We start from the raw sequence: 434,967 nt of genomic DNA, 5'->3' as shown, positions 1-434,967 counted from the left end.
CTGCATCAAAGGCCTCGCGTCTGGACTCTCCTGGGGCGTTTCCCCTCCCTCCAGCCGGGGCTCCCCTGCGGCCGCGCCAGGTTCTGGACCTTCTAACAGCCACTGCTCCAGCAGCAGCTGGGCGGCCGCGCTGTCCAGGGCGCCGGAGCGGTCGCCGTGCAGGCCATGGCGCTCGGCCGCTGACCAGCTGCTGCCGTGCTCGTTCACCCAGGCCAGGGGCAGGCCGGTGGCTCTGGCCAGTTGCTCGCCGTAGCGGCGGCAGTGCCGGCATTGCTCCGTGGGCTGGCCTGAACTGTCGAGGGGAAGGCCCACCACCAGGGCTTCGACCCGGCGGGCGGCGATCAGGGGCTGCAGGCGGCCCAGGTCGGCCGCGAAGCGCCCCCGGGCCAGGGCCGGCAACGGCCTCACGGTGAGGCCGAGGGGGTCGCAGCCGGCCAGGCCGATGCGACGACGGCCCACATCGAGGGCCAGCGCCGAGCGGGGGCGGGGCGCCAGAGGCCGCCTCCCCACCGGGAGGGACTCAGGGGGCATCGGCGAAACCGCCCTGCCCCGGACCCACCGGCGTGGGCATGGGCTGGCGGCGGGGCTGCCACTGCTCCCACACCGCTTCGAGGCGACGGGCGGCGAGCTGGGCCGGTGCCTGCAGCTCCTGTCGCCGCCAGACACTGCGGGCCATCAGCACCCGCTCACCCCGCTCCTCGGCACCGCTCTGGGCCAGCCAGCGCTGGCCGTTCTCCTGGCTCACGTCGCAGCCCAGCCAGAGCGAGTGCCCCTCGGCGAAGCTGCGCTGGGCCTGGCTGAGCAGCAGCGCGGTGGGGTCTCCGAACAGGTGCTGCCAGCCGGGATGCACGGTGAGTTTCACGTCGTGGCCGCCACCGGCGTGATCGCCAATCCAGCGCACCGCGGCCACGGCCTGCTCCCGGCAGGGATCGAACAGCATCCAGCCGCGGCCGTGACTCTGGGCCAGCAGGTCTTCCACGCGTCGGTCCAGCAGCTGGCGCAGCTGGGCGGCACAGGCGGCCTGCTCCAGGTGCCACAGTTCGGAGGCGGTGCGGCTGTTCAGGGGGCGCAACTCCAGGCCGGCGGCGTCGCCGCTGCCGGGATGGGCCTGGGGCCAGCGCCAGAGGCGATCGGTGCGCAGCGGCTGAAAGCCCTGCTCCCGCAGCACCGCCAGACGGTCACGGTCGAGGCTGGAGGCCGTGGCGATCCAGCTGCTGGCCCCTCGTCCCCGGCGGATTGCCTCCCTCAGCAGGGTGCCGGCCAGCTCGCGCCGCGCCAGCGTGGCCGAGAGGCGCAGGTGCTGCACCTGCCAGCAGCTGCCGCTGCGGTTGAGCCGCCGGCTCACAATCAAGCCCTGGGGCGTCTGCTGGCTCAGGGCCACCAGCACCTGCGGGCCCAGGGAGGGCCGGTTGCTGAGCAGCTGCAGCAGCCTCTGGGGCATGGTGAGCAGCACCGCGCGCTGCAGCAGCGGGTGCAGGGGCAGGTAGGCCGGATCATGCAGGAGAGGCATGTGCCAGCCCGCCAGCGGCTCCAGCCGCAGGCAGGGGTCGGATGCGCGGTCGTCAGCAGGGGCCTGGGCTGAAGCGGCAGCAGACTTCTGGCACGAGAGAGCCGACTCTGGGGCCGGTGGAGCCTCCATGGGGGTGCGGGCAGTGGATGGGGGAAGCACCGACATCCCTGGCAGACCTCGGAATGGACCTTGACAGGCTCGAGTGTGGGCTGAGCAGTGGGCCCGCGGAGGCCTGACCACTCTTTGAGGATGCTATCGCCGTCGAAGCCCCACCGCTGGGGCGACGCAACGGCCGCCAGCCCAGGTCAGGCCGGCCGCACCAGCACCACGGGGGTGCGTTCGTTGGCATTGCCCGCCGGGTTGGGGCGCAGGGCGCGCTGCAGCAGGGCCTCGTCGCAGCCGCTGCTGGAGGCCAGCACCTTCACCCGGCCCAGGTCGTTCACGTCCACCACGGCCACCGCCACCCCCAGGGCCGCCGCCATGCGGGTGCAGAAGACTTCCGGCTGGTGGGGCCCCAGCACGATCGTCTGGTCGTAGGGGGGCGTGGTGCCGGTCACGTCGTCGATGAGGCGGGCCTGATCCCCTGCCAGCCGGTAAAACCAGCCCTTGGAGCCCACCAGCTTGAGGGCCGTGCCCACCAGCCAGGCGCCCAGTACCCGGGCTGGACCCACCACGTCGATCAGGCTCTGCAGCCCGCAGGCGGTGGCCAGGGAACTGGTGGGGTGGAACACCCGGCAGAGCAGGCGCGCCAGGCCTGAGGGCGTGACCATCTCCGGGTGCTGGTAGCGGCCCTGCATCACCGCCAGGGGGGTTTCCCCCAGGGTGAGCACGTCACCTGGCTGGAGCAGGGCACCGGCGTAGCGACGCAGCACCGCCTCGGGGTCATCGAGGCTGCCGAGCAGGTGAGTGCGCACGGGCAGCACTGCACAGCGTTCCCCTGCACGCCAGCTGGCGGTGGCGGGCTCCACCGGGGTGGGCAGCCGCAGCGGCACCAGGATCCCATCCCGTCGCCAGAGGCGGCCGAAGGGCCCGTAGTTCACCCAGAGCACTTCGAGCCAGAGGGTGTCGAGCAGGGCGTCCAGGTCCTGGCCGGGGCCTGGTCTCAGCTCGAGGCTCAGGCAGGCGCTGGTGGCCTTGCGGCCCTTGACGATGTAGGCCGCCCAGTAGCCATCGGCGCGGCCCTCCTCATCGGGGTGCTTGGCCTGCACCCGGCTGAGCAGGCGCAGCCCGGCCAGGTCACCGCGGCCCAGCAGGGTGGGGCGCAGCTCCAGCTCGGGCACGAACACCTCCATGCGGGGATGGGGGTTGCGGATCGTGATCGTGCCGCTCACCCGGTAGCCCCCGGGAAGATCGGCGGGAGAACGCTCCACGTTGAAGCCATCGGCGCTGAGCTTCAGGGGAGAGGCCGGCCGCAGCCGGTGGCGCAGCTCCAGCCACAGCAGCAGCAGCCCCAGCAGCAGGGCCAGCACCAAGACGATCTTGAACACGGCAGCAAGGAACAACGGCAACGGCGTGTGGCTCGCCGGAGCGTACGTGCAGCCGGGGAATTAGCGTCCACCGCAGCTGGCCGGACGGCCTGGGGATGCGCAAGACCTTCGTGCTCGACACCAACGTGCTGCTGCACGATCCGGCGGCGCTCACCCGCTTCGAAGACAACGCGATCGTGATCCCGATCGAGGTGGTGGAAGAGATCGACCGCTTCAAGCGTGACCCCGCTGAAAAGGGCCGCAATGCCCGCCAGGTGTCGCGCTTGCTCGACGACCTCCGGGCCCACGGCAACCTGGCCGACGGCGTGCCTAACGGCGAGCAGGGAGGAACCCTGAAAGTGGTGTTCTGCCGCGCCGAAACCCTCTTGCAGCTGCCGCCGGAGCTGAAGGCGGGCAATGGCGACAACAACATTCTCGCGGTGGCTCTCGAGGCCCAGCGGCTGGAGGCGGTGATCGGCAGCCAGCCACCTGTGGTGCTGGTCACCAAGGACACCAACCTGCGCATCAAGGCCGATGCGGTGGGTCTGATCGCCCAGGACTACCGCACCGACAAGGTGGCGATCGACGACCTCTATCCGGGGGTCTGCGAGCTGTGGGCCAGTGCCGAGCAGATGGATCAGGTGAAGCAGGGGGCCGGGCTGCCCATCGACGGCCTGGACCTGCCGGCACCGCCGCAGGTCAACGAGGGGGTGATGCTGATCGACCGGGCGCAGCCCACCCACACCCTGCTGAGCCGCTTCCAGGCCCAGACGGGCACCCTGCAGCCGTTGCAGCGGGCCCAGAAGGTTCGCCTGGGCCGGATCCAGGCCCGTAACCGTGAGCAGACCTTCGCCCTCGACCTGCTGCTCGACCCCGACATCCAGCTGGTGACCCTGGTGGGCAAGGCGGGCACGGGCAAGACCTTGCTGGCCCTGGCCGCTGGCCTGCACCAGGTGGCTGATGAGCGCCTCTACGAGCGCCTGCTGGTGACCCGCCCGGTGATCTCCCTGGGCAAGGAGCTGGGCTTCCTGCCCGGCGACCTCGAGGAGAAGATGGGCCCCTGGATGCAGCCGATCATCGACAACCTCGACTTCCTGCTAGGCGGCAGTCCGGAGGAGGCGGGCCGGGCTAATGGCCCCGGTGCTGGCGGCGGCGGGCGCAGTCAGCGCTCTCAGCGCAGCAACTGGTCGGATCTCAAGGGCATGGGGCTGCTGGAGGTGGAGGCGATCAGCTACATCCGTGGCCGCTCGATTCCCCGCCAATACATGGTGGTGGATGAAGCCCAGAACCTCACACCCCATGAGGTGAAGACGATCGTGACCCGGGTGGGGGAGGGCACCAAGATCGTGCTCACCGGTGATCCCTATCAGATTGACAATCCCTACGTGGACGCCGAGAGCAACGGCCTCACCTGGCTGGTGGAGCGCTTCAAGGGCCAGCCGCTGGCGGGCCATGTGACGCTGATGCGCGGTGAGCGCTCACCACTGGCGGAGCTGGCGGCGAATCTGCTTTAGAGGGATGTCGTCCGTTCGGCCGTCAGCTCGCTGACGAAGCCCATGCTGTCGGGCAGATTTGATACCAAGCATTGCCAGGGGATCGGCCCTGGTTTGCGCTGATCAGCAGTTGGACGACCTGGTGGAAAGTTTCTCCAGGCCTTTGCTGGCAGTCGGTGAGGACAAGGGGCTCATCCGGTATCAGATGGCATAAGATTGCCGCACTCACAGCCAATGCTTGCTTGATGTACTGCTCAAGGCCTGTGCGTTTCTTTATCCATATTCCAAAAACAGCTGGGAGCTACATCTGTTCTTCCTTAAGCATTCGTGGTGTGAAGATTGCAGGACATATTGAAGCTTTCCTCTTGAATGATGACATCCAGTCGGTTCTGAGTCTTGGAGAAAAAGACCATATCCTTGCAGGCCATGTGACCTATAGACAGTTTCAGGAGCTGCAGGAAAGGCTTTCCAGGACTGCGCAGTTCTGCACAGCCCTTCGCAATCCTCTGAAGCAGCTCGTATCTCAATTCAACTGGCAGTTTGAGGCTTCTGCAAGATCAGCCAAGTTCTTGGCCTCTCATCCTCCTGACACAATAAGTGCCATGAGGGACTTTGTCTTCCTTGACTTCCAAGATCATGAGTGCCTCGTTGACATTCTAAATCGCAGAAAGGGATACATACTAAGCAATCAAGCAACCTTCCTTTCTCTTCAAAAGCCTCGCCTTGATACAGTTGACGAGATTAGGGGCTACGCCTCTATGTGTAAGCGTCGACTCAGGTCAATTGACTTTTTCTGCATAGAGAGTGGCATTGAACGTCTGATTGATCGAATGGCCAGAAGGGCCAAGACCAGCGAAGCATCGGGGAGCATCCAATTGGAAAGAAATGCATCTCGGCCCGTTGTCGACCCAGCTGTCCTTAATTCCCCTCAGTTTCGCCAAGCCATGCTTCAGCTTCAGCTCCATGATTTTATCCTCTATCAATCAGCTATTGACTTGATTGAGAATCAAGATTCATTCCCCGAAGCATTGCAGAACGAGGATCTTGATTCCATCTTCCTGCCACTGATGGATTGTTCCTTTGAAGGCGTGCCTTGTGCCGAGCTGGTGGCCTTGGCGAAGCAGAACCACCTCGCCCTGATGGGGTCATGTTGATGGCTACTGGCCCGTCATCCCATTGTTTGGGTCTAGAAGCTTCTGGCTAGTCGATGTACTGCTAGGACTTAAGGCTTCGGCTTCAAGCAAGCTTGTATCTCGTCCATCATGGCGCTATCGGGATGATGACTTATCCATGCTAAAATCAAAGTTGACTTGACGATTGTATTGGTGTTGAGCCTCTGGGGTCATCAGCGTCAACAGCAGGAGAACGCCGATGCGCTGGCAGAGCTGGCTCGAATGAGCTGTATCAGCTTCTATCTGCTGATCACATGGTCCCACGGCATGGTTGTGGCCGATCGCAAGGGTCGTTTCCGCCATAGCAAGCGCAAGACGGCCACCCTGATTGAGCAAAAACTCGCTCCAGTTATTCTGGCTCTGACTAGATCTGCATCATTGGATGGTCAGGATGTTCATGACTTCAAGTCTTGTGTTCTGATCACGCCAACATCCTGGGGAGTAGGGCAATCCCCAAGCCTTGATCAGGTTGCAGGCCTGAAATCTGTTTCGATCCATTCCGTTGTCTATCAACATTGCGGTGCGCTTACTGGTTTTGTCGCTGACTCCACAGAACGCTTCCTCTGCGCGCTGCCGATTCAACACGCTCAGCAGGGCACCAATAGTGGTAAGCAGACTTCGATGCTCTCTTCCAGTTCAAGGATCGAGTTTTCTAGTTCAAATCAAGGTGCTTGGGAAACGTTCACTCTGATCCCGTTTGGGCACCAGCATGTCTCGCCCAATGTTGTCGCCCTGGTGCGGACAGTGCTGGGTGATGCCAACCCAGATCAGACCATGACGCGGCTGGCCAATAAGGCTCCAGAGCTGGCCAGAGCATCCTGCTTCCTAAATCTGCGCCACCCCTATCTCCAGTCAGCCTATGCGCTGCTTCAACCTGGCGGGCCAGCCAGCTCAGGCCACCGCCATGACGGCAAGCCCAATCCACACGGAACAAGCTCTCTACCAGAGGCCGGCTCCAGCAGCACCAAGCTCCCAGCCTCGATGGATTGGCTGGGAGAGCTTGAGATGCCGTTCACAAGGCCTCGCACGGCTGATGCTGTCCTGGACTATGCCGCAAGACTCGCCGTAAAGCCGAAGTTCAAAGCCTGTATTGTGGCCACAGCATGTAATGAAGCTGTCTATCTTCTGCATTGGTGCTGTTATCATCTATCCCTGGGATTTGATCATATTTTCTTGTATACCAATAGCAATGATGATGCGACCCTTGAGATTGCCGAACGGATTTCAGCCCTTACGGGCCGGCTCACGGTATTGCCCAGTGAAATTTCAGATCCTGTCTGCCTACCTCAGTACAAGGCTTACAACCATGCCTTTTCCGTTTCCCGAGAGGTTCTTAACTATGAATGGTGTGCCGTTATTGACATTGACGAGTACATCTCACTTTGTCCAACAGCTGCTGGGGCGGCGCGGCCAGCTCATGAGATAAGTCTCACGCAATGGCTGGAGGATGTATTGGCACATTCTCTTGTCCCCTTTGATGCCATCGCTTTGAACTGGATGTTTGCCATGCCATCAAAGCAGGATCAGTCCTTTAACGGGATCCTTGACCCCCTGCCGTCGCGCCACATCGGGATTAGCGGAGGAAGCGTTCTTGTCAAGTCGATCTTCAGGCCATCTCTTTTTCTAGCGAGTCAAGCACATCACCCAGTTCAGAGTGGTTTGGCGTTCCCCTTTGTCGTGCGCGGCAATCTTGCTCTGTGTGAGGAATACTATGCTGCAACAGTTCCTGCTAAGGTTAAGAGACCGCGAGTTAACTATGGAGCAATCGTACATTTCTTCCACAAATCACTCTATGAATTCGTTTGGAAGAAGTCGCGCAACACTGGTGATCAGCGCGTGGTCAGCAAGTCGCTCGAACCAGCCGTGATTCGTTGCTACCTACGCGATATCTCTGGTGAACCAAGTTCAGACAGGCTATTTACAGCGCTGCAGCGCAGGTCGTTGGGAACGCTCTATGCAGAGCTTGCTGCTGATCCGAAGCTGGTTCACCTCCAAGCCCGCTCACTCTCATTGATGCGAGAGCGGTTTGTGGCAGCCATCGCTAGCTTGGATGATCCTGCAGAAGAGATTCCGGCAACCATCCTGGCGGCGCTGGAGAAATAGTGCATCTCTTGATGGACTATGTTTCAGTTCTGCAAGACAGGATTCAGAACTCACCCTAGGGAAAATTCTGAGGCTTTATGTGCTCATCTCCTAGGCAATAGACTGCGCAAAAGATGGAGGGCCTCAACAGCGAACGACCAGTTCGGCCAGAACAGCCAGACATGTTCCCGATCGCTGGTCTTGTCAATGCGGTTGCTTACAGATCTCCTGAATGGCCAAACCTCCAATCGCCATGCGGTCCCCTAGAGGATAAACTGGCTTCAATAATCTGATCCGTGCTCACGCGAGTCCACTCGCCGAGTAACTTCTTATGCTCGGTTCGTAGACCCTGTAGCTGGGTGGGATGTGAGTAGGGAAACATGTCATAAACATAGCGCGAATCATGAAGAGGGATGAGATTTGTCTTTGAATCCTGCACATTACTGTACATTCCGTAGATTGGCATGTGGATCCTCTTTGCTTCTGACATCCATGCTGCCAGCCAAGCATATGTGCTTACAGACAACACGGCTTCTTCAGCATGCATGAGTAAGTGAAAGTCTGAAAATCTGTCTTGCTGAGGTATAACTGCTGAATGCGGGAAGGCAGCTCGAATTGATGTGCTGTAGTCGTCGTCACCAAGCTGTCCGCAGAAAACAAGCTTCTTTCCAGTTGTATCTGCAATGTACTGATAATAGTCGACAGGCAGCAGCAAGTAGTGTGGGTGTACTGGTGAAAGAATGTCTCCCGCTCTGATATGGCATAGAATTGAATCGGTAAGTAGTTCCCGCAGCACACCTATGTCTCGGCGTTTGAATAGAGAGCGGCAGGTCTGCACCGAGGGCAGGTACTCTACCCGCTGATAGTAGCCCGGAAACTCAACTCTGTTGACAAATCCAGCGGCTAGGGTCTGACAAAGGTACTCAACGTCGAAGTGCTGGTCATCATGGATGGTTAGAACGCCATCGCCGCTAGTGGCAGTAATGGTGCGACATGGAATCTTCCATTCGCCGAAGGAAAAGTTTGAAACCACAGTGGTTCGTACTGTGTTGAGTCTGGCGGAAAGGCTGTGCAGGACGAGATATTTAAATATTGAATTGCCACTCCAGACATTCCCCATCCCTATGTGAGTGTTGTGAAGAACCAACGGCTGGCTAGACTTGGCATCAATGCCTCTAGAGTGCCGAGAATCCACTCCTCGTGAGTCGCTTGAGAAGCGTTCAAAATAGAGTCGAGGACTCAGCCTCAAGGCATGCCTGCTGAGTTCAGAAAAGGAATCATGACTTGCTAAGCTGCTTGGAATTTCTTCCATCACATTAATGGCTTCTTTGGCGGCGCCTGATTTCTCCAAGTCACGCACTAGATTGAGATATCCTTCGATTCGGCCTGGGTGATATCGAGCCAAGGCATAGCCAGCAGCGATGGCCTTTGCAGGATCTGGAACGGAGCGATGCACTGTGATCGCTGTCCACAGTATCCAGAAATCTGTCGGGAAGAGGCGAGCGCCTTTGTCGATCACTTTTGCGGCTTGGCTCGTTCGTCTTACTTTCAGCAGATCCTGAGCAAGCCGAGCGTAGCCATCAGGTGCCTGCGGATGTGTTGCGATCATTCTGCGGGCTGCCTTCCTCGCCTGGCGCCAATCGCTTGTTACTCTGGCTAAGTCGTTAAGCAGTATTAGCAAGTCTAGACTGTCTGGAAAGCGCTGCTGAGCGGCCTGCAGCTTTGCTTCTGCTGCAGCATAGTTCCCTTCTTGTATGAACCGAAGAATTCTGTGCTTGCAGGCTTCTAACTTCATGCCTGTGCTTATTGCTGCTGAGATCGCATTCCAGTCTTGCATAGACCACCCACTTCGCCCACGGGCTGAGGCAGCTGCATTTTTTCTGCAGGCTGGTCAGCTGACTATTGGCAGGGCTGGCTCGATGGGCATGGTGTGTCGCTCTGGCTGATCTGCATTCCCAGGCTATCGCCGGTTGCCATCCCCTTTGTTGTCCTGGTGTGTGGATGCGATAGATGCTCCATTGCAGCGGTTGCCTAGAAGTCGTGACCGCCCCCACGGTCACGTTGAACTGGTTTCGCACTGGGTGACTTGGATGCGGTGAGGTTCGCTGGTGCAGGGAACCTTGAACATTCCGTCCTGGCCCTGTCGACAACCATGCTGGCCCAGCGCTGGATGAGGGACGTGACTCTGGTTCACTCTCCCATGATTGAGTGTGGCCCGGACGGCGCTCCAGCTCCTAGCCACTGGCCTTGAGGTCAACACCGCTTGCCTCGGGGTTGAAACGTTGGCCTTCAGCGCGCAGCGCTGTTGCACTGCCCGCGCATGGATTGCGGAAACTCCTCAACTGCTTCAGGAGTGATTCGGTCAATCGTCGTCAGGACGGGGCCTGCGCGACCGCCGGCAAGGCGGCCGTGATCAGCAGCACGCCGATGGCCCAGCGCAGCGGCCAGAGATCGTGGACCACCATCTGCGATGGTGGCCCGATCAGCCCCAGTGCGGCGGGCCTGGAGCTCGGCGTGGCCCAGGGCTGTGGGCGCTGTGGCGCCAGCTGGACCAGCCGGTTGGCCTGCAGTGGATTGAGATTGTCGTTTTTCAGCAGAATCAGCGCGCCCTGCTCGCGGGCCTCGGGAGAGTCGAGCAGGGGATTCTGATCAGCTCGCCAGCTCCAGCGCAGCCGCCGAGCTGGCAATGCGCACAGACGGCGGCCCTCGCTGGCCACCCACAGCTCTCCTTCCAACCGCACCATCCCCCTCGCCATCCTCACCGGCGTCAACGGGGCCGTGCCGGCCAAGGCCGCCTCCAGCCCGCTCCAGATTCCCACCGAGCCCTGCGGCAGATCACTCAGCAGCCAGAGCTGGACCGCTGGCCTATCCAGCAGCAGGGCGTAGAAAGCCCTGATCGGCTCCCCGTCCGTGCCGCGGCGGGGTAATCCCAGCTCGCGCATCAGCTCCCAGCCGTCGTTGCAGCGGCGACCTCCAACAGCAAGCCGGTTGAGCCCTCAGCAATCCAGGCAGGCCAAACGCTCAGCATCGCTGATGTCGCCCCGCTCGCGTTGCCATTGGCGTCGGCGCAGCCGACCGTAGGCCCGGCAGAACCTCTCCCCAAGGGCCTGGCGAAGGCGCGTGTCATCGTCGAAGGCATCGAGAGCCTCACCCAGATCGGCCGGCAGCCGGGGGCACACCTCCGGTCCCAGCGGGGCGGCGTAATTGTCGTTGTCATGGCGAGGGCCGGGCTCGAGCCCTCGCTCGATCCCGTCCAGGCCCGCCGCCAGGACGGCGGCCTGCAGCAGATAGGGATGGGCTGAGCCATCGGGCAGCCGCAGCTCCAGGCGCTGGTCGTCGGGGATGCGCAGCAGGTGGGTGCGGTTGTTGCCGCTGTAGCTGATGCCCGCTGGACTCCAGGTGGCCCCCGAGGTGGTGGGCGGCGCCGCCAGCCGCCGGTAACTGTTCACCGTGGGATTGGTGAGGGCGCAGAGGGCTGGCGCGTGCTCCAGCAGACCGGCCAGAAACTGATAGGCCAGGGGCGAGAGGCCCAGTTCGCCGGCGGGATCGTGAAAGAGATTGACGCCAGCGGCGCTGTAGCCGGGTGCACCCCAGAGAGAGAGATGGGTGTGGCAGCCGTTGCCGGTGCGCTCGGCGAAGGGTTTGGCCATGAAGCTGGCCTTGAAGCCCTGCTGCTCCGCCAGCGTCTTCACCATCACCTTGAAGAAGGCGTGGCGGTCGGCGGTGGTGAGGGCGTCGGCGAAGGTCCAGTTCAGCTCGAACTGGCCGTTGGCATCCTCGTGATCGGCCTGGTAGGGCCCCCAGCCCAGCTGCTCCATGGCCTCCAGCAGCGGTCCGATCAGCCCGTAGCGGCGCATCAGGGCCAGCTGGTCGTAGCAGGGTTTCTCCTGGTGGTCGGCGGCATCGGCGATGCTGCTGCCATCGGCGCCCAGCAGGAAGAACTCGGCCTCCACGCCACTGCGCAGCTCGAAGCCCAGCTGCAGCGCCCGCTCCTGCTGGAGCCGCAGCAGGCGGCGCGGGCACTGGGCCATCGGCTCACCGCCCAGCACCAGCTCCGCCGCCACCCAGCCCACGCCCGGCTGCCAGGGCAGGGGGGTGAGGCTGGTGCAATCGGGGATCGCCATCACGTCCCCGTCGGCGGGGGAGAGATCCAGCCAGGCCGCGAAGCCGGCAAAGCCGGCGCCGTCCCGGCCCATCGCCTCGGCGGCGGAGGCGGGCACCAGCTTGGCCCTTTGGATGCCGAACAGGTCGGTGAAGGAGATCAGCAGGAAGGAGAGCTCGAGCTCCTGGAGCCGTTGGGCGAGGGGGGTCATCGGCTGGCGAGATGGGGTGTGGGGAGCCGCAGCAGCTCCCTGGTGATGTGGCGCAGCTGCAGCTGCTCCGCCGTGCTGCTGTGGGGATTGCCGGCGCGGTGGCCGAGTTCGGAGTGGACCGTGTGCAGGCAGGCGCCGGGGATGGCGCATGCGTCTGCGGCCAGGTCGGTGGGGGGGAAGTAGAGGTCGTGGCTGCAGGCCACCACGGCGGTTCGGGCTGTGATGCGGCCGAGGGCAGCGGCCAGATCGCCGCCGCCGGCCACGTCATGGGCGAGCCAGGTGTCCAGCATGGCGATCAGGTCGCGGGGGTCATGGCGGCGGTAGTGGGGCAGCCACTGCTGCTCCACATGGGCCTCGATCGAGCCGTTCACCGTGCGGAAGAAGGGCTGGCTGGCGGCCCAGCTGGCGTAGATCAGGGCAAAGGTGCGCAGCCCCTGCTCGGGCACGGCATCAAAACCGCTGCCATTCCAGTGGCGGTCGGCGGTGAGGGCCTGCCGCAGGCTGAGACAGAACAGACGGTTGTGGGGGGAAGTGCGCGCCGTGCCGGCGATGCAGCAGATCCGCTCCACCTGTTCGGGATGCTGCACCGCCCATTGGTAAGCCTGTTGAGCCCCCATCGACCAGCCGTAGATCAGGGCCGGCCGCTCCACGCCGAACACCTCGGCCAGCAGCCGGCGCTGGGCGACCACGTTGTCGCTGTGATGCACCACCCAGCCCGTTTCGGCCAGGCCCATGGCGCCGTGGCTGGGACTGCTGGAGCCGCCGTTGCCGAACTGGCCGGCGATCACGATGCACCACTGCTCGGGGTCGAGCACCGGCCCCGCCAGCCAGGCCAGATCCTCCACCCGGGCGCCGTAGGCGCTGGGCACCAGGATCAGGTTGGAGCGGGCGCCGTTCAGCTCGCCCAGCTGCAGGTAGCTGATCCGGGCCTTGGGGATCACCCGGCCGCAGGCCAGGGGCCAGGTGCCCAGCTGGTGATGCCGGCTCGGCGGCGTCACGCTCGCCCAGGTGCGGGGATGGCCAGGGAGGGCAGGTCGGCCAGCAGTTGGCGATGCACCCGCAGGTAGCCGTGGTCGAGGTGGCGCAGCTGGGGGGCGATCAGGGCGTGGGCCTGGGGCAGAGCGTGAAAGGGCAGGGAGGGGTAGAGGTGGTGTTCGGCGTGAAACGGCATGTTCCACATCAACCAGCGGAGCGGCGCCAGGGTCAAGGTGGTGCGGGTGTTCGCGGTGCCGTCGTCGCTGAAGCTGCAGCCGCTGTGCTCGGCCAGCAGCACAAAGCGCAGGAAGGGTTGCCCCACCGCCAGGGGCAGCAGCCAGCTCCAGAACAGAAAGCCGTTCACTCCCACGCAGGAGACGGCCAGCACCAGGGCATAGACGAGGGCCTGCAGCCGGGCTGAACGACGCACCTGGGGGATCACCTCAGGATTCAGGTAGGGCAGGGCGCTGAGGTCGCCCCAGAGCAGACGGGCATGGCCGCGCAGCTTGCCGCTCCACCAGTTCCAGCCGCTCAGTTCAAGCAGGTAGCCGGGCCAGGAGGTGGGCGCCGGATCCTCGAGTTCCGGGTCGCGGCCGGGCTGGTGGGTGAAGCGATGGTGCCACTGGTGGTAGCGCCGGTAGAAGGTGGCGTTGTAGAAGCTCAGCACCCCCGCCAGCCAGGCCACGGCATCGTTGGTGGCCCGGCTGCGGAAGGCGGTGCGGTGGCAGCACTCGTGCAGGGGGGCAAAACAGGTGGCCAGGGCGATGCCGCTGAGCAGCAGAGCGGTGGCCCGCCAGGGCAGCGCCAGATCGGGCTGGCGCCAGAGCCATCCCGCCATCACCACGAGGAGCAGGTGGGTGCTGAGCCTCAGCCAGGCCGGCCCCTGCCGCAGGCTGTTGAGCTCGCTGAGAGCCTGGCGGTCGATCAGAGCGGCGGACGTGGATGCCATAGGAGCTAGTCCAGCAGTTGGCCTGCTGCCACTGCGGTAGGCAATGCGACGGCAGCGACGTCCACAGCCCTAAAGTCAGGTAAGGAAATGTAGTGGTCGTTACCGTCATGGCCAGCCCAGACCAAGCCCTCCAGTCTCAGGAACCGCGGCGTCAGACCCTCGTGGAGTCGCTGCGCCACCGCTACGCAGCCGCCCAGAGTCGGCAGGATCCGCTCGCCAAGCAGGGACTGTTCAAGGAAGCCGTTTACCTGAACATTCTTCCGGGGGAGTTCACTGACCCCGCCTGAGGCGAGGGCTCAGGCCAGGGCAGGTTCCATCCCGCGCAGACAGGTGGCCAACTCCTCACGCAGGGCCAGGAAGGGTGGCGACACTCGCAGGTGGGCCATGTTGCCGTGGTCCAGATCCACCTGGACACTGCGCACGATCCGCCCCGGCCTGGGCGCCATGATGTGAACCCGCTGGGCCAGCAGCAGCGCTTCCTCAAGGTCGTGGGTGATCAGCAGCGCCGAGAGGCCCGTGCGTTGCCACAGCCCGTGCAGAAACTCCTGCATCGACTCCCGGATCTGCAGGTCGAGGGCGCCGAAGGGCTCATCCAGCAGCAGGATCTTGGGCTGGGCGGCCAGGGCGCGGGCGATGGCGACGCGCTGCTGCATGCCCCCCGAGAGTTCGCGGGGTCGCCGCCGGGCCGCATCGGCCAGGCCCACCACCTCCAGGAAATAGCCCGTGCGCTCGCGGATCTCCGGTCTGCTGAGGCCCTGCAGTTCCATGCCGAAGGCCACGTTCTGGGCGGCCGTGAGCCAGGGGTAGAGGCTGTACTTCTGGAACACCATGCCGCGGTCGGAACCAGGGCCGCGCACGGGCTGGCCGTCCACCGTGACCACCCCAGCGCTGGGGCGATCCAGGCCCGCCACCAGGCGCATCAAGGTGGATTTCCCGCAACCCGAGCTGCCCACCAGGGCCACGAATTCGCCGCTGTTGACGTTGAAGCTGATTTCACTGAGCACGCAACTGGCGTTGCGGCCTACCCCGAAAACCTTGGACACCTGATCGACAACGAGCTGCATCGGTTCGGTGGTCAGTTGGCCCAGGAGCAGGCTCGCCGCATCGTGAAGCGGAAGCCCAGATCGATCAGCAGCCCGATCAGCCCGATCACAATCAGGCCGAGAAAGATCTGATCGGTGCGCAGAAAGCGCTGGGCCAGGCTGATGCGTTTGCCCAGGCCTTCGTTGGCGGCCACGAGTTCCGCCACGATCACCAGGTTCCAGGCAGCCGCCATGTTGATCCGGTAGGCATCCAGCACCTGGGGGGCGATGCAGGGGGTGATCACCCGCAGCAGCACCTGGGAGGAGCGGCCGCCCAGGGTGCGGGCTGTTTCGATCAGTTCGTTGGGAACGAACTTCACCGCATCCATGATCATCAGGGTGTTGAAAAAGAGGGTGCCGATGAAGATCAGCAGAATCTTGGGCAGTTCACCCAGCCCGAAGTAGATGATCAACAGGGGGATGAAGGCCGGAGCCGGCATGTAGCGGATCAGGCCCATCAGCGGCTCCAGCAGCCGGTTGATCAAGGTGCTGGTGCCCATGGCGATCCCCAGGGGCAGGGCGACCAGCGCCGACAAGCCGAAACCGGCGAACACCCGTCCCACACTGGCCAGCAGGTCGGCCCAGAGCAACCCCTCCCGGGCCTGGCTGCTGCCGGCGGCCAGCACGGCCGAGGGGCTGGGCAGAAACAGGGGATCCACCACAGCAGCCGCTGTCACGGCGCTCCAGATGGCCACCACGGCCAGGATCCCCACCAGCCCCAGCACCCAGGGGTGCAGGGCCAGACTCTGCAGGCGAGCCCGGTTCATGGAGTCTTCGCGGCTTCCACGAACTGCGCCGCGAACAGGCCATCCAGGTTGGGAGGGCTCGTGGCCAGCCCCACGTCCTGCAGGAACGTGCTGATCTGCTCCGCCGCGAAGGGCAGGGAGGCCATGGTGGTGCCCGGTTGCAGCGCCTTGAGGTTGTCCTCCAGGCTGAAGATCGTGGTGCCGGCGTCGTACTCCGTGTACTCCGCCTCACTCACTCCTGCCCGGGCACTGAGGATGGCCAGGGAGGGCCCGGGGTTGGCCTTGATTTCAGCCAGGGTGGCGAACCAGGCATCCACCACCTTCTGCACCTTTTCAGGGTTGTTGGCCACAAACTCGGTGCGACACACCAGGTGATCGCTGATGGCGCCGGGGAAGTCGGCCGAGGAGAAAAGGGTGCTGCTGCCGGCGCGCTTCAGGGCCTGGGTGGTGAAGGGAGCGAACACGCCCACCGCATCCACCTGGCCGGCCACGAAGGCGGCCGCCGCCGCGCCGGTTTCCAGCGGCACGAAGGTGATGTCGTCAGCGCTGAGGCCGGCCTGCTCCAGGCCCAGCAGCAGCAGGTAGTGATCCACCGTGCCCTCTTCGGCGGCCACCTTCTTGCCCTTCAGATCGGCAAGGCTGGTGATCCCTTCCGCCACGATGATCTGGTCGTTGCCGGTGGAGTTGTCGTTGGTGAGCACCACCTGCAGTTCGGCGCCGCCGGCGATCGAGCTGATCGTGTCGCCGAGGGTCTGACTGTTGCAGTCGAGCTGGCCGGCGTTGAGGGCGTTGATCGAATCGAGGTAGCCGTCAAACCACTGCAGCGTCACCGGCAGCCCGAACAGGCCCTTCTCCTCGGTGACTTTCCAGGGGATCCAGCCGGGCCAGGCGCTGTAGCCGATCCGCACCGGCGCATCGGAGCCGCCGCCGCCCTGGCCACCGCAGGCGGTGAGGGCACCGGCGCCCAGGCCGAGCAGGAGCAGGGTGGCCAGCAAGCGGGTGCGGGAGCGGCGGAAGCGGCGCGTGGGGTTGGGGGTGGTCATGGGGTTGGAAGCGGAATGGGTGCTGGAGGCGGGGCAAGGGGCCCTGGACGTTGACGAAGGCTTGGATCACCGAGGCGACGCCCTAGGTGGGGCGGGCTGGGCCCAGGACTGGGAAGTTCGGGAGCTCATGGACTCACCAGCGCCGGCACTTCGGCCATAGCCGGGGCAGCGGCCTGGGCCGAGGCAGGGCCAGCGGCCTTGGCAGCGTCTGCCCTGCGTGCCGCACCCAGCTGTTGCCGCTGCTGCTCCAGCCAGGCGTGCCAGGCGTCCAGGCCTTCCCCATCGGTGGCCGACACCCGGATCACGGCGCAGCGGGGGTTCACCTGACGGATGTGGGCTTCGATCCGCTCCACGTCCACCGGCAGGTGGGGCAGCAGGTCGGTCTTGGTGATCAGCACGCAGTCGGCCTCCCGGAACATCACCGGGTACTTGAGCGGCTTGTCCTCCCCTTCGGTGACGCTGAGCAGGGCCACCTTGCGGTGCTCGCCGATGGCGAATTCGGCGGGGCACACCAGGTTGCCCACGTTCTCCACCCAGAGCAGATCGAGGCCGGCGGGATCGAGGCGCTGGCCCAGCAGCCGGAGGCCGCCACGCACCATCGCCGCATCCAGGTGGCAGGCGCGGCCGGTGGTGATCGGCACCACCGGCACCCCCACGGCCTGCAGCCGCTCGGCATCGAGCTGGGTGGTCATGTCGCCCTCCAGCACCGCCATGGCGTAGGTGCCGGCCAGCTGGGCCAGGGAGCGCTCCAGCAGGGAGGTCTTGCCGGCGCCGGGGCTGCTCATCACGTTCAGGCAGAGCAGCTGCCAGGCGTCGAAGTGCTCGCGGTTGTGGGCGGCCTGATGGTCATTGGCGGCCAGCAGGTTGAGGCCGAGGGTGTCTTCCAGGGGCATGTGCATGGCGATCAGCGGCAGGGGGCGAGGTGGGACGAGGATTGGCCAGAGAGGCTGTAATCAATCGAGCGGATCTTCAGCTCCCGGCCCTGCACGATCTCCTCCATCGGGTGCTGGCAGCAGGGGGAGCGGTAGCCCTGCTCGGAACTGGGCGCGTAGGTGCCGTTGCAGAGCACACAACGGCCCAGCAGGGGCACCGATTCGATCGCCAGCCGGGCTCCGGCCAGCCAGCTGGACTGCACGGCCACCTGCCAGGTGGTCACCAGCTGCTCGGGCTCCACGCAGGTGAAGCTGCCCACCAGCAGGTGCACGGTGGTCACCTTCGGTGTGGCCGGAGCGTGGCCCCGCTTCCACTCCTCCATCGAGAGCAGCAGGCAGCGGGTCATGTCGACTTCATGCATGACTCACCTCCACTTCTGATCGACCTGCATGTTGCAGACCTCATGCAGCCAGGCCGGCTTCTGTTTGCGCGGCAGCTGGCCGCTCACCACCAGGTGGGCCATGGTGTCGCAGATCACCCGGGTGGCCATCAGGGAGGTCATGTCGCTGATGTCGTAGGGGGGCGACACCTCCACCAGCTCCAGGCCGCAGACCGGCACGTTGCGCACGATCAGCTCCAGCAGCTTCAGCGCTTCGCGGGGCAGCAGGCCGCCGGGTTCGGGCCAGCCGGTGCCGGGCACGAAACCGGCGTCGATGCAGTCGATGTCGAAGGAGATGTAGACGCAGTCGGTGCCATCGGTGGCGCGCTCGATCGCGTACTGGGCGGCCGCCTCCAGGCCCATGTCGCAGATATCGGTGACGGTGAGCACGTTGGTGCCCCGCTCGCGGCACACCTTCACCCCTTCGCGCGGCACCTGCCAGCCGCCGATGCCCAGCTGCACCAGGTTTTCGGCCGGGGCGTTGGCCATGTTCGTGGCGTGGAACCACGGACAGGTGTGCATGCGTTCGTCGAGGTCGATCTCCTGGGTGTCGACGTGGCGATCGAAGTGGATGATGCCCACCTTCTTGTCGCCCAGGTGGCGGCACACCCCACGCACGGTGGGAAAGCCGATCGAGTGATCGCCGCCGAGGATGATCGGGAAGGCGCCGCTGGCGAACACATGCGCCACGCCCTTGGAGATCTGATCGAAGCTCTTCTCGTTGTTGGCGGGAATCGTGAAGATGTCGCCCACATCGCAGAGCCGGATCGACTCGCGCAGGTCGACCCCCATCTCGTAGTTGTAGGGCGTGTAGAGGGCCGAGATGCGGCGGATGCCCTGGGGGCCGAAGCGGGTGCCGGGCCGGTAGGTGGTGCCGGAATCGTGGGGCACCCCCAGGATCGCCACATCGAATTCGCCGACGCGGTTGACGTCTTCGATGTAGGGCGCCTTCATGAAGGTGTTGATGCCCGCGTAGTGGGGCAGCTCGCCGCGCGAGAAGGTGGAGATGCGCCGATCAACGATGCTCTCAGCCGCCTCCAGCCCGTAGCGCAGGCCCTGGTCCACCTCCTGCTGCCAGCCGGTGAGCGGCAGGCGGGCTTCCTTCTCCAGGGCTTCGGCGCCCTGGCGGCCAGTAGCCGCTGTGGTGCGGCGGTCAAAGGCCCCTTCAGGGCCTGGCGATGCGGTCATGGCACAACACGGAGGTGGGGGTGGCGGTCTCCCGGGCTTTTATCCCTCCGTGCAACCGGGTGACCCCGGTGAGCTTCTCTCGGACCAGACGTCTCGCCGGTTTGACCCTGGGGCCAAACCTGAACGGGACCGGAACCCTAGAAGCTGCTTCCGCCGTCAAACCCTCTCCCAGGCGTGCGGCGGGCGTTGTACCGGTTGTTACATGGCCCCGGCGATCATCGCCGAGGTGGACAATTTTGCTGCCAGTTCTCGGAGGGTGCTCGTTCCGATGCTTTCGGCAACGGCTCATGGATCCGTTGCCGCCAGGAGCCCAGCGGAGAGTCATGGCCTGGCAGGTTTGGAACGAGAATCGACGCGCTGCCGCTGCGACAGGCATGAAGTATTCGACCTACCGCTACGCCAGACTCCTGCCGGTGATTCTGGGAATTCTGGCCTATGCCCTTTGGCGTGCGTTGAAGGCATCCGATGCACTCTTCGGCCATCCGCTCGTCCTGTTCCTTCTGTTCCTCCCTGCGCTAACTGTGGCCTACGTCACCATCGTCAGAAATGGATATTGTCCGATCTGTCAGATGCCCTTCGGCCGGGAAATTAGTTCATCCTGTCTTCGTTGCGGTCATGTGTTCAGCCGAAATGATTCTGTTTCCAGGCACTAGCTGGCTTGCATCAGCACGATGCGTCTCGAGTTGATCAGGATGCCAATCGGGGATCCCAACAGCTTCGCTGGCCGGTGCGACCCTCAGGCTGCCCGCTTCAAAGCTGCGCAGCTGATCCCAGCATCTGCTCGGGTTGCACCCAGCGATCAAAGTCTTCGGCGCTCAGTTCCCCCAGCACCAGGGCTGCCTCCTTGAGGCTGAGTTGGTGTTGATGGGCATGTTTGGCGATGGCGCAGGCGCGGTCGTAGCCGATCACGGGGGTGAGCGCCGTGACCAGCATCAGGCTCTGGTCGAGCAGGGTGGCGATGCGGGCCTCATCGGCCTGGAGGCCCTCCAGACAGTGCTGGCGGAAGGCGGTGCAGCTTCCCTCCATCAGGGCGATGCTCTCCAGCACGTTGTGGGCGATCAGGGGCTTGAACACGTTCAGCTCGAAGTTGCCCTGGCTGGCCGCCATCTGCACGGCGGTGTTATTGCCCATCACCTGCACCGCCACCATGGTGAGGCTCTCGCACTGGGTGGGATTCACCTTGCCGGGCATGATCGAGCTGCCCGGTTCGTTCTCAGGCAGCACCAGTTCGCCCAGACCGCAGCGGGGTCCGCTGGCCAGCCAGCGGATGTCGTTGGCGATCTTCAGCAGGGATCCGGCCAGCACGGTGAGGGCTCCGTGCAGGGCGGCGAGGGGCTCATGGCCCGCCAGGGCCTGGAACTTGTTGGGGGCACTGGTGAACGGCAGCTCGAGCCGGGCCGAGAGCCGGGCGGCCACGGCTTCCCCAAAGCCCGCCGGAGCGTTCAGACCCGTGCCCACGGCGGTGGCGCCGATGGCCAGTTGCCTCACCTGGGGCAAGCTGGCGGTCAGGCTCTCAAGCCCCAGCTGCAACTGGGCCGCATAGCCACTGAACTCCTGGCCGAGGCTGAGAGGCACTGCATCCTGGAGGTGGGTGCGGCCGATCTTGACGATGCCGCTGAAGGCCGCCGCCTTCTGAGCCAGTTCCTGCTGCAGGGCCTGCAGCGCCGGGATCAGCCCCCGCTCCAGCTGCAGCGCCACCGCCACGTGCAGGGCAGCCGGGAAGGTGTCGTTGCTCGACTGGCTGAGATTCACATGGTCGTTGGGGTGCACCGGTGCCTTGCTGCCCAGCACCCCGCCACAGGCTTCGATCGCCCGGTTGGCGATCACCTCGTTGACGTTCATGTTGGTCTGGGTGCCGGAGCCCGTCTGCCACACCTTCAGGGGGAATTCGGCATCGAGCTCGCCCCGGGCCACCTGCTCTGCCGCCGCCACGATCAGGTCGGCCAGGTGAGGCGTGAGCTTGCCCTCGGCGGCGTTCACCTCGGCGCAGGCGGCCTTGAGCTGGCCGAAGGCGTGCACCACGGTCAGGGGCATGGCCTGTCCGAAGGGGAAGAAGTGGATCGAGCGCTGGGTCTGGGCGCCCCAGTAGTGATCGGCCGGCACGGCGAGGCTGCCGAGGCTGTCGCTCTCCAGCCGCGTGGCGGGGCCATCGATGCTCATCGCCCGCTCAGCACCTCGGTGTTGAGCTCGTTGAAGCTCATGGTGCCGCTGCTCTTGAAGCTGTCTGGAAGCTCCAGGCCGGTGGCAAGGCTCACCGCTGGATTGATCCGATCCAGGCCCACCTGCCCCTCCTCATCGAGCAGCACCTGGCCATCGCCATCGAGCACCACCACCTGGGGGGTGTGGCCATGCCAGTAGTAGGCCGGATCCGAAGGCCCCGTGGTGGGACGGTTCTGCAGGGGATCGGTGACCAGGGGGATCAGCTCGATGCTGGTGCCCCAGAGCCGCTGCAGCTCAGACACCACCGGCGCGAAGGCCTTGCTGGCGCTGTCGTCATCGAGGTAATAGACCACCAGGGCCGGCCTGTGCTCCTCCAGGGTCTTGGCCAGGCTGGTGCGCGGCGGCACCAGGGAACCGTTGCCGGCATAGAGGGCGTAGATGTTGCCGTCGTAGCTGTTGGTGGTGAGGGCCGCCTGGGCGGGAGCACCGCCGAGGCCAAGACCCAGCCCCAGGGCCAGGACCAGGCTCAGGGCAGGGCCCAGCAGTGTGCTGAGCAAGGAGCACCGCTCGCCGCTCAGGTGCCAAGCGCCTGGCCGGGCCGCTCGCGGGCGGGCATCCCGGCCTGTGACTGTGCGTTGCATCGTTGACATCGGGGCCCCGGCGATGGGCCCATTGTGAAGGGCCGATGGTGCCGGCCTGCGCGCGGGCTAGGGGCTGCTGGGCCGCCGGCCCATCCCCTGCAGGATGCCCCTGCCGATCAGCCCGATCGCGCGGCCCACCACCTGGGTGAGCAGCACCACCACCAGGTTGCCGAGCCCCTGGATCAGCTGGCGCAGCTGGGGGGCCACCGCGTCGCGGCTTTCCAGGGCCAGCGTCACCAGTTGCTGCAGGGGGCCGAGTCGCCGCAGTTCCCCGTCGCGGGGTTCCACCAGGTGGAGGGAGGCGATGCGACCGGCCTCCACACAGAGCAGCTGGCGGCGGCTTTCGTAGATGGCCACCGGTCGCTCGAACCAGTCGCTCCAGCGCTGCTGGGCATTGAGCTGGTTGCGCAGCCGCTCCAGGTTGCGGGTGGAGAGCAGCTCGGGCCTGAGCAGGTAGCGGCGCAGCTCCGGCCAGGCCCCACAGCAGCTCAGCACTTCCGCCGCCAGCAGTTCGGCGGTGCGCATCAGCCAGTTGGCCACCAGGCGCTCCAGGTGCAACAGGGCCTGGAGCTCATCGGCGGCCACCAGTTGGCCCTCCACCAGCAGCGGCTGGGCCAGCACCAGGGTGGCCAGCATCGCCTGGGCGTCCGGCAGCTCGGGGTCGCTGGCCGCCAGATCGCTGGTCTGAACCAGAGCCGTGGCCACCGGTTCGAGCGTCCCCTGGCGGGGGAGTTGCACGTAGGGGCTGGCCATGCTGCGCAAGGCCTGCTCCCGCAGCTGGGGCTGCAGTTCCAGCCAGCGCTGCAGCAGCGTGTTCGCAGCACCGGGCTCGTCGGCAAGCTGGCTGCGCAGGCTCTCGAGCTGGTCCAGCAGGGCCAGCAGCAGGTCGTGGCAGCGCTGCGGACTGAGCCCCTCGATGGCCAGCAGCTGGCCGCTGCGGTTGTCGAGGCCAGCGCCGATGGCCGCCTCCAATCGCAGGCGCACGGCCTGCCAGATGCCGGCGGCGTTGCGCTGCTGCAGGGTGAGACTCGTGCTCGGGCCGGGGTTGCCGCTGGACCTGAGGGGTGGTGTCCGGGGCTCCTCCGGCAGGCCCCAGGCCAGGCTCAGTGGGCCCCAGATCAGCAGCAACAGCTGGCGGGCACAGGCGAGCTCCCGCAGCCTTCCCTCCAGCATCCAGCGCTGCAGGGGTGCCTGGGGAGGCGGATCCAGCAGCCGCAGGCAGAGGGCGCTGGCGGCATCGATCTGCTCCAGGCCGTCGAGCAGGAGTCGCTGGCCCAGGCCCGTGCCCCAGCCGCTGCCCATGGCTGCTGCGCTGCCGGCCTGGGTCGGGCGGGCGGGGTTGGCGGCATCGCCTGGGAGCGTCGAATCCTGGAGCTGCAGCACCCGGCCGCCGGCCCGCAGGGTGCGGATCGCCTCCAGCAGCTCGTCGCTGCCCGGGGCCTCCAGCAGCCCGTGAACGCTCAATTGCAGCAGCGATGAGGCGGCGATGCCATGGCCTGCAGCGAGGAGCACCAGCAGGGGGGCAGGACGCCAGCGCTCCCGCAGCAGCAGGCATTCGCGGCGCAGGTCGGCGGCGCTGGTGGCGGCGGCGGGGCGCCAGATCAGCAGCTGGGGGGCCCCCACCAGCTCAGCGGCGTTGGTGACCACCACCAGGTCATCGCCATGGTCCTGGATGAGGCGGATCAGTCCGCCGGCCACCAGGGGTTCAGCGAACAGCAGTAGCTGCGGAGTCACGCACCCAGGCCCTGGTGATGGCCCAAGGTAACGGCCTCAGCCACGGAGATCCACAGGCTGATCGGGGCTGTTGCCGCTGGGGCGACGACCCGTGAGGTTGAGGGTGTACGACTCGATGCGGTAGCCGGTGCACCGCTCGATCTGCTCCAGCAGTTCGGCGGGCAGGGCCACATCGAGATCCTCGATGGCCCCGGAATCGAGGCAGGTGATGTGGCTGTGGGGATCACTGCGGTAGCCGTAGAGGCGGCCACTGGCGCGGTCGAGGCACTCGATCACCCCTGCCGATTGCAGCGCTTCCAGATTCTGATAGACGGAGGTGTGGCCGATGTTGCGGCCCAGGTCGTTGAGCTTTTCGAAGATGTCGCGGGCGCTCAGATGGCTTTTCTCGGCCCAGAGCAGATCCAGCACCATGCGCCGTTGGCGGCTCAGCCGCATGCCCAGATCCCTGCAGCGTCTGTACACCGCTTCGGCGCAGTCAGGCAGGGCCTTGGTCTCAGGCTCGGCCGGCGTGCCTGTCAGAGCTGTCTGGGCCGCCGTGCTCAAGCGAACCACCTGGAAGGGAGCATCTCTGTTATAGGCCAACCCACAAGTGGTCCGTGTACGCCCAGGCCAAGGCGCCATGGCTGAGTCAGCCAGGCTCAGGCGATCGACGCGCTTTCCGGTGGGGTCGTCACGTCCTGAAGCCTGCCATCGGCCACGGTGGCCATCGCCTCAGCCAGGTCGACACGGCCGTCGTAGAGGGCGCGGCCCAGGATCACCCCCTCCACCCCCAGGGGCACAAGGCTCAGCAGTGAGAGCAGGTGCTCCAGGCAGCCGACGCCCCCGGAGGCGATCACCGGAACCGCACTTGCCTCGGCCATGGCCCGCAGGGCCTCCAGGTTCGGGCCGGCCAGGGTGCCGTCGGTGGCGATGTCGGTGCTGATGATCGCCGCGATGCCGCTGCCGTTGAAGCGCCTGGCCAGTGCCGTGGCTTCCAGACTGCTGCCATCCAGCCAGCCGCGGGTGGCCACCTTGCCGTCACGGGCATCGATTCCCACCACGATCCGCCCCGGATGACGGCGGGCCAGCTCATCCACCAGCTGCGGCTCTTCGGCGGCCACCGTGCCCAGGATCACCCGCTCGAGCCCACAGGCCAGCAGCTCCTCGGCCCGCTCCGCCGTGCGCACGCCGCCCCCCAGCTGCACCGGGATCGTCAGGGCGGCGGTGATCGCCTTCACCACGGCGTCGTTGAGTGGGGTGCCGGTGCGTGCCCCATCCAGATCCACCAGATGCAGCCGCTGGGCGCCCTGGGCCTGCCAGCTCAGGGCCTGGGCCACCGGATCGCCTGAAAAGCGCGTCACCTGGTCGTAATCCCCCTGGTGCAGACGCACGCAGTGCCCGTCCAGCAGGTCGATGGCGGGAATGATCTGCATGGGGCGCCGCAGCTGTTGCCAGCCAGGCTGCCAGAGCCGCCTGTCGCGCAGCTGCTGCAGCGGCACCAGCAGCCGCAGGCTCGGATCCAGCACGGCGGCCAGCTCCACGGCGCGGCCGGCGGCCTTGCCCCGCTGGCCTACCAGGGCGAAGTGGCGATAGCCGCGGGTGTCCTGCGGCGCAGCGGGCTGGGCGGTGTAGGCCTGGCTCAGGCGCATCGGTTCCACGGCATCGGAGCGGGGGGGGGCTGGAGGGGTGAGCCTGGAGAATGGCGCTCCAGTTGCGCAGCAGTGCCATGCAGATCCTCGTCATGGGCGGAACCCGTTTTGTGGGCAAGCCCCTGGTGGAGCAGCTGCTGGCCTGCGGCCATGAGCTCACCCTGTTCACCCGTGGCCGCAACCCGGTGCCGGCCGGCCCCCGGCACCTGGTGGGGGATCGCAGCGACCCCGCGGCCCTGGAGCTGCTGGCCGGCGAGCGCTTCGATGTGATCGTGGACAGCTCCGGCCGCAGCCTGGAGGATTCCCGCGCCGTGCTGGAGCGCACCGGCCCCCCCAGCCATCGCTTCGTCTATGTGAGCTCGGCGGGGGTCTATGCCGATTCCGAGCTCTGGCCCCTGGATGAGGACGCCCCCACCGATCCGGCCAGCCGCCACGCCGGCAAGGCGGAGACCGAAACCTGGCTGCGCCAGCAGGGGATTCCCTTCACCAGCTTCCGGCCCACCTACATCGTGGGTCCGGGCAACTACAACCCTGTGGAGAGCTGGTTTTTCGATCGGATCCTGCATGGCCGGCCCCTGCCCCTGCCGGGCGACGGCAGCACCATCACCCAGCTGGGCCATGTGAAGGACCTGGCGGCCGCCATGGCGCGCTGCATCGAGGTGGAGACCGCCACCAACCGCATCTACAACTGCACCGGCAGTAAGGGCGTGACCTTCCGGGGGCTGGTGGATGCCGCAGCCCGGGCCTGCGGCCAGGATCCCGCCAGCGTGGACGTGCGCAGCTTCGATCCCGCCGGCCTGGACAAGAAGGCCCGCAAGGCCTTCCCGCTGCGGCTGGCCCACTTCCTCACCGACACCACCCGGGTGCGGCGCGAACTGGCCTGGGAGCCCGCCTTCGACCTGGAGGCCACCCTCAACGACAGCTACAGCCACGACTACGCCCTGCGGGCGCCCGGCACCCCGGACTTCTCCGCCGACGAGGCCCTGCTCAGCGGTTCAGCCGCGGCGCAGGTAGCCCCAGGCTGAGCTCAGGGCCAGCAGCAGGGAGGGCCAGAAGAGCCACCAGCCCAGCGGCACCAGCAGCGCCTGGCCCGGCCAGGGCCAGAGCAGCAGCAGCAGGCTGCTGAACTGCAGCACGGTCTTGAGCTTGCCGGCCAGGGAGGCGGGGCCGCCGCCGCCCTGGCCGGCCCGCCAGCCGGAAATCAGCAGCTCGCGGGCCAGCAACAGCCACACGGCTGCCAGGGGCAGCACCCCCCGGGCCCCGAGCCACAGCAGCGGCGCGCTGATCAGGATCTTGTCGGTGAGCGGATCGAGGCGGGCACCCCACACCGAGCCGCCGCCGGCGCGTCGGGCCAGCACGCCATCGGCCCAGTCGCTCAGCCCCCCCAGCAGCAGCAGCAGCCAGGCCAGCACGGGCTGGCCCGCCAGCAGGGCCAGCAGCAGGGGGAGCCCCAGCACGGCCCGCAGCACGGTGAGGCCATCGGCCAGGCGTCGCATCCTGTTGCCCTTCATCCCGGCTCCCGGCCACAGGCTCAGAATGGCCGACACGCCGCTCCAGCAGCCCATGGTCCAACAGTCGGTCTCCGCCGTGATGAGTAGCCCGGTTCTGAGCGTGGCGGTGGACACGCCCCTGCAGGAGGCGGTGAAGCTGATGAGCGAGCACCACATCGGCGGGCTGCCGGTGGTGGATGGGGGCGGCGCCCTGGTGGGCGAGCTCACCGAACAGGACCTGATGGTGCGCGAGAGCGGCTTCGATGCCGGCCCCTACGTGATGCTGCTCGATGCCGTGATCTACCTGCGCAATCCCCTGCAGTGGGACAAGCAGGTGCACCAGGTGCTGGGCAGCACCGTTGGCGAAGTGATGCGCCCCAGCCCCCACACCTGCCCGGCCGAGCTGCCCCTGCCGGCGGCGGCCCGCCAGCTGCACGAGAGCAGCACCCAGCGGCTGTTTGTGGTGGATGGCGGGCACCGTCCCGTGGGCGTGCTCACCCGCGGGGATGTGGTGCGGGCCCTGGCCCAGGCCGGCGCCTGAGCGGTACGGCTTGAACGGGCAGGTCTTGCTGTCCCCCCCGTTCAGCCGTCCCAGGCGAGTACCTGGCCGTCGGCCACCAGCCAGCGCCGTTCGCCCGGGGCCGTGGGGTGGCCGCCGGTGAGGGCGCCGAAGGCCGGCAGGGCCAGGCGCTCCTGGCTGGCGCAGTAGCTGAAGCAGGGCAGCCGCAGGCGGTCCGCGCCGCGGCCCACCAGGGCAACCGGGTGCAGGTGGCCGCAGAGGTTGAGGTGGCCGGGGCTGGATTCAGGGCTGTGACTGAGCCACCAGGGGCCCAGCGCCTGGGAGGGTTCCTGAGGCAGGCCATCGATCCAGCTGCCGCGCTCATGGTTGCCGCCCACCAGCTGCAGGCCACAGCCGAGCAGCTCCGGCAGGGCCGCCAGCTTGGCTCGCAGCTCGGCGGTGAGCCCGTGGCGGCTGTGGATCAGATCGCCCAGCACCACCACCCGGCTGGGCCGCAGTGGATGGGCCAGGGCCAGCAGGGCGTTCAGGGTGGCGGCATCGCCATCGCTGGGCAGGGGGATGCCGTGGGCCTGGAAGCTCTCGGCCTTGCCCAGGTGCAGGTCGGCCAGCAGCAGCACGTGCCGCTGGGGATCCCAGGCGGCGCGGCCGCCCAGGAGCTCAAGGACCTGGCCCTGCCAGTGAAAGCTGACTGTGCTGCCATCAAGCTGCGGCGTGGGGTTGTGGGCCGCAGAACAGGATGATGGGGGCATCGAGGCCTTGAATGAGCGCAATCACTTGCATCTTGGCACCAGATGAGTCAAGAAGTTCAACTGATTAGCGCCACGCCTGGGGAGTTCAGCGGTAACTAGACAAGCCTTGCAAAACAAGCGTGTTCAGGATGAGTGACAAACGCAGCATCCTCACGCTCAACATTAGAGCTTTGCCCGGAACTCGGTGGTTCAGGCTGGGTGGTAGAAGGATCTTTAACCCTGCGATGGCTGGCTTCCGACAACACTTTCTCAGTGTGAATTGATCCACTCACCAAGCTTTGTCGCAGCAGCGGCCGGGCTGACTGAATTGCCGTTGCCGCCAGAGCAGTGTCTGCTAGCCCAACCCCAGCTTCTGATCCCTCAGCCGCCTATCTCAAGCTGGCCCCCTTTCTGGTGGGGCGTGCCCGGCGTGGGGTTGTGGGCAGCAGTCGTTATGCCTCTCGCCTGAGGGAGCAGATTCGCCAGGCGGCGGCAGACCCGGCCAGGAAGGCCGTGCTGGTGAGCGGCGAGCCCGGGCTGGAGAAGGACAACATCGCCGCCCTGATTCACTTCGGTTCGCCATGCCGGCGCCGGCTGCTGGTGCGCCTCGCCGGGGCCAGCCTGCGCGGCGATGGGGCCAATCTGTTCGGCCCCTCCGGCAGCGACGGCGTCGGTTCCCTGCTGGATTCCCTCGGGGAAGGCTCCCTGCTCATTGACCAGGTGGACCAGGTGCCAGAGGCCCTGCTGCCGGCCCTTCTGGAGCTGGCCGCCACGGGGCGTTGGCGGGCCCCCGCTGGGAATGGCCCGTGGCGTCAGTTCCGCGGGCGGCTTCTGTTCACGGCGGAGTGCGCCCAGCCCCAGCTCGATGGGCTGTGCGAGGTGATCCGCGTGCCGCCGCTGCGGGTGCGGCGCCAGGACCTGGGTGAGTGGTTGCGCTACATCGTGCGCCTGAGAGCCCCTGGGCTCGGCTGGACGGTCGCCCCCAGGGTGAGCGAGGCGGTGGTGAAGCGGCTCCAGGCCTACGACTTCCCCAACAACCTGCGGGAGCTGGACGCCCTGGTGGCCAGGGCCCTGCAGCAGGCCCGGCGCCAGGAGGGCGGTGCGCCGATGGCGAGGGACGCCGCGGGCCCGTGCCTACCCGAGGACGTGTTCTGGACGCTGAGCCGGCCCTCCCGGCTGCGCTTCGACCTCTGGCGCTGGAAGCCCGGCCTGCGCAACCTGATGCGCTCGCCGCGGCTCTGGAACACGCTGCTGTTCGGCCTGGTGAGCTGGGTCTTCGTGCTGGTGAACCTGTGGCTGTGGTTCGGCCCCCAGGACCGCCAGCACAACGGCGCCCTGAACCTCTTCTGGGCCTGGTGGTGGCCCCTGATCCTGCTGGGCTATCCCCTGCTGGGGCGCCTCTGGTGTTCCTTCTGCCCGTTCATGGTGTGGGGCGAGATCACGCAGCGGCTGGCGCGCTGGCTGGGCTGGCAGCCTCGCCCCTGGCCCCGCGGCGACACCGACCGCTGGGCAGCGCCCCTGCTGGCGGCCGGATTTGCGGCGATCCTGGTGTGGGAGGAGCTGGGCAACCTCGAGAACACGGCCTGGCTGAGCAGCGCCCTGCTGCTGCTGATCACCGCTGGGGCTGTGCTGGGTTCGCTGGCGTTCGAGAAGCGCTTCTGGTGCCGCTACCTCTGCCCGGTGGGGGGGATGAACGGCCTGTTCGCCAAGCTCTCGATCCTGGAGTTGCGGGCCCAGGCGGGCACCTGCAGCGGCAGCTGCAGCAGCTACGCCTGTTTCAAGGGCGGCCCGGCGGAGGGGGAGGGCCTGGCCAGCGAGGGTTGTCCGCTTGGCACCCACCCCGCCCACCTCAGCGACAACCGCAACTGCGTGCTCTGTCTCACCTGTGCGGCGGCCTGTCCCCACCGCTCGGTGCAGTTGCGGCTGCGGCCGCCGGCCGCCGATCTGCAGCGCGCCATGGACCCCCCGGCCGGCGAGGCCGCCCTGATCCTGGTGCTGGCCGGTGGGGTGTGCCTCAACCACTGGCAGCGGCTGCTGGGCTGGTTGCCCTGGGCGCCGGCTTCCCTGCACAGTGGCGACCTGCTGATCCGCCTGGCCGTGGCGGCCCTGGCCCTGGCGCTGCCCGCCCTGCTGCTGCTGCCCCTGCGGCTGCTGCTGAGCCGTGAGCGCTGGCGCCTGGTGCCCTATGCCCTGTTGCCCCTGCTCTGGGGTCTGCTGCTGGCGCGCCACCTGCCCCATGGCCTGCTGGAGGCGGGGCGCCTGCTGCCGGTGAGTGCGGCTGGGCTGGGCTCGGCCTTCGCCGGCGTGCAGAGCTGGGCCATTGGCCTGCCCCACTGGAGCGCCGATCCCCACGTGCTGGCGTTCTGCCAGAGCCTCAGCGTGCTGGTGGGCGCCCTGGCCTGCCTGCCGCTGGTGCTGCGCCTGCTGCAGCCCGGCCGCCTGGGCCTGGCCTTGGCGGGATCCGGCCTGCTGCTGCTGGCGGCCAGTGGGCGCTGGCTGGTGGCTCTGTAGGAGGCCCGCCGGCGTGCCTCAGCGGCGGCGACCCCGCCAGCGGCCGTCCAGGAGCCTGGGGGAGTGGCGCACCTGTGGCGCGCGGCCCAGATACACCCAGGCGCTGGCGCCTGACAGCAGCTGCAGCCAGTGGCGCTGGTAGAGCCTCGGGGCGCCCTCCAGGCGATCGAGCTGCACCAGGGTGGCCTCGGTGATGGCGAACAGCTCTCCACGCACCACCGCCTTCGGGTCACCCGCTGGGTCCGGCACGGCCATGGGGAAAGGGCCCAGGTCGTGGAGCCAGGCGCCTGGCAGGCGGTCGTTCCCCAGAAAGGGGCAATGTGCCAGCCAGGCATGGTTCACCTGCCCCCGCTGCAGGGTGCCGTAGACGAACACCCGGCGATAATCCGCTTCAATTGCCCGATCCTCCATGACCCTGGCCCTGCTGATTGCCCTGGCTGCCTCGCTGGGATTGATGGCCTTCATCGTCAAGAAACTCGAAAAGGCCTGAGCTTCAGCGCCTCCATGCTCAGCAGGCCTCGAGGCGTTCGGCCTGCTCCCGCAGGCGCTGCAGCCGGCTGAGCAGGGATTCGGTGCTGAGCCGGCTGTTGAGTCGCTCCGCCAGCAGGGGGAAGGCCAGGGGCCCGGGCCGCGGCGTGCGCTGCAGCAGCAGCCGGCAGCCCATCAGCCGCCGCAGCGCCGCCGCGATGCGGGGCAGCTCCAGCTGCTGCTGCAGCACCTCGGCATGGGCCTGGGCAAGCAGCAGGTTGCCGGGTTCATGGCGCTGGAACACATCGAACAGCAGGGCGGCGCTGATCTGCAGCTGGCCGCCACTGCGGCCCTGGCCCGGATAGCCGTTCAGCACCAGGCCGCTGATCTGGGCAATGGCCCGGAAGCGCCGCCGGCTCAGCTCCGACACGTTCAGGGCCTGCTCCAGATGGGCCTCGAGGTCGCCCTCGTCCAGCAGCTCGTCGGCGTGCTGCTCGAACAGCTCCTCGAAGCGATAGCCGCGGGGTGCCAGCAGCTCGAAGCCGTAGTCGTTCACCGACACGGTGATCGTGCTGGGGGCATGGCGGGCCAGGCGCCAGGCCCACAGAAAGCCGATGCCCTCATGCACGAAGCGCCCCTCGAAGGGGTAGGCGTAGAGATGGCGGCCCTCGCGGCTGCTGCAGAACTCCACCAGGAACTGGTCCTGGCGCGGCAGGGCGGAGAGGTCGGCCTGGCGGCGCAGCAGCGGTTCGAGGGCCTTCAGCTCAGGGGTGTCGAGGGGTGGCGCCTGGGGATCCTCAAGAGCGCAGGCCGCCCGGTGCACCTCCTGGCGCAGGTGGTGGCTGAGCAGGTCGGAGAGGGCCATCTGGCCGCCGGCCCAGGCCGGCACCGCCTGGCTCTTGCGCGTGGTGGCTTTCACCTGGGCCGTCATCTCCCGCAGCCGCACGAACTCCAGCTGCCGCCCGGCGAAGAAGAACACATCGCCGGGCTTGAGGCGCCCGATGAAGCTCTCCTCCACATGGCCGAGCACGGCCCCGCGCACCACCCGCACGGTCACGGCGCGGTCTGCCGTGATCGTGCCGATGTTGAGCCGGTGCAGCCGGGCGATGGCGGGCTCGCTCACCACCAGCCGCAGGCTCTTACCCGCCCCTTGGCGCTCGAGCTTGCGGAAGCGGGGGTAGGCGCCGAGGCAGTCGCCCCCCTGCTCCAGGAAGCGCAGACACCAGGTCCAGCTGGCCTCACTCAGGTGGCGGTAGTTCCAGGCGCTGCGCACCGCAGCCAGCTCCCGCTCGGGGTGGAAGCCAGGGCCGCAGGCCAGGCTGGTGAGGTGCTGCAGCAGCACATCGAGCGGGGCCTGCGGAGCCCGCCGCTCCTCCACCAGACCCTCGGCGAGGCCCCGCCGCATGGCGCTCACCTCCAGCAGCTCCAGGGCGTGGGTGGGCATGAACAGCACCTGGGAGGTGCCGCCGGGCTTGTGGGCACTGCGACCGGCCCGCTGCAGCAGCCGGGCCAGGTTCTTGGCACTGCCGATCTGCACCACCCGCTCCACAGGCTGGAAGTCCACCCCCAGATCCAGCGAACTGGTGCACACCACCCAGCTGAGCTGGCCGGCCTTGACGCCGGCTTCGATCGCCTCCCGCTCGGCGCGGTCGATGGCGCTGTGGTGCAGGGCCAGGGCCCCCTCCATCTCGGGGCAGGCGAAGCGCAGGCACTGGTACCAGCGCTCGGCCTGGTTGCGGGTGTTGGTGAACAGCAGGGTGGGGGTGGCTGGATCCAGGCCCGCCACCAGCTCCTCATGCATGCGCAGCCCCAGGTGGCCGGCCCAGGGGAAGCCATCGATCTGATCGGGCAACAGGCTGCGGATGGCCGTGCCGCGACGCAGCCTGGCGCTGATCAGCAGCGGCTCCTGGTGCGTCACCCCCACCGCCGCCCGGGCGGCATCCTCGAGGTTGCCCATGGTGGCGCTGATCGCCCAGGTGCGCAGCTGCGGGCGGCGCTGCCGCAGCCAGCTGAGGCAGAGCTCACTCTGGCTGCCTCGTTTGCTCCCCATCAGTTCGTGCCACTCATCGAGCACCACCGCCTGGAGCTGGCCGAACAGCGCCTCGGTGTGGGCACTGGCCAACAGCAACGCCAGGGACTCCGGCGTGGTGATCAGGATCTCCGGCGGCCGCCTGATCTGGCGGGTGCGCTCACTGCTGGGCGTGTCGCCATTGCGGATCGCCAGCCTCAGGGGCCAGCCCATGGCGGTGATCGGGGCCTGGATCGCCAGGGCCAGGTCGCGGCTGAGGGCCCGCAGGGGGGTGAGATAGAGCAGGCGCAGGCCTGGGGCACCCCCCGCCTGGAGGTCGGCCAGCATGGCGGCGATCGGGCCCATCACGGCGGCGTAGGTCTTGCCGGAGCCGGTGGGCACCTGGATCAGGCCGCTGCGGCCCTGCAGGTAGGCGCGCCAGCACTGGCGCTGGAAAGGCATCGGCCGCCAGCCCTGCTGCTTGAACCAGGCTTCGATCGGCGCCAGCTGCGCCGCCATGGAGGGGCTCACCGCGGCGACGTGCTCAGGTGGCCAGCACCGTGACCACAACGGCGGCCACCGCCAGGATCACGGCAGCCAGCACCAGCCCGGCCGCCACGTTGCCCTTGCGGATTTCGGCCCGGTAGTCGATCGGGGCGAGCCGGTCGAACAGCACCGTGCCGGCGTAGATGAGCAGCACCCCCACCACGGTCCATCCCACGGTGAACAGCAACTGCAGCAGGGGGCGGGTCATGGGCGGGATCGGTGAACGGCTCGTCGCCACCCGTAGGCTACCGACGGCTGCCATGACAGGCCCTGCAGCGCGAAGCCCCATCCTTGGTGCGCTGGCCCCTGCTGGCCGCCCTATTGCCCTTGCTGCCGCTGGCGGTGCTGCTGGTGTCCCTGGTGACGCCCCGCCAGCGCCAGCTGCTGATTCTCGATGCCGCTACCCCGGTACTCAGCGAGCCCTTCCGGTTGCAGGGTGGCTGGCTTGGCAGTCCCCGCCTGCAATTGCACATGGACCTGCCAGCCAACAGTTCGGTGGGCCTGGACGTTGACCTGCTCACGGCCGGCGGCGAACCGGTGCTGCAGCTGAGCAAGGAGGGGTGGCGGGAGCGCGGCAGCTGGCAGGAGGATGGCGAGAGCGGAACCTACGACGAGGGCGATGCCGGCCTTGAGCTGGCCCTGCGCCTGCCGGCCAGTGGGATGTACCGGCTGCAATTGGTGCGCCAGCAGCTGCTCGGCGCCGCCGGCCAGCCGCTGCTGGAGCCCCTGCGGCTGCGCCTCAGCGTGCAGAACCACAGCGTGGATCGTGGCCTGCTGCTGATCACCGCGCTCTGCGCGGCCGTGCTGGTGCGATTGCTGTGGGGGGCCGTCTACGGCGACTGCCGGCTGCGCCGCCGCCAGCGCAGCGATGAGGCGACGCTGGGGATGCGGCTCGACCTCGGGGCCGACGGCCTGCTGCGACTGGTGGTGCAGGCCCGCTACGAGGAGCCCGATCGGTTGCCCCTGCCGCCCCATCGAACCCCTGCCCTGGGGAGCCAGGCCCCCCCGGCCAATGTGGAGCTGGAGCTGCGCCTGAGCGATGCCTGGGGACGGCCGCTGCTGCAGGAGAGCCGCTCGGTGCGGCTGCACCACTGGAGCGGCTCGGAGGAGGAGTGGTGGAGCCTGCAGAGCACCTGCCATCTGAAGCTGGCCCAGCCCGGCAGCGTGCGCATCCAGGTCGTCGTGCCGCCCCAGCTGGCGGCGGGCACCCTGGAGCTGGAGTGGTTGGAGTTGCTGGTGGAGGATGGCGTCGTGACGCCCTGGCTGGTGGCGGCCCGGCCCGTTGGCCCAGCCGGGCCCTCCCCCGGCAGCTCCGCCCAGGAGGGCAGTGAATGGAACGTCAGCTGATCCTCGGACTGTTGCTTCTGGCGGTGCTGCTCGGCACCGGTCTGGCGATCACGCGCCCCATGCTGTACCGACTCGGTGAGGAGGGTGCCAGCCGGGCCAGCCGCTCCAGCGGGGTGGTGCTGCGGGGTGACTACCGCTCCGGCCGCTGGCAGCGCCAGGGGCCGCGCCGGGCCTGGGGCGGTTTCCAGGGACGGGGGCCCGGCGGTGCCAAGTGAGCGCCATCGTTCAGCCGTGCTGAGCGCGGCGCCGCTGCAGCCCCGGCAGGTGCGCCTGTTGCTGGTCACGGCGGCGGTGTCCTCGGCGGTGGGGCTGGTGCTGCAGCTGCTGCTGGTCACCCAGGCCAGCTACCTGGCCGGCGATGCCGCCCTGGCCACGGGGGTGGTGGTGGGCACCTTCCTGGCGGCGATGGGGCTGGGGGCCTGGCTCAGCCAGTTCGTGGCGGCCGGATCCCAGGCCCAGGGGGCCCAGTCCCGGGGCAGTGAGGACCGCTCGGCCCTGCTGCGCGCGTTTGTGCTGGTGGAGCTGGGGCTGAGTCCGCTCTGCCTGCTGGGGCCGCTGGGGCTGTTCGCCCTGTTCGCCGCCGATGGGCCCCTGTGGCTCGGCCTGGTGCTGCTCACCCTGGCCGTGGGTCTGCTCGGCGGCATGGAGCTGCCCCTGCTCACCCGCATGCTGGAGGGACAGGAGCAGCTGCGCACCGCCCTGGCCCGCGTGCTCGCCCTTGACTACCTGGGCGCCCTGCTGGGCTCGCTGGCCTTCCCGCTGCTGCTGCTGCCCTGGCTCGGGCTGCTGCCCACCGCGGCCCTGCTGGCGGTGGTGCCCCTGCTGTGCAGCGCCGCCCTCTGCTGGGCTTTTCCCGTGCTGGGCCGCTGGCGCGCCCCCGTGAGTGCCTCCGTGCCCCTGGCGGCTGCAGCGGCCCTGCTGGTGGCGCCCCTCGGCGATCGGGTGGAGGACAGGCTCTACGACGATCCGGTGATCGGCCGCTTCCAGAGCCGCTACCAGCGCATCGTGCTCACCCGCCGCCGCGACGATCTGCGCCTCTATCTGGACGGCAATCTCCAGTTCTCCAGCCTGGATGAATACCGCTACCACGAGGCCCTGGTGCACCCCGCCATGGCCCTGCACGGGCGGCCGCAGCGAGTGCTGCTGCTGGGCGCCGGCGACGGCCTGGCGTTGCGGGAGATCCTGCGCTGGCCGGAAGTCCAGCGGGTGGATCTGGTGGAGCTGGACCCGGCGATGCTGCAGCTGGCCCGCCGCCACCCCTTTCTGCTGGGTCTGAACCGCTCCAGCCTCGGCGATCCGCGGGTGCATCTGCACGTGGGCGACGCCCTTGCCCTGGTGCCCAGCCTGCCTGGCGGCTACGACGTGATCATCGCCGACTTCCCCGATCCGGCCACCGCTCCCCTGGCCCGGCTCTACAGCGTGGGCTTCTACGGCCGCCTGCTGGGGCAGCTGCAGCCGGGTGGCCTGATCGTCACCCAGGCCTCCACCCCGTTCTTCACCCCGAAGGTGCTGGCGTCGATCCAGGCCACCTTTGAGGCCCTGAAGCTCACCACCAAGCCCTACAGCGTCACGGTGCCGAGCTTCGGGCCCTGGGGCTTCGTGCTGGCCCACCGGCCGGGCCGCAGCCTGGCAAGCCCCTCGCTGCCGTTTGAGGGGCGCTGGCTGGACACCACCCAGCTCACCCAGCTGTTCGCGCTGCCCAGGGATCTCAGGCCTCCCGAGGGGGAGCAGGTGCAGCCCAACCGGCTGGTGCGGCCGGTGCTGGTGGACTACCAGCGCCAGAGCCGCTGGCGGGCCGATTGAGCCGATCGGCCGTCTGGCTGGACCGGTGGCCCAGCGCGAATAAGGTTCGGAGCTGATGCCTGGTGGCCACCATGGCCGTGCTGCTGTTGCTGGTGCTCGTGGCGGCGGCGGCCGTCCTGCTGGCCGTGCAGCGCAGCCGGCGTCTGCAGTTGGTGCGGCAGCGGCGGATCGCGCTGCGGGAGCGCACCCTCTTCGATCTGCAGCAGGGCGACATCGTGCAGGCGGAGGCCCGCGACTGGGTGGTGGAAGACCGCCTCCTCTACGACGATGAGGGCTTCCAGTGGCTGGAGTATCTGCTGCGGGATGGCGAGGAGATCCGCTGGCTGGTGGTGTGCGAGGACGACTGGCTGGAGGTGAGCTGGCTGGAGGCGGTGTCCTGGCTGCCGCCCCTGCCACCGCCCCGACAGCTGGACTGGCAGGGTCGTCCCTACACCCTGCGGGAGCAGGGCCAGGCCGACCTCACCAGCAGCCTGCGCACGCTCAACAAGCGGCCTGGCCGCTGCCGCTATGCCGATTACGTCGCTCCGGAGGGCTATGTGCTCTGCCTGGAGCTCTGGGGCAGCGGCGATGACCAGGAGGTGGAGGTGACGGCGGGCCGGCGCATCGAGCCCACCAGCCTCAGCCTGCTGCCGGGCGATGGCCGCTCGGTGTACCGCTGAGTTCCGGGTGGGTCAGCAGGGCCCGGGCCGTGGCCAGGCTGTCGGCCTCGGCGGCGGGTTTGTCCTGGCGCCAGCGACTGATGCGCGGGAAGCGCACGGCGATGCCGCTCTTGTGGCGCCGCGAGGGCTGCAGACCCTCGAAGGCCAGCTCGAACACCTGCAGCGGCTGCACTGCCCGCACCGGTCCGAAGCGCTCCAGGGTGTGGCTGCGGATCCAGCGATCGAGGCTGGCGATCTCGGCGGCATCGAGGCCGGAGTAGGCCTTGGCGAAGCTCACCAGCCGCCGCTGCTCCACTGCGGCAGCCGCGGGCCCCACAGCAGCGGGCTCGGGGTCGTCCCAGAGGGCGAAGGTGTAATCGGTGAACAGATTGGCGCGGCGGCCGCTGCCGGCCTGGGCGTAGAGCAGCACGGCATCGAGGCGGTAGGGCTCGAGCTTGTGCTTCCACCAGCTGCCGCGGCGGCGGCCGGAGCGGTAGGGGGAGTCGCGGGCCTTGAGCATCAGCCCCTCGGCGCCGGCGGCCCTGGCCTGCTGCCGCAACGGCTCCAGCTGCTCCCAGCGCTGCAGGGCCAGCTGGGGGGAGAGGCGCAGGTGCCCGGCTGCGGCAGCGTGCGCCGCTGCCCGGTGCTGCTGGATCAGCTGCTCCAGGGCGGCGCGGCGCTGGCTGAGCGGTTGCTGGCGCAGGTCCTGGCCCCCCTGTTCCAGCAGGTCGTAGGCCTGGAACACGGCGGGGCAGGCGGCCAGGAGCGCTCGGCCCGGGGCCTTGCGGCCCAGGCGCCGCTGCAGGGCCGCAAAGGCTTCCGGCTGCTGCGCCTCCGCCTGCCACACCAGGATCTCGCCATCGAGCACGGTGCCCTGGGGCAGGCTGTCCGCCAGGGCGACCAGTTCGGGGAAGGCGGGGTTGATCAGCTCCTCGCCGCGGCTCCAGAGCAGGCTGTTGTCGCCCCGGCGGATCAGCTGGCCGCGGATGCCGTCCCACTTCCACTCCGCCAGCCAGGCGCCGGCGCCGCCGGGCAGGGGGTGCTGCTGGGGGTCCGGCGGCAGCTCCAGGGGTGAGGCCAGAAAGAAGGGATAGGGACGGCTGCTGCGGTGCTCGTCGCCCCGGTCGGGGGCGAGCAAGGCTGTCCAGGCCTCGGCGCTGGGCGAGAAGCCACCCATCAGCCTGTGGGCCAGCAGGGAGGTCTTCAGGCCGCTGTGGCTGGCCAGGGCGCGCAGCACCAGGCCCTGGCCCACGCCGATGCGAAAGCCGCCCGTGAGCAGCTTGTTCACCACCAGCAGCTCATCGGGCTCCAGCCCCTGCCAGAGGGCCTGCACCGCCTCGGCCTGGGCCTCGCCCTCGAGGGCCGCCAGGGCCGGCAGGCGCTGCTCCATCCACTCCTGCAGGGAGGCTTGGGGGGTGCCGCCCCGGGGGTGACCCTCCAGGCAGGGCTGCCGGCGCCAGAGCAGGGCGATCGTCTCGGCCGAATCACCCACCTGGGCGTGGCAGTCGTCGAACAGCCACTCCGGCAGGCTCGAGGCCTCCAGGCAGATCTGGCGCAGGCGGCGGCCGCTGATCAGCCGCCGCCGCTGCTTGCCCAGCAGGCAGTGCAGCGCCCAGGCGGCATCGGCCTTCGGGGCGGCGGCGAACCAGACCCGCAGGGCCTCCACCTTGGCCAGGGTTCCGGGGCAGCCATCGAGCTGCTCGATCAGCGCGGTGAACTGACGCATCGGCGCCCCCGTTCATTGGCCATTGAGCGACCAGTCGTAGTTGAGGGTGGTGAGGTTGTAGTCACCCTTGCGCAGGTAGGCCTGCTCGGCGGGGCTGACGTAGCCGCTGATGAAGTGCAGCACGGGCCGCTGTTTGGTGTGGCGGCCGTAGCCGCTGTCGGTGCTGTAGGAGGCGTTCCAGTCTTCCGCGAACCACTGGAAGATGGCCGAGATCGCCACCGTGCCGGTGCCCTGATCGATCACCAGCCCCTGGGGACTGCCCAGCCACAGCCGCACCTGGTCGTCGAGCTGCTCATCGAGCCTGGAGCCCACGTAGGGCTCGCGCCGCAGGGGTGGACAGCTGATCGCGGCACACACCAGGCCCGCGTGGATGCGGGGCTCGTTGTAGTCCTTGCGCATGATGCCGTGCTCCAGGTGATCGAGGGTCATCGCCTCGCCGGCCACCTGGTGGCGGTTGAGCTTCCACACCCCGAGGATGTCGCGGATGCTGGATTTCAGCGGCTTCTGCTCAATGATCGATTCCAGGGTGAGGGCGTTGTAGGCATTGAGCAGGAAAGCGATCTGCTCGGGTTCGTCCCAGGCTTGGAAGCTGGCGGGGGTCACGGCAGCCAGTTCGGCCACGTAGGCCTCCAGATCGCCGGGATCCTTCTGCAGGGCGGTGTAGTTGACGAGGCCGCTGGTGTCGACGAAGCGCTCCAGCACCACCGCGTAGCGGGCGTGGTCCAGGGGGGGCGTCAGGGCCGTGCTGGATGTGGCCGAGCTGCCGCCTCCCTGGCTTGCCGGGGACTGCCAGGGCAGGGCCAGGGGACCGCAGCCCGCCACCAGCACCAGGCTCAGGGCCAGGGCCAGGCGGCCGGGCAGGGGCAGTTTCAGGAGGGTGCGGGGTTGGATGGGGGAGGCCATGGGGTGATCAGGGATGGAAGGGAACAGAAGGGACCTTTCAGGCCCGCTTGGGGGGCGCGGCAGGGTCCCCGCGGCAGCGCAGCCCCATCTCCAGGGCCAGGCCGATCAGCCAGGGTCCCCACAACAGCCAGCGCTCCGGCTCGCTGAGGTTCCAGTCGGGCAGCCGCGAGGGCAGCACGAAATAGACAAACCCCGAGAGGCTCAGCAGCCGTGCCCCCCAGGCCCGGGTGGGCACCGCAAAGGGCATCAGCCAGGTGAGATACCAGCCGTGCACGATCGGTGAGAGCAGCAGCAGGGCCATCAGGTAGCGGCGGCAGAACACCCCGAAGGCGGAATTGGTGAGGATCAGCGCCAGGGCCACGGCCGCCAGGGCCCCCAGAAACAGGCTGTTGTGGGCCCGGGACCAGCCCCAAAGCTGCCCCACCAGGTGGGGCACCAGTTCGGCGCTGCGGCCCTGGCGCACGAAGTTGGAGCCCACGGGAATCAGCGGGCAGCCGCTGGTGCCGCAGAACGGCAGCGAGGCGAGTGCCATCGGCAGCACCCCCAGCAGCGCCGTCGCAGCCGCCAGCCCCCAGCCCCGCTCTCGGATTGCCCGCCACAACAGCAGGCCCAGCATCGGCAGGGAGACCCATTTGATCGCCACGCTCAGGCCCACCAGCAGGGCTGCGATCAGCAGGCGGGTGGGGGTCTGGGCGGGGTCCTGGCTGGAGGGCGTGGCGGTGGAGTGGGGCTCGATCAGCAGCCAGGCGCCCACCAGGGGCAGCAGGAACCAGCTCTCGAAATGGCCGCCGCCGGCGATGCTCACCAGCACCAGCGGGTTCCAGGCGTAGAGCAGGCTGGGCAATCGGCCGAAGCGGCGGGCCAGCAGGCCACACAGGGCCAGATCGGCCGCCACGAAGGCGAGCTTGAACGGGAGCACCGCCGGGCCCAGCTCCGCCGGTGACAGTGCCGCCAGCAGCCGGAACAGCAGCTGGGTGAGGGGCGGGTAGATCGCCGTGACGTCTGGATGGTTGATCTGGCCCCACCAGGAGGTGCGCAGCGGCTCCAGCAGGGCCGCGTCCGGGGCCAGCAGGAACGGATTGAAGCCGAACCGCTGGATCTGGCCTTCCCAGAGGTAGCGCCAGATGTCATCGCTGGGCTCCATGGGCAGCAGCAGCAGCCGGGTGAGCACGGCCACGCCCCAGAAGGCCGCGGCGCCCACCCAGCGCAGCCGCCAGGAGAGGGCGAAGCCGGCGCCGAGCACCGCCGCGGCCCGCCAGAAGCCCGGCATCACCTGAGGATCGTGCAACAGACCCTGGGGCGCCATCAGCGCCGCGCCGAGCACCAGCAGCAGACAGCTGCCCGGCAACGCCCAGCCCGCCATCAGGCGCCCCTCCTGGCCGGCTGCAGCGGGCGCAGCAGCTTGCGCAGGTAGAGGCCACCCAGGGTGGTGAGGATGCCGACGCCGGCCCCGACGCTGCCGGCCACCGTGCCGGAGATCTTGGACTGCCCGCCCGCGCGGCGGCGTGGCTCAACGGGCTGTTCCTGGATCCGCAGGCCCGCCTCCACGGCCTTCACCTGCATCTCGATCGTCCAGCCGAAGCCGCGGTCGTGCATCCGCAGCGCCAGCAGCGCCTCGCGGCGGATCAGGCGCAGCGGACCGAGGTCGGCGAAGCGGTGCCCCCAGCCGAGCCGGATCAGCCGGGTGGCCAGACCATTGCCGAAGCGCTGCGCCGGCGTCAGCAGCCGCTGCCCGGCCGGGCTGGCCATGCGGTTGCCCAGGATCAGATCGGCCCCCGCCATCAGCGCGGCCCAATGGTCCAGAACGCCCAGGTCGTCACTGCCGTCTCCGTCGCAGAACAGGATCCAGCCGATCGGCTCCGGCAGGTCGAGCAGCCCCCGCCAGCAGGCCCGCCCGTAGCCCGGCACCGGTTCGTTCAGCACCTCAGCACCGCAGTGGCGGGCGATGGCGGCACTGGCGTCGCTGCTGCCGTTGTCCACCACACGGATCCGGCCCACGCCCTGGCGCTGCAGGCCCTCGATCACCGCGGCGATCGTGGCCGCCTCGTTGCGCACGGGAATGATCGCCAGCACGGCATCGAGGGGCGTGGCAGGACGGGCTGTGGTCATCCGCGTTCGCCCCTCAGGTAGGCCGCTGTGATCGGGTGTGCGGGCGCGCTGAACAGCTGCTCGGCGGGCCCCTGCTCCACGATCGTGCCGCGGCCCTCCGCCGTCCAGAACACGATCAGGTCGTCGGCCAGCCGCCGGGCCTGGGCCAGGTTATGGGTCACGATCACCTGGGTGCAGCGCCCCCGCAGGCCGGCGATCAGGTCTTCCACCACGCCACTGGCCACGGGATCGAGGGCGCTGCACGGCTCATCCAGCAGCAGCAGCTCCGGCTGCAGGGCCAGGGCCCGGGCCAGGCAGAGCCGCTGCTGCTGCCCGCCTGAGAGTTTGAGGGCCGAGTCATCGAGCCTCGAGCGCACCTCGGGCCAGAGACCCACCTCCTGCAGCACGCTCTCGATCACGGCGTTCCGGCGGCGGCGGTCGTGCAGGCCGTGGTGGGCCAGGGGCACGCTGAGGTTGCGGCGGATGGAGAAGGGGAACGGGTTGGGCCGCTGGGCGATCCAGCCCACCCGCCGGCGCAGGCCCACCAGGTCGGCCTGGGGGCCGGTGATCTCCACCCCGTCGAGGCGGATCGAGCCACTCACCCGGCAGCCGGCGCTGAGGTCGCTGAGCCGGTTGAGGCAGCTGAGAAAGGTGCTCTTGCCGCAGCCGGAAGGCCCCACGATCGCGGTGATGGCGCCGCGCCGGATCGGCACGCAGAGGCCGTCGAGCACACAGCTGTGGTGGTAGCTGACGCTGAGGTTGGTCACCTGCAGCAGCACCGGGCCGGGGGAGCTGGTCATCGGCCCGCGGTGCTCCCCTGCCAGCGGGTCGCCAGCAGCATCGTGAGGCCGTTGCAGAGCAGCAGCAGGGCCACGAGCACCACGGCTGTCGCACAGGCCCTGGCTTCTCCGCCGGGCACGTTCATGGCCAGGTCGTAGATGTGCACTGAAAGCGCCCGGCCCGAATCGAGCAGCGAGCTGGGCATGCGGTCCACGTAGCCGCTGGTGAACAGCAGCGCCGCCGTTTCCGCCAGGGCCCGCCCGAGGCCGAGCACCAGCCCCACCGCCAGGCCCTGGGCGGCGCTGGGCAGGATCACCAGCCGCAGGGTGCTGCCCCAGGAGAGGCCCAGGGCCGCAGCGGCCTGGCGGTAGTCGTGGGGCACGGCCCGCAGCCCCTGCTCGCAGCTGCGGATCAGCACGGGCAGCACCATGCAGGCCAGGGTGAGCCCCCCGGAGAGAATCGAGAAGCCCAGCCCCAGCCAGAGGCTGAACATCGCGTTGCCGAACAGGCCGAACACGATCGAGGGCACACCGGCCAGCACGTCCAGCGAGCCCCGCACCGCCCGGGCGAAGCGGTTGCGGCCGCGGCTCACTTCCGCCAGCAGCACGGCTGTGCCCAGCCCGATCGGCAGGCTGGCCGCCAGGCACACCAGCAGGATCAACAGCGTCGCCACGATCACCGGGGCAATGCCCCCGGCCCGGCCCGCATCGCGGGGGGCCTCCAGCAGAAAGCCGAGGCTGAGTTCAGGCAGCCCCTGGTGCAGCAGGTCGGCCAGCACCCAGGCGAACAGGGCGCTGACGGCCACAGCCACCGCACCACACAGAGCAGCCACCAGCCGCTCAGCCATGGGCCCGCCCTCCGGCCAGGCTCGTCGCAGCCAGCCCCTCGGCCACGGCCACCAGAGCTGCCACCAGCACCAGCAACACCAGCCCCCCCACGAACAGGGCCGAGCGGTGCAGGTCCAGGGCATAGCCCAGTTCCAGGGCGATGTTGGCCGTGAGGGTGCGCACCGGAGCGAACAGGCTGCCCGGCAGCTGCACCACGTTGCCGCTGACCATCAGCACCGCCATGGTTTCGCCGATGGCGCGGGCGCTGCCGAGCAGCACCGCTGAGGCGAGGCCGGGGGCGGCCGCGGGCAGCAGCACCCGGCGCAGGCTGGCCCAGGGACTGAGACCCAGGGCCGCGGCGGCCTGCCGGTAACTCGCCGGCAGCTCCGCCAGGGCCGACTCCATCAGCAGGCTGACGGTGGGCAGGATCATCAGGGCCAGGATCAGGATCCCCGCCAGCAGGCTCTGGCCCGGCGGCTGCCAGCGGGCGATCCGGGGCGTCAGTTCCACCAGCCCCCAGAAGCCGAACACCACCGAGGGAATGCCCGCCAGCAGCTGCACCAGACGCCGGTACACCCCGCTCCAGCGGGGTGGCCCATAGCTGTGGCAGAACAGGGCGGAGCCCAGCGCCACCGGGGTGGCCAGCAGCACGGCACCGGCACTGCTGGCCGCCGTGGCGAGCAGCATCGGCGCCAGACCGAAGTGGCCCTCCGTGGCGCCGACTGTCGGGTGCCAGCTGGGATCACCGAGCCAGCGGAGCGGGCCGAGGGCCCCCAGGGCCGGCAGGGCCTCCCCCAGCAGAAAGGCCAGGATCCAGACCACGATCGAGCAGGCCAGCACGGCCGTCAGGCGCAGGCTCCAGAGCAGCAGCCGGTCGGCGGCGCTGGTCATCGGGCCGGCGCCACCACGGCTTCCCGGGCCAGCAGGTCATCGTTGGCCGGGGCGGTGGCAAAGCGCAGGAAGTCCCTGGCCAGGGGATTGGAGTGATCGGGTTTGCTCACCAGGTTGAGCGGCCGGGCCAGGGGGAAACGCCGCTGGGCCACGTTGGTGAGGGTGGGGGCCACGCCGGCCATCGGCAGCAGCCGGATCGCCAGGCCCCGCTGGGCTTCCAGGGTCGCCGCCCCGATCGACACGTAGGCGATGGCGCCGGGATCGCCCGCCACCGTGCGCAGCCCCTGCTGGTTATCGCCGATCACCACGCTGGCCCGGATGGCCTGGTTGTCGAGTTGGAAGTGGTCGAGGAACACCTCCAGGGTGGAGCGCCCCTCGGCCTTGGTCACCACCGTGATCGGCGCGGGGCTGCCGCCCAGCTCCGACCAGGTGGCGATGCGGCCCGTGAAGATGCCCCGGATCTGCTCATCGCTCAGGGTCTGCACCGGGTTGCTGCTGTTCACGATCACGGCGACGCCGTCCAGGGCGATGGTGGTGGCCTGGAGGTCGGCCTCGCTGCTGTTCAAGGCCCGCGACACCATGCCGATGTCGGCGCTGCCCCGGCGCAGGTCCGCCAGGCCGCGGGAGGACCCGCCGGTCTGCACGTCGATGCGCACGCCGGGATGGCTGGCCTCGAAGCGGCGGGCGATCTGCCCGGCCAGGGGAGCCACGCTGCTGGAGCCCGTGAGGGTGAGCCGTGGCGGTGAGGCAGCCGAGGAGCAGCCCACCAGCAGCCCGGCCATGGCAGCTGTTGCGGCCAGGATCCCTCTGGGGGCCAGGGCGCTGCTGGCGGTTGGAGCGTGCACTGGCACGGCTGGTGTCGACGGGGGCTCTGGAAGTACTGGCGACGGCGGCGATCGGATGCGGCCTGGTCTGCCGCGGGGAGGAGGTTCCTAGGGTTCGGCCGTTGTGACACAGGCAGGGCTCAGGGATGGGTGGGCGCTCGGCCGAGCTGATCGACACCCTCTCGGTGCCCCTGGCTGAGCTGTGGGCAGGCCTGCCCCAGCGGCGGCTGCGCGCGGAGGTGATGGATCAGCCGGAGCTCGATCCGGCGGTGCACCGCGATGCCCTGCGCGGTCTGGCCCGCATCAACACCCTCACCCGCAGTGCGGCCTGCTTTGCACCGGCCCTGCGCCAGCTGGCCCTGCGCAGGCCCGGCCAGCGGCTGCGGCTGCTGGATGTGGCCTGCGGCAGCGGCGACAGCCTGCGCGCCCTGGGCCGCCTCGGCCGGCGCCTGGGCCTCGATCTGGAGCTGCATGGCTGCGACCTCAGTGCCGAGGCCATGGCCATGGCTGGCGATCTGGCGCTTGCCGAGGGGGTGGAGGCCCACTTCTTCCAGGCCGATGCCCTGGGCGAGCCGCTGCCCGGCGGCTATCAGCTGGTGGTCTGCTCTCTGTTTCTGCATCACCTCAGCAGCGCCCAGGCCCAGACCCTGTTGCGTCACATGGCAGCCGCCACCGACGATCAGCTGCTGCTGCACGACCTGCTGCGCACCCGCCTCGATCTGCTGCTCACCTGGGCCGGCACCCGGCTGTTGAGCCGTTCGCCGGTGGTGCATGTGGATGGGCCCCTCTCGGTGGGCGGCGCCTTCCGGCTCGACGAGGTGGCGGCCCTGGCCGCCGCCGCCGGCCTGGAGGGGGCCCAGCTGCGGCGGTTCTGGCCGGAGCGGTTCCTGCTCTCCTGGCGCCGGGGATCGGGCGAGGCCGGCTCTGCCGCGGCTCCGGCTGGATGAGGCTGCCGTGATCTGGGACGTGGTGGTGGTGGGCGGCGGGCCGGCGGGGGCGGCGGCGGCCCTGGGCCTGGCCCGCCAGGGGGCGCGGGTGCTGGTGGTGGAGCAGCGCCAGTTTCCCCGCTGGAAAGTGTGTGGCGCCTGCCTCAGCCCCCAGGCCCTGGCTGTTCTGCAGGCCATGGGTTTGGACCACATCGCCGCGGCCGGTGTGCCCCTGGAGCAGCTCCAGCTGGGGGTGGCCGGCCGCAGCCTGCCCCTGCCGCTGCGCCAGGGGCGTGCCCTGTCGCGCCACCACATGGATCAGGCCCTGCTGCAGGCCGCCGCTGACGCAGGGGCGGCGGTGCGCTTCGGCAGCCGGGCTGAGCTGGGGCCGGTGCAGCCCGGCTGGCGGGAGCTGGTGCTGCACCGGCGCGGCGGGAAGGAGCGCCTGCGGGCTGCCGTGGTGCTGCTGGCGGCGGGCCTCACCCACCGGGGCCCCCGGCAGGAGCCGGCCCTGCACACCCGGATTGCCCCCGGCAGCCGGGTGGGGGCGGGCTGCGTGCTGGAAGGCGATGCCGCCGGCCCGCCGGAGGCTTATCCCTCTGGGGTGATCCACATGGCGGTGGGCCGGGGCGGCTATGTGGGGGCGGTGCGGGTGGAGACCGGCGCCCTCAACCTGGCCTGCGCCTTCGATCCCGCCGCCCTTCGCCGCGCCGGTGGGCCGGCGCCCCTGGCCGCGGCGATCCTGGCCGAAGCGGGCTTCCCCCCCCTGGTCGAACAGCCCGCTGAACAGTCCTGGCAGCTCACCGCGCCCCTGACGCGCCGCACCCGGCCCCTGGCCGGCCATCGCCTGCTCCTGCTCGGGGATGCCGCCGGCTATGTGGAGCCCTTCACGGGCGAGGGCATGGGCTGGGCGCTCACCGCGGCGCTGGCCTGCCTGCCCCTGGTGCGGCGGGGGTTGGTGGAGTGGGACCCGGCCCTCGCGGATGACTGGCACCAGCAGCACCGCCACTGGGTGGCGCGCCGGCAGACGGTCTGCCGCGGCCTGGCCCTGCTGCTGCGCCATCCCACGGCCACCGCGGCGCTGCAGCGCACCGCCGCCCTGCTGCCTTTCGCGGCGGGGCCGCTGCTGCAGCGGGTGCAGCACACCGCTCTGCCGCCGCTGATCTCCACCCCAGCGGCGCCTTCCCCCCTGGAGGCGGCGCCGTGGCGATGACCCTGCTCGGCCTCGGCACGGCGGTGCCGGAGCTGCGGCTCAGCCAGGCCGAGGCCCTGGCCCGCGCCCCCCAGATGCGCGGGGCCAGCCCACGCCAGCAGCGGCTGCTGCGCCGCATCTACGAGCGCTGCGGGGTGGAGAACCGCCACTGCATCACCCCCGATGACGACCCCAACCCCAGCACCGCCGTGCGCATGCGGCGCTATGGCCCCGCGGCCCTGGAGCTGGGACTGCAGGCCAGCCGCGCGGCCCTGGCCGAGGCCGGGGTGGCGGGCACCGCCATCACCCATCTGGTCACGGTGTCGTGCACGGGCTTTGCGGCGCCGGGCTTTGACCTGGCTCTGCTGGCCGGTCTGCCCCTGGCGGCGGACGTGGCCCGCACCCATGTGGGCTTCATGGGCTGCCACGGCGCCCTCAATGGTCTGCGGGTGGCGCGGGCCTTCGTGGAGGCCGATCCCCGGGCCTGCGTGCTGCTCTGCGCTGTGGAGCTGTGCAGCCTGCACCTGCAGGAGGGCTGGAATCCCGACCACATCGTGGCCAACGCCCTGTTCGCCGACGGCGCCGCCGCCGTGGTGGCCGTGGCGGGGCAGGGCAGTCCAGGCAGGGAGGCGCCCAGGCAGGGAGGCCTGCAGTTGCTGGCCAGTGGCTCCACCGTGATTCCGCACACGGCCGGGGCGATGGCCTGGCTCATCGAGGACCACGGCTTCTCCATGGCGCTCTCGGCGCGGGTGCCGGCAGTGATCCAGGCGCAGCTGCGGCCCTGGCTGGATGGCTGGCTGGCCGGGCTGGGCCTCAGCCTCGAGGCGATTCGCCACTGGGCCGTGCATCCCGGCGGCCCCCGCATCCTCACGGCGGTGCTGCAGAGCGCCGAGCTCGATGATGAGCGCCTGGCCGTGTCGCGGGCGGTGCTGCGCCGGTTCGGCAACATGTCGTCCGCCACCCTGCTGTTCATCCTGCAGCGGTTGCGGCAGGGACAGGGCCCCGGCCCAGGCCCCTGCCTGGCCCTGGGATTCGGTCCGGGGCTCACCGTGGAAGCAGCCCTGTTCGGGGTCGATGGCGCCACACTGGCCCGTGACCCCACACCCCCAGAGGCCCTCCGGGAGGCCGTCGACTGCGATGAGCAACTCTGAGCGGCTGCAGCTCCTCTCCCTGCTGCAGGAGGGCCCCCGGGGCAGCGCCCACCGCCGTGATGGCGAGGTGCGGCCGTTGATCACGGCCCTGGAGGCCTCCTCGCCGGCCGATCTCCAGAGCGATGCAGCCCGGCAGCAGTTGGAGGGGGTGTGGGAGCTGCGCTGGAGCAGCAGCTCCCAGCCCTACCTCAAGGCCTCCCCCTGGCTGCAGAACCTGCAACTGCTGGCCCCCTCCCAGGGGAGGGCCATGAACCTGTTGCTGCCGGCGGGGCCCCTGGCCCCGCTCGGGGGGATCGCGGTGGAGGCGCGCATCGCCATCAGCTCGGCCCAGCGGGTGGAGGTGCGTTTCCAGCGGGGCGGCTGGCTGGGGCCCGCCGTGGGCCAGACCCGGCTGCAGCTGCTGCGCCGGGTGACGCCTGGCTTCCCGGCCTGGCTCGACATCACGGTGCTCGACGATCAGCTGCGCCTCTGCCGCGGCAATGCGGGCACCCTGTTTGCGCTGCTGCGCCGCGGAGACCTCAGCCTAGAGGCCCTGCTGCCGGCTGCCGCAGCCGTTGCAGCGTCCCCATCCCCTGGGTGTTGAGGTTGTCGATGCGCACCGTGGTGGGCTGGCCATCCGCCCCCAGGCTGAACGTGACGGCGCTGGGCCCGGTGTTGTTCTCGCCGATGGGTTCATAGGAGAACCGATGCTGCCCCAGGGAGGTGAGGGGCCGGCTGAGGCGATCGGGTCCCAGGAGCAGCTGCAGGCCATTCCCGGCCGGCACCACCTCCACCGTGCCGACGTAGGCATTGCGATAGGTGCCTGTGTAGCGCTCCAGGGGCAGGGCCGGTGCCGCGGGCGGTGCCCCGACCACCGGATAGGTGGAGGCGAGCAGTTCGGCGAACACCTCGGCCAGCACCGGGAGGTAGTCCATGCGCACCTCCCCGGTCTGCACCAGGTCGAGGAAGGCGGCGCTGATCGATTCCGGCACGCCGATCGGCGAGCCATTGGTGAGCACGGCGATCCCCAGCCCCTCGGCCGGCAGCAGGGTGACCGCCGTGGCGGCTCCGAGGTTGAAGGCGCCGCTGTGGCTGAGCCTGACCGCATTCGTCCGGTCGCGGCCCACGTTCCAGCCCAGGCCGTAGAGCTGGGCCTGATCCCTGGTGGGGTCGGCGGGGGCGGTGCTGATCATCTGGGGCCGGTGGGTTTCGGCCAGCGCTGAGCTGGCCTCGGCGCTGAGCTGCTTCTTCATCCAGGCGGCCAGGTCGCGCACCGTGGAACTGACGCCCCCGGCCGGCGACTGGGCATCCGACTGGCGACCGGGGCTCAGCGTCCAGGTGCCGTTGCTGAGCTTGTGGAGGTCGGCGCGGTTGCGGTGGCCGATGAAGTCGGCATGCAGGGAGCTGGTGCGGGTCATGCCGAGGGGCCCGAACAGCTGCTCCCGGGTGAGCTCGTGCCAGGGACGTCCCGTGGCGCGAGCTGTCGCTTCGGCGGCGGCGGTGAAGCCGAAGTTGGTGTAGGCGTAATCAGCGCGAAAGCGGTTGCCCGTGTCCAGCAGCCCCAGGCGCGCCAGCACCGTGGCTCGATCGAAGCCGATGTCCTCGAGCTCATCGCCGGCATGGTCGGGCAGGCCACTGCGATGGGAGAGCAGATCCCGCAGGGTCACCTTCGCCCCGATCGCCCGGCCGCCGATCACCGTTTCGGGCAGGTGCTGCATCACCGGGGTGTCCCAGCTGATCCCCCCCTGGCTCACCACCGCGGCGATGGCGCTGCTGGTGATCGGTTTCGACACCGAGGCGAGCTGGAACACCGTGTCGGCATCCACCGGCTCGGTGCTGCCCAGGCGACGGCTGCCGAAGCCTTGCAGAAACACGGTGGCGTCACCGTGAACCACCACGGCGGCGATCCCAGGCACCCCGGTGCGCTGCATGGCCGTGGTGATCAGGTCGGGCAGCTGCTCCAGGGCCCGATCGAGCTGGGCTGTGGTCAGCCCTGCCGATGGCGTGGATGCCAGTGAGGCAGCCGGAGCAGCCGCCAGGGATGGTCCGCCGATCGCTAGCCCCAGCAGCCCAGGCATCCCCAGCAGCCCAGGCATCCCCAGCAGCCCAGGCAGCACCCATGCCGCCAGCGACCGTGAGGATGAAAAGCGTCTGTTACTTCTGGCCCGGAGCTGGAGGATCAAATGCTGGCCCGTTAGGGGATTGGCCCCGGGTCTAGGCCGGTTCAGCCCCGCCGGCAATCTGCGTTTCCGCCCGGCGCTTCTGCCGGAGCCAGGCCTTCCGCTTGCGGAAGAGGGGCGAAAGGCGCCATGGCCCCATGGGGTAGAACCCTTGCGGTGCGGCCCCATGGTCCGATGGCTCCCCAGACCCCCGCGATGGCTTGATGACAGCAGCCCCCAGCGCCCCGGCGCAGACGCCCCCCAAGGCCGGCCGGATCTTCAATTACATCGGCCGCAACAACATCCGTGGCGATTTCTACGGAGGGCTCACCGCCGCCGTGATCGCCCTGCCGATGGCCCTGGCCTTTGGCGTGGCCTCCGGGGCGGGCGCGGCGGCGGGACTGTGGTCGGCAGCGATCATCGGCCTGGTCACGGCCCTGTTCGGGGGCACGCCTGCCCTGATCTCGGAGCCCACCGGCCCGATGACGGTGGTGTTCACCGCCGTGCTGGCCACCCTCACCACCCGGGCGAACAGTCCGGCTGAGGCCCTGGCCATCGCCTTCACCGTGGTGATGCTCTCGGGGGTGTTCCAGATCCTCTACGGCGTGTTTCGGCTCGGGAAGTACATCACCCAGATGCCGTACACGGTGATCTCCGGGTTCATGAGCGGCATCGGCACGATTCTGATCGTGCTCCAGATCGGGCCGCTGCTCGGCCAGGAGCCGCCCCTGGGCGGAGTGATGGGCACCCTGCGCAATCTTCCCCAGCTGCTGCAGGGCATCCAGCCGATGGAAACGCTGCTGGCGCTGCTCACCCTGCTGGTGCTGTGGTTCACGCCCGAGCGGATCAAACGGCTGATCCCCGCCCAGCTGTTCGCCCTGATCGTGGGCACGATCCTCTCCCTGGTGGCCTTCCGCGGCGTGGAGTTGCGCCGCATCGGCGAGATCTCCAGCAGCCTGCCCCAGTTCACCCTGCCGGCCCTCTCGGCTGATGTCTGGCAGCTGGTGCTGGTCAATGCGGCCCTGCTGGGCATGCTCGGTTCGATCGACTGCCTGCTCACCTGCCTGGTGTCCGACAGCCTCACCCGCACGGAGCACAAGTCGAACAAGGAGCTGGTGGGTCAGGGAGTGGCCAACATTGCGGCGGGCCTGTTCGGGGCCCTGCCCGGCTCGGGGGCCACCACCGCCACGGTGGTGAACATCCAGGCGGGCGGACGCACGGGGCTTTCAGGGGTGCTGCGGGCCGTGATCCTGGCCGTGCTGATCCTGGCGGGGTCGGGCCTGGCGGCCCAGATCCCCCTGGCCGTCCTGGCCGCGATCGTGTTCAAGGTGGGCATCGACATCGTGGACTGGGGCTTTCTCGCCCGCGTCCCCCAGCTCTCCGGCAAGGGCGCCCTGATCACCTATGTGGTGATCGCCCTCACCCTGCTGGTGGATCTGATGGTGGCCGTGGGGGTGGGCATCTTCATCGCCAACATCCTCACCATCGACAAGATGAGCGCCATGCAGACCCGCGGCGTGCGGCTGGTGAGCACCGGTGACGACGCCGGTGAACTGACGCCGGAGGAACGGCATCTGCTCAATGCGGCCGGGGGGCGGGTGCTGTTGTTCCAGCTCAATGGTTCGATGATCTTCGGGGTGGCGAAGGCGATCAACCGGGAACACAACGCCATCGGCGACTGTGATGCGGTGATCTTCGACCTCAGCGAGGTGGTGCATCTGGGGCTGACCGCTGCCCTGGCGATCGAGAATGCCGTGGAGGAGGCCATCGAAGTGGGCCGCAACGTGTATGTGGTGGGAGCCCGTGGCACCACCCTGCAACGGCTGGAGCAACTCAAGCTCTATGAACAGCTTCCCCACGATCACACTGATCTCGACCGGTTTCAGGCCCTGAACCATGCCGTTTTGGCCCTGACCCGCCAACCGGGATGACGACCAATCCCAGGCAGCGCGCTTAAGCTTCGCCTCCGGCCTTGGGACATCGGCATGGATTCTTCCGGTGACCAACCGATTTCTCCTTCAGCCGGCGCCGTTGGTGCAGGGCGTTCAGAGTCCAGTGAATGGGAGGTGCGAGAGCGTGTTGATCGCACGCTGGCCCAGCTTGAGGCACTGCAGGCCCGGGGGAGCGGCAACGACCAGCAGATCGACGCGCTGCTGGAGCAGGCCCTGAAACGCATCAGTGCCCTGCTGGCCCTGATGAGGCAGTCGCTCGTTGGGCTCGAGGGAGTGTCTGACGATGAACGCTCCCTGGCCGTGTCGAGCCTCGACGGAGCCGAAGCGCTGATCTCCCTGGCTGGCAGCTCCAGAGACGGCTCAGTGCCAAGGCCGGACGATCCTGGTGCTCGGCTTCAGTATGGACTCAGTGGCCTTGATCTGCTCCAGAGCGGCTGGCGGCAGCTGCTGGTGTCCAGCACCTCGCCGAGGTCGTGGCAGCCCGGAATGCTGCCGGATGAGGTGATTCAGCGGCTGGCGATGGAGTCGCGTCTGCTGCGATCGCTGCAGGCTCAGCGGCATCAGCAGCCTGCCTACCGCGAAGCGCTGCATCAGCTCAGCATCGCCGCGTATCGCTGCCGCTACCTCCTCAAGGGTTGCCGGCAGAGCCTGATGCAGGAGCTGCTGTTGTTGGCCATGCAGCTGGAAGACATTGCCAAGGGTTTGAAAACCGATTCAGGCGATCACATCCAGTTCTGGTCTGGCCGCCTTGATCAGGTGGAGGATCGCCTTGAATGGGTTGGCTTCAAGCAGCGTCGACCATGGTTGCCGGTGCTGAATGTGCAGAAACTGGTCAGGAGGGTCAGAACACTGCAACGCCAGGAGTCCGTTCAAGGAAGGATGCTGGCGGGGCTTGGGGTGTCGTTGACCATCTCCGTGCTATTTCTGCTGGCGACAACCACGGCGACAACTGTGCTTGGAGCCTTGTCTGCGATCAACACGGCGAACAGGCAAGCCGAGCTCATTGGCAATTACCAGGATCTCACCGTGGAGGTGAAGCGACTCTTGGACATCAATAACCAGAACAGAGATATCGATGCCAGCCTCGAAGCCCTCCAGCCTTCGATTGAACTGGCAAAGAAACCTCTTTTGGTGGAACCTGAGCAAGCTGAACAGCCTGCCGCTCAGCAGCCTGGAGTTGAGAACCAGCAGCAAAACATTCGGGTGCTGGAAAATCTCAATAGAGAGCGCAATCTTGTGTTGGGTGAGAAAGCCGAGAAGGACCGTGAGTTCAGCCGAGCAATTTCGCGACTCACTCTGCTGTATGAAGACATCACCACAACTGAGTCTCGGCCACTGCAGCCTGCTGAGCAAGGGCTGCCAGGCAACCCAGCCGAGTCAAATTGGTATGGCGTTTGGATTGACACCCTGGCCGGGCCATTGCAGGATCCCGTTCTGCTGAAGCATTCGCGTCGCCTTGCCATTGCCGCCTTTGCCGGTGCTCTGGGCAGCATCATGAGCATTTTGATTCGGTTGGATCATGTCGATGAACAGAATGTGAGGAACCCCTTTGTTGTTGGTGCACTCAAGCCGGTTATAGGTGCCGTTTTTGGAATTGTCATCTTCATGGTTCTCACCACAAATGTGATTGACTTCATGCCAGCTAACTTCCGCCTCCATGACCACGCGGCCCAGAGCATGGATGCTTCAGCTTCTGGCCCAGCCAGCCTGGCGGCAGGGGTTGATCCGCTGGGCGATCTAGACTCACAGGAGCTTTACAAGATCTTTCTGGTGGCGTTCATTGCTGGATTCAGTGAGCGTCTGGCAGGGGACACCCTCCGATCTGTGGGCAGGAGGTGACTCTCCTTCGCTGGGATGGTTCTGGAGCAGATGGCAACAAGCTCCGCATCGGCTACTGCAGTGCAGGCACGTTGATCCCAACGCACAACGCCATCCCGTGCCAGCACGGCCTCAATCGAGCCAGGTTTGCTCTGGGAGCCCCCGACGTGGAGTCAATCTGACGTCAGGCCTCCAGCAGGTCCTGGAAGCCCCGGCGCACGATCTCTGGGATCAGGGCGCCTGCGGTGCCGCCCTCCTTGAACTGGCTCAGCTCGGAGCCACCACGATGGGTGAGGATCATGGTCGGTGTTCGGTTTGTTGGTTGTGCTCCGAACAGGGTCACAGACTGGCCCACTCATTGCCAAAGCTGAGATCTCAGGGAGGTGAGCGGTCAGCCCCAGCCAAGCAGGTGCTGATCCTACAGATTCACACCACTACCTGGGACGCCGCAACCGCACTGCAGGAACGTATTGCTGGTATAGAAGAAGCATGTGTCATGTTCGAGCTAAACAGGCGATTGTGTCTCACAACACGCCGGAAACGTGTGCCTTGGGCCATCAGAGCTCGGTCCGCACTGATGCGAATTGGCCAACTGGTGGCTGCGGTAGACAGGGATTGGATTGGTTGCTGAGTCGAAAGCCCATACCATGACCCTGTCGGATAATCCAGGCTTATCTGTAGGATTTGCAACTCTTTGTCCATCAAGCGCCCAACCCCATTCAGATGGAATTAATGTCACCCAACCTTTGCTGCTGCCAGTCATGTCTGCCTGTTGAGAGCCCCTAGCCCCTCTGGGGATTCAGCCTTCACGGTCTGGTGCGGTCGTCAGCTCCCATGCGCGATCTGAACCTGACTGGATGGGTTGGAGCGAACCGTCCATGGCCTCATTCCCTTTTTCCGTCAAACCACCACCTTTCACTGAAGAGACACACGGCGGGGTCTTCCTCTGTAGGACTTTCTCAGCCTTTTTCTGGTCAATCAGCATGGCTCAAAAGCTCTGTCTTTGGGCCAGTTGAACGTCTCTGGTCTGCGTGCTCAGAATCAAGCACGAGGAGAACCCCTTGGGTTTATCTTCCCTCCTGAGCTCCCCTCACCCCCGCATGACTGAATATTCAAACGGATGGTGACTTTTCCTGACGTTTTTGCAGCCTCCCCCCCCTGCTGGGCTCCAAAATCACGGAGTGTGGTTCTGCTCCATTCTGTGGCGATGACGGAATCTCCGGTGCCCACCTGGAGATGCTTGAAGACAAGCTCTGGAACCAGGCAATCTGGTTGCAGACTTGTCCGGGATCCTTCCACGACGACCTGATTTCTTAGCGACCTCAATCACTAAACCAACAGAGGATTTGAATTGTCTGACTTTCTTGAGCTTTTCATAAAGCAGATTCAGTCTCCGACCCTAGGCTTCCTGATCGGCGGCATCGTTGTCGCCTCATTCGGTAGCCAGCTGGCAATCCCGGATGCCATTTACAAGTTCATCACCTTCTTCTTGCTTTTGAAGATTGGTTTGAGCGCAGGTATTGCGATTCGCAATTCCAACCTTTCAGAAATTCTTCTGCCAGCCCTTGCCGCTGTGCTGATCGGCATCCTGATTGTACTGATTGCTCAGTACACTCTAGGAAAGATGCCAGGCATCAAATTTACTGATGCCATCGCAACAGGTGGACTTTTTGGCGCTGTGAGTGGTTCCACCCTCGCCGCCGTTCTGCCCCAGCTTGAGTCGGCAGGAATCAAGTACGAGGCCTGGAGCGCTGCCCTTTATCCATTCATGGACATCCCGGCGCTTGTGACGGCGATCGTCGTAGCCAGCGTTTACACAGGTCGTAAATCCGCTGACACGTCCGAAAAAGTCGAAATCTGGCCGATCATCAAAGACAGTCTGCAGAGCTCTGCTGTCACGGCGATGCTGCTTGGTGTTGGTCTTGGCATCTTGACCAGGCCTGAGCGTGTCTATGAAGGATTTTTTGATCCTCTCTTCCGCGGCTTCCTTTCAATCCTCATGATCATCATGGGTATGGAGGCTGCACAGCGTATGAATGAGTTGCGCAAGGTGGCCCAGTGGTTTGCCATCTATGCCTTCATTTCTCCTTTGCTTCATGGTTTCATTGCCTTTGGCGTCGGCCTGATCATTCACAAGATCACTGGCTTCAGTATCGGTGGTGCCGTTGTGCTGGCTGTGATCGCTGCTTCCAGTTCTGATATCTCCGGGCCGCCTACTCTTCGAGCTGGCATTCCCACGGCCAATCCCTCTGCCTACATCGGTGCTTCCACCGCCATCGGAACGCCAGTGGCGATCGCCATCGGCATTCCGCTCTTCATCGGGCTTGCCCAGTACATGCTTGCCCAGTAAGCCTAGATCCTAGGTTGTTTACCATGCTTCCAATCTGAGGTCATTTTCCATGAGCCAGCCAGTCTTTAAGTTGATCATCATCACAGAAGAAATTCTGCTGAAAAAGATCGCCAAGATCATCAAGGCAGAGGGCGCTAGCGGTTACACCATCCTTGCGGCCGCTGGTGAAGGCAGCCGCAATGTGCGATCAACCGGTGAGCCCAGTGTGTCGCATACCTTCTCCAACATTAAATTCGAAGTGTTGACATCCAGCCGTGAAATGGCTGATGCCATCCAGAATAAGGTGGTCGAAAAGTATTTCGATAACTTTTCCTGTATTACCTACATCTCTACGGTTGAGGCTTTGCGAGCGCACAAGTTCTGATCTGATCCTGATCTATTTCATCCCTGCGATGTGCCCTTGCACCTCAGGGATTTTTCATTTCAGCCCATGCCGTGCTCATGGCTGACTCTCCTCCTGGCCGCGCTCTTCACTGAAGCGGCCATCCAGGGGGTCGGCGGCGATGCCTTCCACCTCCCGCAGGTAGCGGGCCAGCCCGTCACTGTTGCCGTGGGTCACGTACACCTGCTGGGCCTGGCTGTCGCGCACGCTGCGGATCAGGCCGTCCCAGTCGGCATGGTCGCTCATCACAAAACCCCGCTCATAGCCCCGGCGGCGGCGGGCGCCACGCACCGCCATCCAGCCACTCACGAAGGCCGTCTGGGGCGCCTTGAACCGCTTCATCCAGGCGGAACGGTGGGCGGAGGGCGGTGCGATCACCAGCTGGCCCGCCAGGGCCTCGCCTTTGTCGAGGGCCGTCAGCGGCCTAGTGGGCGGCAGCGCAACCCCGGCCTGGCGGTAGGCCGGCATCAGGGTGTCCACGGCTCCATGCAGCAGCACCTCCTCGCCCATGCCGATGGCGTGGAGCTCCGCCAGCAGCCGCTGGGCCTTGCCGAAGGCATAGGCGAACAGCAGCGAGGGCCGCTCCGGCGCCGCCTGCCACCAGCGGCGGATCTGCTTGGCCACGGCGGCGCCGCCCTGCCAGCGGTAGATCGGCAGCGCGAAGGTGGCCTCGGTGATGAACACATCGGCCGTTACCGGCTCGAACGGGGCGCAGCTGGGGTCGGCGCAGCGCTTGTAGTCGCCACTCACCAGCCAGCTCTCGCCGCTCGCCTCGAGGCGGATCTGGGCTGAGCCCAGCACGTGGCCGGCGCTGTGGAACGACACCCGGGCGTCGCCGATGCGCAGCACCTCGCCGTAGGCCACCGGCAGCAGGTTGATTTTGGCCCCCAGGCGCTGGCGCAGGATCGGTTCGCTGGCGTCGATCGCCCAGTACTCGCCGCAGCCCGGCCGGGCGTGGTCGGCGTGGGCGTGGGTGATCAGGGCGCGGGGCACCGGCCGCCAGGGGTCGATCCAGGCCGCCGCCGCCGGGCAGTAGAGCCCCTGGGGCGTGAGCTGCAGCAGGGTGCCTGGGGGAAGGGCACTGGGGGGCCGGGTGCTGGGAGTCACACCGACTTTCTAGCGAGCCCGACCGGCGTGATGTCTCCGCTGCCAACCTCCGCCAACAGCATCGGAGCCAGCTGTGAGAGGGGATCGACTGCCTGCCTTTGCACGGGCTTGTGCCCATCGTCTGCGGGCGCAGCAGCTACCGGCGCCTGAGCAGCGGCTCAGCCGACCACGGGCCAGCAGCAGGTGGAGGCGATCAGGGCCTGCTCCTCCATCCCCTCGCAGCGGCGGATCTCGGCATGCCGGGCCTCGGCTACCGTGGAACGCCGCTGTCGCGGCAGCCAGGTCCTGGGGCAGGCGCGGGGCCGTGCAATCGTCCCTGCGGCTGGGATCTCCCGAGACGGGCGCCGGCAACGGTCGAGGTGTCTGCAGCGAGGCTTCGATCACGGCCAGCACCGCTCCCAGCAGCAGCTAGGGATTGGCGCTGAGGTCACTCAGCTTGAGCTCCAGGTGGGCTGGTTCCCCTGCCGCTGAGGCGGGAATCAGCCGCAGGGCCGCCTCCCGGTTCTCCACCCCCCACACCTGGAACGGCGCTGCCCAGCGACCGGGCGCCAGGCGTCGGTAGGACACCGCCAGGGCACAGGCCAGCGGCAGCAGGGCCGGCAGTTCCTGCAGCAGGCCCGCCACCAGGGCTTCTCCCTCTGGGGTGAGGCCAGCCACCCCGGGGCCAGGGAGAGCTCGAACTGACCGGCGCCGTGCTCGGGATGAAGCTGGGGCCAGTTGAGAGAGGCCCCATCCAGGGCCTCGGCGACGGCTGCGAGGTAATCGAGGCCTTCCACCAGCCGATCGGCGCCGTAGGGGCCTCCCGGCACGGCAGGTCTCCAGGCGCCGTCAGGGCTGGTGCGCCCCACCATCCATTCGATCTCGAAGCCCACCAGGGCCTCCAGCCCCTGGTGGCTGAGGGTCTGCTGCCGGCGGCGGCAGAAGCTGCGCTGATCGAGGGCGTAGGGCTGCCCATCCAGGCCGCGACGCTCGCCGGCCGCCCAGGCCCTCGCGCAGGGCAAGGGGCAGCACACCGAAGACCTGCACCACAGGCCGCCGGTCCAGAGCCTGCCTACCAACCCGCAGCGGTGGCCGAATCGGGGGCTTCGAGTTCCTGGTCGTCCATGCCCTTCAGCATCAGGCTGGCCGCGGTTCTGGCCTTGTCGGCATGGTCATTGATTTGCTGCCTGGCCTGAACACCGAAGTCACGGAAAATCCGGCGTCGCAACTCCACAGCATCCTCCGAAATCCCAGGGCTGATCGTGGCATTCTGGAGGATCTGGAAGTAGTTGTTGCAGGCTTCGGTGTAGCCGATGATCAGGCGAAAAGCCCCCTTCAGCGACGAAGCTGCCTTGAACTCCTGCTTGCTCAGGGTGGGCAGCGCCTCCTTGATCGCCGTCGACAGACGCACGTATTCCTCCTTGCATTGGATCGGCGCGATCGCGATCGCCAGTCCAGGCCCAAGCTGGTTCACATCGGTGATGTTGGCTCCGTTGCAGGAGGCCAGGAAGAGATCCAGCCCCCGCAGGCTTTCCCGCGCTTCAGTGGCGAGATCAGCCCGCAGAAAGCGCCGTGTCTTGCGGTTTTCCAGGGAGCTGCGCACCACCAGCGTCAACTGGGTGACCACCGCCACGATCAGCACCGGCAGGGCGGATTCGAGCGACTTCAACGGACCCATCGGCGCTGGATCCATCCCAGCATCAGATCAGCCTGGGGTCCAGAGCCTATGGCCTGGCTGGTCAATGGCGATCCCGAGCTCGAGGCCTTGCTGGTCCGGGTCCTCGCCGCCAGCGACGCTGCCCCCTCACCATTTGATGCTGCCAGCCTCACCCGTAGCGTGACCGTTGAGCTGAGCACCGCCGCCATGAGCGCTCCGATCCAGGCCCTAGCCGCCCTCGCGGTCGGCGAGCCCCTGCAGCCGTTCAGCTACACCCCGCCGGAGCTGGGCCCCGAGCAGGTGGAGATCGCCGTTGAGAGCTGCGGCCTCTGCCACAGCGACCTCTCCATGCTCAACAACGACTGGGGCGGCACCAGCTACCCCTTCGTGCCAGGGCATGAGGTGGTGGGACGGGTGGTGGCCCTCGGCGGCCACACCAAGCGGCTGCAGCTGGGCGATCGCGTGGGGCTGGGTTGGTTTTCGAGCAGTTGCGGCTGCTGCTCCCACTGCCTCTCGGGCGACCAGAACCTCTGCCTGACGGCCGAGGGCACGATCGTGGGCCGCCACGGCGGTTTCGCCACCCGGGTGCGGGCCCACTGGAGCTGGCTCACCCCCTTGCCCGCCGCCCTTGACCCGGCCTCGGCCGGCCCCCTGTTCTGCGGCGGCATCACCGTGTTCAACCCGATCGTCCAGTACGGCGTGCTGCCCACCGATCGCGTCGGCGTGATCGGCATCGGCGGCCTCGGCCATCTGGCCCTCAAGTTTCTGCGGGCCTGGGGCTGCGAGGTGGTGGCCTTCACCAGCAGCGAGGCCAAACGCAGCGAAGCCCTGCAGTTCGGGGCCCACAGCACCCTCGACTCCCGCGATGCCGAGGCGCTCGCCCGGGCCGCCGGCAGCTTTGATTTCATCCTCAACACCACCAATGTGAGCCTCGACTGGGGCGCCTACATGGCGGCGCTCAAGCCCCGCGGTCGCCTGCACACTGTGGGCGCGGTGGCTGAGCCGATCGCCCTTGGGGCCTTCTCGCTCATCCAGGGCCAGAAGTCGCTCTCGGGATCCCCGCTTGGCAGTCCCGCCACGGTGGCCACCATGCTCGAGTTCGCGGCCCGCCACGGCATCGCCCCCACGGTCCAGGCCTTCCCGATGTCGCAGGCCAACGACGCCCTCGAGCACCTGCGCTCCGGCCAGGCCCGCTACCGGGTGGTGCTGGTCCAGGACCTGGCCTGAGGGCACCTCCCCAGCTCCAAGCCCCTTCAGGCCCCCTGGCTCCGCTCAGGTGTGCAACAGCATCTTGGAGAGGTTGGGCAGCCCGGCGCCCTGGTGGTAGCGGTCGCGTTTGAGGTCGGTGCAGTGCTCCAGCAGGATCTGCTTCACCCGCTCGGGATAGCCGACGAACTCCGGACGCACCGAGAGGAAGGCGGCCAGCACGCCGGAGATGTGGGGCGCCGCCATGCTCGTGCCCGAGAGGGGGATGTAGAGCTCATCGAGGCTCTGGCCCGGGTCGTGGCTGGCGCTGCGATCGGGATCGCTGCTGCTGCGGCAGGAGAGGATCCGCTCCCCCGGACCCACCAGATCCGGCTTGAGGCGGCCATCGGCGGTGGGGCCGCGGGAGGAGAAGTAGGAGGTGCCGTAGCGGTGGGGCAGGGTGGGATGCACCGAGCCCACGGCGATCGCCTCCTCCAGATTGGCGGGATCGCCGATCGAGAGATCGAAGGAGCGGGTGGAGCTGGCGCCATTCACCACGATGTCGCCGCTGCCCTCGTTGCCCGCCGCCAGCACCACCAGCACCCCCTGGCGCACCAGCCGCAGCAGGGAGGCGCACAGGGGCGAATCACCGCAGCCGAAGCTGGCCGGATCGAAGGCGCCCCCCAGGCTCAGATTCACCCCCTGGATCGCCAGACGGCGGCTGCTCTGGTTCTGGTGCCAGATGTGGTCGATGGCCTTGAGGATCCAGGCGTCGTAGCCGCTGCCGTTGTCGGCCAGCACCTTGTAGGTGACCAGGCGGGCCCTCGGGGCCATGCCCAGCATCTCGATCGGCTCGGCCCCCTCAGCGCCGCCAGTAAGGATCAGGCCCCCGGCGATCACCCCCGCCACGTGGGTGCCGTGGCCGTTGGGGTCATTGCCGCTGGCGGGCTGCACGGCGCCGCGCCCGGTGCAGTCCCAGTCCGCGGCGATGCTGCCCTCCGGGGCGAAGGCCGGGTTGTGGAAATGGGGATGGTGGCGGTCGATGCCCGTGTCGAGCACGGCCCAGGTGATGCCCTGGCCGTGGGCGTTGTAGCCGAGCTGGGCGGTGCGGGCCTGCACCGTGTGGATGGAGTGCCGGATCAGGGCCCGTTTCTTGCTGTTGCTGAACATCCGGTACACCGCCGGGGAGGCGCTGCCGTAGTGCTGGCTCAGGTCGCAGGCCAGGGTCTCCACCTCGGCGCGGTTGAGGTTCACCGCCACGTAGTGCTCCAGCTGGTCTTCCAGAAACACCGTGTCGGCAGTGATCGGACCCTGGAGCACATGGCTGTCGATCCAGGCCAGCACCCTGGCCTTGGTGGCCTGGAGGGACGTGTCCCCCTCCTCTGCCCCAGGGGCCTGCTGGGCGCCGGTCGGGGCGCGGTCGATCAGTTCGATCAGCACCGGCCGCCGCTTCCTGGCGTCGTCATCGAGGGAGTCGGCCAGGTTGCGGGCCACTGTCACGGGGCTCACAGGCTGGAAACGGGAGCGGTCCACCGCGCCCATCACCGTGACCTGGGTGTCGCGGCGGCTCAGGTAACGATCGGCGGCGTGGGCCTTGCTGGGCGGCCATACCCAGCCCTCCACCCGTTCATCCACTACGGCGGGTTTGCCCGCGGCGCTGTATTCATCGGCCAGGGATTGATCCAGGCAGACGATGTCGCCGTCCTGGGCGATGTTCACCCAGCGCTTCACCGCCGCGGGAATCGGCAGCGCCTTGCCGTGCCACTTCTGGAGCACATCCGTCACCTGGGGCAGCCCCAGGGGGGAGCCGATCGTGAGGAACAGGTCCACCTCCAGCCCGGGCCGCTCCTTGGCCAGCTCGATCAGGGCCTGGTAGGTGACCATGCTGCCCTGGCTGTGGCCGATCACCACAAAGGGGCCGCCGCCGGTGACCACCCGTTCCTTCACCGTCTGCACCATGCGGGTGCGCTTGGCCTTGTTGAACAGGAAGTCGTTCACGTCGGCCATGAACAGCTTGGTGAACAGGGCCGTCCCTGCCGTGAGAATCCCCTGCGCTTCCACTGACAACGCAGACGGCCCTCCCTGCGGCAGACCTTGCAGTGCCGATGCCTTGGCAGCCTGCTCCAACTGCCGGGTCATGGCCTTCACAAACGCCTGCGACTCTTCCGGCGAGTCGCTGTGGAGGATCGACTCCGTCAGCAGCTTCTCGTCCTGGGGCTGCAGCAGGGCTTCTTCCTCTCCGATCGAGCGAATCGACACGCCTGCCGCCTGGGGGTAGCGCTCGCGGTCGACCCAGTAGGCCATGCGCGTCCGCTCGCCCTGGTCGGCCCCGAACAGCGCCCGATCCCACTGGGAGCGCAGCTCCCGCTCCGCTGGCATGTTGGAGATGCCGTGGCAGTAGATCACCGTGCGGGCAGCGGCGAGCGCAGCGGCCGTGGCTGCGGTCGCGCGGGCAGCGTTGGAGCGGGGGCTGCGGCTGGAGGGCTTCTTGGCAGTGGCCATGGCAGGGGAGAGGGAGAGTGGATGGCCTCTGCTCCAGCCCTAGCCCGGCCAGCCGGGTGCAGCTCCCCTGCGGCGGCGGGTGTCATCGTTCTTGAGTGATCGCCACAGCGTCTTCTGCCGTTGCCGCCATGGTTGACCTCCACGCCTTTGGGGCCTTGAGCTCGCCGGCCCTGGCGGGGCTGGCGGAGATGGCAGGGTTTGCAATGCCCGGGCTGGTCTTGGCTGCTCTGGTGGTGGGCCTAGCCGGCGCCGTGCTGCTGGTTCCCAGCTGGCTGATCCGCGCGGTGCTCGCCCGGCTCAACCCGCAGGTGCTGTTCTGCGGGCCGGGGCCAGAGCGGCGCCTGGCCCTCAGCATTGATGACGGCCCCAGCGGGCCAGGCTCAATCGCGCTGCTGGAGCTACTGCGGCAGCAGGAGGTGCCGGCCACCTTTTTCGTGATCGGTTCCCATCTGCCCCTGGAGCCCTCCTTCCCTCGCCGGGCCCTGGAGCAGGGCCACAGCCTCGGCAACCACCTCTGGCGCGATGAACGAGCCAGCGCCCTGCCCAGGCCCCTGTTCCTGCAGCAGCTCCAGGCCACCGAGCGGGCGATCGAAGCGGCAGCTGCGCCGCAGCGCCAGTCCTGGCGGTGGTTTCGGCCCGGCCAGGCCTGGTTTCACACCGAGATGCTCGCCTGGCTGGCGCCGCTGGGCTACCGGCTGGTGCTCGGCTCGATCTTCCCCTGGGACACCCTGCGGCCACCCCTCTGGTTCGTTCGCCGGTTCGTGGCGATCAACGCCCACCCCGGCGGCATCCTGGTGCTGCACGACACGCCGGCCCTGAGCGGCCGCACCCTGCAGATCCTGCGCCTGATCATCCCCGACCTGCGGCGCCGCGGTTACCGCTTCGTGCCCTTGGCGGAGCTGGGGTGAGCCGGCGCCGCAGGCGTCAGCGCGTCAGCGCCGCAGGCTCAGATTCGGGATGCTCTTTGCAGGGCATCCAGAGCGAGCCCATGGCATGGACGCCTTCGCAGCCGAGCTCCTTGGCCTTCTGTTCGGCAGTGTCCCGGTCGGGGTAGGCGTAGAGGTTCTCCTGGCTGGAGTGGTGGTGGTGACCCTGCCCCTGGGGGCCCCCCAGGCGGTAGGGGCCCATGCCTTCCACCCCTGCCCACCACACGCCCATCACGTTGACACCGGCGATCACGATGCCCATCCCCACCACGGAGGCATTGATCACACCCATCGCCACGGCGCCGATGCTCAGCACTCCCATCGGCACCACGCCAATGCTGACCACGCCCATGGGCACGATGCCGATCGAGATGATCCCCAACGGGGCGATGCCGATGGCCACAATCTTCGGCTTGCCTCCGCAGGTGGGCTGGGAGGTGGCGGCAGGGGATTCCACAACGGGTGGAGTTGGCATCAAGGCATCGCCGGTGTGGCGTGGTGGTGGGAGGGCTTGGCGTTCTGGCCGGAGGCTCCGGCGTGGCTGGCGCAGGGCATCCACTGGTTGCCCATGCGGTGGGCCCCCTCACAGTTGAACTGTCTGGCGGCAGCTTCTGCCTCAGCCCTGCTGTTGAAGAGTGCCCTCTGGGCGGCCTGGCCCTGGGCTTGAGCAAGGGCCTGAAGGCCTGGAACTGCCGCTGCGCTGGCTGCAGTGGCGGCGGCGGCCCAGGTAAGGAGCCATGGCTGGCGCGGCATGGGGGAGCAAACCGGAGCTGGAATCCTGGCAGAGCGACTGGGGGTGCCAAGGGGGACCGGCCGTTCAAGCCTTGCAGCAGCCATCCGCTTCACTTGCTAGCCAGGGATGGCTGGTGCACCATCGGTGTTGATCCGATGCAGGGAGGCCTCAGCTGTGCGACGGCGATCTGCATCCATCACTCCTCTGGAGCCCTTATGGACTTTCCATGAACTGGAATCTCACTTTGTTCAGCACCATGAACAGCGATCATTGACACTTGGATCAAAATCTCTGGGGGGTATGAAGTTCTCACCCCTGCTCGAAAAATGGAGCCAGCCTGATTAATACCCCGCTTATTCGTGAGACATCACCTCAACGAAGCTCTTGCCCTTAATCTTCGGGGAGGCCTTGGGGGGATCCTTTGGGCGCTTTCCCTCTGCCCCGCGCGGCTCGCTGCTCTTCTGCTCCCCGCCCCTCCCATGGCGCTCGACAACTTCCGCGACGAACTTGCGGCCACCGCGGCTTCCCTGGCCCGGGCAGGCAGCGGCCTGCTGGCGGCCGATGAATCCACCGGAACGATCGGCAAGCGCTTTGCTGCCATCGGCGTGGAGAACAACGAAGCCCACCGCTGTGCCTACCGCAGCCTGCTGGCCAGCAGCGCGGGCCTGGCGGAGGCGATCAGCGGCGTGATCCTCTACGAGGAAACCCTGTTTCAGCGCAGCGTGGATGCTGCCGGCCAGCCGGGCCCCCCGATCGTGGAGCTGTTCCGGGCCCAGGGAATCCTGCCGGGCATCAAGCTGGATCAGGGCGTGGAGCCCCTGCCCGGTGGCCTGCCGGGCGAGAACTGGTGCACCGGGCTCAAGGGGCTGCTGGAGCGGGCGGAGCGCGCCTACGCCCAAGGCGCCCGTTTTGCCAAGTGGCGGGCCGTGCTCACCATCTCCAGCGCCGGCGCCCCCTCGGAGCTGGCCGTGCGCGAGAACGCCTGGGGGCTGGCCCGCTACGCCCGCACCGTCCAGGAGGCGGGGCTGGTGCCGATCGTGGAGCCCGAGATCCTGATGGATGGCAACCACGACATCGAGACCACGGCCGCCGTGCAGGAGTGGGTGCTGCGCAGCGTCTATGCAGCCCTCGGACTCCACGGGGTGTTTCTGGAGGGCACGGTGCTCAAACCATCCCTCACCCTGCCCGGGCGGGCCTGCCCCCAGGCGCCATCGCCCGAGCAGGCCGCCGCCTTCACCCTGCGCACCCTGGAGCGCACCGTGCCCTCCGCCGTGCCCGCGGTGCTGTTCCTCTCTGGTGGCCTCAGCGAGGAGGAGGCGAGCCTCTACCTCAATGCGATCAACCGGGCGGCCGCCGCCGCCCCCTGGCATCTGGGCTTTTCCTATGGCCGGGCTCTGCAGCACTCCTGCCTGAAGCAATGGGCCGGCCACGACCGAGCCGCCGGGCAGGCGGCCTTGCTGGCCCGGGCCCGTGCCAACGGCCAGGCGGCCCGGGGGACCTACGTGCCCGGTTCCGAGCCCTCCGACGACGCGCCGTTGTTTGAGGCCAACTACAGCTATTGAGGGCCTGCGGGGCCACCCTGGTCCACGATCCATCACTCCATGGCCCGCCGTTGATCTCGGCCCTTGTGCCGCCCCTAGCCTCTGGTGCTCCGCCCAGGGTCCGTGCCTCCCCGCAGCAGCCAGCCGGTTCCTGAGGATTTTCTGGACCTGGTGGAGGCTGAACTGCTGCCGCGGCTCCTGATCCGCAGCCCCCACCCCCATGACCCGGTGGTGGTGGAGCAGCTGCCCGCGCCCTGGCACAGCCTCGGTAGCGGTAACTACGCCGTGGTGGTGCACCATCCCTGCCACAGCGAGCTGGTGGTGAAGGTGTATGCCCCGGGGCGCCCTGGTCTGACCCGAGAAGCCGAGGTGTATCGCCGCATCGGCAAGCATCCAGCCTTCTCCGTCTGCCACCACGTGGGCCAGGGCTATCTGGTGCTGCAGCGCCTGCAGGGCACCACGCTCTACGACTGCGTGCGTGAGGGAGTGCCCATACCGCTGCAAGTGGTGCGAGACATCGACGCCGCCATCGCCTACGCCGAGAGCCGCGGCCTGCAAGGCCACGATGTGCACGGCCGCAATGTGCTGCTGCACCGCGGCCGGGGGCGGATCGTCGACATTTCCGACTTCCTCAATCCCGACCGCTGCGATGCCTGGCGCGACCTGCGCCGGGCTTACCACCTGCTCTATCGCCCCGTGATCGCCCCGCTGAAGCTGAAGGTTCCCACGCCCTTGCTCGAGCGGCTGAGGCGCGGCTACCGCCTCTACCGGCAACTGCGATCTCGGGCCTGATCAGCGGCTCATGGCCAGCATCTTTTCAATGGGCGCCAGGGCTCGCTGGCGCAGCTGCTCCTCCAGCTCGATCGCCGGGGCCATGCTGTGCAGGCACTGCCACAGCTTCTCAATGGTGTTCAGGCGCATGTAGGGGCAGGCGTTGCAGCTGCAGCCATCGGCGCCCGGCACCTCAAAGAACGCCTTGGCCGGCACCCGCTGGCGCATCTGGTGCAGGATGCCGGGCTCGGTGAGCACGATGAATTCCGGCGCCTCGCTGGCCGCCGCCCGCTCCAGCAGTCGGCTGGTGGAGCCGATGAAGTCGGCCAGATCCAGCAGGTGCTGCTGGCATTCGGGGTGGGCCAGCACCTCGGCTTCGGGGTGCTCCAGCTGCAGTTGCAGCAGGGCCTGCTCGCTGAAGGTTTCATGCACCATGCAGCTGCCCGGCCAGAGGGTGAGCTCGCGGCCGCTCTGGTTCTGCACCCAGCGGCCCAGGTTCTGATCCGGGGCGAACAGGATCGGCCGGTCGGCGGGCAGTTGGCGCACCAGGTCCACCGCGTTGCTGCTGGTGCAGATCAGGTCGCTCTGGGCCTTCACCGCCGCCGAGCAGTTGATGTAGCTCACCACCAGGTGCTCGGGGTGCTGGGCCCTGAAGGCGGCGAAGCGATCGGCCGGGCAGGCATCGGCCAGGGAGCAGCCCGCCTCCAGATCCGGCAGCAGCACCGTCTTGGTGGGATTGAGGATCTTGGCCGTCTCGGCCATGAAGTGCACGCCGCAGAACACGATCACATCGGCGTCGGTGGCGGCGGCCTTGCGGGCCAGCTCCAGGGAGTCGCCGATGAAGTCGGCGATGTCCTGCACGGCCTCCTCCTGGTAGTAGTGGGCCAGGATCACGGCATTGCGCTGGCGGCGCAGGGCCTCGATCGCCGCCGGCAGTTCGTTGGGCGCAGGGGCACAGGGCGCCGCAGCGGCGGGGGCTGGCGAAAGCCGGTCTGAGTTGTGGACGGCCGTGAACACCAACCGGGCTCCCCTGAAGCTGGGCCTAACAGCCTAGGGAATGATGCCGGCCAGGTCTGTGGTGGTTCGGGGTGGGAGACCCGCCCAACCCAACCGATTCAGTGGGGGGGCCTGGGCAGTGGGGCATCAATCAGAACCTTCAACATGGGCACCACTGGGGGGCCCGAAGGCACGGTTGCTGATCGACTTCTTCACAGCCTTGTCCTGGCTTTTTAGAGCCCCGAATGGTAGCCAGGGTGAGGCTCCCGGCCAGATCGATGAGTGAGCGAGAGCTCTGATTGTTTTCGCAAGACTTGCAACCCATTCACCAGCATCGATAAGAAGATCTCAAGCTCAAAGTCTGATCATCACCCACTCAGTATCAGCCAATTCTGGTGATAGGGGAGGTTTCGAAATTCTTGCTGAAATCAACGGAATCATTCGGCTGCATCGCCGTGATTTCATTCGTCTGAGTTGACGGGTCGCCATTGATCAGACAACGCAATGGAGACACATCTACTGCCTGGGCGGGTCCCAAGGCTTTAAATCTGCCCCTTGAATGTCATTTCGATTAAACTTCTCTAAACTTCAGCAGCGCTGAGCCACGCCACACTCTCAAGTCTCTTGAATTCCTCGACCACTCCAGTCGTCCCGACATGACTCGAGCGCTTTGAAGTTTGCTCAGGGCTTCGTGGGGAGAGATAAGCCCGTCTTCTGCTGCCGGTCATGCAAGATTCCCCGTTCAACAAAGATCTCAGCAGTCAATAGGAGACTTTCGCTCAGGACAGGCCCGAGTGATTTGGCCTGATCGGGGTGTTGAAATGGTGATTGGTTTCTGGTATCGACACCAAGTTGCGTTCAGATAATCTCTTGCTACGGCTGCAAGTCGTTGGCCATCGACACCCGGCCTCAGCTTGGTCTCCTTGTCTTCAGGCTGCAAGGGGCTTCGGAAGGGGACAACTGCCTTCGGGCGTTCAGAGTTCCGCGCACAGCGTTCGGAACCTGGCTCGACAAGCCAGCAAGTTCAAGCAGAAGCTTGGCGAAGGGGCTGCGAACCTGGCCCATGCTTTCAGCCTCGGGCAGGGATGAGTGCTCACCACGACGGCAGAATGCCATTCCCCGGCGAGTGTGAACTTTGCATTTCCTGCAATCAACCGAAGAGAGTTGCTGAGCTCATCACCGCCCCGGACTCCTTCTACGCCGTGACATCGTCGTTCAGCTTCCAGGGGCATCCTGCTGATCGTCCCCCAGGCTGGGGAGGATTACCCAGCGCCGGTCAGCTGCGCAGCCGGTCAGCTTCGACCCAGTTCGTCACCACTGGCGCATCTCTCGGCCCCGACACGATTCCGGACAGGTCAGAACCTGGGGTGAATGATCAGGGTGCCTGGCTTCTCGGCAGAGCCAGCCTTTCGTTCATCCAGGGCCAGATCCTCCCGCTTGGCTTCCAGGCAGAGCATCGCCGCGCAGGCCGCCACCCCTGAGTTCCTGCTGAGGCACTCCGATCCGGCGATCATTGAGACCTCGTTTGCTGGCTCTTGCTGGCCTTGCGCCCCGGGCAGGCAGAAGAAGTGGGCGCTGCAGCAGGGCCTCAGCCGGGTTCTCATGGTCGCAGGCCCATAGGCTCCCCGGCCGGTTTCGACTTGCCGGGCCTGGCTGCGGGGCTCGCGTCCTCTGTAGCGGGGCTGGGGCTGAGCCGGAGCTTGCCCCCAACCAGCCTCAGCTGAGTCGGAGGCTGGAAGCTCAGTGACCGGACTTGCCTTGCTGATGCGATTGGCCCTCAGGTGATCACTTGGCCCCTTTCTTTGCTATAGTCAAGCGCTCGATCTACGTCGACCCGGGTCTAACAACTGATGAAAGCCTGAGGGTTCAGGGCTATTCTTCAGAAGAAATTCAGCCAACCCTCATGTAAAACTTTGATCAACCGATGATCAGCTTAAGTAGCAGACCTTGCCTGATGGCGCAGCCCGCCGTTACCACCCTGCGCCAGCCGGAGGCTGAGGCGCTGGACATTCCGTTCCGGCGCCGGTTCGCGCTTTTTGAGGAAGTCAGCCAGAGCGCAGACCTTCTGGGAGCTGTTTTGCCACTTCGCGACCTCCGTGCCGCTGATCCTGACGCGGCTTGGTGTCACTACGGCGTCAACAGCTGGATTGGAAGTATCGCCGTGACCGCTGGAATCCTTCCCCCGGCACGGATGATCACGGCTGATCAGGATCGGCTCACCGTGTTCTTGGGCTATGGAGGCGATCAGCAGATCCGCCAGGCTTCATGCCGATTGTCGATTTCGGCGGGGGGCTGTCTGATGCTGCCAGGCGAGGCCTTCGCCTCGGAGAGCACACTGCTGAGCCTGGTTTCCTTCCAGCTGGAACCGGAGCGGCTGCTGCAAACGGCCACGGCCATGGCGGGTCTGCTGGAGTGCCCTGACACGTGGAGGGCTCTGCTCCAGCGCCCCCATGCCTGGACGCCGTCCTCGCAGGATGAAGGGTCTCCCCTGCAGGACCTGTTGCGCCAGGAATTGGTGCAGGCTGACCAACTGGCCGCCTACGGCCACGGGCTGTCGGCCAGACTGCAGGTGGACGATCGGATCTACCGGTTGATGGCGGCGATGCTGCTGCCAGAGGTTCGGGAGCAGGGACCCCTCGACCGGTTGACCCAGAAGCATCGCAAGGGCCGCGACAGCTTTGACGAGCTGGTTGATTTCATCCGCAGGAACCTCGCTGAGCCCCTCAACCTCACGAAGCTTGAACAGCACAGCCACTACTCACGTCGCGCGCTGCAATACGCCTTTCGGGAGCGGCTCGGCTGCACCGCCACCCAGTGGATCCGCAGCCAGCGCCTCGACCTGGCCCGCCAGTACCTGCAGCACCCCTCGCCCGAGGACACGATCACCAGCATTGCTGCCCGTTGCGGCTACCGCTCCCTGAGTCTGTTCAGTGTTGAGTTTCAGCAGCGCTTCCATGTCAAACCCTCCCATCTGTTGCGGGAGTCCCGCACAGCTCTTTCGCTGGAGGCCTGTTGAGCCAGGAGCGTGCCGCCAGGCAGGCCTGGCGTGCGGATGTGTGTGCTGTGGGCCCCGCTGAAAACCAAGCGGCACCCCTACTGGCCAGGATGGACCGGCCTAGGTAGTGGTGGATGCCTGTTCTGCGTCTGGCCGTGGTGGGAGATCCCCATGGCGCCTGGGATCAAAGCGATCACCAGCTCCTGGAGTTGTTACGCCCTGATGCCGTGTTGGTGGTGGGCGATCTCAGTGATGGCTGCCCCGAGATCCCCGCTCGCCTGAACCGGCTGCCCTTGCCCCTGGCCTGCGTGCTCGGCAACCACGACGCCGGGAGGGATGGCTCGGGCCGCACCCTGCTGCGTCAGATCGCCTGCCTCGGGGAGCTTCACTGCGGCTGGGGCCTGCGCCAGCTGGAGCCGCCGGGGATCGCCGTGGTGGGAGCGCGCCCTGGCACCGCTGGCGGTGGCTTTCACCTCTCTCGTGCCGTGCTGGCGGCCTTCGGGCCGTTGACACTGCAGGAATCCGCCGACCGGATCACCGCCGCCGCCCTCGCCGCCGACCCCGCCCTGCCCCTGGTGCTGCTGGCCCACTGCGGCCCGGCGGGTCTGGGCAGTGGCGTCGACGATCCCTGCGGCCGCGACTGGAAAAAGCCCGCCTGCGACTGGGGCGACCAGGACCTCACCCTGGCGATCCGCCAGATCCGGGCCCACCGTTCTGTGCCCCTGGTGGTGTTCGGCCACATGCACCACGCCCTGCGCCGGGGCCAGGGCCATCGGCGCAGCCTGGCGGTGGACCGCGAGGGCACCATCTATCTCAATGCCGCCTTTGTGGCGCGCCATGGCCATGACCTGGCCGGTCGCGCCCTGCGCCACTTCTCCTGGGTGGAACTCGAGCCCCTGGGCGGCGGCGGCGCGCTGGTGCGCCGGGCCAGCCACCACTGGTACGGGCTCGATGGTTGCCTCCACTACGAAGAGGTGCTGCACCAGGCGGCTCCGGCGACCGCCGTGCCGTGCTGATCTGCGCCTGCATCAGCGCCCACGGTTTCGGTCATGGCTCCCGCACCGCGGCGGTGCTGGCGGCGCTGCAGAGCCTCAGGCCCCACTGGCGGCTGGTGCTCTCCACCGCCCTGCCGCCCTCCTTCCTGGCCACGGCCTTTGCGCCGCTGGCCGTGGAGCACCGCCCCTGCCGCTGGGATGTGGGGGTGTTGCAGGCCGATGCGCTCGGCTCCGATCCGGCGGCCACCCTGGTGGCCCTCGAGCAGCTGGAAGGCCAGCTGCCCGAACAGCTGGAGCGGGAGGCGGCCTGGCTGCGGGCCCAGGGTGAGCCCGTGCTGGTGCTCGGCGACGTTCCCCCGGCAGCGGCCCTGCTGGCCTCAGCGGTGGGAGCTCCCCTGATCTGGCTGGCCAGCTTCGGCTGGGATGTGATCTACCGGCCCTTCGGTGGCCCCTTTGAGGCCTGGGCCGAGCACTGTCTGGCCCTCTACCGCCGCGGCGATCTGCTGCTGGAGTGCCCCCTGGCCATGCCGATGCCCTGGGACATCCCCCTGCACCGCATCGGGCTGACGGCCGGTGAGCCGCGCCTGGCCATCGAGGGCCTGGTGCAGCAGCTGCAGCTGCCGGCCGAGCGCTGCGCCCTGCTCACCTTCGGCGGGATGGGCCTGCGGCTCGATCCCGCCCTGCTGGGCCTCTGGCCCCAGTGGACCTTCCTTGGCCACGACCCGGCCCTGGGGGAGGCGGACAACGGCCGGGTGTTGCCGGCTGAGGTGCGGCCCCTCGAGATGATGCGCCACTGCTCGCGCCTGATCACCAAGCCGGGCTACAGCAGCTTCTGCGAGGCCATGAGTCAGAACGTGGGCATCCACCTGGTGCACCGCGACGGTTTCGCCGAGGCGCCGGTGCTGGAGCAGGCTCTGCAGCGCCACGGCCGGCACCGCCTGCTCAGCCGCGACGACCTGCTGGAGGGCCGATGGCAACTCGATCAACCGCTGTTGCCCCCCTCCGGTGCCCCCCTGCCCCGGGATGGTGCCGCCAGTGCCGCGGTGGCCATCGCCGATCTGGCTGCGCAGCGCGGCCTGGGCTGATCAGCAGATCCGATCGTTGGCGCCGCCATGATCGGCACTGCTGTTAGTCAGAAGCAAGCAAATTGGCTCCCTCACAGTGTTTTGAACTGTTTTGTGTCGTCGATGACACGAGTGGACGCTTGTGCGATTGGCACTGATAACAACAGTTTTGGGCCGAAGATCGCCAAATTGCTGCGCGTAATGTTGTTTTCGCATTTGGTTTTGTCCTTCGCCAAAACAACGAACGCTCTGCTGGTCGCATCGTTCTCCCTTCTTGCCGCTCCCGCGGCCCTGTTCGAGGCTCGGCCCGCCCAGGCGGCGGCCACAACCCTGGGCACGGTGCTGAGAACCGGCAACAGCACCATGGTGATTCCTGCCCCGCTGCAGCGCCAGCCGCAGCAAGGCCAGGCCCAGCCGCAGCCCCAGCCCCAGCCCGCCCGGGTGCTGCCCCACTCCCTGGCCCTGTCGGTGCCGCTGCCGCCCCCCACCGCCCGGGTGTACGCCCTCACCCCTGAGCGCCGTGCCCTGCTCAACACGATTCGCTTCGCCGAGGGCACCTGGGCCGGCGGTCATGACAAGGGCTACCGGATCATGTTCGGCGGCAGCCTGATGGGCTCGCTGGACCGCCACCCCAACCAGGTCAACCGCACGGCCCGCTACGCCAGCGCCGCTGCCGGGGCCTACCAGTTCATGCCGCCCACCTGGGCCATGGCCTCCCGCGCCATCGGTTTCCGGCTGCACGGTCCCGACGCCTTTGGCCCTGCGGTGCAGGACCAGGCCGCCATCTATCTGATTCAGCGCCGTGGCGTGCTGCACCTGGCCGACCAGGGCCAGTTCACCCCCTACCTCGCCCATCGCCTGGCGCCGGAGTGGGCTTCGTTCCCCACCCTGGCGGGCCACAGCTTCTATGGCCAGCCGGTGAAGCGCTTCCAGGAACTGCGCCGCTTCTACGAGCAGAACCTCGCCGATCTGAGGGTGCAGTACGCGCTCAACAACACCGTGGCGGTCGTTCCCCAGGCCCCACCCAAGCCCCCTTGCCTGCCGCAGGATTCCCTGCGCTGCCAGCTGGAGGCCCTCGACGAGATCGGCCCCCGCAGCACCGGGGTCTGATGGTGTGTGGTCGCGCCGTCTGATCAGGTCTCGTCGGGCTTGATGCGGCTGCGGCCCACGGTGTTCTGGGCGATCAGATAGGCCGCCGCAATGGCGCCGGTGAAGCCCATGGCGTTGCGCAACAGGGGCAGCAGGTCGTCGGTGCGGGTCACGATCGGGGCCACCCCGAAGATGCCGAACAGGATCACCCACAGGGGTGAGAGCAACAGCACCCAGGCCCACTCCACCCGGCGCCCTTCATGGCGCGGGTAGGCGGCAAAGCCCACGATCAGGCCCCCCACGATCGAGGTGGCCAGGGTGAGCACCCACTGCTCGTTGGGCAGGCCCGGTACCACCTGGCAGCCGCCACGCTCCAGGCAGGTCTCCACGGCGGCGAGGGCATCGACGATGGCACCGTCCTCGCCGTGGTCGCGCACGTAGTACTGGTTGCCGAAGCGGGTCTGCAGCTCCACCCAGTAGGTGCGCGGCATCAGGGCGAACAGGGCATCGCCCACGTTGAAGTTGAGCAGGTTGCCGCCGCGGGGGTCGGCCACCAGCAGCAGGCTGCGCTCATCGAGGTTCCAGAAGTCGCGCACCGCCAGGCCCGGCGTGCGCTCGTACTGGGTGAGCACCCGTAGCTTCCAGCCGCTGTCGGCCTCGAAGCGGCTCAGGTGCTCCTCCAGCTCGGCCCGCTGGCCATCGGTGAGGGCCCGGGCCAGGTCGATCACCGGGGTGGGGTGGTCGGGCAGCAGCTCGGGGTTGTCGTAGGCAAGGGCCGGCGCCACCCCCACGCCCACCACAGCGCCCACCAAGGTGCCCAGCAGCAGCACCAGCGCCGCCAGGGTCGCGGCGGCCCGTGTTGCCAGAACCCTGCCCATGCGCCTGTCTCCGAGAAGATGCATTCTCCCCGAGCCCAGCTCCGGCCGTGACGGATCCCGCTGCCCCCTGCCCCGCCTGGCTGGCCCCACGGCTGCGGGCCGCCGCTGGGGCGGTGCCGTTCAGCACCTTCATGGCCTGGGCTCTCCATGACCCCGACCACGGGGCCTACGGCGCCGGCCGGCTGCGCATCGGCCCCGGCGGCGACTTCGCCACCGCCCCCTCCCTGGGGGGCGAGTTCGCCGCCCTGCTGGCGCCCCAGGTCGCCGATTGGCTGGCGGCCCTCGGCCCCGGCCCCCTGGCCCTGGTGGAGGCAGGCCCCGGTGAGGGGTCCCTGGCCCTGCAGCTCTCCGAGGCCCTGCAGCGGGGCTGGCCCGATCTGGCGGCCCGGCTCAGCCTGGTGCTGGTGGAGCCCAATGCCGGCATGGCGGAGCGCCAGCGCCAGCTGCTGCAGGCCTCGCCCCTGCCCTGCCGCTGGAGCGACTGGCCTGAGCTGGCCCAGGCGCCCCTGCGCGGCGTGGTGCTGGCCCATGAGGTGCTCGATGCCCTGGCCGTGGAGAGGGTGGAGTGGGACGGGGCGCTCTGGCGCCAGCAGCAGGTGCGGCTCCGGGACGAGGACCCGGCCTGGCCCCTGCTCGTGCTGGAGCCCGGCGGGCCCCTGCAGCCCCGGGCGGCGGCATCCCTGCGCGCCCTTGGACTGGATCCGCCGGGAGACCAGCGGGGGCCGGGCTGGTGCACGGAGCTGCACCCGGGCGTCGGGCCCTGGCTGGCGGCCTGCGGCCAGGCCCTGGAGGCGGGCCAGCTGCTGGTGATCGACTACGCCCTGGAGGCCTGGCGCTATTACGCTCCGCAGCGCTCCGCCGGCACCCTGATGGCCTACCGCGGCCAGCAGGCCAGCCAGGATCCGCTGCAGGAGCCCGGCGCCTGGGATCTCACCGCCCACCTCTGCATCGAGAGCCTGCAGGCGGAGGCGAGGGCCGCCGGCTGGCGGACCCTGGGGCAGTGTCGGCAGGGGGAAGCGCTGCTGGCCCTGGGTTTGGCGCAACGCCTGCATGGACTGCAGCAGGACGATGGCGCCGGCCTGGCGTCCCTGCTCGCCAGCCGCGAGGCCCTGCTGCGCCTGGTGGACCCCCACACCCTCGGCGACTTCCGCTGGCTGGCCTTCAGCTCCGGCCTTCCTCCCGAGGCGGGGGAGCCGCCTCTGTTCCTGCGGGAGCCCGGGGGCGTTGGGGTGGATGCTCCGCCCCGGAGCGGGTGAGCCGTTGCGGGGATCGCTGCAAAAGGCCTCTGGCAGCGCCAGGTTCCAGCTGGAAGCGGTTACTGTCAGTCGCGCCCGGGAGTCCCCCCCCTGATCGACACCTTCCGCCTGCTGGAAGCCCTTGTTCTGGGTGCACTCCTGGCGGGACTGCTGGGACTGATCGGCCGCAACAATCTCTTCCTCAAGGCCCTGGCCATGGACGTGATGGGCACAGCGGCCGTGGCCCTGTTCGTGCTGGTGGCGGCCCGCAGCGGCCTGCGCACCCCCATCGTGGCCAACCCCGACAGCCTCGACTCGATCACGGCCTGGGCCGATCCGATCCCCCAGGCCGTGATCCTCACCGCCATCGTGATCGGCCTTTCGATCCAGGCCCTGTTGCTGGTGGTGATCACGCGCCTGTCGGCGGTGGATCCCCTGCTCGAGGCCCTCAGTTTCGAGCAGCCCGAGGCCCAAGAGCCGTGGCGATGAGGGGTCTGTGATGTCCACCACCACCGTCACCCTGCTGATCGCCTGGCTGCTGTTCCCCTTCCTGGGGGCCTTCCTGGCGGCGCTGCTGCCCTCGCTGGCCCGCTGGCTCACCCTCGTCTGCGCCGTCAGCACCACGGCAGTGGGCGTGCTGCTGTTCCCGTTCAGCACTCCCTGGTCGCTGGAGCTCACCGGGCCCCTGGGGGTGTTGCTGCAGGCCGATGCCCAGGCGGCTCCCTTCCTGCTGCTCAATGGCCTGGTGGCCCTGGCCGTGCTGCTGGACACCTGGCGACGGCCGCCGCTGGGGCCGTTCCTGCTGCTGGTGATGGTGCTGGTGGGAGGGCTCAATTCGGCCTTCCTGGCCGTCGATCTGGTGAGCCTCTACGTGGCCCTGGAGGTGGTGGGCGTCACGGCCTTCCTGCTGATCCTGCAGAAGCGGCAGCCCCAGCAGCTCTGGATCGCCCTGCGCTACCTGCTGGTCAGCAACAGCGTCATGACGCTCTATTTGGTGGGTGCCGCCCTGCTCTATCTGCAGACCGAGAGTTTCCGCCTCAAGGCCCTCTCCAGCCCGGCCATGGAGCCCCGCAGCCTGGCGGTGGTGGTGGCCCTGCTGCTGGTGGGCCTGCTGGCCAAGTCCGGGGTGTTCCTCTCGGGGCTGTGGCTGCCCCGCACCCATGCCGAGGCGCCCTCTGAGGTGTCGGCGCTGCTCTCGGGGGCCGTGGTGGCCGGCGGACTCTGCCCGCTGCTGCGCCTCTCCAATCAGCTGCCCCAGCTGCAGCCGCTGCTGCTGGCGATCGGCCTGGCCAGTGCCCTGTTCGGGGTGATCTACGCGCTGGCTGAAACCGATCTCAAGCGCGTGCTGGCCTGGAGCACCCTGGGGCAGGTGGGCCTGGTGATCATCAGCCCGGTCACGGGGGGTGTCTATGCCCTGGCCCACGGCCTGGCCAAGGCCTGCCTGTTTCTGGTGGCCGGGCGCGCCGGCAGCAGGGATCTGTCCCGCTGGCGGCAGCAGCCCCTGGAGGCGGGGCTGGCCGTGCCCCTGCTGCTGGCCTCGCTCTCGATCGCCGGAGCGCCCCTGCTGCTGGGCTACTGGACCAAGACCCAGCTCAACGCCGAGATGGCCAGCCAGCTCTCCCCCCTGCTGGATCGCACCCTGCTGGTGGCGAAGGTGGGCACGGCCGCCGTGTACGCGAGGCTCTGCTGGCGGCCGATCCGCTGGCAGGGGCCCTGGCCTTCCGCGGGAGTGGGGCTGCTGGTGCTGCTGCTGGTGGCCCTCGGCCTGCTGCAGGGGCCCCTGCCCTCCCTGGGGGGTGCCCTCAAGGCGCTGGCCGTGATCGCCGCAGGTGTGGCGGTTCACGCTGGCCTCAGCCTGGTGGCCCAGGCGCTGCGCCGGCGTCGCCAGGCAACGGCAAGCCCGGCCCCTGATCTGGCCCCAGGCCCGGTTCTGGATCCACCTCCCCTGCCGCTGCCGCTGCCCGATCTGGAGCGACTGCAGGAGCTGCTCGGCGGCATCGCCGTGGTGGGTGCCGCCCTGGTGGCCGCCCTGATGCCGAGGGAGGCGCTATGGCCCGGCTGATCACGGTGGCGATGAGGCTGTTGATCTGGTGCCTGCTCAGCGGCGACCTGAGCACCACCAACGTGGCGATCGGCCTGGCGGTGGCCCTGGCCCTGCCGATGGGGCGCAGTCGCCACGTGCCGCTGCGCCAGCTGCTGAGCCAGTTGCTGGCCAGCCTGGTGGCGATCCCGGTGGCCTATGGCGAGGCGTTCACCCTGCTGTTTCTGGGCTCGCGGCTGCAGGGCAGGGTGGAGCCCTCGCCGGTGAGGGCCCAGGGCTCGGCCCTGCTTACTTTCCTGGAGGTGTTCCGCATCACCCTCACGCCGCTCACGATCGCGCTGGGGGTGGAGCGCGACGGGCGGGCCTACAGGGTGCACCGCATGGCAAGGCCGGAGGGCAAGCCATGGGCCTGATCCTGCTGGGCATGGTGCTGGCCCTGCTGCTGCCGATCCTGGTGGCCTGCAATTCCACGGATGTCTGGCATCGGCTGGCGGCCTTCGCGAGTGTGTCCACCAAGGTGGCGATCCTGATGCTGGCGGTGTCGGTGGTGCGTGACGACTGGATGCTGGGCATCGTGGGCGTGATCGTGCTCAGCGTGGGCAACTCGGCGGTGATGCTGCTGGCCAACCTGCTGCGGGGGGTGGACCGATGAACCTCAGCGTTGTGAGCATGGTGCTGCTGCTCAGCGGCCTGGTGCTCTGGTTCTCCGGCACCTGGCCCCTGCTGGGCCGCACCAGCTTTCTGCGCAAGCTCCACTACCTGGGCATCGCCGACACCCTCGGCTCGGCCCTGATGCTGGTGGGCCTGCTGCTGCGCTTCGTGCCGGAATGGCCGCTGCTGCTGCTGGCGCTGCTGTCGCTGGTGGTGTGGAACACGATCTTCGGCTACGTGCTGGCCAGCTGCTCCCAGCCCCTGCCGCTGCCCCCGGCCAAGGGCCCCGAGACGGCGCCAGGGGATCCGTCTTGAGCTCCATGGACTTCACCCTCACCAGTGACGCCGCCCTGCTGCTGCCGATCACGGCGCTGCTGCCGCTCACGGCGATCCTGCTGGTGGCCCAGTCGAACCCCTACCAGACGCTGGTGATGCGGGGCATCCTCGGCGCGGTGGCGGCCCTGATCTACGCCCTGCTCGGTGCCGCCGACGTGGCCCTCACCGAGGCCCTGGTGGGCACCCTGCTCTCCACCACGCTCTATGCCGTGGCCCTGCGCTCCTCGATGGTGCTGCGGCTGGCCCTGCCCGGCGGGGCGCTGCCGCCCGAGGCGATCAGCCAGCGCCTGCGGGCCTGGCTGGAGCCGCTGCACCTGCGCCTGGAACTGGTGCCCCTGCCCCAGGCCGGTGAACCCGGCCTGCACGGCCGCCTGATCCGGCTGGAGGCTGAGCCCTCCTATGCATTGCTGCTGCATCGTCCCCAGCTGCTGGAGCATCTGGCCGCTCTGCCCGGGGCCACCCATTGGCGCGAGGAGGGCCACCGGCTGGAGCTGATCCGCTCGGAGGGGCCCGATCCAGCGCCGGCGGCTGACGACGGCCCAGCCCCTGGAGAGGTGGCGCCATGAACTGGGTCTATGCCCTGGCGGCCGTGCTGCTCTGTCTGTCACCCCTGGCGCTGGCCCTACCGCAGCCGGCACCGATCGACCAGGTGCTGGAGCTGCTGCTGCGCACCGGCGATGTGCCCAACCTGGTGGCCACCGTGATCCTCGAGACCCGCCTCTACGACACGGTGTCGGAGGTGGTGGTGTTCACCCTGGCCTCGATCGGCGTGCGCTGGATCTTCAGTGGTGAGCCCAGCCAGCGCCGCATCCGCGGCCTGCAGGACGCCCCCTCGGTGGTGCTCTGCCAGCTGGGCTCCACGGTCTGCGCCCTGGTGGCGGTGGAGCTGGCCCTGCGGGGCCACCTCTCGCCGGGCGGCGGCTTTGCGGCCGGGGTGTCCGGCGGAACGGCGATCGGCCTGCTGCTGATCAGCGGCTCGGTGCGCCTGGCGGATCGCCTCTACCGGCGCTACCGGGCCGACCTGTGGGAAAAGGCCGCGGTGGTGGCCTTCCTGCTGGTGGCCCTGCTCAGCCTGGAGGGGGTGGTGCCCTGGGGCAGCGGCAGCTTCGGCACGATCGACAGCGGCGGCTGGATCCCCCTGCTCAACGTGCTGGTGGCCGTGAAGGTGACCCTGGGCTCCTGGGCCATGGTGCAGTTGCTGGTGCGCTACCGGGGCCTGCTCTAGCTGGCGGCGAGCCAGGCGGCCAGCGGCTGGGGTGGTTGATCCTGGCTGCTGGTGATCTCCACGATCTGTCCCACCGACGCCGGGGTGTCGAGGCAGTCGAGGCAGACGCGGGCCACCAGGCGCCTGGGAATGCTGTTGCTCTCCTGCTGGTCGGGGCCGCTGAACACCACGCCCTCGCTCTCGAGGCCCTCGTCCCGCTCGCTCAGCCCCCCCGGCCGCACGACGGTCCAGGCCAGGCCGCTCTGCTCGAGCCAGTGCTCCCCCAGCCGTTTCCACAGCAGGATCAGCCCGAACAGGTTGAGGGGATGCAGCAGCCGGCCGGCGCAGAGCGAACTCACCAGCACCACCCGGTTCACGCCCACGGCGGTGCAGGCGCCGATCTGCTCACGCACCCTGAAGGCATCCACCTTGAGCGGGCCGGCCAGGTCCACCGAGGGCCGGGCGCCGGTGGCGATCACCAGGGCCTCGCAGCCGGCCAGGGCCCGCTGCAGCGCTGCGGTATCCCCCAGTTCGAGCCGCACCACATCCGCCCCCTCCAGCCCTGCGGGCAGCTGGGAGGCGGGCCGCACCAGGGCCTTCACCTGGTGGCCCCTGGCCAAGGCCTCCTGCACCACCCGCCAGCCGGTCTTCCCGGAGGCTCCGCTCACGGCAATCGTGGCCATTCCGCACACCCGATGAATCGGCCATGACCTTAAGCAGCCTGCGGGGCCCCGCTCCGGGGAGAGCCTAAAATTGCAGTGGGACAGAAGCTTTGAAGTCAGACGCTGATGGCGGTGGAGTCCCAAGACCGTGGTGATCTTGTGGCGCTGTCGGAACGCTGTTTCGACCGGAACCGCCATCCCCTCTGCGGCAAGGCGGATGTTGTGAACGCCCTGGGTTGGGCGAATGGCTACAGCCGTTACCTCGAGATCGCCACACCCACCACAGGCGGGCGGTTCGCGGCCGTGTGCCGCCGCCAGTTTGTGCATTGCCGCCGCGTTCTCTACAACGCTCCGGCGGACTTCTCGGACGGTCTGCCGGTGCACCACCGCGAGGAGGGTGACGAGGGGGCCAGCTGTCTGCAGCGCGTTGTCGCGGCAGGCAAACGCTTCGATGTGATCTTCATCGATTCTCATCACACCTATGTGGCGTCCAGCCTCGATCTCCACTACGCGCTCCGCCTGTTGAGCCCTGGCGGAGTGATCGTGGTGCATGACTGCAATCCCCCCGACCCTGCGCTGGTGTGCCCCGAGCATCGCCAGGGGGAATGGATGGGCCAGACCTACCTGGCCTTTCTCGATGTGGTGAGCCGGCGCCATGCTCTTGATTACTGCGTGGTCAACACCGACTGGGGTGTCGGGCTGATCTGGCAGGCCGTTGACCTCTCCCCACACCGCTTTGCCGACCTTCCAGAACGCCCTGAGCTGAACGGGGTGGATCTCCGATGCTGGGAAGACTTTTCCCGCCACCGGAGAGCTCTGCTGCGGCTGATCAGCGTCCGCCGCTTCCTGCGGGTGTTTGCTGGTCTGCGCCTGCCTGATCCCGGATGACGATGCGGCCGCGCCATCATCCGGCAAGCCAATTCCAGCCCATGGCTTCCTCCGGCACGCTTCCAGTCAGCACCCTCGGCCCCCCCCCTGGCGTCGAGCAGGAGAGCTGGCGTCAGCACTGGCAGCAGCGCTGGTATGCCGTGGCCTATCTGGACGATCTCGATCGTTCCAGACCCACTCCCTTCACCCTGCTGGAGCAGGACCTGGTGCTCTGGTGGGACGCCGGGGCCGAGCAGTGGCGCGCTTTTGCCGATGTCTGTCCGCACCGCCTGGTGCCCCTCAGTGAGGGGCGGCTCAATGGCCGCGGAGAGCTGGAGTGCCCCTACCACGGCTGGAGTTTCGACGGCAGCGGTCACTGCACCGCCATCCCCCAGGCCGACGCCGCCCAGGCCGGCAACGCCTGCGCCAGTGCCCGCTCGAGCTGCGGTGTGTTCGCCACGGCCACCGGCCAGGGGCTGTTGTTTGTATTCGCGGGAGAGGCGGAGCTGGCGGGCCAGCGGCCCCTGCCTCTGGTGCCCAGCCTGGAGGAGCCCGGCTGGCTGGTGCAGGACACCTTCCGGGATCTGCCCATGGATGCCCTCACCCTGCTGGAGAACGTGCTGGATGTGAGCCATGTGCCCTTCACCCACCACCGCACCGTGGGCCGGCGGGAGAACGCGGCGCCGGTGGAGGCCCTGATCACCAGTGAGGGCGCCGAGGGTTTCACGGCCACCTGGGAGGAGGGGCCTCGCCGGGGCAAGCTCGGCAGCCAGTTCACCACCTTTGCGGCGCCGGGCCTGATGTGGCACGACCTCACCGCCAAGGGCTTTGCCCGCATCCTCACGGTGGTATACGCCACGCCGATCCGGCCGGGGGAATGCCGCCTGTTCGCCCGCTTCCCGTTCCAGTTCGAGTCGGCGTTGCCCAGGCTGCTGCTGCCCCTGCGGCCCCGCTGGCTGCAGCACCTGGCCAACCACATCGTGCTGGAGGACGACCAGGTGTTCCTGCACGGCCAGGAGCGGCGGCTGCAGCAACGCGGCGGTCGCTCAGCCTTCACCCAGGCCTGCTTCCTGCCCACCAGTTCGGATGTCTACGTGCGGGCCCTGCATGCCTGGATCGAGAACCATGGCGGCGAGCCCTTCCCTGGCAGGTCGCTGCCCCCGCGGCTCGGGGTCGACGCTCTGATGGAGCGGCAGCAGGCCCACACGAGCCACTGCCGGGCCTGCTCCGGTGCTCAACGGGGCCTGCGCCGGCTGCGGCCCTGGCTGCAACTGTTCACCGGCCTGGCGCTGGTGTCCACGGCCGCCCTGGCTGGTGCGGCCCTGGCTGGCGGAGTGGGCCTGGGGGCTGGCTGGCTGCCCTGCATCGGTGCTGGGCTGCTGAGCCTGGCGGGCTGGCAGGGGCTGGCTCAGCTGGAGCGCTGGCTGGAGGGCCTCAGCCGAGGGGCAGGCCTGCCCCCCCGCAACGCTCCAGAGCCCGGCCGGTCAGAGACTCCTCGCCCAGCTGCGGTGCCTGCCGATCGGCGATCCGCGCGCGCACAAGATCCCGTGACGTGATCCGGTAACCGAGGGTGCGGGCGGCGAGCACCAGCTCAGGCTCGCTGCGGCAGTGGCTCAGGGCCCGGCGCAGGGCGTTGTCGGCCTCGGCACTCTCCACCAACCGTTCCAGTTCACTCCAGCTCATCGCCGATCGCGCCTCTGGGGGCCTGCTCAGTGGACATCACCACCTTGCCCGTGGTCGCGGCGAACAGCAAGGTTCCGCCCGTTACCGTCCACGCTCTGCCGTCCGCCCTGGGGCTCTGACCGATCAGACGTGCTGATTGCCAGGCCGCCGGGGTTGGCAAGGGCTGAGGTCTCGCTAAGCAGAGGAGGCAGGGCGAGGGGTTTGCATGGATCGCTTTCCGCCCGACACCGGGGATGATCAACCGATCACACCCCATGCGGCGCCCATCCTTGATGTGGAGGGCCAGCTCACCTACATCGGCGATGACGGCCGCCGCTACGTGGTGGGGTTGCCCCCGGAGGCGGATGAGGAGAGCGTGGAGCGGGTGATGGCCACCCTGCGCCGCGGTGCCGGCCTGTTCCAGCAGATCGAAGACCTCTGCCATCGCTGGATCCACGAGGTGAGCGGCGCCGAGCTCGAATCGCGTGCGGCCCTGGTGCTGCTGCTCACCACCCTGGAGACGGCCCTGGAGGAGGACTATCCCGAGAGCAGCTCCGACCCCTGAGCGCAGGCCCGCAGGGCCTCGAGGATGGTGTCGCGTTCCACGTCGTCGCGGATCTCCACGCTGCCGATCGCCGTGGGCAGCACGAAGCGCAGCCGGCCCTCGCGCACCTTCTTGTCGCCCTGCAGGCAGCGCAGCACGGCCTCGGGGTCCAGCTGCGGCCACTGCCTGGGCAGACCGGCGGCGTCGATCAGGGCCAGCTGGCGGGCCTGGTCGGCTGGGCTCCAGAGCCCCATCGCCACGGCGATCTCGCCTGCGACCGCCATGCCGATCGCCACGGCCTCGCCATGCAGCCAGGTGCCATAGCCACAGAGGGTCTCCACCACGTGGCCGAGGGTGTGGCCGTAGTTGAGGATCGCCCGCAGGCCGCCCTCCCGTTCGTCGGCCGCCACCACGCGGGCCTTGGCGGCGGCGGAGCGCTCCAGCAGGGTGTGCAGCAGCTGGGCTCCCACCGCATCGCGGCTGGCCAGGGCAGTGCCGGGCTGCTGCCGCGCTGCCGTTTCGAGGGCGTCGAACAGCCCGGGATCGCCGATCACGCCGTACTTGATCACCTCGGCCATGCCGGCCCGGAACTCCCGCTCCGGCAGGGTGCTGAGCACCAGCGGATCGATCAGCACCAGACGCGGCTGGTGGAAGGCGCCGATCAGGTTCTTGCCGCCGGGGTGGTTGACGCCGGTCTTGCCGCCGATCGCCGCATCCACCATCGCCAGCAGGGTGGTGGGCACCTGCACCACGGCGATGCCCCGCAGCCAGGTGGCGGCGGCGAAGCCGGCCATGTCACCCACCACGCCACCGCCGAGGGCCACGATCAACGAGCCGCGCTCCAGTCGCTGCTTGAAGGCGGCGTCGTGGATCAGGCCCACGGTGGCGGGGGTTTTCTGGTCTTCCCCGGCTTCGATCACCAGCCGCTCGGCGGCCAGGCCGGCCCGCTCCAGGCTGGCCAGCACCGTGGCGCCGTAGGGGCGGTCCACATCGGGGTTGGTCACCACCAGCACCTTGGTGCCGGCCTTCAGGCCCAGCTGCCGCAGCCGCTCGCCCAGCTGGGCCAGGCAGCCTTCGCCGATCACCACCGGGTAGGGGTTGGTGCTGAGCTCCACGGCGATGGTGCGGATCGCGGCGGGGGTGGCGGCCATGGGCGGGGGCGGAGGTGGAGCGAGGCTAGGGCTCATGGGGCGGCCGGACGCTGCGCCGCAGGAAGAAACCGGCTGATGAACAGGGCCATCGGGGTGGGACCGCAGCGGGGGTGCCAGCTGGCACCGGGCAGGCGGCGCCAGCACTGCACCAGCAGATGGGGATCCGCGGCTGGAGTCAGTTCGATGCCGTAGCGGTACTCCGCGTCGGCGGCCTGTTCAGGCGCGGCGAGCGGTTCTGCCCTGGACTGGGTGCTCAGGAAGGCAGCGAGGAACGTGGAGGCATCACCGCCTTCCCGCAGGGCGGTGGCGAACCGCCAGGCGGCGCCGGTGGGATAGCCGTCGTGGTGGAGGTAGAGATGGCACTCAGGTATCCCTGGGAAGCCAGTGAAGGAGTAGACGGCGCGGGTGGCCAAGGCGGTGGGACGGCTGCACTGGGGAGTGCCACCGTCGTCAACCACTCGATCCTCACCGCGGCGGTCTGGGCATCGAGGCCATGCATGAGCGCAACGTGCGCAACCTCCCCCTCGATCTGGCGGCCGGCCTGGCCAAAGCGGTGGTGGAGATGGTGCAGCTCGATCGGAGGCGCGTGGGGCTGGCCTGCCATGGCACGAAAGCCAGCCCTCCGGCCCTCGTGAAGGAGAACGATTCCGATCACAAGCCCGTCGATTTCAAGTGGGCGATCTGCGCGGCATGGATGCCGTGTTCATCGCCGAGGTGCAGCAGGCCCATGGCACGCTGCAAGAAACCTCCGGCTGATGCCATGGCGCGCCCCTACCAACCCTCTCTGCTGCGCCTGCTGCATGGGGGCACGGCCCTGCTGGTGCTGGGCTGCTGGCTGAGTGGCCTGTTCGTCTACAGCCGCTACGACGGCCGCTGGGGGCGACTGCCCTTCACCCCGGCTGGAGACTGGATCGACATCCATGGTCTGATCGGCGTTGGGCTGCTGGTGCTGGCCCTGCCCTTCGTGGCCTATGCCTTCACCCTGGGCCGCTCGCGGCTGCGGCGGTTGACCAACAGCCTGACCCTGGCGGCCCTGGCCGTGGCGATCGGCACGGGAAAGCTGATGGAGGAGGACTGGCTGAGGGAAGGCCAGCTGCACCATGTGGTGTATGGCCTTCACCTGCTGGGCTGGCTGCTGATCGGTCTGGCCGTGCTGGTGCACGTGGGCGACAGCCTGCGGCTGGGGGGCTGGCCGCTGCTGAACTCGATGGCCAGCCCAGTCCTGAAAAAGGGCGACCTGCCAGGCGACTGGCCGGCTCAGGTGGGGCGGTTTCTGCGGCGCGGAGGCTGACAGCGCCATGGCCTCCGCTTCGGCCAGAAGATCGAAAGCTGATGGATGCCCGAATCGCCTCCCTTGCGCTTACCGCTCGGGATGGCGCGGTAGTCGTAGACGCGGGCCGGCAGAATTTCATGCACCCCCTCAATCCGCTCGCAGGCGAAGGCGATCTCGCCATACACAATCAAGTTGATCACCACCGGCCTCGCGTCGAGGCAGGTGTTCGATCACCTGCTGGCCCATCCCGGCCTCACGGCAGAAGACCGGCCAGGCCTGCACCATGCCAGCTGCCGCAGTTGCGCGTCGATGGCGTCGTTTGCTGATCGCGGCTTCGGGCGACGCCTCCGACAACACAATCTCGCGCCACGGCTGCTCGTTCCGGCAGCGAGCCGCTGAGGTGAAGCGAGCGGCTCAGTTGTCGATGAACACCGAATGGGCCGTGCGCACGACCCGTGGATCGGGCTCACAGGCCACGTCGTGGTCTTTGTGCTCGTAGTCCAGGGCGTGGAGGACGCTGCGGATGGCACCGAGGCGGGCCCGTTTCTTCTCGTTTGAGTTGACGATCGTCCATGGCGCCACGAGGGTGTCGGTGGCGAGCAGCATCTCGTTGCGGGCTTCGGTGTAGGCGTCGTACTTCGCCACACTGGCTTCGTCGATGGGCGAAATCTTCCACTGCTTGAGCGGATCGTCGCGTCGATCGTCGAAACGCAGTTTCTGCCTGCCCTGCGACACGGTGAACCACATCTTGAACAGCCTAATTCCACTGCTCACGAGGGACTGCTCAAAGCCGGGAACCTGGCGCAGAAACAGGGCGTGCTGCTGCGGTGTACAGAAGCCCATCACCTTTTCGACGCCGGCCCGGTTGTACCAGGACCGGTCGAACATCGTGATTTCTCCCGCCGCTGGCAGGTGCGGAACATAGCGCTGAAAGTACCACTGGGTTGCTTCGGCATCGTTGGGTTTGGCCAGCGCCACATGTTCACTGCCGCGTGGATTGAGGTGTTCGCGGAACCGCTTGATCGATCCACCCTTGCCCGCCGCATCGCGACCTTCGAACAGGATCACCACGCGCTCTCCGACAGCCTTGATGTGACGCTGCGCCTTGAGCAGTTCAATCTGGAGCGATTCAAGGTCGCGCTTGTAGTGCTTCTTGTCGATCGTTTCGGAGTAGGGCAGATTGTTCTGCATCTCCTCGATCGACTGAACGGCTGAGGGGTGCTGCTTGCTCATGAGCCTGCTTCATGATCTGGCGATGCTCTCACACCCAGGCGGCGCAGAGCAGCTCCGCCTGGGCGAGCACGGTTTTCACCGCGGCTTCCTGCAGATCGGGGGGATAGCCGTATTTGTTGAGGATGCGCTTCACCATCACGCGGATCCGGGCGCGGGCACTTTCGCGCAGGGTCCAGTCGATCGACACGCTCTTCTTCACCTGGGTGATCAGCTCAGCAGCAATCAGTTTGAGCTTGGCGTCACCCATCGCCTGCACGGCGCTGTCGTTGGCGGCGAGGGCGTCGTAGAAGGCGACTTCGTCGTGGCTGAGGCCAAGGGATTCGCCGCGCTTGCTGGCGGCATCGAGTTCCTTGGCGAGGGCGATCAGCTCTTCGATCACCTGGGCTGTGGTGATGGCGCGGCTGTGATAGGAATTCAGGGTGGTTTTGAGCTTTTCGGAGAACACCTGGCTCTGCACCAGGTTGCGCTTGGAGCGCACTTTGAGCTCGTCTTTGAGCAGCTTCTCCAGCAGCTCGGCGGCCACGTTCCTGTGCTTGAGACCCCGCACCTCAGCCAGGAACTGATCGCTGAGGATGGAAATGTCGGGCCTGGGCAGGCCGGCGGCGGTGAACACATCGATCACCTGGCCATCGGTGGTGATGGCCTTGCTCACCAGCTGGCGGATGGCGGCGTCGATCTGCTCGGGCGCTCGGCTGGTGCCGCTGGTTGCCTTGGAGAAGGCCGCCTGAATGGCCTGAAAGAAACTCACGTCGTCGCGGATGGCGGTGGCCTCATCGCTGGCGGCGCTGAGGGCGAAGGCGCGGGAGAGTTCGGCCACCACCTGCAGCCAGCGCTGCTTGCCGTTCTCCTGCAGCAGGATGTGCTCCTGGCCGGCGGGAAGGAGCTGCAGGCGCTCGCTGGGGGTGCCGCTGCTCCAGGCCGACCAGTCGAAACCGTGCAGCAGATCCGAGGCGATGCCGTGCTTTTCGAGCATCACGGCGATGGCCTGGGCAGGGTCGAAGGTGGGGTCGCCCTGGCCGCCACTTTCGGTGTAGCTGGCCAGGGCGCGCTTGAGCTGATCGGCGAGGCCGAGGTAATCCACCACCAGGCCGCCGGGCTTGTCGCGGAACACCCGGTTGACGCGGGCGATCGCCTGCATCAGGCCGTGGCCCTGCATCGGTTTATCGGCATACATGGTGTGCAGGCAGGGGGCATCGAAGCCGGTGAGCCACATGTCACGCACGATCACGATCCTGAAGGGGTCGGCGGCATCTTTGAAGCGGTTGGCCAGCTGGCGGCGCGCTTCCTTGCTGCGGATGTGGGGTTGCCAGTCGGGGCCGTCATCGGCGCTGCCGGTCATCACCACTTTGAGGGTGTCGTGTGCCCACTCGGGCCGCAGCTGGATCAGGGCGTTGTGGAGATCGACGCAGATGCGGCGGCTCATGCACACCACCATGGCCTTGCCATCCATCGCCTCCAGGCGTTTCTCGAGGTGAGCCACCAGGTCGGCGGCCACGAGCGCGAGGCGATCGGGATCGCCCACCAAGGCTTCGAGAGCGGCCCATTTGGTTTTCAGCTTTTCCTTCTGCGTGAGCTCCTCGCCTTCGGTGATCTGCTCGAACTCGGCATCCAGACCGGGCAGGGCGGCGGCATTGAGGGAAAGCTTGGAGATGCGGCTCTCGTAGTAGATCGGCACGGTGGCCTTGTCGGCCACGGCGCGCTGGATGTCGTAGATGGAGATGTAATCGCCGAACACCGCCCGGGTGTTGGCGTCGGTCTGCTCGATCGGGGTGCCGGTGAAACCGATGAAGGAGGCATTGGGCAGGGCATCGCGCAGGTTGCTGGCGAAGCCGTAGGAGATGGCGCCGGTCTTCTCGTTCACCTTGGCGCCGAAGCCGTACTGGCTGCGGTGCGCTTCATCGGCAATCACCACGATGTTCTGCCGGGCGCTCAGCTCGGGCATCGCTTCGCCCTTGTCGGGCATGAACTTCTGGATGGTGGTGAACACCACGCCGCCGCTGGCCCGGTTGAGCAGGTCGCGCAACTGCTCGCGGCTGGCGGCCTGCACGGGTGTCTGGCCGAGGATGTCGGCGCAGCGCTGGAACTGGCCGAAGAGCTGGTCGTCGAGATCGTTGCGATCGGTGAGCACCACCAGGGTGGGGTTCTGCATCGCGGCCGCGCGGATCATGCGGGCGGCGAAGAAGAGCATGGTGAAACTCTTGCCGCTGCCCTGGGTGTGCCACACCACGCCGGCGCGGCGGTCGCCCGGCCGGCCGCCCTGGCTGCGGCACGCAGGTCCCATGCCGCTGGCGCGCACGGTTTCCTGCACCGCCGCGTTCACGGCATGGAACTGGTGATAGCCGGCGATGATCTTGTGCAGGGCACCCGAATCCGGGTCTTCCTCGAAGACGATGAAGTGCTGCAGCAGATCGAGAAAGCGCTGCGGCGCGAACACGCCACGAATCAGCGTTTCCAGCTCCAGGGCCGTGGCCGGCGCGTCGGCTTCGCCATCGATGCTGCGCCACAGCTTGAACCACTCCTGGTTGGCCGTGATCGAGCCGATGCGGGCCTGCAGCCCATCGCTCACCACCAGGGCGGCGTTGTACTGGAGGAGTGAGGGAATCTCGGCTTTGTAGGTCTGCAGCTGGGCGTAGGCGCTCCAGATGCTGGCGTCTTCCGCGGCGGCGTTCTTGAGCTCAATCAGGCCGAGGGGGAGCCCGTTGAGGAACACCACCAGGTCGGGCCGGCGGTTGTGCTGGCCGTCGCTGACGGAGAACTGGTTCACCACCAGCCAGTCGTTGGTGGCAACGGTTGTGAAGTCGACCAGGCGCACATGGTCGCCGGCGATGCTGCCATCGGGCCGGGGGTATTCCACCGGCACACCTTCACGCAGCAGGCGGTGGAAGGCGCGGTTGGTCTGCAGCAGCGAGGGGGTAGCGAGGCGCAAGAGCTTGCGCAGCGCTTCTTCCCGGGCCTCCTCAGGAATGGTGGGGTTGAGCTGGCGGATGGCCTCGCGCAGCCGGCCCACCAGAACCACATCGCTGAACGACTCGCGCTCCGCCGCCGGTTCGCCGGGAGCCAGCTGGGGGCCGGGGAGCACGGCATAGCCCAGCTCGTTGAACCAGCCGAGGGCGGCCTCTTCGACCATGGCTTCGGTGAGGGTCATGGCTTGGGCCGTTTGGGCTTCTTCGGCCTCGGCAAGTTCTTCAAGTCCTTGGCAGCCTTCTCAAATTCCGCGTCGATACGCTGAGGTTGCGCATCGAGCAGCGCCCGATACCGGCCATACTCCAGCTCTGCTTTCCTCCTGGCAGACTCAGCAGAAACACTTCCTGCGTGATCCAGGACATCACGCCCGGAGATGGCCAGGAATTCATCCAGCTTCGTGATCCAGGCCTGCATCGTCATTGGCTTTCGCTCCAGCGCCTGGAGCTCCGCATATTCGATGTAGAGGCTAACGATACGGTTCAAGACCTGTAGTTCATCTGCTGAGAGGTAGTTCTTGGCGACAGACACGTCACCTTTACGAACGAGACCGCTTGGTCGTGTGGTCTGCAGGCCCATGAACGGCTTCGACGAATCCACCCGCTCGGCGATCACTTCAGCCGCCGTATGGCCATGGGCTGCCCAATGCATCTTGTTCTGCACAGTAGCGAAGAACAGCTGAGTTGTTTCCGCATCAGGCGTATAGTCCACACTCGTTGCATAGATATCCAGCACCTTCTGATAAAACCGACGTTCCGACGAGCGAATGTCGCGGATGCGATCGAGAAGCTCGTCGAAATAGTCTCTCTGACCCTTGCCATGGGGATTCTTCAGCCGCTCGTCGTCTATGGTGAAGCCCTTCACCAGATACTCGTTCAAGCAGCCGATGGCCCACTGGCGGAACTGGGTGCCTCGATGGCTGCGCACGCGGAAACCGACAGCCAGAACCGCTTCAAGTCGATAATGGCGAAGCTTGCGCGAGACCTCTCGCCCACCCTCCAAGCGAACTTGTAAGTAGTCCTTACAAGTTGCCGATTCGACCAGCTCACCCTCGGCAAAGATGCTCTTCAAATGCAGGGTCACGTTCTGGGGAGTCGTTTCAAACAGCTCGGCCATCTGTGCCTGGGTTAGCCACAGGGTTTCATCTTCTAGTCGGCATTGGATGCGCGTGCGGCCATCTTCTGTCTGGTAGAGGATGATTTCGGAGCCGGGCAAAACTTCGTCGCTCATGAGTTCAGCCAGCTTCTTGATTGAACTGTTGCAGATTCTGCAACAGTTGTTGGCGAAGCCTTGCAGCTGGCCGGGCGCCAGCCGAGGGCCGCCTCTTCGATGAGGGCTTCGTTGAGGGTCATGGCGGATTCAATGGACCCGTCGCAGCCGCGATGACCCCGCCCACGAACTCCTCCAACGCCAAGAGTATTGGCAGCCACTCCTGCCGCTCGATGGTGGCTTCCAGCGGGAGGTCGTCGTAGCGGAACACGGTGGCGAAAGGGGTCAGGTTTTCCACCGTCAGCAGAGCCTCGGGAATACGCACATCCACGGCAGCGAGCAGATCCAGCAGCAGACCCAGATCATGGGTGCGGGGGTAGTCGTGACCGCCCAGCGCCAGCAACGCCTTGATCAGCTTCTGCAGCACGGCAAGGTCTTGTGCAGCCTTGCGTTGCAGCAGCTGGGCCTGCTCAATCGCCCGCATAGAGCACCCGGCCTTGTGTACGGGCGGCGAACTCCACGGTGCCTGGCACCTGCGCGCGGGAGTCGTAGAGGGCCTGGCTGGTGACAATCAGATCGATCGGCATCAGCAGCCCGCGCAGGACACGGCGCAGGCGCAGCATCTCCTGGTATCGGTCGGCCACCTGGGCTTCCACCACCAGTAGATCAAGGTCGTTGGCACTGCTCAGATCCCCTGTGGCAGCAGAGACAAAGGCAATCAGGCGCGTGGGAGCGGCCGCGGCGACCAACCGGCGCACGGCTTCCGCGATCTTTTCGGGGGTCACCGCCCAGAGCTTGAGGGGAGCGCTGTCACTCGGCATGGGTCTCACCGGTGAGCCCGTCACTGGCCAGAAGCTAGATGGTATGCAGCTGTTTAGCAGGTGCGTTGGGTGGGGCCTCAAGGATCAGCGTCTGCGGAGGCCGCCGCCGCCGCCCGCTCCTGGTGATCCTTGAGGCTGATCCCGGCGGCATCCTTCCAGTCGAGCCGGCCGTTGGCGCTGCGGGCGAGCAGCAGCCCCGCCGCCTGGGACGGTGACTTGAACTCATAGTCCTGGAGCAGTTCCACCTGGTTGTCCAGCTTGGCGAGCACGCCCTGCCGGATGAGTTGCTCCCGCGTGCGCATCAGGGCGTCGGGAGTGCTGGCCACGAAGTCGCGGCGCCCCTTGGCCCCCTTGAGAACGGTGAACCCGTTGGGTGACTCGTATCCCCTGCCCTCGGCCTCCGGACCCCGGAGGAAGAAGAGGTTGCTGGGGCTCATGGAAGGGAAGGTTGGCGGCTGCTCGAAGGCCCTGAGCCCGAGAACCGGAAAGCAGACCAAGACCTCATCCAGGAAGCCCTCAGCCTCAGCGCGGTCCATCTCGGCCAGGTTCACAGCGTGGCCCTGCACCACGTTCTCCAGCCGGCAGCGCTTGGCCGCCTGGGCCAGGCCGATCAGCCGGGCCTCCAGGTGCTGGGCGTGGGCCTTGTTCAGGTAGCCGTCCTTGGAGGTGAAGGCGTAGGCGGTGGTCCAGAACTCCTTGGCCTGGTGCTGCTCCAGGCGCCGCCCGAGGGGGTCCGCCTCTCCGATGTACGCAAGGTCGGCGCCGCCGTCCTCAGGGTCGGGGCCTGTGAGCACATACACGCCAGGGCGTCCTGCCTCCGGGCGTTGGGTGAACTCCTTGAGCTGGGAGCGAGGGATCACGTAGCCGATGCCGCTCCAGTTCGTCTTCTCCACGATTCGCATCCCCTCCGGAAGCCCAGAGGGCACGAACAAGCGCAGGGCGAATGGGCGGGTGGTAGTCATGGAGTGAGGTGGTTTTTGGCGGTGTTTTCCTGTCGCTCGTGGTCGGGGTCTTCGTCTGCGATGGACTCGGTGGAGGGGGGGGTCAAGGCACCGGCTTCGCTTGGGTGCCGGGATCGGGGATAGCCTTAAAAAAGAAAGTGCTTGCGCTGCAAGGCTTTTGGAGGAAAGGCCACCCAGCTCGGTGCGGAGGAATTAAATGAAGCTCAGGCCCAGAACGGTAGGTACCGGGCAAATTTCCGGGAGCCGCCCACGCTTTGGTCCGGCTTGATCAGGCCAGCCTCAATCGTGGCCGCGATCACCTGGGAGGCGATGGCGGCCTTGTCCTCAGCGAGATGGAAACGATCGCGCAGCGACTGGTTGGTCATGTGCTGAGCCATCACCCATTTCAGTGCGCCGTGTTGGTAGCAGGCGCGTACACGGTCGTTGCGATCCATCCGCTCAAACAGCCGCGGGCCGAAGATCGTCACCGATGTGCGCCGGAAGATGGAGCGAAAATCGGGTGCCGGCAACTGGTACACCTCGGCCGCCTGCACGACACGATCGATGCCGCTGCTCTTTTCCTCACAAATACCCATGCGGCGCATCAGGTCTGCGAGCCTTTCGTTGCGTGATTGGTAAGCGTCGATGAAACGCTCCACAGGTACCAACGGTTCACCTGGATTCGAGATCTCAACACGGTTACTGTAGATCTCTACCATGACTCCCGCGCCTTGGATTGTGAAGTCCTGGTGGATCAAGGCGTTGGCGATCAGCTCTCGCATCACCACGTCGGGCACCAGCTTGACCTCCTTGCGCAAGGCATCCTCGATGACCTCGTTCTGGGGCAACTGGGACATCACGAAGAGAACCAAGCCCTGGAAACCAACGGCATATCCACGGCCGCCGGTCTGGTCGAGGCGGGTTTCCAGCTTTGATTCGCCTGCATAGACGACAACACGAGGCGCCTTGCGTGAGACATCAGAAAATTGCTCAAGGTGCCGCGCCAGCAGCAACGCCCCGAGTCGGCGAATGGTGTATGTGCTTCCATCTTGATCAATAAGGCCCTCGCTGCTCAGCCGCTCAAGCACGCCTGCGCGTTCGGTTGGGTATGGGAGGTTGAGCAACTCGAAGAAGGTCTGTGTGTCGAGAAGTTCCACCACCTGCTGTTCATCGAGGCCAGTGCGTGATGGCTCTTCCAGCCAGTCGGGCTGCCCTTCTGCGAAGATCCGCCGCAACTGGTCCTCGCTCATCGGCATGAGCGAGGAGCCGGTACGCATCAAGTATTTGCCATCATGGTGATAGGCAGTACCCCGAGGACGCGACGGAATGTAGAACACGAGCACACGCCCATCGGGATGCGCCACTGCCTCAATGTCCACACGGAAGCCAACCGACTGAAAGAGCCCTCCGGCAGCATCAACGGTATTCGGAAAGGCCTGCGTTCCAACGACGGCGCGCGGCGGCTGATCCGCTACCCCAAGCATGAGCACGCCGCCGCCCTCGCTGGCGATCGCAACACAGTATTCGCTCAGTTTGCGAGTGTCGAACTGCTGTTTTGCCTCCTTGAAATCCAGGCGCTGGCTTTCAGACGGTGCCTGCCGCCAGAGATTGATCTGCTCAGACGTCGTTCTCATCAGGCGACCTTGCCGATGAGCGACTCCGCATCCTTCACCATGAACTCCCCGCTCAGCAGCTTCGGCAGCAGCGTGTCGCGCAGGGTGGCGAGGGTGCGGGATTGGTGGATATTGGCGCGCACTTGCGCGAGCAAAGGTTCGACAGTCCGGTCGAACGCTTGCATCAGAGGGGCTGGCGGGAAAATGAAGTCAAGTGACTCGAAGGTCTGGCGCGTGATCGTATCAAAAACCGTCCCGTGGGTGCGTTGCTGGAGGTCGGCGGTGGCTTGGCGGAGCGAGAAATAGGTGAAGAAATCAGCGTAGGCATTCACGCCGCGCACGCCATAGCAGGATTGGTTCATTGCCATTTGGGTGCCGACGAGAGCGAGTCTCCCGACAGTGCCGCGTGCGCTGATGATGGTCGTTCCTTCCGGCAAGACTTGGGTCGCACTGTTATCGACTCCCAGCTTCGTGACCTGCTTCTCTGTCTGAATTACCCAAATGTCGGTTTCAGACGGAGCATCTTTCACGGAATACCATGGGATGTCACCGTCCCAATAATCCGGTTCGGATGTCTTGGGCGTGCCGCCGCTGAGGAGTTCGATCTTGTTTGCGAGAGAGCAGACTTCCCATCCCTGCGGAATTGGACCGAGCGCTGATTCCTCGAAGTGCTCGGGGAAGAGAGCTGCTGTTGGTGGATCAAGCCCAACAGGCTCCCGCCCATCAAGCTTGGCCCGCACAGGATCGAAATCCACGAACCAGCTCTGGAACAGCGCCCGCGCCATCGCCTCCAGCGTCGCGTTCATCCGCCGGTTCAACTCGATCTTGTCGTCCAGGGCCCCAAGCACCGCCGCGATGGCTTTTTGCTCAGACAACGGCAATAACTTCAAGGGCGCTGCGAACAAGTCATCTTGCCGTATGTGGATCTGGGTAGAACCCACATAATTATCCTGGATGTGTTGGCGATAGTCGGGGCCACAGCACCAATAGATCAGATATTGAGGATCAATCCTTGATTCGTCAACTCTAAAGATGGTCGCACCTTGATTAATGACGAAAGAATCGTGCTCCGGGATACGGGATACGAGACCCAGAAAGTTTGCAGCAAGGGTCAGGTCGCGAGTGGTGACGATAAGATCACCGGGCCCTGAAAAGCGCCAACCGTTAATCTTTGCGAACTCTGTGTTAACAAATTTTCCACCGTGTTCGACTCGGCCAGAAGGCTTCACATCTCCCTTCGTGAGGACCGGTGTGCCGCTGGATGTGTATTCCGATGTCTTGATAGGAGTTCCACCGCGGGATTCAACCACCACATCACTAAGAGTGAGCCACTCAACTGACATAACCCAGGCCCCGCAGGTTGGCTTGGATGGCTTGCTCCAATTTCGCGGACTCGGCGAACTGGGCATGCAGTTCAGCCACAAGACGTGGCATCTTCTCCTCGAATGGCTCGCCGTCGTCTTCCACCTCCTCCGCGCCCACGTACCGCCCCGGTGTGAGAACGTGGTCATGGGCAGCAATCTCAGCGGATGTAGCGGATTTGCAGAACCCAGGCACATCGTCGTAGCCACCCGCGCCGTTGGCGCCCCGCCAGCGGTGATACGTGCCACTGATCTTCTCCAGATCAGCCTCCAGCAGCTCCCGGTGCACCCGATCGATCAGGCTGCCGAGCTTGCGGGCATCGATGAACAGCGTGTGCCCGCGCCGATCGCGGAAGCCCCGTTGGCTGTCGGCAGCCTTGCTCTTCGCCAGGAACCAGAGACACACCGGGATCTGGGTGCTGTAGAAGAGCTGGCCGGGCAGGGCCACCATGCAGTCCACCAGGTCGGCCTCGATCAGGGCGCGGCGGATCTCGCCTTCGCCGCTCTGGTTGGAGCTCATGCTGCCATTGGCGAGCACGAAGCCGGCCATGCCCTGCGGGGCGAGGTGGTGGATGAAGTGCTGCACCCAGGCGAAGTTGGCGTTGCCCTTGGGCGGCACGCCGAACTGCCAGCGCACGTCGTCGTCCTTGCGGAACCAGTCGGAGTCGTTGAAGGGCGGGTTGGCGAGCACATAATCCGCCCGCAGATCCGGATGCAGGTCGCGGCGGAAGCTGTCGGCGTGCTCGGGGCCGAAATCAGCCGAAAAGCCACGGATCGCCAGGTTCATCACCGCCAGGCGGCGCGTGGTGGCATTGCTCTCCTGGCCGTAGATGGCCGTCTTGTCGCGCTGGCCGCCATGATCTTCGATGAACTTCTCGCTCTGCACGAACATGCCGCCTGACCCGCAGCAGGGGTCGTAGATGCGGGAATTGGCCTGGGGAGCCAGCATCTCCACCAACAGCCGCACCACGCAATTGGGCGTGTAGAACTGGCCGCCGTTCTTGCCCTCGGCCGACGCAAAGCGGGTGAGGAAGTATTCGTACACCCGGCCCAGCAGATCCACCGAGCGATGGGTCTGCTCCCCCTCGCTGGCGCCGCTCTCTCTTGAAGCAGTGAGTTCGATCGTGGCGATCACATCGATCAGTTCCCCCAAGCGCTGCTTATCGAGCCCCGGCCGGGCGTAGTCCTTCGGCAGCACCCCCTTGAGGCGGGGGTTGTCGCGTTCGATCGCCACCATGGCGTCGTCCACCAGCTTGCCGATGGTGGGCTGTTTGGCGTTGGCCTGCAGCTGATGCCAGCGAGCCTCGGCCGGCACCCAGAACACGTTCTCGGCCTTGTATTCGTCGGGGTCTTCCGGGTTGGCGCCCTCGTAGTCGCCAACGCCGGCCAGCAGCTTGGCGCGGTGCTCTTCGAAGCTGTCGGAGATGTATTTCAGAAAGATCAGGCCGAGTACCACGTGCTTGTACTCGGCCGCGTCCATGTTGTTGCGCAGCTTGTCGGCCGTGAGCCAGAGCTTGGCCTCAAAGCCCAGGTTGGCGGTGCCGTTGCTGGCGGCCCTGGCCTTGCGGCCGTTCTTCGCCGGTGCCGTGGCCTTCGTCACCGGTTCGGCCCCCACCAGCGACACGCTGTCGCTGCGGCCCCGGCCGCGTTTCACAATCCCCCTGCCAACGAGCTCAGCCTTCACCTCCTCGTAGAGGCCTTCGTCCCAGCTGAGCGCCTGGCGCAGGGCTGGGTTCTTGACGGGGCTGCCGGCCGTTTCCAGGGCTTCGAGGAAGTCGTCCAGTTGGTCCTGATCGGCCATCAATGGGCTGCGTTGGCGCCTCTGTTGCCAGTGTGCCCCCGCTCGGGGCTGCCGGCAGCAGCGGCTTGGGATCCACCGCCACCAGCCCCTGGGGCTGGCGTTGCCGCAGTTCCAGGTGCAGGTGGGCCGTGCTGGCGTTGCCGCTCTGGCCCACCAGGCCCAGGGTCTGACCCGCCGTCACGCTGTCGCCGGCCACAAGGCGGGTACGCAGCAGGTGGGCGTAGAGGCTCGACCAGCCGCTGCCGTGGTCGATCAGCACCGTGAGGCCGTAGCCGCTGATCTCCGCCACCCGCTGCACCGTTCCCGGCAGCACCGCCAGCACGGCGGTGCCCTCCGGCGCGATCAGATCCAGCCCGGTGTGCATGCGCCAGGCGCCCCGCGCCGCGGAATAGCGCCAGCCCCAGGGGGCCTGCTCCGAGGCGGCCACGGCCAGGGGGTAGTGCAGGGGGCCGGGGGGCTGGGATGCGCTCGCGGTTGGATCGGGCGGCAGCTGCTGCAGGGCGAGATCGCCGACGGGAACCTGCTGGGGCACCACCTCGGGGCGTTTTGGTTTGGTGGTGGCATCTCCAGGTGGCTTGGGCACCGGCGTGCGTGTGGGTTCGTATGTGGGGGCGAGCGTGGCGCCGGCGCCGCTCGCTGAGTCGGGAATGGGCGCTTCCAGTGAGGCCTGCGGTCCGACCGGTGGCGGAGGCAGGGGCTGATGAAGTGGCGGGTGCAGTGGCCCCGCGGCGCTGGCCTCCCCCAGCAGACTGCACACCACCAGGCCCCACAGCGGCAGGCCCCACAGCGGCTGGCAGACGGGCAGCATCGATCCGATGGCGGCGGCAGCCACCGCGTTGTACCGCCTCCGCTGCGCTGGGGCCCGCGTCTAGTTTTCTCCCACTGAGAGGCCGGCATGAACCAGACCGTCAAAGGCATCACCTACGTGAGTGTGTGGGTGCTGCTCTGGGGCACCGCCTCCTCCCTCGCCGACTTCGTGCTGCTGCAGCGCGGCACCTACGAGACCGGCACCAGTGGCCAGCTGCTCACCTTTGCCGCCTACGGCATCGCCGCCCTGGTGATGGGGGTGCGCCTGTCGGGGCGCTTCCTCAAGACGGAGGACTGACTCCCTCACTCCCCCCTTCCGCCTGCTGCCGCAGCACCGCCAGCAGCGCTTCCCCGTAGCGCTCCAGCTTGGCGGCGCCGATGCCACTCACCTGGCCCAGCTCGTCGAGGCTGCTGGGCTGGCGCACGGCCAGCTCCAGCAGGGTGCGGTCGTGGAACACCACGTAGGGGGGCACCGCCTGCTGGCGGGCCTGGTCGCGGCGCCACAGCTTCAGGGCCGCCACCAGGGCCGGATCGGCCCCCTCGGCGTCGAGTTCGGGCCGTTGCCCCCCAGCTCCACGGCCGTCTCCGGCCCGGCCGCTGCGGCGCCGTTCCTTCTGGGGGGGCGGCAACGGCAGCGCCAGGCTGGCCTCCCCCCGCAGCAGGGGCTTCACCAGGGCCTCGGCGCCGAAGCAGAGGCCGCCGTGGCCGTCGGGGCTCGGCTGCAGGTAGCCGGCGCTGGTGAGCTGGCGCAGCAGGGTGCGCCACTGGCTGCGGTCGAGTTCCTGGCCGATGCCGTGCACGCTCAGCTCCTGGTGGCCCAGCTGGCGGATCCGCTCGGTGTTGCCCCCCAGCAGCACATCCACCACGTGGGCGGCGCCGAAGCGCTGGCCGGTGCGGTACACCGCTGAGAGGGCCTTGCGGGCCGGCTCGGTCACATCCACCCGGGCCTGGGGTTCGAGGCAGCCATCGCAGTTGCCGCAGGGCTCGGCCAGCGCCTCGCCGAAGTGCTGTAGCAGCACCTGGCGGCGGCAGCCGGGCGCCTCGGTGAAGCCGATCAGGGCATCGAGCTTGCCATGTTCGATGCGTTTCTGGGCTTCGGGGGCGTCGGAGTCGTCGATGAAGCGGCGCAGCTGGGGCACATCGCCCGGGCCATGGACCATCCAGGCCTCTGCCGGCAGCCCGTCGCGGCCGCCCCGGCCGGTCTCCTGGTAGTAGGCCTCCAGGCTCTTGGGCAGGTCCAGGTGGGCCACGAAGCGCACGTCTGGCTTGTCGATGCCCATGCCGAAGGCGATCGTGGCCACCACCACCACGCCGCTGCCGTTGCGGAACTGCTGCAGGGTGCGGCTGCGGGCCTCGGCCTCCATGCCGGCGTGGTACGCCAGCGCCTCGTAGCCCGCCGCCCGCAGGTCTGCCGCAAAGCGGTCCACCCGGGCCCGGGAGCGGGCATAGACGATGCCCGACTCGCCCCGGTGCTGCTCCAGAAACTGCAGCAGCTGGCCCTTGGCGTCGTCCTTGGCCCGCAGCAGGTAGCGGATGTTGGGGCGATCAAAGCTGGCCAGGAACACCCTGCCGCTCTCCAGCCGCAGCCGCGCCACGATCTCCTCGCGGGTGCGGGGGTCGGCGGTGGCGGTGAGGGCCAGCCGCGGCACCCGGGGGAAGCGCTCCGCCAGCACCGCCAGCTGGATGTACTCGGGGCGGAAATCGTGGCCCCACTGCGACACGCAGTGGGCCTCATCGATGGCGAACAGGGCCAGGGGCAGGGCCGCCAGCCGCTCCAGCAGATCGCCCCCCAGCAGCCGCTCCGGCGACACGTAGAGCAGGTCGAGCTGGCCCTGGCTGAGCTGACGCCACACCGCGCTGGCCTCCGCTGCCGTGAGCGAGGAGTTGAGGGCCGCTGCCCGCACCCCCGCCTGCTGCAGGGCCTCCACCTGGTCCTGCATCAGGGCGATCAGGGGCGACACCACCACCGCCACGCCGGGCAGGCAGAGGGCCGGCACCTGATAGCAGAGGGATTTGCCGCCCCCGGTGGGCATCAGCACCAGGCCGGAGCCGCCGCCCAGCACGTGGCGCACGATCTCCTCCTGGGGCCCGCGGAAGCTGGCGTAGCCGAACACGTGCCGCAACACGGCCATCGGATCGGCAGCTGGCCGGTCTGGCTGCACCATGGCGCTCAGGGGGCTGCTTGCTGCGGAAGCATCGGTCACGGCATCTTCCACAATGGCCCCATCCCGTGGGCCGTGATGGCGACTTCACCCGCGAAACCCGCTCCCCGGGCCCCCGGCCATCGGGCCGCCTGGGGCTTTCTGGCTCCGGCCCTGCTGCTGATCAGCCTCTCGGTGCTGATCCCGGCGGCGATGGCCCTGGTGATCAGCTTCACCGAGACCGGCCTCGACGTGAGTGAGCCCCTGCGCTTCGTGGGGCTGGCCAACGTGCGCCGCCTGCTCACCGATCCGATGTTCTTCCGGGTCACCGGCACCACCTTTCTCTATCTCATTGGTGTGGTGCCACCGGTGGTTCTCGGCGCCCTGGCCCTGGCCGTGCTGGTGAACCGGCAGATTCCCGGCATTCACTGGTTCCGGGCCGCCTTCTACACGCCGGTGCTGGTGTCGATCGTGGTGGCGGCCATCGCCTTCCGCTGGCTCTATGCCGAAAACGGCCTGATCAACGGCTGGCTGGGCGCCCTGCTGGGGGATGCCTTCAGCCCGATCGGCTTTCTCACCTCGCCGCTGCTGGCCCTGCCCTCGGTGATGCTCGTGACCCTGTGGAAGGGGCTCGGCTACTACATGGTGATCTTCCTGGCCGGCCTGCAGGGCATCTCGGCCGACCTCTACGAGGCCGCCGCCCTGGACGGCAGCGAGGGCTGGCGCAAGCACGTGGACATCACCCTGCCGCTGCTGCGGCCCTACATCACCCTGGTGGCCGTGATCTCGGCGATCGCCGCCACCAAGGTGTTCGAGGAGGTGTTCCTGATGACCCAGGGCGGCCCCGCCGACTCCACCCGCACGATCGTGTACTACGTGTATGAGCAGGCCTTCTCGGAACTGGAGATCGCCTATGCCTGCACGGTGGGCCTGGCCCTGTTCCTGATCGTGCTGGTGCTGAGCCTGATCCGCTTCGCCTTCGCCGGCGACCAGGGCCTCACCTGAGCAAAGGCCCAGCCCCCTGGCGCCCTAACCTTGTCTTCATCTTTTCGGGCGGGGCCTGGGCGGTTCGTTCCAGGCCCCTGGACCCGTTGTTGCCGCCCGTGTCCGTGCTCCCGTTGAAGGCCGAAACCCTGGCCCCGATCGCCCCCGAGGGTGAGGCGCGGATCGGCGTGGTGGGGGGCGGCCAGCTGGCCTGGATGCTGGCCTCTGCCGCCGCTGAACTCCACATCCCCCTGGTGGTGCAGACGCCGTCGCCGGATGATCCCGCCAGCCGCCTGGCCTCCGCTGTGGTGCTGGGCGATCCCGGCGATGGTGCTGCCCTGCGGCGGCTGGCCGGCGCCTGCAGCGCCGTGACCTTCGAGAACGAATGGGTGGACCTGGAGCTGCTCTCCCAGCTGGAGGCCGAAGGTGTGCGCTTCGTGCCCAGCGTGGCGGCCCTCGCCCCGCTGGTGAGCAAGCGCAGCCAGCGGCAGCTGCTGCAGCAGCTCCAGCTGCCCGCCCCCGCCTGGTTCGACCTGGCCGATCTGCTCCCCGCAGCACCCACTCCCGGCCCGCCGCAGCTGCCCGCCGGCTGGTCGTTTCCGCTGATGGCCAAGGCCGCCACCGGCGGCTACGACGGCAAGGCCACCCTCGTGCTGCGGGACGCCGGCGAGCTGGCCGAGCTGCTCGAGAGCGTGGACCCGGTGGACTGGATCGTGGAGCGCTTCGTGGCCTTCGAGATCGAGCTCTCCCAGCTGGTCTGCCGTGACGCTCAGGGCGCCGTGCGCTGTTATCCGCTGGTGCAGACCCACCAGCACCACCGCGTCTGCGACTGGGTGCTGGCGCCCGCCGACGTGCCCCACGCCGTGCAGGCTTTCGCCCGCAACATCGCCGTATCCCTGCTCACGGCCATCGACTATGTGGGCGTGCTCTCGATCGAGTTCTTCTATGGCCCCGAAGGCCTGCAGATCAACGAGATCGCTCCCCGCACCCACAACTCCGGCCACGTGACGATCGAGGCCGCCCACACCAGCCAGTTCAGCCAGCAGGCCCGCATCGTGGCCGGCCTGCCCATGGGCGAGGTGGAGCTCAAGGTGCCCGGTGCCCTGATGGTGAACCTGCTCGGCTACGAGCGCTCCAGGGCCAGCTACGCCCAGCAGCGCCGTGCCCTGGCCGCCCTCCCCGGCGCCAGCCTGCACTGGTACGGCAAGCAGGGGGCGGCGCTCGGCCGCAAGCTCGGCCATGTGACCCTGCTCCTCGATGGCGCCACCGCCGCAGAGCGCAGGCGGCAGGCGCGCCATGGCCTCGAGCAGGTGCGGGCGATCTGGCCCAACCCCACCTACTGAGCTTGTCATCTTGCGTTGAGGGGCTCGGAAACCGGCCCAAGGCCCTAAGCTTTCTGCGGACTGCCTTGTTGGTGAGTGCCTTTTACAGTTTTCTGATCTGACTCCTCTTTCGACATGGGGAGTCTGCGGCGGAAGCGACGTAAACCGGCCTCGTAGCCGGAAATGAAGCCCCGCTCCTGACACCCCTTCTGGTAACTCCAGGTCGAACACTGGGGCAAAACGGCACGGCGGTCCATCCTCTTCCTCTCCCTCGGCGCTTACGGGCCCGGGGGTTTTTGCTGTCAGGTCTGGTCGATCAGCCGCCAAGGTGGGAGGGTGTGGACGCAGCCAGCCGTGATGGACCCCTCAGCCTCCGTTCAGCCGCCGGCACCGACCTTCCAGGAGGCGTTCATCGCCCTCCTCTCCCTGGCTCCGGGGCCCGTGTTCCCGAGGGCCAGGCAGCTCTACCTGCGCAAGTACCCCCTCGAAGGCTCCCCCGCCCAGCTGGAGGCTCAGGCCAGCCAGAGCCGCTTCCGCAGCTTCCTGCTCCAGGAGGAGATCCAGGAGGGCAGCGACGGGGTCTACCGGGTGCGGGCTGCCGCCTTCGCCGTGGTGCACTGGCATGCCCCCCAGACCAACCCGGCCGATTACCTCACCTATCTGCGCCAGCGCTGGCTGCTCGAGCCGGAAGACCTGGAGCTCCAGAGCGACCAGTGGTTCCGCGGCGGTGGGGCCTATGCGCGCTTCACAGCCCCGGCGGTGTATGAGCGCCAGGGGGCAAGCCAGCTGCGCCTGAGCCTGGCCCAGGCGCCTCACCCCTCCAGCAGCTGATCCACCAGGGCCTGCAGCTGCTCGCCGCTGCAGGTCGTCACCACGAACACCTCCTGGGCACTGGAGCCCCGCCGCGCCACCAGCTTGTGGCCCCCCCGGATCGGCGTGGACACCCGTAGCCGCAGGTTCGGACTGCGCCCCCTCACCCGGCTGATCACGGCGGGAGTCACCGTGTTGATGCGGGGCAATCTGGCCAGGCGCCGCAACAGCGGGATCAACCCCTCCAGGTAGGTGCTGTGGGTCACCACGACCCGGCCCATCAGTCCCGCTCCAGCGGAGCCATGGTGAGGCCCTCGGCCCCCAGTTGCTGGTGGTAGAGCTCGGCCTGCTCCTGGGGACCGCTCCACACCACGGCTGAGCCCTCGCCGTCGATGCGCTGGGCCAGGTCCCAGGCCTGGTCGGGCTGCATCCCCGGGATGAAGCGCACCAGGCACTCCACCACGTGCTGGAAGGTGTTGACGTCGTCGTCGAGCACCACCACCCGATAGTTGGGGTAGGGCTGACGCACCAGTTGCCGCTCGCGCACGGCAGTCGGGGACGAACTCACCATGGTGATGACCTGTCCGGAGTGGTTGGAGCCTAGGTACACTGCCGCTACGCCACGCATCTCCACCATGCTGATCACCCTGGGCTGGGCCTCCCTGGCTGCTCTGTTCACCTTCTCGATCGCGATGGTGGTGTGGGGCCGTCACGGCGACAACAGCATCAGCTTCTGATCGCCATGCACCCAGGCCGTCCCTTGGACGGCACCCTCCCGACCCCCCGACCCTTCCCTTCCGGTGGCTGATCTGCCCTTCAGCAGCACCCAGCTCCTCGCTGGTGTCGCCTCCGCGCTGCTGCTGTTCGTGAGTCTCGGCGTGGTCTACCTCTCCACCGTCGAGTGGCGCGATCGGCGTCGCCGCCGTCAGGACAGCTCTGCGGCGCTGTTGAAGCCCGGCGCCCGCGGCAAGGCCGCCAGTGGCAGCAAGGCCAGCAAGGCCGCCGGTGGCAGCAAGGCCGGCAGCAGCTCGAAGGCTGGCAGCGGCTCCAAGGCCTCCTCCGGCATCAGGGCCGGTCGCCGTTCCAGCAGCAGCGGCAGCTCGCCCCGGTCGTGACCCCGCCCCCACTCCCGCGGTCCGCCGCAGCAGCGTCCATCGCTGCCTGGGCCTGGCGCCATGCGGCCGACCTGCTCGTGCCGCCCCCCCAGCTCGAGCCTCGACTGGAACCGAAGTCCCGGGCTGGAACCGGGACTAGCGGGGTGCAGGAGGCCTCCGCTCTGCTGGATGCCCTGCACCAGGCCCAGACCACCCTGCTCGGCCAGGAACGCCATCGCCAGAGCTCCCAGAGCCAGGGCCTCCAGGGCGAGGGCTCCCAAGGAGAGGGCTCCCAAGGAGAGGGCCTCGATGCCGCGGCCCTGGCGGCCGCCGACCTGCCCCGGCTGGCTCTGGCGGTGCTGTCACGGCCCTGGGTGGGAGCGGACCTTGAGGAGCTGCGCCGCCGCGCCGATGGCCTGCGACGGCAGCTGGCCGGCGATGCGGTCACCTACGTGGTGAACCGCAACCTCAACATGTCCAACCACTGCGTCAAGCACTGCTCCTTCTGTGCCTTCCGGCGGGATGCGGGCGAGCCTGGGGCCTACTGGCTCCAGCCCGAGCAGCTGATGCAGCGCGCCGCCGAGGCCCGCAGGGCTGGGGCCACCGAGCTTTGTCTGCAGGGGGGCCTCAACCCGGAAGCCCGGCTGCACGGCAGCCAGCTCGCCTACGCCGAGCGGATGCTGATCCAGCTGGGGCAGGCCGCGCCGGGGCTGCACCTGCACGCCTTCTCCCCCCAGGAGCTGCTCTTCTTTGCGGAGCAGGATGGCCTGCCCCTCGCCACCGTGCTGACGCGCCTCAGGGCCGCCGGCCTGGGCTCGGTGCCCGGCACCGCCGCCGAGGTGCTGAGTGAGCGGGTGCGGCGCCAGCTCTGCCCCGAGAAGCTCAGCGCGCGCCAGTGGGTGGCCGTGATGCTTGAGGTGCATCAGCAGGGCCTGGCGGCCACCAGCACCCTGATGGCCGGCCACATCGAGGCAGCGGCGGACATCGCCGCCCACCTGCTCACCCTCGTGACCCTGCAGAGCCTGGCCCTGGCCCGGGGCCTGACCGGCTTCACTGAATTCGTGTTGCTGCCCTTCGTGGGTGCCGCCGCCCCGGCCCCGTTGCGCTCCCGGGTGGGACGCGACCAGCCCGACCTGGACGCCATGCTCCTGCTCACCGCCCAGGCCCGCCTGATCCTTGGCCCCTGGATGCCGCACCACCAGCCCAGCTGGGTGAAGCTCACCCTGGAGGGGGCCCAGCAGGCGCTCCGCTGGGGCTGCAACGACCTCGGCGGCACCCTGATGGAGGAACACATCACCACCATGGCCGGCGCCCGGGGCGGCACCGCCCAGACCCCCGCCGCCCTGCGCTCCGCCGCCACCCACCTGGGCCGGCCGGCGCGGCAACGCACCACCCTTTACGGGGCCCTGGCATGAGGCGCTCCGCTCTGGTGGAGTCTCTGCGCAGCCTGCGACTGCCTGTCCTGCGGGTGCCCGCCCTGCGGCTGCGTGCCGTGCCACTGCCGCGCCTGCCACTGCCGCGCCTGCCCCTGCGGGTCACCGCCGGCGTCACCCTGCTGCTGCTGCTGGGGCCTGCCCTGGCCCTCTGGATGCTGCCCCGCCCCAGGGCGGAAGGCCTCGGCCGCCTGCTGGCCCAGGCCGCCCTGCTGCAGAGTTTTCCCGCGGCCCCCTCCCGGCCGGTGCCCCAGCTGTGGCAGCAGCGCCTGGGAGCCGCCACAGCCGAGCGTCTCTGGCGCCAGCAACGGCGCCTGTGGTGGCAGTTCTGGGGCCGCCAGGGCGATGGTGGGCCCTATCTGGTGCTGCCGCTGCCCCGCCCCATGCTCACCGGTGCCCTGGCCCGGCCACCGCACAGCGTTCAGGTGGACGACCTCCTTGTGGTGGCCGCCGACCCTCTCTCTTTTCGCCTGCTCACCGACCAGCTCAAGACCTTGCCTCGCCAGCGACAGGGCCTGGAGCAGCGCTGCCAGGAGCGGCTGGAGACGGAGCAGGCGGCCTTCTGGTCGCCGGTGGCCTTCGGGGGGATGGTGGGGCCGCTGGCGCCGCTGCTGCAGAGCTTCCAGGAGGGTTGCGTGAGTCTGGAGCTGGAGGAGGAGGAGCTCCTGGCTGCTGGCGAGGCGGCCGGCAGCACGGCCCTGCTGGCCTCAGCTCCCCAGGCGGACGCCGTAGCCCCGACGGCCGCGGCCTCCTCTGCGCCCTGGCCCCCGGGCAGCCTGCTCACCCTGCAGGGCCGCACGCTGGAGGTGCTGCTGCAGGGGCTGCTCAACCGGCAGTTGATCCGCGATCCGTTGCTGTCGCGCTATGGCGTCGATGACGCCGACCTGCGGCGCCTGCGCAGCACCCCCTTCCGCCTCGGTGTTCGGGCCGTGGGGAAGGGCCCCTTCCAGGCGGCAATCACGCTGCAGCTGGCCCCTGGAGCGGAACAGCGCCAGGCCTGGGCTGAATTCCTGGGTCGCCTGGGGCCAGTGCTGGAGGGGGAGGGCCTGGAGAGCGTGCCCGCGTCGGCAGGGCTGGCCCCCGGTGGCTCAGACACCCTGCCCGCCAGCCTCTGGCGGCGACCGGAGGGAGAGCTGGTGGGGGGCTGGCGCTGGCTGAACCGTCCAGGTGCGGCCCCCGAGCTGGTGCTGTTTCTGGGCCCTGCCCCCCAGGGCGCGGCAGGACCTGCCTTGGCCCAGGGCGCCGCCGCCCCGTTGCTCAGCCTTCGCCTCCGCCCCCGCGACCTCGGGACCCTGGGGCTGCTGCCTGCCACCCTGCCTGGACCCCTGATGCAGGCGGAGAGCTTTGAGGTGGAAGCGCAGCGCCCCGCCGATCAGGACGGGGCAATCAGCCTGCTGTGGGCGCGTCTGCTGCTGACGCCTGCGGCTCCGACTTCTCAGGCCCTTCCAGCGGTGGAGTCTCCTCTGCCGCCTGATCGTCCATCGGGGCCACGCCGCTGAGGCCGGCCTGCTGCCGCTCGCGCTTGCGGCGCTCTGCAGCCACGGTTTCCTCCATCAGCTCCACGGCCTGGGCGAGCTTCTCCAGGTTGCTGGCGTAGAGGCTGAGGTCCTTGTCCAGCCGCTCCCGCAGCAACCCCATGGCGCCGCCGAGATCGTGGGCGTAGCTGCGCAGGGTGGCGGGATCCATGGCATCGGCGCCCTGGGCCTGCTCCAGCAGGCTCAACAGCCCCACACCCATCAGGCGGGAGTAGTGGAAGCCAGGCTCCCGGATGCTGGCCAGGGCGGAGGCCAGGGGCTCAGGAGCTCCTTCCCCCTGGACCTCGATCCAGCCCTTCACCGCATCCACGCTGTGGTGGCCCATGGCGGCGCGGCAGCTGTCCGATTCCTGGCGCAGCTGGGCGGCATCGAACCCGGTGGCGCTGCAGAGCGCCGTGAGCAACTGGGGCTTGTGCTCGGGCGGGCGGTAACCCCGGGCAAAACCGTCAAACACCTGCACCAGGCCACAGGCGAACAGGCCGTTGGCCGTGAAGCCCTGTTGCCGGCTCAGCAGGTGGAGTTCCACCAGCAGTTCATCCACCAGGCGCCGGTAGAGGGGGGCGATCACATGGGGGAAGGCGCGGTGAAAAGCGCGCTTGCTGTCGGAGACGGTCAGGGCGGCGCTCACGCTGTTTGTCGCTTCAGGTTGGGCGACCCTAGCCGCCCGCGCTCAGTAGGATCGGGCCAGTTCACTGTCCAGGTCCATGATTCCGATCGTGATTGAGGAGTCGGGCCGGGGGGAACGCGCGTTTGACATCTACTCGCGGCTGTTGCGCGAGCGGATCGTGTTTCTCGGAGAGCCCGTGACGGCCGAATCGGCCAATCGCATCGTTGCCCAGTTGTTGTTTCTGGAAGCCGAAGACCCTGAGAAGGATATCTTCCTCTACATCAATTCTCCGGGTGGATCGGTGTATGACGGTCTGGGAATTTTCGACACCATGCAGCACATCAAACCCGATGTGCAAACGGTCTGCGTTGGGCTGGCCGCCTCGATGGGTGCCTTTCTGCTCTGTGCCGGCACCAAGGGCAAGCGCAGCAGCCTCACCCACTCCCGGATCATGATCCACCAGCCCCTGGGCGGTGCCCGCGGCCAGGCCAGCGACATCCGCATCCAGGCCGATGAGATCCTCTATCTCAAGCAGAAGCTGAACCAGGAGCTCTCCGATCGCACCGGCCAGCCCCTGCCCCGCATCGAAGAGGACACGGACCGCGATTTCTTCATGTCCCCGGCGGAAGCGGTGGGCTATGGCCTGATCGACAAGGTGATTGAAAAGCGTGCCGTGCGACCGGTCTGATCTGGCGCCCGTAAGGCTGACCGGCGCCCGCCCACGGCGCCGTCGTCAAAAAAAGCCCGGCGTGAGCCGGGCTTTCTGCTGCCCCTGGAAGGGTCAGCTCAGGCGCTGGGCAGGGCTGGTTCCCCGATCAGGGGCGAGAACCGCTCCTTCTCAGGCACCGTGGCGAATTCAGACACCAGGGCCCGGAATTCCTCGCCATCGAGGCTCTCCTTCTCAATCAGCAGCTCCACGACCCGATCCATGCAGGTGCGGTGCTCAGCCACCAGCTTCACGGTGTCCTTGTAGCAGCTCTCGACGATCTGGTGCACGGCCACGTCAATGCGGCTGGCCATGCGGTCGGAGGCGTCGCTGCGGGTCATGAGGTCGCGCCCCAGAAACACCTCCTGATTGCCGGCCTCCAGGGAGAACTGGCCCAGGTCGCTCATGCCGAAGCGGGTCACCATCTGGCGGGCAATCGAGGCCACCTGCTGGATGTCGCCGCCGGCACCGGTGGTCACCTCCGCGTGGCCGAACACCACCTCCTCGGCAGCCCTGCCCCCCAGGGCCCCCATGATGCGGGCCCGCAGCTGGGCCTTGCTCACCAGCATCTGCTCCTCATCGGGCGAGAACCAGGTGAGGCCCTGGGCCTGACCGCGCGGGATCAGGGTGACTTTCTGTACCGGGTCATGGGCCTTGACCAGGGTGCCCACCAGGGCATGGCCCACCTCGTGGTAAGCGATCAGGCGCTTGCTGCGGCCATCGGTGAGGGGCTTGCCCTCCATGCCGGCAATGACGCGATCCACGGCGTCGTCGATCTCAGCCAGGCCGGTGGCCTCCTTGCGGCGGCGAGCCGTGAGGATGGCGGCCTCATTGAGCAGGTTGGCCAGGTCGGCACCCGAGAAGCCCGGGGTGCGGCGGGCAATCATCTCCAGGCTCACGTCGTCGCCGAGCTTCTTGTTGCGGGAGTGCACCTTGAGGATCGAGAGGCGTCCCTTGATGTCGGGCACATCCACCTGCACCTGGCGGTCGAAGCGACCCGGTCGCAGCAGGGCTGAATCGAGCACGTCGGCCCGGTTGGTGGCGGCGATGATGATGATGCCGCTGTTGCCCTCGAAGCCGTCCATTTCGGTGAGCAGCTGGTTGAGGGTCTGCTCCCGCTCGTCATTGCCGCCGCCCACACCGGCGCCTCGCTGGCGGCCCACAGCGTCGATCTCATCGATGAAGATCAGGCAGGGGCTGTTCTCCTTGGCGCGCTTGAACAGGTCGCGCACGCGGCTGGCACCCACGCCCACGAACATCTCCACGAACTCCGAACCGGAGAGCGAGAAGAAGGGCACACCGGCTTCGCCGGCGATGGCCTTGGCCAGCAGGGTCTTGCCGGTGCCGGGAGGGCCCACCAGCAGCACGCCCCTGGGGATCTTGGCGCCCACGGAGGTGAACCGCTCCGGGGTCTTCAGGAAGGTCACCACCTCCTCGAGGTCCTGCTTGGCCTCCTCCACGCCGGCCACGTCATCGAATTTGACGCCGGTTTCAGCCTCCATGGCGAAGCGGGCCTTGGTCTTGCCGAACTGCATCGCCTGGCCGGGGCCGCCTGGCATGCCGCTGGAGCGGCGCGCCAGAAAGATCAGCGAGCCGATCAGGAGCAAGGGGAACAGCAGGTTGCCCAGGATCCCCAGGGCCGGAGGCGCCTGTTTAGGAGGATGAATGTCGAAGCTGATGCCCTGGTCCTTCAGCTGGTTCACCAGCTCGGGAGCCACGCCCGGCAGGTCCACCCGCAGGCGCTGCACCCGGTTGTCCAGCTCGGGATCCACCGCCTCGATCACGGCGCTGCGGCCGCCATCGAAGATGTCCACCGCGGTGACCCGGCCGGCCTCCACGTAGTCGAGGAAGCGGCCGTAGCTCATGCGGGCCACAGCCGCGTTGCGGGGTGCGGCGGTGGGTCCGCCCTGGCTGGGATTACCGATCCCTCCGCTGCTGAGGATCTGCCAGCCAAGGAAGGCCACCACCGCCAGGGGCAGAAGCCAGAGAGCAATCAATCGCCAGCGCTGATTCATAGCTGAGACACTTTCTTAACAAGTGTAACGGCGCGGCCCTGCTTCCGGCTCGGAGCGGCCTCGAGTCAGCCGGTGCTGCCCCAGGCCTGGACCAGATCAGCGCTGCCTAGCCCCAGGAAAGCCTGGGGGGCGGAGCGCTCGCCGCGAGCGGCTGGACTGGTTCCTGGCCCCGAAGCAGTGAAGGGCGGCTGGGTCGGTTCCTGAGGAACCAGCAGTGCGGCAGGACCCTCTTCCAAGGCTGGGCCAGCCTGCTCCAGGGGGATGGTCGTGGTCCCGGTATCGATCACCAGATCGGCCACGGAGGCCGTTTCCAGCAGCTCGGGTCCGCCCAGGCCGTGGGTCCAGATCTTGAGCTCGGAATCCGCCGGGCAGGAGAAGCTCAGTAGCTCAAAGGGGAACACGACGCGCTCGAGGAAAAATTCCTCAGGCCCCACACAGCGGGCGATCACCATGCGATCGCTGCTGTTCCGGTAGCCGCAATCCAGCCAGCCCAAGGGTGTCACCACATTCGATGTCACCCATAAACGCATCGAATCAATGGTTCACTTGGTGGCCTTTGTCACGGTTTTCCTGTCTTAATACTTTCTTTGGAATTGAACCGATGGATGGGCTGGCGTGCCGGGCCTAGAGGCTGCGCAGGGCCACGATCGGGTCAAGACCAGCGGCCCGGCGAGCTGGAACCACGCCGAAGAAGAGGCCGATGGATCCTGAGAGACCCACCGTGAGCAGCACGGTGCCAGCGCCGATCGCCGCCGGCAGCGGCGTCACCAGGGCCACCAGGCTCACGGTGCCGATGCCCACGGCGGTGCCGATGGCCCCTCCCAGGCTGGCCAGCACCAGCGACTCCACCAGGAACTGCAGCAGCACGTCGCCGCTGCGCGCTCCCAGGGCCTTGCGCAGGCCGATTTCCTCGGTGCGCTCGCTCACCGACACCAGCATGATGTTCATGATGCCGATCCCCCCCACCAGCAGGGACACGGCGCCGATGGCGGCCAGCATCAGCGTCAGTCCGCCGGTGATCGTGGACACGATCGTGAGGGCATCCTGCTGGGAGCGCACGGCGAAGTCGTCCTCCCGCAGGATGTTGTGGCGCTGGCGCAGCAGGTTGGTGATCTGGAAGGCGGCGGCACCGGTGCTGTCACCGTCGCGGGCCTCCACGCTGATGAAATTGAGGCTCACCCCATAGGTGGGATCCCGCCCCGACAGCTTGCTCACCATGGCGCTGAGCGGCACGTAGGCGTTCTCGTCCTGGTTCTGGCCGAACACAGCCCCCTTGGCCTCCAGCACGCCGATCACCTCGAAGGGCTGGGAGCGGATCCGCAGGGTGCGCCCCAAGGCAGTGCCCCCCGGGAACATCTTGTCGGCCAGATCGGGGCCGATCACGGTCACGCTGCTGGCGGCCTCCATGTCGTTGGCTGAGATGAAGCGCCCCCGGGCCATCTCGAACTGACGCACCGGCAGGAATTCCGGGGTGATGCCATTCACCGAGGCGGTGCTGCTCAGCCCCCCCGCCTGCACCACCTCGCTGAGGGTGATCTGGGGCGCCACCCGCTTCACGGTGGGCACCTGCTCGGCGATCGCCTCGGCATCCTCCAGCACCAGCGTCTTGGGGAAGTCGATCCCCTGGCGCCGGGTGTCGTTGTTGCCCGGCACCACGAACAGCACGTTCGCCCCCAGGTTGCTGAGCTGGCCCTCGGCCAGGTTCTGGGCGCCCCGACCCACCCCCACCAGGGTGATCACCGAGGCATTGCCGATCACGATGCCCAGCATGGTGAGCAGGCTGCGCAGGCGGTTGGCCCTCAGGGTGGAGAGGGCCATGCCCACGGTTTCGCCCAGGGGCAGCTTGGAGGCCATGGCGTTGGGCAGGACGTGTCTGTCAGACGATGGCGCCCACGGGGTCGGCGTTGTGGCTCCTGGCGCCGCGGTGCACCAGGCCGTGGAGCAGATCGAGGGTCACGATCTCGCCGTCGAGCAGGGTCTCGAGGGCTCCCGTGACCCCCACGATGGCGGGGATGCCGGTGAGCTCTGCCGTCACCGCGGCATGACTCTCGCGGCCCCCGCTTTCGGTGATCACAGCCTTGGCCCGGTGAAAGACCTCCTCGTAGGCGGCGCTGGTTTCGCGCACCACCAGGATCTCGCCCATCTGGATGGCGACGGCCTCCTCAGGGCAACCCACCAAGCGCACGCGGCCGCTGATCGAGCCGGTGCCGATGCCCACCCCCTGGGAGAGCACCGCCGTGACGATGCCCACCTTGATGAAGTCGGTGGAGCCGCTCACCCCGGAGAGGGTGCCAGCCGTCTGCACCACCAGGTCGCCGTCCTGGAGGTAGCCGCGGTCGCGGGCCAGGCCCATGGCCAGGCTGAAGGTGCTGGTGCTGGAGGTCTGCTCCGCCACCAGCAGCGGATTCACGCCCCAGATCAGTTGCAGCTGGCGGGCCACCTGGGCTTCGCTGGTGATCGCCAGGATCGGGGTGCTGGGCCGGAACTTGCTCACATTGCGGGCAGTGGCGCCGCTGGAGGTGAGGGGCAGGATCGCGGCGGCATTGAGATTGCGGGCGATGTTGCTCACCGCCTGGCAGATCGCATTGGGAATGGTGGTGGCCATGCGGCTGTCGATCTGCCGCATGGGGTAGTCGCGCTCGATGCGACGGGCGATGGTGGCCATCGTGGCCACGGCCTCCACGGGAAAGTCGCCCACGGCGCTTTCGTTGGAGAGCATCACGGCATCGGTGCCATCCAGGATGGCGTTGGCCACATCACTCACTTCGGCTCGGGTGGGCCGCGGACAGCTCACCATCGAGTCGAGCATCTGGGTGGCCGTGATCACCGGTATGCCCAGGCTGTTGGCCTTGCGGATCAATTCCTTCTGCAGCAGCGGCACTTCTTCAGCCGGCATCTCCACGCCCAGATCGCCGCGGGCCACCATCACGCCGTCGCAGAGCATGAGGATGTCATCGATCTGATCGATGGCCTCGAATTTCTCGATCTTGGCCACCACCGGTGTGTCGTGGCCATGGCTGGCGATCAGTTCTTTGATCTCCAGCAGGTCGGAGGGATTGCGCACGAAGCTGAGCGCCACCCAGTCAACGCCGTGCTCAAGACCGAAGGCCAGATCCTCGCGATCCTTGTCGGTGAGGGCCCGGATCGAGAGCTGTACATCCGGGAAGTTCACGCCCTTGTTGTTACTGAGCACCCCCCCCACAGTGACGCTGCAGTGCAGGGTCTGCTGGGGGATGTCCACCTCCTCCACCAGCATTTCCACCCGGCCGTCGTCGAGCAGGATGCGGCTGCCGGGAGTCACCTCATCGGCCAATCTGTCGTAGGTGACGGTGGCGATCTCCTGGTCGCAGGCCACATCCCTGGAGGTGAGGCTGAAGCGGCATCCCCGCGCCAGGGTGATGGGGCCATCCACGAAGCGGCCCAGGCGGATCTTCGGTCCCTGCAGGTCCTGCAGGATCCCCACATGCTCGCCGAGTTCCACGGACACCTGGCGGATCGCCTCAATGCGGGCGGCGTGGTCGCTGTGATCGCCGTGGGAGAAGTTGAGCCGGAACGTGGTGGCCCCGGCGTGGATCAGAGCCTTGAGCTGCTCGTGGGACTCGGTGGCGGGCCCGATCGTGGCGACGATCTTGGTGCGACGCATGAGATCGGGTTGGGGCATCGCGGTGGCGATCTATAGATCGAAACTACCATCGGCCCAGTTTCGGTGCTGGCTTGGATGGACTTTCGGACCTACCAGGAGCGCTCGCGCCAGACCGCCGTCTACCCCGGCGCCGGGGAAAATCCCATCTATCCCACCCTCGGCCTGTGTGGAGAGTCGGGCGAGGTGGCCGACAAGGTGAAGAAGGTGTTGCGCGACCGCGGTGGCGTGTTCAGTCAGGAGGTGCGTCAGGCCCTGCAGCTCGAACTGGGCGATGTGCTGTGGTATCTGGCCCAGCTGGCCACCGAGCTGGAGCTCGACCTCGAAGCGGTGGCCAGCGCCAATCTGGAGAAACTGGCGAGCCGTGCCGCCCGTAACGTGATCTCAGGCGATGGTGACCTGCGCTGAGGCGCGACCCAGCTCCGCTTCCCAGCCAGGTTCCCCCTGTGATCCAGTTCCGCTCTGCCCCTTCTCCGTTGTCCCACCGGACGGGCTCTGGGCTCCCCAACGGGCCGCTTGGCCAGGGATCTTGGCTGCTTGGAATGCTGCTCGTCCTGCTGCTGGTGCTGGCGCCGCCGGCCTGGGCCGCCGATCTCAAGGTCAGCGACGTGACCCTGGATCCCTGCCCGGCGGATGATGTGGCCGCCCAGCCCGATCTGAGGCGGGCCGCAGCCCCCAGCTGCTACGCCATGCGGGGCACGGTGCTGAACAGCAGCCGCAAGCCCGTGGTCGACACCGATGTGTTCGCCCTGATCGTGGATGCCAGCGGTGAACCGGTGCTGCAGAACCGCTCGCGGGTGGGTTCGATCGGCGATGTGCCCCCAGGCACATCGAGTTTCGCGCTGCGCCTTTCGGTGCCGGCGGGAACCCCTGAGCCGATTCGCTTCCGCAACGTCAAGGCCCGGGGCTTCAGCTCCCCGGTGCGGGTCCGCGCCGGAGCCGATGACGAACTGCTGCCCCTGGAGCAGGAGCTGGCTCAGTAGGCGGAAGCCATCATGCTGAGGCTGGCGCTGCCCAGCAGTTGCTGGCCCAGGCTGAGGGCCAGGAAGGCAAGGATCGCCGAGAGATCAAGGCCACCGATCGGGGGGATCAGGCCGCGAAACACATTCAGGTAGGGATCGGTGATCGAGCTCACGCTGGAGAGCACCGGATTGCTCCAGTCGAGGTTGGGGAACCAGCTGAGCAACACCCGCACCAGCAGGAGCAGGGAATAGATCTGCAGCGTGTTGCTCAGAACGCTCAGCACCTGGGCGGCAACTTGCATGGGCCTATGGGATGAACCCCGACTCTATGCAGAGCGCCGCGGCCTGGGCTGCAGTTCTTCCGCTTTCACCGCAAAGGTGCGGTGGAATTTCTCGCTGAGGCTGAGCCAGTAGGAGCGGCCATCGCTCTGGCGCCGTCGCTCGATGAAGTCCTCGGCGAGCAGGGCCTTGATGTGGTCGTAGGCGCCGGAGCCGCGCAGCTCCACCAGCTCCGACTGCAGGATGCGCTTCTTGAGGGCGATCGTGGCCAGGGTGCGCAGGGCGGCGGTGGACAGGTCCACCGGCACCAGGTTCTGCACCAGCTCCGCCAGGCTCTCGCGCAGTTGCAGGCCATAGGTGTGGCCGTCCTGGTTGATCTCCAGGGCCGTGTCCCGGTGGGCGTAGTCGGCCATCAGGGTGATCAGGCCCAGCTCGGCGCTGTCGTTGTCCACCCCGGCGATGGCGGCCAGCTCGGAGAGGCTCAGGGGGCGGCCCTTGAGATAGAGGATCGCCTCCAGGTGGGCCGGCAGCGACAGGTTCAGGGGCTTCGGCCCAGCCGGACTGACCTCAGGGAGGCTGACCTCAGGGAGGCTGACCTCAGGGAGGCTGGCCTGGGCGTTCTCGGCTTCAGGCGTGCTGGCTTCGGGGTCGACACCCATGGCGCTGGGCCCTGGTGGTGCGAGCAAACTAAGGGAGAGCCGCAGGGATGTCTCCCCTCAGCCGTTGGAGCCGAGGAAGAGCCGGTAGGCCGGGTTGGTGCTCTCATCCCAGTAGCTGTAGCCCAGCCCGTCGAGAAAATCCTGCCAGGAGCCCCGCTCCCCGGGCGGCACCTGCACCCCCACCACGATGCGGCCCACGTCGGCGCCGTGGTTGCGGTAGTGAAAGATGCTGATGTTCCAGCTGGCCTGCAGGGCGTTCACGAAGGCCATCAGGGCGCCGGGCTTCTCGGGAAACTCGAAGCGATACAGCAGTTCCTCGCCCTGGTCGAGGGCCTTGCCCGCACTGGCCGGCAGCCGGCCCCCCACCATGTGGCGCAGGTGCAGCTTGGCCAGCTCGTTGCAGCTGAGGTCGAGGCAGGGGAAGCCGGACGCCTCCAGGCTGGCCAGCAGGGCCCGGGTGTCGGCATGGCCCTGGATCTGCACCCCCACGAAGATGTGGGCCCGGCGAGGGTCCGCCAGGCGGTAGCTGAACTCGGTGAGGCTGCGATCCCCCAGCATCTGGCAGAAGCGCCGCAGGCTGCCGGGCTGCTCGGGGATCTCCACGGCCAGCATCGCTTCGCGCTCCTCCCCCAGCTCGGCCCGCTCGGCCACGAAACGCAGCCGATCGAAGTTCATGTTGGCCCCGCAGGCCACCGCCACCAGGGTGCGGTCCTGCAGCCCCTGGTGCTCCACGTCCACCTTCATGCCGGCCACGGCCAGGGCGCCGGCGGGCTCGAGGATCGAGCGGGTGTCCTCGAACACGTCCTTGATGGCGGCGCAGATCTCGTCGCTGCCCACGGTGACCATCCGATCCACATGGCGCTGGGCCAGGGCGAAGGTGTGGCGGCCCACCTGGCGCACGGCCACGCCATCAGCGAACAGGCCCACCTGCTCCAGCCGCACCCGCTCGCCACAGGCCAGGGAGCGCGCCATGGCATCCGCATCGCGCGGCTCCACCCCCACGATCTGCACCCCGGGCCAGAGGGTCTTGACGTAGGCGGCGATGCCGGCGATCAGCCCGCCGCCCCCCACCGCCACGTAGATCACATCGGGCGGATGGGAGCACTGGCGCAGGATTTCGAGGCCGATCGTGCCCTGGCCGGCGATCACATCGGGATCGTCGAAGGGGTGGATGAAGCTGAGCCCAGCCCCGGCGGCCAGCTCCAGGGCATGGGCGCAGGCGTCGTCGTAGGTGTCGCCGTGCAGCAGCACCTCGGCGCCCCTGGCGGTCACGGCCCGCACCTTCATCTCCGGCGTGGTCACGGGCATCACGATCACGGCCCGGCAGCCCAGGCGCTGGGCGCCGAGGGCCACTCCCTGGGCGTGGTTGCCAGCGCTGGCGGCGATCACGCCCCGCTCCAGCTCCGCCGGGCTCAACCCCACCATCTTGTTGTAGGCGCCTCGCAGCTTGAAGCTGAACACGGGTTGCAGATCCTCCCGCTTCAGCAGCACCCGGTTACCCAGCCGGGTGGAGAGGTTGGGGGCCGGATCGAGTGGCGATTCGATCGCCACGTCGTAGACGCGGGCCCGCAGGATGCGCTGCAGATAACTGTCTGGGTCTGGGGCCACCCCCGCCGGAGCGACGTCGGCGCTGGGGTTTGGGGGCTGCTGGCTCATGTCCCCAGTGTCGCAATCTGCACGGCTCCCCCAGGGGAACCCCCTAGATTGACGACAACGCCAGGGTTGTGATGCATCTCAGCGAGCTGAGCCACCCAAACCAGCTGCACGGCCTCAGTACCGCCGAGCTCGAAGCCATCGGCCGCCAGATCCGGGAGCGCCACCTTGAAGTGGTGAGCACCAGTGGTGGCCACCTCGGTCCGGGTCTGGGGGTGGTGGAACTCACCCTTGCCCTCTACCAGACCCTCGACCTCGACCACGACAAGGTGGTGTGGGATGTGGGCCACCAGGCCTATCCCCACAAGCTGATCACCGGGCGCTACAAGGACTTCCACAGCCTGCGCCAGCAGGGAGGTGTGGCGGGCTATCTCAAGCGCAGCGAGAGCAGCTTCGATCACTTCGGCGCCGGCCACGCCAGCACCTCGATCTCCGCCGCCCTGGGCATGGCCCTGGCCCGTGACCGCCGCGGCGAAGACTTCAAATGTGTGGCGGTGATTGGCGACGGCGCCCTCACCGGCGGCATGGCCCTGGAGGCGATCAACCACGCCGGCCACCTGCCCCACACCCGGCTGTTGGTGGTGCTCAACGACAACGACATGTCGATCAGCCCGCCGGTGGGGGCCCTCTCCACCCACCTCAACCGCATGCGGCATAGCCAGCCGCTGCAGTTTCTGCAGGACAACGCCGAGGAGGCGATCAAGCACCTGCCCTTCATGCACGGCGAGCTGCCGCCTGAGCTCAAGAACCTCAAGGAGAGCATGAAGCGGCTGGCGGTGCCCAAGCTGGGCGCTGTGTTCGAGGAGCTGGGCTTCACCTACATGGGCCCGATCGATGGCCACGACATCTCCGGCATGGTGAAGGTGTTCCAGCAGGCCCATGCCCACGACGGCCCCGTGCTGGTGCATGTGGCCACCACCAAGGGCAAGGGCTACCCCTACGCCGAAGCCGATCAGGTGGGTTACCACGCCCAGGGCGCCTTCGACCTGGCCACCGGCAAGGCCTATCCCTCCAGCAAGCCAAAGCCGCCCAGCTACAGCAAGGTGTTCGGCCAGACGCTGGTGAAGATCTGCGAGCAGGATCCGCTCGTGGTGGGGATCACCGCCGCCATGGCCACCGGCACCGGCCTCGATCTGCTCGAGAAGGCCTTGCCCAACCAGTACTTCGATGTGGGCATTGCCGAGCAGCACGCCGTGACCATGGCGGCCGGCATGGCCTGCGAGGGTCTGAGCCCCGTGTGCGCCATTTACAGCACCTTCCTGCAGCGGGCCTTCGACCAGCTGATCCACGATGTGGGCATCCAGAAGCTGCCGGTCACCTTCGTGCTCGACCGCGCCGGCATCGTCGGCGCCGACGGCCCCACCCACCAGGGCCAGTACGACATCAGCTACCTGCGGGCGGTGCCCAACTTCACGGTGATGGCCCCGAAGGATGAGGCCGAGCTGCAGCGGATGCTGATCACCGCCATCCAGCACAGCGGCCCTTGTGCCCTGCGCATCCCCCGGGGCGAGGGCGAAGGGGCCCCCCTGGCCGAGGAGGGCTTCGAGCCCCTGGAGATCGGCCGCGCTGAACTGCTCGCCGATGGCGACGATCTGCTGATCGTGGCCTATGGCGCCATGGTGTATCCGGCCATGGCCACTGCCGGCCTGCTGCAGGAGCAGGGCATCCGGGCCGCCGTGATCAATGCCCGCTTCATCCGCCCCCTGGATGAGGCCCTGATCCTGCCGATGGCCCGGCGCATCGGCCGGGTGGTGACCATGGAGGAGGGCTGTCTGCCGGGGGGCTTCGGCGCTGCGATCACCGAGTGCCTCAACGACCACGGCGTGCTCGTGCCGGTGCTGCGCATCGGCATTCCCGACCAGCTGGTGGATCACGCCTCGCCGGCCCAGAGCAAGAGCGCCCTGGGGCTCACGCCGCCCCAGATGGCCGAACGAATCCGGGAGCGCTTCGGCGCTGGTCTGCGGCTGGCGATGCCGGTGAAGCCCCTGGCGGTCTGAGCCCTTTGGCTCCCATGGGGAGCACAGGCGGCAGCATTGATGTGCTCGTGGTGGGCGCCGGCCCTGCCGGCGGCAGGTTGGCTTTGCAGCTGGCCCGGTCCGGTGCCCGGGTGATGCTGGTGGATCGGCTGCCCGATCTGGCCCAGGCGGCCTTCAGCAGCGCGGCCTTACCGCTGGCGGCGGCGGTTGCCCTGGGCTTGCCGGAGCAGGTGATCGCCTCTCGCTGGAGGGGTTGGCAGCTGCTGGGGCCCGCCGCCGGCCAGCGCCAGTGGTGGGGCGGGCGCCCGCTGGGCGCGGTGCTCGATTTCGGTGCCCTGCGCAGTTGGCAGGGGGATCAGTCCCGGCAGCTGGGCGTGGAACTGCGGCTCGGCTGGCGCGCCGTGGCCTGCGGAACCGTGGGCGGCCACGCCATGCGCACCTGGCTGTGCCCCCCGGGCACGGCCACTCCTCGCAGCGTCGAGAGCCGCTGGGTGGTGGACGCCACCGGCCAGGCCCGGGCCCTGCTCGGTGAGCCCGCTCCGGGCCGGGGGCCGCTGGTGCGGGGCCTCGGGGTGGAGTGGCTGCTGGAGGTGGAACCGGAGCTGGGCCAGCGCTGGGCCGATCGGCTCACGTTCTGCCTGGGGAGTGACTGGGTGCGACAGGGCTATGGCTGGGTGTTCCCGATGGCGCCCGGGCAGCTCAAGGTGGGGGTGTGCCGGCTGCTGGATGGCCGCCGCGATCCCCTGCCCCTTGGTCCGGAGCTGGTGCGCATGCTGAAGCGGCTGGGGCTGGATCGGGCGCGGGTGCTGGATCGCCACGGTGGCCTGATCCGCAGCACGGTGGAACGCCGAGAGGCCCATGGCCACGGCCGGTTGCTGGGGTTGGGGGATGCCGTGAGCACCGCGAATCTGCTGGGCGGTGAAGGCATCCGCCACGCCATGGCCAGCGCCGATGTGCTCGCGCCGCTGCTGCTGCGGGATGAGCTCAGCCCCGGGGAGCTGGTGGATCAGTACAGGCGGCGACTGGCTTCAGCCCTGGGATGGCGCTGGAGCCTGAGTGGGCGCCTGGCCCGGCGCATCTGGCTGGGCCTGGATCAGGGGGCGGGCGACCGCCATCTCGACCGCCTGCTCAGGGGCCTGGAAACCCGCAGGGCCGAGGATCTCTCCGCGCTGCTGTTTGAGTACCGCTTCGAGCGCTACGGCCTGCGGGCCCTGCCCTACCTGCTGGGTTGGCGCTGAGGCGTTCAGACCACGCCGCGGGAGGCGAGGCCCAGGATGGTGCCGATGCCGAGGATGTGGCCCAGGCTCAGGGTGCCGAGCATGGCCCCGTGGCTCATGCCGCCGAACAGGGAGCTGTTGGGCAGTTGCAGACCCACGTTGGGCTGCTGGATGGTGGCCTTGCCGATCGCGATGGCGATCACGTTGCAGACGATCATCACCAACGCCACCTTCGGCGACCAGGTGAGGGTGGCGGGGGCCACAGCCAGAAGAGGAGCGAACATGGATCAGGAGCCGACGCCCCATCTTCTGGGGCTGCGCAGCCCTGGGCCGCGTGCCTTAAGACTTGTTCATCCGCCGGCTCCGGGCTCCGGTGGCTGCGGTGGCGGGCTCTGGCGGACGAAGCCCAGCACCACCACCAGGTTGGCCAGGGTGAGAAAGGCCTCGGCGCCGCCGTGCAGCGGATCCACATCGGCCAGCTGGCGGCCCCATAGCTGCTCGGCCGCCACGGCGGCCACGATCGTCACCGCCACGAACAGCAGGGTGAGCTGAAAACCGCGCAGGGCGAGCCTGGGGAAGGCCTGCACCTGCCGCGCCCACCACAGAAACAACAGATAGGGCAGCAGGGAGAGCACGAACAGGGGCCCTGGATCCACCGAGGCCAGCCGCTCCAGCAGGGTCTGCATCAGCTGGGGTAGGGCTGTCATCCGGCGCTTGGGGGTTGGGAAGCGCGCTGCTGGCGCAGCAGGTGCAGGGCGGCGATGGCCAGGGCGCCGTTGCCCAGCAGGGTGCAGCCTGCCTGCAGCACCACCAGGCCCTCCAGGGCGGGGCTGTTGTCAAACAGGTGCCAGGTGCAGGCGGCCATGGCGCTCACCAGAGCCGGCAGCATGGCCAGGGCCAACCAGCGCCAGCCTCCTTCCCGCCGCCGCTGTCCGTAGCTGTGCACGGCAGCGATGGCGGCGATCCACTCCAGCACCGAGGCGATGTGGATCCACCAGGTCGGCAGGGAGAGCGCGTGCATGGGCAGACTCTGCCACTGAGATCAACTCCTCCGTGGCGACCGAGCCCATGGGCCTGCGCGCCCGCCTGATGCTTCCCGTGCTGATCCTGGCGGTGCCCTGGCTGCAGGAGCTGCTGGATCAGCTGCTGTTCGGCGGTCGCTGGAACCTGCCGCTGGTGCCCGGTGGGCCGGTGTGGGGAGTGTTCACGGCGCCTTTCAGCCATGGCGGCTTCGCCCATCTGTTCAGCAATTCGCTCTGGTTCCTGCCGCTCTCCTGGCTGGTGCTCTCCCGTGGCCTGCGGCCCTACCTGCGGGTCTGGGCCTCGGTGCTGCTCTGTTCCCTGCCGGTGTGGCTGCTGTGGCACAACGCCAGCCATGGCCTCTCCGGCGTGGTGTACGGCCTGCTGGGCTACCTGCTGGCGGTGGGGCTGGTGGAGCGGCGGCCCTGGCCGATCGTGCTCTCCGTGGGTTGTGTGGTCGCCTATGGGGGACTGCTGCCGTCGCTGTTGCCCCTGTTCAGTCCGCCCGGGGTCAGTTGGATCGGCCATGCCTCGGGCTTTGCTGCCGGGGTGTTGGCGGCCCGGGTGGGAGCACCGCTGACGGAGCGGCTCCCTGGTTCCCCGGGAGACGCCGGCCGCTTGCGGTGGTAGGGATGGCGCCTGCCGCCCAGCCCCCCGTGCCCCTGCGTGAACGCCCCCTGCTGGTGGGCTATTACGGCGAGCACAACCTCGGCGACGATGCCCTGCTGGAGGTGCTGCTGGCCAGCCTGCCGCCTGGCTGTCGCCCCGTTGTGACGGCGCGGGATCAGACCCTGGTGCAGCAGCGCTTCGGCGTGGCCTGTGTGGACCGCACCAACTTCGGAGCCGTGATGGCGGCCCTCGGCGGCTGCGATGCCCTGGTGTTCGGCGGCGGCAGCCTCCTGCAGGACTCCACCAGTTTCCTGAGCCTGGTGTATTACGCCTGCCTGGTGCTGCTGGCCCGCAGCCTGGGTAAACCGGTGCTGCTCTGGGGCCAGGGACTCGGGCCCCTGCGGCGGCGCCGCAGCCGCTGGCTGGTGCGGGGGCTGCTGCCGGCGATCACGCGGGTGAGCTGGCGCGATTCAGCCTCGGCCGCCCTGGCCCGGCGCCTCGGGGCCCGCGGCCAGCCCCTGGTGGCCCCTGACCCGGTGTGGAGCGTGGCTCCCGAGCCGTGGCATGGCTCCGGTGGCCCGCTCGTGCTCTGCTTCCGGCCCACGGCCCAGCTGCAGGGAGAGGCCTGGCGCCCCTGGCTGACGGCCCTGGAGCTCCTGGCTCCCGGGCGGGAGGTGATCTGGCTGCCCTTCCATGCCGTGGAGGACCGCGGCCTGCTGGCCTCCCTGCTCAGTCAGGGTCTGATGGGGCCTGGGCTGGCGGCCCGCAGCCGGGAGCTGTGCTGCGAGCACCCCCGCGAGGCCATGGCCGTGTGTGCCGGCGCCGGGCTGGTGCTGGCGATGCGCCTGCATGGGTTGATCCTGGCGGCGGCGGCCGGAGCGCCCGTGGCGGCCCTCAGCTACGACCCCAAGGTGAGCGCCGCCGCCGCGGATCTGGGCTGTGGCTGCACCCCCCTTGATCAGGGCCCCCCCGCCGATCTGGCGGCTGTCTGGCAGGCCAGCCTGGATGCTCCCCCGGCAGCGGAGCGGCTGAACAGGCTGCGAGCCAGCACGGCCGTGCACCGCGATCTGTTGGCCAGCCTGGCCTGAACTGCCTGCAGGGGTTGCCCTCAGCAGCTCAGACCTGCTGCAGATTCAGGAGGGTGTCGAGCACCTCGCCGCTGTGGCCACTGGGGCGCACGGCCACCCAGCGGGCCCGCAGGATGCCCTCGGGGTCGATCAGGAAGGTGTGGCGCTGGGAAAAGGGAGCCAGCCAGCTGCCATAGCGCCCGCTCACCTGGCCGGCGGGATCGGAGAGAAGCGGGAACACCAGCCCCTCACTGCTGCAGAAGTCGCTGTGGGAGGAGGCGTCGTCGGCGCTCACCCCAACCACGGCGGCCCCGGCCGCCTTGAAGCGGCCCAGATCCCTCTGGAAGCCGCGGGCTTCGAGGGTGCAGCCGCCGGTGAAGTCGCGCGGATAGAAGTAGAGCACCAGCCACTGGCCAGCGAAATCGGCCAGGGCCAGCAGACTTTCCTGGGGGGTGCCATCCACGCCTGGAATCACCCCAGGCAGCTGAAAATCGGGGGCCGGCCTGTCCAGCTCGGGCAGGGTTCCGCCCAGGGCCTCGGCCCGCCTCCCCGCAGATAACAGCCCGAAGCCGACCACCAGGGCCGACGTGCCAGCCCGCAGGAGTTCACGGCGCCGCATCAGCATGAATGCTCCGAAATCCCAGGCTGGTGGGTCAGACCTTGGCCAGGTTCACGCCCAGTTCCTTGGCATAGGCCCCAAGGCCTTTCTTCTGAATGGTCTTGAGGGCTTTGGTGGACACCCGCAGCTTCACGAAGCGCTTGCCCTCGGCCCACCAGAGGCGGCGCTCCTGGAGATTCACCTGTTGGAGCTTCTTGGTGCGCACGTGGGAGTGCGAGACGGCCATGCCGTTGTTGGCGCGCTTGCCGGTGAGCTGGCAGACCCGGGACATGACCTACAACCGTTCAGAACAACTTCTGGGCATCAGCCCAAGCGGAGACTTTACCAAAGAGTCGAGGCCTCAAGTGCCATCTCCGCAGGGGCTCAGAGGCCGCGCTCCATCAGCTGACCCATCAGGTCGGCGCTGCGTTGCTGGAAGCCGGCCAGCTGGTTGGGCTCCAGGCCACCCACCGCCAGGCGGGCCATCTCGTAGAGGTGGGCGCTGAGGGCGCTGGCCAGCTCCTGGCTGGGGGAGCTGCCAGAACCGGTGATCACCGAGCCGGCGCTGAGTTTGAGCAGCCCTTCCACCAGCCGGTGGCGGCGGTTGATCAGCAGCACGTGGTGATCGGGCAGGCCTGGCAGGCGCTGTTCCATCAGGGCACCCATGTCGTTGATGCGGCGCATCTGCTCCGGCAGCAGGATCAGGGCGGCGGGGGCGTTGTCGCCCTTGAGGGCCTGGATCTGGAGTGTCACCCGGTCGTCGTTGAGGGCAGCCTTGAACAGCTCCCGCAGCTTCTCGGAGCTGTCCTTGCCCTCGGCATCGGCCAGTTCGCTCTCCTTCTCCTGCAGGGAGTCATCCAGCTCGGCATCGACCCGCTGGAACTTGAGCTCCTCGTGGCGCATCTCCAGCCAGGGGATGAACTGGGTGTCAATGAAGGTGTCGGCCAGCAGCACTTCGGCGTCCTGGCTCTTCCACAGGGCGAGGGGGCCCGCCTGGCCGGCTTCATCGGTGCAATAGAGCACGCGCTTGTCGTTGTCGCCGCTGAGGCGGCCTCGGTAGCCCAGCAGGGTGGTGAAGGCCTTGCCGCCCTCGGCCGGGATCGGATCCAGGCTGGTGCCCTCGGCGGGTTCAGCGTCGGTGGCTGCGGCCGTGGTGCCGAACAGCACCAGATCCGCCACCTGGTCGGCGAACTTGTCGTCTTCCATGGCGCCGATCTTGATGAAGGGGGCAACGGATTCCCAGATCTCGGCATAGCGCCTGGGATCGTCGCGGTGCAGCTCCTTGAGCCGATCGCCCACCTTCTTGGCCACGAAGCCCCCGATCGAGCGCACGCGGCGATCGGTCTGCAGGGCCGAGCGGCTCACGTTGAGGGGGATGTCGGGCGAGTCGATCACGCCGCGCAGGGGCAGCAGGTAGCGGGGCACCACCTCTTTGATCGAGTCGCTCACGAACACCTGGTTGCAGTAGAGCTTGATCTCGCCCTTCTCCCAGTCGGCCCGGCCGCTGGATTTCGGGAAATAGAGGATGCCCTGCAGGGTGTAGGGGTAGTCGGTGTTGAGGTGTACCCAGAGCAGGGGGTCGCCCTGGAAGGGGTAGAGGTAGCGGTAGAGCTCGATGTAGTCGTCGTCGCTGAGCTCGCGGGCGCTCTTGCGCCAGGGGGCCTCCCGCTTGTTGACGGTTTCGCCCTCCAGCTGCACTGCCACGGGCATGAAGTCGCAGTAGGTGGTGATCAGGGTGCGGATGCGGGAGGGCTCGATGTACTCGAGTTCCTCCTCCATCAGGTGCAGGATCACATCGGTGCCCGGCTCGCTGCGTTCCGCGGCCTCAAGGCTGAACTTGGGGGAGCCATCGCAGCTCCAGCGCACCGCCTCACTGCCCTCCCGCGCGCTCAGGGTCACCAGCTCCACCTGGCTGGCCACCATGAAGCTGGAGTAGAAGCCGAGGCCGAAGTGGCCGATGATGGCGTCGCCCTCGCTCTTGTACTTCTCGAGGAAGTCTTCGGCGCTGGAGAAGGCCACCTGGTTGATGTAGCGCTTCACCTCATCAGCGTTCATGCCGATGCCGTTGTCAGAGATGGTGAGGGTCTTGGCCTCGCGGTCGATACGGATCTGGATCCTGCCTTCTTCGCCCTCGCTGCAGTCGCCGGCCATGGCGGCCATGCGGCGCTTGCTGATGGCATCCACCCCGTTGCTCACCAGTTCCCTCAGGAACACTTCATGGCCGCTGTAGACGGCCTTCTTGATGATCGGGAAGATGTTTTCGGTATGGATCTGGATCTGGCCCTGTTCGGCTTGAAGCACAGTCCCACTGGCAACGTCGTGCTGTTCAGGATCCATCCCTGCGGGGGGTTCCGCCAAGGGGGCGCCATGGGCAGGAAACCGACCCGCTCGCCTGCCATGGTTAGGGCCGCTGATCAAACCCAAACCCAGCCGCAGGCATAGCTGCCCCCACGGGCGTGACGGCGGCGTGAGACCAGCCCAGGTCGGTGGCGCGGAACACGGCGCAAGGGGAGGCGATCGCTATGGCGGCAGATGCATGGTGCTTGCGCACTGGCCGTGGATGGGGGCCGCTGTCATGGGCGGCTCTCAACAGCTCCTTGGCAAAGCCGCTCCATCTGCCGATTCAGCCAAGGAAGGAGACCCTCTCGAAGCCGATGGCCCGCAGGGTCTTGCCCGCCTGGCTGAAGGCTGTGCCGCCGCGGATCCTGCTCGTTGTGTAGTCACTGGAGCTGCCGGTCAGGAAGAGTGCGTCCCTTCCTGCTCCTCCGATCAGGGTGATCTGGCCGAAGCCGTAGGCCCTGTCCTTGCCGCCGCCCAGGTTGAACACGCCGCCACCTGCGAAACCACCGTCGCGTGCGTCCACCCGATCTCTCCCCCCGAGAGAATTCACCACACCGCTGTTGACGATCCCGAAGCCGCGCCTGCCGCCACTGCCCGCCGTGCCATTGGCGCCTGTGCTGCCGAAGAGCCCATTGGTTGCAGGTGATCCTGCTTGGCCTGGAAGTGGTGAGCCGGACCAGCCCATGCCCGCTGATCCGCCTAAACCAGGATTGCCGGACAAGCCGCGCAGCCCTGGGGCTCCACCGCTACCGGAGAAGCCGCCCACACCCCCGAGTCCTCCCCGGCCGATCAACACATCGGCTTTTGAGCTGAGCCTGAGGCGCGCACCCTGAAACACCACGCCGTGGCCGCCATCGCCACCCTGGCCGCCGTTGCCGCCTGAGCCCCCGCTGCCGGCGTTGCCACCGTTACCGGCATCACCGCCCCTGCCCCCATCCCCACCGCGCCCCAACAGGACTGTTGGCGAGCTCCGGATGATTCCATTTCCACCATTGCCTCCTCGGCCACCACTGGAGCCGTTGCGTCCATTGCCGCCGAGGCCACCGTTGCCGCCATTCCTGCCATCACCACCTTCACCACCGGTGCCCTCGATGATGAAGCGCTGCCTTCGATTACGCGTCTGCCGTCTGCCGATCGTGAGGCCGCCGCCGCCGTCGCTGCCGGAAGCGCCAGCACCTCCGTTGCCTCCGTTCCCCCCGGAGAAACCATTGGGACCATGCCCGCCGGGGCCTCCGTTCGTGCCGTTGGGGGAATCATCAGTGCCGTTGATTCCATTGAGGCCGGGGAGAGTAAGTAGGAATAATCTACTGGTAAAGCCAGGAGTGCCGTTGGAACCTGCGCTGGCGCCATTGGCCCCTGCAACGCCAGTGTTTCGAAGAGTTGGCATGGCCTAGCCATTGCAATTTTTAAAATCATCATGATAAATTGGCATGGTCTTGCTTCCGTCTGTTAGAAATCTTCACCAGCATGCTGTTAGCCCCCGCGCTTACACATTGGCTAGTCTGCTCACTAAGTATTCGCTTCAACGGTTAGTCTTCTCCGCATCGGAACTCAGGAAATGATTTGGTATCTTTCCTGGCGGAGTGCCAGCAGAGCTGGCTTTTCCGAGTTGGAACGTAGGTCGTCCTTGAGGAAGCGCATCCTGTCCCCAATCGGCTTACCGGCATGCAGCTACCCCTAGGAGTTGGCGAAATTCGGGCCGTGGAGTTGATTCAGGCTCACAAACAACGTGCTCTCTGACTCACTGGGCACCCCGCTTTTCCAAGTCGCATTGGCGTAGTCAGCTTGCCTGCGGGGTGGATCACTCCCCTGGGTTCATGGCCCTGTTCGGCTCAAAGCACACTCCCACTGGCAACAACAAGCTCTCAACACTTCTCCAGGATGGGTCATGCCGGCAAGGCAGCGCCCAGGCTGGCTGATCTCCTCGGACCCGATGGTCGGGGAGATGGGGGAAGCCAACGCGGGCAGGAGCCAGCGCCTTGGAGGCGCTGCGCGATTTAACCCAGGAACGAGATTCGCTCGAAACTAATGGCAGTGAGTGTTGTTGATCCTTGGGAAAACTCGATCCCCTGCTTCCCGAACCTGCGAGTGGTGTAATCACTGGCAGAGCCTGGCAGGAACAGCCGATCGCGGCCAGCCTGGCCATTCAATGTGATTTGGCCGAAGCCATAGGCCTTGTCGTTGCCCTTGCCAAGGTTGATGGTTCCTCCACCCCCGAAGCCACCACTTCTTGCATCCACGCGGTCATTGCCACGGCGAGTGTTCAAGACACCTGAGGTAAAGATGCCATATCCCTGCACTCCAGTGAGTCCGTCATTGCCACGCAGTCCTGCAGGGCCCGCCACGCCAGGATCTCCCGGAGCGCCTGGCGTGCCATCGGTGGCCCTTGCCACAATGAAGCTCGTTCCCCCCAGTCCTCCTGCGCCCCCAGAGCCTGCGCTGCCAGCCAGTCCCGCTCCGCCGCCTGCGCCGCCCCAACCAGCATGGCCGCCGAGCCCACCACGGCCAATGATCACGTCGGCTCGACTGCCCAGGGCAACCCGTCCTCGGAACACCACGCCCGTGCCGCCCCGGCCGCCGCCGCCGCCGCCGCCCCCTGAACCCCCTGAACCTCCATCACCGGCTTTGCCGCCTTTGCCGCCGTCTCCGCCCACGCCGCCAGGCTGACCAAGAATGCCGGTGAAGCTCCCGAACGCGTTGCCGCCATCGCCGCCGGTACCTCCGCCACCTCCCTGTTGCCCAGGGGCACCCATTCCACCTGTCCCACCCCCTCTCCCATGGCCACCCTTGCCGCCGGTGCCCAGGATGATGAAACGGGAGTTCCTATTGCTCACTTGATTGCGGCCAATGGAGAGGCCCAGGCCACCACTGCCGCCTGAGTCTCCATCCCCACCGTTGCCACCGCGGTGCCCTCTGGCTCCTGCACCCCCGTCACCCCCAGGCCCCCCAGGCGTGCCCTGGGGCCGGTTGAGTTGACCATCGGTGCCTGCAACACCGTCACCACCACCAGTGGCCGCTTGCGTGAAGGCGACTCCTGGGAGGCCGTTCTGGCCCGAATTGGCGCCATTCTGGCCGACTGTGCCTGTGTTGCTCAGACGAGTCATTATTTGAGATAGTGGTTATTATTTTCGGTTTAACTCTATGCAGGCTATCTGCCTCTCTGCGTGAACCCGTAGTGACTCTTCATGCTTGGGAGACTCTGGACAATCGAGTCCAACTGCGGAGCAATGGCTTATTCGCCGCAAGCCAGGAGTGGGTTGATGGGAGGCAAGCATCTCGTCATTTCTGACTACAAGCTGACGATTGCCAAGTAGCAGACCAAGCGTGAGAAGTTTCTGGCTGAGATGGAGGCTGTGAATCTCAGGCAGTCACTGAACTAGCTCATCGAGCCCCGTTACCCAAAACGAGCCAGATGGGCGCAAGGTCTCTGTACCCGCTGGCCACTATGCCGACGATCCATCTGATGCAGAAGTGGTACTCGCCCAGCGATCCAGCAATGGAGGAGGCCCTGATCGGGGTCCCAAGCAGGTGGCGGTTCGGGAGAGTCGACATACTCAATTACCGAACTCCGGATCAGACCACAATCCTGGCTGTCCGGCACCTCCCGCAGACGAACAGCTCGGGCGAGGATATCTTTGAGATGGTCAAGGCTCATCTCAAGGAACAGGGCATGCCCATGAAGCAGGGCACGATCGTCGACGCCAGCTTGATCGCCGCTCCGAGTCCCACGAAGAACAAGTCCTGCAAGCGCGAACCGGAGAGGCACCAGACCAGGAAGGGGCACCATTGCCAAAGGGGCCGCAAGCCGCACCATCGGGGAAATCGTTCATGCAGTTGATCCCAAAGAAGCCGCAGGAACCACCTAGGGGGAAGCAAGGATTGGTGAAGCCAGGAGCACCGTGGCAACCTGCGCTTGATCCATTTGCTCCTGCGGCGCCGGTATTGCGAAGCGTAGGCATGGCTTAGGTCATTGCCGATTTTGATTCCAGCGTGGAAGTTCGATATGGCACCGCCGCTGTCGTTTATAGATCTTCACCACAGTGGTATTGGCCCCAGTGCTTGGGCATCGACCCGTCGAGTCACTTGGTATCGGCTTTACTGACTAGTCTTCTCCTCATCGGAATTCAGGAGATGATTTGGTGTTTCTCATGGCGGAGGGCAACCGTGCGGGCTGCTCTGGCTGGGAGTCTGAATCGTCCTCAAGGAAGGGCGTCCTGTTCCCAATCGGCTTACCGGCATGCAGCCCCAGGAGTTGGTGGGATTCGGGTTGTGGAGTTGATTCAGGCTCACGAACAACGTGTTCGCTGCGTGACTGGCCACCCCGCTCTTCCAAGCCGCATTGGCACAGTCAGCTTGCCTGCGGGGTGGCCCCCCCCCCTTTGGATTCATGGCCCTGTTCGGCTCACAGCACAGTCCCACTGGCAACGGTGTGCGCTCAGGATCCATCCCGGCAGGGGGTTACGCCGAGCCAGCGTTTGGGGGGCAACCAGGCCTAAGACCACGGGCCAGCAGCAGCAAACAGTTCACCCTGGATCAGTGCCTCCCAGCCGGGCTGCTCCACGGCCGCCGCGGTGGCACCAATTGTGCTCGGACGGTTGCGGGCGCTTGGGCGCGGCTGGCCTGGCGCCGCTGCCCGTCGCGCGGCTGGCGGCGGAACCGCGGTGAACCAAGGCACATCCGCCGCGCGAAAGACGGCATAGGGGGAGGCGACAGCCATCGGCCAGGGAACAAGTACACACGTACTAGCGGGGCCCGCTGTCGCTGTCAACCCCGGTAGCCGGAGGCAGGTTGCGCTCCACCTGCACGAACAGCAGCCAGGCCAGGCCGCCGCTGACGCCCGTGCCCCACTCGCCCCGCACCGCGGCGACGATGGCGATCGTGCTGGCGACGATGCGCAGGGCACGGATCCCAAAGCGGCCGATCCGGTCGACAGACAGCTGATCGAAGATCACGGGCGTCCGGGCAGGCTGCTGCACCAGTCTCCTCTGGATCCGGCCGCCCAGGGTCAGAACTTGCGCAGTTCGCGGCGCAGCCGTTCCCTTCCCCCCGGCTGCCGTTGCCCCTGGGGCTCGGAGCCAGGTAGCAGGGCCGAGGCCAGCACGGCCAACACCAGCCAGGTGGCCAACCACGCGTAGCGCGATCGACCCCATGGATGGCTCAACCCGCCTGCCCTTGGGGGAGGTCCCTACTCACAGCCCTTCACGGAAATCCGATAGCTGAACCCCAGGGAGCCGGGATGGCTGCTGGAGCCCACGCGGAAGTTCATCAGTCGGCTGCGACGGCCAGGCACGGCCTTGAAGGGGCCGAACTCCCGCCCCTCGCCTGGATTGAACGTGGGTGTTTCGTTGATCACCTGCAGATTGGCCCCATCGGTGAACACCATGAACCCCGCAATCGGAAAGAGGGCGCGCTCCGAGGAGGCGGAGGTGAAGAAGAAGCGATAGCTCTTGTAATCCCGGTCCACCACGAAATCGGTGTTCCAGTTGGTGCGGCCCAGGGCCCGATCGGGACCGATCTGTTTGCTCACCACCGGCTCACCACCTCCCCCCAAGGGGACCAGGAACCTGCAGCTGGCCTGGGCCGGGGCGAGCCCCGACACGGCGGTGATCGCGAAGGTCGAGAGCATCGCAAGGCTGGTGCCAATCCAGGTCATAGGAAGGGATTCGGAGCCTGAAACTTACTGGAAGCCGCCCTGCTGCAACCCCGGCTTCTCCTCCGGCAGGATCGCGCCGCTCACCGGACACACCTGCAGGCAGATGCCGCAGTCGATGCAGGTGTCGAAATCGATCCAGTAAAAGCCGGTGCCCTTGGTGTTGGCGCCCTGGCCGGGGTGGATGCAGGCCACCGGACAGGCATCCACACAATCGGCCACCCCTTCACAGATGTTGGTGACGATCGTGTGGGCCATCGGGGCGGGGGTGACTGGGGCGGATCCTAGGGAGCCAGCCAGTGCAGCTTCGAGCAACCGCGCTCGCGGGCGACCGCCTCAGCGGCCGCGTGGCTGCTGAACGCACCCGGCAGCAGCTCGGCCTTGATGGCGCTGCGGTGCAGGGCTTCGAGGCTGTCGAGGGCCTGGGCCAGCTGCTGCGGGGCGCCGTAGGCCACCAGCTCTGGGCCGTTGCCGGACTCGTCTGCCGCGCCGCTGCCCCCACCGGCAGCCAGGAGTTCGCGCACCGCCTCCACATGAAAGGCGAAGCCCACGCCTGCGGCGGCCTGTCCCGCGCCGCTGAAGCGCCCCACCAGGGCGTCGTAGCGGCCGCCCCCGGCGATCGCCACCGGGGCGTCGGGCCCCTGGCACACCAGCTTCAGCACGAGCCCGTCGTAGAGAGCGAAGTGGGGCTGGTAGGTGGGATCGAGCTGCACCTCCACCCCGAGCCGCTGCGCCGCCGGGGTGACCACCGCCAGGGTGTGGCTGAGCTCATCGAGCAGGGGGATCGGACCCAGCCACTGCTCCAGCTGGTAGAGCACCTGGGAGGCGTCGCCCCGCAGGCGCATCAGGGCACTGAGCCGCTGGCGATCGGTGCCCTGCAGCTGGAGCTGCTCCAGGGCGATCGGATCGAAGCTGGTGAGGGCAGCCCGGGCCGCTGCCTGCTGGGCCGCTGGCAGTTGCTGCAGCAGGGCCCTGAGCACGCCGTGGTGGCCCACCAGCAGCCTGGGGCTGTGCTCCTGGCGCAGGCCCAGGCTGCCGGCCGCCGCCAGCAGCAGCCGGGTGAGCTCGGCATCGGCTGCCGCCGAGGGTTCCCCCAGCAGCTCCACGCCACTCTGCAGCTGCTCATGGATCCGCTGCAGGCCGGAGTCGCCCACGCTGCTGCGGAAGGTGCTGCCCTCGGTCCAGAGGCGCAGGGGCCTGGGGCGTTCGGCCATGCGGGTGCTGGCGGCCCGGGCGATCGAGGCGGTGAACTCCGGCCGCAGGCCGAGGGGCTCGTCGGCGGCCAGGCGCACCAGCTCGCGGCCATCGATACCGCCGCCCGCGGCCAGGGTGTCGAGGCGCTCAAAGCCGGGCGGTGCCACTTCCTGGTAGCCCCACAGCCGGTAGATCGCCGCCAGATCGGCACAGATGCGCCGGTTGCGCTCCACCTGGCGCGGGTTCAGATCCCGGGCGCCGGCGGCGGGTTGCAGGGCCATGGAGGCAGGCGGTTGGAACGCCGCCCGATCCTATGGAGCGGCCTGGGTTGCCCCAGCGGCTTCGGCGGTCTCGGCTGCCCTATCCAGCTCCGGAGCTCCGAAGCTGGCGCCGGCCAGCGGCCGACAGGCGGCCAGGCCCTCGATCAGCGCTGGCTGCAGGGCGGGCGCACAGGCAATCAGCCGGCCCTGCTCCAGCAGCAGCGGGCCGCCCCCATAGCTGCTCACCCGTCCGCCGGCCTGTTCCACCAGCACGACGCCCGCGGCCAGGTCCCAGGGGGAGAGACCGCGCTCCCAGTAGCCATCGACTCGGCCGGCGGCCACGAAGGCCAGGTCCACCGCGGCGGCCCCGCCACGCCTGACCCCATGGGTGCGGTGGGTGAAGTAGGCGAACTCGGCGTAGTTGTTGTCCAGCCGCTGGAAGCGGTCGTAGGCGAAGCCGGTCACCAGCAGGGCGTCCTGCAGGCGCGCACAGCTGCTCACCTGCAGCCGCTGGCTGGTGCCGGTTTGCTGGTCGTCGCACCAGCTGCCCAGGCCGGGCGCGGCCCAGTAGAGCTCCTGCAGGGCAGGCACCGCCAGGGCGCCGAGCAGGGGTGTGCCCTGCCAGCACAGCCCCACTGAGGTGCCGAAGAACGGGTAGCCATGGGCGAAGTTGGTGGTGCCGTCGAGCGGATCGACGCACCACTCAAAGGAGCCCTGGCCGCTGCGCCGGCCGCTCTCCTCGGCCAGCACCCCGAACTCAGGCGTTTCCCGCTGCAGCAGGGCCAGCACCGCGGCCTCGGCGGCCAGGTCCGCCTCCGTGACCAGATCGCCACAGCGACCCTTTTCCTTCACCCGGCGCACGCGGCCGAACTGCTGGCTCAGCAGGGCGCCGCCGGCCTGCGCCGCCCGCCGGGCCACGGCCAGCAGGTCGTCCCGCTCGGAGGGCGTCAGGCCCGACTGGGCCAGGGCCCGATCGGAGGCGGCCTCAGGGCCGCTCATTCCTCATCCAGGGGCAGGCCGGCGCGCACCTGACCGCGGCCGAAGTAGCGGCCGAACTGCAGGTCGTAGACCTCGTCCTCATCCTGGGTTTCCACCTCCAGGGGGCCGATGGCCCGGGCCACGCAGAGCAGCCCGTAGCCCCGCTCGCGCAGCTCGCGCGAGAGACCAAGGGCCTCGCGGTGATCGATGCTGCCGCTGATCACCCGCACGGCGCAGGCGGTGCAGCAGCCGTTGCGGCAGCTGAATGGCAGAGGATCACCCTGCTCCTCAAAACTGCGCAGGATGTAGGCCCCCTCCGGCACCTGATGGCGGATGGTGCGTCCGCTCTGGCGCCAGTGGACGGTGATCGGGTACGTCGTGGTCATGCTGCTACATTGCCACCTGAGTGCCCCATTTAGCCGCTGGAGAGGTGGCCGAGTGGTCGAAGGCGCAGCACTGGAAATGCTGTATAGGGGCAACTCTATCGAGGGTTCGAATCCCTCCCTCTCCGCTTCCCCGCCAGCCTTCGTGCTGGCTTTTTCATGCTCGCTGAACGGCTGGCTTCAGCCGAAGCGGCCAGTGACGTAATCCTGGGTGGATTGCTGGGCTGGATTGTTGAAGATCTTTTCAGTTTCGCTGAACTCCACCAGATAGCCCACCTTGCCGGAGCCACCTGAAACCGCTTCGGCGTTGTAGAAGGCGGTGAGATCCGCCACCCGCACGGCCTGCTGCATGTTGTGGGTCACGATCACGATCGTGTAGCTGCGTTTGAGCTCATGCATCGTCTCCTCGATCTTGAGGGTGGAGATCGGATCGAGGGCGGAGCAGGGTTCATCCATCAGGATCACCTCCGGTTCGGTAGCGATCGCCCGGGCGATGCAGAGGCGTTGCTGCTGGCCGCCCGAGAGGGCCAGGCCACTCTCCTTGAGTTTGTCCTTGCACTCGTCCCACACCGCTGCCTTGCGCAGGGAGCGCTCCACCAGCTCATCCATGTCGCCTCGATAGCCGTTGATGCGGGCGCCGAAGGCGATGTTTTCGTAGATCGTCTTGGGGAAGGGATTGGGTTTCTGAAACACCATGCCGATGCGTCTGCGCACTTCCACCGCATCCACATTGGGCGCGTAGATGTCGTGCCCGTCAAACACCACGCGGCCCTTGAGGTGGCAGCCGGGGATCAGGTCATTCATGCGGTTGAGTGCCCGCAAGACCGTGGATTTGCCGCAGCCGGAGGGGCCGATGAAGGCTGTCACCTTGCCCCGCGGAATGTCCATATAGACATTCTTCACGGCCTCGAAACTGCCGTAGGAGATGGTCACGTTCTCCAGGGCCAGACAGGTGTCGGGGGCGGAGGCCGGGGTGGGAGACATGCTGATGGTGCTGGCGGTGGTCATGGGATGGGAGGGGGAGGTAAGAACCAGGTGGCGCTCAGGCGCGAGAGAAACTGGCGATCCAGCGGGCCAGCAGGTTGGCCACAAGAATCATCATCACCAGCACGAAGGAGGCCGCCCAGGCCAGCTCGTTCTGGGCCTCGTAGGGCATGATCGCGAAGTTGAAGATCAACACCGACATGGTGGCGATCGGGTTGAACACCCCCTCCGGCCAGAAGGGTGAAAACAGGGCCGTGAAGATCAGCGGTGCGGTTTCCCCGGCAGCCCGGGCAATGCCGAGCACCACGCCCGTGGCGATGGGCGTGAACGCTGCCGGCAGGGTGATGCGCATCACCGTCACAAACTTGGAGGCCCCCACGCCATAGGCGCCCCAGCGCAGTTCCTGGGGCACGAGCTTGAGGCCCTCATCGGTGGTTTTGATCACCGTGGGCAGCATCAGAGTGGCCAGGGCGATCCCACCCGCCATGGCGCTGTAGCTCTGATCAAAGAAGATGCGGGTTGCCACCACGATGCCGTAGACGAACACGCCGCAGATGATCGAGGGCACGCCGGCCAGCACGTCGTTGCCGAAGCTCACGAACTTGGCAAACCAACCCCTCTGGGAATATTCCGTGAGGTAGATCCCACCCCCCACACCGATCGGTACGGCGATCAGGGAGGCGATCAGGGTCACCAGCATGGTGCCCAGCACCGCATTGCCGATGCCGCCGCCGTCCAGGCCAGGAGGAGGCGGCAGCTCGGTGAACATGCTGAAACTGATCAGCCGGCCGCCCTGCAGGAGCACATAGAGAATCACCAGGAACAGGGGCAAAACCGCCGTAACGGCAAACAGCCCGGCCATACCGCTGCAGAGCCGATTGATGCGGTTGCGCTTCAGGGAGCGGTCGAAGGTGAGGGGCCGCCTCACAAACAAGCTGTCAGAGAGCTCGCGTTCGTCGCGTGCGGTGGAGATGGTCGCCATGGGGAAGATCAGTAGCGGAGGCTGAGACGACGCACCAGCCACTGGGCCAACACGTTGACGAGAAAGGTGAGCACCATCAGCACCAGGGCCGCATACATCAGTGCCGACACCTGGATGCCGCTGGCCTCACCGAACTGGTTGGCGAGCATCGCGGCAATCGTGTTGCCTGGAGCCAACAGGGAAAAGCTGAAGTTGAGTGCGTTGCCGATGATCATGGTCACGGCCATGGTTTCCCCCATGGCCCGGCCCAGGGCGAGCATCACTCCGCCGGTGATGGCCGAGACGGCCGCCGGCAGGATCACGCTGGTGATGGCCCCCCAGCGCGTGGTGCCCACGCCGTACGCCCCCTGGCGCAGTTCGATCGGCACCTGGTTGAGGGCATCGCGGGAGATCGAGGTGATGATCGGCAGGATCATCACCACCAGGATCAGGATCGCCGGCGCCATGCCCGGTCCGCGCGGCACGGTGTCAAACAGGGGCGACCAGCCCAGCAGGCCATGCAGGAGATTCAGGGCCGGCCGGATCGCAGGCTCCATCACAAAGATGGCCCAGAGGCCCAGCACCACCGAGGGGATGGCGGCCAGGAGTTCCACCATCAGGCCCACGGCGCTGCGCACGAAGGGCGGCACCAGGTCTTCGGTGATGAAGATGGCCGTGCCGACTCCCAGGGGGACGGCGATCAGCAGGGCCAGCAGGGAGCTCACCAGGGTGCCGTAGATGGCGATCAGGGCGCCGTACTGATCGTTGACCGGATCCCAGGCCGAGGTGGTGAGGAAACGCAGTCCGAAGGCCTGGATGGCGTCCTGGGAACCCCGCAGCACCACGATGAAGATGCCCAGCAGGGCAATGGCCACTACCGAGGCCAGACAGAGGGTGAGCTGGCGGAAACCGATGTCCACCAGCTTGTCTGAGGGGGGTCGTCGACGCAGCGTGAAGGCGTCGTCGCTGGCTGCAGGTTGCACGGCTGCGGTCATGGTGATCCGGGTGCGCTGTGGTCAGTCCACGGGCGGTCCGGTCCCCAGGAATGTACGAAGCACTCCCTGCCGATGCATTAAGTCGTGATTAACGCCGGCCAGCCCGGTAGTTTTGGGGCGCCACAGGGGTGACGGGGCCACGCAGTTCATGGGTCGCATCGTCGGCATCGACCTCGGGACCACCAATTCGGTGGTGGCGGTGCTGGAGGGCGGCCGTCCAGCGGTGATCGCCAGCGCCGAGGGCAGCCGTACCACCCCCTCGGTGGTGGGCTTCAACCGGGAGCAGGAGCTGCTGGTGGGCCAGCTGGCCCGGCGCCAGCTGGTGCTCAATCCCCGCAACACCTTTGCCAACCTCAAGCGCTACGTGGGGCGCCGCTGGGACGAGCTCGAGGAATCGAGCCTGGGCGTGCCCTACACGATCCGCGCCAACGACCAGGGCAACGTGCGGGTGGTGTGCCCAGCCACCGAGCGCGAGTACGCGCCGGAGGAGCTGGTGGCCAGCATCCTGCGCAAGCTGGTGGACGATGCCGCCACCTATCTCGGGGAGCCGGTGGAGGCAGCCGTGATCACGGTTCCCGCCTACTTCAATGACGCCCAGCGCCAGGCCACCCGCGACGCCGGCCGCCTGGCGGGCCTCAGCGTGGAACGGATCCTCAACGAGCCCACGGCGGCGGCGCTGGCCTACGGCTTCGATCGCTCCGCCGTGAAGCGGGTGCTGGTGTTCGACCTCGGCGGCGGCACCTTCGACGTGTCGGTGCTGCGGATCGCCCAGGGGGTGTTCGATGTGAAGGCCACCAGCGGCGACACCCAGCTGGGGGGCAACGACTGGGACCGCCGCATCGTGGACTGGCTGGCCGATGGCTTCCAGCAGGAACACGGCCTCGACCTGCGCCGTGACCGCCAGGCCCTGCAACGCCTCACCGAGGCGGCGGAGAAGGCCAAGATGGAGCTCAGTGGGGTCCAGAGCACGCCGATCTCGCTCCCCTTCATCGCCACGGGCTCCGAGGGCCCGTTGCACATCGAGACCAGCCTGGAGCGCCGCCGTTTCGAGGCCCTGTGCCCGGATCTGCTGGATCGGCTGCTGCGCCCGGTGCAGCGCGCCCTGCGCGATTCCAACCTGGCGGCCGATGAGATCGACGACGTGGTGCTGGTGGGGGGCTCCACCCGCATGCCGATGGTGCAGGAGATGGTGCGCACCCTGGTGCCGCGGGAGCCCTGTCAGTCGGTGAATCCCGATGAGGTGGTGGCGATCGGCGCTGCGGTGCAGGCCGGCATCCTCACCGGTGAGCTGCGCGACCTGATGCTCAATGACGTGACGCCCCTCGGTCTGGGTCTGGAGACGATCGGCGGCGCCATGAAGGTGCTGATCCCCCGCAACACGTCGATCCCGGTGCGCAAGAGCGACCTGTTCAGCACCTCGGAGGCCAACCAGAACTCCGTGGAGATCCACGTGCTGCAGGGGGAGCGTCAGATGGCCGTCGACAACAAGAGTCTCGGCCGCTTCCGCCTCTCCGGCATCCCGCCGGCTCCCCGGGGGGTGCCCCAGGTGCAGGTGTCGTTCGACATTGACGCCAACGGCCTGCTGCAGGTGTCTGCCACCGACCGCACCACGGGCCGCCAGCAGAGCGTGAGCATCCAGGGAGGCTCCAACCTCAGCGAGGAGGAGATCGCCCGGCTGCTGCAGGAGGCTGAGGAGAAGGCGGCTGAAGACCGGCGCAAGCGGGCCACGCTCGACCGCCGCAACAAGGCCCTCACCCTGATCGCGCAGGCGGAACGGCGGCTGCGCGATGCCTCCCTGGAACTTGGCCCCTACGGCGCCGAGCGTCAGCAGCGGGCTGTGGAGGTGGCCCTGCGCGACGTGCAGGACCTGATGGCCCTGGAGCAGAGCGGCAGCAGCGATGCCGGTGAGCTGGAGCTGTCGGTGAGTCAGCTGCAGGAGGCGGTGTACGCCCTGAACCGGCGCCTGCTGAGCGAGCGCCGCAGTGAGCAGGGCCCGCTTCAGGGCCTCAAGAACACCCTGGGCTCGCTCAAGGATGAGCTGTTCAGCGATGACGACGACTGGGATGACTGGAGCCGCCCTGGCAGTGACCCCTGGGCCATGGGCTCCGGCCGCTCCCGGGGCGGCTACGACAACCTGGGCTCCCCGGGCCGCAGTGACATCGATCGCGGCTACGGCGATCGCGGCTACGGTGATCGCGGCTACAACGACCGCGGCTACGGCGACGCCGGTTACAGCGACCGCAGCTACGGCGATCGCGGCGCTAGCGACAGCGCCTATTCAGACCAGGGTTATGGCGTTCGTGCTGACGAGTCGAGGGGCTACGCCAGCTCCAGTGATCGTTACCAGGACGACCCGCCGCGCAGGGCCACTCCGGCCCGAAGCCCCGAGGCCTGGGACGGCCAGAGGGATGACGATCGCGGGAACGCCACCCGCTGGGATGACGCCAGGGATGGCAGCGCCGGGGACCGAGACCTCGAGCTGAACCGGACCCGCCGGCGACCCGCCGAGCCGGCCGACCCCACCGGCCGGGGCTTTTCGCAGGACGGCTCCGCTCAGACCCGTCCTGCTGCCAGGGTGCCGGATGATGACCCCTGGGCAGACGGCTGACTCCTGTGGCAGTGCGTTCCTCGGCCCCATCGGACTACTGGGCGGTGCTCGGCCTTGATCCAGGTGCCGATCTCCCCAGCCTGAAGCGGGCCTTTAGGTCCCAGGCCAGGCGTTTTCACCCCGATCTCAACGGCAACGACCCCACGGCCGAGGAGCGCTTCAAGCTGGTCAATGAGGCCTATGCGGTGCTCTCCGATCCCCGGCGGCGGGCTGCCTGGGAGCGAGGCGAGGGGGCCGGGACCGTGGCGCCAAGTGACCCCTTTGCCAGCGGCTTTCCGAGTTTCGAGACCTACCTCGAGGCGCTCTTCGGCCAGCGGCAGCGCAGCCGCTCCGCCCCGGTGGACGATCCAGACAGCCGCTGGGAGCACGATGAGAGCGGTTTCGAAGACGAGCGCAGCGACGTCGACCCCCACGCCGATGCCAGCAGGGGCCATGCCGGCGGCCAGGGAGGGTCCGGGGGCTCCGTGACGGCCTCGCCGCCGCCGCCACCGCCGGTGCAGGCCAGCACTGATGCCGAGAGCACGGTGGTCCTCACCCCTGAGCAGGCGCTGCAGGGGGAGCGGGTGGAGCTGGAGCTCCCCGACGGCACCGCCGTGGAAGTGTGGACGCCGGCCATGGCGGGCGATGGCTGGAGGCTGCGCTTGGAGGGGGTTGTCCCCGGCGGCGGCGATCACTTTCTGCAGCTGCGGGTGCGCACGGAGGAGGGGCTGCGCATCGATGGCCTGCGGGTGCAGTTCAGCCTCGATCTCACTCCCGCCGAAGCGGCCCTGGGCTGTGTGGTGGTGGTGCCCACCCTGCGGGGTCCGGTGAAACTCACGGTGCCGCCCTGCTCCTCCAGTGGACGGCTGCTGCGGCTGCGGGGCCGGGGCATGGAGTGGGGCGACCAGCGCGGCGACCAGCTGGTGGAGGTGCGCATCGTGCTGCCGGACCAGCTGGAGGACGCCGAAGTCGCCCTCTATGGCCGCCTCCAGGAGCTCGCTGACCATGCGGCCGAGGAGGCCGCCCAGGAGCAAGCCGGGCGGTGAGAGAGTGGATCATCTGCGCCCCTCCTCACACCTCCTCCCATGCCGGTGCACGTGCTGCTCTTCGATCCCGGAACCGATCAGGAGGGCATCCATTCCCTCGAGATCAACGGCCGCACCGTGGTGCTGATGTTCGAGGCCCGCGATGACGCTGAACGCTATGGAGGCCTGCTGGAGGCCCAGGACTTTCCCGTGCCCTGTGTGGAGGCCCTGGAGCGACCGGAGATGGAGCAGTTCTGCCTGGAAGCGGGCTACGAGGCCCGCTTCGTGCCCGTGGGCTTCCTGCCCCAGAGCCCCGAGGACCGGCTGCTGATCGCGCCGCCGGAGCGGAACATGGACGTGACCAGCTGGCAGGAGCAGACCGCCGCCGTGGCCGCCTCGGAAGCCCCTCAAGGTGCGGGCCGGTCGGGCATGGATCCAGCAGTGGAGCAGCCCCCGGCTGAGCCCATCAGCAGCGGCGATCCCGAGCTGGAGGCCTTTCGTCGCCAGCTGGAGGGCCTGCTGTGAGCCCGGCCACGGCCGCCGGCCCCGATCGGGGCCACTTGCTCACCGAACAGGCCAACCCTCTCAGTTCCAGGCTCGATGAGCTGGCCACTGCCGAGCTGGTGGAGCTGTTCATCCTCAACGACCTCGAACCCCAGCGGGCCGTGGCCGCCGCCGCTCCAGCCCTCGCGATCGCTATCGAGGCGATCACCGACCGCTTGCGGGCCGGGGGGCGTCTTTACTACCTCGGGGCCGGTACCTCTGGACGGCTGGGGGTGCTGGATGCGGCGGAGTGCCCGCCCACCTTCTGCAGCCCGCCGGAGCTGGTGCAGGGGGTGCTGGCGGGCGGGGCGCCGGCCCTGCTGCGCAGCTCCGAGGGGCTGGAAGACCTGGAAGACGCGGGCCGCAGCGATCTGCAGGCTCTGGACTTCGGGCCGGGCGACTGCCTGGTGGGAATTGCGGCCGGGGGCACCACCCCCTATGTGCTCGGCGGCCTGGCCCACGCTTCGGCCATCGGCGCCCTGGCCATCGCCATGGCCTGCGTGCCCGCCGACCAGGTGCCGATGCCCTGCAGCATCGACATCCGCCTGCTCACCGGCCCCGAGCTGCTGGCGGGCTCCACCCGCCTCAAGGCGGGCACGGCCACCAAGATGGCGCTCAACATCCTCTCCACCGGCGTGATGGTGCGCCTGGGCAAGGTGTATGGCAACCGCATGGTGGATGTGGCGGTGACCAACGCCAAGCTGGAGGACCGGGCCCTGCGCATCCTGCGCGACCTGGCCGGGGTGGAGCGGGGCGCTGGCGTGGCACTGCTGGAGCGCTCGGGCGGTTCCGTGAAACTGGCCCTGCTGATGCAGGCCACCGGGCTGGAGGCCGCCGCTGCTGGCGAGGCCCTGACGGCCCATGGGCCCAGCCTGCGCCGCACCCTCGCTGCCCTGGGCGCCACGCTGGGCTGAGCAGGCCCTGCAGCGGCCGGGGCGATCAGCCGCTGAACGGCCCCCAGTAGGGGCTGGTGAACAGGTCCACGCGGCGGCGCGTTTCGGCGGGAACCTGCTCGGCCGGCGTCATCAGGGCATGGCGCAGGGCCTGGTGAAAGCTGCTGCTGGGCCGCAGCTCGCCCACCCGCTCGGCCGCCAGCCGCACGATCTGCTGGGCCAGGGAGGCATTGGAGCGCAGGTTGTCGATCACCAGCTCCACCGTCACCGAGGCGTGCTCCTGGTGCCAGCAGTCGTAGTCGGTCACCATCGCCAGGGTGGCGTAGGCCATCTCGGCCTCGCGGGCCAGGCGGGCCTCGGTGTGGTTGGTCATGCCGATCACGCCGCAGCCCCAGCTGCGGTAGAGCTCGGACTCGGCCCTGGTGGAGAAGGCCGGCCCCTCCATGCACAGGTAGGTGCCGCCACGGTGCATGTGCCGACCCGGCGGCATCAGGCTGTCGCCCACATCCGCCAGCAGGCGGCTGAGGGCGCCACAGAAGGGATCGGCCGCGGTCACATGGGCCACCACCCCCTCGCCGAAGAAGGTGAGGGGGCGCTGGTGGGTGCGATCGATGAACTGATCGGGCACCATCATGTCGAGGGGCCGGAACTGCTCCTGCAGGGATCCCACCGCCGACACCGACAGGATCCAGCGCACGCCCAGCGAGCGCAGGGCCCAGAGGTTGGCCCGGTAGGGCACCTCGCTCGGCGTGAAGCTGTGGTGGCGGCCATGGCGGGCCAGAAACACCACCTCCAGGTCGTTGATCCGTCCCAGCCGCAGGCTGTCGGAAGTGGGGCCGTAGGGCGTTTCGACGCTGATCTCGCGCATGTCCTCCAGCCCGTCCATGGCGTAGAGGCCGCTGCCGCCGAGCACGCCGAGGCGGGCTCGGCGCAGATCGGGCGCGGCACTGGTGGGGGCCTGCTCGGCAGGGGCGGGGGTGGTGGTGATGGGGGGTGTGGGCATTGGGGGCTTCGGGTGGGAGCCGCGCTCTGGCAGGCGGCGCAAACCGGCCCCATTGTCGTGCCGGCCCCATACAGTCGTGCTTTCTGCCATTCCCCCATGACCAAAGCCCTGATGGAGACGGACGCCGGCAGCATCGAGCTGGAGCTCTTTGACACTGACGCTCCGAACACCGTTGCCAACTTCACCAAGCTGGCCAAGGAGGGCTTCTACGACGGCCTTGCCTTCCACCGGGTGATCCCGGGGTTCATGGCCCAGGGCGGATGCCCCAACAGCCGCGACGGCGCCCCAGGCATGGCCGGCACCGGCGGCCCCGGCTACCACATCGACTGCGAGATCAACGGCCAGAAGCACAGGTCTGGCACCCTGGCCATGGCCCATGCCGGCAAGAACACCGGCGGCTCGCAGTTCTACATCTGCCATGAGGCCCAGCCCCACCTCGACGGCGTGCACACCGTGTTCGGCCACACCACCAACATGGATGTGGTGCAGGCCCTCAAGAACGGCAGCAAGATCAACAAGCTGACCATTCAGGACTGAGCTTGCCGCGCGATCGATCCGCTGCGGTCGCTGCCGGGCTCAGCGCCAGACCAGAAAGGCCTCGGCCTGCAGCGGCAGCCCCGCCACACCGCCCCCCTGGAGCTCCGCCAGGGGGCGGTGCTGGCATTGCAGCTGGGCGCTGGGATGGGCCGTGCGCTGGGCATCGGGGGTGAGCAGCAGCGCCACGCTTTCGGTGTGGGGCCAGGCGGCCAGCCGGCGTAGAAGGTCGCTGATGCCCTGCTCCCGCAGGCCGTCTGCCCCCCGCCCTGAACTGAGCAGCAGAGCCAGGCCGGGCTGGTTCAGCAGGGCCAGCAGGCGGGGGTGTTCCTCGCGCCCCAGCAGCAGCCCCTGCTCCAGGGCCCAGGCCTGCAGATGGTCCAGCCGCTCCGACCGGGCGGCGTCCGGTAGTCCGCCTGACTCGTCGGCGACGCCACTCCAGGCCAGCACGGCGGTGAGCCCCAGGGGGCAGCTCGGCCCGTCTCCCATCAGGTGGCCGAGCTTGGAGCGCTTCACGGCCAGGTAGGCCGCGTTGTGGGTGCCGGGATCCATCACCAGGGGCACGCGGTCCACCACCTCCAGCCCATAGCCGCCGAGGCCGGCAATCTTGCGGGGGTTGTTGGTGATCAGGCGCAGCCGCTGCACGCCCAGGTCGCTGAGGATCTGGGCGCCGACGCCGTAGTTGCGCAGGTCGGCGGGGAAGCCCAGCCGCTCGTTGGCCTCCACCGTGTCGAGGCCCGTGTCCTGAAGCGAGTAGGCCTTGAGCTTGTTGATCAGGCCGATGCCGCGGCCCTCCTGGCGCAGGTACACCACCACCCCTTCGCCGGCCTCTTCCAGCATCCGCAGGGCCGCCTCCAGCTGAGGCCGGCAGTCACAGCGCAGGGAGCCGAAGGCATCGCCGGTGAGGCACTCGCTGTGCACGCGCACCAGCACGGGGGCGGTGGCCTGGTCGGGATGGCCCTTGACGATGGCCACATGCTCGCTGCCATCGAGCTCATTGCGGTAACCGATCGCCCGGAACTCCCCGAAGCTGCTGGGCAGGGCCGCCTCGGCCTGGCGGCGCACGAAGCGCTCCGTGTCGAGGCGGTAGCCGATCAGATCGGCGATGTTGATCAGGCGCAGACCATGGCGGCGGGCGTAGGCGGCCAGCTGGGGCAGCCGCGCCATCGAGCCATCGGCATTCTGGATTTCGCAGATCACTCCGGCGGGGTAAAGGCCGGCCAGCCGGGCCAGATCCACGGCGGCTTCGGTGTGGCCCGCCCGCTTGAGCACGCCCCCCTGGCGCGCCCGCAGCGGAAAGATGTGGCCCGGCCGGCGCAGGTCGCTGGGGCGGCTGGCGGGATGGATGGCCACCTGGATGGTGCGGGCCCGGTCATCGGCGGAGATGCCGGTGCTCACCCCGTTCTCCGGGCCGGCATCGACGCTCACGGTGAAGGCCGTCTGGTTCTCGTCGGTGTTGCGATCCACCATCAGGGGCAGATCGAGGGCATCGAGGCGCTCACCCTCCATGGCCAGGCAGATCAGGCCCCGCGCCTGGGTGGCCATGAAGTTGATCTGCTCGGGGGTGGCGAACTGGGCGGCGCAGATCAGGTCGCCTTCGTTTTCGCGGTTTTCGTCGTCCACCACCACGATCGATTCACCGTTGCGGATCGCGGCGAGGGCATCGGCGATGGCATCGAAGCGGATGGCACCGGTCACGGCCGCCTCGGAGCTGGCGACGGATGGGTTGCTCAGGGCGGTCAACGGGGGCGGTCGGACCCAGGGGCCCGGTGCAATCATCCTTTATAAAGCCCGCACCACCTCTCCATCGGGGCTCAGCCATGGCCAGCACGCGCGTCGCGGTGATCGGTGCCAGCGGCTATGGCGGCCTCCAGACCCTGCGGCTGCTGCAGGGCCATCCCGGCTTTGAGGTGAGCTTCCTGGGGGGCGAGCGCAGCAGCGGCAAACGCTGGAGCGCGATCACGCCCTTCCTGCCCCTGCCGGGCGATCCGCTGGTGCAGAGCCCTGATCCCGACGCGATCGCCGCCGCCGCCGACTTCGCCGTGCTGAGCCTGCCGAACGGCCTCGCCGCCCAGCTGGTGCCGCCGCTGCTGGAGCGCGGCGTGCGGGTGGTGGATCTCTCCGCCGACTACCGCTACCGCTCCCTGGAGGCCTGGCAGGCGGCGTACAGCGCCGAGGCCGAGGCGGTGCCCCGCACAGACGCCGACCTCTGCGCCGAAGCGGTCTACGGCCTGCCCGAGTGGGAGGGCCGCCGCCTGGCCACAGCGCGCCTGGTGGCCGCCCCCGGCTGTTTCCCCACCGCCTCCCTGCTGGGTCTGCTGCCCCTGCTCAAGCAGGGCCTGATCGACACTAGCGGCATCGTGATCGACGCCAAGACCGGCACCAGCGGCGGCGGTCGCGCCGCCAAGGAACACCTGCTGCTGGCTGAGGCCGCCGAGGCGATCGCCCCCTACGGCGTGGTGGGCCACCGCCACACCAGCGAGATCGAGCAGATCGCCACCCAGGTGGCCGGCCAACCGATCCAGCTGCAGTTCACTCCCCACCTGGTGCCGATGGTGCGGGGCCTGCTGGCCACCCTCTACGCCCGCCTGCGCGACCCCGGCCTCACCGCCGAGGACTGCCGCACGGTGCTGAGCTCCGCCTACCCGGACAGCCCCTGCGTGCAGGTGCTGCCGGTGGGTACCTACCCCTCCACCAAGTGGGTGCGTCAGACCAACCGCGCCCTGCTCTCGGTGCAGGCCGACCCGCGCACCGGCCAGCTGATCGTGATGGGGGCGATCGACAACCTGGTGAAGGGCCAGGCGGGCCAAGGGGTGCAGTGCCTCAATCTGATGGCTGGGCTGGAGGCCACCACGGGGCTGCCCTTGCTGCCCTTCTACCCCTAGCTGGGCGGTTCGCCCCGTTGCCTGAGGCACGTGTTGCTGAGATCACTGATTGGATTGCAGCCCCCTGGTCAGGCAACCGAGCAGCGGCTGTGAACGGGTGGTTTAAGTAGCTGACTGCTGTGCCTGGCCGGCCTGGTTGATCCCTGTGCTGAACGCCATGGGGCGATGAACTTTCATCGTTTGCAGGGTGCTTCACCCAGGCCGCAGTTAATTTTGAGTTGTAGGCAGAAGCCGATCTTCCAGGCCGCTTGCGGGGAGGACATCATGGGCAAGCAGTTCATTCTCAGTCGCAAGCTCAAGGGGAGGATCGTTGGCACTTCGGCGAGTGACCGTGTTCGGGCATCCAAACGGTCGTTTGCCCAGCCAAAATTCTTCATCCACCGCGAGGGATCGGTGAGCCTGCTGGGAGGCAACGACAAGATCGTCAGCCGCTATGGCATGGAGGTCAGAGGCCCGATCCGCATGGGAGCTGGACGCGATGTGATCACTGGGAAGCAGGGACTGGTTGTCAATGGCTTTGACTACCAGAGAGGAAGTCTGTCCATGGGGCCTGGCGCTGACGTGATTCGGTTCCCAAAAGGGCGCATTGGTTTTGTCAATGGTAGAGACAGTCCCTGCGTCAGCATGGGAGGTGGTAACGATGGTATCAACGGACAGTCTCTTCGGATTTCTGATGCAACAGACGTTCTGATGGGTGCTGGTCATGACCAGGTTGAAAGTACAGATGGCATGCAGGTCTGGGGATGGTCGAAACTCGATATGGGCGAAGGCAACGATTCCCTGCGGGTGCAAGGGGGTCTGGTGATGGATCCAGGCTGCATCGACATGGGGCCTGGAGACGATACGGTAGACGTAGAAGGCGGTATTCAGATGTCTAGCTATGATGATTCATCCTGGTTACGTCTCGGCGAAGGGAATGATCGCTTTTCCGGCTTCGCGGCGCCACGGCCACATTTTCCACCTGAGTTTCCACCTGAATACGATGGAATCATCGACGGTGGCCTTGGTCAGGACACACTTGTTTTGCCGCAAGGGGTGTACACCATCACTCCCACCCAGGTCAGCACCTCACTCGCCTCCCTCAACGTGCAGGGGTTCGAGGCTCTGGAAGGGATCGATGGCGGGCGCTTCCCCTATCTGAGCGGCATGCTCACGGTTGATCGCAACGGGATTGCCTCCTTCGCGTCCGGCCTTGCCTAGATGAACTGCTCGGCCGTGCCGTTGGTTCCCGGGGTGTAGGGCCTGATCGTCTTCATCAACCCCAACACCTGAGCGGCTTTTCGCCAGCCGTGCGACTTGGAGGCAGGCTGGTTGTCGCTGAGCACCCGCCGGCACTCGATCCCCTGGCTGTTGAACCGGGCCACCGCCCGGCTCAGGATGCCCACCGTGGTCGGTCCCTTCTCGTTGGGCGAGCCATCGACCTACGACAGGCGGGTGGCGTCATCCACCGCCACGTGGACCTTCTCGTAGCCCGCGCTCGGGGAACTTCCCTTGCGATGGTCGCCGGTGATCCGGTGGCCGACCCGCTCGAACCGAGCGAGCCGCTTGATGTCGGCATGGATCATGTCCCCCGGTTGCTCCGACTGGTGGAGCTGCACCGGCGCTCTGGGCTCGAGGTTCCGCAGCCAGTTCAGCCGCGGTCGGCCGATCTGCCAGAGGATGCAGCGCTGGTGCCTGAGCTCCACGGCCCGCTGCTGCGGCGCACTCCCCGTCGATCCGCCGGTGCCGCCAAACCGCCTGGACGGAATCGTGCCGGCCACTTGCGGGCGGGGCGTTCACTGATGCCGTGATCCGCGGCCAGTTGAACGAGGCTCCTGCCCTCGTCGAGATGCTGCCGGATCAGGTGTTCCCGACCAATCGGTGCACCAAGGCCGTCCTGATCGGCAGCATCGCCTCGGAGGGTTCACCGGCGGCTGCCCTCTTCAAGGGCCAGAGCACGGGCGGCCAGTTGCACCCCCAGCGGCAGGATGCAGTGCTCCTGCCGTTGGATCCGGGCGGCGAGCCGTTCACGGCTGTCGTCGGCCAGCACAGGCACCGCGGCCTGGACCAGGATCCGGCCCGCATCCACCTCCTCGCTCACCAGGTGCACCGAGCAGCCGCTGAGGGTCACGCCGGCGGCGAGGGCCTGGCCCACGGCGTCGATGCCCCGAAAGCTGGGCAGGAGGGAGGGATGGATGTTCACCAGGCGGTCCGGGAAGGCGGCGATCAGGGTGGGGGTGACGATCCGCATCCAGCCCGCCATCACCACCAGATCGGCCCGGGCCTGGCGGAAGGCGGTGATCAGGGCCGCATCCAGGGCTTCACGGCTGTTGTGAACACGGTGGTCGAGCAGCTGGCAAGGCACGCCCAGACGCTCGGCCCGCTGCAGGGCGCCGCACTGGGGGTTGTTCACCACCAGCAGGCTCACCTCCCCAAGCAACCGGCCATCACGGCAGGCCGTCACCAGGGCTTCGAAGTTGCTGCCGTTGCCTGAGGCCATCACCCCCAGCCTCAGGGCCTGCCCGGTGGGGGCTGCCTGCGGATCGTGCGGTGGCAATGGCCACTGGATGCTCGGCCCGTCATCGCTAGTGTCGTGCAAAGCGGGCATCGGGTTCATGTCCCATCTCTCCATCCTGCCAACCCTGTTCCGCGACCCTGAAACGCTGGCCGCGACCCTTGAGGCTGCCGGTCTGGTGCCCCTGTGGGGTGGTGTGCTGCAGGGCTTCGCCGAGGAACGCCAGGCCGTGGTGCTGCGGGTTCACCTCAGGGGTGGTGGAACCCTGGGCTGGAGCCGCCAGCCCGACGGCAGCCTGGGCCTGGTGGGTGATCTGCAGCGCCTCAGCCGCAGCCGCTCCCTGCAGGGGCTGTTGGGTCGGCTCACCCGGGCCTACGCCGCCCGGATGGCCCTCAGGGACGCTGCCCTCCACTTTGCCGAGGCCCAGGTGAGCGTCAGCACCTGAAGTTGCCTGTGTTGTCGCCTGCCCCAGCCTGCCCTCGCTTTCAGCTCGATCTCAGCCAGCCCAGCAGCCACCTGGTGGCGGTGCGGCTGCATCACACGCCCCAGCGCCCTCAGCTGCGCTTCGCGCTGCCAGCCTGGACGCCGGGCTCCTATCTGATCCGCGACTACGTGCGCCAGCTGGAGGGCCTGCAGTTGCTGCAGGGCGACAAGACCCGCCGCCTGAGCCGCATCGGCACCAGCCGCTGGCAGGTGGAGCTGCCCAGCCTGGAACCCGTGGAGATCCGCTACCGGATCCTGGCCACCGAGCTCACGGTGCGCACCTGCCACCTCGACAGCGACCACGGCTTCCTGGCCCTGGCCGCCGTGGCCCTCGAACTGGAGGGGGAGCGCTGGAGTGCCCACACTCTGGAGTTGCGGCTGCCGCCGGAGTGGCAGGCCTTCGTGCCCCTGCCCCAGAGCCCCTCCGGGGGCTGGCAGGCGAGCAGCTTTGATCAGTTGGTGGACACGCCGGTGGAGGTGGGGCCCCACCCATGCCACCACTTCAGTGTGGCCGGGGTGCCCCACCGCTGGGTGAGCTGGGGCCGCACCCTGGCCGGCGAGGATCTGCCATCACCGGCCCCCCGCTGGCTGGCGGATGTGGAGCAGGTGTGCCTGGCCTGCTGCCGCCTGATGGGGGTGGAGCGGCCGGCCGCCGAGACCTACCTGTTCGTGCTCCACCTGAACGCCAACGGCTACGGCGGGCTTGAGCACGACAGCAGCACCGTGCTGCAGTTCGGCCGCCGGCGCCTGGCCCGGCCGGAGGGCCGCCGCAAGCTGCTGCAGCTGGTGGGCCACGAATACCTGCACCAGTGGAACGTGCGGCGGCTGCGGCCTGCCGAACTCACCCCTTACGACTACGGCCAGGCGGTGGTGATTCCCACGCTCTGGTTCGCCGAGGGCATCACCAGCTACGTGGATCAGCTCCTGCCCCACAGCGCCGGGCTCTGCAGCGCCGCTGAGGTGCTCGACGACCTCGGCACCGATCTGAGCCGCTATCTGATGACCCCCGGCCGGGGCGTGCAGAGCTTGCGTCAGAGCGGCGAGGAGGCCTGGGTGAAGCTCTACCGCGCCGATGCCGACGCCCCCAACAACCAGATCAGCTACTACCTCAAGGGGGCAGTGGTGGCCCTTGTGCTCGATCTGCACCTGCGCCGCCTGGGCGGTGGTCTGCCGGTGGTGCTGCGTCAGCTCTGGCGCAAGCTCGGCAGCGTGGGTCGCGGTTACCGGGAAGCCGATCTGCTGGAGGCCTTCGCGGCCGAGGCTCCAGACCTCCAGACCCTGTTGCCGGCCTGGCTGGAGGGCCTGGAAGACCCCCCCCTGGCCGCCTATCTGGCCGATGTGGGGCTGAGCCTCCAGCCCCGCAGCCACAGCGGTGCCTGGGTGGGGTGGCAGCTGCAGAGTGGCACAGGGGGCTTGACGCTGCAGCGGGTTTTGCGGGACTCTCCTGCGCAACAGGCTGGACTGATGGTGGGCGATGAATTGCTGGCCCTGAAGGGCTGGCGCCTGCATCAACCGGACGACGTGGCCCCATTCCTGGAGCCTGCAGCAGCTCTCGGCGCCGCGGAAGCGGGGATCCCGCTGCTCTACGCCCGGGATGGCCAGGTGAGAGCCACCCATATCAGCCCGGCCCCGCCCGCCACCGAAGGCTGGGAACTGAAGTCAGACGCCGAGGCTGATCAGGCCACCCTGGATCGCCGCCGCCGCTGGCTGTCCCTGGAGCTGCCGTGAACCTGCGCCAGCGTCCCTACCTGCTGGCCGGTATCGCGGCCTCGGGTGTGCTCCTCCTCGCCGGCATCGGCTGGCTCGCCGCCACGCTGGGGGGCGCCTCGGCGGGAGACCCCAGCCAGGCCACCTTGATGGAACTGCTGGAGGAGGTGCGCACGCCCCCCATGGCCCCCCGGCCCGGGCGGCGCAACGCCCCCTCCCCCCCCGCCCCCAGTGACTGGAGGTCGCCCCTGGCCGACGGCACCTGCGCTGGCTCGGGTTCAGCGGATTCACCGCGCCTGAGGGCCCAGCTCGATCGCCTGCGCACCGCGCCCCTGCGGCTCAGGATCGACCCCAGCAACTACGGCGCCCGCTTCAACCGCGATGCCTTCGGCAATCCCCTCGACCCCACGCCGCGGGTGGTGATCCTGCATGAAACGGTCTTCGGCATCGGCTCAGCGATCAACACCTTCCTCACCCCCCATCCCCGCGACGAAGACCAGGTGAGCTACCACGCGGTGATCGGTCTGGATGGCAAGACGGTGCTGCTGCTCGACCCCAGCTCCCGGGCCTTCGGGGCGGGGAACTCCGCCTTCCGGGGGCAATGGGTGGTGACCAATCCGGACTTCAGCGGCTCAGTGAACAACTTCGCCTTGCATGTGAGCCTGGAAACGCCCCTCGATGGCGAGGACACCGGACCCAGCCACAGTGGCTACACGCCAGCCCAGTACGACGCCCTGGCGGTGCTGCTGGCCGACTGGATGGAGCGCTTTCCCATTCCCCCCGACCAGATCACCACCCATCAGGCGGTGGACCTGGGTGGTGAGCGCATGGATCCCCGCAGCTTCGACTGGCAGGCCCTGAAGACAAGGCTCTCTGCCCTGCAGGCCTTCTGCGACCGCCCTGCTATGACGACCGCCCGCAGCTGAACTGTCCCGCAGCTGAACTCAGATCAGGGGCGACAGAGCTGGCCGGCGCTGGCCGTAGAGCAGCGCATGCAGTTCCGGATCCTGCATCGAGCGCAGGATGCGGCGGTGATAGTCGAGCTTGCCGTTGTGCAGGTAGGCGAGGGTGGCCAGGGCCTTGGCCTCCCGAGGACTGCTACTGGCCTGGAGCACGCGTCCGGAGGGGAAGTCGAGATCGCGGCTGAGTCGCGAGAACTTGCCCACCAGCAGGCGCACGTTCTGCTCCGGATCGAGCAACTGGCGACGCGCCTCAATCAGTTGCTCGGGGGAGGCGTCGGCCTCCAGGAGCCCCTGGTGCACCATCTCGCCCAGGCCCAGCTGGGCCGGCCCATGGGTGCTGAACAGGCCTGAATGGGCCGCCAGAGGAATGTCTTCGCCTGGCTTGGCATGGCGCATTTCATCGAACAAGACGGCCGTCACCAACATCGGATTGATGTGGTGACGCGCCGATTCGCTCAGAATCACAGGCCGCAGTTCCTCCAGCCTCCCCAGGGCATGGCTGCGCAGGGGCTCGAACTGGTCGATGCCCTCAGTGAACAGCTGAGCCAGGCGGGGCTGGGGGCCATGCACGCCGAAACGCCGCTGCAGTTCCTGCAGCTCACTGGCGGAAAACTGCAGCGGATCGGCCTGGGCGCCGCCATCGGGTGTGTTGATACTGCCGCTCAGCCCCGGATCGATCAGCAGCGGGGACTTGGGCTGCCAGCGGCCGGCAGGACTCAGCAGGGCCATGCTGAGGGCAACCAGCACTCCGAACGGCCGCCTCAGCCGCCTCCCTCCCCCAAGGGGCCTCTTTGCCGGCAGGGCCAGACCGGTCACAGCCGGGCGGAGGTCTGGTGTGGCCTGGCCGTCATCACGGCCCGGTCAGTGCTCTGGGCCGCTGAAGCCTGCTCAGCAGGACGCATTCGGCTCGAGACACAGAAGCGCACAGGCACACCAACAAACCCGAAGTCCATCTTAAGAAGCCTGTCCAGCCTTTGGTCTCTGTGCAGAACGGTGCTGTGGCCGGCACTTGATACAGGGACTCGCCGGGATCAGACCTAGTTTCTGGGCGTCAGACCCGGCGCCCCCCTGGGCGCAACCCCAGCCGACTCCATGCCTGCCGACTTCGATGGCTCCAGCCCCGCCACCCAGTGGAGCCGTTTCTGTGACCTGCTCTGGTATCACGATGGGCTGGGGGTCTGGCTCGACGTGAGTCGGATGGCCCTCAACCAGGCCGATTTCAGCCGCCTGGCTCCCGGTTTCGCCTCGGCTTTCACGGCGATGACGGCCCTGGAGGCGGGGGCGATCGCCAATCCTGACGAGAAGCGGATGGTGGGCCACTACTGGCTGCGGGCCCCCGAGCTGGCACCGGACGCCGCCACCGCAGACCACATTGCCGCCGAGATCGATCAGATCGAGGCCTTCGGGGCCGGAGTGCTCTCCGGTGCCCAGCAGGCCCCGGGGGGAATGCCCTTCAGCGACGTGCTCTGGATCGGCATCGGCGGCTCCGGCCTCGGCCCCCTGCTGGTGATCGAGGCCCTGCAGCAGGAAGGCTGCGGCCTGCCCTTCCACTTCATCGACAACGTCGATCCCCAGGGCATCAGCCGCACCCTGGCCCGCCTCGGGGAGCGGTTGCGCACGTCGCTGGTGATCGTGGTGAGCAAGTCCGGCGGCACACCGGAGCCCCGCATCGCCATGGAGCAGGTGCGCGAGCGGCTCGGCAGCCTCGGCGGCCACTGGCCCCAGCAGGCGGTGGCGGTGACGATGGTGGGAAGCCGCCTCGACAGCCTCGCCGTTCAGGAGCAGTGGCTGGCCCGCTTCGACATGTTCGATTGGGTGGGGGGCCGCACCAGCATCACCAGCGCCGTGGGGCTGCTGCCCGCCGCCCTGGTGGGTGCCGATCTGCGCGCCTTCCTCGACGGCGCCGCCCAGATGGATGCGGCCACCCGCTGCCCCGAGCTGGAGGCGAACCCTGCGGCCCTGATGGCGGCCGCCTGGCACGTGGCCGGCCATGGCCGCGGTCAGCGGGACATGGTGCTGCTGCCCTACCGCGACCGCCTGGCCGTGTTCAGCCGCTACCTGCAGCAGCTGGTGATGGAGAGCCTCGGCAAGCGCCTCGACCGCGATGGCCAGGTGGTGAATCAGGGCATCGCCGTGTACGGCAACAAGGGCTCCACCGATCAGCACGCCTATGTGCAGCAGCTGCGCGATGGTGTGGACAACTTCTTCGTGACCTTCATCGAGGCTCTCGACGACCCCGCTGACCTTCCCGCCCTCAACGGCGAGTGGCCCGGGGATGTGCTGGAGGGGTTTCTGCAGGGCACCCGCACGGCCCTGATGGAGAGCGGCCGCCAGAGCCTCTCGATCACCCTGCGACGCTTCGATGCCCGCAGCCTTGGGGCCTTGGTGGGCCTGTTTGAGCGGGCCGTGGGCCTCTACGGCGAGCTGGTGAACATCAACGCCTACAACCAGCCCGGCGTCGAGGCCGGCAAGCTGGCCGCCGCCACGATCCTGGAGCTGCAGGGCCGCCTGCATGAATTGCTGGCCGATGGCCAGCCCCGCAGCCTCGAGCAGATGCGCCAGGCTCTGGAGGTGCCCTCGGCCGAACCGCTGTTCTGGATCCTGCGCCACCTCTGTGCCAACCAGCCCGGCTACGTCGTGGAAGGCGACTGGGGCAGCCCCGAGGATCTCGTGGTGGCCCAGACCGCGGGCGCTGGGGTGGTGGCCGGGGCTGGCGCCTGAATCAGCAGGATCAACTGGAGGCGCTGGTGTAGTGGCGCAGGGCGTAGCGCCAGAACCAGCGGCTGCCCAGGAAGCTGGCCGTCGCCATGGCCAGGCCGCCCACCACCCACAGGGGCTCTCCTCGCCCGAGCACCGCCTCGGCCGGCACCGTGGTGAGGAAGGCCACGGGCAGCACGAAGGTGAACACCAGCCGCAGGGCCTGGGGGTAGGCACTCACCGGATAGCGGCCGGCCACCAGGGTGTAGCGCAGCACCTCGGTGGCGTTCCACACCTTCACGAACCAGATGCTGAGGGCCGCCAGCACGAACCAGAGGCTGTAGAGGATCACGGCGCTGGCCAGCAGCAGGGCGGCACTGAGGGCCAGCCCCAGGGGAGTCCAACTGGCCCCGGCCCGGGCGGCTGCCCAGCCGCACAGAGCGAAGCCGGCCAGGATCCCCGGTAGCCCCCAGGGCGAGATCATGCGGGTGGAGAGCCAGAACTGGCTGTCCAGGGGCTTCAACAGCACGAAGTCGAGGCTGCCGTTCTGCACATGCCCCACGATGCGGCTCAGGTTGGGCTGCAGCAGGCTGGTGGTGAAGCCATCCAGCACGGTGTAGAGGCCCAGCACCACCAGGGCCTCATCCCAGCTCCAGCCGCCCAGGTTGGCGGTGCTCTGCCGCTGCGGCCCTCCGAACAGCAGCCCCAGCACGAACACACTGCCGGCCAGGTTGCCGAGCACCGAGAGGGCCTCGATCCAGAAGTTGGCCGGGTATTCGAGCTCGGCGCTCAGGGCCGTGGCCCAGAAGCGGCCCAGGCTGCGCCAGTAGCGCCCGAGCCTGGAGGGGAGCAGGGGTGTCGTCATCAGGCCCCCATGGAGGAGTAACGCCTCAATCCCCGGTGCCAGAGGAAGGCGGCGATCGGCAGCAACAGGGCGCACCAGGCGGCAATGGTGGCGAAGCCCAGCGGCGCCGACACCGGCAACCCCGCCAGCAGTCGGGCCGGGAAGTCGACCATCCAGGGGAACGGGGTGGCGAGGGCCAGCCGTCGCAGGCCCGGAGGGAAGCTGTCGAGGGGGGCCACCAGGCCGGAGAGGAACAGGTAGGGAATCAGCAGCAGCCGATCCAGGGCGGCGGCGCGCTCGGTCCAGAAGCAGGCCATCGCCACCACGGTCTGCAGCAGGAAGCGCAGCAGGAAGGCGGCCCCGATCGCCAGCAGGCCGAGCAGCAACTGCGGCGCCGGAGGCAGCCACAGCCCGCCTGGCAGCAGCAGGGCCAGGGGCAGCAGCATCAGGGCCACGAATGGCACCCGGGTGCCCTGCTCGGCCACGTGGGCGGCCAGATAGCGCCACAACGGCAGCAGGGGTTGCAGCAGCAGGGGCGACAGCTTGCCCTGCAGGGTGTCTTCCTCGAACACGTGGATCAGCCACACCACGCTGAACTGGCGCACCAGAAAGGCGGCCAGGAAATAGCGGCGCAGCTGGATGGGATCCAGCCCCGAGGCGCCACTGGCCTCCGCGCCGCTCCACACCCCCAGCATGATCAGCGGCAACACGCCCGAGAGGGCCCAGAGGGCGATTTCGGCCCGGTACTCGAGCATGTAGGCGTACTGGGTCACCAGCAGGGTCCAGGCAATGCGCCAGGCCTGCCGCGGGCGCCATGGGCCGCTCATCGGCCGGCCTCGCGGCGGAACAGCCCGCCGATCAGCTCGTCGATCGGCGGGTCGCCCACCTCCAGATCGCTCACCGCGAAGCGGCTGAGCAGGGCGGCCACCTGTTCGGTGAGCTGCTGGCGCGGAATGCGTAGCCGCACGTGGTGGCCCTGGTGCTCGTCCACGAGGCCGTAGGCCTCGAAGCAGCCGGCCGGCTGCAGCTGCTGCAGCTCCAGGCGCACCTGGCGGTGGGGGGCAAGGTCCTGGGTGAGCCGCTCCAATGAGCCGTCGTGGAACAGCCGGCCCTGGTGAATCAGCAGCACCCGCGGACACAGCGCCGTGATGTCACCCATGTCGTGGCTGGTGAGCAGCACCGTGGCACCGGTGCGGCGGTTGTAGTCGGCGAGGAACTCCCGCACCCGGGCCTGGGCGTTCACATCGAGGCCCAGAGTGGGCTCATCGAGGAAGAGCACGGCCGGCCGGTGCAGCAGCGCGGCCAGCAGCTCGGCCTTCATGCGCTGCCCCAGGGAGAGCTTGCGCACCGGGCGGCGCAGTTCGCTGCCCAGCTCCAGCATCTCGGCCAGCTCAGCGACGCGGCGCTCGGCGGTGCTGTCATCGATGCCGTAGACGGCGGCATTGACGCGGAAGCTGTCCAGGGCAGGCAGATCCCAGATCAGCTGCTGGCGGTTGCCCATCACCAGGGTGATCTGCTGCAGGAACCGCTCCTGGCGCTGGAACGGCACACAGCCCGCCACCTGCACGGAACCGCCGCTGGGGTGGATCAGGCCGGTGAGCATCTTGAGGGTGGTGGTCTTGCCGGCGCCGTTCGGGCCCAGGAAGCCCACCATCTCGCCGGGCTCGATCTGGAAGCTCACCCCCTGCACGGCAGGTACCTCCCTGTGGCGCCTTCGCACCAGGTGCTCGAGGGTGCCCCGCAGGCCCGGGCGCTTCTCGGCCACCCGGTAGTGCTTCCTCAACTGGCGCACGTCGATGATCGGCATCACCGCGCCTCCGAACCGGTCGGCATTCTGGGGGCCCTGCCGTCCCGGTTGCCATGGCCCCGATCAAGCCGCGCTGGTGGGTGAGGGGCGATCTCGACGGTCTGTTGGGCCTGGCGCTCGACAACCTGATCCAGATCCTGCTGATCCTCTCCCTGTGCCGGGGGTTGCTGGGCTATCCCGATGCCCTGCTGTTCGGCACGGTGCTGCCTGCCACCGGCCTCAGCCTGGTGCTCGGCAACCTGGCCTATGCCCGCCAGGCCTACCGCCTCGACCAACGGGATGGCCGGGGCGATCGCACCGCCCTGCCCTACGGCATCAATACGGTGAGCCTGTTCGCCTACGTGTTCCTGGTGATGCTGCCGGTGAAACTGGCCGGCCTGGCGGCTGGCCTGGCCGAGGCCGAGGCGGTGAGCCTCTCCTGGCAGGCGGGGATGATGGCCTGCCTCGGTTCGGGGCTGATCGAAACGGGGGGCTCGTTTGTGGCCCACCTGCTGCGGCGCTGGTTGCCGCGGGCGGCCCTGCTCTCCACCCTGGCCGGCATCGCCCTCGGTTACATCGCCCTGGGGTTCCTGCTGCGCACCTACGCCCAGCCGCTGGTGGGCCTGGCGGTGCTGGCGGTGATCCTGGTGGTGTACTTCGGCCGGGTGCGGCTGCCCCTGCCCGGTGGGCTGGTGGCCGTGCTGCTCGGCATGGCCCTGGCCTGGAGCAGTGGGCTGCTGCGCATTGACCCGCTCAGTTGGAGCCAGGCCACGGCCCAGCTGGGGCTGCGGCTGCCTGCCCTGCAGTTGGGGGGCCTGTGGCAAGCCCGCGGTGAGCTGCTGCCCTGGCTGGGGGTGATCGTGCCGATGGGGCTGTTCAACGTGATCGGTTCCCTGCAGAACCTCGAGAGCGCTGAGGCCGCCGGTGATCGCTATCCCGTGCGCGAGTCGCTGCTGATCAACGGCATCGGCACGGTGGTGGCGGCCCTGTTCGGGTCCTGCTTCCCCACCACCCTCTACATCGGCCATCCGGGCTGGAAGGCGATGGGCGCCCGTCTCGGCTACTCCTGGGTGAATGGCCTGCTGATGGCGGCCATCTGCCTGCTGGGGGGCTTCGGGGTGATCGCCCTGGCGGTGCCGATCGAGGCGGGCATGGCGATCGTGCTCTACCTCGGCGTGGTGATGGCGGCCCAGGCCTTCGAGGCCACACCGCGCCACCATGCCCCGGCGGTGGTGCTGGGCCTGCTGCCAGGCCTGGCGGGCTGGGGGGCGCTGATGCTGAAGGCCGGCCTGCGGGCCGGCGGAGCGGGATCGGCGGCGGCGCCCTTCGCGCCGGCCTTGCTGGAACCCCTGCAGCGGGCTGATGTGTGGGCCACGGGTGCCTTTGCCCTGGAGCAGGGCGTGATCATCACGGCGATGTTGCTGTCGGCGTTGCTGGTGTATGTGATCGAGCAGCGCTTTCTGGCGGCAGCTCTCTGCGCCGCTGTGGCGACGCTGGCGTCCTGGTTCGGGCTGATCCACGCCTGGCGCTTCGACCAGGCCGACACCGTGCTGCAGCTTGGCTGGGGGGTGGGGGCACGCTGGGCCTCCGGCTACGCGGCGATGGCCCTGATCCTGCTGGGCACGGCCTGGTGGCAGCGACGGCAGGGGCTGAGCCGGCAGCAGCCGAACACCTAGCCCGCCAGCACGCCGGCCACCACCAGCCCCAGGTAGGTGCCCACCACATACCCCAGCAGGCCAATGGCCACGCTCGGCAGAGCCAGATCGGGGCGGTGGAGGGCGCCGGCGAGCGCCAGGGCGGTGCTGGGTCCACCCACGGCGGCCTGGCAGCCCACGAGGCTGTCGGCCAGGCCCCTGCGCCGCCAGTGGCCCAGCAGCAGCACAACCACCGCCTGCACCGCCACGATCAGGCTGGCCAGGGCGAACACCCAGCGGCCTTCCCCCAGCAGGCCCTGCACCGGTGAATTGAGACCGATCACGGTGAAGAAGGGTTGGATCAAGAGCAACCCGAGAGGATAGCTGAGCCGCACACGGGACAGGGCCGGCAGCTGGGCCGCCACCAGGGCGATGGTGGTGAGCACCAGGATGCCGGGGGCGCCGGGCCACCAGTTCTGCAGCGCGCCCGTGGCCGCATCGCTGATCACCACGATCACCACCCCCCAGAGCAGGGCAACACCTCCGGCGCGGCAGAGCAGGTCTCGGGGGCGGCCACTGGCGGGGTCCCAGGTTGCGGAGCTGGCGATCTGTTCAGGGCAGGCCGCTGGCTCGGGATCGGCTGTGGCGCTGAGGGATTCTGCTGGCTTGGGTCTGTGGCGGCGTCCCAGGACCAGGCTGATCAGAAACCAGAGGCTGAACACCACGTGGTCGGCGGCGGTGGCCACCAGCACCAGGCCCTCAGGGGGCTGCAGGGTACGGGCGACGGAAACGAAGTTGAGGCTGCCGCCGCTGAAGGTGGCCGTGAACAGGCCGCTGAGGGCCGGCAGATCGGCACCGAGCCGCCAGCCCAGCAGCCATGCCCCCAGGCCGGTGCCCAGCACCGCAGCGATAACCGATGCGGCGAAGGGCTGCAGCAGCCGCTGCGCCCCGGGCCACACCCGGCGCAGATCCACCGCCAGCAGCAACAGGGCGATGGCGAGAGAGGTGAGCGGCCCGGTCACCACGGCTTCGGCTGCCGCATCGGCCTTCCAGCCGAAGAGGTTGGTGGTGAGCAGGCCCAGAAACAGCACCAACAGGGTGGTGCCCAGCTGGCGGCCGATCGCGGTGGCCTCGGCCAGCCACCAGCCAGCCCCGGTGAGCAGGGCGATCAGCAGCAGCGAGAGCAGCATGGCAACGGCCAGGAGCCGCGGTTTCTGGCCGGATCCAGTGAAGGCCGGGCTGACGCGGAGTGCAATGCCGGTTCAGCTCAGCCGTGCTGGCCTGAGGCTGGGATCACCAGCCGCAGGGGGCGCTGGGGGCAGTGCAGTCATCCTTCATCTGCGCGTGCTCCGCTGGCGAGAGCGGGCGGTAGCCACCGGAATGGGGGCCACCGCGCTGCTCAGCCTGGGCCAGGCCGCCGAAGGAGCCGGCCAAGACCACCGCCAGGGCGAGGGACTGGAGAAGAGTTGTCATGAGTTGATCTGCGAGGGAGTTCAGGCTGCGGTTTGCGCGCCTGTAGTCATGACTACCTTTCGCCGACGGGATTGGATGGGCCCGGATCCTCAAGCCAGTCCTCAGGCTGCTGCCCTTGCACCGGCTCCGGCCCCGCCGGTCGCTTGACTTGCTCAATCAGCCAGCGCCGATAGGCGGGCTCGATATCCTGCAGCAGGGTGGTGGAGATTTCCGGCACCTCGTAGGGGTGCCCCTCCCGGATCACCTGCATGAGGGCCCGCCGCCGATGCTGCGTGGTCTTGAAGCTGATGCCGATCTCCGGCTCCTCCATCAGCTCCCCCTTCCAGATGTAGAGGCTTTCGATCGTCTGCAACTGGGCGCAGGCCGCCAGACCCGCGCTCACCACCCGGCGGGCCAGCCGTCTGGCGTCTTCCATGGTGGCCACGCTGGTGTGGACGCTGAGCAGGTGTTGATCCATGTCCATGGGGTCCAGCATCGAGCCTGCGTCAGCAGGCGGTGACGATCGTGGCCAATCCGATCTCGTTCCTAACTTGTAGTTCACAAGCAGAGCCGGCCCCGCGCCCTTACGCCCATGACAACCACGGACTGGCTCTGGGTGTTGCATCCCGCCCTGGCGGTGGTGCTCGTGTACCCCCTGCTTGGTCTTGTGCTGCGCCTGGCCCAGCAGACCCGCCAGCGTCGCGTGCAGAAGCTGAAGCTGCCGCCCAGCGTGGGCGGCGAGCATGTGGACTTCGGCCGCTGGTTGGCGGCGGCCGTGGTGGGCATCGAACTGCTGGCGATGGTGGTGGTGATCAGCACCAAGGAGCCTTCGGCGCTCACCCCTGGCCGCAGCGGCCTGTTGCTGCTCGTGCTGGCTGGCACCGTGGCGGCGCTGGTGGCGCTCTGGCGTGCCAAGGAGGCGATCTACCGGGCCAGCTTCGCTTTGCTCTGCTGGGCTGGTGTGATTGGTCTGGGACTGCAGCCCGAGGTGTGGCGCCTCAGTGACAACCCCCTCGATCCGGCCTTCTGGCAATCCCATTTCTGGGGTGGCATGGGGCTCACCGGTCTGATGCTGTTCTCGGTGGCGGCCCGGCCGGAGATCCTGCGCCAGCTGCGCTGGCGGCGGCTGCACATCACGGCCAATGTGATCGCGGCACTGATCTTCGTGGCCCAGGGCATCAGCGGCCCGCGGGATCTGCTGGAGATTCCGCTCAGCTGGCAGAAGTCGGTTGTCTACGCCTGCGACTTCACCAACAAGGTGTGCCCACCGCCGGCGCCAGCTCCGGCGCCCCAGCCCTGACGTGTTCTGATGCGCCTTCCCTGGGCCGTGGCCCTGCTGGCTCTGCTGGCCGGCCGTTACTGGTGGTGGCGCCTCACCAGCACCCTGGTGCTGGACGACTGGCTCAGCACCTCAATGAGTGTGCTGGTGCTGCTCGCCGAAACCTGGTTGCTGGCCCACAGCTTCCTGCAGCTCGCCTTCAGCCTCGCCCCTGATCCGCGCATCGCCCCTCGGGCGGAACGGGCGGCCGCCCGGGTGCAGCGGCGGTTGGAACCGGCGGGTTCTGTCTCGGTGCCCCTGCCCTGGGTGGATGTGCTGATTCCCACCTTCGGCGAACCGCTGGAGCTGGTGGAGCGCTGCCTGCGGGGCTGTCTGGCGCTCACCTACCCCCGGGCCGAGGTGTGGCTTCTGGATGACGCCGCTCGTCCTGAGCTGCAGGAGCTCTGCCGGCGCCTGGGCTGCCGCTACAGCTCCCGCGCCGGCCGCGAGCATGCCAAGGCCGGCAACCTCAACCATGTGCTGCCCCTGCTGCAGGGTGAGCTGATCGCCGTGTTCGATGCCGACGTGGTGCCGCTCAACACATTCCTGCTGCGCAGCGTGGGGCTGTTCGATGAGCCCCGGGTGGCGCTGGTGCAGTCACCCCAGACCTACATGAGCGCCGATCCGGTGATCCGCAACCTGCGGCTGGAGCGCTGGCTGATGCCCGACGAGGAGAGCTTCTACCGCTGGATCGAACCGGTGCGCCAGGGCGTCGGCGCGGTGGTGTGCGCCGGCACGTCGTTCCTGGTGCGCCGTTCGGCCCTGCTGGCGGTGGGGGGCTTCGACACCGGCACCTCCTCGGAGGACCTGGCCACCGGAATCCGGCTCACGGCGGCAGGTGGAGAGTGCGTGTACCTGCCCGAAAAGCTGAGCGCCGGGCTGGCCCCACTCACGGCATCGGCCCTGGTGCGCCAACGCTGTCGCTGGGCCAGCGGCACCCTGCAGACCCTGCGCACCGGGGCCAGCCCGCTTCGCATCGAAGGGCTCAACCCCCTGCAGCGGCTTGCCTTCCTGGAGGGCATCCTGCACTGGTTCAACGCCTTGCCGCAGCTGCTGCTGGCTCTGATGCCGCTGATGATCGGCGTGCTGGGCGTGCTGCCCCTGCAGATCACCGGCGCAGGACTGCTGCGCTATGCCCTGCCCTTCTTTGGCGCCCAGCTGCTGCTGGCCCGCTGGTTCAGCGACCAGGCCCGCACCGGCCTGCTGCCTGAGCTCTACCGCTGGATCGTGCTGATCCCTCTGGTGGCCACGATCTGCCGCTGGGCCCTGCGGCGCCCGTTGCGCTTCCAGGTGACGCCCAAGGCCCTGGCCCCGGGCGGCAGGCAGGCCGCCGACCCCCGCCTCTGGCTGCCGCTGCTGGCGCTGCTGCTGGTGCAGCTGCTGGCCTTGCTCAACCTCTTCGGCTGGGCGCAGGATCCGAGTCGGCCGGCGCTGGCGCCGACCACCCCCGCCAGCCTGGGTCTGGGGGTGAGCTGGAGCCTGATCAATGCTCTGCTCTTGCTGCTGGCCCTGCGCTGCTGCTGGGATCGCCCGCGTCGTTCCGCCCTGCCCTGGTTCGCCGTGCGCGAACCGGCGCGGCTGGACGGCCGGCCGGTGCTGTTGCGGGCGATCAGCGAGGAGGGGGTGGAGCTCGCCCTGGCCCCTGGCTCTCGCCAGGCTGGCCAGGTGGCGCTCCCCCTGGCTGGCCCTGCCGCGCTGCTGCAGCTCACCTGGGGCCAGGAGTGCTGGCCCCTGCAGCTGGTGGCGCGGCGGGGCGGCCGGCTCGGCGCCCTCTGGGCGGGCCTCAGTCCCCACCAGCAGCGGACCCTGCAGCAGCGGCTCTACCGCCAGAGCGGCCTCTGGCCCCACCGGCGGGCGCCGTTTGAGCCACTGGCCCTGCTGGCGGTGCTGGGCCGTCTGCTCAGCCCTATTCCCCCCGACGACTGGTTCCGGCGCAGCCTGGTGCCGATCCAGCTGACCGCCCCCGCCCGGTCCCAGCGGCTGGTGCCGCCACGGGCCTACCCCACGGCCGAGCTGGCGGTGTAACGGGGCTCCCACCGGGCTGCATCGAGACACTGGAGCGCCTCGGCCGGCGTGCTGGCCCGCTCCGCCAGCCCCTGCTGCACGGCCATCAGGGCCACCGCCTCCGCCACCGCTCGGGACACGGCCTGCACCCGGGTGAGGGGTGGCATCAGCGGCTCCAGCGGATCCCGGGCGGCGGGAATGGTGGCCGCCAGGGCTTCCAGGGCCGCATCGATCATGGCCTCACTCACCCGGGTCGCGCCCACGGCCACACAGGCAAAGCCCAGGCCGGGGTAGAGGAAGCAGTTGTTGCACTGCCCGATCACGCGCTCCTGGCCGTCCCAGGGCACCGGGGCGAAGGGGCTGCCGGTGGCCACCAGGGCCCTGCCGCCACTCCAGGCGAGCAGATCGGCGGGGCTGGCCTCGGCCAGGTTGGTGGGGTTGGAGAGGGGCAGGATCACGGGGCGCTCGGTGCCGGCGGCCATCGCCTCCACCACTGCCTGGTCGAAGGCGCCGGCCACGGTGGAGGTGCCGATCAGCACGGTGGGCCGCACTTGCTGCACCACCTGCAGCAGCCCGATCTGCCCCTGGCTGTTGCGGCTGAAGCGCTCCGCTTCCTCGGCAGGCCGGGCCAGGGCGGCGGGGGCTTCTGATCCAGGCGCTGCCACGATCAGCCCGCGGCGATCGAGGCCCCAGATCCTCTGGCGGGCCTGGAGGGAGCTCAGGCCGGCGGCCTGCAGCAGCCTCAGCAGCCGTTCGGCAATGCCGCAGCCGGCTGTGCCGGCACCGAAGATCACGATGCGCTGCTCGGCCAGACCGGTGCCCAGCCCCCGGCAGGCCGCCAGCACCGCCGCCGCCGCCACGCCGCTGGTGCCCTGGATGTCGTCGTTGAAGCTGGGGGCCTGCTCGCGGTAGCGATCCAGCACCCGCCGGGCCTGGAGCTTGCCGAAGTCCTCCCAGTGCAGAAACACGCCCGGGAACACCTGCTGGGCCGCCGCCACGACGGCGTCAAGGAAGCGGTCGTAGGCCTCGCCCCGCAGCCGCGGCTGACGCCTGCCGAGGTAGAGGGGATCGTTCAGCAGGGCGGCGTTGTCGGTGCCGACATCGAGGGCCACCGCCAGCACCCGGCCCGGGTGGAGGCCGCTGCAGAGGGTGTAGACGGCCAGCTTGCCCTGGCAGATGTGGATGCCGCCCACGCCCTGGTCGCCCAGCCCCAGGATTCCTTCCGCATCGGTGATCAGCATCAGATCCACCGGGCCTTCGGCGGCCTGGCGCAGCAGCTCGGGCAGCCGCGGTTCCATCTCCGGCGTGAGGTAGGCGCCCAGATCGGGCGGCTGGTGGCTGTGGCTGAAGCCCTGGATCACCCGCCCCACGGTGGGGGTGTACACCACGGGCAGGGCCGCCTCGATGTGCTCCTGCAGAAAGGCGTGGAAGAGGGTTCGGTTGCTGCGCCGCAGCCGGTCCAGGTAGGTGAAGCGCTCGAGGCTGCCCTGCAGGCCAGCGAAGCCCTGCCACACCCGTTCCACCTGCTGCTCGAGGCTCTCCACCGCCGCGGGCAGCCGGGACTCCAGCAGCAGGCTGCGCCGCTCCTCCGGGCTGAAGGCAGTGTCGCGGTTCAGCCGTGGGTCGGCCAGCACGGCCAGGCCCAGGCGCGGCTGGAATCCCTCGGGATCAGGCCCCGCCTCCACCCGCACCCGGTAGTGCATGCGGGAGCCCACACCGGTGCCCCGGTAGTGGCCGCTCACCGGCGCCGCCAGGTGGTGATCGGCGGCCGTCACCAGGGTGACGTGGCCATCGGCCACGGCCAGGCCGAGGCTGGGGTCGTAGGCGCGCCAGCCGCCGCCGGGCATCCACACCTCCGCCCAGGCATGCAGCTCGTGCTCACTCACCTCTGGCGGGTGGTGCATCGAGTAGCCGCTCACGAAGCGGGCTGCCAGGCCGAGGCTGCGGCAGGCCGCCACGTAGAGCATGGCCGTGTCACGGCAGGCGCCGCGGCGCTGGGCCAGGGTGTCAGCGGGCGCCATCGGTTCGCCGTCGAAGCGACCGATGTGCTCGAAGCCGTGGTGGATGCGGTCGGCCAGCAACAGCAGCAGGTCCGTGCTGCGCTGGCCGGCCTCGGCCGCCAGCTCTGCGGCCCAGGCCGCCACGCTTGGCTCCGCCTGGCCCAGGAAGGGGGCCAGGGCCGCCGCGGTGGCGGGGGGGTAGCGCAGGGGCAGGGTCTGGGCGCTGGGATCGGTGAGGATCCAGTCGAAGGGATTGCGGCGCAGCGTTTCCACCACGGCGGTGGTGTGGATCCAGAGCTCCTGGCGCAGGCCCGTGAACCAGATCTCAGTGGTGTCGGCGCCGCCGGGCTCCTCCACTGGCGTGCTGCCGGCAGGCGGTTCCCGCACTGTGAGGGTGTGGCTCAGCAGCCGCTGCGTGGCGCTCTGCCGGGGGGTGAGCCGCAGGGTGTGCGGCTCCAGGAACACGGATTGGTCGTAGTGGTAGTGGAGGGTGTGGTGGATCCGGAAGAACATGGGGGGGCAGCGTCAGGCGCCAGGGCCAGGCCCACCGGATCGATTGGGCCCGTCGTAGCCGCCGAGGGAACGGAACATCAAACCACCTCCTGCCGCCATCATCACGATCATCACGATCAGGCTCCAGAGGCTGGTGTCGCGGAAGCCGATCACGAGACTCTGCAGCACCCCCACCAGCACGGCGGCCAGCGAGGCCCAGATCATGAACCAGCCAGCCTTCTGCCAACGGCCGGCAAACAGCATCACCACCCCGATGCCCAGGGGCACCATCAACAACCCGAAGCCATCGCCCACGCCCCGGGCCAGGGTGCCTGAGAAAGCGGAGCCGAAACCACCGCCCCGGCCGATGCCGAAACGCAGTGCCGAACCCACCATCACCTGGTGGGTGAACAGGAAGCTGCCGGCCCCGAACAGACTGCCGCCGATCAGGAAGAGCAGGAAGTCTTCCACCGGCTTGCGCTGCATCACGGTTGAGCTATGGCCACCGGGTCAAACTAGGGCAGCCGGGGCAGGCTGAAGCTGCGCCAGCGCCACACTGCTGCGCAGAGGTGAAGGGATGCTCGGTTTTCTGCTGAACGTTCTCTGGTTTGTGCTGGGGGGCTTTGTGATGGGCCTGGGCTGGTGGCTGGCCGGCCTGGTGGCGGCCCTCACCGTGGTGGGGCTTCCCTGGGCCCGGGCCTGCTTCGTGATCGGCAACTTCTCCTTCTGGCCCTTCGGCAAGGAGGCGATCAGCCGCCAGGAACTCACCGGCCGCTCCGACTTCGGCACCGGCCCCCTGGGGCTGGTGGGCAATGTGATCTGGTTCCTGCTGGCGGGCTGGTGGCTGGCCATCGGCCACCTCAGCTCGGCCCTGGCCTGCTTCGTGACCATCGTGGGCATCCCCTTCGGCATCCAGCACGTGAAGCTGGCGCTGATCGCCCTGGCCCCGATCGGCCTCACCGTGGTGCCAAGCGGCACGAGGCCGAGGTTGGAGGGGTGAGTGGCGGGGTGAGTGGCGAGGCTGCTGAATCCTCAGCTTGAAGAGGGATTGCGTGCGTAGCGAACTGGCTTGGAACGTTTGATGATCTTGCCCTGTTGGAGCAGCCGTTCAGCGATCTGCTCCGAGGCCAATGGCGAATCCAGGTGGTGGAAAGGGCCGGGTCCAGCCAGCATCTTCACGACCAAGCCGGGCCTGGGGATGACAAACCGGACTAGCGAGCCCTGACTATCTCAGGGCAGCTCCAGCCAGCCACGCAGGGCCAGGTCCAGCTCGATGAGCCCCTGGGGCTCCAGATGGCCCAGGATGCCGCCGATGGCAACGACCGGCACAGTGAACAACTTATCCACCATCAGCTGAGATGGCTTGCGCAGGCCGTTGCGATCGCTCGGTGCCACAGCGATGCGCACCAGTGGGGCCTCCACCAGGGTGCTGGTGAGCGGGCAGAGGGTGACGCTGGGGTGGGCCTGCAGCCAGCGATCAGCTTGAACCACAACTGTCGGCCTGGGCTTGCCCGAGTACACCCCGGCACTGGCCACAGTCACCACGGTGCCGCGGCTCAAGGGCAGCGCCGTCATGCCGTCCAGTCGCTCCAATCCGGCAGCTGCTCGCTCCAATGCGCCTGGGGGTCCTGGTCGGCCAGCAGCTGGGACTGTCGCCGGGCCTCCTCGGCGTTGCCGAAGCGTTGCAGGTAGTGATGCAGCGCTTCGCGCATGCAGGCGCTGCGGCTCTTGCCGAGCTGGCGGGCCAGCTGATCGAGCTGGCGCTCGACTTCCGGCTCCAGTCGCACCCCGAGCACCACAGCGTTAGGTGTTGAACGTTTCGTTTTACACCCTAGGCGCCTCGGGCCGGCCGCGCCATACCAGCACCCCGTCTGCCGCGGTAGGTGTGCAATGCATCGAGCAGCAGGAGCTCCATGTCCTGGACCTCATCGACCAGCTTCTGATCCCGTGAATCCTGTCCAGTCCCGATCGGCATGAGCAAGCCGATTGACTGTCCTGAACCGGTGCCCGAGCTGACCACAAAGCTCACTCCACGGCTGGTGATCTCGATGGCTTCCTGTAGGTGGCGTTGCAGCTGCAGTTGCTGGCCGTAGTGCTCGAACACCCGATCGCGGAACATCGATGACGTCCATCGGTCAGTGCTGCGTTGCCGGGGCCGATGGGCCATGTCGGTACCCCTGGAGATTTTGGGAACCGCATCCAGTGCGAAATGATCAAATTCACACGACTGGCCTATGGAAGGTCTGCGGCATCCATTGCGCTCCTTTCCCCCTCCAACCCTCCAAACCCACACCGCAGCACCGCCAACGCATCATCCGGCAGGCCCAGAAAGCCGTCGAGCCAGGGATCGCCGCTGGGGGGCACCCGCGCCACACCCACCAGACAGCCCTGGCCGCTGGCATCCAGGGGGCTGCCCTCGGCGTGGTGGCGCTGGCCAGCCACCGATCCTGTGCTGAGATCCGTGGTCACCAGCAGCGGCGGCGGACGGTAGAGCCCGGCCCAGCTGCAGTGGAAGCGCGCCTCGAAGCGCAGCGTCACGGCGCCGCTGGCCGGCACGAGCTGGCCGGCGAGAGTGAGGGGTTCGATGGCGATCTGCAGCCCCGGCGGCAGGGGCAGCCCCAGCACCTGCGTTGTGCGCCAGTTCAGCGGGGGGATGCTGAGGTCGGCTGGGTCGAAGACGATCTCCAGCCTGTCGTCAACAGGGGTGCAGGTTGCCTTGCCGCTGCCGCCCCGGGCGTCGTAGCGGAAGCGTGGGTAGCGGCCGATCGCCAGCCCGCAGCCCGCCTGGGTGTGCAGCTGCAGGCTGGTCATGGCAACAGGCGGGCTTGAGCGGACACAACCCTTCAGGCGCCGCGGAGGCCATCGAGGCTGCCGCGGGCGTGAAGCTCGGCGAGGGCGTCATAGCCGCCGATGAAGGCGCCGTCGATGAACACCTGGGGCACGCTGCCCGGCTGGCTGGGCTCGATCACCCGGTGGGCAATGCCCAGGGTGCGCAGCATGCGCAGGGCCCGTGCTGAGAACGGGCAGCCTGGCAGCACGGCCACCTCGACCCGGGGAGCCGTGCTGGCCAGGGCCAGGGGCACCATCAGGGGTTCAGCGGCCTGCAGCGCGGCGCCCGGCTCCGGATCGAACAGCCCCACCAGCAGGTCGGCGCCCTTGTACACCAGCGTGCCGGGCTCCAGGTGGCCGCCCCACACCTGGCAGGCGTTGTCGGAGAAGCTCAGGTGCAGGTGCACCCCCCGGGCGGCCACCGTGCCCTGCAGGGTGATGATCTCCAGCTCGCCAGCCAGCACGGTGGGCCCCGTCTCGCCGGGGCACTGGAACGAGGCCTGGGTGAGGTTCCCCACCACGCTCAGCACGAAGCCGTGGCCGCCCTCCTGGGCGGCCAGCTGCTCCAGGGACTGGCGCACGTCGCTGCCTGGTTCGAGGTGCAGGGCCAGAAACCGCATGGGCAGAGAGGCGTGAACGGGACGACACCAAGGCCCGCAAATTAGGCCCTCGCCTGACCCCCAGTCGTCCAGCAGACCGCCGCCTGGCTCTGGGGGGCTTCACAATGCGAGCCCGCCAGGGTCCTGTGATCGGCTTTCGTTCGCCCCGCTCCTACACCCTGCTGTCCGTGGGGGCGGCCGTGAGCACCATGGTGATCAAGCTCGCGGCCTGGCGCCTCACTGGATCGGTGGGCCTGTTCTCCGACGCGCTCGAATCCCTGGTGAATCTGGCCGCGGCGCTGGGGGCCTTCTGGGCCCTCACCCTGGCGGCCAGGCCCGCCGATCGCGAGCACAACTACGGCCACTTCAAGGCCGAATACTTCTCGAGTGGCCTCGAGAGCGCCCTGATCGTGCTGGCGGCGCTGCTGATCCTGCAGAGCGCCTTTGGCCGGCTGCTGAACCCCCAGCCCCTGCAGCAGGTGGGCCTGGGCCTGATGCTCTCGCTGCTGGCCACGGCCCTGAACGGCCTGGTGGCGGTGCTGCTGCTGCGGGCATCGCGGCGCTTTGATTCGATCACCCTGCGGGCCGATGGCCAGCACCTGCTCACCGATGTCTGGACCTCTCTGGGGGTGGTGGTGTCCCTGGTGCTGGTGCCGCTCACGGGCCTGACGGTGCTGGATCCCCTGGTGGCGATCGGCGTGGCGGCCAACATCCTGTTCACGGGCTGGCAGCTGCTGCACGAGACGGCCTCCGGCCTGATGGACCGCTCCCTGGCCGAGCCCGACCAGCAGAGGCTCGCCCAGGTCCTGGCCGCCCGCAGCGGCGATCAGGTGGCCTTCCACGCCGTGCGCACCCGGGTGGCAGGCTCCCGCCGCTTCGTGAGCCTGCACGTGCTGGTGCCAGGCCACTGGAGCGTGCAGCGGGGCCACGACTTCTGCTCCGCCCTGGAGCACGACATCGCCGCCGCCCTGCCCCGCAGCCATGTGTTGACCCACCTGGAGCCGATCGAGGATCCCAGCGCCTGGAACGATGACGGCTTCCAGTGGGAAGCCGATCAGGCGGCAGCCCCGGGTTCGGATTCTCGGTAGCGGCTGCGCCGGCCGTCCAGGTCAGCGCTGCGGAGGTCAGAGCTGCGCAGGTTGGTGCTGCGGAGTTCAGTGCTTCAGAGGGCTCGGCCCGGCGGCTGGCCCGCCGGCGGTGGCAAGGGTCTGGGGCTGCGCCGGCCCGGTTCCAGGCTGGCCAGCAGGGCTCCCAGCGCCAGCAGGCCCAGCAGCCACCACAGCCGCGGGCGGGGCAGGCGCCGGGCCTGGCCGCCGCCGCGGCGGCGCACCTGGGCCTCGGCCTTGCGGCCAAGCGGGCGTCCGCAGCGCCCGCACACAAAGCGGCCGGCCAGGCTGCGGTCCGCCTTCACCGACCAGCTGCCGCAGCTGGAACAGGCCATCGCGTGGGGGTGGCATCAGGGCTCCAGCATGCCTAGGCGGGTGCCGCAGGCGCCTGGCTGCCCCCATCGACATCCGCGGTGAGCAGGTTGATCCGGTAGAGGGTGTCCTCCAGCACATCGGCGGCCAGCTCTCCCGCCCAGCGCTGGGGGTGGCCGGCTGGGCAGCAGGCGCTGAAGGGCTGCAGCACCGTGGTGGGCCGCGGATGGCAGAACTGCACCACGCTCAGGCGGGGGCCGCTGGCGTCGGGGTCGGCCATCACCCGGTGCCAGCCGCTGGGGATCAGGCCATTGCTGAGGCGCTCCAGCATCAGGCCGCTGTTGAGGATCACGTGACCCTCCGGCGGTGTGGCTGGTTGCCAGTGCTCCCCCACCAGCACCTGCAACCCTGGTGCCGTGGCCCGCGGCAGGGCCGTGATCAGGTTGATGTCGGCGTGGGGGGCGGCCCACAGGTGGCCCCCCGACGGCGCCTGCGGCATGGGTGGGTAGTGCACCGCCCGGGTGAGGGTGGGCGCCTCGGCCACCATCGCCTCGAAGATCGCCTCATCGAGCCCGAGCCCCACGGCAATCACCCGCAGGAAGCGGCGCTGCAGGGCGGCGATGGCGGCGTGGAAGGCGGTGAGCACGGCGCTGATGCCGGGCACCGCGGCCTCCGGCAGGCCTTGCTCCGGGTAGAGCAGCGGATAACGCCGCCGCAGGGGGTGGAGCGCCGGAATCGGTTCCGCCCAGTTGAGCATCTCCTTCCAGTCGGCCAGGGAAGCCCCGGCGGCGGTTTCCACCAAGGTGCCGGTGTAGCCGGTCTGGCCGCCGGCACCCTCCACCCGGAAGGCCTGCTTCTGGGGCTGGGGCAGCTGGAAGAACTGCTCCAGCAGGCCATAGGCCTCATCCAGCAGGTCCAGGGGCAGGTCGTGGCTGGTGGTCACAAAGCCGGTGGCCAGGCTGCGGCGCACCCCATCCACCACGGCCGCCCGGGCGCGCTGGTCGCCCCGCTCAAAGCGCAGCAGGTCAACGTCGAGAACACAGGGTTCAGCTGGCATCGCGGCGCCGTTCAGCGCACGCTGACGCCTTTCCAGAAGGCGACGCGGCCCTGGATCTGGCGGGCGGCCTCCTTGGGTTCCGGGTAGGTCCACACGGCATTGGCGTTCACCGCCCCATCCACCACCACGTCGTAGTAATGGGCTTCTCCCTTCCAGCCGCAGACACTGCGGTGCTCGGAGGGCCGCACCAGCGCGGTGTTGAGGGCATCGGCGGGGAAGTAGGCGTTCCCCTCCACCATCACGATGTCGTCGCTGCTGGCGATCACGGCACCCTTCCAGCTCGCTTCCATGGTCCATCCGGCAACGGGCCCCATCCTGCCGCCCGCCCCAGCCCCGTGCGCAGGTGAACACCACTGCCTTGCCAAACCATGGGCCTTCCCCTTCATTGGAAGCAAGGCCAGGAACTCAAGGCAGAGCGTGATGGACCGACCCCCAGCCCTTGCCTCCTGGAGCCACCGCGGCTGCAGCGTTGAACTGGCCGCTGAACCCTCGGCTTTGCCACTGTTCCGCATCACCCACGGCAGCGGCGTGCCGCTTGGCCACGTCTCCAACCTGGAGGAGGCCCGGGAGCTGATCGATCGGGAACTGCCCCTGTTGCGGCAACGTCTGGCCGCCTCGGCCTGAATGCCCCACCCCTGCCAGACCTCGTTGACACTGGCAGCTGGCCCAAAGGGCGTTAAGACAGGTTCACCAGCTGGGCGCCGCAGCGCCAGGGCGCCCATGAATCCCACCCTCTCGGAACGGTTGCTGACGCGGCGCTCGGATGGCTTCTTCCGGGCCCATCCGGCGGCTCCCTGGGATGCGGTGCTGGAAACCCCCGTGGCGCTTCAGACTCTGGCCCTGGTCCAGCCGCATGTTGTTGCGCTGCCGCTGCCCCTGGCGCCGCCGCCTCCGCTCGACCCGGGGGTCGCCGTTTCGGCTGATCCCGTGGACTCCCAGGCAGCCGAAGAGCCATCAGTCAGTGCCGTTCCAGTCAGCGTCGCCCCAGTCAGCGTTGCCCCAGTCAGCGTCGCCCCAGCTGAGCTGTCGCCAGCTCCCATCCCTGCGGCTCCAGATGCAGCCCCCACCCAAGACCCAGGCCCAGCCCGCGAGCTCCTGGTTCTGGTGTTGATGGCCGTGGTCTGGCTGGTCGATGGCTGGCTGGCCCTGCGCCAGGGCCTGAAGCGCCGCCCCACGGCAGCCGCCACCACCGCGACCGGGTGCAAGGCCGGCGCGGTGTCTGGAACTCCCCGGCTGGCATCCCAGGCTGCGATGGCCCCAACCGGAAGCCCCCCTGTGGCCTCCAGGAGCCGTCGCCCCGCCCCCGTGCTGGTGGCATGAACGGGGCCACCCCAGCGGGGCCGTCGCCGGCTCCGCCCCTGGGCCCGGATGAGTGGCGCCGGGTCCGCGCCGCCCTCCTCTACATGGGTCGCGATCTGCATCACCGCTCCTATGCCGTCACCGCAGAGCGGAGAGCATTGCTCTGGCAGGAGATGGATGCCTGCCTGGCCCTGGCGGAGCGGATCCCGGCCGATGGCCATGAAGCGCTGTCAACCGGGCCAGCTGCGGCAATCATGGGGTCTGCCGACTCCCTAGCACCCCATGCCTGAGCCACGCCCGGCCCCCTATCCGCCCGCTCCTCAGACCGACCTGCCCTCTGGCCTGGCCGGCCGGCGCTGGCGCCAGGCTCTGGCCAGCGCGGCCCTGGCCGTTGGCTTGCCCCTCACCCTGCCTGTCGCCGCCGGCGCCATGCCCGCTGCCGGCGCCGGGGAGCCCGGTGTGGCCCGCTTGAGCGGCGAGGCTGTCTATGGCTTTGGCTGTGTCGAAGCCCAGGGGACGTACTGGATCGGCCTCGGCCTGATCCCGAAACCATCCTTCAATGTGGTGACCAACCCGATGGCGGTGCCGCCCCTGAGCACCACGAACCTGGCCCCGGTGGCTCAGATCACCGGCGCCGTGGGTGCCGGATCAATCGCCCACCGCTGCACCAGCATCGCCACCCGCCTCACCAACCTGGCCCTGGCCACCGGCACCGCTTCGCCCCTGGGCATCCTCACCCTCACGGAGTTCCTGCAGGCCGGGGTGGTGGCGGGCCAACCGGTGATCGCCATCGGCCAGCTGGCTCTGCCCGACGTGCTGGCCACGCTGCCCCAGGGCAGCGATCCCCAGCAGGCCCTCGATCGCGTCAGCGAGCGAATCCGCGCCGTGTCAACCGGCCCGGCCATCGCTGAGGTGCTGCTGCGCGAGGGGCTGGTGGAGTTTGTCGAGGTGCCGCTCGACTGAGCTCTGGGCGCCTCACGAGGCGAATGGCAGCTGGTCAGTCCAGGCCGTTGGGCTCCAGCCGCTGGTGGCCCCCCAGGGCTTCCAGCCACACCACCACGGCCAGCCAGTGCAGCCCCACCGCTGACCAGAGCGAGCCGGTGAGGCCGTAGACGAGCACGCAGGCGCCACCCAGCAGGGTGCACTGCAACAGGAAGCGGGGGTCGTCAGCGACGGCCCGGCCCTGGGGGTACCAGAGGCGCCCCGCCAGGGGGTGGTAGGCCACGAACAGACCGACGCTCAGGGCCCCCCAGGCCGCCATGGCGGCGGCCGGCATCCCTTCGAGCGGATGGGGGAGCAGCAGGCCCCGGAAGATCAGCTCCTCAACCAGTGCCGGCAGCACCAGCAGAGCAGCGGCGCGGCGCAGCAGGCCAGGCCAGCCTGCCCCGCCCGGCCGTCCCCAGCGCCAGGGTCCGTGCAGGAAGCCGCTGGCGAATCCAATCCCCAGGGCCAGGGCGGCATACAGCATCAGCACCAGCACCGAAAAGCCGAGGGGAGCCCCCAGCAGCGGCGGCACCAGGCCATCCATCAGCCGCGGCACCAGGGTGCCCACCACCGGCAGATGCCCGAGCACGGTGGTGGGGGCGACCGGCTCCAGCGCGGGATTGTTGCCGGGGATCTGGTTGGTGCGCAGGATCCAGAGCGGCAGCCCCTGGCGCAGGAACACGGTGGCGAGGCCGTCATGGGCGCGGCGCGGCAGCATCGAGCGCAGGCTGAGCAGCACCGCCACCGGCCCCTGGTTGGCCATGAAGGCGGGCTGGGCGACCCCGCCTGGGGAGTCCTGGCGCAACCCCGTGCCGGCCATGGCGGTCACCTGGGCGTTGTGGCGCCAGTCGGGGCGCACCATGCCGAAGGGCGTGAGCAGCTCCTCGAGGCCCCGCCCCAGGCGACTCAGGCGGCTGTCCGGATCAGGCACGACACCGGCCAGCCGTTGTTCGGCGCGCAGTTGATCCAGGGCGATCCAGAGGGCCTGGCTGGAATCCTGTACACAGGAGGTGGCAGGCGTCACCAGCGCCACGCCGTGGCCATCGCCCGTGCGGTAACGGGCACTGATGATTTCCGCCTGCAGGGCCAGGGCATCCAGCAGCGGCCCGTCCAGGGGCACGAGCACATCCGAGAAGGGACGGGTGCCCAGCCAGCCCCGCTGCAGGTTGCCGGCGTAGGCGCTCCAGTCCTGGCTGCCCGAGACGATGCCGTTGGGGTTGTTGGCGTAGATCTGGTGGTAGCGCAGATCGAGCTGGGGCTCGCCGCTGAATGGATCCAGCACCACTTCGGCCTCGCCGAGGGCCAGATGGCCGGTGGTGGTCCAGGCCGGGGAAGGTTCGCCATCGCGTCCGCCGATGCCGCCGAACAGATGGATCAGCAGGGCCCGCTGCCCGGGTTGCGCCAGGGGCAGCTCCTCGGGCTTCGAGGTGATGGCGGTGCTGGTCAGCGTGCCCCGGCGCAGGGCTGCTTTCGCCCAGTTCTCGCGGTCGATCTCCCTCAGCCCTGCGGCCGTGCCCCGCACCACCCGCGTCGGCTTGAGGCCCAGCAGGGCCCGCGGCTGCAGCGCCTGCACGGTGAACACCCCATCGGGGCCCGGGGCGCCGCTGATCAGCCAGCCCTCGGAGTTCAGCTCCGAGGCCACCAGCCCGCTCGGATCCAGCATCACCCGCCCGAAGCGATCCGGCGGCAGCTTCGGAATCCTGATCGACTCCTCCACCCCGGAGAAGTCACCGTCGGATCGGTCGTAGTGCCGCACCCGCCAGCGGTGGGGATCGCCGCTGCTGCTGTCGCGCCCCAGCACGGTGACCAGCCCCAGCCAGCGCCCAGTGGTCTGCAGCGGCGGCTTGCTGATCCGCAGCGTGTCGCCCTCGAGGCTCACCCCTTCCAGCCGCACACTGACGCTGTCCTGGGGGCGGGCTCCAGCCAGGGACTGCAGCGGCCCCACGGCCAGGCGGCCATCCAGGCGGGTGGGCACCACGTTGGCGGCGGCGGCAGCGTCACGGGCGGCCTGGCCCAGGCGCACATCGGTGCTCACGGCCTCCACCATCGCCTGCAGGCGGGGCTGCTCGGCCCAGGTGAGGCCCAGCCGCCGGCCGATCAGGGCCTCCTGGCCCGGTGGCGCCTGCTCCAGATCCAGCCACACCCAGTCGCCGCGGCGCAGGGCCTTCTCCTCCACCGAGGGCAGGATCAGCCGGCCCATCCAGTCGGCATGGGGCCGGTAGAGCTGCCGATCCGGTTGCAGGGCCAGGGGGTAGTAGGCGCTCTGGCTGAACGGGGAACGGTTGGCCAGGGCTTCACTGCTCTCCGGCAGGGGCCGCTCCGGGCTGCCCTGGCGCAGCGGCATCGCCTGCAGCCCCGGCCGCAACGGGCCCAGGGGCAGCAGGGTCAGCACGAGGGCCAGCAGCCCCCCCAGCAGAGCCTGGGGCCCGCGCAGACGGACAGGGCTGCTCATGGTGACGTCACCGTACCGAGCACCACCCGGGAGCCCCGCTCCGAAGCGATCACCTCCAGCCCGCAGCGGATCCGCTCCCGCAGGGCGCCCACGTGGCTGATCAGGCCGATCATGCGTCCGCCCTCCCGCAGGCGATCCAGTTCATCCATGGCCAGTTGCAGGCTGTCCGCATCGAGGCTGCCGAACCCCTCATCGATGAACAGCGTGTCCAGGGCCACGCCGCCGCTGTGGGCCTGCACCGTATCCGCCACCCCCAGGGCCAGGGCCAGGGAGGCCTGGAAGGTCTCACCTCCCGACAGGCTCGACACCTCTCGCTCCTCGGCGGTGTAGGCATCCAGCACCCGCAGGCCGAGGCCCGCCTGGCTGCCGCGCCGTTGGCCGCTGGCATCGGAGAGCCGCAGTTCGTAGCGGCCGGCGGTCATCTGGCCCAGCCGCTGGTTGGCGTAGCCGCAGATCTCTTCCAGGTAGGCGGAGAGCACCCAGCGCTGCAGGGAGATGTTCGGCTCGCTCCTGCCCTGGCAGCGGGCCGCCACCCCCTGCACCAGGTCGCTGTGGGTCAGCTCCGCGGCGAGCTCGTTCTCCCCCTGCCGATGCCGCGCCAGCAGGTCAGTGATGGCGGCGCAGGCGCCTTCGGCGCGGGTGAAGCGGGCCAGGGCCGTTCTTCGGGCCGCATCGCTGGCGGCCAGGGCCGCCTCGGCGCCGGCCAGGTCTGGGCTGGGTTCCGGGAGCTGTTGCAGGGCCGGCTCGGCGAGCACCTTCTGCTGCAGCTGCAGGTCCAGCTCGAACTGCCGCAGACGGGTGGTCCAGGTCTGACGCTGCTCCGAGGCGGCGAGGGCCTCGGCCAGGGCGCGGCGATCGGCGAAGTCCGCTGTCACCAGGTCGGTGTCCAGGCGGCGCCGCGCCTCCGCCTCCCGGGCCGCCGCCGTGCTCCACAGCCGGGCCGCCTCCGCCAGGGCCTCGAAGCCCGCCCGCAGCGCCTGGGCTTCCTCGAGCAGGGGGCTGGGGTCGTGGTCGCCCCCCAGGCCCTGCTCCAGCCGCGCCTGCAACGCGGCCGCGTGCTGCTGTTGCTGGGCCAGCCGCTCACGGTGGCTGCCGCCCTCCTCCCGCAGCTCCTCCAGCCGCTTGCGGTAGCGCTGCAGCCGCTGATCGACGCTGGCGACGTCCTGCTCAAGCTGAGGCAACGCCTTGGCGTCCTGCTGGGCCTTGGTGAGGGCCGCTTGGGCTGCTTGAGCTGCCTCGGCTGCCTGGGCTGCCGCGGGGGCCTGCTGGGCCGGGCTGGTCTCAGGGCTGTCGCCCCAGCCCAGTTGCCGCAGCTGGGCCTCCAGGCCCTCCAGCAGCGCCTGCTGCCGCGCCTGGCCTGCGCGGGCTTCGGAAAGAGCCTGGGTGGCCAGCTCCAGTTGGCGCTCCGCCGCCTCCATGGCCTGATCGGCCACGGCATCGGCCTGGGCCGCCGCCGGCTGGGGATGGTCCAGGGAGCCACACACCGGGCAGGCCTCGCCGGCCTGCAGGCCAGTGGCCAGGCGGCCGGCCATGCCCTGGAGCTGCCGTTCGCGCAGGTCGAGCTGGTGGCCTCGCGCCTGCTGCTGCCGCGCTTCCGCTGCCAGGGCCGCCCCGGCAGTGCTCCCCAGCTGCTGCTGGGCCCGCTGCCACTGCTGCAGGGTCTGGGTGAGGGACTGGGCCGCCCTGGCCCTCTGTTCCAGCCCCGCCAGCCCATCCCGGGCGGAACGGCAGGCCTGCAGCCGTTCCAGCAGGCCACTGCGGCCCTGCTCCTGCTCGGCCACCTTTTCCTCGCCCTGGCGGCTGCGGTCCATGGCCTCCTGGAGGGCCAGGCTCACCTCCTGAATCGCCTGGCGGGCCTGGTGAGCTTCCCGGGCCAGCCCCAGCAATTGCTCGAGCTCCCGCTCCCGGGTGGCCAGCAGGTTGAGGCAGCCGCTGAGGAGCCGGGGCTCGGGGCATTGCTTCAGATCCAGCTGGGCCACGGCCTCAGGCAGCTGCTGGGCCCGATCCCGCTGCTGCCGCAACTGGTTGAGCTGCTCAGCGCAGCTGCTGGCGGCCTGCTCCAGCTGCTGCTGGGCGGCGGCGGCGGCCTCCAGGCTGGGGCGCGCCGCTTCGGCGCGCTCGGCGCGCTGAGTGACTTGCCTTAGGGCCGCGATCGCCGGCAGCTCCTGTTCCAAGGCCTGCAGCCGCAGGCGAGCCTGCTGACGCCGTTGCCACTGCTCCAGCTGGCTGCGGCAGTCCCCCAGGGCGCTCTGGCTGCCGCTGAAGGCCGACTCTGCGGCTGCAAGCTGCACCCTGGCCTGCAGCAAGAGGCCCTCCATGGCGCCCTGCACGGCGTCCAGCTCGGGGGGGGCACCATCGGCGAGCTCCAGCTCCTGCGGCGACTCCCTCTGCCAGGGCGCCCAGGCTTCGGTGATCTGGCTGAGGGTCTGCCGCTGCTGGTTCTGCCGCTGCTCCAGCTGGTCCCGGGCCTGTCTGGCCTGCTCCGAGAGCCACTCCGTGGCCCGTTGGTAGAGGGCCGTGTCGAAGAGGGTCTTGAGCAGGGTTTCGCGCTCCTCGGGCCTGGCCCGCAGCACATCCGCGAAGCGGCCCTGGGGCAGCAGGATCACCTGCCGGAACTGGGCGGCGTCCAGCCCCACCAACCGCCCCACCTCACGCCCCACCTCGGCGATCCCGGAGGCCACCGGTTGCCGCTCCTCCCCCTGGCAGCGCCAGAGGCTGGCCCGGGCGGGCTTGCTGGTGGTGCCCTCGCCGCGGCTCTTGGCCACCTCGCAGGCGGCCTGGCGCTCCACCCGCCAGCGTCCTCCAGCGGCGGAGAACTCCAGCGCCACCTGGGGGATGGCCTGGGGCGGCGCATGGTCGGAGCGCAGGCCCTTGACGCTGCGCTCTCCACTCACATCGCCGTAGAGGGCGAAGCAGAGGGCATCGAGCAGGTAGGTCTTGCCGGCGCCAGTGCTGCCGTGGATCAGGAACAGGCCATCGCGGGAGAGGGTATCGAAGGGGATGGTCACGGCCTCGGCGTAGGGCCCGAAGGCCTGCATCTCCAGCTGGTGCGGCCTCATCGCTCCCCCGTCCTGCCAGCCGCTGCCAGGGCCTGCCGCAGCAGCTGCTCCTCCGCCGGCAGCGGGGAGCGGCCCTGCTGATCGGCGAAGAAGGCCAGCAGGCGCTGTTCCGGACTGCTGGCGGCCAGGATGCGCTGGCTGCGGGCGCTGCTGCTCAGGCCTTCGCCCTCGGGACGCCGGTGCCGCAGTTCCACCACGTGGGGGAAGCGCTGCCGCAGCCGCGCCATCGCCTGCTGGGGCAGCAGCGGATCGGTGAGCTCAGCCCGCACCCAGGCCTGCTCGGCGCCGGCCAGCTCGGGATCCCGCAGCAGTTTCTCCAGGTCGCCGCTGAGGCTGCGCAGGGGCCGCCCCACCCCCAGGGGCACCACCTCCACGCTGGGGCTGCCGTCGGCGGCGAGCTCCACCAGCCGCACCGACTTCACATGGCTCTCCTCTGAGAAGGAGTAGGGCAGGGGGGTGCCGCTGTAGGCCAGGCGCGGACCATCCAGCTGCTGGGAGCGGTGCAGGTGGCCGAGGGCCACGTAGTGGAACCCCTCGAACATCGCCACCGGCACCGCTTCGGCATGGCCCACGGACAGCTCCCGCTCCGATTCCGAACTGCTGCCGCCCGCCACGAAGGCATGGGCCACCAGCACCGAGCGGCTGCCCGGGCGGCGGGCCAGGTCGGCGCGGATGCGCTTGAGCGCCAGCTCGGTGACCTCCGGGTGCCGCAGGCGCTGGCTGGTGAGGGGCTGCTCCGCGTCCTGTTGCAGACCGGGCCCATCCAGCAGGGGCTCCAGGTAGGGGAGCGGGTAGATGGCCACGGGGCTGCCGCCAGAGCGGGGGCTGAGCAGCACGGGTTGATCGGAGCGTTGCCAGCGGCCCCGGATCGTCACCTCCAGCGCCGAGAGCAGCTCGTCGTACACCGACACGCGCACGTGGGAGTCGTGGTTGCCGGCGATGGCCACCACCGCCGCCCCGCCGCGACGCAGGCGGGCCACGGTGTCGGTGAACAGGCGCACCGCCTCCGCCGGCGGGATGGCGCGGTCGTAGAGGTCGCCGGCGATCACCACCAGCTCCACCGCCGCCTCACGGCTGAGTTCCACCAGCCGGTCCATGGCCTCGGCCTGGGCGGCCAGCAGGTCGTGGCCGTGGAAGCTGCGGCCCAGATGCCAGTCGGAGGTGTGCAGCAGGCGCAAGGCCGGCCCGCGATTCAGGCCATTCTGGCGCTGCCGCGTGCTGCCCTGGTCCCTGCCCCCTCACCCTCTCCATGTCGCCCCGCTCCCCGCTCCCCCTCGCCGCCCTGACCCCTCTGCCGCCCCTGCGGCTGGCGGTGGTGGGCCACGTGGAGCTGGTCACCTTCCTGGCGGTGGACAACCTGCCGGCAGCCGGCGAGATCCAGACGGCTCGCGCCTGCCTGGAGGTGGCCGCCGGCGGCGGCGCGGTGGTGGCGGTACAGCTGGCTCGGTTGCTGGGGGCCCCGGTGGCGTTCTTCACCGCCCTGGGGCGCGACGGGGCGGGCGAGCGGGCGGCGGCGGAGCTGGCTGCCCTGGGGCTCGACCTGCACATCGCCTGGCGGGACGCCCCCACCCGGCGGGGGGTGACCTTCGTGGACGGCAGCGGCGAGCGCACGATCACGGTGATCGGCGAGCGGCTCAACCCCAGGGGCGCGGATGCGTTGCCTTGGCATGACCTCGGCCGCTGCGATGGGGTGTTCGTCACGGCTGCGGACCCGGAGGCCCTGAGGCTCAGCCGCGCCGCCCGGCTGCTGGCTGCCACGCCCCGGGTGCGCCTGCCGCTGCTCAGCCAGGCCGGCGTAGCGCTGGATGCGCTGATCGGCAGTGGCCTCGATCCGGCGGAGCGCGTGGACCCAGCCGCCCTGGTGCCCGCTCCGGCGTTGCGGATCGCCACGGCCGGAGCCGCCGGCGGGGAGGCCTGGCCCTTCGGTCCCTTCGCAGCCCCGCCGCGTCGGCGACCGGTGCTGGATGCCTACGGGGCTGGCGACTGCTTCGCCGCGGGGGTGACCGCCGGGTTGGCGGCCGGCTGGAGCGTGGCCGAGGCGATCAGCCTCGGCTGCCATTGCGGTAATGCCTGCCTCGATGGACGGGGCCCCTACGGCGGCCAGCTGCGGCGCAGTGCCGCCGGCCGGCTTGAGCCCCCGGGTTGAAAGTCTGGTTCCGCGGGGGTGGCCTGCTCCTCAGGGCAGCGCCACCAGCACGCCGCCAAGGGCGATCAGGGCGACCCCCAGCCAGCTGCGCCCGCTCAGTTGTTCGCCGAGCACCAGCACGCCCAGCAACGCCACCAGCACCACGCTGAGCTTGTCGATCGGGGCCACTCGCGCCAGCGGTCCAAGTTGCAGGGCGCGGAAGTAGCAGAGCCAGGAAATGGCGGTGGCCAGGCCAGAGAAGCCCAGGGCCACCAGGCTTGCCCGCGGCAGGGCGGCCAAGGACTGGCCCTGCAGCTGGCCGCTCGCCAGCAGGCCCACCGCCAGGGCGACCACCACCACCAGGGTGCGCAGGAACGTGGCCAGGTTGGCGTCGATGCCGGCCAGACCGAGCTTGGCCAGCAGGGACGTGAGGGCGGCGCTTAAGGCGGCCAGCACCGCCCAGAGTTGCCAGCTACCCAGCAGGCTTGCCAGCAGTCCGCCACCAGCCGGGGTCATGGCACCAGGTTGACGAGCTTGCCGGGCACCACGATCACCCGGCTGGGGGGCTTGCCTTCCAGCCACTTGGCGGCGATGTCGCTGGCCAGGGCGATCCGCTCCAGGGTGGCCTTGTCCGCATCGGCCGGCACCTCGAGGTTGCCGCGCACCTTGCCCTTCACCTGGATCACCAGGGGAATGGTGTCGCGCACCAGGGCCGTGGCATCCACCTGGGGCCAGGCCTGGCCGTGGATGCTGCCGCCGCCCTCAAGCCGGCTCCAGAGCTCCTCGGCCAGGTGGGGAGCAAACGGCGCCAGCAGCAGCAGCAGGCTGGCCAGGGCCTCCCGGGCCACGGCGGTGCCGCTGGCCTCCAGGTGTTCGGCCATGGCGTTGCTGAGCTTCATCAGCTCGGCGATGGCGGTGTTGAACTGAACATCGCCGTCGAGGTCGTCGCTCACCGCCGCGATGGCCGTGTGCACGGCGCGGCGCAGCTCCCGCTCGGCCGGGCTGAGTTCAGGCAGGTCAGCGCCGCCGAGGCCGCTGGAAGGGCCTTCAGAACTGGCCCCAGCCAGCCGCAGGCCCCTGGCCTGGGCCGCCTCCACCAGCCGCCAGAGGCGCTGCAGGAAGCGGAACTGGCCCTCCACGTCGGCATCGTCCCACTCGAGATCCTTCTCCGGGGGTGCCTTGAACAGGATGAACATGCGGGCCGTGTCGGCGCCGTAGCGCTCGATCACCCGGGCTGGATCGACGCCGTTGTGCTTCGACTTCGACATCTTTTCGTAGTAGGTGTCGAGCACCTCGCCGCTGATCGGATCGCGGGGGTCGGTGGGGTCAGCCACATCGGCCGGGGCGATGTAGTGGCCGCTGCCGGGGTTCCTGTAGGTGATGCCCTGCACCATGCCCTGGGTGAGCAGCCGCTGGAAGGGTTCATCGAAGCCCAGCAGGCCGCGGTCCCGCAGCACCTTGGTGAAGAATCGGGCGTAGAGCAGGTGCAGGATGGCGTGCTCGATGCCGCCCACGTACTGGTCCACCGGCAGCCAGCGGTCCACCGCCTCACGGCCGAAGGGCAGGGCGCTGTTGTGGGGATCGCTGTAGCGCAGGTAGTACCAGCTGGAGCACATGAACGTGTCCATGGTGTCGGTCTCGCGGCGGGCCGGCCGGCCGCAGCTGGGGCAGTCCACCTGCCACCAGCTCTCCAGCTGGGCCAGGGGTGAGCCGCCCTTACGGCTGATCGCCACATCCCGGGGCAGCTCCACCGGCAGCTGCTCGGCCGGCACCGGCACCACGCCGCAGCTCTCGCAGTGGATCATCGGGATCGGGCAGCCCCAGTAGCGCTGGCGGGAGATCAGCCAGTCGCGCAGGCGGAACTGCACCGTGCCCTCACCCCAGCCCTGCTGCTCGGCGGCGGCGGTGATCGCCGCCTTGGCCTCGGCGCTGGCGAGCCCGGTGAAGGGGCCTGAGTGAATCAGCATGCCCGGTTCGGTCCAGGCGCCGCCCTCGTAGGCGTGCTCGTCGCTGCCCTCCGGGATGATCACCTGCAGCACCGGCAGCTCGTACTGCCGGGCGAACACGAAATCGCGCTGGTCATGGGCGGGCACGCCCATCACGGCGCCGGTGCCGTAGTCAGCCAGCACGTAGTCGGCGATCCAGAGCGGGATCAGGGCGCCGCTGGCGGGGTTGCGCACCCGGGCGCCGATGGGGATGCCGCGCTTGGGGCTGTCGTCTGCCGTGCGCTCCAGGTCGCTCTGGCGGCTCACCAGATCGCAGAAGGCCGTCACCGCCAGCTCCTGCTCGGGACTGGTGAGCGGCGCCACCAGGGGATGCTCCGGCGCCAGCACCACATAGCTCACGCCGTAGAGGGTGTCGGGGCGGGTGGTGAACACGCGGATGCGCTGGTCGGTGTCGCGGCCGTCGGCATCGACCACGGCAAAGCTGAGTTCAGCACCCGTGCTGCGGCCGATCCAGTTGGCCTGCATCGTGCGCACCCGCTCCGGCCAGCCCGTGAGCCTGGGCAGGTCGTCGAGCAGCTGGTCGGCGTAGGCGGTGATCTTCAGGAACCACTGGCGCAGGCGACGCTTCTCCACCAGGGCGCCGGAGCGCCAGGAGCGGCCCTCACCGTCCACCTGTTCGTTGGCGAGCACCGTCTGGTCCACCGGGTCCCAGTTCACGGTGGCCTCCTTCTGATAGGCCAGGCCGGCGGCGTGGAACTGCAGGAACAGCCACTGGGTCCAGCGGTAGTAGTCGGCGTGGCAGGTGGCCACTTCCCGGTCCCAGTCGATCGAGAGGCCCAGCCGCTGCAGCTGGCTGCGCATGGCGGCGATGTTGCGGTCGGTCCAGGCGCCGGGGTCGACGCCCCGCTCGATCGCCGCGTTCTCCGCCGGCAGCCCGAAGGCGTCCCAGCCCATCGGCTGCAGCACCGCCCTGCCGCGCATGCGCTGCACCCGGGCGATCACATCGGTGATCACGTAGTTGCGCACATGGCCCATGTGCAGGTTCCCCGAGGGGTAGGGGAACATCGACAGGGCCACGAAGGGCTCACTGGCACCGTCGCCGCCACCGTCGCCGCCACCGTCGGCGCCCCCGTCGCCCTCAGCGCCGCTTCCGGGTTGCGGCTCGGGGGTGCGGTAGGCCTGCTGCTCGTCCCAGAACGCCTGCCAGCGCTCTTCGATGACCTGCGGTTGGTAGCGGTTGCTCTCGCTCACGTCAGCAGATCGGAATCCCAGTCTGTGATCGTGTCACAGGCCTGGGGAGCGGCCAGCTCAACCCAGGGAACGGATCAGGCTCACCTGGTGGCGGTTGATCAGGGTGAGTGGTGGCCCCTCGGGGGGATCGCCGCTCTGCTGCAGGGCAATGGCGTGCACGTCCTGCCAGCGGATCACGCCCTGCAGTTCCGGCCCGCCGCTGATCTGGATCGCCACGGTCAGGCGGCGGCGGATCAGGTCCTGGACGTGGCGGACACTCGGCAGGGAGGTGTCAAGAACGCTGGAGCGGCGCTCGAGGAAGCTCTGCATAGGATTCACAGCAGGCTGGGGAGCTCCCATCGTGCTGCAGTACAGCAAATACCAAGGGCTGGGGAACGACTTCCTCATGCTCGATGGCCGCGAGGCCGCCAGCAGCGACGACTGCTTCGAGCTCACCCTGGAACGCGTTCAGCTGCTCTGCCATCGGCGTTTTGGCATCGGCGCCGATGGCCTGATCCTGGCCCTGCCGCCCCGGGAGGGCGGTGAGCTGCGCATGCGCATCTTCAATGCCGACGGCACCGAGCCGGAGATGTGCGGCAACGGCATCCGCTGCCTGGCCCGCTTCCTGGCCGACAGCGACGGCGATCTCCCCGGCCGCTCCTGGCAGATCGAAACCCTGGCCGGCCGCATCGTGCCTGAGTTGCAGGCCGACGGCAGCGTGCGGGTGGACATGGGCCCCCCCTTCCTGGAGCCCGACGCCGTGCCCACCACCCTGGAGCGCGGCGAGGCCGGCATTCCCGCCGGGATCCTGGAGGTGGCCGGCGAGCAGTTCGCGGTGGGGGCCGCCGGCATGGGCAACCCCCACGTGGTGATCCCGGTGCCGGATGTGGAGGCGATCGAACTGGAACGCTTCGGCGCGGTCCTGGAGGTGCATCCCGCCTTCCCGGCTCGCACCAACGTGCACTTCGTGGAAGTGCTCGATCCCGGCCATCTGGTCATGCGGGTGTGGGAGCGCGGCGCCGGTCCCACCCTGGCCTGCGGCACCGGTGCCTGCGCCACCCTGGTGGTGTGCCACCGCCTTGGCCTGGCCGACCGCCGCGCCCGTCTCGATCTGCCCGGGGGCCCGCTGCTGATCGAGTGGGACTCCGAAACCGACCACCTGCTGATGACCGGTCCCGCCGAGGCGGTGTTCGATGCGGTGCTGGCCCCCTCGCTCTGGGACCAGGCCGGCCCCACCACCGAGATCGCAGCCGAGGCTGCACCTTCCTGGGCGCAGCCTGCTGTTGCAGAGCCCCTGGTGGCGTCTGCTGCTCCTGAGCCCCTGGCGGAGTCCCCCGTGCCGGCTGCGGCCCCTGACCAGCCCCCCGCCATCGACTGCGCCACGGTGTGCGCCCAGGGCTGCATCCGGCCCGAGGCCTGCCCCTCCGCCGAGGCCCGGGCCCGGGTGGCTGCCCTGCTCAGCTCCAGCTCCCTCGACGACCTGGTGAACCTGGCCACCACGTCCCTGGAAGACCGCACCCGCGCCCGCGCCGAACGCCCTTCCAGTTTCGGCGGCTGACGCGGTGGTGGCTGAGCTGGCACCGCTTGATCCGGCACCGCTCTATCTCGATGCCTGCGCCACTGCACCGCCGGCACCCCAGGTACTGGCGGCCATGGCGGCGGCGGAGCGCACCGCCTGGGCCAACCCCTCCAGCCTGCACGGTTTCGGCCTGGAGGCCGCCGACCTGCTGGAGCGCTGCAGGATGCGCATCGCCGCCGGCCTCGGCTGTGGCAGCGACGCCCTCGTGTTCACCTCAGGGGGCACCGAGGCGATCCACATGGCCCTGCTCGGTGCGGCGGCCCCCCTGGCGCCGGGGCGCCTGCTGCTCTCGGCGGTGGAGCATCCCGCCACCGTGGCAGCGGCGGCACGGCTTGAGGAGCGGGGCTGGCAGGTGGAGTCGGTGTCGGTGGACCGTGCCGGCCGTCTCGACCTGGCGGCGTTCGAGGCGCTGCTGGAGCCGCCCACCCGGCTGGTATCGATCATCTGGGGGCAGAGCGAGGTGGGCACCGTGCAGGCGATTGAGCCCATCGGAGCCCGCTGCCGCCAGGCCGGCGTGCCCCTGCACGTGGACGCGGTCCAGCTGGTGGGGCACCGGCTGTTCGGCTTTGAGCAGCTGCCGATCGATCTGCTCAGCTGCGCCGCCCACAAGCTCCAGGGGCCCAGGGGCGTGGGAGCCCTGCTGGTGCGGCCCGGGCTCCCCTTCGCCGCTCCCATGCGGGGCGGCGGTCAGGAGGGCGGTCGCCGCGGTGGTACCGAACCCGTGCCCCTGGTGGCCGGCTTCGCGACGGCCCTGGAGCTGGCCCTGGAGCGGCTCCGCCAGCATGACGGCCTGGACCCCCTGGCCGCCCTGCGCGATCGGCTGCTGGATCAGCTGGTGCCGCAGCCTGGGCTGGAGCTCACCGGTGTCGATCCCCGCCAGGCTCCAGAGCAGCGGCTGCCCCACCACATCAGCCTGCTGGCGCGCGGCAGCAGCGGTGAGCCGCTGTCGGGGCGGCAGCTGGTGCGGGCCCTCTGGCGCCATGGTCTGGCCACCAGCAGTGGCTCGGCCTGCAGCAGTGGATCCACCGCGACCGGGCTGGGGGCCAGCCCGGTGCTGCAGGCGATGGGCTATTCCGCCGCTGCGGCCGCCGCCGGTCTCCGGCTGAGCCTGGGGCCCTGGCTTGATGCCGCCAGCCTGGAGCGGGTGCCGGCGGCCCTGGCGGCGGCCTGGGGGGAGCTGGATCAGGGGCGCTCTGGTTAAGGTCGCCGCACCTCTGGCCCGTGGCACCCCCGGCCTGAACATGCTCCCTGCCGATCTGCGAACAGCCGAGGCCGAGGCCCTGCAGGCGATTCAGGCGGTCCTCCAGGACGCCAGCAAAGGCCTCTGGACCGCCGAGCTCCGCTTCGAAGGACTGCGGCTGATGCCCGTGGCCCTGCGCTTGCTGGCCAGCCTCAGCCAGAGCCGCGAGGACCTGCGCATGCTGTTCCCCGACGCCGGCGCCACGGCCCTGGCCAAGCGCGACGCCCCTGATCTGGCCCCCCAGCTGGCCAGTCTGCGGGACCAGATGCGGCTGCAGCAGGCCGATGGCGGCAGTGAGGGGCTGATCCTGCTGGTGGCGCCCACCCCGGCCGACTACGAGGAGGTGGAGCAGGTGTGTGCCCTGCACCGGGGACTGGTGCTGATGCTCAACGGCAGCCTGGAGGACGCCGCGGTGGGCATCGGCAGCGTGGCCCGCGAACGGCGCAAGGGTTTTCTCTCCGGCTGGCAGAGCGCCTACGCCCTGATTCCCCTGGGGGATGGCGCCCTGCGGCGCGCCTACCCCTCCTCCTGGCAGCTCTACCGCCGCGACCCCGACGGGCATCGCTTCGTGGCCGCGTTTGAGCAGAAACCCGATGGCGAGCAGCGCACCGAGGCCCTGGCGGGCGAGGGGGGTGCCGGCATGGCCGGCAGCCTCAAGGCCCTGGAGAGCTTCATCGAGGGTCTTCAGAACTGAACGCCAGCCCCACGGTTCAGGGGCGACTGGCCCGGGCTGGCCAACGTCTTTACAGTGCGCCGAACGCCGCGCCAGCCGATGAGCCCTGAGTCCTCTGCCGCCAGGCCCCGCCGCTGGAGTGTCGTGGATGCCGCTGCCCTGGCTGCCGTGGTGCTCGCTGCCGCCGGTGTGATCTGGAGCCCGAAGCTCTCCGGTGCCGTGGCCCAGGCCACCGGCGGTGTGGTGCCCGTGACGGTGCTGGTGGATGTGCGCGGCGTGCCGGTAGCCGACCCCGCCGGTCTGATCGAGACGGCCAGGGCGGAGGGCAAGGTGGCGATCGTGATCCGCAACCAGCCCCACGGCTCGGTGGCCATCGAGCGCATCCAGCCCCTGCAGCGGCGGCTGCTGGCCGTGCAGCCCGACGGCACCGTCGTCACGGCAACTGATCCCACTGGCCGTGATTTCAGCAACCTCGACGCCCGCTTCGTGCTCAAGGCCCAGGGCCGCAAGGCCAGCGGTGGAGTCGTGTTCGGCAACCAGACCGTGAAGGTGGGGGCTCCAATCGAGATCGAGGGCCAGGGCTACCGGTTCAACGGCACCGTGACCGGAATTGCCGTCGAGGAGGGCTGAGATGCCTGGTTTCAACCGTCGTCTGAGCCGCCTGGCTCCGGGCCTTTCTCTGGCCCTGCCCCTGAGCCTTGGTCTGCCCCTGGTGCCCGCCTCCGCGCAGGTCCAGACCAGGCCGGCGATCAGGGCCTTTGAGCTGGAGCCGGCCCCCCTGGCCCAGCTGCCGGCGGCGCCACCGCCGATCGGCCTGCCCAAGCTCCAGAACCAGGTCAGTTGTCCGGCCCTGCAGCAGCGGGTCCAGAGCGTGCTGGCCGGCGAGGCGGGCGTCTGGAGCGTCACGATCGCCGATGGCCGTGGCCAGCTGTTGGCGGATGTCAATGGCCTGCGGCCGCGGGTGCCCGCCTCCAACGCCAAGCTGGTGAGCACCGCCTACGCCCTCGACCGCCTCGGGCCTGACTACCGCCTGGCCACGCGCCTCTGGCGCCTTCCCGATGGCTCCCTGAGGCTCACCGGCGAGGGCGACCCAGATCTCGCCCTGCCCCAGCTGCAGCGGCTCACGAAACTGGCCATGGGCTCCGGCGGTTCCAGCGCTGAACCCGGCGCCCAGGTGCGCCTGCAGGTGGCCGAGGAACCCAAGCAGGCCTGGTGGCCCCAGGGCTGGAGCGTCGATGACCGCTACTACGCCTACGGCGCTCCGATCACCCGATTGGCGGTGACCAGCAACGCCATCCACGACTCGGTGCTCAACCCACCCTCCCGGCTCCAGACCCTGATGCAGCGCAGCGCCAGCCAGCAGGGCGGCAGCCTCCAGGTGGTGTTTGTGGCCGCCAACCCGGTTCCCGCCGAGGCCGTGCTGCTGCACCAGGAGAACTCGGCGCCCATGCACAACCTGCTCAGCCTGGCCAATACCGAGAGCCACAACTTCACTGCCGAGGTGTTGATGCGGCAGGCCGCCGGCACCTGGAATCTGGCCCAGGCCCAGCAGCTCACCACCCAGTGGCTGGCCCAGCAGGGCGTTCCCATGCAGGGGGTGCGCGTCGCCGATGGCAGCGGTCTGGACCGCACCAATCGCCTCACCAGCCGTTCGCTCACAGCCCTGCTGCTGCGCATGGACCAGCACCCCTACAGCCGCAACTATCTGGCCTCAATGGCGGTGGCGGGCCAGCGGGGTACCCTGCGCAACCTCTACAAGGGCACACCCCTGCAGGGCCAGTTCTTCGGCAAGACCGGCACCCTCAGGGGCGTGCGCTCGATCAGTGGGGTGCTGCTCACCAGCAGCGGCCCCCGCTACGTCAGCGCCATCAGCAATGGATCCGGCGACCCCAACACCCGCATCGGCCAGGTGCTGCGACAGGCCCAGCAGACCCAACTCTGCCCGGGCTGAGCAGAGACGAGACGGCTGACTAGGCAGTCCCTCAGCCGGCCAGCTGGCCCAGGCGGCTGGCCAGTCGACGGCGCCGGCCACCGCCGGAGATGGCGGTCGGTTCGGTTGCTGCTGTGGCCGCAGCTTTCTCCTTCTGAAGATCGGGGGTCTGCAGGCGCACGAGCTCCCGCCGGCCACTCACCACCACCTGGTTGAGCTCTTTCAGCCGGCCTTCCAGCTCACCGAGTACCTGTTCGGCGTAGCGGTTGGCTCCTTCGCTGATGCCGGCGGCCTCCTGGCGTGTGCGGGCAATGGCGGCGTCGCACTGCTGCTGGGTCTGCTGGCGGAACTGCAGGGCATCGGTGTGGAGCCGCTCGGCTTCGATCTGGCTCTCGCGCTGAATGCGCAGCCCTTCCTGCCGCACCTGCTCCAGCTCGGCCATCGCCTGCTGGCGGTTGCGCTCGTGCTGCTCGATCAGCAGCTTGTTGCGCTCAGCCGCCTCCTGTTCCAGTTGCTGGCGCCGGGTGGCGAACTGGTTTTCCATCTGGGCCAGGCGGGTCTGCTGCTCCTGCTCGGCGCTGGCAGCCTGCTGGCGGATCTGCATCATCAGGTGGTCGCCCTGCTGGCGGGCCTGTTCCCGCATCTCGGCGGCCTGCTTCTCGGCCTCCTGCCGCACGGAGGCGGAGTTGATCAGCTGGTCGCGCTCCCGCTTGGCCACCGCCACGATCTCCTCGGCCTGCTTGCGTGCCTGGGCGATGAACTCCTCGCGCTGGCGCAGCAGATCCACGGCCTGGGTCAGTTGGCTGGGCAGGGCCTCCCGTACGGCGTCGATGACCTCGATCGCGTCCTGCTCGTTCACCAGGCGGCCGCCGCTGAACGGAACCCGGGTGCCCTCCAGCAGCAGATCCTCGATCTGGTCGATCTGATCAAGCACTGTGATATTGGCTTCAGCCATGGCCGGACGTCCCGCATTCCGTCCGATTAAAAAGCCTGGAGAGGTCTTGTGCCACTCCAGGCGGCACCATGTGCTGCACATCACCGCCAAAGCGGGCCACCTCCTTCACCACCGAACTGCTCAGAAAGCTGTGGTGCACGGCTGTGGCGAGGAACAGCGTCTCCACCCTGGGCTCCAGGCTCTGGTTGGTGTGGGCAATCTGGAGCTCGAATTCGAAGTCGCTCATGGCCCGCAGGCCCCGCAGGATCACCTGGGCATCGTTCAGGAGGGCGCACTGCACCGTGAGCCCATCGAAACTGCCCACCTCCACCCCGCTGAGCGCGGCCGTGGCGGTGCGGATCTGCTCGAGTCGCTGCTCAAGGGGGAAGGCCGGCTGTTTGCCGGGGTTCTGGAGCACGGCCACCACCACGCCATCGAACAGGCGGCTGGCCCGCTCGATCAGGTCGAGGTGGCCGAGGGTGAGGGGGTCGAAGCTGCCGGGGTAGAGGGCGCGCATCCGGCCAGCCTATGGGTGAGGCCCGCTCCATGCCTGGCCCGGCCGGGTTTCTAGAGTTGGGGCCGTTCCCGGCGCCCCCCTCGGGGCCTCCCGCCCGCCATGGCCACCTCCACCCTCAACGCCGAAGCCAAGAAGACCCTGCTGCGCAAGATCCCCCACGGGGTGTTCATCTGTGGGGTGGCCGAGGGGGAGGACGTGAATGGCTTCACGGCCAGCTGGGTGACCCAGGGCTCCTTTGAGCCCCCCCTCGTGGTGATGGCCGTGCGGGCCGACAGCACCAGCAACGGCATGATCCAGCGCACCGGCAAGTTCGCCCTCAACGTGCTCGCCGCCGACCAGAAGGATCTGGCCGCCGTGTTCTTCAAACCCCAGAAGGGCGTGGGTGGCCGCTTCGATGCGGCTCCTTTCCAGCTGGGTGAGCTGGGCCTGCCGATCCTCGATAGCGCCCTGGGTGCCGTGGAGTGCGAGCTGGTGGGCCAGGTGGCCCTGGGTGACCACACCGTGTTCGTGGGGGAGGTGAAGGCCGCCACCCTGCACCGTGATGGCGACGCCCTGGAGCTGGGCAGCACCGGGTGGAAGTACGGCGGTTGAGGCGGTCGCCAGGGCGGCCCCGGCGGTGAGCACTCTGCCCCTGATGCAGCAACCCGAGCGGCTGGCGGCCCGGCTCAAGGAGGTTCCCTCCGAGCCGGGCTGCTATCTGCTGCGGGACAGCGACGACCGCATTCTCTACATCGGCAAGGCGAAGCTGCTGCGCCAGCGCGTGCGCAGCTACTTCCAGAGCGGCAGCGGCCACGGCCACAGCCCCCGCATCGCCCTGATGGTGCGCCAGGTTTGCGAGCTGGAGTTCATCGTCACCGACAGTGAGGCCGAGGCCCTGGCCCTCGAGTCGAACCTGATCAAGCACCATCAGCCGCACTTCAATGTGCTGCTCAAGGACGACAAGAAATACCCCTACCTCTGCATCACCTGGAGCGAGGCCTACCCCCGCATCTTCATCACCCGCCAGCGCCGCTTTCGCTCCCCCCTGGATCGCTTCTACGGCCCCTACGTGGATGTGGGCCTGCTGCGCCGCACCCTCGCCGTGGTGAAGCGGGTGTTCCCCCTGCGCCAGCGGCCCCGGCCCCTGTACCGCGACCGCACCTGCCTCAATTTCGACATCGGCCGCTGTCCGGGCGTGTGTCAGCAGAAGATCAGCTCCGAGGACTACCACCAGACCCTGCGCCAGGTGGCGATGGTGTTCCAGGGCCGCAACGACGAGCTGCTGGCCCTGCTGCAGGGCCAGATGGAGCGCTATGCCGAGCGGCTTGATTTCGAGAGTGCCGCCCGGGTGCGTGATCAGCTCCAGGGCATCGACACCCTCACGGCTGATCAGAAGATGAGCAGCGGCGACAGTTCGGTGAGCCGCGACGTGGTGGCCCTGGCCGCCGGCGAACGGGTGGCGGCGGTGCAGCTGTTCCAGGTGCGGGCCGGCAAGCTTGTGGGGCGGCTGGGCTACATGGCGGAGGTCACGGAGCTGCCAGCCTTCGAGGAGGGCGCCCTGGGACGCATCCTGCAACGGGTGGTGGAGGAGCACTACAGCCAGGTGGAGTCGGTGGAGATTCCGCCGGAGTTGCTGCTGCAGTTCCCCCTGCCCCAGCAGGATCTGATCAGCAGCTGGCTGAGTGAGCAGCGGGGGCGCAAGGTGCGGCTGGCGGTGCCGCAGCGCCAGCAGAAGGCCGAGATGATCGATCTGGTGGTGCGCAACGCCAGCTATGAGCTGCTGCGGGCCGAGCGGGCCAGCGAACAGAACCTGCTGGCCACGGAGGATCTGGCCCAGCTGCTGGAACTCACGGCGGCGCCGCGCCGGGTGGAGGGCTACGACATCAGCCACATCCAGGGCAGCGATGCGGTGGCCTCCCAGGTGGTGTTCATCGACGGCCTGCCGGCCAAGCACCACTACCGCAAATACAGGATCCAGAGCAGTTCGATCCGCGCCGGCCATTCCGACGACTTCATGGCCATGGCCGAGATCATGCGGCGCCGTTTCCGCCGCTGGGCCCAGGCCAAGGCCGAGGGCGCCGACCTGCTGGAGCTGCGCCGTCAGGCCGGCACCGCCCTGCACACCGGCGGTCTCAACGACTGGCCCGATGTGGTGATGATCGATGGCGGCAAGGGTCAGCTCTCCGCCGTGATGGAGGCCCTGCGGGAACTCAACCTCCACGACGACCTGGTGGTGTGTTCCCTGGCCAAGCAGCGGGAGGAGGTGTTCGTGCCTGGGGCGACCAGCCCGCTCGAGAGTGAGCCCGAACAGCTGGGGCTGCAGCTGCTGCGGCGGCTGCGCGATGAGGCCCACCGCTTCGCGGTGAGTTTCCACCGCCAGCAGCGCGGCGAGCGCATGAAGCGCTCCCGGCTCTCCGACATCTCCGGTCTGGGCCCCAAGCGGGTCAAGGACCTGCTGGCCCATTTCCGCTCGATCGATGCCATCCAGCTGGCCAGCCCCGAGCAGATCGCCACTGCCCCCGGCATGGGGCCGGCCCTGGCCCGCCAGGTGTGGGAGTACTTCCATCCCCAGGGCGAGGCGGAGAGCGGCGAGGCGGAGAGCGGCGAGAGGGGGGAGCCGCCGGCCGAGCGGGAGGCTGACCAGCCCCTGGAGTTGGCCGGTTGAGGGAGCTCAGCGCTCTGCGTGTCCCAGGGCGGCCCTGGCTCCAGCTGCTGGCCCTGGTGCTGGGCGGCCTGCTCCAGCTCGTCACCCTGCTGGGGCCTGTGCCGGCCCTGGCCGCCCCGGGCCTGTGCGTGGGGCCCGTTTGTGCCGATGAGATCACCCGCAGTGCCAAGCACCACTGGCAGCTGCGGCTGCGGGTGGACGACCAGCGGGGCCACCGCGAGCGGCTGGTGGTGGACTGCCGCGACGGTCACCTCAGCCCCGAGCGCGGCACGGTGGAGAGGGGCTATGCGGCGGCGGTGGCCCGGCGTGCCTGTCGTCTGGCCGGCGAGGGCTCCCGGGGCGATGGCCTGGAGTCGCCGGGGCGCAGCTGATGGCCCTCACCCTGATCCTGGGCGACCAGCTGCACCGCGACTGGTTCAGTGCCTCACCCCTGCAGCTCACCCCCGCCAGCCGGGTGCTGATGATCGAAGACCTGGCCGTCGCCTCGGCCTACCGCTACCACCAGCTACGCCTGCTGCATACCTTTGTGGCGATGCGGAGCTTCCGCGACGCCCTGAGCGCCCGGGGGCTCGCGGTGCGCTATTTCGAACTGCCGGCCTCCATGGGCTGCTCGTTCTGGGAGCGGCTGGCTGCGGAGCTGGGCGAAGACCGGGAGCTGAGGCTGGCCGAGATCGCTGACCGCGGTTTCGAGCAGCAGCTGCAGGCCTTCTGCCGGGAGCGCGGGGTGCGGCTGACGCTGCTGCCCTCACCGGCCTTCCTCGAATCCGTGGCCGAGAGCCGGGCCTGGTTCGAAGGCCGGCGCCGTCCGTTCATGATGACCTTCTACGAGCGGCAGCGCCGTCGCCTGGGACTGCTGCTCGAGGCCGACGGCACCCCCAGCGGCGGTCGCTGGAGTTTCGACAGCGAGAACCGCCGCCGGCTGCCGAAGAACTATCAGGAGCCACCGCTCCCCACCGTGGCGGCCAGCCCGCATGAAGCGGCGGTGCGGCAGCTGATCGCCACCCACTTCGCCACTCACCCCGGCGAGCTGGGAGACCTCTGGATCCCGTTCGATCACGACGGCGCCGAGGCCTGGCTGCAGCGGTTCCTGCAGGAGCGACTCGATGCCTTCGGCCCCTATGAGGACGCCCTCAGCCAGAGCCGGGGCAGCCTGCACCATTCCCTGCTCTCTCCCCTGCTCAACATCGGCCTGCTGAGCCCGGCCGGGGTGATCCAGGCCGCCCTGGCCCACGCGCACCGCCGGGATGCCGCCGGCGCGCCGGTACCGATCGCCTCACTGGAGGGTTTCCTGCGCCAGCTGATCGGCTGGCGGGAGTTCGTGCGCGGCATCGATCGCGTCCACGGCGAGCGCCAGGCCGCCAGCAACTTCTGGCATCACCAGCGCCGGCTGGCCCCCTGCTGGAGCGATGGCAGCACCGGCCTGCCACCACTGGATGCGGCGATCGGAAGGCTGAACCGCACGGGCTACAACCACCACATCGAGCGGCTGATGGTGATCAGCAACCTGATGCTCCTCTGCGAGATCCAGCCTCTGGAGGTGCACCGCTGGTTCATGGAGCGCTACCTGGATTCTTATGAGTGGGTGATGGGGCCGAATGTCTACGGCATGGGTCTGATGAGTGACGGTGGCCTGTTTGCCACCAAGCCCTACATCTGCGGCTCCAACTACATCCTCAAGATGAGCGATGTCAAACGCGGCCCCTGGTGTGACATCTGGGATGGTCTCTACTGGCGCTTTATCGAGCGCCACCGGGCCTTCTTCCAGGCCAATCCCCGCCTCTCGATGATGGTGCGGCTGCTGGATCGCATGGATCGCCAGCGTCGCGATGGCCTGGCTGCTGCAGCCGAAGCCTTCCTCCGGCGCGCCACGGTGGCCCCGCCTTCAGCAGACCCCGCCCTGAGCAGACTTTCCCCTGAGATGCCTATTCCCTGAGCTGGGTGGGTCTTGAAGAAGCTGCGCTGCAGTCTTGCCTTCCACCGGGTCAGGAACTAGATCGGACCAAGCCGCCATTGCCCGTCATGCAGATCCCGATGCCAGGCGCTGCCCGTGCCTTCATGGTGTTCGGCGCCCTTTCCGCCCTGTTGGGCGCCGCTCCGCCCCTGAAGGCCCAGGACCGGGTGCCCATTGAGGCTGTCCGCGCCATCAACACGGCCCGCTCCCGCAGCGTGAAGATCAACGGAGGGCTTCAGGTCTACCGCCCGGCGAGCTGCATGTTCGCCACCGCAGCCCTCGATAATCCCTGCCTCGTGAGCAGCGACAGCGACGGTTTCGTCTTCAGCTTCATGGGCGGCCCACCGGCCTGGCAGGAGCGAGATCTTGCCCCCAGCCTGGAAACGGAGATTCGTATCTCTCCGGATGGAACGGTCGTGGAAGAACTGATCTACAACGGGCCACCCCGCTGAGGGCTGGAGGCGGAGTCTTGCTCCTCCTCCTTGCCCCAACCCAGGATCATCCCCGTGACGGGAATGGCCAGGAAGACCCCCAGCAGGCCCGCCAGCCGCTCTCCAACAAACAGGGCAAAGAACAGCACCACCGGGCGGATCTGCAGGGCCCGGCCCATCACCCGTGGGTGGATCAGATTGTCCTGGATCTGCTGCAGCACCACCGAAGCGATCACCACCTGCAGGGCCAGCCACTGGCCCTGGGTGAGGAACACCACGCTGCTGGCCGCGATCACGCCCAGGGTGGCGCCGATGCCGGGGATGGCATCCAGCACTCCCACCACGATCGCCAGGATCAGGGCAAACTTCACCCCCATCAGGGCGAACACCAGAAAGCTGGCCAGGCTCAGAAACAGCATCAGGGTGATCTGGCCGCGCAGGAACCCCAGCACATTCTTCTGCACGCTGCGGTCGAAACGCCCGCGCACCTCCTCAGGCAACAGCTGCAGCACCTGACTCCAGGTGGCGCCGTTGTCCACCAGCATGTAGATCACAATCACCAGCAGAATCACGCCGGCGAACAGGTTCGAGAAGGCCCCGCCGATCATCCCCAGGCCGCTGCCGAGGCTGTCGCGGAGCAGGTCCAGCACCTGGGCGAGCTGGATCGTCCTGAAGTAGTCGTGGAAGGGCAGATCGGGGCGCTGCAGCCCCAGCACCAGGTCGTTGAGCAGGCTGCTGCCCTGGTTCACCAACTGGAAGCCGAGCACAGCCACCAACAGGCTGCCGCTGCCGAAGGCGGCCAGGCCGGTGATCAGGATCGCCAGGCCCCGGCTGCACCCCAGGCCCACCAGCCGCCGCACCGGATACTCCAGCAGCACAGCCAGCACCGCGGCGGCAATGAACAGGGTGAGCACTGGCCGAAAGAACGCCACCAGCTGCACCAGCGCCCAGCCGCAGGCGAGCAGCAGCAGGAACCGCAGCAGCGCCGATTGGTTCAGCCCCTGCCAGGGCGGCTCATTGGGCTGGCTCATCGGGGTGCTGGTGCATGGGGTGGTGGACCCCACCATGCACCCGAAGCAGCCGGCCCCGGCCACCGGTCCTTACTGCCGTAACTCAGGGAAGGTGCTGCGGAACGTCTCCAGCTTCGGGATGTCGTGCACCAGGACATAGGGGTGGCGTGGATTCCGCCGCACGAAGTCCTGGTGGTAGTCCTCGGCGGGGTAGAAGCGGGCGCTGCTCTCCAGTTGGGTGGCGATCGGCTTCGCGAAGCTGCCGGCTTCGTTGAGCTGGGCGATGTACTGCCGCGCCACGTTCTGCAGCAGGGGATCGTCGCTGAAGATCGCCGATCGGTACTGCTCGCCCACATCGGGCCCCTGGCGGTTCACCTCGGTGGGGTCGTGGGCCACGGCAAAGAACACCTTCAGCAGTTCCCCGTAACTCACCTGGCCCGGGTCGTAGGTGATGCGGATGCCCTCCGCATGGCCGGTGGTGCCCCGGCTCACTTCGGCATAGCGAGCCGTCTCCTGGGAGCCGCCGGCATAGCCGGTCTCGACCTTGCGGACCCCCCTCACCTCTTCAAAGATCGCCTCCATGCCCCAGAAACAGCCCCCCGCCAGCACGGCTGTCTGGTCGGGGCCGGGGCGGCGGCCCGGATCCAGGGCGGGATCGGGCAGAGCGGCCGCGCTGGCAGCTCCGGGACGCAGGGGCAGCTGACCTGGCATCAGCAGCGGCAGCACCAGCACCCCCGCCAGCGCGGCGCCGAGTGAGGCCAGAAGCGGCCATCCCATCCTGAACCGGGCCATGGTGATCCCAGAATCCTCTTTCTGGTCTACAGCCGGAATTCGGGGTTGGATTGGCGGCAGGCCCCGGCCGGCTCAGCCCAGCTCCAGGCAGGCCAGGCCGTAGACGTCGCCCAGTCCCACCCGCGGTGGCTCCCCCCGGTACATGCGCAGCACGGTGCTCAGGGGTTGGAAGCCGAGCCGCCGCATCAGCGGATCCCCGTGGGGATTGGCGCCCGGCACATCGATCAGCACCACGCCGGGGTGACGGGCCAGCATGCCGAGCAGCAGCCGTTCGGCCAGCGCCGGGCTGTCGGCCAGCAGGGGGCCGATGCGCCAGCCCGTTCCCCGCCGTAGCAGGCAGGGCCGGATCCGGCCGAAGCCGTGGCACTGGCCCTGCCCGTCGATCAGGGCCAGCACGCTGCCGGCCTCCTGGCCCAGCCAGTCGGCCAGAAAGTGGGGGCGTGGGCTCGGTTCGCGCAGGGCGTCGTAGGCCTGCACGGCGCGCCGCGGCAACCGCTTCCCCTGCAGCAGATCGAGGCCGTCGTGGGGATCGATCGGGCGCTCGTCTCCCGTCGCCATCACCTGCCAGCGCCGGGTGGGGGAGGCCGGCCGGAAGCCCCAGCCGCGGTAGTCCTCCACCCGCTCGGGCGCCGCCTCCAGGCCGATGCAGGACAAGGGCGCCAGGTGGGCCATGGCGGTGCGCCAGAGGTCGAGGCCGTGGCCCCGGCTCCGCTGGGCCGGGTCCACCAGAAACAGCCCGATGAAGCCGTAGCTGGCGTTGTAGCGCACGCCGGCGATGCAGCCGATCGGCCGCTGGTCGAGCTCCTTCACCCACAGCCCCTGGCGGTCGGTGTGGCGGAAGCTGGCCACATCTCCTTGGCCGGGACAAAATCCCTCCGCGCGGGCCCAGGCCACCACCTGGGGAATGTCCCGGGGAGCCAGCGGCCGGATCAGGCCTGGAGCCCTGACGCTGCCGCCATCAGCTTGGCGCTCGATCATGCCTCGCCCATCGCAGGCCTGCCCGGGCTCCCCAGGCTGCTCCCAGCCGCCACCATGGCGGCAGTGTTGGCCAAGCCCCGCATGCTGAGCGGCTCCTCCCGTGCCATCGAGATCGTCAAGGTGGTGTCCCAGCACCAGTGGGACTACCTGCTGAGTCTGCTGAGCGCCCAGCTCGGTGCCGCCGCTGCCACCCAGCCAAGCCTGCCGGCCCCGGAGGTGCTCTGCCGCATGCTCACCGAGCTGGGACCCGTGTTCGTGAAGGTGGGCCAGCTGCTCAGCACCCGCCCGGATCTGCTGCCTGACCGCTACGTGCGCGCCCTGGCACGGTTGCAGAGTTCCGTGCCGGCGGCTCCCTGGAGCGAGGTGGAGCAGCGCCTGCTGGAGCAGTGGCAACGGCCGCCCAGTGAGGTGTTCGCCAGCTTTGACACCACCCCAGTGGCGGCGGGCAGCATCGGCCAGGTGCACAGGGCGGAGCTTGCCGATGGCCGCTCCGTGGCTGTGAAGGTGCTGCGGCCCGGCATCGAGCGCCAGGTGGAGGAAGACGGCCAGCTGCTGCGCCAGATCGCCGCCCTGGCTGCCCAGACGCCCCTGGGGTCGAGCTACGACCTGCCGGGCCTGGCGGAGCAACTGGTGGCTTCCCTCGAGGGCGAGATCGACTTCCGCCGCGAGGCGGGCAACACCGAACGCTTAGCCGAGGTGCTGAAGCGCTCCAGCTTCGTGGGGGATGGCCGGCTGCGGGTGCCTGGGCTGTTCCGCGAGTTCAGCGGCCCGGCGGTGCTGGTGCTGGAGTGGCTGAAGGGGCATCCGATCCTCAGCCCGGAGGCCCGTTCTGCCCTGGAGCAGCGCGCCGGGGGTGTCGAGGCCGCTACCGACGCCCTGCTCGGCGCCTTTGTGGAGCAGTTCTTCGTGGAGGGCTTCTTCGACGCCGATCCCCATCCGGGCAACCTGATGGTGGCCAGTGACGGCACGATCACGATCCTGGATCTGGGCATGGTGGGCAGCTTCGACCCCCGCACCCGCACCCTGGTGCTGGATCTGGTGCTGGCCCTGCTCAACGAGGATCCGGCCCGCGCCACCGATCTGCTGGTGCAGCTGGCACCGCCCAAGGCCAGCAGCGCGGACCGGCGGGGGCTGCGGCGGCAGCTCGACCAGCTGATCCGCGCCAACTTCGCCAAGCCGCTGCAACAGCTCAACTTTGCCCACTTCCTGGCCGATCTTCTGCAGATCGCCAGCAACTCGGGCCTGTTGGTGCCAGGCAACCTCGGCCTGTTCGTGAAGGCGATCACCAACCTGGAGGGGGTGGGGCGGGCCCTCACGCCGGAGTTCAACTTCAGCGAGGCGATGAAACCTCTGGTGAGCCGGCTGATGGCGCGAGCCCTGCTGCTGCCCCAGCAGCGGGTGATGCAGTTCGGCCTCGATCTGCGCAGCCTCCTGCTCGAATCCCCGCGCCAGCTCAGCGGCCTGCTGCAGCGCTTCAGCGGCGATGAGCTGGTGTTTGCCTTCCAGCTGCAGGGCCTGGATCGGCTGCTGGCCAACCTCGACGTGCTGTCGCGCCGCATTGCCCTGGCGATCCTGGTGGCCGCCCTGCTGATGAGCGCCACGGTGATGGCCACCCAGTCGGACCTGCAGGTGCTGCGCCAGCTGAGCCAGGGGCTGTTCGTGGCCGCCAACGTGCTGGGGGTGTGGCTGGTGGTGTCGCTGATGCGCTCCGGCCGCCGCTGAAGCGTTGCTGCTGAAATGCTGCTGCTGAAGTACTGCTGCTGAGCCGGTCCGCGGCCCTTAGGGTCGCCGGGGTCGCGGCAGCTGTTGTGTTGAACCTCCCCAGCCGCGGTGCCGCCCTGGTTTTCCGCGTGGTGATCGGTGCGGCGCTGGCGCTGCCCGGCGCCCTCCTGCTGCAGCCCGTTGCAGCCCAGCCCCTGCGGGTGGGCATCAGCGGCAACGAACCCTTCCTGATCCGGCGTGGTGACGTCCTGGAGGGCGTCACCCCCGACATCTGGCGCGTGGTGGCTGAGGAGAACGGCTTTGAGGCCGAACTGCTGCCTCAGGCGAACACCGCCGCCAACCTCGCGGCTCTGGAGCGGGGCGAGCTCGACCTGGCGATCGGCCCGATCTCCATCACGCCTGAGCGCCTCAGCGGCGGCGCCATCGAGTTCACCCAGCCCTACTTCTTCGGCCAGGTGGGGGTGCTGGTGCCCCTGCGGGATGGGGGGCTGTGGGCACGGCTGCGACCCTTCTTCCAGGTGGCTGCGCTGTCATCGGTCGGGGTGCTGCTGCTGTCGCTGTTCGTGGTGGGCAACCTGATCTGGCTGGCGGAGCGGCGCCGCAATCCGGAGCATTTCCCGCCCCATTACCTCCATGGGGTGGGCAACGGCCTCTGGTTCGCGATCGTCACGCTCACCACGGTGGGCTACGGCGATAGGGCTCCGGTGACCCGCCTGGGCAGGGTGATTGCCGGGGTCTGGATGATGATCACCCTGCTGGCCGTGTCCTCGATCACCGCCGGCCTGGCCTCGGCTTTCACGGTGTCCCTGGCCCGGGTGCCCGGCGGTGGCATCCAGTCGGCGGAGGGTCTGCGCAACCGGCCCGTGGCCGTGGTCAAGGGCACCACCAGTGAGAAGTGGGGTCGTCTCAGCGGGGCCAGCCTGAGCCGGCAGCCCACGCTGCAGGCGGCGGTGGCCAAGCTCGAGGCCGGCAAGGTGGATGCCGTGATCTATGACTCCCCCGCCCTGCGCTACTACCTCAGCCAGAACCCCCAGCTGGATCTGAAGCTGGCTCCGTTCAGCCTGGCCCAGGAGACCTACGGCTTCGCCATGCCCAGTGACAGCCCCCTGGAAAAGCCCCTCGATGTGACCCTGCTGCGCCTGCTGCGCTCCGGCCAGATCGAGGCGATCTACCAGGGATGGCTCGACGGCCCCACCGATGACACAGCGCGGGGTCCAGGGGATGGCTGAGTATTCCTCTTCATTGTGGCGGCGTGGTTTGCATCGCTACCGCGCAGGGTTGTGGCAGCGGTCTTGGCTGGACTTCCCCCTGGAACCAGGGCCTTCGCCTTTGCTCCCCATGACCTCCACCCTCAGCTCTCCTGCGGCCCTGGACACCACAGCGCCGATCGATCCAGCGGCAGCCTTCGTCGCCTTGGCCCTGGCGGCCGTCTCCTGGGACGGCACCCTCACCATGGCCGGCTCCCGGGCCCTGCGGCACGCACTCGACTACCGCCACCCCTACCGCGACTACGCCCCTGAACAGATGGTGGGGCTGATGGACGGCTTGATGGCCACCCTGCGCCGAGATGGTCCCCAGCACCTGATGGTGCGTGCCGCTGAGGTGCTCAACGCCGGCCAGCGCGCCACCGCCTATGCCGTGGCGGCGGAGATCATGCGCTCCGATGGCCCCCTGGAAGACGACGAGCGCAACATCCTCAGCAACCTGGCCGCCACACTCCAGCTGGGCGACGCCGTGACGATCCCGGTGCACGCGGCGATGGATCTGCTGCATGCCGATCTCGACATGGCCTGAGTGCCCGCTTGGCCCGCTCCCCCGCCGTGTGGAAACCGTCACAGGCCAGGGGAGTTGGCCCATTGGGTATCAGCTAATGCGACATCAAGGCCGAACTGGTCGCGAAACTTCACGCACTTGTGATTTCGTTGATGTCCCTTGCGCGCCAGGTGGAAATCCTGCCCTTCGCCGGCAGCCGTTCCGGCCAAGCCTTCTTCTCCAGACCCCAGCCCTGTGATGAAACGTTGATCGCCGAGATCAGCGCCCAGGCGGCCTGCGAACTCTTCTGTCATCGCCAGCAGACCGACCAGCTGATGGTGCTGCGCGGCTGCATCGATCTGGTGGTGCTCCAGGAAAGGAGCCTGAGACGCATCAGCCTGCGGGAAGACGAAGGCGTCTGGGTGCGCATCCCCCCTGGCGTTCCCCACGGCGCCATCAACCGCGGGCGCACCCCAGCTCTGCTGGTGAACGCGGTGCTGCGTCACGGCCCCAGCGATCCCCGCGATTATCTGCCCAGGCGCGTGCCCGAGTCTCTGCAAACCCAATGGCAGGCCCTGCGGGAGGAGGCTTGGGCCTGAAATCGCAGAGCCCCGGCGGCCGCAGCTCCGCGGAGTCCGGCCGCCAGGAGAATGGGGCTGCTCTCTGTCTTACAGCCGTGCCGCCCCGCTCCCGCTGGCTGCCTGCCCTTGCTCTCAGTGCGGCCCTGGCCGTGGGGCTGCTCAGTCCATGGCACAGTCCCTGGCTGCCCAGTGCTCATGGAGCAGCAGTCGAACCCTTTCTGGCCTCACCCGTGCGGGGGGCAGTGGCGGTGATCGGCGGCGAGGGCGGCAACATCGCCGTGCTCACCGGAGCCGAGGGCACTCTTCTGGTGGATGCCAAGTTCGAGCGTCTGGGCGCGCCTGTGCGGGGGGCGGTGAAGGCCCTGGGGGGCAGTGACCCCACCTGGCTGATCAACACCCACTTCCACTTCGACCACACCGACGGCAACGCGGGCTTCGCCCGCACCGGCGCCCGCATCGTGGCCCACCAGAACGTGCGTCGCCGCCTCGCGGAGGGCTCCAGCATCCCGGCCTTCAACCTGGTGACCGCTCCGGCTCCAGCGGACGCCCTGCCGGTGGTGACCTTCGAGCAGAGCCTGCAGCTCTCGCTCAACGGCGAACAGCTGGATCTGGAGTACCTGCCGGCGGCCCATACCGATGGCGACGTGCTGGTGCGCTTCGAGCAGGCGGATGTGATCCATGCCGGGGATGTCTGGTTCAACGGCATGTATCCCTTCATCGATGCCGGCAACGGCGGCACCCTGGCGGGGGCGATTGCCGGCGTCGATCGGGTCCTGGCCATGGCCGGGCCCGACACCCGCATCATTCCAGGCCATGGCAGCGTGGGCAGCCGCGAGGACCTCGCCGTCTACCGGGCCATGCTGGCCACCGCCCAGCAGCGGCTGTCGGCCCTGAAACAGCAGGGGCTCGAGCCCGATCAGGCCGTGGCGGCCAAGCCCCTGGCTGACCTCGAGGCCCGCTGGGGGCAGGGGCTGTTCAGCGGCGATCGCTGGATTGAGGTGCTCTGGCCGGCACTTTGAGGCATGCTGAGGACAACCTTCTTCATTTGCTGCTGCGACCCGTGCTGCGACCTCTCCTGCCCCGCTCCATTGCCGCTCTGCTGGCCTGCTCGGGCCTGGCCCTGATCGCCCCGCCTGCCATGGCCCAGAAGGTGGTGCCCAAGATCGGCACGATCTGCCCCCTGGGCTATGTGGATCTGTTCAACGGCAAGTGCAGCAACCTGGGCGCCTTCAACTACACAGTCACGCCCACCAACGGCAAGGCCTGCCTTGAGGGCTGGATGAATGTGGGTGGTGGCTACTGCCGCAGGAAGAACTGACGACGTTCCGCTGTGGGCATGGCACCATTCAGCCCCTTTGCCCATGAGTGCTCTTGCTCATCGGGCTGATTTGGTGTGCGTCACGACGGATCTGTCTGGGTCAGACCCTGAACAGTGACGTCCCAGGCGCGTGGACCCATGCTCGAACCGATGCTCGACTGTGGTTACCGCAACGAGCGCGCCCACCTGGTGGTTCTCTGCTGCAGCGGGCCGGCCGGTTTTGCCCTGGAGCGGGTGATTTTTCCCTTCGAGCTGCTCACCTTTCTCGCCCCGGCCGGGGCCATGGTGCTGGTCTATGGGCCCGCGCCCCAGGTGCCCGAGCTGCTCGAAAGCTGTGGCGTGGAAACGCTGCTGCTGGGACTGGGGCCTCCCGGCCAACACCCATTGCTGCCCCCCAGCATGGCGGCCCTGCTTCAGGACCTGCGCCAGCGCTATCTGCAGGAGCCCAGTGAGGAAAACCGCCGCCACCTGGTGCAGTTCGAGCAGACACTGCGCCACAGCCTGCCCACCTGAACAACAGCTGCCCGCTGGCCACGGGCCTGCAGGGGGTGCGGTTCACCGTCCGTAGCGCACTGCAAGGCATGGAAGGACCGATCAGAATGTGTCTCGATCTGGTTTGCGGCTGCCATGGCCTCGCTTCAAGCGCTCAGAAATGGCCCCCCATCGGTCCTCGTGGCCCCGCTGCTGGGCCTGGCAGCCGTGGGTGCCGTGGTGGTGATCCCCCTTGTGGCGCTCGCAGCCATCCCCCTGCTTGTGGCCATGATCCTGGCTGCCGGGGGCGTGCTGGTCTTCGGCCTCACGCTATGGGCCTCAATCGAAGGGCTGGCGGCCTTTGAACGCTGGCTGGAAACCGATCAGCGCTTCCAGAAGTAAGTCGACCCGGCCAGCCGGCGCCGCCGCAGTTCCGCTTGGAAGGCCTGCCCCAGTTGTCGCGCCTGGTACTGACGCCAGCGCAGCCGCCAGCCCACCAGCTTGAGGGCGACCAGCCCGCACCAGAGCAGCAGGGCGGGGGAGGCGAAGGCGAGCGGCCCTGGATCCATGGCGCCATTCTGCTGGCCTGGACGGCTGGTGCGCAGAGGCTCTTGTGTTGCGAAGACAAGCTGATCGGTGTGCGTTTTCGAACATCGGTGGTTACCTTGGGTCCTCTTCAGCCCCCGGAGCCGAGCGGGAAGTCCATGACAGGCATCACAGCTGTTGCGCTTCCCGGGCTCCTCCCTTGGGCGAGCCGAGTCCGTCACAAGACCAGAAACGCTGCCGCTGCGGCCCGGGTGCGGCGATCCAATCGCGAGGACGCCCTACAGCTGATCGCGTTCGCCACTCTGGCGCAGGCCTTTCTGAGCCAGGAAGCCGTCTACCTCGGTCGCGGCGATTTTTGGCGCTGGGAGCAGGACGGGATCCCCCTCTGGCTGGTGCCCCAGCTGCAGGATCTGGGTTTTCTGCCCTGACCCATTCAGGACCCAGGGCCGTGGCTGTGCTGAGCCGGCGAGCCAACCCACGCCACAGCCAGGGCGAATCAGAAGCGCGACATGGCCGTGATCTTGGCCAGCTTCTGGGTTTCAAGGCCAGCCAGTTCGTTGAGGTCAAGCAAGCCGTCCTTCACCAGGCTGGCAAACACAAACAGGATGCCCTGCAAGCGGAAGTCAAACCGGCCTTCCATGGTGTGGCGCTCAATGCTCAGGTAGTCGTGCAGTCGCCACACCGTGTCCGCACTCTCCAACTCGTCCACACTCGCCCTGACCCGGGCGATCAGCTTGGCAATCGCGCGCCCATAGGCCCGATCGAAAGCATCCCGGGCGATTGATTGCTCGGACTCCGTCCAGCCCTCAAGGGTGGTCTCCATCACAACAGTCTTTTTGAGCATTTCCTTGTGTCAAAGGATACCGAGCCCCCCTGCTGGACGCGAGGCGCTGCCGGGGCAGCGCAAACCAGGGGAGAGTCGGGGCCTCGTGGTGTTCCCGGTGATAACCGAAGTGATAGCAGGCCAGCAGGGACGCCCAAACCGGCAGATCCAGGCTGGTGGCGCCTCCTGAAGCGCCCCGCTGGTGACGGTGGGGCAGGTAGGTGCCCACCGCAAACAGTTGCAGCGAGCTGAGCAACAGGGGCAGGGTGCAGAAGATCAGCACGTTGTGGACTGCCCGGCCCCAGCCCAGACCCCAGGGGCCATGCAGGAGCAGGGCCAGCCCCAGCCACCCCAGCAGGAGCCTGGCCATTTGCGCGCCCGAAAGGTAGCCCGCCATGAAGCGTCTGTACCAGCGCAGGACGCCAGCGTCGGGATCGGGATGGAAGTCCGGGTCCCGAGCGGTGGCTTCCTGCCGGTGATGGCGCCGGTGGTTGCGCTGGCAACGTCCGTAGGGGAGACCGGCGTACAGCGCCAAGCAGGCGGCCCCCAGCCTCGCATTCCAACGGGGAAGCTCCGGCAGCAGTACCCCGTGCATGGCGTCGTGGCCCACGATGAAGAGGCCCGTCTGAGCGAGGGTGCGAGCGAGCACCGCCGCAGTGATCAGGCCCCCCTCGAGGCCCGGCGCTGCCAAAGGCACCAGGGCCACCAGGCTCAACAACCAGGCCAGCCCGATGGCGGCGGCCAGGAGCAAACCTCTGCAACTCGTCGCACTCAAGAGGGTGGGCTCAACGGGCAAAGGATGGGTTCAACGGGCGAATTTCAGCAGCTCAGCTGGGGAAGCCAGCAGGTCAATCGCCACGAAGTAGATCTTGCCTTCGGGATCGAGCAGGAAACGCCAGGCCACATTCATGCCCACCCCGGCACCGAACCAGGGCGTCTGCACCTTGCCAGTGACCTTGATCTGGGTGAAATTGCCATCGGCGGGTTCGGCGTAGCCCCGCTCCGGCAACAGCCGCAGGTTCTGGCAGTCCTCCCGGAAGAAGCGCAGCACGGCATCACTGCCCACGATCGGCTTCTGGAAGGGCGGCTGCAGGGCTCCGTCTGGCAGGAAGAGTGCGATCAGGTTGTCGAAGTCGTTGGCGTTCAGTAGGTCCATGTAGTTATTCACCGTGGGGTTGATCACCCCCTCGATGAACACTTTCTTCCTGCTGTCTTCCGGGGTAGGGGCCACCACGGGCTCCATTACCCGCTGGCCTTCGCCCTTGGCGGGATCAAAGCCCATGTCCACCACGAAGTTGCGCAGCAGGGTGATCTGCTGGCCCTGATCCACTTCCTTGAGCGAACTGAGCACGGCAACGGCATTAGCCGACAACCGATAACCCTCGGGAATCGGAGCCACAAGACCAGCTGCCATCCACTCGCCGAGTTGATACCAGAAGCCGAGTTTGATGTTCACCGACCAATTCGCATAGGTGCGGCAGATCGGTGTGTCCGTGCGGTTGGTGAGATCACACATCACCTGGCTCTGGCCGGCGAAGTCCATGCCCTTGATCTCGTTCAGCACCCCTTCTGCGAACTGCATCCTGGCGGCGCCAGGAGCGGCGATGGTGATGGTGCGGCCCATTTCCAGATAGGCAAACCAGATCAGTGCCAGCTGGTCCTCAGCACTCAGGAGACGAAAGCGGGCGGTGATGGCAGGCACCACATCCGCCTTCAGTGTCTCCGGAAAGATGCTGGTGGCCTTTTCAATTGTGAACATGTTGATCACACCCAAAGGTTGCTGTTGCCCAGATCCACTCTAGGGCTAAGGGTGCAACCTTTCGGCCCGACTCAGGCGGGCACCACGGCACAGGCGATACGGGCTCCACCACCCCCAAGCGGCGGCGTATCCGTGTAGGTGTCCCCACCGGCATGCACGATCAGGGCCTTTGCGGCCAGATCGCTCACCTGCAGCCGTGGGGCCCTCACCGCCTCCTGGGCCCTGCCATCAGCAGCCACGATCAAACGGCTCAGGTCGCCGCGGTGGCCGTTGCCGTCGGGCCCGTAGTGGTGGGCACTGCCGTCGGGGTCCCAGTGGCCGCCGGCGCCAAGCCCCGCCACCGGACCGACCTCGCCGATGCCGGGCTCACAGCTGCCCAGGGCATGCAGGTGGAAGCCGTGCTCACCGGGGGGCAGGCCCGCCAGCGCGGGTTGGATCTCCAGGCCCGCAGGCGTGTCGCGCAGGATGAGGCTGCCGATCGGATCGCCTACACCGGTGGCATCAATTCTGCGCAGCTCCACTTGGAGGTCTGCGGCCAGGGCCGTGGCCGGGACCAGCAGCAGGACCACAAGCCAGGCGAGCGCGCCGTGAATCAGCCGCAGGCCAAGGCGGCGGACAGCACCGCGTGGCCTGGCAGGGGTGGAACGTTGACCAGGCAGGGGGGTCATGGCGGCCGGCGGCAGAGGATGGAGTGAGATCAGCCCAGATACCAGCGCAGCACTGCCGCCAGCTGGCCCACGATGCCCTCGCCGGTGAGCTGTTCCCCCGCCACGGCAGCCAGGAACCCAAGCATGGCCACCCGGCCGTTCAGCCGCTCAACGCCGCTGAGGGCAGAGACGTTCCAGGGGCGGCTGGTGGTGAGGCTCTCACCGAAACGCTCCACCGGCTCATAGCAGAACCCTTCGGTCCCTGCTGGCGAACCATGCTGCGCCTGAACATCGTGCTTCAACATCTCTCTGGCCAAGGTGTGGACCTGCGCCGTTGGTGAGCCTAGGGCCCATCTCCGTGCGCTAGAGGTGGGGCCTACCTGCCTGCCCGATTCCTCTCGCCGCCCATGGAACCCCCCAGCAAGCAGCAGATCCTGGCCAGCGGCAGTCTCTGGGTGGCCGTTGTGCTGAACCTGGTGCCGGGTCTCGGCACCGGCTACATCTACCAACGGCGTTGGAAGGCCTACTGGATCACCTCCGCCTTCGCCACGTTCTGGTTCGTAGCCGGGGCACTGCAGGCCCTGGGGCTTGACCCGGTGCTGCAGCCTGATCTGATCCAGCGCAACCAGCTGATCGGCCTGGGCGGCTTCCTGTTGCTGGCTGCCGTTACGGCCTGGGAGGCGGCCGCCGCCGCAGGCAAGGCCCGAGGCTCCTCCTGAAGCCCTGGGGCCCACTGGCGCTGAGCTGCTGAGAGCTCAACCGCTGCGGGCCAGGCCCTGGGCCTCCGGATCCACAGGCAGACCGCGCCAGCCCAGGGCCAGGCGCCGGGCCTGCAGCAGGGCCGGGTAGAGCACTCGGCTGCGGCTGCTGTCAGCCATCAGGGGAGCCAGCACCCGCAGCAGGACCGCGCTGGGTTCCATCCGCCCGCAGATCCAGGCGATCGCCTCAGCGCCATGCCACACCCTTGGGCCTTCCAGCACCATGGCGCCGTCGCGCAGGTGATAGCCCCGGGCGGCCAGCTGCCGGCGCAGCGCCGTGTCGGCGCGGCCATCACGAATCTCCAGGCCAGGAATGCCGCTGCGCAGTTCACTCAGTTCGGCGAAGTGCCGACAGAAGGGACAGCCGCCGTCGAACACCAGCACGATCGGAGAGGCCGGCTGGGTCATCAGAACGCTCCGGACAGCTCCCATGCTGGCGCCCTGGAGACCCGTTCGGACGACACCGGCCACCGCCACTGGCGCCACCTACCCTGAACCAGCCCCACCAGTGCGGCATGTTGCTCGCCCTCACCTGGCCTCCGGAGGCCTACCTGTGGTTCAAGACCCTCCACATCGTGGGAGTGGTGGTGTGGTTTGCCGGGCTGTTTTATCTGGTGCGGCTGTTCATCTACCACCAGGAAGCCGAGGCGTTTGAGCCGCCTCTGCGCCAGGCCTTCCACCACCAATACAGCTTGATGGAGCGCCGGCTGGCCAACATCATCACCACCCCGGGCATGGTTGTGGCGGTGGTCTGTGCCGTGGGACTGCTGCTGGTGAATCCCGCCTGGCTGCAGCAGGGCTGGATGCACGCCAAGCTGGGTTTTGTGGTGGCTCTGCTGGCTTATCACGGCTTCTGCTACAGGCTGATGGGGCAGCTGCAGCGGGAGGCCTGCCAGTGGAGCGGACGTCAGCTGCGTGCCCTCAATGAACTCCCCACCCTGCTGCTCGTGCTGGTGGTGATGCTGGTGGTGTTCAAGAACCAGTTCCCCACGGGAGCGGCCACCTGGTTCCTGGTGGCCCTGGTGGTGGCCATGGCGGCCTCGATCCAGTTCTATGCCCGCTGGCGGCGGCTCAGGGCTGAGCAGCTGGCCAGCGAGGTCTGATCGGGGCCATGGCGATGCGCTCCTGCAGCCTGAACCGATCGAGCCATCCCCTGGCGGCCGTGCTGGCCGGAGTGGAGGCCGGCAGCTGCCCCAGCCGGCTGAATTTCCACTGCCACACCACGTGCAGCGATGGCAGCCTGACTCCCCGAGGCCTGGCCGAGCAGGCCCTGGCCCTCGGCCTGGAGCACCTGGCTGTGACCGATCACCACGCCCTCGGCTCCTACCCGCTGGTGCTCGAGGCCTTTCAGGCGGCAGAAGCCTCCGGGGGCAAGGCCCCCACCCTCTGGCGGGGTACCGAGATCAGCTGCCTGCTGGAGGGTTGCCTGGTGCACGTGCTAGCTCTTGGCTTCGCCGGGCAGCACCCGAGCCTGGCGCCCTACCTGCTGGGCCAGGCCGTGGTGGGCTCTGAGCTGCGCGCCGCCGCCGTGGTGGAGGCGATCCATGCCGCGGGGGGCCTGGCCTTGCTGGCCCATCCGGCCCGCTACCGGCTGCCCTTCCAGCGGCTGATCGCCGCGGCGGCCGATCTCGGTTTCGATGGCGCCGAGGCCTGGTACGACTACGCCATGCAGCCCCACTGGCAGCCCACGCCCCTGGTCTGCGAGGCGATCGCCAGGGACCTGCGGGCCCGGGGCCTATTGATGAGTTGTGGTACGGATACCCATGGTCTGCACCTCCATGGCCGCTAGGGTTTGCTCACGCATACTCCTGGCAGTCAATGGGTCTGTTTGATCGCCTGTTTTCTTCCGGCTCCGACGCCAAGGGCGCCCCGGCCACCAAGCGCCAGTCCGCCAAGAAGACTGAGGCCATGTTCCTGGACGCTGACGCCTCCAGCAGCCTGGGCGACGTCAACCTGATGAAGCGCTCCAACACCATCCGCCACACCTTCCCCGGCAGCGCCGACAACCCTGGCAACAAGGAGATGGTGGTGGAGGTCTCCTCGATGGAGACCAAGCTCGACAGGATGTCCGAAGGCATGCCGGGCGGCGCCGCCCCTGATCAGCGGCTGAACCTCTCTGGAGGCGTGCCCACGCCGGTCAAGAAGACCTTCCCCCAGCAGATGTCCGCGGCCCAGCTGGACCAGCGCAAGAAGGGCTCCTCCGCAGGGGTGAATGTGCCCGGGGGGCCCGCTGCCATGAAGCAGGAGAAGGAAGAGGCCGCCGCCGCCAAGGCCGCCCAGCCCCAGATCACCCAGCAGCCCACCGGCAAGCCCGGCGCCATCGATCCCTTCCGCCAGATGGTCAAGGATCTCAACAGCTGAGTTCAGGCCCGCTCGATGCGCGCCTCGCTGCTCAGCACCAGCTGCCTGAGACCGGCCAGCTGGGTGTCGCTGGCGCCCTCCCACAGCCCGCGGTGGTGGGCTTCCAGCAGTCGTTCGCCCATGTCCCGCAGGGCCCAGGGGTTGTGCTGCTCCAGGAAGGCGCGCACCTCGGGATCGGCCAGCCAGTGCTCGCAGATCGCGCCATAGCCCCAGTCCGGCACCCGGCCTGTGCTGGCGTCATAGGCGAACAGGTAGTCGAGGCTGGCGGCCATCTCGAAGCCGCCCTTGTAGCCGTGCTGGCGCATGGCGTCGATCCAGCGGGGATTGAGCACCCGGCTGCGCAGCACCTTGTCGAACTCCTTCTCCAGCCGGTGCAGGCGGGGGCGTGAGCTGCGCGAGTGGTCGCCGAACCAGAGCGCCGGCGCCCGGCCCTGCAGGCCCTCGGCAGCGGCGCTGAGGCCCCCCTGGAACTGGTAGTAGTCATCGGAGTCCAGCAGGTCGTGCTCGCGGTTGTCCTGGTTGTGCAGCACCACCTGCACGGCCCGCAACCGTTGCTCGAGGCCACCCCGGTCCGGGCTGGCCGCCAGGCCAGCGCCTGGGGCCCCGCCTGATGCGCCGTCAGCGGCGCCGTAGCGCCAGCTGCTCCAGGCCAGGAAGGCCTCCCCCAGATCGGCCCGCTGCTCCCAGGCCCCGCTGTCGATCAGGCCCTGCAGGCCGGCGCCGTAGGCCCCCGGGGCGGAGCCGTACACCCGGGCGCTGTGGCCCTCGCGCCGGGCCGCTTCCGCCAGGGGGTTGGCGCTGCCGTCCTCCTCCAGGGCGGCCACCAGCGCCGTGGCCCGGTTGACCCAGGCCACCAGCTGGGGGAAGGCGTCGCGGAACAGGCCTGAGATGCGCAGGGTCACATCCACCCGGGGGCGCCCCAGCAGGGACAGAGGAATCACCTCCACATCCACCAGCCGCCGGCTGGGCCCGTCCCACACCGGCCGCACCCCGAGCAGGGCCAGAGCCTGGGCGATGTCCTCGCCGCCGTTGCGCATGGTGCTGGTGCCCCACACCGAAAGGGCGAGCTGGCGCAGGGGCTCCCCCTCGTCCTGGAGGTGCAGTTCGAGCAGCAGTTCTGCGCTGCGGCGGCCCAGGTCCCAGGCGGCCTCGGTGGGCAGGCCGCGCAGATCCACCGAGTAGAAATTGCGGCCGGTGGGCAGCAGGTCGGGCCGGCCGCGGGTGGGGGCGCCGGCCGGGCCCGCGGCGATGCGCTCGCCGGCGATGCCCCCCAGGAAGGCCTGCTTTTCCGCGTCGGCACAGGCCAGCAGACGGGGCAGAAGCTGCTGGCGCAGGTGCTGCAGGGTCGCCTGAGTGCTCTCACCGCTGACGAGGACCTCCACCGCTGGCTGGGGGATCTCCGGGCCACGGAGAAAAGGCTTGACTTGCTCTTGGCCCCGATGCCGCCGCTGCTCCTGGCAGTGACTATCCAGCTCCCGCTGGCAGAGCTCCAGGGCGTGCTCCTCCAGCCAGGCCACCGCATCGCCCACGCTTCTCAGGGCCGTGGCGTTGCCGGTACCGCAGCCCGGCAGGCGCTGGCGGTCGCCGGCGGGCAGCGGCAGCTCCTCGGGATCGGCCCAGGGATCGAGCTCCAGCCCCAGGTCCTTTGCCAGGGCCTGGGTGAGGCCCGCCACCCCCGCCTGGGGGGGCCTGGCCAGGCAGAGCAGCAGCTCCGCCAAGGGCGCCTCGGCGGGGAGCTGGCCGTAGGTGTGCAGCCCCAGGCGGATCTGGGCCTCCTTCAGCTCACACAGGTAGCCGTCCGCAGCCTCCAGCCTCGCCTCCAGCTCCCCGTCCCCCCGCCCATCCCCCGTCCCCAGGGGCAGCTCAAGGGTCCGCAGCCGCTCCAGCAGCGTGGCCCGCAGTGGTGCACGGCGGTCGCTGCCCAGCTGGCAGGCCTCCCAGTACTCATCCAGCAGCGCCTCCAGCTGCTGCAGCTCACCGTGCAGGCCGGCCCGGCCCAGGGGCGGGGTGAGGTGGTCGAGGATCACCGCCTGGCTGCGGCGTTTGGCCTGGGATCCCTCGCCGGGGTCGTTGACGATGAAGGGATAGAGGTGGGGCATCGGCCCCAGGGCCCACTCCGGGTAGCACTGATTCGAGAGGCCCAGGCCCTTGCCGGGCAGCCATTCCAGGTTGCCGTGCTTGCCCACATGCACCACCACATGGGCGCCGAAAAGCTCCCGCAACCAGAGGTACTGGGCCAGATAGGCGTGGGTGGGCGGCAGATCGGGGGAGTGGTAGCAGAGGCTCGGGTCGCGGTCGTAGCCGCGCTCGGGCTGGATCAGCACCACCACGTGGCCGAAGCGCAGCCCCCGGATCGGGAAGGCCAGCCGCCCGTTGCGGCCCCGCACCAGGCCGCCGTCCTGGCCGGGGGGCCCCCACACCGCCTCCAGCCGCTGGCGGCCCTCAGCCGGCAGCTCGTCATACCAGGCCTCGTAGTGCTCCAACGGCAACTGGTCGAGGGCGGGGCGGTGGCCGCTCTCGGCGTCGTTGGTGAGGCCTGCCAGCAGCTGCTGGATCAGGGCGTCGCCGTCCTCGGGCAGGGGGCCGTCACCGAGGCTGAGGCCTGCGTCCCGCAGCCAGCGCAGCATCAGGACGGTGGAGGCCGGCGTGTCCAGGCCTACGCCATTGGCCAGGCGGCTGTTGCGGGTGGGGTAGTTGGCCAGCACCAGGGCCACATGGCGCTGCTGGGGCGCGGTGCGACGCAGCGTCACCCAGCGGGCTGTGAGGGCGGCGATCCAGTCGAGCCGTTCCGGGTCCGGGTGGTAGCCCTGCAGGGCTGATGCCAGCCGCTCACTGGCCCGGCGCGTCTGCTTGAAGGCCCCCACCCGGGTGGTGATGCGGCCGTCCAGCTCCGGCAGGGCCACCTGCAGGGTGAGATCGGTGGGGGACAGGCCGATGCTGCTGGCCTGCCATTCCTGGCGCGGCCGGCTGCTGCAGAGCAGCTGCAGCACCGGCACGGCCAGGGCCTCCCACAGCGGCGCCCCCAGGCTGGCCTCCTCGAACTGCACCGAGGCGAAGGAGGTGCTGCACAGCACGGCCTCCACCGCCTCGCGGCCCAGCAGATCGGCCACTCCGCGCTGCACGGCCGCTTCGCGCAGACCGCTCACCCACAGAGCCCTGGGGCAGAGGCCCTGGCGCCGCAGGGCCGCCAGGCAGCTCTCCATGAGCTCGAGATCGCCTGCCTGCAGCAGGGCGCGGTAGGCGATCACCCCCACCCGCGGCCCACTCTCCTGGCGCCAGTCGTGGGGCATGGGGTCCGGCAGCGGTTGCCGCACCGGGGGGGGTGGCACCTGCCCCCGAACGAGCGCGCCGAGGGCGCCCAGCACCAGCCGCACGTTGGCCGCTCCGCCCTCGCGCAGGCAGCGCCCCAGGGCCAGGGCCAGCTCCGGATCCACCGTGCCGCAGCTGGCCAGCGCCTGCTCGTCCTCCGCTGTGCCAGCCAGCACCACCAGCTGCCGGCGAGCCTGGCCGCTGGGCCCCTGACTGCCCGGGACCAGGCTCCCCTCCGCCCAGAGCCCCAGCTGGTCGAGCCCGTAGCTCCAATGGCCCCGCCCACCCAGCAGGCGCACCACCACCACCCGGGCGTGGCGGACGGTGCTGGAGAGGTAGTGATCGATCACGGCCGGGTGGGCCAGGGCCGCCAGATTCAGGCCCCGCAGCTCGGACCCCACCAGTCCTGGCTCAGCGGCCAGCACCCGCTCGATGCTGACCAGATCGGTGTCGGCACTGGTGAGCAGCAGCACCGGGGCCGCGGGCTGCTCCACGTAGGCGCCAGCATCAGCCTGTTCCGATCCCCCCGGTTGCGCTGCCAGCCTGTGCATGCCCCCATCCTGCTGGCTGCGGTGAGAAGATCGGGGCACCCAGGCCCTATCCGCAGCCCGCGCACCCATGCATCAGTTCCTGCCCTATGCCTGGTTCGATGGCAAGGTTGTGCGCTTCGAAGACGCCACGATCTCGGTGGCCACCCACGCCCTGCACTACGGCACGGGCGCCTTCGGCGGCATGCGCGCCCTGCCCAATCCCGCCGACCCCAGGGAGATCCTGCTGTTCCGGGCTGATCGCCACGCCCGGCGGCTGAGCCAGAGCGCGCGGCTGCTGCTCACCGACCTGCCGGAGGCCACGATTCATGAGGCCATCGTGGCCTTCTTGAAGGCTAATCAGCCTACCTGCCCGGTGTATCTGCGTCCCTTCGTTTACACCAGCGACCTCGGCATCGCTCCGCGCCTGCATAACATCGAAACCAACTTCCTGATCTACGGGCTCGAGTTGGGCGACTACCTCTCGCCGGAGGGGGTGAGCTGCCGCATCAGCTCCTGGACCCGTCAGGAGGATCGCTCCCTGCCCCTGCGCGGCAAGATCAGTGGGGCCTACATCACCAGTTCCCTGGCCAAGACCGAGGCCGTGCAGAGTGGTTTTGACGAGGCCATCCTGATGAACAGCCGCGGCAAGGTGAGTGAGGCCAGCGGCATGAACCTCTTTCTCGTGCGTGATGGCCAGCTGATCACCCCAGGGGTGGATCAGGACATCCTCGAGGGCATCACCCGCGCCAGCGTGATCGAACTGGCCCGCTCCATGGGGCTGGAGGTGATCGAGCGCGGCGTGGACAAGAGCGAGCTGTTCATTGCCGAGGAGGTGTTCCTGAGCGGCACCGCCGCCAAGGTGACGCCGGTGCGGCGGGTGGAAACCACCGACCTGCCCTCTGAGCGCCCGGTGATGGAGCGTCTGCGCGAGCGGCTGGTGGCGATCACGGAAGGCCGCGATCCCGCCTATGAGCACTGGGTGACGCGCCTTCGCCTCGACAGCTGAAGCCCCAGCCATCACCCCGACGCCATGACCCCAGCTCTGTCATCGAGCCCGTCCGCCTCGGCCCCCTCGGCCGGCTCAAAGCCCCAGCGCCTGGGCTTCCTCGAGCGCCTGCACGCTCCCGAGCGGCCGGTGCTGGTGTTCGACGGCGCCACGGGCACCTCGCTGCAGCAGATGGACCTCACGGCCGAGGACTTCGGCGGTGCCGCCCTGGAGGGCTGCAACGAGTATCTGGTGCTGACGCGTCCCGATGCGGTGCAGGCCGTGCACCGGCAGTTCCTGGAGGTGGGCGCCGATGTGATCGAAACCGACACCTTTGGGGCCACCTCCCTGGTGCTGGCCGAATACGACATCGCCGACCAGGCCTTTGCGCTGAACAAGCGCGCCGCCGAACTGGCCCGCGAGGTGGCCGACGCCTACAGCACCGCCGACAAGCCCCGCTTCGTGGCCGGCTCCATGGGCCCCACCACCAAGCTGCCCACCCTGGGCCATGTGGACTTCGACGCCATGAAGGCCTCCTTCGCCGAGCAGGCCGAGGGATTGCTGGCCGGCGATGTGGATCTCTTCATCGTGGAGACCTGCCAGGACGTGCTGCAGATCAAGGCCGCCCTGCAGGGCATCGAGGTGGCCTTCGAGCGCACCGGTGAGCGCCGGCCACTGATGGTGAGCGTCACCATGGAAACCACTGGCACCATGCTGGTGGGCTCCGACATCGCCGCTGTGGTGGCGATCCTGGAGCCGTTCCCGATCGATGTGCTGGGCCTCAACTGCGCCACCGGGCCGGAGCAGATGAAGGAGCACATCCGCTACCTCAGCGCCCACAGTCCCTTCGTGGTGAGCTGCATCCCGAACGCGGGCCTGCCGGAGAACGTGGGCGGCGTGGCCCACTACCGGCTGACGCCGGTGGAGATGACGATGCAGCTGATGCACTTCGTCGAAGATCTGGGCGTGCAGGTGATCGGCGGCTGCTGCGGCACCACCCCGGCCCACATCGGCGCCCTCACGGAGATGGCGGCCAGCCTCAGGCCGGCGCCGCGGGCCGTGCGCACCCCCGAAACCCGCCACGCGCGGCCGCTGCTGCAGGTGGAGCCGGCGGCGGCCTCGATCTACGGCACCACGCCTTATCACCAGGACAATTCCTTCCTGATCATCGGCGAACGCCTCAATGCCAGCGGCAGCAAGAAGGTGCGTGAGCTGCTGGCCGATGAGGACTGGGACGGCCTGGTGGCCGTGGCACGGGGTCAGGTAAAGGAGAACGCCCACGTGCTCGACGTGAACGTGGACTATGTGGGCCGCGATGGCGTGCGCGACATGCACGACCTGGTGAGCCGTCTGGTGACCAATGTGAACCTGCCGCTGATGCTCGATTCCACCGAGTGGCAGAAGATGGAGGCGGGCCTGAAGGTGGCCGGTGGTAAATGCATCCTCAACTCCACCAACTACGAAGACGGCGATGAACGCTTCTTCAAGGTGCTTGAACTGGCCCGACAGTACGGGGCCGGTGTGGTGGTGGGCACGATCGATGAGGAGGGCATGGCCCGCACGGCGCAGCGCAAGTTCGCGATCGCCCAGCGGGCTTATCGGGATGCTGTTGAATTCGGAATTCCAGCCCACGAGATCTTCTACGACACCCTGGCCTTGCCCATCTCCACGGGCATCGAGGAAGACCGGGCCAATGCCATGGCCACGGTGGAGTCGATCCGGATGATCCGCGACAATCTGCCGGGTGTGCACGTGGTGCTCGGCGTCAGCAATGTGAGCTTTGGCCTCTCACCAGCTTCCCGCATTGTGTTGAACTCGGTGTTCCTCCACGAGTGCTGTCAGGCGGGAATGGATGCGGCCATCGTGAGCCCGGCCAAGATCCTGCCGCTGGTCAGGATCAGTGAGGAGCACCAGCAGGTGTGCCGTGATCTGATCTACGACAACCGCCGCTTCGACAGCGATCAGCCGGGGGCCATCTGCACCTACGACCCCCTCACAGAGCTCACCACACTGTTTGAAGGAGTCAGCGCCAAGGAGGCCCGTGCCTCAGGCCCCTCCCTGGCTGATCTGCCGGTGGAAGAGCGGCTCAAGCAGCACATCATCGATGGCGAGCGCATCGGGCTGGAGGGCTCGCTTGAAGAGGCCCTGCAGCGTTACCCGGCCCTGCACATCGTCAACACCTTTCTGCTCGATGGCATGAAGGTGGTGGGCGAGCTGTTCGGCTCCGGACAGATGCAACTGCCGTTTGTGCTGCAGAGCGCCGAAACCATGAAAGCTGCCGTGGCCACCCTGGAGCCCCACATGGAGCGGCTCGAGGGCGAGAGCTCCAGCAAGGGCAAGTTTCTGATCGCCACCGTGAAGGGCGATGTGCACGACATCGGCAAGAATCTCGTTGATATCATCCTCACAAACAATGGCTACGAAGTGATCAATCTGGGTATCAAGCAGAGCTGTGATGCCATCATCGAAGCCCAGCAGAAGCACCAGGCCGACTGCATCGCCATGAGTGGCCTGCTGGTGAAGTCCACCGCCTTCATGAAGGACAATCTGGCGGCCTTCAATGAGGTGGGCATCACCGCCCCGGTGATTCTCGGCGGCGCGGCGCTGACGCCCCGCTTCGTGCACGGCGACTGCCGCTCCACCTACGCGGGCCAAGTGGTGTACGGCCGTGATGCCTTTGCCGATCTGCGCTTCATGGACGCCCTGATGGAGGCGAAGGCGGCTGAGGCCTGGGACGACCACCAGGGGTTTCTCAACGGCACCCCGGAGGGCGTGGGCCTCAGTGATGGCCCCGCAGCGGAGGCCGTCGCCAGCCCCGGCCCCGGGCCAGAGGACGGGGAGGAGGCAGGCGCCGAGACGGCTCCGCCCGAAGCCGCTCAGAAAGCCCAGGCCGGCCCCAACGATCACCGCTCCGACAACGTGTCGGAGGAGCCGGCGCTGGAGCCACCGTTCTGGGGCAGCCGCGTGCTCAGCGAGGCCGAGATCCCCCTGCACGAGGTGTTCGCCTATCTCGATCGCAACGCCCTCTTTGCCGGCCAGTGGCAGCTGCGCAAGACCCAGCAGCAGAGCCGCGAGGATTACGAGGCCATGTTGGTCGCCAAGGCGGAGCCGGTGCTGCAGCAGTGGCAGCAGCGCTGCCTCGAGGAGCAGCTGCTCACTCCCCGGGTGGCCTATGGCTACTTCCCCTGCGGCCGCGAGGGCAATGCCGTGCTGCTGTTCGACCCCGAGAACCCCGGCCGGCAGCTGGGGCGTTTCGCGCTGCCTCGCCAGCGTGGCGGCAACCGCTACTGCATCGCCGACTTCTACCGCGATCTGGCCAGCGGCCCCGCAGGCGAGCTTGTGGCCACCGACGTGATGCCGATGCAGGCGGTGACCATGGGCGAGCGGGCCAGCCAGTTTGCCCGGGAGCTGTTCGCGGCCGATCACTACACCGACTACCTCTACTTCCACGGCCTGGGTGTGCAGATGGCCGAGGCGCTCGCGGAGTGGCTCCACGCTCGCATCCGCCGGGAGCTGGGCTTCGCGGCCCAGGAGCCCAAGGCGCTGCGCGACGTGCTGGCCCAGCGCTACCGGGGCAGCCGCTACTCCTTCGGCTACCCGGCCTGCCCGAACGTGGCTGACTCGCGCCAGCAACTGGAGTGGCTCGGCGCCGAGCGCATCGGGCTGAGCATGGACGAGAGCGACCAGCTGGAGCCCGAGCAGAGCACCACGGCCTTGGTGGCCCTGCACAGCAAAGCCCGCTACTTCAGTGCCTGAAGGCCTGCCAGCCGGCAGCTGGAGGACCCTTAGCCTGGGGCCTCCTCCCTGGAGTTGTCATGGCGATTGCCGGTCCTGATGGTGTCGATGCCGCCATCCAGGCGGGAGTGGACCTGGACGGTTCACCCATCCCCGCAGGCATGCTCAGCCTCTACACCGAGGTGATGGAGCTCGAAAGCCGCCGGGCCCGCAGCGGCGTGACCAAATCGATGCGCAACCGGGTGGTCAAGACCGGCTCCAAGCATCTGGACCAGGCCAGCCTGGACGCCCGCCTCAAGGCGGCCGGTTGGGAGGGGCTCAAGGCCAAGGAGATCGCCTTCTTCTACGCCTGATCACAACAGCCGGCGAGGCTGAGCGCCGGTGCTGGGCTCCGGCCTCAGCTGCACATCTCCTCGAGGCTGTCGATCACCTCCTGCTGGAACTCCTCCAGGTCGGAGGAGTCGCTGAGGTCGAGGCCCTCCCCAGCAGCGTTCTGGGTGAGCTCCTGGAAGTGGAACGCCCCCTCGCCATGGGCCAGGAACTCCATGGCAGACGGTTCACCACTTTCTTTGTAGGCATCGCAGAGGGCCAGGAAGGCCGCATCTTCGGTGAATTCCCAGCTCATGTAGGGGGGCGCACAGAACGACGGTTGGATCGCGCTCTCCGACCTTTAACGCCTCCCCCCCGGAATCCGTCAACCATCTGGCCGAACTTTGCCGAGATGGCGGGCAGTCCGTCACATTCGCCAGACTGGCCAGCAGAGTCTGTTTGGACCACGTGACCCAGACCAGTGCCAGGCCGGTGGCCGACCAGAACGTGCTCGGGGATCCCCTGGAGCTGTGCAGCTGTGAGCCGATGACCGGCTGGTTCCGCGACGGCAACTGCCGCACCAACGGCGCCGACCTGGGCCGCCATACCGTTTGTTGTGTGGTCAACGAGGCCTTTCTCAGCTACAGCCGGGCCCAGGGCAATGACCTCAGCACTCCGGCGCCGCAGTACGGCTTCCCCGGCCTGCGCCCCGGCGACCACTGGTGCGTCTGCGCACCGCGCTGGCTGGAGGCCTACGAGGACGGCATGGCCCCACCAGTACGGCTCCAGGCCACCGAGGCCAGCACCCTGGAGGTGATTCCCCTGGAGGTGCTGCGCCAGAACGCCGCCTGAGCTGGCCCCAGCCGTCCTCGCTACCAGGGGATCGGCGTTCCGTCCCAGGCCCAGAAACGGCCGCTCTGCTCCGGTCCGAGCCCCTCGAGCACATCGAGCAGGTGACCAGCAGCCCGTTCGGGGCTGAACAGCTGACCGGGGGGCACGTTGGCCTGAAAGGGCCCGGAGAGGGCCGTGGCGGTGGTGCCGGGGTGCAGCAGGCTGACGCAGCCGAGGGGGAGGCGCCGACGCCATTCCAGCGCCAGGGTGCGCAACAGCTGGTTCTGGGCTGCCTTGGCCGCCCGGTAGCCATACCAGCCCCCCAGGCCGTTGTCGCCGATGCTGCCCACCCGGGCGGACAGGCTGGCCAGATGAAACGGCTCCTGCCTCGGCAGGAAAGGCTCGATCGTCTGGGCCAGCAGGATCGGGGCGAAGGCGTTCACGGCGAAGCTTCGCTCCAGGGCCTTGCGGCTCAGCTGGGCCAGCCGCTTCTCGGGCTGCAGCTCGGCGTCGTGCAGCAGCCCGGTGCTGTTGAGCACGAGCCGCAGGGGAGGCCCCTGGGCCAGGTTCTGGCTCAGCTGCTGCAGGCTGTGATCGCTGGTCACATCCACCGGCAGCCAGCCCACGGCAGGCCCAGCCTGCCTGAAGTCGCGCCGGGACGCCCCCAGCAACTCCAGGCAAGGGGCGCGGCGGGCCAGCTCCCGCAGCAGGGCCTGGCCGATGCCGCCGCAGCCCACCACCAGGGCCCGACCATGCCAGGAGTGGAAGACGGATTCGGCGGCGGCCATGGCGGCAGAGGGGAAGGCGGGCCGGGGGGATCCTCCCGGGGCCCATGGTGCCAACCTTGACGGTTCCATCGCTGCGTTGCCCCATGCCCCTTCGCATCGCCGTGCTCGGCCGCGGAGCCTGGGGCCAGACCCTGGCCGAGCTGTGGCAGCAACAGGGCCACAGTCTCAGCAACTGGTCCCGGCGTGATGGTGTGACCCCCGCCGGCGTGCTGCCGGGGGCAGACCTGGTGGTGGCGGCCGTGGCGATGGCCGGCATCGACGCCCTGGCCCGGCGGCTCGGCCCCCACTGGCCCTCAGGCACGCCGCTGCTGAGCTGCACCAAGGGCCTCGACCTGGACCTCCTGGCCACCCCGAGCCAGCTCTGGCGCCGCCAGCTCGGCCCGGTGCCCCTGCTGGTGCTGAGCGGCCCCAACCTGGCAGCGGAACTGCGTCAGGGCCTGCCCGCAGCCGCCGTACTCGCCAGCGACGATCTGCCCCTGGCCCAGCGGTTGCAGGCCGCGCTCAGCAGCAGCACCCTGCGCCTGTACACGAATCCCGATCCGATCGGCACCGAAGTGGCGGGGGCACTCAAGAACGTGATCGCTGTGGCGGCCGGCGTCGCCGACGGCCTCGCCCTGGGAGCCAACGCCCGGGCGGCCCTGCTGACGCGAGGCCTGGCCGAGATCGGCGTGGTGCTCGCCGGTCTCGGCGGCCAGCCCGCCACGCTCTATGGCCTTGCCGGCCTCGGCGATCTGATGGCCACGGCCAGCAGCGATCTCAGTCGGAACTACCGCAGTGGCCGGCTGCTCTCGGAGGGGCTGGCCCCGGCGGAAGTGGAGCGCAGCATCGGTGCCACGGTGGAGGGCCTGCGCACGGCGCGGGCGGCCCTGGTGCTGGCGCAGCGCCATGGCTGGCAGCTGCCGATCACGGCCCAGGTGGTGGCCCTGCTGGATGGCCGCTGCAGTCCGTTGCAGGCGGCCCAGGCGTTGATGCAGCGGCAGCTGCGTCCCGAGGCCCAGGGGCTGCTGCAGCCCCAGCCCCAGGCGCAAGCGCAGCCATGAAGCTTGCCGCGGTGCTGGTGGAGGCCTTTGCCTCGGGGCCCTGCAGCGGCAACGGCGCGGCTGTGGTGCTGGTCAATCAGCCCCTGCCGGACAGCTGCCTGCAGGGGCTGGCCCGCAGCCTCAACCAATCGGAGACCGCCTTCCTCTGGAAGTACGAGCAGAACTGGCAGCTCCGCTGGTTCACGCCCACCTGTGAGGTGGCCCTCTGCGGCCATGCCACCTTGGCGGCGCTGCTCGCCCTGGGGCACTGGGGGCTGGTGGTGCCAGGCTCGACGCTGCGCTTCCACAGCCGCAGCGGCCCCCTGGAGGCCAGGCTGCTCGCCAGCCCTGCAACGACGGCGGCCGGCCTCGGCGCCGGTTGGATCGTACTGCCCAGCAGTGGCCTGGTGCCTGCCCCGCTGCCCCAGGACCTGGGCGCCCTGGTGAGCGCCTGGCTGGGCTGCGGTGCCGAGGGCTACTGGACCTCACCCCTGGGCTACACGGTGGTGCTGCTGCCGGCCTCCGCCCCCCTGGCCTCGGCCGCTCTGCCGGCCAGCGCCGTTCCGTCCGGCCAACGCCAGGGGCTCGTGCTGATGCAGCCGATCGCTGCTGCGGGGCCGCCGGCGCCGGCGGTGCTCGACGAGACCTGCCGCTACCAGTTGCGTTTTCTGGCGCCGGGGCTCGGCATCGATGAAGATCCCGTGACGGGCTCAGCCCACGCGCTGGTGGCTCCCTGGTGGCTGCAGCAGCTGGGGCTGGCCAAGGTGGCGGGCTGGCAGTGTTCCCCCAGGCCCGGTGGGATGGTGTGCGAAGACGCGTTTTCAGGCATGATCCGCTTGAGCGGATCGGGGCATCTCCTGTGGGACGGACACGTGCATCTCGGCCCTGGAGACGGCTGGCCTGGCCCCTGGGGCTGAGGCTGAACAGCCCCTTCACCCGTCAGATGCTGGTGGCCACGCCCCTGGCCGTCGTGGCCGTGGCCACGGGCTTTGCCGCCCAGACCCTGGCGCCCCAGTCCTATGGCAGCGTTCAGGGTGAGCTGCTCGACACGCTGATGGCCGTGCCGCCGCCGGCCCAGGATACGGAGGCGGCCGCCGACCAGCTACGCAGCCTTGAAGCCCGGAGGGTTGAGTCATTGACACGTCCCGAAGCTCCTTCTTTGGGTCTGGCAGAGCCTGCAGCCACGGCACCGGTCGACCTCGAGATCCGCGTGGCCCTATTGCGGGCCGGCACCAGCCCCAGCCTTTCGGCCAGGGGGCCCTGGCAGTTGGTCAGCCGCGACGGGGTCGTGCTCCAGCAGGGGGGCGCCGGCGGGATGGTTCGTCTCTCCGGTGTGCTGCAGGCCGTGTCTGAAGCCTGGTTCCAGACCAGCGGTGATGCCTTGTTGGTGAACGGCCAGCCCTATGCCGGCCGCATCCGGCTGATCCAGCAGGAAGGCCAGCTGCGGCTGGTGAACCACCTCCCCCTCGAGACCTACATCACCTCGGTGGTGGGGGCGGAGATGCCCAGCAGCTGGTCGCCCGAGGCCCTGCGCGCCCAGGCGGTGGCGGCCCGCTCCTATGCCCTGGCCCACATGGCCAGGCCCGCTGATCGGCACTGGCACCTGGGCGACACCACCCGCTGGCAGGCCTACCGGGGCATGGCCAGTGTCAGCGAGCCGACCCGCCAGGCCACGGCCTCCACCGCAGGGCTGATCCTGAGCTACCAGGGCGCGATCGTGGAGAGCCTCTATGCCGCCAACCGGCAGATCACCCTGGAAGCCCACGGCCATCTCGGCGCCAGCATGAGCCAGCACGGCGCCCAGGATCTCGCCAAGCAGGGTTACCTCTACAACCAGATCCTCGGCCACTACTACCAGGGGGCCTCCCTGGCGCGTCTGAAGGCCGGTGCGGGTTGAACGGCTCTGGAAAGCGGCGCTGGAGATCTCCCAGGCCGCCAGGGCCAGTGGTGATCTGGTGCCCCTGCGCACGGCGGTGGTGGCCCGGCCCGAGCTGCAGCCCTTCGTGCTGCGCCGGCTGCTGAGCGCCACCCCCAAGCACCTGCGCCGGGAGGGGCCCCGTCCCAACCCGTTCCTGCCCTGGGATCGGGCGCTGGAGGTGGAGCGACTGGGCCACAGCCACGTGCTTCTGCTCAACAAGTTCCCTGTTCAGCCCGGCCACCTGCTGGTGATCACCCAGCACTGGGCCCCCCAGGCGGGCTGGATCGCCCTGGCTGATTGGCAGGCGGTGGCTTACCTGGCCGCGGATACAGCGGGCTTCTGGTTCTTCAACAGCTGCGCCGCCGCGGGCGCCAGCCAACCCCATCGCCATCTGCAGCTGCTGCCCCGCCACGCTGACGAAGCCAGTTGCCCCTTGGTGGAGGCGTTCCGCAGCCAGCTCCGCCAGCAGAGCCCGCCCTGGCCCTGGCGCTACCGGCTCAGCCCCCGCCAGTGTCCCCACGATCCTTCGGAGTTGGAGGCGCTCTACCGGCGCCATGCCGAAGAGCTGGGCCTGGGTGACCCCCAGCGGGACCCCAAACCACGCCATCCCTACAACCTGCTCTTCGATGATGAGTGGTTTCTGACGGTGCGGCGGGAGCAGGAGCACTGCGCCGGCTACAGCGTCAATGGGCTGGGCTTCGCCGGCTATCTGCTGGCCACGAAGCGCTCCGATCTCGACTGGCTGCTGGGCCACGGCCCCTGGGAGCTGCTGCGGCGGGTGGCGACGCCGCTCTGAGGCGCTGGGCCTCAGATTCAGTGGTTTCACGGTTGTCAGGTCGCCGGGGGATGGGCGTCGCTGGAAACAAGGCAGCCCCACGGGGTTGCTCTCAGCCACTGCTTCGATGGCACCCTTCTATGACGACCTCTACATCCACCTTTCCCAACGGCCCCGCTGGCCTCGCACCAGCCCGCCAAGTCCGCTCCAACCGTCCAGCCTCTCCCAAGGACAGCACCACCGGGATCGCGGCCCGCAACCGCCGGGTGGAGCAGTACAGGGCCCTGGTGAGGCCCATTGCCCTGCACTACCACCTCCGCTCCCCTGAGCCCCTCGATGATCTGATTCAGGTGGGGCTGATGGGCCTGTTGCGGGCTGCGGAGCTCTACCGGCCCGCCATGGCCACGCCCTTTGAGGCCTTTGCCCGGCCCCACATTCGTGGGGCCCTGCTTCACTACCTCCGCGATGTGGCCCTGCCGATCCGGCTGCCGCGGCGCCTTGATGAACAGCGCCAGCAGCTCTCCAGACTGCGGGGCCAGTGGGTTGTCCGTCACCACCGGCCAGCCACCGATGAGGAGCTGCGCCACCAGCTGGGTCTGAGCCTGGAGCGCTGGCAGCAGCTGATGGCGGCCGAGCGGCTGGTGCGTCTGCCGTCACTGGAGGCGCTGCAGTTGGACCAGGACCATGGCATCGACTGCCGCGACGATGGCGAGGCCGTTCGGGCCAGCGCCGACGACGAGGCCCCATCAGCCCTGCTGGCACGGTTGGAGGAGCCCCTGAGGCTGGTGGTGGAAAAGGTGATCCTGGGCGGGTGGAGCTACAGGCGAACGGCAGCCGCTCTGCAGGTCAGCCCCATGACCGTGCAACGCCGGCTGCGTAAGGGGCTTGCCGAGCTGCGCCACTGGTTGCTCAGCCCTGAGGCTCAGCGGCATCCCGCTGCATCTGCTGTTCCAGGGTGCTGATCGCCGCGCTCACCGCCGCCAGCTGGCGCTCGATCCCATCGCGCCAGAACCGCAGCATGCGCAGCTTGCGCTCCTGGTGGCGGCGGAGACCATCGTCGGCGGCCTCACCAAGGCCACAGCAACCGAAGGGGGGAAACATGGGATTGGAGTCGTAGACCAAGGTTCTAGCGATGAGAGGGCCCGCCTGAGAGCGGGTCGCTGATGGAGTCTCCAGTAAGGTGTTCTCGGTTCCTGCGCTCCGGTGCAGCTCCGTGGACGACCTCACCTCGTCCTCGAGTGCCTGACGGCTCCCTGTGCGGCTTCCGCTCTGAGACGGAATCAGCCGCAGCACCCACCTGACCAGGCTCACCGCATCACAGCACTCACCCCCCTTAGACGATTGAGATCGTTGGTTGCTCCCTGGCTGTTGCCCAATCCAGGCGGCCTCTGTCGCGTGGCCCTGGTGGTGGCTGTCGCCACAGTTGGCGTGCCGTCCCAGCCCGCCTACGCGGCCGTGGCCCTGATGGCCGGGCAGCGGGCCAAGGCGCTCAATGGCACCTTCAACGCCGTTCCAGTGCTGCACTCCAATCAGCCCGAGGAGGTGGAGGGTCCGGGGATCCTGATCACCACCGAGCCCGGCATCAGCTATGCGGCTGAAAACGGCGCAGCCCTGAAGAATGCCGAGTTCACCTTCAACGGTGATTTCGGGGTGCACATGCATCACAAGTATTTTCCTGATTACCGCAAACAAATCCGCCCCGGTGAGCGCCGCACTGAACTCACCCTGGGCCTCATCCTGATCAACCCGGGCCAACGGTCGGTACAGATCAATTTTGATCGTGGCTCTGTGCGCAACAGCTTCCAGGCCCCCTATCTCGCCAACAACCTGATGGGAGTCAAACCCCTTGGGGTTCGGCCCTGGAATACCGGCCCCGGAGACGCCACAGCGGTGCAGATGTTGCGCGGCAATCTTGACCGAAACCTCAGTGAGGCGATCACCATCCCTCCCCGCAGCCGTGTGGTGCTGTTCCGCACCCAGCTCCCCGCCCTGGGGATTGCCAATGCCCTGCTGCGGGGACACAGCAATGGACCTTTCCAGATGGCCGTGGTTGCTGCCAGTAATCCGTTCAGCGATGCTGACATGGTGAGGGTTCTCGATCAGCGACGGCTGGCGCCAGGCCGGGTCTACCTCAACCAGATCGCGGCGATCAAGAACCGGCGCGTGTTCTCCCGGGTGGGCGGTGTCGCCCTGGGCGACGAATACCAAGCCTCAATAAAGCATGACCTGAGCCGGGAAGGCCCCCTGCATGTGCCCCTCACCAGCACTGATCGTCACCACTTCGGCACCAGGGACGTGCAGGTGAATCAGCTGGCCACCCGCATGATTGATTCTTCGCTGGACAACGTGGGCACCTACGGGGTTCGCTTCGATGTGGATCTCGACCTGCGGGGCTCCGGTCCCTACGAGCTGGTGCTGAGTCATCCCTACCTGCCGGGTGTGAACACCTTCACCGCCTTCCGTGGATCGATCCAGATCCGCACGCCGGAAGGCCTGCAGGAAGTGCATGTGGGCATGCGCTCCGGTGAGAGCCTCTCCCTGGCCACGCTCAACCTGCCCGGGGGGGCCTACCCGGTGCGCGTCAGCCTCGTCTACCCGGCGGATGCCACCCCAGGTCACCTGCTGAGCGTGGTGCCGATCAGCCAGCTCGCCATGGTGCAGGCCCGCCATCAGGCCCAGGCAGCGGCGACCCAGGCCACACCTGCCCCCAGGCCTGCGGCCCCCGCACCCCGCCAGGCCGTCCCGCCTGCCAGGCCGGCCGCCCCGCCTCGCGCGGCCAATCCACCGGCCGGGCTGGTGATCCCACCCCCCCAAGCAGCGAGACCCGCCCCTCGGGTCACCCGCCCAGCCGGTGCTGCTGGGACAGGGGGGCAGGCCGCCGCGAGGGTGAATCCAGCCCTGCTTGATCGCTATCAGGACGCTCTCGATGCCCAGCGGCGCATCATGCGCGAGCTGATGCAGCGGTGAGCTCGCTCCTGGGCTCGGGGCGGCATGGCTGACAGCGACCCCAGGGACTTCAAGCAGATCGGCCTCCGTCTCACAGCTGAGCTGGTGCAGAGGATTGATGCCCTGAAAGGGGAATTGGGCTGCCGCAGTCGCGGCGCGGTGGTGGAGCGTCTGCTGCACAACCTTCTGGGCCCCGAGGGGGATGGAGACGATCCCTATGGTCCGCTGTCCCTGGAGCCCCAGCAGTTGGAGCTTGGGGCAGACGTTCCGGGGCCAGCGCCCTCATCAGCTGGCCAGCCAGCGGACCACCGATCCCCGCCGCAGCAGCTCCGGCCCGAGGCGGGTGTGGTGCCTCCTGCTGCGGTGGACCAGCCCTTCCAGAGCGAGCGCACCTTGAGCCTGGCCCAACCGCCTGCACCGCAGCAAGGTTTGTCCTCTCCCAAGCCAAAGGAGGATGGCGATTTCGATGAGTGTGGCGCCCTTGTGTTGCTGGCGGGCAACCGGCCTGGGGAACTGCTGGTAGACCCCCTCTCGGAGCTCTCACGTGGTGGCCAACCCCCGGCGGAGGATGGTGTCCAGCCTGAATCCGGTGGCCCAGGCTCCCGCCGGACGACGCGCGGGATCGATCTACCGGGCTTCGTGCAGCGGCGCAGCGACCACCTGCGCCGAAGCCTCGATCCCCAGACCAGGGAGAGGCACAACCAGCTGGAGCCGATGCCCCAGGTCCCGAGCGACCGCCTCAACCTGGCCCTGGCCAGGGCAGATCAGCACTGGCAGGAGCTCTATGACCAGCCCGCCCAGGCGCCGGTGCTCGAGGCCGCCATGCTGTGGATGGCTCAGGACATCTGGCCCCAGAGCGACCAGAGCGAGGGGCGCCTGTTCACCTGGTCCCTGGGCAGCGCGGTGATGCGCCTGGTGGCTCCCTCCTGGCCTGAGGGGCCGGCCAGTTTCGCCAGGGTGATGGTGATGGCCGGCGTGCTGGAGGACCCGTTCAGCAGTGCCACCCTCGAACTGCGCATCCCCACCCTGATCCGTCGCTTCGTGCACCGGTTCCGCCAGCGCCGCAGCGGCACCTCGTTTCAGAGCCTGGAGCACACCATGACCTTGCTGGGGGCCCTGAAGCTGCTGGAGCTGCCCACCGATCCCGGCGCACGCCTCACTCTGCCCCAGATCCGGGAGGCCTACCGCGAGATGGCCCTGGCCCACCACCCGGACGCCGGTGGCTCGGAAGACCTGATGCGTCGCCTGAACGAGGCCTATCAACTGCTCAAAGAGCTCTACCGCACCCGCTGATGCCACGGCTGTGAGCAGTCAACAGGCCGACGATTCGTCTGCCAGCAAGTCTCTCTAGGCGCAGACGCGTCTTGTCACTGGTCCGACCCCGAGACCTAGACGGGATTCCTGCATTCCCATTTGAGCTCCTGGGCGTCCCGAGGAGCCCTCCGCATGGGCTCAGGGAAGAGCCCCTGTTGAGCCGCCGTCCCCAGGGGGAAGCCGCGGTTGGGCCTCAGCCATGGGCGAAGCCATCGAGGGGCACTAAGTCGTCTCATCTGTACAGGCCAGGACCCATTCCTGGCCTCGAAATAGGACTACTCCAAGACGAGTCAGACCGTGATTTTTCAGTGATTTCACTTGTGGCTCCTATGGGCTCTTTCGGCTGGGCACCAGGCCAGAGGGCTTCTGAGCCATGAGCTCTTGCCTCGCGCACTGCCTGTCCTGCTTCCTGTTCCCGTGGTCTGGGCCGGCGGCTCGAGGAGAGCTCGGATCAGTGGCCCCTGAGGGCTCTGATGTCTGTCCAACCAGGCCAGTCAAGGCTGTCCAGTAACGGGAAACGAACGCATTGCTGCTTTCTACTACTTGCTTTTAGAGACCTGCGTACCTGTGTCTACAGCAGGTACGCAGGTCAATGCCGCTGCTGATCTCGAAAGCGATCCGACCTGGTGAGCCCGATCTGCAAGCGAGGCCAAGAGATCCCACCTGAGTCCATCTATTAGACCCTACTAGAGACCAGAATGAGACCACTGGACTGTTCATCGAGCTTGCGTTGCGGTTCATCCTGCTGGAGCCCGCCTGGAGGAAGTGTCCTGCTTGAGCCATGGGCCCTGGCGAGCCCCATCCGCCAGTACCCCGATGCCATCCAAGGTCGCCTGGTGTGTGGGTGGCTCGGCGCCGGAGTCCAGGTTCTGAGGCTGCAAACGCCCTGCCTGCCAGATCTCGATCCCCGGCGAGCTGGATCTGGTTCGCGCCCGTGGTTGAACCACCTATCCCGTCTGTGTCCCATTACGGGTCTAGCTAAGAGTCATATCCAGGATGTGTGAGCTTTGTGCTGCATGTCCGACCTCCTCCCCTGGCAGGGCGAACGGTGCCCAGCAGAAAGCCCCATGGCCTGCAGGGCTGCGCGGACCATGGGGCTGTGGATTGGTGGCCTGGTGAAAAGCCAGAACCTGCGGTGCGTCAGGTGGGGGTCTGCATCCCCTGGATCAGGTAGTCGAAGTAGGGACCGGCGAGGGCGGCCTGGTCGGTGGACAGCAGGGAGAGGGCGGCATCCTTCATGGTCCGCATCGCCTCGACCATGCCTGGCATCGGTACGCCGAGGCTGTTGTACATCTCGCGAGCTCCCACCAGGCCGATCTGCTGGATCAGTTCGGTGCTACCGGCCAGCACTCCATAGGTGACCAGTCGCAGGTACCAGCTGTAGTCGCGCAGGCACTGGGCCCGCTGCTTCTGGCCGTAGGCATTGCCGCCGGGGGCCACGTACTCGGGTTTGCGGCCGAACAGCTGTTTGGCGGCTTCGTCAACGATCTTCTTCTCGTTGTCGGTGAGGGAACGCACCACAGCCAGGCGCCGCGCGCCGCCGCTGAGGTAGTCCACCATCGAGCGCAGCTCGCCGCCGCTTGGATAGCGAAGCTGGTCGTCTGCCTGAAGGATCAGATCCCGAACGACGCTCATTGCAGCGACCAGATGCAGGCGTCACTGTATCGACTCCGGCGCGCCAAGCCGACATCAGCACTCAAGGTGTAACGCCCCTTTGCACGGCCTAGGGTCGAGCCTGGTCACGGGCGCACTGATGGGTCAAAGGGTGGATCTCCGGGTGGATGGTCTCACCCATGACGGCCAGGGCGTGGGCCGGGTGGATGGCATGGCCTGTTTTGTGGCCGGCGCCCTGCCCGGCGAGACGGTGGCTGCCCAGCTGGTGCACCGGGCCAAGCGCCACTGGATCGCTGAGCTGGTGGGCGTGATCGAGCCATCCCCCGAGCGTCGCCAGCCCCCCTGCATCCTGGCCCAGCGCTGTGGCGGCTGCAGCCTGCAGCACCTGGAGGATGGGGCTGAACTGGCCTGGAAAGGCAGCAGGGTGCAGCAGGCCCTGGAACGCCTGGGGGGGCTGCAGACCAGCGTGGCTCCTGCTGTGGCCGCACCGGCCAGCCTGGGCTACCGCAACCGGGCGATCATCCCGCTGGAACGCCGGGATGACGGCCTGGTGCGGGCGGGCTACTACCGCCGCGGCACCCACCGGATCGTGAACATGAACCACTGCCCGGTGCTCGATCCGCGGCTCGATGGCCTGATCGCTCCGCTCAAGGCCGATCTCAGCGACGCCGGTTGGCCGGTGGACCGGGAACTGGAGGCCGATGGCGGTCTGCGCCATCTGGCCCTGCGGCTGGGGCATCACACCGGCGAACTGCTGCTCACCCTGGTGAGCAGCCACGCTGAGCTGGATCAGCTGCCCCGCTGGGCGGACCGCTGGCTGAAGCGCTGGCCGGAGCTGGTGGGGGTGACGCTCAACCTGCAGCCCCTGGCCACCAACACCCTGCTGGGCCCCTGCACGGAGCTGGTGGCGGGCCGCAGCTGGCTGGTGGAGCGCTTTGCCGGCCTGGAGCTGCGCATCGCTTCCGACACCTTCTTTCAGGTGAACACCCCCCAGGCCGAACGGGTGGTGCCCCTGCTGCAGAACGCCCTGGCCAGCCAGCCGCCCGGCCTGCTGATCGACGCCTACTGCGGCATCGGCACCTTCGGCCTGCCGTTGGCGCGCTGCGGCTGGCGCGTCCATGGGCTGGAGCGCAATCCCGAGGCGGTGCGGCTGGCCGAGCACAATGCGGCGGCCAATCGCCTTGAGGCCGTGGCGAGCTTTGAGGCGGGGGCCGTGGCTGAGCTGCTGCCCGCCTGGCTGGAGCGCTGCCAGGCGGTGTTTCTCGATCCTCCCCGCAAGGGGCTGGAGCCGACTGTGCTGGAGGCCTTGCGCAACCGGCCTCCCGCCACCCTCCTCTACCTCAGCTGCGATCCGGCGACCCTGGCCCGGGACCTGGCGCTGCTGTTGGACGGTGAGGTGTTCTCACTCGATCAGCTGCAACCGCTGGATTTCTTTCCCCAGACGAGCCACGTGGAAACCCTGGCCGTGCTGCGCCGATCCGATGCCCAGCCAGCCGCCCACGGCTGAGGGCGCCGGCTTGGTCGCTCAGCTGCGCAGCTGGGCCCCGAGCTGGGTTTCCAGGGCCTGGCGGATCCTGGCGTGGGCCTTCTCCACTTCGGAGTCGGTGAGGGTGCGGCCGGCTTCCCGGTAGCGCAGCCGGAAGGCCTGGCTGCACTGGTCTGCCCCCAGCTGGGCGCCCTGGTAGCGATCCACCAGCTCCACCTGCTCCAGCAGCGGTTTGCCCGCCTTGCGAATCACCTGCAGCAGGGCGGCCGCCCGGGTGGCTACCGGCACCACGAGGGCGAGGTCCCGCTCCGCCGCCGGCACGGTGGCAAAGGGGCGGAACGCCGGCTGCCAGCGGTTGGCGCGGGTGGCGGCGGCGAGCAGGGGGGCCAGTTCGAGCTGGAACAGGTGACAGCCCTGGGGCAAATCCAGCCGGTCCGCCTCGGCGGGATGGAGCTGGCCGAACCAACCCGCCGGCCGACCCTCCAGCACGATCTGGGCCGCCCGGCCCGGGTGCAGCAGGGCCTCGTCCGTGAGGGGGCGGTCTTCGGTGCTGAGGCCCAGGGCCGCGAGCCCCTGTTGCAGGATCCCGCGGGCGCGGAAGTAGTCGGGTGGGCAAGGCTTGCCGCTGCTGGTCCAACGCTCCGAGCGGCGCTCCCCGCAGATCACCCCGGCCAGCAGCTGGCGCTGATCGCCGTCTGCCGTGAACACCGCGCCGATTTCAAAGCCCCAGAAGCCCTGCTGCGCGCTCTGCAGATTGCGCAGCGCCGCCGCCAGCAGCTCACCGTGCATGCTGTCGCGCAGATGGCCGTAGTCGGCCAGAAGGGGGTTGGCCAGCGGCAGACGGCCCGGTGCTTCGGCCACCAGGGAGAAGCTGCACAGCTCCTGCAGGCCGGCGCCACAGAGGGCGCGGCGCAGGCGCCGCTCCGCCTGCTGGGCCGGCTCCAGCCCGCCCGGCTCCATTGGGTCGGGCAGGTGGCTGGCGAACTGGTCGTAGCCCACCAGCCGCGCCACCTCCTCGATCAGGTCCACCTCCCGCTGCAGATCGATCGCCCGGGAGGGGGGCACCTGCACGGTCCAGCCCTCGTCGTCGGGCTCCAGGCTGCAGCCCAGGGCGGCCAGGGTCGCCTCGATGCGGCTGTCCTCCAGATCCTGCGGCTGCCCCTCCACGAGCACCGGGCCCAGCAGGTTGTGCAGGGCATCGCGGCGCAGGTGCAGGGGAGCTGCCGGGCTCAGGGGCCGCTGCTGCAGCCAGCGCTGCTCGACCCGGGCGCCGCAGAGCTGCTGGAACAGCTGACAGGCCCGGTCGCTGGCGGCCAGGGTGGCCTCCAGGGGCAGGCCCTTCTCAAAGCGGCTGCTGGCCTCCGTACGCAGGCCCACACTGCGGGCCGAGCGGCGCACGTCCTGGGCGGCAAACACCGCGGCTTCCAGCCAGATGGCGGTTGTGTCGGGCGCGACGGCTTCGGCGGCGCCGCCCATCAGGCCGGCCAGGGCGATCGGCTGGTCGGCATAGGTCACCACCAGGGCCTCGTCACTCAGCTGGCGGCTCTCGCCATCCAGGGCTGTGAACGGCTCCTGATCCGTGGCCTGGCGCAGACCCAGCAGGGCCGGATCGGGCTGGCCGCCGCTGAGGGCAGCCACGCGGTCGCGGTCAAAGGCATGCAGGGGCTGGCCCGTTTCCAGCATCACCAGATTGGTGATGTCCACCACGTTGTTGATCGGCCGGATGCCGGCCTTGTGTAGGCGGCGCTGCAGCCACGCTGGCGACTCCGCCACCTGCAGGCCTGTGAGGGCTGTGAGGCTGAACAGTCCGCCGCGCTCCATCACCTGCCTGCTGGCAGGGCTCACTGGCAGGGGCGCAGAAGCGCAGGCCTGGCGGGGCACATCCAGGCAGGTCTGGAGCCCCAGCAGCGCCGCCACCTCGCGCGCCATGCCCTGCATCGCCAGCCCGTCTGGGCGGTTGGCGGTGATCGCCAGCTCCAGCACCACGTCGTCGAGCCCCAGGCACGGACCGACCGGGCTGCCCAGCGCCGGCAGCTCAGCCACCAGCTCCTCAAGCACGGCAATGCCGCCCGAACTGCCTTCGAGCCCCAGCTCACTGAGGGAACAGATCATGCCGCTGCTGGCCACACCGCGCAGCTCAGCCGGCTTGATCGTGAGGTTCACCGCCGGCAGCGTGGTGCCCACCAGGGCCACCGGCACGTGGATGCCGGCGCGCACGTTGGCGGCCCCGCAGACGATCTGCAGCGCCTCGCCGCCGCCCACGTCCACCCGGCAGACACTCAGCTTGTCGGCGTCGGGATGGGGATCGCGCGCCTGCACCAGGCCCACCACCACGCCGGCGGCGCGTTCGGCGAGGTTCTCGATCGCCTCCACCTCGAAGCCGGCCACGGAGAGCCGCTCCGCCAAGGCCTCAGGCGCCGGCCAGCTGAATCGGCCGGACTCCGGGATGCGGACCAGCTCCTTCAGCCACTGGAGCGATACCCGCATGGTTCCCGTTCTGCGTCAGCCAGGGGCGGATCCTAGGGAGCCACGGGCGGCTGGCCCCCGCTGACTGGCGGAAGCCGGGGGGGGAGTGGGGCGGGAAGGTAAAGTCCATCCTTGTCCCCTTCGCATCGCACACGCGGCGCAACGTCCTTCATGGCTAAGAACAAGGGCGTCCGGATCGTGATCACTCTCGAGTGCACCGAATGCCGGTCCAACCCCGCCAAGCGGTCTCCTGGTGTCTCCCGTTACACCACGGAGAAAAACCGCCGTAACACCACCGAACGCATGGAGCTGAAGAAGTTCTGCCCCCATTGCAACAAGTCGACGGTTCACAAGGAAATCAAGTGAACCCGACCACCTGAGCCGCGCGCTGGTCGTGGCCTGGTGACGCAACGGCCTTGCCTGTCTTCTTCCCCCTCTCCCTTCGTTCTCTCCCATGGCCAGTTCATTTTTCAAGAAGCGTCTATCGCCGATCAAGCCCGGTGATCCGATCGACTACAAGGACGTCGATCTGCTCAAGAAGTTCATCACCGAGCGCGGCAAGATCCTTCCCCGCCGCCTCACCGGCCTCACCGCCAAGCAGCAGCGTGACCTCACCAACGCCGTCAAGCGGGCCCGCATCGTGGCGCTGCTGCCGTTCGTGAACCCCGAAGGCTGAGCATCCCCTGGCCCAGGCCGCACTCCATCCCGGCGATCTGGTCGGCGTGAGCGACGAGCGGGGTGCCCACCTCGCTGTGGTGCTCCAGATCCAGGGATCCAGGCTGGAGCTCAGCGTGGGCTTCCACCACCGCCAGCAGCAGCTCCCCCGCCGCCAGGTGGAGCTGATCCTTCCCCTTGCCGGTGCTGCCTCAGCGCCGCCACGGCTGGGGGTTGCCCCCTGGGATTTCAGCGAGGCCGAGGTGGCGCAGAGCCTGCCGCGACGCCGCGACTTCGCCGCCGCCTGGCTGCTGCTCAGCGAAGACCAGGGCCTCTGGCCCTTTCACGACTGGGCCGAGCTGGTGGCCTCCAGCCGCGAACCTCAGGTGATGGCCGCCTGCTGGCAGTGGCTCCAGGGTCCCCAGCTCTGGTTCCGCAGCCGCCAGCAGGGCATCAGCGCCCGTCCCCTTGACGATCTGCGCCGCCTGCGGCAGGACCGCCATCGCCTGGCCCGGCAGCAGCAGCGCCAGGCCCAGTGGCATGACGCCCTGCGGCGGCGGACTCCGATCCAGCGCCAGGAGCTGGCGCCGGAGCACCAGGCTGAACTCGAGCTGCTGCTGGCCTGGGCCAGCGGCGAGCAGGACACCCCCCTGCCGGTGGAGCTGGCCCGCGCCCTGCACGCGGCCCGCTGCACGACCGATGGCGGCGCCATTCGCCATCTGCTGGTGGACCTGGGCCACTGGGACCTCCACCGCCTGCCCTCCCTGCAGGCCAGCAGCTGGCAGCAGGGCTTCAGCGCCGCGCTGGAGGCGGAGGCCGAGCGGTTGATCGCCCAGGCCGCCGAGCTCCAGCCTGGCGATGAGCAGCGCCTGGATCTCACCCATCAGCACTGCGTGACCATCGATGACCCCGACACCCGGGACATCGACGACGGTCTCGCCCTCGAACGCCTGCCGCAGGGCGGCCTGCGCCTGTGGATCCATGTGGCCGACCCGGGCCGGCTGGTGGCCGCGGGGTCACCGCTGGACCTGGAAGCCCGGCGCCGCGGCAGCAGCCTCTACCTGGCCAGCGGCACCCTGCCGATGTTCCCCCCGGCCCTGGCCACCGGGCCCCTCAGCCTGCGGGCCGGCTGCCGCAATGCCGCCTGGAGCCTGGGGGTGGAACTCACCGAGGAAGGGGCCGTGGTCAGCAGCCGCCTGCTGCGCAGCTGGGTGCGGCCGGTTTACCGGCTCAGCTATGCCGACGCCGATGAGCTGATCGAGCTGGCGCCACCGCAGGACCCGGACCTCAGCGACCTGCATGTCCTGCTGCAGCGGCGTCGCCAGTGGCGGCTGGCCCGGGGGGCGCTGCTGATGGACCAGCCGGAAGGCCGTATCCGGGTGTCTGACGGCGAGCCCCAGCTGGAGATCACCGAGCCCGGGGCGTCCCGGCTGCTGGTGGCCGAGGCCATGATCCTGGCCGGTGCCGTGGTGGCCGGCTACGGGCAGGAGCACGGGCTGGCCCTGCCCTACCGCAGCCAGCTGCCGGCCGAACTGCCGCCCGACGCCGAACTCAACGCTCTGCCCGCCGGCCCGGTGCGCCATGCCGCCCTCAAGCGCTGCCTCAGCCGCGGGCACACGGGCACCCAGCCGAGCCCGCACTTCAGCCTCGGCCTCGACGCCTACGCCCAGGCCACCTCCCCGATCCGTCGCTATGGCGACCTGCTGGTGCAACGCCAGCTCTGGGCCCAGCAGCAGGGGGAGCCCGCCCTCGATGCCGAGGCCCTGCAGGAGGTGCTGCAGGCGATCGAGGCGCCGATCCGCCAGGGCATCCAGATCAGTCGTGACGATCAACGCCACTGGCAGCAGGTGTGGTTCGAAGCCCATCGCAGCGAGCAGTGGGAGGCGGCCTTCCTGCGCTGGCTTCGGCCCCAGGACGGGCTTGGACTGATTCACCTGGAGGAGCTGGCCATGGATCTGGCGGCGGAGTGTCCCCCGGGGGCGCAGCCGGGAGACCCCCTCGTGGTGGAGGTGCAGCAGGTGGATCCGCTGCGCGACCAGCTGCGGCTGTCCGCCAGGGCCTGATTCAGCTGGCCAGCCTGGAGAGCCGCAGCCAGGGTCCCCAGGGATTGGCGCAGCCCACCAGGCTGAGCTGCCGGGGCCCGCTCAGCTGCTGTAGCCAGTGATGCATGGCCGGCTCCAGGGTGATCACGGGCCAGCGGCTGCTTCCCTGCTCCAGTACATAACTGCCGTCGCCGCCGGGAATCATCAGGCCGGACCAGGTCTGCTCGTGGGGCTCGGCCGGGGCCTGATGGGGGTCCAGATCCGCACCGAGCGCGGCGCGGCCGTCGCAGGCCAGGGACCCGTCAGCCCCCAGCAGCGCTGGATCCGCCAGGGCCGCCTGCTGGCGCTGCCGCCACTGCGGGTGGTGCCAGGGCGTATCCCACAGGGGCAGGGGGCCAGCCGGCGCCAGGGGGTCCTGCACCAGGGCCTGCTGCAGCTGCAGCACCGGCAACTCCGCCGGCCGACAGCCCAGCCGCAGGCACAGGGCCGCCGCCAGGCCCGCGGCCTGACCCACGTTCAGCACCAGGGGCTGCAGGCGGGTGGCGCCGTTGGCCATGTGGCTCACGCTGGTGGCCTTGTCGGCCGCCAGCAGGTTCACCGTGTCGGCGCTCACCAGGGCGCCATAGGGCATGCAGAAGGGGGTTCCGCTCCAGCGCCCGCCCCAGCGGCAGCTCTTCGGGGCCAGGGGCCAGTCGGGGCCTGGGTAGTGGTGGTCGTTGGCGTAGTTGCCCACGGCGATCGCCTCCATGCGGCCCTGCCGCCAGGGCAGGGGGGCGATGGAAGCGCCCTCGGCCTGGGGCAGCAGCTGCTGCTCCAGCACCGTGCTCAGCCCCTTGAGCCGGCGGCCCTCGCGCCAGTAGGGCATCAGGGCCAGGGGCGACGGCCCCGCCAGGTCGGCGCTGCCGGGGTGCAGGGGAAACAGCTCGGCCAGCTGCAGCCAGCCCTCGCTGGCCTCCTCGAGGGCGGCGGCAAAGGCGAGGCTATGGGCCTGCATCGCCTGCTCGAGCTCTCCCTGGGCGCAGGGATCTGAAGCCGCCTCAAGGCTGAAGGCCCGCTCCAGCTGGCTGGGCCAGTGGCCCTGGCCGTGCCAGTCGTTGCCGTGCAGGGGCCAGTTCAGCATCACCAGGTCGCCGGGCAGGCGGCCATAGGTGAGGGTGCGCTCCAGGCCGAAGCGGCTGGTGGCACCGGCGAAGTTTGGCGGCAGGCTGCGCTTGCCGGCGGGACACCCCTGCTGGGCGCGCAGGCGGCCCATCGCCACCCAGGTGGGCGACTGCACGGGCTGGGCCTGAAAGAAGGGTTCGCTGCTGAGGCGCTGCCGCGACGGGGCACTGGGCTCCTGCCACAGCTCCTGCTCCTCCCAGCCGAGGCGGAAACCGGCCGAGGCCAGGGCCAGCAACTCGCCCCGATCACTGCCATCAATCACCAGCTCAGGATGGAGCGCCACGGTGTCCGCAGGCGCCCCCGCGCCATCAGGCCCTCCAGGGCCCGAGCGCTCCACCAGCAGCCGGCTGATGCGGTCACCCTGGCGATCCACTTGCCGCAGGCGGCAGCAGGGCCACCAGGTGAGCCCCTCGGTGCCGGCCACCCAGTGGCGCAGGATCGCCTCGGCCGTGGCCGGCCGGTAGCCAAAGCAGCTCACCCAGTTGTGGTCGAGCCCACCGGGTTCGCGGCGGGCCAGCTCCCGCAGCAGGGCCCCCCAGAGGCCGCTCTGCCAGGGGCTGAGCTCGTTGCCGTCAGGGCAGCAGACGCCGGCGGCGCTCACCATGCCGCCCAGCCAGCCCCCCGGGGTGAGCAGCAGGGTGGCACTGCCGGCCCGGGCTGCCTGCAGGGCGGCCGCCACACCGCCGCTGCCGCCGCCCCACACCACGATGGGAAACCGCTCGTCTTGCATGGGGTTGATCGGCGGAGGAGGCAGCGGAGTGCTCAGTAGGATCCGGCACCGGCACAGGGCCATTTCCCGCCGCATGTCTTACACCCTCACGACCCCGCTCTATTACGTCAACGACCGCGCCCACCTGGGCAGCACGTACACCACCATCGCCTGCGACGCCATGGCCCGCTACCAGCGCCTGAGGGGCGAGCGGGTCACCTTCATCACCGGCTGCGACGAGCACGGCCAGAAGATCCAACGCACCGCCGAGGCCGCCGGCGTTTCCCCCCAGGACCACTGCGACCAGGTGAGTGCCGGTTACCGGGATCTCTGGCAGCGCTGGCAGATCAGCCACGACCGCTTCATCCGCACCACCGACCCCCGCCACCGTCAGCTGGTGGAGCAGTTCTTCGCCCGGGTGGAGGCCAGTGGCGATGTGGTGGAGGGCCGGCAGCAGGGCTGGTATTGCGTGGCCTGCGAGGAGTTCAAGGACGACCCCCACGAGGCCCAGGATCCGGAGTGCTCCATCCACCGCAAGCCCCTGGAATGGCGCGATGAGCTGAACCTGTTCTTTCGGCTCTCCCGCTACCAGGAGGCCATTGAGAGCCTGATCCGCCAGCCCGGTTTCATTGAACCGGCCAGCCGCCGCCGTGAGGTGGAGAACTTCGTGGCCCAGGGCCTGCGCGATTTTTCCATCTCCCGCCTCGATCTTCCCTGGGGGATCCCGGTGCCGGGCCATCCGGGCCATACCTTCTATGTGTGGTTTGACGCCCTGCTGGGCTATCTGTCGGCCCTGCTGGAGGACCCAGCCCCCGGGGCGGCGCCACCGGACCTCGATCAGCTGCTGCAGCAGGGCTGGCCCGCCCAGCTGCATGTGATCGGCAAGGACATCCTGCGCTTCCATGCCGTCTACTGGCCGGCCATGCTGCTCTCCGCCGGCCTGCCATTGCCGGAGAGGGTCTTCGGCCATGGCTTTCTGACGCGGGAGGGGCAGAAGATGGGCAAGTCGCTGGGCAACGTGCTCGATCCCGACGTGCTGCTGCAGCGCTGCGGCCGCGATGCGGTGCGCTGGTATCTGCTGCGCGACATCCCATTCGGGGACGATGGCGACTTCCAGCAGCAACGCTTCAGCGATCTGGTCAACAACGACCTGGCCAACACGATCGGCAACCTGCTCAACCGCACCAGTTCGATGGCCCGCAAGTGGTTCGCGGCAGCTGTGCCACCAGCCGGCGCCGCCCTCAGCGACCAGCACCCCCTGGCCCTGGCGGCTGCCCATGCCGCCGGCGAAGTGCGCGAGGGCCTCGACACCCTTAGATTTCCCCGCGCTGCCGAGGCCGTGCTGCAGCTGGCCGGCACCGCCAACGGCTATCTCAACGACCAGGCTCCCTGGAAGCAGATGAAGCAACTCGGCCAGGAGGCGGCGGTGGCCGCCGACCTCTATGCCGTGCTGGAGGCGGCCCGCTGGGTGGCGGTGCTGCTGGCGCCGCTGGTGCCGGAGCTCTCCGGCCGGATGCTGGCCCAACTGGGTCAGGAGCACCTGGGCAGTGACGCTGACTCCGGGCCAGGGCCAGGGGTCTTTGCCGCGCAGGATCCGCCTTGGCTGGCCGCCCAGCGCTGGGGCGTTCTGGAGCCGGGCCAGGCCCTGCCTGAACCGGAGCCCGTGATGCTGCGGCTCGAGCTCGACGGCCCCCTGTGAGGCGCGTCGGCGCTGCCCTGCTCAGCCTGGGTCTGCTGCTCCTGGCGGTTGGTTGCCGCAACGGTCCGCGCGAACCGGAGGCGGCCCAGCCGTTTGTGTTCCGCAGCCTCAACCTGCGCCAGCAGGACGCCCAGGGGCGGCCCCTCTGGGAACTGACCAGCCCGGAAACCCGCTACGACCTCAGCCGCCGGGTGGCTCAGTCACGCGATCTCAAGGGGGTGCTCTACAGCAACGGCAAGCCGGCCTACCGCTTCACGGCCGCCAACGGCGTGGTGCTCAATGACGGCGAGGTGGTGCAGCTGGAGGGAGCGACCCGGCTGCAACGGCTCGAGGATGGGGCCGAGCCCCTGGTGATCACGGCCCAGCGGGTGCGCTGGTACCCGGCCCGCGAGCTGATGGAACTGGACCGCAACCCCGTGGCCACCCAGGCCGACCTGCGGCTCACCAGCCAGCGGGCGCGCTTTCTGATCGATGCCGATCGCCTGGAGCTGCGGGGTGCTCCCACCCTGGTGCGCAGCGGGCCCGATCCCCTCCGCCTGGCCATGGAAGGCGTTGATTGGCTGCCCCGCACCGGCTCTCTGCAGGGCCGCGGGCCGGTGCGGGGCGAGCGCCAGCTGCCAGACCGCGCTCCCCAGCGGCTGAGCGCACCGTCGCTCACCGCCGATACCCGCCGCCAGACCATCGATCTGCAGGGTCCCGTTCGGGTGGACGACCCCGACCGCAACGGCACACTCACGGCCCGGGACGCCCGCATCGACCTCCCCCGCCGCCTGCTCAGCACCGACTCGCCCTTCGAGGCCCAGATGGGGGAAGCCCGTCTGGTGGGGGATCAACTCAGCATCGATTTCGGCACCTCCCTGGCCGTGGTGGGCTCCGGCTGCCAGCTCAGCCAACCCGGTGACCGCCTCACCGCCCAGCGCTGCCAGTGGAACTGGGACAGTGGCGCCGTGGAGGCCAGCGGTGGCGTGGTGCTGCGCCGGGAGGCCAACAAGCAGCTGACCCGGGCCGATCGCCTCACGGGCAAGGTGGCGGAGAATGGCTTTGTCAGCTTCGGGGGCGGCGGCTCGGGTCGGGTCAGGACCCAGCTGCAGGTTCCCCGGGCTCCGGCCCCGGGGCCGGATCCGGCGGCAACCCGGGGGGAGCGCAAACGCCCGCCAATCGCGCTGTGAGCCGCTGGCTCCAGCCCTCGATCCAGGTGAGGTCGGCGCGGCTGAAGCAGCGCGGCGCCCAGCCCCCCACCAGCAGCACCCCCTCCTCACCCAGGGGTTGCACCACCACGGCAGGCAACTCCGGCAACAGGGTCGAAAACTCCTCCCGGCCGGGGTAGAGCGCCAGGTTCACCAGGGAGACGACCCGGCCGCGGGCCATGGCCTGGCGGCAGATGGCCCCCGGCGTGAACGGAGTGTCGGCCATCAGGCCACGACGCAGCAGGCAGTGCTGCTGCCACTGCACCAGCACCACGGCGGCGGGGGTGGCTGTGAGCAGCATCTGGCTGCCCCAGCCCAGCTCCTCGCACACGGCGGCGGAGAGGCCTTCGGCGATCTCCAAGCCCTCCCGGCCCGCCAGCGGGACGCGGGCCGCCGCTTCCGGCACGGCCCTGGTCCAGAGCACGGCCACCAGCATCAGCCCCACCGCCAGCAGGCTGGCCAGCACGCCGGCCCGTTCCAGGGGGGGGCTGAGGCTTCCGGCCGTGAGCTGGTTCGACACCGTGAGCGCCAGGCCAAGCAGCCCGCAGCTGAGACACAGCTTCGCTGGCGCGGGCAGGCTCATGGCAGCGGCGACGCGGTGGGAACCAGGCGACGTTCAGCCAGGCCTGGCCAGAGCAGGCAAACTAAAGGCACGCGCGCCCAGACCCTCGATGTCGCTCCCCCCCCAGCACCGCCCCTTCGGCCCCAGCCTGCGGCGCTACTGGGCGGCGCTGGTGAGCCTGCTGCTCCTGTTGGGGGCCGCCACCCCCGCCCTGGCTTTGTCGGCGGCCAGTTTCCCTGGCCAAGCGCCCCAGGAGCGGGTGCTCGATCAGGCCCAGGTGCTGAGCCGCGCCGCCAATGGCGAGGTGAGCCGGGAGCTGGAAGCCCTGCAGGCCGCCCAGGTGGAGGCCCACCTGGTCACCGTGGAGCGGCTGGACTACGGCGTCAGCCTGCGCCAGCTGGGCCAGCAGTTGCTGGAGCGCTGGGCGGTGCAGGGCAGCGACAAGGGTCAGCTGTTGTTCCTGATCGACAGCAAGACCAACACCGCCGCGGTGGTGGCGTCTGCAGCCCTGGACAACCGGCTCAACGCTGAGCTGCTCAAGAGCACGGCCCGCACCACCATGGCCCAGCCGATCCGCGAGGGCGCCCGCTTCCGCCAGGCCAGCCTTGATGGCATCGCCCGCCTGCAGACCGTGCTCGACACCGGAGAGGATCCCGGCGAGCCGCTGCAGGTGGAGGCCGCCACGCTGCCCACCAACGTGCCCACCCGGGAGGAGACCGCCGACAGCAAGGCCTTCACCTGGGTGATCGTGCTGCTGGTGGTGGGCACGGTCGTGCCGATGGCCACCTGGTGGGTTTTCTCCCGCTGAGCATCCATGGCCCTCACCAACTGGCTCGGCTCCTTCCGCCGGGCCCAGGCGCTCGACCTCAGCCACGACCTGGAGCGGGGCTATGAAGCCGCGCTGCTGATCCAGAGCATCGAGCTGGAGCACTACAACGACCGTCCCGTGCGGCCCGAGATCGTGCTGCCTCTGCCTGCCGGTGCTCAGGCCCAGCTGCTGCGCCGCTTCCAGGCGGCCCTGGAGGTCTGCCGGCAGAGCCTGGGGAGCCTGGGTCAGCATCGCGGCGAGCTTGTGGGCCAGGAGCTGCGCCAGCTGCAGTTGATCGAATCGGTGCTGGCGCGCTACGACAGCAGGCGCAACCCCCTGCCCGCCATCAGCCGCACCCCTGAGGTGCTGCCACGCAGCCTGCTGGGTGTGGTGGACCAGGTGCGCCGCCAGCTCGATCCGGAGGCCGAAGCCAACATGGTGGCCGGCTTCCGCCGGCGCCGCGATTCCACCCTGGTTTCGCTGCGGATCCTGCTGTTGCTGGTGCTGGTGCCGGTGCTGGTGCAGCAGATCAGCCGCACCTATGTGGTGTCGCCCCTGGTGGATCGCTTCGCCACGGACTACGCCTTTCTGAGCTACCCCAAACCCCAGCTGGAGGAGCGGGCTGTGGAGCAACTGCGAGTGTACCGGGCTGAAATCGAATTCGATTCGCTGCTCAGGGGCCAGGAGCTGCCCAGCGCCACCGAGCTGCATACCAAGCTGGCCCAGCGGGCGCAGGAGCTCAAGCAAGCCGCGGATCAGGAGAGCACCCACGCCATCAAGAACGTCCTCGCCGACCTGGGGGGACTGGTGGGGTTTGTGCTGGTGTGCGTCGTCTGGCGCCGCGACCTGCAGGTGCTGCGCAGTTTCCTGGATGAACTGGTTTATGGCCTGAGCGACAGCGCCAAGGCCTTTGCGATCATTCTGTTCACAGACATCTTTGTGGGGTTTCACAGCCCCGAGGGCTGGACCGTGCTGCTGGATGGGGTGGCCAATCACTTCGGTCTGCCCGCCCAGGAGAATTTCATCCTCCTGTTCATTGCCACCTTCCCTGTGATCCTGGCCACGGTGTTCAAGTACTGGATCTTCCGCTACCTCAACCGTGTGTCGCCTTCTTCTGTGGCCACCCTGCGCAACATGAATGGCGGCGGCTGAGTCTGCGGTCCCAGGCGGCAGGGCCCTGGCCCCCCGCTGTCAGCTGGTCACGGGCCCGGCCCGCAGCGGCAAGAGCCGTTGGGCCGAGCAGCTGGCACGGCAGCACCCCGGCCCGGTGCTGTACATCGCCACCGCCGAGCGCCATCCCGAGGATCCGCACTGGCAGGCCAGGCTGGAGCTCCACCGGCAGCGGCGCCCACCCCACTGGGGCCTGGCGGAGCTGCAGGAAGGGCTGGCGGACGCCCTGCTCCAGTTGCAGCCCAGCGAACTGGCGCTGGTGGATGCGCTGGGCTCGTGGGTGGCCTGGGGGCTGCAGCAGCCGCCGTTGCGCTGGCAGGCCAGCGTGGAAGCCCTGGCCGGCGCCGTGCAGGCCTGCCCGGGCCGCCTGATCCTGGTGAGTGAGCAGACGGGCTGGGGCGTGGTGCCTCCCACGGCGGTCGGGGGCCTGTTTCGTGATCGGCTGGGCAGCGTCGAACAGGAGCTGGCCCGCTGCTGTCAACGCTCCTGGCTGGTGGTGGCCGGCCGGGCCCTCGATCTGCACGCTCTCAGTGAGCCGGTGCCGCGCTGAGCCCATGCCACGGATCGTGCTCTTTCAGCCTCAGATCCCGCCCAACACGGGCAATGTGGCCCGCACCTGCGCGGCAACGGCCCAGGAGCTGCACCTGGTGGAGCCCCTCGGCTTCGAGATCAGTGACCGCAGCCTGCGGCGGGCCGGGCTTGACTACTGGCCCTACGTGCCGCTCAGCCGCCACGCCGACTGGGCCGCCTTCGAGCGTCACCGCCAGCAGTGCGGAGGGAGGCTGCTGGCCCTCAGCGCCCTCGCGGCCACCACCTACACCGCTATCCGCTTCCGGCGCGACGACTGGCTGCTGTTCGGCCGCGAGAGCGATGGGCTGCCCTCCGACGTGCTGGCCCAGACCGACCAGGCGATCACGATTCCGATGACCCGCTCGCGCCAGCATCCCGAGGGCGGGGTGCGCAGCCTCAACCTGTCGGTGGCGGTGGCGGTGGTGCTGTTCGAGGCGTTGCGACAGCAGGGCCCGATTGATACCTGAGACCCGTTGCAGTGACAGGGATATCTCCTGCTGCCCCGGGTGCTGGCCACCGGACTGGTGCGAGGGCAGGCTGCGATTCCGTGCCCAGAAGCACTTGATCCCTGGGGGCTCGTCCGCTACGGTCTGCGCGGTTCAGAGATCCCGGCTTCTCTACTGAGCTTTGTCGTTTAGGGGAACAACCTTTGAAGCCTTTGTCACCAATCAAAACGTCTCTGCTCCTCTCCGCCGCGCTCGCGGCCGCTGTGCCTGCCGTCACCCAGGCCTTCACCCCCGGCGAGGCTGACGATTCCATTGACACCCTCCTGGCGGCACGGCCCAGTCCCAGCTCCGAGAAGCTCTGGGTCAAAGTGCGCCAGTCGGTCACTATTGATGAGCTCTCCCGCGAGCTCAGCATGCGCACTGAGCGGCTGGCCAGCCTCAATGAGGTCGAGGCCGATCACCGTTTTGATCGCGGCGAGTGGCTCGTGGTGCCAGCCCAGCAGACCCGGGCCGTGAAGTTGCTGGCTTCCGTGGACACGTCCGAACTGCGCCGCACGCCCCCCCTGCAGACCCCACCCCCGGTTCAGTCCAAGGGCGTCGTACGCCTGGGTGACACCGTGATGGCCATCGCCCAGCGCTACGGCCTCACGATGGCCGAACTGCTGAAGCTGAACCCCGGCATGCAGACCGCCCGGCTGGTAGCCGGCAACGAGGTGCAGCTGGTGCAGGCCGCTCCGGTGCGGCAGCGGGCCGTGCTGGGCCTCAAGCCTTCCACCAGTGGTGGCCTCAGCTGGCCCCAGATTCCTGGGCTGGGCACGGAGAACAACAGCTTCGACAACAAGCAGCCCATCGGCGATGGCTGGATCTGGCCCACCAAAGGCGTGTTCACCTCAGGCTACGGCTGGCGCTGGGGCCGCATGCACAAGGGCATCGATGTGGCCAACAACGTGGGTACACCGATCGTGGCGGCCCGCCGGGGCCGGGTTGCTTTTTCCGGATGGCATGACGGCGGCTATGGCTACCTCGTGACCCTCGCCCACGCTGATGGCAGCCGCTCCCTCTATGCCCACAACAGCCGGCTGATGGTCACCACCGGTCAGGACGTGTCCCAGGGCACCCTGATCGCCCTGATGGGTAGCACCGGCCGCAGCACCGGTCCCCACCTGCATTTCGAGATACACCCCCCGGCCCGGGGAGCCGTCAATCCGCTCCAGTTCCTGCCTCCCCGCGCCTGATAGAGTCAGCCCGGCTGGAGAGGCCCGTAGGGCTCGGTAGCTCAGCTGGTTAGAGCGTGGGATTCATAACCCCAAGGTCGGGAGTTCAAGTCTCCCCCGAGCCATCATGCTAGGCCCTTCCGGCCACGGTGATCTTCACCATTGCCCCAGCTGAGCTGAGGCTGCTGAATCAATGAATCCAGTGACCGCTGCGTCTGACCATGGTCCCTGGCAGCTTGACCTCAGCACTCCATTGGCTGGATCAGAACAGCCGCCGAAGCTCCGTTCAGGAGCCTCACGTTGTCCACTTCCTCAAGGGCCGAACTGCATCGCTGCTGTGGCTGAAAGAGGCCGCACTCCTGGCGTGGTGATGCCCCAGCGCGTTCACTCCAGAGGCGCCGTGCTCGAGACAAGACCCAGTTCGGGGTCCCGCTGGGCCGCCTCCAGGCTCTCGTCGCTCACGACCACCGGGAAGGCGGCAGCGGCCTGGGCAGCCGCCACGGCACGGCGGCTGCGGCCGGTGCCCCGGGCCTCCATCGCCCGGATCAGCCCCTTGCTGCGGTTCACCTCGCCGATGGTCTGGCCCTCCTTGGGGCGCACCAGGGGATGGGCCTTCAGTTCGCCGCGCAACTGGCTCAGCAGGCGGAAGTGGCCCGTGGTGTTGTACTTACGCAGCACGCCTGGATCCCAACCCATCCGTTCAACTCGCGGAATTCATGCCAGCCTATGGCCTGGCCTGCAGAAGCTTGTGATAAATTGTAGGGTGTAACTGGAAGTCGGATCGAGTTCGCTCAAGCGAGTCCGGTTGCGTGCTTCCCCCCCTTCGCTCGCACTTGCGCATGACCCGCCTCGTCGGCCTGCAGGCCCCTGATTTCACCGCCACTGCCGTGGTGGATCAGGAGTTCCAGGAGATCTCCCTCTCCCAGTACCGCGGCAAGTATGTGGTGCTGTTCTTCTATCCCCTCGACTTCACCTTCGTGTGCCCCACGGAGATCACCGCCTTCTCCGATCGCTACGCCGACTTCACCAGCAAGAACACCGAGGTGCTGGGCGTCTCCGTAGACAGCCAGTTCTCCCACCTCGCCTGGGTGCAGACCGACCGCAAGGACGGCGGCATCGGCGACATCAGCTACCCCCTCGTGGCCGATCTCAAGAAAGAGATTGCCCGCGCCTACGAGGTGCTGGATGAGGAGGGCGGTGTGGCCCTGCGTGGTCTGTTCGTGATCGATCCCGAGGGCGTGATCATGCACAGCACGATCAACAACCTGCCCGTGGGCCGCAGCGTCGACGAAACCCTGCGGGTGCTGCAGGCCTTCCAGTACGTGCAGAGCCACCCCGATGAGGTCTGCCCCGCCAACTGGCAGCCAGGCGACAAGACCATGAACCCCGACCCGGTGAAGTCGAAAGACTTCTTCGCTGCCGTCAGCTGAGCAGGCTCTGCAGCAGCCTGGTGCCATCGATGCCCCCCAAGGCAGGGTCACAGGCCCTCTCCGGGTGGGGCATCAGGCCCAACACGTTGCCGGCTCTGTTGCACAGGCCGGCCACATCTCCCACTGAACCATTCGGATTGTTGGCGTAGCGCAGCACCACCTGCCCGTGCTCCTCCAGGGTTTTCAGGTCATCAGCTTCCACCTGATAACGGCCTTCACCATGGGCGATCGGCAGGCTGATCCGCTCTTCCCTGCCATAGCCCTGCAGCCAGCGGCACGGGCCAGGGTTCACCTCCAGGAGTGCCGGTTCACAGAGGAAGTGCAGGCGGCCATTGCGGGTGAGTGCCCCGGGCAGCAGGCCCATCTCGGTGAGCACCTGGAAGCCGTTGCAGATGCCCAGCACCGGTCCACCGGCTTCTGCGAAGCTCCGCACCTCCTCGAGCACAGGAGCGAAGCTGGCAATGGCGCCGCAACGCAGGTAATCGCCATAGCTGAAGCCCCCCGGCAGCACCACGGCATCCAGCCCGCCCAGATCGCGCTGTTCATGCCAGAGGAAGCGGATGTCCAGCCCCAGGCACCCCTCCAGGGCCCAGCGCACATCCCGGTCGCAGTTGGAGCCGGGAAACACCACGATGCCCACACTCACAGCGATGCTCCTGGGGGATGGGCTTCGGCCTGCTCCTGAAGCTCCAGGCTCCAGTTCTCGATCACCGGGTTGGACAGCAACCGGCCTGCCAGCAGCTCCAGCTGCTGGCGGGCATCGGCGGCATCGGCGGCCTCCAGGTCCAGTTCGATCGCCTTGCCGATCCGCAGCCGGCGCAGGCCGGTCACCCCGAGGCGGGCCGCCGCCGCCCTGGTGGCCTCCCCAGCAGGGTCGAGAACCGAAGGTCGCAGGGTGACCTGCACGCGAGCGCTGAAGACAGGCACGACACAGCCGCTGTTTGTTAAATCTTGGCAGCCCGATGGTCCCCTCCCCCGGTGCGTGGACAGCTTGAAGAGGTCGTTTTGAAGGGCACGGCATGTTGGCTTGCCTCGGTCGCGGCTGCCTGGTGGCCGTGCTGGTGCTGCTGCCTGCCCTTGCGAGCGCGGCACCTGACGGGACTGCAGAAGGAGGAGCCCAAGCCGATGCACCCCTTTCAGGAGGGGCACTTGAGCGGCCCCTCGAGCCGATCGCTCTGCGTTGTCGCGACGGCAGCGGCCCCTGGAGCGATTGCAGCCTGCTGGTGGAGCGGCTCGGTGAGCGCTGGAGCCTGCTGCTCGATGGCCAGCGCCTGGAGTTCCGCCATGATGGCCGTGGTGCCGTGACCATGCAGCGTCCCAGCCCAGCCGACCCAGTGCCAGCCTGGGTGCCGGTGCAGGCCCGCTGGACGGAGGACCCAGCCCTCTGCTGGAACGGAGTGTGCGCCCAGGGCGATTTCCCCCTCGATTAAGGACCCTGGATTGATGGACCTGGACCAGGCCCCTGGATCAGGGCCCGCTCCAGCCGCTCTGTGTCGAGCCCGAACCCCAGCAGCACCAGCTCCACGCCCGGAACACGCGGCTCAGCCGCAGGCTCAAACCAGCTCTCCAGCCGCGGGCCCACCGCCTGCAACACCAGGGGCCTGTCCTTGCCCCGTAACCAGAGCCGTCCCTTCACCCGCACAATCCCCTGCTCCTGGCAGAGGCTGCGGATGGCCGCCTCCAGGGCCGGGCGCTGCAGCTCACCGTTCCACTCCAGCACCACCGACTCCATCGCCACATGGGTGTGGTCGTGATGGTCGTGGTCGTCGCCGTCGTGGGGGTGGTCATCGGCACAGAGATGCTCAGCGCGCTCAGCTTGAGGCTGCGTTGCGGCCATCCCGAGCACCAGGGCTGGATCGATGCCACCGCGGTCCATGGGCAGCAGCGGCGTGCCGGGTCGCACCAGCGGCGTCACCCGCTCCCGGATGCGCTCGAGACCAGCGGCATCGAGTTGATCGCCATGGCTCACCAGCACCAGATCAGCGCACTCCAGCTGTTCGGCGAACAGCTCATCGATGGCGGTGAGGTGGTCGAGGCTTGGATCGGCCAGGCGCTGGGCCTCCAGGGCCGCCGGATCGGCCACCACCGACCCCTGGGCCAGGGCGGCCCCATCCACCACCGTGACCACGCCGTTCACCCAGGTGCGGCTGCGGATCTCGGGCCAGCCCAGGGCGGCCAGCAGCGGTTCCGGCAGGGCCAGCCCGCTGGTTTCCACCAGGATGCCGTCCAGCTGGTCGGCCCGCTCCAGCAGCTGTTGCATGGTGGGCAGGAAATCGTCCTGCACCGTGCAGCAGAGGCAGCCGTTGGTGAGTTCCACCAGGCGGGAGCCGATCTCTTCTTCAGGGCAGAAGCCGCAGCTGCGCAGCAGGGCCCCATCGAGCCCCACCTCGCCGAACTCGTTGACAAGCACCGCCAGACGCTGGCCTCCATGCAGCAGCAGCTCCCTCAGAAGGGTGGTCTTGCCGGCGCCCAGAAAGCCGGTCACCACGGTGACGGGAAGACGGACGGAAGGTTGGGTTGTCATGGGCGGCAGGCGAGGCTCTCGCGGGTGCTCACGCCGGTGAGCGGATTGGTGCCGCTGGCCCGGGCACACAGCGCCTTCTGCTCGGGCAGGTCGAGCACGGCGTCGGTGAAGTCGGCCCCTTCAATCTGACTGCCGCGGAAACGGCTCTGCATCAGCATGCCGTTGCGCAGCACGGCTCCTTCCAGGTTGCTGTCGTCGAAGCGGCTGGCGAAGGCCACCACGTCTTCGAGGTTGGCCCCCTGCAGATTCGCCTGCCGCAGGGAGCTGCCGTTGAACACGGCGCCGCGCAGGTCGGCCTCGCTGAAGTCGAAGCCATCCAGCGTGGCCTTGAGAAATTCCTGCTGACGCAGGTTGCGGCCGTGCATGTCCGGCTGCAGATCCTGGACGGCCCGCTGGCCGCGCAGCTCGGGGGCGGTGATCGCCAGAGCCGCCGGCGAAGCGCCGACCAGAACCCCCAGCAACAGAACGCCCAGCAGCAGCAGGCGCGGCAGGGGTTGGAGCGGCGAGCGGATGCCGGCCATGGACGCACAACTACGGTGAGGCATCAACTTATGGCAACCATGGGGATGACCCTGCGGGTGGTGGTTCCCCCCCACCCCCTGATCGGCCACTGGCTCAGTGTGTTGCGCAACAGGCACACCCCGGCGGCCGTCTATGCCACCGCCACGGCCGAGCTGGGTCGCTGGCTCACCTACGAGGCCGTGCGCGACTGGTTGCCCCAGCGCAACACCGCCATCGAGGGCTGTCTGGGCGCCACCGAAGGGCGGGTGGTGGATGCGGAGGTGCCGATCCTGGCCCTGCCCGTGCTCACCGCGGGGCTGGGGCTCTGGGATGGGGCCCGGGCGGTGCTGCCGGCGGCCCGGGTGCGCCACGTGGATCGCCTCGGCACCCTGCTGCCTGAGGAGATCGAAAGCCGTTGCGGCGTGTTGGTGTTCGCCCCGGAGGTGGCCTCCGGGTACAGCTTGCTTGAGCTGCTTCGCCAGCTGCAGCAGCGGGGGGTCGAGGGCGAACGGCTGCGCGTGATCACGGCCCTGGTGGCCTCGCCTGGGCTGAAGGCGATCGGTGAGCAGTTCCCCAGCCTCACGCTTTACGCCGGCTGCATCGATCCGGATCTGACCGGCGAGGGGGCGATTGATCCCGGCATCGGCACGGTGGCCGAACGGCTCTTCGGCATGCCGGGGAACGGGGCTGTCGTCCGGGCCGCCGCCTCTGCCTAGGGTTGGGTCACTTGTGCGCTGTTGATGGCTGATCGCCAGGCTGGTCAGGGACACCCAGGTGGAGCGGCAACCAGCCCCGCTGCCGGCGACTCCTCGGCTCTGCTGATCAGTGCCCTGGCGGGAGCAGTGCTCGGCGCGGCCGGGCTGGGCTGGTGGCTGCTGTCGAAATCGGAGCAACGCCGCGGCAGCATGCGTCAGCAGCGGGTGCTGCGGCTCACGCGCCTGCAGGAGAGCGGTGGGGCGGTGGAGGGCCTGCCGGCGCCAGGCTCCATGGCGGCCAGCAACGACCGGGAGCTGCATCAGAAGGTGCACCAGCTGAACGAGGCCATCGAGGATGTGCGCCGTCAGCTGGAAACCCTCAGCATTGGCCGTCAGGGCTCTCGGTAAGTTGCTTGCAGGCACTTTCCGCTGAGGCCATGCTCCGATCCGCTGCCATCACCCAGGGCGTTCAGCGTTCCCCGAACCGGGCCATGCTGCGGGCCGTGGGCTTCGGCGACGGCGACTTCGCCAAGCCGATCATCGGCATCGCCAACGGCTACAGCACGATCACCCCCTGCAACCTCGGCCTCAACGACCTCACCCGCCGGGCCGAGCAGGCCGCCCAGCTGGCGGGGGCGATGCCCCAGACCTTCGGCACCATCACGGTGAGCGATGGCATCTCGATGGGCACCGAGGGGATGAAGTATTCCCTGGTGAGCCGCGAGGTGATCGCCGATTCGATCGAAACCGCCTGCAACGCCCAGAGCATGGACGGCCTGCTGGCGGTGGGCGGCTGCGACAAGAACATGCCCGGAGCCATGCTGGCCATGGCCCGCATGAACATCCCGGCGATCTTCGTGTACGGCGGCACGATCAAACCCGGCAGACTCGGGCCCTGCGATCTCACCGTGGTGAGCGCCTTTGAGGCCGTGGGCCAGTTTTCCGGCGGCCGCATCGACGAGGCCGAGCTCACCGCCATCGAGAAGAACGCCTGCCCCGGTGCCGGCAGTTGCGGTGGCATGTTCACCGCCAACACGATGAGTTCGGCCTTCGAGGTGCTGGGCCTCAGCCTTCCCTACAGCTCCACCATGGCGGCCGAAGACCCGGAGAAGGCCGAGAGTGCCGCCCGCTCCGCCGAAGTGCTCGTGCGGGCGATCGCCGCCGACATCCGCCCCCGCGATCTGCTCACCCGGGAGGCTTTTGAAAACGCCATCAGCGTGATCATGGCCGTGGGCGGCTCCACCAATTCGGTGCTGCACCTGCTCGCCATCGCGCGCACGGCCGGCGTGCCCCTCAGCATCGACGACTTCGAAGTGATCCGGCAGCGGGTGCCGGTGATCTGCGATCTCAAGCCCAGTGGCCGCTATGTGACGGTGGAACTGCACCGGGCCGGGGGCATCCCCCAGGTGATGAAGCTGCTGCTGGAGGCCGGCCTGCTCCATGGCGACTGCCGCACCATCGAGGGCCGCAGCCTGCGCGAGGTGCTGGCCGACGTGCCCTCCACCCCACCGGCAGACCAGGATGTGATCCGCCCGCTCAGCCGGCCCCTCTACGCCAAGGGCCATCTGGCGATCCTCAAGGGCAACCTGGCGGAAGAGGGAGCCGTGGCCAAGATCTCGGGCGTCAAGACCCCGGTGATCACCGGGCCGGCGCGGGTGTTCGAGAGTGAAGAGAGTGCCCTGGAGGCGATCCTGGCCGGCGCTGTCCATGCCGGGGATGTGGTGGTGGTGCGCTACGAGGGCCCCGTGGGAGGCCCCGGCATGCGGGAGATGCTCTCCCCCACCGCCGCGATCGTGGGCCAGGGGCTGGGGGAATCGGTGGCCCTGATCACTGATGGTCGCTTTTCCGGGGGTTCCTATGGGCTGGTGGTGGGCCACGTGGCGCCGGAAGCGGCCGTTGGCGGCACCATCGGCCTGGTGGAGGAGGGCGACAGCATCACCGTGGATGCCGATCAGCTGCTGCTGCAGCTCAACGTGGCTGCTGAAGAGCTGGAGCGCCGAAGGGCGGCCTGGGTGCGCCCCGAACCCCGCTACCGCACGGGCGTGCTGGGCAAGTACGCCCGCCTGGTGAGCAGCAGCAGCCTCGGGGCTGTCACCGATCTGGCTTGAGCAGATCCGGAGCGGGCGGTTCCGGCCTCAGCAGGGCCCGCAGCCGCCGCGCCAGCGCTTCCAGCGGCAGCCCCGCCCCTGGCCGTTCGCAGCGACTGCCGTTGCTGCTCATCCACACCGGATGGCGCCCCTGCCAGAGCATGGGGAGCTCCGGGTCCGCAGCCCAGGCCAGGGTGAGGTGGAGGTCATCGCCACTGCGGTAGAGCTCCAGTTCCAGGTCTTCCTCAGGAAGGCGCTCTCCGGCAGGGCTGCGCACCTCCAGCTTCAGGCAGCAGTCCTGCAGCTCGGCCATCTGCTCCAGGCTGGGCGCGTCCGGCTTGGCTGGGTCGGTGGCGGCCAGCACGGCGTGGCGCAGCGGCTTGCGGCAGAGGTCGGCCGCCGCCGCCACGCGTTGGGCCAGGTCGGCCTCGGGCAGGTCGCTGGGGTCAGGGATAGGTACGGATGGCCTGGAGGTTGAAGCTGATCGGGCCGGGCAGGAAACCCGCATTGGGGCTGCCGTCATCGCCGAAGCGGGAGTGCAGCAACTGCAGCCGGTTGATGCGGGAGGCATCGAAACGCAGCGGCAGACCCACCGGCCGGGCCCGCACCGAGGGGCGCAGGCTGCTGAACGGAATCCTCAGCTGCGTGCTGCCTTCTGCCTCGGTGGCGAACTCCACCACCCAGCGCAGACCGCCGGGGATCAGTTCCGTGAGTCCGGCCACTCCGTCAGCGCAGGCCAGCGCCAGCTTGAAGCGCCGCCCACCGCCCGCCAGCTCCAGTTCCAGGCCTTCAGCGCTGGAGAGATCCAGGGGCGGAGAGAAGAGGGGCGAGCGACAGCTCACGAACCCGCCGCCCTCCTCCACCAGCTCGCCGGTGAACTGCAGGCCGCCAGGACCGGCCTGACAGCGCCCCTGGCTGCGGCCCCCCATGATCGTGTCGTTCAGTGCCTGCCAGCCACTGAACGCATCCCCCATCACGATCTCCATCACGGCGCCAGGGCCGCTGCCGCCCCGTGATCGGCGAGCACGGTGATGGTGGTGGAGGGCTGCACCAGCCGCGCCGGGGTGCGCTCCGCAGGTTCCATGGGATCCAGCAACCGCTGCAGGGCCTGGGCCTTGGCCGCGCCGCTCACCAGGAAGATCACCCGCCGCGCTGCCGAAAGCACCGGCGCCGTGAGCGTGATCCGGGGCAGTCCCTTGCCCTCGCCCACCGTCACCAGCCGCTGGCGCTCCAGGGCGGCGCCGGTGCCCGGAAACAGAGAGGCGGTGTGGCCATCGTCGCCGAGGCCGAGCAGCACCAGATCCAGGATCGGCGGATCGCCGGGGCAGAGCAGGCGGAGCAGCTCGGCATAGGCCCTGGCCCCCTGCTCCGGACTGGCCAGGTCGGTGGCCACCGGGTGCAGGCGGGCGCCGCTGCCGGGGGGCTGGGCCAGCAGCGAACGCCGCAGCATCAGGGTGTTGCTGGCCGGGTCATCGGCTGGAACCCAGCGCTCATCGCCCAGCAGCACATCCACCCGATCCCAGGCGAGCCGTTCCTGCCCCAGCCGGCTGTAGGCCGCCTCGGGGGTGGTGCCGCCCGCCAGGGCGATCTGGCAGCGGTCCCGCTGGGCCAGGCCCAGGTCGATGGCCGTGGCGATCAGCTCAGCGGCCCGGTGGGCCAGCTGCTCGCCACTGTCCCATCGCTCCACGCTGTAGGCCGTGCCCTCCGATCGGGTGCTGCTGGCAGGTTGCATCGGTTGCGCCTCAGCTGATCCATTCGGTGTGGAACGATCCTGGCTGATCGACCCGCTCGTAGGTGTGGGAGCCGAAGCAGTCGCGCATGGCCTGCACCAGGTTCTGGGGCAGGCGAGCGGTGCGGTAGCTGTCGATGTAGTCGAGCGTGCTCGAGAGGCAGGGCAGAGGGATCCCAGCCAGGGCGGCCCCGGCCACGATCTGGCGCAGCCCCGGCAGCCGTTGGTTGATCTGCTCGGCAAACCAGGGATCCAGCATCAGGTTCGGCAGCTCGGGCGCTGCGGTGTAGGCATCCTGGATGCGCTGCAGCAGGCGGGCGCGAATGATGCAACCACCTTTCCAGATCTGGCCGATGGCCGCGAAGTCGAGGGCGTAGTCGTGCAGCTTGGAGGCCTCCTGCAGCAGGGCCATGCCCTGGCCGTAGCTCACGATGCAGGCGGCGATGCAGGCATCACGCAGGGGGGGCAGGCCCGCGGCGGCATCGCCCAGGTCCACGCCATGGGCCGGCGGTGCCGGCAGCACAGCTTCGGCCTTGAGGCGCTCCGGCCGCAGGGAGCTCATCACCCGGGCATTGAGGGCGGCATAGATGGTGGGCACGGGCACGCCCATCTCCAGGGCGCTCACCACCGTCCAGAGCCCGGTGCCCTTCTGGCCTGCCGCATCCACGATCAGCTCCACCAGGTCAGTGCCACTGGCCGGGTCCTTGGTGCGCAGGCACTGCTCGGTGATCTCCACCAGGAAGGAGGCCAGTTCCTCGGTGCTGTTCCACAGGCCGAGCACGTCGGCCATGGCGTCGCCGTCCATGCCGCCACAGCGCTTCATCAGGTCGTAGGCCTCGGCCAGGATCTGCTCGATGCCGTACTCGATGCCGTTGTGCACCGTCTTGACGAAGTGGCCGGCCCCACCGGGGCCGATGTAGGTGACGCAGGGGCCGTCCTCCACCTGAGCCGCCATCTTGCGTACCAGCGGCTCAATGGCGTCGTAGGCGCTGCGGGTGCCACCGGGCATCATGCTCGGGCCCTCCAGGGCTCCTTTGGCGCCGCCGGACACTCCCATGCCGATGTAGCCGAAGCTCTTGCTTTCCAGCTCGGCCACCCGCCGTTCCGTGTCGGTGTAGAGGGAGTTGCCACCATCGATCAGCAGGTCGCCCTCCGCCAGCAGAGGGGCAATCGAGGCGATGGTGTCATCCACCGGCTGGCCGGCCTTCACCATCATCAGGATGCGCCTGGGCTGCTCCAGGGCCGCCACGAACTCCTCCAGGGTTTTGGCGCCAACGATGTCCTTGCCGGCCCCCCGGCCCTGCAGGAAGGCCTCCGTCTTGGCGTAGGTGCGGTTGTAGACAACGCTCGAAAACCCGTTGCGCTCGGCATTGAGAACCAGGTTCTCTCCCATCACGCCGAGACCGATCAGACCGAAATGTGCCGTACCCATGCAGTTGGAAAAAGGGCTGTGCCCTCAGTGTGCCCAGAGCCCCGGCCTGCGGGGCTGAACCGTCACAACCCAGGCGCCTGTGTCAGCATCTCCTGGCCTGATTAGGGCCTGGGAGCTCAGATCACGCTGCCGTCAGCGATGGTGCCGTTCTTCACAACCACCACAATTCCATTGCGGATGTAGAAGTTCAGTTCCGGGCGATCCGCCTCTTCCACGTGATCCTTGTTGATGATGGTCACGTCTTTGCCGATACGTACATTCTTATCAAGAATGGCACGCTTCACCGTGGTGCCACTGCCCACCCCGAGGGGCGTACCGCCACGTGCCTTGAGCGCCTTGCGCTCTTCTGAGGATTCAAAGTAGTCCGAGCCCATCAACAATGTGTCCTGAAGCACCACATTGTTTTCCACCCGGCTTCGCACACCCAGCACACAGTGATGGATGCTGCAGGCTTTTAACAGCGAGCCCTCGCCGATGATCGACTCAGTGACCTGGGTATCCTGGAGCTTACTGGGCGGCAGGTAGCGGGGCCGCGTGTAAATCGGAAACTTTTCGTCGTAGAACGAGAAGGGGGGATTGGGTTGTTCAGTGAGGGCAAGATTCGCCTCATAGAAGGCACCAATTGTGCCGATATCTTCCCAGTAGTCATTGAAGAGATAGCTGCGCAGCTGATCACCGCGGGCCAATGAGATCGGAATGATCTCTTTACCAAAGTCCTTGGCGGTGGGATTGGTGTTCAGCAGGTCAAAGAGGGTCTGACGGCTGAACACGTAGATCCCCATCGAGGCCAGGTGGGGCCGCAGCGCCGCCTCCTCGTGGGAGAGGCCAAGGCTCTCGGTGTCCACCCGCATCGCCTCCAGGTCCGCGCCCTTGGGCTTCTCACGGAATTCCTGGATACGGCCCTGCGAGTCGGTGCGCATCAGGCCGAAGGCCTCGGCCTGGGCCGGATCCACCGGAAGGGCCCCCACGGAGAGGTCGGCACCACTGTCGATGTGGTGTTGCACGAACAGGCTGTAGTCCATGCGGTAGAGCTGGTCGCCGGAGAGGATCAGGTAGTGATCCACGTCCCACTCCTGGAACAGCCACTGGTATTTGCGCACCGCATCGGCCGTGCCCTCAAACCAGCTGGGGCTGTCGGGGGTCTGCTGGGCCGCCAGCACCTCCACAAAACCCTGGCCGAAGCCAGCCGAGAGGTTGTAGCTCATCGACAGGTGTCGATTCAGGGAGGCACTGTTGAACTGGGTCAGCACATAGATCTTGTTGATCTCTGAGTTGATGCAGTTGCTGATGGGAATATCGATCAGGCGATACTTGCCGGCAAGAGGTACCGCCGGCTTGGCCCGCATCTTGGTGAGTGGGTAGAGGCGTGTACCGGCTCCCCCCCCGAGAATGATGGCTAGAACGCGTTTCATGTTTCCTGATTCCTACTCTGATGGGGCGACCGTACAGGACTGGGGTTCCGGCGGGGCAGTGCCGGGCGCGGGCCCGGCTTCAACTGTGGTGACCAACACCTCGATCAGGTGATGCAGGTCACCGAAAGGGAGATCACGGTCTGGGATCGTCCTCCTGAAGCTCAAAGAGCTCCTCCAGGACCCGCATCGCCGAGCGGCGCTGGGTGCGGGGCTGGGGGGCGCGGATGTTGGTGACCGGGGTGTGCAGGATCTTGTTGATGATGCCCTTGCTGAGGGCTTCCACCACCTTGCGTTCCCGGGCTGACAGATCGGGCCCCATACGGCTCAGTGCCTTCTGGAGCTCCTGTTCGCGGATGTCCTCCAACCGCACCCGCAACCGGTTGACCACGGGCACCGCCTCCAGGCCGTCCCACCATTCCAGAAACAGGCGGGACTCCTCATGCAGCAGTCCTTCGGCCTCGGCGGCCATCTCCCGGCGGGCTTCCTGATTGCGGGCCACCACCTCCTGAAGGTCGTCCACGTCGTAGGCCTGGACCCCGGCTACAGCGGCGGTGTCGGCGGCGATGTTGCGGGGCACGCCGATGTCCACCAGCATCAGCGAGCTGCGGCGGTTGAGCCCGGCCAGTCGCTCGGCGCTGATGATCGGGTTCTCGGCGGCCGTGCTGCAGAACACCAGGGAGCAGGTGCTGAGACAGTGGTCAAGGTCGTCGAGAGGGCGACACTGCACGGGCAGAGCAGGAAAGTCTGCCGCCAGCTGCTCGGCTCTGGTGACGGTGCGGTTGAGCAGCACCACGCCGCGGCATCCCTTGGACTGCAGGTGCTGCAGCAACAACCGTGCCATACGGCCCGCCCCCACAACGGCCACCTGTTCCTGATCCAGGGAGACCAGGTCATCGACGCCCCTGGCCTGGCCCACCTTCAGCTGGGCCAGCTCCACGGCAGCGGAGCTGATCGACACGGCGCCGGTGCCGAGGTTGGTTTCTGTGCGCACCCGTTTGCCGGTGCTCACCGCCTGGTTCAGAAGCCGGTTCAGAATCGGGCCCAGTGAGCGGTGCTCCTGGCCGAGCCGCACCATCTTCTTCACCTGGGAGAGGATCTGGCCCTCGCCCAGCACCAGCGAATCGAGGCCTGCCGCCACCCGCAGCAGGTGGTCGACAGCCTGTTCGTGGTGGTAAGTGAACAGATGGGGGGTGAGCTCATCCACTGCCAGGCCGGAGTGCTGGCTGAGGAAGGCCCCGATCGAGGAGATGCCCTGCTCCGGATGGCGCAGCAGGGTGTAGATCTCCAGGCGGTTGCAGGTGCTGAGGATCGAGGCCTCGAGCACCTGATCGTCGTCACGGAGTTGCTGGAGCGAGGCATCCATGGCCTGCTCCGGGATGCTGAGGCGCTCCCGGATCTCCACTGGAGCCGTGCGATGACTCAGACCGACGACGGCGATGTGCATGGTGGCAGCGCGGTGTGAGCTGATCGGCGCCGGCTCAGCGCAGCGCAATGCTCTGGGCACCGGCCTTGATGTGCACGGTGTCGGTGAAACGCGCCGTGTTGTCGAGGGTGCTGATCACCAGGGAACTGGTTCGGGTGCAGTCCTGCTCGAATTTCACGCCGTGGAACAGCAGGCCGTCGGTGATGCCACTGCCGGCGAACACCACGTTTTCACCTGAGGCCAGCTCGTCGGCTTCGTAGATCCTGTCGGGATCGGTGATGCCCATCTCGGCCAGGCGGGCCAGGTTGCCTTCCCGGGTCAACCCTTCCCACTCCTTGGTCTGGGCCACGGCGGGGTCGTACACCAACTGGCCCTGGAAGTGACCGCCCAGGGCGCGCATGGCGGCAGCTGAGATCACGCCCTCCGGCGCCGCACCGATGCCCATCAGGCAGTGGGTGCCGGTGCCGGCGAAGCCGCAGGCGATGGCGGCCTGCACGTCTCCGTCGGAGATGGGCTGCACCCGGGCGCCGGTGGCGCGGATCTCGGCGATCAGGTCGTTATGGCGGGCACGGTCCATGACCACGATCACCAGGTCGCTCTTGGCCATGCCGAGGCACTGGCTGAGGATCTCGATGTTCTCGGTGGCACTCTTGCGGATGTCCACCTTGCCCTTGGCGGCCGGGGGCGCCGCCAGCTTCTTCATGTAGAAGTCCGGAGCGTTGAACAGGCCGCCGCGGTCCGAGGCGGCCAGCACCGCCATCGAGCCGCGCTGGTTGTTGGCGCAGAGGTTCGTGCCCTCGCAGGGGTCCACGGCGAAGTCGACGCCGGGGCCGGTGCCGCTGCCCACCTCTTCGCCGATGTAGAGCATCGGTGCCTCATCCCGCTCGCCCTCGCCGATCACGATGCGACCCTGCATGGTGATCTGGCCCATGCGCTTGCGCATCGCCTCGACGGCGGCGGCGTCAGCCTCATCCTTCTTGCCCAGGCCCGTGAGTTCGGCCGATGCGATGGCGGCCTGCTCGACAACTTCGAGAATTTCCTGGATAAGGGTGCGATCCACAGTGGTCCGGCAAGGGGGGGAGGAGGCTTCGAGATGTGACCTGAGATGGCAGCTGCTGTGCGGAATCTCAGTCAGGAAGCCGGCCTCACTGTATCAGCGATGGCAGCGCCTCCCCGCCGGCCGGGCGCCGCACGCAAGGGCCTGGCTGGGCCTTAACTACAGTGGATTCCCCTAGCCCAGCGGCCGTCCCATGAGCAGCAAGTCCCTGGTGGTGTCACCATCGATCCTCTCCGCCGACTTCTCCCGGCTGGGGGATGACGTGCGGGCCGTCGATGCGGCCGGTGCCGACTGGATCCACGTGGACGTGATGGACGGCCGCTTCGTGCCCAACATCACCATCGGCCCCCTGATCGTGCAGGCGCTGCGGCCGGTCACCAGCAAGCCGCTGGACGTTCACCTGATGATCGTGGAGCCGGAGAAGTACGTGGCTGATTTCGCCAAGGCCGGCGCCGACATCATCTCGGTTCAGGTGGAGGCCTGTCCGCACCTGCACCGCAACCTGGCTCAGATCCGTGATCTCGGCAAGATGGCCGGCGCCGTGCTGAACCCCAGCACTCCGATCGACACGCTCGAGTACTGCCTTGAGCTCTGTGATCTGGTGCTCGTCATGAGCGTGAACCCCGGCTTCGGGGGCCAGAGCTTCATCGACAGCCAGGTGGACAAGATTCGTGACCTTCGGCGCCTGTGTGACGCCAAGGGCGTTGATCCCTGGATCGAGGTGGACGGCGGCATCAAGGCCGAGAACGCCTGGAAGGTGATCGAAGCCGGTGCCAACGCGATCGTGAGCGGCTCGGGCGTGTTCAACCAGCCCAGCTATGCCGACGCCATCACCGGCATCCGTCAGAGCCGCCGGCCCGCCCCGGTGGCGGTCTGATCCGTTCACCAGATCAGCACCAACAACGCCACCCCATCAAACTCCGCAGCTCCCCTCCGCCACGCTCCCCCCAAGGGGAGCGGCGAGGCCTCAGCTCTCGAAGAACCAGCCGTAGCTGTGCAGGCCGATGCCCAGCAGGTTGACGCCGATGTAGCAGACGGCGATCACCACCAGGCCCACCGAGGCCACAATCGCCGGGCGACGACCCTGCCAGCCGCGGATCAGGCGGGTGTGCAGGTAGGCGGCATACACCAGCCAGCAGATCAGGGCCCAGGTTTCCTTCGGGTCCCAGCTCCACCAGCTGCCCCAGGCCTCGTTGGCCCACACCGCTCCACTCACCAAGCCCACCGAGAGCAGAAGAAAGCCCACGGTGATCGTGCGGTAACTGAGCGAATCGAGTTGTTCGGCGATCGGAATCGACACGCTGGAGAGTTTCATCGGCGCCGCCATGGCGCCCGGACCATCGCAGGCCAGCTGGGCCTGGCGATAGCCACCACTGCCGATCGAACTGCTGCGCAGCTCCAGAGCCCGGCCCCGGTCGGTGAACAGCACGGCAACGGAGAGCAGCGACCCGACCAGCAGAGCCGCGTAGCTGAGCATGATCACGCTCACATGCATCACCAGCCAGCTCGAACGGAGGGCGGGCACCAGGGGGGAGGCTTCCTGGAGGCGATCGGGCAGGGCGAAGCTGGCGAAGGCCACGCAGCCGAGGGCCATCGGGGTGGCGGCGGCCGGCACCAGCGGGGAAGGCCAGCTGCGCTCCACCAGCAGCTGGGTGAGGGTGCATCCCCAGGCCAGGAAACAGAGCGACTCGTAGAGATTGCTGATCGGGAAGTGGCCGGAATCGATCCAGCGCAACACCAGCTGTGCGGTGAGACAGAGGTTGGCTGTGGCGATCAGCACCCGCACCACGGAGCTGTTGCGGCCGCCACTCAAGGACCAGAACGCCAGGGGCAGCACCAGCAGCAGCAGGGCGAAGGCGGCGAGGCCCAGGGCAAGCACCGGATCGTGGAGCAGATCAGGCAAGGTTTCAGTGCAGACTCACGGCCAGTCTGGCTGGTGACGGTGTCAGCTTGTCAGCGGCTGGCCTGTCGTAACAGGACAAAGCCGGTGACCAGGCCGATCACCACGGGCAGCCAGGCCGAGAACAGGGGCTCAAGCGTGCCCTTGACGCCCAGGGAACTGAAGCTGAAGGCCACCAGGTAGTAGCCGAAGATCAGCAGCACGCTGAGGCCGAATCCCTGGCTGCGGCTGCGGCGCGAGTGGGGCCTGGCCCCCAGGCTGCTGCCGATCAGGCCAAACACCAGACAGACCGCCGGAAAGGCGAACTTCTCCTCGATCCTCACCCGCAATTTGCGCGCCGCTTGCTCATCGCCCGATTCCCGCAGCAGCCGTTCGGCCGTGCGCGCCTGACCGATGGTCATCTCGTTGGCGTCGGTGGGCAGCTTGGCCACCCGCATCGGTTGGTTGCCGAGGGGATAGAGGTAGCGATCGAAGCGGGCGGAGGTGATCGTGTCGGAATTGCCCCCGCCGATGCCGAACACCCGGCCATCCAGAAATTCCCACTGGGCCTCAGCTTCACTCCAGCGGGCCCGCTTGGCCGTGAGCATCACCCGATGGGCCGAGCGGCTCATGTCCATCAGCGTCACATCTTCCATCACGCCCTGGTTGAAGCGCTGGGCATAGAAGATGTGAGTCAGACCCCTCTCGGTGCTGCCATCAGGTTGCTCGACCCTGCCGTAGCGGGAGTAGAGCACGTTGTCTTTCTGCTCGCCGGCCACGGCCCTGCCGATGGCGCGGCTCAGGGTGGCCTCGGCCTGGCTCAGGGTGCGGGGCACCACAGCTTCGTTGAAACCGAAGGTGAGCAGCGTCATCACCAGCGACAGGGCGACCGCCGCCATCACCATCCGCCAGGTGGGCACCCCCACGCTGCGCAGCGCGGTGAGTTCACTGTTGCCGGAGAGCTTGCTGAAGGTGAGCAGGGTGGCCATCAGGGTGGCCATGGGGAAGGAGAGCACGAGAAACGAGGGCAGCTCCAGCAGCAGCACCTGCAGGGCGATGTCGAGCGGCAGTCCCGATTCCGCCACCCGGCGCACCAGCTCGAACACGGCCCCCACCGAGAGCGACACCGCCGTGAAGGCCGCTACGCCGTACACCAGCGGGCCGAACAGCTCCCCCAGCAGCCAACGATCCAGCAAGGGCAACCGCCGCCAGGGGGCCAGCCCCAGGCGCTGCAGCCGATCCAGAGCCAAAGGGCTAGTGCTCACAGTCTGAAACCCTCCCCCAGGTAGTGGCGGCGCACGAGGGGATCGTTCCCCACGTGCTCGGACGTGCCGGAGGCCAGGATCGCGCCCTCGGAGAGGATGTAGGCCCGATCGGTGATGGCCAGGGTTTCGCGCACATTGTGGTCGGTGATCAACAGCCCCATGCCCCGGGCGCGCAGTTGCTGGATCAGCTCCTGCAGATCGGCCACGGCAATCGGATCCACCCCGGCGAAGGGCTCGTCCAGCAGCAGGTAGCGGGGACCTTCTGCCCCCACCGCCAGGGCACGGGCCACCTCGGTGCGGCGCCGCTCGCCGCCGGAGAGCTGGTAGCCGCGGCGGTGCTGAAAGGCGCTGAGGTGAAAATCGTCGATCAGGTGTTCGAGGCGGTCGCGACGCAGATGCCTGGGGGTGCGACTGGACTCCAGGGCCAGCCTGAGATTGTTGCGCACGTCGAGCTGGCGGAACACGCTCGGTTCCTGGGGCAGGTAGCCGATGCCGAGGCGAGCCCGCTGGGGCATCGGCACGCGGCTGATCTCGCGGCCATCAAGCAGCACGGCCCCGGCGTCGGGGCGGATCAGGCCCGTCACCAGCCCAAAGGTGGTGGTCTTGCCGGCGCCGTTGGGGCCCAGCAGTCCCACCACCTCGCCCGGCTCGAGGTGCAGGGACACATGGTTCACCAGCACCCGGCCACCGATGGCCAGCACCACCTGCTTCAACTCCAGCGTCATGGCAGGGGGCCGGGGGCCGGAGCCTGGGCGGGGGGGAAGCGGTAGAGGGTGATCACCTGCTCTCCGGGCGCGGCTTCGGCCACCAGCCGCTCGTTCTCCACCAGGTAGACGAGCCGCTCGGCGCGGATGCTGTTGCCATCCCCCTGAAGCACATCCACGTCGCCACTCAGCACCAGGCGGCCCTCACGGCTGAAGTACTGGGCCTGGCGCGCCGTAGCCACCACCCCCTGATCGCCGTAGACAATCCGCACGTTGCCGCTGGCGGAGAGGATTCCGGTGGCGTTGTCTGCGGTCTGCAGGTCGGACTCGATCGTCACGACTCCGGTCAGGGGTGCCGTCGCTGGTGCGGCAGCAGGCGTGGCCACCTGCTGGGCCCAGGCTCCTGCCTGGACCAGAGCAAAGCCTTGGAAGCCAAGCAAAGCCAGGCCCAGCAGGGCCAGGCGGTCAGGACGAAAAGCGGACAGAGGCAAGGACCGGGGCCGCCGGAGCGCAGAACTCAATCTACAGAGGGCGCTGGAGCCGCTCCGGCCGGCAGTAACCGGGGAGGATCCAGGGCCAGGTCCTGCTCCGGTCCCTGCAGGGCCTGCAGCCAGAGCGCCGCCCTGCTGCGCAGGGCGGCCAGATCGAGGCCCAGGGCGTCATCGTCGCAACCTCGCAGCCGTCCCAATCCCTCGCCGGTGAGGATCGTGGCCCCGCGGCGATTGCCGCGCTCCAGATGCAACTGGCCGACGGCCAGTTGCAGCAGCCCCTGCAGAACCGGGCGGCAGGTTCCCGCTGTCTCGTGCCAGAGCTCCTCAAAGCCGTCGTGGCAGGCATACCAGTCGCCGGCATTGAAGCGGGTAACGGCCTCTGCAAACCGGCCATCGGCCCGCAGAGCCGCCTCTTCGGGATCAAGCATCGAGCCGGTGTGGGTCGTTCAGCGCTTGGCTGCCTTTTTGGAGGGCAGCTTGCGCAGGCGGATCGACTCGGGGGTCACCTCGAGCATCTCATCGGGACCGATGTACTCAAGGGCGCGCTCCAGGGTCATCTGCACAGGTGCCTGAAGGGTGTCCAGCACCTCGGCACCAGCGGAGCGGATGTTGGTCACCTGCTTGGCCTTGCAGACGTTGAGCTCGAGATCCTGGGGCCGGCTGTTCTCGCCCACAATCATGCCCTTGTACACCTTGGTGCCGGGCGTGATGAAGAACTGGCCACGATCTTCCGCTCCCTTGAGGGCGTAGAAGGTGGCCGTGCCCTCCTCGAAAGCAATCAGCACACCGCTGCGGCGGGTGTCCACATCGCCCTGCATGGGTCGGTAGTCGAGGAAGGAGTGGCTCATGATTCCTTCACCGCGGGTGGCGCGGATGAACTCGCCGCGGAAGCCGATCAGGCCGCGGGCCGGCACCACGAATTCCAGCAGGGTGCGGCCGTCGCTGGTGGTCTCCATGTTCTGCATTTCCGCCTTGCGGATGCCGAGCTTCTCGATGCAGGCACCCACGGATGCTTCCGGCACGTCGAGCACGAGGGTTTCGTAGGGCTCGCTGGGGGTGCCATCGATCGTGCGGAAGATCACCTGGGGCTGGCTCACCTGGAACTCATAGCCCTCACGGCGCATGGTTTCGATCAGGATGCCCAGGTGAAGCTCACCCCGGCCGCTCACCGACCAGCGGTCGGGAGAATCGGTGTCCTCCACCCGCAGGGCCACGTTGGTGAGCAATTCCTTCTGCAGCCGATCGCGCACCTGACGGCTGGTGACGAACTTGCCCTCCTTGCCGGCGAAGGGGGAGTCGTTGATGACGAAGGTCATCTGCAGGGTGGGCTCATCCACCTTGATCAACGGCAACGCCTCGGGATTGTCCGGGCAGGCGATCGTCTCGCCGATGTTCACCTCATCGAAGCCGGACACGGCCACCAGGTCGCCAGCGCTGGCCTCGGCGATCTCCACCCGCTGCAGGCCCTGGAAACCGAGCAGCTTGCTGATGCGGCCGCGCTTGACGCTGCCGTCATCGCGCAGGAGAGCAGCGGGCTGACCCGCCTTGATGGTGCCGTTGTGGATGCGGCCGATCATGATCCGGCCGAGGAAATCGCTGTAGTCGAGGGTGGTGACCTGGAGCTGCAGCGGCTTGGCGGGGTCCCCCACCGGCGGCGGCACATGGCGCAGGATGGCGTCGAAGAGCGGACGCATGGTGTCGCTCTCTGTTTTCATGTCCGGCTTGGCGTAGCCGCCCATGCCGCTGCCGAACAGGTAGGGGAAATCGCACTGGTCGTCGTCGGCACCGAGCTCGAGGAAGAGGTCGAGCACCTTGTCCACGGCAATCTCCGGATCCACCCGGGCCCGGTCGATCTTGTTGACAAACACAATCGGACGCAGGCCCTTTTCCAGGGCCTTCTTGAGCACAAAACGGGTCTGGGGCATGGGCCCCTCATTGGCGTCCACGATCAGCAGGCAGCCATCCACCATGCCCAGCACGCGCTCCACCTCGCCGCCGAAGTCAGCGTGACCAGGGGTGTCGACGATGTTGATGCGAATGCCTTCGAAATCAACCGCCGTGTTCTTGCTGAGGATCGTGATGCCGCGCTCGCGCTCCAGGTCGTTGGAGTCCATCACGCAGGTGGGCACCGCTTCGTTGTCGCGGAAGATGCCCGACTGGGCCAGCAGCGCGTCGACGAGGGTGGTTTTGCCGTGGTCAACGTGGGCAATGATCGCAATATTGCGAATCGGCGTGCCTGAATGTGCGCCGCTCATAAATTGAGAATTCCTACGGTTCAGTCTGAAGCCAAGAAAACAGACTACTCCATGCCCCCACCGGCCTGATCCAGCTTCAGGGCGCCAGCCGCTGGGCGGGCTCGAACACTTTCAGGGCTTCGGCCGTGCCCTCGAAGCGCCAGTGCCAGGGTTCGTAGCTCACGCCCTGGGGGTTTCCTGGGGGAAACGACAGAGTGAAATGAAATCTCTGGGCATTGTCCTCCAGCCACCGGAAGGCCTCCGTGGACGCAAAGCCCTCGGAGAGGTGGGTCTGGGGCATGCGGCCGTCGCCTAGGTCTATGGCGTAGCCGGTGCTGTGTTCAGAGAACCCGGGCGGAGCGCTCACCTCGGCCCGCTGGCGCGCATTCTGGTTGCGCTCGGCCTTCACATCGAAAAAGATCTCCTGCTGCAGGGCCTTGGAGCGATAGGCACTCAGCAGCACCAGGGACACGCCTTCCGCGTCAGCCGCCCGACGCATGGCCGCCAGGGCCTCGGCCGCGTCGCGATGCAGTTCCTGCCCCGGCGCCACACTCACGAGGGCGGCGGGATCGGCCTCGCTGTACGGGAAGTGACCCAGCAAGCGGCCATCCGCCGTCTGGGTGGCGTCGAGCCCCGCCACTGGCCTGGGCGCCAACCAGCGCTGCAGGGCCTGGCGGCTCTGGGGCAGCAGCAGCCCGCCCGCCACCAGCAGCACCACCAGGGAGAGGGCAAGCCTGCCGAGCCGCGCGATCGGGCGTCGGGGCATGGCCGCCGGGGCCTGCCGCCGCGCCACAGGGATGTCATCGGGCTGCACGACAGCAGAAGATCGGCGGGTGGGCAGTCTGGGGTTCAGCAACACGCCACGGGCGGCACCACACAGCCCATGGAAGCGGACCTGATGTCCAGGGTCCAGGCTGCTCAGCAGGCCAGCGCAGCTGGGAGACGCCAAGCACAACGCATTAAATTGTTACAGCTTTGTCATGCTGGCACCACGACTTGGCCTGCCGGGTGCATGCGATTGCATCCATGTCCGACGGTCGTTGCTGTGGGCGAATGACAATCGTCTTGGCGAAACCGCCAAGGCCCCCGCCAGACCATGCAGCGGTGTTAGTTTCGGCCGAGAGCTTTTTTTGGCGGAGCATTCAACTGATGTTGCGTGTCGCAGTGGTGGGCGGTGGCCCCAGTGGGTCCTGTGCCGCCGAGGTGCTTGCCAAGGCCGGTATCCAGACGTGGATCTTCGAGCGCAAGCTCGACAATGCCAAACCATGCGGGGGTGCGATTCCACTCTGCATGGTGTCTGAATTTGACCTGCCCGATTCGATCATCGATCGCAAGGTTCGCAACATGCGCATGATCTCCCCCTCCAACCGGGAGGTGGATATTCATCTGGACAACAACAACGAATACATCGGCATGTGTCGTCGGGAGGTGCTCGACTCCTTCCTGCGCGACCGCGCCGCCGATCTCGGTGCCCAGCTGGTCAACGGTCTTGTCACCAAGATCGACACCGGCGCCAACCGCCAGGGCCCCTACACCCTCACCTATTCCGACTACGGCTCCGGTGAGGCCACGGGCGAGAGCAAAACCCTCGAGGTTGACCTGATCGTGGGCGCGGATGGCGCCAACAGCCGCGTGGCCAAGGCAATGGATGCCGGCGACTACAACGTGGCCATCGCCTTCCAGGAGCGCATTCGGCTGCCTGCCAAGGAGATGAGCTACTACGAGGACCTCGCTGAGATGTACGTCGGCACCGACGTCTCTCCCGACTTCTACGCCTGGGTCTTCCCCAAGTACGACCATGTGGCCGTCGGTACCGGCACCATGCAGAACAACCAGTCCCTGATCAAGGGTCTGCAGGAGGGCATCCGGCTGCGGGCCCGCAAGCGGCTCGTCAACGGCGAGGTGATCAAGGTGGAAGCCCACCCGATTCCCGAACATCCCAGGCCGCGCCGCGTGGTGGGCCGCATGGCGCTGGTGGGCGACGCCGCCGGCTACGTGACCAAGAGCTCGGGTGAAGGCATCTACTTTGCCGCCAAGAGTGGCCGCATGTGCGCTGAGCAGATTGTGGCCAGCAGCCAGGCGGGTCAGCGGATTCCCACTGAGGCCGATCTCAAGAAGTACATCAAGACCTGGGATCGCCAGTACGGCGCCACCTACAAGGTGCTTGAGATCCTGCAGAACATCTTCTACTCCAACGACGCTGCCCGGGAAGCCTTCGTAGAGATGTGCGATGACAAGGATGTGCAGCGCCTCACCTTTGACAGCTATCTCTACAAGCGGGTCGTGGCGATGAACCCGTGGCAGCAGATCAAGCTCACCGTGCTCACCATGGCTGCTGTGCTGCGCGGCAATGCCCTCGCCCCCCAGACCTACAAACCCGTCGACAGCGCTGTGCGCGATGACGATGAGGTGTCCGCCATGCTGGCCGTGAGCACAATCAAAGGTGGGATCAAGATGCGCGGTGAACTGGCTGCCCAGGCAGCCGCCACCGCGACGAACGGCAAGGGCCAGGGCCAGGACAAGTCAGCCGATCCGGAAAGGGAACCGGTTCTCGTCGGCAAGTGATCCAGCAGCGGCCTGAAGACCGCGCTTCACCCCTGTAGTGCGCTGAAGTCCGCCAGCACCGACGCCTGGTTGCGCAGCACGCTCAGCAGGGCCAGACGGTTGGCGCGCAGCTGGCTGTCTTCAGCCATCACCATCACGCTGCTGTCGCCATCAAAGAAGGCGGCCAGGGCTGGGGCGCTCTCCTGCAGGGCCGCTGCCAGCGCCGCCAAGCCAGGCGAATCGGCTGTCTGGGCAGCCTCCCGGGCGAGGGGTTCAAGCCGCTGCAGCACGACGAGCATGGCCGCCTCGCTGGGCTTCTCGAACAGGGCCGGCTCCACCACGGCTGCGGGGCTGAGCGTGTGCCCATCGAGATCGCCCTTCTCTGCCAGCCGGGCGGCCCTGGTGACCACGGCCTGCAACGGCGCGAGACGCCCCTGCTGCCGCAGCTCCCGCAGCAACAGCCCCCGCTGGCGCACGGCACCGGGATGGCCCAGCAGCCACTGCCGCGGCACCCCGGCTCCCGCCACCGCGGCCACCAGGTCGGCCTCCAGGCCCTCCTCCTCCAGCAGGCTGGCGATGCGCTGGGCCAGAAAATCGCCCAGGTCGGCCGCCAGGGCCTCCGGCTCGATCCGGAAGTCGGGGAACAGCTGTGCCCAGCGGCTGCTGCCGGCCTGGACCAGGGCCTCCAGATCCAGCCGCCAGCCCTGCTGCCACAGAATCTGCAGCAGGCCATTGCCGGCCCGCCGCAGGCCGTAGGGATCGGAGGAGCCGCTGGGCCGCTCGCCCTTGGCGAAGATGCTGAGCAGCAGTTCGAGGCGTTCGGCCAGAGCCACCACGGCCCCGGCATCGCTGTGGGGAAGCTCGTCCCCGGCACCCCGCGGCAGGTAGTGCTCGAGCACCGCCAGGGCCACCGCCCGCGGCTCGCCCTCGGCCAGCAGGTATTTGGCGCCCATGATCCCCTGCAGCTCGGGGAATTCACCGACCATCTGACTCACCAGATCGTGCTTGCAGAGGTGGGCCGCCCGCAGGGCCGCTTCGGCAACAGCCGGGGGCCGTGCCAGGGCCTGCAGCAGCTCCTGGCTGCACCACTCGAGCCGCTCCACCCGGTCGCGCAGCGAGCCGAGGCCTTCAGCAAACGTGACCCGGGCCAGTTGATCGCGCCGCTCCGGGCTGGACACGGCCCGATCCGCTTCCAGAAAGAAGCGGGCATCGGCAAGCCGGGCCCGCAGCACCCGCTCGTTGCCACGGCGCACGGTGTCGAGGGCGGCCGCAGAGCCATTGCTCACACACAGAAAGGCGGGCAGCAGCACATCGCGGGCCTCAAAGGCGAGGGGATCCACCTCGGCGCCCCGGCGGTAAAGGGGTACATAGCGTTGGTGGGCCCGCATCACGGTGCAGAGCACCTCGGCCGGCAGGGCCAGGTAGGCCGGGTCCACCGCTCCCTGCAGCAGCAGCGGCTGCTCCACCAGATCGGTGAGTTCTTCGAGCAGCTCCTGGGGCAGGTCCGGCCGGCCCCCCAGGCACTCGGCGGCCTGCTGGATGCCCTGGCTGATCCGCTCGGCCCGCACCTGCCGGTGCACTTCCAGCCCCGCAGCGGCGAGGCTGGCCGCGTATGCATCCGCTGCGGCGATCGAAACCGGCTGCGGGTGCAGCCTGTGCCCCCGGCTGAGGCGATCGGCCTTCACTTCGGGATCGCTGCCCGGCAGCAGCACCGGCAGCACCTCGGCATCGAGCAGGGCCACAAGCCAGCGCACCGGTCTGGAGAAGCGCAAGTCCCCTTCTCCCCAGCGCATGAAGCGCCGGCCCTGGAGCGCTCCAATCCAACCGGGAATGCACTCAGCCAAGACCTCACCGGTGGGCCGGCCCGGCTCCAGCAGGCGCGCAAACACGAACGGCCCCTTGGCCGTGGGGCGCACTTCCAGCGCCGAGGGGTCAACGCCGCAGCGCCGGGCAAAGCCAAGGGCAGCCTGGGTGGGCATGCCTTCGCTGAATCCCTGGCTGGCGGGAGGACCCTTGCGTTCCTCCCGGCGTTCGCTCTGGCAGACCGGCAGGCCGTCCACCAGCACGGCCAGGCGTCGGGGCGTGCTCGTCACCTGCAGGCGGCCAGGGCTGAGGCGCTGGTCGGCCAGGTCGCGGGCCACCGCCGCCTCCAACTGGGGCACGGCCAGGCGCGCGAAGTCGGCCGGCAGCTCCTCGGTTCCGATCTCCAGCAGAAAGGTGGGCACGCCAACCGCAACAGCAACCGCCAACTTTATGGAGCCGTCCGCAACCCATCAGGCTGCAGGCGGGCCCTGTTCGCTACGGTCAACAGGCTTTTGGGTGGTTCCCGCAATCGTGACGTCAGGGCCGACGAAGTTCGAACAACTGAAGGCCAGCAGTGGTCACCTGCGCGAACCGCTGCTGAGCGAGCTGGGCAACCAGGCGCCCAACTTCACCGACAGCGCCGTCCAGATCCTCAAGTTCCACGGCAGCTACCAGCAGGACAACCGCGACAAGCGCCAGAAAGGCCAGGAGAAGGAGTGGCAGATGATGCTGCGCCTGCGCAACCCGGCTGGCCGCGTTCCCGCCCAGCTCTATCTCGCCATCGACGAACTGGCCGATCGGCTCGGTAACGCCACCCTGAGGGTCACCACCCGCCAGGCTTTCCAGATGCATGGGGTGCGCAAGGACAACCTCAAGGAGGTGATCGGCACGATTGTGCGCTCCCTGGGATCGACCCTGGCCGCCTGTGGGGACATCAACCGCAACGTGATGGCCCCGGCCGCCCCCTTCAGCAAGGGTGGCTACCCCGCGGCCCGCGACCTCGCCGACGCCATCGCCGACCTCCTGGCTCCCCAGGCCGCAGAGGGCTCCTACCTCGACCTCTGGGTGGACGGCGACCTCAGCTACCGCATCAAGCCGAACCTGCCGGTGCGCCGGGCCAAGGCCCGCCAGGCCGAGGGCGCCGTGTTCAGCGGCGATGCCGCCGAGCCTCTCTATGGCGGCACCTACCTGCCCCGCAAGTTCAAGGTGGCGGTGACCGTGCCGGGGGACAACTCGGTGGATCTGCTCACCCAGGACATCGGCCTGGTGCTGTTCTGCGACCCCCAGGGCCGGCCTCTGGTGGCCAATGTCTATGTGGGCGGCGGCATGGGCCGCACCCACAACAAAGAAGAGACCTTCGCCCGCACCGCCGACCCGCTCGGTTCGGTGGCCTACGAGCACATCCTGGACCTGGTGCAGGCGATCGTGGCCCTGCAGCGCGACCATGGCGACCGCGACCAACGCCGCCACGCGCGGATGAAATACCTCATCCACGACCGGGGCGTGGACTGGTTCCGCCAGGAGCTGCAGCAGCGCTACTTCGCCCATCCGATCAAGGCCATGCGCCAGGAGCCCAAGCCCCGCCTGGAGGACTACCTGGGCTGGCACCGTCAGAGCCCGGGCCTCTGGTTCGTGGGCCTGCCGGTGCTCTGTGGCCGCATCGGCGGTGAGCTCAAGCGTGGCCTGCGTCACCTTGTGGACACCTACAAGCTGGATCTGCGGCTCACGCCCAACCAGGATCTGCTGCTCTGCAACATCGGCACCGCCCAGAAGGCCAGCATCCGGGCAGAGCTGATCGCCCTCGGCTTCGAGACACCGGAGGCGCCGCCACCCCTGCAGCGCCATGCCCTGGCCTGTCCGGCCCTGCCCCTGTGCGGCCTGGCCGTCACTGAAGCCGAGCGCATCCTGCCCGATGTGATCGGCCGGCTCGACACCCTGATGCAGGGGCTCGCCATCAGCAAACCGGTGCTGCTGCGCATGACCGGCTGTCCCAACGGCTGCGCCCGCCCCTACATGGCGGAGATCGGGCTGGTGGGCAGCGGCGTCAACCAGTACCAGCTGTGGCTGGGGGGCACCCCCAACCTCAGCCGGCTGGCCGAGCCCTACCTCGAGAAGATGCCCCTCGACGACCTGGAGCAGACCCTCGAGCCGCTGCTGCGGGCCTGGAAGGCTGCCGGGGGCCGGGTGAGCTTCGGCGACTTCGTGGCCAGAAGCGGACGGCCCGCGGTGCAGGCACTGCTGGCTGCGGCCTGAGGTGGGCAACGTTCTGCGGGTCGGCCGCTCCTGCGGCAATTCCCCGCTGAGGGCCGCATCGCTCGCCTTGGCCCTGCTCACCACCGCCAGTGTCACGCCCCTGGCGGCCCAGGGCAGGAGAACCCCGGCGCCACCCCCCTCCACGCCCACGATCTACGACCCCGATCCCCTCAGCTGCCAAGCCGCAGCGATCCGCGAGGCGTTCGAGCGCCACCTCGAGCCCTTTGCAGACCAGAGCGCGGCCGTGATCGCCCGGCTGAGGACCCTGCAGGTGGAGATGACGGCCTCCAGCCTGCGGCGCTGCGTGGCCAAGGGCCTGATGCAGCGCGATGAGGCCAACGCGCTCTACCTGGACCTGATGGCGCCAGCGGCGTCCTCAGCGCAGCCGGCCCCAGCTCAGCCCGGCTCGGGCTCCACCCGCCCATAGCAGGCCTGGGCTTCGCCCCGGCTCCAGGCCCAGAGCTGATCGCCCCAGCTGAAGTGCCACCACTCATTCGGGTGCTGGGCGAAGCCTGCCTGCTGCAGCACCTGACGCAGCAGACGCCGCCGCCTGTGGCAGCCCCGGGCCCAGGTGCGCTGGGCCGGCTTGGCCGCTTCCTGGGCCACAGCCTCGAAGTGGTCTGGTGAGGACACAGGCCCGATGGCGTCGATCGCCGACCCCATGTCCAGGGGCAGGCCCCGATGGTCAACGATGGTGAGGTCCACGGCAGCGCCGGTGCTGTGGGGAGGCGGCGCGGCAGGATCCGGATCGGGCACTGCCCAGAAGCGCTCCACCTCAGCCGTCAGGGCCTCCCGGGCCGGGCTGGTTTCAGCCGGATCGACGCCTCGCTTGCGGCACAACTCAAGCAGGGTGTGCTCCACCATGAAGGCCTGCACCGCCAGGGGTCTCCAGCCGTCAAAGACGGCCAGGCGCCAGTCGGGCTGCTGTTCTTGCAGGGCCTCCTGGGAGTCGAGCAGTCGGTCGATCACCTCCTGGCGCAGCTGAAAGGGGGAACCTCCAGGGCCATAGGGAGCCCCAAGGGTGGTGTAGGGATGGGGCTCCAGCCGCAACAGGTTGGGAGGCAGGGGAACCAGCGGTTCGCGGCGCGGCTCGATGGGGATGGAATTCCAGGGACGCCGCGGCATCGCCACTCCAGTGCAGCCTTCAGTGTGGCGTGACGGCGATCCACTCAGCTCATCGGGTTCCGGCGCTCAGTTCAGCCGGACTCCGGCACTGAGCCTGGCGCGCTGGCTCTGAAGCATGGCCAGGAGCTGGGGGTGCCGCTCCAGGGACGGGTCCTCCGCCAGAATCCGCCGCGCCGCCTCACGGGCCTGCTCCAGCACGGCGCCGTCGTCGACGAGGCTGGCCAGGGCCAGATCGGGAAGGCCCGACTGACGCGTGCCCAGCACCTGGCCGGGACCCCGCAGGCGCAGGTCCATCTCGGCGATCTCGAAGCCATCACTGGAGCGCACCAGCACATCGAGCCGCTGACGGGCCAGGGCCTGGCGGCTGTCGTTGATGAGCAGGCAGTGGGAGGCCGCCGCGCCCCGGCCCACCCGGCCCCTCAGCTGGTGCAGCTGGGCGAGCCCGAAGCGGTCGGCGTGCTCCACCACCATCACGCTCGCCTCCGGCACATCGACCCCCACCTCCACCACGGTGGTGCTCACCAGCACCTGGCTCTGACCCCTGGCAAAGGCCTGCAGCGTGGCCTGCTTGTCGGGGCCGGCCAGTCGTCCGTGCAGCAGGCCCACCTGCAGCTCTGGAAACACCTCCTCGCTGAGCTGGCGGTGTACGGCCACGGCGGAGCGGAGGTCGAGCTTCTCTGACTCCTCCACCAGGGGCAGCACCACGTAGGCGCGCTGGCCCCTGGCCACCTCTTCGCGGATCAGCTCGTAGGCGAGCTGGCGCTCGCCGGTCCGCAGCAGGCGCGTCTGAATGGGCGTTCGGCCCGGCGGCAGGCCGTCGATCTGGCTCACTTCCAGGTCGCCGTGCACCGACAGGGCCAGGGTGCGGGGAATCGGCGTGGCGGTCATGGTGAGCAGGTGGGGCTGCAGCCCCTTGGCCAGCAGCCGGTTGCGCTGGGCCACGCCGAAGCGGTGCTGTTCATCCACCACCACAAGCCCCAGCCGGGCAAAAGCCACCGGGTCTTCCAGCAGGGCATGGGTGCCCACCAGCAGCTGCAGGTTGCCCTGGGCCAGGTCGTTCAGCAGCTGGCGGCGCAGGCGGGCGGGGGTGGAGCCGGTGAGCAGCCCGCAGGTCACGTGGAGCTGGGGCATCCAACCGCAGAGCTTCTGGTAGTGCTGCTCCGCCAGCACCTCCGTGGGGGCCATCAGGGCCCCCTGGCAGCCGGCGTCAATGGCGGTGAGCAGGGCGGCGATCGCCACCACGGTCTTGCCGCTGCCCACGTCCCCCTGCAGCAGCCGGGCCATCGCCTGGGGCCGGGCCAGATCGGCACGGATCTCCTTCAGAACCCGCTGCTGGGCAGGGGTGAGCTGGAAGGGCAGCAGCTCCAGGAACCTGGCCACCAGGCTGCCCCGGCTGGGGCTCTGCAGAGGTGGGGAGGGCCGCTGAGTGAGGGCGCGGCGGCGCTGCAGCAGGCCGAGCTGCAGCAGCAGAAATTCATCGAACACCAGCCGCTGGCGGCTGGCCCTGAGGCTCTCCTGATCCTGGGGGGCATGGATCTGGCGCAGGGCCTCAGGCCTGGCCATCAGCCCTTCAGCGCGGCGCAGTGGGGGCGGCAGGGGGTCTCCCCACGACTCCACCAGAGGCAGCACGCTGGCCACGGCCTGGCGCAGCCGGTCGGCCCCGAGGCCCTCAGTGAGCCCGTAGACCGGCAACAACCGGCCGATCGCCTCGGAGCGCAGGGGCGCCTGGGGGCTCTCCAGCACCTCGATCAACGGGTCCTGAAACGCCGGCCCATAGGGCGTCTCGCGCACCAACCCGCTCACGGCCAGGCTGGTGCCCGGCGGGTAGAGGCGCTGCTGGCTGTTCAGCCAGCCCGGGCTGGTGAAGCGCTTGCCGGCCATGAAGCGACTCACCCGCAGGCGACCGGTGGGATCGCTCAGCTGCAGCTCCAGGATCGCCAGGTTGGGGTTTCGAGGACTGGCGAAGGCGTGGCAGCGGCGCACCGTGGCCACGATGGTGGCGGTGCTGCCAGCCCGCAGCCCCTCGATGCGCACCAGGTTGGCGTAGTCGAGGTAGTCGCGGGGGTAGTAGAGCACCAGGTCGCGCACCACGAACAGCCCCAGCTGGGCCAGCCGGGCTGCCGTGCGGGGACCGACGCCACGGATCTCCCCCAGGGGCGTGTCGGGGAGCAGGCCGCTGGCGGCCGAGGCCGCCGATGGCGGTGCCGCAGCGGGATTGAGCCGCAGCCGCGGCGGACCCATCGGCGTTGCTGGCTCCAGGCCCTGGCGCAGTTGGTGCAGATGCTGACGGCAGTCACGCACCAGGCTCTGGCGCCGCGCCGGACTCAACTGCGGGTAGCCCGCAAAGGCAACGCCGAGTTCGAGGCAGCGGGAGCGCCCTGAAGCGATGCCCTCAGGAGGGGCCTGCAGACTGCGGGCCAGAAAACTGCTGAACCGTTCCCGCCGCCCCAGCAGGTCGGCAAAACCGCGTTCACTTTCCAGCAGCAGCGCCTGCTGCAGGAGGCGCAGCCACTCGGTGGCTGGGGCAGGGCCCGGGGATGGACCGGGCGCGGCGTTCAGGGGTTGCCCTGGGGGGGGCAACCGGTGGACTCCCGGTTGTCCTCCAGCCACAGCTGCTCCGCCTCCAGGATCCGGACCCGCCGCTGGACCCGGCGGTAACGCTGCGCCATTCTGCGCACCTCCAGGCCGTGCTGCTGCAACCGCTGTCTGCAGGTGCGCAGGCGAGGGTTCTCCAACTCCAGGTCGGCGAGCCGCAGCAGCACCGCCACCAACACGACAGAGGGGCCCGCGCCGCTCTCCTCCGCCGGCACCTGCAGCCGCAGCAGGTTGGGGGGAGCCGGCAGCACGTCCACCTCAGCCTGCAGGGCCGCATCCAGCAGGCCCACCGGCAACAGCCCCCGCGTCACGCCCAGCCTCAAACAGTCGACGTTGAGGGCATGGGACAGGTTGCGCAGCCGCCGGGTGAGGGCGTTCTCATAACCCTCCAGCCAGGTGAGCAGATCGATGGGATCGGTGGGCAGGCGGCTGCCGCTCCAGGGATGGCGTTCTTCGTCCTCGCTGTCGGCCTGCTGCCAGGACTTGGCAGGGGTTCTGTCGTTGCCGTCTTTGCCCTCGTCGTCTGCATCAGCAGCTGGCGCTGCTGATCGTTCGGGACTGTCGGCCTCGAGAGCCTCGGAGAAGGCCTGGAGCATGGCCTGGAGGCTCTGACCCGGAGCGGCATCGGCTGGGTTCTGCTCCGGGGGCACCTGCTCCGAGGACGTGGGCTCGGGGCGATCGTGGGGGGCAGCCTCTGGAATGGAATCCGGGCTCAACCCAGGGTTGAGCTCAGAGCTGAACCCTGGGTTGAGCCCCTGCAGCAGTTCCGTCAGATCGGGACCGCCTGATCCCAGCCGCTGCAGATCGATCGGCGGGGCCAAACCCAGCTCGATCGATCGGGCCGGCGGCATGGTGCGCTGCTGAGGGCCAGATTCGGCGGGGCCAGGCACCTGAGCCAGAGCCTCCTGGAAGCGTGACCGCTCCTCCCGGGCCTGGCGCTGGCGCAGCCTGGCCATCTGGGCCGCCATGGCGGCCACCTGCTCCACCGTCAGCAGCGTCTTGGCCCGCCGAGCCAGGTCGGCCATGCGCCCGTGCAGGTGCTGGCGCTGGCTGGCTGGAAGCGTGCCGTAGCGCTCGGGTTCGATCTGGGTGGCCAGATGAAAACAGGCCTGCTGCATCGCGTTCAGCAGGCCGTCTCTCAGCACCTGGAGGTAGAGCGCCAGATGCCGATAGAGCTCCGGGTTGGATTGCTCCAACCCAGCCCTCATGGCCGCCAGCCTGCGGTGGGCATCCTGGAGTGCGTCCACGGCATGGGGAGCGGAACGGTCCGCCGGGGTGGATCGGATCGGGTCGGGGTCCAGCAGGTCAGGAGGCCTGCATGGCGGCCACTTCGGCGGCGAAGTCCATCTGTTTCACCTCAATGCCCTCACCGAGATTGAAGCGAACGAAGCGGCGCACCTGGATGTTCTCCCCCACCTTGGCAGCCACCTGCTTGACCAGTTCGGCCACGCTCAGGCTGTTGTCCTTGATGTAGGGCTGATCCATCAGGGCCAGCTCCTTGAGGCGCTTGCCGATGCGCCCGGCCACGATCTTCTCCTTCATCTCCTCCTTTTTACCGGCCAGATCATCACGGCCCATCTCGATCTGCTTTTCCCGCTCAGCGATCTGAGCTGGAATCGCATCGGTGGTGACGTACTCCACCGATGGGCAGGCTGCGATCTGCATGGCCACATTGCGGATCAGCTCCTGGAAGATTTCGCCGCGGGCCACGAAATCAGTTTCGCAGTTCACCTCCACCAGCACGCCAACCCGCGCACCGGTATGGATGTAGGAGCCGACGGCTCCTTCCGCGGCGGTACGGCCGGATTTCTTCTCGGCGGAGGCGATGCCCTTCTGGCGCAGCCACTCGATGGCCTTGTCGGCATCTCCCTTGGTTTCGGTGAGCGCCTTCTTGCAATCCATCATGCCGGCGCCGGTCTTGTCGCGCAGGTCTTTGACCAGCTTTGCTGAAATCTCAGCCATGGGTGAAGAACTCAGGGTGGAAGGGTTGATTCAGGGGGCGGAGTACGTGCTCTGGTGCAGGCTGACCAGCTCAGGCTTCGTCGTTCTGACCCTGGTCGCCGCCGTGGCGGCCTTCGTTGATGGCATCAGCCAGCCGGCCCAGCACCAGTTGCACCGAGCGCACGGCGTCGTCGTTGCAAGGAATCGGCACGTCGCAGAGATCGGGATCGCAGTTGGTGTCGAGCATCGACACCAGGGGAATATCGAGCTTGCGGGCCTCGAGCACGGCGTTGGTTTCGCGGCGCTGGTCCACCAGCACCACCACATCGGGCAGGCGACGCATGCTCTTCAGACCACCCAGATATTTCTGGAGACGGTCCAGCTCGCGGCGCAGCACGGCCCCTTCTTTCTTGGGGCGCATGGCGATCGCGCCTGACGACTCCATCCGTTCCAGATCCTTGAGGCGCTCGATCCGGGCCCTCATGGTGGTCCAGTTGGTGAGCATGCCGCCCAGCCAGCGCTGGTTCACGTAGGCAGCGCCACAACGGGTGGCTTCCAGGGCGATCACTTCGGAGGCCTGCTTCTTGGTGCCCACGAACAGAAAGCGCTTGCCACTGCGGGCCGCGCTGCGGACCCACTTGTAGGCGTTATTCATGCAGACGGCAGTCTGCACGAGGTCGATGATATGCACCCCATTGCGCGCGCAATAGATGTAGCGCGACATCTTGGGGTTCCAACGACGGGTCTGGTGCCCAAAGTGGGCGCCAGCCTCCATCATTTCGGAGAGAGTGACAACAGCCATGGTGTGGGGGGTTTCGGGTTTGCCTCCACCTGCCTAGGGATCGAAGCGCTCCACTCTCCGGTGACAGCACCGATTGCGGTGGCGTCCCCGGTTGGGTTGGAGCCCGTGATCACCCGAAACACGCAGGTGTGCGGAATGAAGTTGGACCAGAGCACCTTATCAAAGCGATGTCTCACGGCCCACGGGACACCCGCTCAGGCCAGGCCCTGGCGCCGTGCCTCCAGCTGCAGGGTGCGCACCCCGAGGCGATTGAGAGGAATCCGCAACAGTTCAAGCGCCAGGGCCGCCCGATCGCGCCGCACCAGCCAGGCCAGCACCGGCCTGAGGCTGCGCTCATTCAGCAGGCCGCCCAGGGTGAGCAGCTCCCAGAGCAGGCGGTGATACCAGGTGAACTGGGTGATCATCCGCACCCGCTGGCTGGGGTGCTTGCGGAAGAACACCAGGGCCATCCTGGCCCGCTCCCTCTCCACTCGGATCAGGTCGGCGATCTGCTCCAGCCGGAAGGCCGGGTGCCAGTGGTAGCCCACGGCCTCGGGGCAGCGGATCAGCGCCACCCCCAGGCGCCGGAGCCGTTCGCCCAGCTCGAGATCCTCCCAGCCATAGAGCTGAAAACCTGTGTCGAACAGCCCGGCCTGCTCCAGCAGCTCGCGGGCGATGGCCACATTGCCGGTGGCGAAATAGGCCCAGGAATGATCCCGCAGCTTGTGGCGCTCCGCCGTGGGCTCGTTGAAGTTGGAGGTGTTGATCACAGCCCCGTAGGTGAAGCAGCGCCGGTGGCCGAGGCGCTGCCAGGCCTGCTCCAGAGCCTGGGTGTGGCAGAGCAGGAAGCGCGGGGTCACCACCAGGTCGCTGTCGATGAACACCACCACCTCGCCCCGGGCGGCCTCAACGCCGCGGTTGCGGCCCGCGGCCGCACCGCCATGGCTCTGCTGCAGCAGGCGCACGTGCGGCAGGGCCGCCGCCTCGGCCTCGATCCAGGCCACGGTGGCGTCGGTGGAGCCGTCATCCACCACCAGCACCTCGTAGTCGCCTGCGCTGGCGGGAAAATCCTGCTGCTCCAGGGCCGCCAGGCACTTCTGCAGGATCGGCAGGCGGTTGTAGGTGGGGATGACAACGCTGAGAAACATGGACCCGCTGCAGCGCACCGAACCGGCCGCCATGACCTGGCCACCATCATCATGGTCTGGGCATCACGGTCTGGTCTTCAGGCTCGAGGGCAGGGCCAAGAGAAAGGGACCCCTGAGGGTCCCTGCTCTGGCGCGGAGAGCTGTTCAGCCACCGAGCCACTCGCCAGCCAGGCCGACTGATCAGTCGGCGGCGCCGCCGTTGTTGGCCGTGCCGGTCACGCCGTTACCCACGCCTTCACCGCGACCATCGTTGCGCAGCTTGCGCTTCTTGAACTTGCGCGCGTAGGCGCGGTTGCGTTCCTGCTTTTCCTTCTTCAGATTCCTGCGCTTGGCCATACGGGAGGCATGGTGGGGGTTGAGATGGATGGATCCTACTCACCGCCCTTCGCTCAAGGGCTGACGGCCCCCGCCAGCTCCAGGGAGGCCTCGGCCAGCCGGCCATCCTCCATCTGCAGCAGCCGATCGGCCACATCGAGAATGCGGGGGTCGTGGGTCACCATCAGCACGCCGCAGCCCTGCTCGCGGGCCAGGCGGCGCAGCAGCCCCACCACCTCACGGCCGCTCTGGCTGTCGAGGGCGGCGGTGGGTTCATCGGCCAGCAGCAACTGGGGCTGGGCGGCCAGGGCCCGGGCAATCGCCACCCGCTGCTTCTGGCCGCCGGAGAGGTCGTGGGGCAGCTTGTTGAGGTGGTCGCCCAGGCCCACCGCCCGCAGCCACTCGCGCGCCTGATCGCGGCGGGCGCGGTAGCCCAGGCCCGGCAGCAGGTCTGCCCCCATCTGCACGTTCTGCTCGGCAGTGAGGCAGCGCAGCAGGTTGTGGCCCTGGAAAATCATGCCGATGTGCTGGCGCAGCTGCTGACGGGTCGACCGACCCGCCCCGTGCAGCTCGCAGCCGAACAGGCGCACCGAGCCCTCCTGCACCTTGCGCAGGGCTCCCACCAGGGTGAGCAGGGTGGTCTTGCCGCAGCCGGAGGGCCCCGTGAGCAGCACCACCTCCCCTGGCGCGATGGTCAGCGTCACCTCCTGGAGCACCCTGCGGCGCATCTCTCCCTCGCCATACCAATGGCTCAGGCCCTCAACGGCCACCAGGGGCTCACTCGGGGATCGGGCCATCAGAAGATCTCAGCGGGGTCGGCGTCACCGAGGCGGCGCATGGCCAGGGCCGCCGATCCCAGGCACATCACCAGGATCATGCTGAACACCACCGTGGCCCGAACGCTGTTCATGGCCACGGGCAGGTTGGTGCCGTTGCGCACCAGGGCGTAGAGGCCCAGGCCGGCGGCATAGGCCGGCAGGTAGCCCAGCACCGCCAGGATCAGGCCCTCCCGCGCCACCACCCCCAGCAGGATCGGCAGCCGGTAACCCATCGCCATCAACGTGGCGTACTCGGGCAGGTGGTCGCTCACATCGGAATAGAGGATCTGATAGACGATCACGCAGCCCACGATGAAGCCCATGGCGGCCCCCAGGGTGAAGATGAAGCCGATCGCCGTGCTGGTGCGCCAGTAGGTCTTCTCGAACTCCTCGAAGCCCGCCTTGGTGAACAGCCGCACGTCGCTGGGCAGGCTGCTCTCCAGCCGCTGGCGGGTCGCCTCGATGTCGCTGCCGGGCCGCAGCCGGATCAGGCCCAGTTCGATGCTGCCCGGGGGCGTGCCCGGCAGCAGCTGCAGGAAGGTCTCACGGCTGGTGAGGATGTTGCCGTCCGCGCCGAAGGAGGGGCCCAGGGTCACCAGCCCCGACACCCGCACCCGGGTGCCCGCCACTTCGGTTTCCACCGTGCGGCCCTGTTTGAACCACTCGGCGATCGGGCCGAACTCCGGCCTGGAGCGCTCATCGAACAGCACCCGCCCTTTCTGGGTGAGGCTGCGGGCCTTCTCGGCGAGTTCAGGGTCGAGGAAGAGGGGGTCGGCCGGCTCGAAGCCCAGGGCCAGGATCGAGCGGGTGTTGCCGCTCACGGGGTTGCGCCAGAGCAGCAGGTTCCAGTGCACGGGGGTGGCGCCCTGCACGGCGGGATCCCCCATGGCCTGGATCAGCCGGCGCCGGGGAAAGCCAGCCATGCCGATCGAGCTCATGGTGCGGGGGCTCATCATCACCAGATCGGCGTCGAAGAGCTTGTGGATCGTGACGCTGGCGTCGAACAGCCCATCACGAAAGCCAAGCTGCATGAACATCAGAATCCCCGCGAAGGAAATGCCTGCCAGGGCCACCGCCAGCCGCAGGGGCTGGCGGGAGAGCAGCAGCCAGGCCAGGGGAATCCGGCGCGCTTGCCAGAGGCGCTGCAACATCAGGGGGTGAAGCGGGCGATCAGCTTGAGGCCCGTGCGGTCGCGCACCCGCTGGGCGTCATCGGGATCGAGCTTGACGCGAACCTCCACGATGCGGGCGTCCACGTCGCCGGTGGGATCGGTCTCGAGCACGGCCCTCTGGCGCACCTGCGGACTGATGCGCACCACCTCGCCGCTGAGCTTGCCGTCAAAGCCTCCGTTCTCGCTGGTCATCGTCACCGCCTGCCCCAGCCGCACCCGGTTGATGTCGCTCTCATAGACCTCGATCACAGCCTCCATACGCTGGCTCGCCCCCAGTTCGAGCACGCCGGCTTCAGCCGGGCGCTCGCCGACCCTGGAATGGAGCCGCAGCACCGTGCCGCTGATAGGAGCCCTCAGCGACGTGAGCTGAAGATCGGCCTCGATCCGATCACGGTCTGCCAGGGCTTCCTGCAGCTGACCTTCGAGCTCGAGCAGAATGGTCTCGCGCATGTCGAGTTCACCGCTCGGAATGGCGCCCTGGCGGCTCAGGGAGCGGTAGCGGGCGATGTCTCGGGTCTGCACGGTGAGGCGGCTGCGCAGATTGGCGATGCGCACCTCCACCACCCGGCGCTGGGCCTGCAATGGGGCGGCGGTATCGAAAACGGCCAGCAGGTCGCCGGCGCTTACAGCATCGCCCTCCTGCACCAGCAGACGGGTGATGCGGGGACTGCCGCCAATGCCGCTGATCGGAGCGGCAAGACTGCGCACCTCACCGCTCGGATCGAGGCGCCCCAGGGCCGCTACAGCTTCCGGGGCAGCGGGCCGCTCAGCGCTGCCAGCGGTCTGGGCCGGCATCGCCGTGGAGGAGGGCCTCAGCCGCTGCAGCACGGCCCATCCGGCCAGCACCACCAGCACGGTGCCGCCCACGGCCAGAAGGAGGTTGCGCCGCGAGGTTTCCAGACCCAGCAGTTTCACAGGGCCGGAGGGTCGTCGAAAAGGAGCTCTTCGATGTAGCGGTCGGCCCAGTCCGGGCTGAAGGCCTTCTCCAGCACCCTTCGTGTCTTGTCGTTTTGTTTCTGTTGCTGGCAGTACCGGAGCTGGCCGTTCCATCGGTCGACGGTAGCGGGGTGGTCCAGGGGTTGAGACGGAGTGCCCAGCAGCGCGGCGGTGAGCACCTCCAGCACCTCGCCCACCTCCTCGACGAAGGCCTCCTCCTCCACTGCACCCACCGGGCGGATGAAGCGCACATGGGGCGAGAAGATCGAGCCCCAGCCCGGCAGTTCCCGCTCCTGCGCGTAACTGCGGGGCGGGCGAGCCGCCAGGGCGTGCTCGATGGCCTCGGGCAGACCCTCGGCGACGGGCGAGAGATCCACGATGGCGGCCGACACCCCGGCAGGCCCGGCCACGATGTCGGCACCGAACACCGGCAGGTCGTAGCGGGGGTCGGGAAAGAGCACGCAGTGCAGGATCTGCAGCCCTGCCCCCAGGCGGGCGGTTTCGAGGTGCAGCTTGCGCAGGCCACGGCACTGGCGCAACTCGTTGCGAATGAACAGCTTTTCGCCATCGAGGCTGCCGCTGATGGCCTCGAGGTCGGGGTCGATGGGCAGGGGGGCCAGCTCGGGCATTCGGCCCCAGCTGGCACGGATCCGCTCAGCCAGGGCATCCACCAGCGGATGGATTCCCCCGGACGGTGCCTGGGGGCGGGACGATCCGGCGTCGACGCTGCTCACAGCCGTGTCCCCACCCAGCAGAATGCAGATCCTGCCATGTCCCCGCGCCTTGCCTCTGGCTTCCACTCCCGTTCTGCTGCCAGGCCTGGCGTCACCGCACATCCACACCCTGCCGAACGGCGCCCGCAGCGTGCTGCTTCCCCTGGCTGACAGCCCCCTGGTGTGCCTCGACTTCTGGTGCCGGGCCGGAAGCGTGTTCGAGGAGCCCGGCGAGAGCGGCCTGGCCCACTTTCTCGAGCACATGGTGTTCAAGGGCAGTGCCCGCCTGGGGCCAGGCGAGTTCGATGCTCGGATCGAGGCCCTTGGTGGCAGCAGTAACGCGGCAACCGGCTTCGACGATGTGCACTACCACGTGCTGATCCCTCCGGAGGGCGCCCTCGAGGCTCTGGATCTGCTGCTGGAGTTGGTGCTGGAGCCGGCCCTGGAGGACGAAGCATTTCAGCTGGAGCGCCAGGTGGTGCTGGAAGAGCTGGCCCAGAGCGAGGACCAGCCAGATGATGTGGCCCTGCAGCGGCTGTTACGTCTGGGGTGCGGCAGCCATGCCTACGGGGCTCCGATCCTGGGGGAGCGCCCGGCACTGTTGACCCACACCCCCGCCGCCATGGCCACCTTCCAGAGGCGCCTCTATGGCGCCGAGCGCTGTGTGCTGGCCGTAGCGGGCGCCCTGCAGAGCCTGGAGCCGGCGCTTGAGGGCCGGGTCGACTCCAGCCCCCTGGCCTCCCTGCCCCGGCTGGATGAGCCAGCCGGACGCCTGTCTATGGGCGTGACTCCCGGCCAGCACCGTCTGGCCCTGCCCCGGCTCGAGGCCGCCCGGCTGTTGATGCTCTGGGCCCTGCCCCCCGCCCATGACCTCGCTGCCGTGATGGGGACGGACCTGCTCACCACCCTGCTGGCGGAGGGGCGCCGCAGCAGGCTCGTGGCCCTGCTGCGCGAGGAGCTGCAACTGGTCGAGAGCATCGATCTTGACCTGCACGTGATGGAGTGGGGCAGCTTCGCCCTGCTGGAAGCCATCTGCGAAACCGACGACCTCGGTGCGGTGCGCCAGGCCATCGGCGAGGCCTGGCAACAGCTGCAGCAGGAGCCGATCGGCGAGGCGGAGTGGCAGCGAGCCCTCCACCTGGTGGCGAACGGCTACCGCTTTTCGCTGGAGTCCCCCGCCGGGGTGGCCGGCACCATCGGCAACAACCTTCTCTGGGGCCGACCCCAGGCCCTGGGGCTGCCCCTCGAACAGCTGCATCACTGGACTCCGGACGCCCTGCAAAGGCAGCTGGTGCCCCTGCTCGACCCCAGCCTGGCCTGCGTGCTGGAGGCCGTGCCCACATGAGCGGCTGGACCTGCACCGCGCTGGATGGGGGCCTACCCCTCTGGCGCCAGCAACGGCCAGGCGTCGGCCTGGTGGCGGCCCGGCTCTGGATCCGGGGCGGCAGCAGCCGCGATCCCGCCGGCGGACGGGGGGCGATGCAGCTGCTGGCCGGCGTGATGACCCGCGGCTGCGGATCGCTGACGGCCCACCAGCTGGCCGACCTGGTGGAGGGCCGCGGCGCCGCCCTGCGTTGTGAGGCCCATGAGGATGCGCTGGTGGTGAGCCTCAAGTGCGCCAGTGAGGACGCCGTGGAGCTGCTGCCCCTGCTGCTGACGATGGCCCGCGCCCCTCGGCTCGCCCCCGACCAGGTGCAGCTGGAGCGGCAGCTCAACCTTCAGAGCCTGCAGCGCCAACGGGAGGACCCCTTCCAGCTGGCCCATGACAGCCTGCGCGATCTTCTCTACGGCAACGGCGCCTATGGCCACGATCCGCTCGGCGTGGAAGCCGATCTGGAGCAGCTCACGCCCGCGGCACTGCCCCCCCTGGTGGAGGAGCTGGGCCGGCAGGGAGCCCTGCTGGCGGTCTGCGGCGATCTGCCGGTAGGTGACGATCTGTGCGGCCGGCTGAACCGGCAACTGGAGCGCACGCCCTGGCAGACAGCCCTGCCGGAGCCCTTGGAACCAACGACGCCATGCAGCGGCACTGATCACAAGCTGCTGAGCCAGGACACGGAGCAGGTGGTGGTGATGCTGGGGACGGCGACGGTGCCTCTGGGACACCCGGATGCCCTGGCGCTGCGGCTGCTGCAGGCCCACTACGGGCTCGGCATGTCCAGCCGCCTGTTCGTGGTGCTGCGCGAAGAGCGTGGCCTGGCCTACGACGTGGGTGTGCACCTGCCGGCCCGCTGCGGCCCGAGCCCGTTCGTCTGGCACTGCTCCAGCTCCACGGAGCGAGCACCTGAAGCGATAGCCGCCCTCCTGGATGAGTGGGAGCGTCAGCTGCAGGTTCCCCTCAGCCAGGACGAGCTCAGCCTGGCGAAGGCGAAGTTCAGGGGCCAAGACGCCGTGGGCCGCCAAACCTGCGGCCAAATCGCCGATCGCCAGGCCCTGGTGCTCGGCCATGGCCTCGGTGAGAGCTACATCGCCCACTCCCTGCTGGCGGCAGAACAGCTCAACGCCCACGACCTGTTGGCCGCGGCCCGGCGTCATCTGGCGGAGCCGCGCCTCAGCCTGTGCGGTCCGGCGGAGGCCGGTGCGGCAGCCGCAGCGGTGTGGAGCTCCTGGCGCGCCGGCGCGGCACTGCCGCCGGCGACTTCAGGCAGCCGTTAACGTCGTTCCACGAATCTGGCCAGCGATGCCTGTCACCTATCCCCGGAAGCTCTCGAACAATCTCAGCGCCCGGGACGTGATGGCTCAGGTGGTCCAGAAACGCGAACTTCAGGTGCTGTTTCTGAACGGCTATCGCTTCAACGAACAGCGCTCCTGCCTGGAGCTCACCAGCCTGATCGAACTGCTCGATGGCGAACCTGCCGAGCTGGTGCGCGACCTCTCCCACCACGTCAACGACGAGGCCCGCCACGCGGCCTGGCTCACGGACCTGTTGTTCGAGATGGGCGTGCCGATCGGCAATCCGCCCACCTCGTCCTACATCGATGAACTCAACCGGCTGCTGGACAGCTCGGCCTCCGGCGCCCGCAAGGAGGAGGCCGTGGTGGCGGCTCTTGCCTCGATCAATGCCACCGAAAAGCGCGGCTGTCAGACCTTCTCGGCCCACATTCATGCCCTGAAGAGCGTTCCAGCCAGCGATGAGAACATCAAGATCAGAGAAACTCTGGAGAAAATCCTGCCGGAAGAGGCTGGCCACGTGCGCTGGGGCAACCGCTGGCTCAATGCCATTGCCAGCCGCAGCCCCGCCGATCGGGCCCGGGTGGATGAGGCCAAGCACCGCTACTCCTTGATTGAGCATGCCGCCTACAGCGCCGGCATGGACATCACCGCCGGCGCCGAACTGCGCCGCCTCTCCAATCTGGTGGAGATCGCCGCCACGATTCCGGCCTGGCAGCGCCCCGCCTATCTGCTGGAGCGATTGCCCCAGACCCTTTTGGCCCCCGATCTGCAGAAGTCCCGCTTCCTGGCGGCCAAGCGCGTCTGGGAGCAGGAGCCGGAGCAGTTCTTTGACCGCTTCGTGCCCATGTTCCTGAGCGGCCTGCAGAACTTGCGCCCCAGCGCCAGCAAGGCCGGCTGAGCAATGCTGCAGTCTGGCTACAGATCTCCTGCAGCCACCAGAGCCTCGGCAGCGATCAGAAACGTGCCGCGCCGGAAGCGCACCGCCAGCTGTCCCATCGAGCGCTGGGCCACCACGGTGCCCACCTCATCGAGATCCACCAGATCCGGGGGCCGCAGCATCGGCATCGGGTCCGCCGTCTTGAGATAGCGGGGGCTGTGCTGCAAGCACACTGCCGCGCCGATCGTCCAGGCAGGCGAGACAGGGACCTGGCTGGGCTGGAGCTCCTGGCTGGGCTGCAGGTCTTGGCTGGCCGAGGGATCTGGCCGGGGGGTGCTGGTCATGGTGCGGCGCTGGCGGTGCGCCCAGACGGGGCTGGTCATCATGGTGCCCTGGCAGCGTGTCCTCGGCGCGGCAGACTGTGGCCAGACCATTCCTGGATCATTTGCGGGCCCTGGCGAACTGGAGTGGAGCGGTTGCAGGCCTGTTGCTGATCCTGGTGGGCGGCCTGATCCAGGCGGCCGTGCCCCTTCCGGTAGGCCAGGGGCAGTGGGCGCTCACGGCGCTGCCGATCACCCTGCAGGTGCCGGCCCTGCTGCTCACGGCCCTGGTCTGCGGCCCCCGCAGCGGCCTGCTGGCCGCCCTGGCCTACCTCACCCTGGGGTTGTTCCAGCTGCCGGTGTTCCAGGGGGGCGGCGGCAGCGCTTATCTCTTGGACCCGGGATTCGGCTACCTGGCCGGTTTTGTGCCTGCCGCCTGGCTCACGGGCCGGTTGGCCCGGCAGCGCGGCATGGGCGGTCTGCTCAACCTCGCCCTGGCCAGCGCGGTGGGAGTTGGCGTGATTCAGGTGTGCGGCGCCCTCAACCTGCTGATCGGTGCGTTGGCCGGTCGCTGGCCCGGCGGTGTGCTGCCGCTGCTGATGAGCTTCTCGGTGGGGCCGCTGCTGAGCCAGCTGCTGCTCTGCTGTGCCGTTGCCACCGCGGCGGTGGCCCTGCGCAAGTTGCTGCTGGTGCCCTCATGAGCCGCCTGCAGCGGATCAGCTACCTGCTGGCGGCCGCGGTGGTGCTGGCCGACCAGGCCAGCAAGGCCTGGGCCCAGCAGGCCCTGCAGCCCGGCCTGCCCCGCCCGTTCCTGCCCGGGCTGCTGGAGCTGCTGCTCACCTGGAACACGGGGGCGGCCTTCAGCCTGTTCAGCGGCGCCACCCAGGCTCTCGGCGTGATCAGCCTGGCGGTGGCAGCAGGCCTGGTGGTGGCGATCGCCCGCCAGGGGACGATGCGACTGTCCCGCAGCCTGGCCCTCGGCTTTCTGCTGGGCGGTGCCGTCGGCAACGGCATCGACCGCTGGCGGCTGGGGGCCGTGGTGGACTTCCTCGCCCTGGTGCCGATCAACTTTCCGGTGTTCAACCTGGCCGACATCGCCATCAACCTGGCGGTGCTGTGCCTGGCCATCGATCTGCTCGGTGACCATGGCTCCCGGCGTGCTTGAAACCCTGCGCCGGCGCTGGCGCCGCTGGCGCCAGCCCGGCCAGTGCCAGGTGAAGTTCCATGGGCCTGGCCTGCCCAGCCGGACGGTGACGATCCAGAGCGGGGCCTACCGCATCGGCCGCGATGCCGACGGCCAGATTCCGATCGAGCACACGGCCGTGAGCCGTCAGCACGCCTTGCTGGAGCAGCGCAGCGGCGCCTGGCTGCTCTCAGACAACAGCTCCACCAATGGGTTGTGGTGGCGCAACCGACGCATCCAGCAACTGCTGCTGCGCGATGGCGACACGGTGCGCTTCGGGCCCACCCACCAACCCGGTCTGCCCGAGCTGGAGTTCCGGCACCGTCCCCAACCCCGCTCCCAGCGGCTGCTGCGGGGCCTGGCCCTCGGCCTGGCGGCGGTGGCCAGCGGCGGCCTGGCACTGCTGGCGCTCTCCGTGGCCCAGGGGCCGATCCGCGGCAGCCTGGCCACGGTGCGGGGCCCCCTGGCCCTCTACGACCGGCAGGGCAAGCCGATCAACTCCGTGCAGGGCCTGGAGCACCGCGAACTGGCCAACCTGGGCGACTACCCGCCGGTGCTCGTGGACGCCCTGCTCGCCAGTGAGGACGCCCGCTTCTGGTGGCACCCCGGCGTGGACCCGGTGGGCACGGCCCGGGCCCTGGTGACGAACCTCGCCGGCGGCCGGGTGCTGGAGGGGGGCAGCACCCTGACCCAGCAGCTGGCCCGCAGCCTCTATCCCGACCAGGTGGGCCAGGGGGAGACCCTGGGGCGCAAGTGGCGCGAGCTGCTGGTGGCGCTGCAGCTGGAGGCCCTGTTCAGCAAGCACGACCTGCTGCTCAGCTATCTCAATCGGGTGTATCTGGGGGTGGGCTGGGGCTTTGAGGATGCCTCGCGCCACTTCTTCGGCAAGCCCGCCGCCGAGCTGGAGCTGCAGGAAGCGGCCTTGCTGGTGGGCCTGTTGCCCTCGCCCAACGGCTACGACCCCTGTGTGGCGCCCCAGGCCGCCCTGGAATCGCGCAACGCGGTGCTGCGCAAGATGGTGGATTCCGGTCGCCTCAGTCCGGACGCCGGCCGCTCCGCCCGCCGCAGCCCGGTGCAGGTGGCGCCCCAGGCCTGCAAGCGGGCCGCCGAGCGGCGCGGGGCGCCCTTTTACACCGATCAGGTCCGCCGCGATCTGCAGGACCTGGTGGGTCAGGCCGTGGCAGCTGAGGGCAATTTTCTGGTCGAGACCCATCTCGATCCAGGCGTCCAGGAGCAGGTCGAGCGGCTGCTGCGGCAGCGGCTCAGCAGCAGTCGTGGCCTCAATGTGACCGAGGGTGCCGTGGTGGTGATCGATGTGCGCAACGGCGGCATCGTGGCGATCGCCGGGGGCCGCGACTACCAGCAGAGCCAGTACAACCGGGCCTCGATGGCCCAGCGCTCCCAGGGCAGCACCTTCAAGCTGTTCCCCTACCTGGCGGCTCTGGAGCGCGGCGCCGGACCCGGCGATGGGGTGAACTGCGGGCCCCTGCGCTGGCGTGGCCAGACCTTCAGCAGCGACTGCAGCGGCAAGCTCAGCCTGCTGAGCGCCTTCGCCCGCAGCAGCAACACCGCCGCCCTGCGCACCGCCCAGAAGGTGGGCCTCGAAGCCGTCGTGCAGCAGGCCCGGGATCTGGGCGTCACCAGCCCCCTCAGCCCCATCCCGGGCCTGGCCCTGGGCCAGAGCGAAGTGACCCTGCTGGAGCTCACCTCCGCCTATGGCGCCGTGGCCAATGACGGCACCTGGCACGCCCCCAGCACAATCAGGCGGCTCGTGGACGCCGAGACCTGCCGCGGTAAGGATCCCGCCAGCTGCCGTCGCGAGGCGGCCGAGACCCCGGCCAGCACCGCTCCAGGGCGGCGGGTGGTGAGCGAGAAGTCAGCGCGCTCCATGCAGCAGCTGCTGCGGGCCGTGGTGACCAGCGGCACCGGGGGGGCAGCGCGGCTCGGGGGCCGTGAAGGGGGCAAGACGGGAACAAGCAACGAGAACCGCGACCTGGTGTTCATCGGGATCGCTCCCGAGCGCCACTGGGTGGTGGGCGTGTGGCTGGGCAACGACGACAACAGCCCCACCCGGGGCTCCAGTGCCCTGGCCGCCGGACTGTGGGCCGAGATCCTGCGCGCCACCTCCTGAACGGTGAAACAGCCCACCCGCCTCTGGATCGCCGCCGGCCTGCTGCTGCTGGCGCTGCTGGTGGTGGGGGTGGTGCTGCAGGCCATCAACCAGCTGGTGTGGCAGCTGAGTGCCGTGCTGCCCTACGGCCTGGTGGGGCCAGTGGTGGCGGTGCTGCTGCTGGCGCTGGCCCTGCTGCTGGCCCAGCTGGCCTGGCCCTGGCTGCGGGGGCTGGGCCGGAGCGGGGGCCGCGGGGCCGGCCAGGCCGCCGGCGCCCGCCCGCCTGCTGAGCCGCCGGGCAACCGCCGCGAAGCCGCTGCCCGCCAGCTGGAAGCGATCGATCAGACCCTCGAGCGCGTTCGTGATGCGGTGGAGCGCCAGGCCCTGCAGGAGCGGCAACAGCGCATGGCCGCCGAGCTGGAGCGGGGCGACCTGGTGATCGTGGTGTTCGGCAGTGGCTCCTCCGGCAAAACCTCCCTGATCCGGGCCCTGTTGCGGCAGCTGGTGGGGGAGGTGGGGGCGCCGATGGGGGTCACCGAGCGCAGCAGCCGTTACCGGCTGCGGCTGCAGGGCCTGCGCCGGGCCGTGTGGCTCGTGGATACCCCCGGGATCCTGGAATCGGGGGATGCCGGTCAGCAGAGGGAGCGTCTGGCCCGGGCTCAGGCCAGCCGCGCCGATCTGTTGTTGCTGCTGGTGGATGGCGACCTGCGGGCCACGGAATTCCAGGTGCTGGAAACCCTGGCCGGCCTGGGCAAGCGCCTGTTGCTGGTGCTCAACAAGTGCGACCTGCGGGGCGAGCAGGAGGAGCAGCGCCTGCTGGCCCTGCTGCGACGCCGCTGCAGCGCCCTGCTCGCTCCGGAGGATGTGCTGCCGGCCAGCGCTGCTCCCCAGAGTGTGCCGATGCCCGGGGGACGGCCGCTTCAGCCCGCCCCGGAGGTGGAGGCCCTGTTGCGGCGCCTCGCCGCCGTGCTCCACGCCGAGGGGGAGGAACTGATTGCCGACAACCTGCTGCTGCAGTGCCGGCAGCTGGGTGAGGCCAGCCGGCAGCTGCTGGCAGAGCAGCGCCGGGCTGACGCCGACGCCGTGGTGGAGCGCTACAGCTGGATCGGTGCCGCCGTGCTGGCGGTGACGCCGCTGCCGGGCATCGATCTGCTCGGCGCGGCGGCCGTGAATGCCCAGATGGTGGTGGAGATCGCCAAGGTCTACGGGGTGAACCTGAGTCGCCAGAACGCCCAGGAGCTGGCCCTCTCGGTGGGGCGCACCCTGGCGGGCCTGGGCCTGGTGAAGGGCGGGGTGAGTCTGGTGAGTGCGGCCCTGAGCCTGTCGCTGCCGGCCCTGGTGGTGAGCCGGGCGATCCAGGCGGTGAGTGCGGCCTGGCTGACGCGGGTGGCGGGACAGAGTTTCATCACCTACTTCGAGCGGGACCAGGACTGGGGCGACGGCGGCATGCAGGACGTGGTGCAGCGCCACTACGACCTGGGCCGTCGCGACGGCGAGCTGCGCCGTTTCCTGGCCGTGGCCTTCAGGCGTGTGGTGGAACCCCTGCGACAGCGGGAGCGGCAGTTGCCTCCCAGGCCTGGGGCGTGAGGCTGCCGGCCTGCCTCGAAGCGCCGACGACGCCGAAGCCCAGGGCCTCCGGCGGGGGCGGCTGCAACGGGCCCCGGCTGTCGAGCACCAGGATCAGGCCCAGGTAGAGCACGGCCACCAGGATCGAGATCGCCCCGGTGATGATCGCCACCCATTTGGAGCGCGGACTGGGGTCAGGGGTCATCGGCTGGTCCGCGACAGGTGGCCCGAAGGGGCCGGCAGGGAGGCGGCCACCACGGCCCTGAGCCGCTGCAGTTCAGCCCCAGTGGTGTGGGGATTACCCAGCACCGCCTTGAGGTGATGGCGACCGCCGTGCAGGGGGCGCGACAGCATCAGCTGCTGCTCCAGGAGCCGGTGCCGCGTGGTGAGGCTCCAGGTCTCGGCGGCGCTGGCATCAGCGCCGCGCAGCGTGAAGGCCAGCAGATGAAACCTTCCCTGCAGCAGCTCCAGGGCGGGAAGGCTGCCCAGCAGTTCCACCAGCTGCCGGCGGCGCTGGATCGCGCCGTCCAGAACCGCCTCGATGCCGTCGAGGCCCAGTTGCCGCAGACCCAGCCACAGCTTGAGCACGTCGGCGGGGCGGGTGCCCTGCAGGCCGCACTCGCCGCCATGGCCGCCGCCCCAGCTCGGCTCCATGTAGGGCAGGCCGGTGCCGAAGGCCTGCTCCAGGGCCTCGGGCCGCCGCAGCAGCAAAAGGGAGGAGGTCTTGGTGATGCCGAGCAGCTTCTGGGGATTGATGGTGACGGAATCCGCCAGCTCGAGCCCCTCCACCCGGTGCCGATGGCGGGGACTGAGGCCGAACACGGCCCCAATCGCCCCATCCACGTGCAGCCAGTGGCCGTGGCGGCGGCAGAGCGCCGCACTGCGGGCCAGGGGATCGACGCTGCCGCGCACGGTGGTGCCGGCGGTGGCCACCACGGCGATCACCGGGATCCCCTGGGCCGCCAGGTGCTGCAGGGTGTGATCGAGGGCGGCGGGGTCCATGCCGCCGTCGGCGGCCGTGGGCACGGCCCACAGGGCCGCCGACGGCAGGCCCATCACGGTGAGCGCCTTGTTGAGGGACACATGGCCATCGGCACTGGCCACCACCACGGCATCAGCGCGGCAGCCGAGGCCAGCCTGCTGACGCGCAGTGACCAGGGCCATCAGGTTGGCCAGGGTGCCGCCGCTGGCCGCCACGCCGCCACTGCCGGGGCCGAGGCCCAGTTGCCCGGCGAGCCAGGAGGCCAGGTGGCGCTCCAGGCGGGAGAGGCTGGGGGAGAGCTCCTCGGCCAGCAGGTTGTTGTTGAGCCCGGCGCAGATCAGATCGGCCGCGATCGAGGCGGGCAGGGGCGGCGGATCGAGGTGGGCCAGGGCGCCGGGGTGGGCGGGGTTGTAGGCGCCGTCCATCACCAACTGAAGATCGGCCAGCAACTGGGCCTCCGCCAGCCCGCTCTGCTCGGGCTCCACGGACGGCAGCACGCTCTGCGCCGGCAGGGGCCCGCGGCTGGAGGCACTGGCCAGCCAGGCGCACAACTGCTGCGACGCTTGCTCCAGAAAGTCCTGCAGACGCTGATCGGGCTGGTGCGGGCTGGCGAAGGGCAGGGGCGGAATCGCCCTCGGGGCTGGTGGCGCGCTAGCCAACGGCGGACGATCGGATCGTGCCATTCTCACCTGCAGGCTCTCTGAGCCACAAGCAACCAGGCCCTCCGGGAGCAGCGATGGCCAGCGGCGACAGCCACGATGCACCTGGCTACGAACGGGTGCTGCACAGCTTCTGGATGGAGCGCCTGCTGCGCTGCACCCGCCGCCTGGGGGCCAGCGGCGAGATTCCCGTGGCGGCGGTGGTGCTTGATGCCGGCGGCCGCTGCATCGGCTGGGGGGGCAACCGCCGTCACCACCGCCAGGATCCCCTGGGCCATGCGGAGCTGGTGGCGATCGCCCAGGCCAGCCGCCTGCTGGGCGACTGGCGCCTGAACCAGTGCACCCTGCTGGTGACCCTCGAGCCCTGCCCCATGTGTGCCGGAGCCCTGGTGCAGGCCCGGCTCGGCACCCTGGTGTACGCCGCCCCGGACCCCAAGCGCGGCGGGGTGGGAGGAGCCCTGGATCTGGTGCACCATGCCAGTGCCCACCATCACATGCGCGTGGTGGCGGGCGTGGAGGCCGAGGCTGCAGGCCGCCAGCTCAGCGACTGGTTCAGACAGCGACGGCAGTCGGCCGACCCGAGGCCGACCCAGGCCGGAAGGCGGGCAATTCGGTGCGGAACAGCTCCAGCAGGCGATCCACGTTCTCTGGCTGACTGTTGAAGCCCATCAGGCCGATCCGCCACACCTTGCCGGCCAGGGCACCGAGCCCACCACCCACCTCGATGCCGTGGGTGTTGAGCAGATGCAGGCAGAAGGCCTTGCCGTCCACCCCCTCCGGGATGCGCACCGTGGTGAGGGTGGGCAGGCGCAGGTGCTCAGGGGCGTGCAGGGAGAGGCCCAGATCTTCAAGGCCGGCCCAGAGGCGCTCCGCATTGCGGCGGTGACGGGCCCAGGCCTGTTCCAGACCTTCGTCGGCCAACAGCCGCAGGGCCTCGCGCATGCCGAAGTTCATGTTCACCGGAGCGGTGTGGTGGTACACCCGGTCGCTGCCCCAGTAGCGGTTCAGCAAGGTGACATCGAGATACCAGTTGGGCACCTTGCCCTGGCGGGCCTCCATCTTGGCTTCGGCCCGGGGCCCCATGGTGAACGGACCCAGCCCGGGGGGGCAGCTGAGACCCTTCTGGCTGCAGCTGTAGGCCAGGTCCACCTTCCAGTCATCGAGGTACACGGGCACGGCGCCGAGGGAGGTGACGGTGTCCAGCAGGAGCAGGCAGTCGTTGGCGCGGCAGAGGTCGCCGATGCCATCCATCGGCTGGCAGATGCCCGTTGAGGTCTCGGCATGCACCATGGCCAGCACCGCCGGCTTGTGCAGCGTCACGGCCGCCTCGATCTCCGCGTAGGTGAAAGCCTCGCCCCAGGGACGCTCGATCGTCACCACATCGGCGCGGTAGCGGCTGGCCATGTCCACCAACCGCAGGCCGAAGTAGCCCTTCACCGCCACCAGCACCTTGTCACCCGGTTCGAGGGTGTTGGCCAGGGTGGCCTCCATGGCGGCGCTGCCGGTGCCGCTCATCGGGATGGTGAGGCGGTTGTCGGTCTGCCAGGCGTAGCGCAGCAGCTCCTGCACCTCCCCCATCAGCTCCACATAGAGCGGATCGAGGTGGCCGATCGGCGTGCGGGCCAGGGCCTGCAGCACCGTGGGGTGGGCGTTGGAGGGTCCAGGGCCCAGCAACAGACGGTCAGGCGTGGCGATGGGCCCGAGCGCACGGCGGTGGGCGTTGTTGACGGAGGGCAGCGCAGACAAGGGGCCGGAAAGGGGAAGGTGAACGATGGGACTCGTATCCCTGCTGTCAGCCTACGAAGGCACCGCAGCTGCCCTTGTGCTGGGTTCAAGGGCCAATCCCACGACGGTGGGATAGGGCAGCAGGGATGGTTCAGCGGGCGCGCACGTTGCTGGCCCCCAGCCCGCGGCAGAGGTGCTCGAAGGGCGGGCGCACCACCGCAGCCAGAGCAGAGGGGTCTGTGTTGCCTTCCGCAGCCAGCAGCTCGCACACCACATCGGCCATCAGGGCAATGCTGCGCACCGTGGGGCCCGTGGGCACGCCCAGACTCTTGTAGGTGTCGTCGAGGCCGTTGAGCACCCGCTCATTGAGGATCGACGCATCGGCTGCCACCAGGGCATAGCTGGCGTAGCGCAGGAAATAGTCCATGTCCCGCAGGCAGGCCGAGAGGCGGCGGGTGGTGTAGGCGTTGCCGCCGGGCAGGATCAGCTCGGGGTCATCGAGCCAGAGCCGCTGGGAGGCCTCGCGCACGATGGCGGCGGCCTCACGGTTGATCAGCTCCACGGCCCGCAGCCGCAGCGCCGATTCGGCGTAGTAGGCATTGATGCGATCGATCGCATCCCGGTCGAGGTAGCGGCCCAGCTGGTCGTAGCGGCCGATCAGACCGGTGATGGCATCGCGCATGGTTCGAAAAGTTCGACGCACCTGCGCCGGAAGCTAGCACTCATGACTGGCCAGAACCCAGGCGCAGGGCGCGATCTGGCCGATCTGAGAGAAACAGTTACGCAAGCCACCCCCCAGAATCGGTAACGATGGCTACAGGTTGACCGTGACCGGCCTCCCTACCTTCCGGCCACGCCGCCAAGGGCCGGCACCACCCCTGCATTGCTCCATGGCCAAAACCGCACAGGACGTCCTGCGTCAGATTCAGGACGAAGGCATTGAGTTGATCGACCTCAAGTTCGTTGACCTGCATGGCAAGTGGCAGCACCTCACTGTCTGCCGGGATCTGATCGACGAAGACGCCTTCACCAGTGGGGTGGCGTTCGACGGCTCCTCCATCCGCGGCTGGAAAGCCATCAATGAGTCGGACATGGCGATGGTGCCAGACCCGAACACCGCCTGGATTGACCCCTTCTACAGCCACAAGACCCTGAGCCTGATCTGCTCGATCCAGGAGCCCCGCAGCGGCGAGCCCTACGGGCGCTGCCCCCGCGCCCTGGCCCAGAAGGCACTCGAGTATCTGGGCTCCACAGGCATTGCTGACATGGCCTACTTCGGCCCCGAGCCGGAGTTCTTTGTGTTCGACGATGTGCGCTTCAACTCCGGCAACGGCAGCAGTTTTTACAGCGTCGATTCAATCGAGGCTCCCTGGAACAGTGGGCGCCAGGAGGAGGGCGGCAACCTGGCCTACAAGATCGCCCTCAAAGAGGGCTACTTCCCCGTGGGCCCCAACGACACGATGCAGGATATGCGCAGCGAAATGCTGCTCACCATGGCCACACTGGGAGTGCCGATCGAGAAGCAGCACCATGAAGTGGCCACAGCGCAGCACGAACTTGGCATGAAGTTCGCCGAGTTGATCAGTGCCGCGGACAACGTGATGATCTATAAATATGTCGTGCGCAATGTTGCCAAGAAATACGGCAAAACAGCCACCTTCATGCCCAAACCGGTGTTTGCCGACAACGGCAGCGGCATGCACGTGCACCAGAGTCTCTGGAAGGGCGGCAACCCCTTGTTTTTCGGCGAAGGCACCTACGCCAACCTCTCCCAGACAGCTCGCTGGTACATCGGGGGCCTGCTCAAGCACGCTCCCAGTTTTCTGGCTTTCACCAACCCCACCACCAACAGCTACAAGCGGCTGGTGCCCGGTTTTGAAGCACCTGTGAACCTGGTCTATTCCCAGGGGAACCGTTCAGCCGCGGTGCGCATCCCGCTGACGGGTCCAAATCCAAAGGCCAAGCGTCTGGAATTCCGCTCCGGCGATGCCCTGTCCAACCCCTATCTGGGTTTTGCGGCGATGCTGATGGCAGGGATCGACGGCATCAAAAACCAGATCGACCCCGGCGACGGCACCGACCTGGACCTGTTCGAGCTCAGCGCCGAAGAACTGGCCCGGATCTCAACGGTGCCGGCCTCGCTCAATGGGGCCCTCGAAGCCCTCGATGCCGACAAGCACTATCTGATGGAGGGCGGCGTCTTCACTGACGACTTCCTCAGCAACTGGATCGACCTCAAGTACGAGGAGGTGCAGCAGCTGCGGCAGAGGCCCCACCCCCATGAGTTCGTGATGTACTACGACGCGTGAGTGCGGATCTGGGCCAGAGCACTGTCGTGCAGATGCTTCTGGTGGGCCTGGCGCGCGGCCCAGGCCCGTAGCTGATGCACCGCATCGGCGTTGGGATTGAGCTGGGGATGGCGGGTGATCTGGGCCAGCTCGGCGTCGTGGCGACGACGTTCGCGGCTGTGTTGCTCGGCCCAGGCCAGGAAGGCAGGGTCGGGGCGGGCCGGGGCGGGGTTGCCGGTGGGGAGCGGGGCAGGAGTGGCAGCCATGGCCTGTGCTTACGGAGCTTTGATATAGCAATCCTCGCTCCTGACTGTAGCCATAGATACCAGTTCTAGAATTCCTTCACAGATTGTGCTCAGCTGAGCCGTGGGCTGGGCCTGGAGTCAGGGTGGAGACGGCTTCTCTGGGCATGGTTTCGGCCACGGCCGTCACCGCCGTGAGGCGGCTGGCCAGCCGGGCATTGCCGGGATGAAGGCCGCAGCCACGCTCCAGAACCCCCGCTGCCTCCAGGGGACGGCCCTGATGCTCCAGCAGTCCTGCCAGCTCCAGGAAGCCGCGGGGGTGAGGCTTGACCCTCGAAAAGATCACGGCGTAGAGCCTGGCGATCGCCTGTTCGGGGTCGTGCAGCACCCCCGCCTGAATCCGGGCCAGGTGAAGGCGGCCGCGCTCGTCATCCAGACGCCGCAGCAACCGGGTGGGCCAGCCGCGGAAACGGGCCGCCGTATTCACATACCAGTCATCGTGGCCACTGAGCTCCTTGAACACGCGACGGAAGCCCTGCTGCTGCATCAGTTGCAGAATCTTTTGACGTTCCGCTGAGAAGTTGTGCTCGATGGTGAAGCAGCGGAACCGATACCGATCCAGGGGCAGATGACTGAGCACCATCAGTTCCGCACCCTCCACATCCAGGGAGAAGTAGTCAATGACCTTTGGTGCTTTGTGACGATCGAGAAGGTCCCCCAGGGTGATCGTGGGAACCTCGATCGTGTCGGTGAACCCAGAGCGGGGCTCTGTCACCCGGCGCTCACCAGTGGCATCCAACCCGCCGTAGAGACCGTTGCAGGCAAAGCTCAGGGTGTCGCCACTGCGGGAGTAGAGCGCTTCGGCCACAACAGGGATTGAACGGCGGGCCTCAGCATCACGACGCAACTGAGGATTGGGCTCCCCTCCCAAACCCTTCCAGCCCATGATTTCGAGCAACATGGTATTGGAAAGTCGACTGCCGTTAGCGAGGCCGAATTCGAGGAAATAGCCAGGCTTAGGACCCTGGCAATAGAGGGCAAACAGATCCTGCAGGCTCTGGGAATTAGTGAGCTGTTGAAAGGGCTCACAGAACTGCAGAAAACGATCCCGGGAATCGAACAGTCCCATTACCGCTGCCGCCATGTCTGCGGCGCAGAAACTAGCACTGAGGCCCTTCGCTTCAGGCCTTCAACCACCAGGCCAGCAGCAGGCCCGGAGTGCCCCAGCGCCACAGGCGCCAGAACCATACTTCCACTCGCTGTGGCGAGGCCAGCTCCCCGGGCAGGGGGTCGAGCAGGCGCTGGGCCATGGCCAGTCGCTGGCGCTGCCGGCGCAGCCGAACACCACTGACCCGGCTCGCCGTGGCGGCGAGGGTCAACAGACCGTCGAGGTGATGCAACAGGGCCACCGGGCGTCGGGGTCCCTGAACGCCGCGGCGGCGCAAGCGGTGTGGCGGGATCCGCATTGGTGGTTCCAGCCCAGGAGCGCGGCAGAAGCGTCAGGATGGCCGAGCCGATGCGGTTTCGTCCAGTGGACACGGCTTCAACCCTGCCCTCTGGGGCTACGTCACCCACTGGGGGCTCTGTCGGGTCCGCTGGCTGGCCTGCTGGGGCCGCTGAGCAGGCCCTGGCCCTGCATCGCTCGCTGACCATCGGCGACCGCGAATGGCACGCCCTCAAGACCCAGCGCAGCCGCCGTGGCGCCGAACAGCTGGCCGCCGCCCTCGTGCGGCTCACCAGTTCCGATGAGCCCGGCTGCCGCCAGAGCACGCCGGCCCGGCGGGAGGCCCTGGCCCTGGTGGAGCATGCCCTGCTGTGGCTCAAGGCTGAGATCAGCGACCCAGGCTGCCCCAGCCACGGGCGCTGAGCGCCGGTCGGATGCGCTCGCGCCTCACCGCCAGCTGCAAGCGGTTGCCACGAGGGCTCCAGCGCACGTCGTCGAAGCAGTGGTGGATCAGGAACAGTCCACGGCCATCGCTGGCATCGAGGGCCAGGGGCAGCTGGCAGCAGCGCGCCGATTCCGGCACCCCAGGGCCCTCATCCTGCACCTGCCACACCAGCCAGCGGGGGGTCACGATGCGGCGGATGCGCAGGCACTTGCCCGGGTCACAACCATTGCCATGGCGCACGGCATTCACCAGGGCCTCCTGCAGGCCCAGTTGCAGCTCTGATTGCAGCTGCAGGCAACGCACAGGCTCCAGCAGCAACTCCACCAGCGGGGCCAGCTGCAGCGTGGAAGGCGTGATGAAATCAGACCAGCGCAGCGCCATCAACCACACGTTCTGGGCATTGGTTTGACCCTAGGTGTCAGGGGGCTGGCAGGATCGTTGCAGGGGTCATCGGTTGATGCGTTGTTGCAGGGCGGGATGACTGAGTAGCGCATCCATCAGGCGCACCCCCCGGAGCTGGTTCACTAGGGGCATGTGGCCTTCCGGTGCCTCGATCGACCACTGAAACGATCCCGGGTAGCGGGTCCAGCGGCCGTCCTGCTTCCAGCCCAGGCGGGGCCAGAGCTGCTCCCAGCGACCCTGGCAGCCCTGCAAGAGTCGCCCCTGCACGGAGAAACCGAAGCGCCCGCGCGAATAACAGCACCAGAGGCGGTCGAGCGCTTCGAGGTCCGGCGCGGGCATGACCGGCACCTCGCTGTAGTACACGTAGCCGCGGCTCACGGCGGCGGCGCCGGCCAGCTCCCGCAGGATGGCACTGGTGAGCCGGTCGGCCTCCTCAAAGGCCATGTGGGCCAGCCGCAACTGCAACGGGGCGTAATCGATGCCCGCGGCGCTGGGGGTGGCCAACCACCCCTGGGGGTGGAGCTCCAGGAAGGCCTGGGCCTCGGCGCTGGGACTCTCCAGCAGAAGCTGGATCAGGGCGCCGGCTGCCCAGTCGTCAGCGGTGGCGTCCAGGCTGGCCAGGTGATCGGCCAGCAGGGGTCTCAGCTCGGCGACCCGCTGCTGAAGGGGCTCCAGCAGGGCGCGGCGCTGCCGCGCCGTGGCCGCCTGGAAGCGCTGGAGCAGATCCTCAGGGCTGACGTTGGCGGAAACCGGTGCGCCGGAGAGCATGGATGAGCGTGTCTGTGCAGGGCCCGCTGGCTCCACTATGTCAGGCGGCTGACAGGCCGGGAGGCCGCTTCAGGGCAAGCTCAGGGGCATTTCAGGACCACTGCTTAGGATTGACCTTTGCCTCTTCCCCATGGGTGCAGCCATTCAGTTCTTCCGTGGTGTGGATGAACCGGTCGTGCCCGACATCCGGCTGACGCGCTCCCGCGACGGGCGCACCGGCCAGGCCATGTTCGTGTTCGAGGAGCCCCAGGCCCTGGCCCCGGAAACCATGGGAGACATCACCGGCATGTTCCTGGTGGATGAGGAGGGCGAGATGGTGACCCGCGAGGTCAAGGCCCGCTTCGTGAACGGCAAGGCCAGCGCCCTCGAGGCCACCTACACCTGGAAGACCACCACCGATTTCGATCGGTTCATGCGCTTTGCCCAGCGCTATGCCGACAGCCATGAGCTGGGCTTCTCGGGCCAGGGCGGTGGTGAAGCCGGCACCGAACCAGAGGAGGGTGCCGGCGGCGCCCCAAGCGAGGACTGAGACCTTGCGGTTCGGCCAATGGCTCGGCCTGCTTGCCCTGCTGGCAGCGCTGACGCTGCTCTGGACCCTGCGCCAGAGCCTGCTCACCCTCTTTGCGGCTGTGGTGCTGGCCATGGCCCTCTGCACCCTGATCGGCTGGATGCGTCAGCGGCTGGGCTGCAACCGTCCTCTGGCGGTGGTGCTCAGCCTCGGTCTGGTGTCGGTGGTGCTGGCGGTGCTGGCCACGGCCGTGATCCCTCCCTTCATCGAGCAGTTCGCCGAACTGCTCTCGAAACTGCCCGCTGCCGCCAGCACCCTGCTCAACCTGACCCGGGACCTGATCTCCAGGGCCAGCCAGATGCTCTACGGCCGCAGCGATGGCGGCCTGGACTGGTTGCGCGAGGGCCTGTTCAGCGGCGATGACACCACCAACCTGCGCGGCGGAGCCCTGCAGTTGCTGGGTCTGGCCGGCGGCCTGGGCACGGGCCTGCTGCAGCTGCTGTTCGTGGTGGCGGTGGCCCTGATGATCACCCTGCAGCCCCTGGCCTATCGGGAGATCGCCGTGCTGCTGGTGCCCTCCTTCTACCGGCGGCGGTTCCGCCAGGTGCTGGTGGGCTGCGGCGATGCCCTCAGCGGCTGGATGGTGGGCGTGCTGATCAGCTCCCTGTGCGTGGGCGTGCTGGCGGCGATCGGCCTCAGCCTGCTGGGCGTGAAGCTGGTGGCCGCCAATGCGGTGCTGGCCGGGCTGCTCAACATCATTCCCAACATCGGACCCACCCTCAGCACCGTGTTTCCGATGTCGGTGGCGCTGCTGGACAGCCCCATCAAGGCGCTGGCGGTGCTGTTGCTCTACGTGGCGGTGCAGAACCTGGAGAGCTACCTGATCACCCCTTCGGTGATGCAGCATCAGCTGAATCTGCTGCCGGGGCTCACGCTCACGGCCCAGCTGCTGTTCACCGTGGTGTTCGGCCCGCTCGGCCTGCTGCTGGCCCTGCCCCTGGCGGTGTGCCTGCAGGTGGTGGTCAAGGAGGTGCTCATCCACGACGTGCTGGACCGCTGGAAGCGGCCACCGCTGGCCAGCTGATGGCAGGCGCAGCCCCTGACCCCTCTCCCAGGGCCTCTCGCCGCCAACGCCGCGCTGGGCTGGATGCCCGCACGGTGCTCGGCGTGCTGGTGCTGGTTCTGCTGGCCATGCTCACCTGGGCGCTGCGCTGGGTGTTGCTGGTGCTGTTCGGCGCCGTGGTGCTGGCGGTGTCCCTGGATGTGCCCACCACGCTGCTGATGCGACGCCTGCGCCTGCAGCGCACCCAGGCCCTGGCCCTGGTCGTCACCATCCTGGTGGTGCTGGGGGCCTGGCTCACCCAGCAGCTGCTGCCGGAGCTGCTGGGCCAGATCAGTCAGCTGGGGCAACTGATCCCGGAGGTGGGAGCCCGGCTGGCCGAGCTGGCCGCCCGGATCACCTGGCTGCCCAGGCTCGATCAGACCCTGGAACGGCTGAACAGCTGGGAGGGTCTGCAGCCGGTGGGGGCCCAGCTGCTTGGGGTGGCAGGGGGCGCTGCCAACAGCACGGTGCAACTGTTGCTGATTGGGCTTCTGGCAATTCTGCTGGCCCTCGACCCCGGGCGCCATCGACAGCTGGTGGTGGCGATCACACCCGCCAAATGGCGCCAGCAGGTGGTGGAGCTGCTCGACGCGTGCCGCGAGGCCCTCGGGGGCTGGCTGGCGGGCATGACCATCTCGGCGGTGACGGTGTTCCTGCTCACCTGGGCGGGCTTGAGTCTGCTGCAGGTGCCCCTGGCCCTGTTGAGCTCCCTGGTGTGCGGCCTGCTCACCTTCGTGCCCACAATCGGCCCCACCGCCGCGACCCTGCTTCCCCTGGCCGTGGCCCTGCTGGTTTCGCCCACCAAGGTGCTGCAGGTGTTGGTGCTGCGCCTCGTGCTTCAGAACGGCGAGGCCTTCCTGCTCACCCCGATCCTGCTCAGCCGCACCGTGAATCTGCTGCCCACGGTGGCCCTGATGGCCCAGCTGAGCCTGGGCACGCTGCTGGGCCTGCCGGGGGTGCTGCTGGCCCTGCCGCTGGTGGTGGTGCTCCAGGTGCTCTGCAGCACCGTGGTAGTGGAGCGGGTGATGGACCGCTGGACCACCTGAACCTCAAGCGCAGCAACTTGAACCCAGCTCAGCGGTAGCGTCGCCAGAGGTCTGGTAGCAGCACCAGCACCAGCACCGCCAAGGCGTGATGCACCACAGCGTTCCAGAGGGTGGTGAAGGTGAAGTGGTCGGCCAGGAGACGCAGCTCGAAGCGCAGATCCACCAGGGCCAGCACGGCCAGCAGGATCGGCAGGGCCGGAATCGGGCGCTTCAAGGCAGGCAGCTCATGGTGGGGGTCGCCCTCAGGACTTCGCCAGCACGGGCAACAGGGTGGGCGCCACCGCCACGCTCGACCAGGCTCCCACCAGCACACCCACGCTGAGGGCAATGGCGAACCAGAACAGGGTGCTGCCGCCGAACAGGATCAGGGCCAGCAACGGCAGCAGGGTGGTGAAGGTGGTGTAGAGGGAGCGGGTGAGGGTGGCTGACACGGCGGCATCGGCCTGGTCGGCCAGGGGCAACTCCTTCAGCTGACCCCGTTTTTCGCGGATGCGATCGAAGATCACCACGGTGTCATTCACCGAATAGCCGGCAATGGTGAGCAGGGCCACGGCAAACAGGCTGTTCACCTCCACCCCGGCCAGCAGCCCCAGCCAGGCGAACACCCCGCAGGTGATCAGCACGTCATGACCCAGGCAGAGCAGGGCCAGCAGCGCAAACAGGCGGTCGTAGCGGAAGGTGATGTAGGCAGAGATGCCCACGAAGCTCACGGCCAGGGAGATCAGGCTGGCCCGCAGCAGTCGAGCGCCGAGGGTGGGGCCGATCGTCTCCACGGCGAGGCCGGCCGGATCGGTGGCGCCCAGCAGGGGCTGCAGACCCTCCACCACGGCCTGACCCTGGGCGGCACTGAGGCTGGGCAGGCGCAGCAGCACCTGCTCTCCACCATCAAGAAGCTGCACGGCGGAGCCCCGCAGGCTGGGCGGCCGGGCCCCGTCGTCTTCAACGGGCAGGGTCAGGGCTTCGAGGCGAGCTTCCACCGGGTCGCTGCCGAGATCGCCGCAGCTCTCACCGCAGAGGCGGGCGATCTGGATCTGGGTACCGCCCGTGAAATCAAGGCCGGGGCGCAGGGGAGCGCCGATTCTGGGGGAGCTCCAGGAGAGCCCAAGGCCGAGCAGGCTCAGCACCAGGGCCACCGCGGAGACGGCCCAGAGCTGGCGGCGGCGGCGGTTGACCCGCACGCCCAACAGGCTGCTCAGAAGAGTCATCGGCGCCAAAGGAACGACACGGGGCGGGGCGGGCAGATCACGAGGAGGTGGCGGGCAGCTGGATCCGGGGCAGGAAGTAGCTGGACCGGCGCAGGGCCGGATAGCTCATCAGCAGCCGCAGCAGCGTACGGGTGCAGGTGAAGGCACTGAACAGGCTGAGCAGCACGCCGATCCCCAGGGTCACGGCGAAGCCCTTCACGAAGCCGGTGCCGAGGGCAAACAGAGCCACGCAGCTGATCAGGGTGGTGAGCTGGCCGTCGAGGATCGAGGAAAAGGCGAGGCTGAAGCCGGTTTCGATCGAACGGATCAAGGTGTTGCCCGAGCGCAGCTCGTCCTTGATTCGCTCAAAGATCAGCACGTTGGCGTCCACCGCCATCCCGAGGGAGAGGATGAAGCCGGCGATGCCCGGCAGGGTCAGCGTCACGGGGATCAGGGCATAGAGCGCCAGGTTGAACAGGGCGTAGAGGCTGAGGGCCAGCACGGCCACCACTCCGGCCAACCGGTACACCAGCACCATGAACACCGCCACCAGGGCCAGGCCCAGCAGGGCTGCCACCAGGCTGGAGCGGATGTTGTCGGCGCCGAGCGAGGGGCCGACGGTACGCACCTCCACGACCCGAATCGGCAGGGGCAGCGAGCCGCCGCGCAGCTGCACCTCCAGATCCCGCGCCTCTTCGGCCGTGAAGTTGCCGGTGATGCTGGCGGCCCCGCCGGCGATGCCGGCGGCCTGGAACTCGGGCCCCACGCTGGCCTCACTGATCGAACGGCCATCCAGCACGATGCCGAGCAGGCGCCCCGTGCCGGCGATGTCGCGGGTCAGGTTGGCGAACTGTTCACCACCGGTCTGGGTGAAGCTGAGCGTCACCTCCCAGCCACTGCCGCTCTGCTGCTGCTGGCGTCCGGCCGTGACCAGCTCCTTGCCCGTGAAGGCGGCGGGCTCGTAGAGCGCCACGATCTGGGTGTTCACCGCATCGAGCAACAGCTCCAGCTGATCGGTCTCACTGGCCCCATCAGGCACGGCGATGTCCAGCTGGCGCAGGGCATCCGCCAGCTGAGTGGCCGGAAAATCGGCCGGAGGCTGGGCAGAATCGCCATCGGCGCCGGCCTGATCGGGGTTGTTGAGGGCACCGCGACGCTGCCGTTCGAGGTTGAGAACAGCCTCGGCCTGGCGCTTGAGGCTCAGCAGCCCCTGCATCTCCTGTTCGGTGCCGGCCCGCTGGGCGCGGAATTCCAGCAGGGCGGTGGAGCCCAGCACCTTGGCGGCCCGGCTGGGGTCCTGCTCACCGGGGAGTTGCAGCACCAGCTGGTCGTTGCCCACGGTCTGCAGGGTGGACTCGGCCACGCCGAGGCCGTTGATGCGGCGCTCCAGCACCTCCTTCACCGCTTCGAGCTGTTCCTGATCCACCGACGTGATCGCGCCGGCGGGCATCACCTGCAGGGTCAGCTGACTGCCGCCGCGCAGGTCGAGGCCCAGCTGCAGCGGGAAGGTGAAGAGCAGGGCCGAGGCGGCGATCGCCAGGGCCAGGATCAGGGCGAACCACCCCTGTTGTCGTGCCATCTCAGAGCGACCCGCTGGTGAGGTCCTGGGCGGCTTTGACGATCTGATGGGGCTGGATGATCGTGAGGTTTTCGAGCCCGCCGTTGTAGGGGGTGGGGATGTCCTGGGAGGAGAGCCGCAGCGGCCGGGCGTCGAGGTCGTCGAAGCAGTGCTCGGTGATCAGGGCCAGCAGCTCGGCGCCGATGCCGCCGGTCTTCATGCACTCCTCCACCACGATCACCTTGTGGGTCTTGCGGATCGAACGGGCGATGGTGGCCATGTCGAAGGGCTTGAGGCTGACCAGGTCGATCAGCTCCACATCGATCCCCTCTGCCTCGAGCTGTTGCACGGCCTTGAGACAGTGCTGCCGCATGCGCGAATAGGTGAGGATCGTCACATCGCTGCCCTCACGCACCACCTCAGCCTGATCGAGGGCGCAGATGTAGTCGCCTTCGGGAATGTCTTCGCTGAGGTTGTAGAGCAGCACATGCTCAAAGAAGAGCACCGGGTTGTTGTCACGGATCGCCGCCTTCATCAGGCCCTTGGCGTTGGTGGGCGTGCTCACCGCCACGATCTTGATGCCCGGCACGGCATGGAAGTAGGCCTCGAGGCGCTGGCTGTGCTCAGCCCCGAGCTGGCGGCCGACGCCGCCGGGTCCGCGCACCACGGCCGGAATCGTGTAGTTGCCGCCGCTGGTGTAACGCAGCATCCCCATGTTGTTGGAGATCTGGTTGAAGGCCAGCAGCAGGAAGCCCATGTTCATGCCCTCCACGATCGGCCGCAGGCCGGTCATGGCAGCCCCCACGGCCATGCCGGTGAAGCTGTTCTCGGCGATCGGGGTGTCCAGCACCCGCAGCTCGCCGTACTTCTCGTAGAGGTCCTTGGTCACCTTGTAGGAGCCGCCGTACTGGCCCACGTCCTCCCCCATCACGCAGACATAGGGATCGCGGGCCATCTCCTCGTCGATGGCTTCGCGGAGAGCGTTGAACAGCAGCGTTTCGGCCACGCGTTGGCAAGCACCGACTGGGCGCCAACCTATCTCAGCCTCAGGCGCATCTCAGCCAGAAGCGCTCAGCCGCCAGCGGCAAAGGTGCTGAGGATCAGCACCGAAAGCAACATGCCCGGCAGCAGCAGGGTGACCAGCAGGCCCAGATCGTGCAGTGTCATGGCGGCAGGCTAGGTGGCCTCCTCCGCTTCGGTGTCGCCGCTGTGAGCGGATGGGGATCCAGGCGCCAGGCTGCGCACGAACACCAGGCCCAGACCCAGGGCGATGAAACCGAAGCTGAAGGTGGCCAGGAAGCTCATGCCGATGATCAGCGTCTTGAGCGCCGTGGCGATGCTCTGGGCGATGGCGGAGTCGTAGTGGGGCGGGTGGGCGCCGTAGTACAGCAGCACGCGCTGGCTCAGGCCCAGGGTGAGCCAGCCCAGCATGGCGGCCGTGAGTGACCCCGACAGAAAGCTGAGGGGGCCCTTGCGGGGCTTCTCGGTCACCGCCTCGGGCGCGGAGCCGGATGGGTCGTCGCCGGCAGCCTCGGCTCTGGTAGGCCCGCCGTTGGAAGCAGAAGAGGACTTAGTCACTCCTCCAGGCTGACACCTTGCGGCCGCAGGGGGCAGGCCCAGCTGTCGAATCCAGCGGCGGCGAGATCGGAGGCAAGGCTGGCCTGGCTGCGGCGGGCCGCCTCCAGATCGGCGAACAGGGCGAACAGGCTGGGCCCGGAGCCGCTCATCGCCACGGCCAGGGCCGCGTCGGCGCGGCGAAGCAGGGCCAGCCCCTGGCGCACCGTGGCTTCGGCAGGTTCCACCACCGCCTGCAGATCGTTGCGCAGGGGCGGCAGCGCCTCCAGACCCTGCAGCGCCCGCAGCAATGGCCCCTGCCGCAGGGCCTGGCGCCGCTGCTCGAAGGCCGCTTCGCCCTCCAGGTAGCTCGCCTGCCGCTGCTGGCGGCTCTGCCGGTAGGCCCAGGGGGTGCTGACGCTGGCGGCCGGATGCTTGAGCAGCAGCACGGCCCAACCGCCACCCCGGGGCGCCGGCTGGGCTTCGAGCCGCTCCCCCCGCCCGAAGCAGAGCTGGGTGCCGCCGCCGATGCAGAAGGGCATGTCGGAGCCCAGCTCGGCCGCCATCAGCGCCAGCTCAGCCTCGCTGTAGCCCAGCCCCCAGAGATGGTTCAACCCCACCAGGGCGGCGGCGCCATTGCTGGAGCCCCCCGCCAGGCCGGCCCCCACGGGGATGCGCTTGTCGAGGTGCAGGTGAGCGCCGAGCTCGGGCAGTCCAGCCCGGGCCTTGAGCAGCTCCGCCGCCCGCACGATCAGGTTGGCGCCGTCCGTGGGCAGGCTGGGGTTGTCGCAGCTCAGCTGGATCCGGCCATCGGCGCTGGGACTGAGCCGCAGCCGGTCGAGCAGCGCGATGGTCTGCATCACCATGGCCAGCTCGTGGAAGCCGTCGCCGCGCAGGCCGAGCACCTCCAGATGCAGGTTGATCTTGGCCGGGGACCACACGATCAGTTCAGCCATGGCTGCGCCCGGGCAACGGCACCCGATTCAACTGGGCCGATTCAAGCCCGCCGCCAGGGCCAGCCAGGCCGCCGGCGCGAGCTCCTGGGGGCGCTGCTGCAGGCTCACACCGGCGCTCTCGGCCACGGCATCCAGCTGCGGCGGCGAGGCCAGGCCCGCCAGGCTGTTGCGCAGCATCTTGCGGCGGGCGGCGAAGCAGCGGCGCAGCAGCTGTTCGGTGGCCCGGGCCAGGGCGGGCTCCGGCCGCTGCTGCGGAGGGTGGGGATCAATCACGATCACCTCCGAATGCACCTTCGGCGGGGGCTGGAAGCAACGGGGGGGCACGGCGCAGACGCTGCGGCACTCGCCCAGCAGCTGCATGCGCACGCTGAGGGCGGAGTAGGCGGAGCTGCCCGGCCGGCAGCGGATCCGCTCGCCCACCTCCTGCTGCAGCAGCAGCACCAGCCGCCGGTAGGGCGGGCTCACGGGCTGATCGAGCCGGCCCACGAGCCGCTCCAGCAGTGGACCGGTGATGTTGTAGGGGATGTTGGCCACCACCTTGTGGGCCTCGGGCAGGGGCACGGCCAGGGCATCGCCTTCCAGAAGCTGGAAGCGCGGATCGGCGCCGAAGCGCTGCTGCAGGCCGGCCACCAGGTCGCGGTCGAGCTCGATGGCGGCCACCCGGGCGGCCGGGCTGGCCAGCAGGCGCTCGCTGAGGGCGCCCCGGCCAGGACCGATTTCCAGCACCACCTCCCCCGCTTCCAGCTCGGCGGCCGCAACGATCCGATCCAGCACCGCCCCGTCCATCAGCCAGTGCTGGCCGAAGCGCTTGCGGGCGCGATGGGCGGCGAAGGTCATGGTGGGGCGGGCACGGACCTCAGCCTGCCTGTCCGCCGGCGCCAGCGCCGCTAGTAAGGGTGTAGCCCTTCTGCTGGCGCCATGGCCCACACTTCTCCCCCCCTGGCTCCGGTCTGCGCCCTGGCCGCTGCCCTGGCCGCTGCGGTGGCCACCGCTCTGGCAGGGGCCGCGCCAGCCCTGGCCGGCAGTGCCACCGCCTCCTCGGTGTGGGACCGGGACAACGCGCTGCAGCGGGCCCGCGAACAGATGCCGGCCGGAGCCACCGTGACCCGGGAGCGCTGTGAGGAGATTGAGGTGGGAATCGGCAACATCCGCTATCGCTGCACGGTGTGGTTCGACCCTGCGGCCCCCTCGCCGAGCGGCGATGGCGCCCAGGAGGCCACACCCTGAACAGGGGGCCCGGCCTGCGGCGCCCGTTCAGAAGCTCACGTGAATCCAGCGCACCGTCCGGCGCGAGGGGGGCAGCGCCACCAGGGCATAGACCAGTTCCACGGGGCAGTCGGCCCAGGCGGGGTGGGCCTCCAGCCAGCAGCTCCAGGCCCGCTGCAGCCTGAGCCGCTTGCGGGGCCCCAGGGACGCCTGGCCCCAGCCGTCGGGGCCACAGCGGGAGCGGGCCTTCACCTCCACCAGCAGCAGCCGCTGCGGCTTGCTGAGCACCAGGTCGAGCTCGCCCCAGCGGCAGCGCCACTGCCGCGAGTGCAGGGTCCAGCCGCGGGAGCCCAGCAGGCGCAGGGCCCGCTGTTCGGCCCAGTCTCCCCGCCGCTGCAGGGTCGATCGCGCCGCCATTCCCCGCTCCGCTGGGGGCGCCGGCCGCCGGCGCCCGATCCTGCCCGGCAGCATTGCCACAGCCGCTGGCCAAGCCGGTGCCACAGGAGCCGATGCCGTGCATCAGCATGAGCTGTCCGATCCAGCGGCCAGCGGCCGCATCAGCCCGATGGCCGTGCCCCCCACTCCTGAGAGCCTGATCTCTGCCGTCGCACCTGGCCGGTCCGGCTGGTGGCCCCGGCGTGGCGGGGTGTGGCTCAGCCTGGTGCTGGCTTTGATCCTGTGGAGTCCGGCAACGGCCTTCGCTGCGGTGGATGTGGCCAAGCAGGTGTTGATCGGTGCCGACTATCACGGCCAGGACCTGCGCGGCGGCACCTTCAACCTCACCAACCTGCGCGACGCCGACCTCTCGGGCTCCGATCTGCAGGGGGCGAGCCTCTATGGCGCCAAATTGCAGGATGCCGACATGAGCAACACCAACCTGCGCGAGGCCACCCTCGATTCAGCGGTGTTCAACGGCACCGATCTCACCAACGCCGTGCTGGAGGATGCCTTCGCCTTCAACGCCAAGTTCACGGACGTGATCATTGACGGCGCCGACTTCACCAATGTGCCCCTGCGCGGCGATGCCCTCAAGGTGCTCTGCGCGGCGGCCCGGGGCACCAATCCGATCACCGGGCGCGACACCCGCGACAGCCTCAACTGCGGCTGAGCGCCGACCCCGATCCGCCTCACCTGTGCCATGAGTTTCGACGCCCAAAGCCTGGAGCGCCTGCGTCAGCTGGGCCGTTCGCTGCCCAAGCCCCTGCCCGTCCCCGAGCCCCCCGCGGCCCGCAGACCCAGGGCCGACCAGCCCCGCCACAAGCTGGAAACGGAGACCAATCCGGAGACGCTCTTCGCTGAGCTGATGCAGGCCAGCGCCGATGGCACGGTGCCGCCGCACCTGCTGGATCGGCTGCGGACGCTGGAGGCCGCACGCCTGAAGCGTCAGCCGGCGCCAGCGGCATCGCCTGGCTCAACGGCCATGGCGGCGCCGAATCGGGGTCCGTCGCGCCCCGGCAAAGGCAACGGCAGCAGCAACGGCAAGGGTCTGGGCCGCCCCGACCCCCGGCTGATCGGCGAACATCAGGAGCTCTACACGGCCTTCCAGCAACTGCTGCTGGAAGACGACGAAGCCCTTCCTTGATTCACAAGCGCCTCCAGGCCCCTGCCAGAGCAGATGCTCCCGCCTTGGTGAGGCTCATCGCCGTGGCGATCGCTGTGCTCGCTGGCACTCCAGCCGCTGCCCAGGCGCCCTCCGAGGGCACCGGAGCCACGCAGAAGGAGTCGTTCATGCTGATGTTCGGCAAGGGCAACGGGGCGATGCGCACCCTCTGCGCCCTCGAACGCGATGGCCTGATCACCGCGACGCAGCGGCAGCGCTACAGCGAACAGCTGATGGGCGTGCTCACCGAGCCTGCTGACGGCGCCACCGCCCATCGCAACGTGCGCATCGGCATGGCCTTCGCCGATGGCCGCAGCAGCCTCTGCCCGAGCGCGGTGTTCAGCCCCGGCCCGCTCACTCCGTAGGCTCAGGATCCTGAGCTCCCTTCTGCTGCGCCGTCACCCATGACCCTCCGCATCGGCATCAACGGCTTCGGACGCATCGGACGCCTGGCCTTCCGCCGCGCCGTGAGCCTCGGCAGCGTGGAAGTGGTGGGCATCAACGATCTGATCGACCTCGACTACCTGGTTTACATGCTCCGCCACGACTCCACCCATGGCCGCTTTGCCGGCGAGGTGAGTGTCGAGGGGGACAAGCTGATCGTGAATGGCCAGGCGATCCGGGTGAGCTCCGAGCGGGATCCCGCCAACCTGCGCTGGGGCGAGATCGGGGCCGACTACGTGCTCGAGAGCACCGGCTTCTTCCTCACCGAGGCCAGCGCCCGGGCCCACCTGGAGGCCGGCGCCCAGCGCGTGGTGATGAGCGCCCCCTCCAAGGACGCCACGCCGATGTTCGTGATGGGCGTGAACCACAGCAGCTACGCCGGCGAGGCGATCGTGTCCAACGCCAGCTGCACCACCAACTGCCTGGCACCGATGGCCAAGGTGCTGCACGACAGCTTCGGCATCGAGAGCGGGCTGATGACCACCGTGCATGCCACCACCGCCACCCAGAAGACCGTGGACGGCCCCTCGGCCAAGGACTGGCGCGGTGGCCGTGGCGCGGGCCAGAACATCATCCCCAGCTCCACCGGTGCGGCCAAGGCCGTGGGCCGGGTGATCCCGGCGCTCAATGGCAAGCTCACGGGCATGGCCTTCCGCGTGCCCACCCCCGATGTGTCGGTGGTGGACCTCACCGTGAACCTGGCCCGTCCGGCCAGCTACGACCAGATCAAGGCGGCGATGAAGGCCGCCAGCGAAGGGCCGATGGCCGGCATCCTGGGCTACACGGAAGACGCCGTGGTGTCCACGGACTTCCTCGGTGAGAGCTGCACCTCGGTGTTTGATGCCGGCGCCGGCATCGCCCTCACCGACACCTTCGTGAAGCTGGTGGCCTGGTACGACAACGAGTGGGGCTACAGCTGCAAGTGCATCGATCTGATGCAGCACATGGCCACTGTGGCCTGTTCCGTGTAAGTAGTGGCGGCGTTCCGCTGTCACCATGCGCCTGATCGAAGCTTTCACCTCAGCCTGGAGTCGCTCCTTCGACTACAGCGGTCGCTCCAATCGGGGTGACTACTGGTGGTTTGTGCTGGCCAACCTGATTGTGGGCATCGTCCTCCAGGTTGTCTCCGAGAAGCTCTACTGGGTCTATGCCATCGCCAGCCTGGTGCCGGGGATTCCGATCTGTGTGCGGCGCCTGCGGGACATCGGCAAGCCCTGGCCCTGGCTGTTGCTCAGCCTGATCCCCATCGTGGGGGCCATCTGGCTGATCGTGCTGTTCTGCCAGCCGTCCGTGGCGCTCTGAACCCGGTTGAGACGCCCGGGGCACTGAACAGGAGATCGCTTCTGCTCCGCCGTGCCCCTTCGCCAGGCCGTCGCACCGACAGCCCCTTCACCTGCTGCTCCGCCCAGCGCCCTTCCGTCTGCCCCCGGCTCTTGCCCCCGAGGGTCCGGCGGAGCGCTGATCTCCCTGGTGGATCTGCGCAGTGCCGCCCAGCGCCACTGGTGGCTGGCCGGGGATGGCTTCCCCCAGCGGATCGCCGGCCTGCTGGCGGCGCCGCTGCAGGCCACGGGCCAGCCGGCGGCCAGCGCGGCGGAACTGGCCGAGATCTTTGCTCCCCTGCCGGCAATCGCTGCCGCGGAGGCCCATCCCGCCTGCCGTCAGGCGGGTTACCGCTACCTCCTCTGCCTGCGTCCCAGCGGGGTGCACCTCTCCTGCTGGCGGCAGTATCCCGGTGAGGTGGGCTGGCAGCGGCGCTGCGGGCCGATGGCCCTGGCTGCCTTCATCCGGCGCTTCGGCGCGCCTCGCGGTGCATCCAGCTGATCCAGTCGGCGGAGATCTCCTGGGGGCACACGGCCTCGCATTCCAGATGGCTGCTGCAGCTGCCGAAACCCTCCTGATCCATCTGCTGCTGCATCGCCCGCGCCCGCTGGGCGCGCTCTGGCTGGCCCTGGGGCAGCTGGCCCAGGTGGGCCAGCTTGGCGGCCACGAACAGGCTGGCGGAGGCATTGCGGCAGCTGGCCACGCAGGCGCCACAGCCGATGCAGGTGGCGGTGTCGAAGGCGGATCGGGCCTGTTCGGCCCCCACCAGCATGGCGTTGCCATCCGCCGCCTGGCCGGTGTTCACCGAGCAGTAGCCACCAGCGGCGATCAGGCGGTCGAGGGCGGAGCGATCCACGGCCAGGTCCTGCACCAGGGGGAAGGCCGCCGCACGCCAGGGCTCGAGGGTGAGCCGCTCACCACTGCTGAACTGGCGCAGGTAGAGCTGGCAGACGCTGGTGGCGGCGCGGGGGCCATGGGCCTGGCCGTTCACCAGGAAGCCGCAGCTGCCGCAGATGCCTTCGCGGCAGTCGTGCTCCATCGACACCGGCCGCTCGCCCGCTGTGATCAGCTGCTCATTGAGCTGATCCAGCGCCTCCAGCAGCGACACGTCGGCCGACACCGCCTCCAGGGTGTAGTCGCAGAAGCCGCCAGGAGCCTGGGGCGACTCCTGGCGCCAGATGCGCAGATGCAGGCAGAGGGTGCGGCTGCTCATGGGTGGGGCTCAGCGGTAGCTGCGGGCACTGGGCTCGAGGCTGGAGAAGTACAGGGGTTCAGCATGGCGAACGTGGTCGGCGCCGCCCCGGTGCTCCCAGGCGGCGATGTGGGCGAAGCGGCTGTCATCACGCCTGGCCTCGCCGTCGGCGGTCTGGTGCTCCTCGCGGAAGTGGGCCCCGCACGACTCCTCGCGGGCCAGGGCATCACGCAGCATCAACTGGGCCAGGCCGAAGAAATCCTCCAGCCGCAGCGCCTTCTCCAACTCCGGATTGGGCCCCGCCGCCGTGCCCGGCAGCCGCACCTCGGCATGGAAGCGCTGCTCCAGCGCCGCCACCTCCGCCAGCCCGGCCCTGAGGCCGGCGGCGTCGCGGCTGATGCCGCAGCGCTCGATCATCACCGCCCCCAGCTCCCGGTGGAAGGCATCCACGGGCCGTGGGCCCGCCACCTGCAGCAGGGCGGCGATGCGGCCAGCGGCCCGGGCGCGGGCCTCGCGGCATGCCGGGTGGTCTGCCGCGATGGCAGGGGTGGCATGGCCCGCCAGCCAGGCCGTCACCGTGAGCGGCGCGATGAAGTAGCCATCGGCCAGGCCCTGCATCAGGGCGCTGGCCCCGAGCCGGTTGGCGCCGTGCTCGGAGAAGTTGGCCTCACCCAGCACGAACAGCCCCGGAATCGAACTCATCAGCCGGTAGTCCACCCACAGGCCGCCCATCGTGTAGTGGGGCGCCGGGTAGATGCGCAGCGGCGTGGTGTAGGGATCCTCGCCAGTGATCCGCTCATACATCTGCAGCAGATTGCCGTAGCGGCTCTCGATCGTGCTGGCGCCCTGGCTGCTGATCGCATCGCGCAGATCGAGGTACACCGAGCGGCCGCCGGGCCCCACGCCATGGCCGGCCTGGCACAGCTCCCGGGCCCGCCGGGAGGCCAGATCGCGGGGCACCATGTTGCCGTAGGCGGGATAGAGACGCTCCAGGAAGTAGTCGCGCTCCTGCTCGGGAATCTCGGCCGGCGGGCGCGGATCGGCCGGCTGGAGCGGCAGCCACACGCGGCCGTCATTGCGCAGGCTCTCGCTCATCAGGGTGAGCTTGCTCTGGTAGGCGTCGCCGCTGGGGATGCAGGTGGGGTGGATCTGGGTGAAGCAGGGGTTGGCGAGCAGGGCCCCCTGGCGATGTGCCCGCCAGATGGCGCTGGCGTTGGACTTGAGCGCGTTGGTGGAGAGGAAATACACGTTGCTGTAGCCGCCGCTGGCCAGCAGCACGGCCTGGGCGGTGTGCACCTCCAGCTCACCGCTGATCAGATGGCGGGCCACCACGCCGCGGGCCACCCCCTCCACGGTGATGATCTCCAGCACATCGCGGCGGCAGAGCAGCTCCACCCGGCCGGCGGCCACCTGGCGCATGAGGGCCTGGTAGGCGCCGTAGAGCAGCTGCTGGCCCGTCTGGCCGCGGGCGTAGAAGGTGCGGCTCACCAGGGCCCCGCCGAAGTTGCGGGTGGCCAGGCTGCCGCCGTACTCCCGGGCGAAGGGCACGCCCTGGGCCACGCACTGATCAATGATGCCGCTGCTGATCTCCGCCAGCCGCCAGCAGCCCGCCTCGCGGGCGCGGAAGTCGCCGCCGCGCACGGTGTCGGCGAACAGGCGGCTGATGCTGTCGCCATCGGCGGCCCGGGGACGGGCGGCATTGATGCCCCCCTGGGCCGCCACTGAATGGGCCCGGCGCGGGCTGTCATGGAAGCTGAGCAGCCGCACCTGGTAGCCCTGTTCGGCCAGGGTGGCCGCCGCCGAGGCGCCGGCCAGGCCGCTGCCCACCACCAGCAGCCGCAGCTGCCGCTTGCGCTGCGGGCTCACCAGGGGCAGCCCCTCCTTGCAGTGCTGCCAGGCCTGCGGCAGCGGACCACCGGGCAGCTGGGCATCGGGCAGTCCGCTCATGGCCCCGGCTGCAGAGGCAGCCCCAGGCCGAGGGCCAGCGCCACGGATACCGCCGCGAAGCCGATGGCCACCACCAGGGCCAGCAGGCGCCCCGCCAGGCGGATGCGGGGGCCGTTGCCGGCATCGAGCAGGCCCAGGCTGCGGTGGGCGGCCTCCGAGCCATGCAGCAGATGCAGTCCCACGGCGGCGGCGGCGGCGAGGTAGAGGGCCAGCATGGCCGGCTGGCGCAGCACCGCCTCCAGGACAGCCCGTTCGGCCCCCTGCGGCGGGCGCGGCCAGCGCAGCTGGCCCAGATGCACCGCCAGAAAGAGCAGCAGCCCCACGCCGCCGATCGCCTGGCTGCGGGCCGCCAGGGCCGCCAGCGGCTGGCCGCGACGGCTGCTGAGGCCGGCGCTGTTGCCGGCGCGACGGTTGGCGATCACCTTGGCCAGCCCCAGGCCCAGATGCAGCAGCACCGCAGCCAGCAGGGCCAGCTCCACCAGGAGCAGCCAGGCGGCGCGATGCAGACCGGCCGCATAGGCCTCAAAGCGCTCGGGGGCCAGCACCGCCGGCAGCACGCCGGCCAGATGCACCAGCAGGAACAGCACCAGCAGCAGCCCCGCCCCCGCCGTGCCCAGCCTCAGCGTGGTTGCGCCCATCCCTGTGGCCACCGTTGATCGGCTGCGGTGTTGGGCCCATGGTATGGAGAACCGCGCCCCGGCTCCGCCGCCATGACCACCAATCTCCAGGCCATCGGCTTCCTGTTCAGCTTCGTGCTGGGTTGGGGCATCGGCGGCTCCCTGCTCGATGCCGCTCTGGTCCGCGCCGGGGTCTACGGCCTGGAGGGCGGGCAGCTCGGCCCCTCCATCACCTTCGTGCTGTGGAGCCTGCTCTGGCTGGCTGGCGGCGCCCTGCTCTACGAGCGCTTCACCGCAGGGCCGCCCGGGGCCGATGCCGGTCCTGATGCTGGGCCCGGGCCCGGGCCTGACTTGGGGAAGGGCCCCCAGGCGTAGCAGGAACCGCCCCGAGCCAGCACCCGATTCAGATCAGTACACCTGTACTACTCTGGGGCTCGACGATCCTCGCGGCGTGGCCGACATCCCCAGGCACCGCCCCAACAGCCAGGCCAGCTCACACGCCAGCGCCCAGGCCAGCGCCCAGGACACCGCCCAGCCAGGCCTCAACCTGCAGCGTCTGCTGGTGCCCCACCCCGGCGCCACCCTGCTGCTGCGGGTGGCCGGCGACTCGATGCGCGATGCCGGCATCCGGCACGGCGACCTGCTGGTGGTGGACCGGCAGCTCGAACCGCGGGCGGGCCTGGTGGTGGTGGCCCTGCTCGATGGCGGCTTCACCGTGAAACGCCTGGCCGGCCGCGGAACCCGGCAGTGGCTGGAGGCGGCCCATCCCGCCTACCCGGCCCTGCCGCTGCACCCGCATCCCGACGCCCGCATCTGGGGGGTGGCCACCCATGTGATCCGCCGCTGCTGAGGGGGCCATGCCGACCAGCACGGCCATCGCCCTGATCGATGGCAACAACTTCTATGCCTCCTGCGAGGCGGTGCTGGAGCCCGCCCTGCTGGGCCGGCCCCTGGTGGTGCTCTCCAACAACGACGGCTGCATCGTGTCGCGCAGTGCCGAGGCCCGGCGGCTCGGCATCGCCATGGGCCAGCCCTACTTCCAGGTGCAGCGCCAGCTGGAGCGCCTCGGCGTGGTGGTGCGCAGCTCCAACTACGCCCTCTACGCCGACATGAGCCAGCGGCTGATGGCCACCCTGGAGCGCTGGGTGGAGGAGCTGGAGATCTACTCGATCGACGAGGCCTTCGGCCTGCTGCCCCGGCCGCCGGGCAGCGATCTCACCGCCTGGGGGCTGGAGCTGCGGCGGGCGGTGCAGCGGGAGCTGGGGCTGCCGGTGGCGGTGGGCCTCGCCCCCACCAAGGTGCTGGCCAAGCTGGCCAACCGCCTCGCCAAGGGGCAGCCGACCCATGGCCATGTGTTCGACCTGGGGGCCTGCAGCGACCCCTCCGCCTGGCTGCAGCAGGTGGCGATCGAAGACGTGTGGGGCATCGGCCGGCGCCTGGCCCGCTGGTGCCGGCTGCGGGGCGTCGCCCATGCCCTCGCCCTGCGCGACATGCCGAGCGGTGAGCTGCGCCAGAAGTGCGGCGTGGTGGGCCTGCGGCTGCAGCAGGAACTGCGGGGCCACCGCTGCCTGCCGCTCACCCTGGTGCCAGCGCCGAAGCAGGAAACCTGCGTGAGCCGCAGCTTCAGCCAGCCGGTGCGCACGGCCGCGGAGCTGCGCCAGGCGGTGGCCACCTACACGGTGCGGGCGGCCGAGAAGCTGCGCCGCCAACGGCAGCGGGCCGGGGCCCTGAGCGTGTTCGTGCGCAGCAACCCGTTCAACGGCACCAGCTTCTACAGCAACAGCGCCACCCTCACCCTGGCGCTGCCCAGCCAGGACACCGCCGTGCTGCTGGCGGCGGCCCTGCCCCTGGCCGAGGCCCTGTTCCGCCCCCAGCACCCGCTGCAGAAGGCCGGCGTGCTGCTGCTGCAGCTGCAGGGCGAGGAGCTGCTGCAACACCACCTGCTGCAACCGCTGCCGCCGGAGCAGCAGCAGCGCCGCGCTGCCCTGATGGCCGCCGTGGACCGGCTCAACCGCCGCTACGGGCGCGGCACCGTGCAGTGGGCCGCCTGCGGACTGCAACCGCCCTGGGCGATGCGGCGCGACAGGCTCTCCCGGGCCGCCACCACGCGGCTGGAGGCGATCCCACGGGTGCTGGCGCAGTGACAGGCGGGATCGGCGCTGCGGCCGGGCTCGTCGTGGGGCGGAACTCAGGGCAGCTGCGCCAGGCAGGCCTCGATCATCGCCGCCGTGACCGGAATCGTCTCCAGCTCATCGGCGTTGTCGAGGAAGGCGTCAAAGGAGGCGTAGCGACGGATGCAGGGATCGGCGCCGGGGGCGCTGCAGGCGGCGGCCCAGTCGCCGTCGTCGGGCTTCACCAGGGCATAGGCCATCAGGGCCTCCTCCAGATCGCCACCATCACCGATGCCCTCGCCGTGCCAGAGCACTTCGAAAAAGTCCATGGACGCGGGGGGAACACGGAGCACACCCAGGTTACTGAGCACGCCGGCCTCCCTGAAATCGGAGCCGGACACAGCGCTGGAGCCAGAACTGGAAACGAAACCTGAAGCGGGGCGAGAAAGAGCTGAGCAGCCATGGGTATGCTCAGATTCAGAACGGTTCCGGCGGGGTTCAGCCGCCGGAGGCAACAGGGAAAGTGCCGTTGAAATCGGCCGCTGTCCCGCAACTGTGTTTCAGGGTCCCAGGACCCTGATCAGTCAGAACACCTGCCGTTCTTCACAACTCAACTGTCTTACCTGCGAGGTACAGAGTGAAGACCATGCCAGCAAAGCTGGCCAGCCTGTCGTTGATGGCTGCGCTCAGTTTCTGCCTTGTTCTATTAACGCCTGCCCCGGCGCAGGCGATGCACATCGCCGAGGGCTTCCTGCCGCTGCAGTGGGCCGTGGCCTGGTGGCTGATCTCGCTGCCCTTCCTGGCGGTGGGGCTGCGGTCGCTGACGCGCATCAGCCGCAGCCACCCGGAGCTGAAGCTGCTGCTGGCCCTGGCCGGCGCCTTCACCTTCGTGCTCTCGGCCCTGAAGATTCCCTCCGTCACCGGCAGCTGCTCCCACCCCACCGGCACCGGCCTGGGCGCGATTCTGTTCGGCCCCACGGTGATGACCGTGATCGGCAGCATCGTGCTGCTGTTCCAGGCGCTGCTGCTGGCCCACGGCGGGCTCACCACCCTGGGCGCCAACATCTTCTCGATGGCGATCGTGGGGCCATTCGTGGCCTGGGGCGCCTTTCAGCTCTTCAGCAGCAGCGGCCACAGGCGCCTGGCGGTGTTCGCCGCCGCCGCCCTCGCCGACCTGGCCACCTACGTGGTCACCGCTGGCCAGCTGGCGATCGCCTTCCCCGCCGCCAGCGGTGGGGTGATGGCCTCATTCCTGAAATTCGGCAGCATCTTCGCGATCACCCAGATTCCCCTGGCGATCACCGAAGGCCTGCTCACCGTGCTGGTGTGGAACTGGTTGCAGTCCTATGGCCAGCCCGAGCTCAAGACCCTCCGCCTGCTCCACCAGGAGAGCTGACCCCATGACCCGTTCTGGAAAACAACGCCCTCAGGGCAACTGGCTGCTGGTGCTCGCCGTGGTGGCACTGAGCGCCCTGCCCGTGCTGGTCGTGCGCGGCGAATTCTCCGGCGCCGACGGCCAGGGCATGGACGCCATCAGCGAGATCCAGCCCAGCTACAGGCCCTGGTTCAACGCCGTGGTGGCGTTGCCCAGCAGCGAGGTGGAAAGCCTGCTGTTCGCCAGCCAGGCGGCCCTGGGCGCCGGCGTGATCGGCTACGTGATCGGGCTCTACAAGGGACGCGCTCTGAACAGGGGCGATGAGTCACCGGATTGACGCCCTGGCCTACGGCAACCGGCTGCGCTGGTTGCCCCCTGGCCAGAAGCTGGCCTTTGCGGCGGTGCTGCTGCTGCTGGGGCTGGTGGCACCTCCACTGGTCCAGGGCCTGATCAGCCTCTGGCTGACGGTGTGGATCGTGGTGTACGCCGCGATCCCGGCGCGGCTGTACCTGCCGCTGCTGCTGTTGCCGCTGGGGTTCGCCATCGCCAGCCTGCCGGCCCTGCTGCTGCAGGCGGTGCCGCTCGACGCCTTCACCGCCACCGCTCGCGGGGACGTGTGGCGGGAGCTGGCCTGGCCCCTGGGCGGCTGGATGGTGTCCGTGAGCCAGCAGGGGGTGGGGCAGGCCGCGCTGCTGATCAGCCGCTCGCTGGCCGCCAGCAGCTGCCTGATGTTCGCGCTGCTCACCACGCCCTTCAGTGAGCTGATCGCCGTGCTGCGGCGCCTGCGACTGCCGCCCCTGCTGCTGGAGCTGCTGGTGCTCACCTACGGATTCATCTTCAGCCTGATGGCCATGGCCAGCGAGCTGTGGGTGGCCCAGCAGGCCAGGGCCGGGCTGCGCGGCTGGAGGCAACGGCTGCAGGGCCTGGGCGTTCTGGTGGCCCAACTGTTGCATCGCTCCCTTGCCACCTACCGGGGTCTGGCCATGGGCCTCGCCGCCCGGGGCTTCAACGGCGACCTGCGGGTGGTGGGGGGAGAGCGTCACCGGAGCTCGCCGCGCTACCAGGGAGAAGCCATTGCCGGTTGTGCCCTGCTCGGCGCCCTCTCCCTGGGGCTGGGGCGTTGAGCCCATGGCGCCACCCGGGCGGCGGCAGCAAGCCAGCCGGATCCCTGCTGCGGTTCGAGGCCGTGGGATTCCGCTACCCCTGCGCGATGGAGCAAGCCATTGATGGCCTCAGCCTGGAGGTGCCCCAAGGCTCGCGCTGCGGCCTGATCGGCGACAACGGCTGCGGTAAAACCACCCTGTTCCTGCTGGCCAATGGCCTGCTCAGGCCCCAGACGGGCCGGCTCCACTGGAGGGATCAGCCGATCCGCTACGACCGCCGGTCCCTGCGCCGCCTGCGCCAGCAGGTGGGGCTGGTGTTTCAGAATCCAGAACACCAGCTGGTGGCCACCACGGTGGAGGAGGACCTCTCCTTCGGCCTGGTGAATCTGGGCCTGGAGGAGGCTGAGATCCGCCGCCGGATGCAACAAGCGGTGCAGAACTTCGGGCTGGAGGCCTTGCTGGAGCGTCCTACCCACATGCTCAGCATGGGCCAGAAAAAAACCCTCTCCCTGGCCGATGTGATGGTGCTCGAACCCGAGCTGCTGCTGCTCGATGAGCCCACCGCCTATCTGAGCCCGGGCCATGGCCGCGCCCTGCTGCGCCAGTTGCAGCGCATCCATGCCAGCGGCACCACGATCCTGGTGGCCAGCCACGACATGGAGTTTCTCAACGGCTGGGCCGACTGGCTGTTCGTGATCGAGCGGGGCCGGCTGGCGCTGGAGGGCTCCCCGGCCCAGGTGTTCGCGCAGCACCAGCGCCTCGAAGCCCTGAATCTCGGCATACCCCCAAGTCTTGACCAGTCGTTAATCAGGCGATAAGGAACTCGCCATTTCGCGCGTTTATCAAGGGGAGGACTTCCACTCCCCATCCATGACCTTCGCCAAGAAGGCCTTCATCGCCATCGGCGCCACGGCCGTCAGCCTCACGGCAGCAACCGCCATCACCAACCCCTCCCTGGCCCAGGCCACCATCAGCGGTGCCGGCGCCAGCTTCCCGGCGCCCTTCTATCAGCGCGCCTTCGCGGGTGTGGCCAGCAAGGTACGTGTCAACTATCAGTCGGTGGGCTCCGGCGCCGGGGTGCGGCAGTTCGTGGCCGGCAGTGTGGATTTCGGCGCCACCGATGAGCCGATCAAATCTTCCGAATCCTCCAAGGTGAGCCGGGGTGTGGTGCAGTTCCCCGCCGTGGGCGGCACCATCGCCGTGGCCTACAACAAGGGTGACTGTGCCAAGCTGAACCTCAGCCAGAAGCAGTTGGTGGATGTGTTCCTGGGCAAGATCACCACCTGGGAGCAACTCAAGTGCGGCCGCGGCAAGATCACCGTGGTGCATCGCTCCGACGGCTCCGGCACCACCTTCGCCTTCACCAATTCCCTCAGCGCCTTCTCGCCGGAGTGGAAGAGCAAGGTGGGAGAGGGCAAGGCGGTGAAGTGGCCCGTGGGTCTGGGCGGCAAGGGCAATGAGGGCGTAGCCGGCGTGCTCACCAACACCCCGGGCAGCATCGGCTATGTGAACCAGGCCTTTGTGAGGGGCAACCTGAAATCAGCGGCGCTGCAGAACCGGGCCGGCAAGTTCGTGATGCCCACCCGTGCCAGCGGCGCAGCGGCGCTGAACAACATCAAGCTGGATGGCAACCTCGCCGGCGAGAATCCCAACCCCGCCGGCGCCAACAGCTACCCCATCTCCACTCTCACCTGGATCCTGGCCTACCAGCGCGGTAACGGCGCCAAAACCAACTCGATCCGCACGGCGATGAACCACCTGCTCAGCCCGGCGGCTCAGAACCAGGCTGCCAGCCTCGGCTATGTACCCCTGGAGGGCAACATCCTCAACCAGGCCAGGAGGGCGGTGGGTCGCATCAGTCCCTGACACAGGCGGGATCAGCGCAACGCTTTCCGGCACCCACAATGTTGCACCCACCATGGTTCAGAGGTGGTCGGGCTGTTGATCAGCCAGCTGGGTACCGGAAGGCGGCGTGGCGATACCAACCGGAGGTCAGAGCGCCCGCAGGGGGCCAGCCAGCTTCCCTCTCGGGGAAGGGTGATGCTCATTCAGTGGAAACCTTGCCGCGGAAGGCGATGTAGTTGTAGATGTTGTAGAAGAGCATGATGGGTATCAGTACACCGATAAAGGTGAGCATGAACACCTGCGATGTTACCGATGCTGAGGCTTGAAAGATCGTGACCGATGGAGGAATCACCGCCGGAAACACCATCACCCCCAGCCCCGCGAAGCTCAGGATGAAGAGCAGCACGGTATAAACAAATGGCCACACCTCCTGCTGCAAATCCAGGCTGCGGAACAGCTGCACGATCAGGGCCACGCCCAGCAGTGGCAGCACCACGAAGAACGGCAGGAAGGCCGGATCAAACAGACGCTGACGCAGGGTTTCCGAGGCGAACGGAGCCGTCAATGTGATCGCCAGAGCCCCCAGCAGCGTGGTTGCAGCCGCCAGGCGAGCGGTGCGCACGTGCAACCGTTGCAGCTCGCCACTGGTTTTGATGATCAGGTAGGTGGAGCCGATCAGCACATAGCCCTGGATGAGCGTGAGCGCCACCAGCAGGCTGCTGGGGTTCACCCAGATCCACACGGAGCCCGTGAAGTGGCCGGCGGCATCGGTGGGGATGCCGGACAGCACCGTGCCCAGGCAGACGCCCTGGGAGGCGGCGGCCAGCACACTGCCGATCCCGAACATCAGGTTCCAGGGGCGTTTGTTGACGGCGTTCTCACGGAATTCGAAGGCCACCGCCCGCAGGATCAACCCCAGGATCATGAGATAGATGGGTGCGTAGAGCGCCTTGAGGATGGTGCCGTAGGCCAGTGGAAAGGCACCGAACAGGGCGCCGCCCATCAGCACCAGCCAGGTTTCGTTGGCGTCCCACACATTCCCGAGGCTGGTCATCAGGATCGTGCGCTGCTCTTCTCCAGGGGAGGTGAGCGAGAGGATGCCAACCCCCAGATCAAAGCCATCGAGAATCACATAGAGCAGCAGGAACAGCGCCAGGATCACGAACCAGACCGTGGGCATGAACACATCGAGAAAGTCCATGCTCAGGCGCTCGGGGTGGGGAGGCTGGCCGCGTCGGCCCCGGGGCCATGGGGCGGCTCCAGCGTGAGATCCGGCCCCTTGGCGATGATCCGGGAGCCGAAATAGAGCGCAAGCACCAGCAGCACGCTGTAGAGCACCGCGAAGGTGCTCAGGCTGGTGATCACCTCGCCCACCGGCAGCACGGAAGCGGCATCGGCGGTGCGCAGCTGCCCGTAGACGGTCCAGGGCTGACGGCCAACGCAGCGCACCACCCAGCCCGCTTCGATGGCCAGGTAGCCGGCGGGAGCCGAGAGGATCCAGGCCCAGCTGAACCAGCGCCAGCGCTCAAAGCTGCCGGCGTTGAGCCCACCGCGCCACCACAGCAGCAGACTGAGGGCCATCAGGGCTGCCGCCGCCAGGCCGATCGCCACCATCAGCCGGAAGGCATAGAAGAGCAGGCCCACCATGCGGGGGCGCTGGTCGGCGGGCCAGCTGTTGAGCCCGCGCACGGGCTGGCTGAGCCGTGGTCGCGTCTCCAGGATCCAACTGAAGGCTCCCGGCACTTCCAGGCTCCAGCGGTTGCTGCCGCTGGCCTCATCGGGAGCGGCCAGCACGCTCCAGGCGGGGGAGCTGCCGGCGGCCTGGTCGTCCCAGAGGGCTTCGATCGCCGCCAGCTTGGTGGGTTGATGCTCGGCCACCTGCACGGCGCTCTCATGGCCGGCCAGGATCTGCATCGGCGCCACCACCAGCAGAATCACCAGCGCCAGCTTGAAGGAGAACAGGAAGAACTCCGGCGCCTTCCTGCGCAGCAGCGACCAGGCACTGATCGCCGCCACCACCAGCATCGAGGTTTCAACTGTGGCCAGGGCCATGTGGATCACACTCTTGACCATGAAGGGGTTGTTGATGGCGGCGAAATAGTTCTGCACCTGGAAGTGTCCATCCGTAAACGTGCCACCGGCGGGGGTCTGCAGCCAGGAGTTGGCGCTGAGGATCCAGAACACCGAGAGGTTGGCACCGAAGGCCACCATCACAGTGGAGAGGAAGTGGATCACCGGCGGCACCTTGTGCCAGCCGAATAACATGATCCCGAGGAACCCGGCCTCAAGCATGAAGGCCATCGCCCCCTCAAAGCCGAGCACCGCACCGAAGAAATCGCCGGCGAACTCCGAAAGCGGTGCCCAGTTGGTGCCGAACTGGAACTCCATCGGTAGCCCGGAGGCCACGCCGATGCCGAAATTGAGCACGTAGAGCTTGGCCCAGAAACGGGCCTGGCGGTAATAGAGGGGATTGCCGGTGCGCAGCCAGATGGCTTCGAGCACCACCAGAAAGATGGCCATGCCGGTGGACAACACGGGCCAGAGCATGTGAAAGATCGCCGTCAGGGCGAACTGCAGTCGCGACAGGGTCACGACATCAAAGGTGGCGAGCATCGGCGAGGGGAAACGACGGAAACTTGCTCAGGCGAAGAAACCCCGCCAGCATGTGCTTATGATCCTAAGCTCATAATCTTGCTATGGCCTTGCCTGTGTCGCGTTGTTGCTGGCCTACCGGAGGCTGCTGCAGGCGGGGGCTAGCGCCAGTCGAGACCTGGAACAAAGGGAATGATCGCCGGGGTGGATGCCATGAAGGCGGCATAGGTGGCGTGAATGGAGCACAGCCGCTGTTCTTCGCGACGGGCCTTCAGGCTGAGCACGGTCGCCAAGGCCAGCAGCAGGCCCAGATGCAGCAGGCTGCCGAGAGCCAGCGTCACCCCCAGGGAACAGAGCAGCAGCGACTGATACAGGGGATGGCGGCAGCGGGCGTAGGCGCCTTCGGTGACCAGTGGCGCTCCGGCGATCGGTTCGGGCAGCGGACTGAGACTGTCCCCCAGGTTCAGAGCTCCCTGGCCGCCGATGAACAGGCCGGTCAGGATCGTGAACCCACCGATCAGTCGCATCGCCAGCGGCCAGTGAATCCCCAGTGCCGCCGGGGCAGGCGTTGGTGGCAGCCAGTGGGCGGAGATCAGGATCATCTGGGCCAGCACCCACCACTCGCCATGGCGGTTGTTCCGCAGACCTTCCCAGGAGCAGCCCCATTTCTGCAGTCGTTCGTTGAGGTGGCTCGGCATCGTGTGGTCGATTGAAACAAGGGGGGGGAGCTCATGGCTTCAGCCCAGTGATGTCAGCGGTGCGGAGGCAGGCCATGCAGGACCTGCACCACGTCGGGTGGCAGCATCACCTTCACGGCGCCCTCCCGGTCATCGGTCGGCACCTGCAGCTGCAGCGGCAGCACCTCACTCGGCCTCGGTTCCATGGCGTCGGCGTCGAACTGGGCCGAGGTCTCAGGGAGATCCTCCGCTCCGAGGGCCACCAATTCCCCACTGCGGTTCGGCAGCAGCCAGTCGCCGCCGAGTGCATCGCTCAGCAGCAGCGGCCGCTGGTGATTCACCGCCTGCCCGGGTGAGCGGGCGTTCAGGCGCAGGCGCCAGCCGGCTGGATAGGCGGGATCGGGCTGCTCAAACAGGGTCAGGCCCCAGAGATGGCCCGAGGAGTCGGTGAGGCTCCAGCGCAGCGGATCGTCCGCTGCCGTGGCCTGGAATGGCAGCAGCATCAACACCAGAGCAAGCAGAACAGCTGCAGCCACTGACCTCAGCAAGGGCCCAGGCGAGCAGCAGTGACCCGGGCGGCCAGCCCCTCGATCCACGGCAACAGGAATGCCCATAACGCCTTTCGCAACATAACGTCGTTCAACGCTACTGTGTTAACGGGAGGATCGGGTGCCAGGTCGAGCCCCCGCTGGTGCGGGTCCATCAGCGCCTCCTGCGGCTCCAGCCCATCCCGTTCTCATGTCTGACGATGACGACAACCTCCCTGCCTCCCTCACGGCTGGCGATGCACGAGTGCAATGTGCACAGGAGTTTCACCCTGCAACTCCAGGGGCCGGCGTGGCCGAGCCAGGCAAGATCAGTGAAACCGTTTCAAGACGATCATGGTCAAGACCGTCCCATCTGGCACCAGCGCATCTGGATATCACTTGAACCGGCGGTTGTTGGCCTGATCCTGATGGCCTGCGTTCTGCTTGGCGTGGGAGCTCAGCCGATCGCCATGGCTGCTTCCACACCACCTGAGCCCACATTGGAGAGCGCCGTTGATCGTTATCTCGTTTCCATGCCGGGAGACTATTACGCTGTTCGCACAGTTCCAGCCTTGAAGCGCCTGATCGGAAGTGACGAGGCCTTGCTGGTTGATGTGCGCCAGCCCTCTGAATACCAGGCAGGACATATCCCAGGAGCCATCAACATTCCTCTCAAGGATCTCGAGCACCGCCTCGACCTCATCCCCACGGATCAAGCCGTGGTGTTGTATTGCTCGACGGGCTACCGATCAGCGATGGGAGTGATGGCACTCCAGTTGCAGGGATTTGATCAGGTCAGGGGATTCCCGCCCAGCTTTGCCGGCTGGCAGTCAGCCGGTGAGCCCATTTCCCGATTGGATCCCTCTGGCGAGATTCAGGCTGGCGTGGCTCAGGCCTGACTGCTGCGCCGTCGCCCAGATCCCATGGCTAAGGATGCACCCCATGCGGCTCAGCTTTGATAGCTTTGAGCGTCATGATCACCAGCAGCGGCCGCCTCCTGATCAGCGCCCTCAATCTGCCCACCCCCCGTCAGCTCGCTGTCATTCAGGGCCAGCAGTCTCATCCCTTCACCGTCATCCCGTTCCAGCCGCCATGGGCGAACGCAGGTTTCGATTCAGCCTGCAATGGAGTAGCTCAGAGTTGCCGGGTTTCGGCCTGTCTCTGATCTCAAGGGCATTCCGCTGCAGCGAGTGGAGGCGGAAGCCATCGCCTACATGCAGGAGCGCATCACGCTTAGCGCGCTTGGTTGAGCAAATCAGTGTTCACCACACAAGCGGAAGAAGCAAACCATCAGACTTGATAGAAGTTTCATCGGTGAACATCCTGAGAGTTCGGGGCTTGTTCAGAACGACGCAAAAGCCACGGCACAGGCCGCATTGAGCAGTTCGGCTTCAGCCGGGGTATAGGGGCGCTCCCCATTGAGTTCCCCTCGCTGGCAGTCGGCCGTGGCTGAGAAGATGCGTCCGTCGTAATCAAACAGGAACTCCACGCCCTTGCTGCCGATGGGTTGCACCGAACCGAAGCGCAACCGGTAGGCACTGTTCGAAACAGGGATCGAATCACTGTTGGTGCTCACGGCATTGTTCACGGCGTTGGCGATGATCGCCGCCGAAGCCACCTGGCTGATCCCCCAGATCACCGAGGAGCCGTTCCACCACCACCAGCTGGGGCGGCTGTCCGTCCAGCCGCTGCCATACCAGCCATGAGACCAGGGCCGCCGGCTGGACCAGGACGGTCCCACCCAGGTGGAGCGCGAGACGTTGACGGTGTTGCCGGCAATCACCGGCCGCGAATAGATCGGCCGGCGCCAGCGGGAGGATCCCGTGGACACAGAGCGGCCGGTGCGGGCCGGCAGCGAAACGGCGTTGTTGCGGGACGAGCGGAAGTTGCCGGAGCCGGGGTTGCGGTCGACCCAGCCGCCGGCTGGTCTCTGGCTGCCGGAGCCCAGACCCCTCGGTGGTCGCAGCACCAGGTCGTTGCCTCGGCCACTGCTGCGCCCGCTGGCCCGGCCAGAGCTGGGCCCACCGCCGCGCTCATTGCTGCGGCCTTGAGAAGGCCGACGGGGGGGTTCGGCTGAACGATTCGGCAAACGCCGCTCGCCACTTCCGCGCCGGTCGCGACCATCCCCATCGGGGCGTCGGAGGCGTTGGGACTGGGCGCGCAGCTCAGCCTGAGGCTCAGGGCGGGGGCTGAGGCCGGCGGAGAGGGCTCCAGGCTGGAGAGCGGCGATCAGGGCCAGGCTGGCGGAGGTGGTGCTGATCAAGGTGTTCATGGAGATCTCAGAACCCCTGATCGCAGGCTTCCCTCGTGTAGCAAATGGCCGCGATGCGTCCGTCGGCATCAAACGTGGCCTTGATCACATCGCGTTGGAGGTCGGAAAACTGGGCACGAAGGCTGGCGAAGTAATTGGGATTCAGGGTGCAGATCGAGGCGGCGTCCTTGGCCTGGAAACAGAGTTCGTTGTTGCCGAAATCCATGCTCAGCGCGCTCAGACCCGTCCAGGCCTTGGCGGTGTGATCCCAGATCTGTGCCCCCTCAGGGGAGTCGATCAGACGGATTGAGGTGACTGTGCTGTCAATGATGTGGCGGTAGACCGTGACGCCCTGGCCACCGATGGCCTCAATGCGGCAGGGCTGCTCCTCATCCCCGACGAGGCAGCGGGTGGTGAGGCTGTAGAGCGTGCCGCCGTTCGCCGCAGCCGGGAGGGCCAGGGCCAGGGCGCTGGTGGCGAGACCCGCCAGAACGGATCCAGCGCGGCGAAATCCCGAGACCAGACCGGGCGGCAGGCAGAGGGATGGATCTGTTGACGAACTGGGTTCCATGGTGCCTTCATCCATGAACGGGAATGATAAGGGCTGGGGGATCCAAGGGAGCAGAGCCTCGCTCCCTTTCTCATTACATTCCTAAAGGAGTTGACTCTAGCTCAAGACAATGGACTGAAGCAGCCTGGCCATGTTCAACAACGCCCATGATCACACCCAACCATGAACGGCTGCCGGGCTCAATGCAGCGGCATGATGGCCTGATTGATGCGCTCGGCCGTGTCGGCCCCAGCGGCGTCCTCAACTCAAGCGGTTGAAGCCAGCGGGAGTGGCACGACCACGGCGGACATGAAGAACATCATCGGGCCTGTGACCGTGAGCTGAAGCAATGGTTCGCCGCCCTGATCGGAGGAACTGCAGCGCAAACGTATCTGCAACACCAGGAGCAGGCTGTTAAGAAATTAATCGATGCGTCCCAGAGCCTGGTGTCAATCCTGTTCAAGAGCGCAATCTGTGCTCAACAGCTGTCAGGCCATGCCCACTTGCATTCAGCCAACAGCCATGGAGCATCACCGTTTCAGGGAGCACCAACAGGGCCTCGGGGCGGAGCTGAACTGATGCTGCACCGAGGCCTCGCCGCAACCTTGCTGGAGCTTCAGGCTGATCACGAATCCACAGCGGTTTACGCCGCTCCCCCCGGCAGAGTCATCCTCTGGGACGATCTGTTTAGCCGCTTCTCAGGAATTCCTGATCTGGTGGACGAGGGTGTGGACGAGCCGCTTGCCGGTTTTGGCGCCATCAGTGATGACCAGGCCCAGCGGGTCGCATCCGCTGTGGGACGAGCGACTCACGCCAGGCTTCACGATGCCTGCATGCGCTCAGGTGGAAACCCCGTGGACCTGGGTCTGCTGCTGATGCAACTGGCCGCTGGTGAGGCCACCTATGAGGAGCAACTCAGGGCGCTGCGGGACAGTGCCCGAGCCGGAGACATCAGCAGCACCAAGGGGGTGTTTCTGGCCCTTCTGGCCCAGGTGGAGAGCCTGGACCCCGTGCTGGAAGGAGCCGGAGTGCTCCCTGTGGAGGAACGCAGGGTCGGCAATCTTGGACTGAGGAGTTCAGATCTCAGCAGGCGCATGGCCATGCTGCTGACAGCCACTGTGATGGTGCTGCGGCGCATGAGCACTGGCCCTGGGGAGGCGGGCATGAGAAGGATCGCCGAGAATCGGTCGATCCTGCGCCGCTATGACACCGCCCAATGGCGGGGGCTCCTGCCCCTGAGCAGCTTGCCTGAGCAGGCCGATCAGGTGGTGGCTGGAGAGATCGCGGAGATGGGCTGGGTGGATCGGCCGATTATTCCATATTCCTTTCTACGACTCAGCGACGGATCGGAGCTGAGAGTCCACCGCAGAGACATCACCCAGAACGGCACCGTGCCGGGCTCGATGGTGTGGATCCGTGGGAAGGTGGAGATTGATGAACATGGCGAGAAGATTCTCGTGGCCCATTTTGAAGGACCAGGCAATCACTCCGATCTGATCTGGGAAGATTGGCTGGCTGCCGAGAGTCGCCATGCCTATGATCTCTATCCTCGGGTGGTTGATGCCAACTGGGAGTTCCCCCCGCTGGGGGTCCAGTCTTCAGCGGGTGAGCTGATCTCCCGAATCCAGGAGGCCTGAATTCATGCAGACGCCACAGGAATTACTCGATGAGCTGGCCGGCATAGCAGATCCTCCGGATGTGTCCGGCCTGCTTGGTGGCTCCGGTGTTATTGACACCTTCAGCACTTTGCGCTGCTCTGCAGTGGATTGTGGAGTCCTGGCAAGTTCTCTGGCTCAGCTACAGCAATGGCTCAGCCAGGCAAGGGCTAAGTTATCGGAATTGCAGGCTTATTTAACGCAGTCTGACCTGCAGCGGATCAGAGGCGAGGCAGAGCTAGGCCAACGCGATGCTGAGCGTGAAGTCGGAGACGATGAAAGCGAAAACTCGGGCTACCAGGATGTTATTAACGAGGTCAATGAAAGGCTCCTAGAGGCTGACTCCAGCTACACCCAACTAGCTGATCAACGAATGATAGAAAATGGGATAAAACAGGCCCTCCAGGCCGTTCAGAATCACTGCTGTGTAGAAGCGAGCTGGTGGCAGCAATACAGCCCATTCTGACGGTCTGAAGCTCTACCAACGGGCTGTAGACCTTGCTCCTGGTTTATGCGCTTTCTCACGAATCTACGCCCAGAAACCGCCGAGATCTATGCTGATCGAGGTTACTCCTCTTCAGCCTGGCTGCTGTCCAGCCACCGTGCCACCCCACAGACGCTTGATTTAGCCAAGGCCGTCCGCCTGCGAGGTGGCGACTTGATGGCTGACAATGGAACCAAGCCACTCATTGACATGGTGATCGATGAGTTTGCAGATGCAGCAAGACCCATTCGCTCAAGCTTCCGCGACATTCGCAGGGAGAGTGGTGAACCCTCGATGAGTCGCATGCCTGAGGAGGTGCGGGGGCCAGCCAAGGCACTGGCCCAGGGTGTAGTGGAATACATCGACGGGCTCCAGCACGAACACCGCTGGGCTGATGTGATCGATGCGCAGCTGGCCATGGATCCAACCCATGTGATTGCGCCTGAGGATTTCTGCATCGGTTGTCTGATTGGCCTTGGCCTTGATCGCTCATTGACGGGTTGGTCGCTTGACCGTTTTCGCGCTCGTAACCGAATCAGCCTGAACGGCTGGGAGCAGATGGCTACCGATCCCCGCGCCCACGGCCGGCATATCTTTGTGACCCTGGCAGCTGCGGACTATCACACCGCCAGAGTGGTCAGCCGGATGGCTGCCGAACGGGGCGCCGTGAATGTGGCTGTGGGTTTTGCAGGATTGAACAACCTGCAGACAGGCACGCAGTGGACTTCATTGAAAGCGCGCCGAAGATTGTCTCAACCCACGGGCAGGCGTTATGTGGAAATGATGGAAATATTGCTTGGAATTCGTGATGGTTTTCACGAAGCCCAGGTTGTCTTGCAGCGCTTTCATGGGCTTGGCCTGGGCTCAAGGGCGCAGTACTGCCTCCTGCCGTCGATCTTCACGGGCCCCACGGAGATCTCTGTGGATGCCACCAGTCCGCTGCATGATGCCGTGAGGGGCCGGGTTCTCTATGACGCCGCCGCCCAGGGCCGAAGCCGAAGGGTCGATGCTGTGGCGCAGCAGGTGGTGGAAGGCCTCGACGTTCCCATCGATGGTTTCTTTCCCCGTCGAGCGCGGGACCAGCATGGCCATGACACTGGCGCAGCAAGGGACTGGTGGGAGCAAGCCAACCGTCCGGCTATCGGGATGTCCCATCTGCGCCCTGACCAGCCCCTGGCGCGCCACCTGGGATGGCTGGCCAGCGGCACAGGTTCGTCCACCACTGCCGTGACCAGTGACTGGATCGGTCACAACCATGCTGTCTGCGATGAGCTCACGGGGCAGGTTCCTGCTCTGGGCCGCCGTTCCTGGGCACAGGATCAGATCCAACGGCTGATGACCACCCAGGGATTCACCCTGCGGCGCGCAGCGGAGACCTGGCTCGAGATGTTCGGCTTTGATGAAGCCAGCGAGCTCCAGGATCGAAGCTTCACACCTCGGCCAGCGTCCAAGGCTCAGGCCCAGCGCTGACGCAGCAGACGCAGGCCGTTGGCGATCACCAGCAGGCTGGTGCCCATGTCGGCAACAACGGCCTGCCACATGGTGGCGCTGCCCGTGAGGGTGAGCAGCAGAAAGGCCGCCTTGATGCCGAGGGCAAGGCCGATGTTCTGCCAGAGCACCCGCCAGGTCTGCCGCGACAGAAGGATGGTGTCGGCCAGACGGTTCGGGTCGTCGTCCATCACCACCACATCGGCGGTGTCCATGGCGGTGTCACTGCCGGCGGCGCCCATGGCAAAGCCCACCGTCGCCCCGGCCAGGGCGGGCGCGTCATTGATGCCATCGCCCACCATGCCGGTGGGTCCCTCCTGCTGCAGAGCGAGCACCAGCTCCAGCTTCTGCTCCGGCAGCAGGCCGCTGTGAACCCGCTCGATGCCAGCCTGCCGGCCGACCAGCTCAGCCGTGAGGGCGTTGTCGCCACTGAGCATCACCAGCTTGAGGCCGAGGTGCTTCAGGCGCTCCACGGCCCTGGCGGCGCTGGGGCGAAGCGGATCGGCCGAGCCGCAGAGAGCCAGCACGCCCTGGGCGTCGGCCAACAGGCTGACGCTGCGGGCCCGCTGCTGCTGCTGCCTGATCCTGTCGCTGAGCTCCGGGGTGTCCAGACCCAGCTCCTGAATCCAGCGGTGGCTGGCGAGCCACAGGGGCTGACCCTCCACCAGGCCGCTCAGCCCACGGCCGCCGCTGGCGCTCAGCTCCTCCACCGGCAGCCGCTCCGCATCCAGCCCCGCCGCGATGGCGCGGGAAATGGGGTGGTTCGAACGGCAGGCGAGGGAGGCGGCCCACCGGCGCAGCTGGCCGGCGGGGATGCGGCTGTCGATCACCTCGAAGGCCTCCAGCCTGGGCCGGCCGGTGGTGAGGGTGCCGGTCTTGTCGAAGGCCAGCAGGCGCAGGTTGCGGGCCTGCTCCAGGTGGAGGCCGCCCTTGATCACGATGCCGCGCCGGGCGGCGGCGGTGAGTCCACTCACCAGGGTGACCGGCGTGGCGATCACCAGGGCACAGGGACAGGCGATCACCAGCAGCACCAGGGCCCGGTACACCGCCTCGAGCGGTGTGAGCCCCAGCAGCACCGGGCTCAGCAGGGCCACCAAGAGCGCCAGCAGAAACACCACAGGCGTGTAGCGCGCCGCGAAGCGATCCACAAAGCGCTGGATGGGCGCCCGTGAGGCCTGGGCCTCCTCCACCGCGTGAATGATCCGGGCCAGGGTGCTGGTGGCCGCCGTGCAGGTGGAGCGGATCTCCAGGGCGCCGTCGGTGTTCAGAGTGCCGGCAAACACCGCATCACCGCTGGCCTTGTCCACCGGCAGGCTCTCGCCGGTCACCGGGGCCTGGTTCACGGCGCTGCGGCCGCTGAGCACCACCCCGTCGAGGGGAATCCGCTCGCCGGGCTCCACCCGCAGCCGTTGCCCCACCACCACGTGGCCCACTTCGGTGCGGGCCCACTCCCCAGGCCGCAACTCCACCGTGGCCAGCTCGGGGGCCAGCTGCATCAGGTTGCCGATGGCCTGGCGGGCACGGTCTGCCGCCTGGGCCTCCAGCGCCTCGGCCAGGGCGTAGAGGGCCATCACCATGCCGGCTTCAGGCCAGTGGCCGATCAGGAAGGCCCCGCTCACCGCCACAGCCATCAGGGCATTGATGTTGAGCCTTCCCTGGCGCAGGGCAGCCAGTCCCTTGAGGTACACCGCCAGTCCTGCCAGGCCAATGGCACTCGCCGACAGCCCCAGCACCAGGGCCTGCTGCGCCGCGGAGCCCGGCACCAGCACATTCACGGCCTCGGCGGCGGCAGCGAGCAGCAGGGCCAGAAGCATCCTGGCCCAGGGCACCGGAGCGGCCCGGGGCGTGGATGCCGCAGTGCCCTCCAGCCGCTGGGGCGGGTAGCCGAGGCGCTGCAGGAGCAGCTCCGCCTGGGCCAGGGCGGCCGCATCGGCGCGGATCAGCAGGCTGTGGCTGGCCAGCTGGAAGCGCAGCTCAGCAATGCCAGCCACATCGCTGAGGGCCTGGCGAATCTCCAGTTCCTCCGTGGCGCAATCGAGGGCAGGGATCCACCACACCTCGCCGTCAGGTCCCAGGCCGGAGGGGGTAGGCGGGCTGACCATCGGATCGGGCGGGGCTGGGGTCCGTAGCCAGCCTGGTGGAACTTCAGCCTGGCTGGATGGCTGCCGCGCATCGCGGAGCTGGACCAGCCAAGGGAGGCATGTCAGCCCCACCGGAGATGATGGGTGCCGTTGCCAGAAGTGAAGGCCATGAAGCTGCCGGAAGGATGGACGGTATGGCTGGCCGTGCTGGGGCTCAACGCCATGGCGGGCGCCATGTGGTTTATGAACCGTGGCGTGGAGCGCCCCGAAGCCGGCGGCAGCCTCTGGGCCATGCTGCGCTCGCTCGGCCACGGTGGCGTGGGATAGGCGCTGAACGTCCACCCCTGCGAGACGAGCAAGACGAGACGAGCAAGAAGGGGGCGTCCCTTGCGGTGTCTTGATCAGCATCGGCGTGATCATCTTGCTGGATCTGGCCTTCCTGAGGACAGGCCGGAGGTCACCTTCGGGGCGATTCTGCGGCAGGCCGGTATCAGCGTGGAGGCGTTTCTAAGCCAGTAGTCCCGAGATCTCGAGATGGAGTCGCATCAAGGGTGACGCCTCGCCGGGATCGAAGTGTCAGACGACCGCGTCGCGGATCTCGCGGCGGCAGCTGCGCTGGCCCGGTGGGAGCCATCCTCCGCTTCCTCGACAACGAAAAGGGTTTCCTGCATAGCGCCCTCCAGTGGCACCAGTCTTGCGGCGGTGAGCGGGATGCCGCCCCTGACTGGGCAAAGGGACTGGGGCGGCACACCAACCCCCGGAGCCGGGTTGGCTTCAGCCGCAGCACTCCCACGCCAGAAGGGATTCCATCAAAGGCGATGGCCTGACGGGCCGCCCAACACAAAACCTGGCCCAGGCGCCCGGCAGCCGCCAGCATCGCTCCATTGACACCAGCCCCTCCGCCACCTACCAGCGCCTGCGCGCGTTCATCGCCGAGGGGATGCGTATGAGCCCCATCGACCAACTCCTCATGCTCCTGGAACTGCTGGGCCACGGTGTTGCCTGGCAAGAGGCGGCCCCGCCCCGGCGCAGGACGTGGCCCGGCGAAGAGGTGTTTGCCCACCACCGCAGCCCGATCAGCGGCTCGGTGAAAGTCCGGGTTGAGTTGGCGTGTGATCAGGAGCTGAACAGCTGGGGATGGCTCTGCGCAACGCGAACGGCGCACCAGCCGCCATCAGAGCTCAGCCTCAATCACTTGGTCCAACTGGTTAGCCAGGGCTGGAATGCTCTCGGAAACAATCTGCCAGATGGTGTCGTCTTCCAGGCCGAAATAGGCATGCGCCAGAACATCGCGGAGGCCAGCAATGCGTCGCCAGGGCACCTCGGGGTGCCGCTCGCGGACCGCCGGCGGGATCTGCTTTCCCGCTTCACCAAGAACCTCCAGGTTGCGCAGTACGGCGTCAACCACCATCTCGTCAACAAGAAAGTGCTGGCGGGTGAGCCCCTGGCTGTATCGGAGCACTTTGGATCAGCACAGCTGCATGTCCTGGAGGAACAGCGACCAATTACGGGCACTCCCCCCTTCAGGCAAGAGCAACGGCCTCCTGCTCGATCCGCTGCCGCAGTTCAGGGCGAAGTCCGCAGCGCGTCACCAGGTCCACCCGAGCGCTGAGCAGGTCTTCCAGGGCCAGCTTGAGGTCCATGTACTGCTCAAAACTGGGGCTGGAGGGGAAATCCACCAGCAGGTCCACGTCGCTCTGCAGCCCTGCCGCCCCGTGGATCACAGAGCCGAAAACGCGAAGATCCCGGCCACCGTGGGCGGCTGTGAGGGCGAGCAGCTCGGGGGCCATCTGCCTGAGCCGCAGAAGCGTGGGGGGCTGTCTGGAATCCATGGCTCCCATTCTGCTGCCCGCCACTGGCTCCCGCCAAGGCCACGGGCCACTCTGGCTGCATGCCCCCGCCCCCCTCCACCACCTACCAGCGCCTGCGGTAGTTCATCCCCAAGCGCATGTGCATGAGCCCCATCGACCAACCGCTGATCCTCATGGAACTCCTGGGCCGCGCAGCAGTGTCTGGAGAAGACCCTCTAGCCGAAGGCTTCTGCGAAGCAGTGAGCCTGGTTGCACCACCTCGGTAGCACTCCGCCTTCGACGCACGACATCTCACGACTGCTGTTGCTGTTGCCTTCACCAGCTTCGCTGTGCAGTACCGCTACGACGACGAACCCGAAGAACTCAGCCTGGATCGCGCGGCCTGGTGCGAGAGAGCCGAGGCGTTGCCGGAGAAGGCAACGAGCCACCAGCCGCTAGGCTGCTAGCAGCGAGCAAGCAGCCTGCAGAGATGACGCGCACCCTCTACATCCGCCACGTTCCCGATGACGTGGCCGAGCGACTCGAAAAATTGGCCAACCGCGCTGGGCTGCCTCTGAGCACCTTCGCCCTGCGCGAACTCAGCGAAACTGCTCGCCGGGCCGACAACGCAGACCTCCTCAATGCCTTGCCATCGGCTCCGATCGACCACGGCACGATTCTGGAGGCACTGCGGCAGGTCCGGGCAAAACGCTGATGGTGGTGGTGGATGCCTCGGTGCTGGTGGATGCGCTCTTGATCCAGGGCGCATCCAGGGCCAGGCTGGCCGAGGCGGATCTCCAGGCGCCTGATCTGATCGATGCCGAGCTGCTATCGGTGCTCCGCCGGCTGGTGCTGGCCGATCAGCTTCCTGAGCAGCACGCTCTGCAGGCCCTGACCACGGCCCAACGTCTTGGTCTGCGCCGTCATGTCAGCCGCCACCTCTGGCCACGGGCCTGGGAGCTGCGCGCCAACCTCACGGCCTACGACGCCCTCTACGTGGCCCTGGCCGAAGAGCTGGGAGCCACACTCCTCACCGGCGACAGCCGTGCTGCCCGGGCACCTGGCCTGCGCTGTCATGTGGAGGTGATGGCCTCCTGAGCGTTCCGCTGCAATGCGGGCATGCGCGATGCTTTCTGCCGAGGCCAATAGGCCGCACCGAGTTCCGCGGCGTGCAGGCCAGCTACGGCCACCGCGAAGCGGGCTGTGTGTTCTGTATCGCCGATGCCTATCCCGTGAGCGAGGGGAACAGCCTGGTGATCCCGCGGCGACACGTGGTGGGCGCAGTGGGCTCAGCTCTCCAGGTAACGCTCCGCCGTGTTGGTGGTCCAGGTTGCGATGCCGATGCCGAAGAAGTCCTGATCCTCAGTCCAGATGGCGCATTCCAATTGCAACGCCAGCGCCAGGGCAGGCCAGTCATCCTTGTCGCGGATCCTCGCCAAGGCCTCCTCCTTGGCCGACCCCAGCACGCTGTTTTCCACAACCTGGACAATCAACAGCAGGCTGAGCAAAGCCTCAGCGCAGACCTCTTGAGCGAGACCTCTCTTCCTGGCGAGATCAGTCACGTAGGCGGTCGCCTCGGCCACGTTGGCTTCAGCGAATGAGGATGTTCGCGTCCAGGACCAGGCGCTTGCGCTCCACTCTCAAGCCGACGGTTGCTCAGGGCGGCCCATCCGCCAGGCCTTGAAGTCGGCAGTGAGCTCGTCTTCGCCCAAACCGAGACGCTCCAGTTCAGCCTGCATCAGCCGGCCAGCCTCCAACACCTTCTCCCGATCACTCAGGTTGCCTTGCCGGGGCAGGGGCACGTAGAGGCCAATGGTGCGGCCATGGCGGGTGACCTCAATCGGCGTGGACGATTCCAGATGGGAGGCCAGCCTGGACCTGAGTTCACGGATGCCAATACGGGTCGCCACGCTGTCCTCCTGCCAAATGTGTACACATCTTAGTGCTGCATTGGGAAGTCGGCCGGCGATAGCGGTGGCGGGTATGGACTGGGGCGAGCCACCCACACCCGGCGCCGAGTTGGCTGCAGCCGCTTCACACCCTCGCCAGAAGGGATCCCAGCTGGGGCGATGGCCTGACGGGCCGCCCAAAACCAAACCTGGCCCGGTTACCCGGCAGCCGCCAGCATCACTCCATGGCCAACAGCCCCTCTGCTGCCTTGCTTCGCCTGCGCGCGTTCATCGCCGAGCGCAGGCGCATGAGCCCCATCGACCAACCGCTCATGCTGATGGAACTGCTCGGCCGCCGCAGCCAGGCCCCGGCGCAGGGCTTGGCCCGGCGGATTCTGGGAAGCGCATGGTGGGCCGGGTTCACCTTCAACGGCATCACCGCCTATGGCGATGGCCACGACAGCCTGATCGGCGGCGACGAGTTGAGCGATGGCGGTACCTGGCCGAAGGCCAGCGTGGCGGAGCCACTACGCGACGAACTGCTTGAGCTCTGCTGGGAACGTCTCGACGCATTCCGAGGCCATCGGCATGCTGCAGGCCCTGTTCTTCGGCCTCATGGAGAAGGCCGAGTCGCCCCAAGGCGAGCGCGAATCCAGATCGGATCGCGACGACAATCGAGGATGGCGTAGATGTCGATACTCGTCGCCTCTATCACGTAGTAAAGCGCAAAGGGAAACCGCCTGATCAACATGCGATGAAACCCATCGACCTGAAGATGAATGCCGCCATAGACAGTCAGTGATTGAACATCAGCTTCGACGGCATCAAAAAAGCGATTGCCCAGCCCCGGTGACTGAAGTTCGTAGAACAACCAACCGTTACGTAGATCATCGGTGGCCGCATCAAGGAGCCTGATATCCACGAAGCTCGGCCTTGAGGTCAGTCATGGCGTCGTTCCAAGACTGAAACCGGGCGGAACCCTGCTCCAGCTGGTTGCGGCGCCGCCGTAATTCATCGCGATGCCAATCAGGCGATAGGACCTGATCGGGCGTGGCGGAGAGATCCGCCCATAGGACTTCCATCGCCTCAAGTTTGTCTTCCAGACTCATCTGGCCCAGGGGAAGATTCGCCGCCACCAGCCGAGGCCTCCAAAGGGGCATGGCATGGATTTTAGAGCCAATGCAGTCAGCAAAACGAAGCAGGCCAGAAGTCCAGAGGGCTGTTGTCCTCCTGACAGGTGCCACCCCCGTCACACCCCAGCCAGGATGCCCCCATGCCCCCGCCCCCTCCGCCACCTACCAGCGCCTGCGGCACACCATCGCCGAACGCATGCGCATGAGCCACGTCTATCAGCCCCTGATGCTCATGGAACTCCTGGGCCGCCGCAGCCCCGCCCCCGCGCAGGACGTGGCCCGCCGGATCCTGGTAAGCCCATGGTAGGCAAGGTGCTCACCGGCAACGGCATCACCCTCTGCGAGAAGGGCACTTACGCCCTGGTGGGCGGCGAGGAGCTGAGCGACGCCGAGCGCGACCAGCTGCTGCAGCTCTGCCGCCAGCGCCTTGATGCCTTCCGCCAGCAGCGGGGTGAGGAGGTGTTCGCCCACAGGAGCCGCCACCGCACGGCGATCAGCGGCTCGATCAAAGTCCAGGTGCTCACTCGCGCCAGAGGCCGCTGCGAGTGCTGCGGAGCCCATGAGCACCAGCGGGCCTTGGAGGTGGACCACATCGTGCACAGGAACCAGGGCGGCTCTGACGACCTCAGCAACCTGCAGGCCCTCTGCTTCCACTGCAATGCCGGCAAGCGGCATCCCGCGCGAGGCGGGCTGTGTGTTCTGCGCGCTGGAGGGCAGCGGCCGGGTGCTGCTGAAGAACGAGCTGAGGTTCAGAACCTGACAACCAATGCCTTCCGACTCAACTCAATGAGGACGTGGCTTTCGAACAGATGGATCAGCTCCGGCAGAGCACGAAGCAGCAACGCAGTGAGATCTGGGTTGCAGATGTTGCCTGTGGCGACAATCAGGAGCCTGGCTGGAGTGCCGCGCAACAGATGACTGCGAACAAAATCAGCATCCTTGCTGAAGACAACACGTTGATCACGATCCGCGATGGCGGAAATCACCCGATCGGAGCTGCGATTGCCTGCTGGTAGATCAAGGGTATGCAGAACATCGCATCCCAATGCCTCTAGAGGCCGAACAAGAGATCGAGGCAGCTGGGCATCCAGCAGGATTCTCATGCAGAGAGAAGTTCAATGCGCTGAACTCGTGAAAGCTGAGTTGCGTACTCCAGCACTGCTGTGATATCGACTGACTCAAGATCAGGGTAATCGGCAAGAATTTCCGACGCACTCATTCCTGCAGACAGCAATTCAAGTATCATCTCCACGGGATAACGCAACCCGCGGATCGTTGGCTTCCCGTGACAGATCTCAGGGTCGATAGTGATGCGACCAAGCTGGTCTGTCATGGCGGCTCCCTGGGTTTTCCAGCCTAAGCGGCACAGAGGCTCATGACGATCGGCTGGATTTGGCGCTGACATGGGTCCTTGGTGGGTCTCCCCATACAAGTTCCACCCGCGTCACACCCCGCACCAGCCCTCTCCTCCCAGGCCAGGATGCCCCCATGGCCTCGAGCCCCTCCGCCACCTACCAGCGCCTGCGCGACTACATCGCCAAGCAGATGCGCATAAGCCCCATCGACCAACCGCTGCTGCTCCTGGAACTGCTTGGCCGCCGCAGCCCGGCCCCAGCGCAGGACTTGGCCCGGCGGATCCTGGTAAACGCATGGTGGGCAAGGTGCTCACCGGCAATGGCATCACCGCCTACGTCAACGGCGCCTACAGCCTGATCGGAGGCGATGAGCTCAGTGACGCCGAGCGGGGCGCGCTGCAGCAGCTCTGCCGCCAGCGCCGCGATGCCTTCCGCGAGCAGCGCGGCGAGGAAGTGTTTGTCCACAGCAGCCGCCACCGCAGCCCGGGGCCGCTGCGAGTGCTGCGGCGCCCACGAGCACCAGCAGGCCCTGGAGGTGGATCACATCAACCCCAGGAACCAGGGCGGCTCCGACGCCATCAGCAACCTGCAGGCGCTCTGCTTCCGCTTCAATGCCGACAAGCGCGACGGCTGTTTGCCTACGCAAGAGGGCGCACTGACTTCCGCGCTGTGCCGGACAGCTACGGCCACCACGAAGCGTGCTGAGTGTTCTGCGCGCTGGAGGGCAGCGGCCGCGTGTTGTTGGAGAACGAGCTGGCGCTCTGCATCGCCGATGCCTACCCGGTGAGCGAGGGGCACAGCCTGGTGATCCCGCGTCGGCACGTGGCCGACGGGCTGGAGCTGCACCAGCCGGAGTGGAACGCCGTGGTGGAGCTGCTGAAGCTGCGGCGGGAGCAGCTGCGTGCCCAGGACGCCACGATCAGCGGCTGGGCTGGTTTGCTCAACGCAAGAGGGGGGCTGAACTCAGGCGAAGCGGCGGGGCAGACGGTGTGTCATGCGCACTGGCATCTGATCCCACGGCGAACAGGTGATGACAATTCCCCCCGTGGGGGCGTTCGGGGAGTTATCAAGGGCAAACAGCACTACTGAGCCGTGGCCACCAAGACGCCAACGCGCAAGAAGCTCGATCGAGCAGCGGTCTTGGCAAGGATCGATGAAATCCTCTCAGCTGGCACTCCTGACACCGAAAGCCTGTTGGCGTTCGCAGAGTTCATCAACGGAAAGCCGTTTCCTGAACCGGTTCTCACGCTGACAGAGCTCAAAACGGCAGTGTGCAAGGTGTTTGGCAGCAAGAACGCCACGGAGCTGCGTAAGTCAAGTGAGTTCAATCTTGCGATGGCGGGCCGTACTTTTGATCTCAAAACCAAGGCCGATTGGCTCAAACTCTATCGGGAGTGGGTTGGAGTTCCCCAGAGCGAGCGTGGCAAGACTGGCAAAACTTCCATTAACGGTATCGACGTTTTGGAGAATTTCAGGCCGTGGCATGTGTTCTCACTTGATCCATCAACAGCCACTGCCGAAGACATCAAAGAGACCTTCCGCAGGCTTGCCAAGGAGCACCATCCTGATGTTGGCGGTGATCCGCGCGTGATGGAGCGGCTCCAAAAAATGCGTGACTCCCTTCTTGCATTCCTCTGAACGAGCCGATGACGACGACATCCAAGCGATCACGTGATGCCTTCTCCTTTCAGGAGACCGCCAGAATTCTTGGAATCAGCGCCAAGAAGCTCAAGGGCATCTGCGAGTTCTTTGATGCTCATGATGATGATGAATGGGAGCTGATCGAGGGGGAATTCTTTGAGTACGAACCAGGCCAAGCTCGCAGCCGCCGCTTTTACGAAGAAGGCGTGATGGCTCTGGCGAAATACCTGGAGGAGAAGGAAGGTGGGAGCATCTTGGCCAAGATTCATGAGTTCTTTACCCACCATCGTGCAAGGGTGACACGTACACTTGTCAAGCGTCGTATTATTCAAGTCACCCAAGATCGAAGCGCCATCCAGATCCGGGGGGATCTAGTCTTTCTTGAACAGCGCTCTGTTGTAAGGGTGCTAGGCACCAACGGCAAAGGAATGGCTGGCACCATCACAAGGATCCAGGAAGAAAGTTCTGGACTAGATGGTGCCGAGGGATTAGAGATCGGCGTACACTTTGATAGCTTTGAGGGCAAAGACCAACGCCATTGGAGCCAGCGCGGCATCGTGCGCCTGGCGAAGACGATGAGGGATAAAGGCAGAATCACAAAAGCGCGAAAGGCATGGGTTACAGCCGTTGCCGATGTAGCTGAAGAGTGCTTTGAAGTTCAGCGAAAACTGCTTGAGAGCCATGAAGCAAGGGTAAAGGCCGCGAAGGATAAAGTTCGTCAGAGGGCACTTCGCAAAGATGGCTCTGGCTGTGCCGTCTCCGGCCACAAACCGTCTGCCTCCGATCAGCATCCAGTTGAACTGGAGGCGCATCATCTGTTCGATGCCAGCTCAAGGCCTGACCTGGCAGCCTATGAAGAAAATCTAATCGCCATCAGCAGCAGTATTCATCGAAACTTCCACAAGTGGATGGGCTCAAAGCCTTGCGAGCCCAAAGAATTTGTTGACTATCTCCTAAGCAATGAAATGAGCTATTTTGATGGGCCACCAAGTGCCAAGAAAAGGAAGGAGCAGAAGCTGCAAAAGCTGATGAACCGGCTTGAACTGCTACAGGCCAGATTTGAGGGGAATCACTTGCTGTATTAACGCTCGCCATCACCTGGCCGCAAGTAGCCTGTGAATAAGATAGAACCCGACGGAGGCGGCTCTGGTGCATGGCGGTGTTAGGCATCATCTTGTGTCTCAGGTAAATCAAAGATCGAGCGGAGAAATGCAGAATGCTCTGCAGTTTCAGCTCTTAGATCCAGATCGTATACTGAACCAAGCGCATCCAAGGCATGTGCCATTGCCTCAACGGAAGCGCCAAGGAGCATGGTGGAGAAGCCAAACTCTGGTCCATTGAGAATACCCGCGACAACATCACGAGCATCGAGCTGGACATGTCGTTCAAGGTCTGATAACTGGGAATGCGAGGTCTGAGAAAGAAAGGAATACACTGTGTCGTACCAACTGTGCATTCCGGCTCGACGGCTTATCTCCTCCACGGTAAGCCGGCGTATCTTCTGTTCGTTCACTATCTCCGACAGCTCTGACTGGATCTTTTGCATCTCAGGTCTATTGGACCAGTCCTTCATGGACTTGAGAGTTGATTGCTGAGCCCTATTTATGGTCTTCAGGCGCTCAAGTTCTGCCGTATTTGCAAGCTGCTGAAGAGTTCCCGGATGATGGACGATAGCGCAGAGATTGAAAACGGTTTCCGCCAAACTGCGAACAACTACTCTGCCCGAGTTCTCCATCCCACGTGAAACGAGAATATAGGCGGCTTGGTAGAATTCAAGGGCGCGAAGAAACAGCAGCGCTGTGAATAGAGGTTCGCCACTGGTTGGGACTTTGAGCGAGTAGAGAACCCTATAGTGAACGTCCAGCAGCTGCAGGTACCCGCTGGCGAGGACTGAAGACACTCTTTCAAAGTTCTCACGACACCCTTCTGCGTCAGGAGACAGGAATCCATGATTCATGAGAGCCATCTAAGAATGCATTCCCAGCATGCCTAACGCTTGCCATCGCCTGGCCGCAGAGAGAGGCAAATGTGTTGAACAACCCTCAGGTGGCGGCTCAGGTGCATGGCCGTGTTAGGGCCCTTATACATCCGAATAAGAATGTGATTCCTCATTTGAGCAAGACAGTATGCATCCGATAATGCCAGCCAGATCCGAATAGTCTGACGTAATCGAGCGCATCAGAAGCGTTTCGGATTGAAGTAAAACTCTTCTTCTTGGCGAGTTTGGAAGCTTTCGAAAAGCCATCAAAGGAACCATGTGATCTATCTGCTCATCTACAAGTAGGATTGCATCGGGATCACCATTGGCCGGATGCGCTTTTCCTAATGCTCCTCAAGTGTCGGTCTCGTAATGGAGGCGCCCTTGGCTCTCTTTAGCATATTGATTGACCTCACGGCGCCTGGCTCTCCGCAGACTGTCGATTCACCTAGCTACATCTCGATCAACGAATACAACAAAAAACTTTGGTCTAATACGAACCAGCGCAATAAAGCTCAGCTCTCCGTGATCAGTCCGATCATCGTTTCATGCCGGTGCAGCACCTCAATCCAGCTGAGCACCTACAGCCAAGGAAGCTCGATATCTGCTGAGATTGGTCGCGTCCTTTTCTGGGTCTGAGTCGACGCATGGTTGCACTTAGCTACGAAGATCCAGGCCGTCAATCTCGTGGACCCGCACTTTGGGGTGGCTCTGACGCAGAGCTTTAGGTGCGTACCCGCACGCTCAAGGCATTAGAGTGGCTAGAACAAACCTAAGCTTTACTCGCACGTAAGCGATGAAGATGACCAGTTTTCCAACTCACTATGCCATCGCTGCAGCTGCAGCCGCAGCACCCTCACCGTATGGAACGAAGAACAGATCCAGCTGGCTGTATGGTCCAGCTTATCGACGCACTAGTCAATAGCCGCGTCGTTGGATGCGCCTCTAGTAACTCTACAGTCTACGGCGCAAGAATCAACGTAGAGCGGTAAACGGCACTCTTCTATTCGAATGAACACAGCTTCGCCTGATAACTCGATTTCACGAGGCGTAAACAACGTGACCCAAAGCACTCCAATCAACAGTGACAAATGGGAGGCGCCCGAAAATCTGCGCCTTGATCTCCAGAATCCGCGGATTCCTGACGAGTCATTTGAAACCGAAGAAGATGTTCTGGAGTATCTGCTCGACCACGCGGATATTCAAGAGCTTATTCAATCGATTTTGACCTCTGGGTGGCTGGACTACGAACCACTGATTGTCCTTGAGCAAGACAACGTCGTCCTTGAGGGCAATCGTCGACTTGCCGCACTTCGAATCTTGGCCAACGAGGCAACTCGTGAGCGCTTTGGCATTGAGCTTCCGGAAGATCCTGGGCCAAAGTCACTGCCTCAGATGGTGCGCGTGCGCCACGTGAATTCGCGAAGCGACGCTCGTGACTTCATTGGTTTCAAGCACATCAATGGCCCATTTAAGTGGGATGCATTGGCCAAAGCAAAGTATGCTGCGGAGTGGCTAAGTGACGGTGCAACTATCGATCATGTTAGCCGGCGCCTAGGAGATAATCATAACACAATCCGACGACTTGTAAACGGATGGAATGTCCTTCAACAGGCACTTGCAGAGGGCTTCAACCGCGAGGACACCACTAAAAAGTCATTCCCATTTTCGCACCTTTATACAGCTGTCGCAAGGCCAAATGTAAGATCTTACCTTGGCTTGTCGGATGACAATCTGTCTGAGGTGTTGCCAGTGCAGCCAGTGCCAACAGAGCGAAGTGATGAGCTTCGACGGCTTATGTCTTGGTTATATGGGCAGAGGAACGAGCCCTCAGTGGTAGCGAGTCAGAATCCGGATCTGAACCGTTTGGTGGAGGTTCTTGGCAACGACAATGCCAGAACAATGCTGGAGGCGACTCGCGACCTGCATACCGCGTACGATCAAGTAGAGGACAAGAGCTTGCAATTCAGCCGCTCTCTGATGCTGACTATCAAGCAGGCGGAAGATACTCTGCGATTGGTTGGTAATTTCGATGGACGCCCTGACTTGATGACGGCGGGTGACAACCTGAGGAGGACTGTGCAATCCCTGCATGGGGCCATGAAAACCACAAGGGAGCGACTTGAACAGGGAGAGGATGACAATGCCAATTAGAGGTCCTCTGCCACAGGACACGCGAAGCCGGCTGGCAGATTGGCTCGAGGTTATGGCTCTTACAGCTAGTCGTGGAGTAGCAACGCGAGCGGAAGTTGTTCGTCTGTATGATCGTTTGGCCGACGACGGGCATGATGTCCGATATGACCCATCGAACGGGGACGGTTTAGAAAGTGAAATATTGGAGGACGACCGGCACGAGGCAGCAGATGTTGTACTCGACGAACTGGAGCATCGCAGCGCTGTACTCGGAAGTTATTACCCGTTTGAGATCAGGAGCCGAGGCGCCAACTGGAGCATTCGATGGGTTTCGGCACGTGACAGGCAATCCATTGAATCTTCTACAGGTCAGGAATGCTATATTTTCTGCCTTCTGACAAGCGCCATCCGTGATCGGCGTATTCATGGCCAAAGCATTCCGGATTTGGAACGTGCGATGGCTCGCCACTTTCAAGAGATTGCCTCCGAAGCTGCAGCTGATGTGATTGGCGGTGTTTCGGTTTCATTTGGCTGGCCAAGGAAGGAAGGTACTGCTTTCCGCCCTGCTTTGCAGGACTTGAACCGGCAACTTCGGCTTGGTAGGGTTCACGACAGCGTTCCCATCTGGTCGAGTGGCAGAGAAAAGGACTCCGGAATTGATGTTGTTGCTTGGCGTGAGTTTGACGACAAACGGCCGGGTAAGCTGGTGTTATTCGGGCAAGTCGCCTCTGGCAACGACTGGACAAACAAGTCGGTGAAAACAGATACTCCTAGGTTCTTGAGCTGGTTCTCACAACAGCCTACCCACCACTATATCCCTGCAATATTCATTCCTTTCCCACAGCATCATGAATGTGCTGGAAGCAATGAAGCCGCCTTCGAAGCCGTAGCATCAGCCCAAGCCTGGCTGCGCGAACAGGAGTTTGGCCTCGTGATCGACCGACTGCGAATTGTCGGTGCAGCTGCAAGACGCTTGACGAGCTCGGCATCGCGATCAGGTGGTAATACGCTTACGGCTCTAAGAGAGTGGATTGACAGTGCACTCAACGAAGCAAAATCCGCCGCATGAGTAATAGACATCCTTTTCATTCGCTTTGTCCTTACTTTGCCATGTTCCCAGAGGAATTTGTAGAACATCAAGTTCTTACATATACAGCCCCTGGTGACGTAGTTTTTGATCCCTTTTGTGGGCGTGGTACAACAGTCTTCGAGAGCTTACTTCATGGCCGTCCTTCGTACGGGGTGGACATCAACCCTGTAGCCGCTTGCATAGCAGGTGCCAAAGCGGAAGCTCCATCACTACAATCGATCTTCAGTAGAATAAATGAATTGGAGGAGAGCTTCACCAGCAGCTCGAGAATATCAGTAGCGCCTAGCCCATTCTTTGAAGCGTGTTATGAACGCAATACTTTGGCAGAGATTCTATTTCTTCGTGAACATCTCCAGTGGCGTCACGATCAAGTGGATCGGTTTATCGCTGCCCTAACCTTGGGTGTGCTCCACGGAGAGTCGCACCGGTCTGATTATTGCTTGAGCAACCGAATGCCTCGCACAATAAGCACTAAACCAGATTACTCCATGCGCTGGTGGGCTGAGCGTGGGCTCCAACCGCCACGACGGAGGTCGTTTGATGTTCTCCGTAACACCGCGACGTTTCGATTCAGAGCCCCCTCAGCCGAGATAAGGGGGATGGTCCGCCAAGCTGATGCGAGAGACTCAGCAGCTTCGTTCCCGGAAATCTGCGGGAAGGTGCGCCTAGTTGTGACGTCACCTCCGTACCTGGACACTACCGATTATGCCGAAGACCAATGGCTAAGATTATGGTTTCTAGGGGGTGCACCATTTCCTGAGCTGCGCAAGAACCCTGATGACAGACACACCCGAATTGATCGATACTGGCAGTTCCTGTGTGAAGCATGGGCAGGTGTGATTCCTTTGCTAAGTGATCATGCTGTTATCGTAGTTCGGATTGGAGGGGCAAAGCTTACCAAAGATGATCTTTTTAGTGGGGTAACTCAGAGCTTGCGCGATGCCGCCGAAGGTGAGCCCGGTCGAACTGTTCAGCCGGTTCATGAGGGGGTGACCTCCTCAATTAGGCCACGTGAAGTTAGTGCCTTCCGACCAGCGACTCCGCGGGCTAACGTTGAACACGACTTTGCCTACGAGTTGTCGTACTGTCCAGCGGCGTAGCGGGCCTAACGCTGATTGGGCGGATCCGCATAAACTCCCTCTTGCTATCCCTCCTTCCGCATAAGCCGAATAAAGGAGCTTAGCTTCACTGAGCAGATCCCTCGCTGGAGCAAGCATCCGGCCTTGGTCGTCAATGCTGGCTGACACGTTATCCGGATCCGCATAACATCGCCACAGCCCAGTCCGATTCCTGGCTGGCGATCCACGGCAAGTACCGCAGCACAGGCGCCTGGACACCCATGCCCGACCAGGCCCCACCCCCCGGCCTTTACCAGCAGCTCATCACAGAGGGCCTGGTACAACAGCTGTGCGAGCTGCAGGAATCCCTGGTCACCACCGACGACCTTGATCCCCAGGAAGCCCCGCGCCTGCTGGCCCGGCACCTGGCGAATCTGGCCCGCATTGCCCTGGAACACCTAAGCGGTGGCGCCACCCCTGAGCACCAGCTGGCCCTGGTGAACCAACTGGTGGGCCTGCTCCAGAGCCAGGCACCCCGCGCCATCTCAGCAGGCGATCTCCTGCACCCCTCCGCCCGGCTGCTCTCGGAGATCCGATCCACGGCCCTCCTGCCCGGCCAGGCCGAAACCATCCGCCCACTCATCCCCGTGGCCGACAGCACCCTGCTGGTGAACGCCAGGGGCGAACCGTCGGTGGGGCAGGCGCTGATCCATGAAATCCCCTCCGCCCACCGGATCGACCTGCTCTGCGCCTTCATCAAGTGGAGCGGCCTGCGCCTGCTCCAGCCAGCCCTCAGCGAGTTCCTGCAGGCCCAGCCCCGTCGCCGCCTGCGGGTGCTCACCACCGTCTACCTGGGCGCCACCGACCGCCGCGCCCTCGATTGGCTGGTGGCCCACGGCGCCGAGGTGCGCGTGAGCTACGACACCCGCCGCACCCGCCTGCACGCCAAAGCCTGGCTGTTCCATCGGCCTGGCCTCTCGGGCTCACCCCCGGCCTCCACCGCCTACATCGGCTCCTCCAACCTCTCCACCGCCGCCCTGCACGACGGCCTGGAGTGGAACGTTCGCCTCTCCGCCCACGTCAACGAGGGCATCCTGTCCAAGTTCCACGCCGCCTTTGAGAGCTACTGGGAGGAGGGCGAGTTCGAGCCCTACCGGGCCAGCGAACTGGAGCAGCGCCGCTTTGATCGGGCCGTGCGCGAGGAGTCGGCGGGGGATTCGGCGGGGGATTCGGCGGACGCCACCCCGCTCAGTTTCTTCGACATCCGCCCCTACGCCTACCAGCAGGAGATCCTCGACAAGCTCTCGGCCGAGCGCAGCCTCCATGGCCGCTGGCGCAACCTGGTGGTGGCCGCCACCGGCACGGGCAAAACCGTGATCGCCGCCCTGGATTACGCCCGCCAGGGCGGTCCGGGTCACCCGAGCCTGCTGTTCGTGGCCCACCGGCGCGAGATCCTGCAGCAGAGCCTCGCCACCTTCCGCCAGGTGCTGCGCGATGGCTCCTTCGGCGAGCTGCTGGTGGATGGCCAGCGCCCCAACCAGTGGCGCCATGTGTTCGCCTCGGTGCAGTCGCTCGCTGGGCTGGATCCGGCGGACCTGGCGCCGGACACGTTCGACGTGGTGATCGTCGATGAGTTCCACCACGCCGAAGCCCCCAGCTACACACGTTGGCTGGCTCATCTGCAGCCGGTTCTGCTGCTGGGTCTCACCGCCACCCCCGAGCGCACCGACGGCGACGACATCCTCCATTGGTTTGACGGCCGCATCGCCGCCGAGCTGCGCCTCTGGAGCGCCTTGGAGCAGGGCCTGTTGTGCCCGTTCCACTACTTCGGCCTCCACGACGGCACCGACCTCTCGCGGATCGAATGGCGCCGCAACGGCTACGCCAGCGAAGCCCTGTCCAACCTCTACACCGCCGACGACGCCCGCCTGCGCCTGATCCTGCGCGAACTGGCAGACAAGGTCACCAACCTGGAGTCGATGCGGGCCCTGGGCTTCTGCGTGAGCGTGGAGCACGCCCATTGGATGGCCCGCAAGTTCGTGGCATCCGGCCTGCGCGCCGCCGCCCTTGATGCCTCCAGCCCCCGGGAGCAGCGCGCCGAGCAGATCCGCCGCCTGCGATCCGGCGAGCTGCAGATCCTGTTCGCCGTGGATCTGTTCAACGAAGGCCTCGACATCCCCGAGATCGACACGGTGCTGTTCCTGCGGCCCACCGAGAGCGCGATTGTGTTCCTGCAGCAGCTCGGCCGCGGGCTGCGCCTGCACCCGTCAAAAAGTTGCCTCACCGTTCTCGACTTCATCGGCCAGGCCCACCGCCGCTTCCGCTTCGACCTCCGCTACCGCGCCCTGTTCGGCGGCACGCGCGACCAGCTGCGCCAGCAGATCGAAACCGGCTTTCCCTTCCTGCCGGCCGGCTGCAGCCTGCAGCTCGATCGCGTGTCCAGTGAGCGGGTGTTGGCCAACCTGCGCGAGTCGCTGCCCAGCCGGCGGCCCCAGCTGGTAGCCGAATGCCGCAGCCTCGGGCGCTGTTCGCTGGCGGGGGTGTTGGAGGGGCTGGGGATGGAGCTGGGGGAGTTTTACAGGGTGGCGAAGTCGTGGGCGTTGCTGCAGCGGGAGCTGGGGTGGTTGGCGCTGGGCGAGCCGAGCGCCGATGAGCAGCGGCTGGGGCGGGGCATCTCCGGAGGACTGCTGCATCTGGATGCCCCCGAGCGCTTGTGCTGGCTGGCGGATCAGCTGCAGCAGCCCATGGCGCCTGATCCGGCGGGCTTCGATTCCGCCACCGAGCGCAGCTGGCGCATGCTGATGGTCCAGCTGTGGGGGAGCGGCCGGCACCACGTGCCCCTGGCCGAGGCCCTCGTCCGGCTCTGGGTTGCCGCCCACCTTCGCGCCGAACTGGTAGAGCTTGTTGAGCTCCTGAAAGAGCGCACCGACCACCTGGTGGGCGCCCTCGACTGGGGCCGCGCCGAACCACCTCCCATTCCCCTGAAACTCCACGGCCGCTACTCCCGCTCCGAGGTGTTCGCCGCCTTTGGGTTGTTGAACGAGGCCCGCCCCTTCCCCGGCCGCGAGGGGGTGTTCTTTGACGAAGCCACCCAGTGCGACGTCTTCTTCATCACCCTCAAGAAATCCGAGCGCCTGTTCTCCCCCACCACCCGTTACAACGACTACGCCGTCTCCCCATGGGAGTTCCACTGGGAGAGCCAGAGCCTCACCAGGGAAGCCTCCGCCACCGGGCAGCGCTATATCCACCACCGCGAGCGGGGCAGCAAGGTGCTGCTGTTGGTGCGCGAGGAAAACAAAAGGGGTGGCGTCACCATGCCGTTTCACTGCCTCGGTTTTGCCGACTACCTGAGCCACGAGGGCGAGCGGCCGATGGCGATTCGCTGGCGGCTGCAGCAGCCGATTCCGGCGGCGTGGCTGCCGGTGATGGGGTTGGCGGTTTGAATCAGTCAGGCAGCAGCCGCTAGCGTGTTCCCATGGCTGAATCCCGCATCACCCATAACCCGGCCCAGTGCGGCGGCAAACCCTGCATCCGAGTGATGCGGATCCGCGTGAGCGATGTGCTTGATCTCTATGCCGCTGGCCTCACACCTGATCAGATCCTCAGCGAGCTTCCTGATCTTGAGCCGGAAGATCTGCAGGCGGCGCTGATCTATGCCGCTCATGAGCTGAATCATCCTGTATTGGTGGCGTGATTCTCTGGCTTGATGCGCAGTGATCGCCCGCTCTGGCGACTTGGATCACTGAGCAATTCACCCCGATCCAGGTGCTGCCTGTACGAGAACTGGGCCTCCGCAATGCCGATGACAGTGAGATCTTTGCGCAGGCCCGATCATCAGGAGCCCTGGTGATGACGAAAGATCGCGACTTTCTGCATCTCCTCTTTGAGCAGGGTCCCCCTCCCCAAGTGATCTGGCTCCGCGTGGGGAACAGTTCCAACCAGGCACTTCAAGCTGTGCTTTCGCGAACTCTTGGGCAGGCGTTGGCCAGCCTTCGTGATGGTGAGCCCTGGGTGGAAGTGCGCTCGTCGGTCTGATGCCTGATCCAGCTGTCTGGCCGACTGGCTCGACGCCCTGGCCATGGACCCGGCCGACTTCTACGGCATCCGCGGCACTTCGTTCACCGCCCTGCTCCATGGCGACGATCCCGACCGTCTGCGCGCTCTCGCCGCCTCCGCCACTGGGCAGAGGTACATCCACCATGAGACGCGCGGCTCACGGGTGCTGCTGTTTGTGCGCGAGCAGCCCCGGCAGGGCACGGTCACCGAGCCGTTCGTGTGCCTGGGGTTTGCGCACTACGAGAGACATGAGGGCGAGCGGCCGATGGCGGGGCCCTTCCAGGGGGTGGCGGCTGGAGCGGGAGATTCCGGCGATGTGGCTGCCGGTGATGGGGTTGGCGGTTTAGCGTTAATCCATGGACATCCAGTCCCGGATCACCATCAACCCGGCGGTGCGCTTCGGCAAGCCCTGCGTGCGCGGCACGCGCCTCACCGTGGGGGACGTGCTCGGTTCGCTGGCCAGCGGCATGAGTGAAGCGGAATTGCTGGAGGATTTCCCTCAGCTCAGCCACGACGACGTGCTCGCCTGCCTTGCCTATGCGGCAGATCGCGAGCGTTGCCTGGTCACGCTGTCTTCATCGGTGGCGTGAGCGTCTGCCTGCTCCTGGACGAGAACCTCTCAGAACGGCTTCTACCAATGATCCTGGATCGGTTTCCCGATTCCAGCCATGTGCGGCTGCTCGGCCTGGGTGGCGCTGATGATCTGGTGATCTGGGCGCGGGCCCGCACTGATGGTGCTCTGTTGGTGACGAAGGACGATGATTTTCTCCGGCTCAGCGTGACGCGTGGTTTTCCTCCCAAGGTGATCTGCCTGGCTATCGGCAACGCCGGCAATGCTGCAACAGCGGCCCTGTTGCTTGCTCACGTCGAGGCCATCGAGGGATTCTCCACCCATCCTGAGGCTGGGTTCCTCCTCCTGCGGCCAGCAGGCCAGGCCCTATAGAACCTTCAGCGCCACCAAGGCGAGCGGTCGATGGCGGGGCCCTTCCCGGGGTGGCGGCTGGAACGGGAGATCCCGGCGGCGTGGCTGCCAGGCTGTTGCTTGGCATAACGGCGGGGTGGGCGGTTTGAGCGCCAATCCCACCGGTCGGCCTGCTCACGCTTCCGACTTGTCAGAGCCAAGCAGGATCATGAGGGCCTGCCTCACCCTGCTGGCGATCTGCACAAGATCGTCCTGCTCCTCGGCTGAGGTCTCAAAACCCGGGTAGCGCGCGAGCACCGCACCTGAGGAGAGATCAGCCAGTTCCTCAACGTCCCAGCTCCATTGGCGATCCACCGCTTCAAGCTGACGAGACAGGGCAGCCAGATCATGGATCTTGTCGACCGCCTGTCCAAGCTGGATCAATCGAGCCTTGAGCAGTTTCTCCACACACTGCTGGGCGTGAAACACCACCGCATCACGTAAGCCTGGGCTGTTCCTGGTCAGGAGGATCTCAAGGACTTCCCAATCGCCTTCCGCCTTGGCCATCCACTCCGGCACGGCCGACCAGAGTTCAGCCATGCAACATCTCGCCATGGTCGAGCGCTTCGCGCACGACAGGATCACCCCCCCGGTAGCGAATCTCTATCTCCTCCGGCCGACGGACCAGCAGATCCAGGGGGAAGTGCACCGGACAGAGACGGCGCATTTCACGGATCTTGGCCAGGTGACGACCCTCGAATGGCATCACCACCAGGATGTCGGCATCGGAATCCCAGCGCCCCTCACCACGAGCCAGGGAACCGAACAGGATCACCTTCTCGGGGGCGTAGCGCTCCACCAGTCGCTGCGTGAACGCCAGCACCGCCTCGCGGGTCACCAGTGGGGTCGGCGTGGTGGTCATGGGCTTCATCATCGCGAAGCCGCGAAGACCAGGCCACGAAGGTCACTGACCACCACGTTCGCCATTCCCCGAGGCCCTGGCCGATCGCGCCCCCTGGATCCACCGCGAAGGCGTGCTCTGGCACGAACCCAGCCGGTGCGACCTGCTGTTCGTCACCCTGCGCAAGAGCGAAGCCCTCTTCTCCCCCACCACCCGCTACCGCGACCTGGCCCTCGGGCCGTCCCTCTTCCACTGGGAAAGCCAGAGCACCACCACAGCCGCCTCCGACACTGGGCAGCGGTATGTCCATCACGCGGCGCGGGGATCGCGGGTGCTGCTGTTTGTGCGCGAGCAGCGCCGGCAGGGCACGGTCACAGCGCCGTTCGTGTGCCTGGGGTTTGCGCGCCATGAGAGCCATGAGGGTGAGCGGCCCATGGCGATCCGCTGGCGGCGGCTGCAGCCGATCCCGGCGGCGTTTGTTCCGGAGCTGGCGGTGGCGGTGTGAACGCCAGACAAGCCGGTCGTTTTGTTCGCTCTTCATGCTTTTCTGAGCCAAGCAGGATCCTGAGGGCCCGCCTCAGATTGCTGGCGAATTCCACCAATTCTGCTGCTTCCTCGGCCGAGGTTTCAAATCCCGGGTAGCGCGCGAGCACCGCTCCTGATCACAGATCAGCTGTGCTTTGAGCAGTTTCTCCACTCCTTGCTCAGCAGGATCACCAGGGCTTCCCAATCGCCTTCCGCCTTGGCCAGTTCAGCCTTCCTGAGCTTGGAGGTGCCCTTGATCCGGTGCTCCTTGTTCAGCAAGGCCCTTGGGTTGCTGTGGTCTGCAGGCTGGGGATCCCGCGGGAGCGGTTGGCCGACACCAGGGCCGCGCGACAGTCCTGATAGGTGTCCTGCAGCGCCTCAGGCTCTGGACTCACAGGAAATTCGCTGGCTGAGCGGAGTGGCATCGACGATCGAACGGGTGGCTTCAGGTCTACCGATTCTGGGCACTGCCGCCTTGCTGTCTACCCAGAAGGCAGGAACGGCCAGCTGTCGCTGACCCTGAGATTCCATTTCACATTGATCGACGAATTTATCTCATTGATGTTGTAAGCGCCCCGGAAGTCGTCAGGCAGCATCAATGAGATGCTCAAGAGTGGCATCCTCTCGATCGCCCGCCAGCACCCGGTCGCCCTGGTCCGGGCCGCCGAAGTCAAGGGGCGCCAGGCAGGTCACCGCATGGCCATGGTCAACCTGCAGCACCACAGCTGCCAGGAATGCACGGTCGGCCCAAGCCCCCTCCAAGCCTTCGTTGCTGCCGAGGCCCGTGGTTCGGACCCTGACGCCATTGTTTGGGCCCGCCGCCCGGGCCGGCGACGGTCTGCGGGGCTATGCCCCCGGCAGTGGGGTGGACGCCGCAACCAGAGAACCCCCTGTTCGGCACCTGGACGGTGGCAGAGCAGGAGGGAACCCTGGAGGTGCTGGCGGGAGCGGCCCGCTACCGGGCCCCACTCACCCCCTGGGACGGCGAGACCTTCAACACCAGCCCCGACGGCCGGGTGACCAGCTTGAGCTACGACGGCTACCGGTTCCAGCGGCGGGAGCCCTGAGCGTTGGCCAGCGGCCATGATGCCGCCACCCGCCCCTGCCCAGGAGACCTTCCCCATGCCCCTGCCCTCCGGCCTGCCCCGCCCGCTGGTGCTGGGGCTGTCCTTCCCGCTCGTGGTGCTGAACCTGTGGGTGTTCGCCTCGCTCTACAGGGCCTTTGAGGGCATCGCCTCCACCTTCATCCTCGCCGGGGTGATCGCGTTGATCCTCAACCTGCCGGTGCGCCTGCTGCAGCGGCGCCTGGGGCTGGGGCGCAGCTGGGCGATCGGTTTGGTGGTGGGGCTGTTCCTGGCCCTGGCCGGCCTGATCGCCGCCACCCTGCTGCCGCTTCTGGTGGTGCGGTTTCTGGCCTTCACGCAGGTGCTGCCGGAGTGGATCTCCGCCACCGCCCAACAGCTCGACGCCTTCAGTGGCAGGGCCTCCTATCTGGGCGTGCCGATCGAGGTCAGCGAAATCATCCAGGGCCTGGCGGCGGGGCTCACCGCGCAGCTGGAGGGATTGCTGCTCAACATCCCCGCCTTCATCACCGGATCGCTGGGGAACTTCTTCAGCCTCTTCTTCCTGTTTGTGCTCACGATCTTCTTCCTGATCTATGGCGGTGATTTCGTGCGCAACTGCCTCACCTCCTGGCTGCCTGGCGACAACGGCCTCAAGGCACTGGCCGTGCTGCGCCGCAACTTCAACAGCTACATCTTCAACCAGCTCATCCTCTCAGCTGTGCTGATGGCTGTACTCACACCCACCCTGTGGCTGCTGAGGGCGCCGTTCCCCATCCTTTCAGGGGTGAGCATCGGTCTGATGGGCTTCATCCCGTTCGGGGCCATCCTCGGCATCCTGTTGTTCAGTGTGCTGTTCATGCTCAAGAGCTTCTGGCTGGGGCTGCGCATCTTCGCTGTGCTGATCGTGGTGGATCAGGTGATCGAAAACGTGCTGCCGCCGCGGCTGCTGGGCAAGCTCACCGGCCTCAACCCGATCGTGATCCTGTTTTCGGTGATGGTGGGCGCCACCCTCGCCAGTTTCTACGGGGTGATCACCGCCGTGCCGATCGCCGCCACCGTCAAGTCGCTGCTGCTCGACTCAGCCAAGCCGGCCTCCAGCTCGGCATAGCCCGCCCGCCGCCGGGCATCGAGGGCCTCGAGGTAGCGGCGCTCGTTGTAATACAGCTCCTGAAAGCGCAGGGCGTCGCTGTTGAGCTCGGCGAACAGCTGCTCGATGCGGCCCTCCATGTCGCTGATCGGCACCAGGCCGGCATCCTCTTCGCTGCGCTCCAGCTGCAGCAGGCGGGCGATGCAGCGCTCCAGGGTTTCCAGCCGCTGGCTGCTCCAGGCGTCGAGCAGATGCCGGCAGCGCTTCAGGCTGCGCTGGCGCTCCAATGAGGCCAGGGCGCCGCGCAGCTGCAGTTGCGGCTGGCCCAGCTGCAGCTGCTGCAGCTCGCTGGGCTCGATCAGGGGCGTGAGCCGTGTCAGCAGGCTGCTCTCCTCCACCAGCAGCTGGTCACTGAGCAGGCGGGTCAGCTCCAGGTCGGCCAGATCGAGGCCAGGATCGAGGCCGCGACTCACCGCCTCCAGCCGGCCGGCGCCCAGATTGTCCTCCTCCAGGGAGCAGATGGCGGCCCAGAGCTGGCGGTGGTGGGCCAGGCCGAAGTCCTCCAGCTCATGGCGGCGCAGCTCGGCACGGATGCGGGGCCGTTCCGGCGGGCAGTGCAGGTAGAGCCGCAGCACCTCCGCCTCGGCCCGCTCCCGCAGACCCGCCTCGCCGGGCTGCTCCCACTTCTGGGAGCGGCCGTGCCAGCGCTGGCCCTTCACCTGCTGGCGCAGGTCGTCCTCCAGCTGGATCGCCAGCCTCGCCTGGCCGCCGCTGAGCCGCTCGGCCACCTGCTGCAGGTAGTGGCTGCGCACGGCACTCTGGGGCAGCTTGCCGAGCAGGGCCACCAGGGCGCTCACGGCCTGCTGGAACTGATCCGAGCGGGCCAGGTCCTTGCCCTCCAGCACCTGGGCGATCTGCCAGTCGAGCCACTGGGGCGCCTGATCCAGCAGGGCGCGGTAATCACCGGCGCCGTTCTGCTTCAGGAATTCATCGGGATCCTTGCCGGCGGGCAGGTGCAGCACCCGCAGCTCCAGCTGCCCCTGCAGCGCCAGCTGCTCCACCTCGCCGATCGCCCGCTGGGCCGCCCTCACGCCGGCGCCGTCGCTGTCGAAGTTGAGGATCAGGCGGCGGCTCTCGCAGCAGCGGCACAGCTGGGTGATCTGCTGGCGGCTGAGGGCCGTGCCCAGGGAGGCCACCGCATTGGTGATGCCGGCGGCATGCAGGGCGATCACATCGAAGTAGCCCTCCACCACCACCGCCCGGTCATCGCGGCGGATCTCGTTGGCGGCCCGATCAAGACCGAACAGGTGCTGCCCCTTCTCGAACACCTCCGTTTCCGGGGAGTTGAGGTATTTGGGCTCGCCGCCCTCAAGGCTGCGGCCGCCGAAGCCGATCACCCGCCCCTGGCGGTCGCGGATCGGCACCATCACCCGGCCGCGGAAGCGGTCGTAGTGCCCCCGGCGGCTGTCGCCGGCTTCCCCCTTGCGGGCCGCCACCAGACCGGCGGCCTCCAGCCATTCCGGGGCCACCCCCTCCACCTGCACCAGGTGGTTCAGCAGCCCATCCCAGCGGTCGGGGGCAAAACCCAGCTCGAAGCTCTCGATCGTGCCCTCACTGAGGCCCCGCTGCTCGCGCAGATAGGCCAGGGCGGCCGCCCCGCCCGGGGCACGCAGCTGGCTGCGGAACCAGCCCGAGGCCAGGCTCAGCACCCGGTGCAGCTGCTCGCGCCGGGAGAGCTGCTTGCGCAGCCGCTCCTGCTGGGGGCCATCCAGCGTTTCCACCGGCAGCTGGTACTTGCGCGCCAGCTCCAGCACCACATCACTGAAGCTGTGGCGCTGCAGCTCCATCAGGAACTTGATGGCGTTGCCGCCGGCGCCGCAGGAGAAGCAGTAGTAGAACTGCTTGGCTGGCGACACCGTCATCGACGGCGATGTGTCGTCGTGGAAGGGGCAGATCCCCACGAACTCGCGCCCCTTCTTCTTGAGCACCACGTGCTCTCCCACCACATCGACGATGTCCGCACGCTCCTTGACGGCCTCGATCGTGCGCGGATGCAGGCGGGGATGGAGCGCGGGCTGGCTCAAGGAGTGGCGCTACCGATGGGGGTTGGATCGCCCCCATTCTGCCGGACACCACCACAACTGGGCGCCCCTGTGGATGCTGGCCAGCGCCCTGGCCTTCAGCCTGATGGGGGTGTGCGTCAAGGCCCTCGGCGGGCGCCTGCCGGTGTCGGAGGTGGTGCTGGCCCGGGCCGTGGTGAGCGTGCTGATCAGCTGGTGGCTGCTGGGCCGGGCCGGGATCGATCCCTGGGGAAACCGCCGCGGGCTGCTGATGGGGCGGGGTCTGCTGGGAACAGCGGGGCTCTACTGCATCTATCAGGCGATCGCCGGCCTGCCCCTGGCGGTGGCCACGCTGCTGCAGTACCTCCATCCCACCTTCACGGCGGTGCTGGCCTGGCCGCTGCTGGGCGAACGGCCCGGCTGGCGGGTGGGAGGGGCTGTGCTGCTCGGCCTGCTCGGGGTGGGGGTGCTCACCATCCCGGCCGGTGATGGGCTGGCGGCCCTCTCCGACCAGCTGCCCACGCTGCCCCTGCTGCTGGCCCTGGCCGGAGCCCTGCTCTCGGCCCTGGCCTACGTGAGCGTGCGGGCCCTGCGCCGCAGTGAGCATCCCCTGGTGGTGGTGTTCTACTTCCCGCTGATGGCCCTGCCGATCAGCCTGCCCCTGGTGCTGCTGGATCCGGTGCAGCCCACGGCCGTGGAGTTCGCCTGGCTGCTGGGGGTGGGCCTGTTCACCCAGCTGGGGCAGCTGGGCCTCACCTATGGGCTGATGGGCATGGCCGCGGGCCGGGCCACGGCGATGAGCTACGTGCAGGTGCCCCTGGCGGCGCTGTGGGGCGTGTTCTGGTTCCAGGAGACCCTCGCTCCCTCCCTGCTGCTGGCCGCCGCCCTGGTGCTGGGTGCGACCCTGCTCAGCATCAGGGCGGGCTGAGGATGACCACCAGAACAGAGCTGGGCATCGGGGCGGACGTGCTGGCGGGCACCTGTGCCATCGCCATCGGCATCGGCCTGGCCCGTTTCGACTTCTCGATCCTGGCCAAGCAGATGGCCACCGCCGGTTGGATCGACACAGCCTCGATCGGCGACCTCTCCGGCGGCAATCTGATCGGCTATCTGATCGGCTGTTTTCACCAGTCGCGGCTGCGCCGGCACCAGCATGTGCTTGGCGTGATTGCCCTGGCCCTGGTGCTGACCGTGGTCTCGATGCTGGCCGAGGGGTTCTGGAGCAGCACCGGCTCCCAGGCCGTCTGGCGGTTTGTGGGGGGCTGGGCGGCGGCCCAGCTGATGACCCGGGGTGCCGAGCCTGGCGTTGCGGCGGGTGCCGGCCAGGCAACTGCGCCTGAGCACGGCCATCGTGATGGGTGGAGCGGGCCTGGGTGGCCTGCTGGGGGCCCTGGCGGTGGGGCTGTTCGCCCCCTCCTCGCCCCGGCTTGCCTGGATCCTGCTGGCCGGCCTCAGCCTGCTGCTCTCCCTGCCGATCGTGGCCCTGCTGCTGCGCAACCGGCGGCATCCGCCGGTGTCCCCAGCCAGTCCCAAGGGCCAGCCGGGGCTGTCCCCGGGCCAGACCCACCGCGCCGTCTGGCCCGCCGGCCTGATCCTGTTGGCGGCGGCCTACGCCGTGGCGGCGATGGGGTCGGTGCCCAGCGTGTTCTACGAGCCGCTGCTGCTCAGCCAGCGCTTCGGCGCCGGACCGGTGGCGGACAGCCACGGCCTGGCGATCTTCGGGGCCGGTGCCATGGGCGGCTCCCTGCTGGTGGTGTGTTTGCCGCGCGCCTGGGCCACCCGGCACTGTCTGGTGGGGGGGGCCCTGGCCGGGGTGGCGGCGGCGGCCCTGTTCGCCTGGGGAGACAGCCAGGCGCTGGTGGTGCTGGGCTCCTTTCTGCTGGGTTGCTGGACCTGGATGATCGTGAGCCTCACCCACCTGCGCATCCACGACTTCGTCCCCAGCCAGGCGCACCGCCGCAGCTGGGCCACCTGCACCCTGCTCTATGGCCTGGGCCTGATGCTGGTCTCCTTCGCCAGCTCCAGCCTGGCCAGCAGCAACCTGCAGCTGGTGCTGGTGATCTGTTTGGGCCTGATCCTCCTGCACGCCGTGCTCGAGCTGCTGCAGTGCCGCGCTGCAGCCCTGCCGGATCAGGGGCTCCCGCTCAGGACGGCAGGGGATCGGTGAGCCAGAGCTGGGTGTCGCCGCCGATGGCGCCGCTGGGGCGGGCCAGCCGCCAGCTCTCGCCCCGCTCGCCGCGCTGCAGGTAGAGCTCGAAGGGGCTGTCCACCCGCACCCGGTCCCCCGGCAGACGCCAGTCGAAGCTGCCGCTGAGCCGCAGGCCGCGGGCCTCGCCGATCGCCACCGCCTGCTGCTCACTCACCCGCACCCGGCTCACTTCCGGAATGCCGTCGGGCTCAAGACCCAGCGACTGGGCGATCGACCCCTGGGTGAGCTGGATCTGCAGGGCCAGGGCGCTCAGCAGCACCCCCCGGGGCGGCTGGCCGACGCCGCCGCAGCCGCTGATCGGCAACAGCAGCAGCAGGCAGAGCAGCGGTGAGAGCAGCGGTGGCAGCAGCCGCTGGGCAAGGGTCCGCAGGGCGGGCAGCATGGGGGCGGTTTCACTTCCCCCATGATCGGCTGGCTGCAAGGGGACATCACCGATCCGTGGCAGCACGACAAGCGCTGCGGACTGCTGCTGGTCTGCGGCGGCGTGGGCTACGAGGTGCAGGTGAGCCAGCGGCAGTGGCAGCGGCTGCCGCCCCAGGGCGGCAGCCTGGGCCTGCACATCCACCAGAGCATCCGCGAGGACGGCTGGACCCTGTTCGGCTTTGCCGAGCGCCAGGAACGGGATCTGTTCCGGGAGCTGGTGGCCGTGAGCGGGGTGGGGCCCCAGATGGCCCTGGGCCTGCTGGGGGTGCTGGAGCCCACCGCCCTGGTGCTGGCGATCGTGCAGGCCGACCTGCGCCAGCTCTGCCAGGCGCCTGGGGTGGGCAAGCGCACCGCCGAGCGGCTGGCGGTGGAGCTGCGGGTGCGGCTGCAGGAGCGCTTCCTGGGCGGGCCAACACCGGGTAGCGAGGCCGAGCTCGAACCCCTGCCCGCCCTCAGCGACGGCAGCCGCGACGACCTGCACGCCACCCTCGCCGCCCTGGGCTACGAGGGGCTGGAGATTCACCGGGCCGTGCGGGCCGTGGCCGCCCAGGGGCTGGCCGCCGACGCCAGCGCCGAGGAGTGGATCCGCTGCTGCCTGCGCTGGCTGGCCCGATCCGCCGCCTGACAGCACTGGGCTCTGCCCGGAACAGGGCCGGCCAGGGCGGTAAAGTATCGGTTTGCACCGCAGAGGCCGGGGCAGGCCCTGCCGGGGCCACCAGGCTGCAGGCTCGCGCTCCGCCACTTCCCAACTCCATGCCGCTCACCACCGCCCAGAAGCAGGACCTGATCAACGGTCACCAGACCCATGGCACCGACACCGGTTCCGTGGAGGTTCAGGTGGCGATGCTGAGTGAGCGCATCAGCCAGCTCACCGGCCATCTGCAGCAGAACAAGCACGACTTCTCCTCCCGGCAGGGACTGCTCAAGATGATCGGCCGCCGCAAGCGGCTGCTGGGCTACCTCAAGGGCATCAGCCAGCAGCGCTACGCCGATCTGATCGCCAAGCTCGGCATCCGCGGCTGAGGCCGTTCAGCAGCACGCCACCGCAGAGCGAGTCCATGGCCGGTAAGGGTTTGGGAGATGACGCGGCCGCCCGCGCGAGCCGCAAGGGGTCATCCTCCGGCCGCTCCAAGCCGTCGGCTGTTCCGAGCAAGAAAGCCGCCGCGGTGCCGAGCAAGAAGGCCCCGGCCCGGGCCCGGGCCATTCCCGATGCCGTGGCCAATCGCATGGCACGCCGGGTGGCCATCGCCACCGGCATCCCCACCGTGATGGGGATGGGGGTGTTCGTGGGCAGCTACCTGCTGGTGAGCCGCCAGATCGCTGACATCTCCCCCGGCCTCACCCTGGCCGCCTCCGGCGGCTGCTTCCTGCTGGGGCTGGTGGGCCTGAGCTACGGCGTGCTCTCCGCCAGCTGGGAAGACCAGCCCGGCAGCCTGCTGGGCCAGGAGCAGCTGGGCCTGAACATCGGCCGTCTGCGCCAGTCGCTGCGCAGCCTGCGCAGCGGCAGCTAGGCCGCCAGCAGGGGCGCGCTGATCCGCGCCTGAAACGCCGCAGCCGTGAGCGTGTCGAGGGCGGCGGCGGCATCGGAAACGCAGAACTGGGGGCCGAGCCGCACGAAGCGCACCGCCTCCCCCTGCTGCACCAGGGCCACCACCGGCACCCGCTGGCCGGCTTCGTCCTGGGGCGGACGGTGCCGGTGCAGGCATTCGCGCAGGCGATGCTGGATGGCGATGTCGCCGGCCTGGTCGGCGGGCAGCTCCACCATCAGCAGCTGCAGGTCATCGATCGAGCGGCAGTCATCCACGATCAGCTGCACCCGGTCATCGCGGCGATCCACCGTGGCCCACACCAGCAGGCGGGCATCCACCATCAGGTGGTCGGCCAGGCGGGCGTAGCTGCGGGGGAACACCACGGCCTCGCAGCTGCCGGTGAGGTCTTCGAGCTGCAGCACGGCCATGCGATCGCCCTTGCGGGTGTTCACCTGGCGCAGCTCCGGCACCATCACCACGGCACTCACCTTGGCCTTGTCGGCCTGCTCCTCCAGGTGGGCCAGGGCCAGCGGTGAGAGCAGTTTCACCGGCCGGGCCAGCTGCTTGAGCGGATGGTCCGAGAGGTAGAAGCCCACCAGCTCCTTCTCCAGCCGCAGCTTCTCGGTGGGGGGGTAGTCCTTCACCGGGGCGGCCTTCGGGGCCGTGCTCAGATCGGCCCGGCCGGCGGCAGCGTCAGGGCCCGCGTCGCCGGCGCTGCCCATCAGGTCGAACAGGTTGCCCTGGCCGCTGGCCCGGTCCTTGGCCCGGGAGCTGGACCAGTCGAGCACCAGATCCAGATCGGCCATCAGCTGGGCCCGGTTGGCGGCTGGCTCCAGGGCATCGAGGGCGCCGGAGTGGATCAGGGCCTCGAGGGCGCGGCGGTTGAGCTGGTGGCCGGGGATGCGGTCGCAGAGATCGGCGAGGCCCAGGAACGGGCCATCGCTGCTGCGGCTTTCCAGCAGCTGGCGGATGGCCCCATCGCCCAGATTGCGCACGGCGGAGAGGCCGAACAGGATGCGATCCCCCACCGGCGTGAAGTCGATGCCGGAGGCATTCACATCGGGCGGCATCACCTCGATGCCCATGGCATTGCAGTTGGCGATGTAGCGCTGCACCTTGTCGGAGGCGCCGGCATTCACCGTGAGCAGGGCCGCCATGTAGGCCACGGGGTAGTGGGCCTTGAGATAGGCGGTCTGGAAGGTCACGGCGCCATAGGCCGTGGAGTGGCTCTTGTTGAAGCAGTACTCGGCGAACAGCACCATCTGCTCGAACAGGGTTTCGGCCACCCGGGGCTCCACGCCGCGATCGGTGGCCCCCTTCACAAACAGGCTCTGGTGTTTCTCCATCTCACTCTTCTTCTTCTTGCCCATCGCCCGGCGCAGCAGATCCGCCTCACCGAGCGAATAGCCGGCCAGGTCCTGGGCGATCTTCATGATCTGCTCCTGATACACCATGATCCCGTAGGTTTCGCTCAGGATCGGCTTCAGGGCCGCGTGCACCACCTCAATCGCTTCGCGGCCGTGCTTGCGATTGATGAATTTGGGAATCAGCCCGGCATCCAGGGGACCCGGCCGGTAGAGCGCCAGGATCGAGGAAATGTCCTCCAGGGATGAGGGCTTCAGATCGCGCACGATCTGGCGCATGCCACTCGATTCCAGCTGGAAGATGCCCTCCAGATCGCCGCGGGCCAGCAGGCTGTAGGTGGCGGGATCATCGAGGGGAAGGCGGTCGGGGTCCACCCGGGCGCCGGTGCTCTCCTCCACCAGGGCCAGGGTCTTGTCGATCATGGTGAGGTTCTTGAGGCCGAGGAAGTCCATCTTCAGCAGCCCCATCGACTCCACGTCTTCCATGAAGTACTGGGTGATCACCTGGCCGTCGTTGTTGCGCTGCAGCGGCACCAGCTGATCGAGGGGATCGGCGGCGATCACCACGCCGGCGGCGTGCACCCCGAAGGTCTTGTTGGTGCCCTCGATGCGCATCGCCATGTCCACCCAGCGGCGCACCTGCGGATCCCTCTCGTACTTCTCGCGGAATTCCGGCGCCGGCGATTCAGGGCCGATCATCTCCTTGAGCTTGGCCGGTTTGCCGCGCACCACCGGGATCAGCTTGGCCAGCCGGTCGGCATCGCCGTAGGGAATGTCCAGCACCCGGGCCACGTCCTTGAGCACGGCCTTGGAGGTCATGCGGTTGAAGGTGATGATCTGGGCCACCTTGTCTTCGCCGTAGCGCTGGGTCACGTACTCGATCACCTCGCCGCGGCGCTCGATGCAGAAGTCGGTGTCGATGTCAGGCATCGACTTGCGCTCAGGGTTGAGGAACCGCTCGAACAGCAACCCATGCACCACCGGATCGATGTTGGTGATGCCCAGGGCATAGGCCACCAGGGAACCCGCCGCCGAGCCCCGTCCCGGCCCCACCGGAATGCCACTGTCGCGGGCGAAGCGGATGTAGTCCCACACCACCAGGAAATAGGTGGGGAAGCCCATCTGCTCCATCACCTGCAGCTCGAAGTGCAGCCGTTCGCCATAGGCCGGATCGAAGGGCGCCCCGGCGGCCAGCTCCAGCCGATCGCGCAGGCCCTGCTCCGCCACGCTGGTGAGATAGCTCACGGCGGTGTGGCCCTCCGGGATCGGGAAACGGGGCATCTGGTAGCGGCCCAGGATGTCGTAGTCGTCCACCTTCTCGGCCACCCGGGCCGTGTTGGCCACCGCCCGCTGGATCAGCTCCGGCTCCAGGTGATCGGCGAACAGGCCGAGCATCTCGGCCTCGCTCTTGATGTATTCCGTGCCGGTGTAGCGCAGCCGCTTCTCATCACTGATCAGCTTGCCGGTGAGCACGCACAGCAGGGCGTCATGGGCCTCCACATCCCCCACGCTGAGGTAGTGGGCGTCGTTGGTGGCGATCAGCTCAATGCCCAGCTCGGCGCCGATGCGGGCGATGCCGCTGTTGACGATGCGGTCTTCAAGGCCGCCGTGGTCCTGGATCTCGAGGTAGAAGTCGTCGCCGAACACCTCCTGGTACCAGGCCGCCACCTCGCGGGCCACCTCGGGCCGGCCCCGCAGGATCGCCTGGGGGATCTCGCCGCCCAGGCAGGCCGTGGCCACGATCAGCCCCTCGCTGTGCTGGCGCAGCAGCTGTTTGTCGATGCAGGCCCTCGCGAAGATGCCCCGGCCGCGCATGCCGCGCAGGTGGCTGAGGGAGGTGAGCTTCACCAGATTGCGGTAGCCCACCGCGTTCTTGGCCAGCACCACCAGGTGATACCGCCGCTCCTTCTTGGGCGGGTTGGGATCGTCCAGAGAGCCGTTGATCACGTACATCTCATTGCCGATGATCGGCTTGATGCCGGCCTTGGCGCAGAGCTTCAGCAGTTCAATGGCGCCATACATGACGCCGTGGTCGGTGAGGGCCAGGGCCGGCATGCCCAGGGCCACGGCCCGCTCCACCATGGCCGGCAGCTGGCTGGCCCCATCCAGAAGGCTGTAGTCGCTGTGGTTGTGGAGGGGGACGAAGGCCACGGACAACCGCATCTGTGGTGGTCAGAGTAGGGCCGCACCACCAGATCTGGGGTGGTGCAGTTCAGACGGCCAGGGCCGCCTCAGGACGGCGCTCCATCACCCTGGCGGCCAGCTCGTAGTGGTGCGCCACCTGCAGCAGCAGACCCTCCTCCAGCACATTGGTGATCAGCTGCACGCCGATCGGCAGGCCGCGCCCATCAAAGCCGCAGGGCAGGCTGATCGCCGGCAGGCCGGCCATGTTGGCCGGGATCGTGAGCAGGTCGGCCAGGTACATGGCCAGGGGGTCGTCGGTGTGGGCGCCGAAGCCGAAGGCGGTGGTGGGGGAGGTGGGGGTGAGCAGCACATCCACCGCCTCGAAGGCCCGGTCGAAGTCGCGCCGGATCAGGGTGCGCACCTGCTGGGCCTTCTTGTAGTAGGCATCCACATAGCCGGCCGAGAGGGCATAGGTGCCGATCAGGATGCGGCGCTGCACTTCATCGCCGAAGCCCTCGGCACGGCTGCGGGCGGTCATCTCGGCCAGGTTGGCGGCCCCTTCGGCCCGATAGCCGTACTTGACGCCGTCGTAGCGGGCCAGGTTGGCCGAGGCCTCCGATGGGGCAATCACGTAGTAGGTGGCGATGCCGTCGTTGAAGCGGGGGCAGCTCACCTCCACCAGCTCGCAGCCCTGCCGCTCCAGGGTGGCGGCGGCCTCCAGCACCGACGCCTTCACCTCGGGGGCCAGGCCCTCGGCCTCCAGGCACTCGCGCACGATGCCCACCCGCAGCCCCGCCACCGGCTGCTGCAGCGCGGCGCGGTAGTCGGGCACCGGCAGGCGCAGACAGGTGGAGTCGCGGGGATCGGGGCCGGCGATCACCTGCAGCAGTTCCGCCGCATCGGCAACGCTGCGGCTGAAGGGGCCCACCTGATCGAGGGAGCTGGCGAAGGCCACCAGCCCGTAGCGGCTGACGCGGCCGTAGGTGGGCTTCAACCCCACCACGCCGCAGAAGGAGGCGGGCTGACGGATCGAACCGCCCGTGTCGGAGCCGAGGGCACCGAGGCACTCGCCGGCGGCCACGGCGGCGGCGCTGCCACCCGAACTGCCACCAGGAACCGTCTCGGGGTTCCAGGGGTTGTGGCTGGGCCCGAAGGCAGAGGTCTCGGTGGAGCTGCCCATGGCGAACTCATCGAGATTGGTCTTGCCGACCAGCACCGCGCCGGCCTGCCAGAGCCGTTCGGTCACGGTGGACTCGTAGGGCGGCACGAAGCCCTCCAGCATGCGGCTGGAGCAGGTGGTGGCGATGCCGGCGGTGCAGAGGTTGTCCTTGATCGCCAGCGGAATCCCGGCCAGGGGCGGCAGCGGCTCGCCCGCGGCCCGGGCGGCATCGACGCGGTCGGCATCGGCCCGGGCCCGTTCAGCCGTCACGGTGAGGAAGGCCTTCACGGTGCCGTCCACGGCGTCGATCCGGGCCAGATGGCGGTCCGTGAGCTCCCGGGCCGACACCTCGCCCCGCTCCAGCTGCCCACGCCATTCGGCGATACCCATCCAACCGCTCAGGTGCTTGCGGCGACGCTATCAGCCAACCTCGGTGAGCGGCTCACCACGGCGGAGGCGCAGCAGCTCCACGTCCAGGGAACCGGGCGCTTCGGCCTGAAGGTCGGCCACAAAGGCCGGCAGCCGGGCCTCGAGGCTGCTGCGCCGCAGAAAGGGGCCGAACCAGTACGTAACCTCGGGAGACTGGGTACGAACCCTTCCCCACCAGGCCAGACCCAGACCGTTGGCGCAGCTGCGCAAAGGCCAGAGCAGCAGGTTCATGCACAGAAGCCTCTCAAGCGCCCATTGTGCCCGTCCGCTGGGACGGCTCCTCCCAGACCGGGGTCAGAGGGTGATGTCGGAGCCGAAGGCCGGATCGGAGCGGGTGGAACCGTCAGCCTGGACCAGCTCATCCGTGGGCTGGGGCAGCTCCGCAACGGGCTGATCAGGCTGCTCGGGGCTGGGGGGCTCGGCCAGCGGTGCGGCTGCGGTGTCGGAGGTGGGCTCAGTCACGGGCTGGACCCCGGGGCTGGGCACAGGCAGGACTTCGGGCTGCTCCACGGAATCGGCCTTGATCAGCCCTTCTGACTCGACCACCGAGGGCGCCTCTGACAGCACTTCTGAGGGCGCCTCTGGCAAGGCTGCGGAGATCTCCTGCGGCTCGGCCGCCTCAGGCAGCAACGACTCCAGTGGCGGATCCACACCAGCAGCAGGGTCGAGGGCGGAGGGCTGAACCTCGGGCAGCGGCTGGGGCACCGGCAGCTGGGGCCGACGCAGTCGCGGTGCGGGTTGGCCCCCCTTGAGGCCCTGCATCCAGCCGCGGCGGGCCACCTCATAGAGGAGCATCGCCGTGGCCACCGAGGCGTTGAGGCTGGGGGTGGCGCCCCGCAGCGGGATGCTCACCAGCTGGTCGCAGTGCTTGCGGGTGAGCATCGCCAGGCCGTCGGATTCGGAGCCGGTGACAATCACCAGCGGACCCTCCAGGTCGGCCTGCTCCAGGCTCACCGTGCCCTCGGAAGCGAGGCCCACCACCCGGTAGCCCTCCTGCTTGAGCGTTTCCAGGGCCCGGTTGAGGTTCACCACCCGTGCCACCGGCAGGTGCTCCAGGGCACCGGCGGCCACCTTGGCCACTGAACCGGTGAGGCCGGCGCTGCGGCGCTGGGGCAGCACCATGCCATGGGCTCCCAGCGCCTCGGCGCTGCGGGCGATGGCGCCGAGGTTATGGGGGTCGGTGATGCCATCGAGGGCCATCAGCAGCGGCGGCTCGCCCACCGTGCGGCACCCCTCGATCAGGGAGGTCAGGTCGAGGGTTTCGGCGGCAGCGACCTGCAGCACGATGCCCTGGTGCACGGCACCGCCAGTGAGCTGGCCGAGCCGGGCCCAGGTGACCTCCTCCACCAGCACACCCGAGGCCTTGGCCTCGCGCAGCAACTGCAGGAAACGCGGGCTGAAGCGCAGCTCCGGCGTGCACCAGATGCGGTGCACCGGCCGGCCGCCCTCCAGGGCCGCCTGGGCTGGATGGCGGCCCCAGATCAGGTCGTCAGGGGTCTTGTCCTCCCCATGGCGCTCGGCCTCCGGCAGGGGCCGGGCCTGATCCGCGTCCACCGCCACCACCCGGGCGGGGCGCTCGGAGGTTCCGGGGCGGCGTGGGGCGCCGTAGCTGCGGGGGGCGTCACCGGAGCGGCCCGAATCAGAACGGCGGGCCGGGCCGCGGCCGCTGGCCTCGCGGCGGGCGGGCGGGCGGCTCCAGTCGCGGCTGCCGCCAGCGGCGCCGCCGTCACGGGGCGACCCCTCCCGGTTCCAGCTGGAACGTCCCGAGCTGGCCGGGCGATCCGGGCTGCGTCGGGAAAAGGAGCTGCGCTCCCCCTGGCTGCGGGGGCCTGCAGGCCTGCGGGCGCCCGCAGGACGGGCGCGATCCCAGCCCGTGTCGCCCCCGCGGCTGCGGGGGCCACCCGCATCCTCCCGACCAGGACGGCTGCCCTCGCGGGGGGCCTCCCTCGGACCCTCCTTGGAACCCTCGCGGTCGCGGCCGTAGAAACGTGCTCCGTCCCGGCCCGGGCGCGCGGCCCCTCGGCCCCCACTGCCCGCCCGCTTGTCCGGACGGCGATCGAATCGAGGGCTCATGGTCGGCGCGGATCAGGGGTTGTGGTGCTGCAAGTGATCTAGCAGCACGACCAACCGGGGCGGATCGTGCAGGAACAGCCAGCCCAGCAAGGCCTCAAAACCCGTGGCCCTGGCATAGGTCGCCGCGTCGCTGCCGCGCGGCCCACGGCCGGCACGGTTGCGGGCCCGCCGCACCAGATCCGCTTCGGCCGGCGTCAGCCAGTCCTCCAGCTGGGCCAGCAGCCGCGCCTGGGCGTCAGCGCGCACCTCGTCCACCACCTGGCGATGCAGATCCCTGGCCCGGGCCGGCAGGCGGCAGCGCTCCAGCCGCTGGTGCAGTTCCCACACGGCATCACCGAGCCAGGCCAGCTGCAGCGGGCCCAGGTCTGAGGCAGGGGGGCGGGCCTGCAGCTCCGCCAACCAGGACGTAGGAGCGGGGCCGTCCCGCTCAGGCGGTGAGGCGCTCAAGGGCGGTGCTGAGATCGGGCTGCAGATGCAGGAACTCCTCGAGGCGCACCAGCTTCACCGTCTGAACCACCCGGGCATTGCCCACCACCAGGAACTGCTGCTTGTCGGTGTTGCACTGTTTGGCCAGCTGCACCAGGGCGCCGAGTCCTGAGGAATCGATGAAGTCGATGCTGCTGAGATCCACCACCAGGGGCTGGCCCGGGCTGCGATGCTCGGCGATGAAGGTGCCGAATTGCTTGTCGGAATAGGCATCGAGCTGCCCGGTGAAACGGAACAACTGACAGCGGGCCTGCTGCTCAAAGCCGCCGCGCAGGGACACCGTGAGACGCTGCAGATCGGTGATAGCTCTGCCCCCAAGGCGTAACTGCGGGGAGTGTAGAGAGCTCCACCGCGCTTGCAGCAGAGCAGAACAAAAGTGCGCGTGGCGCCGCCCTTCAGGCCCGGCGTTCGGCCATCAGGGCGGCAAAGCGGCCGAAATGGTGGTCGGCGTCGTGGGGCCCCGGACTGGCCTCAGGGTGGTACTGGATGCCGAACACCGGCTGGTCCCGCAGGGCCAGGGCCGCCACGGTGCGGTCGTTGAGGTTGAGATGGGTGATGGTCACCCGCTCGGGCGGCAGGGAGTCAGCAGCGATGGCGAAGCCATGGTTCTGGCTGGTGATCTCCACCTGGCCGGGGCTGCCGCAGGGGTGGTTGAGGCCCCGGTGGCCGTAGCCCAGCTTGAAGCTGCGCCCCCCCAGGGCCAGGGCCAGGATCTGGTGCCCCATGCAGATACCGAACAGGGGCAGATCGGGCTGCAGCAACAACCCCTTCACCAGCGCCACGCCACTGCTGACGGCCGAGGGGTCGCCGGGACCATTGGAGAGGAACACCCCCTCGGGGCGAAGGGCCATCACCTCCTCCAGGCTGGAGCTGGAGGGCAGCACGGTGACGGCGCAGCCGTGGGCCACCAGGCGATCGAGGATGGCGCGCTTGATGCCGAAATCGATCGCCACCACGCGGTAGGGCTGATCCGGCGAGGGCTGCAGGCGCTGGTCGAAGCCCGCCTGGCAGGTGGAGCTCCAGGTGTAGGGCTCGGCGGTGCTGACCTGGGAGGCCAGATCCAGCCCCTGCATCGACGGCGCCGCCGTGACCTGGGCCAGCAGGGCGGCGGCCGAGGTGCCATCGCTGCTGATCGCCCCGTTGATGGCGCCGCCCTCGCGCAGGTGGCGGACCAGGGCACGGGTGTCGACGCCGCGGATGCCCACCACGCCGTGCCGCTCCAGCCAGGAGCCAAGGCTGGCCTCGGATCGCCAGTTGCTGGCCACGGGCGCCAGCTGGCGGGCGATGACGCCGCGCAGATGGGGCTGGGGAGCTTCCTGGTCAGCGGCGTTGACGCCGGTGTTGCCCAGTTCGGGGTAGGTGAAGGTCACGAGCTGGCCGGAGTAGCTCGGATCGGTCATCACCTCCTGGTACCCGGTCATGCCGGTGTTGAACACCACCTCACCGATGGCCGTGCCCACGGCCCCGAAGGCCTCACCCCGCAACAGGGTGCCGTCAGCAAGCACCAGCAGGGCGGCTCGCGGCGAGCCGGTCATGGTGTCGGGCAGAGCGGTGTCGAAAAGGGCGGTGTCGGGCACAGAGGTGTCGGGCACAGGCTGGAGGACGGGGAATCTGGGACGGGGGTTCCGGGACGGGGGTGCTGAGACGGGGGTGCTGAGACGGGGGTTCTGAGACGGGGGTTCTGAGACGGTGGCTGTGGGACCAAGGCGCGCCGGGAGATTGAGGTTGATTGCCCCGGAGGATGCCCGTGATCACGTCGATCATGCCCCGGGTCGCCGCCGGCGCCGGTGTGCATGGGCACGGGCCTCGGCTCAGCCCGGCGACAGGGCCTGCTGCAGCGCCTCGAGGGTGCGCCAGGCAGCGCCGTCGACCATGGCCCGGCGGGCCGGTTCACAGCCCGCTGCCGGGGTCTCGCTCAGGCCGGCCGCCCACAGCACCAGGGCCGCATTGAGGGCCACCACATCGCGCTGGGGCTGAGTGCCCCGGCCCTGCAGCACAGCTTCGAGAATGGCCTGGTTGGTGGCCAGGTCGCCGCCCGCCAGGGCCGTGATCGGGGCCCTGGCCATGCCGAGCGCTTCCGGGTCGAGCTGGTCGCTGCGCACCTGGCCGTTCTCCACCAGGCGCAGCTCATTCACCCCGGCCAGGGAGGCCTCATCGAGCCCGCCGGCCCCATGCACCACCACGGCTCGACGCAGGCCGAGGCGGGCCAGGGCGCCGGCCATCGGGTCGAGCAGGTCGGCGCGGGCCACACCCAGCACCTGGGCCTCCGGCCGCAGGGGATTCACCAGGGGGCCGAGCAGGTTGAACACGGTGCGCACCCCCAGGCTGCGGCGCAGCGGCGCCAGACCCACCAGGGCGGGGTGCCAGCCGGGGGCGAACAGAAAGGTGACCCCAGCCCGGGGCAGGGCGGCCAGCACCTGCTCCTGGGGCGCCTGCAGATGGATGCCCAGGGCCTCGAGCACGTCCGCCGAGCCGACCCGGCCACTGGCGCTGCGGTTGCCGTGCTTGGCCACGGCCACTCCGCAGGCGGCGGCCACAAAGGCCACGGCGGTGGAGATGTTGAAGCTGTCGGCGCCGTCGCCACCGGTGCCGCAGGTGTCGACCAGCGCCAGGGCGGGCCGGGGCAGCTGCAGGGCGCAGGCCTCGAGCAACACCTCGGCCATCGCCGCCAGTTCTGCCGCCTCCACCCCCTTGGCCCGCAGGGCGGCCAGCAGGGCGCCGGTGAGCACGGCCGGGATCTCCTCGTCCAGCCAGCCCCTCATCAGGGCCGTGGCCTGCTGTGCCGACAGGGCCTCGCCGGCCAGCAGCTGCTCCAGCAGGGCGCTCCAGGCAGCCGGGCTGCCGGACGCAGCGGAACCGGAGGACGGACTGGCAGGAGAGGGAGTGGCGGCCATGGCTGGGCAGAAATCGGCAAGAAAAAGCCCGGGTGCAGAGCACTCCGGGCCGGGTGATGGGGACCCACCCACTATCACCCGAAGAGCGGCCCTGCGGCACAGACCCACGGATCAACATGCTCAGCCCAGGACCGGGCAACAGCCGAGCGGGGCCTTGGGGCCCCGGCGAGAACAACTGGGGCCTCAGCTCTCCTGGGCGGCAGTGTCAAAACCCGATCCCACGGCCTCGCCGGTGCTGGGCGATGGCCGGAAGTCGGCGGCCCAGATGGCGCGGGTGCGCTCGTGCAGGGCAGTGCGGCTGAGCTTCCAGAAGCGCAGCACCTTGGCCAGATCGTCCTGGATGTCCTGGGCGCCTGGAAATCCTTCGTAACGCATCAGCAAGCGGGCCGCATCCACCAGATCCTCATCACGCGGTTCGGCGGCCGCCAGCAGCCGATCCACCACCACCCGGTCGAGGGCATGGAGGGGATGGCTCTGGGGCTGGGACATGGGAGGAGGGGGGAGGCAGGCGCGGGGGGCAGCCCCGCGATCCCTAGGTTGGACCCACTTTGGCGAAGGCCGCGTGGGCGGGTTCCGGCTCGATCTGATCAGGCGCTATCTGCGGCCCCACCGGCGCACCGTGCTGATCGGGGCTGCCGCCCTGGTGGTGGTGAACCTGCTGAGCGTGAGCATTCCGCTGCTGGTGCGCGGCGTGATCGACGACCTCCAGGACGGCTTCGCCCTGCGGGATGTGTACCTGCAGGCGGGCCTGATCATGGCGCTGGCCACGGCCATGGGTGCCGTACGGCTCTATTCGAGGGTGCTGGTGTTCGGGGTGGGGCGCCAGGTGGAGGCCGACCTCAAGCAGCAGATCTTCGACCACCTGCTGCTGCAGGAGCCGGGCTGGGTGCAGAACATCGGCAGCGGCGAGGTGATCAGCCGCGCCACCAGTGACGTGGAGAACGTGCGCCGCCTGCTCGGCTTCGCCGTGCTCAGCCTCACCAACACCGCCCTGGCCTACGCCCTCACCCTGCCGGCGATGCTGAGCATCGACCCCTGGCTGAGCCTGGCGGCCGTGGGGCTCTACCCGCTGATGCTGATCACGGTGCGGCTGTTCGGCGGCCGCATGATGCGCCAGCAGCGCCGCCAGCAGGAGGCCCTCGCTGGCCTGAGCGACCTGATCCAGGAAGACCTCTCCGGCATCAGCGCCATCAAGATCTACGGCCAGGAGGCCACCGAGCAGCAGGCCTTCGCCTGGCGCAACCGCCTCTACCGCGATGCCGCCCTGGGGCTGGCCCGCACCCGCAGCACCCTGTTCCCTCTGCTGGAGGGCATCTCCTCGATCAGCCTGCTGCTGCTGCTGGCCCTGGGCAGTGGCCAGCTGGAGAGCGGCCGGCTCAGCATCGGCAACCTGGTGGCCCTGATCCTGTTCGTGGAACGGCTGGTGTTCCCCACGGCCCTGCTCGGCTTCACCCTCAACACCTTCCAGACCGGGCAGGTGAGCCTGGAGCGGGTGGAGGACCTGCTGCGCCGCAAGCCCCTGGTGGAGTCGCCCCCCGATCCGGTGCCCTTCCGCGGTCGCGGACGCGGCGCCGTCGAGGCACGCGGCCTCACCGTGCGCTATCCGGGGGCCGTGCGGCCCGCCCTGGTGGACGTGAGCTTCCGGATCCGGCCCGGCGAGCTGGTGGCAGTGGTGGGGCCGGTGGGTTGCGGCAAGACCTCCCTGGCCCGCGCCCTGGGCCGGATGGTGGAGGTGGACCCCGGCGAGCTCTGGATCGATGGTTACGACATCACCAGCCTGAGCCTCAGCGACCTGCGCCGGCAGGTGGCCCTGGTGCCCCAGGAGGGCTACCTGTTCACCGCCAGCCTGGCCGACAACCTGCGCTACGGCGAGCCCCAGGCGCCGCTGCAGGCGGTGGAGCAGGCCGCCCGGGACGCCCGCCTCGAGGGCGACATCAAGGCCTTCCCCGACGGCTACCGCACCCTGGTGGGCGAGCGGGGCATCACCCTCAGCGGCGGCCAGCGCCAGCGCACAGCCCTGGGCCGCGCCCTGCTGGTGGATGCGCCGCTGCTGGTGCTCGATGACGCCCTGGCCAGCGTGGACAACACCACCGCCGCCGAGATCCTGCGCACCATCCGCCGGGGGCAGCAGGGGGGCGGCGGCACCAGTGGGGTCACCAGTGGGGTCACCGACCGCACGATCCTGATGATCAGCCACCAGCTCTCGGCCGCGGCGGCCTGCGATCGGATCCTGGTGCTGGAGCAGGGCCGCCTGGTGCAGGAGGGCCATCACGACGCCCTGCTGGCCCAGCCCGGCACCTACCGGCGGCTGTGGGCCCGCGAACAGGCCTCCGAGCAGCTGCGCGCCGCCGGCTGAGGCCCGCTGCTCAGGGGTCAGGGGGTCTTGTCCAAACAGTTGTTGAGCACCACGGCCAGGTCCCCCGGAGCTGGCTTGAGTGGGGTGGGAACTTCTGCCCCTCACCCCCACCCCGCCATGTCGTCCGCCAGCAGCCTGCAACCCCGGCTCGACACCCAGGCCTACGCCCTGCGTTGCACCCTCACCTTCGGGGACATCTACGGCCAGATCCTGATCTGGATGGCGGTGATCTTCGCCAGCCTGGCGGCGGGGCTGGCGCTGATGGGGGCCAGCAAACCGATCGTGGCCCTGGTGGGAGTGGGCCTGATCCTGGTGCTGTCGCTGCCGTTCCTGCTGTTCGCCTTCACCACCACCCTGCTGAACCACATCGCCCTGGAACCCAGGCCGGCCGCCCCCTCGCCCTGACTAGGCTGACCCCACTCGCCTGAAGCCGTTGTTCGGCCTCTTCCAGAAGCCCGACTCCTCCACCAGCAGCCAGCAGCCGGGGGGCCAGCAGGAGCGGCTGCACGCCGTTCTGGGCACCCCCATTGACGCCCCCGTGGCCTACGGCCAGCAGGAGGTGTTCTTCGGCTGCGGCTGCTTCTGGGGAGCGGAGAAGGGGTTCTGGCGCCTGCCCGGGGTGGTCACCACCGCCGTGGGCTATGCCGGTGGCTCCCTCACAGACCCCAGCTACCAGCAGGTGTGCTCGGGCCGCAGCGGCCACAGCGAAGTGGTGCGGGTGGTGTGGGAGTCCAGCGCCATCGGCTTTGCCGACCTGCTCAAGCTCTTCTGGGAATGCCACGACCCCACCCAGGGCGATCGCCAGGGCAACGACCGCGGCTCCCAGTACCGCTCGGCCCTCTTCGTGACCAGCGCCGAGCAGCTGCAGCTGGCCGAGGCCAGCCGTGAGAGCTACCAGGCTCTGCTCAGCGCCGCCGGCCTGGGCGCGATCACCACCGAACTCCTTCAGGACGTGCCCTTCTGGCCCGCCGAGACCTACCACCAGCAGTACCTGGCCAAACCGGGCAGCAGGCCCTACTGCTCGGCCCAGCCCACGGGCGTGCCCCTGGGGGAGTTCGCGGATGCCGACTACAGACTTGACCCCAGGGTCTGGCAGGCCTACGACTGGTCGATCAGCCACTGCGTGCTGCGGGGCGACAACGCGCCCATCCGCCTCGACTGATCCCGCTCTGATGCCAAGCCTGTTCCTGTCGATGCTGCTGTTGAGCCAGATGTCGCCCTGGTGGGAGAACTACGACAGCACGGAGACTTTCATCTGCCCGAACAAGGGCCGGGTGCTGGTGGAGCGCAACGACTCCCAGGCCTCGCTGATCAGCGGTGGCGCCCGGGCCACCTACTTCAGGGAGTCGTCACAGCTGCCAGGCCTGCGCTACCGCAACAGGAGCCGCACCCTGATTCTGCGGGGCGACATTCTCACCCTCGAGCAGCTGCCCAGCCGCATTGACTGCACCCGCACCGAGCGGGTCTGACCACCCCCCCGCCCCTGAGCCCATGACCCCCCTGCCGGACCGTGTCGTGATCGTGGCCATGGTCAGCACCATCGGGGTGTGCTTTGCCCTGGTGCTCTGGACCGTGAAGCTCAATCCCCGCCTCGAGCTGCCGATGCAGTGGCGCGACGCCCCAGCCGCCGAACGCCCGGCCTGGCCGGCTGGTGACCGCGGCCGGCTGCTGTGAGCCCTGCCCGCGATCCACAGGAGAGCGAGCAGGAGAGGCCCGAGCGCCAGCTGCACCCCCTGCCGCGGGGCTTGGTTGAGCTCTACGGCCTCCTGGCGGTGCTGTTCGTGCTGGTGCCCGAGTGGATGGCCGGCAGCGTGCTGAGCGGCTTCCGCGACCAGCGCAGCGGGCAGCTGCTGGCTCCGGCCTCCGCAGCCTGGCGGCGGCTGCCGGAACTGCGGCTGGCCGGCATGTCCCTGGCGGAGCTGCGGCTGCTGGCTCGGCAACTCCGCCTTCCCGGCTACGCGGGGCTGTCACGCCAGCAGCTCGCGGCCCGGCTGCTGAGGCGGCTGAGAAGGCGCAAAGCGCTGTGATAGCTTTCGTTCTGCCGGGGCGTAGCGCAGCTTGGTAGCGCACCACTTTGGGGTAGTGGGGGTCGTGGGTTCAAATCCCGCCGCTCCGATTCAATCGGCCCTTTGAAGGGCCAACCTGAGACTGTTCAGGTGTCATGTCGTCCTCAGCCGGCTTCCCCAGCCGGCTTTTTGCTGCGGTGGACACCAGGCGAGTGCGCACCTTGAAGCGGACCAGCCAACGGTTCACCTGGTCCCGCAGCAGGCCGGGCACCTCCAGATGCAATTGGGCCAGTTCCTCTGCCGCCAGCCGATGCAGGGCCCGTGCATCCACGCGCCAGAGACATTCCGCTTCCCGGATCAGCCGGGCCCAGGAGCGGCTCACCTGCCAGCAGTTGAGCCGCAGACGCGGCGAACCCTTCCCGCTGGACCGGCAGGGTCTGCAGGGCGTGGCCATCGGTGGAACAACCCTCATGTCTCCAGGATGCAAAGCCAGGCGGGGCCTTGGCCTCAACCCACCGCTGCGCTTCAGGCAATGGAAACAAAACGGTGCAGGCGCCCCATCCGGCCGGGCAGCAGGTTGGCCATCAAGCGGCGGCGCTGCCCTCGGCCACCGGCTCCACGGCAAAGGGCAAGGCCATGGCCTCCCGGGCACTCAGGCGCCTGGTCCAGGCGCCGGGCACCGGGTTGTTCCAGCGGAATCCGGCCTGCTTGGCCTGATGGCGCTCCGCGTAGGACAGCTGGGCCCTGAACAGCTCCCGCGGTTCCAGTGCCGCCTCAAGCAGGAGCTCCAGATCGTCACAGCGGGCGAACACCTCGGCCAGGTAGATGCAGTCTGTGAGGGCCCGGTGGGCGGCCCACACCGGCACGCCATAGGCGAGGGCCAGATCCCGCACCGAGGGGCTGGGCCGCAGCTGACGCGCCGCCGGCCAGCGGATGTCGTCCATGGAGCAGATCCAGGGCAGTGCCAGCTCCGGCAGCTCCTGACGACCAAACCACTGCCGATCGAAGCGGGCGTTGTGGGCGAGCGCCGCATCGGCGTGGGCCGCCATCGCCTCGAAGCAGGCCAGGCCCTCTCGCCAGGGCTGGGGCAGCCGGGTGATGGCCGGGACGATGCCATTGATGCCCTCGGCCGGGTTGCTGTGGGCCGGCAGCAGGAAGGACACCTGGCTGAGCACCGCCCGACCGCTCACGTGAAACAGGATGGCCCCCACCTCCAGACAGACGTGCTCGCGGGGATCCAGCCCGCTGGTTTCGGTGTCGAGGATCAGCAGGAACTCAGGCACAGCCCGCTGTTTCCCTGAAGGCCCTCCATCCTGCTGCAGATCCAATGGCGGGCGCGGATGCGATTCAGGGTCGGCTTCAGCAGCAGGTTCAGGTGCAGATTCAGGTGCAGATTCGGAGGCAGCGCTCGGCACCAGTTGCAGCTCGGCCTCAGGAGCAGCCAGCAGACTCCCCAGCAGATCCTGCTGCTGCCACAGGCTGTCCTGTTCCGGAGGGATACCACTCACAGGGCTGGCGGTCGCGCCCCTCCATCCTCCCAGCCCCGGCAAGCGACCAGCCCCTGCCCCTGCTTAGGGTCTGGGCACCACGACTGCTGACCATGGGTGTTGCCGTCGGCGATCGGGCCCCCCTGATCGCCCTCCCAGACCAGAGCGGCTGCGAGCGGCGCAGCGACCAGCTGGGCGGCCGGGCCCTGGTGCTGTTCTTCTACCCCAAGGACGACACCCCTGGCTGCACCATGGAGGCCTGCGCCTTCCGCGACAGCTTCGCCGACCTGCAGGCCCTCGGCGCCGAGGTCTGGGGGGTCAGTGGCGATGACGCCGCCAGCCACAGCCGCTTCGCCCAGCGCCATCACCTCCCCTACCCGCTGCTGGTGGATCGGGGCAATGCCCTTCGCAAGGCCTTCGGGGTGCCCAGCGTGCTGGGCCTGCTGCCCGGACGGGTCACCTATGTGATCGATGCGGCGGGGGTGATCCGCCACCAGTTCAACAACCTCCTCGACGGCCCAGCCCATCGCCGTGAGGCCCTCCAGGCCCTGCAGGCGCTGCAGGCGACCTGAGAGCCCACCACCGACGCGGAGCGAGCGCCATGGCGCCCTGGCAACAACGGGACAAGCTCTGGTGCGTGGAGCCGCCGGGCAGCCCCCGGGGGCTGATCGAATTCATCGGCGGCAGCTACCTGGCAGCCAGCCCCCAGCTCAGTTACCGCCGTCTGCTGGAGGCCCTGGCCGCCCAGGGCTGGCGGGTGCATGCCTGGAGCTATGTGCCGGGCTTCGACCACCAGGCCCAGGCCAATGAGGCCTGGCGGCAGTTCCGGCTCAGCCGGGCCGGCGACGGCGCCCTGCTCGAATCGGCGGCGGCGGCCCAGCGGCCCGTGCTGCGCCTGGGCCACAGCCTCGGCTGCAAGCTGCACCTGCTGGCACCGGATGGCGGCCGCCGCAACGCCGCCCTGGTGGCCCTGAGCTTCAACAACTTCTCAGCGGAGCGCTCCGTGCCGCTGCTGGCCGAACTGGGCCAGCAGCTGCGCTTTCGCAGTGAGTTCAGCCCCTCACCGGAGGAGACGCTGCGCCAGATCAGCGCCACCTACCTGCAGCCCCACAACCTGCTGGTGCGCTTCAGCCGCGATGGCATCGACCAGAGCAGCCGCCTGCTGGGGGTGTTGCAGGCCCGTCCCGGCGACGACTCGACTCTGCTGGAACTGCCGGGCGACCACCTGACGCCGGCCAGCGGCGGCCTGCGCAAGCAGGTCCTCGGGGCCTGGGCCGATGATCCAGCCCGCCAGCGGGGCATGGAGCGGCTGGCGGGGCAGATCAGCAGCTGGAGCGAGGCATGCGCCCCTGGCGTGGGCCGCAGCTGAAGACCCCGTCAGTCCAGGGGTTCCGGGGGCGGGGCAGCAGGCTGCGGATCGGGCCGCAGCCGGGAATGCGGTCATAGAGCCGTCACTCCAGGCGCTGGTGCAGCTGAACGCGCACGCGGCCGGCGGCTTCAGGCCCCGGGCCCTGGGCCAAAGCGACCCATGGCCTCACACCCGCAGCTGATCGAGCACGGAGCGGTCCTCCAGGGTGGAGGTGTCGCCACTCACCTCCTGGCCCGCCGCCAGGGAGCGCAGGATGCGCCGCATGATCTTGCCGCTGCGGGTCTTGGGCAGGGCATCGCTGAAGCGGATGTCATCGGGGCGGGCGATCGGGCCGATTTCCTGGCCCACGTGGGCGCGCAGCTCAGCCACCAGGGCCTGGTCGCCGGCGCGCCCGCTTTCGAGGGTCACGAAGGCCACCACGCCCTCGCCCTTGAGGTCGTCGGGCCGGCCCACCACGGCGGCTTCCGCCACGGCCGGATGGCTCACCAGGGCCGATTCGATCTCCATCGTGCCCAGGCGGTGACCGCTCACATTGATCACGTCATCGACGCGGCCCATCACCCAGAAGTAGCCGTCGGCATCGCGGCGGGCACCGTCGCCAGCGAAGTAAAGCCAGGAGCCGTCGGCCGGGCGGATCTCCTCCCAGTAGCTCCTGCGGAAGCGCTCCGGGTCGCCGTGGACCGTGCGCATCATCCCAGGCCAGGGGCGCCGCACCGCCAGGTAGCCGCCGGCATCGGCGGGCTGAGACACCCCCTCATGGTCCACCACATCGGCCACGATGCCCGGCAGGGGCAGGGTGCAGGAGCCGGGCTTGGTGGGGGTGGCCCCCGGCAGCGGGCTCACCATCACCCCACCGGTCTCGGTCTGCCACCAGGTGTCCACCACCGGGCAGCGGTTGCCGCCGATCACCTCCCGATACCACATCCAGGCCTCGGGGTTGATCGGCTCGCCCACCGTGCCGAGGATCCTGAGGCTGCTCATGTCGTGCTGATCAGGCACCTCGCGTCCGCTCTTCATGAAGGCCCGGATCGCCGTGGGGGCCGTGTAAAAGAGGGTCACCCGGTGCTTCTGGATCACCTCCCAGAAGGCACCCGGCTTGGAAGGGCGCGGTGCCCCTTCGTACATCACCGTGGTGGCGCCGTTGGAGAGGGGCCCGTAGACGATGTAGCTGTGGCCGGTGATCCAGCCCACATCGGCGGTGCACCAGTGGATGTCGTCCTCGCGCAGGTCGAAGATCCACTGGAAGGTGAGGTGGGCCCAGAGGTTGTAGCCGGCGGTGGTGTGCACCACGCCCTTGGGCTTGCCGGTGGAGCCGGAGGTGTAGAGCACGAACAACCGGTCTTCACTGGCCATCGGCTCGGCCGGGCAGCTGTCGGCCTGGGAATCCACCAGCTCCTGCCACCACCCATCCCGCCCCGGCTCCATGGCGCAGTTCTCGCCCGTGCGCCGCACCACCAGCACGTGCTCAACGCTGGGGGCCGCACCGCCTGCCAGGGCCGCATCCACCGCCGGCTTGAGGGCCACGGGCTTGTCCTTGCGGAAGCCGCCGTCGGCGGTGATCACCAGCTTCACGTCGCCGTCGATCAGCCGGTCGCGCAGGGCCTCGGCCGAGAACCCCCCGAACACCACCGAATGGGGTGCCCCGATGCGAGCGCAGGCCAGCATGGCGATGGCCGCCTCCGGCACCATCGGCATGTAAAGGGCCACCAGGTCACCCTTGCCGATGCCGAGGGCCTTGAGGGCATTGGCCGCCTGGCACACCGCCCCATGCAGCTCGCGGTAGCTGAAGCGGCGGGTATCGCCGGGTTCCCCCTCCCAGATCAGGGCCGTCTTGTCGGCCCGGGGCCCCGCCAGGTGGCGGTCGAGGCAGTTGTAGCTGAGGTTGGTGCGGCCGCCCTCGAACCAGCGGGCAAAGGGCGGATCGCTCCAGTCGAGCACCGTGTGGAACGGCTCGAACCAGTGCAGGTGCTGCCGGGCCTGCCGGCCCCAGAAGCCATCGGGGTCGGCCTCCACCTCGGCCACCAGGTCGCGGTAGGCCTGCATGGAGCCGATCCCGGCGGTGGCGGCCAGCTCCGCCGGCGGCGCAAAGACGCGATCTTCGTGGAGCACGGATTCGATCGTGGCCTCAGACATCGCCATGGCAGCAGTCAGGGATGCATTCTGAGCTGCGACGTCCCGATAGAGAGGAACACCCACTGGCCGCTGCAGGAACCAGCCCTGGTGCCGGTGACCGCCTGACACAGGTCCGGGGCACCGTCTACTCCACCCCCGGCAACCATGCTGTGACCGGGCGTGCCTGGGGGTTCTGGTACCTCCGCACCAGCAAGAAGGTGTGGTTCCGGGTGGATCGGGGGGCGGTGGAGGGTCTCCAGCCCGTGTTCACCTACAACGGCAGGCCAATCCTTCACTGGAGCGAGCTGGCCAGGAGCCCAGCCCATTCCTCCCGGACTGGCCCGGCCCCGGTGGTCTGGGGGCACTATCTCGGCAGCAACTGGGCCGAGGGTCCGGCGGACACCCAGCTCTATCTGCAGATCTGGACCCGCTGGACCTGGCTCCATCCCGAGGCCTGCGGCCGGCCGGAGCGGTTCGCCGTGGCGTTCCGCGAGTCAGCGCCAGCCCCATGCGGTCACCGCCCCTGAGAGAATGGCGCCATGAAGCGCCCCGCGGCCTGTCTGTTCGATCTCGACGGGCTCCTGCTCGACACCGAACCGCTCCATGCCAGGGCCTGGCAGGAGGCCGCCAGCCGCTTCGGCCGCCCCCTGAGCGCCGCCGAGCTCACCAGCCTGCGGGGGCGGCGGCGCCTGGACTGCGCCGAGCAGGTGTGCGCCTGGATCAGCGCCAGCCCCTGCGCCAGCCCAGGGGCCAAACCCGGCATGGCCGAACTGCTGGCCGTGCGCCAGCCGATCGCAGAGGCCCTGCTGATACAAGCGCCTCCGATCCAGGGAGCCCCCGAGTTGTTGCAGCGCTGCCGCGACCGGGCGATCCCCATGGCGCTGGTGACCAGCAGCGCCGAAGCTTCCGTGGCGCTCAAATGCGCCGCCCATGGCTGGCTCGGCACGATGGAGGCCTGCGTCTACGGCGACGATCCCGAGCTCAGGGCCGGCAAGCCGGCTCCCGATCCGTTCCTGATGGCAGCGCGGCGGCTGGGGGTGCCCAGCCGCGACTGCTGGGCCTTCGAGGACTCCCTGGCCGGCAGTCAGGCGGCCCTGGCGGCTGGCTGCCAGGTGTATGTGCTGCTGCCCGACGGGGCCCGCAGGGATCACTACCCAGCCGGCGTGCAGTGCCTGAGCTCACTCGATGAGGTGCTGCTCGGGTAGCTGGGCAGGGGGGTCAGTAGAGCCGGCTGAGCACAAAATCCGGCAGGGCCCGCAGGGCACTGCGAGGTTCAGACGGGGCCAGCCAGCCAATCGACTCGGCCGCCTCCCGCGCAAACTGCTCGGCCAGGGCGCGGGAGCGGGGGATGGCCTCGCAGCCTCGCACCAGGTCCAGGGCCTGCTCCAGATCGCCGTGCTCAGAGAACTCGCGCTCGATCAACCCCGCCAGGGCCGGCCGTTCCTGCAGGGCGTAGAGCACCGGTGCCGTGAGGTAGCCGGAGGCGAGGTCGCTGGCGGCGGGTTTGCCCAGCTGCTGATCGCTGCCGGTGAAGTCGAGGATGTCGTCCACCACCTGGAAGGCCAGGCCGAGCTGGCGGCCGAAGCGGTAGAGATCGTCCAGGTGGCTGGCGGGCAGAGCCGAAAGCACCCCGGCAGCCCGGGCACTGTTGGCGATCAGTGAGGCCGTCTTGCAGTAGCTCTTCTCGAGGTAGCTCTCGAAGCTCTGGGTGGTGTCGTAGCGGAACAGGCCCTGCTTCACCTCGCCATCGGCCAGATCCATGATCACCCGGCTGAGCAGCTTCACCACGTCGAGGTCGTCGAGGTTGGCGAGGTGCCAGCTGGCCTGGGCGAAGAGGAAGTCTCCCGCCAGCACCGCCACCCGGTAGTTGAAGCGGCTGTGCACGGTGTCCACGCCGCGGCGGGTGGCCGCCTCGTCCACCACGTCATCGTGGACGAGGGAGGCGGTGTGGATCATTTCGGTGATCTCAGCCAGCCGCCGGTGCCGGGGCGTGAGCTCTCCGTCCGGGGCCACGGCCCGGGACAACAGCAGCACGATGCCCGGCCGCAGGCGCTTGCCGCCCGCGGCGAACAGGTGCTCGGCCGCCGCTTGAAGAATGGGATGCCCCGCCCCGATCAGGCTGCGCAGATCCGAGAGCAGGGTGTCGAGATCGGCCTCCACCGGCTGGAGCAGCTCTGCAACCGTTGCCACATCACCTCCGCCGTGTCGCGATCCTAGAAGGCGCGTGCTGCCGTCCGCAGGTCCACCCGCTCCACGGCGGGGCGATGGCCGAGCCAGTCTTCGGCGCCGGCGGCGAAGGTGTCCGGGCAGCCGGTGACGCAGAGCCGGGAGCGCTGCTCCAGGGGCAGCACCAACTCGGCGCGGCGCTCCACCTCCGGCGATTCACCGAGGCTGCCGAGCAGGGGGCCGAGCCGCTCCACCACCGCCAGGGCAGGGTCCACCAGTTCCACCCCAGCCGGGAGCAGCTCGGTGAGCAGCGGCCGCAGCAGCGGGTAGTGGCTGCAGCCCAGCACCACCGTGTCCACCTCGGCGGCCAGCAGCGGTGCCAGGTAGGTCCGGGCCACCCGACGCAGGGCATCGGAATCGCGGTGGCCGGCCTCGATCAGGCCCACGAACTCCGGGCAGCCCACCTCGGTGACCGTCGCCATCGGCCGACTGGCATGGATGGCCCGGCGGTAGGCGCCGCTGGCGGCGGTGGCGGGGGTGGCCAGCACCCCCACCCGATCACTGCTGATCACGGCGGCCACGCTGTCAATCAGGCCCAGCACCGGCACGGCGGCCTCGGAAACGGCCACGTCGAGGGCCAGGGCGTTGCAGGTGTTGCAGGCCATCACCAGAACACCCACGTCCTCGGCCCGCAGCCACTGAACCACCTCGGCGGCGATCTGACGGATCTCCTCCGGGCTGCGGCTGCCGTAGGGCACCCGGGCCGTGTCCCCGAGGTAGAGGCAACGGGAGTGGGGATGCCGTTCCGTGACCCGGCGCAGGACCGTGAGCCCACCGACGCCACTGTCGAACAGGCCCACGAGCAGCTCCATCAGCGCCCCCCCAGGAACTGCAGGATGCCGGTGGCCAACGCCATGGCGAGGCGGCGGCGATGGGAGGGATCGGCCAGGCGCGGCGCGTCGAAAGCTCCGGTGACGAAGCCCATCTCCACCAGGGAGGCCGGCATCACGGTGCGGCGGATCACGAAGAAGCGGCCGGCCTTGACGCCCCGATCCGGTGAGCCCGGTGACACAGACATCATCTGGGCCTGCAGCGCCCGCGCCAGGCGCAGCGACTGCCCCCCGGAGAAATAGAAGGTCTCAACGCCGTTCACATCCGGGCGGGCCATGCTCAGGGCGTTGGCGTGGATGCTCACGAACGCATCGGCACCCACCCGGTTGGCCAGGGCCACCCGCGGCGGCAGGTCCACATCCACGTCCGAGGTGCGGGTCATCACCACATTGACGCCGCGGGCCTGCAGCAGCCGGGCCACCTGCAGCGACACGTCGAGCACGACGTCGGTCTCGCGCAGGCCGCGGATGCCCACGGCGCCTGGATCAGGGCCGCCGTGTCCGGGGTCGATCACCACCCGGAAGCGGCCCCGGGGCACCACGGGCAGGCCATCGGCGGAGAGGGGCGTGCTGGCGGTGGGGAAGCTGGGGCCAGGCCCGGCGGCGATGGGGGTGCGGCTGTCCACATCACCCTCGCCCAGGCCCAGCAGCACCGGCCGGCTCAGGCCCTTGAACTCCAGCCTCCAGCGGTCCGAGGCGGTGCCCACCAGGCGCAGGTCCGCAGGGTCGAGCTCGGTTCCAGGCCTGAACTCCACCACGATCCGGGTGGTGGTGGGCGTGGGCTTGCCGATCCGCACCTCGCGCACATCGCCACTGCCGCGGATCGAGCGGGTGCGCGACGGCGCCCCGGGCAGATCCACCCACACCCGCGGGCCCCGCAGCCGTGTGCCGTCTTCAAAGAAGGCCTGCAGCCTCACATTGGGGCTGGTGCGCAGCTCCAGGGCCCCCTGGCGCGTGATCCGCCAGGCGGCCAGGCTCGAGGCCAGGGCCGGCAGATCGGCCAGCACCAGCGCGACGGCCAGCAGCCCCCGCAGCAGGCCGAGGCGGCGGGGGGACCCTGCGCTGCCGGGGCCTCTCTGTGGCATGGGGGCAGCCACTCAGAACAGGGCCGGACGCCGGTGCTGCAGGCTCGGCATCTGAGCCCGCACCCGCTCGCCATGGCGTGGGTCAACCGGCGCGACCGCCAGGCCGGGAGCATCGCCGGCATCGGCCAGCACCGTGCCCCAGGGGTCGATCACCAGGGCATGGCCATGGCTCTGGCGGCGGCCGTAGTGGTGGCCCGTCTGGGCCGGGGCCACCACGTAGGCGGTGTTTTCGATCGCCCTGGCCTGCAGCAGCACCTGCCAGTGGTCCTTGCCGGTGAAGGCCGTGAAGGCGGCCGGCACCATCAGCACATCGGCCCCGGCCCCGGCCAGATGGCGGTAGAGCTCAGGGAAGCGCACGTCGTAACAGATGGAGATGCCGATGCGGCCCAGGCCGGGCACCACCGCCACCGGCGGCAGCTCGGTGCCGGGACGCACCGTGGCCGACTCCCGGTAGGTGTTGCCGTCGGGGAGATCCACATCGAAGAGGTGGATCTTGTCGTAGCGGGCCAGCAGCTGGCCTTCGGTGCCCACCAGTTCAGCCCGGTTCAGGGTCTGGCCGTCCCCGGCGGGCACGGGGAAGCCCCCACCCAGCAGGGTCACCTGGTAGCGGCGCGCCATGGTCACCAGAAAGCTGCTGCAGCGCTCCCCCAGGCTGGGCGCCAGCTCCAGGCGCAGCTCGTCGTCTCCCATGAAGGCGAAGTTCTCGGGCAGACCCACCAGCTCGGCCCCACGGCGGGCGGCCAGCTCGATCTGTTCCTCGGCGGCGGCAAAATTGTCGTCCGGGACCGGAGTGCTGGTGAGCTGCACCGCTGCCGCCAGATAACTGCTCACCTGATGCCAAAAAAGATCCGCCGCACTGTAAGGGCCTCCCCCTCAGCCGGCTCTGAGCACGCCGGGCTCGCTCTGGGTCGGCACGATCGTGAGGGTGTCCAAAGCGCTGCAGCAGGCGAAATCGGCGTCGTGGTCGCCCAGGGCGATCAGTCGCTTGCCGTGGCTGGCCGCCCGCAGGCAGGTTTCAGGGTCGCTGTGCCACTGCTGCCAGAGGGCCAGGGCGGCCAGCATCTCGTCATTGCCCAGGTCCACCCCCCGGTGGGGGGCCACCGCCAGCTCGATGGCGGCCGAGGCCACGGCCCCCGCCGCCAGGCTGTCCTCCAGGGAGTAGTCGCCCTCCCAACCGCTGCCGACGATCCACACCCGCTCCACGCCGGCCTCCAGCAGCCGGCGGGCCACGGCGGTGCGGTTCGGCAGGCAGGCGGTGACCAGCAGGGGCACTGCGCGCACCGCCTGCAGCGAACGGGTGCCGTTGGTGGTGCTCATGAAGATGCGCTTGCCGGCCACCCGCTCGGCGGTCACCGCAAGGGGGGAATTGCCCAGGTCGTAGCCCGCGACGCGCTGGCCGCCCCGCTCCCCGGCCCGCAGGGTTTGCGCGGGGGGCCAGGCGGCGGCGGCCCGGTCCAGGGCCTCCAGATCGGCGAAGGCCTCGATCGCCTCGGCGCCGTTCTGCAGCGACCAGGCGATGGTGGTGGTGGCGCGCAGCACATCGATCACCACGGCGGCCTGGGGCCCGCCCTCGGCCGCGGCGGCCACGGGGGGCACGCACTCGGATGTGGGGTAGTAGGAGATCTGCACGAAGGCGGCACCGCTGTCGGCCTCAGAGTAGGGAGCGTGCCCCGCAGGCCAGGGGCCGCAGCGGCGGGAGTGATTGCGGCACAGTGCATCGGCCGGCGCGCCCTGGCGTGCAGCGACTCGATTTCACCCATCCCCTCTCCGCGATGACCGCCACCGAGGCTGCCCCCGTCACCCGTCGCCGCCACCGCCGCGACCTGCGCGGTTTCCTGGAGCTGCTGGAGAGCCGCCAGCAGCTGCGGCGCATCCAGGCCCCCGTGGACCCGGACCTGGAGCTGGCGGCGATCTCCGATCGGGTGCTGAGCTGCGGCGGGCCTGCCCTGCTGTTCGAGAACGTGCTGGGCTCCTCGATGCCGGTGGCCATCAACCTGCTCGGCACCCAGGAGCGGGTGCTGTGGAGCATGGGCATGGAGCGCCCCGAAGAGCTGGAGGCCCTGGGCGAGCGCCTGGCCCTGCTGCAGCAACCCAGGCCGCCCAAGGGCCTGCGCGAGGCCACCCGCTTCGGCGGGGTGCTCTGGGACGTGGTCAAGGCCCGCCCCGACCTCGACCTGCTGCCCCCCTGCCAGCAGCAGGTGTTCAAGGGCGAGGACGTGAACCTCGATGCCATCCCGATGCTGCGCCCCTGGCCGGGCGATGCCGGCCGGATCATCACCCTGGGGCTGGTGATCACCAAGGACCCCGAAACCGGCACCCCCAACGTGGGCGTCTACCGGCTGCAGCAGCAGTCGATCAACTCCATGACCGTGCACTGGCTGAGCGTGCGCGGCGGTGCCCGCCACCTGCGCAAGGCGGCGGCCCTGGGCAGGAAGCTGGAGATCGCCATCGCCATCGGCGTGCACCCCCTGCTGGTGATGGCGGCGGCCACGCCGATCCCGGTGCAGCTGAGCGAATGGCTGTTCGCGGGCATCTACGCCGGCGAGGGAGTGCGGCTGGCCAAATGCAAGACGGTGAACCTCGAGGTGCCCAGCCACAGCGAAGTGGTGCTGGAGGGCACGATCACCCCGGGTGAGGAGCTGGCCGATGGACCCTTCGGGGATCACATGGGCTTCTACGGCGGCGAGGAGCCCTCGCCGCTGGTGCGCTTCCAGTGCGTCACCCAGCGCCGCCAGCCGATCTACTTCACCACCTTCAGCGGCCGTCCCCCCAAGGAGGACGCCATGCTGGCCATCGCCCTGAACCGCATCTACACGCCGATCCTGCGGCAGCAGATCCCGGAGATCGTCGATTTCTTCCTGCCGATGGAGGGGCTCAGCTACAAGCTGGCCGTGATCGCCATCGACAAGGCTTACCCCGGTCAGGCGAAGCGGGCGGCGATGGCCTTCTGGACGGCCCTGCCCCAGTTCACCTACACGAAGTTCGTGGTGGTGGTGGACAAGGCGATCAACATCCGCGATCCCCGCCAGGTGATCTGGGCCATCAGCGCCCTGGTGGATCCCCAGCGGGATCTGTTCGTGCTGGGCGACACGCCCTTCGACAGCCTCGACTTCGCCAGCGAGCGGCTGGGCCTGGGCGGTCGCCTGGCCATCGATGCCACCACCAAGGTGGGCCCGGAGAAGCGCCACCCCTGGGGCGAGCCCCTGCAGCGCCCTGCCGAGCTGGAGGCCCGCCTCGACGGCCGCTGGCAGGAGCTGGGGCTGGGGGATGTGGGCAGCCAGCAGGCGGACCCCGCCCTGTTCGGCTACACCCTCGAACACGTGCTGGAGCGACTCAGCCAGGCCGGCCTGGGCGGCTGATGCTGAGCAAGGGCAGCACCGATGCCCTGCGGGCCCTGCTGGAACTGGCTGAGGCTCCGGAGCGCTGGCGCTCCACCAGGGAGCTGGCCGAGGCCCAGCAGCTGGCCGAGCCGATGCTGGAGCAGCTGCTGCTGAGGCTGCGCCGGGCCGGCCTGCTGCAGGCGCGGCGCGGCCGCCTGGGGGGCTACCGCCTGGCCCGACCGCCCCATCAGATCGGCGTGCAGGAGGTGATCGCCGCCGTGCAGGGACCCTCCAGCCCCTCTGCCGAGAGCGGTGGCTCCGCCGCTGACCAGGTGACCCGGGCCCTGGAGGCCCGGCTGCAGCGGGCCGTGACCCGGGCGCTGCTGGAGCTGAGCCTGGAGGAGCTGCTGTTCGACCTGCGCAGTGCCGAGGCCTGCCGCGACGGCGAGGCCGGTCTGCTGCTGGGCTGAGCGGGCGCGCTCCATAGGATCACGGCAACGCGAAGCCGCCGCCTTGGTCCAGCTCTCCAGCAGCACGCCGCTCCCCCTGCCGGCCGGAGGCCGCCTGCGCGGCAGCGTGCGGGTGCCGGGGGACAAGTCGATCTCGCACCGGGCCCTGCTGTTCGGCGCCATCGCCGGCGGTGAGACCCGCATCGAGGGCCTGCTGCCGGCCGAAGACCCGCTCAGCACGGCGGCGTGCCTGCGGGCCATGGGCGTGGAGGTGTCGCCGATCGCCGCGGGCCAGCTGGTGCGGGTGCAGGGGGTGGGGCTCGATGGGCTGCAGGAGCCCGCTGAGGTGCTCGAGTGCGGCAACTCCGGCACCACCATGCGGCTGATGCTGGGCCTGCTGGCCGGCCGGCAGGGGCGCCACTTCGTGCTCAACGGCGATGGCTCCCTGCGGGGCAGGCCGATGCGGCGCGTGGGCGACCCCCTGACCGCGATGGGGGCCTCGATCCATGGCCGCAGCGGCGGCAACTTCGCGCCCCTGGCCGTGCTGGGCCGCTCGCTCCAGGGCAGCACCCTGCACACCCCGGTGGCCTCGGCCCAGGTGAAGAGCGCCATCCTGCTGGCGGCGCTCACGGCCAGGGGCGACACCACGGTGATCGAACCGGCCCAGAGCCGCGACCACAGCGAGCGCATGCTGCGGGCCTTCGGGGCCGATCTGGAGGTGGGCGGGGAGGCGCGCACCTGCGTCACCGTGCGGCCGGGAGCCAGCCTGACGGGGCAGCACGTGGTGGTGCCAGGCGACATCAGCTCGGCGGCCTTCTGGCTGGTGGCCGCTGCCGTGATCCCCGGTGCCGAGCTCACGGTGGAGAACGTGGGCCTCAACCCCAGCCGCACCGGCATCCTGGACGTGCTGGAGCAGATGGGGGCCCGGCTGGAGGTGCTGCAGCGGCGCACTGTGGCCGGGGAACCGGTGGGGGATCTGCGGGTGAGCCATGGTCCACTGCAGGCCTTTGACATCGGCGGCGACCTGGTGCCGCGGCTGGTGGATGAAATTCCGGTCCTGGCGGTGGCCGCCTGCTGCGCCGAGGGCATCAGCCGTATCCGCGATGCCGCCGAGCTGCGGGTGAAGGAGACCGACCGGCTGGCCGTGATGACCCGTCAGCTGGGGGCGATGGGGGCCCGCATCGAGGCCTTTGACGACGGCCTGGCGATCATTGGCGGTGTGCCGCTGCACGGGGCCGAGCTCGACAGCGAGACCGACCACCGGGTGGCCATGAGCCTGGCGGTGGCCAGCCGACTCGCCAGCGGCGACAGCCTGCTGCACCGGCCCGAGGCGGCGGCCGTGTCCTACCCCGGCTTCTGGGATGACCTGCAACGCCTCAGCGCTTAGGCCAGCGGCCGGGGCCGACGGCAGCTTCAGCCTGCACAGCGGTGCGTTCGGTGAGGGCTTCCACAGCCCGGCTGGTGCCCGCTGGGAGGCGGACCACACCTACCTGGGGCCGGCCGAGCTGCAGCGCTACGCGGCCGGCGCCGAGCTGCGGGTGCTCGATGTTGGGGTGGGGCTGGGCTACAACAGCGCCGTTCTGCTGGAAGCCGCGGCGGAGCGGGACCTGACGCTGCGCTGGTGGGGACTGGAGCAGGACCCGCGGCCGCTGCAGCTCGCTCTGGCCGATCCTGGCTTCTGTGCCCAGTGGCGGCCCTCCACCCTGCAGCAGCTGGGCCAGGTGTTGCGGGGTGAGGCCGGCTGGCCCGGGCGGATCCTCTGGGGCGATGCCCGCCAGCAGCTGGTGGGCCTGGAGCCTTGGCTGCGGGGCCGCTGTGATCTGGTGCTGCTCGACCCCTTCTCTCCCCGGCACTGCCCCCAGCTCTGGAGCCAGGACTTCCTGGGGCGGCTGGCCCGCCTGCTGGCCCCAGGCGGCAGGCTGCTCACGTACTGCTCAGCAGCAGCCGCGAGGGGCAGTCTGCGGGACGCCGGCCTTGAGCTCGCTGCACTCCAGGCCCCCGCAGGGGCTCCAGGCCTGCGGCCCCGCTGGAGTGGGGGCACGGTGGCAGGCCCCCGCCCCCTGGCCCCGAGCACCCTGCTTCGCCCCCTCAGCGCCATGGAGGAAGAGCACCTGCTCACCAGGGCAGGTGAGCCCTACCGCGACCCCTCCGCTCGGGCCGGCGCCACAGAGATCCAGGCCAGCCGGCTCCAGGCCCAGGCCCGGACAGGCCGCAGCAGCACGGGGGCCTGGCGGCGCCGCTGGGGCCTGGACCATCCCCGCCGCAACGGCGTGGTTGGGCCCACGTAGATTCCCGCCAGCCGTTGCTTACGCCCATGCTCGCCGTTGCCGTGCTGGCCGCTGGGAAGGGCACACGGATGAAGAGCGAGCTGCCCAAGGTGCTGCAGCCGCTGGCCGGGGCCACGCTGGTGGAGCGGGTGCTGGGCAGCTGCCGGCACCTGGGCCCCGAGAGACAGCTGCTGATCGTGGGTCACCAGGCGGAACGGGTGGAGGCCTCCCTGGCGGCGCTGGAAGGCCTCGAGTTCGTGCTGCAGCAGCCCCAGAACGGCACCGGCCATGCGGTGCAGCAACTGCTGGAGCCCCTGCAGGGGTTCAGCGGCGACCTGCTGGTGCTGAACGGGGATGTGCCCCTGCTGCGGCCGGAGACCCTGGAGGCGCTGCTGGAGCAGCACCGCAGCAGGGGCGCCGGCGTGACCCTGCTCACGGCCCGGCTGGACGACCCCAGTGGCTACGGCCGGGTGATGGCCGATGCCTCCGGGCGGGTGAGCGCCATCGTCGAGCATCGCGACTGCAGCCCCGAGCAGCGCCTCAATCCCCTGATCAACGCCGGCATCTACTGCTTCAACTGGGCCCAGCTGGCGGCGGTGCTGCCCAGGCTCAGCAGCGACAACGACCAGGGCGAGCTCTACCTCACCGACACCGTGGCGATGCTGGAGTCGGCCACGCACCTGGAGGTGGCCGACGCGGCCGAGATCAACGGCATCAACGACCGGATCCAGCTGGCCCAGTGCGAGGCGGTGCTGCAGGAGCGGCTGCGGCGCCACTGGATGGCGGAGGGGGTGAGCTTCGTGGATCCTTCCAGCTGCACCCTCAGCGAGGGCAGCCGCTTCGGGCGGGATGTGGTGGTGGAGCCCCAGTGCCATTTCCGCGGCCACACCGAAGTTGGCTCGGGCTGCCGGATCGGCCCAGGCTGCCTGCTGGAGAACGCCCGCCTCGGGGCTGGGGTGGAGGTGCTCTACAGCGTGGTGCGCGACGCGGTGGTGGGGGCCGGCTGCTCGATCGGCCCCTACGCCCAGGTGCGGCCGGGCTCGAACCTCGGGGAGCACTGCCACCTGGGCAACTTCGTGGAGGTCAAGAACAGCAGCCTGGCCTGCCACGTGAAGGTGAACCACCTCAGCTACATCGGCGACGCCGACCTGGGTGCCGGGGTGAATGTGGGGGCCGGCACGATCACCGCCAACTACGACGGCGTGCGCAAGCACCGCACCGTGATCGGGGCGGGCAGCAAGACCGGCGCCAACTCGGTGCTGGTGGCGCCGATCCAGCTGGGCGAGAACGTGACCGTGGGCGCCGGCTCCACCCTCACCCGCAACGTGCCCTCCGGCGCCCTGGCGCTGGGTCGCGCCCGCCAGCTGGTGAAGGAGAACTGGGCTGGCCCCCAGGGCTGAAGGCGAAGGCTCAGGCGGCGAAGGCTCAGCTGCTCTCCGGCTCCAGCAGCAGGGGGAACGCCCGCTCCAGGGCCACCCCGCGGCTGGCCTTGAACAGCACGGTGTCGCCAGGAGCCAGCCAGCCGCTCAGCTCGGCGGCGGCCGCCTCCGGGCTGCTCACCCTGGCCAGCCGGCCCAGGCCATGGGCAGCCGCCTCCATTGCAGCCCCCTCCTGGCCGCCATCCACAATCAGCAGTCCCTCCAACCCCAGGGCCAACGCCCGCTGGGCCACCTGGCGGTGCAGGCTGAGGCTCTGCTCGCCGAGCTCCAGCATGGTGCCCAGCACCGCGAAGCGGCGGCCCGTGCCGTGGCGGGCGAGCAGCTCCAGGGAGGCGATCACGGCCTCGGGCGAGGCGTTGTAGGTCTCATCAAGAAGCACCACGCCGCCGCGTTCCAGCCGCCTGCTGCGGCCACCCGGCAGTTCCACCTTCAGCTGCTCGAGGCGATCGAGGCCCACCCCCAGCTCGCGGGCCACGGCCAGGGCCAGCATCAGGTTGCGGGCCTGGTGGCGGCCCTCGAGGGGCAGGGTCAACCGATGGCCATCGAGCCGCAGCAGCCCCTGCGCCTCATCCAGCTCGCCCACCCAGTGGGCCTCGGCCTCGAAGCCCTCTCCGGCCAGGGCGACCCGCACCACCCGCCCCGACCAGCTGCTGGCCAGGGCCGCATCCAGCAGAGGGTCACCGGCCGGAATCACCATCAGGCCGCCGGGGCCCAGGCCGGAGCTGATCTCACACTTGGCCTGGCCGATGGCCTCGCGGCTGCCCAGCCGGCCGATGTGGGCCGTGCCGATGTTGGTGATCACCGCCACATCGGGCTCGGCGCAGCGGCTGAGCCGGTCGATCTCCCCCAGTCCGCGCATGCCCATCTCCACCACCACCGCCCGGTGCTCGGAGGTGGCCTGCAGCAGGGTGAGCGGAACGCCGATGTCGTTGTTGTTGTTGCCGCTGGAGGCCAGAACCGGCCCCAGGGGGGCGAGCGCCGCCCGGATCAGCTCGCGGGTGCCGGTCTTGCCGGCGGAGCCGGTCACGGCCACCACCGGAGCCTGCAGCCTCCGGCGCCAGTGCTGGGCCAGCTGCTGGTAGGCCGCCAGGCTGTCGGGCACCACCCAGAGTTGGCAGCGGCGCTCAGCGGCGGCCTGCTCCAGGGCAGCGAGTGCTTCAGAGCTGAGGCGGTCGCCCTGCACCACGACAGCCCGGCTGCCGGCCTCGATGGCCTGCTGAACGAAGGCATGGCCATCGTGGCGCTCGCCCACCAGAGCCAGGAACAGACCGCCTGGTTCGAGCCGGCGGCTGTCGGTGCTCACGACGCTGGCCGCAGCTCGGGGCTCTGCCCAGATCGCATCCAGCTCAGCGAGACGCAGGGGCATGGCGCAGGTCAGGGCGGGGAAAGCAGGATCATGCCTGAACCCACCCGGGCCGATCGGGCCAGCAGCCGGCCCTCCGGATCCCGCAACTCCAGGGCGTCGTAGTCCAGCTCCCGGCTGTGCTGCTGCCAACGATCAGCCAGCCGCTGCTGCTGCGCCTGTGGCAGGGCCGCCCAGCCACGGTCCAGCTGAAGCTGGAGCTGGGGCAGACGGGCCGCCGGCGCCGGCTCCACCTGGAGCACCAGATCCCCCTCGGGGGTCGACTCCTGGAAGGCCTCCAGCAGGGGGTCCTCGGCGGAGGGCGCCGCACTCTCGGTGGGGGACGGCAGGCTGTCGGAGGCGGAAGGCACGGAGGGCTGAGCGAGGCCTTCCGGCGCTGGCACCAAAGGCGATGGCAGCGCCGAGGGGGGAAAGGGAGGGGTCTGCGGCTTGGACTGCGACGCACCCGGCCCAGGCTCGCTGCCCGCGGCCGCCAGGCCGGGCGGCAAGGAGCCAGCCGGGGACTCAGCGGCAGAGCCATCCCCAGCTTCGGCGGAGCCATCCCCAGCTGTCGCACCGCCATTCACCGAGGTGGGGGACTGGACCGGCGCGGCTGCGGGACTTCGCGACCAGGGCAGCGCCGGCAGCAGCAGGGCCGCCAGGCCGAGCAGGGCGCCCAGGGCCGCCGCCAGCATCAGGGGCCAGAACCAGGCGGCCCAGGAGCCGGGCCAGAAGGACGGACACGGCAGATCGCCCTGACGATTCAGCCGCGCCAGTTGCCGCAGCCGCAGGCGCGTGCTGGCCGCCACCGCCCGCAGATCGCGGCGCAGCAGCCGCCAGGGGTCTACGTACGGAGCCGGCAGGGCCGACGCGGCATCAGCGCGCCCAGGGCCGTCGCTGTCAGGACTGGACCCGGCCACAGCCACTGCCCCCTAAGGACGCGGATCTCACTCAGCGGCGGCGCAGCAGGGCCGCCAGTCCCTTGCGGCTGGGGTCGGCATCCTGACCCTGGGAAAAGCGCTCCACCTCGGCGGCCTCCGGGGTGGGCTCCTTGATGCCACAGACATCCCGATACATGGCGTCGTAGGCGAGGGCGGAGCGGGCCCAGCTGAGGTCCATGCCCATGCCGCGCCGCTGCAGCTCCTGCCAGCTCTGCTGGTGGCGGTAGGCCTCCCAGGAGCGCACGATCGCGGTATAGAAGTCGATCGGCTCGAAGCGATCGAAGCCATAGCCCGTGCCCGTACCGGCCAGGGGGTCATTGGGGGGCACGGTGTCCACCAGACCCCCCACCATGCGCACCACGGGCACCGAGCCGTAGCGCATCGCCAGCATCTGGCTGATGCCGCAGGGCTCGAAGCGGCTGGGCATCAGGAAGGCATCACTGCCGGCGTAGATCAACCGCGACAGAGCGTCGTCGTAGGTGAGAAACACCGAGAAACGGCCGGGATGGCGGGCCGCCATCTGCCACAGGCCCGATTCGATGTTTCGATCGCCCGTGCCGAGCACCACGATCTGGCTGTCGGTGTAGGCGAGCACCCGATCAGCCACCTGCAGCAGCAGATCCACCCCCTTCTGATCCACCAGCCGGGTCACAACTCCCATCAGGTAGGAGCGCGGACTCGGCGTCAGGCCGAAGTGCTTCTGCAGGGCCTGTTTGTTCTCGGCCCGGGGGGTCAGGTCGGCGGCACTGAAGCGGGCCGGCAGGGTGGGATCGGTGGCGGGGTTCCAGTCCTCGGTGTCGATGCCATTGAGGATGCCGCGCAGCTTGCCGCTGATGAAATTGAGCAGGCCATCCAAGGCCTCGCCGTACTGCGGCGTGCGGATCTCCTTGGCGTAGGTGGGTGAGACGGCATTGACGCGGTCGGCATAGAGCAGCGCCGCCGCCATCGTGTGGTCCCCCTGCATGTACCAGGGGCACCAGGTCATGCCGTCCAGCTTCCAGCGCCAGGGGCCCTGATAGCGCAGGTTATGGATGGTGAACACCGTGCTGACTTCCGGGTCCTGATGCATCCACACCGGCAGCATGCCCGTGTGCCAGTCGTGGCAGTGCAGCACCTGGGGCTTCCAGTGGTGCCAGCAGAATTCCGCCGTGGCACTGGCGAAGAAGGTGAAGCGCCAATCCTCATCCTCGCCGCCGTAGATGCGCTCGGCGTCGAACACGGGATGGCCCACCAGATAGAGCAGCAGGCCGTTGCTGGGATGGCGGGCCTCGAACACCGCGAAATCGTTGCCCATGGTGTGACCCCGCCACACCGGTTCAGCCGGGATCTGCAGACGCGACCAGAGCCGGCCATAGCCGGGCAGGATGATGCGCACGTCGTGGCCGAGGGCCGCCAGGGCGGGCGGCAGCGAACCCACCACATCCCCCATGCCCCCCACCTTGACCAGCGGGGCGCATTCAGCGGCTGCAAACAGAACCCGCATGCTGATCGGCCCAGGGAGGGCGCAACTTTAGGGGGGGTGCCGTCAGGGCAACACGGTGACGGGGGTGCCCAGGCTGACCAGCTCGTAGAGCTCCCTGGCATGCTCATCGAGCAGCCGCACACAGCCGTGGGAGACGGCCTGGCCGACACTGTCGCGGTTGGGGGTGCCGTGGAAGCCGGAGCTCACGCAGCCCTCCACCACCAGGTACTCGCGGCCATTGAAGCCGCTGCGGCCCAGGCAGTCGCGGTGAAAGCCGATCCAACGGCTGCCCAGGGGATTGGCGGGCCCGGGCGGCACCCGCTGGCCTGTGGCGGGATGCTCCCAGATCGGATCCTTCACCAGTTCGATCACCTGAAAGCGGCCCACCGGCGTCTCCCAGCCGGGCCGACCCACCGCCACGGGGAAGCGGCGCACTTCCCGGCCGCCGTCCAGCACCCGCACATGGCGCTGGCGCCGATCGAGCACCAGCTCCCGTTGCGGGCCCGGCTCCCCGGACACCACCGCGGCGCCCAGCTGAGCAGCCCAGCCCCCTGGCGGCTGCAGGGCGGCCAGCCCAGCCCCGACCAGGGCAGACAGGGCCAGATGGCGCAATAGCCTGGTCAGGCGGCTTGGGCTCACGGTAGCCAGGCGGAGCCGGAGAAGTCCGGCGGGCGCTTCTCCAGGAAGGCATCACGCCCCTCCTGGGCCTCGGCGGTTCGGTAGAAGAGGTGGGTGGCCTGGCCCGCCAGCTCCTGGAGCCCGGCCATGCCGTCGGTTTCGGCATTGAAGGCGGCCTTGAGGCAGCGGATGGCGGTGGGGCTGTGCTGCAGCACCTCCCGGGCCCAGGCCAGGCCCTCGGCCTCCAGCTGCTCCAACGGCACCACCGCATTCACCAGCCCCATGGCCAGGGCCTGGTCGGCGCCGTACTGGCGGCACAGGAACCAGATCTCGCGGGCCTTGCGCTGGCCCACCACCCGGGCGAGGTAGGAGGCCCCGAAACCGCCGTCAAAGCTGCCCACCCGCGGGCCGGTCTGGCCGAAGCGGGCGTTCTCGGCGGCGATCGAGAGGTCGCAGAGCAGGTGCAGCACCTGGCCGCCGCCGATGGCATAGCCCGCCACCAGGGCGATCACCACCTTCGGCAGGCTGCGGATCAGCCGCTGCAGGTCGAGCACGTTGAGCCGGGGCAGGCCCTGCTCATCCACGTAGCCGCCATCACCGCGCACGCTCTGGTCGCCGCCGGCGCAGAAGGCCCAGCCCCCATCGGCCGCCGGGCCGACGCCGGTGAACAGCACCACGCCGATGCGGGGGTTGTCGCGCACCCTGGCAAAGGCATCGCAGAGCTCCTGCACGGTGAGGGGCCGGAAGGCGTTGCGCTTGTGGGGCCGGTCGATGCTGATGCGGGCGATGCCCTCGTCGCAGAGCTCAAAGCGGATGTCCTGGTAGCGACCAGCCTCTTGCCAGATCACGGGAACGGCGGTCATGGGGGCGGGGCCGGGACGCTGGCCATTCTGCGCAGGGCCTGCCGCGCGGCGGCGTCGCGGCGGCGGTCGCTGCAGAGCCGCAGCAGGGCCAGCGGTTGCTCCAGGGCCCAGCTCAGGGCGAGGGGCAGTTCGGCGGCGGCGGCCACCTCCCGGCCGGGCACGCCGTGGGCTGCGGCCAGGGCGAGGGGGTCCACGGCCTGGGGCATGGCGAACAGCCGCTCGAAATCCAGGGGCGCCGGTTGCTGCGGACGGATCGCCAGCTGCTCGAAGATGCCGCCGCCGCCGTTGTCGATCAGCACCACGGTGAGCCGCCCGCCCAGCTGGCGCCGCCACAGCCAGCCGTTGCTGTCGTGCAGCAGGGCCAGATCGCCGCAGAGCAGCACCGCCGCGCCAACGGCCTCCGCCACGCCGCAGGCCAGCGACAGGGTGCCGTCGATGCCGGAGGCGCCGCGGAAGGCATACACCTCCCGGAAGGGAGCGGCGGCGGCGGCAAAGCTGTCCCAATCGCGCACGGGGGAGCTGTTGGCGATCACCAGCGGCAGGGAGGGCGGCAACAGCCGGCTCAGCTGGCGCGCCAGGGCCGGCTCGCCCCAGGCCGGCGGGGCCAGGGCCGTGTCGAGCCCGGCCTGCAGCTGTCGCTCCAGGGCCTTCCAGCGGCGGGCAAGGGCCAAGCTGGCGGACCCCGGGGCTCCGCAGCAAGCCTCAGGGGGCAGCTGGGCGATCCAGGCGGCCAGCCCTGCCGGCCACTGGCCCGAGGCCGTGCCGAGCGGATCGAGGTGGCGCGGCTCGCCTTCCGTGATCAGCAACTGCCGGCCACCGCAGCGACGCAGCAGCTGCTGCAGCCGCCGGCTGGCCGGCAGGGGGCCGAGCCGCAGCACCTGGGGAGCCAACAGCGCGGCAGGCGCGAGGTCCGGCAGCAGATCCGCCACGGTCACCAGCTCCAGGCCCGGCCAACCCCGCAGACCGCTGAGGCCATCGGCCAGCAGGGGCCAGCCGCTGCGCCGCTGCCAGGCCGCCACGGCCTCGCGGTAGGCCGGGCCGTGCTGGGGCAGTCCCCGCCAGGGCCCGGCCACCACCAGACCGGGCTGATCGGGATCCAGGCCACCGCTGCCGATCGGCGGAACGCCCAGGGGCCTGGCCAGGGTCTCACTCCAAGGCCCACCGAAAGCGGACTGGGGCCCGCCGGCCCTGTCCCGCCCCTGCTCCGCAGCCTCAAGCCGGACCGCCAAAGCCCTGGCGCTCTCCAGGGCTGGCCCATCCCCGTGCAGGGGTTCCTCGATCGGCAGGTTCAGATGCACCGGCCCGGGAGGCCTCCCCGGGCAGACCGTCGTGGCGGCCATCGCCTGGGCCGCCAGCTGCTCGAGATCCGCGGCGGCCATCGCCGCCAGCCCCTCAGCGTGCCCCTGCAGCAGCAGGCGCACGCTGGCCTGCAGAAACTGCTCCTGGTTGACGGCCTGGTTGGCACCGCAGCCCTTGAGCCGCTGCGGACGGTCGGCGCTGATCAGCAGCAGCGGGATCGCGCCGAGATCGGCCTCCACGCAAGCGGGCAGCAGGTTGGCCACCGCCGTGCCGGAGGTGGTGATCACGGCGGCGGCATGCCCCGAGGCCCGGCCATGGCCCAGGGCAAAAAAGGCCGCCGATCGCTCATCCAGCGCGGTGCGCAGCCGCAGGCGCGGACCCTCCAGCAGACCCGCAGCCACCGCGAGGGGACCGGAGCGGCTGCCGGGGCAGACCACCACCAGCTCCAGCCCGGCCGCCATCAGGGCCTGCAGCAGGCGTACGGAGGCCTCCAGATTGCGGCGAGCCAGGTCCACGCCCTCAGGAGCAGGATGGGGCCACCATCCTTGCCACCGGCTTGTCCCCCTCCCCATCTGAGCCCGAAGCCAGCCTGGCGCCGGCATCAGCGCTGCAGAGCCTGCGACGCCAGCTGCTGCCCCTGCTGCTGTGGGTCGCCGTGGCCTTGCTGCTGCGCTGGGCCGTGGTGGAGCCGCGCTGGATTCCTTCCGGTTCGATGCTGCCCACCCTGGAGTTGGGCGACAGGGTGCTGGTGGAGAAGGTGCGCACCCGCCTGCAGCGGCCCCTGCCCGTGGGCACGGTGGTGGTGTTCCACCCCCCCGCGGCGCTGGTGGCGGCGGGCTATGCCCCCGAGGCCGCCCTGATCAAGCGGGTCGTGGCCAGGGCTGGGGATCAGGTGGAGGTGCGGCAGGGCAGGCTCTGGCGCAACGGCCAGGCCGTGCAGAGCGACTGGGCCGCCGAACCGATGGACTACAGCTTCGGGCCCGTCGTGGTGCCACCCCAGCAGCTGCTGGTGCTGGGGGACAACCGCAACGCCAGCCTCGATTCCCACCTCTGGGGCCCCCTGCCGGAGAGCCAGCTGGTCGGGGCGGCCGTGTGGCGCTACTGGCCCCTGCAGCGCTTCGGTGCGATTCGGTTTTCCCGAACAGCAGACGATCTCGGCTTGTCACAAGGACTGGGTTAAGGTTCCGTGGTGATGCGGAGCACACCGGAAGATGTTCAACCCGGAGTTCCTGACCACGGACAATGAAGCCATCAGTGGCAATTCGCTGATCCAGTACCTCCAGGAACAGTCTCCGGATGTGTTGCAGCGGGTGGCCCGCTCGGCCAGCGGCGACATCCAGGACATCATTCGCCACAACGTGCAGGGCCTGCTCGGCATGCTGCCGGGCGAGCACTTCGAGGTGAAGATTCAGACCAACCGCGACAACCTGGCCGGCTTGCTCGCCTCGGCCATGATGACCGGCTATTTTCTGCGCCAGATGGAGCAGCGCATGGAGCTGGACACCAGCATGCTCTCCAGCGATGGCGGCGATGCCGACTCCTGCGACGCCGACCCCGGCGAACTGAGGCTGTGAAGCCCCCCTCCAAGCACTGACTCCCGCTTCTGGAGCAAGGATCTGCAGGGCTCACGGGGTGCTCAGCAGCCCGGTTGCTCGGGAACCACGCCCCAGCGCAGCAGGGCCGCATCCACGCTGGCCAGAAACGTCCAGCTGGATTCAGCCGGCGCCCAGGGACGGGACTCCAGGGCCGTGGCCAGCGCCTCGAGGCCGGCGCCGTCGCAGGGCACCGGCGCCTCGTAGTGGGCCGGGATCAACTGGCGCACCCCCTCCAGGGCGGCCAGCCGGCGGATCCAGGCCAGCAGGGCCGGCCGGCAGCGGGGAAACACCAGCCGCTCCAGCACCGGAGCCACCTGCAGCTGCAGGCCACCGGAGGGCACCAGGGAGGCAAACTCCTCCTGCCAGCCCGGCAGCCACTGGAAGGGATAGAGGCCGAAGTAGGCCTGGGACCGCCGCAGCCCCGGTGCCATGGAATAGCGCAGCTGCTCCAGCAGGCCAGGCACCTGGAGCCGCTCGGGCCTGAGGTAGGAGGCAAACAGCACCAGCCGCTGCCAGCCCCGCTGGCGGCGCTCGGCGCTGTCGTGCAGGGGTTCATCGCCGCGGTCGCGGGCATGGAACAGCAGGGGGGTGGGATCGGCCTCGAACAGGGCCGGGGGCTGGGGGCCGATCGCCACCAGGGCATCGGTCACCAGCAGGCTGCCGCTGCTGCGGTGCAGGCAGGCCACCTCCATGAACGTGCCCAGCCCCAGGTCCAGCGGGCCCAGGGCCACCCAGTCGAGCTCCTGGGGGAAGGGCACCCCCTGCTCCAGCAGCACCCGCGTGCGCTCCCGGGGGAAGCCCAGCCAGCCCAGGGGCAACGGCAGCGGGAAGCTCCACTGGCGCGGGCTGATCCACACCTGGGCGGCGGGGAAGGCCCGGGCCAGGGCCGGCAGGGGCAGTTTGTGCTCCAGCCCTGAACTGGTGGGCAACACGATGCTCAGCACAGGCCCGTAGCGCTGCTCCAGCTGCTCCAGGGCCCGGCGCAGTTCCCGGGTGGGCGGCAGGGCGCCGTAGAGCAGCAAGCCGCCGGCCAGCCGCAGCACCGTCATGCGAATCGGCACGGCCACGTAGAGCAGCCCCTGCAGCTGCTCGAAGCTCCACACCTGATCGGGGATCAGCTCCCGCACCAGGGTGCGGCGGCGGCCGTAGGGGTAGAGCGGCAACAGGGGCCACCAGGGCCAGCGCTGATCGCCGCGGGCGGGGTGAGGCTGGGGGACGGCAGGGGGAGGTGGCACTGGCGCGGGCGATGGGGGTTGCCGTGACCGGCTGGCTCAGGACTGGTGCTGCCTGAAGATGCCGTGCCGCGGGGCAAACAAGAAGGCCAGCAGGAACAGGAACGTCTGCACCAGCACGATGCAACCGGCCGTGGAGCTGTCGCTCCAGTAGCTCAAGTAGACCCCTGCCACGCTGGAGAACACGCTGCTGGCCACCGCCAGCTGGGTCATGCGGTCAAAGCGGTCGGTGAGCAGGTAGGCCGTGGCCCCGGGGGTGACCAGCATCGCCACCACCAGGATGATGCCCACGGTCTGCAGGCCCGCCACCGCCGCCAGGGACAACACCGAGAGCAGCAGGTAGTGCAGCAGCCCGGTGTTGATGCCGATCGAGCGGGCGTGGGTGGGATCGAAGCAGAACAGCATCAGATCGCGGCGCAGCACCAGCAACACCGCCAGCACGATGGCGCAGATCACCAGGGTGTCGGTGATGTCGCCGGCAGAGATGCCAAGCACATTGCCGAACAGAATATGGGTGAGATCGATGTTGCTGCGGATCTTCGAGATCAGCACCAGGCCCAGGGCAAAGAAGCCCGTGAACACCAGGCCGATCACCGTGTCTTCCTTCACCCGCGACTTCTGCTTCACGAAGCCGATCACGGCCACCGAGCCCACCCCGAACACGAAGGCCCCCACCGAGAACGGCAGACCCAGGGCGTAGGCCACCACCACGCCGGGCATCACCGCGTGGGACACGGCATCCCCCATCAGTGCCCAGCCCTTGAGCGTCATGTAACACGACAGCAGGCCACACACACCCCCCACCAGGGCACTCACCAGCAGGGCCCGCACCATGAAGCCATGGCTGATCGGCTCGAGCAGCCAGGTGAGCGGCAGGCCCGTTGCCAGGGAGGCCGTCATCGCTCGTTCTCGCGGGAGGGGGTGGGGCCCATCAGCAGATTGGGCGGCAGGCCCCCGAAGGTGAGCGAGAGGTTCTCCGGGGTGAACACTTCGGAGGTCTCGCCGTAGGCCAGCACCGTCTTGTTGATCAGCACCACCCGGTCGCAGAAGTTGCGCACGTGGCTGAGGTCGTGGGTGGAGATCAGGATCGAGCGCTGCTCCTTGCGGAACTGCATGAACAGATCGGCCATCAGCTTCTCCGTACGCACGTCCACGCCATTGAAGGGTTCATCCAGCAGCAGCACCGAGGCGTCCTGGGCAATGGCCCGGGCCAGGAAGGCCCGCTTGCGCTGGCCACCCGAGAGGGAGCCGATCGGCCGATCGCGCAGCTCCAGCAGCTCAACGCGCTCCAGGGCATGGCGCACGGCGGCCCGGTCCGAAGCACGGGCCAGCCGCAGCAGGTTCATCGAGCCGTAACGGCCCATCATCACCACATCCCACACAGACACGGGGAAGGCACAGTCGACGCCATCGCTCTGGGGCACGTAGGCCACCGCCTGCTGGCGCTGGGCCTGGTGCACCGGCAGACCATTGATGCGGATGTAGCCCCTGGAGGGCCTCAGAAACCCCATCAAGGCCTTGAACAGGGTGGTCTTGCCGGCACCGTTCATGCCCACCAGGCCGCAGATGCAGCCTGCTTCCAGCCGCAGGCTGGCGTCGTGCAGGGCCATGGTGCCGTTGTAGTCAACGCAGACCTGGTCGGCCTCGATCCGCAGCCGCTCGGCGCCCAGCGGTGGTCGGGCTGCCCTCATGGGGTCACTCCGTTGTTCTGAGGGGTGCCCAGACCCCGCTGGATCAGACCCACATTGTGGCGCTGCATGGCGAGCAGGGTGGGAGCCGGCCCATCGGGCGTGGAGAGGGAGTCCACATAGAAGGTGCCGCCAAAGGTGGCACCGGCGGCCCTGGCCACCTCCCGCTGGGAGGCGTCGCTCACGGTGCTCTCGCAGAACACAGCGGGCACCTGACGGTCGCGGACGGTGTCGATCAGGCGGGCCATCCGCTTGGGGGTGACCTGACTCTCGGCGTTCACCGGCCAGAGATAGGCCTCAGTGAGGCCGTAGTCGTGAGCCAGATAGGTGAACGCGCCCTCGCAGGTGGCCAGCACCCGCCGCGATTCCGGAATCGTGGCCAGGGAGGCCCGCAACTCCTGATCCAGCTGGGCCAGCTGTTGCTTGTAGGCCTCACCATTGGCCCGGAAGCTGGCGGCGCCCTCGGGGTCCAGGCGGCTGAAGGCGCTCACGATGTTGTCGATGTAGCGCTTGGCCTTCTGGGGCGACATCCAGGCGTGGGGGTTGGGCTTGCCGGCGTAGGCATCCTCGGCGATGGGCAGCGGTGTGATCCCCTCGGTGAGCGTGACCACGGGCACGTTGCCGGCCGCCGCCGTGAACCTGCGGGACCAGAGCTCCAGGTTGAGGCCGTTCTCCAGGATCAGGTCGGCCCGGCTGGCGCGCTCCACGTCACTGGGGGTGGGTTCGTAGCCATGGATCTCCGAGCCCAGCTTGGTGATCGAGTCCACCTGCAGGCGATCACCAGCCACCTGCCGAGCCATGTCCGCCAGCACCGTGAAGGTGGTGAGCACCACCGGGCGGTCGTCCGCGGGGTCCTGGCGCGCTTCGGGACTGGGGGCGTCGCAGGCGGCCAGCAGCAGGGAAGCCAGGGCAGCCACGAGGGGGCGCCCGAAGCGGCTCCTGCCGAGCAAGGGGCCGCGGACGCCTGCCGATCGAGGACCCATCCAGCTGCTTCAGGTTCCGTAGGGGACGTTACGAAACGCCCTCAGGCGAGCCGAGATGCCCCGTCGCGCCGCAATGCTCTGCAACATCGCGCCACCAAGCCCCTTGTCCTGGGTGGGCCGGAGGGTGATTGGGGGGTAGCTGGGGGGTGACTAGGGGGTGACAAGGGGGTGACCATGCAAAAACCCCCGCCGCAGCGGGGGTGAGGAGAGCAGCCGTTCGCCGCAGGCGGGCTGCTGGCTGAGCAGCGTCAGCCGATGGCCGGAGCGGTGAGGGCCACGGGGATGGACTCCACCGCAGCCAGATCCAGGGGGAAGTTGTGGGCGTTGCGCTCGTGCATCACCTCCATGCCCAGGTTGGCGCGGGTGATCACATCGGCCCAGGTGGGCACCACCTTGCCCTGGGCATCCAGGATCGACTGGTTGAAGTTGAAGCCGTTCAGGTTGAAGGCCATCGTGCTCACCCCGAGGCTGGTGAACCAGATGCCCACCACCGGCCACACCGCCAGAAAGAAGTGCAGGCTGCGGCTGTTGTTGAAGCTGGCGTACTGGAAGATCAGGCGACCGAAGTAACCGTGGGCAGCCACGATGTTGTAGGTCTCTTCCTCTTGGCCGAACTTGTAGCCGTAGTTCTGGCTCTCGCTCTCGGTGGTTTCACGCACCAGCGAGGAGGTCACCAGTGAGCCGTGCATGGCGGAGAACAGCGAGCCACCGAACACACCGGCCACACCCAGCATGTGGAAGGGGTGCATCAGGATGTTGTGCTCAGCCTGGAACACCAGCATGAAGTTGAAGGTGCCGCTGATGCCGAGGGGCATAGCGTCCGAGAAGGAGCCCTGACCGAAGGGATAGATCAGGAACACGGCAAAAGCAGCAGAAAGCGGAGCGCTGTAGGCCACGCAGATCCAGGGCCGCATGCCGAGGCGGTAGCTGAGCTCCCACTGACGGCCCATGTAGGCCGAGATGCCGATCAGGAAGTGGAACACAACCAGCTGGTAGGGACCGCCGTTGTAGAGCCACTCATCGAGGCTGGCGGCTTCCCAGATGGGATAGAAGTGCAGGCCGATGGCATTGCTGGAGGGCACAACAGCACCGGAGATGATGTTGTTGCCATACAGGAAGGAGCCGGCTACGGGCTCACGGATCCCGTCAATGTCAACGGGGGGAGCGGCGATGAACGCCACAATGAAGCAGATGGTGGCCGCCAGAAGGCAGGGAATCATCAGCACGCCAAACCAACCGACATAGATGCGGTTGTTGGTGGAGGTGATCCACTGGCAGAAGCTTTCCCAGCTTGTTGCGCGGCCGCTGCGTACAGCAGTGGTCATGGCAGGAAGACCCGGAAGGGTCGGGTATGGAGGAACAGAACGGGCTTCTTGATAAGAAGCTCTTCAAAACCCTACGCAGAACGCCCTGAGAGAACCCCGAATCTCAACAAACGTGGGAATGCTTCGTATAACTTAATTGCGCCCGCAACAAAGGCTTCACATGGTTCAGGCCGAGGCCGAGCCGGCCTGCTGCGCTCGCCACCACTGCTGACCCTGTTGCAGGAAGCCGCTCCAGTCGAGTTTTTCCGCCTCGGCCGCCCGGGCGACCAGCAGGGGCGCTTCCCGTTTGATGCGCTGCAGGTCCGGATCCTTCACCCCTGCTGAGAGGGCGAGCATGTCGGCCATCGCCCGGCCCACCACCCGGGTGAGGTAAGCGGCGCTGAGGGCCTGAACGGCGCTGCCCACCAGCCAGGTGGCCCCATGCAGCTTGATCAGCGAGGCCAGCATCTGGGTGCTCCACTCCACCACCCCCAGGGCCAGGGAGGCGCGGCCGAGCTCAAGCGCGGCCGCGCGCAGCTGCTCCGCAGTCCAGGGGCACTGCCACAGCCGGGCCATCTCCTGCAGCATCAGGCCGTTGGCCACCGCCAGCACCACCAGATCCAGAGACGGCAGCGGTGCCGCCACCACGCCTGCGGCCACCAGCCACTGGGTACGGTGCTGCAAGGTGATGAAACGCTGGCGCCGCAGCGCTTCCAGCTCGCCCTGCCAGCGGTCGTGCAGGCTGCGCAGCCCCCGCAGCTGGCGGTCGTGGCGCAGAGCCGCGGCCCGTCGTCCCAACTGGACGGCCAGGGGCGCCAGCAGCTGCTCCAGGGACATGCCCTGGGGCGACCAGAACAGCAGGCTGTGGGCTGGCCCCAGCGGCAGCTGGGCCTTCAGCTCCTCGGCCAGGGCGGCGGGCTCGCAGCCGTGATCGTGCTCCACCAGCAACCAGGTGGGCAGGCCTGGAGGGAGGGCCTCAATCCAGCGCAGGTCTGCGGCTCCCAGGGGCATCCGCAGCCAATAAATAAGGGCGTCGGCCGATACAAAGGGCTCAGGCCAGGTCCAGCTGTCACTCCAGCTGGGCAGGGGGCGCGACCACTGCAGCGTCAGGGGCACGGAGCCGCGCAGGGCCTGGGCCAGCAGGGGCTGCCACTCCTGGGGAGACTCCAGCGTGGCAGCCACCCCGAGGGTGAGACCAGAACGCTCCAGCAGGGCCCGCTGGCTGTCCAGGGCCCGGGCACGTCGTTGGGCGCGGGGATCGGCACCAGTCTCCCGATCCGCTGCCGGCTCCGGTGACGGCGCGGGGCTCGCCACAGCTAACGCCAGAGGCGCAGGCCGCTTGGGAGCCTCTGCCCTGGGGGGAAGGCGCTTGGAGGCAGGGGCCTCCAGCAGCAGAAACTGCTCCTGCATGGCGTCCAGGCGCTTCAGCCAGCCCGCCACATCGCCGGGATCGGCCACGGCCAGGGGTGCGGGCCGACGCAGGAGCCACCATCCGGCAGCCAGCACCGCCACTCCGGTGCCGGCCGAAACCACAGGAACGCTGGAGAGGTGGGCCACCCCATCCAGCACCACACCCCCCGTCACGACGGCGGCGCCCAGCGGCCACCAGCGACGGCCCAACCTGAACAGCAGGTCGGGGGGCAGCCAGCTCGTCTGGGCTGCCCGGTTCGTCGCCGCTGCGTGAGGAAGCTCGGACTGCAGAGGCAACGTCAACGGGTGACCAGCGGAGCTGCCTCTGTTTAGCTCACCTGAAGCCGGCACGCCTGCCCCGTCACCAATAGCGTGGCGACAATTGCAGGGCTATCCAGTGGCAGGGGCAGCTCAAACAGCGGACCCAAGGCCATGACAGGCGATCGGGCAGAGGCGTTCACGCCGAGCCAGCGTCGCCAGCTACTGGGCTGGCAGGCCGACCTGGCCGGGGCCGGCGCCTGGAGCGGCGACCTGCCCGTGGTGGTGCATGAGCGCTGCTGGCTGCGCCTGAGGGCCCTGCCCGTGGGCCAGCTGGCGCGGCAGTGGCCACCAGACTGCAGCGCCGAAGCCCCGGAGCTGACCCGATACCGCGAACGGGTGAGCGCCGGGGAGGCTCCCTGGCTGGCGGAGCTGCACTGCTGGGAGGAGTTCGGCCAGCTTGCCTGCCAGCAGGCCCAGCGCACCTACTGGCACCAGCAGACCAGGAACCCGGGCTGGACCCTTGCCACCTACCAGGCGCTGCTGGCGCGCTACCGCCAGCAGATGCACGGCAGCGCCCCGCGATCGCTGCCGCTGCTGCAGCTGGCGAGGCCCTTCAGCCCCGAGCCGCACCGGGTTCTGTGGCTGAAACCCCTGCGCCCGTCGATGCGGCACACTTGCGCCTGACTGCTTCGATGGCCGCCATGGCTGATGAGACGAGCGCTGGCCAGCCCCAGGTGGGGAGACCCGGCGGCAACCGTGAGCCCGGAGGGTTCCGGATCCGCCTGAGCGACAACGAGATGCGGGCTGCCCGGGCCGTGCAGGAGGCCTTCCGGCTGCGCTCCAGCGTGGCCGTGCTCGGCTTCTGCCTGCGGACCGTGGCCCAGCTCCTCGAGGAAGGCAAACTCGACGCCCTGGTGACCGAGCTGCGCAACCAGCCCGGCGCTGCGGAAGGCCAGCGGGACGGCGCCCGCGAGGGTGGCCGCGGTGGCCGTCGCCCAGGCTCCGAGGGACGCGGGCCCAGGCCCGAGCGGCAGGACCGCGTGGATCCCTTCGCGAGGCCCAGTAAGCCCAAACCCAGCCCAGTGGCCGCCGAGCCCGCTCCAGAACCCGTCAGTGCCGGAGCCGACGACGTGGCCAGCACCGAAGCAGCCAGCGCCGACACGGCAGACACCGACAGCAGCAGTCCGGCCGAACCCTCAACCGCGGCAGACGCCTCCAGCTCTGCCGCAGAGGCTGAAGAGCCCAGCGTCCAGGGGAGCTGAGGGCGATGGCACGGCCCCGGGTGCTCTCCGGCGTTCAGCCCACCGGGGGCCTGCACCTCGGCAACTGGCTCGGCGCCATCCGCAACTGGGTCGACCTGCAGGAGAGCCACGACACCTTCTTCTGTGTCGTGGACCTGCACGCGATCACGGTGCCCCACGATCCCGCCGCCCTGGCGGAGGCCACCCTGAGCACCGCCGCCCTCTACCTGGCCTGCGGCATTGACCCGGCCCGCTCGACCGTGTTCGTGCAGAGCCATGTGCGCGCCCACAGCGCCCTCTGCTGGCTGCTCAACTGCGTGACGCCGCTCAACTGGCTGGAGCGGATGATCCAGTTCAAGGAAAAGGCCGTCAAGCAGGGCGACCAGGTGTCGGCGGGACTGCTCGACTACCCGGTGCTGATGGCGGCCGACATCCTTCTCTATGACGCCGATCTGGTGCCCGTGGGCGAAGACCAGAAGCAGCACCTGGAGCTGGCCCGCGACATAGCCCAGCAGCGCATCAACGCGCGCTTTGGCCCCCTGGGGCCCGACGGAGAGCGCCAGCCGGTGTTGAAGGTGCCCGAACCCCTGATCCTGCGGGAGGGGGCCCGGGTGATGAGCCTCACTGACGGGCGCACCAAGATGAGCAAGAGCGATCCCAACGAGGGCTCCAGGATCGCTCTGCTGGATCCCCCCGAACTGATCACCCGCAAGATCAAGCGCGCCAAGACCGATCCCACCCTGGGTCTGGAATTCGGCAACCCGGAGCGCCCCGAAGCCGACAACCTGCTGGGGCTCTACGCCCTGCTCAGCGACCAGAGCCGCGCCGCCGCCGCCCTGGAGTGCGCCGAGATGGGCTGGGGGCGCTTCAAGCCCCTGCTCACCGAGGCCCTGATCGGGGCGCTCAGCCCGGTGCAGGAGCGGTACCGTCAGTGGCGGGCCGACCCCACGGCCCTGGAGCAGGTGCTCGCCGATGGCCGCGCCCGGGCCGACGCCGTGGCCGATTGCACCCTGCAGCGGGTGGAGCGCTGCCTGGGGTTCCTGCCGCCCAGGGGCTGAGGCCTGCCTGCCTGAGTCTTAACAGTCTCTGCAGAAATGATCAGGCCTGCTGATGCCCGGGGCCTGGGAGGTCGCGCCACACCAGGCCGAGGCCGTTGGCGAAACGACTGGGTAAAAGCACTTACACAGCAGGGTTCCGCGAACTGTCGCCATGGTCACACCATCATGGGATGCACACGGTGGCGCCGATGTCTACCCCCCAAGCAGGGGGGTCGCTCGGAACACGTCCTGATCAGCAACGTATGGCGACTCGCCCCTGCACTGCCTGACCAGCCCCTTGTTCGAGAAGCTCTCCCGCAGGCCCCTGGCCATCGCCCTGTGCCTGGCCGCCACGGTGCCCACCACCCTGGCCTCCTCAGCCGAGCTGCCCGGAGGTCCGGCACGACTGGCAGCCCCGAGCCCCCAGCTGCCTGCCGCCACCAGGGTGGCCGTGCGCACCCCAGACGGCCCCTTCACGGTCACGCCGGAGCGGCGGGCCCTGCTCAACACCATCCGCTATGCCGAGGGCACCTGGAAGGGTGGTCGCGACGAGGGCTACCGGGTGCTGTACGGCGGAGATCTGTTCCAGAGCTTGCAGCGCCACCCCGAAATCAGCGTGCGGCGGATGTACACCAGTGCCGCCGCAGGGGCCTACCAGTTCCTCCCAGGCACCTGGCATGAGGTGTCGCGCCGACTGGGGCTGAACAGCTTCGAGCCCCATAACCAGGACCAGGCTGCCCTCTACCTGATCCGGCGCCGCCGCGCCCTGAGCCTCTTCGACCGCCAGGGCCTCGACAGCGAGGTGATGGCGCGGCTGGCACCCGAATGGGCCTCGATCCCCTACCGCCATGGCGGCAGCTACTACGGCCAGCCGGTGAAGAGCCGCCAGGAGCTCACCCGCTTCTACCAGGCGGCCCTGGGCGAGGCCCGGCGCAGCAGCGGCAGCGGCGAAAGCGCCAACCCGGCCTAGGGCTCGCGGTAGATCACCCGGCCGCGCTCGTCGTTGCCCACATCCAGCAGGTGCCCTTGCAGCAGCCGCTCGATTTCGCTGCGCAGCTGCTCACTGCCCACCCCCGGTTGGCCCTCAAGAGCCAGCAGGGCGTCGTTGATGGTGAAGCCGGCTGGGCCGTTGTTGCGCGCGAGCTGGAGCAACTGGCGCTCGAGCGAGGCGCCCCGGCCCCGCAGCAGGTGCACGGCATTGGCCGATTCCACCACCTCCGGCAGCAGCCACAGATCCACCAGCTGGCCGATGAAGCAGAGCCCGAAGGTGAACAGGTAGAGGGTGCCGCTGATCGGTCGGCGGCTGTAGAAGCGCTGGATGCCGCACACGCCCACCAGCCCCAGCGCCCAGAGCAGGTAGGCCACCCCGAGGTGGCGCGGCTGGGTGAGAGCCATCAGGCGGACGCCTCGGGGGGCGGCAGCAGGGCGGGCATGGCGGGGGGCTCGGGCCAGTCCATGGGAGGCAGGGCCACGCCACTGCGCCGCAGGCTGGCCGACAGGGACCAGACCCGCAGCACCAGCTGGTGCCAGGGGGCCATGGCGTCGAGCCCGAGGGCCATCGGCACCGGAGCCGCCCGGCGCAGGCTGGCGGCGGCGGCCAGCTCGCGGCGGGCCTCGTCCAGCCGCTGGCGCAGCTGCAGCCGCTCGGGCTCCGCCATCACCCTGTCGGGGCAGAGGTCGAGCAGCAGCTCGCCGCGGCTGAACCAGACCCCGAAATCGGCAAGCAGGGAGCCCAGCAGGTGCTCCAGCAGATCGGCCGCAGGCTCCTGGGGGGTGGGGGAGGCTGTCATGAAGGCCAGCCTAGAAGGGCTGCGTAGGATCGGCCTTCGCCGTTGACAGCTCCCGCCCGTGCCCGCTTCCGCGCCCGCGTCCCGTCCCCATCCGGAGGCAACGGTCAGGCAGCAGCAGGGAACGGCCGAGCCGCTGGCCCTGCCCAGGACCAGCGAGAGCGAGCAACTGCTGCGCATCCGCCACTCGATGAGCCATGTGCTGGCCATGGCGGTGCAGCGGCTGTTCCCCAAGGCCCAGGTCACGATCGGCCCCTGGACCGAGAGCGGCTTCTACTACGACTTCGACCACCCGGAACCCTTCACCGAGGCCGATCTCAAGGCGATCAAGAAGGAGATGGGCAAGATCATCGGCCGCCGCTTGCCGCTGCAGCGGCTTGAGGTGAGCCGCGCCGAGGCCGAGGCGCGCATCCGGGCCCAGAACGAGCCCTACAAGCTGGAGATCCTGGCCTCGATCCAGGAGCCGATCAGCCTTTACACCCTCGGCGAGGAGTGGTGGGACCTCTGCGCCGGGCCCCACGTGGCCAACACCAGCGAGCTCAACCCCAAGGCCTTCGAGCTCGAGAGCGTGGCCGGGGCCTACTGGCGCGGCGACGAGACCAAGGCCCAGCTGCAGCGCATCTACGGCACCGCCTGGGAAACCCCCGAGCAGCTGGCCGAGCACAAGCGTCGCAAGGCCGAGGCCCTGCGCCGGGACCACCGCCGCCTCGGCACCGACCTGCACCTGTTCTCGATCGAGGACGAAGCCGGCGCCGGCCTGGTGTTCTGGCATCCCCGCGGTGCCCGCATGCGCCTCGAGATCGAGAACTTCTGGCGCGAGGCCCACTTCGCGGCCGGCTACGAGCTCCTCTACACCCCCCACGTGGCCGATCTGGGCCTGTGGAAGACCTCCGGCCACCTCGACTTCTACAGCGAGAGCATGTTCGGGCCCATGCAGGTGGATGAGCGGCAGTACCAGCTCAAGCCGATGAACTGCCCCTTCCACGTGCTCACCTACGCCAGCACCCTGCGCAGCTACCGGGAGCTGCCGATCCGCTGGGCCGAGCTCGGCACGGTGTACCGCTACGAGCGGCCCGGGGTGATGCACGGGCTGATGCGGGTGCGGGGCTTCACCCAGGACGACGCCCACGTGTTCTGCCTGCCGGAGCAGATCAGCGACGAGATCCTCGCCATTCTCAATCTCACCGAGCAGATCCTCTCCAGCTTCGACTTCCGCAGCTACGAGATCAACCTCTCCACCCGGCCCGCCAAGTCGATCGGTGACGACGCCGTGTGGGAGCTCGCCACCCAGGGTCTGGTGGAAGCCCTGGAGCGCAAGGGCTGGAGCTACAAGGTGGATGAGGGCGGCGGCGCCTTCTACGGCCCCAAGATCGACCTCAAGATCGAAGATGCGATCGGGCGGATGTGGCAGTGCTCCACCATCCAGCTCGATTTCAACCTGCCCGAGCGCTTCGATCTGCACTACGTGGCCGCCGACGGCAGCCGCCAGCGGCCGATCATGATTCACCGCGCCATCTTCGGATCGCTGGAGCGGTTTTTCGGGATCATGACCGAGAACTACGCCGGTGATTTTCCCTTCTGGCTGGCGCCGGAACAGATCCGGCTGCTGCCCGTCACCGACGAGGTGCGTCCCTATGCGGCCTCGCTCAGCGAGCAGTTCCGCCGGGCCGGCATCCGCTGCAGCGTGGATGGCTCCGGCGACAGGCTCAACAAGCTGATCCGCACGGGCGAGCAGATGAAGATTCCCGTGCTGGGGGTGATCGGCGCCAAGGAGGTGGAAGCGGGCGCCATCAGCCTGCGCAGCCGCCGCGACGGCGATCTGGGCACGGTGGCGACCGGCGATGTGCTGGCAGCAGCCCGGCAGGCCAACCAGCAGCGGGGGGCCGGCCTCAGCCTGGAAATCGAAGCCCTGGAGGCCGGAACCCGGGCAGCCGGCGGCGAAGGGACACCCCGCTGACCATGGCCGACACAACGCAATGCCTCACGGTGCTGGCGGGCGACATCGGCGGCACCAAGACCCTGCTGGCCCTGTATGCCCTCTGCGGCCCTCGATTGGAGCTGCTGCGCAGTGAGCGCTACCCCTCCGCCGAGTGGCCCGATCTGGCCCCGATGGTGCGGGCCTTTCTGGGCAGCGACTCCCCTCCTGCCGCGGCCTGTTTCGCCGTGGCCGGGCCGGTGCAGGGCGGAGAGGCCCATCTCACCAACCTGCCGTGGCAGCTCAGCGAGGCGGAACTCAGCCGGGACACCGGCATCGAGCGGGTGAACCTGGTGAACGACTTCGCCGTGCTGATCTACGGCCTGCCCCACCTGGAGCCCCACCAGCAGGCCCCGGTGGTGGCGGGTGAAGCGGTGGCTGGGGAGCCGCTGCTGGTGTTGGGGGCGGGCACCGGCCTGGGGGTGGCGATCGGGCTGCCGGAGCGGAACGGAGCGGGGCTCACCGCCCTGGCCAGCGAGGCGGCCCATGGCGAGTTCGCTCCCCGCACGGCCCAGGAGTGGGACCTCAAGCAGTGGCTGCTGGCCAGCCTGGGCCTGGAGCGCCTCTCGATCGAGCGGGTGGTAAGCGGCACCGGGCTGGGCCATGTGACCCGCTGGCTGCTGGACTGCCAGGACCCGGGCCGCGCCCATCCCCTGCAGGCCCTCGCCGCCGCGCAACCCGACGAGCTGCCCGCCGCCACCGCCGCCGCCGCCAACGAGGGCGACCCCCTCGCCAGCGCGGCCCTGGAGCTGTGGCTGGGGGCCTACGGCAGTGTCTGCGGCGATCTGGCCCTCACCAGCCTCAGCCGCGGCGGCATCTGGCTGGCGGGGGGCACCGCCGCCAAACTGCTGGAGCCCCTGAGGGGCGGCGCCTTTCGCGAGGCCTTCCTGGCCAAGGGTCGGCTGGGACGGATCCTGGCCACGATGCCGATCACGGCGGTGCTGGATCCCTCCATCGGCCAGTTCAGTGCCGCCTGCCGCGCCCGGATGCTGCTGGGCTGAGTCTCGACGTCATCAACCAGCCCGGATGGCAGGCACGAACCAAACCCCTGACCATGAACTGAGACACTGAGCCGAACCGAGGAAGCTTCGATGGCGCGCCCCCGCATCGGCCAGGGCGTCGTGGTCCATGTGCCAGCCACCACCGCCAATGTGGGCCCCGGGTTCGACTGCCTCGGGGCGGCCCTGGACCTCGACAACGTGTTCGAGATGCGCTGCATCGCCGGCGGCAGCCAGCGCTTCGATCTGATCATCGAGGGCCCGGAGGGGGCCCATCTGCGCGGCGGGCCCGACAACCTCGTCTACCGCTCCGCCCAGCGGGTGTGGAAGGAAGCCTGTGAGGAGCCGGTGGGGCTGGAGGCAAGGGTGCGCCTGGCCGTGCCCCCCGCCCGCGGCCTGGGCAGCAGTGCCACGGCGATCGTGGCCGGCCTGATGGGCGCCAACGCCCTGGTGGGCGAGCCGCTCAGCAAGGAGAAGCTGCTGGAGCTGGCCATTGATATCGAGGGCCATCCCGACAACGTGGTGCCCTCCCTGGTGGGCGGGCTGTGCATGACGGCGAAGGCCGCCTCACACCGCTGGCGGGTGGTGCGCTGCGAGTGGTCGGCGGAGGTGGTGGCCGTGGTGGCGATTCCGGCGGTGCGGCTCACCACCAGTGAGGCACGGCGGGCCATGCCCAAGGCGATCCCCGTGGCCGATGCGGTGACCAACCTCGGCGCCCTGACGCTGCTGCTGCAGGGGCTGCGCACCGGCAACGGCGATCTGATCACCGACGGCATGCACGACCGCCTGCACGAGCCCTACCGCTGGGGGCTGATCCCTGGGGGTCGCAAGGTGCGTGAGGCGGCCCTGGAGGCCGGGGCCTGGGGCTGCGTGATCAGCGGTGCCGGTCCGAGCCTGCTGGCGCTCTGCCGTCAGGAGGTGGCGGAAACGGTGAACCGGGCGATGGTGCGCACCTGGTATCACGCCGGCGTGGAGTCCCGGGCGGAGGTGCTGAGCGTGCAGCACCAGGGCAGCCACTGGCTGCCGCTGCCGGATCGGCCCGAGAGCGCTGAGTAGTTCTACCCAGCCGCCTTGGTGCAACTGATAAGTTGCTCCAGATCTTGAAGGGACTCGGATGGACGGCTCTTTGGCGCTTGTGGCCGCGTCCTTTCCGCAGACTCCCTCTCCCCCTCCTCTGCTCGGCCCCCTGGCGGCGGCTCTGCCCGACTCCCTCGACGCGGGGGCTCTGGCGGGCTTCCCCTGGCTCAGCCTGATTGTGCTGCTGCCGGCGGCTGTGGCCCTGGCGATGCCGCTGCTGCCCGGCGACGGCAGCGACCCCCGCTGGCCCCGCAGCCTGGCTCTCGGCACCCTGCTGGTGGATCTGGTGCTGATGCTGCTCTGCTTCAGCCAGCACTTCGAGGGCTCCAGCGCCGAGCTGCAGCTGGTGGAGCGCGTCAGCTGGGTGCCGGCCCTCGGGCTGGAATGGTCACTGGGCGCAGATGGGCTCTCGGCCCCCCTGGTGGTGCTCTCCGGCCTCGTCACCCTGCTCTCGGTGGCCGCCAGCTGGAACATCAACCGCAAGACGCGCCTCTATTTCGCCCTGATGCTGGTGCAGGCTTCAGCCCAGGGGCTGGTGTTCCTCTCCCAGGACTTCCTGCTGTTCTTCCTGGCCTGGGAACTGGAGCTGGTGCCGGTGTACCTGCTGATCGCCATCTGGGGCGGCCAGCAGCGCCAATACGCCGCCACCAAGTTCATCCTCTACACCGCCACCGCTTCACTGCTGATCCTGGTGAGCGGCCTGGCCCTGGCCTTCTACGGCGGCCCCTTCAGCTTCAACCTCAGCGAGATGGCCAGCCGCAGCCCCGGAGGGGTCTTCGGCCTGCTCTGTTACGTGGGCTTCCTGATCGGCTTCGGCGTGAAGCTGCCGATGTTCCCCCTGCACACCTGGCTGCCCGATGCCCATGGCGAGGCCAATGCGCCGGTGTCGATGCTGCTGGCCGGCGTGCTGCTGAAGATGGGCGGCTATGCCCTGCTGCGCTTCAACGTGCAGATGCTGCCGGAGGCGCACCTCACCCTGGCGCCGGCCCTGATCGTGCTCGGCATCGTCAACATCGTCTACGGCGCCCTCAACGCCTTCGCCCAGGACAACGTCAAGCGACGGATCGCCTGCAGCTCCGTGAGCCACATGGGCTTCGTGCTGGTGGGGATCGGCGCCATCGACGCCCTCGGCATGAGTGGCGCCATGCTGCAGATGATCAGCCATGGCCTGATCGCCGCCGCCATGTTCTTCGTGACCGGCGTGTTCTACGAGCGCACCAAGACCCTCTCGATCCCCAACATGGGCGGCCTGGCCAAGGCCCTTCCGATCACCTTCGCCTTCTTCCTGGCCAGCTCCCTCGCCTCCCTGGCCCTGCCCGGCATGAGCGGCTTCGTGAGCGAGATCACGGTGTTTCTGGGGGTCACCGCCAACGACGGCTTCACGATCGGCTTCCGGGTGATCACCATCGTGCTGGCCGCCGTGGGGCTGGTGCTCACGCCGGTGTATCTGCTCAGCCTCTGCCGGCGCGTGTTCTTCGGGCCCAGGATCCCGGCCCTGGCCGTGGTGGGCGACATGAATCCGCGCGAACTGCTGATCGGCCTCACCCTGCTGGTGCCCACCCTGGTGATCGGCTTCTGGCCGCGGGTGGCGATCGATCTCTACGAGGCCAGCACCAACGGCCTCTCCAGCCAGCTCGCCAGCGCCACGGCCATCACCCTGGGCCGGATCCCCGCCCTCGGCTGAACCACGGCCTGCGGTGGCAATCGGCTGAAATGGGTCAGCTGAACCGCGCTGATGGGCCACGCCACCGCCACCCTGCCGCTGCTTGAGGGCCGGGGCCTGCCTGCCTTCGCCCAGATCACCGCCGATCAGGTGGCCACGGCGATCCCGCTGCTGCTGGAGCAGTTGCACAGCGAGCTCAGTGCTCTTGAGGCCAACCTGGAGCAGCAGCTCAGCGAGCCGACCACTCCGCTGGCCTGGGAGGCCGTGATGGAGCCGCTACAACGGCTTGGCGAGAGGCTGCGCTGGAGCTGGGGCGCCGTGAGCCACCTCAACGGCGTCTGCAACAGCCCCGAGCTGCGAGAGGCCTACCAGCAGCAGCAGGGGGCCGTGGTGGCCTTCGGCAGCCGGGCCGGCCAGAGCCAGGTGCTCTACCGGGCCCTGGAGCGGCTGGCCGGCGGCGCGCTCGATGCCGTGCAGCGGCGCATCCTCGAGGCGGAGCGCCGCGACATGCAGCTGCGTGGGGTGGGGCTGGAGGGTGCCGAGCAGGAGGCCTTCAATGCCGCCACCGCCGAGCTGGCCAGTCTCGCCAACGACTTCGGCAACCACGTGCTCGACGCCACCAACAACTGGAGCCTCAGCCTCAGCAGCGAGGCCGACCTGGCTGGTCTGCCCCCGAGCCTGAGGGAGCTGCTGGCCCAGGCCGCCCGCGAGGCCGGCGAAGAGGGCTGGCGCATGGGGCTCGACATGCCCAGGGCCATGCCCTTCCTGAAGTTCAGCCAGCGGCGCGACCTGCGCGAAACGGTCTACCGGGCCCAGGTGAGCCGCGCCTCCAGCGGCGACCTCGACAACCGGCCCCTGATCGAGCGGATCCTGACCGTCAAGCGGCAGCAGGCCCAGCGCCTGGGCTACGGCTCCTGGGCGGAGGTGAGCCTGGCCACCAAGATGGCCGGCTCGGTGGCCGAGGTGGAGCAACTGCTGGAGGAGCTGCGCGCGGCAGCCCTGCCGGCTGCCCAGCGGGAGATCGAGGAGCTGCGCGCCTGCGCCCGTCGCCATGGCGCCCCGGAGGCCGAGGATCTGCAGCCCTGGGACGTGAGCCACTGGGCCGAAGTGCTGCGGCGGGAGACCTTTGAGCTGGATGCCGAGGCCCTGCGCCCCTGGTTCCCCCTGGAGCAGGTGCTGCAGGGGCTGTTCGGCCTCTGCCAGCGCCTGTTCGACATCCGCATCGTGAGCACGGAGGGGGAGGCGCCCCTGTGGCACCCGGATGTGCGCTACTTCCGTGTTCTCAGCGGCGGCAGCGGCGACGAGCTGGCCGGCTTCTACCTCGATCCCTACAGCCGACCGGGCAGCAAGCGCGGCGGCGCCTGGATGGATGAGTGCCTGGGCCGCTCCCGCAGCCCCGAGGGCACGCCGGTGTTGCCGGTGGCCTATCTGATCTGCAACCAGAGCCCGCCGGTGGGCAGCACTCCCAGCCTGATGACCTTCGACGAAGTGGAAACGCTCTTCCACGAGTTCGGCCATGGCCTGCAGCACATGCTCACCACGGTGGAGCGTCCCCAGGCGGCCGGCATCAACAACGTGGAGTGGGATGCGGTGGAGCTGCCCAGCCAGTTCATGGAGAACTGGTGCTACGACCGCGCCACCCTGATGGGCATGGCCCGCCACTGGCAGAGCGGTGAACCTCTGCCCGAGGCGGAATACCACAAACTGCTGTCGGCACGCACCTTCATGGGCGGCAGCGCCACCCTGCGTCAGGTGCACTTCGCCCTCACCGACCTGCGGCTGCACAGCCAGTGGACCCCCGGCTGCGGCCAGACCCCTGACCAGCTGCGCCGCGACATCGCCCGCACCACCACGGTGCTGGAGCCGATCGCCGAAGACGCCTTTCTCTGCGCCTTCAGCCACATCTTCGCCGGCGGTTACGCGGCCGGCTACTACTCCTACAAGTGGGCCGAGGTGCTCAGCGCCGATGCCTTCAGCGCCTTCGAGGAGGTGGGTCTGGAGCAGGAGGACGCGATCGTGGCCACCGGCCGCCGCTTCCGCGACACCGTGCTCAGCCTGGGCGGCAGCCGCTCCCCCAGCGAAGTGTTCGAGGCCTTCCGCGGCCGCCAGCCCAGCAGTGAAGCCCTGATCCGACATTCGGGGCTGGCGGCGGCCAACGCCTGAGCCGGCGAGACGCCCCACCGGGGCTTGCCCGGAAGACCCCACTGGGCAGGATGGGGCCATGCTCCCCCCCCAGCCCCAGCTGCAGCGCCTGGCCCAGCGCTTCGCGATTCCAGGCACGGTCACCAGCGTGGCGCCCCTGGGCAACGGCAATGTCAACGACACCTACCTGGTGGAGACCTCAGCCGCGCAGCGCTTCGTGCTGCAGCGGCTCAACACCGCCGTGTTTCGCCAGCCCGAGCTGGTGATGGCCAACATCGTGGCCCTGAACCGGCACATGGCCAGGCGGGCAGGCGCCGGGGGAGCCGGCGCTGAGCGGCAGGATCGGTCCTGGCAGCTGCCCGAGGCGATCCCGTTGCGCCAGGCGGAGCCACCAGAGCCCCAGGCCGGTGGCGGCAGCTATCACCTCACGGAGCCGAGCGGCAGCTGGCGGCTGCTGAGCTACGTGGAGGGGGCCACCACCCACGACACCGTGCTCGATCTCGCCCATGCGGCCGAGGTGGGGCGGGCCCTGGGCCGCTTCCACGCCCTGATCCACGACCTCCCCTGCGAGCAGCTGGCCGACACCCTGGAAGGGTTCCACATCACCCCGGCTTACCTGAGCCGCTACGAGGCCGTGTGCCGGCAGGCCCTAGCCGAGCGGTCAGCCGCGGGTCTGGATCAGGCCGAGCAGGAGTGCGTGGCCTTCGTGGAGCAGCGCCAGGGCCAGGCGGCGGTGCTGGAGGAGGCCAAGGCCCGGGGACTGCTGCAGCTGCGGCCGATCCACGGTGACCCCAAGGTGAACAACGTGATGCTGGACGCCGGCAGCGGCCGCGCCGTGGCCCTGGTGGACCTGGACACGGTGAAGCCCGGCCTGGTGCACTACGACATCGGCGACTGCCTGCGCTCCGGCTGCAACCCCGCCGGCGAGGAGACCAGCGATCTCCAGGCGGTGGTGTTCGACCTGGAGCGCTGCGGAGCGATGCTCGGCGGCTACCTGGAGCCGGCCAGGGCCTTCCTCACACCAGCGGATTTCGATCACCTCTACGCGGCGATGCGGCTGATCAGCTTCGAGCTGGGTCTGCGCTTCTTCACCGACCACCTGGCTGGGGACCGCTATTTCAAGGTGACCCATCGGGGCCACAACCTGCAGCGGGCCAGGGTGCAGTTCCGGCTCACCGAGAGCATCGAGGCCCAGGAGGCCCAGATCCGTGCCCTGGTGGAGGCCCTGCGCTGATGGCCCGCCATCCGTTTGAGCTCGTCCCCTTCCCGGACCCAACGCCTACAGACTCCACGGCCTCGGGCCCCACGACCGCGCTCAACAACCCCAAGCTGACGATCCAGGGCCAGCTGAGCCTCGATCCCCGGGAGCAGGGCGGGCCCGCACTGGAGCTGCTGATCGAGCTCACCGCCGCAGCCGGTCACCCCGGCCTCGAAGCGCTGCTGATTCCAGAAGCGCAGGCCATCCCTGGCGCCCCCCGGCGCGACGGACTGTGGGAGCACACCTGCCTGGAGTGCTTCGTGGCACCGGCAGGCCAGCCCAGCTATCTGGAGTTCAACCTCTGCCCGGACGGGGCCTGGAACGTCTACGCCCTGGAGGGCTACCGCCAGGGGCTCAAACCCGCCGCCGGCTTCGACGCGCTGCCGTTCGACTGCCAGCGCAGCGCCTCAGCCCTGAGCCTCAGCCTGCGCTGCCAGCTGCCCGAGGCCTGGGCCACGGCCACGGCCTTCGACTGGCAGGTGAGCGCCGTGCTGGAGCAGCGTGGTGGCCGGCTCAGCTACTGGGCCCTGCGCCATCCCGCCGGCGCCGCCGACTTCCACGCCAGGCCGCAGTGGACCCAGGCGAGCCCCCTCTGAGATGACCCACGCCGCAGCTGGCCAAGGCCTGGGCGGCCGCTTCGGGATCGTGGTGGTGCACCGCTCCGCCAGTCCTTATCTGGCGGTGTGCCTGCAGCAGGCGCGGCGCTGCAACCCCGGCGTGCCGATCGTGCTGGCGGGCGATGCCAGCAACGAGGCCCTGGCGGTGGATCGCTTCGTGGCCATCGACGCCCTGCCCCGCTCCGACGCGCATCGCCGCTTTCTGCAGGACTACCGCCACCACAGCCCCTCCCAGAGCCTCGAGTGGGAGCGCTTCTGCATTGAGCGCTGGTTCGTGCTGCTGGCCGTAATGGAACGGGAAGGGCTCGACCAGGTGCTGGCCCTCGATTCGGATGTGCTGCTGTTCTGCGATGCCCGGCAGGAGGCCCTGCGCTGCAGCCGTTATGCCGTGGCCCTCAGCCACTGGGATGAGCAGCGGGCCCTGCCCCACTGCACCTACATCCAGGCCCGCGCTGCCCTGGAGGAGTTCTGCCGTGAGGTGAGCCGCACCTACGCCAGCGGCAGCCGCCTGGCCGAGCTGATGGAGCGCAACAGCAAACAGCATGGCCGCCACTGGATCTCCGACATGTCGCTGTGGCGGGCCTGGTGCCGCAGCACCGGCCACGCCGTGCTGATCCGCGAGCGCCTGCCGGCGGATGACGCCCTCTACGACAGCTGCATCGAGCACGTGCGCGGCTTTGAGGCGGTGAGGCCGCTGCCGCTGCTGGTGCGCCCCTGGAAACGGCTGGTGTTCGAGCAGGGCCAGGCCTATGGGTTCCGCAGGGCCAATGGCCAGCGGGTGCGGCTGTTCTGCGTGCATTACCACGGTCGCTTCAAGGTGCTGATGGCACGCCATGCCCGGGGGCAGCGCGATGGGCTGCTGGCGGGCCTGCTGCTGCTGCGCCTCAAGCTGGCCGACCTGCCCCGGAAGCTGGCCCGCCTGCTGGGCAGCCGCCTGCGGCGGCCGCCGGCGCTCAGGAGGGATCGCTCCGCACCTGCTCCCTGATCAGCGCCACCGAGGCCTCCACGGCCTGGCGCGAGAGCACCAGCATCCGCGCCTGGCTGGCGGCGATCGCCTCAAGGGGACAGGCCTCGATGCAGCCCTGCATCAGCGCCAGCAGGCTGTCGGGCGTGAGATCTTCGGCTGCAAACAGCAGCGGCCAGCTGATGCGGCCCAGCACCTCGGTGAGCTTGCCGCCGCCGGCGATCTGGTCCACGGCGATCACCGGCACGCCAGCCGCCAGGCCCAGCAGGGAGCCGTGCAGGCGGGTGGTGAGCACCAGGTCCACCGCCGCGAACTGGGCCTCGATGCGCTCCCGAGGATTGGTGGCCGAGAGCACGGTGTCGATCGGCTGCACCAGCCCTGGCTGACGCTCCAGCACCTCGGTGAACAGCGCCTCCACGGCCGCAGAGCGATCGCGGCCGAGGCCGTAATCCTTCTGGCGGCCGCGCAGGCAGAGGCCGATGCGGGCCTCGGCCAGGGAGGCGGGCCGGCGGCGCTCCAGGGGAGGCTCACAGTGGCTGATGGCCAGATCGAAGCGGCCAGGTTTGCTGCCCTCTGCGGCGCCTGGGCTGCCTGGGCCCGCCACGCCGTCGCGGGCCACCACGCCATCGAGTTGGCGGTTAAGGGCCTGCTGGCTCTGCAGCAGCGACACGCCGGCGGCCAGCTTGCGCGTGTGGCCACTGGCCGCCAGCAGGCGCCGCATGCGCTTGGTCTGCACCAGGGGGCCGCAGACGAACACCAGGGTGCTGAGCTGGGGAGCCAGGGCCGAGGGATCCGGGGTGGGTCGATGGGCCGGGCCCGCATGGCTGGGGTGGGACAGCACGCTGTGCTCAATCCCGGCCCGGGTGAGGGCCACCGAGAGGTTG

Annotated in this window: 455 protein-coding genes, 3 tRNA genes, 1 other RNA gene, 6 pseudogenes and 2 riboswitches (2 of these 467 only partly in view); of the genes and pseudogenes, 223 read left to right on the top strand and 242 right to left on the bottom strand. The window is 68.3% G+C overall.

Annotation, left to right across the window (positions count from 1 at the left end; all coding sequences use genetic code 11):
• From ruvX to ACWJIO_RS03475, 3 genes are all read right to left on the bottom strand, one after another.
• Positions 1–531: the 5' portion of a Holliday junction resolvase RuvX gene (ruvX, locus tag ACWJIO_RS03485; protein WP_480311395.1), read on the bottom strand. The gene continues 60 nt to the left of window position 1, outside the view; only the first 531 of its 591 coding nucleotides appear in the window; it begins with the start codon at positions 529–531; the stop codon falls past the left edge of the window.
• Positions 521–1,510 (bottom strand): hypothetical protein, encoded by a 990-nt coding sequence (locus ACWJIO_RS03480; RefSeq protein ID WP_480311393.1) that lies wholly within the window; start codon positions 1,508–1,510, stop codon positions 521–523. Before ACWJIO_RS03480 ends, ruvX begins: the two co-directional genes overlap by 11 nt.
• 305 nt (positions 1,511–1,815) lie before the next feature.
• Positions 1,816–3,012, bottom strand: a complete 1,197-nt coding sequence (locus ACWJIO_RS03475; protein WP_480311392.1) for a F420-0:Gamma-glutamyl ligase — start codon at positions 3,010–3,012, stop codon at positions 1,816–1,818.
• 80 nt (positions 3,013–3,092) lie between these two features.
• Here ACWJIO_RS03475 and ACWJIO_RS03470 point away from each other — a divergent pair, with 80 nt between their 5' ends.
• The 3 genes from ACWJIO_RS03470 (at position 3,093) to ACWJIO_RS03460 (ending at position 7,744) form a co-directional block, all read left to right on the top strand.
• Entirely contained in the window at positions 3,093–4,490 is a 1,398-nt protein-coding gene (locus tag ACWJIO_RS03470) for a PhoH family protein (RefSeq protein ID WP_480311391.1), read from the top strand.
• Between the two features lie 242 nt (positions 4,491–4,732).
• Positions 4,733–5,623 (top strand): hypothetical protein, encoded by an 891-nt coding sequence (locus tag ACWJIO_RS03465; protein ID WP_480311390.1) that lies wholly within the window; start codon positions 4,733–4,735, stop codon positions 5,621–5,623.
• A 156-nt stretch (positions 5,624–5,779) separates the two neighbouring features.
• Entirely contained in the window at positions 5,780–7,744 is a 1,965-nt protein-coding gene (locus ACWJIO_RS03460) for a glycosyltransferase family 2 protein (RefSeq protein WP_480311389.1), read from the top strand.
• A 196-nt stretch (positions 7,745–7,940) separates the two neighbouring features.
• On the opposite strand, the gene ACWJIO_RS03455 is transcribed toward ACWJIO_RS03460, so the two are convergent.
• The 5 genes from ACWJIO_RS03455 to ACWJIO_RS03435 form a co-directional block, all read right to left on the bottom strand.
• A complete protein-coding gene (locus tag ACWJIO_RS03455) occupies positions 7,941–9,518 on the bottom strand; it encodes a hypothetical protein (RefSeq protein ID WP_480311388.1) in 1,578 nt (525 codons plus the stop codon).
• Between the two features lie 577 nt (positions 9,519–10,095).
• A complete protein-coding gene (locus ACWJIO_RS03450) occupies positions 10,096–10,665 on the bottom strand; it encodes a hypothetical protein (protein WP_480311387.1) in 570 nt (189 codons plus the stop codon).
• Between the two features lie 54 nt (positions 10,666–10,719).
• Entirely contained in the window at positions 10,720–12,036 is a 1,317-nt protein-coding gene (glnT, locus tag ACWJIO_RS03445) for a type III glutamate--ammonia ligase (protein WP_480311386.1), read from the bottom strand.
• Positions 12,033–13,034 (bottom strand): alpha/beta fold hydrolase, encoded by a 1,002-nt coding sequence (locus ACWJIO_RS03440; protein ID WP_480311384.1) that lies wholly within the window; start codon positions 13,032–13,034, stop codon positions 12,033–12,035. Before ACWJIO_RS03440 ends, glnT begins: the two co-directional genes overlap by 4 nt.
• Positions 13,031–13,960 carry a fatty acid desaturase gene (locus ACWJIO_RS03435; protein WP_480311383.1) on the bottom strand — a complete coding sequence of 310 codons (930 nt, stop codon included), beginning with the start codon at positions 13,958–13,960 and terminating at the stop codon, positions 13,031–13,033. The genes ACWJIO_RS03440 and ACWJIO_RS03435 overlap by 4 nt, the downstream gene beginning before the upstream one ends.
• A 107-nt stretch (positions 13,961–14,067) precedes the next feature.
• Here ACWJIO_RS03435 and ACWJIO_RS03430 point away from each other — a divergent pair, with 107 nt between their 5' ends.
• Positions 14,068–14,247 (top strand): hypothetical protein, encoded by a 180-nt coding sequence (locus ACWJIO_RS03430; RefSeq protein ID WP_480311382.1) that lies wholly within the window; start codon positions 14,068–14,070, stop codon positions 14,245–14,247.
• A 9-nt stretch (positions 14,248–14,256) separates the two neighbouring features.
• On the opposite strand, the gene ACWJIO_RS03425 is transcribed toward ACWJIO_RS03430, so the two are convergent.
• The 6 genes from ACWJIO_RS03425 to speB form a co-directional block, all read right to left on the bottom strand.
• Entirely contained in the window at positions 14,257–15,024 is a 768-nt protein-coding gene (locus tag ACWJIO_RS03425; protein ID WP_480311380.1) for an ABC transporter ATP-binding protein, read from the bottom strand.
• Positions 15,025–15,035: 11 nt separating this feature from the next.
• Complete coding sequence (locus tag ACWJIO_RS03420; RefSeq protein ID WP_480311378.1) at positions 15,036–15,809, bottom strand: ABC transporter permease; 774 nt, start codon at positions 15,807–15,809, stop codon at positions 15,036–15,038.
• Entirely contained in the window at positions 15,806–16,831 is a 1,026-nt protein-coding gene (locus ACWJIO_RS03415) for an ABC transporter substrate-binding protein (RefSeq protein WP_480311377.1), read from the bottom strand. The genes ACWJIO_RS03420 and ACWJIO_RS03415 overlap by 4 nt, the downstream gene beginning before the upstream one ends.
• A 125-nt stretch (positions 16,832–16,956) precedes the next feature.
• Positions 16,957–17,730 carry a hydrogenase nickel incorporation protein HypB gene (gene hypB / locus ACWJIO_RS03410; protein WP_480311376.1) on the bottom strand — a complete coding sequence of 258 codons (774 nt, stop codon included), beginning with the start codon at positions 17,728–17,730 and terminating at the stop codon, positions 16,957–16,959.
• A 5-nt stretch (positions 17,731–17,735) separates the two neighbouring features.
• Complete coding sequence (locus tag ACWJIO_RS03405; protein ID WP_193914660.1) at positions 17,736–18,125, bottom strand: hydrogenase maturation nickel metallochaperone HypA/HybF; 390 nt, start codon at positions 18,123–18,125, stop codon at positions 17,736–17,738.
• Positions 18,126–18,128: 3 nt separating this feature from the next.
• On the bottom strand, positions 18,129–19,331 hold the full coding sequence (speB, locus tag ACWJIO_RS03400) for an agmatinase (protein WP_480311375.1): 1,203 nt from the start codon (positions 19,329–19,331) through the stop codon (positions 18,129–18,131).
• A 26-nt stretch (positions 19,332–19,357) separates the two neighbouring features.
• Positions 19,358–19,483, bottom strand: a riboswitch (guanidine-I (ykkC/yxkD leader).
• A 171-nt stretch (positions 19,484–19,654) separates the two neighbouring features.
• Here speB and ACWJIO_RS03395 point away from each other — a divergent pair.
• On the top strand, positions 19,655–19,984 hold the full coding sequence (locus ACWJIO_RS03395) for an RING finger protein (protein WP_480311373.1): 330 nt from the start codon (positions 19,655–19,657) through the stop codon (positions 19,982–19,984).
• Between the two features lie 97 nt (positions 19,985–20,081).
• On the opposite strand, the gene fumC is transcribed toward ACWJIO_RS03395, so the two are convergent.
• The 6 genes and pseudogenes from fumC to ACWJIO_RS03365 form a co-directional block, all read right to left on the bottom strand.
• Complete coding sequence (gene fumC, locus ACWJIO_RS03390) at positions 20,082–21,491, bottom strand: class II fumarate hydratase (protein WP_480311372.1); 1,410 nt, start codon at positions 21,489–21,491, stop codon at positions 20,082–20,084.
• Positions 21,488–22,048: a thylakoid membrane photosystem I accumulation factor gene (locus ACWJIO_RS03385; protein ID WP_480311371.1), complete on the bottom strand. Its 561-nt coding sequence runs from the start codon at positions 22,046–22,048 to the stop codon at positions 21,488–21,490. The genes fumC and ACWJIO_RS03385 overlap by 4 nt, the downstream gene beginning before the upstream one ends.
• Positions 22,049–22,198: 150 nt before the next feature.
• Positions 22,199–23,866: a DUF3685 domain-containing protein gene (locus tag ACWJIO_RS03380; protein ID WP_480311370.1), complete on the bottom strand. Its 1,668-nt coding sequence runs from the start codon at positions 23,864–23,866 to the stop codon at positions 22,199–22,201.
• Positions 23,867–23,902: 36 nt separating this feature from the next.
• Positions 23,903–24,301, bottom strand: a complete 399-nt coding sequence (locus ACWJIO_RS03375; protein WP_480311529.1) for a Fur family transcriptional regulator — start codon at positions 24,299–24,301, stop codon at positions 23,903–23,905.
• 203 nt (positions 24,302–24,504) lie between these two features.
• Positions 24,505–25,278, bottom strand: a complete 774-nt coding sequence (gene hisA / locus ACWJIO_RS03370; protein ID WP_480311528.1) for a 1-(5-phosphoribosyl)-5-[(5-phosphoribosylamino)methylideneamino]imidazole-4-carboxamide isomerase — start codon at positions 25,276–25,278, stop codon at positions 24,505–24,507.
• A 27-nt stretch (positions 25,279–25,305) separates the two neighbouring features.
• Positions 25,306–25,494: pseudogene (locus tag ACWJIO_RS03365) on the bottom strand (TIGR02450 family Trp-rich protein); the annotation flags it as partial.
• A 77-nt stretch (positions 25,495–25,571) separates the two neighbouring features.
• On the opposite strand from ACWJIO_RS03365, the gene ACWJIO_RS03360 reads away from it, so the two are divergent.
• Positions 25,572–26,519 (top strand): NAD-dependent epimerase/dehydratase family protein, encoded by a 948-nt coding sequence (locus ACWJIO_RS03360; protein WP_480311368.1) that lies wholly within the window; start codon positions 25,572–25,574, stop codon positions 26,517–26,519.
• Here ACWJIO_RS03360 and ACWJIO_RS03355 read toward each other — a convergent pair.
• On the bottom strand, positions 26,490–26,990 hold the full coding sequence (locus ACWJIO_RS03355; protein WP_480311527.1) for a CDP-alcohol phosphatidyltransferase family protein: 501 nt from the start codon (positions 26,988–26,990) through the stop codon (positions 26,490–26,492). The two genes, ACWJIO_RS03360 and ACWJIO_RS03355, sit on opposite strands and share 30 nt — an antisense overlap.
• A 94-nt stretch (positions 26,991–27,084) precedes the next feature.
• On the opposite strand from ACWJIO_RS03355, the gene ACWJIO_RS03350 reads away from it, so the two are divergent.
• A complete protein-coding gene (locus ACWJIO_RS03350) occupies positions 27,085–27,525 on the top strand; it encodes a CBS domain-containing protein (RefSeq protein WP_186699427.1) in 441 nt (146 codons plus the stop codon).
• A gap of 41 nt (positions 27,526–27,566) precedes the next feature.
• Here the strand turns inward: ACWJIO_RS03350 and pdeM are convergent, their stop codons facing one another.
• Positions 27,567–28,253, bottom strand: a complete 687-nt coding sequence (gene pdeM / locus ACWJIO_RS03345; protein ID WP_480311367.1) for a ligase-associated DNA damage response endonuclease PdeM — start codon at positions 28,251–28,253, stop codon at positions 27,567–27,569.
• A 327-nt stretch (positions 28,254–28,580) separates the two neighbouring features.
• On the opposite strand from pdeM, the gene ACWJIO_RS03340 reads away from it, so the two are divergent.
• On the top strand, positions 28,581–30,743 hold the full coding sequence (locus ACWJIO_RS03340) for a 4Fe-4S binding protein (protein WP_480311365.1): 2,163 nt from the start codon (positions 28,581–28,583) through the stop codon (positions 30,741–30,743).
• 18 nt (positions 30,744–30,761) lie between these two features.
• Here ACWJIO_RS03340 and ACWJIO_RS03335 read toward each other — a convergent pair whose 3' ends face one another.
• From ACWJIO_RS03335 to ACWJIO_RS03325, 3 genes are all read right to left on the bottom strand, one after another.
• Entirely contained in the window at positions 30,762–31,154 is a 393-nt protein-coding gene (locus ACWJIO_RS03335) for a gamma-glutamylcyclotransferase family protein (protein ID WP_480311364.1), read from the bottom strand.
• Between the two features lie 97 nt (positions 31,155–31,251).
• Entirely contained in the window at positions 31,252–33,738 is a 2,487-nt protein-coding gene (locus ACWJIO_RS03330) for a ligase-associated DNA damage response DEXH box helicase (protein ID WP_480311526.1), read from the bottom strand.
• 25 nt (positions 33,739–33,763) lie between these two features.
• The gene (locus tag ACWJIO_RS03325) at positions 33,764–33,973 is read right to left on the bottom strand and encodes a DUF350 domain-containing protein (protein WP_480311363.1); all 210 of its coding nucleotides are present in this window, start codon (positions 33,971–33,973) and stop codon (positions 33,764–33,766) included.
• Positions 33,974–34,056: 83 nt separating this feature from the next.
• Here ACWJIO_RS03325 and ACWJIO_RS03320 point away from each other — a divergent pair, with 83 nt between their 5' ends.
• The 4 genes from ACWJIO_RS03320 to ACWJIO_RS03305 all read left to right on the top strand — a co-directional run bounded on the left by ACWJIO_RS03320 (position 34,057) and on the right by ACWJIO_RS03305 (position 37,574).
• Complete coding sequence (locus ACWJIO_RS03320; protein ID WP_480311361.1) at positions 34,057–35,112, top strand: hypothetical protein; 1,056 nt, start codon at positions 34,057–34,059, stop codon at positions 35,110–35,112.
• A complete protein-coding gene (locus ACWJIO_RS03315) occupies positions 35,097–35,327 on the top strand; it encodes a hypothetical protein (protein ID WP_480311360.1) in 231 nt (76 codons plus the stop codon). The genes ACWJIO_RS03320 and ACWJIO_RS03315 overlap by 16 nt, the downstream gene beginning before the upstream one ends.
• A 16-nt stretch (positions 35,328–35,343) precedes the next feature.
• Positions 35,344–36,915, top strand: a complete 1,572-nt coding sequence (locus ACWJIO_RS03310) for a polyamine aminopropyltransferase (RefSeq protein ID WP_480311359.1) — start codon at positions 35,344–35,346, stop codon at positions 36,913–36,915.
• Between the two features lie 71 nt (positions 36,916–36,986).
• On the top strand, positions 36,987–37,574 hold the full coding sequence (locus ACWJIO_RS03305; RefSeq protein WP_480311357.1) for a DUF4178 domain-containing protein: 588 nt from the start codon (positions 36,987–36,989) through the stop codon (positions 37,572–37,574).
• Here ACWJIO_RS03305 and ACWJIO_RS03300 read toward each other — a convergent pair.
• From ACWJIO_RS03300 to ACWJIO_RS03265, 8 genes are read right to left on the bottom strand one after another with little or no spacing between them, the layout of a single operon-like run.
• Positions 37,534–39,279 carry an ATP-dependent DNA ligase gene (locus ACWJIO_RS03300; protein ID WP_480311356.1) on the bottom strand — a complete coding sequence of 582 codons (1,746 nt, stop codon included), beginning with the start codon at positions 39,277–39,279 and terminating at the stop codon, positions 37,534–37,536. The two genes, ACWJIO_RS03305 and ACWJIO_RS03300, sit on opposite strands and share 41 nt — an antisense overlap.
• A 12-nt stretch (positions 39,280–39,291) precedes the next feature.
• Positions 39,292–40,182, bottom strand: a complete 891-nt coding sequence (locus ACWJIO_RS03295) for a DUF547 domain-containing protein (protein ID WP_480311354.1) — start codon at positions 40,180–40,182, stop codon at positions 39,292–39,294.
• 37 nt (positions 40,183–40,219) lie between these two features.
• The gene (locus ACWJIO_RS03290) at positions 40,220–41,545 is read right to left on the bottom strand and encodes a hypothetical protein (RefSeq protein WP_480311353.1); all 1,326 of its coding nucleotides are present in this window, start codon (positions 41,543–41,545) and stop codon (positions 40,220–40,222) included.
• Entirely contained in the window at positions 41,545–42,291 is a 747-nt protein-coding gene (locus ACWJIO_RS03285) for a glycosyltransferase family 2 protein (protein ID WP_480311352.1), read from the bottom strand. The genes ACWJIO_RS03290 and ACWJIO_RS03285 overlap by 1 nt, the downstream gene beginning before the upstream one ends.
• Positions 42,288–43,070 carry a phosphate ABC transporter ATP-binding protein gene (locus ACWJIO_RS03280; RefSeq protein WP_480311350.1) on the bottom strand — a complete coding sequence of 261 codons (783 nt, stop codon included), beginning with the start codon at positions 43,068–43,070 and terminating at the stop codon, positions 42,288–42,290. Before ACWJIO_RS03280 ends, ACWJIO_RS03285 begins: the two co-directional genes overlap by 4 nt.
• Complete coding sequence (pstA, locus tag ACWJIO_RS03275; protein WP_193815370.1) at positions 43,067–43,897, bottom strand: phosphate ABC transporter permease PstA; 831 nt, start codon at positions 43,895–43,897, stop codon at positions 43,067–43,069. The genes ACWJIO_RS03280 and pstA (ACWJIO_RS03275) overlap by 4 nt, the downstream gene beginning before the upstream one ends.
• Entirely contained in the window at positions 43,890–44,768 is an 879-nt protein-coding gene (gene pstC / locus ACWJIO_RS03270) for a phosphate ABC transporter permease subunit PstC (RefSeq protein ID WP_480311349.1), read from the bottom strand. Before pstC (ACWJIO_RS03270) ends, pstA (ACWJIO_RS03275) begins: the two co-directional genes overlap by 8 nt.
• Positions 44,765–45,550 carry a phosphate ABC transporter substrate-binding protein gene (locus ACWJIO_RS03265; protein ID WP_480311348.1) on the bottom strand — a complete coding sequence of 262 codons (786 nt, stop codon included), beginning with the start codon at positions 45,548–45,550 and terminating at the stop codon, positions 44,765–44,767. Before ACWJIO_RS03265 ends, pstC (ACWJIO_RS03270) begins: the two co-directional genes overlap by 4 nt.
• Positions 45,551–45,738: 188 nt before the next feature.
• Here ACWJIO_RS03265 and ACWJIO_RS03260 point away from each other — a divergent pair, with 188 nt between their 5' ends.
• Genes ACWJIO_RS03260 through ACWJIO_RS03245 form a run of 4 tightly spaced genes read left to right on the top strand, consistent with a single transcriptional unit; the run spans position 45,739 to position 49,444 of the window.
• Positions 45,739–46,539: a methyltransferase domain-containing protein gene (locus tag ACWJIO_RS03260; RefSeq protein ID WP_480311347.1), complete on the top strand. Its 801-nt coding sequence runs from the start codon at positions 45,739–45,741 to the stop codon at positions 46,537–46,539.
• A gap of 7 nt (positions 46,540–46,546) precedes the next feature.
• Complete coding sequence (locus tag ACWJIO_RS03255) at positions 46,547–47,731, top strand: NAD(P)/FAD-dependent oxidoreductase (protein ID WP_480311346.1); 1,185 nt, start codon at positions 46,547–46,549, stop codon at positions 47,729–47,731.
• Complete coding sequence (locus tag ACWJIO_RS03250; RefSeq protein WP_480311345.1) at positions 47,722–48,861, top strand: type III polyketide synthase; 1,140 nt, start codon at positions 47,722–47,724, stop codon at positions 48,859–48,861. Before ACWJIO_RS03255 ends, ACWJIO_RS03250 begins: the two co-directional genes overlap by 10 nt.
• Complete coding sequence (locus ACWJIO_RS03245) at positions 48,848–49,444, top strand: PAP/fibrillin family protein (protein WP_480311343.1); 597 nt, start codon at positions 48,848–48,850, stop codon at positions 49,442–49,444. The genes ACWJIO_RS03250 and ACWJIO_RS03245 overlap by 14 nt, the downstream gene beginning before the upstream one ends.
• On the opposite strand, the gene ACWJIO_RS03240 is transcribed toward ACWJIO_RS03245, so the two are convergent.
• Positions 49,380–50,936, bottom strand: a complete 1,557-nt coding sequence (locus ACWJIO_RS03240) for a serine hydrolase (RefSeq protein WP_480311342.1) — start codon at positions 50,934–50,936, stop codon at positions 49,380–49,382. The genes ACWJIO_RS03245 and ACWJIO_RS03240 overlap by 65 nt on opposite strands.
• Positions 50,937–51,223: 287 nt before the next feature.
• Here ACWJIO_RS03240 and ACWJIO_RS03235 point away from each other — a divergent pair, with 287 nt between their 5' ends.
• On the top strand, positions 51,224–52,930 hold the full coding sequence (locus ACWJIO_RS03235; RefSeq protein WP_480311341.1) for a SulP family inorganic anion transporter: 1,707 nt from the start codon (positions 51,224–51,226) through the stop codon (positions 52,928–52,930).
• 54 nt (positions 52,931–52,984) lie between these two features.
• Positions 52,985–54,790 (top strand): hypothetical protein, encoded by a 1,806-nt coding sequence (locus ACWJIO_RS03230; protein WP_480311340.1) that lies wholly within the window; start codon positions 52,985–52,987, stop codon positions 54,788–54,790.
• A 778-nt stretch (positions 54,791–55,568) separates the two neighbouring features.
• Here ACWJIO_RS03230 and ACWJIO_RS03225 read toward each other — a convergent pair.
• Complete coding sequence (locus tag ACWJIO_RS03225) at positions 55,569–55,754, bottom strand: hypothetical protein (RefSeq protein WP_480311339.1); 186 nt, start codon at positions 55,752–55,754, stop codon at positions 55,569–55,571.
• A 366-nt stretch (positions 55,755–56,120) separates the two neighbouring features.
• On the opposite strand from ACWJIO_RS03225, the gene ACWJIO_RS03220 reads away from it, so the two are divergent.
• Positions 56,121–57,119, top strand: a complete 999-nt coding sequence (locus ACWJIO_RS03220; protein WP_193913328.1) for a sodium-dependent bicarbonate transport family permease — start codon at positions 56,121–56,123, stop codon at positions 57,117–57,119.
• A 49-nt stretch (positions 57,120–57,168) separates the two neighbouring features.
• The gene (locus tag ACWJIO_RS03215) at positions 57,169–57,483 is read left to right on the top strand and encodes a P-II family nitrogen regulator (RefSeq protein WP_480311336.1); all 315 of its coding nucleotides are present in this window, start codon (positions 57,169–57,171) and stop codon (positions 57,481–57,483) included.
• Between the two features lie 75 nt (positions 57,484–57,558).
• On the opposite strand, the gene ACWJIO_RS03210 is transcribed toward ACWJIO_RS03215, so the two are convergent.
• From ACWJIO_RS03210 to ACWJIO_RS03200, 3 genes are all read right to left on the bottom strand, one after another.
• A complete protein-coding gene (locus ACWJIO_RS03210) occupies positions 57,559–58,563 on the bottom strand; it encodes a ligase-associated DNA damage response exonuclease (protein WP_480311525.1) in 1,005 nt (334 codons plus the stop codon).
• Between the two features lie 453 nt (positions 58,564–59,016).
• Positions 59,017–59,265: a hypothetical protein gene (locus tag ACWJIO_RS03205; protein ID WP_480311335.1), complete on the bottom strand. Its 249-nt coding sequence runs from the start codon at positions 59,263–59,265 to the stop codon at positions 59,017–59,019.
• Between the two features lie 394 nt (positions 59,266–59,659).
• Positions 59,660–60,280: a hypothetical protein gene (locus ACWJIO_RS03200; RefSeq protein ID WP_480311334.1), complete on the bottom strand. Its 621-nt coding sequence runs from the start codon at positions 60,278–60,280 to the stop codon at positions 59,660–59,662.
• Between the two features lie 171 nt (positions 60,281–60,451).
• Here ACWJIO_RS03200 and ahr point away from each other — a divergent pair, with 171 nt between their 5' ends.
• Positions 60,452–61,471 carry an NADPH-dependent aldehyde reductase Ahr gene (ahr, locus tag ACWJIO_RS03195; protein WP_480311524.1) on the top strand — a complete coding sequence of 340 codons (1,020 nt, stop codon included), beginning with the start codon at positions 60,452–60,454 and terminating at the stop codon, positions 61,469–61,471.
• A gap of 45 nt (positions 61,472–61,516) precedes the next feature.
• Here the strand turns inward: ahr and ACWJIO_RS03190 are convergent, their stop codons facing one another.
• The gene (locus ACWJIO_RS03190) at positions 61,517–63,931 is read right to left on the bottom strand and encodes a S8 family peptidase (RefSeq protein ID WP_480311333.1); all 2,415 of its coding nucleotides are present in this window, start codon (positions 63,929–63,931) and stop codon (positions 61,517–61,519) included.
• 128 nt (positions 63,932–64,059) lie between these two features.
• Between ACWJIO_RS03190 and ACWJIO_RS03185 the strand changes: the two genes are divergently transcribed.
• A complete protein-coding gene (locus ACWJIO_RS03185) occupies positions 64,060–64,839 on the top strand; it encodes a chitin deacetylase family protein (RefSeq protein WP_480311332.1) in 780 nt (259 codons plus the stop codon).
• A gap of 16 nt (positions 64,840–64,855) precedes the next feature.
• Here ACWJIO_RS03185 and ACWJIO_RS03180 read toward each other — a convergent pair whose 3' ends face one another.
• Together ACWJIO_RS03180 and ACWJIO_RS03175 are read right to left on the bottom strand one after the other, a co-directional pair.
• Positions 64,856–65,332 carry a hypothetical protein gene (locus tag ACWJIO_RS03180; protein WP_480311331.1) on the bottom strand — a complete coding sequence of 159 codons (477 nt, stop codon included), beginning with the start codon at positions 65,330–65,332 and terminating at the stop codon, positions 64,856–64,858.
• The gene (locus tag ACWJIO_RS03175; RefSeq protein WP_480311330.1) at positions 65,332–65,610 is read right to left on the bottom strand and encodes a hypothetical protein; all 279 of its coding nucleotides are present in this window, start codon (positions 65,608–65,610) and stop codon (positions 65,332–65,334) included. The genes ACWJIO_RS03180 and ACWJIO_RS03175 overlap by 1 nt, the downstream gene beginning before the upstream one ends.
• 459 nt (positions 65,611–66,069) lie before the next feature.
• Between ACWJIO_RS03175 and ACWJIO_RS03170 the strand changes: the two genes are divergently transcribed.
• Both ACWJIO_RS03170 and ACWJIO_RS03165 read left to right on the top strand, forming a co-directional pair.
• Positions 66,070–67,152, top strand: a complete 1,083-nt coding sequence (locus ACWJIO_RS03170; protein ID WP_480311329.1) for a class I fructose-bisphosphate aldolase — start codon at positions 66,070–66,072, stop codon at positions 67,150–67,152.
• A gap of 102 nt (positions 67,153–67,254) precedes the next feature.
• Complete coding sequence (locus ACWJIO_RS03165; protein ID WP_480311328.1) at positions 67,255–67,923, top strand: hypothetical protein; 669 nt, start codon at positions 67,255–67,257, stop codon at positions 67,921–67,923.
• Here the strand turns inward: ACWJIO_RS03165 and nadA are convergent, their stop codons facing one another.
• Positions 67,924–68,838, bottom strand: a complete 915-nt coding sequence (gene nadA, locus ACWJIO_RS03160; RefSeq protein WP_480311523.1) for a quinolinate synthase NadA — start codon at positions 68,836–68,838, stop codon at positions 67,924–67,926.
• 2,014 nt (positions 68,839–70,852) lie between these two features.
• On the opposite strand from nadA, the gene ACWJIO_RS03155 reads away from it, so the two are divergent.
• From ACWJIO_RS03155 to ACWJIO_RS03145, 3 genes are all read left to right on the top strand, one after another.
• On the top strand, positions 70,853–71,914 hold the full coding sequence (locus tag ACWJIO_RS03155) for an AraC family transcriptional regulator (protein ID WP_480311327.1): 1,062 nt from the start codon (positions 70,853–70,855) through the stop codon (positions 71,912–71,914).
• A gap of 113 nt (positions 71,915–72,027) precedes the next feature.
• The gene (locus ACWJIO_RS03150; RefSeq protein WP_480311326.1) at positions 72,028–72,909 is read left to right on the top strand and encodes a TIGR04168 family protein; all 882 of its coding nucleotides are present in this window, start codon (positions 72,028–72,030) and stop codon (positions 72,907–72,909) included.
• The gene (locus ACWJIO_RS03145) at positions 72,903–73,973 is read left to right on the top strand and encodes a hypothetical protein (RefSeq protein WP_480311325.1); all 1,071 of its coding nucleotides are present in this window, start codon (positions 72,903–72,905) and stop codon (positions 73,971–73,973) included. Before ACWJIO_RS03150 ends, ACWJIO_RS03145 begins: the two co-directional genes overlap by 7 nt.
• Before the next feature lie 71 nt (positions 73,974–74,044).
• Here the strand turns inward: ACWJIO_RS03145 and ACWJIO_RS03140 are convergent, their stop codons facing one another.
• A complete protein-coding gene (locus ACWJIO_RS03140; protein WP_480311324.1) occupies positions 74,045–74,317 on the bottom strand; it encodes a hypothetical protein in 273 nt (90 codons plus the stop codon).
• Here ACWJIO_RS03140 and ACWJIO_RS03135 point away from each other — a divergent pair.
• A complete protein-coding gene (locus tag ACWJIO_RS03135; protein WP_480311323.1) occupies positions 74,316–75,062 on the top strand; it encodes a glycoside hydrolase family 104 protein in 747 nt (248 codons plus the stop codon). The two genes, ACWJIO_RS03140 and ACWJIO_RS03135, sit on opposite strands and share 2 nt — an antisense overlap.
• A gap of 23 nt (positions 75,063–75,085) precedes the next feature.
• On the opposite strand, the gene ACWJIO_RS03130 is transcribed toward ACWJIO_RS03135, so the two are convergent.
• The gene (locus ACWJIO_RS03130; RefSeq protein WP_480311321.1) at positions 75,086–75,919 is read right to left on the bottom strand and encodes a TPM domain-containing protein; all 834 of its coding nucleotides are present in this window, start codon (positions 75,917–75,919) and stop codon (positions 75,086–75,088) included.
• A 47-nt stretch (positions 75,920–75,966) separates the two neighbouring features.
• On the opposite strand from ACWJIO_RS03130, the gene ACWJIO_RS03125 reads away from it, so the two are divergent.
• The 8 genes from ACWJIO_RS03125 to ACWJIO_RS03090 all read left to right on the top strand — a co-directional run bounded on the left by ACWJIO_RS03125 (position 75,967) and on the right by ACWJIO_RS03090 (position 81,407).
• The gene (locus ACWJIO_RS03125; protein WP_480311320.1) at positions 75,967–77,175 is read left to right on the top strand and encodes a class I SAM-dependent methyltransferase; all 1,209 of its coding nucleotides are present in this window, start codon (positions 75,967–75,969) and stop codon (positions 77,173–77,175) included.
• Between the two features lie 93 nt (positions 77,176–77,268).
• Positions 77,269–77,643: a cation:proton antiporter subunit C gene (locus ACWJIO_RS03120; protein ID WP_480311522.1), complete on the top strand. Its 375-nt coding sequence runs from the start codon at positions 77,269–77,271 to the stop codon at positions 77,641–77,643.
• Positions 77,644–77,653: 10 nt separating this feature from the next.
• The gene (locus tag ACWJIO_RS03115; protein ID WP_480311319.1) at positions 77,654–79,216 is read left to right on the top strand and encodes a proton-conducting transporter transmembrane domain-containing protein; all 1,563 of its coding nucleotides are present in this window, start codon (positions 77,654–77,656) and stop codon (positions 79,214–79,216) included.
• A complete protein-coding gene (locus tag ACWJIO_RS03110) occupies positions 79,204–79,608 on the top strand; it encodes a Na+/H+ antiporter subunit E (RefSeq protein ID WP_480311317.1) in 405 nt (134 codons plus the stop codon). Before ACWJIO_RS03115 ends, ACWJIO_RS03110 begins: the two co-directional genes overlap by 13 nt.
• Positions 79,599–79,847, top strand: a complete 249-nt coding sequence (locus tag ACWJIO_RS03105; RefSeq protein WP_193913344.1) for a hypothetical protein — start codon at positions 79,599–79,601, stop codon at positions 79,845–79,847. Before ACWJIO_RS03110 ends, ACWJIO_RS03105 begins: the two co-directional genes overlap by 10 nt.
• A complete protein-coding gene (locus tag ACWJIO_RS03100; RefSeq protein ID WP_480311316.1) occupies positions 79,844–80,161 on the top strand; it encodes a monovalent cation/H(+) antiporter subunit G in 318 nt (105 codons plus the stop codon). Before ACWJIO_RS03105 ends, ACWJIO_RS03100 begins: the two co-directional genes overlap by 4 nt.
• Positions 80,162–80,166: 5 nt before the next feature.
• Positions 80,167–80,748, top strand: a complete 582-nt coding sequence (locus ACWJIO_RS03095) for a hydrogenase subunit MbhD domain-containing protein (protein WP_480311315.1) — start codon at positions 80,167–80,169, stop codon at positions 80,746–80,748.
• Entirely contained in the window at positions 80,745–81,407 is a 663-nt protein-coding gene (locus tag ACWJIO_RS03090; protein WP_480311314.1) for a Na(+)/H(+) antiporter subunit B, read from the top strand. The genes ACWJIO_RS03095 and ACWJIO_RS03090 overlap by 4 nt, the downstream gene beginning before the upstream one ends.
• Here ACWJIO_RS03090 and ACWJIO_RS03085 read toward each other — a convergent pair.
• Positions 81,404–82,069, bottom strand: coding sequence for an SDR family oxidoreductase (locus ACWJIO_RS03085; RefSeq protein WP_480311313.1), 666 nt, complete (start codon positions 82,067–82,069; stop codon positions 81,404–81,406). The two genes, ACWJIO_RS03090 and ACWJIO_RS03085, sit on opposite strands and share 4 nt — an antisense overlap.
• Before the next feature lie 105 nt (positions 82,070–82,174).
• Here ACWJIO_RS03085 and ACWJIO_RS03080 point away from each other — a divergent pair, with 105 nt between their 5' ends.
• Together ACWJIO_RS03080 and ACWJIO_RS03075 are read left to right on the top strand one after the other, a co-directional pair.
• On the top strand, positions 82,175–82,936 hold the full coding sequence (locus tag ACWJIO_RS03080) for a class I SAM-dependent methyltransferase (RefSeq protein WP_480311312.1): 762 nt from the start codon (positions 82,175–82,177) through the stop codon (positions 82,934–82,936).
• Between the two features lie 41 nt (positions 82,937–82,977).
• Positions 82,978–84,471, top strand: coding sequence for an aromatic ring-hydroxylating dioxygenase subunit alpha (locus ACWJIO_RS03075; RefSeq protein ID WP_480311311.1), 1,494 nt, complete (start codon positions 82,978–82,980; stop codon positions 84,469–84,471).
• A gap of 43 nt (positions 84,472–84,514) precedes the next feature.
• Here ACWJIO_RS03075 and ACWJIO_RS03070 read toward each other — a convergent pair.
• Positions 84,515–84,598 (bottom strand): annotated as a pseudogene (locus tag ACWJIO_RS03070) (nitrogen fixation protein); the annotation flags it as partial.
• A gap of 205 nt (positions 84,599–84,803) precedes the next feature.
• Between ACWJIO_RS03070 and ACWJIO_RS03065 the strand changes: the two are divergent.
• Positions 84,804–85,142 carry a hypothetical protein gene (locus tag ACWJIO_RS03065; RefSeq protein WP_193913354.1) on the top strand — a complete coding sequence of 113 codons (339 nt, stop codon included), beginning with the start codon at positions 84,804–84,806 and terminating at the stop codon, positions 85,140–85,142.
• Here ACWJIO_RS03065 and aroB read toward each other — a convergent pair.
• Together aroB and ACWJIO_RS03055 are read right to left on the bottom strand one after the other, a co-directional pair.
• Positions 85,115–86,272 (bottom strand): 3-dehydroquinate synthase, encoded by a 1,158-nt coding sequence (gene aroB / locus ACWJIO_RS03060; protein WP_480311310.1) that lies wholly within the window; start codon positions 86,270–86,272, stop codon positions 85,115–85,117. The genes ACWJIO_RS03065 and aroB overlap by 28 nt on opposite strands.
• A gap of 32 nt (positions 86,273–86,304) precedes the next feature.
• Positions 86,305–86,730, bottom strand: a complete 426-nt coding sequence (locus ACWJIO_RS03055; protein ID WP_480311308.1) for a hypothetical protein — start codon at positions 86,728–86,730, stop codon at positions 86,305–86,307.
• Positions 86,731–86,765: 35 nt separating this feature from the next.
• On the opposite strand from ACWJIO_RS03055, the gene ACWJIO_RS03050 reads away from it, so the two are divergent.
• The gene (locus ACWJIO_RS03050; RefSeq protein WP_480311307.1) at positions 86,766–87,563 is read left to right on the top strand and encodes a cytochrome b/b6 domain-containing protein; all 798 of its coding nucleotides are present in this window, start codon (positions 86,766–86,768) and stop codon (positions 87,561–87,563) included.
• Here the strand turns inward: ACWJIO_RS03050 and ACWJIO_RS03045 are convergent.
• From ACWJIO_RS03045 to ACWJIO_RS02995, 11 genes are all read right to left on the bottom strand, one after another.
• Positions 87,530–87,745, bottom strand: a complete 216-nt coding sequence (locus ACWJIO_RS03045) for a hypothetical protein (RefSeq protein ID WP_480311305.1) — start codon at positions 87,743–87,745, stop codon at positions 87,530–87,532. The two genes, ACWJIO_RS03050 and ACWJIO_RS03045, sit on opposite strands and share 34 nt — an antisense overlap.
• A gap of 214 nt (positions 87,746–87,959) precedes the next feature.
• A complete protein-coding gene (gene ppk2 / locus ACWJIO_RS03040; protein WP_480311303.1) occupies positions 87,960–88,778 on the bottom strand; it encodes a polyphosphate kinase 2 in 819 nt (272 codons plus the stop codon).
• Between the two features lie 28 nt (positions 88,779–88,806).
• Positions 88,807–91,923, bottom strand: a complete 3,117-nt coding sequence (locus tag ACWJIO_RS03035) for a type I restriction endonuclease subunit R (RefSeq protein WP_480311301.1) — start codon at positions 91,921–91,923, stop codon at positions 88,807–88,809.
• The gene (locus ACWJIO_RS03030; protein WP_480311300.1) at positions 91,920–92,969 is read right to left on the bottom strand and encodes a virulence RhuM family protein; all 1,050 of its coding nucleotides are present in this window, start codon (positions 92,967–92,969) and stop codon (positions 91,920–91,922) included. Before ACWJIO_RS03030 ends, ACWJIO_RS03035 begins: the two co-directional genes overlap by 4 nt.
• Before the next feature lie 118 nt (positions 92,970–93,087).
• Positions 93,088–93,375, bottom strand: coding sequence for a HEPN domain-containing protein (locus tag ACWJIO_RS03025; protein WP_480311299.1), 288 nt, complete (start codon positions 93,373–93,375; stop codon positions 93,088–93,090).
• A gap of 43 nt (positions 93,376–93,418) precedes the next feature.
• Positions 93,419–93,769 (bottom strand): hypothetical protein, encoded by a 351-nt coding sequence (locus ACWJIO_RS03020; protein WP_480311297.1) that lies wholly within the window; start codon positions 93,767–93,769, stop codon positions 93,419–93,421.
• 77 nt (positions 93,770–93,846) lie between these two features.
• A complete protein-coding gene (locus ACWJIO_RS03015) occupies positions 93,847–94,731 on the bottom strand; it encodes a GIY-YIG nuclease family protein (RefSeq protein WP_480311295.1) in 885 nt (294 codons plus the stop codon).
• 203 nt (positions 94,732–94,934) lie between these two features.
• Positions 94,935–96,344, bottom strand: a complete 1,410-nt coding sequence (locus tag ACWJIO_RS03010; RefSeq protein ID WP_480311294.1) for an ATP-binding protein — start codon at positions 96,342–96,344, stop codon at positions 94,935–94,937.
• A complete protein-coding gene (locus ACWJIO_RS03005; RefSeq protein ID WP_480311293.1) occupies positions 96,344–97,666 on the bottom strand; it encodes a restriction endonuclease subunit S in 1,323 nt (440 codons plus the stop codon). Before ACWJIO_RS03005 ends, ACWJIO_RS03010 begins: the two co-directional genes overlap by 1 nt.
• Positions 97,656–99,284: a type I restriction-modification system subunit M gene (locus ACWJIO_RS03000; RefSeq protein WP_480311520.1), complete on the bottom strand. Its 1,629-nt coding sequence runs from the start codon at positions 99,282–99,284 to the stop codon at positions 97,656–97,658. The genes ACWJIO_RS03005 and ACWJIO_RS03000 overlap by 11 nt, the downstream gene beginning before the upstream one ends.
• Positions 99,285–99,357: 73 nt before the next feature.
• Positions 99,358–100,317, bottom strand: a complete 960-nt coding sequence (locus ACWJIO_RS02995) for a M23 family metallopeptidase (RefSeq protein ID WP_480311291.1) — start codon at positions 100,315–100,317, stop codon at positions 99,358–99,360.
• 63 nt (positions 100,318–100,380) lie between these two features.
• Between ACWJIO_RS02995 and ACWJIO_RS02990 the strand changes: the two genes are divergently transcribed.
• Complete coding sequence (locus ACWJIO_RS02990) at positions 100,381–100,590, top strand: hypothetical protein (RefSeq protein WP_193913360.1); 210 nt, start codon at positions 100,381–100,383, stop codon at positions 100,588–100,590.
• On the opposite strand, the gene recQ is transcribed toward ACWJIO_RS02990, so the two are convergent.
• On the bottom strand, positions 100,574–102,496 hold the full coding sequence (recQ, locus tag ACWJIO_RS02985; protein WP_480311289.1) for a DNA helicase RecQ: 1,923 nt from the start codon (positions 102,494–102,496) through the stop codon (positions 100,574–100,576). The two genes, ACWJIO_RS02990 and recQ, sit on opposite strands and share 17 nt — an antisense overlap.
• Positions 102,497–102,532: 36 nt before the next feature.
• Here recQ and ACWJIO_RS02980 point away from each other — a divergent pair, with 36 nt between their 5' ends.
• The 4 genes from ACWJIO_RS02980 to ACWJIO_RS02965 all read left to right on the top strand — a co-directional run bounded on the left by ACWJIO_RS02980 (position 102,533) and on the right by ACWJIO_RS02965 (position 105,570).
• Entirely contained in the window at positions 102,533–103,438 is a 906-nt protein-coding gene (locus ACWJIO_RS02980; protein ID WP_480311288.1) for a carbohydrate ABC transporter permease, read from the top strand.
• A gap of 104 nt (positions 103,439–103,542) precedes the next feature.
• On the top strand, positions 103,543–104,760 hold the full coding sequence (locus ACWJIO_RS02975; protein WP_480311519.1) for a 5-(carboxyamino)imidazole ribonucleotide synthase: 1,218 nt from the start codon (positions 103,543–103,545) through the stop codon (positions 104,758–104,760).
• A 54-nt stretch (positions 104,761–104,814) separates the two neighbouring features.
• A non-coding RNA gene (gene ssrS / locus ACWJIO_RS02970) (6S RNA) lies at positions 104,815–104,998 on the top strand.
• Positions 104,999–105,096: 98 nt separating this feature from the next.
• The gene (locus ACWJIO_RS02965; protein WP_186699523.1) at positions 105,097–105,570 is read left to right on the top strand and encodes a hypothetical protein; all 474 of its coding nucleotides are present in this window, start codon (positions 105,097–105,099) and stop codon (positions 105,568–105,570) included.
• Here the strand turns inward: ACWJIO_RS02965 and ACWJIO_RS02960 are convergent.
• Positions 105,552–105,830 (bottom strand): DUF2103 domain-containing protein, encoded by a 279-nt coding sequence (locus ACWJIO_RS02960; RefSeq protein WP_480311286.1) that lies wholly within the window; start codon positions 105,828–105,830, stop codon positions 105,552–105,554. The genes ACWJIO_RS02965 and ACWJIO_RS02960 overlap by 19 nt on opposite strands.
• Positions 105,830–106,120: an ATP-dependent Clp protease adapter ClpS gene (clpS, locus tag ACWJIO_RS02955; protein ID WP_193913367.1), complete on the bottom strand. Its 291-nt coding sequence runs from the start codon at positions 106,118–106,120 to the stop codon at positions 105,830–105,832. Before clpS ends, ACWJIO_RS02960 begins: the two co-directional genes overlap by 1 nt.
• A gap of 64 nt (positions 106,121–106,184) precedes the next feature.
• Here clpS and petN point away from each other — a divergent pair, with 64 nt between their 5' ends.
• From petN to ACWJIO_RS02935, 4 genes are all read left to right on the top strand, one after another.
• Positions 106,185–106,286 (top strand): cytochrome b6-f complex subunit PetN, encoded by a 102-nt coding sequence (gene petN / locus ACWJIO_RS02950; RefSeq protein ID WP_186699529.1) that lies wholly within the window; start codon positions 106,185–106,187, stop codon positions 106,284–106,286.
• A gap of 63 nt (positions 106,287–106,349) precedes the next feature.
• The gene (locus ACWJIO_RS02945) at positions 106,350–106,664 is read left to right on the top strand and encodes a hypothetical protein (RefSeq protein WP_480311284.1); all 315 of its coding nucleotides are present in this window, start codon (positions 106,350–106,352) and stop codon (positions 106,662–106,664) included.
• A 299-nt stretch (positions 106,665–106,963) separates the two neighbouring features.
• Positions 106,964–108,058: a CofH family radical SAM protein gene (locus ACWJIO_RS02940; protein WP_480311518.1), complete on the top strand. Its 1,095-nt coding sequence runs from the start codon at positions 106,964–106,966 to the stop codon at positions 108,056–108,058.
• Positions 108,055–109,575: a hypothetical protein gene (locus ACWJIO_RS02935; RefSeq protein ID WP_480311282.1), complete on the top strand. Its 1,521-nt coding sequence runs from the start codon at positions 108,055–108,057 to the stop codon at positions 109,573–109,575. The genes ACWJIO_RS02940 and ACWJIO_RS02935 overlap by 4 nt, the downstream gene beginning before the upstream one ends.
• Here the strand turns inward: ACWJIO_RS02935 and psb29 are convergent.
• Positions 109,463–110,239, bottom strand: coding sequence for a photosystem II biogenesis protein Psp29 (psb29, locus tag ACWJIO_RS02930; RefSeq protein WP_480311281.1), 777 nt, complete (start codon positions 110,237–110,239; stop codon positions 109,463–109,465). The two genes, ACWJIO_RS02935 and psb29, sit on opposite strands and share 113 nt — an antisense overlap.
• 76 nt (positions 110,240–110,315) lie before the next feature.
• Here psb29 and clpP point away from each other — a divergent pair, with 76 nt between their 5' ends.
• Positions 110,316–110,906 (top strand): ATP-dependent Clp endopeptidase proteolytic subunit ClpP, encoded by a 591-nt coding sequence (gene clpP, locus ACWJIO_RS02925; RefSeq protein WP_480311279.1) that lies wholly within the window; start codon positions 110,316–110,318, stop codon positions 110,904–110,906.
• A gap of 98 nt (positions 110,907–111,004) precedes the next feature.
• On the opposite strand, the gene ftsH is transcribed toward clpP, so the two are convergent.
• The 4 genes from ftsH to pyk all read right to left on the bottom strand — a co-directional run bounded on the left by ftsH (position 111,005) and on the right by pyk (position 116,600).
• On the bottom strand, positions 111,005–112,939 hold the full coding sequence (gene ftsH / locus ACWJIO_RS02920) for an ATP-dependent zinc metalloprotease FtsH (protein ID WP_480311278.1): 1,935 nt from the start codon (positions 112,937–112,939) through the stop codon (positions 111,005–111,007).
• A 65-nt stretch (positions 112,940–113,004) separates the two neighbouring features.
• A complete protein-coding gene (locus tag ACWJIO_RS02915; RefSeq protein ID WP_480311277.1) occupies positions 113,005–113,445 on the bottom strand; it encodes a DUF1830 domain-containing protein in 441 nt (146 codons plus the stop codon).
• 118 nt (positions 113,446–113,563) lie between these two features.
• Complete coding sequence (locus ACWJIO_RS02910) at positions 113,564–114,793, bottom strand: ABC transporter permease (protein WP_480311275.1); 1,230 nt, start codon at positions 114,791–114,793, stop codon at positions 113,564–113,566.
• A gap of 22 nt (positions 114,794–114,815) precedes the next feature.
• A complete protein-coding gene (gene pyk / locus ACWJIO_RS02905; RefSeq protein WP_480311273.1) occupies positions 114,816–116,600 on the bottom strand; it encodes a pyruvate kinase in 1,785 nt (594 codons plus the stop codon).
• A gap of 57 nt (positions 116,601–116,657) precedes the next feature.
• Here pyk and ACWJIO_RS02900 point away from each other — a divergent pair, with 57 nt between their 5' ends.
• Together ACWJIO_RS02900 and ACWJIO_RS02895 are read left to right on the top strand one after the other, a co-directional pair.
• Positions 116,658–116,987: a nucleoside triphosphate pyrophosphohydrolase family protein gene (locus tag ACWJIO_RS02900; RefSeq protein ID WP_480311271.1), complete on the top strand. Its 330-nt coding sequence runs from the start codon at positions 116,658–116,660 to the stop codon at positions 116,985–116,987.
• 134 nt (positions 116,988–117,121) lie between these two features.
• Positions 117,122–117,562: a hypothetical protein gene (locus ACWJIO_RS02895; RefSeq protein ID WP_480311269.1), complete on the top strand. Its 441-nt coding sequence runs from the start codon at positions 117,122–117,124 to the stop codon at positions 117,560–117,562.
• On the opposite strand, the gene ACWJIO_RS02890 is transcribed toward ACWJIO_RS02895, so the two are convergent.
• From ACWJIO_RS02890 to ilvA, 3 genes are read right to left on the bottom strand one after another with little or no spacing between them, the layout of a single operon-like run.
• On the bottom strand, positions 117,556–117,843 hold the full coding sequence (locus ACWJIO_RS02890; RefSeq protein ID WP_480311268.1) for a YggT family protein: 288 nt from the start codon (positions 117,841–117,843) through the stop codon (positions 117,556–117,558). The two genes, ACWJIO_RS02895 and ACWJIO_RS02890, sit on opposite strands and share 7 nt — an antisense overlap.
• Positions 117,844–117,867: 24 nt before the next feature.
• A complete protein-coding gene (scpB, locus tag ACWJIO_RS02885; RefSeq protein ID WP_480311267.1) occupies positions 117,868–118,479 on the bottom strand; it encodes an SMC-Scp complex subunit ScpB in 612 nt (203 codons plus the stop codon).
• Positions 118,480–118,536: 57 nt separating this feature from the next.
• A complete protein-coding gene (ilvA, locus tag ACWJIO_RS02880; protein WP_480311266.1) occupies positions 118,537–120,135 on the bottom strand; it encodes a threonine ammonia-lyase, biosynthetic in 1,599 nt (532 codons plus the stop codon).
• 71 nt (positions 120,136–120,206) lie between these two features.
• On the opposite strand from ilvA, the gene dxs reads away from it, so the two are divergent.
• A complete protein-coding gene (gene dxs / locus ACWJIO_RS02875; protein WP_480311265.1) occupies positions 120,207–122,129 on the top strand; it encodes a 1-deoxy-D-xylulose-5-phosphate synthase in 1,923 nt (640 codons plus the stop codon).
• Positions 122,130–122,143: 14 nt separating this feature from the next.
• Positions 122,144–123,346, top strand: a complete 1,203-nt coding sequence (locus tag ACWJIO_RS02870) for an NAD(P)/FAD-dependent oxidoreductase (RefSeq protein ID WP_480311264.1) — start codon at positions 122,144–122,146, stop codon at positions 123,344–123,346.
• A 5-nt stretch (positions 123,347–123,351) separates the two neighbouring features.
• Here the strand turns inward: ACWJIO_RS02870 and psaK are convergent, their stop codons facing one another.
• From psaK to ACWJIO_RS02855, 3 genes are all read right to left on the bottom strand, one after another.
• Positions 123,352–123,609: a photosystem I reaction center subunit PsaK gene (gene psaK / locus ACWJIO_RS02865; RefSeq protein WP_480311262.1), complete on the bottom strand. Its 258-nt coding sequence runs from the start codon at positions 123,607–123,609 to the stop codon at positions 123,352–123,354.
• A 66-nt stretch (positions 123,610–123,675) separates the two neighbouring features.
• Positions 123,676–124,032 carry a DUF3593 domain-containing protein gene (locus ACWJIO_RS02860; protein ID WP_480311261.1) on the bottom strand — a complete coding sequence of 119 codons (357 nt, stop codon included), beginning with the start codon at positions 124,030–124,032 and terminating at the stop codon, positions 123,676–123,678.
• Complete coding sequence (locus ACWJIO_RS02855; protein WP_480311260.1) at positions 124,029–124,346, bottom strand: DUF2499 domain-containing protein; 318 nt, start codon at positions 124,344–124,346, stop codon at positions 124,029–124,031. The genes ACWJIO_RS02860 and ACWJIO_RS02855 overlap by 4 nt, the downstream gene beginning before the upstream one ends.
• A gap of 47 nt (positions 124,347–124,393) precedes the next feature.
• On the opposite strand from ACWJIO_RS02855, the gene ACWJIO_RS02850 reads away from it, so the two are divergent.
• Together ACWJIO_RS02850 and csaB are read left to right on the top strand one after the other, a co-directional pair.
• Positions 124,394–124,975 carry a rhomboid family intramembrane serine protease gene (locus ACWJIO_RS02850; RefSeq protein WP_480311517.1) on the top strand — a complete coding sequence of 194 codons (582 nt, stop codon included), beginning with the start codon at positions 124,394–124,396 and terminating at the stop codon, positions 124,973–124,975.
• Positions 124,976–125,001: 26 nt separating this feature from the next.
• Positions 125,002–126,042, top strand: coding sequence for a polysaccharide pyruvyl transferase CsaB (gene csaB, locus ACWJIO_RS02845; RefSeq protein WP_480311259.1), 1,041 nt, complete (start codon positions 125,002–125,004; stop codon positions 126,040–126,042).
• A 28-nt stretch (positions 126,043–126,070) separates the two neighbouring features.
• Here csaB and ACWJIO_RS02840 read toward each other — a convergent pair whose 3' ends face one another.
• From ACWJIO_RS02840 to ACWJIO_RS02825, 4 genes are all read right to left on the bottom strand, one after another.
• Entirely contained in the window at positions 126,071–126,640 is a 570-nt protein-coding gene (locus ACWJIO_RS02840; protein WP_480311258.1) for a peroxiredoxin, read from the bottom strand.
• 34 nt (positions 126,641–126,674) lie between these two features.
• The gene (rpmB, locus tag ACWJIO_RS02835; RefSeq protein ID WP_480311256.1) at positions 126,675–126,911 is read right to left on the bottom strand and encodes a 50S ribosomal protein L28; all 237 of its coding nucleotides are present in this window, start codon (positions 126,909–126,911) and stop codon (positions 126,675–126,677) included.
• Between the two features lie 92 nt (positions 126,912–127,003).
• Entirely contained in the window at positions 127,004–128,956 is a 1,953-nt protein-coding gene (htpG, locus tag ACWJIO_RS02830) for a molecular chaperone HtpG (protein ID WP_480311254.1), read from the bottom strand.
• A 286-nt stretch (positions 128,957–129,242) separates the two neighbouring features.
• Entirely contained in the window at positions 129,243–129,482 is a 240-nt protein-coding gene (locus tag ACWJIO_RS02825; RefSeq protein WP_480311253.1) for a hypothetical protein, read from the bottom strand.
• Positions 129,483–131,010: 1,528 nt separating this feature from the next.
• Between ACWJIO_RS02825 and ACWJIO_RS02820 the strand changes: the two genes are divergently transcribed.
• A complete protein-coding gene (locus ACWJIO_RS02820) occupies positions 131,011–131,235 on the top strand; it encodes a hypothetical protein (protein WP_480311251.1) in 225 nt (74 codons plus the stop codon).
• Between the two features lie 1,136 nt (positions 131,236–132,371).
• The gene (locus ACWJIO_RS02815; RefSeq protein WP_480311250.1) at positions 132,372–132,797 is read left to right on the top strand and encodes a transposase; all 426 of its coding nucleotides are present in this window, start codon (positions 132,372–132,374) and stop codon (positions 132,795–132,797) included.
• 904 nt (positions 132,798–133,701) lie between these two features.
• On the opposite strand, the gene ACWJIO_RS02810 is transcribed toward ACWJIO_RS02815, so the two are convergent.
• The 6 genes from ACWJIO_RS02810 to ACWJIO_RS02785 form a co-directional block, all read right to left on the bottom strand.
• Positions 133,702–133,935, bottom strand: a complete 234-nt coding sequence (locus ACWJIO_RS02810; protein WP_480311249.1) for a hypothetical protein — start codon at positions 133,933–133,935, stop codon at positions 133,702–133,704.
• 209 nt (positions 133,936–134,144) lie between these two features.
• A complete protein-coding gene (locus tag ACWJIO_RS02805) occupies positions 134,145–134,585 on the bottom strand; it encodes a hypothetical protein (RefSeq protein WP_480311247.1) in 441 nt (146 codons plus the stop codon).
• A 51-nt stretch (positions 134,586–134,636) separates the two neighbouring features.
• Entirely contained in the window at positions 134,637–134,867 is a 231-nt protein-coding gene (locus tag ACWJIO_RS02800; RefSeq protein WP_480311246.1) for an indolepyruvate ferredoxin oxidoreductase subunit alpha, read from the bottom strand.
• A gap of 26 nt (positions 134,868–134,893) precedes the next feature.
• Complete coding sequence (locus ACWJIO_RS02795; protein WP_480311245.1) at positions 134,894–136,084, bottom strand: ATP phosphoribosyltransferase regulatory subunit; 1,191 nt, start codon at positions 136,082–136,084, stop codon at positions 134,894–134,896.
• A 30-nt stretch (positions 136,085–136,114) separates the two neighbouring features.
• Positions 136,115–137,062 carry an inositol monophosphatase family protein gene (locus tag ACWJIO_RS02790; RefSeq protein ID WP_480311243.1) on the bottom strand — a complete coding sequence of 316 codons (948 nt, stop codon included), beginning with the start codon at positions 137,060–137,062 and terminating at the stop codon, positions 136,115–136,117.
• Complete coding sequence (locus tag ACWJIO_RS02785; RefSeq protein WP_480311241.1) at positions 137,059–137,427, bottom strand: 2Fe-2S iron-sulfur cluster-binding protein; 369 nt, start codon at positions 137,425–137,427, stop codon at positions 137,059–137,061. The genes ACWJIO_RS02790 and ACWJIO_RS02785 overlap by 4 nt, the downstream gene beginning before the upstream one ends.
• Positions 137,428–137,465: 38 nt before the next feature.
• On the opposite strand from ACWJIO_RS02785, the gene ACWJIO_RS02780 reads away from it, so the two are divergent.
• Positions 137,466–137,552 (top strand) — tRNA-Ser (locus ACWJIO_RS02780).
• A gap of 52 nt (positions 137,553–137,604) precedes the next feature.
• On the opposite strand, the gene pstB is transcribed toward ACWJIO_RS02780, so the two are convergent.
• From pstB to pstC (ACWJIO_RS02765), 3 genes are all read right to left on the bottom strand, one after another.
• Positions 137,605–138,432, bottom strand: a complete 828-nt coding sequence (pstB, locus tag ACWJIO_RS02775; RefSeq protein ID WP_480311240.1) for a phosphate ABC transporter ATP-binding protein PstB — start codon at positions 138,430–138,432, stop codon at positions 137,605–137,607.
• 34 nt (positions 138,433–138,466) lie between these two features.
• Entirely contained in the window at positions 138,467–139,270 is an 804-nt protein-coding gene (gene pstA / locus ACWJIO_RS02770) for a phosphate ABC transporter permease PstA (RefSeq protein ID WP_480311516.1), read from the bottom strand.
• Between the two features lie 128 nt (positions 139,271–139,398).
• The gene (gene pstC / locus ACWJIO_RS02765; protein ID WP_480311238.1) at positions 139,399–140,364 is read right to left on the bottom strand and encodes a phosphate ABC transporter permease subunit PstC; all 966 of its coding nucleotides are present in this window, start codon (positions 140,362–140,364) and stop codon (positions 139,399–139,401) included.
• Between the two features lie 148 nt (positions 140,365–140,512).
• Between pstC (ACWJIO_RS02765) and dnaK the strand changes: the two genes are divergently transcribed.
• The 4 genes from dnaK to murQ are packed head-to-tail and all read left to right on the top strand — an operon-like array spanning position 140,513 to position 145,433.
• A complete protein-coding gene (gene dnaK / locus ACWJIO_RS02760) occupies positions 140,513–142,972 on the top strand; it encodes a molecular chaperone DnaK (protein ID WP_480311236.1) in 2,460 nt (819 codons plus the stop codon).
• A gap of 11 nt (positions 142,973–142,983) precedes the next feature.
• Positions 142,984–143,997 carry a DnaJ domain-containing protein gene (locus ACWJIO_RS02755; protein WP_480311515.1) on the top strand — a complete coding sequence of 338 codons (1,014 nt, stop codon included), beginning with the start codon at positions 142,984–142,986 and terminating at the stop codon, positions 143,995–143,997.
• Positions 143,998–144,036: 39 nt separating this feature from the next.
• Positions 144,037–144,501, top strand: coding sequence for a DUF3110 domain-containing protein (locus ACWJIO_RS02750; protein WP_480311234.1), 465 nt, complete (start codon positions 144,037–144,039; stop codon positions 144,499–144,501).
• A complete protein-coding gene (gene murQ, locus ACWJIO_RS02745) occupies positions 144,498–145,433 on the top strand; it encodes an N-acetylmuramic acid 6-phosphate etherase (RefSeq protein WP_480311232.1) in 936 nt (311 codons plus the stop codon). The genes ACWJIO_RS02750 and murQ overlap by 4 nt, the downstream gene beginning before the upstream one ends.
• Before the next feature lie 25 nt (positions 145,434–145,458).
• On the opposite strand, the gene mtnP is transcribed toward murQ, so the two are convergent.
• Positions 145,459–146,415 carry an S-methyl-5'-thioadenosine phosphorylase gene (gene mtnP, locus ACWJIO_RS02740; protein ID WP_480311230.1) on the bottom strand — a complete coding sequence of 319 codons (957 nt, stop codon included), beginning with the start codon at positions 146,413–146,415 and terminating at the stop codon, positions 145,459–145,461.
• A gap of 96 nt (positions 146,416–146,511) precedes the next feature.
• On the opposite strand from mtnP, the gene ACWJIO_RS02735 reads away from it, so the two are divergent.
• On the top strand, positions 146,512–146,952 hold the full coding sequence (locus ACWJIO_RS02735) for a peptidylprolyl isomerase (RefSeq protein WP_480311229.1): 441 nt from the start codon (positions 146,512–146,514) through the stop codon (positions 146,950–146,952).
• A gap of 39 nt (positions 146,953–146,991) precedes the next feature.
• On the opposite strand, the gene ribBA is transcribed toward ACWJIO_RS02735, so the two are convergent.
• Positions 146,992–148,692 (bottom strand): bifunctional 3,4-dihydroxy-2-butanone-4-phosphate synthase/GTP cyclohydrolase II, encoded by a 1,701-nt coding sequence (gene ribBA / locus ACWJIO_RS02730; protein ID WP_480311227.1) that lies wholly within the window; start codon positions 148,690–148,692, stop codon positions 146,992–146,994.
• Between the two features lie 77 nt (positions 148,693–148,769).
• On the opposite strand from ribBA, the gene argC reads away from it, so the two are divergent.
• Positions 148,770–149,834, top strand: coding sequence for an N-acetyl-gamma-glutamyl-phosphate reductase (argC, locus tag ACWJIO_RS02725; protein WP_480311226.1), 1,065 nt, complete (start codon positions 148,770–148,772; stop codon positions 149,832–149,834).
• 165 nt (positions 149,835–149,999) lie between these two features.
• Positions 150,000–151,034, top strand: coding sequence for a hypothetical protein (locus ACWJIO_RS02720; protein ID WP_480311224.1), 1,035 nt, complete (start codon positions 150,000–150,002; stop codon positions 151,032–151,034).
• Here the strand turns inward: ACWJIO_RS02720 and ACWJIO_RS02715 are convergent.
• The 4 genes from ACWJIO_RS02715 to purN form a co-directional block, all read right to left on the bottom strand.
• Positions 151,031–151,219 (bottom strand): hypothetical protein, encoded by a 189-nt coding sequence (locus ACWJIO_RS02715; RefSeq protein WP_480311223.1) that lies wholly within the window; start codon positions 151,217–151,219, stop codon positions 151,031–151,033. The genes ACWJIO_RS02720 and ACWJIO_RS02715 overlap by 4 nt on opposite strands.
• A gap of 36 nt (positions 151,220–151,255) precedes the next feature.
• Entirely contained in the window at positions 151,256–151,519 is a 264-nt protein-coding gene (locus ACWJIO_RS02710) for a hypothetical protein (RefSeq protein ID WP_480311222.1), read from the bottom strand.
• Complete coding sequence (locus tag ACWJIO_RS02705) at positions 151,465–151,635, bottom strand: hypothetical protein (protein ID WP_480311514.1); 171 nt, start codon at positions 151,633–151,635, stop codon at positions 151,465–151,467. Before ACWJIO_RS02705 ends, ACWJIO_RS02710 begins: the two co-directional genes overlap by 55 nt.
• A 102-nt stretch (positions 151,636–151,737) precedes the next feature.
• Complete coding sequence (purN, locus tag ACWJIO_RS02700; RefSeq protein ID WP_480311220.1) at positions 151,738–152,421, bottom strand: phosphoribosylglycinamide formyltransferase; 684 nt, start codon at positions 152,419–152,421, stop codon at positions 151,738–151,740.
• 7 nt (positions 152,422–152,428) lie between these two features.
• Here purN and ACWJIO_RS02695 point away from each other — a divergent pair, with 7 nt between their 5' ends.
• Genes ACWJIO_RS02695 through ACWJIO_RS02685 form a run of 3 tightly spaced genes read left to right on the top strand, consistent with a single transcriptional unit; the run spans position 152,429 to position 155,444 of the window.
• Positions 152,429–152,773 carry a DUF1257 domain-containing protein gene (locus ACWJIO_RS02695; protein ID WP_480311218.1) on the top strand — a complete coding sequence of 115 codons (345 nt, stop codon included), beginning with the start codon at positions 152,429–152,431 and terminating at the stop codon, positions 152,771–152,773.
• An 11-nt stretch (positions 152,774–152,784) separates the two neighbouring features.
• Positions 152,785–154,539, top strand: coding sequence for a M61 family metallopeptidase (locus ACWJIO_RS02690; RefSeq protein ID WP_480311216.1), 1,755 nt, complete (start codon positions 152,785–152,787; stop codon positions 154,537–154,539).
• The gene (locus ACWJIO_RS02685) at positions 154,536–155,444 is read left to right on the top strand and encodes an N-acetylmuramoyl-L-alanine amidase (RefSeq protein ID WP_480311214.1); all 909 of its coding nucleotides are present in this window, start codon (positions 154,536–154,538) and stop codon (positions 155,442–155,444) included. Before ACWJIO_RS02690 ends, ACWJIO_RS02685 begins: the two co-directional genes overlap by 4 nt.
• An 18-nt stretch (positions 155,445–155,462) precedes the next feature.
• Here ACWJIO_RS02685 and ACWJIO_RS02680 read toward each other — a convergent pair whose 3' ends face one another.
• Positions 155,463–156,209: a helicase DnaB gene (locus ACWJIO_RS02680; protein WP_480311213.1), complete on the bottom strand. Its 747-nt coding sequence runs from the start codon at positions 156,207–156,209 to the stop codon at positions 155,463–155,465.
• A gap of 363 nt (positions 156,210–156,572) precedes the next feature.
• On the opposite strand from ACWJIO_RS02680, the gene ACWJIO_RS02675 reads away from it, so the two are divergent.
• A complete protein-coding gene (locus ACWJIO_RS02675; RefSeq protein WP_480311212.1) occupies positions 156,573–158,201 on the top strand; it encodes a glucose-6-phosphate isomerase in 1,629 nt (542 codons plus the stop codon).
• Between the two features lie 10 nt (positions 158,202–158,211).
• On the opposite strand, the gene ACWJIO_RS02670 is transcribed toward ACWJIO_RS02675, so the two are convergent.
• From ACWJIO_RS02670 to ACWJIO_RS02660, 3 genes are read right to left on the bottom strand one after another with little or no spacing between them, the layout of a single operon-like run.
• Positions 158,212–159,042 carry an ABC transporter permease gene (locus ACWJIO_RS02670; RefSeq protein ID WP_480311211.1) on the bottom strand — a complete coding sequence of 277 codons (831 nt, stop codon included), beginning with the start codon at positions 159,040–159,042 and terminating at the stop codon, positions 158,212–158,214.
• Positions 159,042–159,848: an ABC transporter permease gene (locus ACWJIO_RS02665; protein ID WP_480311209.1), complete on the bottom strand. Its 807-nt coding sequence runs from the start codon at positions 159,846–159,848 to the stop codon at positions 159,042–159,044. The genes ACWJIO_RS02670 and ACWJIO_RS02665 overlap by 1 nt, the downstream gene beginning before the upstream one ends.
• The gene (locus tag ACWJIO_RS02660) at positions 159,845–160,828 is read right to left on the bottom strand and encodes an ABC transporter ATP-binding protein (protein WP_480311208.1); all 984 of its coding nucleotides are present in this window, start codon (positions 160,826–160,828) and stop codon (positions 159,845–159,847) included. The genes ACWJIO_RS02665 and ACWJIO_RS02660 overlap by 4 nt, the downstream gene beginning before the upstream one ends.
• 53 nt (positions 160,829–160,881) lie before the next feature.
• Between ACWJIO_RS02660 and ACWJIO_RS02655 the strand changes: the two genes are divergently transcribed.
• Entirely contained in the window at positions 160,882–162,483 is a 1,602-nt protein-coding gene (locus ACWJIO_RS02655) for an NCS2 family permease (protein ID WP_480311207.1), read from the top strand.
• Here ACWJIO_RS02655 and ACWJIO_RS02650 read toward each other — a convergent pair.
• The 3 genes from ACWJIO_RS02650 to cutA form a co-directional block, all read right to left on the bottom strand.
• The gene (locus tag ACWJIO_RS02650) at positions 162,480–163,631 is read right to left on the bottom strand and encodes a DUF819 family protein (protein ID WP_480311206.1); all 1,152 of its coding nucleotides are present in this window, start codon (positions 163,629–163,631) and stop codon (positions 162,480–162,482) included. The two genes, ACWJIO_RS02655 and ACWJIO_RS02650, sit on opposite strands and share 4 nt — an antisense overlap.
• A gap of 103 nt (positions 163,632–163,734) precedes the next feature.
• Entirely contained in the window at positions 163,735–163,914 is a 180-nt protein-coding gene (locus tag ACWJIO_RS02645) for a hypothetical protein (RefSeq protein ID WP_480311205.1), read from the bottom strand.
• Between the two features lie 52 nt (positions 163,915–163,966).
• Positions 163,967–164,371, bottom strand: coding sequence for a divalent-cation tolerance protein CutA (gene cutA, locus ACWJIO_RS02640; protein ID WP_480311204.1), 405 nt, complete (start codon positions 164,369–164,371; stop codon positions 163,967–163,969).
• Between the two features lie 114 nt (positions 164,372–164,485).
• On the opposite strand from cutA, the gene ACWJIO_RS02635 reads away from it, so the two are divergent.
• Together ACWJIO_RS02635 and ACWJIO_RS02630 are read left to right on the top strand one after the other, a co-directional pair.
• On the top strand, positions 164,486–165,193 hold the full coding sequence (locus ACWJIO_RS02635; RefSeq protein WP_480311203.1) for a DUF4079 domain-containing protein: 708 nt from the start codon (positions 164,486–164,488) through the stop codon (positions 165,191–165,193).
• A gap of 9 nt (positions 165,194–165,202) precedes the next feature.
• Positions 165,203–167,236 carry a glycosyltransferase family 2 protein gene (locus ACWJIO_RS02630; protein ID WP_480311202.1) on the top strand — a complete coding sequence of 678 codons (2,034 nt, stop codon included), beginning with the start codon at positions 165,203–165,205 and terminating at the stop codon, positions 167,234–167,236.
• Here the strand turns inward: ACWJIO_RS02630 and maeA are convergent.
• Both maeA and ACWJIO_RS02620 read right to left on the bottom strand, forming a co-directional pair.
• Entirely contained in the window at positions 167,209–169,728 is a 2,520-nt protein-coding gene (gene maeA, locus ACWJIO_RS02625; RefSeq protein WP_480311201.1) for an oxaloacetate-decarboxylating malate dehydrogenase, read from the bottom strand. The genes ACWJIO_RS02630 and maeA overlap by 28 nt on opposite strands.
• 12 nt (positions 169,729–169,740) lie before the next feature.
• A complete protein-coding gene (locus tag ACWJIO_RS02620; protein ID WP_480311200.1) occupies positions 169,741–170,193 on the bottom strand; it encodes a hypothetical protein in 453 nt (150 codons plus the stop codon).
• 91 nt (positions 170,194–170,284) lie between these two features.
• Between ACWJIO_RS02620 and ACWJIO_RS02615 the strand changes: the two genes are divergently transcribed.
• Positions 170,285–170,707: a YccF domain-containing protein gene (locus ACWJIO_RS02615; protein ID WP_193913420.1), complete on the top strand. Its 423-nt coding sequence runs from the start codon at positions 170,285–170,287 to the stop codon at positions 170,705–170,707.
• Between the two features lie 230 nt (positions 170,708–170,937).
• On the opposite strand, the gene ACWJIO_RS02610 is transcribed toward ACWJIO_RS02615, so the two are convergent.
• The 5 genes from ACWJIO_RS02610 to ACWJIO_RS02590 form a co-directional block, all read right to left on the bottom strand.
• Positions 170,938–171,282 carry a type II toxin-antitoxin system PemK/MazF family toxin gene (locus ACWJIO_RS02610; RefSeq protein ID WP_480311198.1) on the bottom strand — a complete coding sequence of 115 codons (345 nt, stop codon included), beginning with the start codon at positions 171,280–171,282 and terminating at the stop codon, positions 170,938–170,940.
• Positions 171,279–171,503 carry a ribbon-helix-helix protein, CopG family gene (locus ACWJIO_RS02605; protein ID WP_480311197.1) on the bottom strand — a complete coding sequence of 75 codons (225 nt, stop codon included), beginning with the start codon at positions 171,501–171,503 and terminating at the stop codon, positions 171,279–171,281. The genes ACWJIO_RS02610 and ACWJIO_RS02605 overlap by 4 nt, the downstream gene beginning before the upstream one ends.
• A gap of 35 nt (positions 171,504–171,538) precedes the next feature.
• Entirely contained in the window at positions 171,539–171,874 is a 336-nt protein-coding gene (locus tag ACWJIO_RS02600) for a hypothetical protein (protein ID WP_480311195.1), read from the bottom strand.
• Between the two features lie 65 nt (positions 171,875–171,939).
• Positions 171,940–172,518, bottom strand: coding sequence for a hypothetical protein (locus ACWJIO_RS02595; RefSeq protein WP_480311194.1), 579 nt, complete (start codon positions 172,516–172,518; stop codon positions 171,940–171,942).
• Positions 172,519–172,550: 32 nt separating this feature from the next.
• On the bottom strand, positions 172,551–173,156 hold the full coding sequence (locus ACWJIO_RS02590) for a PCC domain-containing protein (RefSeq protein WP_480311193.1): 606 nt from the start codon (positions 173,154–173,156) through the stop codon (positions 172,551–172,553).
• A 128-nt stretch (positions 173,157–173,284) separates the two neighbouring features.
• Between ACWJIO_RS02590 and ACWJIO_RS02585 the strand changes: the two genes are divergently transcribed.
• Complete coding sequence (locus tag ACWJIO_RS02585; protein WP_480311513.1) at positions 173,285–174,223, top strand: cation diffusion facilitator family transporter; 939 nt, start codon at positions 173,285–173,287, stop codon at positions 174,221–174,223.
• Positions 174,224–174,297: 74 nt separating this feature from the next.
• Here ACWJIO_RS02585 and ACWJIO_RS02580 read toward each other — a convergent pair whose 3' ends face one another.
• The 3 genes from ACWJIO_RS02580 to ACWJIO_RS02570 are packed head-to-tail and all read right to left on the bottom strand — an operon-like array spanning position 174,298 to position 175,900.
• A complete protein-coding gene (locus tag ACWJIO_RS02580; protein ID WP_480311191.1) occupies positions 174,298–174,576 on the bottom strand; it encodes a transcriptional regulator in 279 nt (92 codons plus the stop codon).
• A gap of 32 nt (positions 174,577–174,608) precedes the next feature.
• A complete protein-coding gene (locus tag ACWJIO_RS02575) occupies positions 174,609–175,610 on the bottom strand; it encodes an isopenicillin N synthase family dioxygenase (RefSeq protein ID WP_480311190.1) in 1,002 nt (333 codons plus the stop codon).
• Positions 175,611–175,621: 11 nt separating this feature from the next.
• Positions 175,622–175,900, bottom strand: a complete 279-nt coding sequence (locus ACWJIO_RS02570; protein WP_480311189.1) for a DUF427 domain-containing protein — start codon at positions 175,898–175,900, stop codon at positions 175,622–175,624.
• A gap of 130 nt (positions 175,901–176,030) precedes the next feature.
• Here ACWJIO_RS02570 and ACWJIO_RS02565 point away from each other — a divergent pair, with 130 nt between their 5' ends.
• The 3 genes from ACWJIO_RS02565 to ACWJIO_RS02555 all read left to right on the top strand — a co-directional run bounded on the left by ACWJIO_RS02565 (position 176,031) and on the right by ACWJIO_RS02555 (position 177,872).
• The gene (locus ACWJIO_RS02565) at positions 176,031–176,234 is read left to right on the top strand and encodes a hypothetical protein (protein ID WP_480311188.1); all 204 of its coding nucleotides are present in this window, start codon (positions 176,031–176,033) and stop codon (positions 176,232–176,234) included.
• Between the two features lie 692 nt (positions 176,235–176,926).
• A complete protein-coding gene (locus tag ACWJIO_RS02560) occupies positions 176,927–177,199 on the top strand; it encodes a hypothetical protein (protein WP_480311186.1) in 273 nt (90 codons plus the stop codon).
• Positions 177,192–177,872, top strand: coding sequence for a hypothetical protein (locus ACWJIO_RS02555; protein WP_480311185.1), 681 nt, complete (start codon positions 177,192–177,194; stop codon positions 177,870–177,872). The genes ACWJIO_RS02560 and ACWJIO_RS02555 overlap by 8 nt, the downstream gene beginning before the upstream one ends.
• 34 nt (positions 177,873–177,906) lie before the next feature.
• On the opposite strand, the gene ACWJIO_RS02550 is transcribed toward ACWJIO_RS02555, so the two are convergent.
• Genes ACWJIO_RS02550 through ACWJIO_RS02540 form a run of 3 tightly spaced genes read right to left on the bottom strand, consistent with a single transcriptional unit; the run spans position 177,907 to position 184,582 of the window.
• The gene (locus tag ACWJIO_RS02550; RefSeq protein WP_480311184.1) at positions 177,907–180,345 is read right to left on the bottom strand and encodes a CPBP family glutamic-type intramembrane protease; all 2,439 of its coding nucleotides are present in this window, start codon (positions 180,343–180,345) and stop codon (positions 177,907–177,909) included.
• A complete protein-coding gene (locus ACWJIO_RS02545; RefSeq protein ID WP_480311183.1) occupies positions 180,342–183,404 on the bottom strand; it encodes an AAA family ATPase in 3,063 nt (1,020 codons plus the stop codon). Before ACWJIO_RS02545 ends, ACWJIO_RS02550 begins: the two co-directional genes overlap by 4 nt.
• Positions 183,401–184,582 carry an exonuclease SbcCD subunit D gene (locus ACWJIO_RS02540; protein ID WP_480311182.1) on the bottom strand — a complete coding sequence of 394 codons (1,182 nt, stop codon included), beginning with the start codon at positions 184,580–184,582 and terminating at the stop codon, positions 183,401–183,403. The genes ACWJIO_RS02545 and ACWJIO_RS02540 overlap by 4 nt, the downstream gene beginning before the upstream one ends.
• Positions 184,583–184,653: 71 nt before the next feature.
• Between ACWJIO_RS02540 and ACWJIO_RS02535 the strand changes: the two genes are divergently transcribed.
• On the top strand, positions 184,654–185,550 hold the full coding sequence (locus ACWJIO_RS02535; protein ID WP_480311181.1) for a PfkB family carbohydrate kinase: 897 nt from the start codon (positions 184,654–184,656) through the stop codon (positions 185,548–185,550).
• A 30-nt stretch (positions 185,551–185,580) separates the two neighbouring features.
• Here ACWJIO_RS02535 and ACWJIO_RS02530 read toward each other — a convergent pair whose 3' ends face one another.
• Genes ACWJIO_RS02530 through ACWJIO_RS02520 form a run of 3 tightly spaced genes read right to left on the bottom strand, consistent with a single transcriptional unit; the run spans position 185,581 to position 189,035 of the window.
• Positions 185,581–186,045, bottom strand: a complete 465-nt coding sequence (locus ACWJIO_RS02530) for an EamA family transporter (RefSeq protein WP_480311179.1) — start codon at positions 186,043–186,045, stop codon at positions 185,581–185,583.
• Entirely contained in the window at positions 186,042–188,726 is a 2,685-nt protein-coding gene (gene leuS / locus ACWJIO_RS02525) for a leucine--tRNA ligase (protein WP_480311177.1), read from the bottom strand. The genes ACWJIO_RS02530 and leuS overlap by 4 nt, the downstream gene beginning before the upstream one ends.
• Positions 188,727–188,783: 57 nt before the next feature.
• Positions 188,784–189,035 carry an Hfq-related RNA-binding protein gene (locus ACWJIO_RS02520; protein WP_480311176.1) on the bottom strand — a complete coding sequence of 84 codons (252 nt, stop codon included), beginning with the start codon at positions 189,033–189,035 and terminating at the stop codon, positions 188,784–188,786.
• A gap of 31 nt (positions 189,036–189,066) precedes the next feature.
• Between ACWJIO_RS02520 and dapF the strand changes: the two genes are divergently transcribed.
• The 5 genes from dapF (at position 189,067) to dacB (ending at position 194,148) form a co-directional block, all read left to right on the top strand.
• On the top strand, positions 189,067–190,263 hold the full coding sequence (gene dapF, locus ACWJIO_RS02515; RefSeq protein WP_480311174.1) for a diaminopimelate epimerase: 1,197 nt from the start codon (positions 189,067–189,069) through the stop codon (positions 190,261–190,263).
• A 7-nt stretch (positions 190,264–190,270) separates the two neighbouring features.
• Entirely contained in the window at positions 190,271–191,485 is a 1,215-nt protein-coding gene (locus ACWJIO_RS02510) for a cysteine desulfurase family protein (RefSeq protein ID WP_480311172.1), read from the top strand.
• 40 nt (positions 191,486–191,525) lie between these two features.
• Positions 191,526–192,218: a DUF1995 family protein gene (locus ACWJIO_RS02505; protein WP_480311170.1), complete on the top strand. Its 693-nt coding sequence runs from the start codon at positions 191,526–191,528 to the stop codon at positions 192,216–192,218.
• A gap of 78 nt (positions 192,219–192,296) precedes the next feature.
• Positions 192,297–192,827, top strand: coding sequence for a DUF4330 domain-containing protein (locus ACWJIO_RS02500; protein ID WP_480311169.1), 531 nt, complete (start codon positions 192,297–192,299; stop codon positions 192,825–192,827).
• Between the two features lies 1 nt (position 192,828).
• Positions 192,829–194,148 (top strand): D-alanyl-D-alanine carboxypeptidase/D-alanyl-D-alanine endopeptidase, encoded by a 1,320-nt coding sequence (gene dacB / locus ACWJIO_RS02495; RefSeq protein WP_480311168.1) that lies wholly within the window; start codon positions 192,829–192,831, stop codon positions 194,146–194,148.
• 31 nt (positions 194,149–194,179) lie between these two features.
• Here the strand turns inward: dacB and ACWJIO_RS02490 are convergent, their stop codons facing one another.
• Positions 194,180–195,082 (bottom strand): hypothetical protein, encoded by a 903-nt coding sequence (locus ACWJIO_RS02490; protein ID WP_480311166.1) that lies wholly within the window; start codon positions 195,080–195,082, stop codon positions 194,180–194,182.
• A complete protein-coding gene (coaD, locus tag ACWJIO_RS02485; RefSeq protein WP_480311165.1) occupies positions 195,075–195,578 on the bottom strand; it encodes a pantetheine-phosphate adenylyltransferase in 504 nt (167 codons plus the stop codon). Before coaD ends, ACWJIO_RS02490 begins: the two co-directional genes overlap by 8 nt.
• A gap of 99 nt (positions 195,579–195,677) precedes the next feature.
• Here coaD and ACWJIO_RS02480 point away from each other — a divergent pair, with 99 nt between their 5' ends.
• From ACWJIO_RS02480 to ACWJIO_RS02460, 5 genes are all read left to right on the top strand, one after another.
• Positions 195,678–196,169, top strand: a complete 492-nt coding sequence (locus ACWJIO_RS02480; protein ID WP_480311164.1) for a flavin reductase family protein — start codon at positions 195,678–195,680, stop codon at positions 196,167–196,169.
• A gap of 43 nt (positions 196,170–196,212) precedes the next feature.
• Positions 196,213–198,222, top strand: a complete 2,010-nt coding sequence (uvrC, locus tag ACWJIO_RS02475) for an excinuclease ABC subunit UvrC (RefSeq protein WP_480311512.1) — start codon at positions 196,213–196,215, stop codon at positions 198,220–198,222.
• Positions 198,223–198,269: 47 nt separating this feature from the next.
• The gene (locus tag ACWJIO_RS02470) at positions 198,270–198,593 is read left to right on the top strand and encodes a hypothetical protein (RefSeq protein ID WP_480311511.1); all 324 of its coding nucleotides are present in this window, start codon (positions 198,270–198,272) and stop codon (positions 198,591–198,593) included.
• Positions 198,593–200,155: a cryptochrome/photolyase family protein gene (locus tag ACWJIO_RS02465; protein ID WP_480311163.1), complete on the top strand. Its 1,563-nt coding sequence runs from the start codon at positions 198,593–198,595 to the stop codon at positions 200,153–200,155. The genes ACWJIO_RS02470 and ACWJIO_RS02465 overlap by 1 nt, the downstream gene beginning before the upstream one ends.
• Before the next feature lie 86 nt (positions 200,156–200,241).
• Complete coding sequence (locus tag ACWJIO_RS02460; RefSeq protein WP_480311162.1) at positions 200,242–200,625, top strand: hypothetical protein; 384 nt, start codon at positions 200,242–200,244, stop codon at positions 200,623–200,625.
• Here the strand turns inward: ACWJIO_RS02460 and ACWJIO_RS02455 are convergent.
• The 3 genes from ACWJIO_RS02455 to ACWJIO_RS02445 all read right to left on the bottom strand — a co-directional run bounded on the left by ACWJIO_RS02455 (position 200,604) and on the right by ACWJIO_RS02445 (position 203,384).
• Positions 200,604–201,635 (bottom strand): AI-2E family transporter, encoded by a 1,032-nt coding sequence (locus ACWJIO_RS02455; protein ID WP_480311160.1) that lies wholly within the window; start codon positions 201,633–201,635, stop codon positions 200,604–200,606. The genes ACWJIO_RS02460 and ACWJIO_RS02455 overlap by 22 nt on opposite strands.
• A 69-nt stretch (positions 201,636–201,704) precedes the next feature.
• Entirely contained in the window at positions 201,705–202,325 is a 621-nt protein-coding gene (gene msrA, locus ACWJIO_RS02450; protein ID WP_480311509.1) for a peptide-methionine (S)-S-oxide reductase MsrA, read from the bottom strand.
• Positions 202,326–202,478: 153 nt separating this feature from the next.
• Positions 202,479–203,384: a GNAT family N-acetyltransferase gene (locus tag ACWJIO_RS02445; protein ID WP_480311158.1), complete on the bottom strand. Its 906-nt coding sequence runs from the start codon at positions 203,382–203,384 to the stop codon at positions 202,479–202,481.
• Between the two features lie 66 nt (positions 203,385–203,450).
• Between ACWJIO_RS02445 and ACWJIO_RS02440 the strand changes: the two genes are divergently transcribed.
• The 8 genes from ACWJIO_RS02440 (at position 203,451) to ACWJIO_RS02405 (ending at position 209,630) form a co-directional block, all read left to right on the top strand.
• Positions 203,451–205,106 carry an ABC1 kinase family protein gene (locus tag ACWJIO_RS02440; RefSeq protein WP_480311157.1) on the top strand — a complete coding sequence of 552 codons (1,656 nt, stop codon included), beginning with the start codon at positions 203,451–203,453 and terminating at the stop codon, positions 205,104–205,106.
• A gap of 89 nt (positions 205,107–205,195) precedes the next feature.
• Entirely contained in the window at positions 205,196–206,335 is a 1,140-nt protein-coding gene (locus ACWJIO_RS02435; protein ID WP_480311155.1) for a transporter substrate-binding domain-containing protein, read from the top strand.
• 109 nt (positions 206,336–206,444) lie between these two features.
• On the top strand, positions 206,445–206,900 hold the full coding sequence (locus ACWJIO_RS02430; protein ID WP_480311153.1) for a tellurite resistance TerB family protein: 456 nt from the start codon (positions 206,445–206,447) through the stop codon (positions 206,898–206,900).
• Between the two features lie 131 nt (positions 206,901–207,031).
• Positions 207,032–207,457 (top strand): cupin domain-containing protein, encoded by a 426-nt coding sequence (locus ACWJIO_RS02425; protein ID WP_480311152.1) that lies wholly within the window; start codon positions 207,032–207,034, stop codon positions 207,455–207,457.
• A gap of 77 nt (positions 207,458–207,534) precedes the next feature.
• Positions 207,535–208,458 (top strand): MBL fold metallo-hydrolase, encoded by a 924-nt coding sequence (locus tag ACWJIO_RS02420; protein WP_480311151.1) that lies wholly within the window; start codon positions 207,535–207,537, stop codon positions 208,456–208,458.
• 41 nt (positions 208,459–208,499) lie between these two features.
• Positions 208,500–208,757 carry a hypothetical protein gene (locus tag ACWJIO_RS02415; protein ID WP_480311150.1) on the top strand — a complete coding sequence of 86 codons (258 nt, stop codon included), beginning with the start codon at positions 208,500–208,502 and terminating at the stop codon, positions 208,755–208,757.
• A gap of 138 nt (positions 208,758–208,895) precedes the next feature.
• Positions 208,896–209,270, top strand: coding sequence for a DUF1830 domain-containing protein (locus ACWJIO_RS02410; RefSeq protein WP_480311149.1), 375 nt, complete (start codon positions 208,896–208,898; stop codon positions 209,268–209,270).
• 114 nt (positions 209,271–209,384) lie between these two features.
• A complete protein-coding gene (locus tag ACWJIO_RS02405) occupies positions 209,385–209,630 on the top strand; it encodes a glypican (RefSeq protein ID WP_480311147.1) in 246 nt (81 codons plus the stop codon).
• Here the strand turns inward: ACWJIO_RS02405 and ACWJIO_RS02400 are convergent.
• Positions 209,612–209,797, bottom strand: coding sequence for a hypothetical protein (locus tag ACWJIO_RS02400; RefSeq protein ID WP_480311146.1), 186 nt, complete (start codon positions 209,795–209,797; stop codon positions 209,612–209,614). The two genes, ACWJIO_RS02405 and ACWJIO_RS02400, sit on opposite strands and share 19 nt — an antisense overlap.
• A 228-nt stretch (positions 209,798–210,025) precedes the next feature.
• On the opposite strand from ACWJIO_RS02400, the gene ACWJIO_RS02395 reads away from it, so the two are divergent.
• Positions 210,026–210,202, top strand: coding sequence for a hypothetical protein (locus ACWJIO_RS02395; RefSeq protein ID WP_480311145.1), 177 nt, complete (start codon positions 210,026–210,028; stop codon positions 210,200–210,202).
• A gap of 68 nt (positions 210,203–210,270) precedes the next feature.
• Here ACWJIO_RS02395 and ACWJIO_RS02390 read toward each other — a convergent pair whose 3' ends face one another.
• From ACWJIO_RS02390 to ACWJIO_RS02370, 5 genes are all read right to left on the bottom strand, one after another.
• Positions 210,271–210,597, bottom strand: a complete 327-nt coding sequence (locus ACWJIO_RS02390) for a hypothetical protein (protein ID WP_480311144.1) — start codon at positions 210,595–210,597, stop codon at positions 210,271–210,273.
• Entirely contained in the window at positions 210,581–211,348 is a 768-nt protein-coding gene (locus tag ACWJIO_RS02385; RefSeq protein ID WP_480311142.1) for a fatty acid desaturase, read from the bottom strand. The genes ACWJIO_RS02390 and ACWJIO_RS02385 overlap by 17 nt, the downstream gene beginning before the upstream one ends.
• Positions 211,349–211,402: 54 nt before the next feature.
• The gene (locus ACWJIO_RS02380) at positions 211,403–212,356 is read right to left on the bottom strand and encodes an orange carotenoid-binding protein (RefSeq protein WP_480311140.1); all 954 of its coding nucleotides are present in this window, start codon (positions 212,354–212,356) and stop codon (positions 211,403–211,405) included.
• Positions 212,357–212,427: 71 nt separating this feature from the next.
• Entirely contained in the window at positions 212,428–213,024 is a 597-nt protein-coding gene (sodC, locus tag ACWJIO_RS02375; RefSeq protein ID WP_480311138.1) for a superoxide dismutase [Cu-Zn] SodC, read from the bottom strand.
• A 29-nt stretch (positions 213,025–213,053) separates the two neighbouring features.
• Entirely contained in the window at positions 213,054–213,308 is a 255-nt protein-coding gene (locus ACWJIO_RS02370; RefSeq protein WP_480311137.1) for a high light inducible protein, read from the bottom strand.
• A gap of 102 nt (positions 213,309–213,410) precedes the next feature.
• Here ACWJIO_RS02370 and ACWJIO_RS02365 point away from each other — a divergent pair, with 102 nt between their 5' ends.
• A complete protein-coding gene (locus ACWJIO_RS02365) occupies positions 213,411–213,722 on the top strand; it encodes a hypothetical protein (protein ID WP_480311135.1) in 312 nt (103 codons plus the stop codon).
• A gap of 36 nt (positions 213,723–213,758) precedes the next feature.
• Here the strand turns inward: ACWJIO_RS02365 and ACWJIO_RS02360 are convergent, their stop codons facing one another.
• A complete protein-coding gene (locus ACWJIO_RS02360) occupies positions 213,759–214,169 on the bottom strand; it encodes a DCC1-like thiol-disulfide oxidoreductase family protein (RefSeq protein WP_480311134.1) in 411 nt (136 codons plus the stop codon).
• Between the two features lie 107 nt (positions 214,170–214,276).
• On the opposite strand from ACWJIO_RS02360, the gene hemJ reads away from it, so the two are divergent.
• Genes hemJ through ACWJIO_RS02345 form a run of 3 tightly spaced genes read left to right on the top strand, consistent with a single transcriptional unit; the run spans position 214,277 to position 216,122 of the window.
• The gene (hemJ, locus tag ACWJIO_RS02355) at positions 214,277–214,864 is read left to right on the top strand and encodes a protoporphyrinogen oxidase HemJ (protein ID WP_480311133.1); all 588 of its coding nucleotides are present in this window, start codon (positions 214,277–214,279) and stop codon (positions 214,862–214,864) included.
• Between the two features lie 8 nt (positions 214,865–214,872).
• Entirely contained in the window at positions 214,873–215,550 is a 678-nt protein-coding gene (locus ACWJIO_RS02350) for a PHP domain-containing protein (RefSeq protein WP_480311132.1), read from the top strand.
• A gap of 29 nt (positions 215,551–215,579) precedes the next feature.
• Positions 215,580–216,122 (top strand): hypothetical protein, encoded by a 543-nt coding sequence (locus ACWJIO_RS02345; RefSeq protein WP_480311131.1) that lies wholly within the window; start codon positions 215,580–215,582, stop codon positions 216,120–216,122.
• Positions 216,123–216,124: 2 nt separating this feature from the next.
• Here ACWJIO_RS02345 and cobN read toward each other — a convergent pair whose 3' ends face one another.
• Positions 216,125–219,982 carry a cobaltochelatase subunit CobN gene (gene cobN / locus ACWJIO_RS02340; RefSeq protein WP_480311508.1) on the bottom strand — a complete coding sequence of 1,286 codons (3,858 nt, stop codon included), beginning with the start codon at positions 219,980–219,982 and terminating at the stop codon, positions 216,125–216,127.
• Between the two features lie 67 nt (positions 219,983–220,049).
• Here cobN and ACWJIO_RS02335 point away from each other — a divergent pair, with 67 nt between their 5' ends.
• From ACWJIO_RS02335 to ACWJIO_RS02325, 3 genes are read left to right on the top strand one after another with little or no spacing between them, the layout of a single operon-like run.
• Entirely contained in the window at positions 220,050–220,967 is a 918-nt protein-coding gene (locus ACWJIO_RS02335; protein ID WP_480311129.1) for a branched-chain amino acid transaminase, read from the top strand.
• Between the two features lie 24 nt (positions 220,968–220,991).
• Complete coding sequence (metH, locus tag ACWJIO_RS02330) at positions 220,992–224,702, top strand: methionine synthase (RefSeq protein ID WP_480311128.1); 3,711 nt, start codon at positions 220,992–220,994, stop codon at positions 224,700–224,702.
• Between the two features lie 59 nt (positions 224,703–224,761).
• Positions 224,762–225,034: a small RNA NsiR4-regulated ssr1528 family protein gene (locus ACWJIO_RS02325; RefSeq protein ID WP_193814099.1), complete on the top strand. Its 273-nt coding sequence runs from the start codon at positions 224,762–224,764 to the stop codon at positions 225,032–225,034.
• Positions 225,035–225,078: 44 nt separating this feature from the next.
• Here ACWJIO_RS02325 and ACWJIO_RS02320 read toward each other — a convergent pair whose 3' ends face one another.
• Positions 225,079–225,306 carry a hypothetical protein gene (locus tag ACWJIO_RS02320; protein WP_193814100.1) on the bottom strand — a complete coding sequence of 76 codons (228 nt, stop codon included), beginning with the start codon at positions 225,304–225,306 and terminating at the stop codon, positions 225,079–225,081.
• Positions 225,307–225,449: 143 nt separating this feature from the next.
• On the opposite strand from ACWJIO_RS02320, the gene ACWJIO_RS02315 reads away from it, so the two are divergent.
• On the top strand, positions 225,450–225,842 hold the full coding sequence (locus ACWJIO_RS02315; protein WP_480311127.1) for a DUF2237 family protein: 393 nt from the start codon (positions 225,450–225,452) through the stop codon (positions 225,840–225,842).
• Positions 225,843–225,862: 20 nt separating this feature from the next.
• On the opposite strand, the gene ACWJIO_RS02310 is transcribed toward ACWJIO_RS02315, so the two are convergent.
• A complete protein-coding gene (locus tag ACWJIO_RS02310; protein ID WP_480311126.1) occupies positions 225,863–226,609 on the bottom strand; it encodes an SDR family NAD(P)-dependent oxidoreductase in 747 nt (248 codons plus the stop codon).
• 83 nt (positions 226,610–226,692) lie between these two features.
• Between ACWJIO_RS02310 and ACWJIO_RS02305 the strand changes: the two genes are divergently transcribed.
• The 5 genes from ACWJIO_RS02305 (at position 226,693) to ACWJIO_RS02285 (ending at position 231,283) form a co-directional block, all read left to right on the top strand.
• Positions 226,693–227,649, top strand: a complete 957-nt coding sequence (locus ACWJIO_RS02305) for an NAD(P)H-dependent glycerol-3-phosphate dehydrogenase (protein ID WP_480311125.1) — start codon at positions 226,693–226,695, stop codon at positions 227,647–227,649.
• Positions 227,646–228,545, top strand: a complete 900-nt coding sequence (locus ACWJIO_RS02300; RefSeq protein WP_480311124.1) for a PhzF family phenazine biosynthesis protein — start codon at positions 227,646–227,648, stop codon at positions 228,543–228,545. Before ACWJIO_RS02305 ends, ACWJIO_RS02300 begins: the two co-directional genes overlap by 4 nt.
• Positions 228,546–228,571: 26 nt before the next feature.
• A complete protein-coding gene (locus tag ACWJIO_RS02295; RefSeq protein ID WP_480311123.1) occupies positions 228,572–229,525 on the top strand; it encodes a SpoIID/LytB domain-containing protein in 954 nt (317 codons plus the stop codon).
• Positions 229,515–230,342 carry an ATP adenylyltransferase family protein gene (locus ACWJIO_RS02290; protein ID WP_480311122.1) on the top strand — a complete coding sequence of 276 codons (828 nt, stop codon included), beginning with the start codon at positions 229,515–229,517 and terminating at the stop codon, positions 230,340–230,342. Before ACWJIO_RS02295 ends, ACWJIO_RS02290 begins: the two co-directional genes overlap by 11 nt.
• Positions 230,343–230,461: 119 nt before the next feature.
• Positions 230,462–231,283 carry a sigma-70 family RNA polymerase sigma factor gene (locus ACWJIO_RS02285; RefSeq protein WP_480311121.1) on the top strand — a complete coding sequence of 274 codons (822 nt, stop codon included), beginning with the start codon at positions 230,462–230,464 and terminating at the stop codon, positions 231,281–231,283.
• On the opposite strand, the gene ACWJIO_RS02280 is transcribed toward ACWJIO_RS02285, so the two are convergent.
• Positions 231,231–231,422: a sigma factor SigF gene (locus ACWJIO_RS02280; protein WP_480311119.1), complete on the bottom strand. Its 192-nt coding sequence runs from the start codon at positions 231,420–231,422 to the stop codon at positions 231,231–231,233. The genes ACWJIO_RS02285 and ACWJIO_RS02280 overlap by 53 nt on opposite strands.
• A 363-nt stretch (positions 231,423–231,785) precedes the next feature.
• Here ACWJIO_RS02280 and ACWJIO_RS02275 point away from each other — a divergent pair, with 363 nt between their 5' ends.
• Both ACWJIO_RS02275 and ACWJIO_RS02270 read left to right on the top strand, forming a co-directional pair.
• Complete coding sequence (locus tag ACWJIO_RS02275) at positions 231,786–233,288, top strand: DUF3370 family protein (protein ID WP_480311507.1); 1,503 nt, start codon at positions 231,786–231,788, stop codon at positions 233,286–233,288.
• Between the two features lie 24 nt (positions 233,289–233,312).
• Positions 233,313–234,560 (top strand): molecular chaperone DnaJ, encoded by a 1,248-nt coding sequence (locus ACWJIO_RS02270; protein ID WP_480311118.1) that lies wholly within the window; start codon positions 233,313–233,315, stop codon positions 234,558–234,560.
• A 1,161-nt stretch (positions 234,561–235,721) separates the two neighbouring features.
• Here ACWJIO_RS02270 and ACWJIO_RS02265 read toward each other — a convergent pair.
• Complete coding sequence (locus ACWJIO_RS02265; protein ID WP_480311117.1) at positions 235,722–236,216, bottom strand: allophycocyanin; 495 nt, start codon at positions 236,214–236,216, stop codon at positions 235,722–235,724.
• 130 nt (positions 236,217–236,346) lie between these two features.
• Between ACWJIO_RS02265 and rlmD the strand changes: the two genes are divergently transcribed.
• Positions 236,347–237,702, top strand: a complete 1,356-nt coding sequence (gene rlmD, locus ACWJIO_RS02260) for a 23S rRNA (uracil(1939)-C(5))-methyltransferase RlmD (RefSeq protein WP_480311115.1) — start codon at positions 236,347–236,349, stop codon at positions 237,700–237,702.
• 18 nt (positions 237,703–237,720) lie between these two features.
• Here the strand turns inward: rlmD and pheT are convergent, their stop codons facing one another.
• On the bottom strand, positions 237,721–240,168 hold the full coding sequence (gene pheT / locus ACWJIO_RS02255; protein ID WP_480311114.1) for a phenylalanine--tRNA ligase subunit beta: 2,448 nt from the start codon (positions 240,166–240,168) through the stop codon (positions 237,721–237,723).
• Between the two features lie 150 nt (positions 240,169–240,318).
• Between pheT and rpmG the strand changes: the two genes are divergently transcribed.
• The 3 genes from rpmG to ACWJIO_RS02240 all read left to right on the top strand — a co-directional run bounded on the left by rpmG (position 240,319) and on the right by ACWJIO_RS02240 (position 242,864).
• Complete coding sequence (rpmG, locus tag ACWJIO_RS02250; RefSeq protein WP_186699712.1) at positions 240,319–240,513, top strand: 50S ribosomal protein L33; 195 nt, start codon at positions 240,319–240,321, stop codon at positions 240,511–240,513.
• Positions 240,514–240,601: 88 nt separating this feature from the next.
• Positions 240,602–240,823, top strand: a complete 222-nt coding sequence (gene rpsR, locus ACWJIO_RS02245) for a 30S ribosomal protein S18 (RefSeq protein WP_010308434.1) — start codon at positions 240,602–240,604, stop codon at positions 240,821–240,823.
• A gap of 46 nt (positions 240,824–240,869) precedes the next feature.
• The gene (locus tag ACWJIO_RS02240; protein WP_480311111.1) at positions 240,870–242,864 is read left to right on the top strand and encodes a ribonuclease catalytic domain-containing protein; all 1,995 of its coding nucleotides are present in this window, start codon (positions 240,870–240,872) and stop codon (positions 242,862–242,864) included.
• A 1-nt stretch (position 242,865) separates the two neighbouring features.
• On the opposite strand, the gene ACWJIO_RS02235 is transcribed toward ACWJIO_RS02240, so the two are convergent.
• Positions 242,866–244,734, bottom strand: coding sequence for an FAD-dependent oxidoreductase (locus tag ACWJIO_RS02235; RefSeq protein WP_480311110.1), 1,869 nt, complete (start codon positions 244,732–244,734; stop codon positions 242,866–242,868).
• 73 nt (positions 244,735–244,807) lie between these two features.
• On the opposite strand from ACWJIO_RS02235, the gene ACWJIO_RS02230 reads away from it, so the two are divergent.
• Complete coding sequence (locus ACWJIO_RS02230) at positions 244,808–246,412, top strand: methionine--tRNA ligase (RefSeq protein ID WP_480311108.1); 1,605 nt, start codon at positions 244,808–244,810, stop codon at positions 246,410–246,412.
• A complete protein-coding gene (gene lptC / locus ACWJIO_RS02225) occupies positions 246,409–247,581 on the top strand; it encodes an LPS export ABC transporter periplasmic protein LptC (protein WP_480311107.1) in 1,173 nt (390 codons plus the stop codon). The genes ACWJIO_RS02230 and lptC overlap by 4 nt, the downstream gene beginning before the upstream one ends.
• On the opposite strand, the gene ACWJIO_RS02220 is transcribed toward lptC, so the two are convergent.
• The gene (locus ACWJIO_RS02220; protein ID WP_480311106.1) at positions 247,487–248,182 is read right to left on the bottom strand and encodes a cofactor assembly of complex C subunit B; all 696 of its coding nucleotides are present in this window, start codon (positions 248,180–248,182) and stop codon (positions 247,487–247,489) included. The two genes, lptC and ACWJIO_RS02220, sit on opposite strands and share 95 nt — an antisense overlap.
• A gap of 88 nt (positions 248,183–248,270) precedes the next feature.
• Between ACWJIO_RS02220 and psb32 the strand changes: the two genes are divergently transcribed.
• The 6 genes from psb32 (at position 248,271) to ACWJIO_RS02190 (ending at position 252,494) form a co-directional block, all read left to right on the top strand.
• Positions 248,271–248,969, top strand: coding sequence for a photosystem II repair protein Psb32 (gene psb32, locus ACWJIO_RS02215; RefSeq protein WP_480311104.1), 699 nt, complete (start codon positions 248,271–248,273; stop codon positions 248,967–248,969).
• Positions 248,970–248,975: 6 nt separating this feature from the next.
• Positions 248,976–250,121 (top strand): proton extrusion protein PcxA, encoded by a 1,146-nt coding sequence (gene pxcA, locus ACWJIO_RS02210; protein ID WP_480311102.1) that lies wholly within the window; start codon positions 248,976–248,978, stop codon positions 250,119–250,121.
• The gene (gene cobU, locus ACWJIO_RS02205; RefSeq protein WP_480311100.1) at positions 250,108–250,689 is read left to right on the top strand and encodes a bifunctional adenosylcobinamide kinase/adenosylcobinamide-phosphate guanylyltransferase; all 582 of its coding nucleotides are present in this window, start codon (positions 250,108–250,110) and stop codon (positions 250,687–250,689) included. The genes pxcA and cobU overlap by 14 nt, the downstream gene beginning before the upstream one ends.
• Positions 250,690–250,693: 4 nt before the next feature.
• Complete coding sequence (locus ACWJIO_RS02200) at positions 250,694–251,176, top strand: tRNA (cytidine(34)-2'-O)-methyltransferase (RefSeq protein WP_480311098.1); 483 nt, start codon at positions 250,694–250,696, stop codon at positions 251,174–251,176.
• 242 nt (positions 251,177–251,418) lie between these two features.
• Complete coding sequence (locus ACWJIO_RS02195; RefSeq protein ID WP_480311096.1) at positions 251,419–252,390, top strand: peptidoglycan DD-metalloendopeptidase family protein; 972 nt, start codon at positions 251,419–251,421, stop codon at positions 252,388–252,390.
• 30 nt (positions 252,391–252,420) lie between these two features.
• Positions 252,421–252,494: transfer RNA gene (locus ACWJIO_RS02190), tRNA-Met, on the top strand.
• 259 nt (positions 252,495–252,753) lie between these two features.
• On the opposite strand, the gene ACWJIO_RS02185 is transcribed toward ACWJIO_RS02190, so the two are convergent.
• Positions 252,754–253,065 (bottom strand): hypothetical protein, encoded by a 312-nt coding sequence (locus ACWJIO_RS02185; RefSeq protein ID WP_480311094.1) that lies wholly within the window; start codon positions 253,063–253,065, stop codon positions 252,754–252,756.
• Between the two features lie 143 nt (positions 253,066–253,208).
• Here ACWJIO_RS02185 and ACWJIO_RS02180 point away from each other — a divergent pair, with 143 nt between their 5' ends.
• The gene (locus ACWJIO_RS02180; protein ID WP_480311093.1) at positions 253,209–253,799 is read left to right on the top strand and encodes a peroxiredoxin; all 591 of its coding nucleotides are present in this window, start codon (positions 253,209–253,211) and stop codon (positions 253,797–253,799) included.
• Here ACWJIO_RS02180 and purQ read toward each other — a convergent pair.
• Positions 253,792–254,445 (bottom strand): phosphoribosylformylglycinamidine synthase subunit PurQ, encoded by a 654-nt coding sequence (gene purQ / locus ACWJIO_RS02175; RefSeq protein ID WP_480311091.1) that lies wholly within the window; start codon positions 254,443–254,445, stop codon positions 253,792–253,794. The two genes, ACWJIO_RS02180 and purQ, sit on opposite strands and share 8 nt — an antisense overlap.
• Positions 254,442–254,726 carry a phosphoribosylformylglycinamidine synthase subunit PurS gene (gene purS, locus ACWJIO_RS02170; protein ID WP_480311089.1) on the bottom strand — a complete coding sequence of 95 codons (285 nt, stop codon included), beginning with the start codon at positions 254,724–254,726 and terminating at the stop codon, positions 254,442–254,444. The genes purQ and purS overlap by 4 nt, the downstream gene beginning before the upstream one ends.
• A gap of 95 nt (positions 254,727–254,821) precedes the next feature.
• On the opposite strand from purS, the gene ACWJIO_RS02165 reads away from it, so the two are divergent.
• Entirely contained in the window at positions 254,822–255,229 is a 408-nt protein-coding gene (locus ACWJIO_RS02165) for a hypothetical protein (RefSeq protein ID WP_480311087.1), read from the top strand.
• Here the strand turns inward: ACWJIO_RS02165 and cobW are convergent.
• Complete coding sequence (cobW, locus tag ACWJIO_RS02160) at positions 255,226–256,323, bottom strand: cobalamin biosynthesis protein CobW (RefSeq protein WP_480311085.1); 1,098 nt, start codon at positions 256,321–256,323, stop codon at positions 255,226–255,228. The two genes, ACWJIO_RS02165 and cobW, sit on opposite strands and share 4 nt — an antisense overlap.
• Complete coding sequence (locus ACWJIO_RS02155; protein WP_480311083.1) at positions 256,320–256,844, bottom strand: pentapeptide repeat-containing protein; 525 nt, start codon at positions 256,842–256,844, stop codon at positions 256,320–256,322. The genes cobW and ACWJIO_RS02155 overlap by 4 nt, the downstream gene beginning before the upstream one ends.
• Positions 256,845–256,883: 39 nt before the next feature.
• Here ACWJIO_RS02155 and upp point away from each other — a divergent pair, with 39 nt between their 5' ends.
• The 3 genes from upp to ilvD are packed head-to-tail and all read left to right on the top strand — an operon-like array spanning position 256,884 to position 259,627.
• Positions 256,884–257,540, top strand: a complete 657-nt coding sequence (gene upp, locus ACWJIO_RS02150; protein ID WP_480311081.1) for a uracil phosphoribosyltransferase — start codon at positions 256,884–256,886, stop codon at positions 257,538–257,540.
• Positions 257,541–257,564: 24 nt separating this feature from the next.
• On the top strand, positions 257,565–257,927 hold the full coding sequence (locus ACWJIO_RS02145; RefSeq protein WP_480311079.1) for a hypothetical protein: 363 nt from the start codon (positions 257,565–257,567) through the stop codon (positions 257,925–257,927).
• A gap of 29 nt (positions 257,928–257,956) precedes the next feature.
• Positions 257,957–259,627, top strand: a complete 1,671-nt coding sequence (ilvD, locus tag ACWJIO_RS02140) for a dihydroxy-acid dehydratase (protein ID WP_480311077.1) — start codon at positions 257,957–257,959, stop codon at positions 259,625–259,627.
• On the opposite strand, the gene ACWJIO_RS02135 is transcribed toward ilvD, so the two are convergent.
• The 7 genes from ACWJIO_RS02135 to glpX all read right to left on the bottom strand — a co-directional run bounded on the left by ACWJIO_RS02135 (position 259,611) and on the right by glpX (position 266,662).
• Entirely contained in the window at positions 259,611–260,015 is a 405-nt protein-coding gene (locus ACWJIO_RS02135; protein ID WP_186699746.1) for a hypothetical protein, read from the bottom strand. The two genes, ilvD and ACWJIO_RS02135, sit on opposite strands and share 17 nt — an antisense overlap.
• 37 nt (positions 260,016–260,052) lie before the next feature.
• On the bottom strand, positions 260,053–260,592 hold the full coding sequence (locus tag ACWJIO_RS02130) for a CIA30 family protein (RefSeq protein WP_480311074.1): 540 nt from the start codon (positions 260,590–260,592) through the stop codon (positions 260,053–260,055).
• A complete protein-coding gene (pgl, locus tag ACWJIO_RS02125; protein ID WP_480311072.1) occupies positions 260,592–261,338 on the bottom strand; it encodes a 6-phosphogluconolactonase in 747 nt (248 codons plus the stop codon). Before pgl ends, ACWJIO_RS02130 begins: the two co-directional genes overlap by 1 nt.
• Before the next feature lie 10 nt (positions 261,339–261,348).
• Positions 261,349–262,767 carry an NADP-dependent phosphogluconate dehydrogenase gene (gene gndA, locus ACWJIO_RS02120; RefSeq protein ID WP_480311070.1) on the bottom strand — a complete coding sequence of 473 codons (1,419 nt, stop codon included), beginning with the start codon at positions 262,765–262,767 and terminating at the stop codon, positions 261,349–261,351.
• A gap of 116 nt (positions 262,768–262,883) precedes the next feature.
• Positions 262,884–264,179: a glucose-1-phosphate adenylyltransferase gene (locus tag ACWJIO_RS02115; RefSeq protein ID WP_480311068.1), complete on the bottom strand. Its 1,296-nt coding sequence runs from the start codon at positions 264,177–264,179 to the stop codon at positions 262,884–262,886.
• 133 nt (positions 264,180–264,312) lie between these two features.
• Positions 264,313–265,623 (bottom strand): glutamyl-tRNA reductase, encoded by a 1,311-nt coding sequence (locus ACWJIO_RS02110; RefSeq protein ID WP_480311067.1) that lies wholly within the window; start codon positions 265,621–265,623, stop codon positions 264,313–264,315.
• A gap of 34 nt (positions 265,624–265,657) precedes the next feature.
• Positions 265,658–266,662, bottom strand: a complete 1,005-nt coding sequence (gene glpX, locus ACWJIO_RS02105; RefSeq protein ID WP_480311065.1) for a class II fructose-bisphosphatase — start codon at positions 266,660–266,662, stop codon at positions 265,658–265,660.
• A gap of 190 nt (positions 266,663–266,852) precedes the next feature.
• Between glpX and rpe the strand changes: the two genes are divergently transcribed.
• Entirely contained in the window at positions 266,853–267,536 is a 684-nt protein-coding gene (rpe, locus tag ACWJIO_RS02100; protein WP_480311063.1) for a ribulose-phosphate 3-epimerase, read from the top strand.
• A 90-nt stretch (positions 267,537–267,626) separates the two neighbouring features.
• Here the strand turns inward: rpe and ccsB are convergent, their stop codons facing one another.
• The 7 genes from ccsB to ACWJIO_RS02065 all read right to left on the bottom strand — a co-directional run bounded on the left by ccsB (position 267,627) and on the right by ACWJIO_RS02065 (position 274,046).
• Positions 267,627–268,562, bottom strand: a complete 936-nt coding sequence (ccsB, locus tag ACWJIO_RS02095; RefSeq protein WP_480311062.1) for a c-type cytochrome biogenesis protein CcsB — start codon at positions 268,560–268,562, stop codon at positions 267,627–267,629.
• A 50-nt stretch (positions 268,563–268,612) separates the two neighbouring features.
• Positions 268,613–269,803 carry an LptF/LptG family permease gene (locus ACWJIO_RS02090; RefSeq protein ID WP_480311060.1) on the bottom strand — a complete coding sequence of 397 codons (1,191 nt, stop codon included), beginning with the start codon at positions 269,801–269,803 and terminating at the stop codon, positions 268,613–268,615.
• Positions 269,800–270,528, bottom strand: a complete 729-nt coding sequence (gene lptB / locus ACWJIO_RS02085; protein ID WP_480311058.1) for an LPS export ABC transporter ATP-binding protein — start codon at positions 270,526–270,528, stop codon at positions 269,800–269,802. The genes ACWJIO_RS02090 and lptB overlap by 4 nt, the downstream gene beginning before the upstream one ends.
• A complete protein-coding gene (locus ACWJIO_RS02080) occupies positions 270,525–270,998 on the bottom strand; it encodes an LPS-assembly protein LptD (RefSeq protein ID WP_480311056.1) in 474 nt (157 codons plus the stop codon). Before ACWJIO_RS02080 ends, lptB begins: the two co-directional genes overlap by 4 nt.
• Positions 270,999–271,024: 26 nt before the next feature.
• Positions 271,025–271,426, bottom strand: a complete 402-nt coding sequence (locus ACWJIO_RS02075) for a DUF309 domain-containing protein (RefSeq protein WP_480311055.1) — start codon at positions 271,424–271,426, stop codon at positions 271,025–271,027.
• Between the two features lie 18 nt (positions 271,427–271,444).
• Positions 271,445–273,253: a translational GTPase TypA gene (gene typA / locus ACWJIO_RS02070; RefSeq protein WP_480311053.1), complete on the bottom strand. Its 1,809-nt coding sequence runs from the start codon at positions 273,251–273,253 to the stop codon at positions 271,445–271,447.
• A 76-nt stretch (positions 273,254–273,329) separates the two neighbouring features.
• Positions 273,330–274,046: a M15 family metallopeptidase gene (locus ACWJIO_RS02065; protein WP_480311051.1), complete on the bottom strand. Its 717-nt coding sequence runs from the start codon at positions 274,044–274,046 to the stop codon at positions 273,330–273,332.
• A 335-nt stretch (positions 274,047–274,381) separates the two neighbouring features.
• Here ACWJIO_RS02065 and chlP point away from each other — a divergent pair, with 335 nt between their 5' ends.
• Positions 274,382–275,797 (top strand): geranylgeranyl reductase, encoded by a 1,416-nt coding sequence (chlP, locus tag ACWJIO_RS02060; protein ID WP_480311050.1) that lies wholly within the window; start codon positions 274,382–274,384, stop codon positions 275,795–275,797.
• A gap of 26 nt (positions 275,798–275,823) precedes the next feature.
• Here chlP and glyS read toward each other — a convergent pair whose 3' ends face one another.
• Complete coding sequence (glyS, locus tag ACWJIO_RS02055) at positions 275,824–278,001, bottom strand: glycine--tRNA ligase subunit beta (protein WP_480311049.1); 2,178 nt, start codon at positions 277,999–278,001, stop codon at positions 275,824–275,826.
• Between the two features lie 109 nt (positions 278,002–278,110).
• Between glyS and sir the strand changes: the two genes are divergently transcribed.
• A complete protein-coding gene (gene sir / locus ACWJIO_RS02050; protein ID WP_480311047.1) occupies positions 278,111–279,832 on the top strand; it encodes a sulfite reductase, ferredoxin dependent in 1,722 nt (573 codons plus the stop codon).
• A 1-nt stretch (position 279,833) separates the two neighbouring features.
• Entirely contained in the window at positions 279,834–280,259 is a 426-nt protein-coding gene (locus ACWJIO_RS02045) for a hypothetical protein (protein WP_480311046.1), read from the top strand.
• On the opposite strand, the gene ACWJIO_RS02040 is transcribed toward ACWJIO_RS02045, so the two are convergent.
• The 11 genes from ACWJIO_RS02040 to ACWJIO_RS01990 all read right to left on the bottom strand — a co-directional run bounded on the left by ACWJIO_RS02040 (position 280,229) and on the right by ACWJIO_RS01990 (position 291,396).
• Positions 280,229–280,957 carry a M15 family metallopeptidase gene (locus ACWJIO_RS02040; protein ID WP_480311044.1) on the bottom strand — a complete coding sequence of 243 codons (729 nt, stop codon included), beginning with the start codon at positions 280,955–280,957 and terminating at the stop codon, positions 280,229–280,231. The genes ACWJIO_RS02045 and ACWJIO_RS02040 overlap by 31 nt on opposite strands.
• A 66-nt stretch (positions 280,958–281,023) precedes the next feature.
• The gene (recG, locus tag ACWJIO_RS02035) at positions 281,024–283,465 is read right to left on the bottom strand and encodes an ATP-dependent DNA helicase RecG (RefSeq protein WP_480311506.1); all 2,442 of its coding nucleotides are present in this window, start codon (positions 283,463–283,465) and stop codon (positions 281,024–281,026) included.
• A gap of 47 nt (positions 283,466–283,512) precedes the next feature.
• Entirely contained in the window at positions 283,513–284,748 is a 1,236-nt protein-coding gene (locus ACWJIO_RS02030; protein WP_480311042.1) for a hypothetical protein, read from the bottom strand.
• Positions 284,749–284,857: 109 nt separating this feature from the next.
• The gene (tsf, locus tag ACWJIO_RS02025) at positions 284,858–285,514 is read right to left on the bottom strand and encodes a translation elongation factor Ts (protein WP_480311040.1); all 657 of its coding nucleotides are present in this window, start codon (positions 285,512–285,514) and stop codon (positions 284,858–284,860) included.
• 70 nt (positions 285,515–285,584) lie between these two features.
• The gene (gene rpsB / locus ACWJIO_RS02020) at positions 285,585–286,295 is read right to left on the bottom strand and encodes a 30S ribosomal protein S2 (RefSeq protein ID WP_480311038.1); all 711 of its coding nucleotides are present in this window, start codon (positions 286,293–286,295) and stop codon (positions 285,585–285,587) included.
• A gap of 194 nt (positions 286,296–286,489) precedes the next feature.
• A complete protein-coding gene (locus ACWJIO_RS02015; protein WP_480311037.1) occupies positions 286,490–287,422 on the bottom strand; it encodes a glycosyltransferase family 2 protein in 933 nt (310 codons plus the stop codon).
• A gap of 180 nt (positions 287,423–287,602) precedes the next feature.
• Positions 287,603–287,758, bottom strand: a complete 156-nt coding sequence (locus tag ACWJIO_RS02010) for a hypothetical protein (protein ID WP_006910943.1) — start codon at positions 287,756–287,758, stop codon at positions 287,603–287,605.
• A gap of 53 nt (positions 287,759–287,811) precedes the next feature.
• On the bottom strand, positions 287,812–288,534 hold the full coding sequence (locus ACWJIO_RS02005; protein WP_480311036.1) for a DevA family ABC transporter ATP-binding protein: 723 nt from the start codon (positions 288,532–288,534) through the stop codon (positions 287,812–287,814).
• A complete protein-coding gene (devC, locus tag ACWJIO_RS02000; protein ID WP_480311034.1) occupies positions 288,534–289,706 on the bottom strand; it encodes an ABC transporter permease DevC in 1,173 nt (390 codons plus the stop codon). Before devC ends, ACWJIO_RS02005 begins: the two co-directional genes overlap by 1 nt.
• Positions 289,706–290,641 (bottom strand): lipid ABC transporter permease, encoded by a 936-nt coding sequence (locus ACWJIO_RS01995; protein WP_480311032.1) that lies wholly within the window; start codon positions 290,639–290,641, stop codon positions 289,706–289,708. Before ACWJIO_RS01995 ends, devC begins: the two co-directional genes overlap by 1 nt.
• Positions 290,638–291,396 carry a phycocyanobilin:ferredoxin oxidoreductase gene (locus ACWJIO_RS01990; protein ID WP_480311031.1) on the bottom strand — a complete coding sequence of 253 codons (759 nt, stop codon included), beginning with the start codon at positions 291,394–291,396 and terminating at the stop codon, positions 290,638–290,640. Before ACWJIO_RS01990 ends, ACWJIO_RS01995 begins: the two co-directional genes overlap by 4 nt.
• A 49-nt stretch (positions 291,397–291,445) precedes the next feature.
• Here ACWJIO_RS01990 and ACWJIO_RS01985 point away from each other — a divergent pair, with 49 nt between their 5' ends.
• The 3 genes from ACWJIO_RS01985 to ACWJIO_RS01975 are packed head-to-tail and all read left to right on the top strand — an operon-like array spanning position 291,446 to position 294,943.
• A complete protein-coding gene (locus ACWJIO_RS01985) occupies positions 291,446–292,720 on the top strand; it encodes a M16 family metallopeptidase (RefSeq protein ID WP_480311029.1) in 1,275 nt (424 codons plus the stop codon).
• Positions 292,717–294,027: a M16 family metallopeptidase gene (locus ACWJIO_RS01980; RefSeq protein WP_480311028.1), complete on the top strand. Its 1,311-nt coding sequence runs from the start codon at positions 292,717–292,719 to the stop codon at positions 294,025–294,027. Before ACWJIO_RS01985 ends, ACWJIO_RS01980 begins: the two co-directional genes overlap by 4 nt.
• Before the next feature lie 25 nt (positions 294,028–294,052).
• Complete coding sequence (locus ACWJIO_RS01975) at positions 294,053–294,943, top strand: ferritin-like domain-containing protein (protein ID WP_480311026.1); 891 nt, start codon at positions 294,053–294,055, stop codon at positions 294,941–294,943.
• A 17-nt stretch (positions 294,944–294,960) separates the two neighbouring features.
• On the opposite strand, the gene ACWJIO_RS01970 is transcribed toward ACWJIO_RS01975, so the two are convergent.
• Positions 294,961–295,305 (bottom strand): DUF3148 domain-containing protein, encoded by a 345-nt coding sequence (locus ACWJIO_RS01970; RefSeq protein WP_480311025.1) that lies wholly within the window; start codon positions 295,303–295,305, stop codon positions 294,961–294,963.
• A gap of 62 nt (positions 295,306–295,367) precedes the next feature.
• Here ACWJIO_RS01970 and ACWJIO_RS01965 point away from each other — a divergent pair, with 62 nt between their 5' ends.
• Genes ACWJIO_RS01965 through ACWJIO_RS01950 form a run of 4 tightly spaced genes read left to right on the top strand, consistent with a single transcriptional unit; the run spans position 295,368 to position 300,122 of the window.
• Positions 295,368–295,943: a biotin transporter BioY gene (locus ACWJIO_RS01965; RefSeq protein WP_480311023.1), complete on the top strand. Its 576-nt coding sequence runs from the start codon at positions 295,368–295,370 to the stop codon at positions 295,941–295,943.
• Positions 295,940–296,407 (top strand): signal peptidase II, encoded by a 468-nt coding sequence (lspA, locus tag ACWJIO_RS01960; protein ID WP_480311022.1) that lies wholly within the window; start codon positions 295,940–295,942, stop codon positions 296,405–296,407. The genes ACWJIO_RS01965 and lspA overlap by 4 nt, the downstream gene beginning before the upstream one ends.
• The gene (locus tag ACWJIO_RS01955; protein ID WP_480311021.1) at positions 296,388–298,556 is read left to right on the top strand and encodes a transglycosylase domain-containing protein; all 2,169 of its coding nucleotides are present in this window, start codon (positions 296,388–296,390) and stop codon (positions 298,554–298,556) included. Before lspA ends, ACWJIO_RS01955 begins: the two co-directional genes overlap by 20 nt.
• A 3-nt stretch (positions 298,557–298,559) precedes the next feature.
• Complete coding sequence (locus ACWJIO_RS01950; protein WP_480311020.1) at positions 298,560–300,122, top strand: YcjF family protein; 1,563 nt, start codon at positions 298,560–298,562, stop codon at positions 300,120–300,122.
• Here the strand turns inward: ACWJIO_RS01950 and ACWJIO_RS01945 are convergent.
• Positions 300,058–300,306 carry a hypothetical protein gene (locus tag ACWJIO_RS01945; protein WP_480311019.1) on the bottom strand — a complete coding sequence of 83 codons (249 nt, stop codon included), beginning with the start codon at positions 300,304–300,306 and terminating at the stop codon, positions 300,058–300,060. The genes ACWJIO_RS01950 and ACWJIO_RS01945 overlap by 65 nt on opposite strands.
• Entirely contained in the window at positions 300,303–301,742 is a 1,440-nt protein-coding gene (locus ACWJIO_RS01940; protein ID WP_480311018.1) for a pyridoxal phosphate-dependent decarboxylase family protein, read from the bottom strand. Before ACWJIO_RS01940 ends, ACWJIO_RS01945 begins: the two co-directional genes overlap by 4 nt.
• Positions 301,743–301,819: 77 nt before the next feature.
• Between ACWJIO_RS01940 and ACWJIO_RS01935 the strand changes: the two genes are divergently transcribed.
• On the top strand, positions 301,820–302,404 hold the full coding sequence (locus ACWJIO_RS01935; protein WP_480311017.1) for a nucleoside deaminase: 585 nt from the start codon (positions 301,820–301,822) through the stop codon (positions 302,402–302,404).
• Here ACWJIO_RS01935 and ACWJIO_RS01930 read toward each other — a convergent pair.
• Positions 302,295–303,488: a pyridoxal-phosphate-dependent aminotransferase family protein gene (locus ACWJIO_RS01930; protein ID WP_480311016.1), complete on the bottom strand. Its 1,194-nt coding sequence runs from the start codon at positions 303,486–303,488 to the stop codon at positions 302,295–302,297. The two genes, ACWJIO_RS01935 and ACWJIO_RS01930, sit on opposite strands and share 110 nt — an antisense overlap.
• A gap of 130 nt (positions 303,489–303,618) precedes the next feature.
• Complete coding sequence (locus ACWJIO_RS01925; RefSeq protein ID WP_480311015.1) at positions 303,619–304,149, bottom strand: globin family protein; 531 nt, start codon at positions 304,147–304,149, stop codon at positions 303,619–303,621.
• 208 nt (positions 304,150–304,357) lie between these two features.
• Between ACWJIO_RS01925 and glnA the strand changes: the two genes are divergently transcribed.
• A complete protein-coding gene (gene glnA, locus ACWJIO_RS01920; RefSeq protein ID WP_480311014.1) occupies positions 304,358–305,776 on the top strand; it encodes a type I glutamate--ammonia ligase in 1,419 nt (472 codons plus the stop codon).
• Here glnA and ACWJIO_RS01915 read toward each other — a convergent pair.
• From ACWJIO_RS01915 to ACWJIO_RS01905, 3 genes are all read right to left on the bottom strand, one after another.
• Positions 305,764–306,021 (bottom strand): hypothetical protein, encoded by a 258-nt coding sequence (locus tag ACWJIO_RS01915; protein ID WP_480311013.1) that lies wholly within the window; start codon positions 306,019–306,021, stop codon positions 305,764–305,766. The genes glnA and ACWJIO_RS01915 overlap by 13 nt on opposite strands.
• A 76-nt stretch (positions 306,022–306,097) precedes the next feature.
• Positions 306,098–307,141: an FkbM family methyltransferase gene (locus ACWJIO_RS01910; RefSeq protein ID WP_480311012.1), complete on the bottom strand. Its 1,044-nt coding sequence runs from the start codon at positions 307,139–307,141 to the stop codon at positions 306,098–306,100.
• Positions 307,142–307,178: 37 nt separating this feature from the next.
• A complete protein-coding gene (locus ACWJIO_RS01905) occupies positions 307,179–307,463 on the bottom strand; it encodes a hypothetical protein (protein ID WP_480311011.1) in 285 nt (94 codons plus the stop codon).
• Positions 307,464–307,513: 50 nt separating this feature from the next.
• Here ACWJIO_RS01905 and ACWJIO_RS01900 point away from each other — a divergent pair, with 50 nt between their 5' ends.
• Positions 307,514–307,864 (top strand): DUF6439 family protein, encoded by a 351-nt coding sequence (locus ACWJIO_RS01900; protein ID WP_480311010.1) that lies wholly within the window; start codon positions 307,514–307,516, stop codon positions 307,862–307,864.
• Here the strand turns inward: ACWJIO_RS01900 and ACWJIO_RS01895 are convergent.
• Together ACWJIO_RS01895 and ACWJIO_RS01890 are read right to left on the bottom strand one after the other, a co-directional pair.
• Positions 307,830–308,267, bottom strand: coding sequence for an ATP-binding protein (locus ACWJIO_RS01895; protein WP_480311009.1), 438 nt, complete (start codon positions 308,265–308,267; stop codon positions 307,830–307,832). The two genes, ACWJIO_RS01900 and ACWJIO_RS01895, sit on opposite strands and share 35 nt — an antisense overlap.
• Before the next feature lie 66 nt (positions 308,268–308,333).
• Positions 308,334–309,056, bottom strand: coding sequence for a GUN4 domain-containing protein (locus tag ACWJIO_RS01890; protein ID WP_480311008.1), 723 nt, complete (start codon positions 309,054–309,056; stop codon positions 308,334–308,336).
• Between the two features lie 130 nt (positions 309,057–309,186).
• On the opposite strand from ACWJIO_RS01890, the gene psb28 reads away from it, so the two are divergent.
• From psb28 to ACWJIO_RS01875, 3 genes are read left to right on the top strand one after another with little or no spacing between them, the layout of a single operon-like run.
• Positions 309,187–309,585, top strand: a complete 399-nt coding sequence (psb28, locus tag ACWJIO_RS01885; RefSeq protein WP_480311006.1) for a photosystem II reaction center protein Psb28 — start codon at positions 309,187–309,189, stop codon at positions 309,583–309,585.
• Between the two features lie 4 nt (positions 309,586–309,589).
• A complete protein-coding gene (locus ACWJIO_RS01880) occupies positions 309,590–310,648 on the top strand; it encodes an AI-2E family transporter (RefSeq protein ID WP_480311004.1) in 1,059 nt (352 codons plus the stop codon).
• Between the two features lie 59 nt (positions 310,649–310,707).
• A complete protein-coding gene (locus ACWJIO_RS01875) occupies positions 310,708–311,712 on the top strand; it encodes an AI-2E family transporter (protein ID WP_480311504.1) in 1,005 nt (334 codons plus the stop codon).
• Positions 311,713–311,740: 28 nt separating this feature from the next.
• Here the strand turns inward: ACWJIO_RS01875 and ACWJIO_RS01870 are convergent, their stop codons facing one another.
• The 7 genes from ACWJIO_RS01870 to rsmA all read right to left on the bottom strand — a co-directional run bounded on the left by ACWJIO_RS01870 (position 311,741) and on the right by rsmA (position 317,801).
• Positions 311,741–311,926, bottom strand: coding sequence for a hypothetical protein (locus ACWJIO_RS01870; protein WP_480311003.1), 186 nt, complete (start codon positions 311,924–311,926; stop codon positions 311,741–311,743).
• Between the two features lie 28 nt (positions 311,927–311,954).
• Positions 311,955–312,917 (bottom strand): protein translocase subunit SecF, encoded by a 963-nt coding sequence (gene secF, locus ACWJIO_RS01865; RefSeq protein ID WP_480311002.1) that lies wholly within the window; start codon positions 312,915–312,917, stop codon positions 311,955–311,957.
• Between the two features lie 37 nt (positions 312,918–312,954).
• Positions 312,955–314,475, bottom strand: a complete 1,521-nt coding sequence (gene secD, locus ACWJIO_RS01860; RefSeq protein WP_480311001.1) for a protein translocase subunit SecD — start codon at positions 314,473–314,475, stop codon at positions 312,955–312,957.
• 1 nt (position 314,476) lies between these two features.
• On the bottom strand, positions 314,477–315,460 hold the full coding sequence (locus ACWJIO_RS01855) for a pyruvate dehydrogenase complex E1 component subunit beta (RefSeq protein WP_193815463.1): 984 nt from the start codon (positions 315,458–315,460) through the stop codon (positions 314,477–314,479).
• A gap of 170 nt (positions 315,461–315,630) precedes the next feature.
• Positions 315,631–315,945, bottom strand: a complete 315-nt coding sequence (locus ACWJIO_RS01850; protein ID WP_480311503.1) for a DUF3082 domain-containing protein — start codon at positions 315,943–315,945, stop codon at positions 315,631–315,633.
• An 83-nt stretch (positions 315,946–316,028) separates the two neighbouring features.
• On the bottom strand, positions 316,029–316,964 hold the full coding sequence (ispE, locus tag ACWJIO_RS01845) for a 4-(cytidine 5'-diphospho)-2-C-methyl-D-erythritol kinase (RefSeq protein ID WP_480311000.1): 936 nt from the start codon (positions 316,962–316,964) through the stop codon (positions 316,029–316,031).
• Positions 316,965–316,991: 27 nt separating this feature from the next.
• A complete protein-coding gene (gene rsmA, locus ACWJIO_RS01840) occupies positions 316,992–317,801 on the bottom strand; it encodes a 16S rRNA (adenine(1518)-N(6)/adenine(1519)-N(6))-dimethyltransferase RsmA (protein WP_480310999.1) in 810 nt (269 codons plus the stop codon).
• An 81-nt stretch (positions 317,802–317,882) separates the two neighbouring features.
• Between rsmA and ACWJIO_RS01835 the strand changes: the two genes are divergently transcribed.
• Positions 317,883–318,191, top strand: coding sequence for a hypothetical protein (locus ACWJIO_RS01835; protein WP_480310997.1), 309 nt, complete (start codon positions 317,883–317,885; stop codon positions 318,189–318,191).
• A gap of 27 nt (positions 318,192–318,218) precedes the next feature.
• Here ACWJIO_RS01835 and ACWJIO_RS01830 read toward each other — a convergent pair whose 3' ends face one another.
• Positions 318,219–318,587 carry a YraN family protein gene (locus tag ACWJIO_RS01830; RefSeq protein WP_480310996.1) on the bottom strand — a complete coding sequence of 123 codons (369 nt, stop codon included), beginning with the start codon at positions 318,585–318,587 and terminating at the stop codon, positions 318,219–318,221.
• A 148-nt stretch (positions 318,588–318,735) separates the two neighbouring features.
• On the opposite strand from ACWJIO_RS01830, the gene ACWJIO_RS01825 reads away from it, so the two are divergent.
• From ACWJIO_RS01825 to ACWJIO_RS01800, 6 genes are all read left to right on the top strand, one after another.
• Positions 318,736–319,278 carry a pentapeptide repeat-containing protein gene (locus ACWJIO_RS01825; protein WP_480310995.1) on the top strand — a complete coding sequence of 181 codons (543 nt, stop codon included), beginning with the start codon at positions 318,736–318,738 and terminating at the stop codon, positions 319,276–319,278.
• Between the two features lie 30 nt (positions 319,279–319,308).
• Positions 319,309–319,752, top strand: a complete 444-nt coding sequence (locus tag ACWJIO_RS01820; RefSeq protein ID WP_480310994.1) for a hypothetical protein — start codon at positions 319,309–319,311, stop codon at positions 319,750–319,752.
• A 44-nt stretch (positions 319,753–319,796) separates the two neighbouring features.
• Entirely contained in the window at positions 319,797–320,135 is a 339-nt protein-coding gene (locus ACWJIO_RS01815; protein ID WP_480310993.1) for a hypothetical protein, read from the top strand.
• Between the two features lie 39 nt (positions 320,136–320,174).
• Positions 320,175–321,185 carry a type I glyceraldehyde-3-phosphate dehydrogenase gene (gene gap, locus ACWJIO_RS01810; protein WP_480310992.1) on the top strand — a complete coding sequence of 337 codons (1,011 nt, stop codon included), beginning with the start codon at positions 320,175–320,177 and terminating at the stop codon, positions 321,183–321,185.
• A 25-nt stretch (positions 321,186–321,210) separates the two neighbouring features.
• Positions 321,211–321,516, top strand: a complete 306-nt coding sequence (locus ACWJIO_RS01805) for a DUF805 domain-containing protein (RefSeq protein WP_193814427.1) — start codon at positions 321,211–321,213, stop codon at positions 321,514–321,516.
• Positions 321,517–321,684: 168 nt separating this feature from the next.
• A complete protein-coding gene (locus ACWJIO_RS01800) occupies positions 321,685–322,035 on the top strand; it encodes a hypothetical protein (RefSeq protein ID WP_193814426.1) in 351 nt (116 codons plus the stop codon).
• Here the strand turns inward: ACWJIO_RS01800 and ACWJIO_RS01795 are convergent.
• From ACWJIO_RS01795 to ACWJIO_RS01785, 3 genes are read right to left on the bottom strand one after another with little or no spacing between them, the layout of a single operon-like run.
• Complete coding sequence (locus tag ACWJIO_RS01795; protein ID WP_480310991.1) at positions 321,995–322,747, bottom strand: succinate dehydrogenase/fumarate reductase iron-sulfur subunit; 753 nt, start codon at positions 322,745–322,747, stop codon at positions 321,995–321,997. The two genes, ACWJIO_RS01800 and ACWJIO_RS01795, sit on opposite strands and share 41 nt — an antisense overlap.
• 9 nt (positions 322,748–322,756) lie before the next feature.
• Positions 322,757–324,673: a fumarate reductase/succinate dehydrogenase flavoprotein subunit gene (locus tag ACWJIO_RS01790; RefSeq protein WP_480310989.1), complete on the bottom strand. Its 1,917-nt coding sequence runs from the start codon at positions 324,671–324,673 to the stop codon at positions 322,757–322,759.
• Positions 324,670–325,311 carry a succinate dehydrogenase/fumarate reductase transmembrane subunit gene (locus ACWJIO_RS01785; protein WP_480310988.1) on the bottom strand — a complete coding sequence of 214 codons (642 nt, stop codon included), beginning with the start codon at positions 325,309–325,311 and terminating at the stop codon, positions 324,670–324,672. Before ACWJIO_RS01785 ends, ACWJIO_RS01790 begins: the two co-directional genes overlap by 4 nt.
• Positions 325,312–325,383: 72 nt before the next feature.
• On the opposite strand from ACWJIO_RS01785, the gene ACWJIO_RS01780 reads away from it, so the two are divergent.
• The 3 genes from ACWJIO_RS01780 to ACWJIO_RS01770 all read left to right on the top strand — a co-directional run bounded on the left by ACWJIO_RS01780 (position 325,384) and on the right by ACWJIO_RS01770 (position 327,434).
• On the top strand, positions 325,384–325,665 hold the full coding sequence (locus tag ACWJIO_RS01780; protein WP_480310987.1) for a hypothetical protein: 282 nt from the start codon (positions 325,384–325,386) through the stop codon (positions 325,663–325,665).
• Between the two features lie 76 nt (positions 325,666–325,741).
• Positions 325,742–326,140, top strand: coding sequence for a LexA family protein (locus ACWJIO_RS01775; protein WP_480310986.1), 399 nt, complete (start codon positions 325,742–325,744; stop codon positions 326,138–326,140).
• 7 nt (positions 326,141–326,147) lie between these two features.
• Complete coding sequence (locus ACWJIO_RS01770; protein ID WP_480310985.1) at positions 326,148–327,434, top strand: Y-family DNA polymerase; 1,287 nt, start codon at positions 326,148–326,150, stop codon at positions 327,432–327,434.
• Positions 327,435–327,478: 44 nt separating this feature from the next.
• Here the strand turns inward: ACWJIO_RS01770 and ACWJIO_RS01765 are convergent, their stop codons facing one another.
• Positions 327,479–327,730, bottom strand: coding sequence for a hypothetical protein (locus ACWJIO_RS01765; protein WP_480310984.1), 252 nt, complete (start codon positions 327,728–327,730; stop codon positions 327,479–327,481).
• 137 nt (positions 327,731–327,867) lie between these two features.
• Positions 327,868–328,016: riboswitch (cobalamin riboswitch) on the top strand.
• Between the two features lie 61 nt (positions 328,017–328,077).
• Here ACWJIO_RS01765 and ACWJIO_RS01760 point away from each other — a divergent pair.
• The 5 genes from ACWJIO_RS01760 to pstS are packed head-to-tail and all read left to right on the top strand — an operon-like array spanning position 328,078 to position 331,745.
• Positions 328,078–328,797 carry an energy-coupling factor ABC transporter permease gene (locus tag ACWJIO_RS01760; RefSeq protein WP_193913584.1) on the top strand — a complete coding sequence of 240 codons (720 nt, stop codon included), beginning with the start codon at positions 328,078–328,080 and terminating at the stop codon, positions 328,795–328,797.
• A 4-nt stretch (positions 328,798–328,801) separates the two neighbouring features.
• The gene (locus ACWJIO_RS01755) at positions 328,802–329,113 is read left to right on the top strand and encodes an energy-coupling factor ABC transporter substrate-binding protein (RefSeq protein ID WP_480310983.1); all 312 of its coding nucleotides are present in this window, start codon (positions 328,802–328,804) and stop codon (positions 329,111–329,113) included.
• Positions 329,097–329,900, top strand: a complete 804-nt coding sequence (gene cbiQ / locus ACWJIO_RS01750; RefSeq protein ID WP_480310982.1) for a cobalt ECF transporter T component CbiQ — start codon at positions 329,097–329,099, stop codon at positions 329,898–329,900. The genes ACWJIO_RS01755 and cbiQ overlap by 17 nt, the downstream gene beginning before the upstream one ends.
• A complete protein-coding gene (locus ACWJIO_RS01745) occupies positions 329,897–330,697 on the top strand; it encodes an energy-coupling factor ABC transporter ATP-binding protein (RefSeq protein WP_480310981.1) in 801 nt (266 codons plus the stop codon). The genes cbiQ and ACWJIO_RS01745 overlap by 4 nt, the downstream gene beginning before the upstream one ends.
• Positions 330,698–330,749: 52 nt before the next feature.
• Positions 330,750–331,745 (top strand): phosphate ABC transporter substrate-binding protein PstS, encoded by a 996-nt coding sequence (gene pstS, locus ACWJIO_RS01740; RefSeq protein WP_480310980.1) that lies wholly within the window; start codon positions 330,750–330,752, stop codon positions 331,743–331,745.
• A gap of 178 nt (positions 331,746–331,923) precedes the next feature.
• On the opposite strand, the gene cydB is transcribed toward pstS, so the two are convergent.
• The 4 genes from cydB to ACWJIO_RS01720 all read right to left on the bottom strand — a co-directional run bounded on the left by cydB (position 331,924) and on the right by ACWJIO_RS01720 (position 335,496).
• Positions 331,924–332,925 carry a cytochrome d ubiquinol oxidase subunit II gene (gene cydB, locus ACWJIO_RS01735; RefSeq protein WP_480310979.1) on the bottom strand — a complete coding sequence of 334 codons (1,002 nt, stop codon included), beginning with the start codon at positions 332,923–332,925 and terminating at the stop codon, positions 331,924–331,926.
• 2 nt (positions 332,926–332,927) lie between these two features.
• Positions 332,928–334,337, bottom strand: a complete 1,410-nt coding sequence (locus ACWJIO_RS01730; protein ID WP_480310978.1) for a cytochrome ubiquinol oxidase subunit I — start codon at positions 334,335–334,337, stop codon at positions 332,928–332,930.
• A 140-nt stretch (positions 334,338–334,477) separates the two neighbouring features.
• On the bottom strand, positions 334,478–335,014 hold the full coding sequence (locus tag ACWJIO_RS01725) for a methyltransferase family protein (protein ID WP_480310977.1): 537 nt from the start codon (positions 335,012–335,014) through the stop codon (positions 334,478–334,480).
• A 53-nt stretch (positions 335,015–335,067) separates the two neighbouring features.
• The gene (locus tag ACWJIO_RS01720; protein ID WP_480310975.1) at positions 335,068–335,496 is read right to left on the bottom strand and encodes a DUF3122 domain-containing protein; all 429 of its coding nucleotides are present in this window, start codon (positions 335,494–335,496) and stop codon (positions 335,068–335,070) included.
• A 245-nt stretch (positions 335,497–335,741) separates the two neighbouring features.
• Here ACWJIO_RS01720 and ACWJIO_RS01715 point away from each other — a divergent pair, with 245 nt between their 5' ends.
• A complete protein-coding gene (locus ACWJIO_RS01715; protein ID WP_480310973.1) occupies positions 335,742–336,419 on the top strand; it encodes a rhodanese-like domain-containing protein in 678 nt (225 codons plus the stop codon).
• Positions 336,420–336,862: 443 nt separating this feature from the next.
• Here the strand turns inward: ACWJIO_RS01715 and ACWJIO_RS01710 are convergent, their stop codons facing one another.
• Positions 336,863–337,792 carry a hypothetical protein gene (locus ACWJIO_RS01710; protein ID WP_480310972.1) on the bottom strand — a complete coding sequence of 310 codons (930 nt, stop codon included), beginning with the start codon at positions 337,790–337,792 and terminating at the stop codon, positions 336,863–336,865.
• Between the two features lie 7 nt (positions 337,793–337,799).
• Positions 337,800–338,342 carry a hypothetical protein gene (locus ACWJIO_RS01705; protein WP_480310971.1) on the bottom strand — a complete coding sequence of 181 codons (543 nt, stop codon included), beginning with the start codon at positions 338,340–338,342 and terminating at the stop codon, positions 337,800–337,802.
• A gap of 812 nt (positions 338,343–339,154) precedes the next feature.
• On the opposite strand from ACWJIO_RS01705, the gene ACWJIO_RS01700 reads away from it, so the two are divergent.
• The 3 genes from ACWJIO_RS01700 to ACWJIO_RS01690 are packed head-to-tail and all read left to right on the top strand — an operon-like array spanning position 339,155 to position 341,930.
• Positions 339,155–339,958 (top strand): hypothetical protein, encoded by an 804-nt coding sequence (locus ACWJIO_RS01700; protein WP_480310970.1) that lies wholly within the window; start codon positions 339,155–339,157, stop codon positions 339,956–339,958.
• Positions 339,959–339,962: 4 nt separating this feature from the next.
• Entirely contained in the window at positions 339,963–340,442 is a 480-nt protein-coding gene (locus ACWJIO_RS01695; RefSeq protein ID WP_480310968.1) for a hypothetical protein, read from the top strand.
• Positions 340,443–340,487: 45 nt separating this feature from the next.
• Positions 340,488–341,930: a hypothetical protein gene (locus ACWJIO_RS01690; RefSeq protein WP_480310967.1), complete on the top strand. Its 1,443-nt coding sequence runs from the start codon at positions 340,488–340,490 to the stop codon at positions 341,928–341,930.
• On the opposite strand, the gene ACWJIO_RS01685 is transcribed toward ACWJIO_RS01690, so the two are convergent.
• Positions 341,915–344,050 carry a heavy metal translocating P-type ATPase gene (locus ACWJIO_RS01685; protein ID WP_480310966.1) on the bottom strand — a complete coding sequence of 712 codons (2,136 nt, stop codon included), beginning with the start codon at positions 344,048–344,050 and terminating at the stop codon, positions 341,915–341,917. The genes ACWJIO_RS01690 and ACWJIO_RS01685 overlap by 16 nt on opposite strands.
• Before the next feature lie 147 nt (positions 344,051–344,197).
• On the opposite strand from ACWJIO_RS01685, the gene ACWJIO_RS01680 reads away from it, so the two are divergent.
• Positions 344,198–344,356, top strand: a complete 159-nt coding sequence (locus ACWJIO_RS01680; protein ID WP_480310965.1) for a hypothetical protein — start codon at positions 344,198–344,200, stop codon at positions 344,354–344,356.
• An 847-nt stretch (positions 344,357–345,203) separates the two neighbouring features.
• On the opposite strand, the gene ACWJIO_RS01675 is transcribed toward ACWJIO_RS01680, so the two are convergent.
• A complete protein-coding gene (locus ACWJIO_RS01675) occupies positions 345,204–345,491 on the bottom strand; it encodes a HepT-like ribonuclease domain-containing protein (RefSeq protein ID WP_480310963.1) in 288 nt (95 codons plus the stop codon).
• 61 nt (positions 345,492–345,552) lie between these two features.
• The gene (locus ACWJIO_RS01670; RefSeq protein WP_480310962.1) at positions 345,553–345,819 is read right to left on the bottom strand and encodes a nucleotidyltransferase family protein; all 267 of its coding nucleotides are present in this window, start codon (positions 345,817–345,819) and stop codon (positions 345,553–345,555) included.
• Positions 345,820–346,309: 490 nt separating this feature from the next.
• Here ACWJIO_RS01670 and ACWJIO_RS01665 point away from each other — a divergent pair, with 490 nt between their 5' ends.
• The gene (locus ACWJIO_RS01665; RefSeq protein WP_480310960.1) at positions 346,310–346,534 is read left to right on the top strand and encodes a hypothetical protein; all 225 of its coding nucleotides are present in this window, start codon (positions 346,310–346,312) and stop codon (positions 346,532–346,534) included.
• On the top strand, positions 346,534–346,917 hold the full coding sequence (locus tag ACWJIO_RS01660) for a type II toxin-antitoxin system VapC family toxin (protein ID WP_480310959.1): 384 nt from the start codon (positions 346,534–346,536) through the stop codon (positions 346,915–346,917). Before ACWJIO_RS01665 ends, ACWJIO_RS01660 begins: the two co-directional genes overlap by 1 nt.
• A 191-nt stretch (positions 346,918–347,108) precedes the next feature.
• Here the strand turns inward: ACWJIO_RS01660 and ACWJIO_RS01655 are convergent, their stop codons facing one another.
• Both ACWJIO_RS01655 and ACWJIO_RS01650 read right to left on the bottom strand, forming a co-directional pair.
• On the bottom strand, positions 347,109–347,402 hold the full coding sequence (locus ACWJIO_RS01655; RefSeq protein WP_480310957.1) for a PIN domain-containing protein: 294 nt from the start codon (positions 347,400–347,402) through the stop codon (positions 347,109–347,111).
• A gap of 57 nt (positions 347,403–347,459) precedes the next feature.
• Complete coding sequence (locus tag ACWJIO_RS01650) at positions 347,460–347,729, bottom strand: prevent-host-death protein (protein WP_480310956.1); 270 nt, start codon at positions 347,727–347,729, stop codon at positions 347,460–347,462.
• Between the two features lie 224 nt (positions 347,730–347,953).
• On the opposite strand from ACWJIO_RS01650, the gene ACWJIO_RS01645 reads away from it, so the two are divergent.
• Positions 347,954–348,397, top strand: coding sequence for a hypothetical protein (locus tag ACWJIO_RS01645; protein WP_480310954.1), 444 nt, complete (start codon positions 347,954–347,956; stop codon positions 348,395–348,397).
• 213 nt (positions 348,398–348,610) lie between these two features.
• Here the strand turns inward: ACWJIO_RS01645 and ACWJIO_RS01640 are convergent, their stop codons facing one another.
• Together ACWJIO_RS01640 and ACWJIO_RS01635 are read right to left on the bottom strand one after the other, a co-directional pair.
• Positions 348,611–348,817, bottom strand: coding sequence for an addiction module protein (locus tag ACWJIO_RS01640; protein WP_480310953.1), 207 nt, complete (start codon positions 348,815–348,817; stop codon positions 348,611–348,613).
• 240 nt (positions 348,818–349,057) lie between these two features.
• Positions 349,058–349,516 carry a hypothetical protein gene (locus tag ACWJIO_RS01635; RefSeq protein ID WP_480311536.1) on the bottom strand — a complete coding sequence of 153 codons (459 nt, stop codon included), beginning with the start codon at positions 349,514–349,516 and terminating at the stop codon, positions 349,058–349,060.
• On the opposite strand from ACWJIO_RS01635, the gene ACWJIO_RS01630 reads away from it, so the two are divergent.
• On the top strand, positions 349,424–349,759 hold the full coding sequence (locus ACWJIO_RS01630; protein WP_480311501.1) for an HNH endonuclease signature motif containing protein: 336 nt from the start codon (positions 349,424–349,426) through the stop codon (positions 349,757–349,759). The genes ACWJIO_RS01635 and ACWJIO_RS01630 overlap by 93 nt on opposite strands.
• On the opposite strand, the pseudogene ACWJIO_RS01625 reads toward ACWJIO_RS01630, so the two are convergent.
• Positions 349,684–349,944 (bottom strand): annotated as a pseudogene (locus ACWJIO_RS01625) (DUF5615 family PIN-like protein); the annotation flags it as partial. The gene ACWJIO_RS01630 and the pseudogene ACWJIO_RS01625 overlap by 76 nt on opposite strands.
• Positions 349,941–350,174 carry a DUF433 domain-containing protein gene (locus tag ACWJIO_RS01620; protein WP_480310952.1) on the bottom strand — a complete coding sequence of 78 codons (234 nt, stop codon included), beginning with the start codon at positions 350,172–350,174 and terminating at the stop codon, positions 349,941–349,943. The gene ACWJIO_RS01620 and the pseudogene ACWJIO_RS01625, both read right to left, overlap by 4 nt.
• Positions 350,175–350,490: 316 nt before the next feature.
• Here ACWJIO_RS01620 and ACWJIO_RS01615 point away from each other — a divergent pair, with 316 nt between their 5' ends.
• Genes ACWJIO_RS01615 through ACWJIO_RS01600 form a run of 4 tightly spaced genes read left to right on the top strand, consistent with a single transcriptional unit; the run spans position 350,491 to position 352,922 of the window.
• Positions 350,491–350,901 carry a hypothetical protein gene (locus tag ACWJIO_RS01615; protein WP_480310951.1) on the top strand — a complete coding sequence of 137 codons (411 nt, stop codon included), beginning with the start codon at positions 350,491–350,493 and terminating at the stop codon, positions 350,899–350,901.
• Positions 350,902–351,285 carry an HIT family protein gene (locus ACWJIO_RS01610; RefSeq protein ID WP_480310949.1) on the top strand — a complete coding sequence of 128 codons (384 nt, stop codon included), beginning with the start codon at positions 350,902–350,904 and terminating at the stop codon, positions 351,283–351,285. It abuts the gene before it with no gap.
• Positions 351,286–351,288: 3 nt separating this feature from the next.
• Positions 351,289–351,834 carry a J domain-containing protein gene (locus ACWJIO_RS01605; RefSeq protein WP_480310947.1) on the top strand — a complete coding sequence of 182 codons (546 nt, stop codon included), beginning with the start codon at positions 351,289–351,291 and terminating at the stop codon, positions 351,832–351,834.
• Between the two features lie 8 nt (positions 351,835–351,842).
• A complete protein-coding gene (locus ACWJIO_RS01600; RefSeq protein WP_480310945.1) occupies positions 351,843–352,922 on the top strand; it encodes a hypothetical protein in 1,080 nt (359 codons plus the stop codon).
• Between the two features lie 77 nt (positions 352,923–352,999).
• Here the strand turns inward: ACWJIO_RS01600 and ACWJIO_RS01595 are convergent, their stop codons facing one another.
• Positions 353,000–353,737 (bottom strand): DUF5677 domain-containing protein, encoded by a 738-nt coding sequence (locus ACWJIO_RS01595; protein ID WP_480310944.1) that lies wholly within the window; start codon positions 353,735–353,737, stop codon positions 353,000–353,002.
• 1,089 nt (positions 353,738–354,826) lie between these two features.
• Here ACWJIO_RS01595 and ACWJIO_RS01590 point away from each other — a divergent pair.
• The 9 genes and pseudogenes from ACWJIO_RS01590 to ACWJIO_RS01550 all read left to right on the top strand — a co-directional run bounded on the left by ACWJIO_RS01590 (position 354,827) and on the right by ACWJIO_RS01550 (position 363,095).
• On the top strand, positions 354,827–355,969 hold the full coding sequence (locus ACWJIO_RS01590; RefSeq protein ID WP_480310942.1) for a ParB N-terminal domain-containing protein: 1,143 nt from the start codon (positions 354,827–354,829) through the stop codon (positions 355,967–355,969).
• 115 nt (positions 355,970–356,084) lie between these two features.
• Positions 356,085–357,017 (top strand): hypothetical protein, encoded by a 933-nt coding sequence (locus tag ACWJIO_RS01585; protein WP_480310941.1) that lies wholly within the window; start codon positions 356,085–356,087, stop codon positions 357,015–357,017.
• Positions 357,014–358,138, top strand: a complete 1,125-nt coding sequence (locus ACWJIO_RS01580) for a DNA methyltransferase (RefSeq protein WP_480310940.1) — start codon at positions 357,014–357,016, stop codon at positions 358,136–358,138. The genes ACWJIO_RS01585 and ACWJIO_RS01580 overlap by 4 nt, the downstream gene beginning before the upstream one ends.
• A gap of 239 nt (positions 358,139–358,377) precedes the next feature.
• Positions 358,378–361,539, top strand: a complete 3,162-nt coding sequence (locus ACWJIO_RS01575) for a DEAD/DEAH box helicase (protein ID WP_480310939.1) — start codon at positions 358,378–358,380, stop codon at positions 361,537–361,539.
• A 32-nt stretch (positions 361,540–361,571) separates the two neighbouring features.
• Complete coding sequence (locus ACWJIO_RS01570; RefSeq protein ID WP_480310937.1) at positions 361,572–361,790, top strand: DUF433 domain-containing protein; 219 nt, start codon at positions 361,572–361,574, stop codon at positions 361,788–361,790.
• Between the two features lie 32 nt (positions 361,791–361,822).
• Complete coding sequence (locus ACWJIO_RS01565) at positions 361,823–362,131, top strand: DUF5615 family PIN-like protein (protein WP_480311500.1); 309 nt, start codon at positions 361,823–361,825, stop codon at positions 362,129–362,131.
• Positions 362,132–362,261: 130 nt separating this feature from the next.
• Positions 362,262–362,499, top strand: a pseudogene (locus ACWJIO_RS01560) (hypothetical protein); the annotation flags it as partial.
• A 9-nt stretch (positions 362,500–362,508) separates the two neighbouring features.
• Positions 362,509–362,742, top strand: coding sequence for a DUF433 domain-containing protein (locus ACWJIO_RS01555; protein WP_480310935.1), 234 nt, complete (start codon positions 362,509–362,511; stop codon positions 362,740–362,742).
• On the top strand, positions 362,739–363,095 hold the full coding sequence (locus ACWJIO_RS01550; protein ID WP_480310934.1) for a DUF5615 family PIN-like protein: 357 nt from the start codon (positions 362,739–362,741) through the stop codon (positions 363,093–363,095). Before ACWJIO_RS01555 ends, ACWJIO_RS01550 begins: the two co-directional genes overlap by 4 nt.
• A gap of 153 nt (positions 363,096–363,248) precedes the next feature.
• Here the strand turns inward: ACWJIO_RS01550 and ACWJIO_RS01545 are convergent, their stop codons facing one another.
• Both ACWJIO_RS01545 and ACWJIO_RS01540 read right to left on the bottom strand, forming a co-directional pair.
• Positions 363,249–363,653 (bottom strand): HEPN domain-containing protein, encoded by a 405-nt coding sequence (locus ACWJIO_RS01545; RefSeq protein ID WP_480310933.1) that lies wholly within the window; start codon positions 363,651–363,653, stop codon positions 363,249–363,251.
• Entirely contained in the window at positions 363,646–363,975 is a 330-nt protein-coding gene (locus ACWJIO_RS01540) for a nucleotidyltransferase domain-containing protein (protein ID WP_480310932.1), read from the bottom strand. Before ACWJIO_RS01540 ends, ACWJIO_RS01545 begins: the two co-directional genes overlap by 8 nt.
• Positions 363,976–364,051: 76 nt before the next feature.
• Here ACWJIO_RS01540 and ACWJIO_RS01535 point away from each other — a divergent pair.
• Positions 364,052–364,459: pseudogene (locus tag ACWJIO_RS01535) on the top strand (DUF3427 domain-containing protein); the annotation flags it as partial.
• Positions 364,460–364,623: 164 nt separating this feature from the next.
• Here ACWJIO_RS01535 and ACWJIO_RS01530 read toward each other — a convergent pair.
• Together ACWJIO_RS01530 and ACWJIO_RS01525 are read right to left on the bottom strand one after the other, a co-directional pair.
• Positions 364,624–364,758 carry a hypothetical protein gene (locus ACWJIO_RS01530; RefSeq protein ID WP_480310931.1) on the bottom strand — a complete coding sequence of 45 codons (135 nt, stop codon included), beginning with the start codon at positions 364,756–364,758 and terminating at the stop codon, positions 364,624–364,626.
• Between the two features lie 306 nt (positions 364,759–365,064).
• On the bottom strand, positions 365,065–365,199 hold the full coding sequence (locus ACWJIO_RS01525) for a hypothetical protein (RefSeq protein ID WP_480310929.1): 135 nt from the start codon (positions 365,197–365,199) through the stop codon (positions 365,065–365,067).
• Positions 365,200–365,327: 128 nt separating this feature from the next.
• Here ACWJIO_RS01525 and ACWJIO_RS01520 point away from each other — a divergent pair, with 128 nt between their 5' ends.
• The gene (locus ACWJIO_RS01520) at positions 365,328–365,546 is read left to right on the top strand and encodes a hypothetical protein (RefSeq protein ID WP_480310928.1); all 219 of its coding nucleotides are present in this window, start codon (positions 365,328–365,330) and stop codon (positions 365,544–365,546) included.
• 55 nt (positions 365,547–365,601) lie between these two features.
• Positions 365,602–366,651 carry an AI-2E family transporter gene (locus tag ACWJIO_RS01515; protein WP_480310926.1) on the top strand — a complete coding sequence of 350 codons (1,050 nt, stop codon included), beginning with the start codon at positions 365,602–365,604 and terminating at the stop codon, positions 366,649–366,651.
• On the opposite strand, the gene dnaG is transcribed toward ACWJIO_RS01515, so the two are convergent.
• Entirely contained in the window at positions 366,564–368,714 is a 2,151-nt protein-coding gene (dnaG, locus tag ACWJIO_RS01510) for a DNA primase (protein ID WP_480310924.1), read from the bottom strand. The two genes, ACWJIO_RS01515 and dnaG, sit on opposite strands and share 88 nt — an antisense overlap.
• Here dnaG and ACWJIO_RS01505 point away from each other — a divergent pair.
• From ACWJIO_RS01505 to ACWJIO_RS01495, 3 genes and pseudogenes are all read left to right on the top strand, one after another.
• Positions 368,644–369,618, top strand: coding sequence for a DMT family transporter (locus ACWJIO_RS01505; RefSeq protein ID WP_370566481.1), 975 nt, complete (start codon positions 368,644–368,646; stop codon positions 369,616–369,618). The two genes, dnaG and ACWJIO_RS01505, sit on opposite strands and share 71 nt — an antisense overlap.
• Positions 369,619–369,620: 2 nt before the next feature.
• A pseudogene (locus ACWJIO_RS01500) lies at positions 369,621–369,926 on the top strand (YbfB/YjiJ family MFS transporter); the annotation flags it as partial.
• A gap of 55 nt (positions 369,927–369,981) precedes the next feature.
• Positions 369,982–370,857, top strand: coding sequence for a YbfB/YjiJ family MFS transporter (locus tag ACWJIO_RS01495; RefSeq protein ID WP_480310922.1), 876 nt, complete (start codon positions 369,982–369,984; stop codon positions 370,855–370,857).
• Here ACWJIO_RS01495 and ACWJIO_RS01490 read toward each other — a convergent pair.
• Positions 370,835–371,281 (bottom strand): hypothetical protein, encoded by a 447-nt coding sequence (locus ACWJIO_RS01490; RefSeq protein ID WP_193915694.1) that lies wholly within the window; start codon positions 371,279–371,281, stop codon positions 370,835–370,837. The genes ACWJIO_RS01495 and ACWJIO_RS01490 overlap by 23 nt on opposite strands.
• 21 nt (positions 371,282–371,302) lie before the next feature.
• Here ACWJIO_RS01490 and ruvA point away from each other — a divergent pair, with 21 nt between their 5' ends.
• The 3 genes from ruvA (at position 371,303) to ACWJIO_RS01475 (ending at position 372,833) form a co-directional block, all read left to right on the top strand.
• Positions 371,303–371,947, top strand: coding sequence for a Holliday junction branch migration protein RuvA (ruvA, locus tag ACWJIO_RS01485; protein ID WP_480310920.1), 645 nt, complete (start codon positions 371,303–371,305; stop codon positions 371,945–371,947).
• Positions 371,948–372,075: 128 nt separating this feature from the next.
• Entirely contained in the window at positions 372,076–372,345 is a 270-nt protein-coding gene (rpsO, locus tag ACWJIO_RS01480; RefSeq protein ID WP_186699945.1) for a 30S ribosomal protein S15, read from the top strand.
• A 35-nt stretch (positions 372,346–372,380) separates the two neighbouring features.
• On the top strand, positions 372,381–372,833 hold the full coding sequence (locus ACWJIO_RS01475) for a photosystem II biosynthesis protein (protein ID WP_480310917.1): 453 nt from the start codon (positions 372,381–372,383) through the stop codon (positions 372,831–372,833).
• Here the strand turns inward: ACWJIO_RS01475 and ACWJIO_RS01470 are convergent.
• From ACWJIO_RS01470 to ACWJIO_RS01430, 9 genes are all read right to left on the bottom strand, one after another.
• Positions 372,830–376,366: a DNA polymerase III subunit alpha gene (locus ACWJIO_RS01470; protein ID WP_480310915.1), complete on the bottom strand. Its 3,537-nt coding sequence runs from the start codon at positions 376,364–376,366 to the stop codon at positions 372,830–372,832. The two genes, ACWJIO_RS01475 and ACWJIO_RS01470, sit on opposite strands and share 4 nt — an antisense overlap.
• Before the next feature lie 61 nt (positions 376,367–376,427).
• Positions 376,428–377,888: an Asp-tRNA(Asn)/Glu-tRNA(Gln) amidotransferase subunit GatA gene (gene gatA / locus ACWJIO_RS01465; protein ID WP_480310913.1), complete on the bottom strand. Its 1,461-nt coding sequence runs from the start codon at positions 377,886–377,888 to the stop codon at positions 376,428–376,430.
• 30 nt (positions 377,889–377,918) lie between these two features.
• Positions 377,919–378,158: a DUF1816 domain-containing protein gene (locus tag ACWJIO_RS01460; protein ID WP_480310912.1), complete on the bottom strand. Its 240-nt coding sequence runs from the start codon at positions 378,156–378,158 to the stop codon at positions 377,919–377,921.
• A gap of 63 nt (positions 378,159–378,221) precedes the next feature.
• Positions 378,222–380,000, bottom strand: a complete 1,779-nt coding sequence (gene rlmB, locus ACWJIO_RS01455) for a 23S rRNA (guanosine(2251)-2'-O)-methyltransferase RlmB (RefSeq protein ID WP_480310910.1) — start codon at positions 379,998–380,000, stop codon at positions 378,222–378,224.
• Positions 380,001–380,012: 12 nt separating this feature from the next.
• A complete protein-coding gene (locus tag ACWJIO_RS01450; protein WP_480310909.1) occupies positions 380,013–380,447 on the bottom strand; it encodes a ribonuclease III domain-containing protein in 435 nt (144 codons plus the stop codon).
• Positions 380,428–380,766, bottom strand: a complete 339-nt coding sequence (locus ACWJIO_RS01445; protein ID WP_480310907.1) for an STAS domain-containing protein — start codon at positions 380,764–380,766, stop codon at positions 380,428–380,430. The genes ACWJIO_RS01450 and ACWJIO_RS01445 overlap by 20 nt, the downstream gene beginning before the upstream one ends.
• A gap of 115 nt (positions 380,767–380,881) precedes the next feature.
• The gene (gene carA, locus ACWJIO_RS01440) at positions 380,882–382,021 is read right to left on the bottom strand and encodes a glutamine-hydrolyzing carbamoyl-phosphate synthase small subunit (protein ID WP_480311498.1); all 1,140 of its coding nucleotides are present in this window, start codon (positions 382,019–382,021) and stop codon (positions 380,882–380,884) included.
• A 276-nt stretch (positions 382,022–382,297) separates the two neighbouring features.
• Positions 382,298–383,380, bottom strand: a complete 1,083-nt coding sequence (gene trpD, locus ACWJIO_RS01435; RefSeq protein ID WP_480310906.1) for an anthranilate phosphoribosyltransferase — start codon at positions 383,378–383,380, stop codon at positions 382,298–382,300.
• Between the two features lie 183 nt (positions 383,381–383,563).
• Positions 383,564–383,869 (bottom strand): DUF3288 family protein, encoded by a 306-nt coding sequence (locus ACWJIO_RS01430; protein WP_480310905.1) that lies wholly within the window; start codon positions 383,867–383,869, stop codon positions 383,564–383,566.
• Between the two features lie 73 nt (positions 383,870–383,942).
• On the opposite strand from ACWJIO_RS01430, the gene ACWJIO_RS01425 reads away from it, so the two are divergent.
• From ACWJIO_RS01425 to ACWJIO_RS01395, 7 genes are all read left to right on the top strand, one after another.
• Complete coding sequence (locus ACWJIO_RS01425) at positions 383,943–385,736, top strand: ABC transporter ATP-binding protein (protein WP_480310903.1); 1,794 nt, start codon at positions 383,943–383,945, stop codon at positions 385,734–385,736.
• Between the two features lie 117 nt (positions 385,737–385,853).
• A complete protein-coding gene (locus ACWJIO_RS01420) occupies positions 385,854–386,141 on the top strand; it encodes a hypothetical protein (RefSeq protein WP_186699959.1) in 288 nt (95 codons plus the stop codon).
• 28 nt (positions 386,142–386,169) lie between these two features.
• Complete coding sequence (msrA, locus tag ACWJIO_RS01415; RefSeq protein ID WP_480310901.1) at positions 386,170–386,898, top strand: peptide-methionine (S)-S-oxide reductase MsrA; 729 nt, start codon at positions 386,170–386,172, stop codon at positions 386,896–386,898.
• A 10-nt stretch (positions 386,899–386,908) separates the two neighbouring features.
• Positions 386,909–387,205, top strand: coding sequence for a hypothetical protein (locus ACWJIO_RS01410; RefSeq protein ID WP_480310899.1), 297 nt, complete (start codon positions 386,909–386,911; stop codon positions 387,203–387,205).
• Positions 387,206–387,227: 22 nt separating this feature from the next.
• Entirely contained in the window at positions 387,228–387,410 is a 183-nt protein-coding gene (locus tag ACWJIO_RS01405) for a hypothetical protein (protein WP_480310897.1), read from the top strand.
• On the top strand, positions 387,407–387,763 hold the full coding sequence (locus ACWJIO_RS01400; protein ID WP_480310896.1) for a Rho termination factor N-terminal domain-containing protein: 357 nt from the start codon (positions 387,407–387,409) through the stop codon (positions 387,761–387,763). The genes ACWJIO_RS01405 and ACWJIO_RS01400 overlap by 4 nt, the downstream gene beginning before the upstream one ends.
• 15 nt (positions 387,764–387,778) lie before the next feature.
• Positions 387,779–387,852 (top strand) — tRNA-Pro (locus ACWJIO_RS01395).
• Here ACWJIO_RS01395 and ACWJIO_RS01390 read toward each other — a convergent pair.
• Both ACWJIO_RS01390 and ACWJIO_RS01385 read right to left on the bottom strand, forming a co-directional pair.
• Entirely contained in the window at positions 387,834–388,124 is a 291-nt protein-coding gene (locus tag ACWJIO_RS01390; protein ID WP_480310894.1) for a hypothetical protein, read from the bottom strand. The genes ACWJIO_RS01395 and ACWJIO_RS01390 overlap by 19 nt on opposite strands.
• Positions 388,125–388,326: 202 nt before the next feature.
• Complete coding sequence (locus ACWJIO_RS01385; RefSeq protein WP_480310893.1) at positions 388,327–389,025, bottom strand: 3'-5' exonuclease; 699 nt, start codon at positions 389,023–389,025, stop codon at positions 388,327–388,329.
• A 317-nt stretch (positions 389,026–389,342) separates the two neighbouring features.
• On the opposite strand from ACWJIO_RS01385, the gene ACWJIO_RS01380 reads away from it, so the two are divergent.
• Together ACWJIO_RS01380 and ACWJIO_RS01375 are read left to right on the top strand one after the other, a co-directional pair.
• Entirely contained in the window at positions 389,343–389,801 is a 459-nt protein-coding gene (locus ACWJIO_RS01380; protein ID WP_480310891.1) for a peroxiredoxin, read from the top strand.
• 29 nt (positions 389,802–389,830) lie between these two features.
• Complete coding sequence (locus ACWJIO_RS01375; protein ID WP_480310890.1) at positions 389,831–390,598, top strand: DUF1350 family protein; 768 nt, start codon at positions 389,831–389,833, stop codon at positions 390,596–390,598.
• Between the two features lie 165 nt (positions 390,599–390,763).
• Here the strand turns inward: ACWJIO_RS01375 and acs are convergent, their stop codons facing one another.
• Positions 390,764–392,731, bottom strand: coding sequence for an acetate--CoA ligase (acs, locus tag ACWJIO_RS01370; protein WP_480310889.1), 1,968 nt, complete (start codon positions 392,729–392,731; stop codon positions 390,764–390,766).
• A 149-nt stretch (positions 392,732–392,880) separates the two neighbouring features.
• On the opposite strand from acs, the gene ACWJIO_RS01365 reads away from it, so the two are divergent.
• On the top strand, positions 392,881–393,237 hold the full coding sequence (locus ACWJIO_RS01365) for a hypothetical protein (RefSeq protein WP_480310887.1): 357 nt from the start codon (positions 392,881–392,883) through the stop codon (positions 393,235–393,237).
• Positions 393,238–393,249: 12 nt separating this feature from the next.
• Complete coding sequence (locus ACWJIO_RS01360; protein ID WP_480310886.1) at positions 393,250–393,915, top strand: HAD family hydrolase; 666 nt, start codon at positions 393,250–393,252, stop codon at positions 393,913–393,915.
• 13 nt (positions 393,916–393,928) lie between these two features.
• Here the strand turns inward: ACWJIO_RS01360 and sds are convergent, their stop codons facing one another.
• Genes sds through ACWJIO_RS01335 form a run of 5 tightly spaced genes read right to left on the bottom strand, consistent with a single transcriptional unit; the run spans position 393,929 to position 398,480 of the window.
• Positions 393,929–394,900, bottom strand: coding sequence for a solanesyl diphosphate synthase (gene sds / locus ACWJIO_RS01355; protein WP_480310885.1), 972 nt, complete (start codon positions 394,898–394,900; stop codon positions 393,929–393,931).
• A gap of 23 nt (positions 394,901–394,923) precedes the next feature.
• Complete coding sequence (gene murI / locus ACWJIO_RS01350) at positions 394,924–395,748, bottom strand: glutamate racemase (protein ID WP_480310883.1); 825 nt, start codon at positions 395,746–395,748, stop codon at positions 394,924–394,926.
• Entirely contained in the window at positions 395,748–396,851 is a 1,104-nt protein-coding gene (locus ACWJIO_RS01345) for an N-acetylmuramoyl-L-alanine amidase (protein WP_480310882.1), read from the bottom strand. Before ACWJIO_RS01345 ends, murI begins: the two co-directional genes overlap by 1 nt.
• A 12-nt stretch (positions 396,852–396,863) precedes the next feature.
• Positions 396,864–397,682: a carbon-nitrogen hydrolase family protein gene (locus ACWJIO_RS01340; RefSeq protein ID WP_480310881.1), complete on the bottom strand. Its 819-nt coding sequence runs from the start codon at positions 397,680–397,682 to the stop codon at positions 396,864–396,866.
• Positions 397,683–397,724: 42 nt separating this feature from the next.
• Positions 397,725–398,480, bottom strand: a complete 756-nt coding sequence (locus ACWJIO_RS01335; protein WP_480310879.1) for a 2-phosphosulfolactate phosphatase family protein — start codon at positions 398,478–398,480, stop codon at positions 397,725–397,727.
• Positions 398,481–398,623: 143 nt separating this feature from the next.
• Between ACWJIO_RS01335 and ACWJIO_RS01330 the strand changes: the two genes are divergently transcribed.
• Genes ACWJIO_RS01330 through glmU form a run of 5 tightly spaced genes read left to right on the top strand, consistent with a single transcriptional unit; the run spans position 398,624 to position 404,287 of the window.
• A complete protein-coding gene (locus ACWJIO_RS01330; RefSeq protein WP_480311497.1) occupies positions 398,624–400,210 on the top strand; it encodes a UbiD family decarboxylase in 1,587 nt (528 codons plus the stop codon).
• Positions 400,210–400,641 (top strand): Rrf2 family transcriptional regulator, encoded by a 432-nt coding sequence (locus tag ACWJIO_RS01325; protein ID WP_193813779.1) that lies wholly within the window; start codon positions 400,210–400,212, stop codon positions 400,639–400,641. The genes ACWJIO_RS01330 and ACWJIO_RS01325 overlap by 1 nt, the downstream gene beginning before the upstream one ends.
• A 43-nt stretch (positions 400,642–400,684) precedes the next feature.
• Positions 400,685–402,007 (top strand): 3-phosphoshikimate 1-carboxyvinyltransferase, encoded by a 1,323-nt coding sequence (gene aroA, locus ACWJIO_RS01320; RefSeq protein ID WP_480310878.1) that lies wholly within the window; start codon positions 400,685–400,687, stop codon positions 402,005–402,007.
• Positions 401,982–402,908 (top strand): MnmC family methyltransferase, encoded by a 927-nt coding sequence (locus ACWJIO_RS01315; RefSeq protein ID WP_480310877.1) that lies wholly within the window; start codon positions 401,982–401,984, stop codon positions 402,906–402,908. Before aroA ends, ACWJIO_RS01315 begins: the two co-directional genes overlap by 26 nt.
• A 26-nt stretch (positions 402,909–402,934) precedes the next feature.
• Positions 402,935–404,287 carry a bifunctional UDP-N-acetylglucosamine diphosphorylase/glucosamine-1-phosphate N-acetyltransferase GlmU gene (glmU, locus tag ACWJIO_RS01310; protein WP_480310876.1) on the top strand — a complete coding sequence of 451 codons (1,353 nt, stop codon included), beginning with the start codon at positions 402,935–402,937 and terminating at the stop codon, positions 404,285–404,287.
• A 25-nt stretch (positions 404,288–404,312) separates the two neighbouring features.
• Here glmU and ACWJIO_RS01305 read toward each other — a convergent pair whose 3' ends face one another.
• The 6 genes from ACWJIO_RS01305 to menD are packed head-to-tail and all read right to left on the bottom strand — an operon-like array spanning position 404,313 to position 411,312.
• Positions 404,313–405,692, bottom strand: a complete 1,380-nt coding sequence (locus ACWJIO_RS01305; protein WP_480310874.1) for a UDP-N-acetylmuramoyl-tripeptide--D-alanyl-D-alanine ligase — start codon at positions 405,690–405,692, stop codon at positions 404,313–404,315.
• A gap of 8 nt (positions 405,693–405,700) precedes the next feature.
• Entirely contained in the window at positions 405,701–406,588 is an 888-nt protein-coding gene (locus ACWJIO_RS01300; protein ID WP_480310872.1) for a hypothetical protein, read from the bottom strand.
• A 31-nt stretch (positions 406,589–406,619) separates the two neighbouring features.
• Positions 406,620–408,092 (bottom strand): glycogen synthase GlgA, encoded by a 1,473-nt coding sequence (glgA, locus tag ACWJIO_RS01295; RefSeq protein WP_480310870.1) that lies wholly within the window; start codon positions 408,090–408,092, stop codon positions 406,620–406,622.
• A 42-nt stretch (positions 408,093–408,134) separates the two neighbouring features.
• Positions 408,135–408,683 (bottom strand): L,D-transpeptidase, encoded by a 549-nt coding sequence (locus ACWJIO_RS01290; RefSeq protein ID WP_480310868.1) that lies wholly within the window; start codon positions 408,681–408,683, stop codon positions 408,135–408,137.
• Positions 408,684–408,706: 23 nt separating this feature from the next.
• Complete coding sequence (gene menB / locus ACWJIO_RS01285) at positions 408,707–409,552, bottom strand: 1,4-dihydroxy-2-naphthoyl-CoA synthase (protein ID WP_480310867.1); 846 nt, start codon at positions 409,550–409,552, stop codon at positions 408,707–408,709.
• Positions 409,549–411,312, bottom strand: a complete 1,764-nt coding sequence (gene menD, locus ACWJIO_RS01280) for a 2-succinyl-5-enolpyruvyl-6-hydroxy-3-cyclohexene-1-carboxylic-acid synthase (RefSeq protein ID WP_480311496.1) — start codon at positions 411,310–411,312, stop codon at positions 409,549–409,551. The genes menB and menD overlap by 4 nt, the downstream gene beginning before the upstream one ends.
• 95 nt (positions 411,313–411,407) lie before the next feature.
• Here menD and lepB point away from each other — a divergent pair, with 95 nt between their 5' ends.
• Both lepB and ACWJIO_RS01270 read left to right on the top strand, forming a co-directional pair.
• Positions 411,408–412,031 carry a signal peptidase I gene (lepB, locus tag ACWJIO_RS01275; RefSeq protein WP_480310866.1) on the top strand — a complete coding sequence of 208 codons (624 nt, stop codon included), beginning with the start codon at positions 411,408–411,410 and terminating at the stop codon, positions 412,029–412,031.
• Between the two features lie 31 nt (positions 412,032–412,062).
• A complete protein-coding gene (locus ACWJIO_RS01270) occupies positions 412,063–412,425 on the top strand; it encodes a DUF760 domain-containing protein (protein WP_480310865.1) in 363 nt (120 codons plus the stop codon).
• A 62-nt stretch (positions 412,426–412,487) separates the two neighbouring features.
• Here ACWJIO_RS01270 and ACWJIO_RS01265 read toward each other — a convergent pair whose 3' ends face one another.
• From ACWJIO_RS01265 to ACWJIO_RS01240, 6 genes are all read right to left on the bottom strand, one after another.
• The gene (locus ACWJIO_RS01265; protein WP_480310864.1) at positions 412,488–413,609 is read right to left on the bottom strand and encodes a DUF4336 domain-containing protein; all 1,122 of its coding nucleotides are present in this window, start codon (positions 413,607–413,609) and stop codon (positions 412,488–412,490) included.
• Positions 413,610–413,717: 108 nt separating this feature from the next.
• Positions 413,718–414,578 carry a metal ABC transporter permease gene (locus ACWJIO_RS01260; protein ID WP_480310863.1) on the bottom strand — a complete coding sequence of 287 codons (861 nt, stop codon included), beginning with the start codon at positions 414,576–414,578 and terminating at the stop codon, positions 413,718–413,720.
• Positions 414,575–415,369: a metal ABC transporter ATP-binding protein gene (locus ACWJIO_RS01255; protein ID WP_186696522.1), complete on the bottom strand. Its 795-nt coding sequence runs from the start codon at positions 415,367–415,369 to the stop codon at positions 414,575–414,577. The genes ACWJIO_RS01260 and ACWJIO_RS01255 overlap by 4 nt, the downstream gene beginning before the upstream one ends.
• Positions 415,366–416,316, bottom strand: a complete 951-nt coding sequence (locus ACWJIO_RS01250) for a metal ABC transporter substrate-binding protein (RefSeq protein ID WP_480310862.1) — start codon at positions 416,314–416,316, stop codon at positions 415,366–415,368. The genes ACWJIO_RS01255 and ACWJIO_RS01250 overlap by 4 nt, the downstream gene beginning before the upstream one ends.
• Before the next feature lie 281 nt (positions 416,317–416,597).
• On the bottom strand, positions 416,598–417,674 hold the full coding sequence (gene psbA / locus ACWJIO_RS01245; RefSeq protein ID WP_186696524.1) for a photosystem II q(b) protein: 1,077 nt from the start codon (positions 417,672–417,674) through the stop codon (positions 416,598–416,600).
• Between the two features lie 165 nt (positions 417,675–417,839).
• The gene (locus tag ACWJIO_RS01240; RefSeq protein ID WP_480310861.1) at positions 417,840–419,273 is read right to left on the bottom strand and encodes a YcjF family protein; all 1,434 of its coding nucleotides are present in this window, start codon (positions 419,271–419,273) and stop codon (positions 417,840–417,842) included.
• A gap of 222 nt (positions 419,274–419,495) precedes the next feature.
• Here ACWJIO_RS01240 and ACWJIO_RS01235 point away from each other — a divergent pair, with 222 nt between their 5' ends.
• The 4 genes from ACWJIO_RS01235 to ACWJIO_RS01220 all read left to right on the top strand — a co-directional run bounded on the left by ACWJIO_RS01235 (position 419,496) and on the right by ACWJIO_RS01220 (position 422,572).
• The gene (locus ACWJIO_RS01235; protein WP_480310860.1) at positions 419,496–420,008 is read left to right on the top strand and encodes a hypothetical protein; all 513 of its coding nucleotides are present in this window, start codon (positions 419,496–419,498) and stop codon (positions 420,006–420,008) included.
• 17 nt (positions 420,009–420,025) lie between these two features.
• A complete protein-coding gene (locus tag ACWJIO_RS01230; RefSeq protein ID WP_480310859.1) occupies positions 420,026–420,586 on the top strand; it encodes a hypothetical protein in 561 nt (186 codons plus the stop codon).
• A 5-nt stretch (positions 420,587–420,591) separates the two neighbouring features.
• Complete coding sequence (trpS, locus tag ACWJIO_RS01225) at positions 420,592–421,623, top strand: tryptophan--tRNA ligase (protein ID WP_480310857.1); 1,032 nt, start codon at positions 420,592–420,594, stop codon at positions 421,621–421,623.
• A 277-nt stretch (positions 421,624–421,900) separates the two neighbouring features.
• The gene (locus tag ACWJIO_RS01220) at positions 421,901–422,572 is read left to right on the top strand and encodes a glycoside hydrolase family 24 protein (protein WP_480310856.1); all 672 of its coding nucleotides are present in this window, start codon (positions 421,901–421,903) and stop codon (positions 422,570–422,572) included.
• Here the strand turns inward: ACWJIO_RS01220 and ACWJIO_RS01215 are convergent.
• On the bottom strand, positions 422,569–422,997 hold the full coding sequence (locus ACWJIO_RS01215) for a TM2 domain-containing protein (RefSeq protein ID WP_480310854.1): 429 nt from the start codon (positions 422,995–422,997) through the stop codon (positions 422,569–422,571). The two genes, ACWJIO_RS01220 and ACWJIO_RS01215, sit on opposite strands and share 4 nt — an antisense overlap.
• The gene (locus tag ACWJIO_RS01210; RefSeq protein WP_480310853.1) at positions 422,997–423,392 is read right to left on the bottom strand and encodes a DUF2605 family protein; all 396 of its coding nucleotides are present in this window, start codon (positions 423,390–423,392) and stop codon (positions 422,997–422,999) included. The genes ACWJIO_RS01215 and ACWJIO_RS01210 overlap by 1 nt, the downstream gene beginning before the upstream one ends.
• A gap of 187 nt (positions 423,393–423,579) precedes the next feature.
• Between ACWJIO_RS01210 and thrS the strand changes: the two genes are divergently transcribed.
• The 8 genes from thrS (at position 423,580) to ACWJIO_RS01170 (ending at position 434,104) form a co-directional block, all read left to right on the top strand.
• Positions 423,580–425,346 carry a threonine--tRNA ligase gene (gene thrS / locus ACWJIO_RS01205; RefSeq protein WP_480311495.1) on the top strand — a complete coding sequence of 589 codons (1,767 nt, stop codon included), beginning with the start codon at positions 423,580–423,582 and terminating at the stop codon, positions 425,344–425,346.
• Between the two features lie 2 nt (positions 425,347–425,348).
• The gene (glk, locus tag ACWJIO_RS01200; protein WP_480310851.1) at positions 425,349–426,365 is read left to right on the top strand and encodes a glucokinase; all 1,017 of its coding nucleotides are present in this window, start codon (positions 425,349–425,351) and stop codon (positions 426,363–426,365) included.
• A gap of 90 nt (positions 426,366–426,455) precedes the next feature.
• Positions 426,456–427,418: a homoserine kinase gene (thrB, locus tag ACWJIO_RS01195; protein ID WP_480310850.1), complete on the top strand. Its 963-nt coding sequence runs from the start codon at positions 426,456–426,458 to the stop codon at positions 427,416–427,418.
• Positions 427,419–427,548: 130 nt separating this feature from the next.
• Positions 427,549–429,123, top strand: a complete 1,575-nt coding sequence (locus ACWJIO_RS01190; RefSeq protein ID WP_480311494.1) for an NAD(P)H-quinone oxidoreductase subunit 4 — start codon at positions 427,549–427,551, stop codon at positions 429,121–429,123.
• 51 nt (positions 429,124–429,174) lie between these two features.
• The gene (locus tag ACWJIO_RS01185; protein ID WP_480310848.1) at positions 429,175–431,265 is read left to right on the top strand and encodes a M3 family metallopeptidase; all 2,091 of its coding nucleotides are present in this window, start codon (positions 429,175–429,177) and stop codon (positions 431,263–431,265) included.
• A gap of 58 nt (positions 431,266–431,323) precedes the next feature.
• Positions 431,324–432,478 carry a phosphotransferase enzyme family protein gene (locus ACWJIO_RS01180; RefSeq protein ID WP_480310846.1) on the top strand — a complete coding sequence of 385 codons (1,155 nt, stop codon included), beginning with the start codon at positions 431,324–431,326 and terminating at the stop codon, positions 432,476–432,478.
• Complete coding sequence (locus ACWJIO_RS01175; protein ID WP_480310844.1) at positions 432,478–433,098, top strand: DOMON-like domain-containing protein; 621 nt, start codon at positions 432,478–432,480, stop codon at positions 433,096–433,098. The genes ACWJIO_RS01180 and ACWJIO_RS01175 overlap by 1 nt, the downstream gene beginning before the upstream one ends.
• A gap of 1 nt (position 433,099) precedes the next feature.
• Positions 433,100–434,104: a hypothetical protein gene (locus ACWJIO_RS01170; protein ID WP_480310842.1), complete on the top strand. Its 1,005-nt coding sequence runs from the start codon at positions 433,100–433,102 to the stop codon at positions 434,102–434,104.
• Here the strand turns inward: ACWJIO_RS01170 and ACWJIO_RS01165 are convergent.
• Positions 434,073–434,967, bottom strand: partial view of a polysaccharide pyruvyl transferase family protein gene (locus ACWJIO_RS01165; protein WP_480310839.1) — the 3' portion only. 149 nt of this gene lie beyond the right edge of the window; 895 of the gene's 1,044 nt are visible here — the last part of the coding sequence; its start codon lies off the right edge, out of view — the gene reads right to left on this strand; its stop codon occupies positions 434,073–434,075. The genes ACWJIO_RS01170 and ACWJIO_RS01165 overlap by 32 nt on opposite strands.

It is taken from the genome of Paraciimarium castrense LEGE 11436, from assembly GCF_056633055.1.
The sequence above is the reverse complement of the archived record's forward strand: the minus strand, read 5'-3'. Positions and strand labels throughout refer to the sequence as shown.

Bases quoted from the DNA above. Each gene is read 5' to 3' on its own strand.
- ilvA (WP_480311266.1), bottom strand. From the start codon at position 120,135: ATGAGCCAGCAGCCCCCAAACCCCAGCGCCGACGTCGCTCCGGCGGGG.
- ACWJIO_RS02335 (WP_480311129.1), top strand. From the start codon at position 220,050: ATGCATCAGTTCCTGCCCTATGCCTGGTTCGATGGCAAGGTTGTGCGC.
- ACWJIO_RS01730 (WP_480310978.1), bottom strand. From the start codon at position 334,337: ATGCTCGCCACCTTTGATGTCGTGACCCTGTCGCGACTGCAGTTCGCC.
- ACWJIO_RS01635 (WP_480311536.1), bottom strand. From the start codon at position 349,516: ATGCCGCTTGCCGGCATTGCAGTGGAAGCAGAGGGCCTGCAGGTTGCT.
- ACWJIO_RS01315 (WP_480310877.1), top strand. From the start codon at position 401,982: ATGACCTGCAACGCCTCAGCGCTTAGGCCAGCGGCCGGGGCCGACGGC.
- ACWJIO_RS02410 (WP_480311149.1), top strand. From the start codon at position 208,896: ATGCTCGAACCGATGCTCGACTGTGGTTACCGCAACGAGCGCGCCCAC.
- ACWJIO_RS01545 (WP_480310933.1), bottom strand. From the start codon at position 363,653: ATGGCTGAACTCTGGTCGGCCGTGCCGGAGTGGATGGCCAAGGCGGAA.
- ACWJIO_RS02285 (WP_480311121.1), top strand. From the start codon at position 230,462: ATGACGACCTCTACATCCACCTTTCCCAACGGCCCCGCTGGCCTCGCA.
- ACWJIO_RS02265 (WP_480311117.1), bottom strand. From the start codon at position 236,216: ATGAGCGTCGTTCGGGATCTGATCCTTCAGGCAGACGACCAGCTTCGC.
- pstA (WP_480311516.1), bottom strand. From the start codon at position 139,270: ATGGCCGGGCTGTTTGCCGTTACGGCGGTTTTGCCCCTGTTCCTGGTG.
- ACWJIO_RS01935 (WP_480311017.1), top strand. From the start codon at position 301,820: ATGGCCAGCGGCGACAGCCACGATGCACCTGGCTACGAACGGGTGCTG.
- ACWJIO_RS02645 (WP_480311205.1), bottom strand. From the start codon at position 163,914: ATGACAACTCTTCTCCAGTCCCTCGCCCTGGCGGTGGTCTTGGCCGGC.
- speB (WP_480311375.1), bottom strand. From the start codon at position 19,331: ATGACCGCATCGCCAGGCCCTGAAGGGGCCTTTGACCGCCGCACCACA.
- ACWJIO_RS03130 (WP_480311321.1), bottom strand. From the start codon at position 75,919: ATGGGCAGGGTTCTGGCAACACGGGCCGCCGCGACCCTGGCGGCGCTG.
- ACWJIO_RS02580 (WP_480311191.1), bottom strand. From the start codon at position 174,576: ATGGCCTGTTCCAGCTGCGGCAGCTGGTCGGTGAAGGCGGACCGCAGC.
- ACWJIO_RS01770 (WP_480310985.1), top strand. From the start codon at position 326,148: ATGCCGACCAGCACGGCCATCGCCCTGATCGATGGCAACAACTTCTAT.
- ACWJIO_RS02010 (WP_006910943.1), bottom strand. From the start codon at position 287,758: ATGGCCAAGCGCAGGAATCTGAAGAAGGAAAAGCAGGAACGCAACCGC.
- ACWJIO_RS02575 (WP_480311190.1), bottom strand. From the start codon at position 175,610: ATGCCAGCTGAACCCTGTGTTCTCGACGTTGACCTGCTGCGCTTTGAG.
- ACWJIO_RS03105 (WP_193913344.1), top strand. From the start codon at position 79,599: ATGGGCCTGATCCTGCTGGGCATGGTGCTGGCCCTGCTGCTGCCGATC.
- ACWJIO_RS02990 (WP_193913360.1), top strand. From the start codon at position 100,381: ATGAACCAGACCGTCAAAGGCATCACCTACGTGAGTGTGTGGGTGCTG.
- ACWJIO_RS02980 (WP_480311288.1), top strand. From the start codon at position 102,533: ATGGCGACTTCACCCGCGAAACCCGCTCCCCGGGCCCCCGGCCATCGG.
- ppk2 (WP_480311303.1), bottom strand. From the start codon at position 88,778: ATGAGCAAGCAGCACCCCTCAGCCGTTCAGTCGATCGAGGAGATGCAG.
- ACWJIO_RS02735 (WP_480311229.1), top strand. From the start codon at position 146,512: ATGACCAAAGCCCTGATGGAGACGGACGCCGGCAGCATCGAGCTGGAG.
- ACWJIO_RS02430 (WP_480311153.1), top strand. From the start codon at position 206,445: ATGACCTCCACCCTCAGCTCTCCTGCGGCCCTGGACACCACAGCGCCG.
- rpsO (WP_186699945.1), top strand. From the start codon at position 372,076: ATGCCGCTCACCACCGCCCAGAAGCAGGACCTGATCAACGGTCACCAG.
- metH (WP_480311128.1), top strand. From the start codon at position 220,992: ATGACCCCAGCTCTGTCATCGAGCCCGTCCGCCTCGGCCCCCTCGGCC.
- ACWJIO_RS01915 (WP_480311013.1), bottom strand. From the start codon at position 306,021: ATGGCTGCCACTCCTGCCCCGCTCCCCACCGGCAACCCCGCCCCGGCC.
- ACWJIO_RS01925 (WP_480311015.1), bottom strand. From the start codon at position 304,149: ATGCGCGATGCCATCACCGGTCTGATCGGCCGCTACGACCAGCTGGGC.
- msrA (WP_480311509.1), bottom strand. From the start codon at position 202,325: ATGCCAGGTCAGCTGCCCCTGCGTCCCGGAGCTGCCAGCGCGGCCGCT.
- coaD (WP_480311165.1), bottom strand. From the start codon at position 195,578: ATGCGCGCCCTCTACCCCGGCAGCTTCGACCCCCTCACCCTCGGCCAC.
- ACWJIO_RS03035 (WP_480311301.1), bottom strand. From the start codon at position 91,923: ATGACCCTCACCGAAGCCATGGTCGAAGAGGCCGCCCTCGGCTGGTTC.
- ACWJIO_RS02305 (WP_480311125.1), top strand. From the start codon at position 226,693: ATGCCCCTTCGCATCGCCGTGCTCGGCCGCGGAGCCTGGGGCCAGACC.
- ACWJIO_RS01230 (WP_480310859.1), top strand. From the start codon at position 420,026: ATGGCTGATGAGACGAGCGCTGGCCAGCCCCAGGTGGGGAGACCCGGC.
- pgl (WP_480311072.1), bottom strand. From the start codon at position 261,338: ATGCAACCTGCCAGCAGCACCCGATCGGAGGGCACGGCCTACAGCGTG.
- ACWJIO_RS02465 (WP_480311163.1), top strand. From the start codon at position 198,593: ATGGCCCTCACCCTGATCCTGGGCGACCAGCTGCACCGCGACTGGTTC.
- ACWJIO_RS02040 (WP_480311044.1), bottom strand. From the start codon at position 280,957: ATGCCGCGGCGTCCCTGGAATTCCATCCCCATCGAGCCGCGCCGCGAA.
- ACWJIO_RS02600 (WP_480311195.1), bottom strand. From the start codon at position 171,874: ATGGCCCATCGGCCCCGGCAACGCAGCACTGACCGATGGACGTCATCG.
- ACWJIO_RS01910 (WP_480311012.1), bottom strand. From the start codon at position 307,141: ATGGCGGCAGCGGTAATGGGACTGTTCGATTCCCGGGATCGTTTTCTG.
- ACWJIO_RS01170 (WP_480310842.1), top strand. From the start codon at position 433,100: ATGACCCACGCCGCAGCTGGCCAAGGCCTGGGCGGCCGCTTCGGGATC.
- ACWJIO_RS01685 (WP_480310966.1), bottom strand. From the start codon at position 344,050: ATGGTCAGCCCGCCTACCCCCTCCGGCCTGGGACCTGACGGCGAGGTG.
- ACWJIO_RS02565 (WP_480311188.1), top strand. From the start codon at position 176,031: ATGGACCGACCCCCAGCCCTTGCCTCCTGGAGCCACCGCGGCTGCAGC.
- secF (WP_480311002.1), bottom strand. From the start codon at position 312,917: ATGACTCTTCTGAGCAGCCTGTTGGGCGTGCGGGTCAACCGCCGCCGC.
- ACWJIO_RS02850 (WP_480311517.1), top strand. From the start codon at position 124,394: ATGGGCCTGCGCGCCCGCCTGATGCTTCCCGTGCTGATCCTGGCGGTG.
- ACWJIO_RS01820 (WP_480310994.1), top strand. From the start codon at position 319,309: ATGAGTTTCGACGCCCAAAGCCTGGAGCGCCTGCGTCAGCTGGGCCGT.
- ACWJIO_RS02620 (WP_480311200.1), bottom strand. From the start codon at position 170,193: ATGCAGCGCAAGCCGGTGGAAGACTTCCTGCTCTTCCTGATCGGCGGC.
- ACWJIO_RS02655 (WP_480311207.1), top strand. From the start codon at position 160,882: ATGGCCCCGATCAAGCCGCGCTGGTGGGTGAGGGGCGATCTCGACGGT.
- ACWJIO_RS02280 (WP_480311119.1), bottom strand. From the start codon at position 231,422: ATGTTTCCCCCCTTCGGTTGCTGTGGCCTTGGTGAGGCCGCCGACGAT.
- ACWJIO_RS02615 (WP_193913420.1), top strand. From the start codon at position 170,285: ATGCTCGGTTTTCTGCTGAACGTTCTCTGGTTTGTGCTGGGGGGCTTT.
- ACWJIO_RS01420 (WP_186699959.1), top strand. From the start codon at position 385,854: ATGTCGTCCGCCAGCAGCCTGCAACCCCGGCTCGACACCCAGGCCTAC.
- ACWJIO_RS01410 (WP_480310899.1), top strand. From the start codon at position 386,909: ATGCCAAGCCTGTTCCTGTCGATGCTGCTGTTGAGCCAGATGTCGCCC.
- ACWJIO_RS01185 (WP_480310848.1), top strand. From the start codon at position 429,175: ATGGGCCACGCCACCGCCACCCTGCCGCTGCTTGAGGGCCGGGGCCTG.
- ACWJIO_RS02200 (WP_480311098.1), top strand. From the start codon at position 250,694: ATGCCACGGATCGTGCTCTTTCAGCCTCAGATCCCGCCCAACACGGGC.
- ACWJIO_RS01900 (WP_480311010.1), top strand. From the start codon at position 307,514: ATGCGGTTTCGTCCAGTGGACACGGCTTCAACCCTGCCCTCTGGGGCT.
- ACWJIO_RS01895 (WP_480311009.1), bottom strand. From the start codon at position 308,267: ATGGCGCTGCGCTGGTCTGATTTCATCACGCCTTCCACGCTGCAGCTG.
- ACWJIO_RS02230 (WP_480311108.1), top strand. From the start codon at position 244,808: ATGTCTTACACCCTCACGACCCCGCTCTATTACGTCAACGACCGCGCC.
- ACWJIO_RS01660 (WP_480310959.1), top strand. From the start codon at position 346,534: ATGGTGGTGGTGGATGCCTCGGTGCTGGTGGATGCGCTCTTGATCCAG.
- ACWJIO_RS03155 (WP_480311327.1), top strand. From the start codon at position 70,853: ATGGCGCAGCCCGCCGTTACCACCCTGCGCCAGCCGGAGGCTGAGGCG.
- ACWJIO_RS01670 (WP_480310962.1), bottom strand. From the start codon at position 345,819: ATGGCCCCCGAGCTGCTCGCCCTCACAGCCGCCCACGGTGGCCGGGAT.
- ACWJIO_RS03430 (WP_480311382.1), top strand. From the start codon at position 14,068: ATGGCCAGCCCAGACCAAGCCCTCCAGTCTCAGGAACCGCGGCGTCAG.
- menD (WP_480311496.1), bottom strand. From the start codon at position 411,312: ATGGCGGCCGGGCTGGAGCTGGTGGTGGTCTGCCCCGGCAGCCGCTCC.
- ACWJIO_RS01405 (WP_480310897.1), top strand. From the start codon at position 387,228: ATGACCCCCCTGCCGGACCGTGTCGTGATCGTGGCCATGGTCAGCACC.
- ACWJIO_RS02890 (WP_480311268.1), bottom strand. From the start codon at position 117,843: ATGCAAGTTGCCGCCCAGGTGCTGAGCGTTCTGAGCAACACGCTGCAG.
- ACWJIO_RS02500 (WP_480311169.1), top strand. From the start codon at position 192,297: ATGAGCCCTGAGTCCTCTGCCGCCAGGCCCCGCCGCTGGAGTGTCGTG.
- pstC (WP_480311238.1), bottom strand. From the start codon at position 140,364: ATGACCGCAGCCGTGCAACCTGCAGCCAGCGACGACGCCTTCACGCTG.
- ACWJIO_RS02635 (WP_480311203.1), top strand. From the start codon at position 164,486: ATGACAACCACGGACTGGCTCTGGGTGTTGCATCCCGCCCTGGCGGTG.
- ACWJIO_RS03170 (WP_480311329.1), top strand. From the start codon at position 66,070: ATGGCGCTCGACAACTTCCGCGACGAACTTGCGGCCACCGCGGCTTCC.
- pxcA (WP_480311102.1), top strand. From the start codon at position 248,976: ATGGCCCTCACCAACTGGCTCGGCTCCTTCCGCCGGGCCCAGGCGCTC.
- ACWJIO_RS02270 (WP_480311118.1), top strand. From the start codon at position 233,313: ATGGCTGACAGCGACCCCAGGGACTTCAAGCAGATCGGCCTCCGTCTC.
- ACWJIO_RS02570 (WP_480311189.1), bottom strand. From the start codon at position 175,900: ATGGAAGCGAGCTGGAAGGGTGCCGTGATCGCCAGCAGCGACGACATC.
- ACWJIO_RS02380 (WP_480311140.1), bottom strand. From the start codon at position 212,356: ATGTTCACAATTGAAAAGGCCACCAGCATCTTTCCGGAGACACTGAAG.
- ACWJIO_RS01575 (WP_480310939.1), top strand. From the start codon at position 358,378: ATGCCCGACCAGGCCCCACCCCCCGGCCTTTACCAGCAGCTCATCACA.
- ispE (WP_480311000.1), bottom strand. From the start codon at position 316,964: ATGGCTGAACTGATCGTGTGGTCCCCGGCCAAGATCAACCTGCATCTG.
- ACWJIO_RS02560 (WP_480311186.1), top strand. From the start codon at position 176,927: ATGAACGGGGCCACCCCAGCGGGGCCGTCGCCGGCTCCGCCCCTGGGC.
- ACWJIO_RS03415 (WP_480311377.1), bottom strand. From the start codon at position 16,831: ATGACCACCCCCAACCCCACGCGCCGCTTCCGCCGCTCCCGCACCCGC.
- ACWJIO_RS03005 (WP_480311293.1), bottom strand. From the start codon at position 97,666: ATGTCAGTTGAGTGGCTCACTCTTAGTGATGTGGTGGTTGAATCCCGC.
- ACWJIO_RS02550 (WP_480311184.1), bottom strand. From the start codon at position 180,345: ATGAGCAGCCCTGTCCGTCTGCGCGGGCCCCAGGCTCTGCTGGGGGGG.
- ACWJIO_RS03305 (WP_480311357.1), top strand. From the start codon at position 36,987: ATGGCCGTGCTGCTGTTGCTGGTGCTCGTGGCGGCGGCGGCCGTCCTG.
- ACWJIO_RS01690 (WP_480310967.1), top strand. From the start codon at position 340,488: ATGCGCTTTCTCACGAATCTACGCCCAGAAACCGCCGAGATCTATGCT.
- ACWJIO_RS03395 (WP_480311373.1), top strand. From the start codon at position 19,655: ATGGCCTGGCAGGTTTGGAACGAGAATCGACGCGCTGCCGCTGCGACA.
- ACWJIO_RS01260 (WP_480310863.1), bottom strand. From the start codon at position 414,578: ATGACGGCCTCCCTGGCAACGGGCCTGCCGCTCACCTGGCTGCTCGAG.
- ACWJIO_RS02660 (WP_480311208.1), bottom strand. From the start codon at position 160,828: ATGCCGATCATCGACGTGCGCCAGTTGAGGAAGCACTACCGGGTGGCC.
- ACWJIO_RS02155 (WP_480311083.1), bottom strand. From the start codon at position 256,844: ATGGCCGGCATCCGCTCGCCGCTCCAACCCCTGCCGCGCCTGCTGCTG.
- ACWJIO_RS02805 (WP_480311247.1), bottom strand. From the start codon at position 134,585: ATGCTCTCGACCTTCGCGATCACCGCCGTGTCGGGGCTCGCCCCGGCC.
- ACWJIO_RS02900 (WP_480311271.1), top strand. From the start codon at position 116,658: ATGGACTTTCGGACCTACCAGGAGCGCTCGCGCCAGACCGCCGTCTAC.
- ACWJIO_RS02610 (WP_480311198.1), bottom strand. From the start codon at position 171,282: ATGACGGCGCTGCCCTTGAGCCGCGGCACCGTGGTGACTGTGGCCAGT.
- ACWJIO_RS02520 (WP_480311176.1), bottom strand. From the start codon at position 189,035: ATGCAGAGCTTCCTCGAGCGCCGCTCCAGCGTTCTTGACACCTCCCTG.
- ACWJIO_RS02595 (WP_480311194.1), bottom strand. From the start codon at position 172,518: ATGACCAGCCTGCAGCTGCACACCCAGGCGGGCTGCGGGCTGGCGATC.
- ACWJIO_RS01360 (WP_480310886.1), top strand. From the start codon at position 393,250: ATGAAGCGCCCCGCGGCCTGTCTGTTCGATCTCGACGGGCTCCTGCTC.
- ACWJIO_RS02860 (WP_480311261.1), bottom strand. From the start codon at position 124,032: ATGACAGCCCTACCCCAGCTGATGCAGACCCTGCTGGAGCGGCTGGCC.
- ACWJIO_RS03185 (WP_480311332.1), top strand. From the start codon at position 64,060: ATGGTTGACCTCCACGCCTTTGGGGCCTTGAGCTCGCCGGCCCTGGCG.
- hisA (WP_480311528.1), bottom strand. From the start codon at position 25,278: ATGCAGATCATTCCCGCCATCGACCTGCTGGACGGGCACTGCGTGCGT.
- ACWJIO_RS02535 (WP_480311181.1), top strand. From the start codon at position 184,654: ATGTCGCCCCGCTCCCCGCTCCCCCTCGCCGCCCTGACCCCTCTGCCG.
- ACWJIO_RS03110 (WP_480311317.1), top strand. From the start codon at position 79,204: ATGGCCCGGCTGATCACGGTGGCGATGAGGCTGTTGATCTGGTGCCTG.
- ACWJIO_RS03280 (WP_480311350.1), bottom strand. From the start codon at position 43,070: ATGACCAGCTCCCCCGGCCCGGTGCTGCTGCAGGTGACCAACCTCAGC.
- ACWJIO_RS01795 (WP_480310991.1), bottom strand. From the start codon at position 322,747: ATGAGCAGCCGCACCCTCTGCCTGCATCTGCGCATCTGGCGCCAGGAG.
- ACWJIO_RS02815 (WP_480311250.1), top strand. From the start codon at position 132,372: ATGGGCGCAAGGTCTCTGTACCCGCTGGCCACTATGCCGACGATCCAT.
- ACWJIO_RS01505 (WP_370566481.1), top strand. From the start codon at position 368,644: ATGTCCGCACGCTCCTTGACGGCCTCGATCGTGCGCGGATGCAGGCGG.
- ACWJIO_RS02650 (WP_480311206.1), bottom strand. From the start codon at position 163,631: ATGCTGCTCTCGCTGCTGCTGATCGCCCTGCTCACCGGGGCTGGCTGG.
- ACWJIO_RS03010 (WP_480311294.1), bottom strand. From the start codon at position 96,344: ATGAGAACGACGTCTGAGCAGATCAATCTCTGGCGGCAGGCACCGTCT.
- rpe (WP_480311063.1), top strand. From the start codon at position 266,853: ATGAGCAGCAAGTCCCTGGTGGTGTCACCATCGATCCTCTCCGCCGAC.
- chlP (WP_480311050.1), top strand. From the start codon at position 274,382: ATGTTGCGTGTCGCAGTGGTGGGCGGTGGCCCCAGTGGGTCCTGTGCC.
- glk (WP_480310851.1), top strand. From the start codon at position 425,349: ATGGCCGACACAACGCAATGCCTCACGGTGCTGGCGGGCGACATCGGC.
- fumC (WP_480311372.1), bottom strand. From the start codon at position 21,491: ATGAGCATCGATGGCCCCGCCACGCGGCTGGAGAGCGACAGCCTCGGC.
- ACWJIO_RS03285 (WP_480311352.1), bottom strand. From the start codon at position 42,291: ATGACCACAGCCCGTCCTGCCACGCCCCTCGATGCCGTGCTGGCGATC.
- ACWJIO_RS01580 (WP_480310940.1), top strand. From the start codon at position 357,014: ATGAGTAATAGACATCCTTTTCATTCGCTTTGTCCTTACTTTGCCATG.
- ACWJIO_RS02965 (WP_186699523.1), top strand. From the start codon at position 105,097: ATGGACCCCTCAGCCTCCGTTCAGCCGCCGGCACCGACCTTCCAGGAG.
- glnT (WP_480311386.1), bottom strand. From the start codon at position 12,036: ATGACCCCCCTCGCCCAACGGCTCCAGGAGCTCGAGCTCTCCTTCCTG.
- ACWJIO_RS01305 (WP_480310874.1), bottom strand. From the start codon at position 405,692: ATGCCCCTGCGTCTCGCTGAGCTGGATGCGATCTGGGCAGAGCCCCGA.
- typA (WP_480311053.1), bottom strand. From the start codon at position 273,253: ATGAGCGGCGCACATTCAGGCACGCCGATTCGCAATATTGCGATCATT.
- psaK (WP_480311262.1), bottom strand. From the start codon at position 123,609: ATGTTCGCTCCTCTTCTGGCTGTGGCCCCCGCCACCCTCACCTGGTCG.
- pheT (WP_480311114.1), bottom strand. From the start codon at position 240,168: ATGCGGGTATCGCTCCAGTGGCTGAAGGAGCTGGTCCGCATCCCGGAG.
- murI (WP_480310883.1), bottom strand. From the start codon at position 395,748: ATGGAGCTGCTCGTGGGCCTGTTCGACAGTGGCGTCGGTGGGCTCACG.
- ACWJIO_RS02220 (WP_480311106.1), bottom strand. From the start codon at position 248,182: ATGAGCCTGCCCGCGCCAGCGAAGCTGTGTCTCAGCTGCGGGCTGCTT.
- ACWJIO_RS02130 (WP_480311074.1), bottom strand. From the start codon at position 260,592: ATGGAGATCGTGATGGGGGATGCGTTCAGTGGCTGGCAGGCACTGAAC.
- cobW (WP_480311085.1), bottom strand. From the start codon at position 256,323: ATGACAACCCAACCTTCCGTCCGTCTTCCCGTCACCGTGGTGACCGGC.
- scpB (WP_480311267.1), bottom strand. From the start codon at position 118,479: ATGGGTGTCGACCCCGAAGCCAGCACGCCTGAAGCCGAGAACGCCCAG.
- ACWJIO_RS01825 (WP_480310995.1), top strand. From the start codon at position 318,736: ATGGCCGTGCCCCCCACTCCTGAGAGCCTGATCTCTGCCGTCGCACCT.
- ACWJIO_RS01705 (WP_480310971.1), bottom strand. From the start codon at position 338,342: ATGGAACCCAGTTCGTCAACAGATCCATCCCTCTGCCTGCCGCCCGGT.
- menB (WP_480310867.1), bottom strand. From the start codon at position 409,552: ATGACCGCCGTTCCCGTGATCTGGCAAGAGGCTGGTCGCTACCAGGAC.
- ACWJIO_RS02545 (WP_480311183.1), bottom strand. From the start codon at position 183,404: ATGAGGCCGCACCAGCTGGAGATGCAGGCCTTCGGGCCCTACGCCGAG.
- ACWJIO_RS01235 (WP_480310860.1), top strand. From the start codon at position 419,496: ATGACAGGCGATCGGGCAGAGGCGTTCACGCCGAGCCAGCGTCGCCAG.
- cobN (WP_480311508.1), bottom strand. From the start codon at position 219,982: ATGCACAGGCTGGCAGCGCAACCGGGGGGATCGGAACAGGCTGATGCT.
- ACWJIO_RS03085 (WP_480311313.1), bottom strand. From the start codon at position 82,069: ATGGCCACGATTGCCGTGAGCGGAGCCTCCGGGAAGACCGGCTGGCGG.
- ACWJIO_RS01645 (WP_480310954.1), top strand. From the start codon at position 347,954: ATGGCCAACAGCCCCTCTGCTGCCTTGCTTCGCCTGCGCGCGTTCATC.
- ACWJIO_RS01780 (WP_480310987.1), top strand. From the start codon at position 325,384: ATGACCACCAATCTCCAGGCCATCGGCTTCCTGTTCAGCTTCGTGCTG.
- ACWJIO_RS01710 (WP_480310972.1), bottom strand. From the start codon at position 337,792: ATGAACACCTTGATCAGCACCACCTCCGCCAGCCTGGCCCTGATCGCC.
- ACWJIO_RS03450 (WP_480311387.1), bottom strand. From the start codon at position 10,665: ATGCGCGAGCTGGGATTACCCCGCCGCGGCACGGACGGGGAGCCGATC.
- ACWJIO_RS03325 (WP_480311363.1), bottom strand. From the start codon at position 33,973: ATGACCCGCCCCCTGCTGCAGTTGCTGTTCACCGTGGGATGGACCGTG.
- ACWJIO_RS03080 (WP_480311312.1), top strand. From the start codon at position 82,175: ATGGCGGTGGAGTCCCAAGACCGTGGTGATCTTGTGGCGCTGTCGGAA.
- ACWJIO_RS01830 (WP_480310996.1), bottom strand. From the start codon at position 318,587: ATGGCGGCGCGATCGACCCTGCAGCGGCGGGGAGACTGGGCCGAACAG.
- ACWJIO_RS02720 (WP_480311224.1), top strand. From the start codon at position 150,000: ATGAACTTTCATCGTTTGCAGGGTGCTTCACCCAGGCCGCAGTTAATT.
- secD (WP_480311001.1), bottom strand. From the start codon at position 314,475: ATGGCACGACAACAGGGGTGGTTCGCCCTGATCCTGGCCCTGGCGATC.
- ACWJIO_RS03180 (WP_480311331.1), bottom strand. From the start codon at position 65,332: ATGCCAACTCCACCCGTTGTGGAATCCCCTGCCGCCACCTCCCAGCCC.
- ACWJIO_RS03175 (WP_480311330.1), bottom strand. From the start codon at position 65,610: ATGCCGCGCCAGCCATGGCTCCTTACCTGGGCCGCCGCCGCCACTGCA.
- trpS (WP_480310857.1), top strand. From the start codon at position 420,592: ATGGCACGGCCCCGGGTGCTCTCCGGCGTTCAGCCCACCGGGGGCCTG.
- ACWJIO_RS02115 (WP_480311068.1), bottom strand. From the start codon at position 264,179: ATGAAACGCGTTCTAGCCATCATTCTCGGGGGGGGAGCCGGTACACGC.
- ACWJIO_RS01430 (WP_480310905.1), bottom strand. From the start codon at position 383,869: ATGTCCCAGCCCCAGAGCCATCCCCTCCATGCCCTCGACCGGGTGGTG.
- ftsH (WP_480311278.1), bottom strand. From the start codon at position 112,939: ATGAATCAGCGCTGGCGATTGATTGCTCTCTGGCTTCTGCCCCTGGCG.
- ilvD (WP_480311077.1), top strand. From the start codon at position 257,957: ATGCTCCGATCCGCTGCCATCACCCAGGGCGTTCAGCGTTCCCCGAAC.
- ACWJIO_RS01680 (WP_480310965.1), top strand. From the start codon at position 344,198: ATGAAGCTGCCGGAAGGATGGACGGTATGGCTGGCCGTGCTGGGGCTC.
- ACWJIO_RS01600 (WP_480310945.1), top strand. From the start codon at position 351,843: ATGACGACGACATCCAAGCGATCACGTGATGCCTTCTCCTTTCAGGAG.
- ACWJIO_RS02325 (WP_193814099.1), top strand. From the start codon at position 224,762: ATGGCGATTGCCGGTCCTGATGGTGTCGATGCCGCCATCCAGGCGGGA.
- ACWJIO_RS01540 (WP_480310932.1), bottom strand. From the start codon at position 363,975: ATGACCACCACGCCGACCCCACTGGTGACCCGCGAGGCGGTGCTGGCG.
- ACWJIO_RS03265 (WP_480311348.1), bottom strand. From the start codon at position 45,550: ATGGCCGGGCTGCTGGTGGGCTGCTCCTCGGCTGCCTCACCGCCACGG.
- mtnP (WP_480311230.1), bottom strand. From the start codon at position 146,415: ATGCCCACACCCCCCATCACCACCACCCCCGCCCCTGCCGAGCAGGCC.
- ACWJIO_RS03140 (WP_480311324.1), bottom strand. From the start codon at position 74,317: ATGGTGCTGTTGCCGGTTCTCAGCACCGTGCCCAGGGTTGTGGCCGCC.
- ACWJIO_RS03190 (WP_480311333.1), bottom strand. From the start codon at position 63,931: ATGGCCACTGCCAAGAAGCCCTCCAGCCGCAGCCCCCGCTCCAACGCT.
- ACWJIO_RS01805 (WP_193814427.1), top strand. From the start codon at position 321,211: ATGCGCCTGATCGAAGCTTTCACCTCAGCCTGGAGTCGCTCCTTCGAC.
- ACWJIO_RS02960 (WP_480311286.1), bottom strand. From the start codon at position 105,830: ATGGGCCGGGTCGTGGTGACCCACAGCACCTACCTGGAGGGGTTGATC.
- dacB (WP_480311168.1), top strand. From the start codon at position 192,829: ATGCCTGGTTTCAACCGTCGTCTGAGCCGCCTGGCTCCGGGCCTTTCT.
- rpsB (WP_480311038.1), bottom strand. From the start codon at position 286,295: ATGGCTGTTGTCACTCTCTCCGAAATGATGGAGGCTGGCGCCCACTTT.
- ACWJIO_RS02320 (WP_193814100.1), bottom strand. From the start codon at position 225,306: ATGAGCTGGGAATTCACCGAAGATGCGGCCTTCCTGGCCCTCTGCGAT.
- pstC (WP_480311349.1), bottom strand. From the start codon at position 44,768: ATGACCAGCGCCGCCGACCGGCTGCTGCTCTGGAGCCTGCGCCTGACG.
- ACWJIO_RS02455 (WP_480311160.1), bottom strand. From the start codon at position 201,635: ATGAGCCAGCCCAATGAGCCGCCCTGGCAGGGGCTGAACCAATCGGCG.
- ACWJIO_RS03360 (WP_480311368.1), top strand. From the start codon at position 25,572: ATGCAGATCCTCGTCATGGGCGGAACCCGTTTTGTGGGCAAGCCCCTG.
- ACWJIO_RS02005 (WP_480311036.1), bottom strand. From the start codon at position 288,534: ATGGCCCGATCCCCGAGTGAGCCCCTGGTGGCCGTTGAGGGCCTGAGC.
- ACWJIO_RS01520 (WP_480310928.1), top strand. From the start codon at position 365,328: ATGCCCCCGGCAGTGGGGTGGACGCCGCAACCAGAGAACCCCCTGTTC.
- ACWJIO_RS01515 (WP_480310926.1), top strand. From the start codon at position 365,602: ATGCCCCTGCCCTCCGGCCTGCCCCGCCCGCTGGTGCTGGGGCTGTCC.
- cydB (WP_480310979.1), bottom strand. From the start codon at position 332,925: ATGGACTTTCTCGATGTGTTCATGCCCACGGTCTGGTTCGTGATCCTG.
- ACWJIO_RS02590 (WP_480311193.1), bottom strand. From the start codon at position 173,156: ATGCGGTTTCTGGCCCTGCACCTCGAACCAGGCAGCGACGTGCGCCAG.
- ruvA (WP_480310920.1), top strand. From the start codon at position 371,303: ATGATCGGCTGGCTGCAAGGGGACATCACCGATCCGTGGCAGCACGAC.
- gatA (WP_480310913.1), bottom strand. From the start codon at position 377,888: ATGGGTATCGCCGAATGGCGTGGGCAGCTGGAGCGGGGCGAGGTGTCG.
- gap (WP_480310992.1), top strand. From the start codon at position 320,175: ATGACCCTCCGCATCGGCATCAACGGCTTCGGACGCATCGGACGCCTG.
- maeA (WP_480311201.1), bottom strand. From the start codon at position 169,728: ATGTTCTTCCGGATCCACCACACCCTCCACTACCACTACGACCAATCC.
- ACWJIO_RS01325 (WP_193813779.1), top strand. From the start codon at position 400,210: ATGCTGAGCAAGGGCAGCACCGATGCCCTGCGGGCCCTGCTGGAACTG.
- ACWJIO_RS02895 (WP_480311269.1), top strand. From the start codon at position 117,122: ATGCTGCTCGTCCTGCTGCTGGTGCTGGCGCCGCCGGCCTGGGCCGCC.
- ACWJIO_RS01905 (WP_480311011.1), bottom strand. From the start codon at position 307,463: ATGCGGATCCCGCCACACCGCTTGCGCCGCCGCGGCGTTCAGGGACCC.
- ACWJIO_RS02490 (WP_480311166.1), bottom strand. From the start codon at position 195,082: ATGGCTGAAGCCAATATCACAGTGCTTGATCAGATCGACCAGATCGAG.
- ACWJIO_RS02370 (WP_480311137.1), bottom strand. From the start codon at position 213,308: ATGTTGAAGCACGATGTTCAGGCGCAGCATGGTTCGCCAGCAGGGACC.
- ACWJIO_RS02275 (WP_480311507.1), top strand. From the start codon at position 231,786: ATGGCCGGGCAGCGGGCCAAGGCGCTCAATGGCACCTTCAACGCCGTT.
- ACWJIO_RS01215 (WP_480310854.1), bottom strand. From the start codon at position 422,997: ATGGCTCTCACCCAGCCGCGCCACCTCGGGGTGGCCTACCTGCTCTGG.
- clpS (WP_193913367.1), bottom strand. From the start codon at position 106,120: ATGGTGAGTTCGTCCCCGACTGCCGTGCGCGAGCGGCAACTGGTGCGT.
- ACWJIO_RS02840 (WP_480311258.1), bottom strand. From the start codon at position 126,640: ATGCGGCGCCGTGAACTCCTGCGGGCTGGCACGTCGGCCCTGGTGGTC.
- cobU (WP_480311100.1), top strand. From the start codon at position 250,108: ATGGCGGCGGCTGAGTCTGCGGTCCCAGGCGGCAGGGCCCTGGCCCCC.
- tsf (WP_480311040.1), bottom strand. From the start codon at position 285,514: ATGGCTGAGATTTCAGCAAAGCTGGTCAAAGACCTGCGCGACAAGACC.
- dnaK (WP_480311236.1), top strand. From the start codon at position 140,513: ATGGGTCGCATCGTCGGCATCGACCTCGGGACCACCAATTCGGTGGTG.
- ACWJIO_RS03425 (WP_480311380.1), bottom strand. From the start codon at position 15,024: ATGCAGCTCGTTGTCGATCAGGTGTCCAAGGTTTTCGGGGTAGGCCGC.
- ACWJIO_RS01975 (WP_480311026.1), top strand. From the start codon at position 294,053: ATGCCTGTCACCTATCCCCGGAAGCTCTCGAACAATCTCAGCGCCCGG.
- ACWJIO_RS02670 (WP_480311211.1), bottom strand. From the start codon at position 159,042: ATGACGACACCCCTGCTCCCCTCCAGGCTCGGGCGCTACTGGCGCAGC.
- ACWJIO_RS02800 (WP_480311246.1), bottom strand. From the start codon at position 134,867: ATGGCCCACACGATCGTCACCAACATCTGTGAAGGGGTGGCCGATTGT.
- ACWJIO_RS01180 (WP_480310846.1), top strand. From the start codon at position 431,324: ATGCTCCCCCCCCAGCCCCAGCTGCAGCGCCTGGCCCAGCGCTTCGCG.
- ACWJIO_RS01615 (WP_480310951.1), top strand. From the start codon at position 350,491: ATGGTGGGCAAGGTGCTCACCGGCAATGGCATCACCGCCTACGTCAAC.
- ACWJIO_RS02750 (WP_480311234.1), top strand. From the start codon at position 144,037: ATGCCGGTGCACGTGCTGCTCTTCGATCCCGGAACCGATCAGGAGGGC.
- ACWJIO_RS02185 (WP_480311094.1), bottom strand. From the start codon at position 253,065: ATGGGTTGGGATCCAGGCGTGCTGCGTAAGTACAACACCACGGGCCAC.
- thrS (WP_480311495.1), top strand. From the start codon at position 423,580: ATGAGCCATGTGCTGGCCATGGCGGTGCAGCGGCTGTTCCCCAAGGCC.
- pstS (WP_480310980.1), top strand. From the start codon at position 330,750: ATGACCTTCGCCAAGAAGGCCTTCATCGCCATCGGCGCCACGGCCGTC.
- lptB (WP_480311058.1), bottom strand. From the start codon at position 270,528: ATGACGCTGGAGTTGAAGCAGGTGGTGCTGGCCATCGGTGGCCGGGTG.
- ACWJIO_RS01980 (WP_480311028.1), top strand. From the start codon at position 292,717: ATGAGCGGCTGGACCTGCACCGCGCTGGATGGGGGCCTACCCCTCTGG.
- ACWJIO_RS03065 (WP_193913354.1), top strand. From the start codon at position 84,804: ATGGATCGCTTTCCGCCCGACACCGGGGATGATCAACCGATCACACCC.
- thrB (WP_480310850.1), top strand. From the start codon at position 426,456: ATGGCGCGCCCCCGCATCGGCCAGGGCGTCGTGGTCCATGTGCCAGCC.
- ACWJIO_RS03300 (WP_480311356.1), bottom strand. From the start codon at position 39,279: ATGCGTCAGTTCACCGCGCTGATCGAGCAGCTCGATGGCTGCCCCGGA.
- ACWJIO_RS03090 (WP_480311314.1), top strand. From the start codon at position 80,745: ATGAACTGGGTCTATGCCCTGGCGGCCGTGCTGCTCTGTCTGTCACCC.
- ahr (WP_480311524.1), top strand. From the start codon at position 60,452: ATGAGCGCTCCGATCCAGGCCCTAGCCGCCCTCGCGGTCGGCGAGCCC.
- glgA (WP_480310870.1), bottom strand. From the start codon at position 408,092: ATGCGGGTTCTGTTTGCAGCCGCTGAATGCGCCCCGCTGGTCAAGGTG.
- psb28 (WP_480311006.1), top strand. From the start codon at position 309,187: ATGGGTGCAGCCATTCAGTTCTTCCGTGGTGTGGATGAACCGGTCGTG.
- ACWJIO_RS03245 (WP_480311343.1), top strand. From the start codon at position 48,848: ATGAGCAACTCTGAGCGGCTGCAGCTCCTCTCCCTGCTGCAGGAGGGC.
- ACWJIO_RS03015 (WP_480311295.1), bottom strand. From the start codon at position 94,731: ATGACTACCACCCGCCCATTCGCCCTGCGCTTGTTCGTGCCCTCTGGG.
- ACWJIO_RS03235 (WP_480311341.1), top strand. From the start codon at position 51,224: ATGACAGCAGCCCCCAGCGCCCCGGCGCAGACGCCCCCCAAGGCCGGC.
- ACWJIO_RS03225 (WP_480311339.1), bottom strand. From the start codon at position 55,754: ATGCTGATTGACCAGAAAAAGGCTGAGAAAGTCCTACAGAGGAAGACC.
- gndA (WP_480311070.1), bottom strand. From the start codon at position 262,767: ATGGGTACGGCACATTTCGGTCTGATCGGTCTCGGCGTGATGGGAGAG.
- pstA (WP_193815370.1), bottom strand. From the start codon at position 43,897: ATGGCTGAGCGGCTGGTGGCTGCTCTGTGTGGTGCGGTGGCTGTGGCC.
- cbiQ (WP_480310982.1), top strand. From the start codon at position 329,097: ATGAGTCACCGGATTGACGCCCTGGCCTACGGCAACCGGCTGCGCTGG.
- ACWJIO_RS02405 (WP_480311147.1), top strand. From the start codon at position 209,385: ATGGCCTCGCTTCAAGCGCTCAGAAATGGCCCCCCATCGGTCCTCGTG.
- ACWJIO_RS03335 (WP_480311364.1), bottom strand. From the start codon at position 31,154: ATGGAGGATCGGGCAATTGAAGCGGATTATCGCCGGGTGTTCGTCTAC.
- ACWJIO_RS02365 (WP_480311135.1), top strand. From the start codon at position 213,411: ATGGAACCCCCCAGCAAGCAGCAGATCCTGGCCAGCGGCAGTCTCTGG.
- pyk (WP_480311273.1), bottom strand. From the start codon at position 116,600: ATGCCCCAACCCGATCTCATGCGTCGCACCAAGATCGTCGCCACGATC.
- ACWJIO_RS02680 (WP_480311213.1), bottom strand. From the start codon at position 156,209: ATGGCCCTGCTGAGTCCTGCCGGCCGCTGGCAGCCCAAGTCCCCGCTG.
- ACWJIO_RS01890 (WP_480311008.1), bottom strand. From the start codon at position 309,056: ATGCTCTCCGGCGCACCGGTTTCCGCCAACGTCAGCCCTGAGGATCTG.
- ACWJIO_RS02675 (WP_480311212.1), top strand. From the start codon at position 156,573: ATGCCTGCCGACTTCGATGGCTCCAGCCCCGCCACCCAGTGGAGCCGT.
- ACWJIO_RS02235 (WP_480311110.1), bottom strand. From the start codon at position 244,734: ATGCAAGACGAGCGGTTTCCCATCGTGGTGTGGGGCGGCGGCAGCGGC.
- htpG (WP_480311254.1), bottom strand. From the start codon at position 128,956: ATGGATCCTGAACAGCACGACGTTGCCAGTGGGACTGTGCTTCAAGCC.
- ACWJIO_RS02665 (WP_480311209.1), bottom strand. From the start codon at position 159,848: ATGAGCGGCCCATGGCGCCCGCGGCAGGCCTGGCGCATTGCCTGGACC.
- ACWJIO_RS02425 (WP_480311152.1), top strand. From the start codon at position 207,032: ATGTCCCTTGCGCGCCAGGTGGAAATCCTGCCCTTCGCCGGCAGCCGT.
- ACWJIO_RS01725 (WP_480310977.1), bottom strand. From the start codon at position 335,014: ATGCCGAGCCACCTCAACGAACGACTGCAGAAATGGGGCTGCTCCTGG.
- ACWJIO_RS01785 (WP_480310988.1), bottom strand. From the start codon at position 325,311: ATGGGCGCAACCACGCTGAGGCTGGGCACGGCGGGGGCGGGGCTGCTG.
- ACWJIO_RS01490 (WP_193915694.1), bottom strand. From the start codon at position 371,281: ATGCTGCCCGCCCTGCGGACCCTTGCCCAGCGGCTGCTGCCACCGCTG.
- ACWJIO_RS01620 (WP_480310952.1), bottom strand. From the start codon at position 350,174: ATGACAGACCAGCTTGGTCGCATCACTATCGACCCTGAGATCTGTCAC.
- ACWJIO_RS01695 (WP_480310968.1), top strand. From the start codon at position 339,963: ATGCAGACGCCACAGGAATTACTCGATGAGCTGGCCGGCATAGCAGAT.
- ACWJIO_RS02855 (WP_480311260.1), bottom strand. From the start codon at position 124,346: ATGCACGCGCTCTCCCTGCCGACCTGGTGGATCCACATCGCCTCGGTG.
- ACWJIO_RS02295 (WP_480311123.1), top strand. From the start codon at position 228,572: ATGCTGGTGGCCACGCCCCTGGCCGTCGTGGCCGTGGCCACGGGCTTT.
- ACWJIO_RS02555 (WP_480311185.1), top strand. From the start codon at position 177,192: ATGCCTGAGCCACGCCCGGCCCCCTATCCGCCCGCTCCTCAGACCGAC.
- ACWJIO_RS02015 (WP_480311037.1), bottom strand. From the start codon at position 287,422: ATGTTTCTCAGCGTTGTCATCCCCACCTACAACCGCCTGCCGATCCTG.
- ACWJIO_RS03350 (WP_186699427.1), top strand. From the start codon at position 27,085: ATGAGTAGCCCGGTTCTGAGCGTGGCGGTGGACACGCCCCTGCAGGAG.
- ACWJIO_RS03405 (WP_193914660.1), bottom strand. From the start codon at position 18,125: ATGCATGAAGTCGACATGACCCGCTGCCTGCTGCTCTCGATGGAGGAG.
- ACWJIO_RS03230 (WP_480311340.1), top strand. From the start codon at position 52,985: ATGGATTCTTCCGGTGACCAACCGATTTCTCCTTCAGCCGGCGCCGTT.
- ACWJIO_RS02480 (WP_480311164.1), top strand. From the start codon at position 195,678: ATGGCCACCTCCACCCTCAACGCCGAAGCCAAGAAGACCCTGCTGCGC.
- ACWJIO_RS01590 (WP_480310942.1), top strand. From the start codon at position 354,827: ATGAACACAGCTTCGCCTGATAACTCGATTTCACGAGGCGTAAACAAC.
- sodC (WP_480311138.1), bottom strand. From the start codon at position 213,024: ATGACCCCCCTGCCTGGTCAACGTTCCACCCCTGCCAGGCCACGCGGT.
- ACWJIO_RS03240 (WP_480311342.1), bottom strand. From the start codon at position 50,936: ATGCCTGGGCTGCTGGGGATGCCTGGGCTGCTGGGGCTAGCGATCGGC.
- ACWJIO_RS02505 (WP_480311170.1), top strand. From the start codon at position 191,526: ATGCTCCCTGCCGATCTGCGAACAGCCGAGGCCGAGGCCCTGCAGGCG.
- upp (WP_480311081.1), top strand. From the start codon at position 256,884: ATGGGGATGACCCTGCGGGTGGTGGTTCCCCCCCACCCCCTGATCGGC.
- ACWJIO_RS01955 (WP_480311021.1), top strand. From the start codon at position 296,388: ATGGCTCCCGGCGTGCTTGAAACCCTGCGCCGGCGCTGGCGCCGCTGG.
- ACWJIO_RS02630 (WP_480311202.1), top strand. From the start codon at position 165,203: ATGCGCCTTCCCTGGGCCGTGGCCCTGCTGGCTCTGCTGGCCGGCCGT.
- ACWJIO_RS01765 (WP_480310984.1), bottom strand. From the start codon at position 327,730: ATGGACTTTTTCGAAGTGCTCTGGCACGGCGAGGGCATCGGTGATGGT.
- ACWJIO_RS02390 (WP_480311144.1), bottom strand. From the start codon at position 210,597: ATGGAGACCACCCTTGAGGGCTGGACGGAGTCCGAGCAATCAATCGCC.
- ACWJIO_RS03215 (WP_480311336.1), top strand. From the start codon at position 57,169: ATGAGCCAGCCAGTCTTTAAGTTGATCATCATCACAGAAGAAATTCTG.
- psbA (WP_186696524.1), bottom strand. From the start codon at position 417,674: ATGACCACTGCTGTACGCAGCGGCCGCGCAACAAGCTGGGAAAGCTTC.
- ACWJIO_RS01835 (WP_480310997.1), top strand. From the start codon at position 317,883: ATGGCCCACACTTCTCCCCCCCTGGCTCCGGTCTGCGCCCTGGCCGCT.
- ACWJIO_RS01345 (WP_480310882.1), bottom strand. From the start codon at position 396,851: ATGCCACAGAGAGGCCCCGGCAGCGCAGGGTCCCCCCGCCGCCTCGGC.
- ACWJIO_RS02870 (WP_480311264.1), top strand. From the start codon at position 122,144: ATGGGGAGCACAGGCGGCAGCATTGATGTGCTCGTGGTGGGCGCCGGC.
- ACWJIO_RS01175 (WP_480310844.1), top strand. From the start codon at position 432,478: ATGGCCCGCCATCCGTTTGAGCTCGTCCCCTTCCCGGACCCAACGCCT.
- ACWJIO_RS03020 (WP_480311297.1), bottom strand. From the start codon at position 93,769: ATGCCGAGTGACAGCGCTCCCCTCAAGCTCTGGGCGGTGACCCCCGAA.
- glnA (WP_480311014.1), top strand. From the start codon at position 304,358: ATGGCCAAAACCGCACAGGACGTCCTGCGTCAGATTCAGGACGAAGGC.
- ACWJIO_RS01380 (WP_480310891.1), top strand. From the start codon at position 389,343: ATGGGTGTTGCCGTCGGCGATCGGGCCCCCCTGATCGCCCTCCCAGAC.
- ACWJIO_RS02350 (WP_480311132.1), top strand. From the start codon at position 214,873: ATGGCGATGCGCTCCTGCAGCCTGAACCGATCGAGCCATCCCCTGGCG.
- cutA (WP_480311204.1), bottom strand. From the start codon at position 164,371: ATGGATCAACACCTGCTCAGCGTCCACACCAGCGTGGCCACCATGGAA.
- hypB (WP_480311376.1), bottom strand. From the start codon at position 17,730: ATGCACATGCCCCTGGAAGACACCCTCGGCCTCAACCTGCTGGCCGCC.
- ACWJIO_RS01715 (WP_480310973.1), top strand. From the start codon at position 335,742: ATGACGACAACCTCCCTGCCTCCCTCACGGCTGGCGATGCACGAGTGC.
- trpD (WP_480310906.1), bottom strand. From the start codon at position 383,380: ATGGCCGCCACTCCCTCTCCTGCCAGTCCGTCCTCCGGTTCCGCTGCG.
- ACWJIO_RS01720 (WP_480310975.1), bottom strand. From the start codon at position 335,496: ATGCTGCTGCCATTCCAGGCCACGGCAGCGGACGATCCGCTGCGCTGG.
- ACWJIO_RS02910 (WP_480311275.1), bottom strand. From the start codon at position 114,793: ATGGCCTCCAAGCTGCCCCTGGGCGAAACCGTGGGCATGGCCCTCTCC.
- ACWJIO_RS02785 (WP_480311241.1), bottom strand. From the start codon at position 137,427: ATGACCACGACGTACCCGATCACCGTCCACTGGCGCCAGAGCGGACGC.
- ACWJIO_RS03150 (WP_480311326.1), top strand. From the start codon at position 72,028: ATGCCTGTTCTGCGTCTGGCCGTGGTGGGAGATCCCCATGGCGCCTGG.
- ACWJIO_RS02445 (WP_480311158.1), bottom strand. From the start codon at position 203,384: ATGATCGAGCGCCAAGCTGATGGCGGCAGCGTCAGGGCTCCAGGCCTG.
- uvrC (WP_480311512.1), top strand. From the start codon at position 196,213: ATGCAGCAACCCGAGCGGCTGGCGGCCCGGCTCAAGGAGGTTCCCTCC.
- ACWJIO_RS02695 (WP_480311218.1), top strand. From the start codon at position 152,429: ATGTCCCATCTCTCCATCCTGCCAACCCTGTTCCGCGACCCTGAAACG.
- rlmB (WP_480310910.1), bottom strand. From the start codon at position 380,000: ATGAGCCCTCGATTCGATCGCCGTCCGGACAAGCGGGCGGGCAGTGGG.
- ACWJIO_RS02400 (WP_480311146.1), bottom strand. From the start codon at position 209,797: ATGGATCCAGGGCCGCTCGCCTTCGCCTCCCCCGCCCTGCTGCTCTGG.
- ACWJIO_RS03115 (WP_480311319.1), top strand. From the start codon at position 77,654: ATGTCCACCACCACCGTCACCCTGCTGATCGCCTGGCTGCTGTTCCCC.
- ACWJIO_RS03470 (WP_480311391.1), top strand. From the start codon at position 3,093: ATGCGCAAGACCTTCGTGCTCGACACCAACGTGCTGCTGCACGATCCG.
- ACWJIO_RS01700 (WP_480310970.1), top strand. From the start codon at position 339,155: ATGCGCTCAGGTGGAAACCCCGTGGACCTGGGTCTGCTGCTGATGCAA.
- pstB (WP_480311240.1), bottom strand. From the start codon at position 138,432: ATGACCACCGCCAGCACCATCAGCATGTCTCCCACCCCGGCCTCCGCC.
- aroB (WP_480311310.1), bottom strand. From the start codon at position 86,272: ATGGCCGCCACCCCCGCCGCGATCCGCACCATCGCCGTGGAGCTCAGC.
- ACWJIO_RS02935 (WP_480311282.1), top strand. From the start codon at position 108,055: ATGAGGCGCTCCGCTCTGGTGGAGTCTCTGCGCAGCCTGCGACTGCCT.
- ACWJIO_RS03375 (WP_480311529.1), bottom strand. From the start codon at position 24,301: ATGCGGCTGAGCCGCCAACGGCGCATGGTGCTGGATCTGCTCTGGGCC.
- ACWJIO_RS03030 (WP_480311300.1), bottom strand. From the start codon at position 92,969: ATGAGCGACGAAGTTTTGCCCGGCTCCGAAATCATCCTCTACCAGACA.
- ACWJIO_RS03100 (WP_480311316.1), top strand. From the start codon at position 79,844: ATGAACCTCAGCGTTGTGAGCATGGTGCTGCTGCTCAGCGGCCTGGTG.
- ACWJIO_RS02360 (WP_480311134.1), bottom strand. From the start codon at position 214,169: ATGACCCAGCCGGCCTCTCCGATCGTGCTGGTGTTCGACGGCGGCTGT.
- argC (WP_480311226.1), top strand. From the start codon at position 148,770: ATGGCCAGCACGCGCGTCGCGGTGATCGGTGCCAGCGGCTATGGCGGC.
- ACWJIO_RS03290 (WP_480311353.1), bottom strand. From the start codon at position 41,545: ATGGCGGGCTGGGCGTTGCCGGGCAGCTGTCTGCTGCTGGTGCTCGGC.
- ACWJIO_RS01330 (WP_480311497.1), top strand. From the start codon at position 398,624: ATGACCGCCACCGAGGCTGCCCCCGTCACCCGTCGCCGCCACCGCCGC.
- rpsR (WP_010308434.1), top strand. From the start codon at position 240,602: ATGGCCAGTTCATTTTTCAAGAAGCGTCTATCGCCGATCAAGCCCGGT.
- ACWJIO_RS03355 (WP_480311527.1), bottom strand. From the start codon at position 26,990: ATGCGACGCCTGGCCGATGGCCTCACCGTGCTGCGGGCCGTGCTGGGG.
- hemJ (WP_480311133.1), top strand. From the start codon at position 214,277: ATGTTGCTCGCCCTCACCTGGCCTCCGGAGGCCTACCTGTGGTTCAAG.
- rsmA (WP_480310999.1), bottom strand. From the start codon at position 317,801: ATGACCTTCGCCGCCCATCGCGCCCGCAAGCGCTTCGGCCAGCACTGG.
- ACWJIO_RS01640 (WP_480310953.1), bottom strand. From the start codon at position 348,817: ATGAGTCTGGAAGACAAACTTGAGGCGATGGAAGTCCTATGGGCGGAT.
- ACWJIO_RS03295 (WP_480311354.1), bottom strand. From the start codon at position 40,182: ATGGCCTCCCCCATCCAACCCCGCACCCTCCTGAAACTGCCCCTGCCC.
- petN (WP_186699529.1), top strand. From the start codon at position 106,185: ATGCTGATCACCCTGGGCTGGGCCTCCCTGGCTGCTCTGTTCACCTTC.
- pdeM (WP_480311367.1), bottom strand. From the start codon at position 28,253: ATGCCCCCATCATCCTGTTCTGCGGCCCACAACCCCACGCCGCAGCTT.
- ACWJIO_RS02530 (WP_480311179.1), bottom strand. From the start codon at position 186,045: ATGACCCCGGCTGGTGGCGGACTGCTGGCAAGCCTGCTGGGTAGCTGG.
- ACWJIO_RS01665 (WP_480310960.1), top strand. From the start codon at position 346,310: ATGACGCGCACCCTCTACATCCGCCACGTTCCCGATGACGTGGCCGAG.
- ACWJIO_RS01460 (WP_480310912.1), bottom strand. From the start codon at position 378,158: ATGAACCTGCTGCTCTGGCCTTTGCGCAGCTGCGCCAACGGTCTGGGT.
- ACWJIO_RS03480 (WP_480311393.1), bottom strand. From the start codon at position 1,510: ATGCCTCTCCTGCATGATCCGGCCTACCTGCCCCTGCACCCGCTGCTG.
- ACWJIO_RS03455 (WP_480311388.1), bottom strand. From the start codon at position 9,518: ATGAAGTTAGAAGCCTGCAAGCACAGAATTCTTCGGTTCATACAAGAA.
- ACWJIO_RS03315 (WP_480311360.1), top strand. From the start codon at position 35,097: ATGGAACGTCAGCTGATCCTCGGACTGTTGCTTCTGGCGGTGCTGCTC.
- ACWJIO_RS03095 (WP_480311315.1), top strand. From the start codon at position 80,167: ATGGACTTCACCCTCACCAGTGACGCCGCCCTGCTGCTGCCGATCACG.
- ACWJIO_RS01760 (WP_193913584.1), top strand. From the start codon at position 328,078: ATGGCTGCGCTCAGTTTCTGCCTTGTTCTATTAACGCCTGCCCCGGCG.
- ACWJIO_RS01790 (WP_480310989.1), bottom strand. From the start codon at position 324,673: ATGAGCGGACTGCCCGATGCCCAGCTGCCCGGTGGTCCGCTGCCGCAG.
- ACWJIO_RS03260 (WP_480311347.1), top strand. From the start codon at position 45,739: ATGGGTGGGCGCTCGGCCGAGCTGATCGACACCCTCTCGGTGCCCCTG.
- ACWJIO_RS02460 (WP_480311162.1), top strand. From the start codon at position 200,242: ATGCAGATCCCGATGCCAGGCGCTGCCCGTGCCTTCATGGTGTTCGGC.
- ACWJIO_RS02145 (WP_480311079.1), top strand. From the start codon at position 257,565: ATGGCTGATCGCCAGGCTGGTCAGGGACACCCAGGTGGAGCGGCAACC.
- dxs (WP_480311265.1), top strand. From the start codon at position 120,207: ATGCATCTCAGCGAGCTGAGCCACCCAAACCAGCTGCACGGCCTCAGT.
- ACWJIO_RS03200 (WP_480311334.1), bottom strand. From the start codon at position 60,280: ATGGATCCAGCGCCGATGGGTCCGTTGAAGTCGCTCGAATCCGCCCTG.
- rpmG (WP_186699712.1), top strand. From the start codon at position 240,319: ATGGCTAAGAACAAGGGCGTCCGGATCGTGATCACTCTCGAGTGCACC.
- rpmB (WP_480311256.1), bottom strand. From the start codon at position 126,911: ATGTCCCGGGTCTGCCAGCTCACCGGCAAGCGCGCCAACAACGGCATG.
- ACWJIO_RS02110 (WP_480311067.1), bottom strand. From the start codon at position 265,623: ATGCACATCGCCGTCGTCGGTCTGAGTCATCGCACGGCTCCAGTGGAG.
- glmU (WP_480310876.1), top strand. From the start codon at position 402,935: ATGCTCGCCGTTGCCGTGCTGGCCGCTGGGAAGGGCACACGGATGAAG.
- ACWJIO_RS01255 (WP_186696522.1), bottom strand. From the start codon at position 415,369: ATGAGGGCAGCCCGACCACCGCTGGGCGCCGAGCGGCTGCGGATCGAG.
- ACWJIO_RS03420 (WP_480311378.1), bottom strand. From the start codon at position 15,809: ATGAACCGGGCTCGCCTGCAGAGTCTGGCCCTGCACCCCTGGGTGCTG.
- clpP (WP_480311279.1), top strand. From the start codon at position 110,316: ATGATTCCGATCGTGATTGAGGAGTCGGGCCGGGGGGAACGCGCGTTT.
- ACWJIO_RS02790 (WP_480311243.1), bottom strand. From the start codon at position 137,062: ATGAGCGGCCCTGAGGCCGCCTCCGATCGGGCCCTGGCCCAGTCGGGC.
- ACWJIO_RS02300 (WP_480311124.1), top strand. From the start codon at position 227,646: ATGAAGCTTGCCGCGGTGCTGGTGGAGGCCTTTGCCTCGGGGCCCTGC.
- ACWJIO_RS03075 (WP_480311311.1), top strand. From the start codon at position 82,978: ATGGCTTCCTCCGGCACGCTTCCAGTCAGCACCCTCGGCCCCCCCCCT.
- ACWJIO_RS01475 (WP_480310917.1), top strand. From the start codon at position 372,381: ATGGCCGGTAAGGGTTTGGGAGATGACGCGGCCGCCCGCGCGAGCCGC.
- ACWJIO_RS01555 (WP_480310935.1), top strand. From the start codon at position 362,509: ATGGACATCCAGTCCCGGATCACCATCAACCCGGCGGTGCGCTTCGGC.
- psb32 (WP_480311104.1), top strand. From the start codon at position 248,271: ATGTCGCTCCCCCCCCAGCACCGCCCCTTCGGCCCCAGCCTGCGGCGC.
- ACWJIO_RS01970 (WP_480311025.1), bottom strand. From the start codon at position 295,305: ATGACCAGCCCCGTCTGGGCGCACCGCCAGCGCCGCACCATGACCAGC.
- ACWJIO_RS01570 (WP_480310937.1), top strand. From the start codon at position 361,572: ATGGCTGAATCCCGCATCACCCATAACCCGGCCCAGTGCGGCGGCAAA.
- ACWJIO_RS01270 (WP_480310865.1), top strand. From the start codon at position 412,063: ATGTTCAACCCGGAGTTCCTGACCACGGACAATGAAGCCATCAGTGGC.
- ACWJIO_RS03135 (WP_480311323.1), top strand. From the start codon at position 74,316: ATGGTGATTCCTGCCCCGCTGCAGCGCCAGCCGCAGCAAGGCCAGGCC.
- ACWJIO_RS01945 (WP_480311019.1), bottom strand. From the start codon at position 300,306: ATGACCCCTGACCCCAGTCCGCGCTCCAAATGGGTGGCGATCATCACC.
- ACWJIO_RS03050 (WP_480311307.1), top strand. From the start codon at position 86,766: ATGCATGAGCGCAACGTGCGCAACCTCCCCCTCGATCTGGCGGCCGGC.
- lspA (WP_480311022.1), top strand. From the start codon at position 295,940: ATGAGCCGCCTGCAGCGGATCAGCTACCTGCTGGCGGCCGCGGTGGTG.
- ACWJIO_RS01755 (WP_480310983.1), top strand. From the start codon at position 328,802: ATGACCCGTTCTGGAAAACAACGCCCTCAGGGCAACTGGCTGCTGGTG.
- ACWJIO_RS02310 (WP_480311126.1), bottom strand. From the start codon at position 226,609: ATGGCCGCCGCCGAATCCGTCTTCCACTCCTGGCATGGTCGGGCCCTG.
- devC (WP_480311034.1), bottom strand. From the start codon at position 289,706: ATGTTGCAGCGCCTCTGGCAAGCGCGCCGGATTCCCCTGGCCTGGCTG.
- ACWJIO_RS02075 (WP_480311055.1), bottom strand. From the start codon at position 271,426: ATGCTTGATCCCGAAGAGGCGGCTCTGCGGGCCGATGGCCGGTTTGCA.
- ACWJIO_RS01375 (WP_480310890.1), top strand. From the start codon at position 389,831: ATGGCGCCCTGGCAACAACGGGACAAGCTCTGGTGCGTGGAGCCGCCG.
- ACWJIO_RS02180 (WP_480311093.1), top strand. From the start codon at position 253,209: ATGACCCGCCTCGTCGGCCTGCAGGCCCCTGATTTCACCGCCACTGCC.
- purN (WP_480311220.1), bottom strand. From the start codon at position 152,421: ATGCCCGCTTTGCACGACACTAGCGATGACGGGCCGAGCATCCAGTGG.
- ACWJIO_RS02345 (WP_480311131.1), top strand. From the start codon at position 215,580: ATGGGTCTGTTTGATCGCCTGTTTTCTTCCGGCTCCGACGCCAAGGGC.
- ACWJIO_RS01210 (WP_480310853.1), bottom strand. From the start codon at position 423,392: ATGACAGCCTCCCCCACCCCCCAGGAGCCTGCGGCCGATCTGCTGGAG.
- acs (WP_480310889.1), bottom strand. From the start codon at position 392,731: ATGTCTGAGGCCACGATCGAATCCGTGCTCCACGAAGATCGCGTCTTT.
- ACWJIO_RS03330 (WP_480311526.1), bottom strand. From the start codon at position 33,738: ATGGCGGCGCAGCTGGCGCCGATCGAAGCCTGGTTCAAGCAGCAGGGC.
- ACWJIO_RS03435 (WP_480311383.1), bottom strand. From the start codon at position 13,960: ATGGCATCCACGTCCGCCGCTCTGATCGACCGCCAGGCTCTCAGCGAG.
- carA (WP_480311498.1), bottom strand. From the start codon at position 382,021: ATGACCGGCTCGCCGCGAGCCGCCCTGCTGGTGCTTGCTGACGGCACC.
- ACWJIO_RS02795 (WP_480311245.1), bottom strand. From the start codon at position 136,084: ATGGCCCTGCAACCCGCCGCCGGCGCCCGGGATCTGAACCCGCGCCAG.